396 protein-coding genes, 6 tRNA genes, 2 other RNA genes, 10 pseudogenes and 1 riboswitch (1 of these 415 only partly in view) are annotated in these 461,373 nt (G+C 59.8%); of the genes and pseudogenes, 257 read left to right on the top strand and 157 right to left on the bottom strand.

Features of this window, described 5'->3' with window-relative positions; all coding sequences use genetic code 11:
* Window positions 1–355 precede the first annotated feature (355 nt).
* Window positions 356–832 carry an SMI1/KNR4 family protein gene (locus tag I6L32_RS20990; protein WP_216944445.1) on the bottom strand — a complete coding sequence of 159 codons (477 nt, stop codon included), beginning with the start codon at window positions 830–832 and terminating at the stop codon, window positions 356–358.
* 173 nt (window positions 833–1,005) lie between these two features.
* Window positions 1,006–1,695 (bottom strand): hypothetical protein, encoded by a 690-nt coding sequence (locus I6L32_RS20985; RefSeq protein ID WP_216944444.1) that lies wholly within the window; start codon window positions 1,693–1,695, stop codon window positions 1,006–1,008.
* A gap of 134 nt (window positions 1,696–1,829) precedes the next feature.
* On the opposite strand from I6L32_RS20985, the pseudogene I6L32_RS20980 reads away from it, so the two are divergent.
* Window positions 1,830–2,081: pseudogene (locus I6L32_RS20980) on the top strand (metal-dependent hydrolase); the annotation flags it as partial.
* A gap of 227 nt (window positions 2,082–2,308) precedes the next feature.
* Here the strand turns inward: I6L32_RS20980 and I6L32_RS20975 are convergent.
* The 10 genes and pseudogenes from I6L32_RS20975 to I6L32_RS20930 all read right to left on the bottom strand — a co-directional run bounded on the left by I6L32_RS20975 (window position 2,309) and on the right by I6L32_RS20930 (window position 13,039).
* Window positions 2,309–2,941, bottom strand: a complete 633-nt coding sequence (locus I6L32_RS20975; RefSeq protein ID WP_139737722.1) for a competence protein CoiA — start codon at window positions 2,939–2,941, stop codon at window positions 2,309–2,311.
* A 120-nt stretch (window positions 2,942–3,061) separates the two neighbouring features.
* On the bottom strand, window positions 3,062–3,907 hold the full coding sequence (locus I6L32_RS20970; RefSeq protein WP_139737723.1) for a hypothetical protein: 846 nt from the start codon (window positions 3,905–3,907) through the stop codon (window positions 3,062–3,064).
* Window positions 3,908–4,610: 703 nt separating this feature from the next.
* Complete coding sequence (locus I6L32_RS20965) at window positions 4,611–5,813, bottom strand: ISL3-like element ISAeme19 family transposase (RefSeq protein ID WP_084865641.1); 1,203 nt, start codon at window positions 5,811–5,813, stop codon at window positions 4,611–4,613.
* 186 nt (window positions 5,814–5,999) lie between these two features.
* The gene (gene trpA / locus I6L32_RS20960; protein WP_151028627.1) at window positions 6,000–6,806 is read right to left on the bottom strand and encodes a tryptophan synthase subunit alpha; all 807 of its coding nucleotides are present in this window, start codon (window positions 6,804–6,806) and stop codon (window positions 6,000–6,002) included.
* Window positions 6,803–7,996: a tryptophan synthase subunit beta gene (trpB, locus tag I6L32_RS20955; RefSeq protein ID WP_041214833.1), complete on the bottom strand. Its 1,194-nt coding sequence runs from the start codon at window positions 7,994–7,996 to the stop codon at window positions 6,803–6,805. Before trpB ends, trpA begins: the two co-directional genes overlap by 4 nt.
* A 187-nt stretch (window positions 7,997–8,183) precedes the next feature.
* Entirely contained in the window at window positions 8,184–9,701 is a 1,518-nt protein-coding gene (gene trpCF / locus I6L32_RS20950) for a bifunctional indole-3-glycerol-phosphate synthase TrpC/phosphoribosylanthranilate isomerase TrpF (RefSeq protein WP_216944443.1), read from the bottom strand.
* Complete coding sequence (trpD, locus tag I6L32_RS20945; protein ID WP_010673697.1) at window positions 9,701–10,714, bottom strand: anthranilate phosphoribosyltransferase; 1,014 nt, start codon at window positions 10,712–10,714, stop codon at window positions 9,701–9,703. The genes trpCF and trpD overlap by 1 nt, the downstream gene beginning before the upstream one ends.
* A gap of 10 nt (window positions 10,715–10,724) precedes the next feature.
* Window positions 10,725–11,324, bottom strand: a complete 600-nt coding sequence (locus I6L32_RS20940) for an aminodeoxychorismate/anthranilate synthase component II (RefSeq protein WP_039039194.1) — start codon at window positions 11,322–11,324, stop codon at window positions 10,725–10,727.
* A 16-nt stretch (window positions 11,325–11,340) separates the two neighbouring features.
* Window positions 11,341–11,412 (bottom strand): annotated as a pseudogene (locus I6L32_RS20935) (anthranilate synthase component II); the annotation flags it as partial.
* Complete coding sequence (locus tag I6L32_RS20930; RefSeq protein WP_201922663.1) at window positions 11,405–13,039, bottom strand: anthranilate synthase component 1; 1,635 nt, start codon at window positions 13,037–13,039, stop codon at window positions 11,405–11,407. The gene I6L32_RS20930 and the pseudogene I6L32_RS20935, both read right to left, overlap by 8 nt.
* A 424-nt stretch (window positions 13,040–13,463) precedes the next feature.
* On the opposite strand from I6L32_RS20930, the gene I6L32_RS20925 reads away from it, so the two are divergent.
* The 7 genes from I6L32_RS20925 to tesB all read left to right on the top strand — a co-directional run bounded on the left by I6L32_RS20925 (window position 13,464) and on the right by tesB (window position 19,244).
* Window positions 13,464–14,345 carry a PHP domain-containing protein gene (locus I6L32_RS20925; protein ID WP_039039192.1) on the top strand — a complete coding sequence of 294 codons (882 nt, stop codon included), beginning with the start codon at window positions 13,464–13,466 and terminating at the stop codon, window positions 14,343–14,345.
* Between the two features lie 125 nt (window positions 14,346–14,470).
* Entirely contained in the window at window positions 14,471–15,091 is a 621-nt protein-coding gene (locus I6L32_RS20920; RefSeq protein WP_010673702.1) for an L-threonylcarbamoyladenylate synthase, read from the top strand.
* Window positions 15,084–15,965 (top strand): ScpA family protein, encoded by an 882-nt coding sequence (locus I6L32_RS20915; RefSeq protein WP_216944442.1) that lies wholly within the window; start codon window positions 15,084–15,086, stop codon window positions 15,963–15,965. The genes I6L32_RS20920 and I6L32_RS20915 overlap by 8 nt, the downstream gene beginning before the upstream one ends.
* 41 nt (window positions 15,966–16,006) lie before the next feature.
* A complete protein-coding gene (gene scpB, locus I6L32_RS20910; RefSeq protein WP_043155571.1) occupies window positions 16,007–16,699 on the top strand; it encodes an SMC-Scp complex subunit ScpB in 693 nt (230 codons plus the stop codon).
* Window positions 16,692–17,615, top strand: coding sequence for a 23S rRNA pseudouridine(2605) synthase RluB (gene rluB, locus I6L32_RS20905; RefSeq protein WP_010673705.1), 924 nt, complete (start codon window positions 16,692–16,694; stop codon window positions 17,613–17,615). The genes scpB and rluB overlap by 8 nt, the downstream gene beginning before the upstream one ends.
* A 212-nt stretch (window positions 17,616–17,827) precedes the next feature.
* Complete coding sequence (locus I6L32_RS20900) at window positions 17,828–18,199, top strand: endonuclease domain-containing protein (RefSeq protein WP_039039189.1); 372 nt, start codon at window positions 17,828–17,830, stop codon at window positions 18,197–18,199.
* 181 nt (window positions 18,200–18,380) lie between these two features.
* Window positions 18,381–19,244, top strand: coding sequence for an acyl-CoA thioesterase II (gene tesB / locus I6L32_RS20895; RefSeq protein WP_041214836.1), 864 nt, complete (start codon window positions 18,381–18,383; stop codon window positions 19,242–19,244).
* A gap of 63 nt (window positions 19,245–19,307) precedes the next feature.
* On the opposite strand, the gene I6L32_RS20890 is transcribed toward tesB, so the two are convergent.
* From I6L32_RS20890 to I6L32_RS20880, 3 genes are all read right to left on the bottom strand, one after another.
* Window positions 19,308–20,483 carry a dicarboxylate/amino acid:cation symporter gene (locus I6L32_RS20890; protein WP_042014198.1) on the bottom strand — a complete coding sequence of 392 codons (1,176 nt, stop codon included), beginning with the start codon at window positions 20,481–20,483 and terminating at the stop codon, window positions 19,308–19,310.
* 168 nt (window positions 20,484–20,651) lie between these two features.
* Window positions 20,652–21,215 carry a bifunctional 2-polyprenyl-6-hydroxyphenol methylase/3-demethylubiquinol 3-O-methyltransferase UbiG gene (locus I6L32_RS20885; RefSeq protein WP_232091582.1) on the bottom strand — a complete coding sequence of 188 codons (564 nt, stop codon included), beginning with the start codon at window positions 21,213–21,215 and terminating at the stop codon, window positions 20,652–20,654.
* Window positions 21,216–21,305: 90 nt separating this feature from the next.
* On the bottom strand, window positions 21,306–21,941 hold the full coding sequence (locus tag I6L32_RS20880; protein ID WP_216944441.1) for a TetR family transcriptional regulator: 636 nt from the start codon (window positions 21,939–21,941) through the stop codon (window positions 21,306–21,308).
* A 154-nt stretch (window positions 21,942–22,095) separates the two neighbouring features.
* On the opposite strand from I6L32_RS20880, the gene I6L32_RS20875 reads away from it, so the two are divergent.
* The 4 genes and pseudogenes from I6L32_RS20875 to I6L32_RS20860 all read left to right on the top strand — a co-directional run bounded on the left by I6L32_RS20875 (window position 22,096) and on the right by I6L32_RS20860 (window position 29,049).
* A complete protein-coding gene (locus tag I6L32_RS20875; RefSeq protein WP_216944440.1) occupies window positions 22,096–23,277 on the top strand; it encodes an efflux RND transporter periplasmic adaptor subunit in 1,182 nt (393 codons plus the stop codon).
* A gap of 17 nt (window positions 23,278–23,294) precedes the next feature.
* Entirely contained in the window at window positions 23,295–26,444 is a 3,150-nt protein-coding gene (locus I6L32_RS20870; protein ID WP_113069987.1) for an efflux RND transporter permease subunit, read from the top strand.
* Window positions 26,437–27,852 carry an efflux transporter outer membrane subunit gene (locus tag I6L32_RS20865; protein WP_216944439.1) on the top strand — a complete coding sequence of 472 codons (1,416 nt, stop codon included), beginning with the start codon at window positions 26,437–26,439 and terminating at the stop codon, window positions 27,850–27,852. Before I6L32_RS20870 ends, I6L32_RS20865 begins: the two co-directional genes overlap by 8 nt.
* Before the next feature lie 205 nt (window positions 27,853–28,057).
* A pseudogene (locus I6L32_RS20860) lies at window positions 28,058–29,049 on the top strand (IS481 family transposase).
* A 140-nt stretch (window positions 29,050–29,189) separates the two neighbouring features.
* Here I6L32_RS20860 and I6L32_RS20855 read toward each other — a convergent pair.
* On the bottom strand, window positions 29,190–30,416 hold the full coding sequence (locus tag I6L32_RS20855; protein WP_216944438.1) for a hypothetical protein: 1,227 nt from the start codon (window positions 30,414–30,416) through the stop codon (window positions 29,190–29,192).
* Between the two features lie 722 nt (window positions 30,417–31,138).
* Here I6L32_RS20855 and I6L32_RS20850 point away from each other — a divergent pair.
* On the top strand, window positions 31,139–32,116 hold the full coding sequence (locus tag I6L32_RS20850) for an inovirus-type Gp2 protein (protein ID WP_223925232.1): 978 nt from the start codon (window positions 31,139–31,141) through the stop codon (window positions 32,114–32,116).
* 126 nt (window positions 32,117–32,242) lie between these two features.
* Here I6L32_RS20850 and I6L32_RS20845 read toward each other — a convergent pair whose 3' ends face one another.
* Window positions 32,243–32,587, bottom strand: coding sequence for a helix-turn-helix domain-containing protein (locus I6L32_RS20845; protein WP_010673715.1), 345 nt, complete (start codon window positions 32,585–32,587; stop codon window positions 32,243–32,245).
* Between the two features lie 271 nt (window positions 32,588–32,858).
* Here I6L32_RS20845 and I6L32_RS20840 point away from each other — a divergent pair, with 271 nt between their 5' ends.
* The 8 genes from I6L32_RS20840 to I6L32_RS20805 all read left to right on the top strand — a co-directional run bounded on the left by I6L32_RS20840 (window position 32,859) and on the right by I6L32_RS20805 (window position 37,085).
* The gene (locus I6L32_RS20840) at window positions 32,859–33,014 is read left to right on the top strand and encodes a hypothetical protein (RefSeq protein WP_010673716.1); all 156 of its coding nucleotides are present in this window, start codon (window positions 32,859–32,861) and stop codon (window positions 33,012–33,014) included.
* Between the two features lie 59 nt (window positions 33,015–33,073).
* Window positions 33,074–33,265 carry a hypothetical protein gene (locus I6L32_RS20835; RefSeq protein ID WP_010673717.1) on the top strand — a complete coding sequence of 64 codons (192 nt, stop codon included), beginning with the start codon at window positions 33,074–33,076 and terminating at the stop codon, window positions 33,263–33,265.
* A 129-nt stretch (window positions 33,266–33,394) separates the two neighbouring features.
* Window positions 33,395–33,958 (top strand): lecithin retinol acyltransferase family protein, encoded by a 564-nt coding sequence (locus I6L32_RS20830; RefSeq protein ID WP_216944437.1) that lies wholly within the window; start codon window positions 33,395–33,397, stop codon window positions 33,956–33,958.
* A 36-nt stretch (window positions 33,959–33,994) separates the two neighbouring features.
* The gene (locus I6L32_RS20825; RefSeq protein ID WP_010673719.1) at window positions 33,995–34,420 is read left to right on the top strand and encodes a DUF2787 family protein; all 426 of its coding nucleotides are present in this window, start codon (window positions 33,995–33,997) and stop codon (window positions 34,418–34,420) included.
* A gap of 10 nt (window positions 34,421–34,430) precedes the next feature.
* The gene (locus I6L32_RS20820; RefSeq protein ID WP_010673720.1) at window positions 34,431–34,841 is read left to right on the top strand and encodes a hypothetical protein; all 411 of its coding nucleotides are present in this window, start codon (window positions 34,431–34,433) and stop codon (window positions 34,839–34,841) included.
* A 315-nt stretch (window positions 34,842–35,156) separates the two neighbouring features.
* Window positions 35,157–35,654, top strand: coding sequence for a DNA repair protein RadC (gene radC / locus I6L32_RS20815; protein WP_010673722.1), 498 nt, complete (start codon window positions 35,157–35,159; stop codon window positions 35,652–35,654).
* A 58-nt stretch (window positions 35,655–35,712) separates the two neighbouring features.
* Entirely contained in the window at window positions 35,713–36,075 is a 363-nt protein-coding gene (locus tag I6L32_RS20810) for a hypothetical protein (RefSeq protein WP_053288301.1), read from the top strand.
* Window positions 36,076–36,542: 467 nt separating this feature from the next.
* Entirely contained in the window at window positions 36,543–37,085 is a 543-nt protein-coding gene (locus I6L32_RS20805) for a hypothetical protein (protein WP_053288302.1), read from the top strand.
* 215 nt (window positions 37,086–37,300) lie between these two features.
* On the opposite strand, the gene I6L32_RS20800 is transcribed toward I6L32_RS20805, so the two are convergent.
* Genes I6L32_RS20800 through I6L32_RS20790 form a run of 3 tightly spaced genes read right to left on the bottom strand, consistent with a single transcriptional unit; the run spans window position 37,301 to window position 39,788 of the window.
* Window positions 37,301–38,326, bottom strand: a complete 1,026-nt coding sequence (locus I6L32_RS20800) for a methionine synthase (RefSeq protein WP_182975915.1) — start codon at window positions 38,324–38,326, stop codon at window positions 37,301–37,303.
* Window positions 38,327–38,358: 32 nt separating this feature from the next.
* A complete protein-coding gene (locus I6L32_RS20795; protein ID WP_010673726.1) occupies window positions 38,359–39,339 on the bottom strand; it encodes a DUF1852 domain-containing protein in 981 nt (326 codons plus the stop codon).
* A 44-nt stretch (window positions 39,340–39,383) separates the two neighbouring features.
* Window positions 39,384–39,788, bottom strand: coding sequence for an NAD(P)H-dependent oxidoreductase (locus I6L32_RS20790; RefSeq protein WP_010673727.1), 405 nt, complete (start codon window positions 39,786–39,788; stop codon window positions 39,384–39,386).
* 360 nt (window positions 39,789–40,148) lie between these two features.
* Between I6L32_RS20790 and I6L32_RS20785 the strand changes: the two genes are divergently transcribed.
* From I6L32_RS20785 to I6L32_RS23225, 4 genes and pseudogenes are all read left to right on the top strand, one after another.
* Window positions 40,149–41,084 carry a LysR family transcriptional regulator gene (locus I6L32_RS20785; protein WP_216944436.1) on the top strand — a complete coding sequence of 312 codons (936 nt, stop codon included), beginning with the start codon at window positions 40,149–40,151 and terminating at the stop codon, window positions 41,082–41,084.
* Window positions 41,085–41,859: 775 nt separating this feature from the next.
* Window positions 41,860–42,012, top strand: coding sequence for a hypothetical protein (locus I6L32_RS23235; RefSeq protein WP_223925048.1), 153 nt, complete (start codon window positions 41,860–41,862; stop codon window positions 42,010–42,012).
* 48 nt (window positions 42,013–42,060) lie between these two features.
* Window positions 42,061–42,294, top strand: a pseudogene (locus tag I6L32_RS23230) (protein UmuC); the annotation flags it as partial.
* 15 nt (window positions 42,295–42,309) lie between these two features.
* The gene (locus tag I6L32_RS23225) at window positions 42,310–42,615 is read left to right on the top strand and encodes a DUF4113 domain-containing protein (protein WP_227656713.1); all 306 of its coding nucleotides are present in this window, start codon (window positions 42,310–42,312) and stop codon (window positions 42,613–42,615) included.
* Between the two features lie 23 nt (window positions 42,616–42,638).
* Here the strand turns inward: I6L32_RS23225 and I6L32_RS20775 are convergent.
* Together I6L32_RS20775 and I6L32_RS20770 are read right to left on the bottom strand one after the other, a co-directional pair.
* Window positions 42,639–42,714, bottom strand: a tRNA-Thr gene (locus I6L32_RS20775).
* 87 nt (window positions 42,715–42,801) lie between these two features.
* The gene (locus tag I6L32_RS20770; protein ID WP_010675345.1) at window positions 42,802–43,542 is read right to left on the bottom strand and encodes a phosphatase; all 741 of its coding nucleotides are present in this window, start codon (window positions 43,540–43,542) and stop codon (window positions 42,802–42,804) included.
* Between the two features lie 468 nt (window positions 43,543–44,010).
* Between I6L32_RS20770 and I6L32_RS20765 the strand changes: the two genes are divergently transcribed.
* The 4 genes from I6L32_RS20765 (at window position 44,011) to I6L32_RS20750 (ending at window position 51,319) form a co-directional block, all read left to right on the top strand.
* The gene (locus I6L32_RS20765; RefSeq protein ID WP_102948662.1) at window positions 44,011–44,664 is read left to right on the top strand and encodes a TetR/AcrR family transcriptional regulator; all 654 of its coding nucleotides are present in this window, start codon (window positions 44,011–44,013) and stop codon (window positions 44,662–44,664) included.
* A 47-nt stretch (window positions 44,665–44,711) separates the two neighbouring features.
* Window positions 44,712–47,036, top strand: a complete 2,325-nt coding sequence (locus I6L32_RS20760; protein ID WP_109112355.1) for an acyl-CoA dehydrogenase — start codon at window positions 44,712–44,714, stop codon at window positions 47,034–47,036.
* A 161-nt stretch (window positions 47,037–47,197) separates the two neighbouring features.
* On the top strand, window positions 47,198–50,260 hold the full coding sequence (locus I6L32_RS20755; protein WP_216944435.1) for an efflux RND transporter permease subunit: 3,063 nt from the start codon (window positions 47,198–47,200) through the stop codon (window positions 50,258–50,260).
* Between the two features lie 15 nt (window positions 50,261–50,275).
* On the top strand, window positions 50,276–51,319 hold the full coding sequence (locus I6L32_RS20750) for an efflux RND transporter periplasmic adaptor subunit (RefSeq protein ID WP_216944434.1): 1,044 nt from the start codon (window positions 50,276–50,278) through the stop codon (window positions 51,317–51,319).
* A 66-nt stretch (window positions 51,320–51,385) separates the two neighbouring features.
* On the opposite strand, the gene pyk is transcribed toward I6L32_RS20750, so the two are convergent.
* Together pyk and I6L32_RS20740 are read right to left on the bottom strand one after the other, a co-directional pair.
* Window positions 51,386–52,825, bottom strand: a complete 1,440-nt coding sequence (gene pyk, locus I6L32_RS20745; protein WP_005324189.1) for a pyruvate kinase — start codon at window positions 52,823–52,825, stop codon at window positions 51,386–51,388.
* A gap of 160 nt (window positions 52,826–52,985) precedes the next feature.
* Window positions 52,986–53,840 carry a MurR/RpiR family transcriptional regulator gene (locus I6L32_RS20740; protein ID WP_167332173.1) on the bottom strand — a complete coding sequence of 285 codons (855 nt, stop codon included), beginning with the start codon at window positions 53,838–53,840 and terminating at the stop codon, window positions 52,986–52,988.
* 348 nt (window positions 53,841–54,188) lie between these two features.
* On the opposite strand from I6L32_RS20740, the gene glk reads away from it, so the two are divergent.
* Complete coding sequence (glk, locus tag I6L32_RS20735) at window positions 54,189–55,157, top strand: glucokinase (RefSeq protein ID WP_039041241.1); 969 nt, start codon at window positions 54,189–54,191, stop codon at window positions 55,155–55,157.
* A gap of 369 nt (window positions 55,158–55,526) precedes the next feature.
* Here the strand turns inward: glk and I6L32_RS20730 are convergent, their stop codons facing one another.
* Together I6L32_RS20730 and I6L32_RS20725 are read right to left on the bottom strand one after the other, a co-directional pair.
* Window positions 55,527–56,909 (bottom strand): ATP-binding protein, encoded by a 1,383-nt coding sequence (locus I6L32_RS20730; RefSeq protein ID WP_254203866.1) that lies wholly within the window; start codon window positions 56,907–56,909, stop codon window positions 55,527–55,529.
* An 11-nt stretch (window positions 56,910–56,920) separates the two neighbouring features.
* Window positions 56,921–57,595: a response regulator gene (locus tag I6L32_RS20725; RefSeq protein ID WP_041207018.1), complete on the bottom strand. Its 675-nt coding sequence runs from the start codon at window positions 57,593–57,595 to the stop codon at window positions 56,921–56,923.
* Window positions 57,596–58,532: 937 nt separating this feature from the next.
* Here I6L32_RS20725 and rfbB (I6L32_RS20720) point away from each other — a divergent pair.
* The 38 genes from rfbB (I6L32_RS20720) to I6L32_RS20540 all read left to right on the top strand — a co-directional run bounded on the left by rfbB (I6L32_RS20720) (window position 58,533) and on the right by I6L32_RS20540 (window position 105,887).
* The gene (gene rfbB, locus I6L32_RS20720) at window positions 58,533–59,618 is read left to right on the top strand and encodes a dTDP-glucose 4,6-dehydratase (RefSeq protein ID WP_216944432.1); all 1,086 of its coding nucleotides are present in this window, start codon (window positions 58,533–58,535) and stop codon (window positions 59,616–59,618) included.
* Window positions 59,618–60,505 carry a dTDP-4-dehydrorhamnose reductase gene (gene rfbD / locus I6L32_RS20715; RefSeq protein WP_114523263.1) on the top strand — a complete coding sequence of 296 codons (888 nt, stop codon included), beginning with the start codon at window positions 59,618–59,620 and terminating at the stop codon, window positions 60,503–60,505. Before rfbB (I6L32_RS20720) ends, rfbD (I6L32_RS20715) begins: the two co-directional genes overlap by 1 nt.
* A 114-nt stretch (window positions 60,506–60,619) precedes the next feature.
* A complete protein-coding gene (rfbA, locus tag I6L32_RS20710; protein ID WP_113736193.1) occupies window positions 60,620–61,498 on the top strand; it encodes a glucose-1-phosphate thymidylyltransferase RfbA in 879 nt (292 codons plus the stop codon).
* Window positions 61,499–61,559: 61 nt separating this feature from the next.
* Window positions 61,560–62,102, top strand: coding sequence for a dTDP-4-dehydrorhamnose 3,5-epimerase (gene rfbC, locus I6L32_RS20705; protein ID WP_039041246.1), 543 nt, complete (start codon window positions 61,560–61,562; stop codon window positions 62,100–62,102).
* Between the two features lie 83 nt (window positions 62,103–62,185).
* Complete coding sequence (locus I6L32_RS20700; RefSeq protein WP_039041247.1) at window positions 62,186–63,004, top strand: ABC transporter permease; 819 nt, start codon at window positions 62,186–62,188, stop codon at window positions 63,002–63,004.
* Window positions 62,994–64,310, top strand: coding sequence for an ABC transporter ATP-binding protein (locus I6L32_RS20695; protein ID WP_216944431.1), 1,317 nt, complete (start codon window positions 62,994–62,996; stop codon window positions 64,308–64,310). The genes I6L32_RS20700 and I6L32_RS20695 overlap by 11 nt, the downstream gene beginning before the upstream one ends.
* A 119-nt stretch (window positions 64,311–64,429) precedes the next feature.
* Window positions 64,430–65,845, top strand: coding sequence for a hypothetical protein (locus I6L32_RS20690; protein ID WP_128343183.1), 1,416 nt, complete (start codon window positions 64,430–64,432; stop codon window positions 65,843–65,845).
* A 16-nt stretch (window positions 65,846–65,861) separates the two neighbouring features.
* A complete protein-coding gene (locus tag I6L32_RS20685) occupies window positions 65,862–68,063 on the top strand; it encodes a glycosyltransferase (protein ID WP_161646532.1) in 2,202 nt (733 codons plus the stop codon).
* A 369-nt stretch (window positions 68,064–68,432) separates the two neighbouring features.
* Window positions 68,433–69,860: a glycosyltransferase family 39 protein gene (locus I6L32_RS20680; RefSeq protein WP_216944430.1), complete on the top strand. Its 1,428-nt coding sequence runs from the start codon at window positions 68,433–68,435 to the stop codon at window positions 69,858–69,860.
* A gap of 60 nt (window positions 69,861–69,920) precedes the next feature.
* Window positions 69,921–70,742: a glycosyltransferase gene (locus tag I6L32_RS20675; protein ID WP_254203865.1), complete on the top strand. Its 822-nt coding sequence runs from the start codon at window positions 69,921–69,923 to the stop codon at window positions 70,740–70,742.
* Window positions 70,742–71,692, top strand: coding sequence for an SDR family oxidoreductase (locus I6L32_RS20670; RefSeq protein WP_080770108.1), 951 nt, complete (start codon window positions 70,742–70,744; stop codon window positions 71,690–71,692). Before I6L32_RS20675 ends, I6L32_RS20670 begins: the two co-directional genes overlap by 1 nt.
* 6 nt (window positions 71,693–71,698) lie before the next feature.
* The gene (locus I6L32_RS20665; RefSeq protein ID WP_216945245.1) at window positions 71,699–72,727 is read left to right on the top strand and encodes a glycosyltransferase family 4 protein; all 1,029 of its coding nucleotides are present in this window, start codon (window positions 71,699–71,701) and stop codon (window positions 72,725–72,727) included.
* Window positions 72,724–74,709 carry a nucleoside-diphosphate sugar epimerase/dehydratase gene (locus I6L32_RS20660; RefSeq protein ID WP_216944429.1) on the top strand — a complete coding sequence of 662 codons (1,986 nt, stop codon included), beginning with the start codon at window positions 72,724–72,726 and terminating at the stop codon, window positions 74,707–74,709. The genes I6L32_RS20665 and I6L32_RS20660 overlap by 4 nt, the downstream gene beginning before the upstream one ends.
* Before the next feature lie 639 nt (window positions 74,710–75,348).
* Complete coding sequence (locus I6L32_RS20655) at window positions 75,349–76,365, top strand: exopolysaccharide biosynthesis polyprenyl glycosylphosphotransferase (protein WP_254203864.1); 1,017 nt, start codon at window positions 75,349–75,351, stop codon at window positions 76,363–76,365.
* A 21-nt stretch (window positions 76,366–76,386) separates the two neighbouring features.
* Window positions 76,387–77,493, top strand: coding sequence for a dTDP-glucose 4,6-dehydratase (gene rfbB / locus I6L32_RS20650; RefSeq protein ID WP_216944428.1), 1,107 nt, complete (start codon window positions 76,387–76,389; stop codon window positions 77,491–77,493).
* Entirely contained in the window at window positions 77,493–78,380 is an 888-nt protein-coding gene (gene rfbD, locus I6L32_RS20645; RefSeq protein ID WP_216944427.1) for a dTDP-4-dehydrorhamnose reductase, read from the top strand. Before rfbB (I6L32_RS20650) ends, rfbD (I6L32_RS20645) begins: the two co-directional genes overlap by 1 nt.
* Window positions 78,381–78,494: 114 nt before the next feature.
* Window positions 78,495–79,373, top strand: a complete 879-nt coding sequence (rfbA, locus tag I6L32_RS20640; protein ID WP_042877769.1) for a glucose-1-phosphate thymidylyltransferase RfbA — start codon at window positions 78,495–78,497, stop codon at window positions 79,371–79,373.
* A 61-nt stretch (window positions 79,374–79,434) separates the two neighbouring features.
* Window positions 79,435–79,983 carry a dTDP-4-dehydrorhamnose 3,5-epimerase gene (rfbC, locus tag I6L32_RS20635; protein WP_216944426.1) on the top strand — a complete coding sequence of 183 codons (549 nt, stop codon included), beginning with the start codon at window positions 79,435–79,437 and terminating at the stop codon, window positions 79,981–79,983.
* A gap of 53 nt (window positions 79,984–80,036) precedes the next feature.
* Window positions 80,037–81,296 carry a flippase gene (locus I6L32_RS20630; RefSeq protein ID WP_216944425.1) on the top strand — a complete coding sequence of 420 codons (1,260 nt, stop codon included), beginning with the start codon at window positions 80,037–80,039 and terminating at the stop codon, window positions 81,294–81,296.
* 19 nt (window positions 81,297–81,315) lie between these two features.
* A complete protein-coding gene (locus tag I6L32_RS20625; RefSeq protein ID WP_216944424.1) occupies window positions 81,316–82,293 on the top strand; it encodes a glycosyltransferase family 2 protein in 978 nt (325 codons plus the stop codon).
* Between the two features lie 52 nt (window positions 82,294–82,345).
* Window positions 82,346–83,500, top strand: coding sequence for a glycosyltransferase family 4 protein (locus I6L32_RS20620; RefSeq protein WP_216944423.1), 1,155 nt, complete (start codon window positions 82,346–82,348; stop codon window positions 83,498–83,500).
* A 221-nt stretch (window positions 83,501–83,721) separates the two neighbouring features.
* Complete coding sequence (locus tag I6L32_RS20615; protein WP_216944422.1) at window positions 83,722–84,780, top strand: hypothetical protein; 1,059 nt, start codon at window positions 83,722–83,724, stop codon at window positions 84,778–84,780.
* Entirely contained in the window at window positions 84,740–85,522 is a 783-nt protein-coding gene (locus tag I6L32_RS20610) for a glycosyltransferase family 2 protein (protein ID WP_216944421.1), read from the top strand. The genes I6L32_RS20615 and I6L32_RS20610 overlap by 41 nt, the downstream gene beginning before the upstream one ends.
* A gap of 20 nt (window positions 85,523–85,542) precedes the next feature.
* The gene (locus I6L32_RS20605; protein ID WP_254203863.1) at window positions 85,543–86,646 is read left to right on the top strand and encodes a glycosyltransferase; all 1,104 of its coding nucleotides are present in this window, start codon (window positions 85,543–85,545) and stop codon (window positions 86,644–86,646) included.
* Between the two features lie 127 nt (window positions 86,647–86,773).
* Window positions 86,774–87,634 carry an ATP-grasp fold amidoligase family protein gene (locus tag I6L32_RS20600; RefSeq protein ID WP_210557116.1) on the top strand — a complete coding sequence of 287 codons (861 nt, stop codon included), beginning with the start codon at window positions 86,774–86,776 and terminating at the stop codon, window positions 87,632–87,634.
* A gap of 14 nt (window positions 87,635–87,648) precedes the next feature.
* Window positions 87,649–88,770: a glycosyltransferase family 4 protein gene (locus tag I6L32_RS20595; protein WP_216944420.1), complete on the top strand. Its 1,122-nt coding sequence runs from the start codon at window positions 87,649–87,651 to the stop codon at window positions 88,768–88,770.
* A 1-nt stretch (window position 88,771) separates the two neighbouring features.
* Entirely contained in the window at window positions 88,772–89,785 is a 1,014-nt protein-coding gene (locus I6L32_RS20590; protein ID WP_216944419.1) for an NAD-dependent epimerase, read from the top strand.
* A 12-nt stretch (window positions 89,786–89,797) separates the two neighbouring features.
* On the top strand, window positions 89,798–90,964 hold the full coding sequence (locus tag I6L32_RS20585; protein WP_216944418.1) for a nucleotide sugar dehydrogenase: 1,167 nt from the start codon (window positions 89,798–89,800) through the stop codon (window positions 90,962–90,964).
* 322 nt (window positions 90,965–91,286) lie between these two features.
* Window positions 91,287–92,402, top strand: coding sequence for a polysaccharide export protein (locus I6L32_RS20580; protein WP_302056392.1), 1,116 nt, complete (start codon window positions 91,287–91,289; stop codon window positions 92,400–92,402).
* 63 nt (window positions 92,403–92,465) lie between these two features.
* Window positions 92,466–92,894 (top strand): protein tyrosine phosphatase, encoded by a 429-nt coding sequence (locus I6L32_RS20575; protein ID WP_113725125.1) that lies wholly within the window; start codon window positions 92,466–92,468, stop codon window positions 92,892–92,894.
* Between the two features lie 55 nt (window positions 92,895–92,949).
* A complete protein-coding gene (locus tag I6L32_RS20570; protein ID WP_216944416.1) occupies window positions 92,950–95,127 on the top strand; it encodes a polysaccharide biosynthesis tyrosine autokinase in 2,178 nt (725 codons plus the stop codon).
* A 160-nt stretch (window positions 95,128–95,287) separates the two neighbouring features.
* Window positions 95,288–95,422: a hypothetical protein gene (locus I6L32_RS23555; RefSeq protein WP_302056391.1), complete on the top strand. Its 135-nt coding sequence runs from the start codon at window positions 95,288–95,290 to the stop codon at window positions 95,420–95,422.
* A 182-nt stretch (window positions 95,423–95,604) separates the two neighbouring features.
* Window positions 95,605–96,276, top strand: coding sequence for a YjbF family lipoprotein (locus I6L32_RS20565; RefSeq protein WP_254203905.1), 672 nt, complete (start codon window positions 95,605–95,607; stop codon window positions 96,274–96,276).
* Window positions 96,273–97,028: a capsule biosynthesis GfcC family protein gene (locus I6L32_RS20560; RefSeq protein WP_216944414.1), complete on the top strand. Its 756-nt coding sequence runs from the start codon at window positions 96,273–96,275 to the stop codon at window positions 97,026–97,028. The genes I6L32_RS20565 and I6L32_RS20560 overlap by 4 nt, the downstream gene beginning before the upstream one ends.
* A complete protein-coding gene (locus I6L32_RS20555; protein WP_216944413.1) occupies window positions 97,025–99,109 on the top strand; it encodes a YjbH domain-containing protein in 2,085 nt (694 codons plus the stop codon). The genes I6L32_RS20560 and I6L32_RS20555 overlap by 4 nt, the downstream gene beginning before the upstream one ends.
* A 156-nt stretch (window positions 99,110–99,265) precedes the next feature.
* Window positions 99,266–100,915, top strand: a complete 1,650-nt coding sequence (locus tag I6L32_RS20550; protein ID WP_254203862.1) for a PglL family O-oligosaccharyltransferase — start codon at window positions 99,266–99,268, stop codon at window positions 100,913–100,915.
* Between the two features lie 263 nt (window positions 100,916–101,178).
* A complete protein-coding gene (locus tag I6L32_RS20545) occupies window positions 101,179–101,832 on the top strand; it encodes a YceH family protein (protein WP_039040218.1) in 654 nt (217 codons plus the stop codon).
* Window positions 101,833–102,050: 218 nt separating this feature from the next.
* Window positions 102,051–105,887, top strand: coding sequence for a DEAD/DEAH box helicase (locus tag I6L32_RS20540; protein WP_216944411.1), 3,837 nt, complete (start codon window positions 102,051–102,053; stop codon window positions 105,885–105,887).
* 81 nt (window positions 105,888–105,968) lie between these two features.
* Here the strand turns inward: I6L32_RS20540 and I6L32_RS20535 are convergent, their stop codons facing one another.
* Window positions 105,969–106,862 (bottom strand): DNA replication terminus site-binding protein, encoded by an 894-nt coding sequence (locus I6L32_RS20535; RefSeq protein ID WP_182721640.1) that lies wholly within the window; start codon window positions 106,860–106,862, stop codon window positions 105,969–105,971.
* Window positions 106,863–107,393: 531 nt separating this feature from the next.
* On the opposite strand from I6L32_RS20535, the gene I6L32_RS20530 reads away from it, so the two are divergent.
* The 4 genes from I6L32_RS20530 (at window position 107,394) to I6L32_RS20515 (ending at window position 111,235) form a co-directional block, all read left to right on the top strand.
* Entirely contained in the window at window positions 107,394–107,603 is a 210-nt protein-coding gene (locus I6L32_RS20530) for a DUF1127 domain-containing protein (protein ID WP_010675316.1), read from the top strand.
* 269 nt (window positions 107,604–107,872) lie between these two features.
* Window positions 107,873–108,892, top strand: coding sequence for a succinylglutamate desuccinylase (gene astE / locus I6L32_RS20525; RefSeq protein WP_216944410.1), 1,020 nt, complete (start codon window positions 107,873–107,875; stop codon window positions 108,890–108,892).
* A gap of 271 nt (window positions 108,893–109,163) precedes the next feature.
* Window positions 109,164–110,252 carry a pyruvate dehydrogenase (acetyl-transferring) E1 component subunit alpha gene (pdhA, locus tag I6L32_RS20520; RefSeq protein ID WP_216944409.1) on the top strand — a complete coding sequence of 363 codons (1,089 nt, stop codon included), beginning with the start codon at window positions 109,164–109,166 and terminating at the stop codon, window positions 110,250–110,252.
* On the top strand, window positions 110,249–111,235 hold the full coding sequence (locus I6L32_RS20515; protein ID WP_216944408.1) for an alpha-ketoacid dehydrogenase subunit beta: 987 nt from the start codon (window positions 110,249–110,251) through the stop codon (window positions 111,233–111,235). The genes pdhA and I6L32_RS20515 overlap by 4 nt, the downstream gene beginning before the upstream one ends.
* Before the next feature lie 105 nt (window positions 111,236–111,340).
* On the opposite strand, the gene tnpA (I6L32_RS20510) is transcribed toward I6L32_RS20515, so the two are convergent.
* A complete protein-coding gene (tnpA, locus tag I6L32_RS20510; protein WP_210557725.1) occupies window positions 111,341–111,745 on the bottom strand; it encodes an IS200/IS605-like element ISAs26 family transposase in 405 nt (134 codons plus the stop codon).
* A 57-nt stretch (window positions 111,746–111,802) separates the two neighbouring features.
* Between tnpA (I6L32_RS20510) and I6L32_RS20505 the strand changes: the two genes are divergently transcribed.
* From I6L32_RS20505 to I6L32_RS20490, 4 genes are all read left to right on the top strand, one after another.
* Complete coding sequence (locus tag I6L32_RS20505; RefSeq protein WP_021141234.1) at window positions 111,803–113,029, top strand: RNA-guided endonuclease TnpB family protein; 1,227 nt, start codon at window positions 111,803–111,805, stop codon at window positions 113,027–113,029.
* Between the two features lie 98 nt (window positions 113,030–113,127).
* On the top strand, window positions 113,128–114,228 hold the full coding sequence (locus I6L32_RS20500) for a dihydrolipoamide acetyltransferase family protein (RefSeq protein ID WP_111897073.1): 1,101 nt from the start codon (window positions 113,128–113,130) through the stop codon (window positions 114,226–114,228).
* Window positions 114,229–114,434: 206 nt separating this feature from the next.
* Window positions 114,435–114,644 carry a cold-shock protein gene (locus I6L32_RS20495; protein ID WP_005302803.1) on the top strand — a complete coding sequence of 70 codons (210 nt, stop codon included), beginning with the start codon at window positions 114,435–114,437 and terminating at the stop codon, window positions 114,642–114,644.
* 77 nt (window positions 114,645–114,721) lie between these two features.
* On the top strand, window positions 114,722–115,033 hold the full coding sequence (locus I6L32_RS20490; protein ID WP_223917501.1) for a hypothetical protein: 312 nt from the start codon (window positions 114,722–114,724) through the stop codon (window positions 115,031–115,033).
* Here I6L32_RS20490 and I6L32_RS20485 read toward each other — a convergent pair.
* Window positions 115,020–115,268: a TIGR02647 family protein gene (locus I6L32_RS20485; protein ID WP_010675310.1), complete on the bottom strand. Its 249-nt coding sequence runs from the start codon at window positions 115,266–115,268 to the stop codon at window positions 115,020–115,022. The genes I6L32_RS20490 and I6L32_RS20485 overlap by 14 nt on opposite strands.
* 246 nt (window positions 115,269–115,514) lie before the next feature.
* On the opposite strand from I6L32_RS20485, the gene I6L32_RS20480 reads away from it, so the two are divergent.
* The 3 genes from I6L32_RS20480 (at window position 115,515) to I6L32_RS20470 (ending at window position 117,692) form a co-directional block, all read left to right on the top strand.
* Entirely contained in the window at window positions 115,515–116,063 is a 549-nt protein-coding gene (locus I6L32_RS20480) for a hypothetical protein (RefSeq protein ID WP_052814699.1), read from the top strand.
* A 94-nt stretch (window positions 116,064–116,157) separates the two neighbouring features.
* Window positions 116,158–116,550: a DUF2750 domain-containing protein gene (locus tag I6L32_RS20475; RefSeq protein WP_010675308.1), complete on the top strand. Its 393-nt coding sequence runs from the start codon at window positions 116,158–116,160 to the stop codon at window positions 116,548–116,550.
* A gap of 128 nt (window positions 116,551–116,678) precedes the next feature.
* Window positions 116,679–117,692 carry an IS110-like element ISAeca3 family transposase gene (locus I6L32_RS20470; protein ID WP_069785270.1) on the top strand — a complete coding sequence of 338 codons (1,014 nt, stop codon included), beginning with the start codon at window positions 116,679–116,681 and terminating at the stop codon, window positions 117,690–117,692.
* A gap of 285 nt (window positions 117,693–117,977) precedes the next feature.
* Here I6L32_RS20470 and I6L32_RS20465 read toward each other — a convergent pair whose 3' ends face one another.
* From I6L32_RS20465 to tnpA (I6L32_RS20455), 3 genes are all read right to left on the bottom strand, one after another.
* On the bottom strand, window positions 117,978–119,828 hold the full coding sequence (locus I6L32_RS20465; RefSeq protein WP_254203861.1) for an extracellular solute-binding protein: 1,851 nt from the start codon (window positions 119,826–119,828) through the stop codon (window positions 117,978–117,980).
* A gap of 90 nt (window positions 119,829–119,918) precedes the next feature.
* Entirely contained in the window at window positions 119,919–120,812 is an 894-nt protein-coding gene (locus tag I6L32_RS20460) for an EamA family transporter (RefSeq protein WP_216944407.1), read from the bottom strand.
* A gap of 263 nt (window positions 120,813–121,075) precedes the next feature.
* Window positions 121,076–121,480: an IS200/IS605-like element ISAs26 family transposase gene (tnpA, locus tag I6L32_RS20455; protein WP_021141233.1), complete on the bottom strand. Its 405-nt coding sequence runs from the start codon at window positions 121,478–121,480 to the stop codon at window positions 121,076–121,078.
* 57 nt (window positions 121,481–121,537) lie between these two features.
* Here tnpA (I6L32_RS20455) and I6L32_RS20450 point away from each other — a divergent pair, with 57 nt between their 5' ends.
* Window positions 121,538–122,764 carry an RNA-guided endonuclease TnpB family protein gene (locus I6L32_RS20450; protein WP_021141234.1) on the top strand — a complete coding sequence of 409 codons (1,227 nt, stop codon included), beginning with the start codon at window positions 121,538–121,540 and terminating at the stop codon, window positions 122,762–122,764.
* 60 nt (window positions 122,765–122,824) lie between these two features.
* Window positions 122,825–122,977: a hypothetical protein gene (locus I6L32_RS20445; protein ID WP_082189310.1), complete on the top strand. Its 153-nt coding sequence runs from the start codon at window positions 122,825–122,827 to the stop codon at window positions 122,975–122,977.
* Here I6L32_RS20445 and I6L32_RS20440 read toward each other — a convergent pair.
* Window positions 122,974–124,164, bottom strand: a complete 1,191-nt coding sequence (locus I6L32_RS20440) for an HD-GYP domain-containing protein (protein ID WP_216944406.1) — start codon at window positions 124,162–124,164, stop codon at window positions 122,974–122,976. The genes I6L32_RS20445 and I6L32_RS20440 overlap by 4 nt on opposite strands.
* Window positions 124,165–124,336: 172 nt before the next feature.
* Between I6L32_RS20440 and rsuA the strand changes: the two genes are divergently transcribed.
* On the top strand, window positions 124,337–125,029 hold the full coding sequence (gene rsuA, locus I6L32_RS20435) for a 16S rRNA pseudouridine(516) synthase RsuA (protein ID WP_216944405.1): 693 nt from the start codon (window positions 124,337–124,339) through the stop codon (window positions 125,027–125,029).
* A 101-nt stretch (window positions 125,030–125,130) separates the two neighbouring features.
* Here rsuA and I6L32_RS20430 read toward each other — a convergent pair whose 3' ends face one another.
* Window positions 125,131–126,033 carry a DMT family transporter gene (locus I6L32_RS20430; RefSeq protein WP_216944404.1) on the bottom strand — a complete coding sequence of 301 codons (903 nt, stop codon included), beginning with the start codon at window positions 126,031–126,033 and terminating at the stop codon, window positions 125,131–125,133.
* A 289-nt stretch (window positions 126,034–126,322) separates the two neighbouring features.
* On the opposite strand from I6L32_RS20430, the gene I6L32_RS20425 reads away from it, so the two are divergent.
* Window positions 126,323–127,960, top strand: a complete 1,638-nt coding sequence (locus tag I6L32_RS20425; RefSeq protein ID WP_102948627.1) for a peptide ABC transporter substrate-binding protein — start codon at window positions 126,323–126,325, stop codon at window positions 127,958–127,960.
* A gap of 82 nt (window positions 127,961–128,042) precedes the next feature.
* On the opposite strand, the gene tnpA (I6L32_RS20420) is transcribed toward I6L32_RS20425, so the two are convergent.
* The gene (gene tnpA / locus I6L32_RS20420) at window positions 128,043–128,447 is read right to left on the bottom strand and encodes an IS200/IS605-like element ISAs26 family transposase (protein WP_021141233.1); all 405 of its coding nucleotides are present in this window, start codon (window positions 128,445–128,447) and stop codon (window positions 128,043–128,045) included.
* A 57-nt stretch (window positions 128,448–128,504) separates the two neighbouring features.
* Here tnpA (I6L32_RS20420) and I6L32_RS20415 point away from each other — a divergent pair, with 57 nt between their 5' ends.
* Together I6L32_RS20415 and I6L32_RS20410 are read left to right on the top strand one after the other, a co-directional pair.
* Window positions 128,505–129,731: an RNA-guided endonuclease TnpB family protein gene (locus tag I6L32_RS20415; protein ID WP_216944403.1), complete on the top strand. Its 1,227-nt coding sequence runs from the start codon at window positions 128,505–128,507 to the stop codon at window positions 129,729–129,731.
* Between the two features lie 52 nt (window positions 129,732–129,783).
* Window positions 129,784–130,068 (top strand): annotated as a pseudogene (locus I6L32_RS20410) (metallophosphoesterase family protein); the annotation flags it as partial.
* Between the two features lie 43 nt (window positions 130,069–130,111).
* Here the strand turns inward: I6L32_RS20410 and I6L32_RS20405 are convergent.
* The 3 genes from I6L32_RS20405 to flgA form a co-directional block, all read right to left on the bottom strand.
* Complete coding sequence (locus I6L32_RS20405; RefSeq protein WP_010675299.1) at window positions 130,112–130,528, bottom strand: flagella synthesis protein FlgN; 417 nt, start codon at window positions 130,526–130,528, stop codon at window positions 130,112–130,114.
* Window positions 130,525–130,845: a flagellar biosynthesis anti-sigma factor FlgM gene (gene flgM / locus I6L32_RS20400; RefSeq protein ID WP_042864123.1), complete on the bottom strand. Its 321-nt coding sequence runs from the start codon at window positions 130,843–130,845 to the stop codon at window positions 130,525–130,527. The genes I6L32_RS20405 and flgM overlap by 4 nt, the downstream gene beginning before the upstream one ends.
* 94 nt (window positions 130,846–130,939) lie before the next feature.
* A complete protein-coding gene (flgA, locus tag I6L32_RS20395) occupies window positions 130,940–131,545 on the bottom strand; it encodes a flagellar basal body P-ring formation chaperone FlgA (protein ID WP_029314756.1) in 606 nt (201 codons plus the stop codon).
* A 237-nt stretch (window positions 131,546–131,782) separates the two neighbouring features.
* Here flgA and I6L32_RS20390 point away from each other — a divergent pair, with 237 nt between their 5' ends.
* The 14 genes and pseudogenes from I6L32_RS20390 (at window position 131,783) to flgL (ending at window position 145,021) form a co-directional block, all read left to right on the top strand.
* A complete protein-coding gene (locus I6L32_RS20390) occupies window positions 131,783–132,694 on the top strand; it encodes a chemotaxis protein CheV (RefSeq protein WP_053288335.1) in 912 nt (303 codons plus the stop codon).
* A 17-nt stretch (window positions 132,695–132,711) separates the two neighbouring features.
* A complete protein-coding gene (locus I6L32_RS20385; RefSeq protein ID WP_124813437.1) occupies window positions 132,712–133,536 on the top strand; it encodes a protein-glutamate O-methyltransferase CheR in 825 nt (274 codons plus the stop codon).
* Window positions 133,537–133,597: 61 nt separating this feature from the next.
* Window positions 133,598–133,999, top strand: a complete 402-nt coding sequence (flgB, locus tag I6L32_RS20380; protein ID WP_124813436.1) for a flagellar basal body rod protein FlgB — start codon at window positions 133,598–133,600, stop codon at window positions 133,997–133,999.
* Complete coding sequence (gene flgC / locus I6L32_RS20375; RefSeq protein ID WP_005329775.1) at window positions 133,996–134,415, top strand: flagellar basal body rod protein FlgC; 420 nt, start codon at window positions 133,996–133,998, stop codon at window positions 134,413–134,415. The genes flgB and flgC overlap by 4 nt, the downstream gene beginning before the upstream one ends.
* Before the next feature lie 90 nt (window positions 134,416–134,505).
* Window positions 134,506–135,243: a flagellar hook assembly protein FlgD gene (locus tag I6L32_RS20370; RefSeq protein WP_102948625.1), complete on the top strand. Its 738-nt coding sequence runs from the start codon at window positions 134,506–134,508 to the stop codon at window positions 135,241–135,243.
* A gap of 10 nt (window positions 135,244–135,253) precedes the next feature.
* Window positions 135,254–136,357 (top strand): annotated as a pseudogene (locus I6L32_RS23220) (flagellar hook protein FlgE); the annotation flags it as partial.
* Between the two features lie 3 nt (window positions 136,358–136,360).
* On the top strand, window positions 136,361–137,119 hold the full coding sequence (locus I6L32_RS23215) for a flagellar hook-basal body complex protein (protein ID WP_232048264.1): 759 nt from the start codon (window positions 136,361–136,363) through the stop codon (window positions 137,117–137,119).
* 146 nt (window positions 137,120–137,265) lie between these two features.
* The gene (gene flgF, locus I6L32_RS20360) at window positions 137,266–138,012 is read left to right on the top strand and encodes a flagellar basal-body rod protein FlgF (RefSeq protein WP_042648967.1); all 747 of its coding nucleotides are present in this window, start codon (window positions 137,266–137,268) and stop codon (window positions 138,010–138,012) included.
* 14 nt (window positions 138,013–138,026) lie between these two features.
* Window positions 138,027–138,815 (top strand): flagellar basal-body rod protein FlgG, encoded by a 789-nt coding sequence (gene flgG, locus I6L32_RS20355; RefSeq protein WP_216944402.1) that lies wholly within the window; start codon window positions 138,027–138,029, stop codon window positions 138,813–138,815.
* A gap of 16 nt (window positions 138,816–138,831) precedes the next feature.
* Window positions 138,832–139,503 (top strand): flagellar basal body L-ring protein FlgH, encoded by a 672-nt coding sequence (gene flgH / locus I6L32_RS20350; RefSeq protein ID WP_010675289.1) that lies wholly within the window; start codon window positions 138,832–138,834, stop codon window positions 139,501–139,503.
* 60 nt (window positions 139,504–139,563) lie between these two features.
* Window positions 139,564–140,661 carry a flagellar basal body P-ring protein FlgI gene (locus I6L32_RS20345; protein WP_010675288.1) on the top strand — a complete coding sequence of 366 codons (1,098 nt, stop codon included), beginning with the start codon at window positions 139,564–139,566 and terminating at the stop codon, window positions 140,659–140,661.
* A gap of 46 nt (window positions 140,662–140,707) precedes the next feature.
* Complete coding sequence (gene flgJ / locus I6L32_RS20340; protein WP_216944401.1) at window positions 140,708–141,808, top strand: flagellar assembly peptidoglycan hydrolase FlgJ; 1,101 nt, start codon at window positions 140,708–140,710, stop codon at window positions 141,806–141,808.
* Between the two features lie 3 nt (window positions 141,809–141,811).
* The gene (gene flgK, locus I6L32_RS20335) at window positions 141,812–143,809 is read left to right on the top strand and encodes a flagellar hook-associated protein FlgK (RefSeq protein WP_124813434.1); all 1,998 of its coding nucleotides are present in this window, start codon (window positions 141,812–141,814) and stop codon (window positions 143,807–143,809) included.
* Between the two features lie 3 nt (window positions 143,810–143,812).
* Entirely contained in the window at window positions 143,813–145,021 is a 1,209-nt protein-coding gene (flgL, locus tag I6L32_RS20330) for a flagellar hook-associated protein FlgL (RefSeq protein WP_053288343.1), read from the top strand.
* Window positions 145,022–145,261: 240 nt separating this feature from the next.
* On the opposite strand, the gene tnpA (I6L32_RS20325) is transcribed toward flgL, so the two are convergent.
* On the bottom strand, window positions 145,262–145,687 hold the full coding sequence (gene tnpA, locus I6L32_RS20325; protein WP_041205574.1) for an IS200/IS605-like element ISAeme8 family transposase: 426 nt from the start codon (window positions 145,685–145,687) through the stop codon (window positions 145,262–145,264).
* 57 nt (window positions 145,688–145,744) lie between these two features.
* Here tnpA (I6L32_RS20325) and I6L32_RS20320 point away from each other — a divergent pair, with 57 nt between their 5' ends.
* Window positions 145,745–146,908, top strand: a complete 1,164-nt coding sequence (locus I6L32_RS20320) for an RNA-guided endonuclease TnpB family protein (protein ID WP_216944400.1) — start codon at window positions 145,745–145,747, stop codon at window positions 146,906–146,908.
* On the opposite strand, the pseudogene tnpA (I6L32_RS20315) reads toward I6L32_RS20320, so the two are convergent.
* Window positions 146,867–147,271, bottom strand: a pseudogene (gene tnpA, locus I6L32_RS20315) (IS200/IS605 family transposase). The gene I6L32_RS20320 and the pseudogene tnpA (I6L32_RS20315) sit on opposite strands and share 42 nt — an antisense overlap.
* Window positions 147,272–147,328: 57 nt before the next feature.
* Here tnpA (I6L32_RS20315) and I6L32_RS20310 point away from each other — a divergent pair.
* Together I6L32_RS20310 and I6L32_RS20305 are read left to right on the top strand one after the other, a co-directional pair.
* Window positions 147,329–148,555: an RNA-guided endonuclease TnpB family protein gene (locus tag I6L32_RS20310; protein ID WP_216944399.1), complete on the top strand. Its 1,227-nt coding sequence runs from the start codon at window positions 147,329–147,331 to the stop codon at window positions 148,553–148,555.
* A gap of 179 nt (window positions 148,556–148,734) precedes the next feature.
* Window positions 148,735–148,905, top strand: a riboswitch (M-box (ykoK) riboswitch).
* 122 nt (window positions 148,906–149,027) lie between these two features.
* Window positions 149,028–150,208 (top strand): annotated as a pseudogene (locus I6L32_RS20305) (magnesium transporter); the annotation flags it as partial.
* A 54-nt stretch (window positions 150,209–150,262) separates the two neighbouring features.
* On the opposite strand, the gene tnpA (I6L32_RS20300) reads toward I6L32_RS20305, so the two are convergent.
* On the bottom strand, window positions 150,263–150,667 hold the full coding sequence (tnpA, locus tag I6L32_RS20300; protein WP_216944398.1) for an IS200/IS605-like element ISAs26 family transposase: 405 nt from the start codon (window positions 150,665–150,667) through the stop codon (window positions 150,263–150,265).
* A 58-nt stretch (window positions 150,668–150,725) separates the two neighbouring features.
* Here tnpA (I6L32_RS20300) and I6L32_RS20295 point away from each other — a divergent pair, with 58 nt between their 5' ends.
* Together I6L32_RS20295 and I6L32_RS20290 are read left to right on the top strand one after the other, a co-directional pair.
* On the top strand, window positions 150,726–151,952 hold the full coding sequence (locus I6L32_RS20295; protein ID WP_102948631.1) for an RNA-guided endonuclease TnpB family protein: 1,227 nt from the start codon (window positions 150,726–150,728) through the stop codon (window positions 151,950–151,952).
* A gap of 52 nt (window positions 151,953–152,004) precedes the next feature.
* Window positions 152,005–152,169: pseudogene (locus I6L32_RS20290) on the top strand (magnesium transporter); the annotation flags it as partial.
* Window positions 152,170–152,227: 58 nt separating this feature from the next.
* Here the strand turns inward: I6L32_RS20290 and ppx are convergent.
* The 3 genes from ppx to I6L32_RS20275 form a co-directional block, all read right to left on the bottom strand.
* Window positions 152,228–153,718 carry an exopolyphosphatase gene (gene ppx, locus I6L32_RS20285; RefSeq protein ID WP_043128825.1) on the bottom strand — a complete coding sequence of 497 codons (1,491 nt, stop codon included), beginning with the start codon at window positions 153,716–153,718 and terminating at the stop codon, window positions 152,228–152,230.
* Window positions 153,708–155,777, bottom strand: coding sequence for a polyphosphate kinase 1 (ppk1, locus tag I6L32_RS20280; protein ID WP_010675282.1), 2,070 nt, complete (start codon window positions 155,775–155,777; stop codon window positions 153,708–153,710). Before ppk1 ends, ppx begins: the two co-directional genes overlap by 11 nt.
* Window positions 155,778–155,853: 76 nt before the next feature.
* Window positions 155,854–156,366 carry a glycine cleavage system protein R gene (locus I6L32_RS20275; protein ID WP_010675281.1) on the bottom strand — a complete coding sequence of 171 codons (513 nt, stop codon included), beginning with the start codon at window positions 156,364–156,366 and terminating at the stop codon, window positions 155,854–155,856.
* Between the two features lie 258 nt (window positions 156,367–156,624).
* Here I6L32_RS20275 and I6L32_RS20270 point away from each other — a divergent pair, with 258 nt between their 5' ends.
* The 5 genes from I6L32_RS20270 (at window position 156,625) to I6L32_RS20250 (ending at window position 162,536) form a co-directional block, all read left to right on the top strand.
* The gene (locus I6L32_RS20270) at window positions 156,625–157,464 is read left to right on the top strand and encodes a DUF2726 domain-containing protein (RefSeq protein WP_111896806.1); all 840 of its coding nucleotides are present in this window, start codon (window positions 156,625–156,627) and stop codon (window positions 157,462–157,464) included.
* Window positions 157,465–157,703: 239 nt separating this feature from the next.
* Entirely contained in the window at window positions 157,704–159,122 is a 1,419-nt protein-coding gene (locus tag I6L32_RS20265) for a sigma-54 dependent transcriptional regulator (protein ID WP_041213159.1), read from the top strand.
* A gap of 105 nt (window positions 159,123–159,227) precedes the next feature.
* Complete coding sequence (locus I6L32_RS20260; RefSeq protein ID WP_010675278.1) at window positions 159,228–160,262, top strand: PAS domain-containing sensor histidine kinase; 1,035 nt, start codon at window positions 159,228–159,230, stop codon at window positions 160,260–160,262.
* A gap of 70 nt (window positions 160,263–160,332) precedes the next feature.
* The gene (locus I6L32_RS20255; protein WP_010675277.1) at window positions 160,333–161,667 is read left to right on the top strand and encodes a sigma-54 dependent transcriptional regulator; all 1,335 of its coding nucleotides are present in this window, start codon (window positions 160,333–160,335) and stop codon (window positions 161,665–161,667) included.
* Window positions 161,668–161,774: 107 nt separating this feature from the next.
* Window positions 161,775–162,536, top strand: coding sequence for a Nif3-like dinuclear metal center hexameric protein (locus tag I6L32_RS20250; RefSeq protein ID WP_102948623.1), 762 nt, complete (start codon window positions 161,775–161,777; stop codon window positions 162,534–162,536).
* A 114-nt stretch (window positions 162,537–162,650) separates the two neighbouring features.
* Here I6L32_RS20250 and purN read toward each other — a convergent pair whose 3' ends face one another.
* Window positions 162,651–163,289 carry a phosphoribosylglycinamide formyltransferase gene (gene purN / locus I6L32_RS20245; RefSeq protein ID WP_042017578.1) on the bottom strand — a complete coding sequence of 213 codons (639 nt, stop codon included), beginning with the start codon at window positions 163,287–163,289 and terminating at the stop codon, window positions 162,651–162,653.
* A 32-nt stretch (window positions 163,290–163,321) separates the two neighbouring features.
* Window positions 163,322–164,359 carry a phosphoribosylformylglycinamidine cyclo-ligase gene (gene purM, locus I6L32_RS20240; protein ID WP_201997584.1) on the bottom strand — a complete coding sequence of 346 codons (1,038 nt, stop codon included), beginning with the start codon at window positions 164,357–164,359 and terminating at the stop codon, window positions 163,322–163,324.
* A gap of 176 nt (window positions 164,360–164,535) precedes the next feature.
* On the opposite strand from purM, the gene upp reads away from it, so the two are divergent.
* The 3 genes from upp to hda all read left to right on the top strand — a co-directional run bounded on the left by upp (window position 164,536) and on the right by hda (window position 167,136).
* The gene (gene upp / locus I6L32_RS20235; protein ID WP_005302745.1) at window positions 164,536–165,162 is read left to right on the top strand and encodes a uracil phosphoribosyltransferase; all 627 of its coding nucleotides are present in this window, start codon (window positions 164,536–164,538) and stop codon (window positions 165,160–165,162) included.
* Window positions 165,163–165,303: 141 nt separating this feature from the next.
* Window positions 165,304–166,332: a DUF2066 domain-containing protein gene (locus I6L32_RS20230; RefSeq protein WP_201997585.1), complete on the top strand. Its 1,029-nt coding sequence runs from the start codon at window positions 165,304–165,306 to the stop codon at window positions 166,330–166,332.
* 102 nt (window positions 166,333–166,434) lie between these two features.
* Window positions 166,435–167,136: a DnaA inactivator Hda gene (gene hda / locus I6L32_RS20225; RefSeq protein WP_010675272.1), complete on the top strand. Its 702-nt coding sequence runs from the start codon at window positions 166,435–166,437 to the stop codon at window positions 167,134–167,136.
* A gap of 206 nt (window positions 167,137–167,342) precedes the next feature.
* On the opposite strand, the gene aceA is transcribed toward hda, so the two are convergent.
* From aceA to I6L32_RS20205, 4 genes are all read right to left on the bottom strand, one after another.
* Window positions 167,343–168,656, bottom strand: coding sequence for an isocitrate lyase (gene aceA, locus I6L32_RS20220; RefSeq protein ID WP_041214877.1), 1,314 nt, complete (start codon window positions 168,654–168,656; stop codon window positions 167,343–167,345).
* Between the two features lie 69 nt (window positions 168,657–168,725).
* The gene (gene aceB / locus I6L32_RS20215; protein ID WP_104453131.1) at window positions 168,726–170,333 is read right to left on the bottom strand and encodes a malate synthase A; all 1,608 of its coding nucleotides are present in this window, start codon (window positions 170,331–170,333) and stop codon (window positions 168,726–168,728) included.
* Between the two features lie 692 nt (window positions 170,334–171,025).
* The gene (locus I6L32_RS20210; RefSeq protein WP_010675269.1) at window positions 171,026–171,166 is read right to left on the bottom strand and encodes a hypothetical protein; all 141 of its coding nucleotides are present in this window, start codon (window positions 171,164–171,166) and stop codon (window positions 171,026–171,028) included.
* A 257-nt stretch (window positions 171,167–171,423) separates the two neighbouring features.
* Window positions 171,424–171,500 (bottom strand) — tRNA-Pro (locus I6L32_RS20205).
* 385 nt (window positions 171,501–171,885) lie between these two features.
* Here I6L32_RS20205 and tadA point away from each other — a divergent pair.
* The 9 genes from tadA to I6L32_RS20160 all read left to right on the top strand — a co-directional run bounded on the left by tadA (window position 171,886) and on the right by I6L32_RS20160 (window position 182,987).
* Complete coding sequence (gene tadA / locus I6L32_RS20200) at window positions 171,886–172,434, top strand: tRNA adenosine(34) deaminase TadA (RefSeq protein WP_080768115.1); 549 nt, start codon at window positions 171,886–171,888, stop codon at window positions 172,432–172,434.
* Between the two features lie 169 nt (window positions 172,435–172,603).
* Entirely contained in the window at window positions 172,604–174,841 is a 2,238-nt protein-coding gene (locus I6L32_RS20195; protein WP_216944397.1) for an ABC transporter permease subunit, read from the top strand.
* A gap of 17 nt (window positions 174,842–174,858) precedes the next feature.
* On the top strand, window positions 174,859–176,508 hold the full coding sequence (pstA, locus tag I6L32_RS20190) for a phosphate ABC transporter permease PstA (protein ID WP_042017560.1): 1,650 nt from the start codon (window positions 174,859–174,861) through the stop codon (window positions 176,506–176,508).
* A gap of 104 nt (window positions 176,509–176,612) precedes the next feature.
* Window positions 176,613–177,431, top strand: coding sequence for a phosphate ABC transporter ATP-binding protein PstB (gene pstB / locus I6L32_RS20185; protein WP_010675264.1), 819 nt, complete (start codon window positions 176,613–176,615; stop codon window positions 177,429–177,431).
* Between the two features lie 108 nt (window positions 177,432–177,539).
* The gene (phoU, locus tag I6L32_RS20180; RefSeq protein ID WP_029314752.1) at window positions 177,540–178,250 is read left to right on the top strand and encodes a phosphate signaling complex protein PhoU; all 711 of its coding nucleotides are present in this window, start codon (window positions 177,540–177,542) and stop codon (window positions 178,248–178,250) included.
* Between the two features lie 241 nt (window positions 178,251–178,491).
* A complete protein-coding gene (locus tag I6L32_RS20175; protein WP_041213150.1) occupies window positions 178,492–179,811 on the top strand; it encodes a hemolysin family protein in 1,320 nt (439 codons plus the stop codon).
* A gap of 18 nt (window positions 179,812–179,829) precedes the next feature.
* The gene (locus I6L32_RS20170) at window positions 179,830–180,372 is read left to right on the top strand and encodes a hypothetical protein (RefSeq protein WP_042017561.1); all 543 of its coding nucleotides are present in this window, start codon (window positions 179,830–179,832) and stop codon (window positions 180,370–180,372) included.
* 293 nt (window positions 180,373–180,665) lie between these two features.
* Window positions 180,666–181,568 (top strand): homocysteine S-methyltransferase family protein, encoded by a 903-nt coding sequence (locus I6L32_RS20165; protein WP_039040257.1) that lies wholly within the window; start codon window positions 180,666–180,668, stop codon window positions 181,566–181,568.
* A gap of 9 nt (window positions 181,569–181,577) precedes the next feature.
* Entirely contained in the window at window positions 181,578–182,987 is a 1,410-nt protein-coding gene (locus I6L32_RS20160; protein ID WP_042864109.1) for a basic amino acid/polyamine antiporter, read from the top strand.
* 66 nt (window positions 182,988–183,053) lie between these two features.
* Here the strand turns inward: I6L32_RS20160 and I6L32_RS20155 are convergent, their stop codons facing one another.
* The 5 genes from I6L32_RS20155 to I6L32_RS20140 form a co-directional block, all read right to left on the bottom strand.
* Window positions 183,054–183,893, bottom strand: coding sequence for a sterol desaturase family protein (locus tag I6L32_RS20155; protein ID WP_039040283.1), 840 nt, complete (start codon window positions 183,891–183,893; stop codon window positions 183,054–183,056).
* Between the two features lie 199 nt (window positions 183,894–184,092).
* Complete coding sequence (locus tag I6L32_RS20150) at window positions 184,093–184,836, bottom strand: amino acid ABC transporter ATP-binding protein (protein ID WP_010675257.1); 744 nt, start codon at window positions 184,834–184,836, stop codon at window positions 184,093–184,095.
* Window positions 184,820–184,942, bottom strand: coding sequence for a hypothetical protein (locus tag I6L32_RS23550; protein WP_257692682.1), 123 nt, complete (start codon window positions 184,940–184,942; stop codon window positions 184,820–184,822). Before I6L32_RS23550 ends, I6L32_RS20150 begins: the two co-directional genes overlap by 17 nt.
* Window positions 184,926–185,870 carry an amino acid ABC transporter permease gene (locus I6L32_RS20145; protein ID WP_041201654.1) on the bottom strand — a complete coding sequence of 315 codons (945 nt, stop codon included), beginning with the start codon at window positions 185,868–185,870 and terminating at the stop codon, window positions 184,926–184,928. Before I6L32_RS20145 ends, I6L32_RS23550 begins: the two co-directional genes overlap by 17 nt.
* A gap of 99 nt (window positions 185,871–185,969) precedes the next feature.
* Window positions 185,970–186,758, bottom strand: coding sequence for a transporter substrate-binding domain-containing protein (locus tag I6L32_RS20140; protein ID WP_010675255.1), 789 nt, complete (start codon window positions 186,756–186,758; stop codon window positions 185,970–185,972).
* A 461-nt stretch (window positions 186,759–187,219) separates the two neighbouring features.
* Between I6L32_RS20140 and I6L32_RS23690 the strand changes: the two are divergent.
* A pseudogene (locus I6L32_RS23690) lies at window positions 187,220–188,346 on the top strand (GGDEF domain-containing protein).
* 108 nt (window positions 188,347–188,454) lie between these two features.
* Here the strand turns inward: I6L32_RS23690 and rnk are convergent.
* From rnk to I6L32_RS20110, 5 genes are all read right to left on the bottom strand, one after another.
* The gene (gene rnk / locus I6L32_RS20130; protein ID WP_010675253.1) at window positions 188,455–188,850 is read right to left on the bottom strand and encodes a nucleoside diphosphate kinase regulator; all 396 of its coding nucleotides are present in this window, start codon (window positions 188,848–188,850) and stop codon (window positions 188,455–188,457) included.
* 233 nt (window positions 188,851–189,083) lie between these two features.
* Window positions 189,084–189,818, bottom strand: coding sequence for an ABC transporter substrate-binding protein (locus I6L32_RS20125; protein ID WP_210599816.1), 735 nt, complete (start codon window positions 189,816–189,818; stop codon window positions 189,084–189,086).
* An 81-nt stretch (window positions 189,819–189,899) separates the two neighbouring features.
* Window positions 189,900–190,583 carry a hypothetical protein gene (locus I6L32_RS20120; protein ID WP_029314749.1) on the bottom strand — a complete coding sequence of 228 codons (684 nt, stop codon included), beginning with the start codon at window positions 190,581–190,583 and terminating at the stop codon, window positions 189,900–189,902.
* A 50-nt stretch (window positions 190,584–190,633) separates the two neighbouring features.
* Window positions 190,634–192,001, bottom strand: coding sequence for an alkaline phosphatase (locus tag I6L32_RS20115; RefSeq protein ID WP_174218574.1), 1,368 nt, complete (start codon window positions 191,999–192,001; stop codon window positions 190,634–190,636).
* Between the two features lie 24 nt (window positions 192,002–192,025).
* Window positions 192,026–193,417 carry an alkaline phosphatase gene (locus I6L32_RS20110; RefSeq protein WP_041214887.1) on the bottom strand — a complete coding sequence of 464 codons (1,392 nt, stop codon included), beginning with the start codon at window positions 193,415–193,417 and terminating at the stop codon, window positions 192,026–192,028.
* 341 nt (window positions 193,418–193,758) lie between these two features.
* Here I6L32_RS20110 and ylqF point away from each other — a divergent pair, with 341 nt between their 5' ends.
* Both ylqF and I6L32_RS20100 read left to right on the top strand, forming a co-directional pair.
* Entirely contained in the window at window positions 193,759–194,709 is a 951-nt protein-coding gene (ylqF, locus tag I6L32_RS20105; protein WP_210599815.1) for a ribosome biogenesis GTPase YlqF, read from the top strand.
* Between the two features lie 301 nt (window positions 194,710–195,010).
* Window positions 195,011–196,159 (top strand): MFS transporter, encoded by a 1,149-nt coding sequence (locus I6L32_RS20100; RefSeq protein WP_111896756.1) that lies wholly within the window; start codon window positions 195,011–195,013, stop codon window positions 196,157–196,159.
* 89 nt (window positions 196,160–196,248) lie between these two features.
* Here the strand turns inward: I6L32_RS20100 and I6L32_RS20095 are convergent, their stop codons facing one another.
* The 3 genes from I6L32_RS20095 to dinG all read right to left on the bottom strand — a co-directional run bounded on the left by I6L32_RS20095 (window position 196,249) and on the right by dinG (window position 200,161).
* Window positions 196,249–197,145 carry a histone deacetylase gene (locus tag I6L32_RS20095; protein WP_111896755.1) on the bottom strand — a complete coding sequence of 299 codons (897 nt, stop codon included), beginning with the start codon at window positions 197,143–197,145 and terminating at the stop codon, window positions 196,249–196,251.
* Window positions 197,146–197,215: 70 nt separating this feature from the next.
* Window positions 197,216–197,875, bottom strand: a complete 660-nt coding sequence (locus tag I6L32_RS20090) for a DUF2057 domain-containing protein (protein ID WP_039040268.1) — start codon at window positions 197,873–197,875, stop codon at window positions 197,216–197,218.
* Between the two features lie 213 nt (window positions 197,876–198,088).
* A complete protein-coding gene (gene dinG / locus I6L32_RS20085; protein WP_043153863.1) occupies window positions 198,089–200,161 on the bottom strand; it encodes an ATP-dependent DNA helicase DinG in 2,073 nt (690 codons plus the stop codon).
* A 382-nt stretch (window positions 200,162–200,543) separates the two neighbouring features.
* Here dinG and I6L32_RS20080 point away from each other — a divergent pair, with 382 nt between their 5' ends.
* The 3 genes from I6L32_RS20080 (at window position 200,544) to I6L32_RS20070 (ending at window position 204,103) form a co-directional block, all read left to right on the top strand.
* Window positions 200,544–201,617: a porin gene (locus I6L32_RS20080; protein ID WP_113070051.1), complete on the top strand. Its 1,074-nt coding sequence runs from the start codon at window positions 200,544–200,546 to the stop codon at window positions 201,615–201,617.
* Window positions 201,618–201,835: 218 nt separating this feature from the next.
* Window positions 201,836–202,777, top strand: a complete 942-nt coding sequence (locus I6L32_RS20075; RefSeq protein ID WP_162726181.1) for a hypothetical protein — start codon at window positions 201,836–201,838, stop codon at window positions 202,775–202,777.
* A 135-nt stretch (window positions 202,778–202,912) separates the two neighbouring features.
* Window positions 202,913–204,103 carry an amino acid aminotransferase gene (locus I6L32_RS20070; protein WP_111896752.1) on the top strand — a complete coding sequence of 397 codons (1,191 nt, stop codon included), beginning with the start codon at window positions 202,913–202,915 and terminating at the stop codon, window positions 204,101–204,103.
* Window positions 204,104–204,182: 79 nt separating this feature from the next.
* On the opposite strand, the gene I6L32_RS20065 is transcribed toward I6L32_RS20070, so the two are convergent.
* From I6L32_RS20065 to I6L32_RS20055, 3 genes are all read right to left on the bottom strand, one after another.
* The gene (locus I6L32_RS20065; protein WP_010675239.1) at window positions 204,183–205,688 is read right to left on the bottom strand and encodes a helicase HerA-like domain-containing protein; all 1,506 of its coding nucleotides are present in this window, start codon (window positions 205,686–205,688) and stop codon (window positions 204,183–204,185) included.
* Between the two features lie 115 nt (window positions 205,689–205,803).
* A complete protein-coding gene (locus tag I6L32_RS20060) occupies window positions 205,804–206,298 on the bottom strand; it encodes a DUF2062 domain-containing protein (RefSeq protein ID WP_210599814.1) in 495 nt (164 codons plus the stop codon).
* Window positions 206,292–206,810, bottom strand: coding sequence for a DUF2062 domain-containing protein (locus I6L32_RS20055; RefSeq protein WP_010675237.1), 519 nt, complete (start codon window positions 206,808–206,810; stop codon window positions 206,292–206,294). Before I6L32_RS20055 ends, I6L32_RS20060 begins: the two co-directional genes overlap by 7 nt.
* A gap of 115 nt (window positions 206,811–206,925) precedes the next feature.
* Here I6L32_RS20055 and I6L32_RS20050 point away from each other — a divergent pair, with 115 nt between their 5' ends.
* The 11 genes from I6L32_RS20050 (at window position 206,926) to I6L32_RS20000 (ending at window position 217,116) form a co-directional block, all read left to right on the top strand.
* Complete coding sequence (locus tag I6L32_RS20050) at window positions 206,926–209,067, top strand: DNA internalization-related competence protein ComEC/Rec2 (RefSeq protein ID WP_246875487.1); 2,142 nt, start codon at window positions 206,926–206,928, stop codon at window positions 209,065–209,067.
* Between the two features lie 134 nt (window positions 209,068–209,201).
* Window positions 209,202–210,971, top strand: coding sequence for a lipid A ABC transporter ATP-binding protein/permease MsbA (gene msbA, locus I6L32_RS20045; protein ID WP_042014329.1), 1,770 nt, complete (start codon window positions 209,202–209,204; stop codon window positions 210,969–210,971).
* On the top strand, window positions 210,971–211,969 hold the full coding sequence (gene lpxK, locus I6L32_RS20040; protein ID WP_210599812.1) for a tetraacyldisaccharide 4'-kinase: 999 nt from the start codon (window positions 210,971–210,973) through the stop codon (window positions 211,967–211,969). The genes msbA and lpxK overlap by 1 nt, the downstream gene beginning before the upstream one ends.
* Before the next feature lie 112 nt (window positions 211,970–212,081).
* Entirely contained in the window at window positions 212,082–212,279 is a 198-nt protein-coding gene (locus tag I6L32_RS20035) for a Trm112 family protein (protein ID WP_010675233.1), read from the top strand.
* Entirely contained in the window at window positions 212,276–213,037 is a 762-nt protein-coding gene (gene kdsB / locus I6L32_RS20030) for a 3-deoxy-manno-octulosonate cytidylyltransferase (protein WP_039040278.1), read from the top strand. The genes I6L32_RS20035 and kdsB overlap by 4 nt, the downstream gene beginning before the upstream one ends.
* A 210-nt stretch (window positions 213,038–213,247) precedes the next feature.
* Complete coding sequence (gene uvrY / locus I6L32_RS20025) at window positions 213,248–213,892, top strand: UvrY/SirA/GacA family response regulator transcription factor (protein ID WP_010675231.1); 645 nt, start codon at window positions 213,248–213,250, stop codon at window positions 213,890–213,892.
* Window positions 213,893–214,003: 111 nt separating this feature from the next.
* Complete coding sequence (gene uvrC, locus I6L32_RS20020; RefSeq protein ID WP_210599811.1) at window positions 214,004–215,857, top strand: excinuclease ABC subunit UvrC; 1,854 nt, start codon at window positions 214,004–214,006, stop codon at window positions 215,855–215,857.
* Window positions 215,858–216,070: 213 nt separating this feature from the next.
* Window positions 216,071–216,625: a CDP-diacylglycerol--glycerol-3-phosphate 3-phosphatidyltransferase gene (gene pgsA / locus I6L32_RS20015; protein ID WP_010675229.1), complete on the top strand. Its 555-nt coding sequence runs from the start codon at window positions 216,071–216,073 to the stop codon at window positions 216,623–216,625.
* Between the two features lie 179 nt (window positions 216,626–216,804).
* A tRNA-Gly gene (locus I6L32_RS20010) sits at window positions 216,805–216,880 on the top strand.
* A 34-nt stretch (window positions 216,881–216,914) separates the two neighbouring features.
* A tRNA-Cys gene (locus tag I6L32_RS20005) sits at window positions 216,915–216,988 on the top strand.
* A gap of 41 nt (window positions 216,989–217,029) precedes the next feature.
* Window positions 217,030–217,116, top strand: a tRNA-Leu gene (locus I6L32_RS20000).
* 191 nt (window positions 217,117–217,307) lie between these two features.
* On the opposite strand, the gene I6L32_RS19995 is transcribed toward I6L32_RS20000, so the two are convergent.
* The 7 genes from I6L32_RS19995 to I6L32_RS19965 all read right to left on the bottom strand — a co-directional run bounded on the left by I6L32_RS19995 (window position 217,308) and on the right by I6L32_RS19965 (window position 223,276).
* A complete protein-coding gene (locus I6L32_RS19995) occupies window positions 217,308–218,597 on the bottom strand; it encodes a methyl-accepting chemotaxis protein (protein ID WP_048207956.1) in 1,290 nt (429 codons plus the stop codon).
* 560 nt (window positions 218,598–219,157) lie between these two features.
* On the bottom strand, window positions 219,158–220,141 hold the full coding sequence (locus I6L32_RS19990) for an MDR family oxidoreductase (protein ID WP_210599810.1): 984 nt from the start codon (window positions 220,139–220,141) through the stop codon (window positions 219,158–219,160).
* Between the two features lie 52 nt (window positions 220,142–220,193).
* Entirely contained in the window at window positions 220,194–220,829 is a 636-nt protein-coding gene (locus I6L32_RS19985; RefSeq protein ID WP_039041196.1) for a TetR/AcrR family transcriptional regulator, read from the bottom strand.
* Between the two features lie 157 nt (window positions 220,830–220,986).
* Window positions 220,987–221,235 carry a GlsB/YeaQ/YmgE family stress response membrane protein gene (locus I6L32_RS19980; protein ID WP_010675223.1) on the bottom strand — a complete coding sequence of 83 codons (249 nt, stop codon included), beginning with the start codon at window positions 221,233–221,235 and terminating at the stop codon, window positions 220,987–220,989.
* Window positions 221,236–221,363: 128 nt separating this feature from the next.
* The gene (lpxH, locus tag I6L32_RS19975; RefSeq protein WP_210599809.1) at window positions 221,364–222,089 is read right to left on the bottom strand and encodes a UDP-2,3-diacylglucosamine diphosphatase; all 726 of its coding nucleotides are present in this window, start codon (window positions 222,087–222,089) and stop codon (window positions 221,364–221,366) included.
* A gap of 13 nt (window positions 222,090–222,102) precedes the next feature.
* The gene (locus tag I6L32_RS19970) at window positions 222,103–222,789 is read right to left on the bottom strand and encodes a DUF4269 domain-containing protein (protein WP_210599808.1); all 687 of its coding nucleotides are present in this window, start codon (window positions 222,787–222,789) and stop codon (window positions 222,103–222,105) included.
* Entirely contained in the window at window positions 222,779–223,276 is a 498-nt protein-coding gene (locus I6L32_RS19965) for a peptidylprolyl isomerase (RefSeq protein WP_010675220.1), read from the bottom strand. Before I6L32_RS19965 ends, I6L32_RS19970 begins: the two co-directional genes overlap by 11 nt.
* Before the next feature lie 191 nt (window positions 223,277–223,467).
* Between I6L32_RS19965 and cysS the strand changes: the two genes are divergently transcribed.
* Complete coding sequence (gene cysS, locus I6L32_RS19960) at window positions 223,468–224,844, top strand: cysteine--tRNA ligase (RefSeq protein ID WP_210599807.1); 1,377 nt, start codon at window positions 223,468–223,470, stop codon at window positions 224,842–224,844.
* 245 nt (window positions 224,845–225,089) lie between these two features.
* Here cysS and I6L32_RS19955 read toward each other — a convergent pair whose 3' ends face one another.
* Window positions 225,090–227,975: an SIR2 family protein gene (locus I6L32_RS19955; protein WP_182951667.1), complete on the bottom strand. Its 2,886-nt coding sequence runs from the start codon at window positions 227,973–227,975 to the stop codon at window positions 225,090–225,092.
* Between the two features lie 1,477 nt (window positions 227,976–229,452).
* Between I6L32_RS19955 and I6L32_RS19950 the strand changes: the two genes are divergently transcribed.
* Window positions 229,453–230,511 (top strand): sensor domain-containing diguanylate cyclase, encoded by a 1,059-nt coding sequence (locus I6L32_RS19950; RefSeq protein ID WP_202016478.1) that lies wholly within the window; start codon window positions 229,453–229,455, stop codon window positions 230,509–230,511.
* Between the two features lie 86 nt (window positions 230,512–230,597).
* Window positions 230,598–230,885: a hypothetical protein gene (locus I6L32_RS19945; RefSeq protein ID WP_039041204.1), complete on the top strand. Its 288-nt coding sequence runs from the start codon at window positions 230,598–230,600 to the stop codon at window positions 230,883–230,885.
* A gap of 101 nt (window positions 230,886–230,986) precedes the next feature.
* Here I6L32_RS19945 and I6L32_RS19940 read toward each other — a convergent pair whose 3' ends face one another.
* The 7 genes from I6L32_RS19940 to I6L32_RS19910 all read right to left on the bottom strand — a co-directional run bounded on the left by I6L32_RS19940 (window position 230,987) and on the right by I6L32_RS19910 (window position 236,246).
* The gene (locus I6L32_RS19940) at window positions 230,987–231,265 is read right to left on the bottom strand and encodes a hypothetical protein (RefSeq protein ID WP_029314742.1); all 279 of its coding nucleotides are present in this window, start codon (window positions 231,263–231,265) and stop codon (window positions 230,987–230,989) included.
* A gap of 279 nt (window positions 231,266–231,544) precedes the next feature.
* A complete protein-coding gene (locus tag I6L32_RS19935) occupies window positions 231,545–232,267 on the bottom strand; it encodes an ABC transporter substrate-binding protein (RefSeq protein ID WP_104454364.1) in 723 nt (240 codons plus the stop codon).
* A gap of 191 nt (window positions 232,268–232,458) precedes the next feature.
* Window positions 232,459–232,953 (bottom strand): GDYXXLXY domain-containing protein, encoded by a 495-nt coding sequence (locus tag I6L32_RS19930; protein WP_210599806.1) that lies wholly within the window; start codon window positions 232,951–232,953, stop codon window positions 232,459–232,461.
* Window positions 232,950–233,957: a DUF4401 domain-containing protein gene (locus tag I6L32_RS19925; protein WP_210599805.1), complete on the bottom strand. Its 1,008-nt coding sequence runs from the start codon at window positions 233,955–233,957 to the stop codon at window positions 232,950–232,952. Before I6L32_RS19925 ends, I6L32_RS19930 begins: the two co-directional genes overlap by 4 nt.
* The gene (locus I6L32_RS19920) at window positions 233,950–234,888 is read right to left on the bottom strand and encodes a DUF2157 domain-containing protein (RefSeq protein WP_042014993.1); all 939 of its coding nucleotides are present in this window, start codon (window positions 234,886–234,888) and stop codon (window positions 233,950–233,952) included. Before I6L32_RS19920 ends, I6L32_RS19925 begins: the two co-directional genes overlap by 8 nt.
* A gap of 217 nt (window positions 234,889–235,105) precedes the next feature.
* Complete coding sequence (locus tag I6L32_RS19915; RefSeq protein WP_010675206.1) at window positions 235,106–235,663, bottom strand: TMEM165/GDT1 family protein; 558 nt, start codon at window positions 235,661–235,663, stop codon at window positions 235,106–235,108.
* 253 nt (window positions 235,664–235,916) lie between these two features.
* Entirely contained in the window at window positions 235,917–236,246 is a 330-nt protein-coding gene (locus I6L32_RS19910; RefSeq protein ID WP_039041208.1) for a translation initiation factor, read from the bottom strand.
* A 119-nt stretch (window positions 236,247–236,365) separates the two neighbouring features.
* Here I6L32_RS19910 and I6L32_RS19905 point away from each other — a divergent pair, with 119 nt between their 5' ends.
* Genes I6L32_RS19905 through I6L32_RS19895 form a run of 3 tightly spaced genes read left to right on the top strand, consistent with a single transcriptional unit; the run spans window position 236,366 to window position 239,149 of the window.
* Entirely contained in the window at window positions 236,366–236,593 is a 228-nt protein-coding gene (locus tag I6L32_RS19905; RefSeq protein ID WP_010675204.1) for a FeoA family protein, read from the top strand.
* Window positions 236,590–238,860, top strand: coding sequence for a Fe(2+) transporter permease subunit FeoB (gene feoB, locus I6L32_RS19900; protein ID WP_010675203.1), 2,271 nt, complete (start codon window positions 236,590–236,592; stop codon window positions 238,858–238,860). Before I6L32_RS19905 ends, feoB begins: the two co-directional genes overlap by 4 nt.
* 46 nt (window positions 238,861–238,906) lie before the next feature.
* Entirely contained in the window at window positions 238,907–239,149 is a 243-nt protein-coding gene (locus I6L32_RS19895; protein WP_010675202.1) for a FeoC-like transcriptional regulator, read from the top strand.
* 61 nt (window positions 239,150–239,210) lie between these two features.
* On the opposite strand, the gene tapW is transcribed toward I6L32_RS19895, so the two are convergent.
* Both tapW and I6L32_RS19885 read right to left on the bottom strand, forming a co-directional pair.
* Window positions 239,211–240,347 carry a type IVa pilus ATPase TapW gene (tapW, locus tag I6L32_RS19890; RefSeq protein ID WP_029314740.1) on the bottom strand — a complete coding sequence of 379 codons (1,137 nt, stop codon included), beginning with the start codon at window positions 240,345–240,347 and terminating at the stop codon, window positions 239,211–239,213.
* Between the two features lie 56 nt (window positions 240,348–240,403).
* Window positions 240,404–240,760 (bottom strand): DMT family protein, encoded by a 357-nt coding sequence (locus I6L32_RS19885; RefSeq protein WP_010675200.1) that lies wholly within the window; start codon window positions 240,758–240,760, stop codon window positions 240,404–240,406.
* A 112-nt stretch (window positions 240,761–240,872) separates the two neighbouring features.
* On the opposite strand from I6L32_RS19885, the gene I6L32_RS19880 reads away from it, so the two are divergent.
* The 3 genes from I6L32_RS19880 (at window position 240,873) to I6L32_RS19870 (ending at window position 243,447) form a co-directional block, all read left to right on the top strand.
* On the top strand, window positions 240,873–241,604 hold the full coding sequence (locus tag I6L32_RS19880) for an ABC transporter substrate-binding protein (RefSeq protein ID WP_210599804.1): 732 nt from the start codon (window positions 240,873–240,875) through the stop codon (window positions 241,602–241,604).
* Between the two features lie 75 nt (window positions 241,605–241,679).
* On the top strand, window positions 241,680–242,687 hold the full coding sequence (btuC, locus tag I6L32_RS19875; protein ID WP_039041213.1) for a vitamin B12 ABC transporter permease BtuC: 1,008 nt from the start codon (window positions 241,680–241,682) through the stop codon (window positions 242,685–242,687).
* Window positions 242,674–243,447 (top strand): ATP-binding cassette domain-containing protein, encoded by a 774-nt coding sequence (locus I6L32_RS19870; RefSeq protein ID WP_052816485.1) that lies wholly within the window; start codon window positions 242,674–242,676, stop codon window positions 243,445–243,447. Before btuC ends, I6L32_RS19870 begins: the two co-directional genes overlap by 14 nt.
* A gap of 212 nt (window positions 243,448–243,659) precedes the next feature.
* Here the strand turns inward: I6L32_RS19870 and I6L32_RS19865 are convergent, their stop codons facing one another.
* On the bottom strand, window positions 243,660–244,724 hold the full coding sequence (locus I6L32_RS19865; RefSeq protein ID WP_010675196.1) for a 3-deoxy-7-phosphoheptulonate synthase: 1,065 nt from the start codon (window positions 244,722–244,724) through the stop codon (window positions 243,660–243,662).
* 141 nt (window positions 244,725–244,865) lie between these two features.
* Here I6L32_RS19865 and I6L32_RS19860 point away from each other — a divergent pair, with 141 nt between their 5' ends.
* Window positions 244,866–245,246, top strand: coding sequence for a diacylglycerol kinase (locus I6L32_RS19860; RefSeq protein ID WP_039040385.1), 381 nt, complete (start codon window positions 244,866–244,868; stop codon window positions 245,244–245,246).
* Window positions 245,247–245,324: 78 nt separating this feature from the next.
* Here I6L32_RS19860 and serA read toward each other — a convergent pair whose 3' ends face one another.
* From serA to I6L32_RS19840, 4 genes are all read right to left on the bottom strand, one after another.
* Complete coding sequence (serA, locus tag I6L32_RS19855; RefSeq protein ID WP_039040384.1) at window positions 245,325–246,557, bottom strand: phosphoglycerate dehydrogenase; 1,233 nt, start codon at window positions 246,555–246,557, stop codon at window positions 245,325–245,327.
* A gap of 264 nt (window positions 246,558–246,821) precedes the next feature.
* On the bottom strand, window positions 246,822–247,475 hold the full coding sequence (gene rpiA, locus I6L32_RS19850; protein ID WP_039040383.1) for a ribose-5-phosphate isomerase RpiA: 654 nt from the start codon (window positions 247,473–247,475) through the stop codon (window positions 246,822–246,824).
* Between the two features lie 143 nt (window positions 247,476–247,618).
* The gene (locus tag I6L32_RS19845; protein WP_039040382.1) at window positions 247,619–248,215 is read right to left on the bottom strand and encodes a 5-formyltetrahydrofolate cyclo-ligase; all 597 of its coding nucleotides are present in this window, start codon (window positions 248,213–248,215) and stop codon (window positions 247,619–247,621) included.
* Window positions 248,216–248,319: 104 nt separating this feature from the next.
* Window positions 248,320–249,666 carry a Na+/H+ antiporter NhaC family protein gene (locus tag I6L32_RS19840; protein WP_039040381.1) on the bottom strand — a complete coding sequence of 449 codons (1,347 nt, stop codon included), beginning with the start codon at window positions 249,664–249,666 and terminating at the stop codon, window positions 248,320–248,322.
* A 316-nt stretch (window positions 249,667–249,982) separates the two neighbouring features.
* Between I6L32_RS19840 and dapB the strand changes: the two genes are divergently transcribed.
* From dapB to I6L32_RS19810, 6 genes are all read left to right on the top strand, one after another.
* Window positions 249,983–250,795, top strand: a complete 813-nt coding sequence (gene dapB / locus I6L32_RS19835; protein WP_210599803.1) for a 4-hydroxy-tetrahydrodipicolinate reductase — start codon at window positions 249,983–249,985, stop codon at window positions 250,793–250,795.
* Between the two features lie 659 nt (window positions 250,796–251,454).
* Window positions 251,455–252,591, top strand: a complete 1,137-nt coding sequence (carA, locus tag I6L32_RS19830; protein WP_210599802.1) for a glutamine-hydrolyzing carbamoyl-phosphate synthase small subunit — start codon at window positions 251,455–251,457, stop codon at window positions 252,589–252,591.
* 16 nt (window positions 252,592–252,607) lie between these two features.
* Window positions 252,608–255,832, top strand: a complete 3,225-nt coding sequence (gene carB / locus I6L32_RS19825; RefSeq protein WP_041213100.1) for a carbamoyl-phosphate synthase large subunit — start codon at window positions 252,608–252,610, stop codon at window positions 255,830–255,832.
* Between the two features lie 503 nt (window positions 255,833–256,335).
* Window positions 256,336–257,994 (top strand): 2-isopropylmalate synthase, encoded by a 1,659-nt coding sequence (gene leuA / locus I6L32_RS19820; RefSeq protein WP_210599801.1) that lies wholly within the window; start codon window positions 256,336–256,338, stop codon window positions 257,992–257,994.
* Between the two features lie 244 nt (window positions 257,995–258,238).
* On the top strand, window positions 258,239–259,144 hold the full coding sequence (locus I6L32_RS19815) for a GGDEF domain-containing protein (protein WP_210599800.1): 906 nt from the start codon (window positions 258,239–258,241) through the stop codon (window positions 259,142–259,144).
* A 145-nt stretch (window positions 259,145–259,289) separates the two neighbouring features.
* Window positions 259,290–260,453 carry a DUF1615 domain-containing protein gene (locus I6L32_RS19810; protein WP_164882116.1) on the top strand — a complete coding sequence of 388 codons (1,164 nt, stop codon included), beginning with the start codon at window positions 259,290–259,292 and terminating at the stop codon, window positions 260,451–260,453.
* 69 nt (window positions 260,454–260,522) lie between these two features.
* On the opposite strand, the gene I6L32_RS19805 is transcribed toward I6L32_RS19810, so the two are convergent.
* The 3 genes from I6L32_RS19805 to I6L32_RS19795 form a co-directional block, all read right to left on the bottom strand.
* A complete protein-coding gene (locus tag I6L32_RS19805) occupies window positions 260,523–261,380 on the bottom strand; it encodes a nuclease-related domain-containing protein (RefSeq protein ID WP_103858272.1) in 858 nt (285 codons plus the stop codon).
* A gap of 25 nt (window positions 261,381–261,405) precedes the next feature.
* Window positions 261,406–262,038: a topoisomerase DNA-binding C4 zinc finger domain-containing protein gene (locus tag I6L32_RS19800; RefSeq protein ID WP_052816477.1), complete on the bottom strand. Its 633-nt coding sequence runs from the start codon at window positions 262,036–262,038 to the stop codon at window positions 261,406–261,408.
* Window positions 262,039–262,255: 217 nt separating this feature from the next.
* A complete protein-coding gene (locus I6L32_RS19795; protein WP_210599799.1) occupies window positions 262,256–263,224 on the bottom strand; it encodes an autotransporter domain-containing protein in 969 nt (322 codons plus the stop codon).
* 332 nt (window positions 263,225–263,556) lie between these two features.
* On the opposite strand from I6L32_RS19795, the gene I6L32_RS19790 reads away from it, so the two are divergent.
* The 5 genes from I6L32_RS19790 to I6L32_RS19770 all read left to right on the top strand — a co-directional run bounded on the left by I6L32_RS19790 (window position 263,557) and on the right by I6L32_RS19770 (window position 268,269).
* Entirely contained in the window at window positions 263,557–264,207 is a 651-nt protein-coding gene (locus I6L32_RS19790; protein WP_210599798.1) for a DedA family protein, read from the top strand.
* A gap of 245 nt (window positions 264,208–264,452) precedes the next feature.
* Window positions 264,453–265,748 (top strand): DEAD/DEAH box helicase, encoded by a 1,296-nt coding sequence (locus I6L32_RS19785; RefSeq protein WP_010675179.1) that lies wholly within the window; start codon window positions 264,453–264,455, stop codon window positions 265,746–265,748.
* A 115-nt stretch (window positions 265,749–265,863) separates the two neighbouring features.
* Complete coding sequence (locus I6L32_RS19780) at window positions 265,864–266,499, top strand: DUF2913 family protein (protein WP_104453094.1); 636 nt, start codon at window positions 265,864–265,866, stop codon at window positions 266,497–266,499.
* A 253-nt stretch (window positions 266,500–266,752) separates the two neighbouring features.
* The gene (locus I6L32_RS19775; protein ID WP_029314738.1) at window positions 266,753–267,793 is read left to right on the top strand and encodes a M35 family metallo-endopeptidase; all 1,041 of its coding nucleotides are present in this window, start codon (window positions 266,753–266,755) and stop codon (window positions 267,791–267,793) included.
* Window positions 267,794–267,837: 44 nt separating this feature from the next.
* Complete coding sequence (locus I6L32_RS19770; RefSeq protein WP_210599797.1) at window positions 267,838–268,269, top strand: protease; 432 nt, start codon at window positions 267,838–267,840, stop codon at window positions 268,267–268,269.
* Here the strand turns inward: I6L32_RS19770 and I6L32_RS19765 are convergent.
* Entirely contained in the window at window positions 268,266–268,460 is a 195-nt protein-coding gene (locus I6L32_RS19765; protein WP_216945263.1) for a hypothetical protein, read from the bottom strand. The two genes, I6L32_RS19770 and I6L32_RS19765, sit on opposite strands and share 4 nt — an antisense overlap.
* Before the next feature lie 21 nt (window positions 268,461–268,481).
* Between I6L32_RS19765 and I6L32_RS19760 the strand changes: the two genes are divergently transcribed.
* The 5 genes from I6L32_RS19760 (at window position 268,482) to I6L32_RS19740 (ending at window position 272,033) form a co-directional block, all read left to right on the top strand.
* A complete protein-coding gene (locus tag I6L32_RS19760; RefSeq protein ID WP_216944396.1) occupies window positions 268,482–269,099 on the top strand; it encodes an O-methyltransferase in 618 nt (205 codons plus the stop codon).
* A 24-nt stretch (window positions 269,100–269,123) separates the two neighbouring features.
* A complete protein-coding gene (locus I6L32_RS23205) occupies window positions 269,124–269,348 on the top strand; it encodes a hypothetical protein (RefSeq protein ID WP_254203860.1) in 225 nt (74 codons plus the stop codon).
* Window positions 269,349–269,838: 490 nt separating this feature from the next.
* The gene (locus I6L32_RS19750; protein ID WP_254203859.1) at window positions 269,839–270,561 is read left to right on the top strand and encodes an amino acid ABC transporter substrate-binding protein; all 723 of its coding nucleotides are present in this window, start codon (window positions 269,839–269,841) and stop codon (window positions 270,559–270,561) included.
* A gap of 57 nt (window positions 270,562–270,618) precedes the next feature.
* A complete protein-coding gene (locus I6L32_RS19745) occupies window positions 270,619–271,275 on the top strand; it encodes an amino acid ABC transporter permease (RefSeq protein WP_216944394.1) in 657 nt (218 codons plus the stop codon).
* Window positions 271,272–272,033, top strand: coding sequence for an amino acid ABC transporter ATP-binding protein (locus I6L32_RS19740; protein ID WP_010675170.1), 762 nt, complete (start codon window positions 271,272–271,274; stop codon window positions 272,031–272,033). The genes I6L32_RS19745 and I6L32_RS19740 overlap by 4 nt, the downstream gene beginning before the upstream one ends.
* Window positions 272,034–272,118: 85 nt before the next feature.
* On the opposite strand, the gene I6L32_RS19735 is transcribed toward I6L32_RS19740, so the two are convergent.
* Both I6L32_RS19735 and gltB read right to left on the bottom strand, forming a co-directional pair.
* Window positions 272,119–273,534 carry an FAD-dependent oxidoreductase gene (locus tag I6L32_RS19735; RefSeq protein WP_042014661.1) on the bottom strand — a complete coding sequence of 472 codons (1,416 nt, stop codon included), beginning with the start codon at window positions 273,532–273,534 and terminating at the stop codon, window positions 272,119–272,121.
* 12 nt (window positions 273,535–273,546) lie between these two features.
* On the bottom strand, window positions 273,547–278,004 hold the full coding sequence (gene gltB / locus I6L32_RS19730) for a glutamate synthase large subunit (RefSeq protein ID WP_042014659.1): 4,458 nt from the start codon (window positions 278,002–278,004) through the stop codon (window positions 273,547–273,549).
* 613 nt (window positions 278,005–278,617) lie between these two features.
* On the opposite strand from gltB, the gene I6L32_RS19725 reads away from it, so the two are divergent.
* The 9 genes from I6L32_RS19725 to I6L32_RS19685 all read left to right on the top strand — a co-directional run bounded on the left by I6L32_RS19725 (window position 278,618) and on the right by I6L32_RS19685 (window position 299,592).
* The gene (locus I6L32_RS19725; protein WP_010675167.1) at window positions 278,618–279,562 is read left to right on the top strand and encodes a TIGR01212 family radical SAM protein; all 945 of its coding nucleotides are present in this window, start codon (window positions 278,618–278,620) and stop codon (window positions 279,560–279,562) included.
* Between the two features lie 371 nt (window positions 279,563–279,933).
* A complete protein-coding gene (locus I6L32_RS19720) occupies window positions 279,934–282,078 on the top strand; it encodes a type I secretion system permease/ATPase (RefSeq protein ID WP_216944393.1) in 2,145 nt (714 codons plus the stop codon).
* Entirely contained in the window at window positions 282,071–283,486 is a 1,416-nt protein-coding gene (locus tag I6L32_RS19715; protein WP_010675165.1) for an HlyD family type I secretion periplasmic adaptor subunit, read from the top strand. Before I6L32_RS19720 ends, I6L32_RS19715 begins: the two co-directional genes overlap by 8 nt.
* Window positions 283,487–283,521: 35 nt before the next feature.
* The gene (locus I6L32_RS19710) at window positions 283,522–284,853 is read left to right on the top strand and encodes a TolC family outer membrane protein (protein WP_010675164.1); all 1,332 of its coding nucleotides are present in this window, start codon (window positions 283,522–283,524) and stop codon (window positions 284,851–284,853) included.
* 99 nt (window positions 284,854–284,952) lie between these two features.
* A complete protein-coding gene (locus tag I6L32_RS19705) occupies window positions 284,953–285,711 on the top strand; it encodes a transglutaminase-like cysteine peptidase (protein ID WP_223917454.1) in 759 nt (252 codons plus the stop codon).
* Between the two features lie 3 nt (window positions 285,712–285,714).
* Window positions 285,715–287,640 (top strand): EAL domain-containing protein, encoded by a 1,926-nt coding sequence (locus I6L32_RS19700; RefSeq protein WP_119197583.1) that lies wholly within the window; start codon window positions 285,715–285,717, stop codon window positions 287,638–287,640.
* 267 nt (window positions 287,641–287,907) lie between these two features.
* The gene (locus I6L32_RS19695; protein ID WP_254203858.1) at window positions 287,908–298,191 is read left to right on the top strand and encodes a retention module-containing protein; all 10,284 of its coding nucleotides are present in this window, start codon (window positions 287,908–287,910) and stop codon (window positions 298,189–298,191) included.
* An 87-nt stretch (window positions 298,192–298,278) separates the two neighbouring features.
* On the top strand, window positions 298,279–298,836 hold the full coding sequence (locus tag I6L32_RS19690) for a hypothetical protein (protein ID WP_042879892.1): 558 nt from the start codon (window positions 298,279–298,281) through the stop codon (window positions 298,834–298,836).
* A gap of 54 nt (window positions 298,837–298,890) precedes the next feature.
* Window positions 298,891–299,592, top strand: a complete 702-nt coding sequence (locus I6L32_RS19685; protein ID WP_010675156.1) for an SIMPL domain-containing protein — start codon at window positions 298,891–298,893, stop codon at window positions 299,590–299,592.
* Window positions 299,593–299,754: 162 nt separating this feature from the next.
* Here I6L32_RS19685 and I6L32_RS19680 read toward each other — a convergent pair whose 3' ends face one another.
* Entirely contained in the window at window positions 299,755–301,131 is a 1,377-nt protein-coding gene (locus I6L32_RS19680; RefSeq protein WP_010675155.1) for an amino acid permease, read from the bottom strand.
* Window positions 301,132–301,487: 356 nt separating this feature from the next.
* Between I6L32_RS19680 and I6L32_RS19675 the strand changes: the two genes are divergently transcribed.
* On the top strand, window positions 301,488–301,763 hold the full coding sequence (locus tag I6L32_RS19675) for a hypothetical protein (protein ID WP_080770124.1): 276 nt from the start codon (window positions 301,488–301,490) through the stop codon (window positions 301,761–301,763).
* A gap of 129 nt (window positions 301,764–301,892) precedes the next feature.
* On the opposite strand, the gene I6L32_RS19670 is transcribed toward I6L32_RS19675, so the two are convergent.
* Complete coding sequence (locus tag I6L32_RS19670) at window positions 301,893–302,705, bottom strand: pyruvate, water dikinase regulatory protein (RefSeq protein WP_202015165.1); 813 nt, start codon at window positions 302,703–302,705, stop codon at window positions 301,893–301,895.
* Between the two features lie 307 nt (window positions 302,706–303,012).
* Between I6L32_RS19670 and ppsA the strand changes: the two genes are divergently transcribed.
* Together ppsA and modF are read left to right on the top strand one after the other, a co-directional pair.
* The gene (ppsA, locus tag I6L32_RS19665) at window positions 303,013–305,385 is read left to right on the top strand and encodes a phosphoenolpyruvate synthase (RefSeq protein WP_216944391.1); all 2,373 of its coding nucleotides are present in this window, start codon (window positions 303,013–303,015) and stop codon (window positions 305,383–305,385) included.
* A 118-nt stretch (window positions 305,386–305,503) separates the two neighbouring features.
* Entirely contained in the window at window positions 305,504–306,958 is a 1,455-nt protein-coding gene (gene modF, locus I6L32_RS19660) for a molybdate ABC transporter ATP-binding protein ModF (protein WP_216944390.1), read from the top strand.
* Window positions 306,959–306,976: 18 nt separating this feature from the next.
* Here modF and I6L32_RS19655 read toward each other — a convergent pair whose 3' ends face one another.
* Both I6L32_RS19655 and I6L32_RS19650 read right to left on the bottom strand, forming a co-directional pair.
* A complete protein-coding gene (locus tag I6L32_RS19655; RefSeq protein ID WP_254203857.1) occupies window positions 306,977–307,162 on the bottom strand; it encodes a hypothetical protein in 186 nt (61 codons plus the stop codon).
* Window positions 307,163–307,179: 17 nt separating this feature from the next.
* Window positions 307,180–307,719 carry a hydrolase gene (locus tag I6L32_RS19650; protein WP_119197589.1) on the bottom strand — a complete coding sequence of 180 codons (540 nt, stop codon included), beginning with the start codon at window positions 307,717–307,719 and terminating at the stop codon, window positions 307,180–307,182.
* A gap of 220 nt (window positions 307,720–307,939) precedes the next feature.
* Here I6L32_RS19650 and I6L32_RS19645 point away from each other — a divergent pair, with 220 nt between their 5' ends.
* A complete protein-coding gene (locus tag I6L32_RS19645; protein ID WP_010675148.1) occupies window positions 307,940–308,137 on the top strand; it encodes a hypothetical protein in 198 nt (65 codons plus the stop codon).
* Between the two features lie 14 nt (window positions 308,138–308,151).
* On the opposite strand, the gene I6L32_RS23200 is transcribed toward I6L32_RS19645, so the two are convergent.
* On the bottom strand, window positions 308,152–308,388 hold the full coding sequence (locus I6L32_RS23200; RefSeq protein ID WP_234932780.1) for a hypothetical protein: 237 nt from the start codon (window positions 308,386–308,388) through the stop codon (window positions 308,152–308,154).
* A 558-nt stretch (window positions 308,389–308,946) separates the two neighbouring features.
* Between I6L32_RS23200 and I6L32_RS19635 the strand changes: the two genes are divergently transcribed.
* Entirely contained in the window at window positions 308,947–309,768 is an 822-nt protein-coding gene (locus I6L32_RS19635) for a MetQ/NlpA family ABC transporter substrate-binding protein (protein ID WP_010675145.1), read from the top strand.
* A gap of 53 nt (window positions 309,769–309,821) precedes the next feature.
* On the opposite strand, the gene I6L32_RS19630 is transcribed toward I6L32_RS19635, so the two are convergent.
* Window positions 309,822–310,544: a phosphatase PAP2 family protein gene (locus tag I6L32_RS19630; protein ID WP_029314731.1), complete on the bottom strand. Its 723-nt coding sequence runs from the start codon at window positions 310,542–310,544 to the stop codon at window positions 309,822–309,824.
* Window positions 310,545–310,794: 250 nt separating this feature from the next.
* Here I6L32_RS19630 and I6L32_RS19625 point away from each other — a divergent pair, with 250 nt between their 5' ends.
* The 7 genes from I6L32_RS19625 to dedD all read left to right on the top strand — a co-directional run bounded on the left by I6L32_RS19625 (window position 310,795) and on the right by dedD (window position 319,705).
* Window positions 310,795–311,916, top strand: coding sequence for a 4-phosphoerythronate dehydrogenase (locus I6L32_RS19625; RefSeq protein WP_202043521.1), 1,122 nt, complete (start codon window positions 310,795–310,797; stop codon window positions 311,914–311,916).
* Between the two features lie 145 nt (window positions 311,917–312,061).
* The gene (locus tag I6L32_RS19620; protein WP_216944388.1) at window positions 312,062–313,078 is read left to right on the top strand and encodes an aspartate-semialdehyde dehydrogenase; all 1,017 of its coding nucleotides are present in this window, start codon (window positions 312,062–312,064) and stop codon (window positions 313,076–313,078) included.
* A 293-nt stretch (window positions 313,079–313,371) separates the two neighbouring features.
* Window positions 313,372–315,498, top strand: a complete 2,127-nt coding sequence (locus I6L32_RS19615; protein ID WP_216944387.1) for a FimV/HubP family polar landmark protein — start codon at window positions 313,372–313,374, stop codon at window positions 315,496–315,498.
* 166 nt (window positions 315,499–315,664) lie between these two features.
* Window positions 315,665–316,474 (top strand): tRNA pseudouridine(38-40) synthase TruA, encoded by an 810-nt coding sequence (gene truA / locus I6L32_RS19610; protein WP_041214976.1) that lies wholly within the window; start codon window positions 315,665–315,667, stop codon window positions 316,472–316,474.
* Window positions 316,475–316,593: 119 nt separating this feature from the next.
* On the top strand, window positions 316,594–317,457 hold the full coding sequence (gene accD / locus I6L32_RS19605; protein ID WP_010675139.1) for an acetyl-CoA carboxylase, carboxyltransferase subunit beta: 864 nt from the start codon (window positions 316,594–316,596) through the stop codon (window positions 317,455–317,457).
* Between the two features lie 2 nt (window positions 317,458–317,459).
* Window positions 317,460–318,719, top strand: coding sequence for a bifunctional tetrahydrofolate synthase/dihydrofolate synthase (folC, locus tag I6L32_RS19600; protein WP_216944386.1), 1,260 nt, complete (start codon window positions 317,460–317,462; stop codon window positions 318,717–318,719).
* A 179-nt stretch (window positions 318,720–318,898) separates the two neighbouring features.
* Entirely contained in the window at window positions 318,899–319,705 is an 807-nt protein-coding gene (gene dedD, locus I6L32_RS19595) for a cell division protein DedD (RefSeq protein WP_216944385.1), read from the top strand.
* A 113-nt stretch (window positions 319,706–319,818) separates the two neighbouring features.
* Here the strand turns inward: dedD and I6L32_RS19590 are convergent, their stop codons facing one another.
* The 4 genes from I6L32_RS19590 to I6L32_RS19575 form a co-directional block, all read right to left on the bottom strand.
* On the bottom strand, window positions 319,819–320,163 hold the full coding sequence (locus I6L32_RS19590; protein WP_039038798.1) for a TusE/DsrC/DsvC family sulfur relay protein: 345 nt from the start codon (window positions 320,161–320,163) through the stop codon (window positions 319,819–319,821).
* A 122-nt stretch (window positions 320,164–320,285) separates the two neighbouring features.
* Entirely contained in the window at window positions 320,286–322,427 is a 2,142-nt protein-coding gene (gene yccS, locus I6L32_RS19585; protein WP_216944384.1) for a YccS family putative transporter, read from the bottom strand.
* A gap of 264 nt (window positions 322,428–322,691) precedes the next feature.
* Window positions 322,692–323,348 carry a Bax inhibitor-1/YccA family protein gene (locus tag I6L32_RS19580; protein ID WP_010675134.1) on the bottom strand — a complete coding sequence of 219 codons (657 nt, stop codon included), beginning with the start codon at window positions 323,346–323,348 and terminating at the stop codon, window positions 322,692–322,694.
* Between the two features lie 163 nt (window positions 323,349–323,511).
* A complete protein-coding gene (locus I6L32_RS19575; RefSeq protein WP_254203856.1) occupies window positions 323,512–324,450 on the bottom strand; it encodes an AraC family transcriptional regulator in 939 nt (312 codons plus the stop codon).
* Window positions 324,451–324,580: 130 nt separating this feature from the next.
* Here I6L32_RS19575 and I6L32_RS19570 point away from each other — a divergent pair, with 130 nt between their 5' ends.
* From I6L32_RS19570 to I6L32_RS19560, 3 genes are all read left to right on the top strand, one after another.
* Window positions 324,581–326,737, top strand: coding sequence for a TonB-dependent siderophore receptor (locus tag I6L32_RS19570; RefSeq protein WP_254203855.1), 2,157 nt, complete (start codon window positions 324,581–324,583; stop codon window positions 326,735–326,737).
* A 97-nt stretch (window positions 326,738–326,834) separates the two neighbouring features.
* Window positions 326,835–327,881 (top strand): alpha/beta hydrolase, encoded by a 1,047-nt coding sequence (locus I6L32_RS19565; RefSeq protein ID WP_139737027.1) that lies wholly within the window; start codon window positions 326,835–326,837, stop codon window positions 327,879–327,881.
* A 135-nt stretch (window positions 327,882–328,016) separates the two neighbouring features.
* Complete coding sequence (locus I6L32_RS19560; protein ID WP_103242959.1) at window positions 328,017–328,277, top strand: DUF6719 family protein; 261 nt, start codon at window positions 328,017–328,019, stop codon at window positions 328,275–328,277.
* A gap of 104 nt (window positions 328,278–328,381) precedes the next feature.
* On the opposite strand, the gene prpF is transcribed toward I6L32_RS19560, so the two are convergent.
* The 4 genes from prpF to prpB all read right to left on the bottom strand — a co-directional run bounded on the left by prpF (window position 328,382) and on the right by prpB (window position 334,490).
* Window positions 328,382–329,581 carry a 2-methylaconitate cis-trans isomerase PrpF gene (gene prpF / locus I6L32_RS19555; RefSeq protein ID WP_139737028.1) on the bottom strand — a complete coding sequence of 400 codons (1,200 nt, stop codon included), beginning with the start codon at window positions 329,579–329,581 and terminating at the stop codon, window positions 328,382–328,384.
* A gap of 157 nt (window positions 329,582–329,738) precedes the next feature.
* A complete protein-coding gene (gene acnD, locus I6L32_RS19550) occupies window positions 329,739–332,369 on the bottom strand; it encodes a Fe/S-dependent 2-methylisocitrate dehydratase AcnD (RefSeq protein WP_216944383.1) in 2,631 nt (876 codons plus the stop codon).
* The gene (prpC, locus tag I6L32_RS19545; RefSeq protein ID WP_216944382.1) at window positions 332,369–333,526 is read right to left on the bottom strand and encodes a 2-methylcitrate synthase; all 1,158 of its coding nucleotides are present in this window, start codon (window positions 333,524–333,526) and stop codon (window positions 332,369–332,371) included. Before prpC ends, acnD begins: the two co-directional genes overlap by 1 nt.
* 64 nt (window positions 333,527–333,590) lie before the next feature.
* Window positions 333,591–334,490 carry a methylisocitrate lyase gene (prpB, locus tag I6L32_RS19540; RefSeq protein ID WP_216944381.1) on the bottom strand — a complete coding sequence of 300 codons (900 nt, stop codon included), beginning with the start codon at window positions 334,488–334,490 and terminating at the stop codon, window positions 333,591–333,593.
* 382 nt (window positions 334,491–334,872) lie between these two features.
* On the opposite strand from prpB, the gene I6L32_RS19535 reads away from it, so the two are divergent.
* Window positions 334,873–336,426: a PAS domain-containing methyl-accepting chemotaxis protein gene (locus I6L32_RS19535; protein ID WP_216944380.1), complete on the top strand. Its 1,554-nt coding sequence runs from the start codon at window positions 334,873–334,875 to the stop codon at window positions 336,424–336,426.
* A gap of 102 nt (window positions 336,427–336,528) precedes the next feature.
* Here I6L32_RS19535 and I6L32_RS19530 read toward each other — a convergent pair whose 3' ends face one another.
* Window positions 336,529–338,121 (bottom strand): GGDEF domain-containing protein, encoded by a 1,593-nt coding sequence (locus I6L32_RS19530; protein WP_039038778.1) that lies wholly within the window; start codon window positions 338,119–338,121, stop codon window positions 336,529–336,531.
* A gap of 88 nt (window positions 338,122–338,209) precedes the next feature.
* Here I6L32_RS19530 and I6L32_RS19525 point away from each other — a divergent pair, with 88 nt between their 5' ends.
* From I6L32_RS19525 to maiA, 6 genes are all read left to right on the top strand, one after another.
* Window positions 338,210–338,854, top strand: a complete 645-nt coding sequence (locus I6L32_RS19525) for a TIGR01621 family pseudouridine synthase (RefSeq protein ID WP_029314720.1) — start codon at window positions 338,210–338,212, stop codon at window positions 338,852–338,854.
* Window positions 338,851–339,504 carry an HAD family hydrolase gene (locus I6L32_RS19520; protein ID WP_069651423.1) on the top strand — a complete coding sequence of 218 codons (654 nt, stop codon included), beginning with the start codon at window positions 338,851–338,853 and terminating at the stop codon, window positions 339,502–339,504. Before I6L32_RS19525 ends, I6L32_RS19520 begins: the two co-directional genes overlap by 4 nt.
* A 239-nt stretch (window positions 339,505–339,743) precedes the next feature.
* Window positions 339,744–340,898: a 4-hydroxyphenylpyruvate dioxygenase gene (hppD, locus tag I6L32_RS19515; protein ID WP_052814552.1), complete on the top strand. Its 1,155-nt coding sequence runs from the start codon at window positions 339,744–339,746 to the stop codon at window positions 340,896–340,898.
* Window positions 340,891–342,039 carry a homogentisate 1,2-dioxygenase gene (locus I6L32_RS19510; RefSeq protein ID WP_119197598.1) on the top strand — a complete coding sequence of 383 codons (1,149 nt, stop codon included), beginning with the start codon at window positions 340,891–340,893 and terminating at the stop codon, window positions 342,037–342,039. The genes hppD and I6L32_RS19510 overlap by 8 nt, the downstream gene beginning before the upstream one ends.
* A gap of 10 nt (window positions 342,040–342,049) precedes the next feature.
* Window positions 342,050–343,048 carry a fumarylacetoacetate hydrolase family protein gene (locus I6L32_RS19505; RefSeq protein WP_119197599.1) on the top strand — a complete coding sequence of 333 codons (999 nt, stop codon included), beginning with the start codon at window positions 342,050–342,052 and terminating at the stop codon, window positions 343,046–343,048.
* A 69-nt stretch (window positions 343,049–343,117) separates the two neighbouring features.
* The gene (gene maiA / locus I6L32_RS19500; RefSeq protein WP_010675120.1) at window positions 343,118–343,756 is read left to right on the top strand and encodes a maleylacetoacetate isomerase; all 639 of its coding nucleotides are present in this window, start codon (window positions 343,118–343,120) and stop codon (window positions 343,754–343,756) included.
* A gap of 72 nt (window positions 343,757–343,828) precedes the next feature.
* Here maiA and I6L32_RS19495 read toward each other — a convergent pair whose 3' ends face one another.
* From I6L32_RS19495 to I6L32_RS19475, 5 genes are all read right to left on the bottom strand, one after another.
* Window positions 343,829–344,452, bottom strand: coding sequence for a glutathione S-transferase family protein (locus I6L32_RS19495; protein ID WP_216944379.1), 624 nt, complete (start codon window positions 344,450–344,452; stop codon window positions 343,829–343,831).
* A gap of 128 nt (window positions 344,453–344,580) precedes the next feature.
* Window positions 344,581–345,081 (bottom strand): thioredoxin family protein, encoded by a 501-nt coding sequence (locus I6L32_RS19490; protein WP_216944378.1) that lies wholly within the window; start codon window positions 345,079–345,081, stop codon window positions 344,581–344,583.
* 167 nt (window positions 345,082–345,248) lie between these two features.
* The gene (gene asnB, locus I6L32_RS19485; RefSeq protein ID WP_041213050.1) at window positions 345,249–346,913 is read right to left on the bottom strand and encodes an asparagine synthase B; all 1,665 of its coding nucleotides are present in this window, start codon (window positions 346,911–346,913) and stop codon (window positions 345,249–345,251) included.
* 205 nt (window positions 346,914–347,118) lie between these two features.
* The gene (locus I6L32_RS19480; RefSeq protein WP_039038770.1) at window positions 347,119–347,487 is read right to left on the bottom strand and encodes a cupin domain-containing protein; all 369 of its coding nucleotides are present in this window, start codon (window positions 347,485–347,487) and stop codon (window positions 347,119–347,121) included.
* Between the two features lie 141 nt (window positions 347,488–347,628).
* Complete coding sequence (locus I6L32_RS19475) at window positions 347,629–348,378, bottom strand: HAD-IIA family hydrolase (RefSeq protein WP_010675115.1); 750 nt, start codon at window positions 348,376–348,378, stop codon at window positions 347,629–347,631.
* 201 nt (window positions 348,379–348,579) lie between these two features.
* Here I6L32_RS19475 and I6L32_RS19470 point away from each other — a divergent pair, with 201 nt between their 5' ends.
* Window positions 348,580–349,599, top strand: a complete 1,020-nt coding sequence (locus I6L32_RS19470; RefSeq protein ID WP_216944377.1) for an adenosine deaminase — start codon at window positions 348,580–348,582, stop codon at window positions 349,597–349,599.
* A gap of 74 nt (window positions 349,600–349,673) precedes the next feature.
* Here the strand turns inward: I6L32_RS19470 and I6L32_RS19465 are convergent, their stop codons facing one another.
* The 4 genes from I6L32_RS19465 to I6L32_RS19450 form a co-directional block, all read right to left on the bottom strand.
* Window positions 349,674–350,660 (bottom strand): zinc-binding dehydrogenase, encoded by a 987-nt coding sequence (locus tag I6L32_RS19465; protein WP_216944376.1) that lies wholly within the window; start codon window positions 350,658–350,660, stop codon window positions 349,674–349,676.
* Between the two features lie 140 nt (window positions 350,661–350,800).
* Complete coding sequence (locus I6L32_RS19460) at window positions 350,801–351,910, bottom strand: alkene reductase (protein ID WP_216944375.1); 1,110 nt, start codon at window positions 351,908–351,910, stop codon at window positions 350,801–350,803.
* Between the two features lie 175 nt (window positions 351,911–352,085).
* Complete coding sequence (locus I6L32_RS19455) at window positions 352,086–353,627, bottom strand: TerC family protein (protein ID WP_216944374.1); 1,542 nt, start codon at window positions 353,625–353,627, stop codon at window positions 352,086–352,088.
* Between the two features lie 299 nt (window positions 353,628–353,926).
* Window positions 353,927–354,853: a cation diffusion facilitator family transporter gene (locus I6L32_RS19450; RefSeq protein ID WP_041214996.1), complete on the bottom strand. Its 927-nt coding sequence runs from the start codon at window positions 354,851–354,853 to the stop codon at window positions 353,927–353,929.
* 169 nt (window positions 354,854–355,022) lie between these two features.
* Between I6L32_RS19450 and I6L32_RS19445 the strand changes: the two genes are divergently transcribed.
* The 8 genes from I6L32_RS19445 to I6L32_RS19410 all read left to right on the top strand — a co-directional run bounded on the left by I6L32_RS19445 (window position 355,023) and on the right by I6L32_RS19410 (window position 366,376).
* Complete coding sequence (locus I6L32_RS19445; RefSeq protein ID WP_216944373.1) at window positions 355,023–358,079, top strand: FAD-binding and (Fe-S)-binding domain-containing protein; 3,057 nt, start codon at window positions 355,023–355,025, stop codon at window positions 358,077–358,079.
* A complete protein-coding gene (locus I6L32_RS19440; protein ID WP_216944372.1) occupies window positions 358,079–358,567 on the top strand; it encodes a hypothetical protein in 489 nt (162 codons plus the stop codon). Before I6L32_RS19445 ends, I6L32_RS19440 begins: the two co-directional genes overlap by 1 nt.
* A gap of 126 nt (window positions 358,568–358,693) precedes the next feature.
* Window positions 358,694–359,155: a hotdog fold thioesterase gene (locus tag I6L32_RS19435; RefSeq protein WP_216944371.1), complete on the top strand. Its 462-nt coding sequence runs from the start codon at window positions 358,694–358,696 to the stop codon at window positions 359,153–359,155.
* Window positions 359,156–359,335: 180 nt separating this feature from the next.
* Window positions 359,336–361,234, top strand: a complete 1,899-nt coding sequence (locus I6L32_RS19430) for a DEAD/DEAH box helicase (protein ID WP_029314717.1) — start codon at window positions 359,336–359,338, stop codon at window positions 361,232–361,234.
* Window positions 361,235–361,563: 329 nt separating this feature from the next.
* Window positions 361,564–362,046: a molybdopterin-binding oxidoreductase gene (locus tag I6L32_RS19425; RefSeq protein ID WP_216944370.1), complete on the top strand. Its 483-nt coding sequence runs from the start codon at window positions 361,564–361,566 to the stop codon at window positions 362,044–362,046.
* Between the two features lies 1 nt (window position 362,047).
* On the top strand, window positions 362,048–363,964 hold the full coding sequence (locus tag I6L32_RS19420) for a bifunctional diguanylate cyclase/phosphodiesterase (RefSeq protein WP_216944369.1): 1,917 nt from the start codon (window positions 362,048–362,050) through the stop codon (window positions 363,962–363,964).
* Between the two features lie 208 nt (window positions 363,965–364,172).
* Window positions 364,173–365,078, top strand: a complete 906-nt coding sequence (locus I6L32_RS19415) for a LysR family transcriptional regulator (RefSeq protein ID WP_201997061.1) — start codon at window positions 364,173–364,175, stop codon at window positions 365,076–365,078.
* A 104-nt stretch (window positions 365,079–365,182) separates the two neighbouring features.
* The gene (locus tag I6L32_RS19410) at window positions 365,183–366,376 is read left to right on the top strand and encodes an MFS transporter (RefSeq protein WP_124244753.1); all 1,194 of its coding nucleotides are present in this window, start codon (window positions 365,183–365,185) and stop codon (window positions 366,374–366,376) included.
* Window positions 366,377–366,439: 63 nt separating this feature from the next.
* On the opposite strand, the gene I6L32_RS19405 is transcribed toward I6L32_RS19410, so the two are convergent.
* Window positions 366,440–367,762 carry a Na+/H+ antiporter family protein gene (locus I6L32_RS19405; protein WP_216944368.1) on the bottom strand — a complete coding sequence of 441 codons (1,323 nt, stop codon included), beginning with the start codon at window positions 367,760–367,762 and terminating at the stop codon, window positions 366,440–366,442.
* A gap of 226 nt (window positions 367,763–367,988) precedes the next feature.
* Window positions 367,989–368,651, bottom strand: a complete 663-nt coding sequence (gene rnt, locus I6L32_RS19400) for a ribonuclease T (RefSeq protein ID WP_216944367.1) — start codon at window positions 368,649–368,651, stop codon at window positions 367,989–367,991.
* 145 nt (window positions 368,652–368,796) lie between these two features.
* Between rnt and I6L32_RS19395 the strand changes: the two genes are divergently transcribed.
* Window positions 368,797–370,770: a methyl-accepting chemotaxis protein gene (locus I6L32_RS19395; protein WP_043154933.1), complete on the top strand. Its 1,974-nt coding sequence runs from the start codon at window positions 368,797–368,799 to the stop codon at window positions 370,768–370,770.
* A 68-nt stretch (window positions 370,771–370,838) separates the two neighbouring features.
* Window positions 370,839–371,714 (top strand): OmpA family protein, encoded by an 876-nt coding sequence (locus tag I6L32_RS19390; RefSeq protein WP_039038755.1) that lies wholly within the window; start codon window positions 370,839–370,841, stop codon window positions 371,712–371,714.
* 100 nt (window positions 371,715–371,814) lie between these two features.
* Here I6L32_RS19390 and suhB read toward each other — a convergent pair whose 3' ends face one another.
* The gene (suhB, locus tag I6L32_RS19385; protein ID WP_039038754.1) at window positions 371,815–372,618 is read right to left on the bottom strand and encodes an inositol-1-monophosphatase; all 804 of its coding nucleotides are present in this window, start codon (window positions 372,616–372,618) and stop codon (window positions 371,815–371,817) included.
* A gap of 199 nt (window positions 372,619–372,817) precedes the next feature.
* Between suhB and I6L32_RS19380 the strand changes: the two genes are divergently transcribed.
* The 8 genes from I6L32_RS19380 to emrD all read left to right on the top strand — a co-directional run bounded on the left by I6L32_RS19380 (window position 372,818) and on the right by emrD (window position 381,084).
* The gene (locus I6L32_RS19380) at window positions 372,818–373,273 is read left to right on the top strand and encodes a hypothetical protein (RefSeq protein ID WP_216944366.1); all 456 of its coding nucleotides are present in this window, start codon (window positions 372,818–372,820) and stop codon (window positions 373,271–373,273) included.
* A 120-nt stretch (window positions 373,274–373,393) separates the two neighbouring features.
* Window positions 373,394–374,002: a glutathione S-transferase family protein gene (locus I6L32_RS19375; RefSeq protein WP_043154927.1), complete on the top strand. Its 609-nt coding sequence runs from the start codon at window positions 373,394–373,396 to the stop codon at window positions 374,000–374,002.
* A gap of 31 nt (window positions 374,003–374,033) precedes the next feature.
* Window positions 374,034–374,696, top strand: coding sequence for a glutathione S-transferase family protein (locus tag I6L32_RS19370; protein WP_039038751.1), 663 nt, complete (start codon window positions 374,034–374,036; stop codon window positions 374,694–374,696).
* A gap of 195 nt (window positions 374,697–374,891) precedes the next feature.
* Window positions 374,892–376,418: an ABC transporter substrate-binding protein gene (locus I6L32_RS19365; protein WP_216944365.1), complete on the top strand. Its 1,527-nt coding sequence runs from the start codon at window positions 374,892–374,894 to the stop codon at window positions 376,416–376,418.
* Window positions 376,415–377,377: an ABC transporter permease gene (locus tag I6L32_RS19360; protein WP_029314710.1), complete on the top strand. Its 963-nt coding sequence runs from the start codon at window positions 376,415–376,417 to the stop codon at window positions 377,375–377,377. The genes I6L32_RS19365 and I6L32_RS19360 overlap by 4 nt, the downstream gene beginning before the upstream one ends.
* A 2-nt stretch (window positions 377,378–377,379) precedes the next feature.
* Window positions 377,380–378,186 (top strand): ABC transporter permease, encoded by an 807-nt coding sequence (locus I6L32_RS19355; protein ID WP_010675089.1) that lies wholly within the window; start codon window positions 377,380–377,382, stop codon window positions 378,184–378,186.
* The gene (locus I6L32_RS19350) at window positions 378,183–379,613 is read left to right on the top strand and encodes an ABC transporter ATP-binding protein (RefSeq protein ID WP_216944364.1); all 1,431 of its coding nucleotides are present in this window, start codon (window positions 378,183–378,185) and stop codon (window positions 379,611–379,613) included. The genes I6L32_RS19355 and I6L32_RS19350 overlap by 4 nt, the downstream gene beginning before the upstream one ends.
* A gap of 271 nt (window positions 379,614–379,884) precedes the next feature.
* Entirely contained in the window at window positions 379,885–381,084 is a 1,200-nt protein-coding gene (gene emrD, locus I6L32_RS19345; protein ID WP_216944363.1) for a multidrug efflux MFS transporter EmrD, read from the top strand.
* A 133-nt stretch (window positions 381,085–381,217) separates the two neighbouring features.
* On the opposite strand, the gene ssrS is transcribed toward emrD, so the two are convergent.
* Both ssrS and zapA read right to left on the bottom strand, forming a co-directional pair.
* Window positions 381,218–381,400: non-coding RNA, 6S RNA (ssrS, locus tag I6L32_RS19340), on the bottom strand.
* A 16-nt stretch (window positions 381,401–381,416) separates the two neighbouring features.
* On the bottom strand, window positions 381,417–381,749 hold the full coding sequence (zapA, locus tag I6L32_RS19335; RefSeq protein ID WP_010675086.1) for a cell division protein ZapA: 333 nt from the start codon (window positions 381,747–381,749) through the stop codon (window positions 381,417–381,419).
* Window positions 381,750–381,922: 173 nt separating this feature from the next.
* On the opposite strand from zapA, the gene I6L32_RS19330 reads away from it, so the two are divergent.
* The 6 genes from I6L32_RS19330 (at window position 381,923) to gcvP (ending at window position 390,277) form a co-directional block, all read left to right on the top strand.
* Complete coding sequence (locus I6L32_RS19330; RefSeq protein ID WP_114522763.1) at window positions 381,923–382,492, top strand: UPF0149 family protein; 570 nt, start codon at window positions 381,923–381,925, stop codon at window positions 382,490–382,492.
* A gap of 187 nt (window positions 382,493–382,679) precedes the next feature.
* On the top strand, window positions 382,680–383,903 hold the full coding sequence (gene ubiH, locus I6L32_RS19325) for a 2-octaprenyl-6-methoxyphenyl hydroxylase (RefSeq protein ID WP_216944362.1): 1,224 nt from the start codon (window positions 382,680–382,682) through the stop codon (window positions 383,901–383,903).
* 100 nt (window positions 383,904–384,003) lie between these two features.
* Complete coding sequence (locus tag I6L32_RS19320; protein WP_201997069.1) at window positions 384,004–385,224, top strand: FAD-dependent 2-octaprenylphenol hydroxylase; 1,221 nt, start codon at window positions 384,004–384,006, stop codon at window positions 385,222–385,224.
* Between the two features lie 381 nt (window positions 385,225–385,605).
* Window positions 385,606–386,703 (top strand): glycine cleavage system aminomethyltransferase GcvT, encoded by a 1,098-nt coding sequence (gcvT, locus tag I6L32_RS19315; RefSeq protein WP_010675082.1) that lies wholly within the window; start codon window positions 385,606–385,608, stop codon window positions 386,701–386,703.
* Between the two features lie 76 nt (window positions 386,704–386,779).
* Window positions 386,780–387,169, top strand: a complete 390-nt coding sequence (gene gcvH, locus I6L32_RS19310; RefSeq protein ID WP_010675081.1) for a glycine cleavage system protein GcvH — start codon at window positions 386,780–386,782, stop codon at window positions 387,167–387,169.
* Window positions 387,170–387,400: 231 nt separating this feature from the next.
* Complete coding sequence (gene gcvP, locus I6L32_RS19305; protein WP_216944361.1) at window positions 387,401–390,277, top strand: aminomethyl-transferring glycine dehydrogenase; 2,877 nt, start codon at window positions 387,401–387,403, stop codon at window positions 390,275–390,277.
* A gap of 85 nt (window positions 390,278–390,362) precedes the next feature.
* Here the strand turns inward: gcvP and I6L32_RS19300 are convergent, their stop codons facing one another.
* Window positions 390,363–390,848: a VOC family protein gene (locus I6L32_RS19300; protein WP_216944360.1), complete on the bottom strand. Its 486-nt coding sequence runs from the start codon at window positions 390,846–390,848 to the stop codon at window positions 390,363–390,365.
* A 227-nt stretch (window positions 390,849–391,075) separates the two neighbouring features.
* Here I6L32_RS19300 and I6L32_RS19295 point away from each other — a divergent pair, with 227 nt between their 5' ends.
* On the top strand, window positions 391,076–391,825 hold the full coding sequence (locus I6L32_RS19295) for a class I SAM-dependent methyltransferase (RefSeq protein ID WP_010675078.1): 750 nt from the start codon (window positions 391,076–391,078) through the stop codon (window positions 391,823–391,825).
* A 124-nt stretch (window positions 391,826–391,949) separates the two neighbouring features.
* On the opposite strand, the gene I6L32_RS19290 is transcribed toward I6L32_RS19295, so the two are convergent.
* On the bottom strand, window positions 391,950–392,195 hold the full coding sequence (locus I6L32_RS19290) for a hypothetical protein (RefSeq protein WP_216944359.1): 246 nt from the start codon (window positions 392,193–392,195) through the stop codon (window positions 391,950–391,952).
* A 116-nt stretch (window positions 392,196–392,311) separates the two neighbouring features.
* Between I6L32_RS19290 and I6L32_RS19285 the strand changes: the two genes are divergently transcribed.
* Window positions 392,312–393,631: an MFS transporter gene (locus I6L32_RS19285; protein WP_216944358.1), complete on the top strand. Its 1,320-nt coding sequence runs from the start codon at window positions 392,312–392,314 to the stop codon at window positions 393,629–393,631.
* A 71-nt stretch (window positions 393,632–393,702) separates the two neighbouring features.
* Here the strand turns inward: I6L32_RS19285 and ahpF are convergent, their stop codons facing one another.
* From ahpF to I6L32_RS19270, 3 genes are all read right to left on the bottom strand, one after another.
* On the bottom strand, window positions 393,703–395,289 hold the full coding sequence (gene ahpF / locus I6L32_RS19280; protein ID WP_216944357.1) for an alkyl hydroperoxide reductase subunit F: 1,587 nt from the start codon (window positions 395,287–395,289) through the stop codon (window positions 393,703–393,705).
* A 142-nt stretch (window positions 395,290–395,431) separates the two neighbouring features.
* Entirely contained in the window at window positions 395,432–395,998 is a 567-nt protein-coding gene (gene ahpC, locus I6L32_RS19275; RefSeq protein WP_010675074.1) for an alkyl hydroperoxide reductase subunit C, read from the bottom strand.
* A 629-nt stretch (window positions 395,999–396,627) separates the two neighbouring features.
* Window positions 396,628–397,074 carry a CBS domain-containing protein gene (locus I6L32_RS19270; protein ID WP_010675073.1) on the bottom strand — a complete coding sequence of 149 codons (447 nt, stop codon included), beginning with the start codon at window positions 397,072–397,074 and terminating at the stop codon, window positions 396,628–396,630.
* A gap of 211 nt (window positions 397,075–397,285) precedes the next feature.
* Between I6L32_RS19270 and queA the strand changes: the two genes are divergently transcribed.
* The 7 genes from queA to nlpI all read left to right on the top strand — a co-directional run bounded on the left by queA (window position 397,286) and on the right by nlpI (window position 404,315).
* Window positions 397,286–398,353 (top strand): tRNA preQ1(34) S-adenosylmethionine ribosyltransferase-isomerase QueA, encoded by a 1,068-nt coding sequence (gene queA / locus I6L32_RS19265; RefSeq protein WP_010675072.1) that lies wholly within the window; start codon window positions 397,286–397,288, stop codon window positions 398,351–398,353.
* 118 nt (window positions 398,354–398,471) lie between these two features.
* Window positions 398,472–399,608, top strand: coding sequence for a tRNA guanosine(34) transglycosylase Tgt (gene tgt / locus I6L32_RS19260; protein ID WP_216944356.1), 1,137 nt, complete (start codon window positions 398,472–398,474; stop codon window positions 399,606–399,608).
* 50 nt (window positions 399,609–399,658) lie between these two features.
* Window positions 399,659–399,994: a preprotein translocase subunit YajC gene (gene yajC, locus I6L32_RS19255; RefSeq protein ID WP_010675070.1), complete on the top strand. Its 336-nt coding sequence runs from the start codon at window positions 399,659–399,661 to the stop codon at window positions 399,992–399,994.
* An 18-nt stretch (window positions 399,995–400,012) separates the two neighbouring features.
* Window positions 400,013–401,866 (top strand): protein translocase subunit SecD, encoded by a 1,854-nt coding sequence (gene secD, locus I6L32_RS19250; protein ID WP_029314697.1) that lies wholly within the window; start codon window positions 400,013–400,015, stop codon window positions 401,864–401,866.
* Window positions 401,867–401,875: 9 nt separating this feature from the next.
* Window positions 401,876–402,823, top strand: coding sequence for a protein translocase subunit SecF (secF, locus tag I6L32_RS19245; protein ID WP_010675068.1), 948 nt, complete (start codon window positions 401,876–401,878; stop codon window positions 402,821–402,823).
* Window positions 402,824–402,923: 100 nt separating this feature from the next.
* Entirely contained in the window at window positions 402,924–403,292 is a 369-nt protein-coding gene (locus I6L32_RS19240; RefSeq protein WP_010675067.1) for a rhodanese-like domain-containing protein, read from the top strand.
* Window positions 403,293–403,382: 90 nt separating this feature from the next.
* A complete protein-coding gene (gene nlpI, locus I6L32_RS19235; protein ID WP_280520777.1) occupies window positions 403,383–404,315 on the top strand; it encodes a lipoprotein NlpI in 933 nt (310 codons plus the stop codon).
* Window positions 404,316–404,390: 75 nt separating this feature from the next.
* Here nlpI and I6L32_RS19230 read toward each other — a convergent pair whose 3' ends face one another.
* Both I6L32_RS19230 and I6L32_RS19225 read right to left on the bottom strand, forming a co-directional pair.
* Window positions 404,391–405,263 (bottom strand): U32 family peptidase, encoded by an 873-nt coding sequence (locus I6L32_RS19230; RefSeq protein ID WP_010675065.1) that lies wholly within the window; start codon window positions 405,261–405,263, stop codon window positions 404,391–404,393.
* Window positions 405,264–405,275: 12 nt separating this feature from the next.
* A complete protein-coding gene (locus I6L32_RS19225) occupies window positions 405,276–406,271 on the bottom strand; it encodes a peptidase U32 family protein (RefSeq protein ID WP_128271750.1) in 996 nt (331 codons plus the stop codon).
* 188 nt (window positions 406,272–406,459) lie between these two features.
* Between I6L32_RS19225 and I6L32_RS19220 the strand changes: the two genes are divergently transcribed.
* The 21 genes from I6L32_RS19220 to I6L32_RS19120 all read left to right on the top strand — a co-directional run bounded on the left by I6L32_RS19220 (window position 406,460) and on the right by I6L32_RS19120 (window position 426,205).
* The gene (locus tag I6L32_RS19220) at window positions 406,460–406,972 is read left to right on the top strand and encodes an SCP2 domain-containing protein (RefSeq protein WP_216944355.1); all 513 of its coding nucleotides are present in this window, start codon (window positions 406,460–406,462) and stop codon (window positions 406,970–406,972) included.
* Between the two features lie 189 nt (window positions 406,973–407,161).
* Entirely contained in the window at window positions 407,162–407,896 is a 735-nt protein-coding gene (gene trmJ / locus I6L32_RS19215; RefSeq protein WP_041215017.1) for a tRNA (cytosine(32)/uridine(32)-2'-O)-methyltransferase TrmJ, read from the top strand.
* A gap of 94 nt (window positions 407,897–407,990) precedes the next feature.
* Entirely contained in the window at window positions 407,991–408,494 is a 504-nt protein-coding gene (gene iscR / locus I6L32_RS19210; protein WP_025327241.1) for a Fe-S cluster assembly transcriptional regulator IscR, read from the top strand.
* Window positions 408,495–408,546: 52 nt separating this feature from the next.
* On the top strand, window positions 408,547–409,761 hold the full coding sequence (locus I6L32_RS19205) for an IscS subfamily cysteine desulfurase (RefSeq protein WP_010675060.1): 1,215 nt from the start codon (window positions 408,547–408,549) through the stop codon (window positions 409,759–409,761).
* Window positions 409,762–409,815: 54 nt separating this feature from the next.
* Complete coding sequence (iscU, locus tag I6L32_RS19200; protein WP_010675059.1) at window positions 409,816–410,199, top strand: Fe-S cluster assembly scaffold IscU; 384 nt, start codon at window positions 409,816–409,818, stop codon at window positions 410,197–410,199.
* Between the two features lie 15 nt (window positions 410,200–410,214).
* Entirely contained in the window at window positions 410,215–410,538 is a 324-nt protein-coding gene (iscA, locus tag I6L32_RS19195) for an iron-sulfur cluster assembly protein IscA (protein WP_010675058.1), read from the top strand.
* Window positions 410,539–410,728: 190 nt separating this feature from the next.
* Entirely contained in the window at window positions 410,729–411,247 is a 519-nt protein-coding gene (hscB, locus tag I6L32_RS19190) for a co-chaperone HscB (RefSeq protein WP_010675057.1), read from the top strand.
* 28 nt (window positions 411,248–411,275) lie between these two features.
* Window positions 411,276–413,123, top strand: a complete 1,848-nt coding sequence (hscA, locus tag I6L32_RS19185; protein ID WP_216944354.1) for a Fe-S protein assembly chaperone HscA — start codon at window positions 411,276–411,278, stop codon at window positions 413,121–413,123.
* 1 nt (window position 413,124) lies between these two features.
* A complete protein-coding gene (fdx, locus tag I6L32_RS19180) occupies window positions 413,125–413,463 on the top strand; it encodes an ISC system 2Fe-2S type ferredoxin (protein WP_005299781.1) in 339 nt (112 codons plus the stop codon).
* A gap of 157 nt (window positions 413,464–413,620) precedes the next feature.
* Window positions 413,621–414,922: an aminopeptidase PepB gene (pepB, locus tag I6L32_RS19175; RefSeq protein ID WP_216944353.1), complete on the top strand. Its 1,302-nt coding sequence runs from the start codon at window positions 413,621–413,623 to the stop codon at window positions 414,920–414,922.
* Window positions 414,919–416,202 (top strand): aminopeptidase PepB, encoded by a 1,284-nt coding sequence (pepB, locus tag I6L32_RS19170; RefSeq protein WP_041213015.1) that lies wholly within the window; start codon window positions 414,919–414,921, stop codon window positions 416,200–416,202. Before pepB (I6L32_RS19175) ends, pepB (I6L32_RS19170) begins: the two co-directional genes overlap by 4 nt.
* Window positions 416,203–416,479: 277 nt before the next feature.
* Window positions 416,480–416,908: a nucleoside-diphosphate kinase gene (gene ndk, locus I6L32_RS19165; protein WP_039038725.1), complete on the top strand. Its 429-nt coding sequence runs from the start codon at window positions 416,480–416,482 to the stop codon at window positions 416,906–416,908.
* Between the two features lie 167 nt (window positions 416,909–417,075).
* On the top strand, window positions 417,076–418,179 hold the full coding sequence (locus tag I6L32_RS19160) for a bifunctional tRNA (adenosine(37)-C2)-methyltransferase TrmG/ribosomal RNA large subunit methyltransferase RlmN (RefSeq protein WP_041213014.1): 1,104 nt from the start codon (window positions 417,076–417,078) through the stop codon (window positions 418,177–418,179).
* An 11-nt stretch (window positions 418,180–418,190) separates the two neighbouring features.
* On the top strand, window positions 418,191–418,982 hold the full coding sequence (gene tapF / locus I6L32_RS19155; protein WP_143237656.1) for a PilW family type IVa pilus biogenesis/stability lipoprotein TapF: 792 nt from the start codon (window positions 418,191–418,193) through the stop codon (window positions 418,980–418,982).
* Entirely contained in the window at window positions 418,972–419,892 is a 921-nt protein-coding gene (locus I6L32_RS19150) for a RodZ domain-containing protein (RefSeq protein WP_216944352.1), read from the top strand. The genes tapF and I6L32_RS19150 overlap by 11 nt, the downstream gene beginning before the upstream one ends.
* A 10-nt stretch (window positions 419,893–419,902) precedes the next feature.
* Window positions 419,903–421,033: a flavodoxin-dependent (E)-4-hydroxy-3-methylbut-2-enyl-diphosphate synthase gene (ispG, locus tag I6L32_RS19145; protein ID WP_010675049.1), complete on the top strand. Its 1,131-nt coding sequence runs from the start codon at window positions 419,903–419,905 to the stop codon at window positions 421,031–421,033.
* Window positions 421,034–421,171: 138 nt separating this feature from the next.
* On the top strand, window positions 421,172–422,449 hold the full coding sequence (gene hisS, locus I6L32_RS19140) for a histidine--tRNA ligase (protein WP_216944351.1): 1,278 nt from the start codon (window positions 421,172–421,174) through the stop codon (window positions 422,447–422,449).
* 3 nt (window positions 422,450–422,452) lie between these two features.
* A complete protein-coding gene (locus I6L32_RS19135; RefSeq protein WP_216944350.1) occupies window positions 422,453–423,103 on the top strand; it encodes a tetratricopeptide repeat protein in 651 nt (216 codons plus the stop codon).
* Window positions 423,096–424,280, top strand: a complete 1,185-nt coding sequence (bamB, locus tag I6L32_RS19130) for an outer membrane protein assembly factor BamB (protein WP_039038719.1) — start codon at window positions 423,096–423,098, stop codon at window positions 424,278–424,280. The genes I6L32_RS19135 and bamB overlap by 8 nt, the downstream gene beginning before the upstream one ends.
* Before the next feature lie 74 nt (window positions 424,281–424,354).
* The gene (gene der, locus I6L32_RS19125; RefSeq protein ID WP_010675045.1) at window positions 424,355–425,851 is read left to right on the top strand and encodes a ribosome biogenesis GTPase Der; all 1,497 of its coding nucleotides are present in this window, start codon (window positions 424,355–424,357) and stop codon (window positions 425,849–425,851) included.
* A 123-nt stretch (window positions 425,852–425,974) separates the two neighbouring features.
* A complete protein-coding gene (locus tag I6L32_RS19120) occupies window positions 425,975–426,205 on the top strand; it encodes a zinc ribbon domain-containing protein (protein WP_039038718.1) in 231 nt (76 codons plus the stop codon).
* A 322-nt stretch (window positions 426,206–426,527) separates the two neighbouring features.
* Here the strand turns inward: I6L32_RS19120 and mltF are convergent, their stop codons facing one another.
* A complete protein-coding gene (gene mltF / locus I6L32_RS19115) occupies window positions 426,528–428,021 on the bottom strand; it encodes a membrane-bound lytic murein transglycosylase MltF (protein ID WP_198497801.1) in 1,494 nt (497 codons plus the stop codon).
* 149 nt (window positions 428,022–428,170) lie between these two features.
* On the opposite strand from mltF, the gene purL reads away from it, so the two are divergent.
* The gene (purL, locus tag I6L32_RS19110; protein ID WP_119197620.1) at window positions 428,171–432,064 is read left to right on the top strand and encodes a phosphoribosylformylglycinamidine synthase; all 3,894 of its coding nucleotides are present in this window, start codon (window positions 428,171–428,173) and stop codon (window positions 432,062–432,064) included.
* Between the two features lie 269 nt (window positions 432,065–432,333).
* Here purL and nuoN read toward each other — a convergent pair whose 3' ends face one another.
* The 21 genes from nuoN to mepA form a co-directional block, all read right to left on the bottom strand.
* On the bottom strand, window positions 432,334–433,797 hold the full coding sequence (gene nuoN / locus I6L32_RS19105; protein WP_113977582.1) for an NADH-quinone oxidoreductase subunit NuoN: 1,464 nt from the start codon (window positions 433,795–433,797) through the stop codon (window positions 432,334–432,336).
* Between the two features lie 43 nt (window positions 433,798–433,840).
* Window positions 433,841–435,358, bottom strand: coding sequence for an NADH-quinone oxidoreductase subunit M (gene nuoM, locus I6L32_RS19100; protein WP_010675038.1), 1,518 nt, complete (start codon window positions 435,356–435,358; stop codon window positions 433,841–433,843).
* 69 nt (window positions 435,359–435,427) lie between these two features.
* A complete protein-coding gene (gene nuoL / locus I6L32_RS19095) occupies window positions 435,428–437,275 on the bottom strand; it encodes an NADH-quinone oxidoreductase subunit L (protein WP_103260275.1) in 1,848 nt (615 codons plus the stop codon).
* Window positions 437,272–437,580 carry an NADH-quinone oxidoreductase subunit NuoK gene (nuoK, locus tag I6L32_RS19090; protein ID WP_010675036.1) on the bottom strand — a complete coding sequence of 103 codons (309 nt, stop codon included), beginning with the start codon at window positions 437,578–437,580 and terminating at the stop codon, window positions 437,272–437,274. Before nuoK ends, nuoL begins: the two co-directional genes overlap by 4 nt.
* A 79-nt stretch (window positions 437,581–437,659) precedes the next feature.
* Entirely contained in the window at window positions 437,660–438,199 is a 540-nt protein-coding gene (gene nuoJ / locus I6L32_RS19085; RefSeq protein WP_069651388.1) for an NADH-quinone oxidoreductase subunit J, read from the bottom strand.
* Between the two features lie 9 nt (window positions 438,200–438,208).
* Window positions 438,209–438,751 carry an NADH-quinone oxidoreductase subunit NuoI gene (nuoI, locus tag I6L32_RS19080; protein ID WP_010675034.1) on the bottom strand — a complete coding sequence of 181 codons (543 nt, stop codon included), beginning with the start codon at window positions 438,749–438,751 and terminating at the stop codon, window positions 438,209–438,211.
* Window positions 438,752–438,841: 90 nt separating this feature from the next.
* On the bottom strand, window positions 438,842–439,807 hold the full coding sequence (gene nuoH, locus I6L32_RS19075; RefSeq protein WP_010675033.1) for an NADH-quinone oxidoreductase subunit NuoH: 966 nt from the start codon (window positions 439,805–439,807) through the stop codon (window positions 438,842–438,844).
* Window positions 439,804–442,533, bottom strand: a complete 2,730-nt coding sequence (gene nuoG / locus I6L32_RS19070; RefSeq protein WP_216944349.1) for an NADH-quinone oxidoreductase subunit NuoG — start codon at window positions 442,531–442,533, stop codon at window positions 439,804–439,806. Before nuoG ends, nuoH begins: the two co-directional genes overlap by 4 nt.
* A 57-nt stretch (window positions 442,534–442,590) precedes the next feature.
* Entirely contained in the window at window positions 442,591–443,976 is a 1,386-nt protein-coding gene (gene nuoF, locus I6L32_RS19065; protein WP_216944348.1) for an NADH-quinone oxidoreductase subunit NuoF, read from the bottom strand.
* Window positions 443,973–444,512 carry an NADH-quinone oxidoreductase subunit NuoE gene (gene nuoE, locus I6L32_RS19060; RefSeq protein WP_010675030.1) on the bottom strand — a complete coding sequence of 180 codons (540 nt, stop codon included), beginning with the start codon at window positions 444,510–444,512 and terminating at the stop codon, window positions 443,973–443,975. The genes nuoF and nuoE overlap by 4 nt, the downstream gene beginning before the upstream one ends.
* Before the next feature lie 72 nt (window positions 444,513–444,584).
* On the bottom strand, window positions 444,585–446,354 hold the full coding sequence (gene nuoC / locus I6L32_RS19055; protein WP_302056399.1) for an NADH-quinone oxidoreductase subunit C/D: 1,770 nt from the start codon (window positions 446,352–446,354) through the stop codon (window positions 444,585–444,587).
* A 38-nt stretch (window positions 446,355–446,392) separates the two neighbouring features.
* Window positions 446,393–447,067 carry an NADH-quinone oxidoreductase subunit B family protein gene (locus I6L32_RS19050; RefSeq protein ID WP_010675028.1) on the bottom strand — a complete coding sequence of 225 codons (675 nt, stop codon included), beginning with the start codon at window positions 447,065–447,067 and terminating at the stop codon, window positions 446,393–446,395.
* Window positions 447,068–447,096: 29 nt separating this feature from the next.
* Complete coding sequence (locus I6L32_RS19045; protein ID WP_010675027.1) at window positions 447,097–447,501, bottom strand: NADH-quinone oxidoreductase subunit A; 405 nt, start codon at window positions 447,499–447,501, stop codon at window positions 447,097–447,099.
* Window positions 447,502–447,757: 256 nt separating this feature from the next.
* Entirely contained in the window at window positions 447,758–448,633 is an 876-nt protein-coding gene (locus I6L32_RS19040) for a flagellar motor protein MotB (protein ID WP_010675026.1), read from the bottom strand.
* The gene (locus I6L32_RS19035) at window positions 448,611–449,369 is read right to left on the bottom strand and encodes a flagellar motor protein (RefSeq protein WP_029314677.1); all 759 of its coding nucleotides are present in this window, start codon (window positions 449,367–449,369) and stop codon (window positions 448,611–448,613) included. Before I6L32_RS19035 ends, I6L32_RS19040 begins: the two co-directional genes overlap by 23 nt.
* 655 nt (window positions 449,370–450,024) lie before the next feature.
* A non-coding RNA gene (locus tag I6L32_RS19030) (RtT sRNA) lies at window positions 450,025–450,153 on the bottom strand.
* 55 nt (window positions 450,154–450,208) lie between these two features.
* Window positions 450,209–450,296: transfer RNA gene (locus I6L32_RS19025), tRNA-Ser, on the bottom strand.
* A gap of 177 nt (window positions 450,297–450,473) precedes the next feature.
* Window positions 450,474–451,091, bottom strand: coding sequence for a TPM domain-containing protein (locus I6L32_RS19020; RefSeq protein ID WP_039038708.1), 618 nt, complete (start codon window positions 451,089–451,091; stop codon window positions 450,474–450,476).
* 22 nt (window positions 451,092–451,113) lie between these two features.
* Window positions 451,114–451,848, bottom strand: a complete 735-nt coding sequence (locus I6L32_RS19015; RefSeq protein WP_041211561.1) for a YgcG family protein — start codon at window positions 451,846–451,848, stop codon at window positions 451,114–451,116.
* The gene (locus I6L32_RS19010) at window positions 451,845–452,450 is read right to left on the bottom strand and encodes a LemA family protein (RefSeq protein ID WP_216944346.1); all 606 of its coding nucleotides are present in this window, start codon (window positions 452,448–452,450) and stop codon (window positions 451,845–451,847) included. The genes I6L32_RS19015 and I6L32_RS19010 overlap by 4 nt, the downstream gene beginning before the upstream one ends.
* A gap of 42 nt (window positions 452,451–452,492) precedes the next feature.
* Window positions 452,493–453,236 carry a penicillin-insensitive murein endopeptidase gene (mepA, locus tag I6L32_RS19005; protein ID WP_216944345.1) on the bottom strand — a complete coding sequence of 248 codons (744 nt, stop codon included), beginning with the start codon at window positions 453,234–453,236 and terminating at the stop codon, window positions 452,493–452,495.
* Between the two features lie 174 nt (window positions 453,237–453,410).
* Here mepA and I6L32_RS19000 point away from each other — a divergent pair, with 174 nt between their 5' ends.
* Together I6L32_RS19000 and I6L32_RS18995 are read left to right on the top strand one after the other, a co-directional pair.
* Window positions 453,411–453,953 carry a hypothetical protein gene (locus I6L32_RS19000; RefSeq protein WP_045524448.1) on the top strand — a complete coding sequence of 181 codons (543 nt, stop codon included), beginning with the start codon at window positions 453,411–453,413 and terminating at the stop codon, window positions 453,951–453,953.
* A gap of 245 nt (window positions 453,954–454,198) precedes the next feature.
* Complete coding sequence (locus tag I6L32_RS18995) at window positions 454,199–454,444, top strand: RNA-binding protein (RefSeq protein WP_010675019.1); 246 nt, start codon at window positions 454,199–454,201, stop codon at window positions 454,442–454,444.
* 69 nt (window positions 454,445–454,513) lie between these two features.
* Here I6L32_RS18995 and I6L32_RS18990 read toward each other — a convergent pair whose 3' ends face one another.
* On the bottom strand, window positions 454,514–455,413 hold the full coding sequence (locus I6L32_RS18990; RefSeq protein ID WP_041211559.1) for an aldo/keto reductase family oxidoreductase: 900 nt from the start codon (window positions 455,411–455,413) through the stop codon (window positions 454,514–454,516).
* Window positions 455,414–455,578: 165 nt separating this feature from the next.
* On the opposite strand from I6L32_RS18990, the gene I6L32_RS18985 reads away from it, so the two are divergent.
* From I6L32_RS18985 to ltaE, 3 genes are all read left to right on the top strand, one after another.
* On the top strand, window positions 455,579–455,986 hold the full coding sequence (locus I6L32_RS18985; protein ID WP_039038703.1) for a transcriptional regulator: 408 nt from the start codon (window positions 455,579–455,581) through the stop codon (window positions 455,984–455,986).
* Window positions 455,987–456,061: 75 nt separating this feature from the next.
* The gene (locus tag I6L32_RS18980; protein ID WP_119197626.1) at window positions 456,062–456,769 is read left to right on the top strand and encodes a short-chain dehydrogenase; all 708 of its coding nucleotides are present in this window, start codon (window positions 456,062–456,064) and stop codon (window positions 456,767–456,769) included.
* 86 nt (window positions 456,770–456,855) lie between these two features.
* Window positions 456,856–457,872: a low-specificity L-threonine aldolase gene (gene ltaE, locus I6L32_RS18975; protein ID WP_052816459.1), complete on the top strand. Its 1,017-nt coding sequence runs from the start codon at window positions 456,856–456,858 to the stop codon at window positions 457,870–457,872.
* A gap of 63 nt (window positions 457,873–457,935) precedes the next feature.
* Here ltaE and I6L32_RS18970 read toward each other — a convergent pair whose 3' ends face one another.
* From I6L32_RS18970 to I6L32_RS18955, 4 genes are all read right to left on the bottom strand, one after another.
* Window positions 457,936–458,367 carry a PAS domain-containing protein gene (locus tag I6L32_RS18970; RefSeq protein ID WP_039038700.1) on the bottom strand — a complete coding sequence of 144 codons (432 nt, stop codon included), beginning with the start codon at window positions 458,365–458,367 and terminating at the stop codon, window positions 457,936–457,938.
* Window positions 458,368–458,399: 32 nt separating this feature from the next.
* Window positions 458,400–459,422 (bottom strand): response regulator, encoded by a 1,023-nt coding sequence (locus I6L32_RS18965; RefSeq protein WP_045524457.1) that lies wholly within the window; start codon window positions 459,420–459,422, stop codon window positions 458,400–458,402.
* A 46-nt stretch (window positions 459,423–459,468) separates the two neighbouring features.
* Window positions 459,469–460,413 carry a LysR family transcriptional regulator gene (locus I6L32_RS18960; RefSeq protein ID WP_045524458.1) on the bottom strand — a complete coding sequence of 315 codons (945 nt, stop codon included), beginning with the start codon at window positions 460,411–460,413 and terminating at the stop codon, window positions 459,469–459,471.
* 83 nt (window positions 460,414–460,496) lie between these two features.
* Window positions 460,497–461,045 (bottom strand): DUF2982 domain-containing protein, encoded by a 549-nt coding sequence (locus I6L32_RS18955; RefSeq protein ID WP_223918117.1) that lies wholly within the window; start codon window positions 461,043–461,045, stop codon window positions 460,497–460,499.
* A gap of 322 nt (window positions 461,046–461,367) precedes the next feature.
* Between I6L32_RS18955 and I6L32_RS18950 the strand changes: the two genes are divergently transcribed.
* A protein-coding gene (locus I6L32_RS18950) for a bifunctional diguanylate cyclase/phosphodiesterase (RefSeq protein ID WP_029314665.1) crosses the window boundary here: on the top strand, window positions 461,368–461,373 show its 5' portion. It continues 1,935 nt past the right edge of the window; 6 of the gene's 1,941 nt are visible here — the first part of the coding sequence; its start codon is at window positions 461,368–461,370; the stop codon falls past the right edge of the window.

Below are 461,373 nucleotides of genomic sequence, written 5' to 3'. Positions count from 1 at the left end.
AGATTATTGTTTTAAGCGGGCTGCTGAGTGAGCAGATGTATGAAAAAAGCCCCTTCGCTCCTGCCGACTTCCGTCGAGCGAGGCGACAACGATGCCGTGATTGGCAACAAGCAGGAAAGCGAAAGGGCGTCGATCTGGCGGGGTGATGCAGCGATTGCAGCTGTATCCCTATGGGAGTCGAAAATCAAAAACGTAGACACCCATCTTTTGTGTTCTGGCTATCCAGCGCCTTGCTCAGCAAGGCGGGTGTGCGATATGTCGGTACTTTTGGCTGTGGGCACATGCTCCCGGCCTCACCTGTTTGCCAGTATGTTAATTGGCGTTACCCTGTCGTTTGCTGGCCCTTGTAAAGCGCCTAGTCATATAAGTACCCCAAACTAACAAAGCTTGAATTGAGCCAATAAAGACAAGAACCTTTATTTTTGACCAAGTTATTCAAGAGCGATGTGAAACTGTATGCGATTATGGGGGAATCACTCGTTGCATGGAGGTCCCAGAAGCTATCGTAACAGTAGCCAAATTGAGAATCCCCGAGATTTATGCTTATTGCTTGTTCAGGGCCATTTCTTGCGATGATATAGAAATCATTGGAAATATCATCTTTGGGTATGTCTTGCTCATACCCTTCAGGCAGTATAGATGGATTCGCAGGGATTAATTCTGCTGGTGTCGAGATTTTGAAACAATAGTCACTTGACTCAAAAATAATGACACCACCGCAGAGTGAATAAAATTCTTTTAAATCATCTGGAATATCCATGTCAGGAATGCCTGAAGGTGGCAATACCTTGCAGTTTTCCATCTCACCAATCCGTTGGATTAACTCTCTCATTCTCTGGTTTCCTGAACTATCACTGCGCTTGACAGTAATTGGATAATTTGTTTGTATTCACTGCGGTTCCTTGTATGTACAAATTCACACAAAGCCTTGGCATACGCTACTTTTGCTTGGATTCACAGTGTCTCATATCTTTATTTTTTGCATCCAGATACCCTGCAAGGTATCTAGAAAATGATTTTGTACAGTTTGTCATAGTAAAAACCATCAAAGTCAGCAACCGTTTTTAGGGTAAACGGTGCTGGCAAGGTGAATCGTTTCCAGGTTTGCTTGAAGATCTCGTCACCATCTTCTTGCGCATTCTGATTGATGTTCTCCTTTATTAATATTTTCTTGGTCGAGAAGTTGATGCTCGTCACCCGCTCGACGAGGGGGCCGCGGTTTTCACTCAGGTCGTAGCCAATCAATTCGAAACCGGCGTTCTGATATCTGAATTTGTAAGACCAGTAACCATAACGTCCATGGCCATAGTGGATCTGCAAGATCCCTTTCTCTACGGAGACCCAAAGCTCAGGGGCAAAATAGACACCACCATCTTCATTCTCCGAGGAGAAACAGCTTGGATTATCGAGCGCCAGCTCATAGTGATCCCCCTTATTGAACGCGATGATAAGACCTCGCCGATTACGATCCAGCTCACCACGGTATTCGTCAACAATGACATTGCGCTTGTCAGTGCCTTTGATGACGATGACCATATCACTCTGGCCATCCTTGTTTAAATCCCCCTCGATTTTCTCAAAGACAACATATCCCTTGGGAATAAAATCGAGCGGATCTTTGGCTTTCAGAGGGGGGCCTTCGGCTAAAACTTGTGCTTGCAACAGCATTAAAAGCAGGAATAACCCTTGTTTCATCACCATTCCGTTTTCGTATGACTCTATAAATGGTGAATGATGCGTAAGATGGATACCCATGGCAAGCGTTTTGAGCCACGAATGGAGACGAGCCTGCCTGTCCATAGTAATACCCCCAGCATTCCGCCACCGCTCTGGTCTCTCTGCTCTCCCACAGCCTGCTCGATTCGCTCACCACAGGCGGCAAGGGGGTGGGCTGGCTTTGGCCGTGGCGTGATGAGCGCTTCTTCGCTCCCTGGCAGGTGATCCGGGTTGCCCCCTTCAAGCTGGAGGCCTACCTCACCGCCAGAGGTGAGGCGGTGATCCTCTCCGAGCTCTATTGGGTCTGGCTGCCGGGGGTTGTATTGATGCTGGCGCTGATGGGGTGGCGGGTCTGGGGCAGGTAGTGGTGGGGTTGGCAAGGGTTGTTGGAAATATCGTGGCTGAGCAAAAATTAAAACTTGGACACCCATCTTTTATCGGCTGGTGATGAATCCGCTTGTTCAGAAAGGTGGGGGCCTGATTTTTTAAGGGGGGAGCAACGCAATACTGATGCTCCCTCATGCCACCATATAGACAAAGTGCAACGCACAGTAAAAATGTCAATCGTAGCTAATCATTCGTAAACAGTTTGTTAGGTGCAATTACCGCCCAGTTCTTGGATAAATTCGTATTTAGGTATAGCCAGCACTAAACCATGTTTAGATTTGGTATCATACTCCAACAATTGCCAAACACGATCTGAACCAAAGTCTATATAGACGGGTTTTGTAGCATTGCTCCATTTTTCAAAAATTTTCCCACGCCCTACCCAACGAAACTTCCTTAAACGGGGATTTGGTGTATGAGCATAAAAAACACTCAAATTAAAATTTGCTGCATCCAAGGCGCCTTTGCATCCATTTACAATCCAGACCATATTCCCATAAAATATTTCTCTAGCTCGGGACTCTGTATCGTCAATAGCATAGCTCTGGATTTCAATGACAACCTTCTTGGGCGAATACACATCGGCAATATGCCGCTCACCATTTGCGTCGGTAAATGTAATCTCTTGACAGTCTGAAGGAAAATGAGATTTCCAACTTCGATGCCACTCTGATTCATTTTCCCACCAAGGATCGCAATGTTTTTTATCCTTGTGCGCCCAATGATGAACTTTATAGTTGCCACATTTTGCTATTGTTTCTGAGCCACAACAAAAGCATATACCTTTTAGCCCTTTATGTGGCTCGCTCTTAATATTATTAACTAGTGCAAATCTCATTGAGTCTCCTTACACTTAACAACCGACTTAATTGCGTACTACGCTAAAGGTAAAGTTAACAAATTTCTTTAAGCTACAACCGACATTGTTGACGGCATAAATTGCAATGAATTTTTATGTTCATTCGCGTCTATGGATAATATCCAATAAAGGAAGAACCTGGCTTTCATCTTTTGCTATGAAGGCCAAATCTACCAAAGGATGTTTGTCGATTGCGGTCTTGTTATTTAGACTAGTACCCAAATTAATTTTTTGCCTCTCTCTAAGGTGATAGTGTACTGAATTAGCTAAGATGTCAGCAGCAACAGTTAGTGGCGATGAATCACACTCTACTTCAATTATAAGTTCATCAAACTTCGGTGCGGAATCACATTTTACTGATAAGTATGCTATTTCCTTCTCATATTTATCGCCATTTCTTACATATCTAAATATTTCTCGCTCATTTTGAAGAAAAATATGACGTATAAACTCTGCTGTCTTATTAAATTTTTTAAGTGTTCCTGAATCTACATTGTCCGTTTTCACTACAAGTTTCAAATTGTGCTTTCCTAGAGAATGTACCATACACAAACTCGTTATTAACATTTTTTCAAAAAGTTCTTCATGAAGTGATTTTTTATTATCTTGTAGACCTCCTCGCCCCGCCATAAACTCTGATTGATGAAATCCTTTAGAATAAATTGCTTGATAGAACCATTGAAGTTTCGTTCTTTTAAAAGCAAAGAATATGTTATTTCTAAGTGTTTCTTGGTCAGTTATTTCTAAATCTGTTATATGAAACTTCCCGTTTATGGTGTTATAAAATGGGGTAATAAATTGACTAAACATACGCTTGATATCTAATATTTCTTCTTCAGTGTAGACATAGCCAGCCATCACACCGACTTCACCATCATATTTCTCATCATTTGTTGCGTACCCTTTAGCTCCAGACTCATCTAAAACCAAGATCATGTTATCCATATATTTATCCTTAGAACATACAATGATTAGATGGCGGTGGTATAAGTCCGATAACGGCGCTTTCCATATAACTCCACCACATTCTCATTCACCGTTGTGAATTACGTATTTTAGGTTGTTACGTGACCGGCTTGTTTATGGAGCTGAACGTGAATGCTTGACTTCCTTGTTTAACGCTTTCGTTAGCTCTGTGTAAAATAACAGTGAGGGAGTCGGTGATGGCAAGCGTCAGCATAGTTACCGCCCCTGATCGCGTATGTTGGGCTAAAAATCGTAGGTTGGTGCTGAACGAAGTGAAGACCAGCGTTTACTGCTAGATATATCTGTAATTTCATTTTACGGATCAGCCACATCCATATTTATCCCACTCTGGACGGAGTAATTATGCTCGTCTGTTGGGCTTCGTTACGCTCTGCTCCAATCTACAAAAAACCACGCTACCGCCCCTGAGTTTCAGCCTCCAGTCCGCTGCCTTTACCTTGCGAGATAGCAACAATCGCTGTCATGGTGTTTTTCCGAGAGGTTGATTGTCATTCGGGTATCTTAAGGGGGAGGGTCGTGCGTTGAGAAGCGGGTTTTGGTGGGAATCTGTGTTGGATCAATAAATTAGTCATTAGTAGTGTTCAATGTGAGCAAATAGGGTTGCCGTAGACTCCCCTCACCCCAGCCCTCTCCCAGAGGGAGAGGGGGTAAAAAGAAAGGTTCATCGCGGCTTTCCGGGGAAGGCCGCCTTGATTTTCAGAAAAAAGTATTCTGAGTCCCTAAATCCATATGCCATACGCTTTATCACTTTGATCTTGTTGTTCACCCCTTCCAGCACACTCGTGTGCATCGGGTAGTTTGCACTCGCCAGGATCCCCCGCATATATTTCGATAAATTTCGACCAAATCGTTGCAGCGGCGCTAGCCCGCTTTCCTTCACCTGCCGCATCCAGCTCCGCCATCGTCGCCATCCTTCCCACACGCTCGGCGCATACCAGATGCCCTTCAACGCCTCTTTCAGCACGTACACCATCGCCAGCGGTTGATTCGCCGCCAACAGCTCCTGCAACTTCACATCCTGTTTTTCACTCAGCTTCGCCCGATTACGTAGCAGCAACCAACGCGCACTTTTGACCACTTTTCGCGCCGGTTTATCGCTTTTCAGTGCATTCGCCTGCTCCACTCGCACCCGGTCCACCACCTCTCGGCCATAGCGAGCCACCACGTGGAACAGGTCGTAGACCACCTCCGCCTGCGGGCAGTGTTGCTTCACCTCCAGGTCGAACGCCGTGTTCATGTCCATCGCCACCGCCTCAATCTGCTGGCATCGCTCGCCGAGCTGCTCGAAGAAGGGACGGATAGCGGCCCGGCTGTTGCCGTGCCCCACCCACAGGACGCGGGTTCGCTCGGCATCCATGATCACGGTGGCATAGCGGTGTCCCTTGTGCAGGGCAAACTCATCCATCACCAGCCGCCGCACCTCCCCAAGTTCGATGGTGCCCACACTGGTCTGCAAACGGCGCTTGTCGATCTCCTTGATGGTGTGCCAACCGACCCCGGTGAGCTGGCTGACATGGCGGATGGGGAGGTACTGAACGAGCGCTTCAATCCAGCACTGCATGCGCCGGGTGAGGCGGGAGCCAGAGGGGAGCCAGTCGATATGTTCACTGACGCGACCACAGCGCAGACAGTCGACGCGGCGAACAGGCAGTTGTAACCAGACTTGTCGGTCAAATAGGTCTCGCTCACGCACCCGGCGGATACGTTGGTCGTGGATCAATGGCGTGGGTTGCAGGCATCGGCGACAACGGGGCAACAGGTCGGCGCGAGGCTCAAGGGTAAACAGGGTGTGATGGTTGGCAGAAAGCGCTTGGGCGATGACGGTATAACCTGGCCAGAAGGAGGCAATATCAATATGATGCACGGCGACAGCAGGGTGATGGTGGTGGTGTGTTTGGAGACAGCCAGTTTACCAGCACCCTGTCTGTCAACTTCCACTTCCCCAAGATCCCGCGAAGAACCAAAAGAAAAGGGAGCCGATCAGGCTCCCTTTTACATGGTTATGCGAACTGGCAACTCAGGGCCACGGACATCTGACCCCAACCCGACCTTATCGATTGGTCGCGGCTTTCATCCCTTCCACAAACTCTTTCAGGCGAGTGAGCATATGCTCCGGGTTCTGGTGGTGGGTCTCGATGATCTTCACCACGGCGGATCCGGAGATGGCACCGGCGGCGCCAGCCTTGATCGCTTCACGCACCTGGGCCGGTTCGCTGATGCCAAAGCCGAGCAGGGCGGGGGGGGCATTGAACTCGCGCAGGGTGTTGATGAGGCCCTCCACCGGCATGCCGGCCTTGGTCTCGGCACCGGTGACACCGGCGCGGCTCACCAGATAGGTGTAACCGGAGCCGAGCTCGGCAACGGCCTTGAGCGTCTCGGCATCGCCGTTGGGCGGGGCGATAAAGATGCTGTCGATGCCGAACTTGTCGGCGGCCGCCTTGTAGGGTTCGCACATCTGCACCGGCACGTCGGCCACCAGCACGGAGTCCACCCCTGCCTGCTGGCACTTCTCGTAGAAGCCGTCGATGTGGCGCACATAGACCAGGTTCGCGTAGACCAGGAGGCCAATGGGCAGCTGTGGGTACTTGGCGCGGATGCGGGCGAGCAGGCCGAAGCAGTCGTCCGGGGTGGTGTGGCTGGCAAAGGCACGCAGAGCGGCACCCTGAATGGTGGGGCCGTCTGCCACCGGATCGGAGAAGGGAATGCCGAGTTCGAGGGCGTCGGCGCCCCCTTCGACCAGGGCATCGACGATGGCCAGGGACAATTCGGGGGTGGGGTCACCCAGCATCACGAAGGGCACGAAGGCGCCCTGATTGGCCTTGTCCAGACGGGAGAAGAGTTGTGCGTAACGGTTCATGACAAGGTTCCTTCTTTTTCAAAGATGTCGGCAACGGTGAAGATGTCTTTGTCGCCACGGCCGGAGAGGTTGACGATGAGCACCTGCTCTTTTTCCGGTTCACTGCGGGCCATCTTGAGGGCGTGGGCCAGAGCGTGGGAGGACTCCAGCGCGGGTATGATGCCTTCGGATTTGGCCAGTTCCTGGAAGGCGTCCAGCGCCTCCTTGTCGGTCACCGAGGGGTACTCGGCGCGGCCGATGGCGGCCAGGTGGGCGTGCTGGGGGCCGACGGAGGGGAAGTCCAGCCCCGCCGAGACGGAGTAGGATTCCTGGATCTGGCCCTGGTTGTCCTGCATCAGGAAGGAGTGCATGCCAAAGAAGACCCCCTTGCTGCCGTGACCCAGCGGCGCGCCGTGCTCGCCGCTTTCGATGCCGTGACCACCGGGTTCGACCCCGATAAGGCGCACGGAAGGCTCATCGATAAAGTCCGCAAACATGCCGATGGCATTGGAGCCGCCGCCAACGCAGGCGATCACCGCATCCGGCAGGCGCTCTTCTTTTTCGAAGCACTGGGCCTTGGCCTCTTCCCCGATCATCTTCTGGAACTCCCGCACGATGGTGGGGAAGGGGTGGGGGCCGGCGGCGGTGCCGAGCAGGTAGTGGGCGGTCTCGTAGTTGGCGGCCCAGTCCCGCAGCGCCTCGTTGCAGGCATCTTTGAGGGTGCTGGAGCCGGAGTGCACCGGGATCACGGTGGCACCCATCAGCTTCATGCGAAACACGTTCGGCTTCTGGCGCTCGCAATCCTTGGCCCCCATGTAGACCCGGCACTTGAGGCCGAGCAGGGCGCAGGCCAGCGCAGTGGCCACACCGTGCTGACCGGCGCCGGTCTCGGCGATGATCTCGTGCTTGCCCATGCGCTTGGCAAGCAGGGCCTGACCCAGCACCTGGTTGGTCTTGTGGGCGCCGCCGTGCAGCAGATCTTCACGCTTGAGGTAGAGGCGGGTCTTGGTGCCCTTGGTCAAATTGCGGGTCAGGGTGAGCGGGGTCGGGCGACCGGCGTACTCGGTCAGGAGCGCCTGAAACTCGGCGACGAAGGCCGGATCATCCTTGGCATCGACGAAGGCCTTCTCCAGCTGGAGCAGGGCGGGGATAAGGATCTGGGGCACGTACATGCCGCCAAATTCACCGAAAAACGGGTTGAGCAGGGTCATGGTTATCTTCCTTTACATTCTGCAATTGAGATCAGGTATGAGCCTTGGCGGGCTGAGGCGTATGGCTGGGGCACATACATGTCATCGACGAAATTCACCGAAAAACGGATTGAGCAGGGTCATACATTATTCCTTGTGCTTATGGGCAAACGCAGTTCATTAATTCGTTGAATGAGTCACGGGGCGCTCACAGTTGGCGCAGGGCACCAAAGGCGGCCGCCAGCTTGTGGGCATCCTTCCTGCCCGGGGCACTCTCCACCCCGGAGTTGAAATCAAGGCCGAGGCAGCCCACTTGCGCGGCCTCGAGGGCGTTGTCGGGGTTGAGGCCCCCCGCCAGCATCAGCCTGGCTTTATCGAGATGGGCCAGCAGGGTCCAGTCGAACGCCTGGCCGGTGCCGCCGCTCTGGCTGCCGACCGCAGTTTTCACGACAGTATCGAGCAGCAGGCGATCCGCCGGGTAGTCGAGGGCGGGCAGGGGCTCGCCACTTGTGACTCCAACCGCTTTCCAGATCTGGCAGCCCGCCGGCAGCAGGGGGCGCAGGGTCTCGATATAGGCGGCGTCTTCATCCCCGTGCAGTTGCACGGCGGCGAGCCCCAGCGCATCCACCGTCTTGGCGATGGTGGCGGGCTGGGCATTGCGAAACACCCCGACGTAAGAGAGCGGCGCACCCGCCATCACGGCGCGGGCGGCGGGAATGTCCACGTAGCGCGGGCTTTTCGCCACAAAAATCAGGCCGCCGAACACGGCGCCCGCCTGATGGGCGGCGGCGGCGTCCTCGGGACGAGTCAGGCCGCACACCTTGTTCTGGCCGAGCACGAGCTTGCGCACCGCGGCCTCCAGATCCGGCTCCGCCATGAGGGAAGAGCCCACCAGGAAGCCCTTGGCGTGGTGGCGCAGGGCCGCCACCTGGGCGCGGTGGTTGATGCCGGATTCGCTGATCACCACCCGATCCCCCGGGATCCTGGCCGCCAGCTGCCGGGTGCGGGCAAGATCGACGCTCAAATCCCGCAGATCCCGGTTGTTGATGCCAATCACCGGGGCGCCGAGGTCGATGGCGCGGGTCAGCTCCTCCTCGTTGCTCACCTCGGTGAGCACCCCGAGGCCCAACTCTTTCGCCACTTTGAACAGGGCGCGATACCCCTCGTCGGTGAGCACGGAGAGCATCAGGAGGATGGCGTCCGCCTGATAGTGGCGGGCCAGATAGACCTGATAGGGGTCAATCATGAAGTCCTTGCAGAGCACCGGCTGCTGGACGCGACCCCGTACCCGGGGCAGGAAGGCGAAATCCCCCTGGAAGAACTTCTCGTCCGTCAGCACCGAGATGGCGGTGGCGTAGTGGCCATAGATGTCGGCGATGGCCTCCGGGCTGAAGTCGTTGCGGATCAAGCCCTTGGAGGGGGAGGCCTTCTTGCACTCCAGAATGAAGCGGGTGGAGCCTTTGCGCAGATCCCCCTCGAAGTCCCGATCGCTCGGGGTCAGCGCGTCCTGGAAGCTCGCCAGGGGCTGGCTCTCCTTGCGGGCGGCGACCCACTCCTGCTTGGCCGCCACGATCTTGCCGAGAATGGTCTGGCTGATGGAGGCCATGTTCAGAAAGGCGTGGGGAGCAATGACATCTGACATCTCGTTATCCTTGCGAAGCTGGCTGTTGCCCGTCGGGCGTTCTGGGTGAGTGCCCCTGGGGCACGCTGTGGTGGTGGCTGACATCATGCCTCCTGATGGCTCAGGGTGGCGAGATCCCGGGCGAGGAGAGCGGCCTGGCCGCTTGCCAGCACCGCCAGCACCCGGGCGGCGGCCTGCCTAAAGTCCGGGGCCTCGCCCGCCATCACCAGGAGCGGCGCCACGTTGGCGGCGATGGCTGCGTTGTGGGCCGGGCTGCCGCGCCCTTCCAGGATGGCGGCGGTGATGGCGCGGTTCTCCTCGGGCTCACCGCCCTGGATGGCGCTGACCGGGTAGGTGTCGAGGCCAAAGTCCGCCGGGGTGAGCAAGTACTCGCGAATTTCGCCGTCGCGGATCTCCGCCACCTGGGTCGGGCCGTGGATGGCAATCTCGTCGAGGCCCGCGCCGTGCACCACCATACCGGTTTTCAGGCCGAGTGCCAGCAGGGTTTCGGCGATGGGGCGCACCAGCTCGGGGGCATAGACCCCCATCAGCTGGAAGCTGGGGCGAGCGGGGTTGATGAGCGGCCCCAGCACGTTGAACAGGGTGCGGGTCTTGAGGGCCTGGCGCACCGGCATGGCGTGGCGTACCCCGGCGTGGTACTGGGGGGCGAACAGGAAGCAGACCCCGAGCTCGTCCAGGCAGCGACGGGCCTGGGCCGGGCTCATGTCGAGCTTGATGCCCATTTTATCGAGCAGATCGCTCGACCCCGACTTGCTCGAGACCGAGCGGTTGCCGTGCTTGGCCACTTTCAGGCCGCAGGCGGCGGCCACCAGGGCCGAGGTGGTGGAGACGTTGATGGTGTTGAGGCCGTCTCCCCCGGTGCCGACGATGTCGCAGAAGGCATAGTCCGGGCGCGGGAAGTCGCGCGCTTCGGCCAACAGCGCCTCGGCGGCGCCGGCGATCTCCTCCGGGGTCTCCCCCTTGATCTTGAGGGCGGTCAAAAGGCTCGCGAGCACGATGGGATCCACTTCACCACGAACCACCTGGCCGAAGGCGTCGCGGGCGGCATCGCGGGTGAGAGACTGACCCTGATAGAGGGTGTTGAGATGTTGATGCATGGTCTCTTCCTTACCGCACGTGGCTTTCTGGACGGGTGACATGGGCGAGGGCCTGGGTGAGCAGGCGGGCCCCTTCGCTGGTCATGATGGATTCCGGGTGGAACTGGAAGCCCAGCACCCGCTCGTCACGCTGCTCGATGGCCATGGGCATGCCCTGATAGTGGGCAATCACCTGCAACTCTTGTGGCACATAGGTGGCCACCAGGGAGTGGTAGCGGGCCACCGGCAAGGGGCTCGGCAGCCCCGCGAAGGCGCCATGGCCGTTGTGCTCAATCAGCGAGCGCTTGCCGTGGACGATTTCCCCCGCCGCCCCGACGGTGCCGCCGTAGGCTTCGCACAGGGCCTGATGACCGAGGCAGATGCCGAGGATGGGCACCCGGCCCCGGGCCAGCTTGATGAGATCGATGAGGCAGCCCGCCTCATGGGGAGCGCCCGGCCCCGGGGAGAGCACCAGCACGGCGTCCCCTTCGCAGGCGTCGATCTCCTGCATGATGCGGCTCGCCGGCAGGCTGTTGCGGTAGATGCGCACCGGGTAGCCCAGGGTGCGGAACTGGTCGACGAGGTTGTAAGTGAATGAATCGAAGTTGTCGAGCAGGAAGATATTAGTCATGGGACTGCTCCTTCGAAGTGCGGAACTGGTCGGCCAAAGCGTTGTAAGTGAACGAATCGAAGTTGTCGAGCAGGAAGATGTTAGTCATGGCTCACGTCCTTGTGTTGTTCCTGCTGGGCGCTGAGGGCCTGCAGGGAGGTGCCATGGCTGGCAGCGATGGCGGCCAGCACGGCCGCCGCCTTGGCGCGGGTCTCGTCCGCCTCGGCCTGGGGTTTGGAGTCATAGACCACCCCGGCGCCGGCTTGGACATGGGCGACCCCCTCTTTCACGAAGGCGGAGCGGATGACGATGCAGGTGTCCATTTCCCCTGCGCCGTTCAGGTAACCCACGGCGCCGCCGTAGCTGCCGCGACGCTTGCCTTCCACCATGCGGATAAGCTCGCTGGCGCGCAGCTTGGGGGCTCCGGTCAGGGTGCCCATGTTCATGCAGGCCTGGTAGGCGTGCAGGGCGTCAAGGTCGGCGCGAAGGGTGCCCACCACCCGGGAGACCAGGTGCATGACGTGGCTGTAGCGATCCACTTTCAGCAGATCCTTGACGTAGCGGGTGCCGGGGGCGGAGATGCGGGCGATGTCGTTGCGGCCCAGATCCACCAGCATCAGGTGCTCGGCCACCTCTTTCTCGTCCTGACGCAGCTCCAGCTCGATGCGGCCGTCCAGATCCAGGTTGATGCTGCCGTCCGGGTTGAGGCCGCGGCGGCGGGTACCGGCGATGGGGTACATCTCCACCTGGCGGCTGTTGGCGCAGAACTTGACTGCGCTCTCGGGGGAGGCGCCAAACAGGGTGAAGCCCTCGTCCTGCACGTAGAACATGTAGGGGCTGGGGTTGGTCTGCTTGAGGCGGCGATAGGCGGCGACGGGATCCGGGCAGGGGAGGGAGAAGCTGCGGGACGGCACCACCTGGAAGATGTCACCACGGCGGATGAAGCCCTTGAGCTTCTCGACCTCGGCGCAGAACTGCTTGTCCCCCTTGTCGACGGCCAGGGCGCCGGTCAGCGGCGCCGTACCCTGTGGCGCAGGCAGCGGCTGCTGACAGGCCTGTTTGAAGGACTCGAGGCGAGCGGTCAGGCGGGCGTAGCGTGCGTCCAGCTGCTCATCCTCTTCGCCGCCGAACAGGCAGGCCAGCAACTGGGTGCTCTGCTTGATGTGATCGATGGTGATCAGGGTCTCGGCCACATAGAAGCAGTAGTCGGGGCAGTCGTTGCTCCCCTCTGGCACCTCGGGCAAGTCTTCAAAGGAGGCGATGAGGTCGTAGGCGAAGCTGCCCGCCATAAAGAGGGCCTCTTTGCCCTGCTGGCATTGCAGTTCCCGCTGCAGGGTGCGCAGCACGTCCAGCACGCTGCTGCCCTTGAGGCGGCTGTCTTCGTCAAGCTCCCGATCGGACGCCGGGAAGTCGAGGTGCAGCTCGTCCGCCACCCGGGTCTGGGTGATGACGGTGGGCAGGCGCTGCTCCAGCAGGCGCAGCAGGGCGGCGCCGTTGTCGCCGAGGGGGCGCACCTGTACGGCGCGGCCGCGGCACTCGATGCGCAGGCAGGCGTCCACCAGCAGCAGGCTCTGGGTGCCGGCCTTGGAGTCGATCTCCACCGATTCGAGCAGCAGGTTGTTGGGTCTGTCCTGGCAGAGTCGGGTATAGAGTGCCAGGGGGTCTGTCACATAGGGGGCATTGAGCCGGATGGTATCGAATTCGCCCAGGGGCAAACGGGTCTTGTTGCCTGTCATAATGCCTTCCCTTGCATGTGTTGTGTGTCACCGATGGTCATGGCGCTGTCTCTCTTGAAAATGGGTCGGGTTCGGGTCACGTCAGCGAGTTCGCCATCGCCATGTCAGTGTGCTTCTCTGAATTGTCGGTTTCATCACAGGTCCATTTGCCGGATAATAAAAAAGCCCGCTGGGGTCAGCGGGCTTTTTCTTTGGGTTCTTAACTTGCTGTCAGATTACAGGTACAGCAACGACCACACGCCCGCATGTCAGGGAGTGTGCCACCACCAGATGGTCAGGATGGAAGTCGCTTGCATGAGATTGAGTCCTGTAAAAAGATGTTTGCAATGAAGTGCCTACAGAAAACGATAAAGCCGCGGCCAAGTCAAGTCGCTTTTTTGCCGGCCTTTTCCAGGCAGGTCCCAAACAAGAGCGAAACACGCCGATGAGATTCGATCTTCATTGCCACACCACCGCCTCGGACGGGGTGCTGAGCCCCGCCGACCTGGTGCGCCGCGCCGCCGAAAAAGGGGTGGAGGTGTTAGCGGTCACTGACCACGATACCCTCGACGGGCTTGAGGAGGTGCGCCAGACCATCTCGGCCGACCAGTTGCCACTGCGCCTGGTGAGCGGGGTGGAGATCTCCACCGGGTGGGAGCATCACGAGATCCACATCGTGGCCCTCGGGGTGGACGAGAAAAATCCCCAGTTGCTCGCCTTTCTGGCAGGGCAGCGAGCCCGCCGAGAGGCGCGCGCCGAGGAGATCGGGCGTCGTCTGGAGAAGTGCCTCATCCCGGGCACCTATGAAGAGGCCAAGCAGCTCGCCGGTGACGCCGCCGTGACTCGGGCCCACTTTGCCCGGGTGCTGGTGGCGCGCGGGGTGGCCGACAATATGCAGAAGGTGTTCAAGAAGTACCTGAGCCGGGGCAACAAGGGCTATGTGCCCGCCGAGTGGCCCGGGATGGGGGAGGCCATCGAGGCCATCCACGCCGCAGGCGGGCTGGCGGTGCTGGCCCACCCGAGCCGCTACAATCTCACCGCCAAGTGGATCAAGCGGCTGCTGGTGGCCTTCAAGGCCGTCGGGGGGGATGCCATGGAGGTCTCCCTGCCCCAGCAGAGCCCACAGGAGCGGGCGAATCTCGGCCAGTGGGCCAGGGAGCACGATCTCTATATTTCGGTGGGGTCCGATTTTCACTTCCCCTCCAACTGGACCGAGCTTGGCCGCCACCTCTGGCTCCCCAAGGAGGGGATGCCGCTGTGGCTCGGTCACCCCGGTCATTTCGGGCTCACCCCCGAGGAGCATGCGGGCCTGCTGGCCAGCCGCTGACCCCCCGGGCCGGCATCTTTGATGCAGGCGAGTCTGCGTCAAACAGGTTAAGGTAGTGTCATGGGCCAAGGGGCCCTTGACCATGAAGCGGGCAACGAGCGTGCCCCCTATCGCGAGAAGAGCATATGAGTCAGCATTTTTACGTACATCCCGACAATCCCCAGGTTCGCCTCATCAGCCAGGCGGTGCAGATCCTGCAAAACGGCGGCGTCATCGTCTATCCCACCGACTCCGGCTACGCCCTGGGCTGCCAGATGGGCAACAAGGATGCTTTGGAGCGCATCTGCCGCATCCGTCGCATCGAGCCGAACCACGACTTCACCCTGGTGTGCCGTGATCTCTCGGAGATCTCCACCTATGCCAAGGTGGACAACACCGCCTTCCGGCTGGTCAAGAACAACACCCCCGGACCCTACACCTTCATCTTCAAGGCCACCAAGGAGGTGCCGCGTCGCCTCATGAACGAGAAGAAGAAGACCATCGGCATCCGGGTCCCGGCCAACAACATCGCGCTGGCCTTGCTCGAGGCCCTCGGTGAGCCGCTGCTCTCCACCACCCTGATCCTGCCGGGCTCCGAGATGGCGGAGTTCGACCCTGAGGAGATTGCCGACAAGCTCGGCAAGCAGCTGGATCTGGTGGTCAACGGCGGGTATCTGGGCGAGCAGCCCACAACTGTGGTGGACTTCTCCGACGACGAGCCTGTGCTGCGTCGCCGCGGTGCCGGGGATCCGACGCCGTTTGAGTGATCTTGCCGACCCCGTGCCCGCGCTGACAACCCCCGCGGGCACGACGGGGGAGGCTTCCCTTCCCCCGCCCATCGCCACCGTGCTGGGGCAGCCCTACCATGAGCTGCCCCAGGACTTGTTCATCCCCCCCGATGCGCTGGAGGTGTTTCTCGACACCTTCGAGGGGCCGCTGGATCTCTTGCTTTACCTCATCCGGCGCCAGCAGCTCGACATCCTCAACCTGCCCATCCTGCAGATCACCGCCCAGTACATGGAGTACGTGGATCTGATGCAGGGGCTCAACCTCGAGCTGGCGGCGGAATACCTGCTGATGGCGGCCTGGCTCGCGGAGATAAAGTCCCGCCTGCTGCTGCCCAAGGCCCCGGAGCTGGAAGACGAGGAGGAGGGGGAAGACCCTCGCGTCACCCTCATTCGTCGCCTGCAGGAGTACGAGCGCTACAAGCTGGGGGCGGAGCGGGTCAATGCCCTGCCGAGGGTGGAGCGGGAGATCTTCGTCGCCGCCGCCATGGCGCCGGATTTTGGTGCCTTGAAGCCATTGGCGCCCGATGTTTCTCTGGTTGAACTCGCCCTTTACATGCAAAGTGTGGTAAAACGCGCGACTCATTTTGAACATCACCAGATCCGCCGCGAGCAGATCCCGACCCGGGTACGGATGGCGGAGATCCTCGCCATGCTCTCCCTGGGCCAGACCCTGCGCCTGGAGCAGGTGCTGCGAGCCGAGGAGGGGCGCATGGGGGTGCTGGTGACCTTCCTGGCCCTGCTGGAGCTGTGCAAGGAACAATTGATCTGGATCTTGCAGGCGGAGCCTCTGGGCCCCATCCATTTTGCCCTGGCGAGTGAGGGGAAGGGGGAGGAGCATGAGCATCTACACTGAGCGAGGGGCTGCGCCAGGGGCGTGGACCCGGGAGGTCCACCGTGGCGCTGCCTGCTGAACGATTGAAAACCCTGATCGAGGCGGCGATCTTCGTGGCGGGGCGTCCCCTCACGGTGAGCGAAATCAAGGGCAGCGTGCTCTCGGACTACCCGGTCACCGGCCGCTATGTCCAGCTGCTGCTGGCAGAGCTCAGACAGGATTACAGCGAGCGGGGGGTCGAGCTCAAAGAGGTGGCCTCCGGCTGGCGTTTCCAGGCCCGCCAGGAGTATGCCGAGGAGCTGTCGCGCCTGTGGAGCGAGCGGGCTCCCCGTTATTCCCGCGCCGTGATGGAGACGCTGACGCTGATTGCCTATCGTCAGCCCATCACCCGGGCGGAGATAGAAGCCATCCGCGGGGTGGCGGTGTCGAGCCAGATCGTCAACACCCTCAAGGAGCGTGGCTGGGTGCGCAGCATCGGCCACAAGGAGGTGGCGGGTCGCCCCGAGCTGCTCGCCACCACCCGTGAATTTCTGGACTATTTCAACCTGCAGAGTCTGGAGCAGCTCCCCGAGCTGGATCCCGAGCTGCAGGCCCCCTTGTCGCTCATGCCGGGCGAGGGCGGTGACGGTCAGCCTCTGGCAGGCCGTGCTGAGCATGAACATGGTGGGGAGGCCAACGGGGCCGTCCCACAAGAGCCAAGGTTGTCCGCGATGTCGGCGGGCAGCGATCAACAATCAGGTAAACCCGATGAGTGAAAAACTGCAAAAAGTATTGGCCCGCGCGGGTCAAGGCTCCCGTCGTGAGATGGAGGCCCTGATCACCGCAGGTCGGGTCAGCGTGGATGGCAAGGTCGCCACGCTGGGGGATCGCGTCGAAGTGAACGCCGTGATCCGGGTGGATGGCCACCAGGTCAAGACCCGCGCCGCAGAGGAAGTGATCTGCCGCGTGCTGGCCTACCACAAGCCCGAAGGGGAGATGTGCACCCGCCACGATCCGGAAGGACGTCCCACCGTGTTTGATCGTCTGCCCAAGATGGATGGCGCCCGCTGGATAGCGGTCGGCCGCCTCGACGTCAACACCTCCGGTCTCTTGCTGTTCACCACCGACGGCGAGCTGGCGAACCGCCTGATGCACCCGAGCCACGAAGTGGAGCGGGAATACGCGGTGCGGGTCTTTGGCGAGATCACCGAAGCCATGCTGCAGCGCCTGCGCAAGGGCGTGCAGCTGGAAGACGGCATGGCCAAGTTCAACAAGATCAAGCCCGCCGGTGGCGAGGGTCTGAACCAGTGGTTCAACGTCACCCTGACCGAGGGCCGCAACCGGGAAGTGCGCCGCCTGTGGGAATCCCAGGAAGTGCAGGTGAGCCGCCTGATGCGTATCCGCTACGGCGACGTCACCCTGGATCGCGGCATCCCCCGCGGTGGCTGGCAGGAGCTCAAACTGCCCGAAGTGAACTACCTGCGCGGCCTGGTCAACCTGCCCAACGAGACCGAATCCAAGGTCGATCTGCAGCAGGATGGCAAGAGCACCCGCCACAAGCAGGCCGCCCAGATCCGTCGCGCCGTGAAGCGCCACAAGGAGATGCAGGGCAAGGAGCCGCGCGCCCGTGCCACCACCGCCCGTCGCAAGCCTACCTCCTCCACCCGCAATTCCGGCACCGGCAGCAAGTAAGCCGCCACCACGGGCCGCTCGCCCCGGACACGCCACAAGCCCGCACCCCAAGGTGCGGGCTTTTTTGTTTTCTGCTCCTGCCGGGCTCCTTGAGACTGAATCGCCCAGGGGAGAGAAAGGGCCAGACAAGCTCCTCCCCCTCTTGAAGGGGGAGGCTGGGAGGGGGTGAGTAGTTGTTATGCTGACAGGGGCATAGTCGGAGGAATACTGTCATGAACGAGAAGCCAGTTCGTGTTTTCAACCGCGAGGCCACGCTGGATAAACGGCGTGAACAACGAAACAATCCAACAGAGCCTGAACGGCGATTGTGGCAGGCGCTTCGGGCTGGGCAACTCGGAGTCAAGTTTCGCCGTCAGCAAGGTATAGGCCCATACATTGCGGATTTTTACTGCCCCGGGCGGTTGTTGGTCATTGAGGTTGATGGCGACAGCCATTTTGACATGCGGGGTCTGCGTCATGACAAGCGACGGGATGCCTACATGGCGGCCCTGTCGCTGACGGTACTGAGATTTAGCAACAGGGAGGTGATGGAAAATCTACCCGGGGTGGTTGTCTCTATTCGGGCATGGCTTGATCGCGTCTGACCCCACCCCAGCCCTCCCCTTGCCAGGGGAGGGGGCCAGAGTGCCCTCTGTACGGGCTGGAAAGCGTCATACACTTCCCTTTTTTGAAGGGGAGGGGGTTGCAGACGGGGATGTGCATCAGGATGGTTGCCCTGCCGGGACGGGCTTGTTAGCCTTTCGCGCACAAAGACAGGAGAAACCAATGAGCAAGGTACTGGATGAGCTGCTGGCGTTGCTGGCGCTCGAAAAGATCGAGGAGGGCCTGTTTCGGGGCCAGAGCCAGGATCTCGGGTTGCGATCCGTGTTTGGCGGACAGGTGATGGGGCAGGCCTTGTCAGCCGCCAAGCAGACGGTGGCAAGCGACCGCCAGGTCCACAGTTTCCACTCCTACTTCCTGCGCCCCGGGGATGCCAACAAGCCCATCGTCTACGACGTGGAGAACATCCGCGACGGCCAGACCGTCTCCACCCGCCGGGTCAAGGCCATCCAGAATGGCAAGCCCATCTTCTACCTCAACGCCTCCTTCCAGGTGGAGGCCGAGGGCTTCGAGCACCAGGCGAAGATGCCGGGCGGCATCACGCCCCCCGAGCAGCTCAAGAGCGAGCTGGAGCTGGTGCGTCCCTACGAGCAGATGATCCCGGCGGCCCTGCGGGACAAGATCCTGTGCGAGAAGCCCATCGAAATTCGCCCCGTGACCCTGGTGGACCCCATTCGCCCGGATGTTCACGAGCCCCTTCGCTACACCTGGTTCAAGGCCAATGGCCCTGTGCCGGACGATCAGCGGGTCCACAACTACCTGCTGGCCTATGCCTCCGACTTCCACTTCCTGTTCGCCGCCCTGCAGCCCCACGGGGTCTCCTACTGGGAGCCGGACATGCAGGTGGCCACCATCGATCACTCCATGTGGTTCCACCGGGAGTTCCGGCTGGACGACTGGCTGCTCTACGTGGTGGACAGCCCGAGCGCCAGCGGCGGTCGGGGTCTGGTGCGCGGCCAGTTTTTCACCCGGGATGGGGTATTGGTGGCGAGCACCATGCAGGAAGGGGTGATCCGCCGCCGGGGCTGAGACGCCCCCTTGCGCCAACGAAAAACGGGAGCCGATGGCTCCCGTTTTTTATTGCCTGCGCTATCAGGCTGCGTCCTGCTCGGTGCTGAGTGCTGGCTCGCCCCGGGCGAAGCGGTCGGCCCACAGGGCGATGACGCCGTCACCGGTGACGTTGCAGGCGGTGCCGAAGCTGTCCTGGGCCAGGTAGAGGGCGATCATCAGGGCGATGGAGGCCTCACCGAAGCCGAGCATGGAAGTGAGCAGGCCGAGCGCGGACATGACACCGCCACCCGGTGCGCCCGGCGCGGCAATCATGATGACGCCCAGCATCATGATGAAGGGCACCATGGTGCCGTAGCCCGGAATGGCCAGGTGTTCGGAGAGGAACATCACCGCCGTGGCGCAGGTTACCAGGGTGATGGTGGAGCCGCACAGGTGGATGGTGGCGCACAGGGGCACGGTGAAGTTGGCGATGCCGTCGCTCACGCCGTTGCGCTTGCTGGCTTGCAGGGCCACCGGAATGGTGGCGGCGCTGGACATGGTGCCAAGGGCGGTGAAGTAGGCGGGCAGCATGTTCTTGATGAGCATGACGGGGGAGCGCCCCTGGGCGAGACCGGTGCCGACGAACAGGACGCAGAGCCAGATCCAGTGCATGACGATGGCCATCACCAGCACTACCCCGAAGGTCTTGAGGGTGGCGAAGACGGTGCCTTCCACCGTCATCTCGACGAAGACGCCGGCGATGTAGAAGGGGAGCAGGGGAATGATCACGCGTGCCAGCAGGCGGTCGATGATGTCACGGCCCTGATCGGCGACCCGGCGCAGGTCGGTGGCCTGGGTGGCGCTGATGCCGATGCCGAACACGAAGGCGGCGGCCAGGGCCGACATCACCCCGAACAGGGGCGGGATCTCGAGGTTGATGTAGGAAGCGAGCTTGGTGGCAGCCTCGGCGGTGGGCTCGGCGGCCGTGGTCAGGTGCGGGATCAGGTGGCTTGCCACGGTGAAGGCGAACAGGCCCGCCAGTATGGTGGAGCAGTAGGAGAGCCCCACCGTCTTGCCCAGCAGCTTGCCGGAGTTCTTCGGCAGGCTGGCGATGCCGCTCATGATGAAGAAGAGGATGATGAGCGGGATGGTGAAGGTGATGAGCTGGCCTATCACCGTCTTGGCGGTGAACAGCACGCGGGCGACCCATTCGGGGGCATAGAGACCGAGCAGCAGGCCGGCGAGGATACCGGCAACCAGATTGAGAACGAGTTTCATGGGGGAATCCAGGTGTTGGTGTCTGATTTGTTATTTAATTTTGATTTTAATGCCGCTTTTTAACACAAACACCGCATCTTGTCTGCTTTACGGTGGTTAACTCAGGGTTAAATATTGTTAATGGGCTGAATGCCGTGAGGTGTCACTGTCCCCGGGGGCTTTCGCGGATCAGCGCCGCACCAGCAAGGCGTGCAGCCAGGGGCCGTTCACCTCATCTTCCCCCACCCAGCCGTGGTGCAGGGTGAAGGGGAGGGGAGCGATCAGGCGTCGCAGCCCCGCCTCGTCGAGCCGGGTCTGCAGGCGATATTCCCCCGACCGTTGCAGCGGTTCGCCCTCCCCGTGGGGGAAGGAGGCGTAGAGGGGGCCCCCGGCCTTGAGCAGGGTGGCCAGATGACCGAGCGCCGGGGCTATCTCGTGTTCGGGCAGACAGGGGAGGGAGCCGCTGGCCCAGATGCCGTCATAGGGAACGACGCTTTGCATCTGCTCAAAGCGGCAGACCCGCACCGGCTGGCCGCACAGGCGCGAGGCGGCGGCGGCCTGCGCCCGGCTCGCATCGAAGGCGGTCACGGTGAGGCCTTGCTGGCGAAAGAGGCGCAGATCCTCTCCTGCCCCGCAACCGGCCTCCAGCAGATGACGGCCGCTGCCCAGCAGGGCCAGGAAGAGGGCATGGGCGCCTGCCACGGGGGCGGGGCGAGGGGCGGCGTCGTGCGCCGGCGCGGGGGCGTGTGGCAAGGGTGTCGGGCTCATCGTGGTGGGGGGCGTTACTCTAGCAGGTTTGCCCCCGGCTGTTGAGCATTGGCGGGGGCGGCGCGTCTTGCCGACTCAGGGGTGGCGGCGAAGGGTGGGGCTCGCGATGAGGGTGAACAGGGTATCGAGGAGAAAGTCCGACTCCTCAATCAGATCGATGCGATCCGGGAAGTGCAGCCAGTTGATGATGTAGCCGTCCAGGGTGCAGTGGAGCAGGGTGGCGGCGCGGCGCAGATCCAGCCCCTCGGGCAGTTGGCCGCGGTGCACGGCATTGGCCAGGGTGATCTCCAGATCCCGGAAGAAATTAATGGATTGCAGGTGCATGTGCTCGCGCATGACGGCGGCCTCTCCCTCCATGGATTCCAGATTGAACATGATGGTGAACATCTGCTGGTGGGCGGGCTCGGTGCTGATCTTGAGCATCACCTCCTTGAGAAAGCTGCGCAGCTTGCCCAGGGGATCCGGCTCCGCCTCGTCGACGCAGGCATCGAGCTGGTGGGAGAGGGGGGCAAACAGCTCCTCCCACAGGGTGACGAACAGCTCTTCTTTATTCTTGAAGTGCCAGTAGATGGCGCCCCGGGTGAGGTCCGTCGCCTTGGCGATATCGGTCAGGCTGGTGCGCGCCAGCCCCTGTTGGCAGAAGAGATCCAGGGCCGTGCTCATGATGTTGCAGCGGGTTTGCTGCGCCTCTTCTTTGGTGCGTCTGGCCATTGACTCCGGTCCTGTTTAAAAGTGAAAAAAGTTTCTTACATACATTCATGAATGTATGTATATTGCCTCATCTTCGCCGTTTTACCAACAGGGGCCTTATAAACCCTGTGGTTTTGTCACTTCTTTTTGATTGAAACTGAGGTTCAGAGACTTGATGCATAAACATATTCTCGCACGTTCGGTCGGCCTTGCCTTGCTGGCAAGCGGCCTGCTGGCTGGCTGTGGTGACAAGGACGGGGCCCAGCAGGCCATGGGGGAGATGCCTCCCGCCGCCGTGGACGTGGTCACCCTCCATACGGCCCCCCTGCAACTGTTGTCCGAGCTCACCGGCCGCACCGCCCCCCTGAGGGTGGCCGAGGTGCGTCCCCAGGTGAACGGCATCATCCTCAAGCGCCTGTTCATCGAGGGGAGCGACGTCAAGGCCGGTCAACTGCTCTATCAGATTGATCCCGCCGTCTATCAGGCCGAAGTGGCTTCCGCCAAGGCCAACCTCGCCAAGGCCGAGGCCAACGAGCGCAGCGCCCGCCTCAAGGCCCAGCGCTACGCCGAGCTGGTGAAGGTGAAAGCCATCAGCAGCCAGGAGTATGACGACGCCGACGCGGCCTGGAAACAGCAGCTGGCCGAGATCGGGGCCACCAAGGCCGCATTGCAGACCGCCAACATCAACCTGGCTTACACCCGCATCACGGCCCCCATCAGCGGCCGCATCGGCAAGTCGGCGGTGACCGAGGGAGCCCTGGTGACCGCCCAGCAGGCGGACAGCCTCACCTCCATCTCCCAGCTCGATCCCATGTACGTGGACGTGCGCCAGTCCACCGCCGACCTGCTGCGCCTCAAGCGCCTGGTGGCCGAGGGCAAGCTGACCCAGGGGGAGAAGGACGGGGCCGGTGTCAGCTTCCAGCTGGAAGATGGCAGCCAGTATGGCGAGAAAGGAGCCCTCCAGTTCTCCGACGTGACCGTGGACGAGGCGACCGGCATGGTGACCCTGCGGGTGATCGTGCCCAACCCGGATCAACTGCTGTTGCCCGGCATGTTCATGCGCGCCACCCTGCAGGAGGGCGAGCGCCCGCAAGGCCTGCTGGTGCCCCAGACTGCCGTGACCCGTACCCCCAAGGGCGGTGCCACCGTCATGGTGGTGACGGCGGACAACAAGGTGGAACTGCGTGAAGTGCAGGTCGGCCGCATGTCCGGCGACAGCTGGGTGGTGGAGTCCGGTCTCAAGGCTGGCGAGAAGGTGATCGTCGCCGGTCTGCAGAAAGTCAAACCCGGGGTCGTGGTGGCGCCCACTGAACGTGCCGGTAACAGCGCACAACAGACCCCGGCAACCAAGCAGTAGGATGGAGTAGTCGCCTCATGGCACGTTTTTTCATAGATAGACCCATTTTCGCCTGGGTGATCGCCCTGGTGATCATGCTGGCCGGGGCCATGGCCATCATCGGCCTGCCGGTGGCCCAGTACCCGACCATCGCCCCGCCGGCGGTTGGCATCTCCGCCAGCTACCCGGGGGCCTCCGCCAAGACGGTGGAAGACTCGGTGACCCAGATCATCGAGCAGAACATGACCGGGCTGGATCACCTGCTCTACATGTCGGCGCAATCCGACTCGTCAGGGAACGTCAGCGTGACCCTCACCTTCAAGCCGGGCACGGATCCCGACATCGCCCAGGTGCAGGTGCAAAACAAGCTGCAACAGGCCATGTCGCTCCTGCCCCAAGAGGTGCAGCAACAGGGCGTGCGGGTCGAGAAGACCTCCAGCAGCTTCCTGATGGTGGCCGCCTTCATCTCCACCGATGGCGCCATGACCAACGATGACCTGGCGGACTATGTGGTAGCCAACATCAAGGAGCCCCTGAGCCGTCTGGACGGGGTCGGTGACATCACCTTGTTCGGCAGCCAGTACTCCATGCGCGTCTGGCTCGATCCCCACAAGCTCAACCGGGTGCAGATGACCCCGGCCGACATTCAGGCCGCCATCAAGGCCCAGAACGCCCAGGTTGCCTTCGGCAAGCTGGGGGGGACCCCTGCGGTGAGCGATCAGCAATTTACCGCCACCATCATGGGCCAGACCCGGCTCTCCACCGTGGAGGAGTTCAACAACATCCTACTGCGGGTGAACCAGGACGGATCCAAGGTCCAGCTCAAGGACGTGGCCCGGGTCGAACTTGCCGGTGAAGACTACGACGCGACCGCGCTCTACAACGGCCAGGCCACCGCCGCCGTCGCCATCAAGCTGGCGACCGGTGCCAACGCCCTGGACACTGCCGAGCACGTGCGGACCAAGCTGGGTGAACTCTCCGAGTACTTCCCGGCCAACATGGAAATCGTCTATCCCTACGACACCACGCCGTTCGTGAAGATCTCCATCGAGGAGGTGGTGCAGACCCTGATCGAGGCGATCTTCCTGGTGTTCTGCGTCATGTATCTGTTCTTGCAGAACTTCCGGGCGACCCTCATTCCGACCATCGCGGTGCCCGTGGTCCTGCTCGGCACCTTCGGGGTGATGGCGGCCTTCGGCTTCTCCATCAACACCCTGACCATGTTCGGTCTGGTGCTCGCCATCGGCCTCTTGGTGGATGATGCCATCGTGGTGGTGGAGAACGTGGAACGTCTGATGAGCGAGGAGGATCTCTCCCCCCTCGAGGCGACCCGCAAGTCCATGACCCAGATCACCGGCGCCCTGGTGGGCATCGCCCTGGTGCTGTCGGCGGTGTTCGTGCCCATGGCCTTCTTCGGAGGCTCTACCGGTGCCATCTATCGCCAGTTCTCCCTCACCATCGTCTCGGCCATGGTGCTCTCGGTGCTGGTGGCCTTGATCCTGACCCCGGCCCTGTGCGCCACCCTGCTCAAACCCATGAAGCACGGTGAATTCGGCGCCCAGCGCGGTTTCTTCGGCTGGTTCAACCGCTTCTTCGACACCAACGCCAACCGTTACCAGAACGGCGTGCGCAAGGTGATCAAGCAGGGCACCCGCTACGGCATCATCTATCTGGCCATGCTGGCGGTGCTGGCGGTGCTCTTCATGCGCATGCCCACCTCCTTCCTGCCGGAAGAGGATCAGGGGGTCATCATGTCCATGGTGCAGCTCCCGGTGGGGGCAACCAAGGAGCGGACCGAGGTGGTGCTCGGGGAGATGCGCGACTACTTCCTCGAGAACGAGAAGGAGAACGTGGACTCCGTGCTGACGGTGGCGGGCTTCAGCTTCGCCGGTAGCGGTCAGAACAGCGGCATGGCCTTCATCAAGCTCAAGGACTGGAGCGAGCGCAAGGGAGAAGAGCGCAGCGCCAATGCCATCATCGGCCGCGCCATGGGGTTCCTGTTCAGCATCAAGGAAGCCCAGGTCTTCGCCTTCAACCTGCCCCCCATTCCGGAACTCGGCACGGCCACCGGCTTCGACTTCTTCCTGCAGGACCGTGGCGGTCTGGGTCATGAGAAGCTGATGCAGGCGCGCAACCAGCTGCTCGGCATGGCGGCGCAGGATCCCAACCTGGTGCGGGTACGCCCGAACGGGATGGAAGACACGCCCCAGCTCGACATCAAGATCGATTACGAGAAGGCGCTGGCCCAGGGGCTCTCCATCACCGACATCAACAACACCCTGTCGGCGGCCTGGGGCTCCTCTTATGTGAACGACTTCGTCGACAGAGGCCGGGTCAAGAAGGTCTATCTGCAGGCGGATGCCCCTTTCCGGATGAACCCGGAAGATCTGAAGCTGTGGTACGTGCGCAACAGCGCGGGCCAGATGGTGCCCTTCTCCGCCTTTGCCAGCACGGAGTGGAGCTTCGGCTCGCCCCGTCTTGAGCGCTACAACGGTGTCTCCGCCATGGAGATCGTCGGTGAGGCGGCCCCTGGCAAGAGTACGGGTGATGCCATGGCGGCCATCGAGGAGATGGTGAAGCAGTTGCCGGAAGGGATCGGCATCGAGTGGACCGGCCTCTCCTTCCAGGAGCGTCAGGCAGGCTCCCAGGCGCCGGCCCTGTACGCCATCTCGCTCCTGGTGGTCTTCCTCTGTCTGGCGGCCCTCTACGAGAGCTGGAGCATTCCGTTCTCGGTCATGCTGGTGGTGCCGCTCGGGGTGCTGGGGGCCATTTTGGCCGCGACCCTGCGCGGGCTTGAGAATGACGTCTACTTCCAGGTGGGCCTGCTCACCACGATCGGGCTGTCGGCCAAGAACGCCATCCTCATCGTCGAGTTCGCCAAGGAGCTGCACGACAAGGGGATGAGGCTCGGGGATGCGGTGGTGGAGGCCTCGCGTCAGCGTCTGCGCCCCATCCTGATGACCTCGCTCGCCTTTATCCTGGGGGTACTGCCCCTGGTGATCAGCACCGGGGCAGGCGCCAGCAGCCGAAACGCCATCGGGACCGGCGTGATGGGGGGGATGATCAGTGCCACCGTGCTCGCCATCTTCTTCGTGCCGCTGTTCTTTGTGCTGGTGATGCGCTATTTCACCGAACGCAAGCATGCCGGGGAAGAGAGTGTCCACACCAAGGAGATCAACCATGACTAAGACCCTGATCGCCCTGGGCGTGACCCTGATGATGGGGGGCTGCTCCATGGCCCCCGACTACCAGCGCCCCGAGCTGCCCCAAGGCGCCTCCTGGCAAGCTGACCTGGCCGCCAAGGGGGAACTTGCCCCCTGGCGCCAGCAGTTCCAGGACCCGGCCCTTCAGACGCTGATCGGCACCGCCCTTGAGAGCAACCGGGATCTGCGCCTGGCAGCCCTCAACGTCGAGGCCTACGAGGCGAAATACCGTATCCAGCGGGCGGCCCAGTTGCCGACCCTGGCCGCCAGTGGCAGCGGCACCCGCCAGCAGGGATCCGACGATCTCAGTAGTACGGGGCAGGGCACCATCAGCAGCCAGTACGGCGCCAACATCGGCATCACCGCCTATGAGCTGGATCTGTTTGGCCGGATCCAGAGCCTGAAAGATCAGGCCCTTGAGACCTATCTGGCGCAAATCGAGACCCAGCGCAGCACCCAGATTGCGCTGGTGGCCTCGGTGGCCAATGCCTACTTCACCCTGCTGGCGGATCAGGAGTTGCTGGCCCTGAGCCAGGCGACCCTCGCCACCGAGCAGGAGAGCTATGCCCTGACCGAGCACAAATACCGCCTGGGCGCCGCCTCCGAGATGGCGCTGGCCCAGGGGCGCACGGCACTGGAAAACGCCAAGGTCAGCCAGGCGCAATACCAGCGTCTGGTGAAGCAGGACAGAAACGGTCTGGCCCTGCTGCTTGGCACCGATATCCCGGTGCTGGCGGCACAACCGGCCACCCTGGCCGAGGTGAAACTGGCGCCGATCCCGGTGGGGGCGCCCTCCAGCCTGTTGCAGCAACGCCCGGACATCCTGGCGGCGGAGCACAACCTGAAGGCGGCCAACGCCAACATAGGGGCGGCCCGTGCCGCCTTCTTCCCGACCATCTCGCTCACCGCGACGGCGGGCACCGCCAGCAACCAGCTGAGCGGTCTGTTTGACGGCGGCACCGGCACCTGGACCTTCATGCCCCAGATCAATCTGCCCATCTTCGATGGCGGCAAGCGCGTTGCGGATCTGGACGTGGCCGAGGTGGGGACCAGGCAGGCGGTGGCCAGCTACGAGAAGAGCATCCAGACCGCCTTCAAGGAGGTTGCGGACACCCTCGGTGCCCAGGCGGACTACGCGCAGCAACTGCAGGCGCAACAGGCGCTGGTGGATGCCAATCAGACCTACTTCAGGCTGGCGGAGGTGCGTTACGAGCAAGGGGTGGACAGCTACCTGACCCGCCTCGATGCCCAGCGCTCCCTGTTCAGCGCCAAGCAGGGGCTCATCAGCACCCGGCTCGCCCAGCTGAGTAACCAGGTCGCCCTCTACAAGGCCGTCGGTGGCGGCTGGCAGGCGCCGAAGGACGCAGAGCCGGCATCAGACAAACAGGGTTGACCCCTCGGGGTTGACGTAAAAAGCATCAGGGGCGAGCCACTAGGTTCGCCCCGTTTTTTTATCTGTCATGTCGAGAAGCCAAATCGAGGCAGGTGACAAAGGTATGAAAGTGCTATTCACCTGACTGTTGTCCACAAGGGAGTGGTCATATGGCTTCAAACCGGATAACAAAACGGTATCCCTACCGTGTTATCTGGAGTCACCGTTGACCTGCAACGAGAAAATAGCACGCTGTAAACTCCGCTTGTTAAAGCTCGCCAAAGATCTCAATAACGTAAGCAAAGCCTGCAAGCTGATCGGCCGAGGGCTTGCTCGACAAACTGCCCGGCTGTAAAGGGCACATCCCAACCGGGTCGCTCCCGAGATTGAACAGGCCATCCTCGATAACTCTCTCACCAACCCAGTACCCGCTGTGGTCTGCACAAAGACGTGTCTGCAAAGCATCAACGTCAGTGCGGGCGATCTGAGTGGCGTATGACAACGTCACGACCTGCTTTCCAAGCTCGGCCGCTTGTTGTGCCTCGAGAAAACCCATCGGGAGTAGACGATGGAGCTCAATGATGAATAAGTTCGCCTGCTCTAGCGCTTCAGTCCTGAGTTTCGCGAACGCCAGATCGAAGTTAACTACATTGGGGAACTGGTGGCGTGCGATACCTTCATCGTCGGTGTACTCAAGGGGGACAAGGTGTATCTGGAAATCGTGCTGGACGGCTAAAACCGTCATGCCTGGGGACGGCACTATACCGGCAAGTTGCCGGTGACTTCGGTTCATGTGCTCAATGAAACGGTCCTGCCGTTCTTTGAAGCACATGAACCGTGTGTCTATCCCATCTCCTGTCAGATAACTGGCGCGCGTTCTGCGGACGCCCTGACCATCATCCCAACGAGCTGTTCTTGCAACTGGGGGATTGAACTCTGGGCTAACACGGTACGCAGGCCACAGAGCAATGACTTTATCGAACGACTGCATCGTACCATGCTGGATGAACACTTCCTTATCAAGAGGCGGACGACCAAGCCGTAAGGTCCCGGAATGAGTCAGTGGGGCAGATTCAGACAGACTTACATCGCTATCTGGAGCGCTGCAACACCCAGCTGTCACATCTGGGTAGGATGTTGGAGGTACATACCTCCTATCGTATGTTCAAGAAGGGGCAAAAGTTGACACCGAAGGAACTGCGCTCTAAATCAGCGTAACCAAAACACCGGTTTGAGGCCGGTGTCAGGTGATAACCATATCGGTACAGTTATTATAATCAACAACACTGCATTAAATAATCACAAATTGATTTTTGAGATATTTTCAATAGTAGTGATTTTACAAAAACAAGTGTTAGCTAAACCTGTGAGAAAAACTCCACTAGAGACTTAATAGATACATTGTCATCTTTTGCTTTTCTAAATATATCACGTAAAATATCCCTTTTTTCACTACTTAATAGTATTCTGTTTTCAATGGTGTCGCGGATTATGCCTCGTTCTAAAGTACGCCTCTTAGGAATATCGATCTTGATTAATTTGTCTCGCAGCAGCATTTGCCTAATAAATAATTTTAAATCAAGCTTATCCTTGGAATCATCAATGCTAAGAGTGTACTCATCACCATATGCATTTCTTGAGGCAGGGGACTCAAAACGATAACCCCATGTGTACCCAGTTTTCTCGGTTATCCTATTGTTCCAGAATTCATATATTAATAGTGGTAAATCACTTTCAATGTCAGAGGTAAATATAGAGATGAAGTGGATATGGAACCCTATATATGGTGAGTGATCCACTTTTATTATATAACCAACCATGTTTTTTAATGTTGCGTCTCTAACTAAGTTCCTTAATAGACGGTCTTTCAGATGCAGCATGCTGATTAAATCACTCTCGCAATCTAAAAAGGATGTTGCACGTTTAAAAGGGTCATCAAATATGTCTTTATTTGGTATTATCCCAAGTCGCATCGTAACTACACGTAACCCACCATGAATCTTAACTAGATCATCAATGTAATTTATACAAGAAGCAATATTTTTCTCTGCAGAAAAATAGAACTCTTTAATCTGTTTCTTGTTAATAACTTTTGTTTTGCGAGTTTCATTGTCATTAACGCTCTCTTTACTCATGTCCTTTATAGGGTTAGCTACACTTGTGTAATACGGTTTATGATAAATAAACGTCATGAAGTTTTTACGTATATCAAGTGGATGCATATCATAAATATTGATGCGATGGCACTTACAGAATTCTATAAAAAAGTATAGCAATGGATTTATTTTATGAGTTTTTAATTTTTCAATTTCATCTCGTAGCTCATAGGCAACATCCAAAACGTTAACGCTTTTAGCTTCAGGTCTTATTATTTCTTTTGTTTTCTTTGGGGGAGGGAGCGATTCTTTAACTGAGTTTAATTTAATAATGCATGAAGTAAAACTAGTGAGTGCGCTATAAAATGAACCTAAAAAAATCACAGAAGGTTGTTTTGATGATGCATTAATCAAAATTGAGCCACTCTTATCTATGCGATAGTAAATAGAGTGGCTACACTCATTAAAATTTAAGAAAGCAAGCCTCATCTCTTCATTTATAGCCGAAAGGTAGGAATATTTACACCTAATTGATTCCACGACCCCCCCCCCATTAAAGTTAATATTCTTTTTTAGTGCATAAAAAACAATGGCTTACGATTATGTGTTCTGGCTATCCTATACCATCTATCCGCGATCGTGAAGGCGACAGGTAGACCGATAAACTGTTTATCTAAGATATCCATCTGTATTCTATACATATTTTCTTAATGTTTTTTTTACTGACACACCCTTCTGATGACAAAAATCACGACATAACCATGATCAGCCAAGACAAAAATCTGCTCATCAACCACCTTATCAATCAGTTCGGTATGGAAATGTTAGCTTGCTATGACTACTTATACCCCAAACCATCCGAGACAATTCAGTACTCAATTGGTTGTCGTGAGTACATTGTCTATAGCTATAGCGTCGAAGTCAGTCTGGAGTGCACTTATCACACTTAGTGAGCTCCATAACTTACAGCCTCAACTCGCATGTGTTGAATAGTTGTCAATTAAATAAAATGGGGTTTCCCTCTTATGTTTTCGTTCGGATATTTAGATGGGAAAATGAATGTATCGAACATTAGGTTTATTTATTATTTAGTTCAACACTAGTTATCTATACAGCCTCTCATATATAACCAATACCACTCCACTAATCGCCCTATGTACGCGTGTGTTTATCACACAGTGTAGGGTTACTCCTGCCTAAACGAGGTTATCATGTTTAACCCAGTCAGACTTTTAGATATCCTATCCATACCAGACCTGCTCCAAAATAAAACGCTTCCTATTGTCAGAGCCGTTTATTCAGCACCAGATAAGTCACGCATCACTTGCATAGGTCGTAGGCTATCAACCAAACTCTTTAATGCGTTGGATACCGTGTGTGATTATTTTTATTGTCATGAGGAAATATCGTCATCACATCCAACGATAGAGCTATTCCTAACGCATATGCGAGAGGTCTATGGATTGCACCTCATCCATGAGAAAGATCTCGATAGTGATGTCGGTGACGAATTGGCCAGGGATATCAATAACGCGCTGTATGCTTTTCTAAGAGAGTTCAAGAGTAAGGTCCACCGTAAGCGCCTAAAGAACCTCAAACGCGTTGAATACCGCAATCAGCTCAGTATAGAGACGTATGTTACTAGCCTATTCGACCAGCATGCCAAGCTATTAGTCATCCGATTGGATATCGGCTATCAAGAATACTACTACGATCAGTTAACGTTAGACCTCGTGACGGATGACCTGCGTTGTTACCTTCGTCGAGTACAGAACAAATATCCTGCATTGGTCGGCTATATATGGAAACTAGAGTTTGGTGTTGATAGACATTTTCATACCCACATTACGTTCATTTTTAATGGGGCTGTTCACCAACGAGATATCTCGCTGAGTAGAACACTGGGGGAGCTGTGGGAGGATATAACCGACAATAACGGGAGCTATTTCAATTGTCAGATCAGGCGGGGGGAATATCAGGAATGGGGTACTGATGGGATTGGGATGGTCCACTACAGCGATACAGCCAAGCGTATAAACCTGATTAATGCACTGAGTTATCTGACCAAGCTGGATACGCAAATACTGGCGGTATTGCCAGCTGGTCGCCGGACCTTCGGGCGTATGGAGACACCATCGCGCCAACCTCGCCTTGGCAGACCTCGGTTAGTACTTTGTCGGTTCGATTGAAAAGAAACTCAGATAGATATCATCAGGGGACACCAAGCACAGATTGCTGTAAATCCGCATGGAAGTGCCATTGTATCCTCCTGAGTTTATCAGCATCCGTCAGTCATCTATGCGAACAGCAAGCCATTAACGTGCCAGTCTTGCCGCCAGCTTACCAACCACCTCCAGGACAAGCTCCCTGTCTGTTGTGTCGAGTTTGGCTAACTGTTGGCTAATCACCATGCCTTGTTCGGTGGGACGATTGCTGGTCTCACACAGGAAGTCTGCGAGATCACAGCCAAACAGCTGAGCCAGCTCAGCGAGCCGCACGACTGTCGGCACCACGAGACCTCTCTCCATTCGGGAGACGGCTTCCATACCTATTTTTAGGTGCTCAGCCACTTGATCTTGAGTCAGCCCTGCCTGGTGGCGTTGGCGTCCAATCGCTTTACCAACGCTCTTGGCAAGCTCTTCAAAGTTGATGTCAGTCATAAGTCCTCCAGTCAACCCTTATGGTTGACCATGGACCCATTGACATTAAGGACTCAAAAGGCTGAATATCAACTAATTAGATCTATTTTTGAAATTTCTAGACCTAAAATGAATGGAGCTCACATCACAATCTAATACCTAATCTTCCACGGTGGCCTTTGTCATCTACCAGTGCATCCACTGGCAGCATGCTAGCCACACTCTACCAACCGACTTGGGATCTCGTCGGATGGCCCCCTATTGCCAACATCCTGTAACAGGAGAAATAAACATGATCATTCCACTGCTATGGTTCGGACTTGCCTTGCTGCTAGGCATTGTTGCCTCGAGCAACGGTCGCTCATTTTGGGGGTGGTTCATTCTCGGGCTGATCATCGACCCGATTTTGGCGGGATTACTCTACTGGTTGGTCTGTAGAGATCGCTGACAGCGCTCCATTGAGGTGCACTCATAGGTGGTCAAATTTACATCATAAAGGTTTGCGATATGGGAATTTGGAAAACACTAACAACGATTAATGGCAGCAGCCTAGGAGGCCTTATCATCAAGCTCATTTATAACGTGCCGCATATGAGCGACAAGATGATTGCTGATGTGGTGACAGGCAAAAAGTGGGCCCCTGAATTCATTAAACAGTTAGCAACCAAAGAGGGGATGAAGCGCTCGCTCAAACTGTAACATCTCTGGTTTTCACCGATGGATCAGTAAGAGTCCCTCCTTCCTGCTCAACAGAACATCTCCCCTAAAGGACACCATGATGGTGTCCTTTTTGTTTATGCCGCTTTCTTACAAAGACAAGGATTAACCATGCCATTACCACAACCGGGGGACCACCTCGTTTCACCCCGTGCCGGTTACCAGCACCATGGCCTCTACCTGGGGGATTATCAGGTCATCCACTACCAGGGGGTAAGTGCCGGAATACATTCCGGTCAGATAGCCATCACCACGCTTGCCGAGTTTGGCCAGGGGCGGGGTTACCGTATCCAGCACCATCGTTCGCGTGTCTTCAATCGGGAAGAGAGCATCGACCGTGCTTACTCCCGCCTTGGAGAGGCGCACTACAGCACGCTCTTTAACAACTGCGAACACTTCGTGCTCTGGTGCATCGAGGGCTTTCACTACAGCAAGCAGATTAACCAGCTCATTTCCACGGGGTGTATCGCACATCAGGCACTTCGCACAGTGACCCAGAAGCGCCCTCAGGCCGCCCTGCCTGGCATGGCCAGCAGCACGGTATCGACCCTGTCAGCGACTACCGCTGTGACCGCTGCAGTCGGTGCGTTACTGGGTACAACGGCTTCTTCGCTGGCGGGCCCCCTTGCAGCCACCTATGGCCTCTACCGCGCCTGGCGTTGGTTCAGGGATTAACGCTTCTCACATTCGATACAAGAAGGACACATCATTATGATTATGCCATTTCACTTGGCAGGAATGTCTCTGCCGATTTCTCCTAAGCTACCTGGTTTACTGCGCAGCGTAGTGCGAGAGCAACGGCTCGACCTCAACAACCTCTCGACCCTAACCTTCAACTTTCGCAGTCCCGATTACAGTGCCGAAACCGGTGGTGTCCACCCTGTCGAGCTACGGCTTATTCGGGGATTGCACGGCTGGGTCTTCGATTACATCACCGACTTTAGCTATCAGGGGCTCGGCCAGGATGCGGAGCTCTGCAAGGAGCTTGACTTCAACTTCTCCTGTAACGAGCACTATCTGCGGGGCTGGGGACCACTGGACGGCGTGGAAGCACGCGAACTGTTCGCTCTGTGGCAGAGCAATTTCATTGGCTACGGCCAGTTGGGGTATTTCACCGTCATCGTGAGTGGGGATTAGGAGGTGTGTGATGACTAACGAACTGCCGCTGACCCACTACTCGCGCCAGTGGTTGGGACTGGTCGCAGCAAAAGCCAAACTGCAGCCGACTCGCCGATGCGAGCGCTGGTTGCTGCATCTGACTCCTGGTAGCCCGAACGCCCGCACCGTCACCCTGCATCTACGTTGGTCTGGCATGCAGTGGCAACTTCTCTCCCTCACCAATGCTGAGGACTGGCGCACCATGAGCCAGCCGATAGATGAAATATGTGTGGATCCCACGCGCCGCTGTTTCTGGCGTAGCCAGGCAGGGCCCGTCCCGTTCTCTGATCAGCCCCGTGTACTGGGAGACTTTCTGAGCAACCTGCAGCGCACCTGTATCCATCACGGCTATTGCGTGGAGAGTGACCCCTTACCTCAAGAGGAGGTCGATGATGCCTAAAAAACCGATAGCCATTGATCCTGAGGTCATCAATCGGGAGGGAGAGACGCAGGTTGTACGTGATAGTGGCACTAACCATTCAGTGCTACAGCGTTTATCTGTGGGTCGTGGAAGCCTGCTGCCTTGCTCTGGCTACTACCCTGCTGAACGTGTTGGCCCCAGAGTCGCTGATGCCGGCGAAGAGTACGCCAGCGTCGAGAGCCGGAGCTATTCCCAAAGCCACCTGATCTCCCCTAGGTGTGCCCCAATTACCTCTCTTTAACCCCGACATGCTATCTGCGTGTCGGGGTTTTTGTTTATTTGGAGAAACCCATAATGCGTTACCACAAACTCAAGGCTGGGGAATTCCCTGGCACCTATGTCGTCACCGAACCGGTGACCGAGCAAGACCTGCTGCATATGGCCAACCAGGTTGCCCGCAAGCGACTTGCCAAAGGTTCTGCAATCACCTCTCACCAGATGGCAGCTCAACGATTGCAAACCCTGCTTCAAGGACGAGAGCGGGAGACCTTTGCCGTGCTGTTTCTTGATAATCAACATCGCGTTATCGCCCTGGAGGAGTTGTTTCACGGGACCTTGACTGCTGCCAGTGTGCATCCAAGAGAAGTGGTCAAGAGAGCCTTGGCGCTTAACAGTGCAGCTATCCTCTGCTCCCACAATCATCCCTCTGGTTACCCGGAGCCCAGCCTTTCGGATAAGCAAATCACGGACGTCCTGCGCAATGCCCTTGCGCTAGTGGATGTCCGCCTACTTGACCACCTGGTGATTGGCGCCGAAGGGGTCGTCTCCATGGCTGAGCGTGGAATGCTGTAATCCATGTTCCCCCGATTCATCCCTTCTGGGTTTACATCAAACATCAAAGGAGCTCAGTATGATTGAGTTCATCGACAGCTTTAGTCAGGCCGCCGTGGCGGAAGCTATGTGTGTACATCCTGGGCTGGCAAAGCTCATCGCCCAGCAGTTGATGCTGCCAGGTTTCGCCTATGCCCACGATATCGAAGGGCGGCGTATCGGTAATCTGTTGGTCGCGCCCAACCCGGTGCTGTACAAGACCATGCTCTTTGTCAGTCCACGTGACATGCGTGAGCACCTGCCACGAGAGATTAGCTTTGCCCGCTTTCGTTGCCCCTGTAATGCAGCGGGCCAACCGGTCGGCGAGTGGCAACGGGTGATTGTCGGGGCCTACGTCAACCATGGCAGCAATGATGCGCCAGATTGGAGTAGTCACACATGAGCATGACAACGTCCACAGCACCACTAATGGCGCCAGAGCTCACTATTACCATGCTCTGAGCCCATATCGATGAGCGCATCGTGCTGGAGCTGACCCAAAAGATCGACACGTAGTTGGCAGGACAGGTGCGTTCCGGCGTGCTGGCCCTGGATAACTGGGATGGAACAAATCTGGTTCTTCCCCGCATCGTGACCACTGCGCTACAGGAAGCTGCCGCCGAGCGGGTGATTTGGCACAGCCACCAACGCTGCTATCAGTGAGACGTCAACCGCCTCAAGCAATGGTTGTAGGCCGTCAGTCCACATTCGACTGGTCTTGAGAGGATGACAAGAGTCTTCCCTCGATAATTGATGTCACCCCCCAAGAGCCCTTGTGTTCACTTCTGTCACCACCCCTAATACAACCAACCACAACCCCATTCAGCCCCTCACATCGAGGGGCTGTTTGCATTTGAAGGAAGCCCAACCATGCATGACATGAGTGATTACCACACCCTGTCCGCCCGACAGATCACCACTGCCATCGGCCAGCTCAACCACAACACCGCGCCGAAGATAATGAGCCACCTGGCATTACGGGCTAAGCAGCCACTCCCGCTTGGTAATGGCCGCAGCCGAGCCAAGGCCCTCACACTCTTGCGCCGGGTCAAGAAGGCTCTGAAGGTAGGGCGTATCTCGCTTGAGCTCACCGGAACGGGTTGCCACATCGACCGGGGGAGCCATCAGGCTGACCGTTACTACTACGACCGGACGCTGTTGGCCCAGGGCTGGCAGCAATACGACACCGATGAAGACGCTTGGTACTTCGGTATCTGGATTCACACGGAAAAGCTGGAGACGTTTACCTACGCGGAGGGGGATACCAGTCATGTGATTGCACCGAACGTCGAGGCGTTTAGCGCTGAATTGGCGCGGCTCTACCTGTACCACCCTCAGGCACCGGCGTTTATCAGCATCGACCCGCAAGCGGGCGTTGTAACCCGCCACTTTGAACGCAAGCCGGAGGTGTGAAATGAATCGCCCTGGCTTCTTTAGACACCTTGTGTTTCTAATCGCCAGACAGTTTCCTTGCGAATTGGCAATTACATCCTCCAGCCCAAACTGTAATCCCATAGGACTCGTCCCTCTCGAACTCACCACGTAATGTCATCAATAGTATAAAGGTCGCGCCTGCAGTGCAGGCGCGACCTTTCACATCCACGGGCCCTATTGGACAGAACCGGTGCTTACTTGGCGGCCAAGCGCTCCTTGGCCAACTTCGTGCCCTCAGCCAAGGCCTGTAGCTTGCGCTGAGCCACGTCACGCGGCATGGGCGCCATGCCGCAGTTCGTGCAGGGGAATAACCGCTCCTTTGGCACGAATTGCAGGGCTTGGCCGATAGCATCAGCAACTTCTTCGGGCGTTTCGACTACGTCTGTGGCCACATCGATCACGCCAACCAGCACATCCTTGCCCTCCAGTAATTTCAGCAGTTCGAGGGGCACGTGCGAGTGCATGCATTCCAAACTCACCTGGTCGATGCTGCTTTTGGCCAGCGCAGGAAACACCGTCTCGTACTGGCGCCATTCATCGCCCAGGGTATTCTTCCAGTCAGTATTGGCCTGGATACCGTAGCCATAGCAGATGTGTACCACTGTCTTACAGTGCAGACCCTGCGCCGCACGCTCGAGCGCCCGAACGCCCCAATCGGCTACGTCCTTCATGTAGACATTGAAGGCTGGCTCGTCGAACTGGATAATGTCCACACCGTCGGCCTGCAGTGCCAGGGCCTCCTGGTTAAGTAATTCGGCGAAGGCAAAGGCCATCTTGGCCTTGTCTCCGTAGAAGCGGTCTGCCACCGTGTCGACGATGGTCATCGGGCCAGGCAGGGTAAACTTCAGCTTCTTCTTGGTGTGCGCTCGAGCCAGTTGGGCCTCGAAGGCATGTACGCGGCCCTTCAGGCGCAAGTCGGAAACCACCTGCGGCACCATTGCATCGTAACGGTTGTCACGGATGCCCATCTTCACTTTGTGCTCGAAGTCGATGCCCTCGACCTGTTCCAGAAAGCCATGCACGAAGTGCTGACGCGATTGCTCTCCATCGCACACGATATCCAGCCCAGCGTCTTCCTGGGCCTTGATCCATAGCAGAGTTGCGTCGGCTTTGGCCTGCAGGAGTGCATCACCCTTAGCCGCCCATTGGGGCCAGAGCTTGTTGGTTTCAGCTAGCCAGGCCGGTTTGGGCAGGCTACCAGTGATGGAAGTTTCAAACATAATGTGTTCCTTCAAGGCAAATGCCGGTCAGATCAGTACGTGGATTCGGCGACCCATTGTTCAAGGACGTCTTGGTACGGTTTGATGAAGTACTCTTCAGTGAACTTGCCCTGTTTGACAGCCAACTGGCTTCGTTCCTCTCGGTCATAGACGATTTGCGTCAGCGAGTAGTCCTCGGACTTCAGACTTGGTTGATAGAGCTGTCCTGCCACCGAGTTGGCGTTATAGATCTCGGGGCGGTAGATCCTCTGGAACGTTTCCATCGTGCTGATGGTACCGATCAGTTCGAGATCGGTGTAGTCGCTCAGCAGGTCGCCAAAGAAGTAGAAAGCCAATGGAGCCACGCTCTTGGGCGGCATGAAAAAGCGAACCTGCATCCCCATTTTTGCAAAGTACAGGTCGGTCGATGACAGCTCGTTTTGCTGGTACTCAACGCCGAGGATTGGGTGATGATTGGTCGTGCGCTGGTAAGTTTTGCTGGTCGCTGCACTCAGGCAAATGACTGGAAGCTTGCTAAATCGTTCTTGATAGGTGCCGGAGTTGACGAAAAGCTTGAACAGCTTGCCATGCAGCACGCCGAAATCGTCGGGGATGCTGAACTCCGCCCGTGCAGCATTGTACTCAGGCAGCACGACGCTGAAGTCGTAATCGCGCACATACGACGAGAAATTGTTGCCCACGATGCCATCAATGCGCCGGTTCAACTTCGTGTCGATGATGTGGGTCTTCAGGATCTCGATCAGCGGAAACGCAGTGCTGGTCAGCATGCCACTGTACATCTCAACAGAGATGATCTCGAGTTCAACCGCGTAGCGATTACCCGTGGGATTGTCCCAATGCGCCAGGTCATTGAAACGGTTGTTGATCATCTTCAGGGTTTTGTGCAAGTTTTGTTGGCGGCCCTCTCCACGCGCCAGATTGGCGAAATTTGTGGTGAGGCGAGTTCCGTCCAATGGTTGATAGCTTTCATCGAAAGTGATGCTATTGAGGCTGAATGTGAAGTCTTGGCTCATGACGCTTCCCTGTAATGATTATTGCAATTAAGGACGATGGTTTTTCAGACTGTTAGCATGCGCTCGGCTGCAGAGTGTCTGGCATTGCGCGTTAGCTCAAGCAAGGGCAAAGCCCGTTGAACCGTCAGCCTGGCCCGCTCGATCAATGCTTGGTCGCTCAGGTCGTGCTCCACGAAGTCCTTGTCGGTGGCATAGACACCTAATGGCAAAGTACGTGCCTGGAAAAAACTGAACAGTGGTCGAATCTGATGATCAATCACCAATGCGTGGCCTTGACTGCCGCCAGTAGCGGCTAGTAACACGGGCTTGTCGGTCAGGGTGTCTTGTCCTATGAGGTCAAAGAAGCGCTTGAACAGCCCTGTGTACGAGCCACGGAAAACTGGGGTGGCGACCACCAGAACGTCGGCCTCCTCGACCACGGCCAGCGCCTGCTCTACGGCATCCGTCACCTGAGTGCGCCAGACTGACCCCGTTAGCTGCGGTGCTAGCAGCCCCCAAATCGACCAGTTTCGGCTGACACAGCACCTGATCGGCAATCAGGTACTGCGCCAAACTTGCAGATTTGGAGGGGCTTTGAAGTGCACCTGAAACAGCTACTACGCGGAGTGGACGTGTTATTTTGGTCTTCATATCAGTCGACCAGGACGATACTGCTTGGCTAGCGTCCCCGACGTTCGGGACATTCGAATTTTTAGACGGGACCATGGCTGCACCGACGAATACGTAGAGTAGATGACGGTGATTGTGCCGACCCGAGACAATGAATTAAAATGGTTTTAATTCACACATCTATGAGTAGAATTCATTGAATGCTTGAGCGCATCCATCTCAACATCGTTCAGCAGGTCGAAAAGCAAGGATCGCTGACAGCCGCTGCGGGGGTACTGAATGTCACTCAGTCAGCCTTGAGCCACAGCATGAAAAAGCTCGAGCAACAGCTGGGTACCGACGTCTGGCTGCGCGAAGGCCGAAGCCTGCGTCTAACGCAGGCAGGTCACTACCTGCTGGCCGTGGCCAATCGTGTTCTACCCCAGTTTGATCTGGCCGAAGAGCGCCTTAGCCAGTTCGCGCAGGGCGAGCGTGGCACGCTGCGCATCGGCATGGAATGCCACCCTTGCTACCAATGGTTACTCAAGGTGGTTTCGCCCTACCTCACGGCTTGGCCGGACGTGGAGGTGGACGTGAAACAGAAGTTCCAGTTTGGCGGTATTGGCGCTCTGTTTGGCTACGAGATCGATCTGCTGGTAACCCCCGACCCGCTCTACAAACCGGGCCTTGATTACGAGTCTGTGTTCGATTATGAACAGGTGCTCGTCGTAGCCAAAGACCACTCCCTGGCTTCAGCCTCCTATGTGAAGCCCCAGCAACTGACTAGCGAAGTACTGATCAGCTACCCTGTGGACATCGAGCGCCTAGATATCTACAACCAGTTCCTGCTACCGGCGGGTGTTACGCCCAAGCGCCACAAAACCATAGAAACCACCGACATCATGGTGCAGATGGTGGCCAGCGGCCGTGGCGTGGCAGCCTTGCCACGCTGGTTGGTCGACGAGTACGCCGTTAGGATGGGGGTGGTGCCCCTACGGCTGGGGCCGCACGGCATAGCCAAACAGATCTTCTTAGGCACTCGCGAGGCTGATACCAATATCGACTATGTGCGCGCCTTCATCGAACTGGCACACCAGCCAGCCCGGGCCATGGCCGACGCCACTTTCATTGCTCATCCTCAAAAAGATCAAGAATGACCCCTCCTAATCGAACGCAAGCCGCTTCCCCTACTAGGCGGTTTGAATCAATAGACACACTCAGGCATAACGGGCTCTGCTCGCTGCTAAGGCACAGGCTGGGCAATACCTGCGATGCCGCAGATCTGGCGCAAGATATTTACCTTCAGCTCATCAGGAAAGCGCATATTCCGTCGGCGGAGGAGTGTCGTCGCCACCTGATGCAGTTGCCAAAGGCAAGCTGATCGACCTTTATCGCCGGTGCACGCTGGAGGCACACTACTTCGAGCCTGCAAACCCACGAACCCAACCCGCAGGCCCCGGCGTTTATCAGCATCAACCCGGAGGCGGGCGCTGTGACCCACCATTTTGAAAGTAAATCGGTGGTGTGAAATGGCCATCACTGGGCAAAGCGTGCCTTTCCTCATTCACGGTAGGGATATAGGGACGTCGCTCACGCACATCCCAAGTTGCTACCGGATAGCACTGCTCGGCGGCCGGCTCACCGCTCGTTATGCAATACCTGAAAATAAGCCCAGCAGAACAGCCTGCGCCCAGATGGCCATAGACCGACTGGTGGCCCAATACGGCTCGCTGCACCAGTTGGACCGTCTCAATTGCAAGCCGGTTATCAATGAGACAGCTGACTGCGCTCGTTGACGCCCCACCGTCTCGCTCATCCACAAACAGCATAAAGGGCCAACCCTTCCAGGCTAGCCAACTATGCAGCCAAGAAGTCGCCTGCAACTGGCGGCGTCGTTGACTTGTGTGACGCGCTGCGCTTGGGGGTCAAGTGGTGGCACAAGACATTAACAACGTGGCTGACTTTGTGGCTAACGATGCCAAGGGGTTACGCGCCCAATACTGCGTGGTGATCGAGCAGATCGTACAGGAGCTGCGTGGTTTGCCTTGCGCAGAGCTGACCGTTGAACCGGTGGCGAAGCAGTAGATCCTCTCGATCCGTTCCTTTGGGAAACGCGTGACTGACCGCAGGGAAATGGTTCAAGCGTTGTCAGAATTTATGGCTCGCGCAGCCGATAAGCTGCGTGCCGAGGGGATGTGTTGCCAGCGGGTGCACCTGTTAGTGCGAACCAGCCCATTTGACGAACGAGCGCCTTACTACAGTGAGCAGGCCGGCGTTCGGCTAGTCAGCCCTAGCGATGACACCCCGTTGTTGCTGCAACAAGTGGGCGTGTTGCTACCGCAGATTTGGCGCGACGGTTACCGTTATCAGAAAGGAGGGGTCATGCTGAGTGAGTTCACTCCCAAGGGGCAGCAACAGGCCGATCTGTTTGCTCCGTCCTCCGCTCAATCTGATGCGCTGATGGCTGTGATGGACCAGATCAAAGCCAAGGGATTGGGACGCGTAGGCTTGGCCAGTCAAGGCACGGGGTCCGCCGATTGGATGATGCGCCAAGAGCACCTGAGCCCCTGTTACAACTCCCGCTGGGAGGACCTCTGCCAGTGGCTAGGTAAGTGGATACAGTTATGTTCCTGCTGTTTGCTAGATGTGGTACCCCAAGCCCAAAAGCACAAAGGGGTAGCCTCGTAATGAAGCTAACTTTTTGTTTTATTTGGTGCCGGTAATAGGAGTCGAACCTACGACCTTCGCATTACGAATGCGCTGCTCTACCAACTGAGCTATACCGGCGGCCTGATGTTCAGAGTCGTGAAAAAAGCCGGACAAGTCAATTGAGCCAACTCGATTTTATGAGTTGGCTCATGATGTTAAGGCATATCAGAGGTCAATGAACTCCGGGATGTGAGCACGGCCGCGGCTCTCGAGAAAATCGAGCAGTGCGCGGGGGGAGCGGGCCAGGATCCGCTCATGTGGGAAGTTGGCTTCGGTGACCAGCCGATGGCAGTGATCAAAGTCGCCGAGGCTGAATGCCACGTGGGAGTCGGAGCCGAAAGTGAGGTAGGCACCCAGATCGCGCGCCGCCTCGACGATGGCGCGGCAGTTGCTTTCACTACCTGCACGGGAGTGACTGAACGAGGAGTTGTTGACCTCCAGTGCCACTCGATACTCTGCCGCTGCCTTGACCACCGCCTGAATATCGATGGGGAAGGCGGGATTGCCGGGGTGGCTTATCATGTCGACCCGACCACTTCGAATGGCGTTGATCATGGCCTGGGTGTGGGTCGCCTGATCGCAGGGGGGGAACACCGGTTCGTGAAAGCCCGCCATGATCATGTCGAGCCGCGATTCGTAGCGCTCGGGGAAGTCTATTTCACCGTCGATGTTCTTGATGTTGGCTTCGATGCCGCGCAGGATGCCGACCCCGTCCACGACCCTGGGCAACACGTGCAGATTGACGAAATGCCAGTAATGCGGGGCATCTGCCATGTCCGGGCCATGGTCCGTGGTGGCGAACAGCTTGATCCCCTTGGTTTTGGCGATGGGCAGGTAATCGTGAATGGTGCTGTAGGCGTGGGTGCTGGCGACGGTGTGCGTGTGGGTATCGACCGTATACTTCATCTTCTCTCCCCTCTGGCATGAGGCGACAGCATAGCAAGATTGGCGAAGCCGGGCCATGTGGCTGGTTGCCATACTTTGTCACAATTTGGGTCTGTGCTGACAAAGTCTGATGACGTTTCACTGCGAGGATGGCGACATCGATGCAAGCCTGAACACCCATCGATGGGTCGACACTGGATGGTCAGACCCGTTTTCCCCGCCGTCGCCCCTGCGACGGTTTTTTTTGGTTCTCTGTCGGCGCATCGGGTGACGGCAGGGCAAAAAAATGCCCAACTAGCATGACGCAGGTTGGGCGAGACTTAATGTTTAATTGCAGTGGCATAGATATAGAGTGCCGTCTCGCCGCGAAGTTCCCGCCATCTTCCCTCTTTTTTGATTAAAAACATTTAGCCAACACTTGTTCACATTCTCTTGACATGGGTGGGCGTGAAACGTACTTTTTAAACATTCGTTTAAGTGAGGTGTCCAGTGAGTAAAATCGATACCAAGAACCGTATTCTCGACGCCGCCGAGGTGCTGTTTGCCGAGCGGGGGTTCGCCGATACCTCGTTGCGTCTGATCACCAGCGAGGCCGATGTGAACCTGGCTTCGGTCAATTATCACTTCGGCTCCAAGAAGGAGCTTATCCAGGCGGTGCTCGACCGTTATCTGAGCCTCTTCATGCCGGCACTGGACGAGCGGTTGCAGACGTTGATGGCGCAGGATCAGCTGACCCTGTTGCAGGTGTTCGAGAGCTTTGTCGAACCCCTGATGAAACTGTCGGCCGTCAGGGCGAATGGCCCGGCGCTCTTCATGCAGTTGCTGGGGCGCGGCTATATCGACAGTCAGGGCCACCTGCGACGCTTTATTACCACCCATTATGGGGCGACCCTGCACGGGATCACCCAGGCCATCTCCAAGGCCAATCCGGATTTGTCGCCAGCGGATCTCTTCTGGCGCCTGCACTTCACCCTGGGCACCGTCGTCTTCACCATGGCCTCTGCGGATGCCCTGCGTGACATCGCCCAGGCCGATTTTGGCCAGCAGCTCGATGTGGAAGGGCTGGTGCGCAACGTCATTCCTTATCTGGCGTCCGGTGTCGGGGCGCCCGTGGAGTCGACCAGGCTCTCCCTGGCCGTGTAACACCTAACAATAATCAACGGAAACAGTGAAATAGAAGGAACTTCGGTATGATCACATTGCTTGTCCTGCTGGTGCTGGCGATAGCCGTGGTGCTCGGTGTCCCCGCCATCCGTAAAAAGGTGGTGACCCGCCCCGTGTTCGGCATCTTCAAGAAGATACTGCCGCCCCTGTCGGCCACCGAGCGGGAGGCCATGGAGGCCGGCTCCGTCTGGTGGGACGGGGAGCTGTTTCGCGGCAACCCGGACTGGAAGAAACTGCACGGCTACGGCAAGGCCGAGCTGAGCGCAGAAGAGCAGGCCTTTATCGACAACCAGGTCGAAACCCTGCTCGCCATGGTGGACGACTTCAAGATCGTCAACGAGACCAAGGACCTGCCGGAGCCGGTGTGGGACTATCTGAAGAAAGAAGGCTTCTTCTCCCTGATCATCCCGAAATCCTACGGCGGCCGCGAGTTCTCGGCGATTGCCAACTCCACCATCGTCACCCGTATCGCCACCAAGAGCCTGAGCGTCGCGGTCACCGTCATGGTGCCCAACTCCCTCGGCCCGGGCGAGTTGCTGATGCATTACGGCACCCAGGCCCAGAAAGATTTCTGGCTGCCGGGGCTGGCCAACGGCAAGGAGGTACCCTGCTTCGCCCTGACCGGGCCGGAAGCGGGCTCCGATGCGGGTGCCATCCCGGACAAGGGGATCGTCTGCAAGGGGATGCACAAGGGGGAAGAGGTGCTGGGCATTCGTCTGAACTGGAACAAGCGCTACATCACCCTGGCGCCGCGTGCCACCGTGCTGGGGCTGGCGTTCAAGCTCTATGACCCGGAAAAACTGCTGGGTGACAAGGAAGAGATCGGCATCACCTGTGCTCTGATCCCGACCAGTCACCCAGGCGTGCGCGTCGGCGATCGCCACTACCCCATGGGGTTGGCGTTCCTGAACGGCCCGACCTTCGGCAAGGATGTGTTCATTCCGCTCGACTGGATCATCGGTGGCCCGGATTACGCCGGCCGTGGCTGGCGCATGCTGGTGGAGTGCCTCTCCGCCGGTCGCGGCATCTCGCTGCCTGCCCTTGGCACCGCCTGTGGTCACATGGCGAGCCGCACCGTGGGCGCCTACTCCTACGTGCGCAAGCAGTTCGGCATGTCCATCGGCAAGTTTGAAGGGGTACAGGAAGCGCTGGCCCGCATTGGCGGCCTCACCTATCAGCTGGAAGGGGCTCGTCGCATGACAGCAGGTTCCCTGGATTTGGGTCAGGCACCGGCCATCGTCACCGCGATTTCCAAGTACCACATGACCGAGATGGCCCGCCAGGTGATGGATGACTCCATGGACATCCATGCCGGTCGCGCCATCCAGCTGGGCCCGAAAAACTACACCGGCTACGCCTACATGGGCATTCCGGTGGCCATCACGGTGGAAGGGGCCAACATCCTGACCCGCAACCTGATGATCTTCGGGCAAGGGGCCACCCGCTGCCATCCGTATGTGTTTGCCGAGCTGGAAGCGGCGGCCGACACCGATGTGGAGCGCGGTCTCGAGAAGTTTGACGCCCTGTTGATGAAACACATCGCCTTCGGTACCGGCAACTTCTTTGGTGCCCTGTTCCAGGGGCTGACCCTGGGCCAGTTCAACAGCGCGCCGGTAGCTGGCGAAACCGCCCGCTACTACAAGCAGCTCTCTCGCATGAGCAAGGGGCTGGCCCTGTGCGCCGACGTCTCCATGCTGATGCTGGGCGGGGATCTCAAGCGCAAGGAGATGATCTCCGCCCGTCTGGGTGACGTGCTGAGCCATCTCTACCTGGCCTCCGCCACCCTCAAGCATTACGAGGATCAGGGCCGCATGGTCTCTGACCTGCCGTTCGTGCAGTACGCGGTGGAGCGCAACCTCTACCTGATTGGCAAGGCGTTCGAGGGCTTCTTCCAGAACTTCCCGAACAAGGTGGTGGGGGCCGTACTCAAGCGGGTGGTGTTCCCGTTCGGCGTCGGTTACAAGATGCCGGCGGACGATCGCTGCCACGCCATCTGCCTGGCCATGATGACGCCGGGCGAGTTCCGGGATCGTCTGACCGCGCTCTGTTATGTGGGCAAGGATGAGGCGGATCCGGTGGGGCTGATGGAGCGTGCCTTCCAGGCCATGGTCTCGGTGCAGCCCATCGAGAAGAAGCTGGTGCAGGCCCAGAAAGAGGGCAGACTGCCCCGCAAGCTGGCGCTGCCTGAGCTGGTGGCTGCGGCCCTGTCCCATTCCATCCTCGGCAAGGAGGAGGCGGACAAGTTGCTGGCCGCCGATGCCCTGCGCTACGAGGCTATCCAGGTGGACAACTTCGCTCCTGGCGAGCTGGAAGGATTGTCTCAACCGAACCCGGTCGAGCATGCAGCCTGACCCCGAGCGTAAAGCGACAACCGGCCCTAGTGGCCGGTTTTTTGTTGTCTAACCAGGCATTTACAAGGTCGATTAATTCCAGTTTAATGCAATGGCCCCCACCCTTGGGGCAGGAAGCAAGGCCATCGGAATGGCCGATAACAACAACTCAGGAAGAGTGAATGAACCTCGCCAAAACGGCGATCGAACGCCCCATCTGGGTGGCGGTCTCGGTCGTGCTGATTTTTTTGCTGGGCCTGCTCAGCATCCGGGGACTGCCCGTCCAGCTGTTTCCCGACATAGACCGTCCTCACCTCAACATCACGGTGGACTGGCGCTCGGCCTCGCCCCAGGAGATGGAGTCGGAGATAACCGATCCCATCGAGCAGGAGATGCAGGGGGTACAGGGGCTCAAGAGCCTCAGCAGCAACAGCTACCCCGGCTTCACCGAAATCGACATGGAGTTTGCCCTCGGCACCGACATGCAGCGGGCCCAGCTTGATGTCATCTCCCGCCTGAACCGGGTCTCGGGACTGCCGGACAACATCGGTGGCCCTTACGTCAACAACTACAGCAGCAACGACACCCTGACCTTCTTCTTCATCCAGCAACTGCCCGGCGCCAAGGGGGAGATAGACGATCACCAGGCGCTGATCGAGGCGAGGGTCAAGCCCGAGCTGGAGCGGATCCCCGGGGTGTCCACGGTCGACATCGAGGGGATCAACGAGCGCCAGATCCAGATCCGTTTCGACCCTTACCGCGCCGCCGAGCTGGGGGTGGAGATCCCGGTGCTCGCCAGCCGGGCAACGACGGGCTGGGATGTGTCGGCCGGCACCCTCGACATCGGCCGCTGGGAGTACAAGCTGCGCTTTGCCGGTCGCTATGACGTGGCGGCCCTGGGGGACAAGGTGGTGGACTGGCGTGACGGCCTGCCCATCTATCTGCGGGACGTTGCCGAGATCAGAGTGGCCCGGGAGGAGAACCCGGTGCTGCGCATCCAGAACGGCAACACCGCCATCGCGGCGCAGATCTTCAAGGAGAGCGGCGCCAATGCCCTGGCGGCGCTCGAGGGGATCAAGGCCAAGGTCGGGGAGCTCAACCGGGAGGTGCTGGAGCCGGTCGGCCTGCACATGGAGCAGTCGTTTGACGCTTCTCTCTATATCAACCGGGCGGTGAGCATGGTGACCGCCAACCTGGGGCTCGGGGTGCTGCTCTCCTGCGCCATCCTCTGGGTCTTTCTGCGCCAGCTCAAGGCGACCCTGATGATCGCGATCGCCATTCCCATCAGCATCATGCTCACCTTCTGCCTGCTTAAGGTGATGGGGCGGACCCTCAATATCATCTCCCTGGCGGGCATTGCGTTTGCGGTCGGCATGGTGCTCGACGCCGCCATCGTGGTGCTGGAGAGCATCTACCGGCGCCATGAGCGGGGTGACATCAGCAAGGGAGAGGCGGCGCTGGAGGGCACCCGCCGGGTGTGGACCGCTCTGGTGGCGTCCACCCTGACCACGGTCGCCATCTTCCTGCCGGTGCTCCTGCTCAACGACGTGGAAGGGCAGTTGTTTGCCGATCTTGCGCTCACCATCGCCTGCGGGGTGACCGTCTCCATGGTGGTGGCGGTCACGGTGTTGCCTGCGGTGGCGGCGCGCTGGATGGGGCACGAGCGGCTGATTGATCCCTTTGAGCGCCTGTGGTGCCGCGCCACTCGCCATGTGATCCGCTGGACTGCCACCGCCCCCAGGCGCTGGGCCATCATCGTCCTGATGATGACGGGGCCTGTGCTGGCGAGCTGGTTGATGTTGCCCAAGATGAACTACCTGCCGGATGTGAAGCGGGACGCCATCGACGTCTGGATGAGTTTCACCCCCGGGGTCAATCTCCAGGCCCAGCGGGAGGAGGTGATCGATACCCTGATTGCCCGCCTCGACCCCTATATGAAAGGGGAGAAGGAGCCTGTCCTCAAGAACTACTACATCCTGCGCTACCCGGGCGGTGCCCAGATCGGGGTGCGACCAAAGGAGGATAACCAGATCAAGGTGCTGGAGCAGCTCTTGATGAAGCAATTGCTGGTGGGCATTCCCGACACCCGGGTGTTTGGCGGTCAGGGGTCCCTGTTTGGCGGTTTTGACAGTGAAAACAGCATCTCCCTGCTGATCCAGGGGGGTGGGCTACCCGAACTCTATCAGGCGGCCAGGGAGAGCATGACCATAGTGCAGCGGGACTTGCCCGGCGCCCAGGTCAGGCCAGAGCCCGGACTCGATTTCACCGCTCCCGAGCTTCGGCTGGTGCCCCAGGACAGGCGCCTGGCCGAGGTGGGCTGGGATCGCTCCCCCATGCCCGCCATCATCCAGACCTTTGGCGATGGTCTGCGGGTCGGCGAATATTTCGACGGGGATGAGCGGCTCGACATCCTGCTGATGGGGCAGGCCTCCGCCAACCCGGACGAGCTCAAGGCGGTGCCGCTTGCTACCCCGTCCGGGCGCATCGTTCCCCTTGGGGAACTGCTGCGGGTGGAGCCGCAACTCGGGCCTGAGAGCATCTTCCGATCCGATGGGCGGCGCAGCATCAGTCTGCAGATTTCGCCTCCTGCGGGGATGAGCATGGAGCAGGTGCTCGACACCCTGCAGCACAAGAGCTTTGCCGCCATCCGGCCCTTGCTGCCGGCCGGGGGGGAGCTGCGGGTCGCCGGCAATGCCGACAGCCTGCAGCAGGCGCTCGGCAACCTCGGCAGCATCTTCCTGTTCGCCGTGATGATACTGCTCATTCTGCTGTGGGGGGTCTTTGCCTCCCTCAAGGATGCCGTGCTGGTGCTGCTCACCTTGCCGCTCGCCACCGTCGGCGGCGTGCTGGCTCTGCACCTGAGCGGTCTGGTGGCGCCGCTGCCGATGGACTTGCTCACTATCATCGGCTTCGTCATCCTGCTCGGGTTGGTGGTCAACAACGCCATTCTGCTGGTGCACCAGACCAGGATGGCCGAGCGGGAGGGGATGAGCCGACAGTCGGCAGTCACCGATGCTCTGCAAAGCCGGATGCGTCCCATCGCCATGACCAGCCTCACCAGCATCTTCGGCATGCTGCCCCTGATGCTGAGTCCGAGCGAGGGGAGCGAAATCTACCGGGGGCTGGCCACCGTCATCGTCGGCGGCATGAGTTGCAGCACCCTCTTCACCCTGATCCTGTTGCCCGCCTTCCTGCGGTTGGGGGAGCAGACCGACATACCGCACGCCCTTCGACAGCGTGCCTGAGCAAGGAGCTCATCGATGACACAAGGTTTCACAAGGATAGTGGTGGGGGCTCTGCTGCTGGCTAGCGGGCTGCCTGCGCTTGCACAAAGCAAGATGGTGACGCTGGCGGAGGTGGCCCAGGGAGAGGCGGGGGCCAGCATCTGGGTCAGCGGCACGGTGGCGAGCCGCCAGCAGGCGGCGCTCAGCGCCGAAGTGAGCGGCCGGGTGGAGTGGATAGCCGAGTTTGGCAGCCGGGTGAAGGCGGGGGACGAGTTGCTGCGCCTGGACAGCGCGACCCTGCGCCTCTCGCTGGAGCAGGCGAGGGCGGAACAAGCCAGAGAGGGGAGCAACCTGCGTTACGCTCGCGCCGAGTTCCAGCGCCTGGCTCGTTTGCACCAGCAAAAGAGTGCCTCCCAGAGCCAGTATGACAAGGCGCGCTATGACGTGGAGCAGGCTGAGCTGGCCGAGCAGCTGGCGCGGGTGCAGGTGCGCCAGATTGAGGAGCAGCTGCGCAGAAGCCGCATCTTTGCCCCGTTTGACGGAGTGGTGAATGAACACTTCATCCAGCCGGGGGAGCATGTGGATGCGGGCGAACAGGCGCTTGAGCTGGTCAATCCGGACCAGCCGGACATCCGGTTGCGTGCGCCCATCGCCTGGGCCCGGCAACTGGCCACTCAGACCCGGTTGCGGGTGGAAGGGGAGCAGCTCAGCAGCCACGCCATCTATTACCAGCGAGCGGCGAGCGCCGATCCCAAGTCCCGGCTCATCGAGCTGCGCCTCAAGCCGGAAGCGGGTACCTTCATCATCGGCTCGCCAGTGCGGGTGGCGCTGCCAATGGGAGAACAGCACACCATGCTGCTGCCGCGGGATGCCCTGGTGCTCGGCACCGAGGGAAGCGTGGTCTATCAGGTGGAGCAGCGCGGCGAGGCGCTCACGGTGAACCGGGTGCCGGTCACCGTGCTCTTTGGGGACAGCCGGGAGGTGGCGGTGAGCGGCGCTCTCAAGCAGGGAGACAAGGTGGTGGTGCGCGGCGCCGGCAGCCTGCAGGATGGAGACAAGGTGGAGCTGTTTCGCGGTTGAACCTGGGCAGATCCCATAAAAAACGGCTCCCGTGGGAGCCGTTTTTGTTGCAGAGAGGAGGGGCGATTACTCGACCATCATCACCTTGCAGGTGTTGGTGCTGCCGACGGTCTCCATCTTGTCGCCGTGGGTGAGCAATACCATGTCGCCGCTTTGCAGCAGTCCCTTGGCCTTGAGCACGTCCAGCGCGTCGCGGCACACCTCGTAGACCGGCTTGGTTTCGTCGCCATCAAACAGCACGGGGGTGACGCCGCGGTAGAGGTTGGCCCAGGCCAGGGTCTTGTTGTGAGGAGACATGGCGAAGATGGGCAGGCCGGAGCTGATGCGGGACATCAGCAGCGGGGTGGTGCCCGACTCGGTCAGCGCCACGATCGCCTTGACCCCTTCCAGGTGGTTGGCCGCATACATGGTGGACATGGCCACCGCCTCTTCCACCGAGGTGAAGGTGTAGTTCATGCGGTGGTTGGAGACGTTCAGGCTCGGGTGCTTCTCGGCGCCCACACAGACGCTGGCCATGGAGGTCACGGTCTCGATGGGGAACTGGCCGGCGGCGGTCTCGGCGGAGAGCATCACCGCATCGGTACCGTCCAGCACGGCGTTGGCCACGTCCATGACTTCGGCACGGGTCGGGAGCGGCGCGTTGATCATGGACTCCATCATCTGGGTCGCGGTGATGACCACGCGATTCAGGCGGCGGGAGTGGCGAATGAGCTTCTTCTGCACACCCACCAGTTCGGGGTCGCCGATTTCGACACCCAGGTCGCCACGGGCCACCATGACGGCATCGGAGCCGAGGATGATGTCTTCCATCGCCTCGTCGCTGGCGACGGTCTCGGCGCGCTCGACCTTGGCCACGATCTTGGCGTTGGAGCCGGCTTCGCGGGCCAGTTCGCGGGCGTAGCGCAGATCATCGCCGCTGCGGGGGAAGGAGACCGCCAGGTAGTCCACGTTCATGCGGGCGGCGGTCTTGATGTCTTCCTTGTCCTTCTCGGTCAGGGCCGGGGCGGAGAGGCCGCCACCTTTCTTGTTGATGCCCTTGTTGTTGGAGAGCGGGCCGGCCACGGTCACCGTGGTGTGGATGCGGGTGCCTTCGACCTGCTCGACCTTCAGTTGCACGCGGCCATCGTCCAGCAGCAGGATGTCACCGGATACCACGTCCTGCGGCAGGCTCTTGTAGTCGATGCCGACCTGCTCCTGGCAGCCTTCGCCCTTGCCGAGGGCGGCGTCGAGAATGAACTTGTCACCGATGGCGAGGTAGATCTTGCCATCCTTGAAGGTGGAGACGCGGATCTTGGGGCCTTGCAGATCGCCCATGATGGCCACGTGGCGGCCCAGCTTGGCGGCGATGTCACGCACCTGGTTGGCGCGCTGGATATGATCTTCAGGAGTGCCGTGGGAGAAGTTCATCCGCACCATGTCGGCACCGGCGCGAATGATCCCCTCGAGAATGCCGTCGCGATCGGTCGCCGGACCGAGTGTGGTAACAATCTTTGTACGTCTTGGCATGAAAGACTCCAATGTGAAGTTGATATGACTTGAAATACTGCCCCGTCAAGCATGTGGCATGGCGCCAACTGGCAGGCCATCTGGGTGGCCTTGTTTGATTGAATTTCGATACTACACCAAGCCCATTGGCATAGACAGTCGGGGGCGGCCCCCCGAATGATCAGGAGGAGTGCGGGGTATCAAAGCGGGATTCGCGCAAACCTTCTTTGACTTTCTTCAGGTTTTCGCGAAATTTCATGCCACGGCGAAGGGTGAAACCGGTGGCCAGCACGTCCACCAGGGCGAGCTGGGCGATGCGCGAGGCCATGGGCATGTAGACGTCGGTGTCTTCCGGCACGTCCATGGAGAGCACCAGGTTGCATTCGCGGGCCAGGGGAGAGTCCTTGGCGGTCATGCCGATGACGGTGGCATCGTTTTCCCGGGCCAGCGCGGCAATTTCCACCAATGCCTTGGTGCGGCCGGTGTGGGAGATGAGGACCACCACGTCCCCTTCGCTGCTGTTGATGCAGCTCATGCGCATCATGACGATGTCCTCGAAGCTCACGACGGGGATATTGAAGCGGAAGAACTTGTTCTGGGCGTCCCGGGCGACGGCGGAGGAGGCGCCCAGACCAAAGAAGCTGATCTTCTTGGACTGGGTCAGAATATCGACGCAGCGGTTGATGGCCGAGATGTCCAGGCTGTTCTTGGCGGCATCGAGGCAGGCCATGGTGGATTCGAAGATCTTGGCGGTATAGGTATCCGGGCCGTCTTCCGCTTCCACGTGGCGGTTCACATAAGGGGTGCCGTTGGCCAGGCTCTGGGCCAGGTGCAGCTTGAAATCGGGAAAACCCTTGGTATCGAGGCGACGGCAGAAACGGTTGACGGTCGGTTCGCTCACATCGGCCAGCTTGGCCAGGGTAGCAATGCTGGAGTGAATGGCGGTTTGGGGTGAGGCCAGGATCACTTCAGCCACCTTACGCTCTGATTTACTGAAACTTTCCAGATTGTTCGTAATTTTATCGAGGGTATTCATCATTACCACCAGGCATTTTTGTAATTTAACTTCAGTGTCTGTGCACTAAATTCACAGCTCAAGCAGGTTTCCAATCTCCGCGATGACTATACAAGACAAGCGCTTATCGGAACTAATCTCGGCCCTGCAAAGTATGACTCATGTCTAATTATTTCGTGTTTTTAGTTGCAAACTTCCATTTGCGTCTTGAAAACGCTTACAAATGTTGCAAAGCAACAACACTGTGAGCGGGCGCACACTTGTCTGCATAAATCGCGCAGCCCGGCTGCGGGCTCGAGTAGTATTGCAGCCAAATAATAATGTCGGGACGGTAAGGGCCGCCCCGAGTCGGTAACGAAGGAGTTTGTTATGCAGCATACCCATGCGCTGGTGGGCGACGTTGGCGGTACCAATGCCCGACTGGCCCTCTGTGAACTGGCGACGGGCGCCATTTCCCAGGCAAAAACCTATTCGGGGCTGGCCCATCCCAGCCTGGAGGCCGTGGTGCGCCTCTATCTCGAAGAGCACGATGCCACCGTGGGCGAGGCGTGCATCGCCATCGCCTGTCCCATCAATGGTGACTGGGTCGCCATGACCAACCACAGCTGGGAGTTCTCCATCCGCGAGATGCAGGCCAACCTCGGCCTTGCGCGCCTGCAGGTGATCAACGATTTCACTGCCGTCTCCATGGCGGTGCCCGTGCTCGGCGAGAGCGATCGCATCCAGCTCGGGGGTGCGGCCCCGGTGGCCGGCAAGCCCATCGCCATCTATGGCGCAGGGACCGGCCTTGGCGTCGCCCACCTGGTGCAGGCCGGTGAGCAGTGGCTGAGCCTGCCGGGTGAGGGCGGTCACGTGGATTTCGCCGCCAACACGGAAGAGGAAGATGCGGTGCTGCAGGTGATGCGCGGCGAGCTGGGCCATGTGTCGGCGGAGCGTTTCCTCTCTGGCCCCGGGCTCGTCAATCTCTATCGCGGCCTGGTCAAATCCGATGGCCGCGAGCCCGAACCCTTTGCCCCCAAGGACATCACCGAGCGTGCGCTGGCGGGGGATTGCCTCGATTGCCGCCGCACCTTGAGCCTGTTCTGCGTGCTCATGGGCCGCTTTGCCGGCAACCTGGCACTCAACATGGGCACCTTCGGCGGTGTCTACATCGCCGGTGGCATAGTGCCGCGCTTCCAGGAGTTCTTCATCGGATCGGGCTTTCGGGTCGCCTTCGAGGACAAGGGGCGCTTCAAGCCTTATCTCAAAGACATTCCGGTCTTCCTCATCACCCATGAAGGGCCGGGGCTGCTCGGTGCCGGCGCCTATCTGCGCCAGTCACTCGGGATCCGTCTCTGAGCCTTGCCAGCGTGAACATGGTTCAGTCCCGATTCAGTGACCGGGGCGTAAAGTGAACCTACGTACTCAAGAGGACTGGGCTTCATAGGGAATTGAAACCGGTCTTCATCCGCTGGGTGCGCATTGTCACCTGACAAGCCTGAACTGTTTTACCGGCCCTCGCGGCCGGTTTTTTTATGCCTGTTGTTTCTGCGCGAGCATGGGGCCGAGGGGAGCGGCAGGCCAGCTTCTGATGGGTGCACAAGCTCGTCAGCCTCGCTGCCATGTGCTTGGCCTGGTCGAAGCATAAGGAGTGAGGCGTGAGACAGGGCAAGCACCGGGATGGCAATGCCCGAATGCGGCAGGGGCCAGGTACTGACCCCTGCGCTGTCAGGGGAGGGTGATGTGGAATCTCGCGCCGCCGAGCGGGGAGTCATCCACCCGGATCTCGCCGCCGTAGCTGTGCACGATTTCGGTCACCACGGCGAGGCCAATCCCCTGGCCGGGGGAGCTGTCAGCCCGCACGCCGCGCTGGAAGATCTGCTGCGATTTGCCGGGATCGATGCCGGGACCGTCGTCTTCCACCACGATGAGCAGGCCGCGCTCCCGGTGGCGGACATGAACCCGGATCTCGCTGATGGCGAATTTGCAGGCGTTGTCCAGCAGGTTGCCCATCAGCTCCATCAGATCGCCCTGCTCGCCGTGAAAGAAGACATCGTCGTCAAACTGGAAGCCGGTCTGCAGCTTCTTGTGGCGATAGACCTTGGCGAGGCTGGCCAGCAGCTTCTCGATGAGAGGAACCGGTTCGGTGCCCTTGCTCGCGAGGCGCTTTCGCCCGGTGACGGCACGGCGCAACTGGTACTGGATGATCTGATCCATGGTGGTGATCTGTTCATTGATGTTGTCATTGATGTTGTCATGGATGTCGTGGCCGAGCTTGAGCTCCTGGGCGGTGATCTGGATGAGCGCCAGCCGGGTTTTCAGGCTGTGGGCGAGATCGTTGAGGGCGTGCTGGTAGCGCTGGGTCTGCTGGCGTTCGTTCTCCAGCAACTGGTTGACCGAGCTTGTCAGGGGGGTCAGCTCGCGCTCGTAGTCGTTTGACAGCGCCTCTCGCGTACCGGCGCGGATCTCGTCAATCTGGCGTGCCATGGTGCGCAGGGAGGAGAGGCTCCAGAAACTGGTGAGGAGCAACAGAGCGCCCAGCAGACAGTAGGCGAGCAGCGCCTGGCGAATGCAGCGGTAGAGGTAATCGCGGGTCTGGGCCTGATAGCGCCTGGCGGAATCGACCATCACTACGTAGTAGGTGGTGGGGCCGGCGCCATGATTGCGCAGGAAACGCAGGCTGTAGATGAAGTAGCTCTGGCCGTTCTTGATGGTATGCAGCTTGAAGAAATAGTCCTGATCCAATCCCCCCAGGTATCTCATCAGATCCCGGCAGATGGTCTCCTTGATGGAGACCACCTCCGGCATGTGCAGGCTGGACCAGCTCAGCGCCCCGTCGGCGCGGCAGATCAGGGTGTCGAGATTGGGGTCGATGGCATCCGGGGTGAGCTTGCCAAGATCCGTCATGGCGTGGGGCTCCGGCTGCTTGGACGAGAACAGCTTGGAGAGGTTCTCCTGCATGCGGACACTGGCTTTCTGGGCCTGCTCCTCGGCATGGCCGAGGTAGAGGATGTAGACGGAGAAGGCCATGATGAGCGCGATGACCAGCATGGCACTCAGCATCAGCTTGAGGTGCAGGGAGCGGTGGATCAGGGTCAGGGGATGCAGCATGGCAAGGCGCATCAGCTGCAGGCGAGGTTGAAGATGTAGCCCTGGCGGCGGATGGTGGAGATGGGCTGGATGCTCCCTTCCGGATCCAGTTTTTTGCGAAGCCGGCTCACCATCACCTCGATGGTGTTGGGATCCCCTTCACCGTCCCCATAGAGCTGATCCAGCAACTGCTGTTTGGAGACCACCTGACGGGCATTTCGCATCAGGTATTCCAGGATCAGATATTCGAAACTGGTCAGCACGGTGACCTCGCCGGCGATGGTCAGCTCCTTGCGGGAGAGATCCAGCTCGTAGTCACCCGCCTTCACTCTGGGGGAGATGAAGCCGGCGCTGCGGCGTACCAGCGCATTGAGGCGGGCCAGCAGCTCGTCCTTCTGGAAGGGCTTGACCAGATAGTCGTCCGCCCCGGCCTCCAGTCCTTCCACCTTGTCCTGCCAGTTGCCTCTGGCCGTCAGCACAATGATGGGAAAGGGGATCTGCTGCTCGCGCAGGCGGGTGATCAGCTGAAGGCCATCCATGTCAGGCAGGCCCAGATCGATGATGGCGACATCGATGGGGTAGTCGGCTGCGTAGTGCAGCGCCACCTGGGCATTGTCCGTGCTGTAAACCTGGTTCTGGGCCTCGGTCAACAGGGTGGAGAGGTGGTGATTGAGCAGCTTGTCGTCTTCAACCAGTAGGATTTTCATAAGATGCATGATGATGAGGGTCCAGGCTGCCAATTAGAGGGTCAACAAGAGGGAGAGTCAATCCGGATCCTACCTGACCCCGCTGTATCGGGACTGAATCATCCCAGACTGAACTCCTCAATAGAGTGTTTAATAAGATATCAAAACTCTGTGACACGAAGCGATTTACATACGGTGACAGCAGTATGCGACCGTTATGATCGCAGTGGAGGGGCAGTAAGGTACGTTAATGGATCAACAGAAGAGGACACTCTTGATCTCTTGGCGCTATCCTAACAATCTGATGCCCACGAATGAGGTGATAAGAGCACACTGACAGACATATTTTTTCTATTCTTCATCGAAAGGTGTCACTAGAGGATTATCAGTAAAAATACTGGTGACATTGAAGTCAGTAGGTTAATGCGAATGCTGTTGAATCCTTACCCTATTGAGGGCCTTTTGCACCTTTTGACTATTCACCCTTGGGTTAAACAAGATAGAATCTGACCCGCGATCGGGTTTAGGGCGCAAAAAGCCCAAGATGTGAGCAATGTAGGTTCCGGACAGCCTAGTAAGGTAATGGAATGCTTAAGAATTGTTAAACATCAATCAAAACAAGAAGCTGGAGGATCTGATGGCCAACAGCACGGACAATAAGGTTAAAATCAGCATATTGGGAGCTGTAACTCAAGGGCGGTAGCGTTTCACTTTGTTGACTATGTCATCTTTTTCATAATTACCCTCCCCACCAAGTTTATCAAATAAGAATTATTTACAAGTCGTATTGCTAGAAATTATGCAGAAAAATTAACCAAGCTTAGTTTCAGTGATATATCTGTGTGCTAGACGATTTAGTCATCAGTGTAGGCGCTTCGCAAACCTACCGTGAAAATCTTCTACGCAAGCGTCAAACAATGTCTTGTCATTTCGTTATCTTGAAATCGGGAACCTTTCAATGAAGATCCTTGTGACTGGTGGTGCCGGCTTTATCGGTTCAGCCGTTGTTCGCCATATCATCCAGCATACCCAAGACTCAGTTGTCAACCTCGACAAGCTGACCTATGCAGGCAACCTGGAATCCCTGGCTGAGGTCTCGGGCAGCGATCGTTACGCGTTCGAGCAGGTCGACATCTGCAGCCGCGTCGAACTGGATCGGGTGTTTGCTACCCATCAACCGGATGCCGTGATGCACTTGGCCGCCGAGAGTCACGTTGATCGCTCTATCACAGGCCCCGCCGACTTCATCGAGACCAATATCGTCGGCACCTATATGATGCTGGAAGCGGCCCGCGCCTATTGGAACGGTCTGGACGAGGCGTGCAAGACGGCCTTCCGCTTCCACCATATTTCCACCGACGAGGTGTATGGCGATCTGCCACATCCGGATGAAGCGTCTGCTGGTGAACCCTTGCCACTCTTCACTGAAACGACGCCCTACGCCCCCAGCAGCCCCTATTCTGCCTCCAAGGCTTCCAGTGACCATCTGGTGCGCGCCTGGCGCCGTACCTACGGCATGCCCACCATCGTCACCAACTGCTCCAACAACTACGGCCCGTACCACTTCCCCGAGAAACTGATCCCGCTGGTGATCCTCAATGCGTTGGATGGTAAGCCGCTGCCGGTCTATGGCAAGGGCGACCAAATTCGCGATTGGCTCTATGTGGAAGACCACGCACGCGCGCTCTACAAGGTGGTGACCACGGGCTTGGTCGGGGAGACCTACAACATCGGCGGTCATAACGAGAAGCAGAATCTGGAGGTGGTACACACCATCTGCGATCTGCTGGACGAGATGGTGCCGAAGGCGGGCTCTTATCGTGAGCAAATCACCTATGTGGCGGATCGCCCTGGCCATGATCGCCGTTATGCCATCGATGCCAGCAAGATGAGCAGTGAGCTCGCATGGCAGCCGCAAGAAACTTTCGAATCTGGCATTCGCAAAACTGTGCAGTGGTATCTGGATAACGAACAGTGGGTCAACAACGTCAAGAGCGGTGCCTACCAATCCTGGATTGAGCAGAATTACGAGGAGCGTGCCTGATGCATATTCTGCTGTTTGGCAAAAACGGTCAGGTCGGTTGGGAGCTGCAGCGTGCACTCGCACCGCTGGGCCACATCACTGCCGTTGATTTTGACTCCACCGATTATTGTGGCGATTTCAGCAACCCGGCAGGGGTGGCCGACACGGTACGTCTGGTCAAGCCGGACGTGATTGTCAACGCCGCAGCCCACACCGCAGTCGACAAGGCGGAGAGTGAGCGGGAATTTGCCGAGCTGCTCAACGCGACCAGTGTGGCGGCGATCGCCAAAGAAGCGGAAGCATTGGGTGCCTGGCTGGTGCATTACTCCACCGACTATGTGTTCGATGGCAGCGGTGAGCGTCCCTGGGTGGAAACCGATGCAACTGCACCGCTCAACGTCTACGGTGAAACCAAGTTGGCAGGGGAACAGGGGGCGGCTCTCTGCGCTCGTCACCTGATCTTCCGCACCAGCTGGGTCTACGCCGCCCGTGGAGCCAACTTTGCCAAGACAATGCTGCGCTTTGGCAAAGAGCGTAGCGAGATGTCGGTCATCAATGACCAGTTCGGCGCCCCGACCGGTGCCGAGTTACTGGCCGATTGCACCGCCCATGCGATCCGCGTGGCGCAGAGCAGACCCGAGGTTGCCGGGCTGTACCATCTGATTGCCTCCGGTACCACCACCTGGTTTGACTACGCCCAATTGGTGTTTGCCAAAGCCAGAGAGGCTGGCGTTGATCTGGCGGTCACGCAACTCAATGCAGTGCCGACCAGCGCCTTCCCGACCCCTGCCAAACGCCCCCATAACTCCCGCCTTGATACCGACAAATTCCAGCGCACCTTTGATCTGGTACTGCCGGACTGGACCGTCGGCGTGGAGCGGATGTTGACCGAGATCCTCAGCAAGTAAATCCCTGGTCAGGGATGTGTTGAGTGCATCCCTGGCTGGCAAGAGATAAAACGTAAAAGGTGTAGCTGCAAGCCACCTTTTTCTTTTGCAATTTAAAAATAAGAAACAAGCATCATGACCAAACGTAAAGGCATCATTCTGGCCGGTGGCTCAGGCACCCGTCTCTATCCGGTGACCATGGCGGTGAGCAAGCAACTGTTGCCTATCTATGACAAGCCGATGATCTACTACCCGCTCAGCACCCTGATGCTGGCGGGCATTCGCGATATTCTGATCATCAGCACGCCGCTAGATACCCCCCGTTTTGAGCAATTGCTGGGTGACGGCAGTCAGTGGGGCCTGAATTTGCAGTACAAGGTGCAGCCAAGTCCGGACGGGTTGGCACAAGCCTTTATTCTGGGTGAAGAGTTTATCGGGTCAGACCCCTGTGCGCTGGTGCTGGGGGACAACATCTTCTATGGCCACGACCTGCAGAAACAGTTGGCGGCGGCAGCGGCCAAAGAGAGTGGTGCTACCGTCTTTGCCTACCATGTGCATGACCCCGAGCGTTATGGGGTGGTGGAATTTGATAAAGAGGGTACCGCTATCTCGCTGGAAGAGAAGCCGTTGGAGCCCAAGAGCAACTATGCGGTCACCGGCCTCTATTTCTACGACAACAGCGTTGTTGAGATTGCCAAGCGCCTGAAGCCGTCACCGCGTGGTGAGCTGGAAATCACCGATGTGAACCGTATCTACCTGGAGCAAGGCAATCTGTCGGTGGCGATGATGGGGCGTGGCTATGCCTGGCTGGATACCGGTACCCATGAAAGCATGATAGAAGCGAGCAACTTTATTCAGACTATCGAGACGCGCCAGGGATTGAAGGTGGCGTGTCCTGAAGAGATCGCCTATCGCCAAAAGTTTATCAGTGCTGACCAGATACGTGAGCTTGCAGCGCCGCTGGCGAAAAATGCATATGGCCAATATTTGTTAAGAATGGTTGCTAACGCCTGATGTGATATGGGGGGAGGAATGTTGTTCCCCCATAAAAACTGGATCAAATGTGGGTAAACAGATGAACGTAATCAAAACAGCAATTCCTGACGTGCTTATTTTTGAACCAAAAGTATTTGGTGATGAGCGTGGATTTTTCTTTGAGAGCTTCAACCACAAGTTGTTTGAAGAGGCAGTAGGATATCCTGTGAGTTTTGTGCAGGATAATCACTCCAAATCGTCGAAAGGGGTATTGCGTGGCTTACATTATCAATTGTCTCCCCATGCCCAGGGCAAGCTGGTGCGCTGTGTTGCAGGTGAAGTGTTTGATGTGGCGGTAGATATCCGCAAAAGCTCTCCAACCTTTGGGCAATGGGTTGGGGTTCATTTATCTGGTGAAAACAAGCGGCAGTTGTGGATCCCGGAAGGGTTTGCACACGGTTTTGTAACTCTGAGCGAGACGGCGGAGTTTTTGTATAAAACGACTAATTATTATCATCCTGAAAGTGACAGAAGTCTATTCTGGAAAGATCCAGACTTGAGCATTGATTGGCCATTAGATAAACCTATTCTTTCAAAAAAAGATGAGAATGCCTTTTCATTTCACAAGGCTGAAATTTTTTAATTTTGTATCAGCATGAATAGAACTATGTAGATGTTCTAGCTATATGGTAAGAGGTTTATTTTGGTTTCTTCTCAAGGGTAATTATGAACCGAGATAGTAGTATATCCCCCGTCCGTATCTTATCGATTTTAAAAAACCGCCATTTGATTATGACGTTAGTTCGCCGCGAAGTTGCAGCGAGATATCGTGGTTCACTTTTTGGAAATTTGTGGGCTTTATTTACTCCACTTTTTATGTTGGCAGTTTACACATTCATATTTAGCGTGGTATTCAAAGCTCGCTGGAGTGGTGGTAGTGATTCTCGTAGTGAATTTGCATTGGTGCTTTTTGCCGGTCTAATGGTCTTCAATCTATTTTCAGAGTGTTTTAATCGTGCTCCACGATTGATTCTTGAAAATGTCAACTATGTCAAGAAAGTGGTGTTTCCACTCGATATACTGCCGTGGGTCGCATTGGGCAGTGCTATGATAAATATGTTTATCAGCTTTATGGTATGGCTTACTTTCTATGCTATTGCTATTGGTACACCACCCATTACTGTTCTACTTTTTCCGATAGTAATTATCCCGCTCATTTTCTTTATAATGGGAATTTCATGGGCACTTGCAGCAATGGGGGTTTACTTACGTGACCTTTCTCAATTGGTAGGCGTTATCAGTACCATATTGATGTTCCTCTCTCCTATATTTTATCCTATTGAAGCATTACCTGAAGAGTACCGCCACTGGTTGAATATCAACCCACTTACTCCTGTTATTGCACAAGTACGTGATGTGCTTTACTGGGGGAAAATGCCTTATTGGAAAGAATACGGCATGACATTGATTGTCGCAACGGTAGTTATGTATGCAGGATTTGCCTTGTTCCAAAAAACGCGTAAGGGGTTTGCCGATGTGCTCTGACAAAGTGGCAATTGAAGTTCATGGGCTAAGCAAATGCTATCAAGTGTATGGGCAACCTGTCGATCGACTCAAACAGTTCGTTTTCCCGCGTGTGTTGCGATTATTTCGACGTGCCTCAAAGCAGTACTTTCGTGAGTTCTGGGCTCTGCAATCAATTAACTTCACGATAAAGAAAGGGGAAACCGTTGGTATTATTGGTCATAATGGAGCCGGAAAGTCTACATTGCTACAACTGATATGCGGCACTCTAAATCCCTCTCATGGTGAAATTAGTGTTAATGGGCGTATTGCTGCATTGCTTGAGCTGGGGGCTGGATTTAATCCGGAGTTCAGTGGGCGTGATAATGTCTATCTCAATGCCAGTGTCCTGGGATTGAGTAAAGAGGATATTGATGCAAGGTTTGATGAAATCGCTCGTTTTGCCGACATTGGCGATTTTATGGAGCAACCCGTCAAGACCTATTCCAGTGGTATGTATGTCCGTCTTGCGTTTGCAGTACAAGCATGTATCGACCCGGAGATATTGATTGTAGATGAAGCACTTGCAGTTGGGGACATAGGTTTTCAGTACAAATGTTTCAAGCGAATGGAAGCCCTTAAAGCCAAGGGAGTGACTATTCTCATGGTGACGCACTCGACTGGTAGTATTCTAGAGTATGCCGATAGATGCCTGGTTATGGAAGGAGGGCGCCTGATTGGTGATACTACGGATGTCTTAGCAGCAGTCATGGCGTATGAAAAAGGGATGATATTGTCGGAAGAAAAAGCAGAGTCATCTTCATCAGTAGCAAGGGAAAATGACGGAGAATGTCCATCTCAATCGATCTTAATTGAGAAGCAAAAAAATGAAGCAAATATGGTGCTGGGTGAAAAACGATTTGGCTCTGCCCGCGCCATAATAGCAAGTCTGACAATATTAAAAAATGATGGAACACCTTATCATGAAGAGCCGTTAGTGAAATCTGGGGAGACTTTAACACTACGCTTTGAGCTCTTGGCGTGTGAGGTTATTGAAGATGTAGTGCTCGGACTTTCTTTGAGTCGGACTCAAGGTGGTGATATATGGGGGGATAACAATATTGCTGCCGGCCATTCTCTCACTTTGAAACCAGGTCGCCAAATAGTGACTTATCAAGTTACTTTACCAATCAATAGTGGTGATTATTTACTGCACTGTGGGTTGGCCTCCCTCAGAGGAGGAATGCGTGAAGAACTTGATCAGCGCCGGCCAATGCGTGCGGTCAAGTTCTGGTCTGCCCGAGAATTGGGCGGTGTTGTACATGCTCCAATTACTGTTCTGGCCTGAACTCATCGGTATTAACAATGCTAGCAGCCTTTTTACCCCCTTACCCTTTTAGGTCTGTACCAGCACCATATCTGTGGTGTTATTATCGCCTACTGTGTGAATGGGCGACAGAATCTTGTATGTTCATTACAGGGCGCGACTATGTGCGACCTATTGAGCAATGGGAAGACCGCTGGGAGTGCACAAATGATGCTGCAACAAGACTTAACTATGCATTACCCAAAAATACACAGCCTCCACAGCATCATTATGCTTGGTTAGATAAAGGGCGTTTTGACGAATGGTTGAGCATTCATAACAGCAACCCTCTAGCCGTTTTTCGTCATTTCTTATGTGAGCGTGATAATGCTTATGAAGAAGAACTTCATGAGATGCTATGTTCTGCACCAAATAAGATTGAAGCTGTAATTACATTTTTAAATGTCCCGTCACTTTCCGCAGTTTGTCAACGACTTGGTATTCCTGTGATTCATCAGGAGTTAGGACCCCTGCGTGGGCATATATATCGTGATACAGCTTACGTTGATTTTCAGGGCGTCAATGGAAATTCTGAAGCTGAAAATCGTGAGTGTGAATTCAGGGGCTGGTCTCTAAATTCTCTAAATGAATTAAAGTTAAATGATCTTCTTTTGTTTTTTTTGAAAGACCCTAGCTTTATTAAAAGTTTGCCAGAGAAAACCTCTGAAATTGGAATAGCACTTCAGGTTGAGGATGATTCCAATTTAGTTGCGTTTGGTAATGGAATGGATAACCAGTCTATTATACTTGCTGCTCGTAACCAAACAGCTACATCAAGTCTGTTGATTCGTCCTCATCCAGGTAGTCTGTTTACGTTACGTGAAGGAATAATGCCAATAGATGAATCGCCAACCAGTCTGGAGTTTGTTGCTCGTTGTAAAAAAATAATGACTATAAATTCCAGTGTCGCACTAGAAGCTCTACTTCTTGGGGTTCCGGTGACAATCTTCGGTGACAGTTCATTATGTCATCTGGCCAAAGAAATACCTCATTCTTTATCTTTGGTCAGGCGTTTGACATTCTATCTTTTTGCTTATTTAGTTCCACGATCATGTCAGTTGTCCCCCCGTTATCTGCGTTTTCGTTTAAGTGAGCCAGGTGAGAAAGCCATCATTGAGTATCATTTGGGTTGTTATATGAGAGATGATGATATGACTTTACCAGAAGAGAGCGCTTTTGAAGATCTTCAAACAAAGCTGATAGCTCAGGTATTGGCAAGTAATCAACTTAGAGTTCATCGTAACGAGAGATTGCAAGCTCTCACTGAACAGGTACATGTGCTATCACAAGAACTCACAGACGTTAATAGGCGACTAGTTGAGGAGGGTGAGGCACACGGGCATGCCATTCAGGTGGTTGAGCAGATTACTGAGCAATTCAATACTCTTTCAAAACAATATTCTGACACTCTTGAAGAGTTACATTTGCGTGATAAAAAAATCAAAGAATGTGATGAGCTTTTAAACAAGATACGTAACAACAGAATATTAAATTTTTATATAAGACGTTTTATTTGAATTTATGAGTGAATTTATGTTAATTAGAAATCTTGACGTTATTATACCTGTGTATCGTGGGCTTGATGAAACTAAAGAGTGTATACTTTCGTTATTGTCTAGTATTCCACAGTGGGCTCAGCTTATAGTCATTAATGATTGCTCCCCCGAGCCTGATTTAACTAATTGGCTTAGACAAGAAGCGAGTAATTTAGGCTTCGAGTTGCATGAAAACAAGGCTAATAAAGGTTTTGTCGGTACAGTAAACTATGGCATGAGCCTGAACAAAGATAGAGACGTACTGTTACTTAACAGTGATGTAGAGGTTTCTAATCTGGATTGGCTTAATAGAATGCGAAAAGCAGCATATAGCCATGATCGGGTTGCAAGCTTAACTCCATTTTCTAATAATGCTACAATATGTAGCTTTCCAAATTTTTGTCAGGACAATGAACTTTATTGTGGTTTGGATGTTAATGCGCTAGATCGTCTTTTCTCTAATCTTCCTCTTGAAAGTGAACTCGTTGAGGTACCTACAGGTGTCGGATTTTGTATGTATATCCGTAGAGATTGCTTAGATTCGGTTGGTTATTTCGATGAACAAACCTTCGGTAAAGGTTATGGAGAGGAAAATGACTGGTGCCAGCGCGCACACAAATTGGGGTGGAAGAATTATCATCAATTGAATGTGTTTGCTTACCACAAAGGTGGCGTGAGTTTTCAAGAGGAAGGGGACCCAAGAAAAGCTCGTGCATTAGAGTTACTTAACACATTACATCCTAATTATACTCACGATGTGATGGCATTTATTGCACAAGATCCTGCAAGACAAGCAAGGTTGATGGCTAAGATAAAATACATAGCCGAGACTGGCCTCCCAGTTATCTTAGCTGTTGCACATCACCTCGGTGGTGGAGTTGCTCAACATGTTTCAGAGCTTGCGTCGTATTATTTAGAAAAGGCATGGTTTCTTCGCCTCACTCCCGGTAGCAGAGAAGGATATGTTAATCTTTATTTGAGCGCATTGGACGGTGATAAGACTGATGCATTCGTCTTCAACGTTCACACAGATTATGAATTATTAGTGAGTTTATTACGAGATCTAAGAGTTGGTCGGGTACACTTCCATCACAGCATGGGGCTGCCGCCACGAACTTGGTTACTGCCTAGTTCGCTAGGCGTATCCTATGACGTGACGATTCATGATTACTATATGCTAAATGGTAATCCAACACTTACAGATCGTTATGGACAATTTGTGAGTGAGGATAATCAAAATCATGATGATGTCTGTAGAGATGCAGCACAGATCAGTGTCTCAGGTGAGGAGTGGCGCAGTGGTATATATCCTTTACTTTCTCGAGCAGAGCGGATTATTTATCCCAGTAGAGATGTATATCAGCGATTTAGCAGGCTATATGGAAATGAAAGTGAGCTATCTAACAAGGCAATTGTAACATACCATCCAGATGCTTATTGTTATTCTGAACCTAAACAGAGTCATAAACCGGGTGATCAGCTTCGTGTACTAATCCTTGGTGCTTTGAGTCGGGAAAAAGGAGCTGATCTATTAGAACAAGTTGCTTTGCTGTGTGATCCAGATAACATAGAGTTCCATCTATTAGGCTATGGCTATCGTCCTTTGCGTGGTGTTGTGAACCATGGTGCATATAGACTGGATCAACTTGAAGAAAAACTTAACAGTATTAAACCTCATGTGGTCTGGTTCCCTGCTTTATGGCCTGAGACATACAGCTATACGCTATCAATTGCGCTTGACCATGAATATCCTGTTGTCTGTCCGAATATTGGTGCTTTTGTCGAGCGTATCGAAAATAGAAATAACTCTTTATTATTACCCTGGAATATCAAACCTATTGATTGTGCTGCATTTTGGCGTGCGTATGCCCAGGGTGCCAAGCTAAGCAATTTCCTTGTTTCAGCTGAAATTTGTGATGAAATAGAGCGAGACGATAATTTCTATCAAGATAAATACCTGAGTGGATTGACAGTATTAACACCTACAGATGGTTCTATTTTAGTCAATAAGTGGAATGAAAAGCTAAGTCTTGCTCCTAGTACTGTACTGTTATCAAGAAAAGAACAACTTTTACAGTATCTATGGAAGGTTAGAAATATGCGTATCGTCAGTTCATTTGCACGTTATATTCCATTTAGATTGCAGAGGGCGATCAAGCGCTTATTGAGTCGAAAACCAATTCACGAAATTATTAAGTGATATGAATTTAAACTATATATAAATATAAGATATAATTATATTTGATTTTTGAATGAAGATTAATCATACGGCTCATTATCAGAGAGTAGAGCGCCACGCTAAAAACTCTCTGAATTAGCCGTATGGCTATTAAAAATAGGGTGGCTAATAGTATGTTTCCTAAACCCTCACTTCCTGATAATGAGTTATTGAGAGTAAATTCAAGAATAGTATCAGTTTGGAAAATTAGTCTTTTAAAGACCTCGCTTTATCACTTGGCTCCAGGTGTACAATAAATGAATTCATTCAATAGGATAACAAACTTATTCTTGAGCTATCTTGAGTAATAAAGCAAAGAGAATTGATAACTCAAATTGGATAAAGTAAATAATGAAACGTTGTTCAAGTTTTGAGAAGGTAATTGAGCTTTCCTTTTATTTTATAATAGCATTCTGTGCGATCTGGAAAATAATTCCGACCATTAATGAGAGAGGTTTCTGGTCTGACGAATTGTTTACTGCGGCCGTAGTCCGTTACCATCCTATTTTAGATAGTCAATTTGAAAGAAAAACAGTCATGCAGATTAAAATGAATGATAGTTTTTTGACTGTCAAAGCAGGAGAGCAGCACCCACCTATGTATGACCTTTCCTTAAAGGGATGGGCGTCTTTATTTGGTGATAGTGAGATCTCCCTACGTGGTTTTAATATTTTCCTCATTGCACTCACGTCTATTACCATATTTGTGTCTTGCTGGCGGCGTAAAAATTATCCGCTCGGAACTTTGATTTCCATAACTACATTAGTTGTGCTGTGGCACCCGGTGACCCAGAGTTATGCCACACAAGCTAGAAGTTATACATTTTTCTTGATGTTATCTTTATTATGTCTTTTAGCTTTCAATAAGATAAAAGAAGCTGGTCGTAATGAGTCTATGTGGCGCCTTACCTTTTATACTCTTGCTACTATCTCATTTTTGACACATTACTATATGGCTGTTTTTATTGGTGCTGTATATATCTTTATTGCTTATAGCGATCTCAAGCAAAGGCGCTATGTACTTCCCCTAATACCAGTTCCATTTGTTTTTAGTTGGATATTCCTCTCATATCACAGCCTGCTTTTTACCGCGAGTGGCGGAGTCGCGTGGTCCCAAATATCATATCTACAAGCACTGCAATCAATGTTGCATATAATTTATGGTTACTTTGGTGTAAGCTCCATATTGGTCGCTTTGTCATCTGTGTATTTTTTCTGTAAACGAAAAACCTCTGAAACTCAAGTTTCTATATGTATTGCTGTTTCAATATGTGTGTTAGCTTTTGTCTGTAAAAAATCAGGAATACTCCATCCTAGACACTTCATATTCATTATTCCTTGGTGTGTCTATCTTATGCTTAACTTAACATTATCGTTGTCTAAAAACAGATTTTTTGTTTTGGCGATAGCGTCAATAATCGTGTTTATTTCTCCCGCAGCAGGAACTCAAGCGAGCGTGTATGCTGACGAACAATATAAAGAGGCAGCAAAACTTATATCCGAAAAATATAGTGGTAAAGATTATAAAATATATGCAACCTGGAGCCCCAACGAAGCATACTATCGATACTATCTTGAAAACTATGCATCGGGACATGTCAGTGTCGATATGCTCTCTAGTATCAGTGACGTAGATAAAACATGCTCTTATATCAATAATAATAATGTTGTTTTATATGCTCACCATTCACATGATGACGTAATAAATGCTTTTGAATCTTGTTTGTCTACATTTACTAGAACAAATTTTGATGGTGTGGTTGTGATCGCCAAGCCATAAAAGTTATCTAGCTATATGGTGATTTTATGAGAGCTATACGTATTCCTTAGAGGATATGATGTGATAAAACTTGACGTTTCAATTAGCATCGTAACTTACAATGCTAATATGTCGATGTTATCCCTGACGCTGAATAAGCTTAAAGGTTCAGTTGATTTTATTTCTGATAATGACGTTGAAATAAATACCGTGTTGACGCTCATTGACCATTCTCCCTTCCCGGATTCTATGGTTCAATCTGACAGTGTATTTCAGAGTTTTGGCTGTGGCAGCAAGCTAATTAATGACCCACTGAATCCTGGTTTCGGAGCTGGCCATAACCGAGCTTTACTAAGTGACACTAAGTATCATCTGATCCTAAATCCCGATCTGGAAGTTGCACCAGATGCTCTCAAAAACGCACTAGAGTTTATGGAGAGACATCCGGAGTGCGGATTATTGACGCCTTTCGCGACATGGGCAGATGGTGAGGTACAACGGCTTTGCAAAGGTTATCCAACTGTCTTTGATTTATTGCTGCGTGGTTTTGCTCCTGCTTTTGTGAAGAGGTTATTTCAGACGCGCTTGGCGAAATATGAGATGGCAGATCAGCTCAACAATCATGATGTGCTGTGGGACCCACCCATTGTCAGTGGTTGTTTTATGCTGTTTCGCACAGATGTATTGCAGCAGCTCGAAGGGTTTGACCCTCGCTTTTTTCTCTATTTTGAAGATTTTGACATCAGTTTACGTGCAGGGAGGGTCAGCCGGATTGCCTATGTCCCTCAGGTGAAGGTTGTTCATCATGGTGGTCATGCATCGCGCAAAGGTTGGCGGCATATCTGGATGTTTGGGCGCTCTATGGTGACTTTCTTCAATATTCACGGTTGGCGTTGGTGGTAATGTCAGATATCAAAAGTACAGTCTTGGTAACAGGCGCCAACGGATTTGTTGGCAAGGCGGTCTGTGAACACCTGCTGAGTCTGGGTGTGAATGTGAAAGGTGCGGTGCGAAGTCACCCGCTTGCTTCGTATCACATCAACGCTCCCTCTTTGACAGCAGATGCAAACTGGACAACCCAATTACAACAGGTGGATGTTGTCATTCACTGTGCCGCCAGGGTGCATGTGATGTCTGATAAGGAAGCCGATCCTCTAACAGCGTTTCGAGCGGTAAACACAATTGGCACATTAAATCTCGCAAACCAGGCCGCAGATGCTGGTGTTAAGCGCTTCATATTTATTAGCTCGATTAAAGTAAATGGTGAGCAGACTGAGCCCGGTAAGCCGTTTGATGAACATGTCCAGAATCCACCACAAGACCCTTATGGCCGCTCAAAATATGATGCAGAGCAAGGGCTGATGGCACTTGCTAAGAAGTGTGGTATGGCTGTCACCATTATCCGGCCTCCTCTTATTTATGGTAAGGGTGTGAAGGCTAATTTTGCCAGCATGTTAAAGATGGTGCATACCGGTTTTCCACTCCCCTTTGCCCGTTTGAAAAATGCACGGAGTTTATTGGCATTACCCAATTTATGCGATTTCATTGCTCGTGCGATAGATCATCCTGCTACCGTGAATCAGATTTTTTTGGTCGCAGATCCAGTTCCTGTTTCGACATCTGAAATGCTGATAGCTATTGCTGATGCTGAAGGTGTCCCTTCTCGACTGTTTTATATTCCATCAATTCTGGTAAGAGGGATTGGCCGTTGCTTTGGGATTGATGCCAAATTGCAGCGGATTTATGGCTCTCTAGAAATGGATACGGGCAAGGCTCAGAGGCAGCTACAATGGTCGGCTCCTTATACGTTTTCTCAGGCTTTATCCCTGATGGCATCTTCCAAAAATGAGTAGTTTGTGATGCTGACATTTCCGTTACTTCTAGTTTTATGTTTGTTTTTCTCCATTATCATGACAGGCTTACTTAAGCGCTACGGTCAGAGCCGTCTTCTTGACCAACCCAATCATCGCAGCTCACATTATATCCCTACGCCGAGAGGTGGAGGCATGGCGATTGTCGCTACATTTCTGTTGGCTTCTCCTTTTCTCGTCGTGAGCCAGGTGTCGGATTTGTATGGGGTATCTTATGGAAGCTTGCTATTGATATGGATTGCAGCACTAGGCATCGCACTAGTTGGTTTTATCGATGATCACCTGTCTCTTGAGCCAAAAACTCGTTTAATTGTCCAGAGTCTTTCTGCTGCATTGGTTGTAGTAGCTGTTGATGGATTGCCAGAGCTGACTTTCTTTGGGTGGCAGCTAAATCTTGCCTGGTTTGGTTATGCGCTGGCATGGTTAGGTGTGATCTGGTTTATCAATCTTTACAACTTCATGGATGGCATCGATGGCCTGGCTGCCGGTGAGGCCGTGACTGTCTGTATCGTCATGGCGTTACTGCATTACCTTTTTGGAGGTGAGTGGCCGTTTGCGAGTTTGACCCTGTTGCTGGGGGCTTCTGTTGCGGGCTTTTTGTGCTGGAATTTTCCACCGGCCAAGATCTTCATGGGAGATGGGGGCAGTGGCTTCCTTGGTATGATGCTCGCATCCCTGATGTTGCTTGATGCAAGTTTCGCCCCCCAATTCCTGTGGGCGTGGCTTGTCATGCTCGGCGTCTTTGTCGTTGATGCTACCTGGACTTTACTGAATCGCTATCGTCTCAAATGTCACTTGAGTGATGCTCATCGAACTCATGCCTACCAATATCTTGCAAGGCACTGGAAAAGTCATCGCAATGTGACACTGATGGTGCTCTTGATAAATGTCCTATGGCTTGCACCTATTGCTGCCATGATTGTAGGGGGGGCGCTCGATGGCGTGTTGGGTCTGATTATTGCCTACTTACCGCTAACTTATCTCGCATTTTACCTAAAGGCTGGAGTACCTGAATGAGCACAGATTTTTTGCCGGGGGGTAGCTGGTTACTTACCTGCCTTGGTTCCTTGTCACGAGCCAGCAAGCGAGCAATATCTGTCGCAGTAGATACGTTATTGATTACCATGGCATATTGGGGGGCATATTGGATCAGGCTTGAACATAGCTGGCCAATCGCAAGCCCCCGTCATTGGGCCCTTTTGTGTGCGATTATTGTCCTAAGCATTAGTGTCTTTGTTCGGCTGGGTTTGTATCGTGCAATCTTGCGATATGTTAGCTTTCGAGTGCTCTGGACAATCTCATTAGGTGCATTTGTTTCAACGAGCTTTTTTGTTATCTCTGCGTTTTACTTCGATATCTTCCTGCCCAGAACCGTATCGGTCATCTATCTCTCATTTTTGGTGTTGATGGTCGGTGGTGTGCGGTTGTTCTTTCGGGCACTGTTGAATACTACTCGTTTGGCGCGTACACAGGTTCTGATCTACGGTGCGGGTTCCTCGGGGCGGCAGTTGCAAGTGGCTTTGTTGCAAGGCAATGAGTTTTACCCAGTTGCCTTTGTGGATGATGATCCAGCCAAACAAGGGTGCGTTATTCAGGGATGTACCGTGTACAACAGTGCTCAGCTCCCCACCCTGATTGATCACCATGGGGTGAAGAAGATCCTGTTAGCCATGCCAAGCAGCACCAGGGCTCGTCGTCAGGAAGTGATCAATGCACTAGAGCCACTATCTTGTGAAGTGCTGTCTATCCCGGGAATGGCCGATCTGGTCAATGGCTCTGCCCGTATTGATCAGCTTAATGAAGTCTCCATCGACGATCTGTTGGGTAGAGACCCGGTAGAGCCGGTGACGACATTGATGGAAGCCAACATCACAGGCAAAGCGGTCATGGTGACGGGGGCTGGGGGCTCCATTGGATCGGAGCTCTGTCGCCAGATCTTGCGGTGTCGGCCATCCACCTTGGTTCTGTTTGAACTGTCTGAATACGCCCTCTATGTCTTACACAAAAACTTGCGTGAACAGTGCGAACGTGAAGGAATTGAAACAGAGCTGGCTCCATTACTGGGCTCGGTGCAGCGCCAGCACCGCCTCAAGACGGTGATGCAGAGCTTTCGGATCCAGACTATCTACCATACTGCCGCTTACAAGCATGTGCCCTTGGTCGAGTTCAATATCATAGAAGGGGTGCGCAATAATGTATTTGGCACTCTTTATGCCGCTCAAGCAGCCGTTGAAGCGGAAGTTGAAACCTTTGTACTGATATCCACTGACAAAGCGGTACGCCCAACCAACACCATGGGGGCCAGCAAGCGCTTGGCCGAGCTTATCCTGCAAGCCTTGACCCGTGAAAAGCACAAAACCCGTTTTTGTATGGTGCGCTTTGGTAATGTGCTCGGATCTTCCGGCTCAGTGGTGCCACTGTTCAGACAACAGATAGACAAAGGTGGGCCTATTACTCTGACTCATCCCGATATCATACGCTACTTCATGACAATACCGGAGGCTGCACAGTTGGTTATCCAGGCGGGCGCGATGGGGGAGGGGGGCGATGTTTTTGTGCTCGATATGGGGCAGCCAGTCCGGATCATGGAGCTTGCAAAACGTATGATCCGTCTTAGCGGCCTGACGCTTCGCGATGAACTTCGGCCCGATGGCGACATTGCTATTGAGGTGACGGGGTTGCGGCCAGGTGAAAAACTCTATGAAGAATTGTTGATTGGGGATGATGCTAGAGGTACAGAACATCCCAGGATCATGGTGGCGCAAGAATGCTGGCTCCCCTGGTCAAGGCTGCGTCCCTTGCTGGCCTCGCTGGATGACGCCTGTCACCACTTTGATCAACAGAAAGTACGCGACATTCTGATGCACGCCCCTGCTGCGTTTGAACCAACAGACGGTATCTGTGACCTGGTGTGGCTTGCTAAACAACGTGATCTGCCAACAGACAATGTGGTTCCACTTCCTACACACAACATCGATTTTTATATTGAAAATCAATGATGTTCTATTATTACGCGACTCATCAGACATCTTTTCAATTTAACATCTGGTTGTTTTTTGAACGATCAAAAACTGATTAGACCAGATTGACTACCCTTTTGAGCAAAGCATAGGTAAAATCGCCCCGCCGATTCAAAATTAATCTTGTATCTTCTTGCGCTTAATAGGCTTAACATGATCATGGTTATAACCATAAAGTAAGCATAACGAGCGTCTCGCTGTCTTGTTTGCAAAGGTGTGCAGGATCAGAACGGTCATAAATCTTTGGCAAACTAAACAATATATCGACTGCGAGCGTACTGGGAGCTGTAACTCAGGGGCGGTAGCTTACTTTATTCAATGCTCTGTGCCATCATTTAATGACAATATTGTTTTTATAGCCGACTAGTCTGGTACTTGAGCAGTAGATTGTCAGAGCTGATTTAGGTTAGGCACATGTTTGACATATACACGTGATCGAAATCACAAAAAATGTGTTTTTGCAATACATTATTATCATTCAGATACTTAGATCACGTGCAATAACGAAATAACTGCTCATGAGGTTGCATGAGGTTGCATCATGAGGTTGCTTGGTAGGCATACACAATAATTAAAATATTTGCCTTTCGGGATATTAAAATTAAAGAGTAAAGGGAAATGGATAATAAAATCAACAGCAGTGCTGCATTATGGAACGCAGCGAATGAAAAATTGACAGAGAAGATTCACTCACAAGATATTGGTCATCTCATACGTGAGCTGAAGCGAGTTCACATGAAAAGTGATGAGCTTTATGTGTATTGTAGTGATAGTGACAAGGCTCTTATTGAGCGAGTGCTAGTCGATTATCCGTTCACGTTGCATTTCAATGTGACGGACATGTCCCAGCTAAAAGGCAAAACCCTTGTGCATTACAAGAGTGGTGACATTCCCGATGAACTGGCCGCAATGCTGGTGTTGGCCACCAAGTATGGCGCCTACGTTGAACCGCTGGTCAGTTATCTGGACCGACGTTTCGGACGTACAGAAGTGGAGTTGTTGCACAGCGGCTACTTCCTGCACATGAAATCTTTCTCCATCCTCTCCCGTCCATCCAATCGCATTGTCAAGCGTGCGTTGGATCTGGTTTCTGCCATTGCGCTCAGTCTGGTTGCCATCCCCATCGGTCTGCTGGCCGCACTGGCCATTAAATTGGAATCACCTGGTCCCATCTTTTATCGTCAAGCCCGGGTTGGCCAGTTCAACCAGGAATTCGACGTCATCAAGTTTCGCTCTATGCGAAATGATGCCGAAAAAAATGGAGCCCAATGGGCTAGTAAAAACGACGCTCGTGTCACTCGTGTAGGCCGCTTTATTCGCAAGACTCGTATCGATGAATTACCGCAACTGATCAACGTCTTTAAAAGTGAAATGTCACTAGTTGGTCCGAGACCAGAAAGGGAAGTATTTATCAAAGAGTTGGAAACGGTCATTCCATATTATCGTTTCCGCCATGCGGTAAAGCCCGGCATTACCGGTCTGGCCCAGGTCAGCTACCCTTATGGGGCATCTATTGAAGATGCAGTGTGGAAGCATAAATACGATATCTTTTATATCAAGCATCAAAGTTTACTGCTGGATATAAAAATCCTGTTGCTGACGGTGAAGACAGTACTGTTTGGAATGGGCAGATAAAATATAAGGTATCATATTCATATGAAAATATTAATTACCGGTGGTGCCGGCTTTATCGGTTCAGCCGTTGTTCGCCATATCATCCAGCATACCCAAGACTCAGTTGTCAACCTCGACAAGCTGACCTATGCGGGCAACCTCGAATCCTTGGCGGCTGTCTCTGCTAGCGAGCGTTATGCGTTTGAGCAAGTGGATATCTGCAATCGCGCCGATCTGGATCGGGTGTTTGACCTGCACCAGCCGGATGCGGTAATGCACCTAGCTGCAGAGAGCCACGTTGACCGCTCCATTACCGGCCCCGCCGACTTCATCGAGAGCAATATCGTTGGCACCTATATGTTACTAGAAGCGGCTCGCGCTTACTGGAACGGTCTGGATGATGTGCGCAAGTCTGCCTTCCGCTTCCACCATATCTCCACCGACGAAGTGTATGGGGATCTGCCCCATCCGGATGAAGTGGCTGCCGGTGAACCCTTGCCACTCTTTACCGAAACGACCCGCTACGCCCCCAGCAGCCCCTATTCCGCCTCCAAGGCTTCCAGTGACCATTTGGTGCGCGCCTGGCGCCGTACTTACGGCCTGCCGACCATCGTCACCAACTGCTCCAACAACTACGGCCCTTATCATTTCCCCGAGAAGCTGATCCCGCTGGTGATCCTTAACGCGCTGGATGGCAAGCCGCTGCCGGTCTATGGCAAGGGCGACCAGATCCGTGACTGGCTCTATGTGGAAGACCACGCGCGCGCGCTCTACAAGGTGGTGACCACGGGCTTGGTCGGGGAGACCTACAACATCGGCGGTCATAACGAGAAGCAGAATCTGGAGGTGGTACACACCATCTGCGATCTGCTGGACGAGATGGTGCCAAAGGCGGGCTCTTATCGTGAGCAAATCACCTATGTGGCGGATCGCCCTGGCCATGATCGCCGTTATGCCATCGATGCCAGCAAGATGAGCAGTGAGCTCGCATGGCAGCCGCAAGAAACTTTCGAGTCGGGCATTCGCAAAACCGTGCAGTGGTATCTGGATAACAGACAGTGGGTCAACAACGTCAAGAGTGGTGCCTACCAATCTTGGATTGAACAGCACTATTCCTCTATTGAACAAAACGATGGGGAGCGTGCCTGATGCATATTCTGCTGTTTGGCAAAAACGGCCAGGTAGGCTGGGAGCTGCAACGAGCACTGGCACCACTGGGCCGCATCACTGCGGTAGATTTTGACTCCACTGACTATTGCGGCGATTTCAGCAATCCGGCAGGGGTGGCCGACACTGTACGTCTGATCAAGCCGGACGTGATTGTCAACGCCGCGGCCCATACTGCAGTCGACAAGGCCGAAAGTGAGCGGGAGTTTGCCGAGCTGCTCAACGCGACCAGCGTGGCAGCGATAGCCAAAGAAGCGGAAGCATTGGGTGCCTGGCTGGTGCATTACTCCACCGACTATGTATTCGATGGCAGCGGTGAGCGGCCCTGGGTGGAAACCGATGCAACCGCCCCGCTCAACGTCTATGGCGAAACCAAGCTGGCGGGTGAGCAAGGGGCCGCGCTTTGTTCCCGTCACCTGATCTTCCGCACCAGCTGGGTTTACGCCGCTCGTGGAGCCAACTTTGCCAAGACAATGCTGCGCTTTGGCAAAGAGCGTAGCGAGATGTCGGTCATCAATGACCAGTTCGGCGCCCCGACCGGTGCCGAGTTGCTGGCCGATTGCACTGCCCATGCTCTCCGCGTGGCGCAGCGCAAACCCGAGGTCGCCGGGCTGTACCATCTGATTGCCTCCGGTACCACAACCTGGTTTGATTACGCCCAGCTGGTGTTTGCCAAAGCCAGAGAGGCTGGCGTTGATCTGGCGGTCACGCAACTCAATGCAGTGCCGACCAGCGCCTTCCCGACCCCTGCCAAACGCCCCCATAACTCCCGCCTTGATACCGACAAATTCCAGCGCACCTTTGATCTGGTGCTGCCGGACTGGACCGTCGGCGTGGAGCGGATGTTGACCGAGATCCTCAGCAAGTAAATCCCTGGTCAGGGATGTGTTGAGTGCATCCCTGGCTGGCAAGAGATAAAACGTAAAAGGTGTAGCTGCAAGCCACCTTTTTCTTTTGCAATTTAAAAATAAGAAATAAGCATCATGACCAAACGTAAAGGCATCATTCTGGCCGGAGGCTCAGGCACCCGTCTCTATCCGGTGACCATGGCGGTGAGCAAGCAACTGTTGCCTATCTATGACAAGCCGATGATCTACTACCCGCTCAGCACCCTGATGCTGGCGGGCATTCGCGATATTCTGATCATCAGCACGCCGCAAGATACCCCCCGCTTTGAGCAATTGCTGGGTGACGGCAGTCAGTGGGGCCTGAATTTGCAGTACAAGGTGCAGCCAAGTCCGGACGGGTTGGCACAAGCCTTTATTCTGGGTGAAGAGTTTATCGGGTCAGACCCCTGTGCGCTGGTGCTGGGGGACAACATCTTCTATGGCCACGACCTGCAGAAACAGTTGGCGGCGGCAGCGGCCAAAGAGAGTGGTGCTACCGTCTTTGCCTACCATGTGCATGACCCCGAGCGTTATGGGGTGGTGGAATTTGATAAAGAGGGTACCGCTATCTCGCTGGAAGAGAAGCCGTTGGAGCCCAAGAGCAACTATGCGGTCACCGGCCTCTATTTCTACGACAACAGCGTTGTTGAGATTGCCAAGCGCCTGAAGCCGTCACCGCGTGGTGAGCTGGAAATCACCGATGTGAACCGTATCTACCTGGAGCAAGGCAATCTGTCGGTGGCGATGATGGGGCGTGGCTATGCCTGGCTGGATACCGGTACCCATGAAAGCATGATAGAAGCGAGCAACTTTATTCAGACTATCGAGACGCGCCAGGGATTGAAGGTGGCGTGTCCTGAAGAGATCGCCTATCGCCAAAAGTTTATCAGTGCTGACCAGATACGTGAGCTTGCAGCGCCGCTGGCGAAAAATGCATATGGCCAATATTTGTTAAGAATGGTTGCTAACGCCTGATGTGATATGGGGGGAGGAATGTTGTTCCCCCATAAAAACTGGATCAAATGTGGGTAAACAGATGAACGTAATCAAAACAGCAATTCCTGACGTGCTTATTTTTGAACCAAAAGTATTTGGTGATGAGCGTGGATTTTTCTTTGAGAGCTTCAACCACAAGTTGTTTGAAGAGGCAGTAGGATATCCTGTGAGTTTTGTGCAGGATAATCACTCCAAATCGTCGAAAGGGGTATTGCGTGGCTTACATTATCAATTGTCTCCCCATGCCCAGGGCAAGCTGGTGCGCTGTGTTGCAGGTGAAGTGTTTGATGTGGCGGTAGATATCCGCAAAAGCTCTCCAACCTTTGGGCAATGGGTTGGGGTTCATTTATCTGGTGAAAACAAGCGGCAGTTGTGGATCCCGGAAGGGTTTGCACACGGTTTTGTAACTCTGAGCGAGACAGCAGAGTTCTTGTATAAGACAACCAATTACTATGCACCGCAGAATGAAGGCTCAATCCGGTGGGATGATCCGGAAGTAGCAATTGAGTGGCCTATTATTAATGACCCTTATGTATCTAAAAAAGATAATAAGGCGATAAATATTAGTTCAGCAGTTATTTTCGAGTAACTTATTTCTGATGCCAACATTTCAACCCAATACACAAAGGCGATTTGGATTCAATGTCTTTATTAAGAAAAAACATATTTATTCTGTTGTTGATGCAAGGAGCTAATTATCTCATACCTTTAGTGACCTTTCCTTATTTAACTCGAGTATTGGGCGTCAGTCAGTTTGGTTCCTATGCATTTATATTGACGTTATCACAGTATTTTATATTATTTACAGATTTTGGGTTTAACTTAAGTGCAACTAGACGTATTGCTCAAGCGAACAATGATAAAAGTATAATAACTTATGTGTTTTGGTCTACTCTTACAGCAAAAATATTGATTGGGCTAGTTTGTTCAATTGTAATTATATTTTTTTCTTGGTGGACAAGACAAGATAGTGCATATAATGGAATTATTTTTATATTGTTTACTGTGCTCGGTTCTATTTTTACTCCTGTGTGGCTTTTCCAAGGTATAGAAAGAATTTCAATTTTGACTTCAGTCACCATACTATCAAAGGCATTGGCAATACCGTTGATAATGTTTTTTGTGAAGTCAAATAATGACGCACATATAGCGATACTTATACAGGGAGTGGTCTCTTCATTTATTGCATTTTCTTCGCTAATAATTGTTTACAGAATGGGGTGTATAGCAAAAATTAGAATAAGTATTAGTGCAGCAATCAATCAACTTAAAGACTCATCTCCATTATTTGTTTCTAGTATTGCAATAAGTCTTTACACTATGAGCACACCACTTATTTTGCAAATGGTGAGTAATAGTTATGAGGTTGGCTTATATAGTGCAGCTGATAGAATTAGAGGGGCATTTATAGGTTTATTTTTAGTGGTGGGCAATGCTCTATACCCTAGAGTAAATAATTTATTTGTAACTGATAAACCTGCTATGTATTCTCTGTTACGTAAAGTTATTTTTCTTAAATCATTTTTTTCAATAACTTTAATTATTTTTTTGTGGTTTTTTTCATCTCAACTAGTAAGTTTTATTCTTGGTGCAGACTTTGTTGATTCCATTTGTATTATTAAGATAATGTCAGTGCAATTCTTTACTGTCCTAATTTCAATTTCAATGGCTAACTATTTATTACTGCCATTTGGTTATCGTAAGGAATATATGTTACTGCCAATATTTACTTGTACATTACATGTCGTCATCTGTTTTATCTTGGCTAAGAAGTATGGTGCGATTGGAGGTGCTTTATCTGTTACGTTAGTTGAAACGATGAGTATGTTTATTCTTATATATGTCACATATAGAAAAGGGTTGTTGAGTGCGTTGTTCTTTAATACTAAAAGCCAATTATAAAATAAAGTGATATATAAAAATGCCTAAAGTATCAGTAATTGTCCCAGTATATAACACTGAGAAATATGTAGAGCGCGCGATTGTTAGTTTAATGGAGCAAACCATCGACGATGTAGAATTTATCATCATAGATGATGGCTCTAACGATTCATCATTAGATATTATTAAGCAAGTCGTACAGCGTTATCCTATGCGGCAGAAACAATCGATAATAATTAGTCGCGAAAATCGTGGTGTTGCACTAACTCGAACAGAAGGTATGGAATTAGTCACTGGTGATTATGTTATTCATCTCGATAGTGACGACTGGGCTGAACCTACGTGGTTAGAGGCGCTATATAATAGAGCAATTCAGGATTCTGCAGATGTTGTAATCTGTGATTTTTCAGTGATTAACAATAAAGATTGCATTTATGTTAAACAAGCTGGTGATAGCAATGGTCAAACATGTATTAAACTACTCTTATTAGATGAGTTAAGAGGGTATACATGGAATAAATTAATAAGTTCAAGGCTGATAAGCAGATTAGATGACCCATTTAAACTTGGAATAAATTATCTTGAAGACTATGTCTTCTCTATGATGGTTTTTAACCATTCAACACATATTAGTTATGTATCTACTTCATTATATAACTATAACCAACAAAACCTTTCCTCTATAACTAAAAGTTTCTCAGATAGTAAAGTGAATGACATATATGAAACTATTAAGTTTGTGCATTCTTTTTTAGAAGAAAACAATATTTACGATTGTCTTGTAGATTATTACGAGCTTTTTAAAATAAAACAAAAATGTTATATTTTATACAACTCGTCGTCGAATTTATCTGATACTATTTGGGATGTATATCCTTCTGAGTTCAGGTTTTTAATTAAGGCCGATGTTTCTTTGTATTTTAAATTGTGTATTTTGATTGCAGGTTTAGGCATGAAAAAATGCGCATCATATTTGCTTAGAGGAATAATTAAAATAAAGAAATTTGTGTGTTTTTAAAACTAACATGTTGTTTACTTTAAGTTTTAAGTTTTAACTTTAAAGGCCTATTATGTCTAAAGTTGTTTTTTTATCTAGCTATGATCCTACAGATATAAAGTCATGGTCTGGCACACCTTACAGTATTCATCGTATTCTTAGTGAGAATGGTCATATGGTATACAATGTAGGGCCAGTGAAGTCATATTCTAAGCATATAATTAGACTCATATCATATTTGCTTAGCAAAGTGACTCGCTATCGTTTGGACGCATCACATTCTCTTGTGTCATCATTTGAGTTGGGTGTTAGGGCTTCATTCTTATTAAGAAAAATTGATTGTGATTATGTAGTTGCACCAGCAGGGTCTGCGGTGTTGGCTTTTTTATTTACAAAAAAAAATATTATCTATATATCTGACACAACGTTCGGGCAGTTCTGCGAGTATTATGATTCATCTTCTCGAGAACTGCCTTGGTTCGCAAAAGTTATAGGTGATTATATAGAGAAAAGAGCATTAGATAAGTCAACCATTAGCACGTTTCCATCATCATGGGCTGCCGATTTTGCAAAAAAACATTATTTAATTGAAAATAAGATTCACCAAATTAATTGGGGGCCAAATTTACCCTATGTAGAAAGGTTTAACAAAAGTCTACCAAAATTTCATAAGGGTGAGACATTTAACATCCTTTTTTGTGGTGTCGAATGGCTTCGAAAAGGTGGTGATATAGTATTGCAAACAGTTGAAAGTCTAATTAATTCTGGTTATAAAGTTCAACTACATATTTGTGGGTGCTCCGCATTACTTTATGATGATGCAGTAAAGCCAACTTGGTTAATCGAGCATGGTAGACTAGATAAAAATAATCATGTTGAAAATCAATTATTGCAATCTTTATTTAAGGCTGCTCACATCATGTTTGTACCATCGCGAGCGGAATGTTATGGTATGGTATTTTGTGAGGCTGCAGCCTATAGTTTACCAGTTGTTAGCACTAAAACAGGTGGTATAACCTCGATTGTTGATGATGGTTTAACTGGATATTTATTAGCGCCGGATTCACCAATTACTGAGTATTTCATGTGCATTGAAAAGTTGATAACTGACGAATATTCCTACTTGGAGATGTCAAACAATGCAAGAATGACTTACGAAAGCAGATTAAATTGGCCCACTTGGTTTAATGAAATGACATTGATTTTTGAGCGTACTGTTGAATCGTAGCGAGGCGACAAATCGTAATTTTAACCGCATGATTAATAATTAATCATAATCCTGAGCGTATTAATGACCTTCCATTAGGTAGCGATACTGCTGTTGTTTAGTTAAATGTGATCTTAAAACAAAACATTTTTTAATGCATTACTTCGCATAAATAATTATGCCTGAGCTAATTTAAATGATCTTTTCATAATGATGAATATTTGCAAAATGGTAGACGGAAAATGTACTTAACAAATTTTGGTGAATATTTTTCATTCATTTCACTAGTGCTAATGTTTGTTTATGGTTGTAGGAAGGATAATGTAGTCAAAGTAAAAAAATCCCTAGTTTCAGTATTTATAATATATATTACATTTAGTGTTTTTAATATTTATGAGTATGGTTTTTTAGACTCATCGAAAACACTAATACTTTTAGTATTTATAATTGTCGCCTATTCATACCCTAAGCAGTCTTTGTGGGTGTTGTTTGTTTTTTTACTATTTACAAGCATTGCTGACATATTATTTATTTCTGGCTATATAAAAACTACGCAGATTCAGTTTATATTTATTTATGCAGTATTTTTCTTAGCTAAAAATCATGGAAATGAACAAAGTCAAAAAGTTAACATTTTCGGAATTAGTTTTTTGATTTTTCTAGAAATATCACAGGGTGTTTATTTTTCGTCAAGATCTGCTGCTGTATTTTCATTGTTGTTCTTTATATATATATATGTATTACCAGAGAAAGTAAAAAAGAAATTTATATACTGGCTGGTGTTCACACCTTTCATTTATATAGGCGGCATGATTTTTTATTATAAGTTTGCCGAGAGTAGTGGTTTACCCATATCATTAAGTAATGTTGAGCGTTCTAGTATGATAATGTGGTGTTTCGATAATTTATTGAAATACTTTTTTGTTGGCCCTGGGGTTGATTCATTTATTTACGGTGTTAATGATTATAAATTTGCCGGTATTTATGGCGAAACGCCAAACGATCCTCACGCTGTTTTAATGAGAGTTTTTATTACAAGTGGTACGTTTTTTTCTTGCCTATTTTTCATTTTCTATGTTTGGCCGCTGAGACATCTTTCTTTAATTGATAAAATTAACCCATATGTATATATCATATATTTAAAAATAGTGTTATTACTATCCTTAGGAACTTTCAATTCGACCACTAGAGTTATTGTTGGGATTGGTATTGGCGTGTTATTTAATGTGATATATACGAGTAAAATAAGGATTTTAAAAAATGAATCATATAGGCTTGACAATAATAACAGTAAACTATAGAGCTACAAATAGCATAAATAATATCGAGCGTATACTTTCTGGTTTAAATAAAGTTGAATATATTGTTGTTGATAACAGTGATGACTTTAATCGTGTTTGTAAATTCACTAAAGTTATCTCGGGTAACGGTAATGTTGGATTTGGGCGTGCATGTAATCTAGGTGTACAAGTAGCGACCTATGAAAAGATTCTTTTTTTAAATCCAGATGTCATTTTATCTATAAATTTTATTGATGACCTCTTTACTGCTACGAAGCAATTTGATCAAAATTATATTTATGGTGTTCGTGTCAGAAGAGGTTTGCAATCTGATATTTCAAAAAGCAATATACCATTTTTAATATATGAGCGAAGGCATATTTCATATGATCTCATGCTGGTTGATGAGTTACCAGTGACCTTGGTATCTGGTGCATGCATGTTGATGTCAAAGCAAAGATTCTATGCACTTGGCGGATTCGATGAAAAAGTATTTCTCTATGCCGAAGATTTAGATTTGTGTTTGAGAAATAAAGAGAGTGGTGGCTCCAATATTCTGCTAACAAAATTGTCAGTTGAGCATGTCGGTGGCGGAACAGAAAAATCAAATAACAAATATAGACTGATGCCAGTTTTGCGCCGATTAAGAAATTCTTTTAGAGGACATAATGTTATCTTATCTAAAAGGTATCCTAAGGAATTTAAAATAGTTAGATTTATTACTGCACTTTATTTGGCATCTGGTTTGACATTTTCTAAATAAAATCTTTTTATTGAGTGTAAATGAAAATATTACTTATCATTACCGGCCTTGGTATGGGCGGGGCTGAGCGGCAAGTTTGTGACTTGGCCGATCAATTTGCCAATAAAGGGCACTCGGTTTTGTTAATCTCCATGACCGGCGACACGGTTAACCGTCCGCAATCGGTCAATATTAAAATCGAAGAGCTTAATATGGCTAAAACTCCCTTGGGGTTTATTAAAGCCTATTGGAAAGCGCGGCAGTTAATCAAGCAATTTAAGCCAGATGTGGTGCATAGCCATATGGTGCACGCCAATCTGTTTGCCCGCTTGCTGCGTTTCACCATGTCAATTCCAAAATTAATTTGCACTGCTCATTGCACTACAGAAGGTGGGCGAGTGCGAATGTTAGCTTATCGTTTGACAGATCATTTGTGTGATATCAGTACTAATGTTAGTCAAGAGGCGGTTGATGCATTTGTCGCGTGGGGTGCTGTAAAGCCTGGCCGTATGTATCCTATGTATAACGGTATTAATACAGAGCAGTTCGTATTTAATGCTAGTAGTCGGGCTAGATTACGGGATGAATTAAATATCGATGAAAAAACTCCGCTGCTGTTGGCGGTTGGCCGTTTAACTCAACAAAAAGACTACCCCAACTTATTTAACGCATTTCAGCAATTGGTTGAAGTAGGTAATCCAGCAAATTTGGCTATCATCGGCACTGGTGAGGATTTGCCCACATTGACCACTATGGTGGCCAAGTTGGGGTTGAGTGATCGTGTTCGTTTCTTAGGCTTGCAGCGTAATGTTAGCGAATGGATGAGTGCTGCTGATGTGTTTGTGCTGTCATCTGCATGGGAAGGTTTCGGGTTAGTGGTTGCAGAAGCGATGGCTTGTGAACGTATCGTGGTTGCAACTGACTGCGGTGGTGTTAAGGAGGTAGTTGGCCAGTGTGGCATCTTGATCCCTCCCGTCAACAGCATTGCATTAGCTAATGCGTTGAGTGTGGCTTTATCTTTGACTGCCGAGCAAGCACAGGCCCAAGGTTACTCAGCTCGACGGCGCATTGTTGAACGATATTCGCTAAAAGCCCAAGCCGAAAACTGGATCGAATTTTATCGTGATTCGTCTAATATGTGCTAAATACACCAGGTGAATTTCCTTAATTAAATTAAAATTAAATTAAGTGAGATAATGATTCTTTAATTTTTATCTTAAACTTCATGTTTTTCTATTTTATTTATCCCTTTATCTATTTCAAGGAGTTTTCATGTACTTAATAAGAGATTTTTTAAGGTTTATTCTTGGTTCAAAGCTTTATACCTATATCCGTTTTTTTATTACTCATAGGTACTTATTAAATATAAGTGAACCGCTGACATTCTCAGAAAAAATAATTCATAGAAAATTTTGTGTTGATCCTGTAATTTTTTCAAAGTTCGTTGATAAGTTCACAGTAAGAGATATCGTAAGAGAGCGTATTGGTGAAATGTATCTCGTTCCTCTTTTTTTATGTAAAGACAGTATTTCAATTGATGACTTTAAAAGCTTGCCAAATCAATTTGTATTGAAATCGAGCCATGGCGGCGGCGGTAATAATGTTTTAGTAGTTGATGAAAAAAAAGAACTCGTGATAGATAAGGTTGTCAGTCGATTTAATGACTATCTTGGTATCAAACTTGGATCAAAGGTAGATGAACTCTTTTATGATATAGAGAAACCCTCTATCTTAGTCGAACAATTGCTCTCAAACGCAGATGGAACACCGTTGCTGGATTATAAGTTTCATCGCTTTAGTAATAATGGTGATTCATTTTATCTTTTACAGATTAATTCAGAGTACAATACAGCAAGATGCACTAAAACTTTATATGATATCAATGGCACAAAGTCGGAAATTCAGTTTGCTGGTTATAATTATGGCCCTGAAAAAATAAAACTCCCAGATAACTTTCGTGAAATGATAGTCTTGGTCGATAAACTGTCTGAGGGTTTTGAATATGTTCGAGTTGATTTGTTTAATGTAGAAGGAAAGATTTATTTTGGTGAAATGACATTTTGCCCGGCCAGTGGGTGGGATAAGTTAAACACAAAAGAAAATGATATCAAGTTAGGTCAGTTATGGAAATAGCTCAAGAGAAAATCATGTCTAAAATTGTTATTTCTTCTAACACCTGTTGGAGTATATTTAATTTCCGGCTTGAGCTTGCCCGTTTTTTTGAAAAAAGTCATCAAGTTGAAATCATCGCCCCCAAAGATCTATATAGCGACAAGCTGCGAGATATGGGCTTTATTGTTCATGAGATTGATATGGTATCCAGCTCTATCGCTCCTTTTCAAGATATCGCCACATTGCTGGCGTACTGGAAACTGCTAAACAAAATTAAACCCGACTATTATTTTGGTTTCACTGCCAAACCGAATATTTATGGTGGTTTTATTGCTGGGCTTATCGGTTGCAAAGTCATCAACAATATTGCAGGCCTTGGTCGCACTTTTTCCCGTTCTGGTTTACTGCAAAGCGTAATGCAATTGCTTTATCGGATCGGTTTAAGTCAAAGCCAGCATGTATTTTTTCAAAATAAAGATGATCTAACTCTTTTTTTAGAATCAGGCTTGTTAAATAATATTCATTATAGTGTCCTGCCTGGTTCTGGTGTTGATATCAACCGCTTTACTTGTAAACAAACAATACCACGGGATGCAAGAGATTCTGCTTCGCCGTCTTTTGTGTTTTTGTTCTCTGCCAGACTTTTACTTGAAAAAGGCATTCGGGAATACATTAGCGCCGCTAGCCAACTAAAAGCCATTTACCCGCACTGTACCTTTCAAGTACTGGGAAAACATGGTGGCACTGCAGCAGAACTGCCTAAAGTTGAACTTGATGAAGCCTGTCGCAATGGAACTATCGAGTATTTAGGTACCACAGATAATGTAGTGGCCGTTTTGCATAATGCCGATTGCTTTATCTTGCCAAGCTATTATCGTGAAGGTGTACCGCGCTCATTGTTGGAAGCTGGTAGCTGTGGTTTGCCACTGATTACTACCGATTCTGTTGGTTGTCGTGAAACTGTCATTGATGGGGTGAATGGATATTTGATTTCACCACGTAGCAGTGTTGCACTGTTTGATGCGATGAAAAAAATAGTTGAACTTGACATGAGAGAACGTCATGAAATGGGGCTCGCTAGTCGTAATTATATGGTAAATAATTTTAGTGAAGCTTTAGTCCTTGCGCGGTATCAACATGTGTTATTGGAGTCGTAATATGAAGTATTTAGTCACAGGTGCAGCAGGATTTATTGGTAGTGCTGTCAGTCAGCGTCTTTGTCAGCAAGGCCATACTGTTATCGGTATCGATAATCTGAATGATTATTACGAAGTCTCATTAAAAGAGAGCCGTCTTGCCAGACTGGCGGATGAAAGCAATTTTGTGTTTCGTAAAATTGATCTGGCCGATCGCGAGGCAATGGCGGAACTGTTTGTTAAAGAACATTTCGATCGGGTCATCCATCTGGCGGCGCAAGCCGGGGTGCGCTATTCCCTTGAGAATCCTTTTGCCTATGCAGACAGCAATCTGGTGGGTCACCTTGCCATTCTCGAAGGGTGCCGTCACAACGGTGTCAAGCATCTGGTCTATGCCTCTTCCAGCTCTGTGTATGGCATGAACGGAAAAATGCCGTTTGCCACCCAAGATGCGGTCGATCACCCCGTCTCACTCTATGCCGCGTCGAAAAAAGCCAATGAGATGATGGCGCACACCTATTCCCATCTGTACGGCATTCCAACCACAGGTCTGCGCTTTTTCACCGTCTATGGACCATGGGGTCGCCCTGACATGGCGCTGTTCAAGTTCACCAAGGCCATGCTGGCTGGGAAGCCTATCGATGTTTATAACAATGGCCAGCTGAGCCGTGACTTTACCTATATCGACGATATTGTTGAGGGTATCTTGCGCATTGCCGATGTGGTACCGGTTGCCAATCCTGACTGGCAATCCGAGCAAGGTTCACCCGCAGACAGCAGTGCCCCTTATCGTATCTTCAATATCGGTAATGGCAGCCCGGTCAAATTGATGGACTTTATCGATGCCCTGGAAAAGGCGTTGGGCATTGAAGCCATCAAAAATATGTTGCCTATGCAGGCTGGTGATGTGTATGCCACTTGGGCTGACACCGAAGATTTCTTCGAAGCAACAGGGTATCGTCCTGTCATGTCTGTTGAGAAAGGGGTTCAGGCCTTTGTCGAATGGTATAAAAACTATTATAACGCGCAGCGGTAAGCGAGGTTTGTTGTGAAAATTGCGATTTGTGGTACGGGTTATGTCGGTTTGTCCAATGCGGTATTGCTGGCACAGCACCATGAGGTGGTGGCCGTTGATGTGATTGCCAGCAAGGTCGAGATGATCAATCAGGGCCGCTCTCCCATCGTGGATAAAGAGATAGAAAGCTATCTGGCCAGCCGAGATTTGAATCTGCGTGCCACGCTGGATAAAGAGGCGGCTTATCAGGGCGCTGCCTTTGTCATCATTGCCACGCCGACCGATTATGATCCAGAGACCAATTATTTCAACACCAGTACCGTGGAGTCCGTGGTCAAGGATGTGATGGCCATCAATCCTGATGCAGTCATGGTGATCAAATCGACGATTCCGGTGGGCTTTACTGCTCGGCTGCGGGAGGAGTTGGGATGTGCCAATCTGATTTTCTCACCAGAATTTTTGCGTGAAGGGCGCGCACTTTATGACAACCTGCATCCTTCGCGCATCGTAGTGGGGGAGCGTTCAGAGCGGGCTCAGGTATTTGCCAACCTGCTGCTGGAAGGCGCCATCAAGCAAGATGTGCCGGTGCTTTTCACTGACAGCACAGAAGCAGAGGCGATCAAGCTGTTTGCCAATACCTACCTTGCGATGCGAGTGGCATTTTTCAACGAGCTCGATACCTATGCCCAACTGCATGGGCTGGACAGTCGTCAGGTGATTGATGGCATCGGCCTCGACCCACGTATTGGCAGCCACTACAACAACCCTTCTTTTGGCTATGGTGGCTATTGCCTGCCAAAAGATACCAAGCAGTTGTTGGCGAACTACAACAAGGTTCCCAATAACTTGATCCGTGCCATTGTGGACTCCAACACAACACGCAAGGATTTCATTGCCGATTCGGTGATCCGTAAAAATCCATCCCGTGTCGGTGTTTATCGACTGGTGATGAAAGCGGGGTCGGACAATTTCCGTGCGTCTGCCATTCAAGGGGTCATGAAACGGATCAAGGCCAAAGGCATTGAACTGGTGGTCTATGAACCTAGTCTGACAGAATCCGAATTCTTCCATTCCCGGGTAATGACTGATCTTGCAGAATTTAAAGCAAGCTGCGATGTGATTCTGGCAAACCGCATGGTCGATGAGCTGAGTGATATCATGGACAAGGTATATACCCGCGATCTGTTTGGTAGTGATTAATCCCTGACACAGGCTGCCCTTTGGGGCAGTCTGTCATGGCGCGTTTATCAAGGTCGCTCATATTGGGTCGTCCATCATGTTTTCATCATGGCACCCTGCCACTGGACCAGGCAGGGTCATGACCCGATATATGAAGCGATAGGGTTGGGGGTTGTTGATGGGCATGTTATGCATGTGGTTACTTCGTGCTTGATGCCTTGTGTCTTCAGACGATCTATCCGTTTTTCTTGGTAAATATTCCTCATGATTTTCCCTGAACTCCGCTATCATACGGCGATTTTTTCCAGTCAGTTTTTGATGGCAAGCTAAATAAGGTGTGGAAGTGAAAAGGATTCAGCTCATCCCTCTGTTGTCGGCCGTGGCTCTGCTCAGTGCATGTACTGTGGTGCCGGGTACCAATCTTTCAACCAGCGGCAAGACCGAGGTGGCTACCGGAACGGTTGATGTTGATCAACTGGCCGATGTCTACCCGGTGACGCCAGCACTGGTCAGCGAGTTGCGCAAGGCGCCTGTGGTGGGCAAGGCCAACCCTGAGCTCAATCGCCAGATCAGCAGTTATGAGTACCGTATCGGGGTTGGCGACATCCTCAATGTGACGGTGTGGGATCACCCGGAGTTGACCATTCCTGCCGGCTCCTACCGCAGCGCGAGCGAGGCGGGTAACTGGGTACACGCAGATGGCTCCATCTTCTACCCCTATATCGGCAAGGTCGCCGTGGTGGGAAAAACTGTATCTGAAATCCGTGTGGATATTGCCAAGCGGTTGGCTCAGTTTATTCAAAGCCCACAGGTCGATGTCAGCATTGCCGCTTTCCGGTCTCAGAAGGTCTACATCTCCGGCGAAGTAGCCAAACCTGGCGCGCAGCCCATCACCAATGTGCCGATGACGCTGCTCGATGCCTTCAATCTGGCCGGGGGCTTGAGCCCGACGGCAGATTGGCATCATGTGGTCCTGACTCGCCACGGCAAGGAATACCCGCTGTCGCTGCAGGATCTCTTGCAGTATGGCGACCTCTCTCACAACCAGCTGATGCGCGATGGCGACATGCTCTATGTGCCGCGCAATGATGCCCAGAAAGTGTTTGTCATGGGGGAAGTCAACAAGGCTTCAACCTTGACCATTGGTCGTGAGGGAATGAGCCTGACGGAAGCCCTGAGCAGTGCCGAGGGCTTGAACCAGAATGCTGCCAATGCCACAGGGATTTTCGTATTGCGCCCGGCAGGCAAGTCACAGCAGAAAGCCGCCATCTATCAACTTGATTTGAGTGACGCCACTGCGCTGGTGATGGGGACAGAGTTTGCGTTGCAACCCTATGACGTTGTGTATGTGACAACCGCACCTGTGACGCGCTGGAACCGCGTGTTGAGTCAACTGGTGCCCTCCATCAACGGATTTAACGAGCTGACCGAAGGTATGTTGCGGGTTCGCAACTGGTAACGCTCAATGGATATTGACTCGGGGCCCTTGGCATCGGGTTGAAGATGAAAGAGTGACAGTAATATGTTTGAGAAAATTCTCGTCGTGTGTGTGGGCAATATATGTCGTTCCCCGACGGGTGAGCGTCTGCTGCGGGAGCGTTTGCCCGGCCGTGATATCCGTTCTGCCGGAGTGAGCGCCCTGGTCGACAAGCCTGCCGATCAGGTCGCTAGCGACGTAGCCCTGCAACATGGGGTCTCGCTGGAAGGGCATGTTGCGCGTCAGCTTAACCGCGCGTTGTGTCAGGAGGCCGATCTCATCCTTGTCATGGAGAAAGGGCATATTTCCGCCGTGACCGCCATTGATCCTGGCGCCCGCGGCAAGACCATGCTCTTTGGCCATTGGCTGGGGGAGTGCGAGGTGCCAGATCCCTATCGCCTCAGCCGGGAAGCCTACGAGCACGTTTACCAACTGCTGGTGCGTGGGGCCGATGCCTGGGTAAAAAAACTGTAACCACAGCCTGTGCCTGTGTTCGGGTTTATCTGACAATAAAAATGGACTCTGTGTAATGACGACTTCTTCTGTTTCGTCCCGGCAAAATAGTGCTGCGGTGGAAAACGATGAGATCGATCTGGGGCGCCTGCTGGGCTACCTGATCGATGGCCGTTGGTGGATTGTGTGTATCACCGGCTTCTTTATGATGATGGGTATTGCTTACGCCTTGCTGGCGACACCAGTCTTCAAGGCCAACGCCCTGCTGCAAGTGGAAAAAAAGGCCAGCGGCACCGCTCTTCTCGGTGACATGGCCGATGTGCTGGGTGGCGAACAGGCTGATGCCGCCGCCGAGATAGAACTCTTGACCTCGCGCATGGTGCTTGGCCGCACAGTGCAAGAGCTCCATCTTGATACCGTGGTGACCCCCGATTTCTTCCCGCTGGTTGGCCGTGGTGTGTCTCGCCTGATGGGTCAGCCCTATCCCAAGATGGCGATTAGTCGTTTTGAGGTGGCGCCTGAGTTGGTCGGCGTTCCACTTACTTTGACTCTGGGCGAAGACAAGCACTTTACCCTCGAGGTCGAAGGTCGAGTGCTGGAAGGGCAGGTAGGCAAACTGCTTGAGCAAGATGATCTGACCTTGCTGTTATCCGATGTCGCCGCACAAGATGGTCAGGTATTTACCTTGCTGAAACAGCCGGTACTGGATGTGATTGGCGAGTTGCAGAGTGGTCTTCAGGTCAGCGAGAAGGGCAAGAATACCGGGATCATCTCCCTGGCCTTGGAAGGGGAAGACAAGGGACGTATTCGTGCTGTGCTCGATAACATCAGCCAGAACTATCTCCAGCAGAACGTGCTGCGCAAGACCGAAGAAGCCCAGAAGAGCCTGGATTTCCTGCAGACCCATCTACCCCAGGTCAAAGATGACTTGAACCGTTCGGAAGAGCTGCTCAATACGTATCGTCAACAGAACGAGTCGGTTGATCTGTCGCTCGAAGCGAAAGCGGCACTGGACACCATGGTCGGGATTGAGAAACAGCTCAATGAGTTGACCTTCCGTGAAGCTGAGCTGCAACAGCTCTATACCCGTCAGCATCCGGCCTATATCGCCTTGATGGAGAAGCGCCAGACTCTGATCAACACCAAGAACAACATCAACAAGTCGATCAAGCGCTTGCCGAAAACCCAGCAGGACATCTTGCGATTGACCCGTGATGTGCAAGTGGGCCAGGAGATCTTCGTCCAGCTGCTCAACAAGCAGCAAGAGCTCAATATCATGAAGGCGGGGACCATCGGTAATGTGCGTATCATCGATGATGCCGCAGTCGAAACCCGGGCAGTCAAGCCGAAGAAGCCGCTGATCGTGGTGCTGGCGACGCTGCTTGGAGGCATGTTGTCAGTGGGCCTTATCCTGGTGCGCGCTGCATTCCACCGGGGTGTCGAGAGCCCCGAACAGTTGGAAGAGATGGGGCTGTCCGTCTACGCCACTATTCCCTATTCCGAAGATCAGGCCAAGATAGAGCAGCAGCAGAAGAAGAAAGGTCGAAAAGCGATGGCTCTCAATGAAGCCTTGTTGGCCGCCCGTAATCCGGCCGACCTGGCGATGGAGTCGCTGCGCAGTCTGCGTACCAGCCTGCATTTCGCCATGATGGAGGCCAAAAACAACATCGTCATGATCTCGGGTCCTGGCCCTGGTCTCGGTAAAACCTTCGTGTCTACCAACTTTGCTGCCACCTTGGCCATGGGGGGCAAGAAGGTACTGGTCATCGACGCGGACTTGCGCAAGGGCTATATGCAAAAAGTCATGGGGCAAGAGATGGGGGCGGGCTTGAGCGCCTATCTGGCGGGTCAAAGCGAGATGATGCAGGTGATCAGCAAGACCAGCTTTGATGGGCTCGATTTTGTTTGTCGTGGCGCCGTGCCGCCCAACCCCTCAGAATTGCTGATGCATCCTCGCTTCAAAGCGCTGCTGGATTGGGCCGCCGAACATTACGACTTTGTCATTGTCGACTCCCCGCCGATCCTGGCGGTCACCGATGCGGCCATCGTCGGTCAGCATGTCGGGGCATCCTTGTTGGTGGCTCGTTTTGCCAAGACGGCTGTGAAAGAGGTGGAAGTGGCGATTCGTCGCTTCGAGCAAAATGGTGTGGTCATCAAGGGTATTCTGCTCAACGCGGTAGAAAAGAAAGCCAGCAGTTATTACGGCAATTACGGATATTATCAATATAGCTATGGCGATAAAACCAAAGCCTGATCCTGCTGCAGACAATCGATAAGGGATTGGTAATATTCAGGGAGGCGAAATCGCAGGTTCAATCGATGCCTCCTTTGAGTAATACTAGATAAGGCTGGGGGGACCCTCTCAGTGTTATGTTTTAGCTGTGTCAACAAAAAGGAAGATAAGATGAAAAAGAGTGCGTTTGTTTTGGCTGCGCTGCTGGCTGTTTCTGCTAATGCCATGGCTGCAGAAGAAGCTGCTGGTGCTGCCGGTACTGGCGCGGGTGGTGGTGCTGCCGGTGCTGGCGCTGCTGCTGCTGCTGCCGGGGTGACTACCACCGTCGTTGCCGTGGGTGCTGCAGCTGCACTGGTGACCGCTGTTGCTGTGTCTGAATCCAACAGCCGCAACAACAACAATACCAGCACTACCACCTCAACCCGATAATATTCAACAAGGCTGCTCTGTTTTAGCAGCCTTGTTTTCTTCTTATCCCTCATGGATGGTGTATTGCGCGTGGCACAGTATTTATCTTATTTCCCCTCCCGATTATTGGCATGGTCAGCCACATTGTTATTGGCTGGCTGCAGCACCTCGACCCATCAGACGATCGAGACTCTGGGTTATGTGTTCAACAAGCCTGATGATATTGTACTGACCTCATCCGAGCTGAGATCGCTACCCTATGCGAGTGCCTATATCAAGGTGGGCGATCTTCCCCAGGCGTTGGTTGTACTGGCATATGTCAATGGTTCGCGCATGTCATGGATGAGTGCCGATGGTGTGATGTTTGTGACCCAGCATGGGCGCCTGATTAAAACAGTGGGTTTGCCAAATGATTTGCGCTATCTGGGAAGCCTGGAGAAGGATCCGCTGAAGACCTCCCGGTTAGACAAGACACCCTCGATGGTGTGGTATAGCGTCGCTGAATGGTCGAAAAAATACACCAGTGGCTATCCTTTGAGCATGCATTACACGCAGGCGGGCAATGAGGTTCTGAATATTATGGACCGCCCCTATAAAACGACGATTGTAGAAGAGCATGTCGTTACCGCCCCGAATGAAGAGCGATGGCTGAATCATTTCTGGATCGATGAGCAGACAGGTCAAGTTCGTAAATTCCAGCAGCAATTAGGCCCTTCCTTGCCAATGATCGAAATGACATTCCTTAAGCCCTATTCATCATGAAAATAATATATAGCTTATTGCTTGCAGCCTTGGGGGCTGCCCCTGTTATGGCAGATGTGTCCGTATCTGTTTGGTGGCAAGGTCAACCGACAGCAACAATGACTCATCCCCAGTCCATGCTGTTGAGTGACGCGTTGTTAAACTCGGCAGTCTCTCAGTACGATAATTATTGGCCTGTCGCTCATATTTCTACTCCTGCGCGCCAAAAAGACATTGAGTATCAACAGCAAGCCGTGCTGAAGGATCTCAGATTGCTGGCAACGTACTGGCAGCAGCATGATGAAGTTGAACTCGCCCATGCCGCTTTACAGTTGAATCAACAGTTGCAGCAGTTGCATTTGACAGGGCGTTTCGAATTGCCTGTGGATCCGGATATCAGCCTGGCGCCCTCAGGTGCCAACCCCGTATTGCAGGGGGATTATCAGCTGTATCTTGCCCCTCGCCGTTCGCAAATCTATCTGGCCGGCTTGATTGGTCGCCCTGGCGAGGCCCCGGTTTTGCCTGCGGCAGGGCTGAGAGAGTACTGGAAAAAGCTGGATCGCGTGTCCGGAAGTGATGACACCGGCGCGTATCTGATTTCCCCCAGTGGCAAATCTGAGTGGATCCCCGTTGCCATCTGGAATGAACGCCATGTCGAAGCCATGCCTGGTGCCACTCTGTTTGTCGGTTTTGCTCCGAGTGTGCTGCCTGAGCAATATAAAGACTTGAATACACGCATGTTGACGTTGTTAGCGAATCGGATGCCCAAATGACCTATCCAAGACTCTCACTGATTGCCCTGCTGGTATCCTTTGCAACACACGCTGATGCCGACATTTTTGAACCGTTGGGTCCATCACAAAGTGACTTCGGCGGCGTTGGCTTGCTGCAAATGCCAACCGCCAGAATGGCCAAGACGGGTGAATTCAGTGTCAATTATGTTGATAATGAACAGTACCGTCGCTGGTCTATGTCAGTGCAGCCGTTCGACTGGCTTGAAGCGACTTTGCGTTATACCGACGTAAGAACTCGTCTTTATAACGCGAATCCCGACTTCAGTGGCGACCAGACTTACAAAGACAAGGGCATGGATGTCAAAGTCAGGTTGCTGGAAGAGTCTACCTGGATCCCGAATCTCTCTATGGGTTTTCGTGACCTGATGGGGACCGGGCTGTTTGACAGTGAGTACATTGTCGGCAGCAAGCGTGTTGGCCCGTTTGATTTCACCCTTGGTATGGGCTGGGGAAATATGGGGGAGAGCGGGAACATTACCAATCCTTTTTGCGAGTGGAAAAATGATTGGTGTTCACGAGATAATGGCTATTCCAGCGGTGGTGGCAAATTTGAAACAAAAAATATGTTCCACGGTAATGCTGCCTTGTTTGGGGGTGTTGAATACCAGACACCTTGGCAGCCACTTCGCCTGAAGCTGGAATATGATGGCAATGATTACAGTAATGAATTTGCCGGGAAAATTGATCATTCATCTCCTATCAATATAGGTGCTGTTTATCGTCTGTTTGATTACATGGACACTCATCTTAGTTATCAGAGGGGAAATACTCTGATGTGGGGTGTTACTCTTCGGACCAACTTTAATGATTTACGTCAGAATCATTTAGATGAGCCTCGCCCTGTGTATATCGCTGAAAAGGCCCCGATAGACTCGTCACACGTTGATTGGCCTGTCATGGCAGGACAGTTTGAAAGCAATGCTGGTTGGAATACAGCATCACTTTATAGTGACCAGTCCACTGTAACCTTGCTGGGTCAACAGCACAAATATAGGGACCAGCAAGAAGCGATCGATCGTACTGCTCTGGTTGCGATTAATCATCTGCCTGAGACTGTCGAAGAGTTGAGAGTCATTGAGCGCCAGCGAGATTTCCAGTTGCAAGAGACGGTGATTGATCTCGACTCTGTGCGAAAGGCGAACCAGCCCCAGGTTCTTGGGCAGGAGGCAGTGGTAGAAGAGCATCAAAAAGTACCTGCTCCTGTTCAGGGAACGCTCCGTTACCAATCTGAACCAGAGTGGTTCTCTTATTCATTTGACCCGGCCCTGACGCAATCTTTTGGTGGCCCTGAATCATTTTATATGTATCAGATAGGCATTAATGCCAACAGTGAACTGCGTCTTTCCGATAAGGATTGGTTACAGGGTACGTTGTTCTTCAATATCGCGAACAATTACGACAAATTTAATTACAAAACACCACCTGCTGACACGGATGCGTTACCGAGAGTACGCACTTGGGTGAGAGAGTATGTCGACTCTTCCAATATTCTGCTGAACAACCTCCAGTTAACACATATGGAGCAACTTGGTCAGGAGTGGTACGGCCAAGCATACGGCGGCTATCTGGAAATGATGTACGCCGGTGTCGGGGGAGAGGTGCTTTATCGTCCTTTCGGTCAGTCATGGGCTCTGGGTCTGGATACCAACTGGGTCAAGCAGCGTGATTGGAACAACACCCTGAAGATGGCTGATTACGACGTTGCTACGGGTCACTTGACTGGCTATTGGCAGTTGCCTTTCATGGACAATGTCACTGCCAAGGTAGCTGTCGGGCGTTATCTGGCTGGTGACCTGGGGGCCACGTTTGATTTCTCCAAGCGCTTTGACTCCGGGATTGTGATGGGGGCATACGCAACCTTGACGGATGTGTCGGCCGAAGAGTATGGGGAAGGCAGTTTTACCAAAGGTATCTACATCACGATTCCCTTTGACTTGATGTTGATTCGTCCCACAACATCCAAGGGAACAATTGGATGGGTTCCTCTGACAAGAGATGGGGGGCAGATGCTCAGCCGAAGCCATACCTTGTATGACATGACTGAACGTTTGCCGTTGTAAGGCTCTTATCGGTATTGATTCGTTAGTCTAATGAGCCGTGATAGTGTTTTTACTGTCACGGCTTTTTTTATGCATGATGAGGCATAAATGGGAAGAGAGTGCAGTTTGGTTCATAAGGTTTTTTGGGGAACATCAGTCTTGTACTGGTTGCTTGGCATGCATTTTTTCATGCACAACCCGGGCGGGGCAGGGCTCTATCTGCCGTTCAATGCCTGGGGCTGGATCTTCGCTAGCCTGGTGATGGCGCTGGGGCTGTGGTATGTGACCCTCAGCCAGCGACTGGTGGTCTCGCCGCTGCTGACGGCCCAGTGGCTGGGGGGGATCTTGTTGTTGCTGCCCATGGCCTATCCGGGATTCGAGCTCAAGGACTATGCCATTCCCCGGCTGCTGGGGCTGTTTGCCGGCCTGCTGTTTCTGGCAAGCCTCTATCAGTGGCGATTCGGCCGCGAGGCGCGAGACAGGCTGCTCTATCTGCTGCTGGGGGCCGTTGCCATCGAGGCGCTGCTCGGCCTGGTGCAGTATTACCTGCTGGTGCCGGGCAACTGGATTGGGTACGACACCCAGACCAACCGCCCCTATGGCATCTTCCAGCAACCCAACGTGATGGCGAGCTTCATGGCGACCGGCCTGTCACTGGCCATCTGGCTGGAGCTGCGCGGTGATGCCAACCCCTGGCTCAAGGGGCTGCGCTATGGGGTGATCCTGGCCACTTCTCTGCTGCTGGTCATCTTGCAATCGCGGGTCGGGCAACTGGGCGGCATGATGGCTCTCTTGTTGCTGTCTGCCCAGTTGGGTCGTGAGCGGCTGCTGGGCAGGATGCTCGCGCTGGTAGCGCTGGGCATCTTGATCGGGCTGGCTTCGCAATACCTGATGGCTGGAGCAAGACGAGGGCTCGAGATCTACCAATCAGGTGGCATGCGCTCCATCTACTGGCCCTATGCCGCCAAGCTGATTGCTCAGATGCCCTGGACCGGTTGGGGCTATGGCAGCTTCGAATCGGTGTTTCTCCATCACTACATGGCCGACAAGGCGCTGAATCCGGCCATGGTACAGATCGAGTACAACCTGGATCACCCCCACAACGAGTTTCTCTACTGGGCGGTGGAAGGGGGCCTGGCCCCCATGCTGGGCATGGTGCTGATGGGCGGTGCCCTGCTGTGGCGTCTGAGCCGGGCGGGCTGGGTCAAGGGCGCCGCCTTGCTTGCGCTGGTGACCCCCATCTTGCTGCACACCCAGACCGAGTACCCCTTCTACCACGCCATCGCCCTGTGGTGGGCGCTGCTGCTGCTCCTGTATGCGATGGATGCGGAGGTGGAGGAGCAAGGCCACGGCAACTGGCGCGACCATCTGTGCCGCCCCTGGTTGCTGCTGCGCTTCATGGCCATCGCCATTCCCCTGATCGTCATCCCCTTCATGCTAACCGCCATGCATACCGCCTGGGTGGTGACCAAGTATGAGCGGGGCGGTTACAAGCAGCCTGCGCTCCTGCTCGACATCGTCAACCCCATGGCCTGGCTGACCCGGGTGGAGTTCGACGTGAACGCGGTGCGCCTCATGGTCGGTCTGCAGGCCAACAACAAGGCGGAGCTTGAAGCCTACCTCGACTGGGGGCAGGCCTTTGTGCGCCATACCCCGAGGGCCAACATCTACGCCAACATGGTGATTGCCCTCAATGCCCTCGGGCGCACGGCGGAGGCGGACAACCTGCGGGCAAGCGCCCTGATGCTCTATCCGGGTGAGCCTTTGCTCACTGTGTCGGCCGCAAGAAAGGTGGCCGCGACCCTGGAGCGCAAGCCCTCTTCGTGAGGGCCGTCTCAACCTGTCTACCATCACGGCCGCCTTTGCGGCCGTGATGGTTTTTGTGCCCGCCTCGTTGAAGTGGGAGGGGGCTGGTTGCCAAAGAGGTTCCCGGCCATCCGTTCACCTCGCCCGCGCACCGCGACCGTTTTGCTGTACAAGGTTGCAGCAAGGGTTTCATCGGCTCGCAAAAATGGGGTTATCTGCTGGACGGCGCAAGCGCCTTGGTTAAGATAACCGTCTTAACGTCTTGTTTGGCAAGGGAGTATGACATGGAGATAGTACTAGGCCCATTAGAGGCCCGCGTGATCGGCTGCCTGATTGAGAAAGAGATCTGCACGCCGGATCAGTACCCTCTCTCGCTCAATGCACTGGTCAATGCCTGCAACCAGAAGAGCAACCGGGAACCCGTGCTGGAGCTCGCCGAGCTGGATATTCGTGCCGTGATCGACGAGCTGATCCGCCGCCGTCTGGTGGTCAATACCGCCGGTTTCAACGCCCGGGTGCCCCGCTATCAGCATCGTTTCTGCAATACCGAGTTCGGCGAGCTGAAGTTCTCGGCCCAGGAGCTCGGCATTATCTGCGAACTCTTGCTGCGTGGCCCGCAGACCCCGGGTGAGCTGCGTTCGCGCACCAACCGGCTGTGCAGCTTTGACGATGTGACCGAAGTGGATGCCGTGCTGGCCACCCTCATCGAACGGGGGCCCTATGTGGTCAAGTTGCCCCGTGAGCCGGGCAAGCGGGAATCCCGCTACGCGCACCTGTTCAGTGGCGAGGTGGATCTGCAGGCGCTGGCCGACGCGGCGCCCGCTGGCAACCTTGTGTCACCGGCGGCAGACAGACTGGCAGCGCTCGAAGAAGAGGTCGAGCACCTCAAGGGGCAGTTGCAGGGGCTGGAAGCCCGTCTGGCCCGGCTGGAAGGCTGAGCCAACAATCTGGTTCCAGAAGGCGCTGCGGCGCCTTTTTTGATGACCGAGCCCCTCCTGCGGCCCGTTGCCCGGTGGCAGGGGCGAGTGCCCTGTCAGCCCTGTCGCTCGCGTACCCATCAAAGGCGCCAGCTTTTTTGCACTATTTCGCGCTGAAGGGTCGAGCCGCCGCCGCTTTCCCGTTAAAATTCCGCCTTTGCACTTGCCCGTGAGTTCTGATGTCAGCCTTCACCCTCTCTTCAGATTGCCATGCCCTGCTGTGCGAGCTGCAATTGCAGCGTGCCGCCAGCACTCGTTACCTGCAAGACACCCTCTATGCCCCGGGCGCACCCGGGTGTGCGCTGCTCGACACCCTTGATCAGTTGCAGCAGTGGGGGCTTGTCCGTCAACGAACGGAGCAGCAGTGGAGTCTGACGGCAGAGGGAACCCTGACCCTGATCCTGGCGGTGCGTGCGGGGGAGTGCCCCATGCCGCAGTGGTCCCGCATCCCCTCGGTCACGGGCCTGGAGCGGGCACAGGAGGTGGTACGCGAGCTCTGTCTGGGGGAGGCGGGGCAGATCCCGGCCTATTACCAGAGTGCCGAACTCCTGAGCCTCCTGGATCTTCCCGATGCTCCCCGCCTGCTGGCAGGCTCCAGCCCCGCCTGGCAGGCCCTGCTGCTCGAGCACTTCGCCCTGCAGGCCCTGCTTGATGCTGAGCCTGACGAGGGCTGGCCGCTGGCAACGCTGGTTGCCTCCTGCTCCCCGGCGCTCTCTGGTCAGATCCAGGCTCGCGCCCAAGAATGGGAGTGGCTCTGCGGTTCCTTCGGGGGCGAGGTAACCACTCACTGGCCTGCACTGCAACAACTGGCGCAGCAGGGGGATGAGCAACCCCTGGCCGAGCGGCTGCTGGGGGCGCTTGGCCAGTGGCAGGGGCAAGAGGCGTCGCCCTGGCCTCGGATGTTCAGCGCCTTGCTCTGGCTCGGCTGGTTGCAACAGGCAGATCCGGTGCAGGGGAGCGAGCAGCGCAAGAAGTGGCAGCGCAGTCTGGGCCATCACTCCCCCCTGCTGGCCGATCTGCTGGGGCAGTGGGCCGGAGATCGCCACGGCCAGGCGGTCGGCCTGTTCGATACCCTGCAACTGCCGCTGGAGGAGCTCCACTGGGGTTACCTCTGGCTCGATCTCTGCGCCCTGGCGCGCCACGGCGAGCAGAGCCCCCAGGTGACCATCTTGCACAAGTGGGACCTCTCCCAGGTGCTGGACGCCGAGCCCCGGCATCGCCTGATGGCCTTCTGCCAGGATCTGCTGCGACTCCTGCTTGGCCGGGAAGCCGCCCATTGGCCCCTGCGCGCGTTGCGTCCTGCTCAAGGGGAGGAAGAGGATGCCACCGAGGAGGAAGGCAAGGCCCCCGCCTCGGCAAGCTGGCTCAACTGGTTGCAGGGGTTGGGACGCTCGAGCGGGGTGCGCAAACCCCAGGAGCGGCTGGTCTGGCTGCTCCACGCGGAGGGGCCTGAGCTTGAGTGCAAGATCCAGAAGCAGAGCACCAAGGGGGAGTGGACCGCCGGGCGAAGGGTCGATCCGGCCCTGCTTTCCACCCAGTACGCCAGCCTGCTGGACGAAGCTGACTGGGCACTGGTGCGCACCCTGCCGCGCAACATGGGCAAGCTGCCCCGGGATGCCTGGGTGCCCCTGGCAAACCATCCTCGCCTCTTCAATGCCAAGGGGCAGAAGCTGCAACTGGCCGTCAGCGCCCCCCTGCTGCAACTGGTACAGAGCGGGGAGGGCATGAGCGCCAGACTACATCCTGCTCCCGCCGCCCGCGGTGCGCACATCGTCCCCCTGGCTCAGGATTTGTGGCAGCTTATTCTGACACCGCAGGCGCTGCTGGACAGACTACCGGCCCTGGAGGCCATTCCGGCATTGCCGCCGGCCGGGCTCGAGGAGCTGCAACGCAGGCTGGATGCGATCCCCGATCTCCCCTGGCACAGCCAGGTGGCGGGGCTCAGAGGCAACGCCGAGCTGGCCCCCTGGCCCGGCGTTCCCTCCGTCCTGCTCGACTGGCAGGAGGGGCAGCTCGTGGTCCAGCTGGTGACCCGGGAGGGGGACCTGCCTCCCTTGCCTCTGGGCAAGGGGGAGGCCATCGTGCGCCAGGGTATCCGGGAGTATCACTACTGGCAGCGGGATCTGGCTGCCGAGAAGGACGATGCCCAGCGCCTTCGCAACCAGTTGCCCATCGGCCTGCCCGGCAACGAGTGGAAGCTGGACGGCGAGCAGGCACTCACCCTGGTCAACGCCCTGCCAGAGCTGGTTGACGCCGGTGTGGTGGTACATTGGCACCAGGACAGCACCCGCCTCAAGAGCCTCGATGAAGAGGCCCTGAGCCTGCGTATCGAGCGGCGTCAGGACTGGTTCCAGGTGGAAGGAGAGCTCTCGCTGGACGAGCATCAGATCCTCGATCTTCGCCTCATCCTGCGACAGCTGACCCCGGGCCAGCGCACGGTGCAGCTCGACGATAAGACCAGCCTGATGTTGAGCGACAAGCTGGTTGAACGTCTCACCGTGCTCGGCGCCATGCTGGACGACGAGCAGCGTATCAACAACAAGCTGGCCTATCCGCTGGCCCGCCTGCTCTCCGTCATCACCACCGAGGGGGATGCCGCCTGGCAGAACCTTCAGCAGGAGTGGCAGGAGGAGGTGAGCTGTCCCCCCGAGCTGCTGACGGCGCTGCGGGACTATCAGAAGGAGGGGGTACGCTGGATGGCGACCCTAGCCCATCACGGCTTCGGCGCCTGTCTGGCCGATGACATGGGCCTGGGCAAGACCTTGCAGGCCCTCATCGTGCTGCGCATGCGTCAGCACCTGGGCCCGGCGTTGGTGGTGGTGCCCAAGTCAGTGGTCACCAACTGGCAGGAGGAGGTGGCCCGCTTTGCCCCCGAGCTCGAGGTGGTGGTGTTCGACCATCCCGCCGAGCGGGAGACCCTGATCCAGGGGGCCAGGGCCGGACAGATCGTCCTGGTCAACTACGGCATGCTCGGCAGTCTCTCCCAGGCGCTCAAGTCCCGCCGCTGGTCGAGCATGGTGCTGGACGAGGCACAGCAGATCAAGAATGCCGGTACCCAGCGCGCCAAGCTGCTGTTCCAGCTCGACGGGGATTTTCGCCTCGCCCTCTCCGGCACTCCCATCGAAAACCATCTGGGGGAGCTGTGGAGCCTGTTCAGCTTCATCAACCCCGGCCTGCTCGGGAGCCTCGGGGAGTTCAAGCGCCGCTTTGGCAAGGCGGTCAAGGATCCCCAGCACATGGCGATGCTGCGGGCGGTGATCAGCCCCTTCATCCTGCGCCGCCTCAAGCAGCAGGTGCTAACGGAGCTGCCGGACAAGACCGAGATCATCCATCACATCAGCCTATCCCCCGAGGAGCGTCAGCTCTACGAGGCGACCCGGCGCGAGGTGGTGCAGCAGGTGCAAAGCGCCGATGGCCGTGCCCTGATGCATGTGCTGAGCGGCCTGACCCGGCTGCGCCGACTCTGCTGCTCCCCCCAGCTGGTGATGCCGGAGTGGTCGCAGACCAGCAGCAAGCTGGACGAGGCGATGGCGCTGCTGGACGAAGCCATCGATGGTGGCCACCGGGTGCTGGTGTTCAGCCAGTTTGTCGATCTGCTGAGCCTGCTGCGCAGCCGTATCGAACAGCGGCAGTGGGACTACTGCTATCTGGATGGGGGCTGCTCGGCCAAGTCCCGTCAGGAGTCCATCCTGCGTTTTCGACGCGAAACGGTGCCACTCTTCCTCATCAGCCTCAAGGCGGGGGGGACGGGCCTCAACCTGACCCAGGCCGATACCGTGCTGCACCTCGATCCCTGGTGGAACCCAGCGGTGGAAGATCAGGCGAGCGATCGGGCGCACCGCATGGGCCAGACCCAGCCGGTGACCGTCTATCGCCTGGTGTGCGAGCAGACGGTGGAGGAGAAGATAGTGGCGCTGCACGACGAGAAGCGGGCACTGGCCGACGGCCTCCTGAGCGGCCAGTCCGAGGTGAAGGGGCTGGATGTGGAGAGCCTGCGGGCACTGCTGATGAGCTGACGGCGATGGGCTGTAGCCCGATGTGACAAGGGGAGCATCACGGATGCTCCCCTTGTCGTTTGTGGCGGTGCCGAGCCTGCGCTACCCCTGATAGAGGTAGAGGTGCAGCCGCTCTATAATGGGGTCACCGCCAATCTTGCGATCCCGGCGTGCCTGGCGCAGCTTGGGCGGGTAGTGGCCCAGATGGGTGACGGCCGGCTGGGTATCGGAGCAGAGCAGCAGGGGCAGGCTCGCCTTGATCTGCTGCTTGCGGGGCTCCCGGTCCTGCCAGAGCAGGTTGATCATGGGGTGGGTCTTGACCGGCCTGCGGATCCGCATGGCGGCATCCGCCGGCAGGCGGCGAATGTCGTATACCTCCTGATCCACCATCTTGCTCCACTCTTCGTTGTCAAAGAGCGCCGGTACATATCGGCGGCTGCGCTCCAGCATCTCCAGTACCTGCTCCCGGCTGAGGCGGCTGATGCTCTGCTTGTCGGCCCAGGTGAAGCCCAGTGAATGGAGATCCCCCTGAAGCCAGGTCAGCTTGCGATAGACCTGCAGGGTGATGACGCCGGGCAGGGCACCGTGCACCAGCTCGAACTTCTCGTCCCGCCCGCCCGCCGCCTGGACCATGGCCTTGAAGGCGAGCTTGTGCGCGTTGATCTCCTCGATGACGGGGGCCAGCTCCCTGGCGCAGGCGGCAGGAAAGCGCAGCCAGCCGGGCAGACGGTGGGTCGCCTTGGTGGAGCAGCCGGGGCGGGCGCTGTGGTCCTGAAAGGCGGCGAGGGTGGCGGCCAGGGCCGCCTCGCCCGAGAGATAGCCCACCTCGATGGCCTCGATGGGCTCATGCTCTTCCCCCTGGGCCACGGCCGGGAGGGGATAGACATGAGCCTCCAGCAGCTCGAGCTGGCCCAGTTGCCGTGCAAGGCGTGCCAGCGACGCCTCCAGCAGGGCCATCTGTTGACGCAGGGCGGCGGTGGGGGTAAAGGTGTCCATCGGCAGATCCTGTGTGTGTGCCGCTCCCCCTGTTCAGCATGGTATCGGGACAACGTGGGGAGGCAGCATGATAAACCACTGTATAAATAACCATACCAGTATGATGGCAGGGTGCCAAGTGTCCGGTGCCACCCTGACGATGGGGGTGACATGGGGGCATCCGGTTCAGGTTGCCTGTTCGTATCTTTTTGTTAAATAACGATCTTGTTGCGATCTATTTGTTAACAAAATCTGGTGGTCGAGAGTTTGCACCCTGCTGGCTCGTCGTCGTGCCGTGCATAGCTAGCGTGGGAAAGTGCATAGTTAGAAGTGGGTGGCGCAGGAGAAAATGCTGTCAGGCTGCCAGGGGGAAAGTTTCAGCATTATTTCATTTTAAAATCATATGGTTATGGTTATTGCCCTGGCGATATCAACCATTACTTTTACTAATGTCATGTATCAAAATTCGTCAATTGAGGCACCTCCCCGCCCTGACTAAGCTTTGCGCATCAAATCCGAGCCTTGCGCAGAACTAGAGAGAGGAGCCATATCATGGCCAACATGACTTATACCGAAGCCGGTTACCAGCATTCCAGCGAATCGAATCTGGTTGCTCGCGTCAAGATGACCGTCCTGACCTGGCTGGAACGCAGCCGCAGCCGTCGCCAGCTCTCCGAGCTGCCCGCCTACCTGCTCAAGGACATCGGTCTGAACGAAGCCGACCGCTATCAAGAGACCACCAAGCCGTTCTGGCGTGGTTGATCAGCCGGGCATGGATGCCTTGTTTTTCTGCTGATACCAGGGGCATGATGCCCACCAGTCTGCCGAAGGCATGCTGCCTTCACCTGCCGATACCCGTTCACTGATTTCCCTCTCCCGTGTTTCCCCCCGCTTGACCCTGTTGCATGAGTTGTCACTCATTCTCGCCACTTTTGTATCCTTACTGTTTGAATTTGTTTAAAAACTGATTTTAAGCCCGGTTGCCTTGCGTATAATCCGGCCATGGCATTCCAGACTAAAGGGTGAGACGGATGATTCCCCAGCATGACTTTTTGGCCCTGACGCGCCGCCATGAGTGGCAGCTCGAGCCTTTCGCCTTCAATCTGACCGACGGTACCCGGGTGAGCGTGTGGGATACCGGCGTGATCTGCCTGGAACCCGCTTCCGAGGCGGGGCAACCCGGGCACAAGGACATCGTCCTCTCCTGCGGCATCCACGGCAACGAGACCGCCCCTATCGAGATCTGCAACCGGTTACTGACCCGGTTGCTCGCAGAGGAGCTCAAGGTTCGTCACCGGGTGCTCTTCCTCTTTGGCAACCCCGCCGCCATGAACCAGGGGGTGAGGGAGGTGGAAGAGAACATGAACCGCCTCTTCTCGGGCGCCCACAGCAAGGGGGAGGGGCTGTGCAACCGGGAGCGCATCCGCGCCATGCGTCTGGAGCAGTATGTGAGCCGCTTCTTTGCTGACTCGGGCAGGCCCCGTTACCACTACGATCTGCATACCGCCATTCGCGGCTCGCGCCACGAGAAGTTTGCCGTCTATCCCTTCCCCCACGAACGCCCCCACTGCAAGGAGCAGGTACGTTTCCTCGGTGCCTGCGGCGTGCGCACCATACTGCTCTCGAGCGGCCCGACTACCACCTTCAGCTATTACAGCTCGCACCAGCACGGCGCCCATGCCTTTACGGTGGAGCTGGGCAAGGTGCGGCCTTTCGGTGAAAACGACATGACTCGCTTCATCGAGGTGCGCCAGACATTGCAGGAGCTGGTGACCCGGGATGAGGTGGCCCTCGAGCCATGGCGAGCCGATGACTTCACCCTTTTTGCCATAGATCGGGTGATCAACAAGCAGTCGGAGCAGTTCCGCTTCCTGTTTGCCAGCGATGTGGACAATTTCACCGAATTTCCCCAGGGTTTTGTGCTGGCAGAAGATGGGGATCGGCAATACAGGGTAGAGAAAGCACGGGAGGCGGTGGTCTTCCCCAACGCCAACGTGGCCATCGGACAGCGCACCATGCTGCTGGTAGTACCCACCCGTTTGTGGGAGTGAATTGACGCCTTTTTCTCATGCTGAACCTGCGCCACGGGCGGTGGCAAGCAGCATGACGGTGATGGGCGTGATCCCGAACTCGATATGACAGGGAGCCTGAACAGGCTCCCTTCTTTGTTTCTGCTCGCCGAAAGTTCCGATTACCTTCGAAAATAAAAGAAGTTTCTACTGGTCTTACCTGGATGAATCTCGTTGCCCTTTAGTTAACATGTTGTTTACATTTTAAATGTCACCTCATGGTGGTGACGCTGACAACGGCAAGGAGCCAGTTATGACCCATGTCGACATTCCCTTCCTTCGTTACCTCGATGAGGAGGGGCGCCCGGTCGCGACACTGCCGACTTGGCTGGACAAGGCGATGCTGCACACCTTCTACCGCAACATGGTGATGGTGCGCAGTTACGACAAGAAAGCGATAGCACTGCAGCGAACCGGCAAACTCGGCACCTTTCCCTCCCATCTCGGGGCGGAAGCGGTGGGGATCGGTGTCGGGCTCGCCATGCAGCCAGAGGATGTCTATGTGCCCTACTACCGGGACATGCCCACTCTCTACGTGAGGGGCGTGCCCATGGAGCAGAACCTGCAGTATTGGGGCGGCGATGAACGGGGCAGTGTCTTCTACAAGGCCGGTGGCGAGTTGTCGGAAGACTTGCCCATCTGCGTTCCCATCGCCACCCAGATCACCCATGCTGCCGGCATCGCGGCCGCCTTCAAGCTGCGCAACCAGCCCAGGGTCGCCGTGGTGACCATCGGCGATGGCGGTACCTCCAAGGGAGACTTCCTCGAGGGGCTCAACTGTGCCGGTGTCTGGCATCTCCCCATGGTGATGATCATCAACAACAACCAGTGGGCCATCTCGGTGCCGCGCAAGTTGCAGTCGAGCGCGCCCACCCTGGCCCAGAAGGGCATAGGAGCCGGGGTGCGCAGCCTTCAGGTGGACGGCAATGACGTGGTGGCGGTCTATGAGGCGACCCGCGCCGCCGTCGAGCGGGCTCGCAGCGGCAAGGGGCCGACGCTCATCGAAGCCGTCAGCTACCGGCTCGGGGATCACACCACCGCCGATGATGCGACTCGCTATCGTGACGGCGCCGAGGTGGAAGCGGCCTGGGCCAGGGAGCCTGTCAAGCGGCTGCGCCAGTTCATGTTTGAACGGGGCTGGTGGGACGAGCAGCAGGAACAGGCGCTGCTGGCAGAGGCGGGCCGGGAAGTGGAACGCGCCGTTGCCGCCTATGAGGCCATCACGCCCCAGGCGCCGGAGACCCTGCTCGATTACCAGTTTGCCGAGCTGCCGAAGGCCTATCTTGCCCAGCGCCAGCGCATCATCGCCAAGGGCATGCAGCAGAGCGGGGAGGGACTATGAGCGATATCACGCTGCTCGAAGCGATCAATCTGGCGTTGCACCACGAGATGGCACGCGATCCTGATGTGGTGGTACTGGGGGAGGATGTGGGGGTCAACGGCGGTGTGTTTCGCGCCACTGTGGGGCTTCGCGATAAATTCGGGTTCAAGCGGGTCATCGATACGCCGCTGGCCGAAGGACTCATCGCCGGGGTGGCGGTGGGCATGGCGACCCAGGGGCTCAAACCCGTGGCCGAATTCCAGTTCCAGGGCTTCATCTTCCCGGGCATGGAGCAGATCATCTGCCAGGCGGCACGGATGCGAAACCGGACCCGTGGCCGCATCACCTGTCCCATCGTTTACCGCTCCCCCTACGGCGCCGGCATCCATTCACCCGAGCACCACAGCGAGAGCGTCGAGGCCCTGTTTGCCCATATCCCCGGGCTGCGGGTCGTGATCCCTTCGAGCCCGAAGCGAGCTTACGGCCTGCTGCTGTCGGCTATTCGGGATCTGGATCCCGTGATGTTCTTCGAGCCGGATCGCATCTATCGCTCCATGAAGTCGGATGTGGTGGATGACGGCATCGGCCTGCCGCTGGATGTCTGCTTTACCCTGCGTCCCGGCCGGGACATCACTGTGGTGGCCTGGGGAGCCTGCATCCAGGAAGTCATGCGGGCGGCGAACCTGCTGGCGGAGCAGGATATCCAGTGCGAGGTGCTGGATCTTGCCACCATCAAACCCCTGGACATGGAGAGCATCCTGACCTCGGTACGCAAGACCGGGAGGTTGCTGGTAGTACACGAAGCCTGTGGCAGTTTCGGGGTGGGTGCCGAAATCGTGTCCCAGGTGACCGAAGAGGCGATGACTGCCCTCAAGGCGCCGCCAAGACGCCTCACCGGCGTGGATGCCGCCGTCCCCTACTATCGCAACGAGGAGTATTACCTCATCACCGAGCAGGAGATCGCGCAGGCGGCTCGGCAACTGATGGAGAACCAGTGGCTATGACGCACGACAGGTACGGATGCGCAAGTGCCTGGGCCACAGGGCTCCATCTTAAATGCGAAAGGGGACTCCCTCCGACGTAGGTGGGAGGGGAATTTCGCCGGGGCGTCAGCCCCGCTGGTTTTGAATGTATTGCTTGATCACCTCCAACGGTGCTCCGCCGCAAGAGCCCGCAAAGTAAGAGCGTGACCAGAGTACGGGTTTGCTGTAAGCACCTCTCAAGTCCAGAAATTCATTACGCAGTCGCCTTGATGTGACCGCCTTTAACGAGTTCACCAGTACCGATAGCTGCACCGTTGGCGCGTACTCTATCAGCATGTGAACATGATCAGCCTCTCCGTCACACTCTTTCAGTTCCGCACCAAAATCTCTGCAAACCTCTGCCGCACACTGACCGAATGAAGCGTGATGCAGATCCCCCAATATCGGCTTTCGATACTTGGTGATAAACACCAAATTTACGTGCAAAGCGTAGGCCGCATGGCGTGATTTATTAATTTTAGTGAATTGCATTCTGTCACTCAATCGGGCTTAATAGATATGGCAATAATGCTGCACACTGAGCGCTGAATGCAAATTCTGAAAGCCTACAAATTCCGACTCGAACCGACCGAACAACAAGCGCAACGCCTGCGCCAGTTGGGCGGTTGTGCTCGTTATGTCTGGAATCACGGGCTGGCAGAAACCAAACGCATTCTGGATGCTGGCGAAAAACTGCCTTCTGCCTTTGAGCTGAACAGGATGCTCACCAGTTGGAAGAAAGACCCAGAAATGGCCTTTCTGGCCGAGGCATATACCGACAACCTCCAGCAGAAGCTCAAGGATTTGCATGGCGCGTGGATGCGCTGCTTTGATAAGAAACTCGCCGCCAAGGCACCCGTATTCAAGAAAAAAAGCGACAACCGCGACGCTATCCGGTTCGTCAACTTCGACAAGTATTGCCGCCTTGAAAAGGGTCGAGTGAAGCTGCCTGCCGGGCTGGCGTGGGTCAAGTTCCGTCAGTCCCAGCCAGTTGAAGGGAAAATTAAAAACGCGACCGTCAGCCAAGCAGCCGGGCACTGGTATATCTCCTTTCAGGTCGAGCAGGAGACGCTTGAGCCAATTCACCCCTCCGGCTCAATGGTCGGGCTAGATGCGGGGATCGCCAAGCTCGCAACCCTGTCAGACGGCACGGTGTTTGAGCCCGTCAACAGCTTCAAAACCAATCAGACCAAGCTGGCAAGGCTCCAACGCCAGTTGAGCAAAAAGGTAAAGTTCAGCAGCAACTGGAAGAAACAAAAAGCCAAGATCCAGCGGCTGCACTCACATATCGCCAATACCCGCCGCGATTACCTTCACAAGGTCACAACGACTATCAGCAAAAACCACGCGATGATCGTCATTGAGGATTTGAAGGTTGCCAGCATGTCAAAATCAGCAGCGGGCACGACCAGCCAGCCGGGGCGCAACGTCCGGGCAAAATCAGGGCTGAATCGTTCGATATTAGATCAGGGCTGGTTTGAGCTGCGCCGCCAGCTCGAATATAAGCAGGCATGGCGAGGCGGTCAGGTGTTGGCGATAAACCCGGCCTACACGAGCCAGCAGTGCGCCTGTTGTGGGCATACTGCGAAGGATAACCGCCAGACGCAAAGCCAGTTTAAATGCGCTGCGTGTGGTTATGAGGCGAACGCCGATGTGAACGGCGCTCGCAATATTTTAGCGGCGGGACACGCCGTTTTAGCCTGTGGAGGCGTGGTGCAATCAGGCCGCCCGATGAAGCAGGAACCCGGTACTGCGCGAGCAGCTATCACCCAGTAATGGGGATCCCCCTCCTGTGACGCGAAGCGCTAAGGTGGGGGAGGATGTCAAGGTGTCTGTCAATGTTTGGTGATGTCCCAGCAGAGGGAGAGCAGGTCATGAAATTTTTCAAATTGCCGGATCTGGGCGAAGGACTGGCCGAGGCCGAGATCGTCGAGTGGAAGGTGAGCGCCGGTGATACGGTGCAGGTAGATCAGGTACTGCTGTCGGTGGAGACGGCTAAGGCGTTGGTAGATGTGCCCTCACCGGTGGCCGGGGTCATCGCCAGATTGTGCGGGCAGGAGGGGGACATCCTCCACATCGGGGCACCGCTGGTGGAGTTTGAAGGGGGCGAGGATGACGGCACCGTCGTTGGCAAGGTCAGCGCCCATCAGCAGCATATCGAGGATCATTTCGTGGTGGGGGCCATGGCGCCCGGCGGCACGCTGGTACAAGCCATGCCAGCGGTCCGTCTGCTGGCGCAAAAACTGGGGCTGGACATCGACAAGGTCAAGGGAACCGGCAGCGCTGGCATGGTGACCGAGCAGGATGTGCAACAGGCGTTCGAGGCCCAGCAGGAGAGCGGCAACGAATTCCTGAAAGGCTCGCGCCGGGCCATGGCCAAGGCGATGGAGCTCTCGCACCGGACTGTGGTGCCGGTGAGCATCACCGACGAAGTGGACTTGCGCCACTGGCGCCCGGATGAAGATGTGACGGTGCGCCTCATCAAGGCGATCGGCGTGGCTTGTCGGGCCGAACCCTCCATGAATGCGTGGTTTGACGAAGAGACCCTGTCGCGGCGTCTGTTCAGGGAGGTCAATGTGGCCATCGCGGTCGACTCCAAGCATGGGCTCTATGTGCCCGTGATGGAGAACGTGGCAGAGCGGGACCCGGCTGACATACGGCAGGGGCTGGATCGGATGATCGCCGATGTGAAGGCCCGTGCCGTGCCGCGGGAAATGCTGCAGGGGGCAACCATCACCCTCACCAACTTTGGCGCCATCGCTGGCCGTTACGCCAGCCCCATCGTCACACCACCCCAGGTGGCCATCATAGGAGCGGGCAAGTTGTTCGAGAAGGTGGTGTTCATCCACGGCGAGGCGCGCCCGGTGCGTGCACTTCCCCTGTCGATGACGTTTGACCACAGAGCCTGCACCGGTGGAGAGGCGGCTCGCTTCCTCAAAGCCCTGGTTCAGGCACTGGAGTCGGCACAGGTCTAAACCGCTGTACCCCGCCGCTGGCGGGGTACAAATTTGTTTGCGTAATCGACAAAGGCACGTATAATCTCAACCAGCTTGAAAGGGCGATAGTTATGTCAATGAATATGATGTTTTACATCTTTTCCTGTTGTTCATAAGTAATCCCGTTTTTTGAGCTTTACCCGCTGAAAAGCATAAGTAATTATTTTGAATACAGGTTTAAAGATATGTCTAACATGATCACCGGTACCGTTAAGTTTTTCAACGAAACCAAAGGTTTTGGCTTCATCCAGCAAGAAAACGGCCCGGACGTTTTCGTTCACTTCAGCGCTATCCAAGGTAACGGCTTCCGTACCCTGGCTGAAGGTCAGCGCGTGCAGTTCTCTGTGACCCAAGGTCAAAAAGGCCCGCAGGCTGAGAACGTAACTGCTCTGTAATTCTTGCAGAATTTAAGAAAGCCGTGGTACCTCTGGTGCCACGGCTTTTTGTTTTCATGGCTTCATCAATACGCGTCATGACCCTGCTCTCCTCCCTCTTGCTGACCGTGGCGTTGACCTTTCAGGCCAGCACGCCAACGCCGGATCCTGTGGTGAATGATGCCGTGTCCGTGTGTCAACAGTTTGTACATGTTCGCCTGGGAAACGCGGTGAAACCCGATGAGATCAGGGTACAGCCGGTGCCAAAACGGGCGGGAGAGTGGCTGGTCGATGGCAAGATAAAAGGACCCGAAGGTCCTTTGCTGTTTGCTTGTCTGCTGCGACAAGGAGAGCGCTGGGAGTTGCTCAACTTCTCGCTCTGGGCACCACAACCGCTCAATTCGGCTTGAGTGCGACCAGCAGGTGTTGGAGATGCTCCAGCATGGTCATGCCGAAAGGGGTCAGATAGCCGCCATCTGCCGCGGTGATCAGGCCCTGGCTGTGCAGGCGCGCTGCCGCCTGGCAAAGCGCTTCCGACATGTCGCTGCGCAGCTTGATCCCTAGGCTCATGTTGGCCGGATCAAAACACGCCAGTATTTTCAGCTCATTCACAAAATCGTCAGAAACCTGGTTGATCCCACTCATGGATGCACTCCTTACGCTAAAGATGTATGCAACCTAGCATCCCCGGTGCCTCTTTAGTGGGCGCTGGCTCAAACAATTGGCCTTTATCGGGGCCGCTCTGGTTCAAACGCTGCTTTTTTGGACGCTATCTATCACCGGTCCGGCTGGACGCAAACGCCCCCAGCAAGGCAAACATGCTAGAATGGCACCCTCGTTCACCCTCATGACCAGGCGTGATGCCAGGTCATCTTGTTCAAGGCGCGTCTCATGATCACTGTCACTCTGGTCTCTCTGCTGCACTCTCTGGGTCCCCGTTTTCCTGTTTATGCTCCCTCCTTGCTGCTCCCTCTCCTAGCGCAACATCAAGGAGATCTCTGGCTGCCGGCCATTCGTGGGGAAGACGTGACGACCCTGCGTCAGCATGGCAAGGATGCCCAGAGTCTGGCTACCTTGTCGGCAGGCTGGTGCGAGTTCGCGGCCCAGAGCAAAGAGACGCCGGAGCTCGATGCGCTGGCAAGTTACGATGAGGAGATGCTGGACAACCTGCAGATGTACTGGCGCCACCCGAGCAAGATAAACAGCCCGATCACCGATAACCTGTTCGAGCTACGCCGTGAGGTGGTGGACGAGGCCCATGACGGCAAGCTGGTTGCTGCCTGGAGTGCCGCCCAGCAAGCACGGCTTGAGCAGATCATGGTGGGGGTCGCTGCGGGGCGGGATCAGCTCTGCTTTGTGGAAGTGGAGTCCGCCTATTGGCTGAGGGAGCGACTGGGTGAGACCGCGGGACTCCGGCTGTTGACCCCCGAGCTGGGGTGAGGCGATGGAAAGACGGATGACCTATTACTCCTGCTGGACAAGGGGTCGGCAAGATGTGAACATGTCGCCCTTTATTGAACGAGAGACTTGACCGATGAGCTATGAACTTAGCGACACCGAGCGCAATGCCGCGCTGCAACTGAACGCCGATTACCGCTTTGATCACTTCATCAGCAAGCTGGTCGAGCACGAAGAGCTGTTTGTCCTGACCGACGAACACGGCGTCATGATGCTGACGACCGAAGAGGAAGATTGCATCCCGGTATGGCCGCATCCCGACTACGCCAAGGCCTGGGCCGAAGGGGAGTGGGCCGAGTGCAAGCCGCAGTCCATCACCCTCAAGGTGTGGCTGGATCGCTGGGTGGACGGCATGGAGCAGGATGATCTCTGCGTGGCCGTGTTCCCGACGCCGGATCAGGAAGGCATTGTGCTGGACCCGGCCGACGTCGCCGACGCCATTGCGCAAAAGCAGGCCAAACGCGGCTGAGCGCCCTCTGCCTGGTGCCATCCCGGTTGTAACAAAGACCCCGCCAATGTGCGGGGTCTAATGAGATGGTCACCCCCACCCTGTGAGCGGTATGCTGACAGGGTGTTTTTCTTTCAGGAGAGGCCATCATGGAAAACGTTGCGCTTATTGGTATTGATCTCGGTAAACACTCTTTTCACATTCACTGTCAAGACCGGTTCGGCAAGGCTCTTCTTCGCAAGAAGTTCAACCGGACAAAGCTCATCGAATCCCTCGCAACTTTTCCTGTATGCACCATCGTCATGGAGGCATGTGCCGGAGCCCATTACATGGCTCGTCGGCTGGCTGAATTTGGGCATGAGAGTAAGCTCATTTCGCCTCAATTCGTGCGCCCATTCGTCAAGAGCAACAAGAACGACTTCATCGATGCTGAAGCTATTTGCGAGGCCGCCTGCCGTCCCTCCATGCGGTTTGTAACGCCCAAGACCGAAAGCCAGCAAACGTTGGGAGCACTGCATCGTGTGCGCGAATCGTTTGTGCGCGATCGGGTTAAGGCATCGAACCAGATACACAGCTTTTTACTCGAATTTGGCATCAGTCTGCCCGTCGGTCATGCCGCCATCAAGCGCCTGCCTTCTGTGATGGCTGAACACGAGTTACCAGCGCGACTGATTACCATGTTGGAGAGGCTGCATGCCCATTTCAAGTATCTGGAGCAGCAAATTGCCGAGATCGACAAGGAACTGGCCAGCCAGCTTGGCGATGACGATCTTGGTCAGCGTCTGATGACAATCCCTGGTGTCGGCCCGATCACTGCCAGCGTGTTGGCCGCCGAGCTCGGTGACGGAAAACACTATCGATGTAGTCGTGATTTCGCGGCGTCAGTCGGATTGGTGCCACGCCAGTACAGTACTGGGGGCCGGGCAAACCTGAAGGGTATCAGCAAGCGTGGCGACAAAAATCTTAGACGATTGTTGGTGCAATGTGCACGAGCCTATATGCAACGGCTAGAGCGGCAAACGGGACGATTGGCTGATTGGGTCAGGTCTATGCTGACTCGGCGACATTCGAATGTTGTGGCTTGTGCACTAGCCAACAAGTTGGCCCGCACGGCTTGGGCGCTGGCGGCACGGCATACCGAATTTCGGGCAATGCCAACCTGACGCGCCCCTATTTACTTTTGTACTGACACACCCACCTGGTTTTGCGACTGTGATATTGGATGACGTGAACGGCATACCGGCCTGACTGATAACCTGGCAAAAGAATAGGCTTTCTAGGTCGAGGGTCTTTTTAGGACAGTCAGGCGCGATTCTCATCGTGGCGCGGAGAACATTCTCCATCAAGACTCCGGATAGATTTAAGCAAGCCAACCACAACACCCGAAATCAAGGTTGCAAAAAAGGGGGTGACCATAGATTGTTTTAGGGCTGACGGTGCCAGCTGCCCTATTTTTGCTGGTAGGTGGTATCCGTGATGGTCACTGGCGGGAAGGTCTGCCCCCCTTTGATGGCGGCCCGGGTCTGCGCCTTTGCCGCTTCGTCAATCCAGAGCAGGCCGCCAAAGCTGTAACCCGAGTTGGAGCCGTCGAGGGGCCAGTAAAGCAAGTCGCTCTGGGGGGTTGCCGGCACCTTGGGCAGGCGTATCCAGCGCCAGGCGCCGGCCCGGGTATAGGGCACCTGATAGGCGGGGACGAAGCTGGCGAGCTCATAGAGTCGCTGCTGGATCTGGCGGGAGAGGTCGGCCTTCTTGCTGAAATCGAACGCCTTGTCGTATTGCTCCACCAGGGCCGAGATCCTGTCGTCATCGATGTTCATGATGTTGTTGGTCTGGGGCTTGTTGGCATTGACCTTATGGAAGTGTTCCCAATAGGCGGGATAGCGACCACCGCTCCAGGCCATCCAGGCACTCTGGTGTTTTTTCTCCAGCATGGATTTGAAGCCGGCAGACGCATCCATCAGATTGAGCTCGAGGTTGAGCCCCGCCTTTTTCGCCTCTTCCCGCAGCAGGGTGAGGCGTTGTGCATGTTCCGCCGTGGTGTAGGTGATGCTGAGGGAGAGGGGCTGGCCCTTGTCGTTTCGCAAGATGCCATCCGGCCCGGTCTTGGTAAAGCCCGCCTTGGCAAAGAATTCGCGAGCAAGGGCGGGATCGAAGGGGCGCGCCTTGAGGTCGGTATTGGTGAAATCTCCCTGGCCCGAGCCATAGGTGTTGAGACGCTGGTAGTCCCCCCGCAGCAGGGTCGCGATCATCTTGTCCAGGGCGAGGGCGTGCTGGATGCCGAGTCTGACGTCGAGATTGCTCAGCAAGGGATCGGCGGTGTTGAGATAGAGCCCCATGGGGGGCTGAGGCGTCTGGTTGTAGAACCAGAGTCGCTCGATATAGCCCTTCTCGAATTCGGCGGTCTTGCTCTTGTCATGCCACCAGTTGGGCATCACGAGTGGGAAGGTGTCGAGCTCACCGCGCAGGAAGTGCTGCCAGGCGATGTTCTGATCCCTGAGCACCTTGATCTCGATGCGATCCGGATTGAAGCGGTGCTGGAAGTAGCGCTCGTCGTTCCCCCACCAATCCTTGACCCGGTCGAAGGTAACCGACTTGCCCTTCTTGAGCTCGCCAATCTGGTAGGGGCCGGTGACCGGCAGCACCTTCCAGTTGTACTCCTTGACCCAGTTGGCGGTCAGCTTGATGGCGTGGCTGGGCTCCGGGGTGAAGGGGAGAGCTTCGAGCAGATCTTCCCGGCTCTTCTCGGTGCCGCTGGTGATGGCGAGGGTGTGATCGTCAAACTTGGTCACTTCGCTTATCTGGGTGCTGTAGTAGTTGTTGTACCAGGGGTCGTTGATCTCCTTGCTGCGCATCATCTTGAGGGTGAAGACCCAGTCATCCGCAGTGACGGGCTGGCCGTCCGACCAGCGGGCCTTGGGGTTGATGCGAAAATAGAGCGTCTTGTTATCCGTGCCGAAAGCCCACTGGTTGGCCAGCATGGGGATGGGATTGCGCGTCACGGGATGGGTGCTCAGGAGCGGCAGGTTGGTCTCGCGCACGTAGGCCGCAAAGCCGCCGTTGGAATCCGGCCCGTATTTGCGCAAGGTGAGCGGAAAGCTCGACATGAAATCCCGGAAGGTGCCGCCTCGCTTGGCCTCGGGGTCTGCATAGACGGGATCGGTGTCGTTGTTCTCCCATTTGAGATCTGCCGGCAGGGTGGCACTCCAGCCGAACGGGCTCCAGCAGAAGGGGAGCAGCATGGCCGTGACCCGCATGATGCCTGGTAAAGAGGGAATGATCGAAAGTGACGGATGACGCATGTCCTTGCTCTCCTGATGATGGCATCCTGCCGAAATAACGGGGTGGGCCCAAGAGGGCCTGACCCATGATGGGAAGTTTCCCGGGCGAGGTCAATCCTCGGTTTGGGTCTTCAAGAAGCGCATCTTGCCCCCCAGCAGATGCACCACGAAGCCGAGCAACACCAGACCCGAGCCCAGCCATTGCAGGGGAGTGGGGTGTTCATCGAGCAGCAGGGCGGCGGCCACCATGCCGACACAGGGCACCAGCAGGGAGAGGGGGGCAACCTGGGCCACCGGATAGCGCATCAGCAGCCTCCCCCACAGGCCATAACCGAGCCAGGTGGCGATAAACGAGAGATAGAGCACGCACAAGACGCCCTGCCAACGGATGTTGAGCAGGCTGCTTGCGATGAGTTCGGGCCCCTCGATCAGCCAGGAGAGCGCGAAGAAGGGCAGGATGGGCACCAGCCCGCCCCAGGCGACCAGGCTCGGCAGAGAGGTGCGATAGCGCAGACCTATCTGGCGATTGATGACATTGCCAAGGCCCCAGCAGGCGGCTGCGCACAGCGTCAGCACAAACCCGATGAGGGTGAGGTTGCCCTCGCCATGGGTGGCAATGAGATAAAGACCTGCTCCCGCCAGCGGCAGTGCCACCCAGTGGTGGGGCTGCCAGCGCTCTCCCAGCCAGATCATGGCGAACAGCAGGGTGAAGACCACCTGGGATTGCAGCACCAGGGAGGCCATGCCGGCGGGCATGCCGAATTTCATGGCGCAGAACAGGAAGGCAAACTGGCCCAGGCTGATGGCACCGCCATAGGCCAGCAGCCAGCGCCAGGGCATGGCAGGCCTGGGGACCAGTAGAATGGCGGGGAAGACGACGCCGACGAAACGCAGTGCTCCCAGCAGCAGTGGGGGGATGCCTTCCAGCCCCCACTTGATGGCAACGAAGTTGAGTCCCCAGCAGAGAATGACCAGGGCGGCCAGACACTTGTCCTTGGTTTGCATGCAGCATCCTTGTTTGAGCGGCGCCGGCACGGCAGGGCGCCGAAGGGGTCGAGCATACCTGCTACAGGGTGGGCACCGTCAAGGGCGCAGGTGTATGCCGGGCGAGTGCGCGCGGGCTAAGCTAAAAGTGAGTGCCCGGATTGACGGGCTGGTGTCGATGGCTGACCGGAGGTATTCCATGAGCGACCATACCCTGCTGCCCCATCTTAAATGCGAAAGGGGACTCCCTCCGACGTAGGTGGGAGGGGAATTTCGCCGGGGCGTCAGCCCCGCTGGTTTTGAATGTATTGCTTGATCACCTCCAACGGTGCTCCGCCGCAAGAGCCCGCAAAGTAAGAGCGTGACCAGAGTACGGGTTTGCTGTAAGCACCTCTCAAGTCCAGAAATTCATTACGCAGTCGCCTTGATGTGACCGCCTTTAACGAGTTCACCAGTACCGATAGCTGTACCGTTGGCGCGTACTCTATCAGCATGTGAACATGATCAGCCTCTCCGTCACACTCTTTCAGTTCCGCACCAAAATCTCTGCAAACCTCTGCCGCACACTGACCGAAGGAGGCGTGATGCAGATCCCCCAATATCGGCTTTCGATACTTGGTGATAAACACCAAATGTACGTGCAAAGCGTAGGCCGCATGGCGTGATTTATTAATTTTAGTGAATTGCATTCTGTCACTCAATCGGGCTTAATAGATATGGCAATAATGCTACACACTGAGCGCTAAATGCAAATTCTGAAAGCCTACAAATTCCGACTCGAACCGACCGAACAACAAGCGCAACGCCTGCGCCAGTTGGGCGGTTGTGCTCGTTATGTCTGGAATCACGGGCTGGCAGAAACCAAACGCATTCTGGATGCTGGCGAAAAACTGCCTTCTGCCTTTGAGCTGAACAGGATGCTCACCAGTTGGAAGAAAGACCCAGAAATGGCCTTTCTGGCCGAGGCATATACCGACAACCTCCAGCAGAAGCTCAAGGATTTGCATGGCGCGTGGATGCGCTGCTTTGATAAGAAACTCGCCGCCAAGGCACCCGTATTCAAGAAAAAAAGCGACAACCGCGACGCTATCCGGTTCGTCAACTTCGACAAGTATTGCCGCCTTGAAAAGGGTCGAGTGAAGCTGCCTGCCGGGCTGGCGTGGGTCAAGTTCCGTCAGTCCCAGCCAGTTGAAGGGAAAATTAAAAACGCGACCGTCAGCCAAGCAGCCGGGCACTGGTATATCTCCTTTCAGGTCGAGCAGGAGACGCTTGAGCCAATTCACCCCTCCGGCTCAATGGTCGGGCTGGATGCGGGGATCGCCAAGCTCGCAACCCTGTCAGATGGCACGGTGTTTGAGCCCGTCAACAGCTTCAAAACCAATCAGACCAAGCTGGCAAGGCTCCAACGCCAGTTGAGCAAAAAGGTAAAGTTCAGCAGCAACTGGAAGAAACAAAAAGCCAAGATCCAGCGGCTGCATTCACATATCGCTAATACCCGCCGCGATTACCTTCACAAGGTCACAACGACTATCAGCAAAAACCACGCGATGATCGTCATTGAGGATTTGAAGGTTGCCAGCATGTCAAAATCAGCAGCGGGCACGACCAGCCAGCCGGGGCGCAACGTCCGGGCAAAATCAGGGCTGAATCGTTCGATATTAGATCAGGGCTGGTTTGAGCTGCGCCGCCAGCTCGAATATAAGCAGGCATGGCGAGGCGGTCAGGTGTTGGCGATAAACCCGGCCTACACCAGCCAGCAGTGCGCCTGTTGTGGGCATACTGCGAAGGATAACCGCCAGACGCAAAGCCAGTTTAAATGCGCTGCGTGTGGTTATGAGGCGAACGCCGATGTGAACGGCGCTCGCAATATTTTAGCGGCGGGACACGCCGTTTTAGCCTGTGGAGGCGTGGTGCAATCAGGCCGCCCGATGAAGCAGGAACCCGGTACTGCGCGAGCAGCTATCACCCAGTAATGGGAATCCCCCTCCTGTGACGCGAAGCGCTAAGGTGGGGGAGGATGTCAAGGTGAAGACTTGCGCCGCGCGGTGCGCTGGCTCAGCGAACACCATCAACACGACATCCGGGCCATCGAAGAGGCCTGCCTGCGCTTCGATCTCTCCCCGCTGGATGAGGAGTTCCTGATTCGCCATTGCCGCGAGCAGCAGCCAACAAGCCGGACAGGTTAGACGAAGTTGGCCAGGTTGATGCCAAACTCCTTGGGGTCCACCGTGCTCTCTATGGTCTCCTGAACCCCGTTTTTGGCGAGATCCAGCCACTGCACCTCGAGATAATGGCGATGGCCTGCGTGATAGATCACCTTGACCACGGGCTTGAGCGGTTGCTGTTCGTTGCGCTGCATCACGATGGCCAGGCGCTGGTTGGAGAGCAGCACCAGGGTACCCACCGGATAGACCCCCATGCACTTGATGAACCTGGTTACCAGGTCGGCATCAAAATGCAGATCAACCCCCTTGAGCAGAATGCGAAACGCCTGGGTTGGCTGCATGCCCTGTTTGTATACCCTGTCTGCCGTCACCGCATCGTAGACATCGACGATGCCGCTCATGCGGGTGTAGAGGGAGAGCTGATCCCCCTTGAGGCGCCGCGGGTAGCCGGTGCCATCGATCCGCTCGTGATGGTTGGCGGCCACCTCCAGCATGATGGGGGTGATGCCGGCGGTGGCGGCCAGGATGTCGTGGCTGTGGACCACGTGCTCGCGCATCACCTCCAGCTCCTCATCGGTGAGCTTGCCCGGTTTGTTGAGCACCTCGTCCGGGGTCATGATCTTGCCTACGTCGTGGAGCAGGCCACCCAGGGTCAGCTCCTTGAGCACGCTGCGATCCAGCCCCAGGTAGCGGCCGAAGTGCGCCAGGAGGATGGCGACATTCATGGAGTGCTCCATCAGGTAGGCATCCTTGGCACGGATCCGCGCCAGACAGAGCATGGCATCGCCGTGGGTGAACATGGTATCGACCATCTCTTCGGCCACGGCGGCAAGGGGCGTGATGTCGATGGGCTCACCGGCCTTGAGATGGCGAATGAACTTGCCCTGGAGTTCGCGCGCTTCCTGATAGAGCCGACGGATCTTGAGCTCGCGCCCTTCACCACTGCCGATCTGACGAGAGGAGCCCGCCCCGTTTGTCACCACATCCGCCGGGCTTGCCGTGCCCCCTCCCGGCAGCTTGCTGCGGGCAAGATCCACCCGCACCGTCAGCACGCCGCGCCGGATCAGCGCCTCCACCTGTTGAGGGTTGGTCACCATGCCCGTCTGGGCAATTTCCATGGCGCCGGTCTGGCTGGCAATGGCAATGACATACATGCCAGGTTTCAACTGGCAGACGGGGATGACGGGGTGAGACTTCGTCGGCTTCATGGGTACATCCTGGGCTTATTATTATGTGTGATGTCGGTCTGCTGACGGCAGTCTATCACTGGCACATCATGGCGTCAGGCGCCATCTTGAGTCCCTGTCGCTTAGTACTGGTGTTGTCGGGTCTGACCGATATAATGTCGCCCCCAATCATGATGGATTCCGAGGTTTTTGCATGCGGCTCGACAAATTTCTTTGCGATTGCTCCGATTTGACCCGTTCCCAGGCGGGCAAGCTGATCCGTCAGGGGGAAGTGCTGGTAGACGGCGTGCTGGTCAAGCAGCCCGCCTTTCACATCAATGAGCAACACCAGATCGAGTTTGACGGTGTCACCTTGACCCTGAACCTGCAGAATCGCTACTTCATGCTGCACAAGCCTGAAGGATATGTCTGCTCCAACGAGGACCCGGATCACGCCACCGTGTTCCACCTGCTCGACGAGCCGGCCATGGGCAAACTGCACGTGGTGGGGCGCCTCGATCTCGATACCACCGGGCTGGTGCTGATCACCGATGACGGCCAGTGGTCCCATCGCATCATGTCGCCCCGGCACGAGTGTGCGAAGACCTACCATGTCTGGCTGGCTGATCCCGTGAGTGAAGAGGCCATCTCGCTCTTTGCCGACGGTATCTACCTGCGCAACGAGAACGACAAGACCCGCCCTGCGGAGCTGGAAATCCTGGACGATCGGGAAGCACGCCTGACCATCCACGAGGGCAAGTATCACCAGGTGAAGCGGATGTTCGCCGCCATCGGCAACAAGGTGATCGGGCTGCATCGGGAACGCATCGGCGATCTGGCTCTGGACGATGAGCTGGCACCGGGGGAATACCGGGAGCTGACCGAAGAGGAAGTGGCTCTGTTCTAGGGGCGCGATCGCCTCTCTCCCTGTCCGGCACGGGGGAGCATCGGCGGCTCAGTGCCGCCGATGGGCGTGTTGGTCCTTCCTTCTTGCAGGAGAGACGGGGCTCAGTTCCCCATTCCGAGCACCAGGGCCGTGCCCAGGGTGGCGAGCAGGGCACCGGCCCAGGCGGGGAGCGAGGGACGCATCCCCGAGTGCCACCACAGCAAGGGCAGCAGAATGACCGGCGTGGTGGAAGACAAGATGGCCACCATGCCCACATCTCCCTGACGCAGGGCCACCAGGATCAGGGTCATTCCCAGCGTCATCGCCAGAAATCCGTTGATGCCTATCATGCCGAGCACTTGCCGGTTGATGGGGTTGTGCGGCATGGCGAGCGGCAGGCGCAGTGCCCGCAAGACGCAGTGTGCCAAGAGGGCGCTGCCCATGCGCACGCCGGAAGCGCTCACCGCGTCCACGGTGCCGCTCATCATCACCGGCTTGGCGATGATGGCTCCGAGGCTCTGGCACAGGGCTGCGGTGAGGCCAAGGGCTATGCCGACCACGAGGCGGCCGCGCACCAGCTCCCATTCGTTCTGCGGGTTGTCGCCACGACGACCAAACAGGATGGCGAGCATGACTCCGGCCAGGACCAGCAAGGCGCCCGGCAGGCGCCAACCATCGAGCTGCTCGCCAAAGAGCCAGAGCCCGAGCAGGGCGGAGAAGAGGGCGTGGCAGGAGAAGAGCAGACCGCTGCGCCTGGGGCCGAGTCGGTTCATGCAGGCAAAGAGGGCGGTGTCGCCGACGAAGATGCCGATGAGGCCGGAGAGGGCCAGCAGGGGAAGGGCGCTCTCGGTGAGGGTCTGCCAGCCTCCCGTCACCAGACTTGCGCTGGCCAGCATCAGGCTGACCAGGAACATCCGCCAGCGGCTGTAGGCAAAGGCCCCCAGATGGCGAGCCGGTTTGACGGAGATGAGGGCGGCGATCGCCCATAAACTGGCGGCAGCCAGCGCCAGCCATTCGTAACCCATAAAGACCCCTGAAACGGTAGACGACAACCGGACCTACAGGCGACATATCACCCCGGGCCGATTGCTTACGGGGCAGGGGAGCGTGCCTTCTTGCTGTCGCACGCACCCGTGGCCGCTATGTCGTCATAAAACCATGAAAAAAATAGCCCGGAAGACTCCCTCTATCGGGCAGGCCCGATACAATACGGGCCGTCTTCGGGGATAACAAGCGCGGCATCATGCATTCGTTTCCAGGCGCGCCGCCGGCCTTCTCCCTATTGCAGTCAAAAGAATTGAACGAGGTTAATGTATGTTTTACCGTTTCGCCGTCAGGCCAGCCCGTCGCTGGCTATCTCCCTTACTGCTTGGGTTGATGGCGGTGCCGCCGTCACTGGCTAGTAGCGTGGTTGAGCAGACTTACATTTCAGATAGACAAACCCTGGTCAAAGGCAATGGCGCCGAACCCGAGTCCCTCGATCCGGCCCTGATCCGCTCCGGCTTCCCAGGGGAGGTGGTGCTGGTGGACCTGTTCGAGGGGCTGGTGAGCGAGGATGGACAGGGCATGATAGTGCCCGCCCAGGCCCAGCGCTGGGAGACCAGCGAGGATGGACTGGTGTGGCGTTTCTTTCTGCGTCCCCAGCTCAAATGGTCCAACGGCGAGCCCCTCACAGCCCGGGATTTCGTCTACGCCTGGCGGCGGCTGCTGAATCCGGCGCAGGCTTCCCCCTCCGCTGGCCTGTTGCTGGCGACCGGCATCAACAATGCCCAGTCCATTTATGCCGGTGCGCTCGATCTCGATGCCCTGGGGGTGGAGGCAGAAAGCGACCAGATCCTGAAAGTGACCCTGGAGCGTCCCGTTCCCTATTTCCTGCAACTGGTCAGCCAGCGTCCCTTCGTGCCGGTCAACGAACGGGTCATCACCCAGTTTGGCAAGCAGTGGACCCAGCCAGGCAAGATGGTGAGCAATGGCCCTTACAAGCTGGCGAGCTGGGTGGTGAACGAGCGCATCGAAGCCGAGCGCAACCCCCAGTACTGGGATGACGCCCATACCCGGATCCAGCGGGTGACCTACCTGCCGCTCGCTTCCCAGCATGGGGAGCGGCTGCGTTACGAAGCGGGGGAGATCCAGCTCACCAACAAGGTGGCGCTGGAGTACTACCAGAAGACCATGCAGGAGGCACCGGGGCGGATCTGGGGTTTGCCGCTGCTTGGCACCTATCTTTATACCTTCAATCTCAATCTCCCTGAATTGCAGGATGTGCGGGTGCGCCAAGCGCTCTCCATGGCCATTGATCGCTACCTGCTGACCGAGAAGGTGAGCGGCCAGGGAGAACGTCCTGCCTGGTCATTGCTGCCCGCCATGCCAGGTTATGACGAACTGGATATCCCCCTCTCCCGGGAAGACCAGTCAACTCGGTTGGCCCGCGCAGCCGCGCTGTTGGCCCAGGCAGGCTACAACAGCGCCCATCCTCTCAGGTTGACACTGACCTACAACACGTCGGAGAACCACAAGAAGCTGGCTCTGGCGGTGGCGGCCATGTGGAAACCGCTGGGGGTAGAAGTCTCCCTCAACAACATGGAGTGGAATGCTTATCAGGTGGCCAAGAACAGTGGTGATTTCATGCTGGCTCGTTCATTTTTGTTTGGTGATTATGTCGAGCCGTCGTCCATGCTTGGCAGTTTCCGCTGCCAGGATCCCCAGAACGAGAGCGGCTACTGCAACCCCGTCTTCGATGGTCTGCTGCAGCAGGCCTCCGAGACCCTGGATGCCAACGTTCGGTCCGGGATCTATCATCAGGCCGAGCAACTGCTGATGGAGGAGGTGCCCGTCATCCCCGTCTATCACTACAACCAGATGAGACTGGTGGACCCGGCACTGCGCGGCTTGCCGAGCCGCAACCTCAAGGGCGCCATCGCCACCAAGGATCTCTATTTCAGCCAGCCATGAGGAGTGTGGAATGAAGATTGCCATCTTAAATGCGAAAGGGGACTCCCTCCGACGTAGGTGGGAGGGGAATTTCGCCGGGGCGTCAGCCCCGCTGGTTTTGAATGTATTGCTTGATCACCTCCAACGGTGCTCCGCCGCAAGAGCCCGCAAAGTAAGAGCGTGACCAGAGTACGGGTTTGCTGTAAGCACCTCTCAAGTCCAGAAATTCATTACGCAGTCGCCTTGATGTGACCGCCTTTAACGAGTTCACCAGTACCGATAGCTGTACCGTTGGCGCGTACTCTATCAGCATGTGAACATGATCAGCCTCTCCGTCACACTCTTTCAGTTCCGCACCAAAATCTCTGCAAACCTCTGCCGCACACTGACCGAAGGAGGCGTGATGCAGATCCCCCAATATCGGCTTTCGATACTTGGTGATAAACACCAAATGTACGTGCAAAGCGTAGGCCGCATGGCGTGATTTATTAATTTTAGTGAATTGCATTCTGTCACTCAATCGGGCTTAATAGATATGGCAATAATGCTACACACTGAGCGCCAAATGCAAATTCTGAAAGCCTACAAATTCCGACTCGAACCGACCGAACAACAAGCGCAACGCCTGCGCCAGTTGGGCGGTTGTGCTCGTTATGTCTGGAATCACGGGCTGGCAGAAACCAAACGCATTCTGGATGCTGGCGAAAAACTGCCTTCTGCCTTTGAGCTGAACAGGATGCTCACCAGTTGGAAGAAAGACCCAGAAATGGCCTTTCTGGCCGAGGCATATACCGACAACCTCCAGCAGAAGCTCAAGGATTTGCATGGCGCGTGGATGCGCTGCTTTAATAAGAAACTCGCCGCCAAGGCACCCGTATTCAAGAAAAAAAGCGACAACCGCGACGCTATCCGGTTCGTCAACTTCGACAAGTATTGCCGCCTTGAAAAGGGTCGCGTGAAGCTTCCTGCCGGGCTGGCGTGGGTCAAGTTTCGCCAGTCCCAGCCAGTTGCAGGAAAAATTAAAAACGCGACCGTCAGCCAAGCAGCCGGGCACTGGTATATCTCCTTTCAGGTCGAGCAGGAGACGTCCGAGCCAATTCACCCCTCCGGCTCAATGGTCGGGCTGGATGCGGGGATCGCCAAGCTCGCAACCCTGTCAGATGGCACGGTGTTTGAGCCCGTCAACAGCTTCAAAACCAATCAGACCAAGCTGGCAAGGCTCCAACGCCAGTTGAGCAAAAAGGTAAAGTTCAGCAGCAACTGGAAGAAACAAAAAGCCAAGATCCAGCGGCTGCACTCACATATCGCCAACACCCGCCGCGATTACCTTCACAAGGTCACAACGACTATCAGCAAAAACCACGCGATGATCGTCATTGAGGATTTGAAGGTTGCCAGCATGTCAAAATCAGCAGCAGGCACGACCAGTCAGCCGGGGCGCAACGTCCGGGCAAAATCAGGGCTGAATCGTTCGATATTAGATCAGGGCTGGTTTGAGCTGCGCCGCCAGCTCGAATACAAGCAGGCATGGCGAGGTGGTCAGGTGTTGGCGATAAACCCGGCCTACACCAGCCAGCAGTGCGCCTGTTGTGGGCATACTGCGAAGGATAACCGCCAGACGCAAAGCCAGTTTAAATGCGCTGCGTGTGGTTATGAGGCGAACGCCGATGTGAACGGCGCTCGCAATATTTTAGCGGCGGGACACGCCGTTTTAGCCTGTGGAGGCGCGGTGCAATCAGGCCGCCCGATGAAGCAGGAACCCGGTACTGCGCGAGCAGCTATCACCCAGTAATGGGAATCCCCCTCCTGTGACGCGAAGCGCTAAGGTGGGGGAGGATGTCAACACGGCGCCCTACAACCAGCTACTGGTGGATGGGCGGCGTTGGTTTGTCAGCCACGGTCATCTCTATGAGTCCGGCAACGTGCCCCTGCCAGCAGGGAGCCTGTTCATCAGCGGTCATACCCATGTGCCTGTGCTGCGCCAGGAGGGAGAAATGATCCTGATGAACCCGGGGTCTATCTGTTTTCCAAGGGGCGAGTGGGTGGCCAGTTATGGGTGCTATGACGAGGGCTGCATGAACATCCATGCCTGCAAGGATGGAGAAACCCTGATGCAGCTGGTGCTCTGATGAGGGGCTGACAAGGAGAGGAAACCAGAAGAGGGAGAGGAGATCAGGCCTTGATCCCGAAAGAGCGGGTGCCTGAGCGGGTATTGCCTTTGGCGTCATAGGTCAGGGAGCTGCTGTCTCTGAGCTTGCTGAGGAAGCTGGCGAGACGGCGATTGGAGACAATGCTGAGTTCGAGCAGACGTCCGTTGAGGTTGTTCTGCTCCTGACAGGCTTCCAGCTTGGCTTGAAGGGCCTGCAATTGGGTCGGGAAGGCGCCCAGCTGTTGCTGCAGGTCGGGTAGCTCTGCCAGAGTCTTGTCCAGCATCTCGATGGCCACCAGCAGTTGTTGCTTGCGATCGGCGAGTGCCGGCAACGCAAGGGCCCGGTGAGCCTTGAGGAGGTCGAACTCCTCTGCCAGCAAGCCTTGCATCTGGGAGAGGTTGTCGTCCTGAGCGCGCAGCAGCGAAGGGAGGTCCATCATCCCAACCGTTTATCCAGATCGGCTTCGAAGCTGAACATCTTTCTGGCCACGGCTTCGCTGTTGACCTTGTACTCCCCACTGGCCACGGCCTTCTTCAGGCTCTCGACGCGGCTCTCGTTACCGGTGGAGGCGGTGTTGAGGGTCTTCTGCATCTGTTGCAATTGCTGCGCCTCACTGGTCAAGGAGACAGAGTCGCTCTTGACGGTCGTCGCACGGCTGCTCTCGCTGGAGGTCGCCGACTTGGTGGCTACACCTTGGCTGTTGCCGCTGTTTTGCAGGCGGTTGTTAGCCAAGTTGTTGATATTGTTGATAGCCATAAGGTTTACCTTCGTCTGCTTTGCTGTTCGCTTACCTGTGTATCGGTGACGGCGGTCAGAACTTTAGAAAAAAATTGCGCAGTGCATTCCTGTGTCAGAATGTCACGACCACGGAGCCCACTGCACTGACCTGGCCTTGCACCGTTCTGCCCGAGCGCGTGTTGACAAGCCGGATCATGTCTCCGAAGCTGCCATCTTGCAAGGCGCGGGCCATGGTTTTGATCTGCATGCTGCTGTTTTCAGCACTCAGGGTGACCTGGTCCCCCTTGCAGACCACGCAGACCTGGGTCAGTCTGATTGGCTGGCCCGGTTTGAGCTCACGTTTGCTACGTACCCCGATAAGTGCGGTCGGATCGGTAAGGTAGTCGCCACGGATCAGGGTTTGGTCCTGGTATGCCAAGGTCAGCATCGGTTCGCTCAGGATGTCTCCCTTGGCAACCGGGACGGCGACGGTGACATAGGGTTTCTGGATGCTGACCCGGACAGGGAGATAGAGATCCCAGGATTTATCTCCCTCGCACTTGAGGTAGACGGTGGTGTTGCGACGGATCTCCATCCGGGCGGGGAGGGAAATGGTGAGGGCATCTTCGCAGCGCGTGAGGGGGAGGCGCTCGTCAATGGTGCCGGCCTTGACGTCGGCCTGTGCATCGAGGGGAATATCGAGCTGGTCGAGCACGAACGCCTGTGCCTGTTCTTGCAGATAGTCGGTGACCTCGGACGCCATGGCGTGAGACAGACTGCAAAACGGCAGTAAGATAAGGAAAAGTCTACTAATCATTTTTGCTTACCGGTCGATAAGTTATTCACGTATACCACCGTAGTTAACTATGCTTGCTCCAGAATTATTCTGTTGTTGAAACAACGATGGTCTGATGCAAGCCAATGTGCATGCATAATGATATGCACGATCAGTGCCAAGCATTTTTAGGGAGTGTTTATGGCGAGTGTTCTGGACTCGGTTAACCAGCGAACCCAATTAGTGGGACAAAATAGGCTGGAGCTGCTGCTGTTTCGTCTCAATGGACGTCAAAGATTTGGCATCAACGTATTCAAGGTACGCGAGGTGCTGCAGTGTCCCCCTCTGACCGTCATGCCCAAGCTCAACTCCTGCATTCGCGGCGTGGCACATATCCGTGGCCAGACCATCTCGGTGATCGATCTCAGCATGGCGATGGGCAAGCGCCCCATCCAGGATCTCTCCAAGTGCTTCATCATCATCTCCGAGTACAACCGCTCCATTCAGGGGTTCCTGGTCCACTCGGTCGAGCGCATCATCAACATGAACTGGGAGTCCATTCTGCCGCCACCCAAAGGGGCTGGTCGCATCAACTACATGACGGCAGTGACCGAGGTAGATGGCGAGCTGGTGGAGATCTTGGACGTGGAGCGCATTCTCAACGAGATTTCTCCGGTCTCCACTGAGGTGTCCACCGAGTTGGTGGAAGCAAGCGTGGAGCGCAATCCTCACGGGCGTCCCGTGCTGGTTGCGGACGACTCTTCGGTTGCGCGCAAGCAGGTACAACGTGCACTGGAGGCTATCGGGGTGCAGTGCGTGCTGGCCAAGGATGGACGGGAAGCGCTCAACATGTTGTTGGAGATGTCCAAAAATGGCCCCATACATGATCAGATTGCATTGGTTATTTCAGATATTGAAATGCCGGAGATGGATGGTTATACCTTCACCGCCGAGATCCGCAACAATCCCAACCTCAAGGATTTGCATGTTATCCTGCACACTTCCCTCAGTGGGGTGTTCAATCAGGCCATGGTGCAGAAAGTCGGAGCGAACAATTTCATTGCCAAATTCCAGCCGGATGAATTGGCCAAGGCCGTACAAGGCGCTCTCTAATCAAGAAGAACAACTGCATGAAGACACTTTCGGACGACTTATACAGGCAATTCAGCAATTTTCTGGCACAACATAGCGGCATAGTACTGGGTGACAACAAACAGTATCTGGTTAAAAGCCGCCTGTCGCCCTTGATGACTCAGTTTGGTATCGAGAGTCTGTCTGATCTGGTCACCCGGGCGATGAGCGTGCGCGAGCGGGAACTCAAGATGGCAGTGATCGATGCCATGACCACCAACGAGACTTTGTGGTTTCGCGATACCTATCCGTTCCAGTTATTGAGTGACAAGATTTTCCCGGAGCTTGGTAAGAGCGGTCGCACCATCAAGATATGGTCTGCCGCCTCTTCGTCCGGACAGGAGCCCTACTCCATCGCCATGACGGCGCTGGAGCAGCAAGTTAAACGGCCGGGTAGCATGCCGGGCGGGGTGCAAATAGTAGGGACCGATATATCCAGCACCATGCTGAACCAGTGTAAGGAAGGGATCTACGATAGCCTTGCACTGGCTCGCGGGCTTTCCCCCGAGCGCAAGCGACTCTTTTTCGAACCCTATGGCGACAACAAGATGCGGGTGGTGGAACGTGTCAGAAAATTGACCAGCTTCCGCCCTCTCAACCTGCTGGAGAGCTACAGCCTGCTCGGCAAGTTTGACATCATCTTCTGTCGCAACGTGCTCATCTACTTTGCGCCCGAAGTGAAATCCAAGATCCTCAACCAGTTCGCCAGCAGCCTCAATCCTGGCGGCTACCTGATGCTGGGGGCCTCCGAGTCTCTGGCTGGCCTCACCGATAAGTTCGAGATGATCCGCTGCAACCCCGGCATCGTCTACAAGGTCAAATAACCCCGCTCAATACCCTCTTGGCACACCTCTTGCTAAATATCCATGAAGCAGGAGGTGTGCTATGGCAATTTCATTCGACAAGGCATTTGGTGTTCATCAGTACACGCTGAGCGTGCGCGCCAAGCGTGCCGAGGTGTTGTCCAGCAACATCGCCAATGCGGATACGCCGGGTTTCAAGGCCCGTGACATCAACTTCTCACAAGCGTTGCAGGATGCCCAGGGCCAGCAAGGGTTCGGGCTCAGCACTACCAGCGAGAAGCACTTCGCCTTGCAGATGGATTCCCCGGGCACGGCCCAGTACCGCAATCCCCTGCAACCGGATACCGGTGACGGCAACACGGTGGACGTACAGCAGGAGCGCAGCGAGTTCCTGCGCAACAGCCTTGAATACCAGGCCTCTCTTGAATTCATGAACAGCAAGATAAGCGGCCTGCTCAAGGCACTGAAAGGAGAGCAAGGATGAGTTTGTTCAAGGTCTTTGACATTGCAGGCTCAGCCATGAGCGCGCAGTCCGTTCGCCTCAACACGGTGGCGAGCAACATGGCCAACGCTGACAGCGTCAGCTCCAGCGTGGAAAAAACTTACCACGCCAGGCGGCCAGTCTTTGCCGCCCAGTTGGATCAGGCCATGTCCGACAAGCAGGCCTCGGTCGGGGTGGATGTGAAGGGCATCGTCGAGAGTGATGCGCCCCTGCTCAAGGAGTACAACCCGAATCACCCCATGGCGGACAAGGATGGCTTCATCTTCAAGCCCAACGTCAACATGGTGGAAGAGATGGCGGACATGATAGCGGCGTCGCGCAGCTACCAGACCAACGTCCAGGTGGCCGATGCGGCCAAGAAAATGTTGCAGCAGACCCTGGGTCTGGGCAAGTCCTGACAGAGGTGAACCCGGATGAGAGTGACCCGTGATCGCCTGCCAGGCGGCAACAATCGGCCCAGTGGGCACGCCCTAGAGGGGGGAGCATAAGTGGCAGATACCTATGACAGCCTGCTGGGCGTCAACCGGACGACGTCGGCCCAGACCAGTACGGTCAACACCAGTACCCAGAAAAAGGAGCTGGATCAGGAGTCCTTCCTGAAACTGCTGACCATGCAGCTCTCCTATCAGGATCCGTTCAAACCGGTGGACAACGCCCAGATGCTTTCCCAGATGACCTCGATGTCAACGTCTCAGGGGATCAGCAGCCTCTCCACCCAGATGGAGAGCCTCAACAGCCTGATGACCTCCAGCCAGGCGCTGCAGGCCTCCGCGCTGGTGGGGCAGAACGTGCTGATCCCGTCCAACACGGGTTACGTGGAGAAGGGGGGCACCCTCACGGGGGTCATCGCCACCGGCGATGGCGGCAGCAACATTAAGGTGACGGTGAAGGACGAGAGCGGCCAGGTCATCAGGGAGTTCGCCATTGAAGGGAGCCACAAGGGGAACGTGGCCTTCGAATGGGATGGCAAGGACAAGTCCGGCAACGAGGCCAAGAGCGGCAAGTATTCGATAGAGGCGCATGCCACCGTCGACGGCAAGTCGGAGAGTATCCCCGCCCTGACTTACGCCAAGGTGGAGAGCGTCACCCTGGGAACGAGCACCAACCCCAGCACCCTCAAACTCAAGGGACTGGGCGGCATCTACCTGACCGATGTATTGGAAATTGGCGCGACGACCGGCAAGACCACCACCCAGTCGGCTTCGTCCTCTAACGCAGTGATCTAAGGAGAAAGACATGTCATTCAACAATGCCCTCAGCGGCATCAATGCGGCTCAAAAAGACCTGAACGTCACCGCGAACAACATTGCCAACGTCAATACCACCGGCTTCAAGGAGTCCCGTGCCGAGTTTGCCGACGTCTACGCCAATTCCATCTTCGTCAACGCCAAGACCCAGGTCGGCAACGGTGTGGCGACTGGCGCTGTGGCTCAGCAGTTCCACCAGGGCGCGCTGCAATTCACCAACAACGCGCTGGATCTTGCCATCCAGGGCAACGGCTTCTTCGTGACCTCGGACGGCCTGACCAACCTGGATCGCACCTACACCCGTGCGGGCGCCTTCAAGCTCAATGAAAACAGCTATATGGTGAGCAATTCAGGTGGCTACTTGCAGGGATACGAGATCAACGCCGATGGCACCCCAAAAGCAGTTAGCATTACTGCAACTCGGCCAATTCAGATCCCTGATCGTGCCGGAGAGCCTGTACAGACATCACAAGTCAATGCCAGTTTTAATCTACCCACCACCTCGACACCAAAAGCCAGTGGTGCAGACCCATTGATGACTTCTCAGGTTAATAGCAGTTTTAATTTGGACTCTAGCGCTAATGTCATTAATCCTGGTTTGGCATTTGACCCGAATGATCCCAGCACTTATTCAATGCAAACTACTACTGATGTCTATGACTCACTTGGAGAGAAGCACACAATTACTCAGTACTTTGCCAAGGACGCAGATCCAGCAAATCCCACTCAGTCTGCAGTACCTGCAACTTGGCGTATGTACCTCTTCCAAGGGACGACTCCTATAAATATTAATGATGCGGGAACCCCACAGCAGTTTGCGCGAATTAATTTCGATACTTCTGGCACTATGACTGGTACGGTTCCTGCTGAATTAAAAACAGTACCTTTAGGAACTCCCAACCCGCCGAGTGCTGTTCCTGGTGCTGGCATTAACATGAATGGTGCTAATGAGTCTCAGGTTGTTGAGTTCAAGTTCGATGCGGTAAGCGAATCGGCATTACCATACAAAGTTAACCAATTGAGCCAGGACGGTATCGCCCGCACATATTCCAAGTTTGATCCAAAAGATTCAACTACATATTCCTCATCAACATCTGTGGTTGCATATGACTCCCTTGGTGAGCCGCACACTATCACGCAGTATTTTGTCAAGGAGGCAGATTCTACAGATCCAAGCAAGGCGACTGTACCTACTGCTTGGCGTATGTACCTTTATGAAGGTGATAAACCCATTGATATTGTTGGCGGTCAAGCGACGGCAATGGCAACTGGCCTAAGTCAAGCACCTCTGAGTGCGCGTGTCACTTTTGATGCTTCTGGAAGAATGCAGACACCTACTAGTCCTGAGGTCATTAAGACCGAACCCTTGGGCACTCCAGGCGCCGGCATTATTACTAATGGTGCCGATGGCACTCAGGATATCGAGCTCAAGCTCGGTACCGTGACACAGTACGCTTCACCTTTTGAAGTCAACCAATTGACCCAGGATGGCTCCACTGTCGGTCGCTTGACGAAGGTCGAAATTACGGGAGATGGCATCATATCGGCAACCTACAGTAATGCCACCACCGTCAAGGTTGCCATGGTGGCCATGGCTAAGTTTGCCAATTCTCAGGGGCTGACCCAGGTCGGCGACACCTCCTGGCGCCAGTCCCTGCTCTCTGGCGATGCCTTGCCCGGCACCCCGAACTCCGGCACGTTCGGCTCCATCAAGTCGTCGGCGCTGGAGCAGTCCAACGTGGACCTCACCACCGAGCTGGTCGATCTCATCACTGCCCAGCGCAACTTCCAGGCGAACTCCCGTTCCCTGGAAGTGAACAGCTCCCTGCAGCAGAACATACTGCAGATCCGCTAAGACGGCGGGTAGTTGGCAGGGGCGCTTCGGCGCCCCTTGTCATTTCCGTCCCGCCTCATTTCCTCCTTTCATGCCATCTTCGTCATCTCTCTTGGCATTCAACTTGCAGTTGAGCTGTGAGAGTCATCTGTTTGACGGAGGATCCCATGGATCACCTGCTTTACATCGCCATGTCCGGGGCCAAGGAGAACATGAACAGCCTGGCTGTTCGTGGCAACAACCTGGCCAACGCCAACACCATTGGCTTCAAGTCTGACTTCGAGCAGGCGCGCAGCATGCAGGCGTTTGGCGAAGGGCTGCCCACGCGGGTGTTCGCCATGACCGAGCGGCCGGGCCAGAACTTGCAACACGGCCTGCTGCAGACCACGGGGCGGGATCTTGACGTTGCCGTCGATGGGCCGGGCTGGATTGCGGTGCAGGATCCCAACGGCGCGGAAGCCTATACCCGCATGGGCAACCTGCAGCTCAATGCCACCGGCAATCTGCAGACTTCCACCGGTCTGAATGTGGTGGATGATGCCGGTCAGCCCATCGTGCTGCCCCTGCCCATGGAGAAGATCGAGATCAATCGTGACGGTACCATCAGCGGCCGTCCCGAGGGTGCAGCCGCCAACCTGCCGGAAGATTTCCAGCGTATCAAGCTGGTCAACCCGGCGGCAGATGCGGTGGAGAAAGGCCAGGACGGCCTGTTTCGCCGCAAGGATGGCCAGAATGAGGCCGCGTCTGCGGATGTGGGCCTGATCGCCGGCTCCCTTGAGGGGAGCAACGTCAACGTGGTCGACGAGATGACCAACCTTATTCGCTTGCAACGTCAGTTTGAAACTCAGGTCAAGATCATGAAGACCGCCGAGGAGAACGACGAGGCACAAACCCAGCTGCTGCGTATCAGCTAATCAAGGAGCACCCCATGAATCCTGCACTCTGGATCAGCAAGACCGGCCTCGATGCCCAGCAGACCAACATCTCGGTCACCTCGAACAACCTGGCGAACGCCAGCACCGTGGGCTACAAGAAGGCGCGGGCCATCTTCGAGGATCTGCTTTATCAGAACATCAACCAGCCTGGCGGTCGCTCCTCGGCGGACACCGAGCTCCCTTCCGGCCTGATGCTGGGGGCGGGGACCAAGGTGGTCGCCACCCAGAAAAACCACAGTCAGGGCAACGTCCAGACCACGGACAACTCCCTTGATCTGATGATCAGCGGTCGCGGCTACTTCGAAATCCAGCTGCCCGATGGCAGCGCCGCCTATACCCGCAACGGCCAGTTCACCCTGAACGACGAGGGGACCATCGTCACCCCGGGCAACGGTTACCCGTTGCAACCGGAGATCCAGATCCCCGAGAACGCCCAGAGCGTCACCGTGGGGGAGGATGGCCAGGTCTCCGTCCAGCTCAAGGGGGATGGCCAGTCCCAGGTGGTGGGCCAGATCAACACCACGGACTTCGTCAACCCCACCGGCCTGCAGCCCATGGGGGAGAACCTCTTCCTCGAGACCCAGTCCAGCGGCGCCCCCATTCAGGGGACTGCCGGCGCGGACGGGCTGGGGGTGATCAAGCAGGGGATGCTGGAGACCTCCAACGTCAACGTGACCGAGGAGCTGGTGAATCTCATCCAGGCTCAGCGGGTCTACGAGATGAACTCCAAGGTCATCTCCGCCGTCGACTCCATGATGTCCTTCCTGACCCAGCGGACCTGATGAAAGGAGTGTCATGATGAAAGCCATATGGATGCTGGGACTGCTGACCCTGGCGGGTTGCACCAGTACCCCCAATACCGCCAAACCGGATGACCCGGATTTCGCCCCCGTCTACGGGGAGTCGGAGCCGGTGTCGGTGCGCCCGACCGGCGCCATCTTCCAGCCCGAGCAGGTCAACGGCATCTACTCGGACATCAAGGCGCACCGGGTGGGTGACATCATCACCATCCAGTTGGCGGAGTCGACCTCTGCGTCGAAAAAGGCCAACACCCAGAGCGGCAAGGACAACAAGCTGGCGCTCGACCCCGTCACCCTGGGTGGCGTGCCGGTCACGGCGGGGCCCTACGATCTGTCGGCCTCCATCGGCCAGAACAGTGCCTTCAAGGGGCAGGCCAAGGCGGATCAGAGCAACAGCCTGCAGGGCAACATTTCGGTCAGCGTGGTCAAGGTACTGCCAAACGGCAACCTGCTGGTGCGCGGCGAGAAGTGGATCATGCTCAACAATGGCAACGAATACATCCGTATCACCGGTCTGGTGCGCCCGGAGGACGTGAGCTCGGAAAACAGCGTCTCCTCCCAGCGGGTGGCCAATGCGCGTATCTATTACGGCGGTACCGGGGATCTGGCGAACACCCAGGAACAGGGCTGGCTCACCAGCTTCTTCAACGGCCCCTGGTGGCCCATTTAAGACTCAAGAGTCCGGGGCGTTCACGGGTCCCGGATCAGGAAGGTTTTGTTAGGAGATGTCATGAACCGATTCCGTCTGCTTGCCCTGCTGTGCTGCCTGCTGCCCTTCGGGCTGGCGCACGCATCCCGCATCAAGGACCTCGCCTCGGTGGAAGGAGTGCGCAGCAACCAGCTGATCGGTTACGGTCTGGTGGTGGGCCTGCCCGGCACGGGGGAGAAGAACAACGCCTTCACCGAGCAGACCTTCAGGACCATGCTCAACAACTTCGGCATCAAGGTGCCTGACAACATCAAGCCCAAGATCAAGGACGTGGCGCCGGTGGCCATCCACGCGGATCTGCCCCCCTTCTCCAAGCCGGGTCAGACCATAGACGTCACCGTCTCCGCCATCGGCGAGGCGAAGAGCCTGCGTGGCGGCACCCTGCTCCAGACCTTCCTGAAAGGACTGGATGGCCGCGTCTATGCGGTGGCCCAGGGCAGCCTGGTGGTCGGTGGCCTCGGGGCCGAAGGGGCGGACGGCTCCAAGGTGGTGGTGAACACGCCCACAGTGGGGCGTATCGCCAACGGGGCGACCGTGGAGCGGGAGGTTCCCAACTCCTTCAGCCAGGGCGACACCATCACCTTCAACCTGAACCGGCCGGACTTCACCACCGCCCGCCGTCTGGCGGACGTGGTCAACGATCTGGTGGGTCCGAACACCGCCCAGGCGATGGACGCTACCTCCATCAAGGTATTCGCGCCGCGGGATCCGGCCCAGCGGGTCTCCTACCTCTCCACCATCGAGAACCTGGAAGTGGACCCGGCGAGCGAGTCCGCCAAGATCATCGTGAATTCGCGCACCGGGACCATCGTCATCGGCAGCGAGGTCAAGCTGCGCCCGGCGGCCATCAGCCACGGTGGGCTGACGGTCACCATCGCCGAGAACCAGCAGGTCTCCCAACCCAATCCGCTCGCTGGCGGGCAGACGGCGGTCACCAACAACTCCACCATCAACGTGCAGCAGGATCCCGGTCGGATGTTCAAGCTCGATACCGGCGCGACCCTGGACGACCTAGTGCGGGCGGTGAACCAGGTGGGGGTCGCCCCCGGGGATCTGATGGCGATCCTGGAGGCGCTGCAGCAGGCGGGCGCGATCCAGGGCCAACTGGTCATTCTGTAATTTCGTGAGCGGCAAGCGGTTGCCACGGGCGGCAAAGAGGTAGGTTATGGCAGAGTTCGACACCCAGAGCGGTATCAATATTGGCATGGTGCAGGACGTCCAGAACCTGGACAAACTGCGCCAGATGAGCCTGAGCAAGGAGGGGAAGCAAGGGGCCCTGATGGCGGCCGCCCGCCAGTTCGAATCCATCTTCACCCAGACCCTGTTCAAGGGGATGCGCCAGGCCAACTCGGTGCTCACCGAGGGCAACCCGATGAACAGCAGCTACACCCAGTTCTATGAAGGGATGCTGGACGAGCAGCGGGTTGCCGACATGTCGAGCAAGGGGGGGCTGGGCATTGCCGAGATGGTGGCCAGGCAGCTCTCTCCCGAGCAGACCTTCACCCATCAGGATGGCCGGGTACTCAAGCTGCCCCAGCGTACCGAGCGGGTCTACAAGCCCTATCAACCCCCCAGTGCCTCCAACGATCTGATTGCTGCCTCCAAAGTTGGCAAAGATTTTGCTGATAACGAAATGAAGGGTGAGCTGAATGGGGCCGAGCGTACGCTGACCATGCCAAGACGCCCCCACCGCACCGTGCCGCCCATGGGCAGCAGCCAGAGGCCTTCGGCCCTGGATGGCAGCGCCAAGGTGTTTGACAGCCCGGAAGAGTTCGTCGACAGGCTGATGCCGCTGGCCAAGAAGGCGGCGGACAAGCTGGGGTTGAGCCCGGCGGTGTTGGTGGCCCAGGCCGCCCTTGAGAGTGGCTGGGGAAAGCGGGTGATCAAGGATGCAGACGGAAACGTGACGCACAACCTGTTCGGCATCAAGGCGGATCCGCGTTGGGAAGGCCCCAAGGCGGTGGTGAGCACCCTGGAATACGAGCAAGGGGTGGCCTCGCGCCAGAAGGCGACGTTTCGCTCCTACGAGTCGTTCGAAGAGAGCTTCAACGACTACGTGGATTTCCTGACCTCTGGGAGTCGCTACAAGGGGGCGCTGGCCAAGGTGGACAGCCCGGACCGTTACTTCGAGGCGTTGCAGCAGGCCGGTTATGCCACCGATCCCCAGTACGCCAGGAAACTTAAACAAGTGTTGCGCAGTGATGCCATCGCCGGCTATTCGACGCCCGGCAACATTGCAGACAGGAACACAGAGATGGAGCTGTAAGCTATGGCAAGCGATCTGCTTGGAATTGGGACCTCGGGTGTGTTGGCCCAGCAGCGGCTGCTGCAGACCACCAGCAACAACATAGTGAACGTCAATAGCCAGGGCTATGTACGTGAACGCACCCTGATCTACACCAATTCCGTCGGATTGGGGACGGGCGACATGGTGAGTGATCGCATCATCAACGCCTATGCCCAGGCCGAGGTTCGCCGTGATACGTCCGCTTATAACGCCGCCAACACCCGCTACGATCAACTGTTCCAGCTCGACAGCCTGCTCGGTGATGCCAGCAACAGTGTGGGGTCCACCATCACCTCCTACTTCAAGGCTTTCCACACCGCCAACGAGTCACCGTCCGAGATCGGAGGGCGCCAGACGACCCTGAGTGAACTGAGCGGTATGGTGGACAGATTCCACACCCTCTCCGCCCAGCTCGACAAGCAGTCCGATACCATCAACGCCACCATAGGGGACGAGACGGACAGGGTGAACAGCCTGCTGAACAGCATCAACGATCTGAACCAGTCCATCGTCCGCACCCAGGGCTCCCCTGAAGAGAACCTGATGCTGTTCGATCAGCGTGATGAGGCCATTCGCCAGCTCTCCGAGAAGATGGAGATCCGCACCGTGACCCAGCCCAACGGCAGCATGCTGGTCAACATGAGCACAGGGCACTCCCTGGTGCTCGATGGCGGCGTGGCCCAGTTCAAGGTGGTGCCGGGGGACCCGGATTCCCGTGAGCCTTCCCTGCAGCTGACCCTGGGCAAGAACCAGGCCAGCATCAACGACAAGGATATTGGCGGCGCCATCGGTGGCCTCTTCACCGCGCGTCGGGATCTGGAGCCCGCCAAGCGGGAGCTGGGGCAGATGGCCGTCGCCCTGGGGGATGCCATGAACCAGCAGAACCGGTTGGGGATGGATCTCGACAACGAGCTTGGGGGGGATCTCTTCACCCTCAAAGGAAGCCAGGGGTTGCCCTACGCCAGCAACCAGGGCAACGGGGCGGCCAGCGTCAACTTCGTTCCCGGCAAGGGGAGCGAGGTCACCACCTTCGACTACGAGGTGCGGTTCAACAGCGCCACCGGTTACGAGGTGTTCGCCATCGACGGCAGCGGGCAGCGTACCTCGCTCGCCACGGGGACCACGCCGCCAGCCACCTTCGAAGTGACGGGCCACGGCATCGAAATCGATCTCTCCGGCACACCGGCTGCAGGTGACAAGATCTTGTTGCAACCCACCCGGAATGCGGCTGCCAACCTGGAGCAGGCGATCACCCGCCCTGAAGATATCGCGCTGGCTTCCCCCCTGAAGGCGGACAAGGGATCCCAGAACCTGGGCTCGGGCGAGATAGCGCTGGGCGGTGTCTACAACACCGGCACGGGCTCGGGTTTTGGCACCAACACTTTGGACCCGAGTGCCCCCCAGGTCATCAAGATCGACGGCAGCGGCAACTACGAGGTCTATGACAAGAACAACAACCTGCTGGGTGTCGCCCCCGCCTCCAGCAAGGGACAGAACCTGATGGCCGCCCTCGGGAGCCCCCTGGGGGGGCCCAAGGTCTACGCCGATCCGACCCAGAGCCCGGGCTATGAGTTCAGCATCACCGGCAAGGTGGAGGCCAGCGACAGCTTCACGCTCAGCTACAACAAGGACGGCTTTGCGGACAACGCCAACGGCCTGGCGCTGGCGGAGCTGCAGAACAAGGAGCTGGTGCGCAAGAACAACAACGCCGCCACCAGCAACGACAAGATGACCTTCAACGATGCCTACTCGGGTCTGGTGAGCGGCATTGGCAACAAGACCAGCCAGGCCAAGACCCTGCTGCAGGCCAACGAGGCGAAGCTGACCCAGAGTACCGCCATCTTCGAGAGTGTCTCCGGCGTCAATCTGGAGGAGGAGGCGGCCAACCTCATCCGCTTCCAGCAGTCCTATGCGGCCTCGGCCCAGATAGTGAACACCGCCAAGACCATCTTCGACACCCTGCTCTCCTCCGTGAGGTAAGTCATGCGCATCACCACCAACATGATCTATGACCGCAACCTTGCCTCCATGAGCAAGGTGAGCGAGCGCCAGAACACCGCCTACAACCAGTTGATGACGGGGGATAAATTCTCCCGCTCCGGGGAGGACCCGGCCGGCATGAGCCAGAAGATGGCGCTGACCAAGGAGATCGATCTCTTCAAGCAGTACGGCGTCAACGGCAGCCTGCTGGAGAACAGCCTGGGCCACGAGGAGACGGTGCTGACCTCCCTCAACAGCGCCATGCTCAGTGCCCAGACCCTGATCCAGAAGGCGAACAACTCCGCCATGGGCTCCGAGGAGCGCAGCGCCATCGCGAGCGAGCTGGAGGGGCTGCAAAAGCAGATGTTCGACCTGATGAACAGCAAGAACTCCCAGGGGGAGTACATCTTCGGCGGCAATCAGAGCAAGACCCAGCCCTTCGTCAAGGATGCCAGTGGCAACTATGTGTTCCAGGGGGACACGGGGCAGCGCAACATCCAGGTCTCACCCACGGTGCAGATCCCGGCCAACGACTCCGGTTTCGATCTGTTCGAGATAGTGGCGACCCGGCGCACTGCCAGCGCCGCCAGTGGCAACATCCAGGTGTCGGTGGCGGATCAGGGGAACTTCGAGAGCTTCTATCGTAACAACTATGACTCTTCCCTGCCGAGCAACCAATATGCGGTCAGCACCCTGGCCGGGCCGCCGGACACCTACGAGATCCGTGACAGCGGTGGCACCCTGCTGCAAAGCGGCGACTATGTGGCGGGCAACAAGATCCCCTTCAACGGCCTGGCGCTCACCCTCGACCTCCCTGCGGGGTCGGCGACCCATAACTTCGTGCTGGATACCCCGAAAAACGACAACATCCTCAATGGCATGTCCGATTTCATCTCCGCCATGCGTGATCCGACCCTGTCCGAGAGCGATTTCCAGCTGGCGGTCTCCGATGCCACCACCCACATGAGCAACGCCAGAACCAAGATAGACCGGGGACTGGGGGAGCTGGGGGGAAGGATGAACAGCCTGGAGCAGGTGATGAGTTCCAACGATGGACTCAGCACCCTGAACCAGCAGGCGCTGGCCAAGGTGTCCGAGGCGGACATGTACGAGGTGATCGCGGCCCTCTCCAAGGAGGATGCAGCCATGAGCGCCTCCCAGCTAGCCTTCAGCAAGATAAGCAAGCTGACCCTATTCGACTATATCCGCTGACGTTCGTCCGTTGACCGCAGGCTCCCCCGTGCCACGCACGGGGGAGCCTCGTTTCATGAAGGGCCCGCCGTCCGGCCAATTTGTAACAACCCGTTGCCAGGGGCCTGTTTGCCTTGACTCGACCTGCGCCTGGGCAGATGATGCCGCCCGCACGGTAGCGCCGTGCAATCAATGTTCGCAGCATCTCGTTAGCAACTGCCCCGTAAACCCTCGCCCAATCGGGCGGGGATATAAGGGGAGCTAATCTGGTGTGTTCTGCGAGGCCACATACGCCTTGAGCGTTTCGATAGTGGCCCCGCCAGCACTGCAAGCAAAGTAAGAGCGCGACCACAGGAGCCCGCTATTACTTTGCTTTCGTAGGTGCGTATTCAATATGCGGATCTGGCGGCTACTGATCGACTTCAAATTATTGACCAACACACTGACGGCCAACTTCGGTGGATAGGCTACGAGCAGATGAACGTGATCGGCTTCGCCATCCATCTCCAGAATGTCGATCTCCAACTTCTCTGCCGCAGATAAAAATGCGCCGCGCATCTGCTCGATCATGGTGCCATCAAGCAGTTTGCGGCGGTACTTCGTGGTGAAGATTAAATGCACAACTAGCTTGCTGACGGAGTGACGCCTCCGCAGATACCTAGTCAAATCATCATGATGCACACTCACTTGCAATACTCCGTTAAAAGTCATACTGTATGGGTATCCTAGTAGCGAGCGGTGACTTTGAGAAGAGCAACGAAAGTACGCATTTATCCGACCGACGAACAAGCGGCATTCTTGAATGCCCAGTTCGGCGCGGTGCGGTTCGCGTACAACAAGGCCCTTCATATTCAACGACACATGTTCAAGCGTCACGGGATTTCACTGAAACCGAAACGCGACCTGAAACCCATGCTCGCAGTGGCGAAAAAATCGCGCAAATACGGCTGGCTAAAGGAGTACGATTCACTCGCCTTGCAGCAAGCGGTGATTAATCTCGACAAGGCATTCGCCAACTTCTTCAATCCCAAGCTCAAGGCACGAATGCCTACCTTCAAGAGCAAACGGGGCAGGCAATCCAGCTATCACCCCAACGGAAAGGTGCTCACAGCGGCTATCCAGTTGCCGAAGATGACGCCCATCAGGGCGGTCATTCATCGAGATATTATCGGCGTGGTATCCAGCATCACAGTCAGCCGTGGCCCGACAGGGAAATACTATGCTTCCATCCTTTGCGAGGATGGCTGCGAGGCTCCCGCCAAGCCCACCTTCATCACGGACGTGACTGGCTGTGATATGGGGCTGTCCCACTACCTCATTGAGTCGAGCGGCAAAAAGATTGCCAATCCACGCCACCTTATCAACGCCAGTCGCAATCTACGACGCAAGCAAAAGGCACTGTCTCGCAAGAAAAAGGGCAGCGCCAACCGTGGCAAGGCAAGACGGCAACTGGCCGCCCTGCACGAACGGGTAGCCAATGCCCGCGCCGATTTTCAGCACAAACTCTCTCACACGATGGTTGACGAAAACCAAGCGGTCATCGTGGAGACATTGAAATCAGCGAACATGATGAAAAATCACAAACTGGCCCGCGCCATTGGCGATGCTGGTTGGCATGGTTTCATCATGAAGCTGGAGTACAAGGCACAAGCGGCGGGTCGCCACCTAATCAAACTTGATCAGTGGTTTGCCAGCTCGAAACTGTGTAGCGATTGCGGCCACAAGATGCCGGACATGCCGTTGCATCAGCGGCAGTGGGTATGTCCAGCGTGTGGGGCAGGGCATGACCGCGACATTAACGCGGCCATCTTAAATGCGAAAGGGGACTCCCTCCGACGTAGGTGGGAGGGGAATTTCGCCGGGGCGTCAGCCCCGCTGGTTTTGAATGTATTGCTTGATCACCTCTAACGGCGCACCGCCGCAAGAGCCCACAAAGTAAGAGCGTGACCAGAGTACGGGTTTGCTGTAAGCACCCCTCAAGTCCAGAAATTCATTACGCAGTCGCCTTGATGTGACCGCCTTTAACGAGTTCACCAGCACCGATAGCTGCACTGTTGGGCCGTACTCTATCAGCATGTGAACATGATCAGCCTCTCCGTCACACTCTTTCAGTTCCGCACCAAAATCTCTGCAAACCTATGCCGCACACTGACCGAATGAAGCGTGATGCAGTTCCCCCAATATCGGCTTTCGATACTTGGTGATAAACACCAAATGTACGTGCAAAGCGTAGGCCGCATGGCGTGATTTATTAATTTTAGTGAATTGCATTCTGTCACTCAATCGGGCTTAATAGATATGGTAATAATGCTACACACTGAGTGATAAATGCAAATTCTGAAAGCCTACAAGTTCCGACTCGAACCGACCGCCCAACAAGCGCAACGCCTGCGCCAGTTGGGCGGTTGTGCTCGTTATGTCTGGAATCACGGGCTGGCAGAGACAAAGCGCATTCTGGATGCTGGCGAAAAACTACCTTCTGCCTTTGAGCTGAACCGGATGCTCACCAGTTGGAAGAAAGACCCAGAAATGGCCTTTCTGACCGAGGCATATACCGACAACCTCCAGCAGAAACTCAAAGACTTGCACGGCGCGTGGATGCGCTGCTTTGATAAAAAACTCGCCGCCAAGGCTCCCGTTTTCAAGAAGAAAAGCGACAACCGCGACGCTATCCGGTTCGTCAACTTCGACAAGTATTGCCGCCTTGAAAAGGGTCGCGTGAAGCTGCCTGCCGGGCTGGCGTGGGTCAAGTTCCGTCAGTCCCAGCCAGTTGAAGGGAAAATTAAAAACGCGACCGTCAGCCAAGCAGCCGGGCACTGGTATATCTCCTTTCAGGTCGAGCAGGAGACGTCCGAGCCAATTCACCCCTCCGGCTCAATGGTCGGGCTGGATGCGGGGATCGCCAAGCTCGCAACCCTGTCAGACGGCACGGTGTTTGAGCCCGTCAACAGCTTCAAAACCAATCAGACCAAGCTGGCAAGGCTCCAACGCCAGTTGAGCAAAAAGGTAAAGTTCAGCAGCAACTGGAAGAAACAAAAAGCCAAGATCCAGCGGCTGCACTCACATATCGCCAACACCCGCCGCGATTACCTTCACAAGGTCACAACGACTATCAGCAAAAACCACGCGATGATCGTCATTGAGGATTTGAAGGTTGCCAGCATGTCAAAATCAGCAGCAGGCACGACCAGTCAGCCGGGGCGCAACGTCCGGGCAAAATCAGGGCTGAATCGTTCGATATTAGATCAGGGCTGGTTTGAGCTGCGCCGCCAGCTCGAATACAAGCAGGCATGGCGAGGTGGTCAGGTGTTGGCGATAAACCCGGCCTACACGAGCCAGCAGTGCGCCTGTTGTGGGCATACTGCGAAGGATAACCGCCAGACGCAAAGCCAGTTTAAATGCGCTGCGTGTGGTTATGAGGCGAACGCCGATGTGAACGGCGCTCGCAATATTTTAGCGGCGGGACACGCCGTTTTAGCATGTGGAGGCGCGGTGCAATCAGGCCGCCCGATGAAGCAGGAACCCGGTACTGCGCGAGCAGCTATCACCCAGTAATGGGAATCCCCCTCCTGTGACGCGAAGCGCTAAGGTGGGGGAGGATGTCAAGAATATCCAGCAACAAGGCATATTGGAATTAAAGGCGGCGGGACACGTCGTTTCTACCCATGGAGGCCAGCGTTAATCTGCCAATTCGGCAGTAGCGGCCTAAGAAGTGGGAAGCCTCGCCGCTTGCGGCGGGGAGCAGTCACGCGAGGCTCCTGCATAAACACAGGCCACTGATCTCACGACGTCCAGAGACGCCCAAGATCAGGACAGTTTTCATCGGATTAAGGTGTCAACCCAAGTGGCTTCCGGCATGCCGGATACGTTATGCAGTGCTAAAGCTGGTACGTGGGGATGAAAACACGCCGGACGGCGTCATTTCGTGCCTGTTACTCGTCAATCAAATTGCTGTTTTCTTGCCGTTGCATCCGGCCCGGTGCCGGAGGCGTTCAGGTTCGCCTGAAATCACATGAGGACATCTGTGATGAAGAAAACACACACCCTGCTCAATCGTCATCAACTGCTCGACCCGGTTGCCCTGCGCAACTGGCTGGCGCACAACCTGGATCCGGTGGCCCGTGCCGATCAGCTTCTGACCCTGCGCCCGGAAGAGCTCAACTGCATCTTCGATACCCTCTCCATGCCGGAAGGGGCGTCCTTGCTCGCCTCCCTCCCGGCGGAGTGTGCCGGCCATCTGCTGCTCAGGCTGCATGGCAGCATCGTGGGGATACTGCAGGGCACCCTGGCCCGTCGTGACCTGCTGGCCATCCTGCGCAGGCTCGACGAGCACGATCGCAAGACCCTGCTAGCCCGGCTGCCAGAGCCCGCCCGCAAAGCCTTCCAGTCCCTGCTGGCCTGGCCGAACGAGTCGGTGGGGGCCAACATGCGCCACGAATATCTGGCAGTGGAGGCCAATGCGACGGTGGAAAGCGCCAAGCAGCTGATCCACGGCGCCTGGGATCAGGCCAGGCTGTTCGGTCATCTCTATGTGGTTGACGGCGAGCAGCGCCTGCTTGGCAGCGTCTCCCTCAAGTCGTTGCTGATCGCCGATCCTCTGCTGCCGGTAGGGGACCTGATGGAGGGGGAGGCGGTGCGCATCAACGCCCGGGCGGATCAGGAGCTGGCGGCCCGCCTGCTCATTGACCGCGACCTCTCGCTCCTGCCGGTGGAAGATCAGGGGCGTCTGGTGGGGGTCTTCCACGTGGACGATGCCGCCGACATCCTGGAGCTGGAGTCCACCGAGGATGCGGAGCTGCAAGGGGGCTCCTCGCCGCTGGATACCCCCTATCTGCAGGCCACCCCCTGGCAGTTGTGGCGCAAGCGGGTGGGCTGGCTGCTGATCCTGTTCGTGGCGGAAGCCTACACAGGCACCGTGCTGCGGGCCTTTGAAGAGCAGCTGGAGGCGGCCATCGCCCTGGCCTTCTTCATCCCGCTCCTCATCGGTACCGGTGGCAACAGCGGTACCCAGATCACCACCACCATAGTGCGTGCCATGGCGGTGGGGGAGGTGAGCCTGAAAAACCTCGGCACCGTGCTGAAAAAGGAGATCTCCACCGGTCTGCTCATCTCGGCCGCCATCGCACTGGCGGCCTGGGTGCGGGCCTGGAGCCTGGGGGGGGGCCCGAGATCGGCATGGTGGTGACCCTGACCATCGTCGCCATCTTAAATGCGAAAGGGGACTCCCTCCGACGTAGGTGGGAGGGGAATTTCGCCGGGGCGTCAGCCCCGCTGGTTTTGAATGTATTGCTTGATCACCTCCAACGGTGCTCCGCCGCAAGAGCCCGCAAAGTAAGAGCGTGACCAGAGTACGGGTTTGCTGTAAGCACCTCTCAAGTCCAGAAATTCATTACGCAGTCGCCTTGATGTGACCGCCTTTAACGAGTTCACCAGTACCGATAGCTGCACCGTTGGCGCGTACTCTATCAGCATGTGAACATGATCAGCCTCTCCGTCACACTCTTTCAGTTCCGCACCAAAATCTCTGCAAACCTCTGCCGCACACTGACCGAAGAAAGCGTGATGCAGATCCCCCAGTATCGGCTTTCGATACTTGGTGATAAACACCAAGTGTACGTGCAAAACGTAGGCCGCATGGCGTGATTTATTAATTTTAGTGAATTGCATTCTGTCACTCAATCGGGCATTAATAGATATGGCAATAATGCTACACACTGAGCGCTAAATGCAAATTCTGAAAGCCTACAAATTCCGACTCGAACCGACCGAACAACAAGCGCAACGCCTGCGCCAGTTGGGCGGTTGTGCTCGTTATGTCTGGAATCACGGGCTGGCAGAAACCAAACGCATTCTGGATGCTGGCGAAAAACTGCCTTCTGCCTTTGAGCTGAACAGGATGCTCACCAGTTGGAAGAAAGACCCAGAAATGGCCTTTCTGGCCGAGGCATATACCGACAACCTCCAGCAGAAGCTCAAGGATTTGCATGGCGCGTGGATGCGCTGCTTTGATAAGAAACTTGCCGCCAAGGCACCCGTATTCAAGAAAAAAAGCGACAACCGCGACGCTATCCGGTTCGTCAACTTCGACAAGTATTGCCGCCTTGAAAAGGGTCGCGTGAAGCTGCCTGCCGGGCTGGCGTGGGTCAAGTTCCGTCAGTCCCAGCCAGTTGAAGGGAAAATTAAAAACGCGACCGTCAGCCAAGCAGCCGGGCACTGGTATATCTCCTTTCAGGTCGAGCAGGAGACGTCCGAGCCAATTCACCCCTCCGGCTCAATGGTCGGGCTGGATGCGGGGATCGCCAAGCTCGCAACCCTGTCAGATGGCACGGTGTTTGAGCCCGTCAACAGCTTCAAAACCAATCAGACCAAGCTGGCAAGGCTCCAACGCCAGTTGAGCAAAAAGGTAAAGTTCAGCAGCAACTGGAAGAAACAAAAAGCCAAGATCCAGCGGCTGCACTCACATATCGCCAATACCCGCCGCGATTACCTTCACAAGGTCACAACGACTATCAGCAAAAACCACGCGATGATCGTCATTGAGGATTTGAAGGTTGCCAGCATGTCAAAATCAGCAGCGGGCACGACCAGCCAGCCGGGGCGCAACGTCCGGGCAAAATCAGGGCTGAATCGTTCGATATTAGATCAGGGCTGGTTTGAGCTGCGCCGCCAGCTCGAATATAAGCAGGCATGGCGAGGCGGTCAGGTGTTGGCGATAAACCCGGCCTACACGAGCCAGCAGTGCGCCTGTTGTGGGCATACTGCGAAGGATAACCGCCAGACGCAAAGCCAGTTTAAATGCGCTGCGTGTGGTTATGAGGCGAACGCCGATGTGAACGGCGCTCGCAATATTTTAGCGGCGGGACACGCCGTTTTAGCCTGTGGAGGCGTGGTGCAATCAGGCCGCCCGATGAAGCAGGAACCCGGTACTGCGCGAGCAGCTATCACCCAGTAATGGGGATCCCCCTCCTGTGACGCGAAGCGCTAAGGTGGGGGAGGATGTCAACGTGCTCTGGAGCGCCACTGTCGCCTCGGTGATCCCCATGGTGCTGCGTCGCTTTCGCATCGACCCGGCGGTGGTCTCCGCCCCCTTCATCGCTACCCTGGTGGACGGTACCGGCCTCATCATCTACTTCGAGATAGCCAAGCTGATCCTGCCGGATCTGCAGTAGGAAAGCACAAGAGACAAAAAAGGCAGCCATCGGCTGCCTTTTTGCACAGAGGGGCGGATCACCCGAGCTGGAACAGCAGGGGCCAGCCCTGCTCGTGGCAGTAGCGGTGCTCCTTTTCCAGGTTCTGCATCAGCAACTTGTTCTCGTCACACCAGTCCAGGGGCAGGGTGACCACCAGCTGATCCCCGGCGGCCTGCACGTTCCACTCGGGCAGCAGGTTGTCCTGACGCCTGTGGTGGGCCGCTACCGCGAGGCGCAGGATGCGGATGCAGCGCAGCACCGTCTGCTCGTCGTGGTTGGGCAGGGCCGGCAGCTCGGAGAGCTTGAGCCCCTTGCGGTGAAAGCGCACCAGGGCCGCCAGCAGGGCCTGATCGTCCTGGTTGAAGCCGGGCAGATCGGTGTTTTGCAAGATATAGGCGGAGTGTTTGTGGATGCCGCTGTAGTTGATGGCAAGGCCGATCTCGTGCAGCCGCGCCGCCCAGCCGAGGATGGCGCGATAGGGCTCTTCCGGCATCTCCCAGGGGCCGCACAGGGCGTCGAACAGGGAGAGGACGCTGCTCTCTACCCGGGTGGCCTGGCGCTTGTCGATGCGATAGTGAGTGCTGAGTGCAAGCGCGGTACGTTCGCGAATGTCGTGATGCTGCAGGCGCTCCTCGAACTCGTAGAGCAACCCTTCGCGCAGGGCGCCGTCGGAGTACTCCATCCGCTCGATGGGCAGGGAGGTGAATAGCCCGAGCAGGATGGCCACCGCGGCGGCAAAGACCCCCTGACGCTCCTCGGTGAGGCCCGCCAGTTTGAGCTGATCGACCCGCTTGTGCTTGAGCATCTCTTCTTTCAGCCGCTCCAGTCCCGCCAGGGTGATGGCACCATCGGTCCACTCTTCCCCCTGCAACACGTCGCGCACGGTGCGGATGGAGCCCGAGCTGCCGAGGCAGCTCTGCCAGCCCAGCTTGCGGTACTGGTTGATGATGGGGGCGAGCTGATGCTGGGCTTCCAACACGGCGGCGTTGAAGGCCTTCTCGCCGAGCTTGCCGTTGCCAAAGAAGCTCTGGGTGAAGCTAACGCAGCCCATCTTGCGGCTGGTGAGCGCCTTGTGCTCAAACCCTTCGCCGATGATGAGCTCGGTGCTGCCGCCGCCGATGTCCACCACCAGCACCTGGCCCTCGATGTGCTGGGTATGGGCGACCCCCTGATAGATGAGGCGGGCCTCTTCCTGGCCGCTGATGATCTCGATGGGGTGGTTGAGCACCTTGGCTGCCTCGCGCACGAAGTCGCGGGCGTTGCTGGCGCGGCGCAATGTGTAGGTGCCGGCGATGCGGATCTGATCCGGCTTGATGTTGGTGAGCCGCTCGGCGAACAGGGCGAGGCAGTCCAGCCCGCGCGCCATGGCCTCCGGGGACATGCGGCGCTGACCGTCCATCCCTTCGGCGAGGCGCACTCGCTCCTTGATGCGATCGATGATCTGCATCCGCCCCTCGGTGAGGCGGGCGATGACCATGTGGAAGCTGTTCGAGCCCAGGTCGACAGCGGCGTACAGACTATTGTCCATGGTTTGACTCTATGCGTTTGAGGTAGTCGTAAATCGCCACCTGGGAACGGACCTTGCGGCGGTTGCCCCGCTTCACGTATTCGTTCTTCTGGTCGGCATCGATCACCCGCGCCTTGCAGGTATCACTCAGTTGTAGCTCGAGAATGTCGAGGATGCGCTGCTTGAGCCGCTCGTCATAGATGGGGGTGCCCACCTCGATGCGACCGTCGATGTTGCGGCTCATCCAGTCGGCACTGGAGATATAGAGCTGGGGATTGCCCTTGTTGTGGAACACCATCACCCGCGGATGTTCGAGGAAACGGTCGATGATGCTGATGACCCGAATGTTGTCGCTCAGACCCGGCACCCCCGGGCGCAGGGCGCACATGCCCCGGATGATCATCTGGATGGGCACCCCGGCCTGGCCGGCGGCATAGAGCCGGTTGATGAGGTCTCTGTCCACCAGATTGTTGATCTTGAGGGTGATGCCGCTGGGTTGCCCCGCCTTGGCGTTGGCCAGCTCGTTATCGATGAGGCGATAGAGCTGGCGGCGGCTGTTGATGGGGGAGACCAGCAGGTGGTTGAACTTGTAGCGCCGATAGGGGTACTCGATGTACTCGAACACGCTTTCCACCTCGGCGGTGATGTCCGGATGGCGGGTCAGCAGGGAGAAGTCGGTGTAGATCTTGGCGGTCTTCTCGTTGAAGTTGCCGGTCCCGATATGGGCGTAGCGCACCGCCTCGCCGTTCTCGTGGCGAGTGATGAGGCAGAGCTTGGAGTGGATCTTGAGGCTGGGCACCCCGAACACCACCTTGACGCCTGCGTCGGTCAGGATGTTGGCCCAGTCGATGTTGGCCGCCTCGTCGAAGCGGGCGCGCAACTCCACCACCACGGTCACCTTCTTGCCGTTGTTGGCGGCGTCGATGAGGGAGTGGATGATCCGCGACTTCTTGGCCACCCGGTAGATGTTGATGCGAATGGCGCTGACCGCCGGGTCGAAGGCCGCCTGGCGCACCAGCTCGGTGAAGTGGTGGAACTTGTGGTACGGGTAGTAGAGCAGGATGTCCTGCTTGGCGATGGCGTCGAAGGCGTTGACGAAGCCGTCAAAGTCGCGGCAGTCCAGTGCCGGCAGCTTGGGGTTTTCCAGATAATCCCGGCCCACATTGGGGAAGCCGATGAAATCCTTGAAGTTGTGATAGCGCCCACCGGGCATGATGGCGTCGTAGGAGCTGATCTGCAGCTTGAGCTTCAAGAAGCTTATCATGGCCGCCGGCATCTCCCGCTCGTAGACGAAGCGCACCGGCATGGCAGTGAGGCGCTGTTTCAAGCCGTCACTCATCTTGTCCACCAGGCTGAGGTCCAGCTGGTCGGAGAGGTCATATTCGGCATCCCGGGTCAGCTTGACCGCGTAGGCGGCAATCTCGTCGTAGTCGAAGAAGCCCTTGAAGATCTCGTCCAGACAGAAGCGGATAACGTTGTCCAGGATGATGATCTGCTTCTTGCGACGGGTGCCCTCCGGCGGTAGCTGGAAGAAGCGGGGCAGATCGTCGGTGGGCACTTCCACCAGGGCGTACTGGATCACCTGGCCGTTCTTCTTCATCTCGATGGCGAGATAGGTGTGCTCGTCTTTCAGGAACTTGACCGGGTTGACCTCCTTGTTGAGGAGGATGGGGATGATGTGGCGCAGCACCTTTTCCCGGAAGAAGATCCGCAGCCACTGCTGGATGGACTCGGAGAGCTGGCTTTCGTTCACCAGGAAGATGTTGTGGCGGGCCAGCGCGATCAGCAGCTCCTTGTAGGTGTTGTCGAACGCCTCGCCGAGCGCCATCACCTTCTGCTGGATGGCGCGCAGCAGCACCTTGGCCTCGTCGTCGCCGCCGTGGACTTCGTTGATGAGGATGCGGCGCTTGACGTCCGACACCCGTACCTTGAAGAACTCGTCCTGATTGGAGGAGAAAATCCCGAGGAAGCGGACCCGCTCGATGAGGGGGACCGTCTTGTCCATCGCCTCTTGCAACACCCGTTCATTGAATGAGAGCCAGCTAAGCTCTTTCTCTTCATACTGCTTGTCGGTGCTCATCTGGTGCCTCTTTGCTCTGGTTGCGTCTGCGCGGAAGTTATGGCGTCAAACCATGACAAATTTATGACAGGCGACACTATTCGCTCAGATCCTGATCGATGTCGACGACGAGGTCGTCGGAGAGGGACTCCAGGGCCGTGACGAGATCGTCCAGTTCGAGCTGCGGCGGCAGGGCCACCAGGGCGTGGGCATAGAAGAGGGGGGCGCCTGAGTGGGGCGCAGGTTCGCAACCTGTGGTGAGGTCGGCGACGTTGATGTTGAGCTGTCGCAGGATGCTGGCCACTTCGTGGACGATGCCCGGTCTGTCGTTGCCGGTGACGCTCAGCATCACCTGATGGGCCGGTTGCGGGCTGAGCTGCCCTTCGGCGAAGCTCACGGTGAGGCCAGGCAGCATCACCAGGGCCTCGCACAGGCTGCGGTAATGCTCGTCAGGCACGGCGACGTGCAAAATGCCGGCAAATTGCCCCGCCAGCTCGCTCATGGAGCTGGCCAGCCAGTTACCCTGCTGCCGGGTGATGGTATCGGCCAGGCTCTCGACGATCCCGGGTTTGTCTGCGCCGATCACGGTGACGACCAATTGCTTTTGCATCCTGCTCTCCTTGAATGGGGCTGCGTGGGGTCCGTTGACGCCTGGCGGCGACGGGGTGCGCGCCAGAACGTCCATGGGCTCTAGCATTGTGCCTGCTGTGACAGGCCATATGAAGCCCGCCTTGCGCAAATTCAGTGAAAAAACGCGAATGCCGGGACGGGCTTGATTTCTGCGCTGCCTGAGTCGCTTTCCCCGTGGTAGAGTGTGCCCCTTCCTTTGGTGTGAACTGAATTTGTCTTGTAAACGGGATGTGCGTGTATGAATAGCCTTGTCGTATCAGGAGCCGTGTTGCTGGGGTTGCTCCTGCTGGTGATCGTCTGGCGCAGGGAGAAAGAGGGCAAGGCCGAGCCCTATGATCTGCAGGAAACCTTGATGAGCCCAGCCGAGCGCACCTTCTTCGGGGTGCTGGATCAGGCGGTGGGGGACAAGGCCCGTGTCTTTGCCAAGGTACGAGCCTCCTATGTATTGACGCCCGAGGCGCACCTTGGCAAGGGCAAGCGCCAGCAGGCGCTCGGCAAGATAGGGGAGAAGCACTTCGATTTTCTGCTCTGCCACCCGGCGGATCTCTCTTTCCTGTGTGCCGTGGAGCTGGATGACGAGGGGCACCGCCACCAGAAGCGCAAGTCGCGGGATCTCTTCCTGAAGGCGGCCTGCGATGGCGCCGGCCTGCCGCTGTTGCAGATCCCGGCCAGCAGCCACTACCAGGTCGACGAGTTGCGGGAGCAACTGCTGCCCCTGCTGGCGAGAACGACGGCGCCGGTGGATGACCTGCTGCCCGGCGAGCGCCGCGAACCGACCTTCAGCCCGCTGCTGCTCGATGGTGTCGATCTGGGCACGTCACACCCGGGGGCTGCCAGGGAGCCCCAGGTGCCGCCCCCCCAGGCCGGAGAGGCAATGCCCGTGTTGATGGAGGAGAATCCCTTCCTCGATCCGGATGAGGAGGAGCCCCGGGAGACGATCCCTCATTGCCCCCGCTGTGCCGCGCCCCTGGTGGCACGGGAAGCACGAAAGGGTCCCCATGCCGGTCGCCTGTTCCTCGCCTGCAGCCGGTTTCCCGAGTGCCGCTATGCCGCTCCCCAGGAGAGCGTGAAACACTGATCCCTCCTCTGACGCCGCACCCTGTCGGCGTCATTCTTTCCCCTTCGCTGGTTTTCATCCGATACTCAATCTGGCTGGAAGCGTGATCCCCGTCCCGCCAGGGTCCGGGAGGATGTGACAAGTTTTGACAATCCGCCATAATTTTGGCACTTTGTCCCCCTTATGACACAGTGCGAAATTGGTTTTAATAAGCACTTAAAAAACAATAACTTGGCGTCAGGTGTGAAAATATGGATAGGATGGCTATGGGTGTGCTGCTTGTTGATGCCGATGATGTGCGGCGCCAGCAACTGGGGACTGTGCTCTCCTTCATGGGGATCCCCTGGCAGGAGGTGGTGGAGAGCGATCTCGATGTGGCCATCGAGACTGCCGGGCCCTTGCAGGGAATTCTGGCCGGGGAACTGCGCGAGCGCGCCCTGAGTGAGCTGCTTGCCGCCCATCCTCGTCTGCCCTTTCTCTCCCTGATGCCAGCGAGCCATGGTTGCAGCAACTTCATCGGGGTGGCCGAGGCCCCCTTTACCTATGAGTCCCTCACCCGTCATCTGCACTTCTGCCAGGCCTTCATCTCCCTGCATCCCCGTCATCAGACCCACGACAAGGGTCAGACCCTGCTGCGCCTGCTGGTGGGCAAAGGGAGGGGTATCCAGGAGGTGCGCCGTCTCATCGGCCAGGTGGCCGAGACCGACGCCAACGTACTGATCCTCGGTGAGTCCGGGACCGGCAAGGAGGTGGTGGCTCGCGCCATCCACGAGCTGTCCGCCCGAAGCGCGGGCCCCTTCGTGCCCATCAACTGCGGCGCCATTCCGGCTGAACTGCTCGAGAGCGAGCTGTTCGGTCACGAGAAGGGGGCCTTCACCGGTGCCATTGCCGCTCGGCGCGGCCGCTTCGAACTGGCCCAGGGGGGCACCCTCTTCCTCGACGAAATCGGCGATATGCCGCTGCCGATGCAGGTCAAGTTGCTGCGGGTGCTGCAGGAGCGCCAGTTCGACCGGGTCGGAGGCGGCAAGGCCGTCCAGGCCGATGTGCGGGTGATCGCGGCGACCCACCGGGATCTGGAAGCCATGATCCGCACCCAGGCGTTTCGCGAAGATCTCTACTACCGCCTCAATGTGTTCCCCATCGAGACGCCCCCCCTGCGGGATCGGGCCGACGACATCCCGCTGCTGCTGCAGGAGCTGCTCAATCGCCATGCCGAACAGCACAAGGGGATCATCCGTCTGACCCAGCGCGCCATGGAGTCCCTGATGCAGTACGCCTGGCCCGGCAACGTGCGCGAGCTGTCCAACCTCATCGAGCGCCTGCTCATCCTCTATCCGAACCAGATCGTCGATGTGGCGGATCTGCCCGGCCGCTATCGCCTGCTGCCCTGCGAGCCACGAGATGAACGGCTCACCGAGATGGACGAGCGGGACGCCCTGGCTGCCGTGTTCCAGTCCCCACCAGAGCTGGATCCCGGCATCGCCATGCCCCTGCCCATGCAGTTGCCCCAGGAAGGAGTCAACCTCAAGGAGATGCTGGCCGACCTCGAGGTGGAGCTGATCCGCCAGGCCCTGGAGTCCCAGGACGGGGTGGTGGCCCGCGCCGCCGACCTGCTCAGCATGCGCCGCACCACCCTGGTGGAGAAGATGAAGAAGTACGGCATGAGCAAGGACAATTGAGGTCAATGCTTTGACGCATTGACCCAATGCATTGATAAATAACGTCTATTTTGCTGGCATGGAAATTGAATAAGCTGACTCAATCGCCAGTTTGAGGTCAGCTTTATGACAATCTTGCAGCAGGATGCCCCCCTCCAGTCACATGAAGTGAGTCAGCTTTACGCCATCTTCACGGCGCTGCCGACCGGCGTGCTGCTGCTCGATGGCGAGGGGCTGATCACCCGCGCAAACCCTGCCGCCCTGGCGCTGCTGGGGGAACCACTGGAGGGCCTTTCCTGGCGCCAGATCATCGCCCGCTGCTTCGAACCCCGTGAGGATGACGGTCACGAGATCTCCTTGCGCGACGGCCGCCGGGTCCAGCTGTCGACCCAGCCGCTGCCGGATCAGCCCGGCCAACTGGTGTTCATTACCGACTTGACCGAGACCCGCCAGCTGCAGGACAGGGTCAACCACATGAAGCGCCTCTCCGCCCTTGGCAACATGGCGGCTTCCCTGGCGCACCAGATCCGCACCCCGCTCTCCGCCGCCATGCTCTATGCGGCCAACCTGGCCAACCGCACCCTCAAGCCTGAATCCCGCAGCCAGTTCCAGCAAAAATTGATGGCGCGCCTGCAGGATCTCGAGAAGCAGATCAACGACATCCTGCTGTTTGCCCGCAATGGCGACAACCAGGTGGTGGCGCCCCTCTCGGTGCAGGGCTTGCTGGCGGAAGTGCAGGCGGGGGCCGAAGCCTTCTGCCAGCAGCAGGGCTGCGCCTTGCATCTGGAGGCCCCTGAGCCCGATCTCTGTCTGCTTGCCAACAGCAGTGCCCTGGCGGGGGCTATCAACAACCTCATCGCCAATGCCCGGCAGGCCGGCGCCGATTCGCTCCTGGTGAGCGCTGTGCGCAGCGGCAACCGGGTGGAGATGCGGGTCATCGACAACGGCAAGGGGATGGCCCCCTCCCTGCTCAACCAGATCTTCGAACCCTTCTTTACCACCCGATCCCAGGGTACGGGCCTCGGTCTTGCGGTGGTGCAGTCGGTGGTACGAGCCCATCAGGGGGAGGTGAGCGTGGCCTCGGTCCCTGGCGAGGGCACCTGTTTTACCCTGTCCTTCCCCCTGCATCAGCAACAGGTTCAGTTGGGGGGCGTGGCATGAGGCGCGCAAAAGCCGGAGCGCCGGTGAAGATGATTCTCGACAAGGCCATGTTGGTTGTAGGAGGTGTGGCATGACCCAGGCTCGCATTCTGGTGGTGGAAGATGACAACGGCCTGCGCGAGGCGCTGGTGGATACCCTGCTGCTCGGTGGCTATGAGTGCCGCGAGGTGGACAGCGGCGAGCGGGCCCTGCTTGCCCTGTCCCGTCAGCGCTTTGACATGGTGATCTCCGACATCCAGATGGGGGGCATGGATGGTCTGACCCTGCTCGCCAACATTCGCCAGCAATATCCCCAGGTGCCTGTGCTCCTGATGACTGCCTACGCCAACATCGACGGGGCGGTGCGCGCCATGCGCGAGGGGGCGATCGACTATCTGGCCAAGCCCTTCTCCCCCGAGGTGCTGCTCAACCAGGTCAGCCGTTATGTGCCGGCCCAGAAGGTGGAGAAGCGTGCCGTGGTGTACGGGGACCCCAGGACTGCGGAGCTGTTCCAGCTGGCGACCCGGGTGGCGAGAAGCGAAGCCACCGTCATGGTGACCGGACCGAGCGGGACGGGCAAGGAGGTGTTGGCTCGCTACATTCACGACCACTCCAGCCGGGCAGAGCAGGCCTTCGTCGCCATCAACTGCGCCGCCATTCCGGAGAACATGCTGGAAGCGACCCTGTTTGGCTACGAGAAGGGCGCCTTCACCGGTGCGGTGCAGGGGTGCCCTGGCAAGTTCGAGCAGGCTCAGGGAGGAACCCTGCTGCTCGACGAGATCACCGAGATGGATCTGGGGCTGCAGGCCAAGCTGCTGCGGGTCTTGCAGGAGAAAGAGGTGGAGCGGCTCGGCAGCCGCAAGATGATCCCCCTCGATGTGCGGGTCATTGCCACCAGCAACCGGGATCTGAAAAAAGCGGTGCAGGACGGGCTGTTCCGCGAGGATCTCTATTACCGCCTCAACGTCTTCCCCCTGCGCTGGACGGCGCTCTGGGAACGCCCGGGTGACATTCTTCCCCTGGCGGAGCATCTGCTGGCGCTGCATGCCAGCCAGATGGGGCTGCCGACGCCGCAGCTCGCAGAGGACGCACGAGAGCGTCTGATGGCTCACCCCTGGCCCGGCAACGTGCGCGAGCTCGACAACGTGGTGCAGCGCGCCCTGATCCTCTGTCCAGACGGCCTCATCGACTGTGAGCACCTGATCCTGGAGGAGACGGACGAGACCCTGGTGCGCCCGCTCGAGCGGCTGTCAGGGGAGGGGCTCGGTGGCGAACTCAAGCAGCAGGAGCACCAGATCATTCTGGACACCCTGCAGGAGTGCAACGGCAGTCGCAAAGCGGTGGCCGACAAGCTCGGCATCAGCCCGCGCACCCTGCGCTACAAGCTGGCCCAGATGCGTGACGCCGGCATCGAGTTGCCCGCCTAGGCCTGACAGGCGCATGGCCTTGCCGGTCCGGCTCGATTATCATGGGCCCTGACGATCGGAATCCGGCTCCCCGCACAGTACGTGGGGAGCCCAGCTAGGAGACCCCCATGATCTCTCATCGTAAACTGGAAAGCCTGCTCAACCACCTGCTCGAACCCCATGCCATCAAGGATTACTGCCCCAACGGCCTGCAGGTGGAGGGGCGCGAGCGCATTCGCAAGGTGGTGACCGGCGTCACCGCCAGCCAGGCCCTCATCGATGCCGCCGTGGCCGCCGATGCTGACGCCATCCTGGTCCATCACGGCTACTTCTGGAGCGGCGAGCCGGCCCAGATCACCGGCATGAAGCAGCGTCGTCTCAAGACCCTCTTGACCCACGACATCAACCTGTTTGCCTACCACCTGCCGCTGGACGTGCACCCCGAGGTGGGGAACAACGCCCAGCTTGCCAAGCTGCTTGGCATCAAGGTGCGTCGCGGTCTCGAACCCTGGAACAGCAAGAGCGTCGCCATGGTGGGCAAGCTGGAGGAGCCCATGAGCGGCAGCGATTTTGCCAAGCTGATTGCCGAGCGTCTCGGTCGCGAGCCGCTTCATTGTGGTGACAGTGGCCCCGAGCTCATCCGCTCCGTGGCCTGGTGCACCGGCGGTGGCCAGAGCTACATCAGCCAGGCGGCCGAGCAGGGCATCGATGCCTTCATCTCCGGCGAAGCCTCCGAGCAGACCATCCACACCGCCCGGGAGATGGGCATGCACTTCTACGCCGCAGGCCACCACGCCACCGAACGTTACGGCGTCAAGGCGCTGGGAGAGTGGCTCGCCACCGTACACGGGTTGGAGGTGACCTTTATCGATATCGACAATCCGGTGTAGGGCCGATTAGCCGCGCAGCGGCGTCATCGGACGTGATGATAACCATTGTGCTGGTCGATGGAAATGACAAGGGAGGCCTGAGCCTCCCTTGTTGTGTCTTACTGCTGCTAGCGGTTACTCGCTGGCATAGCCTGCCAGGCCAAGCTGCTTGCCATCGAGGAAGGCAGACCCTTCTCGCATCTGCAAGCGCCCTTCACAGAACCACTGCACTACCAGGGGGTAGATGCTGTGCTCCTGCACCTGGACCCGGGCGGCGACCTCGTCGGCACTGTCCCCTTCGAAGATGGGGACCCGTGCCTGGAGGATCACCGGGCCGCCGTCAAGCTCTTCGGTGACGAAGTGGACGCTGGCGCCGTGCTCGTCATCACCGGCCTCGATGGCGCGCTGGTGGGTGTGCAGACCCTGGTATTTCGGCAGCAACGAGGGGTGGATGTTGATCATCCTCCCCGCAAAGTGACGCACGAGGTCGGCGCTCAGGATCCGCATAAAGCCGGCCAGCACCACCAGATCCGGCTGATAATCCGCCATCAGGGCCAGCAGGGCGGCATCATACTCCTCCCGGCTGGCGAACTGCTGCTGAGCCAGGATGGCGGTTGCCACCCCGGCTTCCCTGGCACGCACCAAGCCATAGGCATCAGCCTTGTTGCTGATGACGCCGACCACCTGACCGGCAATCTTGCCGCCGGCACAGCCGTCGAGGATGGCCTGCAGGTTGCTGCCGCTGCCTGAGATGAGGACGAGGATGCGTTTCATAGGGGAGGTCATCTGGCCGTTGATCCGATCATTCATTGAATGATGACCTGCTCCTCACCATCGGCCGCCTTGGCGATGTGGCCGATGTGCCAGGCGTTCTCGCCTTCGGCCTTGAGCAGGGCCAGGGCCTTGTCCAGCTGATCCGCCGGCAGGGCGATGATCATGCCGACGCCGCAGTTGAAGGTGCGATACATCTCGTGGCGGGTGACGTTGCCTGCCTGTTGCAGCCAGCTGAACACCGCCGGCCACTGCCAGCTCTGCTCGTCGATGACCGCCTGGGTGTTGGTGGGCAGCACGCGCGGGATGTTCTCCCAGAAGCCGCCGCCGGTGATGTGGGACAGGGCGTGGATCTCGCACTCCTTGATGAGCTTGAGCACGGGCTTCACATAGATGCGGGTCGGCTCCAGCAGGGCGTTGGCCAGGGTGGTGTCACCCAGCGGCTGCTTCACGTCGGCCTTGGAGACTTCCAGGATCTTGCGAATGAGGGAGAAGCCGTTGGAGTGGGGACCGCTGGCGGCCAGGGCGATCAGGGCATCCCCTTCGCCAACCTTGCTGCCGTCGATGATCTCGCTCTTTTCCACCACACCGACGCAGAAACCGGCGATGTCGTAATCTTCCCCTTCATACATGCCAGGCATTTCGGCAGTTTCACCGCCGACCAGGGCACAGCCGGACTGTTCGCAGCCGGCGCCGATGCCGGTGACCACGGCAGCGGCAGTGTCCACGTCCAGCTTGCCGGTGGCATAGTAGTCGAGGAAGAAGAGGGGCTCTGCGCCCTGCACGATGAGGTCATTGACGCACATGGCGACCAAGTCGATCCCCACGGTGTCGTGCTTCTTCAGGTCGATGGCCAGACGCAGCTTGGTGCCCACCCCGTCGGTACCGGAGACCAGTACCGGTTCCTTGTAGCCAGCAGGGATTTGACACAGGGCCCCAAAGCCGCCAAGACCACCAAGGACTTCAGGACGACGAGTGCGTTTTGACACGCCCTTGATACGTTCAACCAGTGCATTGCCGGCATCGATATCTACGCCAGCATCCTTGTAGCTCAGTGAGGTTTTGTCAGTCACGCGTATTCCCCGTCATATAAAGAAGTGGAGGGTAAAATTCGGGGCGTATTCTACCAGCGGGCACGAAAAACCAGAAAGAAAATCGTTTGCGCGTTTTTGAATCGAAAAGCTCTACAAGCCGTGGCTTTTGTTGTATGATTCCGCGATTTTTTTGGCGCCGGTTAGAGGAGATAATAATGAAAGTCGTTGAAGTCAAACACCCCCTGGTCAAGCACAAGATCGGCCTGATGCGCGAAGGCGACATCAGCACCAAGCGTTTCCGTGAACTGGCCAAGGAAGTGGGCAGTTTGTTGACCTATGAAGCGACCTCTGACTTCGAAACCGAAAAAGTGACCATCGATGGCTGGAACGGCCCTGTGGAAGTTGACCAGATCAAGGGCAAGAAGGTCACCGTCGTGCCCATCCTGCGCGCCGGTCTTGGCATGATGGACGGGGTGCTGGAGCACATGCCGAGTGCCCGCGTCAGCGTGGTCGGTATCTATCGCGATGAAGAGACCCTGCAGCCTGTCCCCTACTTCGAGAAGATCGTCAGCAACATCGAAGAGCGTCTGGCCCTGGTCATCGACCCCATGCTGGCCACCGGCGGCTCCATGATCGCCACCATCGATCTGCTCAAGAAGAAAGGTTGCCAGTCCATCAAGGTGCTGGTGCTGGTTGCCGCCCCCGAAGGCATCAAGGCCCTGGAAGCCGCTCACCCGGACGTGGAGCTGTTCTGTGCCTCCATCGACCAAGGGCTGAACGAGAAGGGCTATATCGTCCCGGGTCTGGGGGATGCCGGCGACAAGATCTTCGGCACCAAGTAAGCATCACCCCATCGCCGCGCCCAAGGCGCGCAAACGGAGCCGGCATACTGCCGGCTCCGCTGTTTCTCCCCCCCTTTGCTTGCTGCCATGCGCGCCTTGCCGCTACCATAAGCACCATCCCCCATTTCGAGAATCTTCTTTATGCTGAAACGCTTAGCGACTCTCCTCTGCTGCTGTCTGCCTCTCGTGGTGTCGGCCGCCCAGGTAACCGACCTCTATCAGGGCAAGGCTCCCACCAGTGGCGACATGACGGCCGCCCAGTCCCAGGCGCTGGGGGATGTGCTCGTCAAGGTGACGGGCAAGCGCGATATCCTCACCCAGCCGGATGTGGTGAAGGCCCTGGCGGCGCCGGCGGATTACGTGCAGCAATACAGCTATCAGGACATCGGCTCGGTCAAGTTTCTCAAGGCGGATTTCAATGTGGTCAAGGTGAACGCCCTGGTCGGCCAGAGCAAGTTTGCCCTGCTTGGCCCGGTGCGGCCGCAGGTCGCCATCTGGCTGGTGGTCGACGAAGGGGAGCGGCGCATTCTGCCGGATCAGTCCGGCGATGGCTGGTCCGAGGCGCTGCGTGCCCAGACCCAGGCCATGGGGCTGCCGGTCAGTCTCCCGCTGATGGACTTGGATGACAACATGGCGGTCAATGCCACCGATGTCTGGGGCCGCTTTGCCGATCCCGTGCTCAAGGCGAGCCAGCGTTACGGCGCCGAAATGGTGGTGCTCGGCAAACTTAGCCCGGAGGGGGAGGCCTGGAGCATCGACTGGGGTCTTTATGGTACCAAGCCGGGGGCGCAGGCAGGAGAGCTGACCGAGCTGACCAAGGGCACGGGTTCAGGTACCCAGGCCGAGGTGGCAAAGGGCTTTGCCGATGCCCTGGCCGGTTGGCTGGTGCAGCAGTACGGTACCCGTCTCTCCGGTGTCGCCTCCAGCCAGACCCTGGTGGTGGAGGGGCTGTCCGACATCGATGGCATGATCCAGATCCAGAAGCTGCTGCAGGGGATGGCCAGTGTCACCAAGGTGGCCATCGGCAAGCTGGAAGGGGACAAGGTGACCTTCAACCTCTCGCTGCAGGGGGACAAGGCCGAGCTGGTGAGGGGGTTGCAACTGGAGAGCCGCCTTCATCAGGTGGAAGACAACGAGAACGGCCTGCGCTATCAATGGTCGCAGCCCTGATCTCGGGGAAGGATCCTGACCGCCCGGCATGGTCCGGGCGGTTCTCTATCTGCCCCGCTGGTGATACACTTGCCCGCAAATATCACAGTCAAAGCCTAACGAGTGAAGCAACCGGCCCAACTGTCTTTAGCCGTACAACTACCGGATGATGAAACCTTCGTCAGTTTTTATCCCGGCAACAACGCCCATCTGATCACCGCCCTCAAGAATGCGGCCATCGGTCAGGGCTCGCCCTTCCTCTATTTCTGGGGAGCCAAGGGGTCGGGCCGCTCCCATCTGCTCCATGCCACCTGCGCCGAGGTCAACGCCCGCGACGCGGCGGCGGCCTATCTCTCCCTCGATCAATTCGAACAGCTTGACCCCAGCATGCTCGATGCTTTGGAGAGCCTGCCCCTGGTCTGTCTCGACAGCCTGGAGGCGATCGCCGGCAACGCCCTGTGGGAGCGGGCCCTGTTCGACTTCTACAATCGCTGGAAGGAGAAGGGGGAGGGGACGCTCATCGTTACCGGCTGCAGCGCGCCACGCAAGCTGGGGCTGCAACTGCCGGATCTCGCGTCCCGTCTCGACTGGGGTGTGAGCTTCCACCTCGACGAGCTGGACGACGAGGGCAAACTCAGCGCCCTGCAACTGCGCGCCGAGCTGCGGGGTTTCAAGCTGCCCATCGACGTGGGCCGTTTCCTGCTCAACCGCCTCTCCCGCGACATGCGCACCCTGCTTGCCACCCTCAATCGTCTCGACAACGCCTCCTTCCGTGCCAAGCGCAAGCTGACCATTCCCTTTGTCAAAGAGATCCTCGAGCTCTGAAAACCTATCCCATTAGGCTAACTTATTCGCCATTTTGAACCTGGGCAGTGCTCGAAATCCTCACGTATTACAGTACGCTCCGGTTTCTGCGCGCTGTCCGTGTTCAAACTGCCTTCAACGATTACGCCTACTGGGATAGGTTCTAAGCCCCATAACGACAAACCCCGGGACTTGGCCGGGGTTTGTTTGCGAGCATTACACAGCTATCAGTGGAACTGATCTTCTTCGGTGGAGCCGGTCAGCGCGGTCACCGAGGACTGGCCGCCCTGAATGACGGTGGTCACCTTGTCGAAGTAACCCGTACCCACTTCCTGCTGGTGTGCCACGAAGGTGTAGCCACGCTCGGCAGCGGCGAACTCGGGCTGCTGCACCATCTCGACATAGTGCTTCATCCCCTCGCCACGGGCGTACTGGTAGGCCAGCTCGTACATGTGGAACCACATGTTGTGGATACCCGCCAGGGTGATGAACTGGTACTTGTAGCCCATGTCGGAGAGCTCCTGCTGGAAGCGGGCGATGGTGGCATCGTCCAGGTTCTTCTTCCAGTTGAAGCTCGGGGAGCAGTTGTAGGCCAGGATCTTGTCCGGGTACTGGGCCTTGATGGCCTCGGCAAATTTGCGCGCCTCGTCCAGATCGGGCTTGGCGGTCTCGCACCACACCATGTCGGCGTAAGGGGCGTAGGCCAGGCCGCGGGAGATGGCCTGCTCGATGCCGGCCTGCACCTTGTAGAAGCCCTCGCTGGTGCGCTCACCGGTCAGGAAGCCGGCATCGTAGGGGTCGGCATCCGTGGTCAGCAGATCTGCCGCGTTGGCGTCGGTACGGGCGATCACCAGGGTGGTGGTGCCGCAGACGTCGGCTGCCAGACGGGCTGCGATGAGCTTTTGCACCGCTTCCTGGCTCGGGACCAGTACCTTGCCGCCCATGTGGCCGCATTTTTTCACGGAAGCCAGCTGATCTTCGAAGTGCACCCCGGCGGCGCCCGCTTCAATCATCCCCTTCATCAGCTCGAAGGCGTTCAGCACGCCGCCGAAACCGGCTTCCGCATCCGCTACTATGGGCAGGAAGTAGTCGATGAAGCCCTTGTCCTCTGGTCCAACCTTGTTGGCCCACTGGATCTGGTCGGCCCGGGCGAAGGAGTTGTTGATGCGCTCCACCACGGAGGGGACAGAGTTGGCCGGGTAGAGGGACTGATCCGGGTACATGGTGGAGGAGAGGTTGTTGTCCGCTGCCACCTGCCAGCCGGAGAGATAGATGGCTTCGATGCCGGCCTTGGCCTGCTGCACCGCCTGGCCGCCGGTCAGGGCGCCGAGGCAGTTTACATAGCCTTTTTTGGCGCCGCCGTGGATCAGCTCCCACAGTTTGTCGGCGCCGCGTTGGGCCAGAGTGTGTGCCGGCTGCAGGCTGCCACGCAGGTTCACCACGTCCTCGGCGCTGTAGCCGCGCTTGATCCCTTTCCAGCGGGGGTTTTCTGCCCAGTCTTTCTCGATAGCCTGGATCTGTTGCTCACGGGTCAGTGCCATATCAGTTCCCTCTTTCATTGATTTCACGTTTCCATTGACTTGTTATGGGGGCCGTTACCGGCCCGGGTCTCACAGCCGCTCGTAGCCGGGCAGCGTCAGAAAATCGATGAGTGTGTCGGCGCAGGTGATCTCGTCCATCAGGGCGCTAGCCTCGGAGAAACGGCCCGATTGCCAGCGGGCCTCGCCCACTTCGCCTCTGACCACCTCCTGCTCCTCGGCCAGCATCTGGCGGAACAGCGCCTTGGTCACCGCCTGACCGTTGGAGAGGGTCTTGCCGTGGCGGATCCACTGCCAGATGGAGGTGCGGGAGATCTCGGCGGTGGCGGCATCTTCCATCAGTCCGTAGATGGGCACGCAGCCATTGCCGTTGATCCAGGCTTCCAGGTATTGCAGGGCGACCCGGATATTGGTGCGCATGCCCGCCTCGGTGCGATCACCCTCACAGGGGGCCAGCAGGTCGGCCGCCGTGATGGGGGCATCCTGCTCGCGCAGCACGCCGATCTGGTTCTGGGCACCCGCCGGAATGGTGGCGTTGAACACCGCCATGGCGGTATCGGCCAGACCGGGGTGGGCGACCCAGGTGCCATCGTGGCCGTTGTCGGCCTCGCGCTGCTTGTCCGCGTGCACCTTGGCAAACACCTGTTCGTTGACTGCCGCGTCCTTGGCCGGAATAAAGGCGGCCATGCCCCCCATCGCCAGCGCGCCGCGTTTGTGGCAGGTCTTGATAAGGAGTCGCGAGTAGGCAGAGAGGAACGGCTTGTCCATGGTCACCACCTGACGATCCGGCAGGACGCGATCCGGGTGGTTCTTCAAGGTCTTGATATAGCTGAAGATGTAGTCCCAGCGACCGCAGTTGAGGGCGACGATGTGATCCTTCATCTGATAGAGCAGCTCGTCCATCTCGAATACTGCCGGCAGGGTCTCGATGAGCACGGTGGCCTTGATGGTACCGCGGGGCAGACCGAATTTGTCCTCGGTCCAGGCGAACACCTCGCTCCACCAGCGCCCTTCCAGATGGCTCTGCAGCTTGGGTACGTAGAAGTAGGGACCGGAGCCCTTGGCCAGCAACGCCTTGTGGTTGTGCAGGAAATAGAGGGCGAAGTCGAACAGGCCGCCGGGAATGGGGGCACCATCAAAGGTGACGTGCTTCTCCGGCAGATGCAGACCGCGAACCCGGCAGATGAGCACGGCCGGATTGGGATTCAGGGTATAGGCCTTCCCCTCCGGGCTCTGGTAGGCAATGGTGCCGTTGACCGCATCGCGCAGGTTGATCTGGCCCTCGATCACCTTGTTCCAGGCCGGGGCCAGTGAGTCCTCGAAGTCGGCCATGAAGACCTTGACGTTGGCGTTGAGGGCATTGATCACCATTTTGCGCTCGACCGGGCCGGTGATCTCCACACGGCGGTCCTGCAGATCGGCGGGGATGCCGCGCACCGTCCAGTCACCATCGCGAATATGGGCGGTCTCTGGCAGGAAGTCCGGCAACTCGCCGCCATCGATACGGGCCTGGCGTGCGACTCGCTGCTTCAGCAGCTCATTGCGTTGGGGAGCGAAACGTTCCACCAGTTCGGACACCAGGGCCACCGCATCCGGCGTCAGGATCTGCGCGTAATCGGGAAGCATCTCGCCTTGAATGCGCAGGCGGGTGCTGCTGATGGTCTGGGCCGGTGCCGACATAGTGGGTACTCCTCCAAAAGTTACATTTTGAATTTATTAACTACGACTAACGTCTACATCCCTTTCTTTCAAACTCCCCGTAACAGCGGGGTAACACGATTCATAAGGTGCAAAAGAATGGCGGATTCGTCAACTTGATTTTTAAAACAGGTGTTTTTTGATGATAGTTAAAATGCTGTTTTAAATGGATTTATGTGATTAGTGCAAAAGCTCTTTGCAGATGGTTATGCTCTTGGGTTGCCGGGGCGGCAGGGGGGAGGATTTCGGTAGAGGGGATGGGTTAAAAATGTAATTAATTACGTAATAAAATTACAAATGCAAAAACAAATCCCGACATTACTCCAAGCTTTGCAAAAACAGCTGTATGAAATGCCTTCGTTCAATCCAGCCTGCATGGGGGCTATGAAGTAACCGGGTAGTGAACTGGCGTTTAAAACTAAAATGTCAAATTGAGTCAAAATGGCGAAGGCGAACAGGAGAGAGGGAAATGACGAGCAATAACGTAGGTTTGTATCAAGGCGTGTCCATGAAGGAGAGGGAGGTTGGAACGCAGCAGATGGTCAATTAAACTGATTTTTGAAGAAAAACTAGCATTTTGTCGTTATTTGCGGTGGCGGTCTGTTGGCCTGGGTCAAGGGCGGTGCCGGACAGCAAAACCGGCGTCTTGAACCGCACTATGGCACGGGCTCGTCTCAGTAATCTTCATCCGGGGCGGCGAGATCGATCACATCGAGGTGCACTGAACTGCCAAACCCGTGCTCTGCGGAATCGAGCTCGGAAGGCGTGGGGGAGATCAGGGGCTGAACGGGCTGGGAGTCAACAGCTTGGGTCATGGATGCTTGCCTCATTGATTGCAAGCCGGTCGGTGATTCCATCACCCTAGTGTCCACCTCCCTGTTTTTATGGCCGGCGGAAAAGTTGCGTATCCTAGCGGCACTTTATGAAAGCTTCAAGTGGTTCTGTATAAAATTCATGCCAATAAAAAGCGGCGACCCGATGAACGGGGGAGGCGAGAGGAAAAAGAGGCAAGCGTCGGGCGTGCAGGCAAAAAAATAGCCCAGTCGTTTGACTGGGCTATTCTCGGGGAATTTGGTCGGTGTGAGAGGATTCGAACCTCCGACCCTCTACACCCCATGCAGATGCGCTACCTGGCTGCGCTACACACCGACGGAGTCAGCTCGGCTGACGGAGAGGAAGTCTAATCGGATGATTTGGCGGGCGCAACTCCTTTTTTATCAGGGAGATGCCGACTGCTTCTTTATTGTTCAGCCAAGATGCAACTTGGGCCCTGGCCGGAGTTTTGGCATAATCGCCGCCCCCTTAGGCGGGCACAGGGTGGCGAACACCCAACTCGGGGTGTTCCGATGTCGCCGGGGCCTTTGGCCTCTCTTTCATTGACAGCATCTTCTGCCGTGGGCTACCGGCTACCGGCCAGCGCGAGGGGGAAGGGGCCCGGTGTGCCCAGGGCCGGGACGCAGCAATCCGGGAGTACGCGGCCGATGCCGTGCAGGGGCCAGGCAAGCCGACATCATATCGACGAGAGGATCAGGGCGTGAAACCATCTGAAGTTGCAGCACAGATCAGCCAGCGCGAGGAGGACGAACGCTGGATGCGCCATGCCATGGCCCTGGCAGCCAGGGCAGAGGGGATAGGCGAGATCCCGGTGGGCGCCGTGCTAGTGCTGGGGGACAAGATAGTGGCAGAGGGGTGGAATCGCTCCATCAGCGAGCACGACGCCTGCGCCCATGCCGAGGTGATGGCGCTTCGGGAAGCGGGCAAGCAGCTTGAAAACTATCGCCTGCTCGACACCACCCTCTATGTGACGCTGGAGCCCTGCTGCATGTGTGCCGGCGCCCTCATCCACAGCCGGGTCAAGCGGGTGGTCTATGGTGCCCGGGATTTGAAGACGGGGGCGGCAGGCTCTGTGTTCGACATCCTGCTGGATCCCCGCCACAACCACCAGGTGGCACTGACGGGGGAGGTGCTCGCCGACGCCTGCTCGGCCCAGCTGTCGGATTTCTTCAAACGGCGCCGCGCCGAGAAGAAGGCGGCCAGACTCGCCGCGAAAGAGGCGCTTCCTCAAGATGACAGCGGGGCCTGATGGCCCCGTTTGCTTTTATTTCACTGCCAGACCGGCTGCCTGCTTCCCCCCGAATACCAACTGCCACACCCCCCGATGAAGCCCGTGCTCTTTGCCGCTGTTGATGTAACAAAACTGTCATGCATCCGCCATATAATGCCGCCAAGCCTAGCTCACATTGAGGTCTTGCATGTCATCGGAATCGTTAAATCTGGTCATGGCGGGCAGTCGAAAACGCCGGATCAAGGATAAATTGGCCAAATATGGCGTCACCACAGGGGGAGCCCTGGTGCTGGTGGCGCTGTTGCTTATCTTCTTCTACCTGCTCTATGTGGTGAAGCCCATCTTCAATGGCGCCAGCATGGAGAGCACCGCGTCCTTCACCCTGCCCATCAAGGGCAAGACCGCCTGGCTCGGGGTCGAGGAGCAAAACGAGATAGGTTACCGCTTCAGCGACCAGGGGAAGGTCAAATTCTTTGCCGTGCAACCGGATGGCAAGATCAAGACCGGACAGGTGATTGGCGAGGCGCAGGTGAACGGCGAGATCACGGCAGTCGCGCCGCCTGCGCCGGGCCAGAAACTCATCGCCTATGGGTTTGCCGACGGCAAGGCTCAGGTGGTGCAACCCTATTTCAAGATCTCCTATCCCAATGACGTGCGCGTCATCGAGCCCAGCCTGCAATATCCCTTCGGCGAGACCCCCGTGGTGATCGATCCCCAGGGCAAGGCGCTGACGCGCATGGTCTTCGAGGCGACCAAGGACAAGATGGCCACCGCGGCCGTGACCGAAGATGGTCGTGGTGTGCTGATGGTGATGAGCGGCGAGGAGAATTTCCTCTCCGGCGAAATCGAGTGGAGCAACCAGACCTACACCATTCCGTCCCTGCCACGCTATGTTGACCAGATGCTGCTGACCCCGAACCTGCGCCTGTTGTTCGTGCGCGAGGGCAACCGCCTGTCGGTCTATGACATCCACAACCTGAGCGACATTTCCCTGCGCAATGTCATGGAGATCAACGCCCCCAATGCCAGCGTGACCCAGGTGGCCCTGCTCTCCGGTGCGTCCTCCCTGCTGGTGGGCAACGACAACGGCGTCATCTCCCAGTGGTTCGAGGTGGCAAAGGATGGCAAGCGCCAGTTCACCCAGATCCGTGACTTCAAGAGTGACGCGCCGGTCGCCCTGCTGACCCCCGAGCACTTTCGCAAGGGCTTCATCAGCGCAGGCAGCGACGGCACCATCAACTTCTTCCATGCCACCGGCGAAGCCAAGCTGCTTGGCGAGAAGGTTGACGGGGGCAACCTGGCTGCCGTTGCCATCTCTCCTCGCCACAACCTGCTGTTGACCCAGCAGGGGGATGACTTCAAGGTCTTTGACGTCGAGAACGATCACCCCGAGGTAACCTGGTCTGCCCTCTGGCAACAGGTGTGGTATGAAGGCTATCCCGAGCCCCAGTACGTGTGGCAGTCCACCTCCGCCAGCAACGACTTCGAAGCCAAGCTGAGCCTGGTGCCCCTGGTGTTCGGTACCTTGAAAGCCTCCTTCTATGCCATGGTGTTCGCGGTGCCCCTGGGTGTCGCCGGCGCAATCTATACCGCCTACTTCATGTCGGCGGGGCTGCGCAAATACGTCAAGCCGACGGTGGAGATCATGGCGGCGCTGCCGACCGTCATCCTCGGCTTCCTGGCGGGTCTGTGGCTCGCGCCCATCATCGAAGGGGCCCTGCCCGGGGTGATCCTGCTGCTGATCCTGCTGCCCATGGGCATGCTGCTCACCGCCCTGGTGTGGAACTATCTGCCGGAGCGCGGCCGCACCTGGCTGCCGGAAGGCTGGCACGCCATCCTGCTCATCCCTGTGCTGCTGTTCATCGGTTGGGGCGCCTTCGCCTTGAGCCCCATCATCGAGAACGCCTTCATGCACGGTGATTCGCGCATCTGGCTGACCCACGACATGGGCATCAAGTTTGACCAGCGCAACTCCCTGGTGGTTGGTATCGCCATGGGCTTTGCGGTCATCCCCACCATCTTCTCCATCGCCGAAGACGCGGTCTTCTCGGTGCCCAAGCACCTGACCCAGGGCTCGCTTGCGCTGGGGGCGACCCCGTGGCAGACCCTGAGCCGGGTGGTGATCCTCACCGCGAGCCCAGGCATCTTCTCGGCGGTGATGATGGGCCTTGGCCGCGCCGTGGGCGAGACCATGATCGTGCTGATGGCCACCGGCAACACCCCCATCATGGACTTTTCCATGTTCCAGGGGCTGCGGACCCTGGCGGCGAACATCGCGGTGGAGATGCCGGAATCGGAAGTGGGCAGCTCCCACTACCGGGTGCTCTTCCTCGCCGCCTTCGTGCTGTTTGTGTTCACCTTCTTGTTCAATACCCTGGCCGAATTCGTCCGCCAGCGGTTGCGTGAAAAGTACAGCTCTCTGTAAGGACTAAGGAATCGACAATGGGTAAGTGGTTTAAATCGGGGGCCCCCTGGATCTGGATGACGGGGGGCGCCGTCAGCCTGAGTCTGGTGGCCGTACTGGGTCTGTTGTTGCTGATTGGCTGGCGTGGTCTGGTCTATTTCTGGCCCCATCCCATCTATGAGTGGCAACTTGAAGATGCAAGCGGCAACAAGAGCGTCCTGATTGGCGAGATCAACGACCGGGAGCTGGTGCCGGTGGAGCGCCTGCGCGCCGCAGGCCAGGCGCTGGAAGGGGAGGATCGCGAAGAGATTACCCGTTATCTGGTCAAGACCGGCAACCGGGAGTTCGTGGACCTCGATTTTCGCTGGGTGCTGGAGACCGATATCAAATCGCGCACCCAGCCGGCGGAGCTCGCCATGGTGGAGCGTGCCACCAACGGCAACTTCTATGGTTACATCACCTCGGTGAAGGAAGATGGCCAGGAGCTGACCACGGATCTGCATCCCGCCTTGCAGCGGGTGCTGGCCCGTGCCAACGGCCTCTCAAGCCAAGCCAACGACCTGCAAAAAGGGGCCATCGGCAGCATCAACTATCAGCTGGAGCGCCTGCGCCTGAAAGAGCGCAAGGCCGAGCTGGATGACAAGCTGACCGATCAGCTTAAAGCCGAGCTGGCGAGCGAGCGTCAGGCGCTCAACGACCGTTACCAGGTGCTGGAGAAAGAGCTCTTCTCCCTGCGTACCCAGGCGGACAGAGACAGCATCACCGTCAAGGACATGCGCGGCGAGCTGGTGACCATGCCCATGTCCCGGGTGCTGGATGTAGTCTGGCCCAACGACATGAGCCTGATGGCCAAGGTGGGTCACTGGTTCCACCAGATTGGCAAGTTCGTCTCCGATGACCCCCGGGAGGCGAACACCGAGGGCGGCGTCTTCCCGGCCATCTTCGGCACCGTCTTCATGGTGATCCTGATGGCCATCATCGTGACCCCGCTCGGGGTGGTGGCGGCGGTCTACCTGCACGAGTACGCGGGCAAGAACAGCCTGACCAAGATCATCCGTATCGCGGTGATCAACCTGGCGGGGGTGCCCTCCATCGTCTACGGCGTGTTTGGTCTGGGCTTCTTCGTCTACACCCTGGGGGGCAGCATCGACCGCCTCTTCTACCCGGAAGCGCTGCCGAGCCCGACCTTCGGCTCCCCTGGTGTCATCTGGTCAGCCCTGACCCTGGCCATCCTGACCCTGCCGGTGGTGATCGTCTCCACCGAAGAGGGGCTGGCCCGGATCCCGAGCACCATTCGCCAGGGTTCGCTGGCGCTGGGTGCCACCCAGGCCGAGACCCTGTGGCGCATCGTGCTGCCCATGGCAAGCCCGGCCATCATGACCGGCCTTATCCTGGCCATCGCCCGTGCGGCGGGCGAGGTGGCGCCGCTGATGCTGGTGGGGGTGGTGAAGCTTGCTCCCACGTTGCCGATGGACGGCAACTTCCCGTACCTGCACGTGGAGCGCAAGTTCATGCACCTGGGCTTCCACATCTATGACGTGGGCTTCCAGAGCCCGAACGTCGAGGCGGCGCGTCCTCTGGTCTACGCCACCTCCTTCCTGCTGGTGACGGTGATCGTCGGCCTCAACCTGACGGCGATCGGTATTCGTAACCACCTGCGCGAGAAATTCCGGTCGCTGGAACATTAATCCAGCCATTACAGAGACGGGCAGGGACCTTCCCTGCCAACCAGATATTCCGGCAGCGGGCAAGACGTTTGCCCGCTGCCACCAAGAGAATTTGAGGTAAACAGATGATCAACGTAACACCGAGTTCGGCCCCGCACACCGCCACCGACCTGCTCAACCTGACCCCGGAGCAGACTGCGCTGGAGGTGAAGGATCTCAACCTGTACTACGGCAACAAGCAGGCGCTGTTCAACGTCAACATGAAGATCCCCAAGGGTCAGGTCACCGCCTTCATCGGCCCGTCCGGTTGCGGCAAGTCCACTTTGCTGCGCTGCATCAACCGGATGAACGATCTGGTGGAGATCTGCCGCATCGAGGGGGAGATCCAGCTGCACGGCCACAACATCTATGACAAGAGCGTGGATGTCTCCGCCCTGCGCCGTCAGGTGGGCATGGTGTTCCAGCGCCCCAACCCCTTCCCCAAGTCCATCTACGAGAACGTGGTCTACGGCCTGCGCCTGCAGGGCATCAATGACCGCCGTACTCTGGACGAGGCCGCCGAGCGTTCCCTGCGCGGTGCCGCCCTGTGGGAGGAAGTGAAGGATCGTCTGCACGACAACGCCTTCGGCCTCTCCGGTGGTCAGCAGCAGCGTCTGGTGATTGCCCGTGCCATCGCCATCGAGCCGGAAGTGCTGCTGCTCGATGAACCGACCTCGGCGCTGGACCCCATCTCCACCCTCACCATCGAGGAGCTCATCAACGAGCTCAAGAGCCAGTTCACCGTGGTGATCGTAACCCACAACATGCAGCAGGCGGCGCGGGTCTCGGATCAGACCGCGTTCATGTACATGGGGGAACTCATCGAGTACTCGAATACCAACACCATCTTCACCACCCCGGCCAAGAAGAAGACCGAAGACTACATTACCGGTCGTTACGGTTAAGGGATGCCGCTGATTGAGATGAGCAAGATGAGCAAGATGAGCATCAACAAACAGATTGGCAGTCAGTTCAACGGCTAAGGCATAATCGGAGCAACAAGGATTACTGGTATGGACAATATGAACCTCAACAAACACATCTCCGGTCAGTTCAATGCCGAGCTTGAGAGCGTGCGCAATCAGGTACTGGTGATGGGGGGGCTGGTGGAGAAGCAACTCACCGACGCCATCGCCGCCATCCATGGCCAGGATCTGGATGCGGCGCGCAAGATCGTGGCCAACGACCACAAGGTCAACGCCATGGAAGTGGCGATCGACGAGGAGTGCACCCGCATCATCGCCAAGCGTCAGCCCACCGCGTCCGACCTGCGGCTGGTGATGGCCATCATCAAGACCATCACGGATCTGGAGCGGATTGGCGACGTGGCGGACAAGATTGCCCGCATGCTGACCGACAACGCCAACAAGCCCCAGCCACCGCTGGTGTCGCTGGAGAACATGGGGCGTCGCACCATCAAGATGCTCCACGACGTGCTCGACGCTTTCGCCCGCATGGATCTGGATGCCGCCCTGGCGGTCTACAAGGAAGATGACAAGGTGGACCGGGAGTACGAGTCCATCATCCGCGAGCTGATGACCTACATGATGGAAGATCCGCGCACTATACCGCAGGTGCTGAACGTCTTGTGGGCGGCACGGGCCATCGAGCGGGTCGGCGATCGCTGCCAGCACATCTGCGAGTACATCGTCTACTACGTCAAGGGCAAGGATGTGCGTCACACCAAGGCCGATGACCTGAGCGATCTGCTGGGCAAGGGCTGATGGGGCGCCTTGGGTGGAGCTCCCGTCGCGGCTGCACGACGGGAATCCAACCCTGATTGAATAAAAAGGCGCTTTGAGCGCCTTTTTCATTGCATGGCACGGCAGTTCAAGATAACGCCACCCGGCGGGCGCTTTTCTGCTAGAATATGGCCCCTGTGTGAGTCCCGGATGGAGTCACGGTCCGGTTTCCCGGGCCCAGTTTGCCGTCTTGTGCTAAGGCGGCTGTCGCAATAGGTTAATCATGAGTTTTGCCGATAGTTTGTTCTTTCTGATGCTGCTGGTCGCCGGCAGCGTGTTCTTCTCACTCTCCGAGATCTCCCTTGCCGCCTCCCGCAAGATCAAGTTGCAGGTGATGGCCGACGAGGGCAACCGCCACGCCGAGAAGGTGCTGGCATTGCAGGCCCAGCCGGGCAACTTCTTTACCGTGGTGCAGATAGGCCTCAATACCGTCGCCATCCTCGGCGGTATCCTGGGGGAATCCGCCCTCAATCCCGCCATCAGGGAGCTGATTGCCGGCTTCTACCAGGGGCCCTGGCTCGGCCAGATTAGCTCTGCGGCCTCGTTCGTCTTCGTCACCGGCATGTTCATCCTGATAGCGGACCTGATGCCCAAGCGCCTTGCCATGACCATGCCCGAGCGGATCGCCGTGGTGGTGGTGCGTCCCATGATGCTGTGCGTCACCTTGCTGATGCCGCTGGTGTGGCTGTTCAACGGCATGGCCAACGGCCTGTTCCGGCTGATGCGCATCTCCATGGTGCGCAACGACGAGATCACCTCCGACGATATTTATGCGGTGATGGATGCAGGTGCCGAAGCCGGTGTCATTCAGCGCGAGGAGCACCAGCTCATCGAGAACGTGTTCGAGCTCCAGTCTCTGGGTGTCACTTCCGCCATGACGGCGCGGGAGAGCCTCATCTACTTCACCCTGCAAGAGGGGGAGGAGAGCATCAAGGCGAAGATCGCCGAGCACCCCCACAACAAGTTCCTGGTGTGCGACCACAACCTCGACAGCATCAAGGGGTTCGTGGATGCCAAGGAGCTGCTGATCCGCGTCATCAGCGGCCAGAGCATCGATCTCAACAGCGGCTCCCTGGTGCAGAACGTCATCATCATTCCCGACACCCTCAACCTCTACGAGGCGATGGAGTACTTCAAGAACCATCGCGGCGACTTTGCGGTGGTGATGAACGAATACGCCCTGGTGGTGGGCATCGTCACCATGAACGACCTGATGAGCACCGTCATGGGGGAGTGGGCCACCCACGTGGTGGAAGAGCAGATCGTCCAGCGGGACGAGAACTCCTGGCTGGTGGACGGGGTTACCCCCATCTCCGACGTGATGCGCGCCTTCGACATCGAGGAGTTCCCGGAAAACCAAAACTACGAGACCATCGCCGGTTTCATCATGTACATGCTGCGCAAGATCCCCAAGCGCACCGACTCGGTCAAATATGCCGGTTACAAGTTCGAAGTGGTGGACATCGACAGTTACAAGATTGACCAGTTGCTGGTCACCCGGGTAGAACCTGCGAGCAATGAGAAGCCCGCTCAGGAATCCTAAAGGAGTTCGTTAGCAATCATGAAGATGAAGACTCATTCCCGTGCGCTGGCCTGTGTGGCGCTCGCCCTGGCACTGGGTGCCTGCAGCCAGAGCGCACCGCGCAAGCCAGTGACGCCTGCCAAACCCGTTACCCCCGAGCCTGCCGTGGTGGTCCCGCAGCAGGATCCCGATGCGGTGGTGCAAAGCGCCGTGGCAGAGCCCAGCCCGGTGTTCGACGAGGAGTATCACGGCCCGGATCAAGGGTCGCTTGAATCGGTCACCGCCCTGTTTGCCCGGGGTTACATCGAATCCGCCATGCGCGAGACCATGCTGGCGGCGGTGCACAGCGACTATCCGCTGCTCGGCATGCGGGACGTGCGTCTCACCGACCCTGTTGCCAAGTTCCTCACCTCGGCCCAGGCACGCACCACGGCCCACGACTACCTCTATGCCGGGGTGCAGCGTCGGCTGGGCCGCCCCCTCAGCCCCGCCCAGTGGGAGCAGATCTGGCAGGGCTATCCCCAGCAGGGCCGGGTCTCCGACTGGGTCAAGCAGACCAAGCGGGTGCTGGCCGGGCGCTGAGCCCCTGGTTATCGGCGGCTGTGCCCGCCTTGATCCCCTGTTTCACAAGAGGCCACCCCCCGGGGTGGCCTCTTGTCGTTTCAGTGCCTGGCCAGGTGATGCCTGTGCCGGGGAGATCTCCCTTTGCCGCCATCATCCTGAGCTTGCCCGGATTTGTTCGTAGCCCCCGATTGCCTCTTGTTCTACTTTGGGTCATGATATTTGGGATTTCTAGCCGTCTAGATGTTTTGATGGCTTAATATGGTTTCACACAATAAACACCCGTCATGGCGGGGAGACGCAGAGAGACAGAGATGGACAAGCAGGATTTGTGGGTACTCGATGGCGGTATGGGCCGTGAACTGGCGCGGCGTGGTGCGCCGTTCCGTCAACCGGAGTGGTCGGCGCTGGCGTTGATGGAAGCGCCCGAGACGGTGCGCGAGGTACACCAGGCCTATGCGACGAGCGGTGCCCGGGTGATCACTACCAACAGCTATGCCCTGGTGCCCTTCCACATCGGCGAGGCGCGCTTTGCCGCCCAAGGGGAGGCACTTGCAGCTCTGGCCGGGCAACTGGCCCGAGACGTGGCCGACGAGCAGGGGGGAGCCGTCAAGGTGGCCGGCTCCTTGCCGCCGCTCTTTGGCTCCTATCGTGCGGACCTCTATCAGGCCGAGCGGGTGAGCGAGCTGGCGACACCGCTTATCCGTGCCCTGTCACCCCATGTGGATCTCTGGCTGGCGGAGACCATGAGCCTCATCGCCGAGCCCCTGGCCCTCAAGGCCCTGCTGCCCGAGGACGGCAAGCCGTTCTGGGTCTCCTTTACTCTGGAAGACGAAGCGCCGGGCAGCGAGCCCACCCTGCGCTCCGGCGAGCGGGTGGCGGATGCCGTGACCGCGTTGGCGTCGGCCGGGGTGGATGCCATCCTGTTCAACTGCTGCCAGCCCGAGGTGATTGAAGGGGCGCTCAAGGTGGCCGTCGCCGCGTTGCAGGTTCAGGGGCGCACCGACGTTCGCCTCGGCGCCTATGCCAACGCCTTCCCGCCCCAGCCCAAGGAGGCGACTGCCAATGACGGTCTGGACGAGATCCGCGGCGATCTGGGGCCGCTGGATTACCTCGGCTGGGCCGAGCGCTGGCGCAGAGCCGGGGCAAACCTCATCGGCGGCTGCTGCGGCATCGGTCCGGAACACATCGAGGCGCTGGCCAGCCGGCTGCGTTAAGGAGCGCCCATGAAAGAGAGCAAGATCGGGCTCTGGTCCCTCACTGCGCTGGTGTTCAGCTCCATGGTGGGGGCCGGCATCTTCAGCCTGCCCCAGAACATGGCCGATGTGGCGGGCGCCCGCGCCGTGCTGATCGGCTGGGCCGTCACCGGGGTCGGCATACTGGCGCTGGCCATGAGCTTCCTTTACCTGTCGCGGCTCAAACCCGAGCTCGACGGCGGCATCTACAGCTATGCCCGAGCCGGCTTTGGCGAGCTGGTGGGGTTCTTCTCCGCCTGGGGATACTGGCTCTGTGCCACCATCGGCGTGGTGGGGTATCTGGTGATCGCCTTCGCGGCGCTGGGCAGCTTCGTCGACACGCCGGAGCGGGTCTGGTTTGGCGAGGGCAACACATTGGCAGCTTTTGTCGGCGAGTCCTGCATCCTCTGGGCGGTGCACCTGCTGGTGGCCCGAGGCGTGCAGCAGGCGGCCCTGTTCAATCTGGTGGCGACCCTGGCCAAGAGCCTGCCGCTGCTGCTGTTCATCCTGTTCGCCTGCTACTGGTTCGATCCGGTCACCTTTGCGGCGGATCAGGAGGGCAGCACCCTGGCGGTACCGGTCTCCGAGCAGGTGCGCAACACCATGCTCATCACCCTCTGGGTTTTCACCGGCATCGAAGGGGCAGCGGTGCTCTCGGCCCGGGCGAGAAACAAGCGGGACGTGGGCACCGCCACCGTGCTCGGCGTGGTGCTGGCGCTGCTGCTCTATGTGCTCATCTCGGTGCTGGCGCTCGGAATATTGAGCCGCCCGGAGCTTGCGGCCCTGCCCAACCCCTCCATGGCGGGATTGATGGCCCAGATGACGGGTTCCTGGGGCAAGCTGCTCATCAGCGCCGGCCTCATCGTGTCGGTGCTCGCCTCCTACGTGAGCTGGACTCTCTTCTCGGCCGAGGTGCCGTTCAGCGCGGCGCGTCACGGGGCCTTCCCGGCCATCTTCCGGCGCGAGAACCGCAACGGCACCCCCATCGCCTCGCTCTGGCTCACCAGCCTGACCGTGCAGGGCTGCTTGCTGCTGGTATGGCTGCTTGGCAAGGGGTATACCAACCTGCTGCTCATCTCCACCTCCATGATCCTGGTGCCCTACCTGCTCATCGGCCTCTTCCTGCTCAAGCTGGTCTTCAGTGGCAAGGGGGGGCAGGGCCGCGGCCTGATGCGGGTGGTGGCGCTGGTGTCGAGCGGTTATGGTTTCTGGCTGCTCTACGCCGCCGGGGTGGAGTACCTGCTGCTGTCGCTTCTGCTCTACGGGCCGGGTCTGCTGCTGTTTCTCTACAGCCGTCGCCAGCTCGGCGCCGAACAGCGGCTCAGCGGGCGCGAACGGCTGCTGGCCGGGGTGACGCTGCTGAGCCTGATCCCCGCCGTCTGGTCCTTCGTTCACGTCTGACCCGGGGGTTGTCCCTGTCATGAAAAAGAGCGCCCCTGTGCGCTCTTTTTTATCCTGGTCGGTGGGTCAACCGCTGGTGGGGCCCGCCGGTTTGCCAAACAGCACGGCGAGCTTTTGCCGCCATGGGAGGCCCCGGGCCTCTTGCAGCATGTCGCGCCACTCGTGGAAGGTGAGGGTGAGGGGGTTGAAGCTGTGAATTGGCTTGGTGATGCCGAAACGGCACGGCTCGCCCAAGTCTTCTTCCACGAAGGTGCCAAACAGCCGGTCCCAGATGATGAGCACGCCGGCGAAGTTGCGATCGATGTATCTGGCATTGCTGGCGTGGTGCACCCTGTGGTGGGACGGGGTGTTGAAGATCCATTCAAGTTTGCCCAGCTTGCCCACCACCTGGGTGTGGACGAAGAACTGAAAACCCAGGCTCAAGAGCACGGTGGCCACCACCGCCTCGGGGGGGAAGCCGATGAGGATCATGGGGATCCAGAACAGCCACATGCCGGAGACCGGGTACATCAGGCTCTGGCGAAAGGCGGTGGAGAGGTTGAGCCGCTCCGAGCTGTGGTGCACCACGTGGGAGGCCCAGAGCCAGCGCACATGGTGGCTCGCGAAGTGGAACAGCCAGTAGCAGAGATCCTGCAACAGAAAGAGCAGCAAGAGGCTCCAGAGGTTCAGCTCGATATCGAATAATCGCCAGCCCCAGAGGGTGTCATAGAGATAGGCGATGGCAATGGCGGCCAGGGCATCGCCCCCCTGATGCATCAGTGCCAGGGTGGCATTGGCGAAGAGATCCTTCCACTGGTAGCCCGCCGTGGGATAGGCGGCGCCGTGTTTTCGCAGGTAGAGCATCTCCCAGCCGATGAAAACCAGAAAGAGGGGCGAGAGGTAGAGCAGGAGCAGTTGCACATCCATGTGAGCCATCCGGTTGGACCAGTTGGATGTCAGCATACCGGATGAATTTAAAATTTCATTAACATCCTTGCTCGTTGGCGTGGTGACAACCCGATGGCAAAAGGCTGCGGCAAGCAATGCGCCAGGGAGATGATCTGGGGGGAAGGCAAGCATAGAAGAGGGAGCCATGGGCTCCCTCTTCGTGTTGGTGCATCGCGGGTTATAGCACCTGGCTCAGGAACTGGCGCAGGCGCGGGGAGGGTGGATTGTCGAAGAAGTCGGCGGGTTTCTCGTCCACCAGCAGCTCGCCGCTCTCCATGAAGAGCACCCTGTCCGCCACTTCCCGGGCAAAGCCCATCTCGTGAGTCACCACCACCATGGTCATCCCTTCGCGGGCCAACCCCTTCATGACGTCCAGCACCTCTCCCACCATTTCGGGGTCGAGGGCGCTGGTGGGCTCGTCAAACAGCATGATGCGCGGCTGCATGGCGAGCGCCCGGGCGATGGCCACCCGCTGCTGCTGGCCGCCGGAGAGCTGGGAGGGGTAGCTCTGGGCCTTGTTGGAGAGACCGACCTTGAGCAGCAGGGCCTTGGCTCGCTCCTCTGCCTCCTGGCGAGAGAGCCCTCTCACCTTCTGAGGGGCCAGGGTGATGTTGTCCAGCACCGTCAGGTGAGGGAAGAGGTTGAAGGACTGGAACACCATGCCCACCTCTTCCCGCAGCTTGTTGACATCCCCGGGTTCGGTGAGGCTGATGCCGTCGACCACGATATTGCCATCGTTGATGGTCTCCAGCTGGTTGAGGGTGCGCAGGAAGGTGGACTTGCCCGAGCCGCTCGGCCCCACGATCACCACCACTTCCCCTTCGGCCACCTGGGTGCTGACGTTTTTCAGGGCGTGCACCTCAGTGCCGTAGAACTTCTCTACACCGGTCGCCTTGATGATGGGATCAGTTGCAGCGCGCATAGTTCACCTCCAGACGACGCACCGGGAAGGGACAGGGAGTGCCGGTGATGGCAGAACGTTTCGACACCGATGGCGCCTTGATAACGGGATCAGTTGCTGCGCGCATATTTCACCTCCAGACGACGCACCAGGAAGGAGAGAGTGCCGGTCAGCACCAGATAGAGCAGAGCCACGGTGAACCACACCTCGAACGGGCTGAAGGTGGAGCTGACCACTTCGCGCCCCGCCTTGGTGAGATCGGTGATGGAGATGACGGAGACCAGAGAGGAGTCCTTGATGAGGTTGATGAACTGACCCGCGAGCGGTGGCAGCACCCGTTTGAAGGCCTGGGGCAGGATGACGTAGCGCATGGTCTGGGCCGAGGTCATGCCAAGGCTTCTGCCCGCTTCCATCTGCCCCTTGTGAATGGAGCTGATGCCGGCGCGCACGATCTCCGCCACGTAGGCGCCGGTGAAGACCGCGAGCGCCGCCACACCAGCGGTGAATCGGTCGAGGTTCAGCACGGTGCCGATAAAGAAATAGACGATGAAGATCTGCACCAGCAACGGGGTGCCACGGATGAGCTCCACATAGGTCACGGCCAGGTTGCGCAGGGCCGGATTGGGGGAGAGGCGGGCGAGCCCGGCCAGGGTGCCAAGCAGGATGGCGAAGATGCCTGCCACCAGGGAGAGCTTGACCGTGACCCAGACGCCCCAGGCAATGGGGCCGGCGGTCCAGCTCAGTTGCACATCCAGGGTATCGCCGAGGAAGACGGTATCCCCTTCAGCCAGCTGGGAGCCCTTGGGAGCGATGGCCTGACGGCGGCTGGGGTCGAGATCGTCTTGCAGGAAGAGCTGTCCCTTGTCCGCGACCACAGTGCCGTCAAACTCGGCATAGTGTTTCTGTTCTGCCTGATAGGCGATGTACTGGGGAATGCGTTCCCAGCGCCAGGTGTAATCCACAGCCTGCACGGCCTTGTAGATGCCGAAAATGGCGGCCAGCACCAGCAGCAGGAAGATCCCGTGCCAGAGCAGCTGATTGGGCTGTTTTTCCATCTGTCTTGTGAGTTTGGGGTTGATCACTGTCACAACCTCTTTTGTCGTTATCGTGTGGGGAGTCTGCGTGAAGGGGCGGCATGCCGCCCCTTTGAGAGGTTATTTGAGCTGGTTCAGCCAGGCGGTGGATTCAAACCACTTCTTGTAGAGACGGTCGTAGCTGCCGTCACCCTTGATCTGGCGCAGGTAGTTGTTGAACCAGTTGAGGGTGTCCTGATCCCCCTTGCGGATGGCCCAGGCCAGCGGCTCGAAGGTGAACGGCTTGTCGAGGTGCACCACGGCGCCCTGGTTCTGGGACGCGAAGATGGCGTTGTAGGGCAGGTCGTAGACGAAGGCATCCACCTTGCCGTTGATCACTTCCAGCTTGGCGTCATCCTGGGTTTCAAACTGCAGCAGGGTGGCTTTGGGGATCATGCGCTTGACCGCTTGCTCACCCGTAGTGCCGAGTTTGACCGCGATCTTGTATTTGGGATCGTTGAGGTCCTGGAAGGATTTGATTTCGCCCGCCTTGTCTTTGCGAAGCACGATGGTCTGGCCGACGACGATGTAGGGATCGGCAAAGTTCACGCGCAGGTTGCGCTGGGGAGTGACGGTCATGCCGCCCATGATGACGTCGAATTTGTCGGTCAAGAGCGCGGGGATGATGCCGTCCCAGGCGGTGTTGACGAACTCCACCTTCACGCCCATCTCCTTGGCGACCATCTTGGCGAGATCCACGTCAAAGCCGATGTACTGGCCCTGCTTGTTGGTCATCTCGAAGGGTTGATAGCCGGCATCGAAGCCGACCCGCAGCACACCGCGCTCCAGCACGGCATCCAGGGTGGAAGTGGGCGCGGCGTTGGCCAGCCCGCACAGCAGCAGGGTAGAAAGAATGAGTTTTTTGATCATAAATGACGTCTCTGTCGTAAATGTGGTCGGCCTTGAACCTGCTCCCGTGCGACTCCATGGCACAAGAGACTGCTGCATCCGGCAGCAGGCAAGACAGGATTATTGTCTTGGTCGGGGCAAAAGCCCCATATGAGATTCTATGAATGGTTCGTTGGATGAAAAATGTACCAAAACCTGTTTGTGCCAGAAGACTCAATAAGTTATGGAGACTTTTATCCGTCGTGGTGACTCATAAAACCACATGAAAACAACATATCTATCTAATGGCGCCGGTTCAAGTGCAAAATATCCGGCGGCCGTCTCGGTGGAAAATCCGGGCACAGACAGGGCGTTGTCCGGCACGCTTCACGGGGAATGGGGCGTGCGAGCCGGGCAAATATTTTTGCCCGGCCAATAGGCTCCCTCTGTGTCTTGTCATGGGCTTCCCATATACTCAGCCATCCCCATTGGAAGGTTCGGGAATGGACGCCTCAATTCTGCTCAATCTGGACGTATTTACCCTGATGTTGATGGCCCTCGGGGGCTACAGCCTGGGATTCATCACCCTCTCCATCATCTGGTCGACCCACAGGGAAATACCCGGTCTCGGGCTCTGGTGGTGGTCCAGCCTCTGTGCCCTGGCGGCGCAATCGCTCTTCTTCATGCAGGCATTTTCCCCCCATATCGCGGGGATCTGGCTGGCCAACCTGCTCATCACCTTCTGCCTCGCCCTGATGCCACTCGCCATCCAGCGCTTCTTCGGGGAGCCGCCAAACTGGCGGGCCTTCACCCTCTTCATGCTGGTCTATCTGCTGATCCTCTGCTGGAGCGTCATCTTCAACGACAAGATGGCCCCCCGGGTGCTGCTGGCCTGCCTGAGCTACATGATGGTGGGGGCGGTGATTGTCTGGCTCATCTGGCGCCATGGCTACCCTGACTATCTGCCTGCGGTGCTGGTGTTCACCGTGGTCAACATCCTGCTCTACGGTTTCAATCTGGTGCACATGGGGGCCCTGCTCGGCGGCGAGGTGCGGGTCCTGATGGATCAGCATGCGGTCAATGTGCTCCCCTTCCTCTCCATGCTGATGGGCAACTATCTGTCGACCTTCGGGGTGCTGCTGCTCTGTACCCAGTACCGGGCCCTGGCCCTGCGTCGACAGGCCAGCCAGGATCCCCTGACCGGCCTCCTGAACCGGCGCGGCTTCATGGATCACTGCGTGACGATGGCAAGGCTGGGGGCGCTGGTGGTGCTGGATCTCGACGACTTCAGCAGATCAATGATCGCCACGGTCACGAGACCGGGGACAGGGTGCTGGAGGCGGTGGGTCGCTATCTTGCCGGCCAGCGGGATCTGGTGGCCAGCCGCTTCGGCGGGGAAGAGTTTGTGTTGCTGTTGCCCGAGCGGGACCCCCTGGCCCAGCAGGCGCGCTGCGAGCAGATCCGCCAGGGGATAGAAACGCTGGGGCTGAAGGGGGTCCGGGTGACGGCCAGCCTGGGGTGGGCGCCCAGCGCCCGCGAATGGCACTTTGACACCCTGTTCAGCCAGGCAGATCGCGCTCTCTATCAGGCCAAGCGGGAGGGCAAGAACCGGATCTGTCAGGGGGCCTGATCCCCCGTCAGGTCATGCCCGGCCGGTGGCCCTTGACTCCGACCGGACAAAGGCATACCGAGTCAGCCACCTGGTCGCATCAGATCTGAATGGCAGCCTGGCAGCCTGTCAGCGGTGCAACTCCCCCGCGCGTTCCGGCTGATAGACCACTTCCAGGATCTCCACCTGGATGGTGCGACCGGCCGGCCCCGGCCAGGCGATGCTGTCACCCACCTTGAGCCCCAGCAGGGCGCTGCCCACTGGCGCCAGCACGGAGATCTTCGATTCGTCCCCCTGCACATCCTTCGGATAGACCAGCGTCAGGCAGAAGTCGTTGCCGCTGTTTTGCATCTTGAAGCGCACCGTGCTGTTCATGGTCACCACGTCCGGCGGCATGTCGGCGGGTTCGCGGATCTCGGCGCGATCCAGCTCCTCTTGCAGGGCAAGGTGCTGGGGGTGGTTGCCAAGCAGCTGTTCGATGCGATCCAGATCCAGGCTGGAGATGACGAGATGAGGCTGTTTCATAGGGTATTTCCTTATCAAGGACTGAAGGGACCAGGATGACGGGCAGACTGGTCGACAAAAAACGGTGCAAGGGTAAAAAGCAGACAGCAAAAGCGATGCCCCCGAGCGACTCGCGCAGCGGGGCGAGGGCGGGGGCTCAGCGGGGTGTGAGCGTACTGGAAAAAATCATGATTGCTTTCATGGAGATACCATAACCATTCTGGGGTGGTTTGGCAATTGGGCTGACTTTCTCATCAGGGAGCCTGGTAATCGTACTGGTGCAGGATGCGCGCGAGACTGCCATCCTCCCTCATTTCCTGAATGACCCGGCGCCAGCGCAGCGCCTCGCTGCGGGAGAAGCGGGGACTGGCGGCCAGGTAGAGGGTGCTCTGCTGCAAGGTCTCGCCCCGCACCAGATCCGGGAGCGGCAGACCCGCCCGCTGCTGGTTGTAACGGGCGGTGTTCCAGGCCACCGCCCAGGCCTGGATGCGGCCGCGCGCCAGCTTGCTGGCGTTGCTGACCTCCTCGGTGACCAGCTCCTGGGTCACCCCTGTCAGCGGCTGGATCAGGCTCTGGCTATGGGAGCCACGCATCACGCCAACGGTGAGGCCAGGCAACGTCTTCATGGAGAGCGGCGCTGGATGGTGACGGCGATGGCTGACCAGCACGAAGGCCTCCTCCAGCAGGGGGGCAATCCAGAGAAACAGTGGTTCGCGCTGGGTATTTCGGGCCGGGGGCAACAACAGGACATCCGGGCGGTGGCTGGCCTGGCTGAGGGCGCGAGCCAGCGGCATCAACTCGATCTCGAGCGGTTCCCCGAGGCGGCGGGCAGCCTCCTCCAGCACCTCGATGGCCATGCCGCTCGGCGCACCCTGCTGGGCGCGGATCACATAGGGGGGAATGTCCGCGGCCACGACGACCACGGCACGGGCCGAAAAGGCGCAGACGATCAGAGGGGAGAGCAGCAGAAGCAGAGTAACAAGGCGCATGGATGTTCGGGTCCGGGATGAGTACAGAGAGTGTAACATCCCGTTACGTCATGTCAGCCAGGCGATTGCAGCCTGGGGGGATCAGTCGAAGAAATCCCGCAGATCCAGGGTCTGGTACCCTGCCAGTTGCTGCCAGGGGAGGGTCTTTGGCAGCGGCTTGAGCGTCACCTCCATCCGGTAGCTGCGATAACCGTCGAGGCTTGCCGACTCCACCACCAGGGGCAACTGCCAGCGGCTCGACCAGAGGATGCGGGTACGCTGGCGACCTTCGCGGGTCTCATACCAGTTCGCCTGGTCGGGGGCGGCCTCATCCAGCGGTGTCATTCCCTCTAACAGGGAAGGGTTGATGAGGTGGCGGATCCGCGCCCACTCCGGTTTGAAGGCCACCTGGCCGTACTCCTCCTGCGGTACCTCCACCAGCTGGTTGTGCCAGGCATCGGCGTAGCGCAACTGGAGTGCGTCTCCCTCGCTGCGGGTGACCCAGCGTGCCGCCATCTGGTGAGTGAAGTGTTTGTGGCCGGGGCGGGCATCATGGGTGGCGTGATAGGCACGGGCCAGGGGAACGGGAATGAGCCGCTGGCTCCACACCTGGTCACCGACCCGCAGCCACTTCTCCTGCCACTGGCTCTCCCGGGTGATGCCGTCGCTGCCGGTCACCCTGTCCACGTAGCGGATGCGGGCGGCCAGATCGGGCACCTCGTCGGCCAGGAGGGGGAAGGAGAGGGCGCTGCCCAGCAGCCATAAAGAAAGCAGATATTTCATCATCGTCTCTCGCTCGACGGAAAAGGTGCCCGGCGAGGTGCCGGGCCCCTTTATCACAGGCCGAGGGCCTCCCTGAGCTTGCCGAACACCCGGGTGTTGTCGAGGGTGCCCTTGAACTGGCTGCTGCCTGCGCCGCCCGCGAACAGCATCACATCTCCGCCGCCGTGAGTCTCGGAGCCGAGCTTGACCCCGGTCTCCTGTAGGTAGTCATCCGCCATCACCTCATCGCTGGTGAGGGTGGGACGCTGGTCCTGGCGGTTGGGGCCGTTGCCGAATACCAGGGTAGTGAACGGCTTGCCGTCCGCGTCGTTCTGGGTCGAGCCATCGGCGTTCTTGACCAGATCCAGCACCTTGTTGCCCTTGGCTGAATAGCCGTTGATGGTCATGGTGTGGTCGTGGTCGGCGGTGACCACGATCAGGGTATCGCTCAAATCCACTTTGCCGAGGGCCGTCTTGACCGCCTCGTCCAGCGCCACCGCATCGGTCAGGGATCGCTTGGCGTTGGTGGCATGCAGGGCGTGGTCGATACGTCCCCCCTCCACCATCAGGAAGTAGCCCTGGCTGTTCTGGCTGAGCAGATCGATCGCCTTGGCGGTCATCTCGGAGAGGGACGGCTGGGTACTAGCCGCCCCCTTGGCGACGCGGTCCAGTTCGTAGTCGAGGTGGGATTTGGTGCTGAACAGCCCCAGCACCTTGCCCGAGTTGACAGCAGAGAGCTCATCCTTGGTGGTGACATAGCGGTAGCCCCGGGCGGTCAGCTCGGCGGTGAGATCCCGGCCGTCGGCCCGGCCGCCCTTGTTGCTGGCGCTGTAGGGCGTCCAGTGGTTGGCGCCGCCCCCCATCAGCACATCGACCCCATCCCCCAGCGCCTGGTTGAAGCCGGCGCCGCCCGGTACCGCCTGCTCGGCGATGGCGTAGGCCGCATCCCGGTGGCAGATATGGGAATAGGTCGCCGCCGGGGTGGCATGGGTGAGCTCCGTGGTCGTGACGGCTCCCACCGACTTGCCGGCTGCCTTGGCCAGCTCGAGAATGGTGGGCACCGGGCTTCCGTTGTCGCTGGTGCAGTTGTTGATGCCCTTGTTGCCGTTGGCATCCTTGGACGGTGCCACGGCCCTGGTGTCGCTGCTCATGGCGATCACCTCGTTGTTCATCTTGACGCCGGTGGTGTAGGCCGCCATGGAGGGGGCGGAGTCCGTGGTCTGGGCATCGTGGGAGAAGGTCTTGATGCGCGCGCTCTGGGGCAGTTTCATCATCTCGAGATCCCCCTCTTCCCCCACCTTGAACAGGCGGGTGGCGGTGAGCACGGTGGGACCCATGCCGTCACCGATAAAGAGGATGACGTTCTTGGCATCGGCGGCGTGCGCCTGGGAGAGGCCGCCAAGCGTGCCGAGCAGGGCGGTGCAGACCAGCGTCTTTTTCATGGTGATGTTCATCCTGATAATCCCTTACAGCTTGGCCGCAGCCTTGATCTTGCCGAACACGGCGGTGTTGTCGAGAGAGCCGTGGAAGCGCTCCGCCCCCTGGCCGATGGCGCCGAGGAAGACATCGGTACCGCCGTGGGTCTCGTTGCCTATCTCGCCCACCTTGACCACCACCTCCTGGTGATAGTCGTCGGCGGAGGTGGTGGCGTCGTCGAGGGCCGCCACGCTGCTGCGCGGGCCATCCACTCGGTTGTAGCCGTTGCCAAAGCCGATGATGGTGTAGGGCATGCCATCGCTATCCTTGCTTGGCTCGCCGGTCTCGTAGTTCTTCACCAGCCCGAGCACGCCCGCATTGCCTGCCGTGGTCTTGCCGGTGCGCTTGGCGTACCCGTTGAGCACAAGCGTGTGGTCATGGTCGGCGGTGACCACGATCAGGGTGTTTTTCAGCTCGGGATCGGTTTTCTTCACTTCATTGATGGCGGCCAGGATGGCGTTGTCGAAGGCGAGGGTATCCTGCAGGGCGCGCTTGGCGTTGGTGTCGTGCAGGGCGTGGTCGATACGCCCCCCTTCCACCATTAGGAAGTAGCCCTTCTCTTTGCCCTTGAGCTGCTTGATGGCAGCCAGGGTCATCTGGGCCAGTGACGGCTCGCTGGCGGGCCGGTCCAGGTCATATTTCATGTGGCTTGAGCCAAACAGGCCCAGCAGCGGCTTGCTCGCATCGGCCTGGTTCAGCTCGTCCAGGGTGGCGGCAAACTGATAGCCCTTCGCCTTCATCTCGTCGATGAGGTTGCGACCATCGGTCCGCTTGCCCTTGTCGGCGCTGGGCAGGAAGAAGCTGCTGCCGCCCCCGAGCACCACGTCCAGCCCCTCCTTCAGGGCGCTGTTGTAACCGCTGCCCCCCGGCACCATCTGGACGGCGATATCAGCCTCCAGGTCCCGGTTGCAGATATGGGCATAGGTGGCGGCCGGGGTGGCGTGGGTGACCCGGGTGGTGGTGACCACGCCGGTGCCACGGCCATCGGCCTTGGCCAGCTCCAGCAGGGTGGTCACCGCTTTGCCGCCGCTCTGGCTGCAATCGCTCTCCTGGGTGGCGTCGCTGTCCATGCTGATGACGCCGTTGTTGCTCTTGACCCCGGTCATGTAGGCCGCCATGGAGGGGGCCGAGTCGGTCACCTGAGCATCGTGGGAGAAGGTCTTGATGAAGGCCGTTTCCGGCAGGGTGTCGATGGTGAGGCTGCCCTCTTCGCCGACGCCATAGATCCGGGAGGCGGTCAGGGTGTTGAGACCCATGCCGTCGCCGAGGAAGAAGATCACGTTCTTGGCGCTGGGTTCCGGGGTGTTGCTGTCGTTGTTGGAGTTGCAGCCGGCGGCCAGGGCGGCGCCTATCATCACTGCAAGTCCTGCCATCTTTCTCATTGGGGTTCGCTCCTTGTGAAACCTGAGCGCAGCCTAGAGGGGGCAGATGACACTTTTAGTGAAGAGAGATGACAATACGGTGAAAGCGCCTTGCAAATGTTATCTTATATCAATGGGTTATGTTGATTGTGTTCTGCCACTCACCTCCCGGTGGCGTGGCGGGCATCCGGCCACCCGGGTGACAACACCCGGCCAGAATAGCCTGTCAAATCGGGGCCGCAGCAGGTAAAATGCGCCCCCTTGCGATGAGTGCCAGCGGTCTGGCGCATCACCACGCACCCGCAACCCCGAGCGCCCGCAGCCCCGAGAGGGGACCGCATGCCAATGAGAGAGTAACGGATATGTCCATCAACTGGTTCCCCGGCCACATGCACAAGGCCCGCAAAGAGATTGCAGAGGTCATGCCCCAGGTCGATGTCATCATCGAGATGCTCGACGCCCGCATCCCCTTCTCCAGCGAGAACCCCCTGGTGCCGGAGCTGCGCGGGGAGACGCCGGTGATCAAGGTGCTCAACAAGGCAGACCTTGCCGACCCCGAGATCACCGCGCTGTGGGTGGCCCACATGGAGCAGGAGAAGGGGATCAAGGCTCTGCCCCTGACCCAGCAGGAGCCTACGATGATCAAGCAACTGCTGACCCTGTGCCACGAGATGCTGCCGGAGCGCAACTTCGAGCTGCGCGGGGTGCGCGCCATGATCATGGGCATCCCCAACGTGGGCAAGTCCACCCTGATCAACACCCTGGCGGGGCGCATCATCGCCAAGACCGGCAACGAGGCGGGGGTGACCAAGTCCCAGCAGCGGATCAAGCTCGACAACCACGTCATCCTGACGGACACCCCTGGCTTCCTGTGGCCCAAGCTCAACCCGCCCTCCTGCGGTTATCGACTGGCGATCACGGCGGCCATCAAGGATACCGTCTTCGATTACGCCGACATCGCCATGTTTGCCGCCGACTACTTCATCAAGGCCTATCCGGAGCGCATCAAGGCACGCTACCAGCTGAGCGAGCTGCCGGAGACCGAGATCGAGCTGCTGGATCTCATTGCCCGTCAGCGCGGCTTCATGCGCAAGGGGGGGCTTGCGGATCTGCACAAGGCCTCGGAAATCCTGGTCAATGAATTCCGGTCCGGCATGCTGGGGCGGATCTCCCTGGAGACGCCAGAGATGGTGAGCGTCGAGATAGTGGAAGCCGAGGCCGAGGCTGAGCAGAAAGCCAGGGAGAAGGCGAAGCGGGAAGAGGAGCGCCAGGCCCGGGCTCGTCGCAAGTACGCCAAGAAGCGCCAGCGCTGACCGGCGTTGTGCACGATAGGTTGTGCTTGATAACAAGAAGAGGCGGCCCTGGGTCGCCTCTTCTGGTCATGGCGCTCTGGCGTGAGGGAGGCACAGGGGCGATATTCAACCGCCCGCTTCTCCTTATCATGACCAACGTGCCGGCCAATCAAGGGGATGAGGCTCCCGTCAGGGGAGGGCCGTGCCGCGTTGCCATCACGGTGGGCAGAAAAACCTTGCGACCCGGCCTCAGTGCCGATTGACAAAGGCACAGGCGGTGGCATGATGCGCTCGCATTTTGCCTCTCCCCACGGTTCTATCCATGACCACATACTCCCGCCCGGTGCTGCTCCTGCTCTGTGGCCTGCTGTTGCTGACCCTGGCCATCGCGGTATTGAATACCCTGGTGCCGCTCTGGCTCGCCCATGAGCATCTGCCCACCTGGCAGGTCGGCATGGTCGGCTCCTCCTATTTCACCGGCAACCTGCTGGGAACCCTGCTGGCGGGCAGACTCATCGCCCGCTGCGGCTTCAATCGCAGTTACTACCTGGCCAGTGCGCTCTTTGCCGCAGGCTGCGTCGGGCTCGGCATTACCCTGGCGTTCTGGAGCTGGCTCGCCTGGCGATTCATCGCCGGGGTCGGCTGCGCCATGATCTGGGTGGTGGTGGAGAGCGCGCTGATGTGCAGCGGCAACGCCCGCAATCGGGGTCGCCTGCTGGCTGCCTACATGATGGTCTATTACGTGGGCACTGTGCTTGGGCAACTGCTGGTGAGCAAGGTGCCGACGTCGCTGATGGCGGTGCTGCCCTGGCTGACCGCCCTGGTGTTGGCGGCCATGCTGCCGCTCTTGTTCACCCGCATCGCCAGTCCGTCAGGGAACCACCAGGCCAGGACTCCGGTCTGGCCGATGCTGCGCATGCGTCAGGCGCGTCTGGGGGTGAACGGCTGCATCCTCTCCGGCATCGTGCTGGGGGTGCTTTATGGTCTGATGCCGCTCTATCTGAACCACCAGGGGGTGAGCGACGGGGCCATCGGCTACTGGATGGCGGTGATGGTGAGCGCAGGCATCCTGGGGCAATGGCCGGTGGGGCGTCTGGCTGATCGTTTCGGGCGCCTGCCGGTGCTGCGGGTACAGGTGCTGGTGGTGATCCTGGGGGCCATGGCGATGCTCGGCAACGCGGCCATGGGACCGACGCTGTTCATTCTGGGGGCCGCGGGCTTCACGCTCTACCCGGTGGCCATGGCCTGGGCCTGCGAGAAGGTGGAGCAGCATCAACTGGTGGCCATGAACCAGGCGCTGCTGCTGAGCTACACCATCGGCAGCCTGCTCGGGCCCACCCTGACGGCGCTCCTGATGCAGCACTACTCGGATCATTTGCTGTTCATGGTGATTGCCGGGGTCTCCCTGGTCTATCTGCTGATGCTGCTGCGCAAGATGGGCGAGCACCCGACGCCAATGGCCCATGCCTGAGGGCAGACGGCGTCATCATCCCTGTGCACTGATATAGAAGAGGCGACCCAAGGGTCGCCTCTTTTTCGTCATGGGCCGGGTGGTGCCGCTCAACCAAACCGGTGCCTTGCTACTTCAAAGAGCGAGAGGTGCAGCGGGATCAACTGCTGCCAGTCTCGCCGGTAACCCCCTCCCGGTACGGCGGTGATGGGCAGCCCGTGGCGAAGCGCAGAGTCAAAGACCATGGCATCGCGCTGGCGCACGCCGGAGTCGCTCAGGGAGAGGTAGCCTAGCTCGTCGTCCCGGTGCACATCCACCCCGGCCTGATAGAGGATGAAGTCAGGGGCGTAGAGGCGATGAGCCAGGGCGAGGGCCTGGTCCAGGGTCTCGAGATAGGCGTCGTCCTCCATGCCGCTTGGCAGGGGAAAGTCCAGATGGGAGGCTGGCTTGTGGCGGGGGAAGTTGTGTTCCCCGTGCAGGGAGAGGGTGATGATGTCACGGCTGCCCGTGCACAGGGCGGCGCTGCCATCTCCCTGATGGACATCGAGATCCACGATCAGTACCCGCTCGCAGAGTCCCTCGTCCAGGCAGGTTCGCGCTGCGATCACAAGGTCGTTGAAGAGGCAGAAGCCGCTGCCAAATCCCCGGTGTGCGTGGTGGTAGCCACCGGAGATCTGCAGTCCGCAGCCCTGCGCAAGGGCGTGGCGGCTGGCGGCCAGGGTGGCGCCGACCGAGTGCATGGTACGTTCTATCAGCAGGGGAGACCAGGGAAAGCCGAGCCGGCGAATGGCCCCTTCATCGAGGGTGCCGGCGAGGGCGGCCTGTACATAGGCCGCATCGTGCACCTTCTCTATCTGCTCACGGCTGGCAGGGGTGGCCTGTGCCAGCGGATAGTCGAGGGCGACGAGGCGTTCAAACAGCGCCTGGTACTTGGCCAGGGGGAAGCGGTGACGCTCGGGCAGTGTCAGGGCGGAGTAGTGGGGGTGATAGAAGATGCGCAGTGACATGAAGCATCGGCCATGAACGGGTATGAAAAAGGGGAGCCAGGCTCCCCTCGATGCAGGCGTGCGATGCGCCTTACTGCTGCTGGATCACCCAGATCTGGAAGGCTTTGCGGGTCTCCGCATCGGCCTTGTTGTACCAGCTCTGCAGCTGGGTCAGGGCTTCCGGGTTGCTCATGGCCTTGCTCGGGGCCACTTCCACCGGTGCGCTGGCGGCAGCCATCACGGCGGCGGTGGAGACGGAAACGGTCTTGGGCTGGTTGAAGGCCTTGCCCATCTTCAGCAGCTCCTGCTGATAGTCACGGGTCAGCTGGAAGCCACCCACGGTCGGCATGACGAACTGCTCGGATTTCAGGACCTGGCCGGTGGATTTGTCTTTCAGAACGACGTTCTGTTCCTTGACGAAACGCTTGGCTTCTTCTTCCTTGCGGGGCTTCTTGAAGTCGAGGAAGAGTTGCTGGTTGTCGGCGGCGGTGAAGTTGATCACCAGGGGCTCGGCGGTGACCAGCTTGGTTTCACTGCGGCTGGAGTAGTTGCCCTCGAAGGCGACCACGACCTGGTGCCTGCCGGGCTCCAGGGAGAAGACGGTGGCTTTGTCGAGCAGCTGGGGGTTGACGGGTTCGCCATCGAGCAGCTGGATGACATAGGGATTCGTAATTTCCAGTTGGCTAGCGGCCAGGGCGCTACCTGCCCACAACAGACCAGCCAGGGCCGGTACCAGAACAGTCAGTTTCATTTCATCTCCTTGAACAGTCAGGCAATTGCCCACTGAAAAATAGGGGGTCATTTTTACAGGTTTGCCCCACAGCGGCAATAGCCGTTTATGGCGCCTTCCGGTGTGCGGGGTGTGGATCCCGCTGCCCCGAGTCCTGCGGGCAGCGTGCTCTTCTATCTTCCTGCCCCCTCCTGACATGAGAGACAGGGGATCGCATGGCGGGCGTCAGCCGTGTCACTCGATGCGTCGGGTGAAGGGGGGGAGGGCGTCCAGCAGCCCCTTGCCGTAGCGCTTGGTCAGCAGGCGCCGGTCCAGGATGGTGACCCGCCCCCGATCCGCCTCTTTTCGGATGAGGCGGCCACAGGCCTGGATGAGCTTGCGCGACGCCTCCGGCACCGTCAGTTGCAGGAAGGGGTTGCCGCCGCGCTGCTCTATCCACTCAGCGGTCGCCTCTTCCACGGGGGAGTTGGGCACCGCGAAGGGGAGCTTGGTGATCACCAGGTTGGTGAGGTAGTGGCCGGGCAGATCCAGCCCTTCCGAGAAGCTGCCGGTGCCAAAGAGGATGCTGGCCTGGCCGCCGTCGCACTTTTGTTTGTGCAGGAGGAGCAGGGCGCTGCGGGACGCTTCCCCCTGTACCAGGAGCGACATCCCCTTGGCCCGCAGCCCCACCGCCACCTCGTTCATCTGGCGATAGGAGGAGAAGAGCACCAGGCTGGCCTCCTTGCCTGCCAGCAGACGGGGCAGGGTATCGATCAACTCCTGGGTGAAGGCGGGGGCACTGGGCTCATGGGCCATCTTGGGCAGATAGAGTTCGGCCTTGTGGTAGTCGAAGGGGGAGCGCAGCCGCAGATAGCGGGTGCCGTCATGCTCCTTGAGCCCCACCTGGTGGCGAAAATAACTGAAGGAGGAGAGGGCGGTGAGGGTCGCCGACACCAGCACGGCCCCGAGACAGCGGGACCAGAGCCACTCCTCCAGCAGATACCCCACCTCGATGGGGGAGGCGTGCAACCAGATGTCCCCGTCCTCGCTTCTGGCCATCCAGCGGGCGAGGGGGGTCTTGCCGGTGGGAACATGGCGGCTCAGCATCTCCCAGAGGGCGCAGAAGCTCTCGAGCCGCTGCAGGTGAAAACCGCTCTCCGCCAGCAGAGGCTCGGCCTCCTTGCGACGGATGTCGCCATCCTTGAGCGCCTCGCCGATGGCCCCCTGCATTCTGTCCAGCGCCCTCAGTGCCTTCTTGCTCGCCTCCTTGAGGTTTTCCGCCAGCATGGGCAGGGGATCCGGCAGTACCCCATCGGCGAATCTGTGGTGGGGCTCGCCGCCAAAGAGGTGATCATTGCTGGCGAGCCACTGCTCGAGTGCCTTGAGATCCGGCTGGAGAGAGGCCAGGGCATCCTGCAGTTTGAGCTGGGGGTCGAGCAGGCTCTCCTTGTTCAGCGTCCTGGCCAGCTTGCCCGCGCTTTGCACCAGCTTTTCCAGCCAGCGGCGGGATCCCTTGATGCTGGCGCTGGCGGCGCCGTGATCCCGGGCGATGGTGGGCAGGTGGTGGGCTTCGTCCAGCACATAGATGCACTCGTCCGGCGGCGGTAATATGATGCCGCCCCCCATGGTGAGGTCGGAGAGCAGCAGGGCGTGGTTGACCACCAGCACGTCTGCCGCGTCCATGTCGTTGCGGGCCCGATGGAAGGGGCAGTGCTGATGGTGGCTCAGGGCCTTGTTGCAGGTGTGACGGTCGGCGGCGATGCGATCCCAGCAAGGGTCCGGAATGGGTTTGGGCCAGTTGTCCCGATCCCCGTCCCACTTGCCTTCTGTGTAGGCCTGCCACAGCCCCTGGTAGCACGCTTTGTCAGCGTCCGATGGCTTGTGTTTGCTCAATGCGCCGAAGTCGAGTTCGAAATTGGCCATCTCGCTGCCGTTTGCCGCCTGCTCCAGCAGGTGCTCGCAGCAGTAGCGCTGGCGCCCCTTGACCAGCATGAAACGAAACGGCAGCTCGCTGTGACGGTGATAAAAGGGAAGATCCTTGTGGATGAGCTGCTCCTGCAGGGCCACGGTGGCGGTGGAGATCACCAGCTTCTTCTGGGTCAGCCGTGCCACTGGTATGGCCCCCTGGGCATAAGAGAGGGACTTGCCGATGCCGGTGCCAGCCTCGGCCACCAGGATGCGGCGACTCCTGTCATATTCTCCCGTCAGGGTCTTGGCGATTTCGGCAACCAGGAAATTCTGCTCCTTGCGCGGCACAAAACCGGGTAAACCATCGGCAATCTGGCGATAGGTATTGCGGATGGTGGCTTTGAGGCGAGTCGATAGCATAAAGAAGGTGTGGCCGTGTCGGTGTGGATGGCAACAGGATACCCGCAACAGGCGGCCCGGGTCGAGGCAGGGGAGAAGCAGTCGGGTCAGCCCCGGCTTTGCACATATGTTATGAGGGAACAGGGGGTTGCAATAAACCACCAAAAAAGAGGGATTCAGGCAGAGAGTATCGCTGTAAACGTTTTCCCTGATGGGGCAAACATTGTGAGATTCAGCTCACAAATTTTTCCCTGTGACTATGGTTTTCATAAAAAGTTCCAAGTTTTTTCATTGCGGATTCGAAAACCCGGTGATAGTCTCGGCGCCATAGTGATGCAAAGAACATCGCTAACACAGGGAATAACAAGGACTTAGTGTTTAATTACAGTAGGCATTGGAAACTATGAAAAAGACAATTCTGGCTATTGCTATCCCGGCTCTGTTTGCATCCGCAGCTAACGCTGCCGTCATCTATGACAAAGACGGTACCACCTTCGACATCTACGGTCGTGTACATGCCCAGTACTTCGGCGAGTACGACTCCTACGATGCAGACGCAGATTCTTACTCCAAGAATGATGGTGAGCTGACCACCTATGCCCGTCTGGGCTGGTCCGGTAAAATGGCTCTGAATGACACCTGGTCTGGCGTTGCCAAAACTGAGTGGCAACTGGCCTCCGAAAACTCCTATGACAGCGACAAGCGTGAGCTGAAGGTTCGTCACATCTATGCTGGCTTCGATGGTTCCCAGTATGGCCAGTTCCTGTTTGGTCAGACAGAAACTGCTTTCTACAATGCAACCGTCGCCAAGACCGATATCTTCAACGACTACGGTGACATGGCCAACGTCTATGATGGTCGTCAAGAAGGTCAGGCTATCTATAACGGTCAGTGGAACGGTTTTGGCCTGAAAGGTGGCTACATCACCAACAACGGCAGCTATGATGCGAACTACGCTGGCTGGTCTGGTGTTGAAGGTAAAATGGACCACGGCTACACCCTGGGCGCAACCTATGACTTCGACTTTGGTCTGGGTCTGGCCGCAGGTTACGAGTCCAAGAGCTTCGAAGATGCCTCCAGCCTCACCATCACTTCCGAAAACGGTACTTTCAGTCGCGCTGATCTGACCGACAAGAATGACTGGGCTGTTGCCGCAAGCTACACCTATCAGGGTTTCTACTTCGCTGCCCTGTATAACGAATCCACCTACAAGTTCGACGGCTTCAACGATGCCAAGGCGCGTGGCTACGAGCTGGCTGCTTCCTACAACGTAGACGCCTGGACCTTCCTGGCTGGCTACAACTTCGCTGAAGCGAAAGTGGAAGGTGTAACTTCTTACGAAGACACCGTAGATTTCACCTCCATGGGTGTTGAATACGCCTTCAACTCCAAGCTGAAAGCTTACACCGAATACAAAATCCAAGGCCTGAGTCAGCAAGATGACGAGTGGACTGTTGGTATGCAATACAACTTCTAATCAAGGCTCCCTCTCATAGGGAATCGTGAAAGAGTTGATGAAACGGCCAAGCTTGCTTGGCCGTTTTGTTTTATCTGCCTTTCACCTCTTTCGCTTCCTTTCGACGTCCGGTGCTGCGCCAGGTCACGTTGTCTCTTTTCCGCCCTTGGCTCCTTCGTCGTAAATCGCTAGATTATTCAATTCGTTGAAGGATGGTTTGCCGACAGGGAAGGATGTCTTTGATCGATTTCACCCACCCCGAGTGGCGCGCGCTGGCACAGCAGTTGCTGAGCGGCAGCCCCCAGGCTGTTCGCGGTCGTCAATGGCAGCCGCTCATCGGCATGCTTCGGGACAACCAGTTGCTGCTGGCCCTTGGCAATCACCACTATGAGCTCACCCCTGCCGGGCACCGCTATCTGACTCGGGAGCTGATGCTGGCGAAGATGGCCAGTGCCCCGCCGGAACCCGAGGAGTGGCTGCAATCCCACGGTTGGCAACTGGGGGAGAGGGTCAACGAGCGGGTGCTGGCGGCCCTGTATCGCAAGGGGGAGGGTCATTTCAGCCCCATCGAGCAGATCGACTTCGAAGACAAGGGGATCCGGCTTTGCAGTGATCTGCCCCTTCGTCTGCGGGCCACACGGCCGTTCAGCCTGTTTCTCAGCGGCGGCACCCTGCTGGATGCCGCCCCCTGGCTCCAGACCCTGGGGGAGGTGGCGCTGCCAGCCCGCACCCTGGCGCAGCTTGGCAAGATCCTCTGGGGAGAGGGGGAGATACAGCGGGTGATCACGACCGATGCCGTCGGCGCCTTCGCCGAGTTGCCACTGCCCGCCGACGCCCTGCTGGTCTGGTATCCCGCCGAGGATCCCGGCACGCTGGAGCCCCTGATCGCCGCCTTGCCGCCCCAGACCCTCTGGAGCCACCTCACAGCCCTGGATCCGGCCGGGGTCGACAGAGTACTGGCATTGGCCCAGCGGTTGGGGAGACCGGCGAGCTGGTGGCTGCCCCGGGATCTGGTGCCCATCAAGGCGGCCTACGGGGCTCCCCTGGGGGATGGTCGGCCCTGGGAGCCGAGCCGTATCCCCCGTGCGCTGCTGGCACAGTGCAATGATCTGGTGGAGTCGAATCGGGGTCTGTCGGTCGAGGTGTGTGCCCTGGCACCGGATTGGCACGGGATTGGTTGAGGCGGCGCAGAGAAAGCGGTTTTCCCCTATGGAAGGCAGTGGTATAAAGAGCTGACGAAGCGCTCCCTGGACGGGCGCTTTTGTTTGCCAACCTACTTTGCCAGCCAACGAACTCAACGGACTACAGGGAATACCATGTTTGAAAAGGTTGTTGCCGCCCCAGCGGATCCGATCCTGGGCCTGACCGAAGCCTTCCGTGCCGACACTCGCAGCCACAAGATCAATCTGGGGGTCGGTATCTACAAGGATGAGACCGGTGCCACTCCTATCCTTCACTGCGTCAAGCAAGCCGAGCAGAAGCTCTTGACCGACGAGAAGACCAAGAACTACCTCGGTATCGAAGGCAATATCGAATACGGCCGCATCGTGCAGCAACTGCTGTTCGGCCGTGATGCCGCCCTGGTGACCAGCGGCCGCGCCAAGACGGCGCAGGCGCCGGGCGGTACCGGTGCCCTGCGCATCGCCGCCGAGTTCGTGGTACGCAACAATCTCGCCAAGACCATCTGGATCTCCGATCCCACCTGGGCGAACCACGTCAGCGTGTTCCAGGCGGCCGGTTTGACCGTCAAGTGGTACAAGTACTACGACGCCGCCACCAAGGGACTCGACTTCGCCGCCATGCAGGCCTCCCTGTCTGACGCGCAGGCGGGGGATCTGGTGCTGCTGCACGGCTGCTGCCACAACCCGACCGGTATCGACCCGACCACCGAGCAGTGGCGCGCCCTGGCCAGGCAGAGTGCCGCCGCCGGCTGGCTGCCGCTCTTTGACTTTGCCTATCAGGGCTTTGCCCGTGGTATCGAAGAGGATGCCGAAGGCCTTCGCATCTTCGCCGAGTGCCACGACGAGCTGCTGGTGGCGAGCTCCTTCTCCAAGAACTTCGGCCTCTACAACGAGCGGGTCGGGGCCTTCACCCTGGTCTGCGCGACCAAGGCGGTGGCCGACGTCGCCTTCACCCAGGTGAAGACCGTCATTCGTGCCAACTACTCCAACCCGCCGTCACACGGCGCCGCCGTTGTCACCACCGTGGTGAGCGACCCGACCCTCTATGCGGAGTGGGTGGAAGAAGTGGCCGCCATGCGGGTGCGCATTCGCGAGATGCGCGAGCTGCTGGTGGAGAAGCTGGCCGAGCGGGGGGTGAACCAGGATTTCAGCTTCATCCGCGAACAGAACGGCATGTTCTCCTTCTCCGGTCTCTCCAAGGATCAGGTGGAGCGCCTCAAGAGCGAATTCGCCATCTATATCGTCGGCTCCGGCCGGATCAGCGTGGCAGGCATCACCCGCGCCAACATTGATCCCCTCTGCGACGCCATCGCCAAGGTGTTGTAAGAGAGACGCATCTGCGCCAAGCGCCTTGCTTCAGCCATAAAAAGCCCGCCGACACGGCGGGCTTTTTCATTTTCCGGCATCAGCGGCGCCGCTTGCTGCTCCCCAGCAGGGAGCCGAGCACCCCGCGCATCAGCTGGCGTCCCACCTCGTTGCCGAGGGTGCGGGCCACGCTCTTGGCGGCGGTCTGCACCACCCCGTCATGCTGGCCACCACGGGGGCCGGTGCGACCGAACAGGATGCCATTCAAGGCATCCAGCAGACCGCCGCCCTGGTCGGTCTGTGGGGAAGCGGTCTCGTCATCGGCGGCGGGCGATGCCTCCTGAAGCCGCTCGAACGCGGACTCCCTGTCCTCCTGGGTGTCGTATCTGCCGTAGAGCAATGAGCCCTGAATAAGCGCCTGGCGCTCGGCCGCGCTCAGGGGGCCGATGCGGCTGGCCGGGGGCGCGATGAAGGCGCGCTCCACCACGCTGGGCCGCCCCTTCTCGTCGAGCAGGGAGATGAGCGCTTCCCCGACCCCCAGTTCAGTGATGGCTCCGGCGGCGTCGAAGGCAGGGTTGGCCCGCAGGGTGTTGGCGGCGATGCGTACCGCCTTCTGATCGCTCGGAGTGAAGGCGCGCAGGGCGTGCTGCACCCGGTTGCCAAGCTGCCCCAGCACGCTGTCGGGGATGTCGGCCGGACTCTGGGTCACGAAATAGACGCCCACCCCCTTGGAGCGGATGAGGCGCACCACCAGCTCAATTTTCTCCAGCAGTGCCCTGGGCGCATCCTTGAACAGCAGGTGGGCCTCGTCGAAGAAGAACACCAGCACGGGCTTTTCCGGATCCCCTATCTCGGGCAACTGTTCGAACAGCTCGGAGAGCAGCCAGAGCAGGAAGCAGGCATAGAGGCGGCTGGACTGGGTGAGCTTGCCGGCGGCCAGCACATTGATATGGCCGTGGCCTGCCCCGTCAGTCTGCATCAGATCCTGGATGTCCAGCATGGGCTCGCCGAAGAAGTGATTGCCGCCCGCGCTCTCCAGGGTGAGGAGGTTGCGCAGGATGGCGCCGATGGAGGCGGTCGACACATTGCCGTAGCGGGTGGTGAGGGTCTTGGCGTGCTCCCCCGCAAACTGCACCATGGCCCGCAGGTCTTTCAGATCGAGCAGCAGCAACCCCTCGTCGTCCGCCACCTTGAACACCAGCTCCAGCACCCCGCTCTGGGTGTCGTTGAGGCCGAGCAGGCGTGCAAGCAACAGAGGCCCCATGTCGGAGACGGTGGCCCGCACCGGGTGGCCCTCTTCGGCGAAGAGATCCCAGAACAGGGTGGGGCTGGCGGCAAAGTCGGGTGCCTGAAGGCCGAGCTGGGCCAGACGGGCATCCAGCTTGGCAGAGGGGGTGCCGGCGGCGCCCAGGCCGCTCAGATCCCCCTTCACGTCGGCAAGAAAGACCGGCACGCCGAGGCGGGAAAACCCCTCCGCCAGCACCTGCAGGGTGACTGTCTTGCCGGTGCCGGTGGCCCCGGTGATGAGGCCGTGGCGATTGGCCATGGCGGGGAGCAGGGAGAGGGGGTTGCCATTGGCATGGGCCAGCGTGAGCGGTTCGGCCATGGTGGGCTCCTTGTTTCGAATGGGGGTCGAAAAACAACGGGTTACAAGGAGTGTGGTGGCAGAGGCAGACGATGGCAAGGCACGCCGCCCGAGACAAGGACGGCGTGCTGGCAACCTAGCGGGGGCGGGTCAGTTTGCCCAGTTGCAACAGCAGCAGGGTGAGCAAGGCGCCAGCGGCAGCGCTCAGCACCGCCAGCAGCAGGCTGCCGAGCAGGAAGGGGGGCACCAGGATAGCCGCTTCCTGCTCCAGCCAGTGCAGGGACCAGGTGAGATGGAAGGGGGCTGGCGTCTCGTTCAGCACCAGGCAACCGGTACGATAGGCGTAGAGGTACATGAAGGGGAGCGTCAGCGGGTTGTTGAACCAGACCGCCAAGAGGGCCAGCGGCAGGTTGAAGCTGAACGCCAGCACCAGGGCGACGGCCACCAGGGAGTGCATGGGCATGGGGACCCAGCTGGCGAACAGCCCGGCCGCCACGGCGCCACAGAGGGCCCGCGTTCCCCCTTGCCAGAGGGCGGGTGTCATCAGTCGCTCGCCAAAGAGGGCGAACCACTTCTGTTGGCGCAGGGTATCGGGGTCAATCTTGAAGCGGGCCAACCAGCGGTTCAGCATGGGCGCGCCACCTTGCGTTTTTGCCACTGGCGCACCGTGCTCAGGCGCCAGCCCGCGCGAACCAGGACATAGCCGACGAGGGCGCTCAGCAGGGCAAGCACCAGGGAGCCCAGCAAGAGCGGCGGGGCCACCGTCTCGAACACCGACACCAGCCAGGCCCAGGTGAAGGTGATCTCGATGTGCTGGGAGGGTTGCCCCAGCAACTGGCAGCCCACCAGATAGGCGCCATAAAACAGCGGTGGCATGGTCAGGGGGTTGGAGAGCCAGACCAGGGCCACCGAGAGGGGCAGGTTGACCCGGCAGGCGATGGCGCCGCCAGCGGCCAGCAGCATCTGGCAGGGGAGGGGCACCCAGGCCATGAAGAGGCCGACCGCACAGGCACCGGCGGCGGAGCGCCGGTTGAGATGCCAGAGGTTGGCATCCAGCAGCAGCTTGCCAAAGAGTCGCAAGTGCTTGTGTTCCTTGAGGGTCGCCGGGTCGGGTAGCCAGCGCTGTATGATTCGTTTGGGCATGTTCTGAACCTTGCTAAATACTTGCTCCATGGATCTGCGTCTGTTGTCGTTTGCCCTGGGGGCAAGCTCCTCACTGCTTTGGCCATGGCTGCCTTCATGGGAATGGGGTGGCCTGATGCTGCTGCTCGCGCTCCCCCTCGCCGGTGGTCGTTGCTGGCGGCTGCTGTTTCTGCTGCTCGGCATCCTCTGGATGCAGGTGAATTTGCACTACCGGCTTGCCTGGCTGGATCAGCTTGGCAAAAAAACGAGCCACATCATAACCGCACACGTGCAAAGTACGGAGTCTTCGGGAGAGAAAGAGGGGGATAAATTTGCGCGCCTGCTGCTGCGCCTCGACACCCTGGACGATCGCCCCCTCATCGTGCCACCCCTGGTGCGGGTCAATGCCTATCAGGTGTTGCCGCCGTTGCCTGCCGGCAGCCGCGTCACCCTGGTGACCTCTCTCAAGCCGGCCCATGGCCTGGCCAACGAAGCGGGGATGGATGGGCGGCGCCTGCTCCTTGGCAAGGGAATCACCGCCACCGGCAACCTGCGTCGGGTCATCGCCCTGGATGCCGTGCCCCCGGGTGTGCGCGATCGCTGGCTGGCGGCGGCGAGTCGCGCCTGGGAGGGGATGGCGCAGGCCCCCCTGCTGGCGGCCCTCACCTTCGGGGAACAGGGAGGGATCACGGATGCCCAGTGGGAACTCTTTCGCGGCAGCGGCCTGACCCACATCATCGCCATCTCGGGCCAGCATATCGCTCTGGTAGCGGTGCTCGGCTGGTGGCTCGGGCGGCTGTTCGGGCTGCGCGGGGCTATCTGCGTGTCACTCCTGTTTGCGGCCACCTACAGCTGGCTGGCGGGGTTTGCGGTGGCCACCGAGCGTGCCCTCATCATGGTGCTGGTGTGGAGCCTGCTGCGCTGGCTAAAGCGGGACTGGCCGAGCCACCGGATCTGGCTGTGGGCCTTTGTGGTGCTGACATTGTGGGACCCTTTTGCCCTCTATTCGGCGGGGTTCTGGCTCTCTTTTCTGGCGGTGGCCCTGCTGTTGCTGGCGAGCCTGCTGCACGATCGCCCCGGCCTGGTGCGGCTGCAACTTCTGCTGCTGCTCGGATTGCTGCCCCTGCAACTGCTGCTGTTCGAGGGGATGGCGCCCCTGGCGTTTCTGCTCAATCTGCTGGCACTGCCGCTGTTCTGCCTTGTCATCATTCCCCTGGCGCTCATCGGCGTGCTGGTGGCGCCCCTCTCCACGTTGCTGGCCCACGACCTGCTCTGGGTCTCCGCCTTCGGTCTGGAGTGGGTGCTGTGGGGGCTCACGCAGCTGGGGGATCGCCTGCAGCTCTGGTGGCCGGTGCCCGGCTGGCTGATGCCCGCCAGCGCCCTGCTGATCCTGCTGTGGACGGGATGGCACCTGCCGGGAGGGCGCGCCCTGGGGGGGCCGGTGGCGGCGGCCCTGCTGCTCGCCCTCTGGCCTGCTCCCGTTTCCTGGCAGGTGCGGGTGCTGGACGTGGGGCAGGGGCTCTCGGTGCTCGTCACCCGGGGGGATCGGGCCATCCTGTTTGATACCGGGGATCGCTACCCCGGGGGCTACAACATGGCGGATGCGGCCATCCTGCCCCTGCTCAACCGGCTCGGCATCCGGGTGATCGACACCCTGATCATCAGCCACAGAGACAGGGATCACGCGGGCAACCGGCAGGCTCTGCTGCAGAGCATGGCGGTGCGCCGGGAGCTCTCCTCCTTTCCCTTTACACCGGCTACCCAGGCCTGCCGCCGAGGTCAGCAGTGGCATTGGCAGGGACTGGATGTGCGGGTGCTCTGGCCCCTGGCAGCCGGGGCGGGGCGCAACAACGACAGTTGCGTGGTGCAGCTGGACGACGGGCGTCATCGGCTGCTGCTGAGCGGTGACATCGAGCGGCAGGCGGAGCGCCGCCTGCTGGCACTGGCGCTGGAGGAGGGTGAGGGCGCGGGGCTGGCCAGCACCCTGCTGGTGAGCCCGCATCATGGCAGTCGCACCTCCTCCACGGCCCCCTTCGTGGCGGCGGTGCAACCTGCCTTCGTGGTGCACAGCGCAGGCTTCATGAACCAGTGGGGCTTTCCCCGCCCCGAGGTGGTGGCGCGATACCAGGGGGCGCGGCAGTGGGTCACGGGGGAGGCGGGCGCCATCCTGATCGAGCCGGGGGACGCGGGCCTCAGGATCCGGGCCGAGCGGGAGCAGGGGCCCTGGTACAGGCGTGGCGGCCCCTGGTGGCAGTCGCAGGTATGGGGAAGGGAGTGAGGATCCAATGAGCCAGCCCGGCAAGGGGCGGCCTTCATTTGTGACCCGGGTTGTAGCCATCGCGCCAGCGGCGCTTGGTGTAGCTCCAAGGTTTGGCTAGAATAGCCCGTCATTTCCCTTATTAACGGCTATTCATGCAACAAGAAACCTCACAAGAGAGCTGGACCGTCTTCAAGCGCCTGCTCGGTTATGTCCGGGATCGCAAGCTGGGTCTGGTGGGCGGCATCATTGGCATGCTGGGTTACGCGGCCGTGGATACCACCTTCGTCTACTCCATCAAACCGCTCATCGATCAGGGGCTCAACGGCAACGACAGCAGCGTGCTCAAGTGGATGCCCTTCTTCGTCCTCGGCATCGTGGCTCTGCGCGGCTGCGCCGCCTTCCTCTCCAACTACTGCATGGCCTGGGTCGGCAACCACGTGGTGATGCGCCTGCAGCAGCAGGTGTTCAGCCACCTGATGGCCATGCCCATGAGCTTCTTCGACCGCCAGAACACCGGCAACCTGCTCTCCAAGGTGACCTATGACGCCGGTCAGGTGTCGTCCGCCGCGAGCTCGACCCTGGTCTCCCTGGTGCGGGAAGGGGCCACCGTCATCGGCCTGCTGGGCCTGATGTTCTGGCACTCCTGGCAGTTGTCGGTGATCTTCCTGGTGGTGGGGCCCCTGGTCGGGATCCTCATCAGCATCATCAGCCGACGTTTTCGCAAGATAAGCCGCCACATCCAGCAGGCGGTGGGTGACATCACCACCTCCACCGAGCAGATGCTCAAGGGGCACAAAGAGGTGCTGATGTTCGGTGGCCAGGAGGTGGAGGACAAGCGCTTCTACCAGGTGAGCAACCGGATGCGCCAGCAGACCATGAAGATGGTCGCCGCCGACGCCATCGGCAGCCCCATCGTCCAGATGGTGGCCTCCGTGGCCCTTGCGGTCTTCCTCTATGTCGCCACCATCGACAGCGTCAAGGCGACCCTGACCGCGGGCACCTTCACCGTCATGGTCACCTCCATGATGATGCTGCTCAAGCCGCTGAAAAGCCTGACCGACGTGAACAACCAGTTCCAGCGCGGCATCACCGCCTGCCAGAGCCTGTTCGGTCTGCTGGACTCCACCCCGGAGCAGGACACCGGCACCCGTACCCTGGAACGTGCCCGAGGTGAAATCGAGTTTCGCAACGTCACCTTCACCTACCCGACCAAGGAGACACCGGCGCTGCGCAACATCAGCTTCAAGGTGGAGGCGGGCAAATCGGTGGCCCTGGTGGGTCGTTCCGGCTCCGGCAAGAGCACCATCGCGAGCCTCCTGACCCGCTTCTATGACATCGAAGAGGGGGAAATTCTGCTGGATGGCGTCAACATCCGCGAATACCGCCTGAGCGAGCTGCGCAAGCAGTACGCCCTGGTCTCCCAGCACGTGCACCTCTTCAACGACTCCGTGGCCAACAACATCGCCTACGCGGCGGAAGAGAAGTACAGCCGCGACGAGATCCAGCAGGCGGCCCGCATCGCCCATGCGGACGACTTCGTCAGCAAGATGCCGGAAGGCTATGACACCGTCATCGGCGAGAACGGCGCCTCCCTCTCCGGCGGCCAGCGCCAGCGCATCGCCATCGCCCGCGCCCTGCTGCGGGACTCCCCGGTGCTGTTGCTGGACGAAGCCACCTCGGCCCTGGACACCGAGTCCGAGCGCCACATCCAGGCGGCCATCGACGAGCTGTGCAAGGCGCGCACTTCCCTCGTGATCGCCCACCGCCTCTCCACCATCGAGAAGGCGGACGAGATCCTGGTGATCGACGAAGGACACATCGTCGAGCGCGGCAACCACCAAACCCTGATGGACATGCATGGTACTTATGCCCAGCTGCGGGCCATTCAGTTTGGTAATACAGCCACGGGTAACAAGGGCTGATGCTGGCCAGACTCTGGTACGGGAACAGCCTCTGGCGCTGGGGGCTGGCCCCCTTCGCCCTGCTGTTTGCCCTGGTCAGCGGCGTCCGCCGTCTGGGGTATCGCCGGGGCTGGTTCAGCGCCTATCGGGCCACCCTGCCGGTGGTGGTGGTGGGCAATCTCTCGGTGGGGGGCAACGGCAAGACCCCGGTGGTGGTCTGGCTGGTGGAACAACTCCAGGCCCGGGGCTGGCGCCCGGGCGTGGTCAGCCGCGGCTATGGCGGCAAGGCGCCCCATTACCCCTATCGACTGGATGAAAGCAGCACCCCGGCCGAGGCCGGGGATGAGCCCGTGCTCATCGCAAGGCGCTGCGGCTGCCCCGTGGCGGTGGCCCCCAGACGGGCCGATGCTGTGCGGTTGCTGGAGCAAAGCGGTGAGGTGGACATCATCGTCACCGACGACGGCCTGCAGCACTATGCCCTGGCCCGTGACATCGAACTGGTGGTGGTGGACGGGGCGCGGCGCTTTGGCAATGGCTGTCTGCTGCCCATGGGGCCGCTGCGCGAGCCCACGACCCGCCTCAAGCGGGTAGACGCCATCATCTGCAACGGCGGTGAACCCGCCCGTGGCGAGTACGCCATGCGCCTGGTGCCGGATACCCTGCGCCGGGTGTGCGACGATGCGCCTCTCACTGCCCCCCTCTCGGGGCCGGTGGATGCCCTGGCGGGCATCGGCCATCCCCCCCGTTTCTTCGCCACCCTGACCGCCCTTGGTTACGAGCTGGTGCAGAGCGTCGGCTACGGGGATCACCAGGCGTTCGACGTCGCCGAGCTGCTGGCCCGCTTCGGCCAGCGCCCCTTGCTGATGACCGAGAAGGATGCGGTCAAGTGCCGCCCCTTCGCCCCGGACAACTGGTGGTATCTGCCGGTGAGCGCCGAGCTGCCCGATGCCCTGGGGGAGGCGCTGCTGCGCACCCTGGGCCCGCAGCCCGGAAGAGGGGACGGGCGCCAGGCGCCCTGACCGGGCGCCACCGGATTGGAACAGACGGCCAGCGCCCGGACTCGGGGGCTGGCCCTGCACATTGACATGCCAGGCAAGATCGCCTGTGGGAAATCGTTAAAGGAGTTTCGTTGTGGCACTGGATATTAAACTGCTCGACATCATCGCCTGCCCGGTCTGCAAGGGGAAACTGCACTATCAAGCGCACGCCGAGGGCCCTCAGGAGCTCATCTGCCGCTTCGACAGACTGGCCTATCCCCTGGAGGAGGGGATCCCGGTGCTGCTGGAGAACCGGGCCCGTCACCTGGCGCTGGAAGAGCTGAAGCCATGAGTTTCGTCGTCGTCATTCCTGCCCGTTACGCCTCCACCCGGCTGCCGGGCAAGCCGCTGGCCGACATTCACGGCAAGCCCATGGTGCAGCACGTGGTGGAGAAGGCCCTGCAATCGGGCGCCGATCGGGTGATCGTCGCCACCGATGACGAGCGGGTGCAGCAGGCTCTGGCTCCCTTTGCCGCCGCTGCCGGGTTCGAGGTGTGCATGACCTCACCGGATCACCAGTCCGGCACCGAGCGTCTGGCCGAGGTGTGCCGTCACTACGGCTTTGCCGCCGACACCATCATCGTCAACGTGCAGGGGGACGAGCCCCTCATTCCCCCCGTCATCATCCGCCAGGTGGCGGACAACCTGGCCGCGGCCAGCGCGCCAATGGCGACGCTGTCGGTGCCGATCAGGGATGCCGAAGAGGCGTTCAATCCCAATGCCGTCAAGGTGGTGACCGACCGGGAGGGGTATGCCCTCTATTTCAGTCGCGCCAGCATCCCCTGGGATCGGGACCGCTTTGCCCAGAGCCGCGAGCAGATTGGCGATCACTACCAGCGCCACATCGGCATCTACGCCTATCGCGCCGGCTTCATCCAGCGTTACGTGGACTGGGCGCCGAGCGTGCTCGAGCAGGTCGAAGCCCTGGAGCAGCTGCGGGTGCTCTGGTACGGGGAGAAGATCCACGTGGCCCAGGCGCTGCAAGCCCCGCCGGTGGGGGTGGACACCCAGGCCGATCTCGACAAGGTACGTGCGCTGCTGGCCGGTTGAGGCTGGCGGAACGGCTTTGATGCAATACGGCGCCCCAGGGCGCCGTTTTTTAATTGATTCTTTGTATAATAATTTGATTTAAAACGGATTTTACGAGCAATTTCAAACTTTTCCCGCCCATGGTTTGCCAAATCATCGAGTTTGGTTATGATGCAAGACGCCGTGTTAACCCTAACTGGCATATAACGAGATAAAAAACGGGGTGTTTGGGTGATTAATGTATTCCTGGTCGATGATCATGAGTTGGTGCGTACAGGGATAAGACGCATTTTGGAAGACGTCCGCGGGATCAAGGTGGTGGGCGAGGCGCAGAGCGGGGAAACCGCGGTGGCCTTCTGTCGGCAACATCACCCCGATGTGATCCTGATGGACATGAACATGCCGGGCATCGGCGGTCTGGAAGCGACCCGCAAGATCCTGCGGATCCGCCCCGATGTACGCATCATAGTGCTGACCATTCATTCAGAAAATCCGTTCCCTACCAAGGTGATGCAGGCGGGCGCCGCCGGGTACCTCACCAAGGGGGCCGCGCCGGACGAGATGATCCACGCCATTCGCCTGGTTCACTCCGGTCAGCGCTACATCTCCCCGGAGATCGCCCAGCAGATGGCCCTGAGCCAGTTCGCCTCCGCCGACGAGAACCCCTTCAAGTCCCTCTCCGAGCGGGAGCTGCAGATCATGATGATGATCACCAAGGGGCAGAAGGTGACCGACATCTCCGAGCAGCTCAACCTGAGCCCGAAGACGGTCAACAGCTACCGCTACCGCCTGTTCAGCAAGCTGGGGATCAACGGTGACGTTGAGCTGACCCATCTGGCCATTCGTTATGGCATGCTGGATGCCGATACCCTGTAACGGGGGCGTGTGGACACCAAAGGCGGCACCGGCCGCCTTTTGCTTTTTGCAGGCTGTGGGCAGTATGCTCTCCCCCGTCTTTTTGCATTCATCCGTTGAGTCGAGTTGCCGATGACCCTCTCCCCCGAGCCCCATTTTGACAGCAAGGCGTTTCTGAGCGCCGTCACCCACCAGAGCGGTGTCTACCGCATGTACGACAGCGGCGGTACCGTCATCTACGTGGGCAAGGCCAAGGATCTCAAGAAACGGCTCGCCTCCTACTTTCGGGCCAATGTCGACAGCATCAAGACCCGCACCCTGGTGCGCCAGATTGCCGATGTGCAGGTAACGGTCACTCACACCGAGACCGAGGCGCTGATCCTCGAGCACAACCTCATCAAGCAGTACCAGCCCCGCTACAACGTGCTGCTGCGGGATGACAAGTCCTACCCCTGGATCATCATCACCGACCATCGGCACCCGCGCATCGGCGTCCATCGCGGCGCCCGCAAGGTGAAGGGGGAGTATTTCGGCCCTTACCCCTCCGGTGGCGCGGTACGCGAGAGCCTGCACCTGATGCAGAAGATCTTCCCGGTGCGTCAGTGCGAGGATGCCGTCTATGCCAACCGTACCCGCCCCTGCCTGCTCTACCAGCTCAAGCGCTGCGCCGGCCCCTGCGTGGCGGGGCTGGTGAGCGAGGCCGAGTATGCTCAGCAGGTGGCGCTGGCCAAGCTGTTCCTCGCGGGCAAGAACCAGCAGGTGATCGGCGAACTGGTGGGCAAGATGGAGTCCGCCAGCGGCGATCTGCGCTTCGAGGAGGCGGCCCGCTACCGGGATCAGATCCAGGCCCTGCGCCGGGTCACCGAGCAGCAGTCGGTGAGCGGCAACGTGCTGGACGAGCTCGACGTAGTGGGGGTGGCCTTCGAGCAGGGGACCGCCTGCATCCACGTGCTCTTCATCCGCCAGGGCAAGGTGCTGGGATCGCGCAGTTACTTCCCGAAAGTGCCGGCCGATACCCCGCTTGACGAGGTGGTGCAATCCTTCCTGCTGCAGTTCTATCTGTCGGGGCAGGGGGGACGGCAGATCCCGAGCGAGGTGCTGCTGGACGTGGCGCTGGAGGATGAGAGCGTCATCGCCGACACCCTGAGCCAGACCGCCGGCTACAAGGTGCGGGTGGTGAGCCGGACGCGCAGCGAACGGGCCCGCTTCATCAAGCTCGCCTCCATCAACGCTCAGACCGCGCTGCGCTCGCGCCTCGCCCACAAGAGCACCATCACCGCCCGTTACGATCAGCTGGAGGAGCTGCTGGAGCTCGAGAGCCCCATCGCTCGCATGGAGTGCTTCGATATCTCTCACACCATGGGGGAGCGCACCGTGGCCTCCTGCGTGGTGTTCAACCGGGAGGGCCCGCTCTCCTCGGAATACCGCCGCTTCAACATCGACGGTATCACCGGCGGGGATGACTATGCCGCCATGGAGCAGGCGCTGGAGCGGCGTTTTGGCAAGCAGCAGGAGCCGGACAAGGTGCCGGATGTGCTGTTCATCGACGGCGGTCTCGGCCAGTTGCGCCGCGCGGAGGAGATCCTGGTGCGCCAGCTGGAGTTTCTCGGCGGCAAATATCCGCTGCTGGTGGGCATCGCCAAGGGGGTGACCCGCAAGGCGGGGTTGGAGACCCTGATCCTGGGGGACAGCCACGAAGAGCTGCACCTGCCGGCGGACATGCCCGCCTTGCACCTCATCCAGCACATTCGCGACGAATCCCACCGCTTTGCCATCACGGGCCACCGGGCCAGGCGGGCAAAGGCCCGCACCACCAGTACCCTGGAAGAGATTCCCGGGGTGGGGCCGAAACGGCGGCAGGCGCTGCTCAAATACCTGGGGGGTTTGCAGGAGGTGAAAAAAGCCGGGGTGGACGAGCTCGCCAAGGTGCCCGGCATCAGCCAGGAGCTGGCCCAGTCCATCCACGACGCATTGCACTCGCTCTAGCGCTGCCTTTGGTGTGAAGGAGGTCACGCCAGGGGGCATCAGGGCTTGCCGCCTGCGCACAAGAGCCGTGACGCAGGGGGCTCCCAAATGCCATAATGACCGGCATCCTGAGGTTATTGATGGATTAATGGACCAAGGCGGGCGCCAGTTCGGTTGCATCCGCGATCGGCTTGGGGCTACCATGTAGCGGCATACAAGAAGTGGCTGAAAATAATGACAAATATTCCTAACCTGCTGACGTTCTTTCGGATTTTGCTCATCCCCGTCTTCGTCATCCTGTTCTACCTTCCCTATCAGTGGTCCTACATGGCGGCGGCCATCGTCTTTATCCTGGCGGCCGCAACCGACTGGTTTGACGGCTATCTTGCCCGCAAGCTGAACCAGTCCACCGCCTTTGGCGCCTTCCTCGATCCGGTGGCCGACAAGATCATGGTGGCGGCGGCCCTGGTGGTCATCGTCGAGCACTACAACACCGTCTGGGTCACCATCCCCGCCATGACCATGATTGGCCGGGAGATCATCATCTCCGCCCTGCGTGAATGGATGGCCGAGCTTGGCAAGCGCTCCTCGGTGGCGGTCAGCTGGATTGGCAAATGGAAGACCATGATCCAGATGGTGTCGCTCACCGGCCTCATCTGGCAATACGACATCTGGATGGTGTGGCTCGCCTATGTGCTGCTCTACGTGGCCACCGTGCTCACCTTCTGGTCCATGTTCCAGTACATGAAGGCCGCCTGGGGCGATCTCAGCTACCACTCCCGGTTCTAGTCCCGACGGGAAGATGGCCGTTTCTCTGCCACTGGCGCCGAGAAACGGCCATGAGCGCCAAAAGTGTGGGACAAGGGTAAAAAACACCCGAACGATCAGCGTATTAAATGTTTTTGGTTGACTGGGCGGGGAACATCGCTAGAATGCGTTCTCACAGTCAGGCAGTCAGCCAGACCGATGCGGGAATAGCTCAGTTGGTAGAGCACGACCTTGCCAAGGTCGGGGTCGCGAGTTCGAGTCTCGTTTCCCGCTCCAAATTCAGACAATAGAGAGTTCCTCTCTTTTGCATGGCGCGTTAGCAAAGCGGTTATGCAGCGGATTGCAAATCCGTTTAGTCCGGTTCGACTCCGGAACGTGCCTCCATATTGACAAGCCCGCCACGCGAGCTTGATACCGATTGCGGTGCCCGAGTGGTGAAATCGGTAGACACAAGGGATTTAAAATCCCTCGACGTTCGCGTCGTGCCGGTTCGATTCCGGCCTCGGGCACCATTAAAATCAAAGAGTTACTAAGGCCACTAGCAATAGTGGCCTTTTTGTTTCTAGCTAATTGACTGCCAGAATGGCAGCGACCTGAAGAGCCGGTTCATCTCTTGAATCTGCACGTGCCAAGCTACGACACCCTGGTGTGAACATCAAAGAGCCTGCTCGATGGCAGGCTCCTGAGTGCTTCCCAGAATTATCTAGAGTTCCGAGATGATGGTCGACACCTCTTCTGCTCCGTGTCTTATCTCCTCCATCACTTTTGCAACGTCATCGATCTGCTTTTGCCCGTGGATGGCGCCGTCTGCCGCGGACTGGATCTGCTCGCTGACCTGCCTGGTGAGCTGCTGATTCTGGCTGACGACATTGGCTATTTCGTTGGTCGATAGGGAGGTTCTTGCCGCCAGTTGACGAACTTCATCGGCCACGACGGCAAAGCCCCTGCCTTGTTCGCCGGCTCTCGCCGCTTCGATGGCGGCATTGAGCGCGAGCAGGTTGGTCTGGTCTGCAATGCTGCTGATGGTGGATACGATGGCGGTGATATTCTGGGATTGAGCGTGGAGCTTGCTCATCAAGGTGCTGGCATGTTCCATCTGCCTGACAATATTGTCCGAAGTGGAGACGACGGTGGTCAACATCTCCTCTCCTTTGATGGCGGAGGATTTGGTTGTGACAGATGTTTCATTTGCCACCTTGGCCACATGTTGTACGGCCTGATCTTTGCTGATCTGCGGGGTGATATTGGAGGCAAACTTGATGACCTTGATCACCTTGCCATGGCTGCCTCGCACAGCGTTGTAGGTTGCCTCCAGCCAGACTTCATGGCCTTTTTTATCAAATCGCTGAAAGCGCCCCGATTTGAACGTCCCCTGAGCCAGCTCCTGCCAGAAATCGGGATGTTCCCGATAAAACAGCTCATCACAAAACATGCGATGTTGATGGCCTTTAATTTCATCGAGTCGATAGCCCATGGTATCCAGGAAATTACGGTTGGCGGAAATAACAACACCAGTCGGTTCAAACTCGATGACGGCAAGGGAGCGATCCAGCGCCTCAAATATTGCTTTTTGAGTCATGAGCAGATCATGTTGCACTGTCACATCTGACGCTATTTTGATGATCTTGATTATTTTTCCGCCCTGGCTGACGGGGAAATAGGTGGCTTCCAGCCATATTTCCTTGCCTTGTTTGCCAACCCGGTGGAAGGTGCCATGCTGGCTGTGCCCATTTGCCAGATCTCGCCAGAATTCCCGATAGGAGGGAGAGTCGGTATCTTCTTTCATGCAGAACATGGCGTGATGCTGCTGCACGATCTCATTGAGGGAGTAGCCGACGGAATGAAGAAAAAGCGGGCTGGCATCGAGAATATAACCATCGGTGGTGAATTCAATCATGGGAAGATGATCGTGCATGGCATGATCCAGTGCCTCGCTTTTCAAGGCCCTCTCTCGTTCTGCTGCCAGCTCTTTTTTAAGTTTCGAGTCGAACATAAGCACACCCCAGCCAAGAAAATAGAATCATCCGACATCTCTTCGTTGACGAACCCTTCACACTTTCTGGGTATGAAGCGTCGTTTTGAGTGTAATGCACCCCTGTCATTTGATTCGGGCTTTTCCATACAAAAAACAGGTTTAATACAAGGTGATGCGCCCTTTTTATATGCGGTGATAAATAAAACGTATTCCTATTCTGAATTATTTGTTCGATGCATCGATTGTTTAACGGGGGTCTGTCAGTGGGCAAGACAATGGTTCGCAGTCGTGGGCGAACAGGACCTCATTTCGGCGAATACGGGTATCCAGGGCAGGGGCTTGTCGGTGAGGAGTGACGGTTGTCTGCATCGATGGGGGAGGGTGCGCAGCGGGAAGGTGCTGCCTATAGAGATGTCTCGGTCCCTCTGTCCGGGAAACCTGCACTTGAGTGTTTGAACGCATCTGTTGTCCATTGTCATGGACGATGGGAAGGGGGGTGACGCTCCGTGTGGCTGCGAAATGCCCTGGAGAGGCTCGCCTGACCTGGTCAGGCGAGCCGGCTCATATCGCGTCAGTCATCACCCCTGGACATTGACCAGGATCCGGCCGCGCACCTGGCCTGCCAGGAAGGCATCCCCCAGGGTCACGACCTGGGAGAGGGGTACTTCCCGGGTGAGGAGATGGAGGCGGGTCAGGTCGAGATCCTCGGCCAGTCGGGCCCAGGCCTGCTGGCGCAGCGGGCGCGGTGCCATCACGCTGTCGATGCCATAGAGGGTGACGCCGCGCAGGATGAAGGGCATGACGGTGGAGGGGAAGTCCATCCCTCCCGCCAGACCGCAGGCGGCCACGGCGCCGCCGTAGCGGGTAGTGGCGCAGGCATTGGCCAGGGTGTGGCTGCCGACGGTGTCGATGACGCCGGCCCAGCGTTCCTTGCCCAGCGGGCGTCCCGGCGCGGCCAGTTCGGCGCGATCGATCACCTCGGCGGCGCCGAGGGACGTCAGATAGTCGGCCTCGTGCAGCCGCCCGGTGGCGGCCACGACCCGATAGCCGAGCTTGGCCAGGAGGGTGATCGCCACGCTGCCCACACCGCCGTTGGCGCCCGTCACCAGAATGTCACCGTCACCGGGGGTGATGCCGTGTTTCTCCAACGCCATCACGCAGAGCATGGCGGTGTACCCTGCGGTGCCGATGGCCATGGCGTCCCGGGGCTGGAAGCGCTCAGGCAGGGCGACCAGCCAGTCGCCCCGGACCCGTGCCCGCTCTGCCAGCCCGCCACTGTGGGTCTCGCCCACGCCCCATCCGTTTAGCACCACCTTGTCTCCGGGGTGCCAGTCGGGATGCTGGCTCTCCAGCACGGTACCGGCAAAGTCGATGCCGGGGATCAGAGGGAAGCGGCGTACCACGGGGGAGGCGCCGGTGAGGGCCAGGCCATCCTTGTAGTTGAGGGAAGACCACTGTACCGCCACGGTCACATCCCCGGCAGGCAATATCTCCTCGGAGAGGCTCTGGTAGCTGGCGCGATAACCCGCCTCGTCTTTCTCGATCAGAATACCGTTGAACATCTTGTCTACTCCCATTAATTGGACTGACTGACTATTAATCTTCGTAAAAAAATCACTTTGCTAACTTCATGAAAAAATTGAGAAAAGAGAGCATGGGCTCGGTATCGCCCACCAGGCGTGCGCGCAGTACGGCCCCTTCCCAGCCGATCCAGAACTGATGGGCGAGGGCGGGGCAGTCGCAATCAGGGGGCAGCTCGCCCGCCGTCACCGCGTCCCTCAGGCAGCGGGCGAGCAGCGCCTCCCAGTCGAGGAGGATCTGCTCAAGGCGCAGGCGCAGCTCGGGGGACAGTTGCACCACCTCCTGACCCAGATTGCCCACGAGGCAGCCCCGCTGGAACGCAAACCGGGTCATGCCCCGGCAGGCGCTGTCGACGAAGGCAACAAGACGGGCCAGGGGGGGCAGGCTCTCATCCTCCAGATAGCGCGTCAGCTTGCGGCAGAAGTAGTGGTGATAGGCATCCATGACCGCCAGAGTGAAGTCGTGCTTGGTGGCGAAGTAGTGATAGAAGGAGCCCTTGGGGATCCCGGTCGACTGCAACACCCGCTCGATGGAGGTGGCGGCGATGCCCTGCTCGGTCAGCAGCTCCATGCCCCGGCGGATCAACAGATCCCGGGTATCGGCATAGGTGTGCCCGTGCTGGGCAGGGCGGCCGCGAGGGCGGCGGGGCAGGGGGTCATTGGCTTGCATGGGGCTTATTAGACGCCTCAACTAGAAATAATGCAAGCGCGGCACCGAAGGGACGAAACGAGTGGATGAGATCGGGTAGTCGAGACAAGCTGGCGCCAGCGGGGCTGAAAACAGCGAGGGCGCCAGTGGCGCCCTCGCATCGATGGGTGGCTGCGTCTCAGCTGCGCAGCTTGTTGTAGACAAACAGCACGATCAGGGCGCCAACGGTGGCGATGATGATGCTCGGCAGGTTGAAGCCGGTGACCGTTCCCATCCCGAGCAGGGTGCTGACATAGCCCCCTACCATAGCGCCGACCACCCCCAGGATCACCGTCATGAAGAAACCGCCGCCATCCTTGCCCGGCATGATCCATTTGGCCAGGATGCCGACGATCAGCCCCAGTACCACCCAAGTAAGAAATCCCATGGTCATCTCCTCGTTGTGTGCAGAGAACCAGAGTATATGCAGGGATCCTGCTTGTATCCCACGGCAGCACGGCGTGAGTCAGAAACGGTCATATGAGACTCGCTCATGACCATGGCAGGCAGAGGGCCTCAGCCGAGCGCGCGGGTGTCGAGGCGCTGCCCGGCGGGGGAGCACACCAGCACCGACCCCTGCTCGAACCAGTCCCCCAGCACGATGCGCCGCGCCGCACGCCCATCCAGGGTGAAGTCGTGGATGGCGGGCCTGTGGGTGTGACCGTGGATCATCAGGCGGCAGCCGTGCTGGCGCAGCATCTCGTCCACCGCCTCCGGGGTCACGTCCATGATGATCTGGCTCTTGTGGGCATTCTCCATCTGGCTTTGGCCGCGCATCTTGTGGGCGATGGCCTGGCGGCGCGAGAGCGGCAGGCGCAGGAAGAGCCAGCGCAGCCACTTGAGTTGTGTGATGCGGCGAAACTTCTGGTAGCCCTCGTCCCGGGTGCAGAGCAGATCCCCGTGGCTCAGCAGCACCCGCTCGCCGTACAGCTCGATGACGCAGGGGTCGCCGAGCAGGGTCATGCCGGCCCGCTTGGCAAACTGGCGCCCCAAGAGGAAGTCGCGGTTGCCGTGAATGAAATAGAGGGGCACCCCTTGCTGGCTTAGGGCGAGAAAGGCAGCGGCCACCTCGCGGTGGAGCGGGTTGGGGTCGTCGTCCCCAATCCAGAATTCGAACAGATCCCCCAGCACATAGAGGGCGTCGGCCCCGGGCGCGTCTTCGGCCAGAAAGCGCACCAGGGCCGCCGTCATGTCGGGCCTGCCTTGGCTGAGGTGAATGTCACTGATAAAGAGGGTGCTCATGAGTTCCTGGGCATCATGGTAAGAGAGTCCCGCCTGGGGGCGGACAAGGCCTGTGACCTTGCTCGTCGAGCGGGTGGGGGAGGGAAGGGCAGCAGAGCCCCGCAAGGTTGACGCCCTCCAGGGTCAGCAACGCCTCGTAAGGGTCGCCGGACAGACCCAGCAGGCGGCACATGGCCGCTTCCCCCTTGAGCCCTTCATCAAAACGCAGGCGCAGCACCTCCCGGTGGAAGGGGGCGCCAAAGCGCTCAAGCAGGGCGGCCATCAGGCTGAGGTGGCGCCAGCCATGACACGCCTCGAGGGGATCTGGGGTGAGGTAGAGCTCGACTGGCCAGCACTGGCCATCTGGCCCGTGGCGTCGCTGCTCGGCGATCCAGACCTGTTCGCCCTTGCTTCGCACCTGCCAGCCTTGTGCTGCCAGTGTCGCGGCAAGGAAGGCCGGATCCGGATGCTGGCAGAGGATGTCGAGATCGCTGCCGGGCCTATCCAGCCCGATGGCGATCGTGCTCACCAAGGCCAGATCGTTGCACAGGGGGCCAAGCTCATCCCACAGGCCGCCGCTCAGCAGGGCGTGGGCCGAGCGCTGACGTTCGTTGCCCTGGGCCAGATAGTCGAGGCGGCGCCAGTTGGGGGCGGCAGATGGAAAAACTGCGGCCGGGGCCGCAGTGGTATCAGAGCCTGGCCGGCAGGGATTACTCGGCAAGGGTCACCTTGGTGATGACGACGTCTTCGGTCGGAACGTCCTGGTGCATGCGGCCGTAGTTGCCGGTCTTCACGCCCTTGATCTTGTTGACCACGTCCATGCCGGCGGTCACTTCACCGAACACGCAGTAGCCGAAGCCCTGGGTGGTGGCGGACTTGAAGTCCAGGAAGTCGTTGTTGTTCACGTTGATGAAGAACTGGGCGCTGGCGGAGTGCGGCTCCATGGTGCGGGCCATGGCGATGGTGCCGACCTTGTTGGACAGACCGTTGGCCGCCTCGTTCTTGATGGGAGCGCGGGTCTCTTTCTCTTCGAAGCCCGGGGCATAGCCGCCGCCCTGGATCATGAAGCCGTCGATGACGCGGTGGAAGATGGTGTTGTCGTAGTGACCGTCACGGCAGTATTGCAGGAAGTTGGCCACGGTCTCCGGGGCTTTTTCCGCGTTCAGGGTCAGGGTGATGTCGCCGTGGTTGGTGTGCAGAGTAACCATGAGTTGTCCTTTCATTTTGACGCGGGCAGCAAAGTGCCCGCAGGTGTATGGCATAAAGTGGTGGCAATTCTAGCCCATCAAGGCCCTGCGGCATAGATGGCAGGGGGGAGAGGGGGCTTTTTCTGCCTCGTTTTCTATACCGGATGCGGTTAGAATGGCAGGCCATTTTACTCACAGGCAGTGGTCATAAGATGCTGAAGATATACAACACACTCACTCGTCAAAAAGAAGAATTCAAACCTATCCACCCGGGCAAGGTGGGCATGTATGTGTGTGGCGTCACTATCTATGATCACTGTCATATCGGCCATGGCCGTACCTTCGTCGCCTTCGACGTCGTCGCTCGCTACCTGCGTTATGCAGGATACGACCTCACCTATGTGCGCAACGTCACCGACGTGGACGACAAGATCATCAAGCGCGCCGCCGAAACGCACGTGACCTGTGACGATCTCACCGAGCGCCTCATCGGCGACATGCACCAGGATTTCGACGCCCTCGGTATGGTGCGTCCGGACATCGAACCCCGCGCCACCCAGCACATCGGCGAGATCATCGCCCTGGTTGAAACTCTGCTGGAAAAAGGGCACGCCTACGTGGCGGACAACGGCGATGTGATGTTCATCGTCGAGTCCTACGCCGACTACGGCAAGCTCTCGGGCCAGGATCTGGAGCAGCTGCAGGCCGGCGCCCGGGTCGACGTGGTGGATGCCAAGCGCAATCCGCTCGACTTCGTGCTGTGGAAGATGTCCAAGCCGGGCGAGCCGACCTGGGACAGCCCCTGGGGCCCGGGTCGCCCTGGCTGGCACATCGAGTGCTCCGCCATGAACTCCAAGCACCTTGGCAACCATTTCGACATCCACGGTGGCGGCTCCGATCTGCAGTTCCCGCACCACGAGAACGAGATTGCCCAGTCCTGCTGCGCCCACGGTGGCGACTACGTCAACACCTGGATGCACAGCGGCATGGTGATGGTGGATAAAGAGAAGATGTCCAAATCCCTTGGCAACTTCTTCACCATCCGCGATGTGCTGGCCCACTACGACGCCGAAACCGTGCGCTACTTCCTGATGTCTGGCCACTACCGCAGCCAGCTCAACTACTCGGAAGACAACCTGAAGCAAGCCCGCGCCGCCCTGGAGCGCATGTACACCGCCCTGCGCGATCTGCCGGCGGCGGCCGCCGCCGGTGGTGACGAGCAGGTGGCTCGCTTCAAAGATGCCATGGACGACGACTTCAACACCCCGGAAGCCTACTCCGCCCTGTTCGATCTGGTGCGCGAGATCAACCGCCAGAAGGGTGAAGACATGGCCGTTGCTGCCGCGCTGGGCGCCCGCCTGCGCGAGCTGGGCGCCGTGCTCGGCATCCTGCAACAAGACCCCGAGGCTTTCCTCAAGGGTGACGAAGCGGATGAAGAGGTCGCCGAAATCGAGCGCCTGATCGCCGAGCGCAATCAGGCCCGCGCCGACAAGAACTGGGCCGCGGCGGATGCCGCCCGTAACCGTCTCACCGAGATGGGCATCGTGCTGGAAGACAGCGCCGGCAAAACCAGCTGGCGCCGAGCCTAAGGCCGGTGGCGCTGCTGGCGCCAACCGGTTGAGCCAATAAAAAAACCGCAGCCGAGGCTGCGGTTTTTTTATTTAGTAGTGTAAACATCTTTATTGTTATTTTGTAATGTTGTTAATAATAATATAATTCTCATACACATAGTCATACTTATGACGTAATGGAAGGATACTTCATCGATTATATATAGATAAATTCAGCATAAAAATATATGTTTAGACTTTAATATATAGTGATCATCTTTTGTTCACTGTTGCGATAAATATAAGTCAACCCAATCTGAACAATACTTGTCAACTTGCCATGTCTCCAGGCTAATAACAGACTGGGATGCAGTACTGAGAGACATGTCAGATATCTTTTGGTCTATTTTATTTGCCTCTCCAGGGAGGTCATCTTTCCAGGAATTCCTCGCATTTAATAAGAAGTATAAAGAGCCTATAGCATTGTTTTGGAATTGTAAGACCTCTGAAAGCCATTTTGATGCATAACCTAAATTATGTTTACCAAAATAACTTTGACTTTCAGAGGAAAACATTTTAAATGATTTGCAGTACAGATGAACAGATTCCTCTATCTTGTTTAAATAAAACAAGCATCTTCCTACATTACCGTAAGATGAAGGTAATATGTTGTTATCAATCTCACGTGAACACATTTGCTCTAAGCTTTTATCGCCGCAAAAAAATTTAATCGCAATGTCAAGATTTGCTCTTAGTTTGGAGTCGCGTAAAGCTAAGTGATACCTATGCTTTCCAAACCACACATCATTTTCGCCTAAAACATCAATTAAATCAGATGCACTTTTTCCATATCTAATGGCTTCTGTGTAGTTGGCGTTAATCCAATTTTTATGACAAAGTGCTGATTTTGCTAGTATCATTGTTTTGTCAGGAGTTATAAATGTTTGTGTAAACCTATCCATATGCTTGTTAAAAAGTTCATCTTTCCCGAATTCAATCGAACGAGTAAAGAATGAATCAATAAAATCCATAAACCCTTGGATTTGATTTATTTTATGATGAGACCATGTGATTTTATCGAGGGCAAGGTCAGATAGTCTGAGATATTCCTCACAATACCCAGAGATAAAGAAGCTTTCACAAACCAATCGGAGTTCTGTTATGGAATCATTGATTCTATCTGCATTTATAAGAACTTCAATTTTCTTTGATATAAGTTCTATGTCTTCAGAGGGAAGAACTCTTCCAAATTTTTTCTTAATTAGCAAAATAAAGCCATTCAAATAATTAACGTATAAGGACATATAGCTTTCTTGTTCTTTTTTGTCATATTTTCCCTTGATAAACTCTCGTACTAGAGGGTGCAGTTCAATATACCCCTCACTCTCTTTTGATATAATTAAATTCAGAGATTTTAATGCCCGAATAGCTTTCTTATATTGATTGTAATTTATTTTTCTTTCTACTATCTTTGACAGGTCTTCTTCGGATTCTGAAACGTTACATATTGATAGCGTTCTTAATATTATGCGCTCTTTTTCCTTTAAACAATCCCACAAGTTTTCGAGGACTGTTGCTGACAGAATACTTGAAAAGTTAGCGTCAGATTCAGATATTCCCTTCCCTTCTATTTTTCTTAGAAGATCATTAATGCTGCTGAAATTAAGTCTGGACTGTGCGAGTATTAAGCCCATCCATAGAGGATGACCTTGTGTACAATTATGTAGGCGGATTGCTGTGTTTTCAATTTCTACATTTGTTACTTGATTATGGTACTTTTTTATTAAATCTTTTACGTCATCAATTTTAAGGCCTTCTAATCTGACTTGATGTGAACCTACACCTGCATAATGAATAAATGGACGACAAGTGAAAATAAACTTTGAATTGTGTTGATTTTTTATTGCTTTTTCAAAGAATAGTTTCATGTCTCCACTTGGCGTGAATTTTTCTAAGTCTATATATTTATCTATGTTATCAAAAACAAAGATTCCACGCTGTTCATTAAGTTGCTGGAAGAAATGGTTTACTAGAGACTCGGTATCTAACCCAATTATATCGTTGTGTTCAATCTTCCCTTTAGAGACAAGTTCTATAAGTGAATATAATTTTGTTTGGAGATTTAACTCCTCCTCTTTGAAGTCACGCCAATCACAGTAAGTATACAAACTTCTATCTGATTCAGATAAAAACTTTGAAGCTAAAGCAGATTTCCCTTGACCTCCGATACCAGTAATAAAAACGACTTTGTATGGAAGGTTGAGAGCTTTTAGCTCATCATATCTCCCTGCCCAAAATTCGACTTTAGGCGGAGTATCTTGTCCATGCAATGTTATTTCTCGATCTGAACTTATTATTTCCTGAGTAGAGTTTGAAACATCGCTATCTAAGATGCTATCTGATGACTCTAGAGATTTTATTTCCACTAATTTTTCTATTAGGCTAGGTATCTCATCAAAGTTATCAATTTTTATTGTATCAACAAATTTATGATTTATATGTTCGGTGGATATAACAAAGTGCTCACATCCCATGCCATTATACATGCTGTCTAAATCGTCAAATAAATCTGTCACGTATGGGTCACTTAAACTAAAACCTATAAATAGACATGAATGTGATGAGATTATTTTTTGAAGTTGGAATTTTGCTAGTCCGTTACTTTCTTTATATAACGCATTGTAATCGGATGAGAATATTATTGCGTGGTCTATAGCATTACAACTGCCATGTATTTTCAATATGAATTCTTCTAAGTGATCTAGCTTTGATAATTTAAAATCACTCGATGGGTCAATGACTTCAATGTTGGTGTTGTGCTCAATCAAGGAGTCATAGTTTGTCGTTACTATTTTCCTGCTTATCATAGAAAGTTTTTGATAAAGTGGATTGTCAATAACCTTTTTTGTTGCTTTTTCAAACTCCTCATAAATGTCTTTGATGTTTTTCTTTTTGACTTTATCTAATACTTCCAGTTCAGAGAATAGTTTCTCCTCAAGAGCTAAGCGATATTTTTCCCCTTTCTCTATCGACGGATTTCTTAGTGCATCCATAATGATTTCTTTCCAAAGTGGAAGTCCAGAAATTTTGGATACACCTGCACCAATGAATAGTAGTATTTTATTGTTTTTAATTGCAAGTTGCAGTGCGTATGGGATATTGGCATCCATGTTTATTAATTCCATATTTATTTATGATGTATGAGGCGAAAGTGGCTTGGCTTGTTATCCATTGCTCACATATTCTAGAACGTGTTAATTAGAACGCGTGTTTATTTACCTTAAAAGTTATGCGTTATACGGCATTATGCTCAGTGAAATAGGATGTGCTTCTTACTCCCCGGGGTTAGACTATTTACCTCTGCCGAGGGGAAGGTCAAAGCCCATCGGCGCGTGCCGTGGGACAAACGGGTGAACCGAGGGAACCCGACGTAGTAGGGCGAACAAGTGGGAGAGAAGAACTTTGGTGTTATTTGCCAAAGAGAGCGGGTCTTTCCAAAGTCTCTCGCCCAGCCGCGCAGCGGCGGCGAAACCCCGTCGAGGGCCGCGCCCTCGTGTCCTGCATGGCGAAGCCATGCCATTGAGGCGTGGGGCGGGATTCGCCAGGCAATGATGTTACCGACCCCTCACCCTAGCCCTCTCCCCCAAGGGGAGAGGGGACAAAGCCGAAACCCTATCGAGGACGGAGTCCTCGCGTCCTGCGCGGCGAAGTCGTGCCATTCACACGTGGGACGACATTGCACCAGGTAATGAGGTTACCGACCCTCACCCTAGCCCTCTCTCGAAAGGGAGAGGGGATCAACCGAAGTCGCTGAGGCTGGTGGGCGAAACCCCGTCGAGGACGGAGTCCTCGCGTCCTGCATGGCGAAGCCATGCCATTCACACGTGGGACGACATTGCACCAGGCAATGACGTTACCGACCCCCTCACCCTAACCCTCTCCCGCAAGGGGGGAGGGGATCAAACCGAAGTCTCCGAGGCTGGCGGGCGAAACCCCATCGAGGGCAGCGCCCTCGTGTCCTGCGCGGCGAAGCCGTGCCATTCAGGCGTGGAGTGGCAATCGCCAGGCAATGACGTTACCGACCCCCTCACCCTGACCCTCTCCCGCAAGGGGAGAGGGGACAAAGCCGAAACCCCGTCGAGGGCCGCGCCCTCGTGTCCTGCGCGGCGAAGCCGTGCCATTGAGGCGTGGGGCGGCATTCACCAGGCAATGCCGTTACCCACCCCTCACCCTAGCCCTCTCCCCCAAGGGGAGAGGGGAGCAAACCGAAGTCTCCGAGGCTGGCGGGCGGAACCCTGTCGAGGGCCGCGCCCTCGTGTCCTGCATGGCGAAGCCATGCCATTCACACGTGGGACGACATTGCACCAGGCAATGACGTTACCCACCCCTCACCCTGTCCCTCTCCCCCAAGGGGCGAGGGGATGGTGACCGTGGGCGAATACGCGGCGGGAATCGAGCCGGCACCCAGGGGCGAGAGCAGGGTTGTGTCCCTGTGTTCCGCATGGCGACGCCGCTTGGGGGCCGGTTATGCCAAAATGTGAACAAATCGATCTTTCCCCCGGTCAATCGCGGTCTCCCGCTTGTCGGGCCCGCCCCGAGTTGGCTAAGGTGGTCGCCCATTACATGCACGCAGTTGTGGAGGTAGGCATGGACAAGTTATTGCTGGCGCTCTCGGAGCAGGTGATCAAGGCGCGGGATCTGGAGAGCCTGACCCGCCCTTTGCTGGAGATGCTGGAGTCGGTGACCGGGCTGGAGTCGACCTATCTCACCGAGATTGACCTCGGGCAAAGCAGCCAGCATGTTCTGTTTGCCCGCAATGCGGCCGGGCTGCAGATCCCCGAGGGGATGACGGTGGAGTGGAGCGATACCCTGTGTCGCCGTGCCATCGACGATGAGATTAGCTACACCGACGACGTCGCCGCTCTGTGGGGGGACTCCCAGGCGGCCAGCGAGCTCGGCATTCGCTCCTATCTGAGCAGCCCGGTGCGCACCTCCACCGGTTCCCTCTATGGCACCCTGTGCGGCGCCAGTACCGAACAAAAGCCCGCGGTGGCGGGGGCGCAGCAGCTCATCGCCTTCTTCGCGCACCTGATTGCCGAACAGGTGGAGCGGGAGCAACTGCTGCGGCAATTGCAGCAGGCCAACGACGAGCTCTCGCGCCTGGCCCTCTCCGACCCCCTCACCGGGCTCCCCAACCGCCGCGCCCTGATGCTGGAGCTCACCCGCCTTTTCTCGTTGTCGGAGCGGGCGGGGCATCCGGTGCTCATCGCCTTTGTGGATCTCGATGGCTTCAAGGCCATCAACGACGAGCATGGCCACGAGGCGGGGGACAGGCTGCTCACCGCCATGGCGCGGCAACTGAGCGAGACCCTGCGCGGCGGCGATCTGCTGGCCCGCTTTGGGGGGGACGAGTTCGTGGCCGTGGGCATGGGGCCTTTCCCGGCCTCCGACACGTTGGACGGGGCGGTGGCGGCGTTTCGCCAGCGCCTGTTCGAGCACAGCGTGCTGTCACTGCCGGTGGGGGACAAGGTGATCCACTATCCTGGTGCCAGCGTGGGGGCGGTGGCCGTGATGCCGGCCGAGGTCAGCGTCGAGGAGGCGCTGAACCGGGCCGATGCGAGCATGTATGCGGTCAAGCGCCAGCGCCGGGCCGCAGGGGAGGGCGGGAACCCGCCTCCTTCCAGTCAGGTGTCTGCCCCGCGATAGGAGCGGGGCGGGTTGAGAGGGCACAGGGTGGCGCGTCCACCCGGGTGCCAGTCTGTTTTCCCTTTTATCAGTTCGGAGCCCATACCATGGTTCATCTTCTTGCCCGCCGTGTGCGCGCCCTGGCCGGGCGGGCGGCCACCCTGGTGGCCGGACTCTGCGAGTTTCAGCAGCGCATCTGGGTGGTCAGCATCGTCAAGGAGTCCTACACAGATACCTTCGTGGTCAACGAAGGGGGCTTCGAGGAGCCCTTGCAATGGATGCGCCGCAAGGGCTACAGCGCCGAGATGCTGGCCAGGGTGGAGGCCATGGCCCGATCCCAGGTGCTCCAGCTCGAGTGTGCCGGGCAGCATCACCGTCTGATGCGGGTGAAATAGGGGCGAAGCCGCCCCGGATGGCCTGGGCGGCACCGCCACCCGGGCATTGACCACATATCCTGCCGCCCTCTTCGTGTCAGACGGGGGAAATGGGTCGCCAGTCATGATTTTTCCGTGGTTCTCTCCGGTTTCAGACCGCCTGAGTAGACGCAAATCGCGGAGTTGTAGCTGTTGAAGGTGACCGCGTAGTTGAAATCGCAGAAATAGGCCGGGTGCTTGGTGGCGACAATGTCCCCCGCCTTGCATTTGTCCTGCATCCCCTCCACCAGGGTGTCGTTGTTTGACCCGAGGCAGGCCTTGCCGGTGGTCTTGTCACCGCCGCAGGCCATCAGAAGGGCGCAGACCGAGAGACTCATCAACCATTTCGCTGTGTTGTGCATGTGTATTCCCAAGAGATCGGAGAGATGGCGGGGAAGGGCGTGAGCGCGGCGCTGCCCGATGAAGGCGGCCAGCGGGCACGCTGCCGCCCCTGACTGTCGCTGCCACCGTGCGCCCTGCCCCTTGCCGTGAAAAAGGGGCCAACAGGCTCCTGCGCCCTATATTACGGACCCAGGACGGTCTGCGTCACCCCTTGTCGTTGCAAGTGGTGAACATTAAACGGGTTTCGTGCGCTGGCTCAAAGGCGGGCCGGGGCCTTGGCGGCCCCGGCGGGGAAGGGGTCAGGGGGAGGGGAAGTATTTGTGCTGGAGCTGCTGGAAGTCGCTGCTGGCCAGCACCTGGGTCAGGCCGATCTGGAACTCCCTGACCAGGGCATCGTCAACCGGGTGGCTGAAGGCGAAGCAGTACTGCTCGGAACTCAACATCCAGCGCACCTCGAACTGGGCGGGATCCAGCTGCTGGGTCTTGATGAGATCCAGCAGGGTGGACTTGTTGCTGGAGATCAGCTCGACCCGGCCCGAGGTGAGCATGCGCAGGGCCTGGGAGAGGCGGTTGGCGGTCATGATCTTCTGCTCGTCGAAGCCGGCGTTGAGCAGCAGTTGCTCCCCCACATCGGATCGCACGGCGCCTATGGTGTAGCGCTGGGCATCTTCCAGGCGGGTCAAGGTCAGGGGGCGACTGGCGAGCCCCATCAGCACTATCTCGGCATAGCCGATGGGGCAGGCCCACTTGAACAGGGGATTGCGCGCCTCGGTGCGGGCGGTGGAGAAGAGCACCACATTGGGTTTCTGGGTCAGCAGGTAGTAACCCCTGGCCCAGGGGAGGATGCTGACGGGCTGGACAGGGGTGCCGGTCTTTTGCCACACCAGGTGCAGCAGGTCGATGGCAAAGCCGGTCGGGGCGCCATCCTCCCCGGTGAAGTTGTAGGGTTTGTACTCTTCGGTGAGGTAGTGCAGGCTGGCGAGCGCCGGGCTGGCCTGGGTCGCGGGAGTGCCCCAGACCATGGCCGCGAGGGCGGCGCAGGCGACCAGTCTGCGAAGGGGGACTGCAATGTCTGTGTTCATCCTGACCGTCCTGCTGCCGAGTGCCCAGTTTCAAGTGTTGCCAAGTCACGGCGTTTCGCCACCCGGCGCAGACGTTATCCGCCGGGGGCCGTCATTCTCTCGCCACTCACAACCGGATCGGCGCCCTCTTTTTACCAGGTCGGGCGGGTGTGACCCAGGGGGGTGAATGCTTCGTCCCTCAGCCCCACCAGCAGGGTGCTGCCATCCTCTTGCAGACGAAACTCGCCGTAGCGGGCCGACTCATACTGATCTCCCGTGCCCTCTTCGAAGAAGAAGGCGTCAGGCCCGATAAACCACTGGCCGTCGCGCTGGCGCACCTTGAGCAGGCGCTCCCCCGGGCCAGGGGCCTCGGGCTTGCCCCCTTCCACCCAGTGCACCACCTGATGTTCATCCAGGCGAACGACCAGGGTGTGGGGGCCGACGGCGGCCTGGCGGCCCGCCAGCTGGCGGGCGAGGGCGTAGTTCAGGCGCATGTAGTCCCCCTGCATCAGGGAGCGGGGGTCGACCGGTGCCAGCTCGATCAGCACCACCTCCCCCTGGCTCATGGCGTGCTCGAAGCGCCAGACGGCGGCGTTGATGCCGGCGAGCAGGGCAAGACAGGTCAGCAAAAAGGCGAGGCGTCTCATGAGGGGCTCCCGTTGTGAAGGTGCTTGAGCCACTGACGGGTACCGAGCAGCAGGGCCCCCGAGGCGAGCAGCAGCCAGGACTTGGTCATCAGGGTCAGCCCCAGATCGTAGTAATAGAGGGAGCCAAAGCCGAGCAGCAGCAGGCCTGCCAGGGTCATCAGGGCCAGGCTGCCGGCGTAGAAGCCGAGCACCAGCACCAGGGCGCCAGCCCCCATGCCGGGAATGATGGCGCTGATCACCACCAGCGGCAGCCCGTAGCGCAGCGGCAGCCTGAGGCGAACCATGACCGCGAGCAGCAGGGCGGCGCAGAGCAGGGGATTGAGCCAGAGAGGCAGGCGGGAGCTGCCGAGCTCATTGAGCACGCTGGTGCCTCCCTCCCACAGGGGGTGGTGCAGCCGTCCCAGCACCAGCAGGGAGAGCGCCAGCCCCAGGGTGAGGGATTCATAGAGCAGATGGCGGGCGGGATCGCGCTCCGCCTGCAGCCAGCACAGGGCGACGGCGCCCATCACCAGCGGCAGGGCCAGCAGGTGCATGCCGAGGCAGGCGAGGGCGAGGGTGAGCAGGATGGCGGCGGCGAAGCTGTGGAACAGCCTGATCAGCCAGTGCTCGAACAGGGCGGCTACCCCGAGGGAGAAGGCGGTCAGACCGAACCAGAGCCACGCGACGTTCAGATCCAGCCTGTCCAGCAGGCCGTAGAGCAGCCAGGCATTTGCCGCCAGCGCCAGCGCCAGCACGAACTGATCCCAGAGATCGCTGCGGGTCGCCATGCGGTTGAGACCGAGGGCGGCGGCCATCAGCACCATCCCCATGGTGAGGGCGTTGTTGGGGTCGCGGGTCAGCTGCTCGAAGGCCATGAAGAGGAAGAAGAGCAGGAAGAGGGCGGCTATCCAGCCCACCATGCCGAGCAGAAAACGGCCCGACCAGTGGGGCTGTTCATCCCGGGGGGCATCCCCTTCCACAAGTTGGGCAGCACGCAGGCGCTCCCAGGGGGTGAGATCAGACATGCTGCCTCCGTTGTTGTTGCAGCCAGCGGCTGGCCATCACCGACAGGCCGATGGCGATGAGGGCCAGCAGCAAAAAGCCGTTCATGTCCGGCTCCATCCACTTGCCAAGGGCCGCGAGGATCACGGCGATGAGGCTCAGGCACCCCATGGCGAGCCCGGCGATGAACCTGTGGTGCCAGCGCAGGTAGGCGGCGCCGAGCCAGGCGAGCCAGGCAGGCCAGACCCAGGGAGAGGCGGCATCGAACAGGGCCAGCAGGGTAAGCAGGGTGATGCCGAGCCCCGCGGCCAGCCCCGCGAGCCAGGAGGGCATCAGGGCGTAGCGGGCGGGCACCAGGATGAGCAGACCCCAGAGGGCGGCGTTGAGCAGGGTCAGGCACCAGCCGAGGGCCTCCTCGTTGAAGGAGAAGAAGAGATCGAGAAGGCCGAGCCGCCAGTAGAGCACCAGGGCGAGCTGACCGAGCAGCCAGGCCAGGGTCCAGAGCAGCGGGCTTCTGCCAAGGGCCGCCAGCGGCAGCAGCATCAGGGCCCAGGTGGCGAAGAGCTGCCAGGGGTCGGCGCCGGTCTGGTAGGTCTGGCCCACCAGGGCGAGCAGGGCGCCGAGGTTGAGGGCCAGGGCCAGCAGCAGGGCCTGGCGCGGGGTGTCACTCATGGGTTTGCGCCAGAGCACCAGGAGCATGGCGAGCAACGGCAGCTCCAGCAGGGCGAGACGTGAGAGGCGCCCCAGGGCCTGCCAGTTGAAGGCGACGAAGAAGACGAGGCCGGCGCCAAGGCAGAGGCAGCCGAGCCAGAGCAGCAGCCTGTCGAACAGCCACTGCCAGCGGGCAGGGCCGGGGGGCAGATCGCACAGGGCCAGGGCGGCAGGCAGCGAGGCCCGTGGCAGGCGGCCGCGCCTGACCCAGTCGAGCAGGGTCTGTCTTGAGGTGAGGTGCATGGGGGCTCCTGAAGCCGTGATGCCTGAAAGATAAGGCATTATGGCACGGCGAAGCGTCTCGGGGCAGGGGCGCAGTCGGCGCTGCGACACAGGTCGCGGCACGGGGCCATGTCTTTGCACTAAAAAGGCCCCCGCCGTGAGGAGGGGGCCTGAAGGACGTCCGGGGCGGCGGTGGCGATCAGTGCTCACGCTGATCCCCCGCCGGCTTCTATGGAGGTCAGGCGAAGATCAGGGTGGAGATGCCAAGCCCCGCAAAGAGGATGGCGCAGGCAATGCGGATCCCCTTGAGGGGGAGCTTGTCGGCCCCGAGCTTGCCGAGCAGCACCACGGGCACGTTGGCCAGCATCATGCCGAGGGTGGTGCCGGTGATCACCTGGATCAGGGAGTCGTACTTGGCTGCCAGCAGCACGGTGGCTATCTGGGTCTTGTCACCGATCTCGGCGATGAAGAAGAGCACGAAGGTGGCCATGAAGGGGCCGTACTTGTCCAGGGAACTCTCTTCATCGTCCATCTTGTCCGGCACCAGGATCCAGGCGGCCATGGCGATGAAGGCGCCAGCGACCAGCCAGGTCATCACCTTGGGATCCATCCAGCGACTGATGAATTCCCCTATCCAGGCGGCACCCGCGTGGTTGAGCAGGGTGGCAGCCAGCATGCCGGCGATGATGGGCCAGGGTTTGCGAAAACGACAGATGAGCAACAGGGCCAGCAGCTGTGTCTTGTCGCCGATCTCGGCGATGGCAACGCTGATGGTGGAGGTTAACAAGGCTTCCATAAAAATGACCGGGGGACGGAATTGTTATAAACCAGAGACAAGCCTGTGCCATCCGTCCCCGGTTTTGGCACTGGCCCGTCAAAGGTCTTGTCAAATCCGGCATTGCCCGGATCACCCTGACCATGGTGAGTTGGCACCAAGTATGTTGATCAGGATCGCGCACGGAACGGGTCCGTGGCGAGACTACTCCCCCTCGATGGGAGCGGGCATTCTAGGGAAAAACCCCCGGTGAGGCAAGGCGCGGGATGGGGAATTATCCCCCCACCAGCTTGACCTGAAAGCCGGCCTTCTCCAGTTCGGCCTTGATGAGGTCCCGTTTGTCCCCCTGGATCTCGATGATCCCCTCCTTGAGACCGCCGCCGGTACCGCACTTCTTCTTGAGCAGGGTGGCGAGGGCCTTCTGCTGGTCGGCGGGAACGCCGTGGATGCTGATGACCCCGGCCCCCTTGCGTCCCTTGGTCTCGCGGCGGATGCGCACGACCCCGTCGGCGGGGAAGGGGGAGGCATGCTGGGCGGGGGCGGATTCCTTGATCATGCCGCCGTCCGTGCTGTAGACCAGGCGGCTGTTGTTGTCGTGACTCATGGCAATACTTTGTCGGTTAGCTAAGCGGAGTTTGATTTTACGCAAATAAATGTTGAGGGCACAGCTTATAATCCCCCCATTAAAAGCGAATTATTCTTGTTTAACTTCAGGAGCCCGTCATGGTACTCACAGAGCTGTCGCCGGGACAGAGCGCTCGCATCACGCACATGAACCACCTTGGCCGCGCCTTGCGGCGCAAGTTGATGGTGATGGGGCTGCTGCCTCAGACCGAGATCCTCTATCTGCGGGCCGCCCCCCTGGGGGACCCGCTCCAGATCCAGTGCCAGGGCATCTGCCTCTCCATGCAGAGGAGTCTGGCCCAGCAAATCGAGGTGGAGCCGGTATGAGCTACAACCTGGTCACAGTGGGCAATCCCAACAGCGGCAAGACCTCCCTGTTCAACGCCCTGACCGGCTCCCGCCAGCAGGTGGGGAACTGGAGCGGGGTCACCGTCGACAAGAAGATGGGGGCCTTTGCTGCCCGCGGGCAGGAATACACCCTGGTGGACCTGCCCGGCATCTATGCCCTGGCCAACCAGGAGGCGAGCCTGGACGAGCAGATCGCCAGCCGCTTCGTCCAGCGCCAGCAGCCGGATCTGCTGCTCAACGTCATCGATGCCGCCAACCTGGAGCGCTCCCTCTACCTCACCCTGCAACTGCGGGAGCTGGGGCTGCCCATGGTGGTGGTGCTCAACAAGATGGATCTGCTGCAAAAGCGGCGCATCACCATCGACGAGGCCTTGCTCGCCAAGGCGCTGGGGTGCCCCGTGGTGTCGCTCTCGGCCCACAATCGCCAGCAGGTGGCGGCCTTCAAAGAGGGGATCCACCAGTTTATCGGCCAGTCCCAGCCCGCCCTGATGCTCGACTACGGTCAGCCCCTCGAGGGGGACATCGCCGAGCTGGAGACCCTGCTCGCCCCCCATCATCTGCATCGCCGTGGCCGCGCCCTGCGCCTGCTGGAGGAAGACATCGCCATGCAGGAGACCCTGGCGGCGGGGCAGCAGGCGGCGGCCGACAACGTGGTGAGCCGCGCCCACCACGCCCAGGACATCGACCTGCAACTCGCTGATTTGCGCTACGGCCATATCCACCACTGGTGCCAGCAGGCGTGCCGTCATCAGGACAAGCTCACCGTCGCCCAGAGCGAACGGCTGGACAGGGTGCTGCTCAACCGCTGGGTGGGCATCCCCTTCTTCCTGCTGGTGATGTACCTGATGTTCATGTTCGCCATCAAGGTGGGCAGCGCCTTCATCGACTTCTTCGACATCCTCGGGGGGGCCCTCTTCGTGGACGGGGTGCACCACCTGCTGGGGCTGATGAGTGCCCCCGACTGGCTGGGAGCCGTGCTCGCGGACGGCGTGGGTGCCGGTTTGCAGACGGTGGCGACCTTCATCCCCGTGGTGGGCTGCCTCTTTCTCTTCCTCGCGGTGCTGGAGAGCTCCGGCTATCTGGCCCGCGCCGCCTTCGTGGTGGACGCCCTGATGCGTCGCCTCGGCCTGCCCGGCAAGGCCTTCGTCCCCATGCTGATGGGCTTTGGCTGCACCGTGCCCGCGGTGATGGCGACTCGCACCCTGGGGTCGGAGCGCGAGCGGCTGATGACCTCGGCCATGGCGCCCTTCATGTCCTGTGGTGCCCGTCTGCCGGTCTACGCCCTGTTCGCGGTGGCCTTCTTCCCCGAGTCGGGGCAGAACCTGGTGTTCGGTCTCTATTTGTTCGGCATCCTGGTGGCGGTGCTCACCGGCCTCTTCCTGCGCAGCACCCTGCTGCCGGGCAAGAGCGACTCCATGGTGATGGAGATGCCCGATTACGAGTGGCCCCGTCCGGTGGACGTGGGGCTGCGCACCTGGCAGAAACTCAAGGGCTTCATCTTCGGCGCGGGCAAGACCATCGTCCTGATGGTGGCGGTGCTGAGCGTGCTCAACTCCCTCGGGACCGACGGCAGCTTCGGCAACCAGGATCAGGAGAACTCGGTGCTGAGCAAGCTGAGCCAGTCCGTGACCCCGGTGCTGCATCCCATAGGCGTGCGGGACGACAACTGGCAGGCCACGGTGGGCATCCTCACCGGCATCTTTGCCAAGGAGGCGGTGGTCGCTACCCTCAACAGCCTCTACGCCGGCGGCGCCGGTGATGAGGAGGAGAGTGAATACTCCCTGCTGGGCAGCCTGAAAGCGGCGCTGGCCACCATTCCCGCCAACCTGGCGGACATCGACCCCGCCGATCCCATGGGGCTCAAGGTGGGGGATCTGGAGGACAAGCAGGCGGCAGCCGAGGCCCAGGAGGTGGACACCTCCACCTACGGCAACATGCAGACCCACTTCGACGGCGTGGCCGGGGCCTTTGCCTACCTGCTGTTCGTGCTGCTCTACATGCCCTGCGCCGCCGCCATGGGGGCTCTGGTGCGAGAGACCGGTCGTCAGTGGGCCCTGTTCACCGCCGCCTGGTGCAACTACGTCGCCTTCCTGTGCGCCACCCTCTTCTATCAACTGGCGACCTTCGCCGCCCACCCGGCGCAGAGCCTGGTCTGGAGCCTGAGCTATCTGTTCTCCCTGGTGCTGCTCTGGTGGCTGGGGCGTCGTCACGGCGACATCGTCGCACGCAAGGTGGTGACCCTGTGAAGGGGCTCATGGTCAGGGGCGAGTGCGCCGAGAGGGAGGGTATTCTGTGATCCTGCGTGAACTGGGGGACTATCTGGCCCTTCACAAGAAGGTGAGCCGGCGGGCGCTGGCCCGCCACTTCCACACCTCCGAGGATGCGGTAGAGGCCATGCTCGGGGTCTGGATGCGCAAGGGGCGCGTCGCCAAGCGGGAGAGCCGCCTGTGTGGCGGCTCCTGCTGCGGCAAGCACGAAGAGGTGACGTTCGAGTGGTGCGAGCCCGGCCAGATAGGGCTGATCCAGAAGGGCTGACGCCTGCCCATATGCAAAAGGGAACCCGAGGGTTCCCTTTTTCGTGGCCGCCGGGTCCGTCTCAGAAGAGGTCGCCCTCGTCCTTGGTGGGCTCCAGGCTCCAGCCGCTCGCCGCCGCGCTGTTGCCAATCTGACCCTTCTCCCGCCAGAGTTTGATCTTGAGGCGCAGGTTGTTCTGGGAGTCCGCGTTCTTCACCGCCTCCTCCTCGTCGATCACCCCCTCGACCACCAGATCGAACAGAGTACTGTCGAAGGTCACCATGCCAAGGGCCCTGGATTTTTCCATGATCTCCTTGAGGCCGCCAAACTCGCCGCGCTTGATGAGATCGCGCACCGTGTGGGTTCCGAGCATCACCTCCACCGCCGCCCGGCGCCCGCCGTCCGTGGTCTTCACCAGCCGCTGGGAGACAAAGGCCTTGAGGTTGTTGCCAAGGTCGTTGAGCAGCTGGGGTCTGCGCTCTTCCGGGAAGAAGTTGATGATGCGATCCAGCGCCTGGTTGGCGTTGTTGGCGTGCAGGGTGGAGATGGCCAGATGCCCGGTCTCCGAGAAGGCGAGAGCATGCTCCATGGTCTCCCGATCGCGGATTTCGCCGATGAGGATGACGTCCGGCGCCTGGCGCAGGGTGTTCTTCAGGGCCGCGTGGAAGCTGCGGGTATCCACCCCCACCTCCCGCTGGTTGATGATGCTCTTCTGGTGGCGATGGACGAACTCCACCGGATCTTCGATGGTGATGATGTGGCCGCCGCTGTTGCGGTTGCGATGATCGATGAGGGCCGCGAGCGACGTGGACTTGCCGGACCCGGTGCCGCCGACGAAGAGCACCAGACCCCGCTTCTCCATGATGGTGTCGAGGAGCACCGGAGGGAGTTTGAGATCCTCGAAGCGGGGGATCTCGGTCTTGATGTTGCGCGCCACCAGGGAGACTTCATTGCGCTGCTTGAAGATGTTGACCCGAAAACGGCCTATCTGGGGCAGGGAGATGGCGAGGTTCATCTCCAGCTCTTTCTCGAACTGCTGTTTCTGCTCGAGATCCATGATGTCGTAGGCGATGCGGGCCACCTCGCCCGGCCCCAGGGGCTCCTGGGTGAGGGGGCGCAGGGCGCCGTTGAACTTGGCGCAGGGGGGGGCGCCGGTGGAGAGATAGAGATCGGAACCGTCCTGTTTGGCCAGGATCTGCAGCATGTCTCTCAATTCCATGAGGGGCCTCGTCGCTCAAAGGGCTGGGGGATGATGAATGGCTTGAGTGTACAGCTTCAGGCGCCGGTCAGTTTTTCGCGGAACACAAAAAAGACCGCGCCCAGGATGCACAGACCCGCCCAGAGGTAGTCCCACTTCAGATCTTCTTTCAGATAGAAGATGGAGAAGGGAACGAACACGGTGAGGGTGATCACCTCCTGCAGGATCTTGAGCTGGCCGACGGAGAGCACGGTGTGGCCGATGCGGTTGGCGGGCACCTGCAACAGGTATTCGAACAGGGCTATCCCCCAGCTCACCAGGGCGGCGATGATCCAGGGTTTGTGATTCATGCTCTTGAGATGGGCGTACCAGGCAAACGTCATGAAGACGTTGCTGCAGATGAGCAGGCCGATACTGGTCATGATGGGGTTCATTAGGTTCTCCTTTTAAATCAATGCATTTTATCTCGACTCCATGGGTTTTCATAAGTGGTGCTTGAGGGTATTTTTAGCTCACAAGGATGTAACAAAAGAAGGCGAAAGCTGGATGGGCAAGACAAGCTGGGGTGCGCTTTGTCTGTTGTTTGCCTGCTGGGCGCAAGGTGCGCCGACCCTGACGGTGGCCACCGATGTCTGGCCGCCGTTTCGCATGCTGGCAGAGAACGACGACTTCCAGGGGCTGGATATCGACATTCTGCGCCAGTTGCAGGCACGCAGCGGCATTGTGCTCACCCTCAAACGGGTGCCCTGGGGACGGGCACTCAAACAGATGCAGACCGGTCAGGTGGATCTGATGATAGGGCTGGCTCACACCGAGGAGCGGGCCGCCTTCATCGACTACCTGCAGCCGTCCTATTACCAGTGCCGGCCTGCCTTCTATGGCAAGCCCGCCGCCGTGGCAGGTCTCAGGCGCTACGAGGATCTGCGAGGCCGCGAGATAGGCTATGTGTTCAACTCCGCCTACTTCCCCCCCTTCGATGGCGACACCCAGCTCGACAAGCACGGGGTCCCCACCGAAGACCAGTTGCAGCGCATGGTGGAGCGGGGCCACCTGCCCCTGATGATAGGGACCGACTGCCAGGTGGATTACGCCCTGAGCCAGCGCAACGACGCCGGCCTCGTCAAGGCGCCCTTCCAGCCCCCCAACCCGGTGGTGCTCTACCTCGGGATGAGCAAGCACTCACCCCACCATGAGCTGGGCCCCAAGCTGGCGCAGGCGTTGCAAGCCATGGTGGAGAGCGGCGAGATAGCGGCGCTGGCCAAGCCCTACCAGCCTTGACCTTGGGTGGTAACGCGCTGTTATCATGCAGCTTTCCTGCCTGCCCACCGGCGGGCCTCGCTTCTTGGGGATCCCGTGTATCTCGCTCTCATCCGTCGCCAGCAGCGCTGGCAGCGTCGCTGGCTGCTCCTGCTGTCGCTGCTGACCCTGGCCCTGTTCCTGCTCTCCCTCGCCCTCGGGGAGTTCGTGCTGCTGCCCTGGCAGCCGCTGGGGGATCTGGAGCTGCGCATCCTGCTGGAGCTGCGCCTGCCGCGCGCCCTGCTGGCTCTGCTGGCGGGGGCCTCCCTTGCCTGCGGCGGTGCCGTGCTCCAGGTGATGCTGCACAATCCGGTGGCGGAACCCGGCCTGCTCGGCGTCTCGAGCGGCGCTGGGCTGGCCGCCATGGTGGCGATGGCGGTGGCCAAGGGGCTCGGGCTCTATCTGCCGGGCTGGGGACTGTCGCTGGCGGCCTTTGGCGGCGCCCTGGTGGTGACCATGCTGCTCATCCGTCTCGCACGTCGGGCACGGCTCGGCCATGGGCGGCTGCTGCTGTTCGGGGTCGCCATCGGCATCCTCACCAATGCGGCCATGACCTGGCTGATGTATTTCGCCGACGACGGCGCCTTGCGGGAATTCATGTTCTGGATGATGGGCAGCCTCGCCTACGGCAGCCAGCAGCTCGCCTGGTGGTGGCTGGTGCTGCCCCTCACCCTCGGCTGGCTCTGCTGGCAGGGGCGGGCACTGCAACAACTGCTGCTGGGAGAGACCCAGGCCCGCCTCATGGGGCTGAACGTGGACAGCATGCGGGTACGCCTGGTGCTGGCGGTCTGCCTGCTCACCGGGGTGGCGGTCTCCCTGTGCGGCGTCATCGGCTTCGTCGGCCTGGTGGTGCCTCACCTGCTGCGCCTGTGCGGTGGCAGCGATCAGCGCTTCCTGCTGCCCGCCTCGGCGCTGGGGGGCGGCGCCCTGCTGCTCGGGGCCGATCTGGTGGCCCGCTCGGCGCTGCACGCCGGTGAACTGCCCATCGGGGTCATCACCGCCTCGGTGGGTGCCCCGCTCTTTATCTATCTGCTGCTGAGGCAAGATGCCGATGTGTCCCGCTGATCCCGCCCCCTGGCGGCTGGAGGCCCGCGCCCTGGCCATCCCCCATCGCCTCGCCCCCCTGGATCTCGCCTGGCCCGGTGGTCAGCTGGTGGCCCTGCTCGGCCCCAATGGCAGTGGCAAGTCCTCCCTGCTCGGGGCCCTGGCGGGCCTGCTGCCCGCCGATGGCGCCGTCTTGCTGGGAGGAGAGGTCATCACGACCCTGAGCTGGCCCGAGCTTGCAACGCGGCGCGCCATGCTGCCCCAGCGCCAGCCCCAGCTGTTCCACATCCCGGTGTTCCAGGTGCTGAGCCTGGGGCTGGAGGAGGGGGGCCCCGATGCCCAGGCGCAGGCGGTGGCGGATGTGTGCGACGCCCTGGAATTGGCGCCCCTGCTGGCACGGGACTTCAGCCGCTTGTCCGGGGGGGAGCAGCAGCGGGTGCTGATCGCCCGCACCCTGTTGCAACTATGGCCAAGCCTCAATCCGACCGGGCGGGTGCTGCTGCTGGACGAACCCCTGGCGGGGCTGGATCTGCATCACCAGATGGCGCTGCTGCGGCTGCTCAAGCAACTGGCCGCGCAGGGATTGCTGGTGGTGGCGGCCATCCACGACATCAATCTGGCCATCGACTGGGCGGATCGCGTGCTCTGCCTGCAACAGGGCCGCGTGGTGGGGGAAGGGGACGTCGGGATCATCGACGAGGCGCTGCTGGAGCGGGTGTTCCAGATCCGCACCGATCGTATCGAGGCGGCCGGCCGCACCTGGTTTATGCCGAGTCTGTGAGGCGGTCTTCCCCCTCATCCCCAGCCCTTCTCCCATTCTTTTGAAACAAGCGGGAGAAGGGAGCCGCTCCGTCGACTACGGATACAGCATTGAAAACCTGCTTAGGCTGAGTGAAGCCAAGGGGAGCGAGTGAATCACTGTGGAAATGAAAAGAGCCAGGCATCCGTGATACCTGGCTCTTTGAATTGGTAGAGAGAGCGTTGAGCGGTTGCTCAGGCTTTCTGCTTGTCCAGCCGCACCTGGGCGGCTTCTGCCAGCATGGCCAGCAGGGTTTCGGTGTCACTCCACGACAGACAGGCATCGGTGATGCTCTGGCCGAAGGTGGCGGCACAGCCGTTCTCCACGTCCTGACGCCCTTCCACCAGGAAGCTCTCGGCCATGATGCCGGCGATGCCGGTGCGGCCGCGGCGCAGCTGATCGCAGATATCCTGGGCCACCAGCAGTTGGCGGCGGTGATCCTTCATGCTGTTGCCGTGGCTGAAGTCCACCACCAGGCGCTCCGGCAGGCCCACCTGGGCCAGAGCCTCGCACGCCTCGTCGATGCTGGCGGTGTCGTAGTTGGGACGGTGGCCGCCGCGCAGGATCACGTGGCCGTAGGGGTTGCCGGCGGTGCGGTAGATGGTCATCTTGCCGTCCTTGTCCGGGGAGTAGAAGATGTGGCTGTGACGGGCGGCGCGCACCGCATCGATGGCAATGCGGGTGTTGCCGTCGGTGCCGTTCTTGAACCCCACCGGGCAGGAGAGGGCGGAGGCCATCTCCCGGTGAACCTGGGACTCGGTGGTGCGCGCGCCGATGGCGCCCCAGGTGATGAGATCGCTGATGTACTGGCCGGTCACCATGTCGAGGAACTCGGTGGCGGTGGGCATGCCGGTCTCGTTGATGTCCACCAGCAGCTTGCGGGCCAGTTTGAGCCCTTCATTGACGTCGAAACTGCCGTCCAGGCGCGGATCATTGATGAGCCCCTTCCAGCCGACGATGGTGCGCGGCTTTTCGAAGTAGGTGCGCATCACGATGCACAGGCTCTCTTTGTACTCTTCACGCAGGGTGTTCAGACGCAGAGCGTATTCGTGGGCGGCGGCAGGATCGTGGATGGAGCAGGGGCCGACGATGACCAGCAGGCGCTGATCTTCACCGGACAGAATGGCTTCCACTTGGCGGCGGGCATCCAGCAGGTTCTGGGCGATGGTGTCGGTTAACGGGAAGGCGTGCGCCAGCTCGCTTGGGGTGATCAGGGCCTCCAGGCGACGGGTGCGCAATTCATCGGTGTGAATGGACATACGACTCAATTCTCGAGTGGATAAGGTGGGCGGGATGCCAAAATGCAAGGGAATAAAATAAAGCAAAAGTCACCCGATGGAAACCTTGGGCGGCTCTGATAGGATGTGAACCCAAAAGCCATTTCAAATGAGGTAGTTATCGTGGCAAAGCCAGGCGCGACCGGGATCACCCGCATCATCAACGCAACCGGTTACAGCATGAAAGGTCTCAAATCGGCCTGGATCAACGAGGCCGCCTTCCGCCAGGAGCTGCTGCTCATCCTGCTGCTGATGCCGCTGGCATTCTGGATAGGTGACTCCCTCAACGAGATCCTGCTGCTCGTCTGCATCAGCTGGCTGGTGGTGATCGTCGAGGTACTCAACTCCGCCGTGGAGGCGGTAGTGGATCGCATCGGCTCCGAGCATCACGAACTCTCGGGCCGCGCCAAGGATCTGGGCTCCGCCGCCGTCTTCATCGCCCTGGCCCTCAATGCCCTGGTGTGGGGTGCCCTGGTGGGCCGCAACCTGCTGGGCTGGTGGTAAGCTGCGAGAGCAACCTTTCTCCTGACATAAAAAAGCCCGTCATCACGACGGGCTTTTTGCTGCGCAGATAAGGGCTTATCAGTGCAGGATCCGGGCACGGATGGTGCCATTGATCTCTTTGAGACGGGCCAGGGCCTTCTCGCTGTGCTCGGTTTCGACGTCGATGACCACGTAACCGATCTCGCTGCTGGTCTGCAGGTACTGACCGGCGATGTTGATCCCCTCGTCGGCGAAGATCTGGTTGATCTGGTTCATCACGCCGGGCTGGTTGCGGTGAATGTGCAGCAGGCGGCTGGAGCCCTTGTGGCCGGGCAGGGAGACTTCCGGGAAGTTGACAGCGGAGAGGGTGGAGCCGTTGTCGGAGTATTTGACCAGCTTGTTGGCCACTTCCAGACCGATGTTCTCCTGGGCTTCCTGGGTGGAGCCGCCGATGTGGGGGGTCAGGATCACGTTGTCCAGGCCGCGCAGCGGGGTGAGGAACTCCTCGTCGTTGGACTTGGGCTCCACCGGGAAGACGTCGATGGCGGCGCCGGAGAGGTGGCCGCTCTTGATGACGTCGGCCAGGGCGTCGATGTCCACCACGGTGCCGCGGGAGGCGTTGATGAAGATGGCGCCCGGTTTCATCATGCGCAGTTGCTCTGCACCGATGAGATCCTTGGTGGAGGCGGTTTCCGGTACGTGCAGGCTGATGACGTCAGACATGTTGAGCAGCTCCACCAGGTTCGGCACTTGGATGGCGTTGCCAAGGGAGAGCTTGTTCTCGATGTCGTAGTAGTAGACCTTCATGCCGATCATCTCGGCGATGATGCCAAGCTGGGTGCCGATGTGGCCGTAGCCGATGATGCCGAGCTTCTTGCCGCGGGCTTCGACGCTGCGGTTGGCCAGCTTCTCCCAGACGCCGCGATGGCACTTGGCATTCTTCTCGGGAATGCCGCGCAGCAGCAGCAGGATCTCCCCCAGTACCAGTTCGGCCACGGAGCGGGTGTTGGAGAAGGGGGCGTTGAAGACGGGAATGCCGCGCACGTGGGCGGCGTCGAGGGAGACCTGGTTGGTGCCGATGCAGAAGCAGCCGATGGCCACCAGCTTGGTGGCGGCATCCAGCACCTTCTCGGTGATCTGGGTGCGTGAACGCAGGCCCACGAAATGCACGTCACGAATGCGCTCGATCAACTCCTCTTCCGACAGGGACGTCTTCAGATATTCCACATTGGTGTAGCCGGCTGCCCGAAAGGTCTCCACCGTGTTGGGATGGACTCCCTCCAGCAGCAGTACCTTGATCTTATCCTTGTCCAGCGAAAACTTGGCTGTCATGACGTTCCCTCTATTGTTTTGAAAAATGCGTTCAGGCTTGCAGTGTGAAGAAAACCGTAAAGTAGCAAAAACGTTTGGGAGAGGGAATATTTGTGACGAAAGTCAAATTCTTTGAAGTTATCAACGATTGTTGCAGATGTGCTGCTACAACCCATTGAGGGATAACCAGAAACGGCGCCATGAGGCGCCGTTGTCCATTTGGGGCAGTCAGATTGACTGACCCGGGCGGTGCTTGCCCGGAGGGGGAGGTCCGGGGAGCAGGCCTTAGTTGGTGATCACACCCTCGGGGGTGCCGATCAGCACAACGTCGGCGCCACGGTGGGCGAACAGGCCGTTGGTGACCACGCCCACGATGCTGTTGAGGCGGGTTTCCAGAGCCTTGGCATCGGTGATGGCCATGCCCTTGACGTCCAGGATGATGTTGCCGTTGTCGGTCACCACCCCTTCACGCCACACCGGGTTGCCGCCAAGGGCGCGGATCTCGCGGGCCACGTATTCGCGGGCCATGGGGATCACTTCCACCGGCAGGGGGAAGGTGCCCAGCACGTCGACGGTCTTGGTGTTGTCGATGATGCAGATGAACTGGTCGGCCACGGCGGCGACGATCTTCTCGCGGGTCAGGGCGGCGCCGCCCCCCTTGATCATGTCGCGGCTGGCGTTGATCTCGTCGGCACCATCCACGTAGACGGAGAGGGCATCGATGTCGTTGAGGTCAAACACCGGGATGCCGAGACCCTTGAGGCGTTCGGTGGAGGCGATGGAGCTCGACACCGCGCCCTTGATCTGGTCTTTCATGGTCGCCAGTGCGTCGATGAAGTGATTGACGGTAGAGCCGGTGCCCACCCCGACGATGGTGCCGGGTACCACGTATTTGAGCGCAGCCCAACCGGCCGCCTTCTTCATTTCATCTTGAGTCATGATGGATCCTTATGGAAAAAGCGGGCGCATTATATCCAAGCATCCCCCCCAGAGCGACCATGGTGCTCACGTTCCGGCGCAAAAATCCCCAAGATGTAAATCGTTTGCCTGTTTATTGAACCGAAGGGGGCGCCCCCGCCTGATCAGGCAAAGTGCCAGCTGCGGCTGGGGGTGATGATCTGGGGGAGCGGCACGTCCCACTGCTCCCGGGGGACGGCATCCACCTGCTGGCAATCGTGGGCGAGCCCCAGGGGTCTTGGGCCGAGCTGGTGCTCGTGCCAGCAGGCGAGGGTGCGATCGTAGTAGCCGCCCCCCATGCCGAGGCGGTTGCCAGCCTCATCGAAGGCCACCAGCGGGGTGCAGATGATGTCCAGCATGCTGTGGGGCAGCACCTGCTGCACGTCGAGCTCGGGCTCGGCGATGCCGTAGCGGTTGCGGGTCATGGGGGTGGTGGCGGTGTAGCGCAAGAAGAGCAGGTGACCCGGGGTGAAGGGGTGCAGCACCGGCAGGTAGACCTCCTTTTGCCGGGCCCACAGCCAGTGGATGGCGGGCAGGGGATCGAGCTCCCCGTCGTTGGCCAGATAGAGGGCGATGCGCCTGGCCGCGAGGATGCCGGGGTGTTCCTGGAAGCGCTCGACCAGCTGTTGGGCCGCCGCCTGCTGCTCGGCCTGGCTCAGGCTTTTTCTGCGCTGGCGAATGAGCTGGCGCAGGTTCTGGCGTTCGGGTTGGGTATCCGGCATGGGGACTCCTGGGCAAAGGTGGGCTGGCGCTACCTTAGCAAGGGGCCGACGGGATGAAAAGCTGATGGCGGGGCCGCCAGCCGGGCGGCCCCTGAGGTCGGGTGTCAGGAGCGGTGTGGGGCGGGAGCCACTGCGCCCATCTGGTGCTTGAGGAAAACGGCCACGATGGCGGCCAGTGCCAGCGCCATGGGGTAGAAGCTCATGCTCACGACCAGGATCGGCGAGAGGGCGAAGATGGAACCCAGCAGCAGCGCCTGGGCGCCCCAGGGAATCAGCCCCTGTACCACGCAGGAGAAGATGTCCAGCATGGAGGCGGCGCGGCGCGGGGTGACCCCGTGATGGTCCGCCAGATCCCTGGCCACCTTGCTCGCGACTATGATGGCCACGGTGTTGTTGGCGGTGCACAGGTTGGTGAGGCTCACCACGCCGGCGATGCCCAGCTCGGCCGCCTTTTCGTTCTGCTCGCCATCGTGGTGGCGGGTGAAGCGGGCAATCAGGGCGGCGATGCGCTCACTTATCCATGCGAGCCCACCCTGGCGTTCCATCAGGGCACCCAGACCGCCGATGAGCATGGAGAGCAGGAAGATCTCCTGCATGCTGGTAAAGCCCTGATAGATGTCCTTGCTGAACTGGCCGAGGGAGTAGCTGCCAAGCAGCCCCACGCCACCGGCCGCCAGGATGCCGAGCCCCAGTACCATGAAGACGTTCATGCCAGAGAGGGCCAGCACCAGGATCAGCAGATAGGGGGCGACCTTGAGCAAGTCCGCCTCGGCGGTGGGGGCCGGCGCTTCACCGGTGGAGCCCAGCACCAGATAGAGCAGGATCACCAGCACGGCGGCGGGGGCGGCAATCTTGATGTTCTCGCGAAACTTGTCCTTCATCTCGCAGCCCTGGCTGCGGGTGGCGGCGATGGTGGTGTCGGAGATGATGGAGAGGTTGTCCCCGAACATGGCGCCGGAGAGGATGGTCCCCGCCATCAGCATCGGATCGATGCCGGCGGCCTGGGCGACGCCCAGCGCCACCGGTGCCACGGCGCCGATGGTGCCCATGGAGGTACCCATGGCGGTGGCAATGAAGGCAGAGATGAGGAAGAGCCCCGGCAGCAGGCACCAGCCCGGAATGAGGGAGAGGCCGAGGGCGACCGTGGCATCCACCCCGCCGGTGGCCTTGGCCACGGTGGCGAAGGCGCCCGCCAGCAAATAGATGAGGCACATGGCCATGATGTTGCTCTCGCCCACCCCCTTGAAGAAGGTCTCGAGGTTCTTGTTGAACCCCTCGCGTCCCATCAGCAGGGCCAGCATGACGGCGGGCAGGGCGGCAACGGGGGCGGGGAGCTGGTAGAAGGCGAACTCGACCCCCTGCAGGGTCAGCCAGGTACCGGTACCGATGAAGAGGGCAAGAAAGACCAGAAGGGGCAGCAGGGCTCTGGCACGGGGTTGGGTCTGGATCATGTGTTCCTCGAAACTTGAACAATGACCTCCTGTCGTTGCCTGTGGCGCCTCCAGGGCGGGCACAGGGCGGGCATCCTGCCACCATGGGGGGCCAACAGTAGTGAGTCGGCCCGCCCGGGTCAAGATAGCCGTCCAGATGGATAGGGCTTTTTACTTCGTGATTCTGACTTGTCTGGTAATTCCGTTATTTATTCTGTTTTTAATGAATTTGTCGTTTAAATGTCGGGGTGGTTTGGCGGGCCAGATCGGGCTTTTCAAAGGGGGCGCGGGCTGGTAAAACGGTCTCTTTCCATAATAAAGAGATGAGAGGGTGGAGATGGACAATCCGATCCGTGTGGCCGTGATGGGCTGTAATGGTCGTATGGGCAAGGTGCTGCTGGAGGCTATCGCCAACGCCGAGGGCGTGGTGGTGGGAGCGGCGCTGGAACGACCGGGCTCTGCCGTGATAGGTCTGGATGCGGGTGAACTCAACGGCCTGGGGCGCCTTGGCGTCATCATCAGCGACAGTCTGGAGCAGGTGAAGGACGAGTTCGATCTCATCATCGACTTCACCCGCCCCGAGGTGACCCTGGCGAACCTCGCCTTTGCACTGGCGCATGGCAAGCAGATGGTGATCGGCACCACCGGCTTTGACGAGGCGGGCAAGGCGGCCCTGCACGAGGCGGGCAAGCAGATCGGCATCGTCTTCGCCTCCAACTACTCGGTCGGGGTCAACCTGGTGTTCAAGCTGCTGGAGCAGGCGGCCAGGGTGATGGGGGAGTACACCGACATCGAGATCATCGAGGGGCACCACAGACACAAGGTGGATGCTCCGTCCGGCACTGCGCTCTCCATGGGGGAAGTGGTGGCGAAAACCCTGGGCCGGGATCTCAAAGAGTGCGCCGTCTATGGCCGTGAGGGGATCACCGGTGAGCGGGATCGCAACACCATCGGCTTTGCCACCATCCGCGCCGGAGATCTGGTGGGGGAGCACACCGTCATGTTCGCCGACATCGGCGAGCGGGTCGAGATCAGCCACAAGGCTTCCAGCCGTCTGACCTTCGCCAACGGTGCAGTGCGGGCGGGCAAGTGGCTCGGCCAGCAAGGGGCCGGTCTCTATGATATGCAGGATGTGCTCGGTCTGAAATAAACCGTCTTCAGGGGGAGTGCAGACTCCCGTACTGGTTGCCAAACCCCGGTCCGCCGGGGTTTTTTGTCACTTTTTTGTAGAAATGAGCCTTAATCATCACTTTTTGAGTGAACCTCGCTAAATCCTGCCATTCTTACAAGCCTGCCACCCTCTTGCGACAAAAATGTCATCAAGGGGTAACGGGTTTGGGTCTCAATATTCCCCTGCGGGGGGCATTTCGCCTTGATGTGAAATAGACTAAAAATGCAATACAAGAAAAACGTTTTCTATACTTGGCGTTCACTTTTCTGGCTTCAAATGGTGTTTTTTCTGTTGTGTTGTTTATTTTTTAATTTTCTATCTTGCTGTTTATTAAGTGGTAAATTTGGTTTTTTGTACGTTGCATGGCATCGGGCGCCGCTTTGTTGTCTGTGTTTGGCTTTTCTTTTTGAAGAGGGGGTTGCAAAGCGAGTGAGTGCATAGATAATGGGTAATGTTGCTTGTTTATTGAATTTAGATGCATTTCAAACGAGAAAAGACGTTGAAATGAGATCGTTTTTAAGTAGAATGCGCCCAATTTGCCAGAAATCTGCCGGGTTCGAGTCCTGTCAAAGACCGGAACCGAGCCCGCAACACCCAGGTAAATTGCTGAATTTAAAGCTAAATAACTGGAGGTTGTCTTGAATCACACTGCATTGCTAGTGCTGGAAGATGGAACTGTGTTCAAAGGCGTGTCGATAGGCGCCGAGGGATGTTCCGTTGGTGAAGTGGTTTTCAACACGTCGATGACGGGTTATCAGGAAATCCTCACCGATCCCTCCTATTCCCGTCAGATCGTTACCCTCACTTACCCCCATATAGGCAACACCGGCACCAACAGCGAAGATGAAGAGTCCAGTCAGGTCCATGCTCAGGGCCTCATCATCCGGGACCTTCCGATACTGGCCTCCAACTTCCGCAATCAGCAACCCCTCTCCGATTACCTCAAGTCCCACAACATCGTTGGCATCGCCGACATCGACACCCGCAAGCTGACCCGCATCCTGCGTGAAAAAGGCGCCCAGGCCGGTTGCATCCTGGCCGGCAAGCAGCTCGATGAAGCCCATGCCCTCGAACAGGCCCGCGCCTTCCCCGGTTTGAAGGGGATGGACCTGGCCAAGGAAGTGACCGTGAGCGAATCCTACAGCTGGACTGAAGGCAGCTGGCAGCTCGGCAAGGGTCACGTCACCCCGGCGGCCGATGAGCTGAAATACCACGTGGTGGCCTACGACTTCGGCGTGAAGCGCAACATCCTGCGCATGCTGGTGGACCGTGGCTGCCGCCTGACCGTGGTGCCGGCCAAGACCCCGGCCGCCGAGGTACTGGCGATGAACCCGGATGGCATCTTCCTCTCCAACGGCCCCGGCGACCCCGAGCCGTGCGACTACGCCATCGAAGCTATCAAGGCTTTCCTTGATACCAGCACCCCGGTGTTCGGTATCTGCCTGGGCCACCAGTTGCTGGGCCTGGCCTCCGGCGCCAAGACCATCAAGATGAAGTTCGGCCACCACGGTGCCAACCACCCGGTGAAGAGCCTGGACGACAACACCGTGATGATCACCGCCCAGAACCACGGCTTTGCGGTGGACGAGCAGACCCTGCCCGAGTGCCTGCGTGCCACCCACGTCTCCCTGTTCGATGGGTCGCTCCAGGGCATCCATCGCACCGACCGTCCGGCCTTCAGCTTCCAGGGTCACCCCGAAGCGAGCCCGGGCCCGCACGATTGTGCCGGTCTGTTCGACCACTTTATTGAATTGATCAAGCAGTATCGCGCCTAAGAGGATAAAGAGAGCCATGCCAAAACGTAACGACCTACAGAGCATCCTGATCCTCGGCGCCGGCCCCATCGTCATCGGTCAGGCCTGCGAATTCGACTACTCCGGCGCCCAGGCGTGCAAGGCCCTGAAAGAAGAGGGCTACCGCGTCATCCTGGTGAACTCCAACCCGGCCACCATCATGACCGACCCGGAGATGGCCGACGCCACCTACATCGAGCCCATCACCTGGGAAGTGGTGCGCGAGATCATCAAGAAAGAGCGCCCGGACGCCATCCTGCCCACCATGGGTGGTCAGACTGCGCTGAACTGCGCCCTGGCGCTGGAGCAGCATGGCGTGCTCAAGGAGTTCGGTGTCGAGATGATCGGCGCCACCGCCGACGCCATCGACAAGGCCGAGGATCGCTCCCGCTTTGACAAGGCCATGCGCAGCATCGGTCTCGAGTGCCCCCGTGCCGGTATCGCCCACAACATGGAAGAGGCCTGGGGCGTGCAGCAGATGGTCGGCTTCCCCTGCATCATCCGTCCTTCCTTTACCATGGGTGGCTCGGGCGGCGGCATCGCCTACAACACCGAAGAGTTCGTGGAGATCTGCGAGCGCGGTCTGGATCTCTCCCCGACCAAGGAGCTGCTCATCGACGAGTCGCTCATCGGCTGGAAAGAGTACGAGATGGAAGTGGTGCGGGATCGCAACGACAACTGCATCATCGTCTGCGCCATCGAAAACTTCGACCCCATGGGCATCCACACCGGTGACTCCATCACGGTCGCGCCAGCCCAGACGCTGACCGACAAGGAGTACCAGATCATGCGCAACGCCTCCATGGCGGTGCTGCGCGAGATCGGCGTCGAGACTGGCGGCTCCAACGTCCAGTTCGGCATCAACCCCAAAGACGGCCGCATGGTCATCATCGAGATGAACCCGCGGGTGTCGCGCTCCTCTGCACTGGCCTCCAAGGCGACCGGCTTCCCCATCGCCAAGATCGCCGCCAAGCTCGCCATCGGTTACACCCTGGACGAGCTGATGAACGACATCACCGGTGGTCGTACCCCGGCCTCCTTCGAGCCGGCCATCGACTACGTGGTGACCAAGGTGCCGCGCTTCAACTTCGAGAAGTTCGCCGGTGCCAACGACCGTCTGACCACCCAGATGAAGTCCGTGGGTGAAGTGATGGCCATCGGCCGCAACTTCCAGGAGTCCCTGCACAAGGCCCTGCGTGGTCTCGAGACCGGCAAGACCGGCTTCGACCCCATGGTTGACCTGAACGCCCCCGACTCCCTGACCCGCATCCGTCACGAGCTGCAGGATGCTGGTGCCGAGCGCATCTTCTACATCGCCGACGCCTTCCGCGCCGGCCTCTCCATGGACGGCGTGTTCAAGCTGACCAAGATTGACCCCTGGTTCCTGGTGCAGATTGAAGAGTTGGTGAAACTGGAAGAGCAGGTGAAAGAGCGCGGCATGGCCGGTCTTGACGCCGACTTCCTGCGCGCCCTCAAGCGCAAAGGCTTTGCCGACGCCCGTCTGGCCAAGATCCTCGGCGTGGCCGAAGGTGAAGTGCGTAAATTGCGTGCCCGCCACAACATCTTCCCGGTCTACAAGCGGGTCGATACCTGCGCCGCCGAGTTCGCTACCAACACCGCCTACATGTACTCCAGCTACGACGAAGAGTGCGAGGCCAACCCCACCAACCGCGACAAGATCATGGTCATCGGTGGCGGCCCGAACCGTATCGGTCAGGGCATCGAGTTCGACTACTGCTGCGTACACGCGGCGCTGGCCCTGCGCGAAGACGGTTACGAGACCATCATGGTCAACTGCAACCCGGAAACCGTCTCCACCGACTACGACACTTCCGACCGTCTCTACTTCGAGCCAGTCACCCTGGAAGACGTGCTGGAAATCGTGCGGGTCGAGCAGCCCAAGGGCGTCATCGTCCAGTACGGCGGCCAGACTCCGCTGAAACTGGCGCGAGCATTGGAAGCCAACGGTGTGCCGGTCATCGGGACCAGCCCGGATGCCATCGACCGCGCGGAAGATCGCGAGCGCTTCCAGTCCGCCGTCGAGCGCCTGGGGCTCAAGCAGCCGGAAAACGGCACCGTCACCGCCCTGGAGCAGGCCGTGCAACTGGCCACGCGCATCACCTACCCGCTGGTGGTTCGCCCCTCCTACGTGCTGGGTGGCCGCGCCATGGAAATCGTCTATGACGAGCAGGACCTGCGCCGCTACTTCGCCGAGGCAGTGAGCGTCTCCAATGAGTCGCCGGTACTGCTGGACCGCTTCCTGGACGACGCCACCGAGGTGGACGTGGACGCCATCTGCGACGGTACCGATGTGGTTATCGGCGGCATCATGGAGCACATCGAACAGGCCGGTATCCACTCCGGTGACTCCGCCTGCTCCCTGCCGCCCTACACCCTGTCCAAGGCCATCCAGGACGAGATGCGCGAGCAGGTGCGCAAGCTGGCGCTGGAACTCGGCGTGGTCGGTCTGATGAACGTGCAGTTCGCGGTGAAAGACAACGAGATCTACCTCATCGAGGTGAACCCCCGTGCCGCCCGTACCGTGCCCTTCGTCTCCAAGGCCACCGGTGCCCCGCTGGCCAAGATTGCCGCCCGCGTCATGGCCGGTCAGAGCCTGAAAGAACAGGGCTTCACCACCGAGATCATCCCGCCCTACTACTCGGTGAAGGAAGTGGTACTGCCGTTCGCCAAGTTCCCGGGTGTGGACCCGCTGCTGGGGCCGGAAATGCGCTCCACCGGTGAAGTCATGGGGGTGGGCAGCAGCTTCGCCGAGGCCTATGCCAAGGCGCAGCTGGGTGCCGGTCACCAGGTTCCGAGCGAAGGTCGCGCCCTCTTGTCCGTTCGCCACGGCGACAAGGAGCGGGTGGTGAACCTGGCCGCCAAGCTGCTGGAGCTGGGTTATGACCTCGACGCCACCCACGGCACCGCCGTGACCTTGGGCGAGGCGAGCATCAACCCGCGTCTGGTCAACAAGGTGCACGAGGGGCGTCCGCACATTCTGGATCGCATCAAGAATGGCGAGTACACCTACATCGTCAACACCGCCGAGGGTCGTCAGGCCATCGAGGACTCCAAGCAGCTGCGCCGTGGCGCCCTGCAGCACAAGGTGGCCTACACCACCACGCTGCACGCGGCCTTCGCCACCTGCATGGCCATCAGTGTCGATGCCACCGCCAATGTGAACTCAGTGCAGGAGCTGCATGAGAAGGTGAACAACCGCTAAGAGCACCGGCAGCACGCTGCCCGCTCGATGCACGCAAACCCCGCCAGCGATGGCGGGGTTTTTTATTGCCTGCGCCCTGCCACTTCCGGGGGGGCGCCAGCAAAGAAGATGGGTGAGATGGCGAATAATCCATCAGGGGTGGTGAGACTCACCCCCTTATTGGACATTCACTGCATCAATATTGCTCAATTGGCCTGGTGGGGTGCAATCTTCGCAATCTCTCGCCCCCACGACCTCCCTATACTGGGTGCTCATACAAACAAGGTCGTCTGCGCCGACACACCAAAAGGTGGCGTGCGAGAGGATCAGCGCCCGCAGCCCGATCCGGCTGCCGTGGCCGGCCCCGGTGACCGACGGGGGCCGCAGGAAAACCGGTCGCGGGGTTACCGCCGCGCGACTCGTCAGGGACGGTGTTACCGCACCAACCCGCTTCCCCTCCTTGCCCCACCCGCCTGTCGGCCCGGTCGTCCGGCGCCTCGCCCATCCGTCAAGGGAATCTGAATATGAGCTTCGATCATCGCAAATACCGCCGTGCCCCCGTGATCAACCTGGCGGATCGCCAGTGGCCCAACCGGGTACTGGAGCGGGCACCGCTCTGGTGCGCCGTGGACCTGCGCGATGGCAATCAGGCGCTGGTCGAGCCCATGACGGTGGCCCAGAAGCTGCAAATGTGGGCGCTGATGACCCACATCGGCTTCAAGCACATCGAGGTGGGCTTCCCGGCGGCCTCCCAGCCCGACTTCGATTTTGTGCGCGAACTCATCGAGCGCAACCTCATCCCCGATGACGTCACCATCCAGGTGCTGGTGCAGGCGCGCGAAGATCTGATCGCCCGCACCTTCGAGGCCCTCAAGGGGGCGAAGCGGGCCATCGTTCACGTCTACAACTCGGTCAACCCGACCCAGCGCAACTATGTGTTCAACTCAGGCAAGGACGGTGTCAAGGCCATCGCCGTGCAGGGGGCGCGTTGGGTGCGGGAGTATGCGGCCCGCAATCCGGGCACCGAGTGGAGTTTCCAGTATTCTCCGGAGAGCTTCAGCAGCACCGAGGTGGAGTTCGCCGTCGAGGTGTGTGACGCCGTCATCGACGAGTGGCGCGCCGCTGCCCGCCCGATGATCCTGAACCTCCCCGCCACGGTGGAGGTGAGCCCCCCCAACGTGTTTGCGGATCAGGTGGAGTGGTTCTGCCGACACCTCAAGGCGCGACCCGAGGTGAGCATCTCCATCCACACCCACAACGACAGAGGCTGCGGGGTGGCCGCCGCCGAGCTGGCGGTGCTGGCGGGGGCGGATCGCATCGAGGGCACCCTGCTCGGCAACGGGGAGCGCACCGGCAACATGGACATCGTCACCATGGCCATGAACCTCTACAGCCAGGGGATTGACCCCGAGCTGGACCTGTCCGACATGGATGCCATCGTCGCCACCGTGGGGGCCTGCACCCAGATTGCCCTGCACCCTCGCCACCCCTATGCCGGCGAGCTGGTCTACACGGCGTTTTCCGGCAGCCACCAGGACGCCATCCGCAAGTCTCTCGCGGCAGAAAAACCGGATCACTACTGGGACGTGGCTTACCTGCCCATCGATCCTGCCGATCTCGGTCGCAGCTACGAGGCGGTGATCCGCATCAACAGCCAGTCCGGCAAGGGAGGGGTGACCTATCTGCTGGAGCGTGACCTCGGTCTGCAACTGCCGCGCTGGCTGCAAATCGACTTCAGCCGCCGGGTGCAGGCCGAGGCTGAGGCGAGCAGCAGCGAAATCAGCCCGGAGCAGATCCGCACCCTGTTCGAGCAGCACTATCTCGAGCCTGCCCACGGCTATCGCATCGGGCGCTTCCAGCTCGGTCATGACAGTCAGGAGAGCCTGCGCCTGGAGTTGCAGACCCCCCACGGCACCCTGCAACTGTGCGGTGAAGGGGAGGGAGCCATCACAGCCCTGGTCAACGGCTGGCAGCGTCAGACCGGCATGCACATCGATGTGCTGGATTACTCCGAGCATGCGCTCACCGCCGGCACCGAATCCCGCGCCGCCGCCTATGTGCTGCTGAGCGTCGAGGGCACCCGGATGTGTGGCGTCGCCGTCGGTCGCGACGTGGTCAACGCCTCCCTGCAGGCGGTGATCAACGGCGCCGCCCAGCATCAGGCCCTGCGCCAGAGCGCCTGAGGCGGCACTGCCCGCCTGCCGTGAGGGGGAGCAGGGAAGGGCCGCCCACCCCGATGTCACGGCAGATCGCGCCGTCCCCGTTGCAGCAATCCCCTGACCCATATGGTGAGGGGATTGTTTTTTATGGAAAAATCGGCCCACAATATCAGTGATTTGCCACCAGGAATGCCGTCGGGGTTCGCTGGCGATGGCAGCCAACGGCTGCCATTCGGGATAGAAGACATGCGCGCTTGGAGCCCAAAACATGATGAAGACTCCCCTCAGGTTATCCGTTCACCCCGCCCGGTTCTTCTCGCTTCCTCCCTGCCGTCGTCTCGCGCTGGTGAGCCTGCCCTGTCTGCTGCTGCTGACGGGGATCCTGGCCGGGGTCAGCTTTGATCCCCTGGCAGAGCACAACCTCTATACCGTCGGGGCTCTGGCCGAAGCGCTCAACGTGCTGACCTTGCTGTTCATGTTCTGGGTGGTGCAGTGTGCCCAGATCACCTTGAGAACCTATCTCTCCCTCACCGGCGGGCTGACCCTCTGGCTCGTCTCCGGCGTCATCGATCTGATGGATGAGGTCTATTTCCAGCCCTGGTGGCTCTCCACGGTGGAAGACAGCCTGCGCACGATCGGCATGCTGGCCTCGGCCTGGGGTGTGCTGCTTATGGTGCAGCAGATGTATGGCACCCAGATGCGGCTCTCCTCCCTCGCCATGTCAGACGAGCTGACCGGGCTCTCCAATCGCCGGGCGTTTCGCGCCGTGCTGGAGGCGCACGGAGAGGAGGGGACGCCGCTCCTGCTGCTGGATCTCGATCACTTCAAGCTGATCAACGATCGCTATGGCCACGCCATCGGCGACAATGTGCTGCGTGAATTCAGCACCCTGCTGCGCCAGCTCTGCCCATTGGATGGGGTGGTGGCACGCCTTGGGGGAGAGGAGTTTGCCATCTGGCTGCCCGGCATGACGGGCGACAAGGCCCGTACGCTGGCGGAGCAGATAAGGTGCGCGACCGAAGAGCTGGTCTCAGGTGACGGGGTAAGATTCACCGTGAGCCTTGCCCTGGGTATCAGCCAGAGCGGGGAGGGGGTGGATGCCCTGCTGCAGCGTACCGATCTCGCCCTCTATCAGGCCAAGCACCTGGGACGCAACCGGGTGGAGCTGGCGTGATGGCGCCAGGGGATGCCGCAGCCAGCGGGCCAGCAGGTTCATCCGCCTTCATCTTGTCAGACTTGTTCCCTACAATGTCCGCCTCCATGCATTCGAGCCCTCTCATTCGCGATGAGGGGCAGGTCCCGCTCTTCAGGAAGCCTTCATGATCCCCTCTTACTCTTTGTTTCATGCCCATTGGCGCTGGTTGTCACTGCTTACCCTTGCCCTGCTGTCGGGTTGTGCCAGCGAGCCTCCCGCCCCGACCAGCCCGGCGACGCCGGCGGGGCGCCCCATTCCCAAGGCGATGCAGCCGCAAAAACCGGCCGACATGAAGAGCCGCATCGTGCGCTTCCTGCCGCGCAACGTGGTGGACAAGCCGGGCTGGGCCAATGACGTGGTGACGGCGCTCACCACCCAGGGGCTGACGGTGAGCGATCACAACGTCTGCAGCGTGCTGGCGGTGGCGGAGCAGGAGGCGACCTATCAGGCGGACCCCGTGGTGCCCAACCTCAACAAGATTGCCTGGAAGGAGATCAATGCCCGGGCCGGCAAGCTGCTCATCCCCGAGTTCATGGTGCGCACGGCCCTCTCCATCCAATCCCCCACTGGCAAGAGCTATGCCGAGCGCATCGACAAGCTTCGCACCGAGCGGGAGATGAGCGAGATCTTCGAAGACATGATAGGCAGCGTCCCCATGGGCAAGCAGCTCTTTGGCAACCTCAACCCGGTGCGCACCGGCGGCCCCATGCAGGTGAGCGTCGCCTTTGCCGAAGCCAACGCCCGTGGCTACCCCTATCCCGTGAAGGAGTCCATTCGCCACGAGGTGTTCACTCGTCGGGGCGGCATCTGGTTTGGCACCAAACACATCTTCGGCTATCCCGCCGACTACCCGGATACCCTCTATCGCTTCGCCGACTTCAATGCGGGCTGGTACGCGAGCCGCAATGCGGCCTTCCAGGCGGCGGTAAGCCGGGTGAGTGGCAAGCCCCTGGCCCTGGACGGGGATCTCATCCGCTACGACTCGGATTTGCCCGGCAAGACCGAACTCGCGGTCCACAGCATCGCCAGCCGCGTCAACATGAGCAAGCAGGCCATTCACCAGAGCCTCAAGCTCGGGGACAGCAGCGACTTTGCCAAAAGCGATCTCTACCACAGGGTCTTCGCCCTGGCCGACAAACAGGCCGGGACACGGCAACCCCGCGCCATCTTGCCCGGTATCCAGCTAAAGAGCCCCAAGATCACCCGCAACCTCACCACCGCCTGGTTTGCCAAGCGGGTGGATGAGCGCGAGCAGCGCTGCGTGCAGAAGATGGCAACGATCCGCTGATTTGCTGAAATAACAAAGGCGGCCAATTGGCCGCCTTTGTTTTATGCCTCCGTCGTTCAGCCTTCCCATCTACTTCATCAGCGCTCTGGTCCCCCTGCATGTGGGGAATTCATGGCATCCCCAGAACGGTTTTCCCTTGTTGTCACCTCGACCGGCAGTGCGCAATACCATGGTGCTGCCACATCTGGGGCAGATCGGGGGTGGATTGTCCGGTGGCGATACGCTCTGTGAGGGTGGGTTTGCAACTGATTGCCTGACAGGTTCGCGGGTGGAAACATGGTTGGCGGATGGGTCGGCATGACGAGTCTTGAGCTGGGTGACATGCTGTCTGTGAGTCTGCCAGTTGGCGGCAAGTCGCCCTTGTTGAATGGTGTCGACAACGTGAGCGACCTCGCTCTCGGCCAATACCGGCGTGGTTATACCCTTGACGTAGCGAATGAGCCCGCGGTTCATCACGTTCTGCGGCATAGGGGTCTTGAAGGTGCAGTCGCCGATAAAGAAGATGACGGAGTGAAGCTGGTTGTCTGAGAGCCCCAGCAGGGATTTGAGGGTCATCATGTGCAGGTGGTTCTGATGCAGCGGGTTCTGGAAGCTGTGCTTGCGGCGATAGATCTGCTGGGTCCAGCTTTTCTGGGTCGGGTTGCCGAATATCCAGCCCTTCATGTTCTTGGTCTCAATCACGAATAGCCCGAAGCGAGAGACGATCACGTGATCGATCTGAGTGCTGCCCTGGGGGGTGGGCAGGGTCACGTCCTTGAGCAGGCGATATTCCCGCTTGTCGAGAAATAGCCGAATACAGAGATTGATAAACCACTCCCCGACCATCCCTTTGAACCAGGCCGTTTTGAGCAGGGTGGCAATCAACAGCAGTGGCAGGAGAAACCAGAGCTGAGTCAGCAGCGGCGCTATGGCAGCAGTGATATCCATGTGATTTAGCCTTCACAGATCCCGGTCAGGGATGGGTCTCGATGGGGATGATGCTGCGACACTTGGGGTATTCGGGGCAGCCCCAGAAGCTGTTACCCTTGGTATCTCCCCGTTTGCTGGTCCTCAGTACCATGGTTGTGCCGCATTTTGGACAAACCGGTGCTGTACCTGCATGGGCGGCCACGTTGTCCTGCGGGTCACTGTCGCTTGCGACGCGCTCCAACGTGATGCGCACCTCCTCGCTCACCCGAATAATGCGCTGAGCTTCATCGTAGGCATCGCGGTACAGCTCACTGTCATCCGCCCGCCGGATCAACACCCCCATCTCGTTGTTGTTCACCTGGCTGAATTCGTAGAGGTTCAGGCTGGTGACAATGCACATCTCCTCATTGAGGTAGCACTTGGCATGGAGATTTTTGCAAAAGCTGGTGCGGATATAGGTGAGCTCCTTGAGCCAGCTGATCTCTTCCGGTTGGAGTTCGCTCTTGCCATAGACGATCCGCACATCGATCTTGAGCCGGTTCTTGTCGGTCAGCAGCTCCTTGATCCTGTCATTGAGTTTGAGAAAGGGGCTGATCAGGATTAACCGCTCCTTGGCATCCTTTATCAGCTCTTCGAGGAAATAGTTGGTTGCGCTGGTATTCAGAAATTTGGCCATAACAAGCTCCCTGTCCCTGGAAATGTCATGTGTTCTCTGCTCAACAGTAGGCAGTCAGCCTGACCACAATCCCCGGCGTGGTTCTGCTTCACGTCTTCACCCACCGTCCGTATCCCCATGCTAGGAGATACAGGTGGGACCTCATAGCGGCAATGGAGTCAAATGTGCGTTCAGTCAGAGATTTGGTGATGGGGACGGTTCATGTCGCCTTGCTGCGCTAAAAACTCATCGCCAGTCCGATGGAGTAGCCGCTGGTACTGTTGCTGAACATATAGCGGGCCACCAGCCGGGTGCGGGTGATGAAGATGTCGTACTTGCTGCTGTCGAGTTCGAGGCCAAGTCCCAGGGAGTTGAGGCTGTTGAAACCGAGCAGCCCCCGTTGCTGCCCCAGGTATTCGGTTCTGGCTCCTTCCAGCACGTAGCGAAGGGGCCTGTCCAGCAGGGTCCAGTCCCACAGGGGGGCGCGGCGGCGCAGGTAAAGCCCGAGGTTTTCCGCATCGGCCTGACCGCTGACGCTCTCGGCGGTGCCGGTGAAGCTTTGCAGATGCTGGTAGGAGTAGCGCAGCTCGGCATCGATGTCCTGGGCGGCGGAGAAGAGCTCATAGTCCAGCATCAATGAGCCGCCGAGGCCGTAGACATTGAGGGTGCCGCCGTCGAGGAAGTCCAGATTCTGGCCACTCCTGTGCTCGAGTAGGGCGGCCCCGATGCGAAGGTCGCTGGCCACCGTGCCCAGGGTGACATTGGCGATGGGCCGCAGCACCAGATTGCCACCAAAGCGATCCCGGTGGACGCTGACATCCCAGCCGATGCCGCCGGTGGCGCTCAGGCTGTTCCATTTGGTGGGTATGGTGCGGGTCTCGTTGCCATCGGTGAACACGAACTGGGGATCGTAGCGGCTGTAGCCCAGGGTGCCCTCCAGATAGAGGGGAACATCCTCGCTCAGGGTGGCGCCACCCCCGAGCTGGGTGATGGTGAGGGCGGAGGTGTCGTTGGTGCCGCTGCCGATATTCAGGTTGCTGGCGGTGATATCCGGCACCACGGCGTAGCTCATGAGGGAGACGACGGCGTTGGCGCGCTGTTGCACCAGGCTCTCGTCGCTGGCACGGGCCTTTGTCACAAGACCGGCAGAGACGCCGGCAATAACCGCCAGCAAGGAAAGTGTGTGAGAAGAGAGCTGTCTTGCCATACCTGGCTCCATGAGTACCCCGTCCATTGGGGCATGTTCACACTGTAACGGGTTTCATCTGGCTTGGCAGCCAGGCAAGGGCTGGCCCGTCCTGTTTTGGGGTGTGCGCATTGGCCTGATGGGCCAAGCTGCCCTCGCTTTGGCGGGGGCAGGGGGCCGCGAGAAGGGGGAACCGCTGGGCAGAAATCACAGACATTAATTTATTGTTCAGTTCCCCGGGTGTATAAGAGGCCTCCCATACGAACATTGGGGTGGTAGCAGGGATGGATTACCAGACGGGGCCTTCGGGTCATCATGACGAATGCGCATTACGTTGATGGGAGTCACACCAGATGCAGGACATGCTGCTTGCCATATGGCATCAGGATTTTGATCAGCTTATACAAATGCAGGCAATCGGTCTGCTCGTCACCTGTCTGGTGGTGATCCTCTTCCTTGAATCGAGCTTCGTCTTTCTGCCCCTGCCCGGTGACAGCCTGGTGCTGCTGGCGGGCGGTCTGGTGGGCATGGGGGTGCTGGGGCCCGAGGTGACCTTGCTCTATCTGCCGCTCGCGGCCGGGATAGGGTGCGTGCTCGCCTACTGGCAGGGGCAGGCACTGCATGGCACCCGTTTCATGGGCCATGTGGAGCGAATGATCCCGGAAGGGAGCCTGCCCAGGGCCTCCCGACTGCTGGATCGTTACGGCTTCTGGGCCATGTTCGTGTCCCGTTTCATCCCCTTCGTGAGAGTGTTGACCCCCATGTTGATGGGAGTCTCCCGCCTGCACCTGCTGCGGGTGGCCGTGGCGAGTTTTGCCAGCGCCTTCCTCTGGTCCCTGGTATTGAGCATGGTGGGCAAGATGGTGATGGCGACCCCGGTCTTTGCTCATCATCAGGAGCTGCTGACCAAGTGCCTGCTTGTCACCTCTTTCGGGCTGTTCGTCATCGCGGTGGCGGCCATCGGCATGCGGTTGCTCAAGCGTCCGAGCAAGCGGGTGCGCTGATCTCACTGCCCGGGCTGCGCCTGCTGCCGCGTCTGGCGGGCGCAGCCCCCGGAAAAATACAGGCCATTTGAGGCGGCATTCCTGCCGCCTATCTGTTACACTTCGCGCCCGCCATTTTCCGGCTCATCTTCTGATCTGATGTCAGACCCAGCCGTCCTTGGCTTCACGCCTCGCCGATGCCAGGCCACACGCCGGCCCAGGCCACCCACGCCAACTACAGCTCCGCTGGAACACAGGAACCCAACATGAGATTTGAATCGTTCGATTTTGCCCCCGAGATTTTGCGCGCCATCTCAGATTGCGGTTATCAGGAGATGACCCCTGTGCAGAGCCAGGCCATCCCGGCCATTCGCCGTGGCCGCGATGTGCTGGCCAGTGCCCAGACCGGTACCGGCAAGACAGCCGCCTTTGCGTTGCCCATCCTGCAACGCCTGGTAGACAACCCGGCGCCGGTGCAGCCTTCCAATGCCCGCGTGCTGATCCTGACCCCGACCCGCGAGCTGGCGGCCCAGGTGGCGAGCAATATCAACGATTTTGCCAAGTATCTTGATATCACTACCCTCACCATCGTGGGTGGTGGCAAACAGGATGTGCAGGCCAAGAAGCTCAAAGCGGGCGCACACATCATAGTGGCCACCCCTGGCCGTCTGCTCGAGCACCTCACCGCCTGCAACCTGAGCCTCTCCGGGGTCGAGACCCTGGTGCTGGACGAGGCGGATCGCATCCTCGACATGGGCTTTAGCGCCGATGTGCAGCAGATCCTGCAGGCGGTCAACAAGACCCGCCAGAACCTGCTCTTCTCCGCCACCTTCTCCGAGGCGGTGAAAAAGCTGGCCAACCTCATGCTGGACAAACCCCAGGTGGTGGCCGTCGACAAGCAGAACTCCACTGCCGACACCGTGAGCCATACCGTTTATCCGGTGGAACAGAAGCGCAAGCGCGAGCTGCTCTCCGAGCTTATCGGCAAGCAGAACTGGCAGCAGGTGCTGGTGTTTGCCAGCACCCGCGAGAGTTGCGATGAACTGGTGGAGGAGCTCAACCTAGACGGCATCAAGTCTGCCGTGGTGCACGGTGACAAGGCCCAGGGGAGCCGTCGCCGTGCCTTGCGTGAATTCACCGAAGGCAAGCTGCGGGTGCTGGTGGCCACCGAGGTGGCCGCCCGCGGCCTGGACATTCCGAGCCTGGAATACGTGGTCAACTATGATCTGCCGTTCCTCGCGGAAGATTACGTGCACCGTATCGGCCGAACCGGTCGCGCTGGCAAGAGCGGCATGGCCATCTCCTTCGTCAGTCGCGAGGAGGAGCGCACCCTGCTGGAGATCGAGGCCCTCATCGGCCAGAAGATCCGCCGCATCATGGTGCCGGGTTACGAGGTGAGCAGCCGTGACGACCTCATCAAGCAGTTGCAGGAGCGCCGCCGCTTCGGCAAGCGCCCGCAGCGTGAAGACAATGCCGCCGCCCAGGCCATGGCCGAGGCGAAACTGCAAGGTCAGCGCCTCAAGCGTCTGGCGGCGGCCAAGAAGCCCCGTCAGCCGAAATAAGGCAACGTCGCACCCTCCCGGTCGGGGAGGGGCGTTTACTCTCCAAAGGCGCCACTGGCGCCTTTGTGCTGTCGATGACGCGGCCCCTGGCCGCCCCGTTTCAAGAGGATCCGAGATGACCCTTCCTGCTTACAATCAGGCCCTGCTCGAGATGGCCCGCCAGAGCCTGGCGGAGCTGGAGCGCACCGCTGCCCAGAAGACGGGCAAACGCACCCCCGCCCAGGAGAGCCACTTTCTCTGTACCTGGATGGCGGATTCTCTCAAGGAGAAACGCTTCTCCCGGCTGGTGATGGAGGATCTCAAGGCCTGGGTGCAACTGGGGCGGACGCTGGGGGCGGGGGCCGATCTCAAGGGGCTGCTTGAGCGGGTGCAGCGCCAGTATGAGCGTGCCATGCATGAGCCGGTACAGCTGGGGGCGCGCCTGGCCGATCTGCTTTTGGCGCTGGAGGGGGCGGGCTGGCTGGTGTTCACTGACAGCGAACTGCACACCCGGCAGCGGCTGCTGAGCCAGGGGCAATCCAGCCTGATCATCTCGGCCAGCGAGTATCAGGGCCATATCGAGGGAGGTGAGCTGGTCAAGCCCCTCACCCTCTATGTGCGCGGGGACGAGCAGGTACTGGCCGAGGCGGCATTTGCCCGGGGCCTGCTGCTGAGCCAAGGCAACAAGAAAACCACCCTGGTCAAGCACCACAAGGCCTATCGGCTGATGCCGGGCAACGCGCAGCCTGCCCTGGCGCTGCTGTCCTCCTGATCCCGCCTTCTCATCCCGTCACCCGGCCCTGCGCCGGGTTTTTTTATGGCAAATGCACCCCACGGGGTTGCCTGCACGCTCGGGCCGGGCGGGCAATCTTTGTCGCAGCCAAGGAGCTCCCCCTCTGATGGGGGGCGTCCCCCATATGGAGGGATGGTGGGGTGGTGCTTCTGCTCTAGGGTGGATGGGCCCCAAAGAGGGCCTTAAAGGAAGCAGACCGCCTGACAAGGCGACACTCAATGAATGAGGAAACATGATGAAAGCGACTCCAATTGCCCTGTTGCTAGCCGGCGTGCTGGCGTCCCCGCTCTGCGCCGCCGGACTCGATGCCCGGCTCACTCTGGTGGAGGGCAGCACAGACGATGTGCGCGTCAACCTGACCCTGACCAACACCGGGGAGAAGCCGGTTCGTCTGCTCAAATGGCAACTGCCAGGCAGCGAGGATGCCCCCCTGTTCCAGGTGGAGCGTGACGGCCAGCCGGTGGATTACGAAGGGGCCCTGATCAAGCGGGCCGCCCCGAGTGACAAGGACTACCAACTGCTCAAGGCAGGCCAGAGCCTGACTGTGCAGGCGGAGGTCTCCGGTCTCTACGACATGAGCGCCCAGGGCCAGTACAGCATCCGTTACCTGCTGCCGACCGTGGCGCAGGAGGGGAAAGCGGCCAAGGCCAAACAGGCCCAGGCGAGCGAGTCCAATGCCGTGACCCTCTGGGTGGACGGGGTGAGCGACGATCGGGTGCTGGCCAAGGCGGCGGTGGCCGAGCCCCAGGCAGTGAGCGCCTCGGTCAGCTTCAGCGGCCGTTGCACCAACACCCAGAAGAGCGACATCCTGGCGGCGCTCGATGCCGCGAGTGGCATCGCCAACAACTCCAGCAGCTACCTCGCGGTGGACAAGCCGAATGGGCAGCGCTACCGCAGCTGGTTTGGCGCCTATGACGCCACCCGCTGGAACCAGGCCGAGACCAACTTCAGCAAGATCAAGGATGCCATCGACAACAAGCCGCTCACCTTCGACTGCGGTTGCAAGCAGAGCTACTTTGCCTATGTCTATCCGGACCAGCCCTACAAGGTCTATCTGTGCAAGAGCTTCTGGACAGCGCCGGTCACCGGGACCGATTCCCGCGCCGGCACCATTGTCCACGAGCTGAGCCACTTCAACGTGGTGGCGGGCACCGACGATCTGGGATACGGTCAGGCCAATGCGCGCAATCTGGCGAGCACGGATCCCCAGAAGGCCCTGAACAATGCCGACAACCATGAATATTTCGCCGAGAATACCCCGAGCGAAAATTGAGTTGCAAACAGGGGCCGGATGGCCCCTTTTTTGACGGAGGCACCATGATGACACTCTTGCTCACCACCCTGGCACTGGCGCCCTTGCAGTGCGAGCTGTCGGTCAGCGCAGAGAGCGGGGTGAACGAACCCCTGCCCCTGGTGATGACCCTGACCAACCGGGGGGAGACGCCTCTCGAGGTATTGACCTGGTTCACCCCCTTCGAGGGGTGGTTTGCCGATGCCATCGACCTGACCCGCGATGGGCAGTCGCTGGACTATCGAGGGCCGCTTGCCAAGCGAGGTACCCCCGGGGACGGCGACTTCCTGCACCTGGGGGCGGGGGAGCAGAGCCAGGCCGATGCGGATCTGGCGCAGGCCTACGATCTGTCCCAACCGGGCCGCTACCGGCTCAGCTATCGTGCCCAGCCCCTGACGCTGACCAAGGGCGTGGCGCCCAGCTGCCCCGCCGTCGACTTTACCCGGGTGGCCCCCTAGGCGATCTGCGGCTTGCCCTTGGTATCCAGCAGCCCGACGGCGCGAGGGGCCACCGCCAGACCGCGTGACGATTGGCTTTCCCGCCAGCAGCAGTGCACCAGCGTGATCACATGGTTATCCAGGGTATCGTCTTTATCCGGATGATACAGGGGATGGGCCACCGAGTGGGTTGATAGCAAAATGATGAACATGAGGGGCGGTCCAGCCATGCCATGCACCGGGCCGACTCGTTTACACAGTCAAGGAGGAGACATGCACTGGAACAACTGAAACGGGAGCTGGAGCGCTTTGGCGAGCAGAATGACGGCGCGCAACACTCCCGTGGCAGCAAGATGCTCAACATTACCCGCGACACCGGCGAACTGCTGGCGGTGCTGGTGCAGACGAGGGGGGCGCAGGCTGTGCTGGAGATCGGCACCTCCAACGGTTACTCCACCCTCTGGCTGGCCGAGGCAGTGAAACGGCTGGGGGGCCGGGTGACCACCATCGAGCTGGACGAGGGCAAACGGACCATGGCGGCGACCAACTTTCAGCGGGCCGGGCTCACTCCCTGGATTGAGCAGCTGGCGGGGGAGGCCGGCAGCCTGTTGCCCTGCCTGCCGACGGCGGGCTATCAGCTCATTTTTCTGGACTCCGATCGCCTGCACTATCAGGCCTGGTGGCCCGAGATCCAGCGCCTGCTTGCCCCTCGTGGCCTGCTGGTGGTGGACAATGCCATCTCCCATGAGGACGAGATGAGGGAGTGGATGGCACAGGTGCGGCGTGACCCCGATTTCCTGACTTCCCTGGTGCCGGTGGGCAAGGGGGAGTGGCTGGTGGTGCGGTTGTAGGGGAAAGGCATGGAAAACAAGACCATGGAACCAAAAGCAGTTGTGGAGGCCTACTGGCAGGCCATGCAAAGCAACGATTTCGTCAAGACCCCCAGGTGGCTGAGCGATGACTTCCTCTGTGACTGGCCAACGTCGGGGGAGCGGCGCGCGGGGCGGATCAACGTCGTCGAGATCCATCGGCGCTACCCGGCGGCCGGGCCCTGGAATGTCGACATCGTCCGCCTGCTGGAGCAGGGCGGGAGGTGGTGACCGAAGGGGTGATCACTGACGGTGACGTCAAGGCGCGCGCCATCCCGCCATTACCTTCCACGTGGTGCGTGGCAATCCCATTTGTCATCAGACTGAATTTTGGCCCGATTGATACGTTATGTCGTAACTGGGCCACTGCCATCCCGCGGGAGCCGCAACCCGCCTGATATGGTTTCCGCTGACGGAGCGCCGCCAGCGGGGCAATTCCTCGGCCAGCCCGGCCATTATTTATTCGTTATCCATTATTTCGCTAAATATCCCCGTATTTCATGGTTGGGTCATGCCATGAGCCACGTTATGTTTCATCCATACCGCCAGCAAGCACTATGAAGGTTATCTCTGCCGATAATTAATTTAAATTAAACATGATAACCGGCTGGTTTTATTTTGTGGTGGTTGGCAAGCGCTCTGGATGTTCATAAATATAACGAGGTGAATAATGAAAAAACGGCACTCCCTGTTTTTAATGGCGGCACTTCCGCTAGCACTCATGACATCGGTACAGGCACAGTCAAGCCTGGCCGAGATCCAGCGGGCCGGAGTGATCAAGATCGGCACCGAAGGGACCTATCCTCCCTTCACCTACCACGACAAGAGCGGCAAGCTGGTGGGCTTTGACGTGGAGATCGGCGAGCTGATAGCAAGCGGTCTGGGCGTGAAGCCGCAGTTCGTCGAGGGCAAGTGGGACGGGCTCATCGCCGGGGTGGACGCCAAGCGCTACGACCTGGTGCTCAACGAAGTGGCCATCACCCCTGAGCGGCTGAAAAAATATGATTTTTCAGACCCCTACATCACCTCCAAGGCGGTGATCGTGGTGCACAGCGACAACCAAAGCATCAAGAGTTTTGCCGATCTGAAGGGCAAGAAATCCTCCCAGTCCCTGACCAGCAACTTCGCCCACCTGGCGAAATCATCGGGCGCCGAGGTGGTGGCCACTGAGGGATTCAACCAGTCACTCGAACTGGTGCTGACCGGGCGGGTGGATGCCACCATCAACGACAGCCTCTCCTTCCTCGACTTCAAGAAACAGAAGCCGGACGCCAAATTGAAGGTGGCGGCCAGCGAGGCCAAGGGGGATCAATCTGCCGCCCTGCTAGCCAAGGGGCAACCCGAGTTGCTGGCTGCCATCAATCAGGCGCTGCGCAATGCCAAGCAGGATGGGGCATATCAGAAAATATCGCAGAAATATTTCGGCACCGACGTCTCGCAATAATATCGCGGCAACATAATAACAACTGAGGATATTAACGTGCCGGCCTGGCTGCAGTTAATGATCGACTCTTTTTGGCCCCTGCTCAGTGCGGGGCTTATTTTTACCGTGCCACTCACTCTGATTACCTTCTTGCTGGGAATCGTGCTCGGCTTGTCGGTGGCGCTGGCCAGATTATATGGTCCGGCCCCGCTGGTGATGCTGGTCCGCTTCTATGTCTGGCTTATTCGGGGCACGCCGCTGCTGGTGCAGCTGTTTCTGATCTTTTACGGTCTGCCGAGCGTCGGCATCGTGCTGGACGCCTTCACCGCCGCCGTCATCGGTTTCACCCTCAACATCGGTGCCTACAGCTCGGAGATCATTCGTGCCACCCTGGCGGCCATCCCCAAGGGGCAGTGGGAGGCAGCCTACTCCATCGGCATGAACTGGCCCCAGGTCATGTGGCGGGTGATCCTGCCGCAGGCGGCGCGCATCGCGGTGCCACCGCTCTCCAACACCTTCATCTCCCTGGTCAAAGACACGTCGCTGGCGGCGGCGGTGACCGTGCCCGAGCTGTTTCAGGCGGCCCAGCGCCTCGCCTCCGTCACCTATGAGCCGCTCATTCTCTATATCGAGACGGCCCTCATCTACCTGATGTTCAGCTCGGTGCTCTCCACCCTGCAAGACAGGCTGGAGCAGCGACTGGCTCACAAAGAGACCCGGGAGGTCGCCCTATGATCCGCTTGAGTGGCATCGAGAAACAGTTTGCGGGGCAGCGCGTGTTGAAAGGGGTGGGGCTGGCGATGGCCGCGGGCAGCGTCACCGCCCTGATCGGTCCCTCCGGCAGCGGCAAGAGTACACTGCTGCGCTGCGTGAACCTGCTGGAGCGACCCGATGCAGGCCAGCTGGTGCTGGGGGGCAGCGAGCTCGACTTTACCCGGCATCTGTCACGGCAAAGCGTGCTGGCCCTGCGCCAGCAGACCGGCATGGTGTTCCAGAATTTCCAGCTGTTCCCGCACATGACGGTGCTGGAGAACGTGATGGAAGGGTTGGTGACCGTGTTGAAGTGGCCCAGGGAGAGGGCAGTGGCGCGCGCCCTGCAACTGCTCGACAAGGTGGGGCTCAGGCACAAGGCCGAGGCGGTGCCTGCCACCCTCTCCGGCGGTCAGCAGCAGCGGGTCGCCATTGCCCGGGCGCTGGCGCCATCCCCCAAGGTGCTGCTCTGTGACGAGCCTACCTCGGCGCTGGATCCCGAGCTTGCCCAGGAGGTGGTGGCCGTGCTGCGCCAGCTGGCCAGTGAGGGGACCACCATGCTGATCGCCACCCATGACTTGCGCCTTGCAGCCCAGATTGCGCAGCAGGTGATCTTCCTGGAGGCCGGGGAGGTGGTGGAGGCGGGCAGTGCGCGCCAGATGTTCACCACCCCCAAGCGGGCACGTACCTTCGAATACATCTCCACCCTTACCGAACGGCTGCCGGAGAGCTGGAGTATCTAGCCGGTTCTGGCGGATTGAGAGCGAGATAAAAAACAGCCCCGCACGAGCGGGGCTGTTTGCATGACAGCGTGGTTGCGACGGCAGATCACACGGCCAGGTAGTCCATGATCCCTTCGGCCGCCTTGCGACCCTCATAGATGGCGGTCACCACCAGATCAGAGCCGCGCACCGCGTCACCACCGGCGAACACCTTGGGGTTGCTGGTCTGGAAGGCGTACTCGGCCTTCTCGGGCGCCTTGATGCGATCCCGGCCGTCGAGCTCGACGCCGTGCTCTGCCATCCAGGGCTGGGGGTTGGGCTGGAAGCCGAACGCCATCACCACCGCATCGGCGGGCAGCACCTGCTCGGAGCCTTCAATGACCACAGGATTGCGGCGGCCATTGGCATCGGGGGCGCCGAGCTCGGTGCTCACCACCTTGATGCCGCAGGTGCGGCCGTGGGCGTCCAGCTCCACGCCGATGGGCTGGAGGTTGAACATAAATTCCACCCCTTCCTCCTGGGCGTTTTTCACCTCCCGCTTGGAGCCCGGCATGTTCTCGGCATCCCGGCGGTAGGCGCAGATCACCCGATCGGCCCCCTGGCGGATGGCGGTGCGCACGCAGTCCATGGCGGTATCGCCGCCCCCCAGCACCACTACCTGCTTGCCGGCGAAGTCGATGTAATCGGCTTGCGCCTTCTCAAAGCCCAGCAAGCGATTGGCGTTGGAGATGAGGTAGGGCAGGGCGTCGTAGACCCCCGGCGCCTCTTCGTTGGCAAAGCCGCCCTTCATGTACTTGTAGGTGCCGACCCCGAGGAAGACCGCATCGAACTCACCGAGCAGGTCGGCGAAGGTGACGTCACGGCCCACTTCGGTCTCGAGGCGAAACTCCACCCCCATCCCCTCGAAGATCTCGCGGCGGCGTTGCATCACCTCTTTCTCCAGCTTGAAGGAGGGGATACCGAAGGTGAGCAGGCCGCCGATCTCCGGGTACTTGTCGAACACCACCGGGGTGACGCCATTGCGTGCCAGCACGTCGGCACAGGCAAGGCCCGCGGGGCCCGCGCCAATGACGGCGACCCGCTTGCCGGTCTTGACCACCTTGGAGAGATCCGGGCGCCAGCCCATCTCGAACGCCTTGTCGGTGATGTATTTTTCGATGTTGCCGATGGTCACGGCGCCGAATCTGTCGTTGAGGGTGCAGGCACCCTCACACAGTCTGTCTTGCGGGCAAACGCGGCCACACACCTCCGGCAGGCTGTTGGTCTGGTGGGAAAGCTCCACCGCCTCCAGGATGCGTCCCTCGTTGGCCAGCTTCAGCCAGTTGGGGATGTAGTTGTGTACCGGGCACTTCCACTCGCAATAGGGGTTGCCGCAGTCGAGGCAGCGATCCGCCTGCATGCCGACCTGGGCCTGGTTGAAGGGCTCGTAGATCTCCACGAACTGGATCTTGCGGATCTTGAGCGGCTTCTTGGGCGGGTCGACCCGCTGGACATCGATAAACTGGAATACGTTCTGGCTCATAGGGTTCCCTCCTTATTGCGCCTGGATTCTGAGTTCTGCACTGGAACGGCTGGTGTGGCCAAGCAGCGATTTGACGTCACTGGACTTGGGTTTGATCAGCCTGAACTTGGGCACATAGGAGTCGAAGTTGGCCAGGATCTCCTCGGCACGCGAGCTGCCTGTCTCGTTGAGGTGCGCCGTGATGATACCGCGCAGGTGCTCCTGGTGGATGGCCAGATCCGCCACCTCCAGCAGTTCGACCAGCTCGGGGTTGGTGCGCTTGGCAAAGTTGCCACACTCGTCGAGCACGTAGGCGAAACCGCCTGTCATGCCCGCCGCGAAGTTGACACCGGTCTTGCCGAGCACGGTGACGATGCCGCCTGTCATGTATTCACAGCCGTTGTCGCCAATCCCCTCGACCACCGCCAAGGCCCCTGAGTTGCGCACCGCGAACCGCTCGCCTGCGGTCCCTGCGGCATAGAGCTTGCCGCCGGTGGCGCCATAGAGGCAGGTGTTGCCGATGATGGCCGCCTCGTGGGATTTGAACGCCACGCCGACGTGGGGTTTGATCACCAGCTTGCCGCCGGTCATCCCCTTGCCCACGTAGTCGTTGGCATCCCCGGTGAGGATCATCTCAAGGCCGCCGGCGTTCCAGACGCCGAAGCTCTGGCCGGCGGTGCCGTTGAAGTGCACCTTGACCGGATCGGCCGCCATGCCCTGGTTGCCGTGGCGCTTGACGATCTCGCCGGACAGACGCGCACCCACGGAGCGGTCGGTGTTGCGGATGTCGTAGCGGAACTCGCCGCCACTCATGTTTTCCACCGCGTCCAGCAGGTCTTCCACCATCTTGAGGTTCAAGGGCCCCTTATCGAAGGTGGGGTTGTGCTGCTGGCTGAACAGACTGGAGCCTGCCGGTGCAACCGGGGCCGCCAGGATACCGGACAAGTCCAGCTTGGCCTGACGGGCGGTGAGGCCGGGTAGGGCTTCCAGCAGGTCGGTACGACCGATGAGGTCGGTGAGCTGGGTGACGCCAAGCTCGGCCATCAGCTCGCGCGTCTCCTCGGCGATGAACTTGAAGTAGTTCATCACCATCTCCGGCAGGCCGGTGAAGTGTTCGCGGCGCAGCTTCTCATCCTGGGTGGCGACGCCGGTGGCGCAGTTGTTCAGGTGGCAGATACGCAGGTATTTGCAACCGAGTGCCACCATGGGGCCGGTACCGAAACCAAAGCTCTCGGCGCCGAGGATGGCCGCCTTGATGATGTCGAGACCGGTCTTGAGACCGCCATCCACCTGCAGGCGCACCTTGTGGCGCAGGCCGTTGGCCACCAGCGCCTGCTGGGTTTCGGCCAGGCCCAGCTCCCAGGGGGAGCCGGCGTATTTGACCGAGGTGAGCGGGCTTGCGCCGGTGCCGCCGTCGTAGCCGGAGACGGTAATGAAGTCCGCATAGGCCTTGGCCACGCCACAGGCGATGGTGCCGACGCCAGGTTCGGACACCAGTTTCACCGACACCAGGCAGTTCGGGTTGATCTGCTTGATGTCGAAGATGAGCTGGGCCAGATCCTCGATGGAGTAGATGTCGTGGTGCGGCGGCGGGGAGATCAGGGTCACGCCGGGCACCGAGTAGCGCAGCTGGGCGATTTGCGCGGTGACCTTGTCACCGGGCAGCTGGCCCCCTTCGCCGGGCTTGGCGCCCTGGGCGACTTTTATCTGCACCACGTCCGCGTTCATCAGGTAGTGCGGGGTGACGCCAAAGCGACCGGAAGCCACCTGTTTGATGCGAGAGTTCTTCTCGGTACCAAAACGCTTGGGATCCTCGCCACCTTCACCGGAGTTGCTCTGACCGCCGAGGCGGTTCATGGCGATGGCCAGGGCCTCGTGGGCTTCAGGGCCGAGGGCGCCGATGGACATGGCCGCGGAGTCGAAGCGGGGGAACAGCCTGGCGGCTGGCTCCACCTGATCCAGCGCAACCGGGGTGGTGCCCTGTTTGAGCGACAGCAGATCCCGCAGGGTGGCGACCGGCCGCTCGTTCACCAGACGGGCATACTCCTTGTAATCGGCGTAGTTGCCGGAGCGCACCGCCACTTGCAGGGTCTGCACCACGTCCGGGTTGTAGGTGTGGTACTCGCCACCGTGGACGAATTTCAAGAGGCCGCCCTGGGTCAGCGGCTTGCGGCCGAGCCAGGCCAGACGGGACAGATTGATCTGATCCTGCTGGATGTCGGCAAAGTCGGCACCCTGGATGCGGCTCGATACGCCGCGGAAGCAGAGTTCGACAACAGCCTTGGAGAGGCCCACCGCCTCAAACAGCTGGGAGCAGCGGTAGCTTGCCACCGTGCTGATGCCCATCTTGGACATCACCTTGTAGAGGCCCTTGTTGATGCCGTTGCGGTAGTTGAGCATGGCCTGGCGCAGGCTCATCTTGAGCACGCCTTCCTCTACCTGCTTGGCGAGGGTCTCGTAGGCGAGATAGGGGTAGATGGCGGTGGCGCCAAAGCCCAGCAGCACGGCGAAGTGGTGCGGGTCGCGCACGCTCGCGGTCTCCACCAGGATATTGGCGTCGCAGCGCAGGTTGTTGTCCACCAGGGTACGCTGCACCGCACCCACCGCCATGGCGGCCGGGATGGGCAGGGTATCCGGGCTGATGTCCCGGTCTGACAATACCAGCAGCACCGCGCCGCTGCGGGCCGCTTCAGCTGCCTCGTGGCAGAGGCGCTCGAGGGCGGCTTGCAGCCCCTCTTCGGGCAGGTAGTTGAGGCTCAGCACCGCATGGCGGTAGTGCTCCCCTTCCAGGGCCAGCAACTGATGGAAGTCGGAGTAGAGCAGGATCGGCGACTGGAACAGCACCCGGTGGGCGTGACCGAAGGTCTCGTTGAACACGTTCTGTTCGCGGCCGATACAGGTGGCCAGGGACATGACGTGATTTTCCCGCAGGGGATCGATGGGCGGGTTGGTCACCTGGGCGAACATCTGGCGGAAGTAGTCGTACAGGGTACGCTGGCTGGAGGAGAGCACCGCCATCGGGGTGTCATCCCCCATGGAGCCCACTGCCTCCTGGCCATTCTCGCCGAGCACGCGGATCACCTGATCCAGCTCTTCAAAGGAGTAGCCGAACAGCTTCTGGTAAGTCTTGAGCCGGTCATCCGGGAATTCGCGCGACCCCGTGCTGGCATCGTCCATCTGCTCGAAGGGCACCAGGCGCTTGCAGTGCTTGTCCATCCACTGCTTGTAGGTGTGACGGCTCTTGAGATCGTCGTCAATTTCGAAGCTGGTCCAGATCTTGCCGTTGCTGGTATCGACCACGAACAGCTCCCCCGGGCCGACACGGCCCTTCTCCAGCACTTCGTCCGGGGTGTAGTCCCAGGTGCCCACTTCGGAGGCCAGCGTGATGAACTTGTCCTTGGTGATGACGTAACGTGCCGGACGCAGACCGTTTCTGTCGAGTGCGCAGGTGGCGTAACGACCGTCGGTCATGACGATGCCGGCCGGGCCGTCCCAGGGCTCCATGTGCATGGAGTTGAAGTCGTAGAAGGCGCGCAGGTCGTCATCCATGTTCGGGTGCTTCTGCCACGCAGGCGGGATCAGCAGGCGCATGGCACGGAACAGGTCCATGCCGCCGGCCAGGAAGAGATCCAGCATGTTGTCGAGGCTGGAGGAATCCGATCCCGTGGTGTTGACGAAGGGGGCGGCCTCTTGCAGATCGGGGATCAGCGGGGTGGCGAACTTGTAGCTGCGCGCCTTGGCCCACTGGCGGTTGCCGGCAATGGTGTTGATCTCGCCGTTGTGTGCGAGGTAGCGGAACGGCTGCGCCAGCGGCCAGCGTGGGCTGGTGTTGGTGGAGAAACGCTGGTGGAACACGCAGATGGCGGCCTGCATGCGGATGTCGGCCAGATCCAGATAGAAGCGCGGCAAATCCACCGGCATGCACAGTCCCTTGTAGACGGTGACCAGGTTGGAAAGGCTGACCACATAGAAGTAGTCGTCGCTGATGCGTTTCTCGATGCGGCGGCGCACGATATAGAGGCGGCGCTCGAGATCCTTGTCGACCCAGCCCGGGGGCGCGTTGACAAAGACCTGTTCAATGCTGGGCAGGGACGCCTTGGCGATGGAACCGAGTACGTTGGTATCGATGGGCACCTTGCGCCAGCCGACCAGACTCAGGGTCTCTCTTTCCAGCTCCTCGTCGATGATGTCGCGAGTGGCCTGGGCCAGGATGGGATCAGGGTTGAGGAACAGCATGCCGACCGCGTAGTTGCGGCCCAGGTGCCATCCCTTCTCTTCGGCGACCGCTCTAAAGAAGCTGTCGGGTTTTTGCAGCAACAGGCCGCAGCCGTCGCCGGTCTTGCCATCGGCGGAGATACCGCCGCGGTGCTGCATGCGAGCCAAGGCTGACATCGCGAGACGGACAAGCTTGTGGCTGGCTTCCCCTTCCATGTGGGCCAACAGGCCGAAGCCACAGTTATCCCTCTCCAGCTTTGGATCATATAGTGACATTGCATTTCTCCCTTGCTCGGCCTTCCATCGCACTGTCATCAACAGACTGCATAAATTGCGATTGGCTCTTGTGGTTCCGTCCGCCTGAGGTGGCGAATCTCCAAACTAATGGGATTTTCGGGCAAGGTCAATTGGACATCCCGCTTGTTTGCAATGTTACATCGCCATAACAAAATGTGGGTTTTTGAGACTCAATCAGCATTTTTGTGTATTTATGACTGACTTTTATTTATTTGTTGGATTTATATTCTGGTTATGGACGATTTAGTGGTTGACTGCATGGTGGCGGGAAACTGTAGTAATTTTACAAAGTCATCTCTGGTGTGCTTGGCGGGGATCACATTTCAGGATCCTGCGTCTTGCATTTGTCCATAAGCAGACTAAACAGGATTTTTTCAGTAGTTACAGCCGGTTATGGGCGAGAGGTTATGGCACTTTTCTCCAGGTGGCAGGAGTGACAGGTTGTCAAAAGTGACCGTGAATGCTGACTGTTGGGTATTTATCGCATCTAACGTGAATATTTATATGATTTTTGGGTAGAGAGCGGGATTGATCCAGCGCAGCCTGTCCGCCGGGCTGCGTCGCTAGAATGACACCTCATTTCGGAGGTGTCATGCAGTTACACGAACTCATCAATACATTTGGCCAGGATCTCAAGCAGCGCCACGGCCAGAAGATCCACAAGCTCTCCATCCACGGGGCCTTTACCTGCCCCAACCGGGACGGCACCCTGGGCCGGGGTGGCTGCACTTTCTGCAATGTCTCCTCCTTTGCCGACGAGTCGGCCCAGCAACTCTCCGTGGTGCAGCAACTGCTGGCACGCCGGGACGAGGTGACCCGGGCCAGGCGTTATCTGGCCTACTTTCAGGCCTATACCAGTACTTATGCCGAAGTGGAGTACCTTCAGCGCATGTATGAAGAAGCCTTGTCGGTGAGCGACATGGTGGGGCTCTGCGTCGGAACTCGCCCTGATTGTGTACCCGATGCGGTGCTGGATCTGCTGGCAGGTTATCAGGCCAGAGGTTACGAGGTGTGGCTGGAGCTGGGGCTGCAGAGCGCCAACGACAAGACGTTGCAACGGATCAACCGCGGCCATGGCTATGGCGCCTATGAAGACGCGGTACGCCGGGCCCACGCAAGGGGCATCAAGGTCTGTGCCCATCTGATTGTCGGTTTGCCCGGCGAGGTGCCGATGGACAGTCTCGATACCCTGCATCGCATCGTGGCGACCGGGGTCGAGGGGATCAAGCTGCACCCGCTCCATGTGGTGGAAGGGAGCACCCTTGGCAAGGCGTGGCAGGCGGGGCGGCTGGAGGTGCTGTCGCTGGCGCAATATGTGGAGGCGGCGGTGGCCATGATCCAGCACACGCCCCCCGAGGTGGTCTATCACAGGGTCTCGGCGTCGGCGCGCCGCCCGACCCTGCTGGCCCCCACCTGGTGCGAGAATCGCTGGAGCGCCATGACCGCCATTGCCGCGGCGCTGGCACGCTCAGGCCCTCAGGGACACTGCCTGGGACGCCCTTTTTCTCTCCCTTCCACAGGCGAGTGCCAACTCTAATTTCGTCAAAAAAACAGTGGGTTATTAGATGAAATTCAGTCTTTGGAGTATAGTTTCGTTCAAGTCACCTTGATAAGATGGTGGGCTTGAAAAAAGATATAGTTATCAATAACTCTTTGCAGTTTGTATACCGGGCGGGCTTTCTTCGTACCGGGTGGCATATTTCTTGGCAACATCAGGTGCCCGGCATGTCCCCTCCGTTTCCGGCATGAAAATCTGTGAGGGAGGCGAGACATGCAGTGTCCCGGCTCTGTGCGCTAATCGGGTTGTGGGTCTGGGTGGCGAGGTCTGTTCTGTTTTTCCGGATCGCCGCCGGGCTTTTGGATATTCGGCCCCGAGACAACCTTCTGAATCATGTTTGATGGGATGCTATGCAAGCAGAAACCAGCCATATAGATGAACTGTTGGAGTGCCTGGTCTTTTTGACCCGCTTTTACGGGGTGCCCAACAGTCAGGATGCTCTCACCACCGGCTTGCCACTGGTCTCCGGGCGTCTCAGCACGGCGCTCTTCAGTCGTGCCGCCGAGCGGGGCGGTCTCTCTGCCCGCGAAGTGATCCAGCCCCTTGAACAGATCTCTTCCCTGCTGCTGCCCTGCGTCTTGCAGACGCGCAATGGCGGCGCCTGCATCTTGCTTGAATGGAATGAAGAACGGACCCAGGCGAGGGTCATCTTTCCCCAGGCCGGAGACGCGGCCCAATGGGTCAGTCTTGCCCAGCTTGGTGACGAGTACAATGGTCGTCTGTTCTACGTCAAGCGGCAGTTCAAGTTTGATGAGCGCTCGCCCAAAGTGCTGGAGACCCGTGATGGTCACTGGTTCTGGAGCACCTTGTTCGAGTCCCGTGGTATCTATCGGGATGTGCTGGTGGCCTCGATCCTCATCAACCTGTTTGCCATCGCCAGCCCCCTGTTCACCATGAACGTCTATGACAAGATTGTGCCCAACCTGGCATTCGACTCCCTCTGGGTGCTGGCGGTTGGAGCCATGGTGGTGTTCACCTTCGACTTCGTGATGCGCCAGCTGCGCAGCTACTTCATCGATATTGCAGGCAAGAAATCCGACGTGCTGTTGTCGGCCAAAATCTTTGCCAAGGTGATGGGCATGAAGATGGAGTCCAGGCCTGCGTCGACCGGTGCCTTTGCCAAGCACTTGCAGGAGTTTGAATCGGTGCGCGAGTTTTTCACGTCGGCCACCGTCTCCACCCTGATCGATCTGCCGTTTGCCATCTTCTTCCTCTTCATCATCTGGATTTTCGCCGGTGTCATGGTGGTGGTGCCCATCATCGCCATCCTGATCCTAGTGGCCTACAGCTTCTACATTCAGGCACCGCTGAAGCAATCCATCGAGGAGGGCTCCCGGCTCGCCTCCCAGAAGAACGCCAATCTGATCGAAAGCATCTCGGGCCTTGAGACCGTGAAGATTTTCGGGGCCGAGAGCATGTTCCAGCACCGCTGGGAGCAGGCGGTGTCCCACATCTCGACCTGGGGCGTGCAAACCCGGCGCATCACCAACTCCATGTCTTCTCTGGCGAGCTACATCCAGCAGGTGGTGACAGTGGGACTGGTGATCGTCGGTGTTTACCAGATCTCGGAAGGGTTGGTGACCATGGGGGGCATGATAGCGGCCGTGATGCTGTCGAGCCGGGCCATCGCCCCCATGGTGCAGCTGTCGGTGCTCTCCACCCGCTACAACCAGGCCAAGTCGGCGCTCGAGATCCTGGAGAAGATCATGATGACGCCGGGTGAGCAGGAGGAGGGCAGGCAGTACATCCACCATCCGATCATCCAGGGGCGCATCGAGTTTGAAAATGTCTCCTTCAAGTATCCGGGCATGGAGAGCAGTACCCTGCACAACATCAACCTGCGCATCGAGCCGGGTGAGAAGGTGGCCATCATCGGGCGGATCGGTGCGGGTAAAACCACGCTGGAGAAATTGCTGATGGGCCTCTATCGCCCGACTGACGGCTTGGTGCGTCTGGACGGCTTTGAGCTGGACCAACTGCCGCCGACCATCATTCGCCGCAACATCGGCTGTGTGCCGCAAGATGTGACCCTCTTCTTTGGTTCCGTGCGGGACAACATCATGCTGGGTAATCCCCTGGTGGACGATGCCCGTGTCTTGCGCGCCGCCAAGCGGGCCGGGGTCACCAACTTTACCAACCGGGATCCCAACGGTCTCGACAGACAGATAGGTGAAGGGGGACGTCAGCTCTCCGGTGGCCAGCGTCAGTCCATCCTGCTGGCTCGCGCCTTGCTCAACGATCCCCCCATTCTGGTGATGGACGAGCCGACCTCCAACATGGACAACCAGTCAGAGATGCACGTGAAGCAGGAGCTGGCACGGCTCGGCCCCGAAACCACCCTTATCCTCATCACTCACAAGACCTCCATGCTGGATGTCGCTTCCCGGGTCATCGTCGTGGAGCAGGGGAAGATAGTGGCGGACGGTCCCAAAGAGGTGGTGTTGCAGCAATTGAAGGAAGGCAAGGTGCGGGTGCAGGAGACGGCGAATGGCTAACCACTGGTTCAAGAAAACGCCCTCAGATACGGTCTTGCCTGCACCCGAGCATCTCGAGTACGTGGATGACGGCGCCGCCGCCGTGCTGCTGACGACACCCACCCGTGCCAGAGTCCTGCTGTGGGCCTGCTTCCTGTTTTTTGTCAGCGCCATCGTCTGGGCCGCCTGGGCAGAGCTGGATGAAGTGACAGTCGGCCAGGGCAAGGTGATACCGTCGCGCCAGTTGCAGGTGATCCAGAACCTAGAAGGGGGGATCGTCAAGGAGATCTTCGTCAAGGAGGGGGACATCGTCGAGAAGGGACAGCCACTGCTGCGCATCGACGATACCCGCTTCAAGTCGGATTTTCGCGAACGGGAGCAGGAGCTGGTCACCCTCAAGGGGGATATTGCCCGCCTGCGCGCCGAAATTCGCAGCGTGGTGGTCAAGAACGAGCCCAATCTGGGCTGGCGTGAACAGGTAGCCATCGACAAACAGGCCATCGAGTTCCCCGAAGGGTACGAGAATGTGTTTGCCGAATATGCCGCCCGTGAAAGATCGGTGCAGGAGGCGCGGTTAAACAACCTCAAGAACCAGCTCTACATTCTGGGACAGCAGATCGAGCAGAAAGAGCAGGAGACCATAGAGCTCAATGCCAAGATCCGGACCGTGGGCCGCAGCGTTGATCTGGCTCGTCAGGAGCTGAACATCAGCCGTCCTCTCGCAAAAGAGGGTATAGTTCCTCAAGTGGAGCTAATTAAACTGGAGCGGCAGGTCAACGAAATGCAAGGGGAGCTGGAGGCGAACCGCCTGCTGGTGCCCAAGCTCAACTCGGTACTGCGGGAGACCATCTCGAAGCGAAATGATATCGCCCTGAAATTCCGGGCGGACTCCCAGACCGAGCTGAACGAACGTCAAGGCAAGTTGAGCCAGTTGTCAGAGGGCCAGGTCGGCCTCAGGGACAGAGTCGATCGTACCAGTGTGATCGCGCCTCTCAAGGGGACCATCAAGAAGCTCAAGATTAATACGCTGGGTGGGGTCGTTCAGCCGGGCATGGACCTGATGGAGATAGTGCCGCTGGAAGACACCCTGCTGGTTGAAGCCAAGGTGTCGCCCAAGGACATCGCGTTCCTCAGACCCGGACTGGAGGCCGTGGTCAAGATAACTGCCTATGATTTCACTATTTATGGAGGTTTACATGGCAAGGTTGAACAGATAAGTGCCGACTCAATCCAGGATGAGGAGGGCAACTCCTTCTATCTGGTGCGAGTACGAACCGAGAAGAGTTATCTGGGCGATGAGCTTAACGCACTTCCCATCATCCCCGGTATGTTAGCCAGTGCAGATATTATTACTGGTAAAAAAAGTGTCCTAGACTACTTGCTGAAACCCATCTTGAGGGCTAAGCAGTCGGCACTGAGAGAACGATAAGCCAACAATCTAAAAACAACATGACTGGAGATACCATGAAGAAGACGATTGTTGCCATGCTGGTTAGTGGCACCATACTGTTCCCGGGCCTGAGCCAGGCACAGACGCTGGAACAGTCAGTGGCGCAGTCACTGGCTACCCATCCGAAAATCAAGGAAGCTTTTGATCTCTATCAGGCACGACTGTATCAGCATGATGGAGCCAAGGGCGGCTATTACCCCACCATTGATCTGCGTGGTGGCGTCGGTTACGAGAAGACTGACAGTCCCTCGACCCGTGCCGCAGGTCCCAATTCACAGACGATCGATGACTCCATGACGCGCAAGGAGGCCGGGATCAGCCTTCGCCAGATGCTGTTTGACGGCTTTGATGTCAGCAGCAACGTGGCACGGACCGATGCCGCCGCCCAGGCCCAGCGCCTGGCGATGATCTCCGAGGCGGAGAACACGGCCCTGCGCGTGGCCGAGGTCTATCTCAACATGCTGCGTCAGCAGGAGATCCTGGAGCTGTCCAAGCAGAACCTTGAAACCCACGAGCAGATCCGCAGTGACATCCAGAAACGGACCGACTCCGGTCTTGGGTCGACCGCTGACCAGACCCAGATCGACGGTCGTGTGGCTCGGGCTTACTCCAATCAGGCGGCGGCGGAGAACAACTATCGGGATGCCGAGAGTGAGTTCATCCGTGTCGTCAATGAAGTGCCCAAGGATCTCGTTCAGCCAGTACCGAACACCCAGCTCCTGCCAGCAACACTGGAAGATGCGCTGAAGACGGCAACAGAGGTTCACCCGACCCTGCTGTCATCCCTGCAAGACATCGAAGAGGCGAAGTACCAGCATGAAGGCTCCAAGTCAGGGTTCTACCCGAACGTAGCCTTTGAAGTGGATCAGAACTGGAACGAGGACATCGATGCGGTCAAAGGCCGTAACGACGATCTCACCGCCATGGTCCGGATGCGTTACAACCTGTTCCGCGGTGGGTCCGATCTGGCAGAAAGCAAGGCAACCTCTGCGCTCTATTCCCAGGCCAAAGACATTCACATGAATGCCTTCCGTCAGGTGGAAGAGGGGACCCGCCTCGCCTGGAACGCCAAAGAGTCGCTGGCCAAGCAAAAAGTCTTCCTCAAAGAGCACGTGGACGCCAGCTATGACACCGTACAGGCGTACAAGAAGCAATTCGGCCTGGGCCAACGGACCTTGCTGGACGTGCTGAACACGGAGAACGAACTGTTCGAGGCTCGCCGCAGCTACATCACGGCCGAGTACGACTCCCTGTTGGCAGATTATCGTATCCTCAATGCCACCGGTGGTCTGCTCAATGCCCTGAATGTGCAGCAACCGGCTGAATGGCAGGCCAACAACAACTGATGGCCCTGCCACTGATGTCATATCAGGCAAGGGGAATGGCTGCAGCGTGCTGCAGTCATTCTTTTATGCGTCCGGCGGTCAGGGGATGATGGCGGCGTCATGACACAGAAAGAAGTGGCATCGACAGGCTGGAGCCGACGTGATGGGTATCGAGCTGTCGCAGGTGCACGTGCGCCCTGGCGGGTTCGCCTGCTGTGGCTGGCCCTGCTGGCGATCCCCCTGCTGCTCAGCGCCAGCCAGCCTCTCTCACCGGAGGATATGAAACTGGTCAAGCGCGCGGAGGAGACCTATGGCCCCAGGGCCGGCAAACGGGTCACCAGCTGGCGCACTTTGGCAATGCAGAACAAGGCGGCGGGGCTGACGGATCGGCAGAAGCTGGAGAAGGTGAACCAGTTCTTCAACCAGATGCGTTTCATCGATGACATCAAGTTGTGGCACAAGAAGGATTATTGGGCGACACCGCTGGAATTTCTGGGCGCAGCGGGGGGAGATTGTGAAGACTTCAGCATTTCCAAGTATTTTACCTTGCTGGAACTTGGCATCCCTGATGAAAAAATGCGAATGGTATATGTCAAGGCATTGGATTATAACCAGTTTCATATGGTCGTTGCCTACTATGAGACGCCTGCGGCAGTACCCCTGATTCTGGACAATCTTGTCGGATCAATTCGCCCGGCGACCCAACGGGCGGATTTGTTGCCAATTTACAGTTTTAACGGTAGTCACTTGTGGCTGATGAAGGCGCGTGGTCAAGGGGAACTGGCCGGGCAATCATCCCGCTTGGGATTATGGACAGACTTACGCAATCGCATGACATCGGGGCGATTGGCTCGGCCTGCGGTCAATTTGGATGATTAACCTATGACGCTCTACAGACAACTATTGGCAACCATGCTGCTGCTGTTCGGATTGCTGTTTGCCGCCACCTATTGGGTGCAATTCAATTCGACCCGCAACTACCTGGCGCAGCAGCAGGAGACCACCGTCATCAATACGTCCACCGCACTGGGTCTGGCGCTGACCCCCTATCTGGAGAACGGCGACAAGGTCAGTGCCGAATCCGTGATCAAGGCGGTGTTCGACGGGGGTTACTACAAGCTGGTCCGTCTCGATCTGCTGGCCTCCAAGGATGTCATCGAGCTGGAGAACAGCAGCCATATCGAAGGGGTCCCACAGTGGTTCATTGGGCTGGGTCTGTTCCCTGAAGTGGCCAATGAATCGATTTTGACGTCGGGTTGGCTGCAACTGGGCAAGCTGAAGGTCGTCGGCCACCCTGGACAAGCCTACTACGAGCTTTGGAAAGGAATGAGCGAACTGGCCACCTGGTTCCTGGTCGGCTTTCTCGTCACCACTCTCTTGCTGATGCGGGCGCTCAATTATCTGCTCAAACCGCTCAAGCTGATTTGCGATCAGGCGGTTGAAATCGAGCTGCACCATTTCGGCCACGCCATTCCCGAGCCCAAGACCCGCGAGCTGCGGCAAGTGGTACAGGCCATCAATACCCTTTCCAGCAAGCTTGCCGTGCAGTTCAAAGAGCAGGCTGACGAAGCCGAGAATCTGCGAGCCCGCGTCTATGTGGATGCCGTCTCCGGGCTTGGCAACCGCTCTTACTTCGTCGGGCAGGTCAATGCCTGGATTGCGGAGGCCGGGCAGGGCGGGGTCATGCTGGTGGCCGTCGACATGCTGGACGATCTCTATCGGGAAGAGGGCTTTGCTGCAAGGGACAACATGGTCAAGTCCATTGCACAGGTGCTCAGGGAACTGCTGGATGGCTGGGATGGCGCGGCGCTGGCCCGGATCTCGGCGACGGAGTATGCCTTGCTCTGCCCCACCGATGATCTGTCTCAGCTCAAGGAGCTGGCGGAGCTCATCAACAGCCGTATCGCCGATCTGGTTGTCAATCCCATGGGAGAAAGCGGTGCGCTGTCCGTCGTCGGCATCGCCGGCCGTGATGGCAATGACGATCTCTCGGCCCTGCTGACGAAGGCGGATAACGCCCTTGGCAAAGCGCGCAATGAGCGGCGCGGTGCCGTCGTGATGGAAGGCGGCAATGAGCAGGGACTGATGGGACGCCTTGCCTGGCGAGACCTGGTGCAGGATGCCATTGCCAGACATCTCTGGCGCTTCAAGGCACAGCCTGCGTGCCGCTTCGATGATGGTACCCGCCTGCATGCCGAGTTGTTCGCGGCCATCTCGCGAGATGGAACGGATTACTTCGCAGGGCAGTTCTTGCCTGCGATCGAGCAGTTCAAGATGGGGGCCGAGTTTGACAAGGCGGTGCTAGAAGCCTGCGTCCCCTTGTTCAAGCAGCAACCGGAATTGGTGTTGGCAGTCAATATCACGGCGGGTTCTCTCTGTTCGGATGAGTTCCTGACATGGCTCAGAGGCTATCTGCCGCTGAACGTGGAGCTGAAGGAGCGACTGCTGTTCGAGATCCCGGAAGCGGCCATCATGAAACACAAAGAGTATGTGACTCATCTGGTTGAGCTGTTGCGAGAGCACGGCTTCTTGTGGGGGGTCGATCACTATGGCCGGCACTTCCAGTCCCTCGGCTATCTGGAAGAGCTGACCCCCGCTTATGTCAAGGTGGACCACGGGTATACCAGCCAGGTCATGGAACCAGGCGCCGATACCTCCTTCCTGGCGGCTGTCTGTCGGGCTGCCCACAACGCGGGTGTCACGACCATCGCCACCCGGGTGGAAGATCAACGGCAGGTTGAATTGTTGTCCAGTTTGCATATCGATGGTTATCAGGGGTTCGTTCACCCTGCATTTCCACTGGTATAAGCGGTACAACTCGATAGAAAGGGGCCCATTAAGGGCCCTTTTTTATATCTGTTTAGAATATGTACATCATTTTTACGCGACATATAGGTAATATCACTAAAACTCGCGCTGTTACTTATTTGATTTTTATATGTAAAAAATATTCGTTCGATTCGCTGCATCGGATGAAGTCAAAGAGACTCAACCCTGTACATTTTTGCAACGGAAGCAGGACGGGGGCGTATCTAGAGTGTAGGCATCAAGATCTGTCACCCTGGAGCAATGGATATGCGCACCCAAATCATCGACAAAACCGTGGTCGTCTCTTCCGTAGAAGGCAACGTTCAGATCCTGCTTGCCGATGGCAGCAGTCGTCCTCTCCAGCCTGGCGAGATACTGCAGCCTGGCGCCAGACTCAATATCGCTGATGATGCCAAATTGATGCTGGCTCCCTACGATGACAAACCTGCAGCGGACAATGGTGTCCCGGCAGGGGCAGAGATGCCTCCAGAGGGACAATCTTCCTCATCGGTTGCCAATCATCAGCAAGGCTCGCCTGAAGTGTCGCCAGAAATTGCGGCGTTGCAACAATCCATCCTGCAAGGGGTTGACCCGACCAAGAACTTCGAAGCCTCTGCTGCCGGTGGGGCACCTGCCGCCGGTGGTGGTGGCGGTATCGGCGGGGTCGCTGGGGCCAGTGGCAATGGTGGTTTTGTTGTCATAGATCGCATCGGAGATGCGACTATAGCCGAGGCCGGATTCGATACCGGCTATGATACGTTGATCGATCAGAATGTGCTGCAGGAAGACGATCTTCTGCCCGAGAATCAGCTCGATGATCAGGATGAGTCTGTTGTCACCCAGGAAGATCAGGCCATCAGTGGCAATGTGCTCGACAACAGCAACAATCCGGATGGTCCCCTTGATTCGTCTGTCATTTCCTATAGCTGGGGCAACAATCAGGGAATTGCTGCTGGCGTTGAGAGCACGCTGGATGGGATTGGTACGCTGATCATCAATGCCGACGGCTCCTATACCTTTACCCCCGCGCTGAACTACACAGGCCCTGTACCTGCGGTCAATTACACCGTAACGGATGGGGATGATACCAACGACTCCACTATGACCATCACCATCACCCCTGTAGATGAGCCTGTCTCGCTGAATGGATTGCAGGTCGAGGGTGGTGAGCTTGTCCTTGATGAAGCCGCGTTGCCGGATGGCTCAGCCCCCGATGGCGCAGCCCTGACCAAGAGCAGTACCTTTACATTCAATGCGGCAGATGGAGTGCAAAGCCTGACGCTGGGAGGTGTGACGCTGATCAGCAATGGCCAGGTCTTGACCACCTTCCCCCAGGGGATCCCCAGTCCTTTGGGAAATCAACTGCTGGTGACCGGCGTCAGCTACAACCCGGTGACAGGGGTTGGCAGCGTGACCTACAGCTACACCCTGAACGATAACGAAACACATAACAAACCTGCAAATGATGGGGCTCTGACGGAGAGCTTCAACGTCGTGTTGACGGACCTTGATGGCGACACGACCAGTGCAGGGCTGGATGTCGTGGTGCTGGATGACGTGCCGACGGCGGTGAGCGACGTTAACCTGACGGCGGCGAGCGAGAACAACCTGGTCCTCAATGGCAACGTCATCACCAACGACGTGCAGGGGGCGGATGGCGCGGCAGTGACCGCGGGCACCCTGAGCGGGACCTACGGCAGCCTGGTGCTCAATGCCAACGGCACCTACACCTACACCCTCAACCCGAACGACGGTGACTTCAAGGCGCTGACCGGGGGCGGGGTGGGCAGTGAAGTGTTCACCTACACCCTGACGGATGCGGACGGAGACGTGAGCACGGCGACCCTGACCCTGACCATCAAGAACGACGATGACGGGGTGACCATCACCAACCTGACGCCCAAGGGCGAGGGCGGGGATGCGAAGGTGTATGAAGACGACCTGCTGGCGACCCGCGGCGAGAATGAATCGGCGGGGTCGGACAGCAGCAAGGAGTCGACCACGGTGACAGGGGACTTCACCATCAGCGCACCGGACGGGGTGAAGACCCTGAGCGTGGGTGGCATCAACATCGTGGTGAACGGGGTGGTGGCGGGCTTCCCGCTGAGCGGGGTGACCACGCCGCTGGGCAACACCCTGACCATCACCGGGTACAACCCGGCGACCGGGCTGGTGAGCTACAGCTACACCCTGAACGACAACGGGGCGCACCCGACAGCGAACGGCAACAACAGCCTGTTCGAAGACTTCGCGGTGAGCCTGGTGGACAGCGACGGGGATTCGGCCTCGAACACCCTGAGCGTGCAGATCGTGGACGACGTGCCGACGGCGGTGAGCGACGTCAACCTGACGGCGGCGAGCGAGAACAACCTGGTCCTCAATGGCAACGTCATCACCAACGACGTGCAGGGGGCGGATGGCGCGGCGGTGACCGCGGGCACCCTGAGCGGGACCTACGGCAGCCTGGTGCTCAATGCCAACGGCACCTACACCTACACCCTCAACCCGAACGACGGTGACTTCAAGGCGCTGACCGGGGGCGGGGTGGGCAGCGAAGTGTTCACCTACACCCTGACGGATGCGGACGGAGACGTGAGCACGGCGACCCTGACCCTGACCATCAAGAACGACGATGACGGGGTGACCATCACCAACCTGACGCCCAAGGGCGAGGGCGGGGATGCGAAGGTGTATGAAGACGACCTGCTGGCGACCCGCGGCGAGAATGAATCGGCGGGGTCGGACAGCAGCAAGGAGTCGACCACGGTGACAGGGGACTTCACCATCAGCGCACCGGACGGGGTGAAGACCCTGAGCGTGGGTGGCATCAACATCGTGGTGAACGGGGTGGTGGCGGGCTTCCCGCTGAGCGGGGTGACCACGCCGCTGGGCAACACCCTGACCATCACCGGGTACAACCCGGCGACCGGGCTGGTGAGCTACAGCTACACCCTGAACGACAACGAGGCGCACCCGACGGCGAACGGCAACAACAGCCTGTTCGAAGACTTCGCGGTGAGCCTGGTGGACAGCGACGGGGATTCGGCCTCGAACACCCTGAGCGTGCAGATCGTGGACGACGTGCCGACGGCGGTGAGCGACGTCAACCTGACGGCGGCGAGCGAGAACAACCTGGTCCTCAATGGCAACGTCATCACCAACGACGTGCAGGGGGCGGATGGCGCGGCGGTGACCGCGGGCACCCTGAGCGGGACCTACGGCAGCCTGGTGCTCAATGCCAACGGCACCTACACCTACACCCTCAACCCGAACGACGGTGACTTCAAGGCGCTGACCGGGGGCGGGGTGGGCAGCGAAGTGTTCACCTACACCCTGACGGATGCGGACGGAGACGTGAGCACGGCGACCCTGACCCTGACCATCAAGAACGACGATGACGGGGTGACCATCACCAACCTGACGCCCAAGGGCGAGGGCGGGGATGCGAAGGTGTATGAAGACGACCTGCTGGCGACCCGCGGCGAGAATGAATCGGCGGGGTCGGACAGCAGCAAGGAGTCGACCACGGTGACAGGGGACTTCACCATCAGCGCACCGGACGGGGTGAAGACCCTGAGCGTGGGTGGCATCAACATCGTGGTGAACGGGGTGGTGGCGGGCTTCCCGCTGAGCGGGGTGACCACGCCGCTGGGCAACACCCTGACCATCACCGGGTACAACCCGGCGACCGGGCTGGTGAGCTACAGCTACACCCTGAACGACAACGAGGCGCACCCGACGGCGAACGGCAACAACAGCCTGTTCGAAGACTTCGCGGTGAGCCTGGTGGACAGCGACGGGGATTCGGCCTCGAACACCCTGAGCGTGCAGATCGTGGACGACGTGCCGACGGCGGTGAGCGACGTCAACCTGACGGCGGCGAGCGAGAACAACCTGGTCCTCAATGGCAACGTCATCACCAACGACGTGCAGGGGGCGGATGGCGCGGCGGTGACCGCGGGCACCCTGAGCGGGACTTACGGCAGCCTGGTGCTCAATGCCAACGGCACCTACACCTACACCCTCAACCCGAACGACGGTGACTTCAAGGCGCTGACCGGGGGCGGGGTGGGCAGTGAAGTGTTCACCTACACCCTGACGGATGCGGACGGAGACGTGAGCACGGCGACCCTGACCCTGACCATCAAGAACGACGATGACGGGGTGACCATCACCAACCTGACGCCCAAGGGCGAGGGCGGGGATGCGAAGGTGTATGAAGACGACCTGCTGGCGACCCGCGGCGAGAATGAATCGGCGGGGTCGGACAGCAGCAAGGAGTCGACCACGGTGACAGGGGACTTCACCATCAGCGCACCGGACGGGGTGAAGACCCTGAGCGTGGGTGGCATCAACATCGTGGTGAACGGGGTGGTGGCGGGCTTCCCGCTGAGCGGGGTGACCACGCCGCTGGGCAACACCCTGACCATCACCGGGTACAACCCGGCGACCGGGCTGGTGAGCTACAGCTACACCCTGAACGACAACGAGGTGCACCTGACGGCGAACGGCAACAACAGCCTGTTCGAAGACTTCGCGGTGAGCCTGGTGGACAGCGACGGGGATTCGGCCTCGAACACCCTGAGCGTGCAGATCGTGGACGACGTGCCGACGGCGGTGAGCGACGTCAACCTGACGGCGGCGAGCGAGAACAACCTGGTCCTCAATGGCAACGTCATCACCAACGACGTGCAGGGGGCGGATGGCGCGGCGGTGACCGCGGGCACCCTGAGCGGGACTTACGGCAGCCTGGTGCTCAATGCCAACGGCACCTACACCTACACCCTCAACCCGAACGACGGTGACTTCAAGGCGCTGACCGGGGGCGGGGTGGGCAGCGAAGTGTTCACCTACACCCTGACGGATGCGGATGGAGACGTGAGCACGGCGACCCTGACCCTGACCATCAAGAACGACGATGACGGGGTGACCATCACCAACCTGACGCCCAAGGGCGAGGGCGGGGATGCGAAGGTGTACGAGGACGACCTGCTGGCGACCCGCGGCGAGAATGAGTCGGCGGGGTCGGACAGCAGCAAGGAGTCGACCACGGTGACGGGGGACTTCACCATCAGCGCGCCGGACGGGGTGAAGACCCTGAGCGTGGGTGGCATCAACATCGTGGTGAACGGGGTGGTGGCGGGCTTCCCGCTGAGCGGGGTGACCACGCCGCTGGGCAACACCCTGACCATCACCGGGTACAACCCGGCGACCGGGCTGGTGAGCTACAGCTACACCCTGAACGACAACGAGGCGCACCCGACGGCGAACGGCAACAACAGCCTGTTCGAAGACTTCGCGGTGAGCCTGGTGGACAGCGACGGGGACTCGGCCTCGAACACCCTGAGCGTGCAGATCGTGGACGACGTGCCGACGGCGGTGAGCGACGTCAACCTGACGGTGGCGAGCGAGAACAACCTGGCCCTCAATGGCAACGTCATCACCAACGACGTGCAGGGGGCGGATGGCGCGGCGGTGACCGCGGGCACCCTGAGCGGGACCTACGGCAGCCTGGTGCTCAATGCCAACGGCACCTACACCTACACCCTCAACCCGAACGACGGTGACTTCAAGGCGCTGACCGGGGGCGGGGTGGGCAGCGAAGTGTTCACCTACACCCTGACGGATGCGGACGGAGACGTGAGCACGGCGACCCTGACCCTGACCATCAAGAACGACGATGACGGGGTGACCATCACCAACCTGACGCCCAAGGGCGAGGGCGGGGATGCGAAGGTGTATGAAGACGACCTGCTGGCGACCCGCGGCGAGAATGAATCGGCGGGGTCGGACAGCAGCAAGGAGTCGACCACGGTGACGGGGGACTTCACCATCAGCGCACCGGACGGGGTGAAGACCCTGAGCGTGGGTGGCATCAACATCGTGGTGAACGGGGTGGTGGCGGGCTTCCCGCTGAGCGGGGTGACCACGCCGCTGGGCAACACCCTGACCATCACCGGGTACAACCCGGCGACCGGGCTGGTGAGCTACAGCTACACCCTGAACGACAACGAGGCGCACCCGACGGCGAACGGCAACAACAGCCTGTTCGAAGACTTCGCGGTGAGCCTGGTGGACAGCGACGGGGATTCGGCCTCGAACACCCTGAGCGTGCAGATCGTGGACGACGTGCCGACGGCGGTGAGCGACGTCAACCTGACGGCGGCGAGCGAGAACAACCTGGTCCTCAATGGCAACGTCATCACCAACGACGTGCAGGGGGCGGATGGCGCGGCGGTGACCGCGGGCACCCTGAGCGGGACTTACGGCAGCCTGGTGCTCAATGCCAACGGCACCTACACCTACACCCTCAACCCGAACGACGGTGACTTCAAGGCGCTGACCGGGGGCGGGGTGGGCAGTGAAGTGTTCACCTACACCCTGACGGATGCGGACGGAGACGTGAGCACGGCGACCCTGACCCTGACCATCAAGAACGACGATGACGGGGTGACCATCACCAACCTGACGCCCAAGGGCGAGGGCGGGGATGCGAAGGTGTATGAAGACGACCTGCTGGCGACCCGCGGCGAGAATGAATCGGCGGGGTCGGACAGCAGCAAGGAGTCGACCACGGTGACAGGGGACTTCACCATCAGCGCACCGGACGGGGTGAAGACCCTGAGCGTGGGTGGCATCAACATCGTGGTGAACGGGGTGGTGGCGGGCTTCCCGCTGAGCGGGGTGACCACGCCGCTGGGCAACACCCTGACCATCACCGGGTACAACCCGGCGACCGGGCTGGTGAGCTACAGCTACACCCTGAACGACAACGAGGTGCACCTGACGGCGAACGGCAACAACAGCCTGTTCGAAGACTTCGCGGTGAGCCTGGTGGACAGCGACGGGGATTCGGCCTCGAACACCCTGAGCGTGCAGATCGTGGACGACGTGCCGACGGCGGTGAGCGACGTCAACCTGACGGCGGCGAGCGAGAACAACCTGGTCCTCAATGGCAACGTCATCACCAACGACGTGCAGGGGGCGGATGGCGCGGCGGTGACCGCGGGCACCCTGAGCGGGACTTACGGCAGCCTGGTGCTCAATGCCAACGGCACCTACACCTACACCCTCAACCCGAACGACGGTGACTTCAAGGCGCTGACCGGGGGCGGGGTGGGCAGTGAAGTGTTCACCTACACCCTGACGGATGCGGACGGAGACGTGAGCACGGCGACCCTGACCCTGACCATCAAGAACGACGATGACGGGGTGACCATCACCAACCTGACGCCCAAGGGCGAGGGCGGGGATGCGAAGGTGTATGAAGACGACCTGCTGGCGACCCGCGGCGAGAATGAATCGGCGGGGTCGGACAGCAGCAAGGAGTCGACCACGGTGACAGGGGACTTCACCATCAGCGCACCGGACGGGGTGAAGACCCTGAGCGTGGGTGGCATCAACATCGTGGTGAACGGGGTGGTGGCGGGCTTCCCGCTGAGCGGGGTGACCACGCCGCTGGGCAACACCCTGACCATCACCGGGTACAACCCGGCGACCGGGCTGGTGAGCTACAGCTACACCCTGAACGACAACGAGGTGCACCTGACGGCGAACGGCAACAACAGCCTGTTCGAAGACTTCGCGGTGAGCCTGGTGGACAGCGACGGGGACTCGGCCTCGAACACCCTGAGCGTGCAGATCGTCGATGACGTGCCGACGGCCAACGATGATGCTGACAGTGCCACTGAAGGTGTGTTCACTCCGGTGACGGGTAATGTCATTACCGGGGCGGGGACCATCGGCGGCACAGCCGGTGCCGGGGTGGACGTCATGGGGGCGGATGGTGCGGCAATCAGCCAGGTCGTGAGCTCGAACGGCAATTCAGACAGTAATCCTGCCGGTGGATTCACTGTGACCGGGCTGTATGGGACGCTAACCATGGGGTTGGATGGCGAATACAGTTATACGCTCACGGCGGCATCGGTTCCCGTGGGTGCCTCGGAGGTATTTACCTACACGCTCAAAGATGGCGATGGTGATACAGATCCGGCAACTCTTACCATCAATATTGCTCAGGATACCCGTGTCCCTGTATTGACCATCGGCAATGCGACGGTTGATGAGGAGGGACTGCCTGAGGGGACGGCTGCCAGTGGTAATTCGGAGATATTCAATGGCAGCTTCACCATCAACACCCAGGGGGAAAATCTGACTACCTTGACCATCGGTGGGCAGGCTTACAACTTGACCAGTGGCGGCAGTCAGACCTTGATCAACAATACGGAAGGAATGCTGACGGTAACCGGTGTCAGCGGCCCCACAGCCGGTGTCTACACGGTGAATTATACCTACACGCTCAAAGACAATGTGCTGACTCACAACGTTCAAGGCAACAGTGATACAGCGAATGGTCCGAGTTTCGTCGTGTCGGCTACGGATGCCAGTGGCGACAGTGGCACGGGTAACCTGCAGGTTGTGATCAGCGATGATGCCCCCATTGCCAATGCTGTTACCAATGCAGGCCAGGCGACTCAGGTGCAGAACACGAATCTGATGTTGATCCTCGATATCTCCGGCAGTATGGGTGATCCATCGGGCTATCAAGGCATGACTCGGATGCAGGTGATGCAAAAGTCCGCTTTGGAGCTGCTGGACAAATACAGCGCCTACGGCAGCGTCATGGTCAATATCGTGACCTTCTCCACTTCAGCCGCCAATCCGACCGGGGTGTGGGTCTCGGTCGATGTAGCCAAGGCCATCATCCTTGGCCTTACCCCCACGAACTCGACCAACTACGATGATGCACTGAACGAGGCAATCAAAGCCTTTGGCGATACAGGTAAACTCGCTAATGCGCAAAATGTCTCTTACTTCATGTCGGATGGTCTGCCAAATGCCAACTCGTTGAGCGGTACCCCCGCCACAGTTCCTGATGGCAACAACTCGCTTGGCGGTGGAAACGGGATCGATGGTGACGGCACGACACTGAGCGGTGAAACCAAGGACTGGGCCGATTTCCTGACGGCGAACAACATCAATTCGTACGCGCTCGGGATGGGATCGGGAGCGACCCAGTCTGCACTGGATCCCATTGCCTACAACGGGGTCAGTGGTGCCAGCCCGGCAAATACCACCGCAGTGGTGGTGACTGACTTCAGCCAACTGACCGCGACCCTTTTGAGCACCGTGGTAGCCCCGCCCTTGGCAGGACAACTTATAAACGGTGTAGCGGCGAGTGCTGGGGCCGATGGTGGCTGGCTCAATGCCATTACCGTGGGGGGGGTGACTTATACCTACAACCAGAAGACGGACTCCGCCGGCGTTTCGGGAGGGACATCAGCCGGGACCTTCAATACAACGACCAACGAATGGACCATTACACTTGCAGGCGGCATCCTCAAGGTGGACATGGACAACGGCGCCTACACCTATACTCCGCCGTCATCCATTCCGGTCGGGGGGATAAACCAGGTCGTGGGTTACAGTGTGATAGACAACGATGGGGATACTGCGTCCAGCACCTTGTCCATCGTTATCAACCCGGCGGTCGGTCCTACCGTGGTTCGTGATGACTTTATCATCACCAACCAGGACCCCGCGACCATTCCGGATTGGGCTCTGCTTGCCAATGACACCGGGCCTCTGGCTGCGACCCAGATGATCACGGGCGTCTCGGGAGCCGTTGGAGGGACCGTCACAGACAATGCAGGCTCGGTAACATTTGATGATACCTCCGGCAATGCGACTCCCAACTCTTACGAGGGTTCGTTCAACTACACCAATAGCACGACCACAGATACGGCCAAGGTGTATGTGGATGTGCAGAGCGGTTTGACACTTACCGGGAGCTATCTCGACGAGATCCTTATTGGGGGATCTGGAAACGATACGCTCAACGGCAATGCCGGGAACGACATCCTGCTTGGAGGACTCGGTAACGACACCTTGAATGGTGGTGAGGGCAATGATCTCCTGATCGGTGGCGCTGGCAACGATACCCTGAACGGCGGCAATGGCAATGATACGGCCAGTTACTTCGACAGCGCTGCTGGGGTCACGGTCACAGTCAATGGTGCCAGTCAGAATACCGGAGGGGCAGGGACAGACAGCCTGAGCAACATGGAAAATCTGGTAGGATCCATGTTCAACGACAGCCTGACCGGCGATGGCAATGCCAACGTCCTGAGCGGACTGGCAGGTAACGACATCTTGAGTGGTGGTGGGGGCGACGACCTGCTGATTGGGGGTACCGGCAGTGATACCCTGACTGGTGGGGCTGGCAAGGATACCTTCAAATGGATGGCAGGTGATGCAGGAGGCACGGATACCATCAAAGACTTCACCACGGGGGCCAATGGAGATGTCCTGGACCTGAGTGAACTGCTCAGTGGTGAGCATGCCGATGCGAGCACACTGGATCACTACCTTACCTTTGCTTCTGGTCCGGGCAGTGGCAAGTCAACCCTGACCATTGATCTCGATGGAGCGGGAAGTGGCACCACGACTCATACCATCCTCTTTGACAACGTGGATCTGACGGCCGGTAAATCCAATCTGCAGGTCATTCAGGATCTGCTGGATCAGGGCAACCTCAAGGTCGATCCGTAAGCAGGGTATGGGGGCCGGGTGTGCCCGGCCCCTGTTATTTGATGGAGTGGGCAGATAAGATAGCTGCAGTATCAGGAGAGGGTCACCATGCAGTCATTCAACTGGGTCGACATCGACGGCATTCGCTACAGCTGGAACGGGCAGGACAATATCGTCTGCACCGGCCGCTTTGGTTATCAGGCCACGATGACAGGTGACACGCTCAATGGTCTGGAGCTGGAGAGCGAAGATGGTGAGGTGGCGGGGTTGCTGAATGTGGACTTTGCCGCTTCTCGTATCAGCTTCACGCCAGCAGAGGATGCCCCCCTGCCCCACATGATGGTGCTGGTCGGCCATGAGTGGGGGCAGCAGGAGTATTCGTTGCAGAGCCTGAGTGATACCTCCTTGCAGGGGCTGCTCAGCCACGGTGAGGAGCTTGACTGGGGAGCGCTGGCCGTCGTGACGACGTCCGAGCCGAATCTGCCATCACAAGGTCATGTTCTGTCGTGGGATTCGTTCCACTTTGAGGATGAGTCGCTGTTTGGCAGCCCGGCGCCTGCTCCCGTGATGACAAGCCATGGCAATTCAGGAGGAGGGGAGATCAGCATCAATATCGACATGACCAATCAGGTGCTGGACCAGATCCCGCCGACACACGATATATGAATCCCAATCGACGACATGCATAATGATCTCCATCTAAATGATGGAGGTTTTTTTATGTGGCGTCCCCTTCTTACCCTGTCCGCGCTGGTTGTCAGTGCTCCGTTGCTTGCCATCGAGGTTCCCCAGGCCCCCCATCTGGTCGTCAGTGGCTATGCGGAGCAGAAGGCCGAACCAGACATGCTGACGCTCAATGTCGCCGTCACGGCACTGGAGAAGCAGGGCATCAAGGCCAAACAGCAGGTAGATACCAAGGTAGCTGCCTTCTTTGGCCAGCTGGAGAGCCTGGGCATCAAGCGCAGCGACGTCGAGGCGGGCAACCTGGTGATCTCCCCCGAGTATCAGTATCCCCAGAACAAGCAACCTGAAATGGTGGGTTACCGTGCCCAGCGCCAACTGGCTGTCAAACTCTATCAACTCGACAAACTCAGCCAGTTGATGGATACCGCCCTCAAGGCGGGTCTGGAGTCCGTGACCCAGATAGAGTACGGCCTGAAGTCACCACAGGTCATCAAGGAGCAGGCCCGGCTTGGTGCTGTCGCTGATGCCACGAGCAAGGCGGAGTCCCTGGCCAAGGCTTTCGGCATGAAGCTTGGCAAAGTGTATAGCGTTGAATACCGCAACAGTTCCCCCATGCCGGTCTATACCCGTGCCATGAAGGCCGCGGCAGCCCCTGCCGCCGACATGATGGAAAACAGCTATCAACAGCAGCAGATCAGCATCACTGACAATGTTGAAGCCGTCTTCCTGCTGGAATAACACAGCCCCTTTGTCCATCACTCAAACCCGAGGCAACCCCTCGGGTTTGTCATTGCAGGGGCTGGCAGGACAAGCGAGCCACGAACAGGATCTGGTGAAACGGGAATGGAATAAAAAAATGCCGGTCACTGACCGGCATTTTTGTTGGAGGAGGCTCGATGCCTAGCCCAGGTTGGTCGCCAGCTTGCGTTGGCTCTTCTGTTTGAGCAGATAGCCGATACCGAGTACCAGGACCCAGGCCGGGATCAGCTCGACCGAGATGCGGGTGCCGTCGTTCATGTACATGATCACCAGGATGGCGGCCATGAAGGCGAGGCAGAGGTAGTTGCCAAACGGGCTCCACAGTGCCTTGAACTTGGTGGTGACACCTTCTGCGGCCTTCACCTTGCGGAACTTGAGGTGCGCCAGGCTGATCATGGCCCAGTTGATGACCAGGGCGGAGACCACCAGGGACATCAGCAGACCAAAGGCCTTGCCCGGGATCAGGTAGTTGATGAGCACACACAGCAGGGTGGCCGCGGCCGAGATGGTGATGGCGGTCAGGGGCACGCCGCTCTTGTTGGTCTTGAGCAGGGCCTTGGGGCCGTTGCCCTGCTTGGCCAGGCCAAACAGCATGCGGCTGTTGCAGTAGACGCAGCTGTTGTACACCGACAGCGCGGCGGTCAGCACCACCAGGTTAAGTACGTTGGCTACCAGGTTGCTGTCGAGCGCATGGAAGATCATCACGAACGGGCTGCCGCCTTCCACTACCTTGCCCCAGGGATAGAGGGAGAGCAGTACGGTGAGGGCACCGATGTAGAAGATGAGGATGCGGTAGATCACCTGGTTGGTGGCCTTGGGGATGCTCTTCTCGGGATTGTCCGCTTCCGCTGCCGTGATGCCGACCAGCTCCAGACCGCCGAAGGAGAACATGATGAAGGCCATTGCCATCACCAGCCCGCCGACGCCGTTGGGGAAGAAGCCACCCTGGGCCCAGAGGTTGCTGACCGTGGCCTCGGGGCCGCCGCTGCCGGAGAACAGCATCCAGCCGCCGAATCCGATCATGCCGAGAATGGCGACCACCTTGATGATGGCGAACCAGAATTCCATCTCGCCGAACGCCTTGACGTTGGAGAGGTTGATGGCGTTGATCAGCACGAAGAAGAAGGCCGCCGACATCCAGGTCGGGATCTCGGGCCACCAGTACTGGACATAGATACCGACTGCCGTCAGCTCGGCCATGCTCACCAGCACATAGAGCACCCAGTAGTTCCAGCCGGAGGCGAAGCCGGCGAAGTCACCCCAGTACTTGTAGGCAAAATGGCTGAATGAGCCGGCAACCGGCTCTTCCACCACCATCTCGCCCAGCTGGCGCATGATGAGGAAGGCGATGAAGCCGCCGATGGCATAACCCAGCAGCACCGCAGGGCCCGCCATCTTGATGGTGTCGGCAATGCCGAGGAACAGGCCGGTACCGATGGCACCGCCCAGTGCGATGAGCTGGATATGGCGGTTTTTCAGACCGCGCTTAAGCTCCTCGCCGTGTTGTTGAAGATCCATTCTTCCTTCCTTACGTCGCTGAAATCACTCGGCTCGCGTCCCGTCAGCCACAGCACGTCCTCTGCCTGGCGCGGCATCTTGTGCCGAAAACGTGACGAAATCCGTATTTATATCGTTACAGTTTGCCGCTGGCTGTTTTTTGTAGCGGCTACCAACCCGAGCAGAATAGTGATAATCGACCGTCCATGCACCTGTTTTCCTCATCATTGGCTGCTGTTTTGTGCGCCATGCAGGTTTTTCATGATCTGGAAAGGGGTTTTGAGAGTGATTGCTGGTTTTGTGTTCGAATGGATTTCCATCTCTTGACTCAGTTTGGTTTTCATGGCGTTGTTTCCCTTTGATAAAAAGGGACTCATATGATGGAGCGTATAGTCGGTGGCCTGGTGATGGCCGTGCTCTGGCTCGGGATCTGGCTCTCCCCCATGTTGCTGACGATGGCGATGAGCAGCCTTGTTGTCTGGGGCTGGTTGGGAGCGGATTACCTGGTGAACCACGTCGCCATGGTGCTCATCCTTGCTGCCGGGATGGGGTTGGTGCCAGCCTGCTGGCTGAGCGAGCGAGTCCGCAAGGGCAGGGGACTCATCCATTTTCACGGCATGTTGATGAACAACAAGGAGCTCAACAAGCCCTGAGCCTGCTTGCCCCGCGAGTGATGGGATGCCAGCGATGATGCTGGCATCATTTTTTCATCCTGTTTCTCTGTTTCGTTATCTTGCCACTCATCTATTTCATGGTGCGTTGTGCTGTGACAGCCTTGCAGGTTAGCAGAGCTGGCGGCGAAGGCCGGTTGCTTCCAGGATCTTGGCGCTGATCTCCTCGACCGAGTGGGAGCTGGTATCGAGGAAGCGGATCGCCTCCTGGCGGAACAGCCTCTCGACGCTGGCCAGCTCCTGTTTGCATTGATCAAGCGAGGAGTAGCGGCTGTTGGCGCGGCGCTGGTTGCGGATCTCGTGCAGCCGCTGCGGCATGATGGTGAGGCCGAACAATTTGTGGCGATTGGCCTTGAGGGCGGCGGGCAGCTCCAGCGATCCCATGTCCTGCTCGATAAAGGGATAGTTGGCGGCGCGAATGCCAAATTGCAGTGCCAGATAGAGGCTGGTCGGTGTCTTGCCGCAACGGGAGACCCCGATGAGGATGATGTCTGCCTCGTCATACTCCTTGGTGGTGATGCCATCGTCGTTGGCCAGCGCAAAGTTGACCGCTTCGATGCGATCGTCGTACAGCTTGCGGTTTTCCATGCCATGGGTGCGATGCAACCTGGGTTCGGCCTTGATACCTAGCTCCTGTTCGAGAGGGCTTACGAAGGTGTTGAGAAAATCGTGGCTGCTGGCCTGGGCCTTGAGCACCTCTTCACGCACCATGGGGTCGACGATGGTGTGAAACAGGATGGGGCGCACCCCGGTCTGGCGAAACTGCTCATCAATACGTGCCCGTACCTGGCGCGCTTTCTCCTGGGTCTCGACAAAGGGGATGGTGACCTGTTCGAAGGCCAGGGGAAACTGGCTCAACACGGCGTGGCCGAAGACTTCGGCGGTGATGGCGGTGCCGTCGGATACATAGAATACGGTGTGCACTGCGGACTCCTGTGGTGCGCTCCAGAGGGCGGCGAGAAATAAGTATCTCTCGAAACCATATCGTTTTTGTCAACAGATCTGCCATGCCCAAGTTGTGAACTCGCTTGCAAACCTGAGTCGTTACCTTTTTGTGTCGCTATTGTAGAATGCCTGTGTCAAACGACCATCCCCAACTCTTGCTCGGGGATTTTTTTGACAATAAATAGAAAACGTTTTCATGGTCGTTGGCAACAGACACTAACAAAAACACACGACTTGGCACAGCAGGTGAATTGTCACCCTGGCCCCCCAACCTGGAGACATGCAAATGCAACAGTACGTACTCTGGTACGAACAGCTCGGTATGCAGGACGTTGAACGCGTCGGCGGCAAGAATGCATCCCTTGGCGAGATGATCAGCAACCTCTCGGGGGCCGGCGTGTCCGTACCGGGCGGGTTTGCGACCACGGCCTTTGCGTTTAACGAGTTTCTGGAGTTAAGCGGCCTCAACGGCAAGATCCATGACCTGCTCGACAGTCTGGATGTGGATGACATCGCCGCCCTCAACCGGGCCGGTCAGCAGATCCGCGACTGGGTGGTGGAAGCACCCTTCCAGCCCGCTCTGGAGCAGGCGGTGCGCGAGGCCTATGACAAGCTGAGCGCGGGGCTCGAGGCATCCTTTGCCGTGCGCTCCTCCGCCACCGCGGAAGACATGCCGGATGCGTCGTTTGCCGGTCAGCAGGAGACCTTCCTCAACGTGCGCGGCATCGATGCCGTCATGACTGCCATCAAGCATGTGTTTGCCTCTCTGTTCAACGATCGCGCCATCTCCTACCGGGTCCATCAGGGCTATGACCACAAGGGGGTCGCTCTCTCTGCCGGGGTGCAGCGCATGGTGCGCTCGGATCTCGCTGCCTCCGGCGTCATGTTTACCCTGGACACCGAATCCGGCTTCAACGACGTGGTCTTCATCACCGGCGCCCAGGGTTTGGGCGAGATGGTGGTGCAGGGGGCCGTCAACCCGGACGAGTTCTATGTGCACAAGCCGACCCTCAAGACCGGGCGCCCTGCCGTGGTGCGCAAGACGCTGGGTTCCAAGCTCATCAAGATGACCTACTCCGGGGATGCCGGTCATGGCCGTCAGGTGAAGGTGGTCGACACCACCGATGCCGAGCGCAACCGCTTCTGCATCACGGACGAGGAAGTGATGGCCCTGGCAAAGCAGGCCCTCATCATCGAGCAGCATTACGGTCGTCCGATGGACATCGAGTGGGCCAAGGATGGTCAGGATGGCAAGCTCTACATCGTTCAAGCCCGTCCGGAAACCGTGCGTAGCCGCCAGGAAGCCAATACCCTCGAGCGCTTTGCCCTCAAGCAAACCGGCAAGGTGCTGATCGAGGGGCGCGCCATCGGCCACAAGATTGGCGCGGGTCCGGCCCGTGTCATCTCCTCCATCAGCCAGATGGATGAAGTGCAGCCTGGCGATGTGCTGGTCACCGACATGACGGATCCGGATTGGGAGCCCATCATGAAGCGCGCTTCCGCCATCGTCACCAACCGGGGTGGGCGCACCTGTCACGCCGCCATCATCGCCCGGGAGCTTGGCATTCCGGCAGTGGTGGGTTGCGGCAACGCCACCGACCACATCCAGGATGGTCAGCTCATCACCGTCTCCTGTGCGGAAGGGGACACCGGCTTCATCTATGACGGCGAGCTCGACTTTGACGTGGCGGTGACCGAGGTGGGCAACATGCCGCGCCTGCCCATCAAGATCATGATGAACGTCGGCAATCCGGACCGCGCCTTCGATTTTGCCCAGTTGCCGAATGCCGGCGTGGGCCTGGCCCGCCTCGAGTTCATCATCAACCGCATGATCGGGGTCCACCCCAAGGCGCTGCTGGAGTTCGATCAGCAGACCCCGGAACTCCAGGCCACCATCACCAGGATGATCGCGGGCTACGAGAGCCCCCGCGAGTTCTACGTAGCCAAGCTGACGGAAGGGATCGCCACTCTGGCGGCCGCCTTCTGGCCTGAGCGGGTCATCGTGCGGATGTCGGACTTCAAGTCCAATGAGTACGCCAACCTGGTGGGGGGCCGTGGTTACGAACCCCATGAAGAGAACCCCATGATCGGTTTCCGTGGCGCGTCGCGCTACATCGCCGACAGCTTCCGCCCCTGCTTCGCCCTCGAGTGCGAGGCGATGAAACGGGTGCGGGATGTCATGGGGTTGACCAACGTCGAGGTGATGATCCCCTTCGTGCGTACTCTGGGTGAGGCGGAGCAGGTGGTGGAGATACTGGCTGAGAACGGCTTGCGCCGTGGCGAGCGCGGCCTGAAAGTCATCATGATGTGCGAGCTGCCCTCCAATGCGCTGCTGGCGGACAAATTCCTCGAGCACTTCGACGGCTTCTCCATCGGTTCCAATGACATGACCCAGTTGACCCTGGGGCTGGATCGGGACTCCGGGCTCATCGCCCACCTGTTCGACGAGCGCAACGAGGCGGTCAAGGCACTGCTGGCCATGGCCATCGCCGCCGCCCGCAAGGCGGGCAAGTACGTGGGGATCTGCGGCCAGGGGCCGTCCGATCACCCGGACTTCGCCGCCTGGCTGGTCGAGCAGGGGATCGATTCCGTGTCGCTCAACCCGGATACCGTGGTCGACACCTGGCTCTATCTGGCCGAGCAGCACAAGGCCGGCTAAACCCGTCCCCGCTTTTTGATGACACGGCGCCGCAATGGCGCCGTTTTTGTCTGCGCCCCCCTTTTTCTGTTACAAGGGGAATGAGCAAGGCGCTCCGCACCCATCACAGGACGATCCCATGACCTCATTGCAGTGGCAATCCGCCACCCTGGCCCTGCGTGGCCACCACACCCTGGTTATTCCCGAACTCTGTCTCACTCCGCAGGCCTGCTGGGCCTTCGTCGGCAGCAACGGCAGCGGCAAGACGGCGCTGGCGTCGGCCCTGTGCGGCGAGCTGGCCGTGCGTGCCGGAGCGGTATCCGGTCGAGTTCGGGCCGAGCGACTCTCGTTCGAGTCGCAGCAACAGCTGGGGGAGCTGGACTGGCAGCGGCGCAATACCGACATGCTGGGGGAAGAGGAGGAGGCGGGGTATCGGGTATCGACCCTGATGCTGGAGGCGGGGGGTGAGGAGCATGAGGCCCGCGCGCTGCTGGCCCGCTTTGGCATTGAATCCCTGTGGGAGCGCCCCTATCGCTACCTCTCGAGCGGGGAGGGGCGCAAGCTGCTGCTGGCTCGCGCCCTGCTGGGGCGACCTGAGCTGCTGGTGCTGGACGAACCCTTCGATGGCCTGGATCAGGGGGCCAGGGCTTCTTTGATGATGTTGCTGGCTGACCTGGTGTCAGAGGGGCTGCGCCTGGTGGTGATCGTCAACCGTTTTGACGAGATCCCCCCCTTTGCCACTCACCTCGGCCTGCTCGGCGAGTGTCGTCTGCTGCTGGCGGGGGAGCGCGAGGCGGTGCTCGGCAGCCAGGAGGTGGCCCAGCTGGCGCGGGCCGAAACCACGTCCCCCCGTTTGCCGCCACCGCTGACGACACCCGAGCCCTTGCCTCCCGGCCCTCGGGTCGTCATGAAAGCCATGCGTATCGCTTACGGGGATCAGGTGATCATCGACGGGCTCGACTGGACCATTGACGAGGGGGAGCACTGGCAACTGGTGGGACCAAACGGCGCTGGCAAGTCGACCCTGCTCTCCCTCATCACCGGAGATCACCCGCAAGGTTACAACAATGAGCTCCATCTGTTCGGACGGCGGCGGGGCAGCGGCGAGAGCATCTGGGAGATCAAGCGCCACATCGGGCTCGTGAGCCCGGCGCTGCATCTGGACTATCGTGTCAGCTGCCCGGTGCAGACAGTGATCCTCTCCGGTTTCTACGACTCCATCGGGCTTTATACCCGGCCGGGAGATCGTCAGCTGGCGCTGGCCAACCAGTGGCTGGCCCTGCTGGGGCTGGCCGATCAGGGGGCGCAGCCTTTCCACACTCTCTCTTTCGGTCAGCAGCGACTGGTGCTGATCGCCCGTGCCCTGGTCAAACATCCGCCGCTGCTCATCCTGGACGAACCCCAGCAGGGACTGGATCCCCTCAACCGTCACCTGGTGCGGGAGATGGTGGCGCGCCTCGTGGGCGAGGGAACCCAGCTGCTGTTCGTTTCCCATCATGCCGATGATGCGCCCCCCGGTCTGACCCACAGGCTGAGCTTCGTGCCAAGGGAGGAGGGAGGATACGACTATCTGCAGGAGCGTCTGGGGAGCTGAGCCGCCCGGGCGGCATGGTCAGAGAGGGGGTGGTTCGGCGAGGAGCGGCGGCATATCCAGCAGCGTCCACCACAGCCCGAAGAAGAGCATGATCCCCAGCCAGAGCCAGGCAAGATAGTGACGGGTGGCGGCCATCCCCGTCACAGTCACAGTCACCATGAATGCCGTCCCGAAGGCGATGAGGGCGAACAGAAAGGGCGCCATGTTGTCCATCATGGCGGTCATTTCACTAGGGAGAGGATCTGGCGAAATGCCGGATGGCGGCAGTCCCCCATCAGCTCATAGAGGCACATCTCCACCGACGTCAGCGCAGCTCCCCTGGCCGCAAGCTGGCCGATGGCGAGATCCCGGTTGGCGGCGCAGCGAGACGACACCGCATCCACCACCAGCGAGACCCGGGCGCCCCTGGCCAGAAGCCCCAGCACGCTCTGGTAGACGCAGATATGGGTCTCGATGCCACATACCAGCCAATGCTCTACCCCACTCTCGGCCAGCGCGGTCGCCACAGTGGGCTCCCCCAGGGCGCCGAAGCTGTATTTGGGCAGCACAAGATCGCCTGCCTGCAGCGACTGCAATTCGGGCACGGTGGCACCGAGCTTGTCCGGGTTCTGCTCCAGCCAGACAACCGGCAGCCCCAGCACCCTGGCCCCTTGCACCAGCCTGGCGGTATTGGCAATCAGGGCGTCGCTCTCCTCGACCAGGCGGGCCAGCTTGCCCTGAATATCGACCACCAGCAGGCCTGGGTGATGGTGTTTCTGCATTTTTTGTCTCCTTTCTCCGTTGCGGATGAGATACAGCGCCATCCTGGGAGCCATTCTCGCGTACATCTTGATACAAATTGTGAGCTGACCGACGGCGTGGCGGGCACTAGGATGCGCGTCATGGAGCCCGTTTTCTCAGTTGTGGTGTGCATGACAAGGGGCGACGCATCAACCCGCTACTGCGTAGTTGGACGATTTTCCATTAACGATGAGAAGTACCATGAAGAAGATAATCCTGTTCGTCTCCCTGGCTGGCCTTTTGGCCGGTTGCGCCAGCCCGGCACAACGCATGGCGGAATGCCAGGCGCAAGGGATCAGCAAGGACGCCTGCTACCAGGCCGAGCAAAACCGCCAGGCGTCCATCATGAACGCCGCCGAGAAGCAGGCCTTGGAGAACGCCAGCAAGGCGGTCAAATAATCCAACCCGACTCATTACGTGTACTTCTCAGGCCCTGGATTCACCGAATGCAGGGCCTTTTGCTGGGTGGCACAGTGCTGCGATGTGTTTGCGGCGTGTGAGGACTCAATGTAGGTCATCGCCTCGATGTTGCTGCCATCGGGATCGCGCAGGAAGGCGGCGTAGTAATTGGGGGCATAGTGGGGACGCAGTCCCGGCAACCCATTGCAGGCAAAGCCTGCCTTGATCCCCGCGTGATGGAACGCATCCACCTGTGTCGTGTCGTCGGCCCTGAATGCGAGATGGCAGGAAGCAGCCCTGCTGCCCCCGCTCAATCAGAAAGCCCACGTGATCGCGGCCCATCAGGCCAAAACCGGCCGCCGCCTCATCAGACCATTTGAGTTCTATCAAAAGAGGAGCCAGCACGGTGGCGTAGAAGTGCTGACAGGAGTCAAAACGCACCACCTTGATTTCTACATGATCGAACACGGTGACTCCTTGTGTTGCCTGGGTGTAGATCAGCCCATCAGGCCCTCATTGGAACTTGTGTAAATGGGTATCGAATGACCACAATAAGCCAGTTTGACGCCAGGCAGGGAGAGGGCAAGGCGCATAACTGCGCGCTCTGTCAAAGATTTTTCATCCAGTTGTGGGATGCGCTTTGCTTCGTGCTGGCCAAGCTTGCCCGGTTTTGTTGCTTGGCGAAGGCTACGAGCTCTGTTATGGTGTGCTCAGTTAGCCGTTTGGATGGCTAGATGGTTGTGCGCTGACTGCATGTTTGCGCCCCCGACCGCTCACCGTTTTGATGATCATGTTGACAGGGAGTTTTTATGCAACGTCGTTCCTTCTTCACCCTTTCCGCCCTGGCGTTGCTCGCCAGCAGCCTGCCTCTGTCCGCCTTTGCCATCGATGAGGCGAAGAAAGAGATCGTCATCGGCACCACGGTTGGCGACTTTGCCGACATGGTCACCGACGCCATCAAGCCGCAGCTCGAAGCCAAGGGCTACAAGGTCAAACTGGTGGAGTTCACCGATTACGTGACCCCCAATATCGCCCTGGCGGACGGGTCGCTTGACGTCAACTGCTTCCAGCACAAGCCCTATCTGGAGAGCTTCGCCAAAGACCGGGGTCTCTCTCTGGCGCCCATCACCCAGGTGCCGACCGGTCCCATGGGGCTCTACGCCGGCAAGCTGGGGGATCTGAAGGCGGTGAAAGAGGGAAGCACGGTCGCCATCCCGAACGATCCCACCAACCAGGCCCGAGCACTGCTGATGTTGCAGGATCTGGGCTGGCTGAGCCTCAAGGAGGGGATCAATCCCCTCAAGGCGAGCGAGTTCGACGTGGTGAAGAACCCCCACAACCTCAAGCTGGTGCTGCTGGAAGCGGCGCAGCTGCCGCGCTCCCGTGAGGATGTGGACTTCTCCGTCATCAACGGCAACTTTGCCGCCTCAAGCGGGATCCCGTTCAGCTCCGGCCTCTTCCTCGAGCGCAGCTATGACTTCATCAACTGGGTGGTGGTCAAGAGCGCCGATGCGGGCAAGCCGTTCGCCAAGGATGTGGCGGCGGCCTACAACTCCCCTGAATTCAAGGCTTATGCCGCCAAGCGCTTCGTCGGCTACAAGTATCCCGAGGGCTGGCAGCAGAAGGGGTGAGTAGCGTACAAGCGATAAAAACGGGCACCCAGGTGCCCGTTTTTTATTGGACGTCAGTAGTGGCGCAACCACCAGCGGGCGGCCAGGAGGGCGGTGAGGCTGCCAAGCAGGGCGCTTGCCAGCACATCCAGGGGCCAGTGCATGCCGATAAGGGTGCGCGAGAGGCCGATCCCGATGGCCCAGAGCGGCAGCAGCCAGGCCCCGGCGGGTGCCCGGGCCAGCCAGATCAGGCCGAAGAACTGGGCGAGGCTCATGGCGGCGATGCTGTGACCGGAGGGAAAGGCGTAGTTGACCTCTGCCTGCCAGTGCTGACCGAGCCAGGCGGGCAGCGCCAGCAACTGGGTCGCGGCGTGGACCTGTTCACTGCGAAGGGCCTGGCTTCCCCCATAGAACTGGCGGATGGCGGGGATCAGCTCCTGGCTCTCCAGCCAGATGAGGTAGGGCCTGGGCTCCTCGGTCAGCAGCTTGATGAGGCTCTTGATGACCCAGTCGCTCGCCAGCACGGCAAAGAGGGCGCCAGCCAGCGCCAGCAGGGCGCGACCGTCCAGCGTCAGCTTGTGTCTTGTGAGCAGCAGCAGGGCGGCGATGGTGAAGACCAGCCCCGGCAAGTCCACCATGCGGGTGAGGGCGTAGGGCCACCATAGCCAGCCCGATTGCAGGGCCTGGGTCATGAACGGCTGCCAGGGCAGGCAGACGAGCAGCAGCAGGGGGAGGAGCAGGAGGGCATTGAAATGAAGCACCTTGCGGCGTGGCAACGAAGAGGAGTGAGTCGGCATCAAGGGGTCCGGTTCGGTGGCGCGAGCGGCTAAAAAGAGGCGTCATTGTGCCAGTCAGGTTGCTCTGGTCAAGGCGAAGGGGGCGAGGGCAACAGGCTGTTACATATGATGCTGCCGGGCATCGTGCCCGCACCTGAGGCCGGGAGGCGGAAAGATGGCCGCAGAGCGGTCTGCCAACAAGCCTCTGAAAATCCGTCGCGTTTGGGCTAGAATGGCGCGCCTGTGGCCCTTGTGGACGAGATGCGTGCCGATGAAGATCGTCGTTGATGAAAATATGCCCCATGCGGTGGAGCTGTTTGCGGAATTTGGTGAAGTGGTTCCCCTGCCGGGACGAGAAATAAAGGCCGCGGATCTGCAAGAGGTGGATGTGCTGCTGGTGCGCTCCGTGACCCGGGTCAACGAAGCGCTCCTGGCAAGTTGCCCCAGGCTGGGGTTTGTCGGCACGGCCACCATCGGCACGGATCACATCGATCAGGGGCTGCTGGCGGCGCGGGGCATCCCCTTCTTCAGCGCCCCCGGCTGCAACAAGGTGTCGGTGGGGGACTACGTGCTCTCCGCCCTGCTGGTTCTGGCGGAACGCCATGAGCTGACCTTGAGCGAGATGAGCCTCGCCGTCATCGGTGCCGGCAACACCGGCGAGAGCGTGGCCGGCAAGGCCGAGGCGCTCGGGATGAAGGTGCTGCGCTGCGACCCGCCCCTGGCCCGTAGCGGCGCCGCTGGCGACTTCGTGGATTACCGCACTGCCCTGGATGCCGACATCGTCAGCTTCCATGTCCCCTATCTTCGTGAAGGGGATGAGGCCACCTTCCACCTGCTGGGAGCCGAGGAGATCGCCGAGCGTCCGGCCGGGCAGATCCTCATCAACGCCTCCCGCGGCGAGGTGTGGGACAACCGTGCCCTGCTTGTCCGCCAGCAGGGACCCCATCCCCTGCGACTGGTGATGGACGTGTGGGAAGGAGAGCCCGAGCCCCTCAATGAACTGGTGCCCCATACCGAGCTGGCCACCCCGCACATCGCCGGTTACAGCCTGGAAGGCAAGGCCCGTGGCACCTGGATGCTCTATGAGGCGCTGTGCCGGCAACTGGGGCGCACCCCGCGCCAGGATCTGCAATCCCTGCTGCCTGCCCCAGAGGTGCGCGAGCTGACGCCGGGGCAGCCGGCGGATCAGGCGCTCATCAAGCAGCTTGTCCACCTTGTTTATGACGTGCGCCGTGACGACGCCCGTTTTCGCAACCGGATCGGGCTGCCCGGCAGCTTCGATGAGCAGCGCAAGCGCTACCCCGAGCGGCGCGAACTTGGCGCCCTGCAACTGAAAGGGCCCTTCGCCGACGACAGATTGGCTCGACTGGGCTTTGCCGTCTCGGGGCAATAAACCCGATTTCAACAAGGGGAGGGGCTTGCCCAGGCGGCGCCACCCCCGGCCCGGCATCAGGCGGGCCTGTCATCAAACCGATACGCGTGCCAGCCGGGGCCCTCATGCCCGGCCCCGACGGGCCGCATCATAGGAGAACAGATCAGTGAGTCAGCAATTCAACGTAGCGGTATTGGGTGCCAGCGGCGCCGTGGGTCAGGCCATGATCGAGATCCTGGAGGAGCGCGCCTTCCCGGTAGCGACCCTCTATCCGCTCGCCTCCAGTCGCAGCGCTGGGGACACGGTGCGTTTTGGCGGCAAGAACGTCGACATCCTTGACGTGGAGGCCTTTGACTGGAGCCAGGTGGAGATCGCACTCTTCTCCGCCGGTGCCGAGGTCTCGGCCAAATGGGCGCCCATCGCCGCCGAGCACGGCTGCATCGTCATCGACAACACCTCCTGCTTCCGCTACGACGAGGACATTCCCCTGGTCATTCCGGAAGTGAACCCGGACGCGCTGGCCGATTTTCGCAACCGCAACATCATCGCCAACCCCAACTGCTCCACCATCCAGATGCTGGTGGCGCTCAAGCCCCTGCACGACGAGGTAGGCATCAGTCGCATCAACGTGGCGACCTACCAGTCCGTCTCCGGTTCCGGCAAGGAAGGGGTGAGCGAGCTGGCGGGCCAGACCGCCCACCTGCTCAACGGCCGTCCGGTGGAGCCGACCCTCTATCCGCAGCAGATCGCCTTCAACCTGATCCCGCAGATCGATGACTTCACCGACAACGGCTACACCCGGGAAGAGATGAAGATGGTGTGGGAGACCCAGAAAATCCTGGGGGATGCCAGCATCGCCGTGAACCCCACCTGCGTGCGGGTACCGATCTTCTACGGTCACGCCGAGGCGGTCCATGTGGAGCTGCACCAGCCGCTGGACGCCGAACAGGTGAAAGAGCTGCTGCGCAATGCCCCGGGGGTGACCCTGTTTGATGATGAAGGGGACTACCCGACCCCGGTACGCGATGCCACCGGCCAGGATGATGTGATGGTCGGGCGGGTGCGCCAGGATATTTCTCATCCGAGTGGTATCAATATGTGGATCGTGGCCGATAACGTTCGTAAGGGCGCGGCGACCAACAGCGTGCAGATTGCAGAACTGCTGGTACGCGACTACCTCTGAGGCCGGATGTCGGCCCCGGGCGGGGAGGGAACCCCGCCTTGATGTGGGCGCCCTGGCCCCGGGATGTGACCGGGAACCCACTCTCCGGTTTTTGGAATACCGTGTGATATCAGTGGACTAGGTTTTTTTCTACACTCTGGTTCGCGTCTGGGGCTGCTTTCTGGTCGCCGCCGGGCGCGAAATATGTCGGATCGCTGGCTTGAGACCGGCGCCTGATTTATATTGAGCCGATTGTTTTGGGGTAACTATCCAGATTTTTCAATGTGATAGGGCCGTCATACGAAGGAACGAATATGGGACATTCCCGCATAACGCTGGCAACGCTACTCGCATTGGGGCTTCTGGGCACGGTTCAGGCCGAAGAGGGGGCGCGAGAACCCTTCTTTGTCGAACTCAAGGGACCGGATGGCTCACCGCCCCCCGCGGTGCAACCAGAGCCCCGGGCCCAGCCCGTGGCGCCCGTCACCCTGCCCAGAGCCCAGCCCATCGTGCGTCAGGTGCCTGCTGCGTCGGCTGGCAGTTATGGTCCCGTGCGTCCCACCGATACCCTCTGGAGTCTGGCGAGCAAGCATCGCCCGTCCAACCGGGTAAGTGTCTACCAGACCATGGTGGCCATCTATGACAAGAACCCCCGAAGCTTCGCAGACGGCAACATCAACCATATTCTGGTGGGTTCCCACATCCTGCTGCCCACCGCCGCAGAGGCGGGGCGCATCACGGATGCCGAAGCACGCCGTCGCTTCAACAGCGACAACGCGAGCTGGAAGGGGCTGAGCCCCAAATACCTGGCCAACAAGCAATCCCACGTCGCCCAGCCGGTGGTGAGCAAGCCTGCTCCGGCCAAGCCGGCTGTAGTGGCCAAGAATACACCGCCCAAGGCGGCGCCGATCCCGGCGGCACCCAAGGCGACGGCTCCTGCCCCCGAGGTGAAGGAGACCACCAAAGCGGTCGTCTCCACTCCCGTGGTGGTGAGCGGTGCTGCGAGCAGCGCCGACAGCACGGCGCCGGCGCCCCTGCCCGCCACTGCGGTGGGCAAACCTTCCACCGAGATGGCGCTGGCTCTGGAAGATGCCAACGCCCAGCTCGGCCAGGTCACCGAGATGAACCACAGGCTCAAGCTGCGCCTGCAAGCCCTGACCGAAGAGGTGGAAACCCTCAAGGCCCAGTTGCAGGATCAGACCGCCCTGCAAAAAGAGGTGGCGGAACTCAAGGCCAATCCGACGCCTCCCGTGGTGGCGCCGGTGCCCAAACAGAGCTGGCTGATGGAGCTGCTCTCTTCGCCGCTCAATCTCGCCATGATCATCCTGCTGCCGGTACTCCTGGTGCTTGCCCTGGTCACGCTCTGGCTGCGTGCTCGTGCCCGCCGCGAGCTGGAAGAGCAGGAGAAGAGCCTCTCCGAGTCGACCTCCATGGTCATGGGAGACGAGAACAGCGAGTTTGATCAGTTGATGACGGTGGGCATCGCGGATGACGAGCCCCTCCATGGCATGCCGGATCTCAACGAGCCGGAAGTGATCAGGAAGCAAGATGGCGCCAGTGCTGCCGCCGATGTCATCTTCCGGGATGACGAGACGGCGCTCTCCGCTTTTGATGTGGAGCCTGCGGTGACGACGGCGAACCGGGATCCGGATCTGGTGCCCGAGCTGGATCTGGCCCACGAGGGTGACTTCGATCTACCCGTGGTGCCGGAACTCGATCTCTCCGACGAGCCCAGCTCCTCTGCTCGTGGTCATGACGAGATCATGACCGAGGAGGAGCTGCAGGCCGCCCTGTTTGCCGAGCTGGACGCGGATCTGGAAGCGGATCTGGCCCAGGCCCAGGAGGAGAGCCGCAGCCAGCGTGACGAGACACTGGCCAACTTCGATCTGAGCGATCTAGAGACCGGGTTTGGCGAGCCGACCGACGATGAGCTTGCCGCCAAGGCGCCGCACATCGACGAGACGGGGTTTGGCAAGGACGATGTGGACGACATGCTGGCCGAGCTTGGGCTGGAGCCCACCAAGCCGGCGGCGTCCGAGTGGGATCCCAGCGAGCTGGCCCTGGCGGATTTCGAGGATGCCTTCGCCGAGGTGGAGTCCCATCAGGGGGAGGTGAAACCCCGCGAGCAGGTGCAAGACAGCGACTTCGTTGAAATCGACAAGCTGCTGGCCGATGCCGATGCCAGCAGCACGGAACAGGAACCCTATCAGGGCTTCTCCCTGGATGTGGGGCTGGACGGTTTCCCCGAGGTGCTGCCGGAGTCCAACGGCTTTGATGTGGATGCCGATGACGGCGGGGTGGGGGCCAAGCTGGATCTGGCCCGGGCTTACCTCGAGATCGACGACAAGGAGAGCGCCCGCGAGCTGCTGGAAGAGGCGGTGGCCCAGGGCAGCGAGCACCAGCGCAGCGAGGCGCAGAAGCTGCTCAAACGCCTGGGCTAGGCAGGCGCTTGTCATCCATGCACCAGAGAGGGCAGCCCACGGGCTGCCCTCTCTCTTTGGGGGCCACGCACCGCGGCCTCGCCCGGTCTGGGACTTTTGAGCTCGAGCGCGTATAATCCGCCCCGTTTCTTTCACTGCATCCTTTCATCAGAAGACACCGTTACCCATGCGAATTGCCCTTGGTATTGAATATGACGGCAGCCGGTACTTCGGCTGGCAGCGCCAGCGCGAAGTGATCAGCGTCCAGGAGGAGCTGGAAAAAGCCCTCAGCCGCATCGCCAACCACCCCGTCTCCATCCAGTGTGCCGGTCGCACCGATGCGGGGGTGCATGCCACTGGCCAGGTGATCCACTTCGATACCGAGTCGAACCGCGCAGAAGGCGCCTGGACCCTGGGGCTCAACTCCAACCTGCCCCCAGACATCGCGGTGCGCTGGGTCAGGGAGGTGGACGAGCATTTCCATGCCCGCTTCAGCGCCACCGCCCGTCGCTACCGTTACGTCATCTACAACCACAACTACCGCCCGGCGATCCTGGGCCAAGGCGTCAGCCACTACCACGAAGCCATCGATGCGACGCTGATGCACCAGGCCGGCCAGAGCCTGCTGGGGGAGCACGACTTCAGCACCTTCCGGGCTGTCGCCTGTCAGTCCAACACCCCCTGGCGCAATGTGACCCACCTGTGTGTCAGCCGTTCCGGCCCCTACATCGTGCTCGACATCAAGGCCAACGCCTTCCTGCATCACATGGTGCGCAACATCACCGGCTCCCTGCTGCTGGTGGGGCAGGGGCTTCAACCGGTGGAGTGGATTGCCGAGGTGCTGGCGGCGAAGGATCGCAACCTGGCGGGCCCGACCGCCAAGGCGGGCGGCCTCTATCTGGTGGATGTGGATTACCCGGCCGAATTCGGGTTGCCCCGGCCGCCCCTCGGCCCGCTGTGGCTGCCGGACTCGGCACCGGGTACGACCAGTTTTTAGTAACTGGGCCCGAAAATTTGTGGTTTAATGATCCGTCGTTTATTGCCATCGAGCCGTTAAGTCATTGAACAATCAAGGCTCGATGTGTTTTGTCAGGCACAAATGCATTAAGGAATTCCATGAGCTGGCTTGAGAAGATCCTTCCCAAGAGCAAGATCACCACACCGCGTCGTCACAACATTCCGGAAGGGGTGTGGACCAAGTGTACTGCTTGCGAACAGGTGCTCTACCGGGCAGAGCTGGAGCGCAATCTCGAAGTGTGCCCCAAGTGTGACCATCATATGCGCATCAGCGCACGTGCCCGTCTCGAGAGCTTCCTCGACGCCGAGGGACGCAGCGAAGTCGCGGCCGAGCTGGAGCCGCAAGACATCCTGAAATTCAAGGATTCCAAGCGCTACAAGGATCGTTTGTCTGCCGCCCAGAAAGAGACGGGCGAGAAGGATGCGCTGGTGGTGATGAAGGGGACCCTCAAGGGGGTACCGGTCGTCGCCTGTTCATTCGAGTTCTCCTTCATCGGGGGCTCCATGTCCTCCGTGGTCGGTGCCCGCTTCGTGCGTGCCGTCGAGGAGAGCATCAAGGAGGGCCGCGGCCTGGTCTGCTTCTCCACCTCCGGTGGTGCGCGGATGCAGGAAGCCCTGTTCTCCCTGATGCAGATGGCGAAGACCAGTGCGGCCCTAGATCGCCTCACCAAGGCGGGCCTGCCCTTCATCTCCGTGCTGACCGACCCCACCATGGGTGGCGTTTCCGCGAGTCTGGCCATGCTGGGTGACATCAACGTAGGCGAACCCAAGGCGCTGATCGGCTTTGCCGGCCCCCGCGTCATCGAGCAGACCGTGCGCGAGAAACTGCCGGAAGGCTTCCAGCGCTCCGAGTTCCTGCTGGAGAAGGGTGCCATCGATCTCATCATCGACAGGCGCGAAATGCGCAACCGTCTGGCCGGTCTGCTGGCCAAGCTGATGAACACTCAGGTCATCGAAGACTGAAGATGAGTTCACACATGCAACAATCCCAAAGCCGGTCGCTGGTCGACTGGCTTTCTTATTTGGAGCAGATCCACCCGGCCAACATCGACATGGGGCTGGAGCGGGTCGGCACGGTTGCCCGCCGCATGGGCCTCACCGAACTGCCGTTCAAGGTGATCACGGTGGCGGGCACCAACGGCAAGGGCTCCTCCTGCGCCATGGCTGCCAGCATCCTGATGGCCGCCGGCTACCGGGTCGGTGTCTACTCCTCCCCCCATCTGCTGCGCTTTACCGAGCGGGTGCGCGTCAATGGCCAGGAGCTGGCCGATGGCGATCACTGCGCGGCCTTTGCCGAGGTGGAAGCCGCCCGGGGCGACATCGCCCTCACCTTCTTCGAGTTCGCCACCCTGGCGGGTCTGTGGCTGTTTCGCCGCGCCGCGCCCGATGTGCTCTTGCTGGAAGTGGGGCTGGGGGGGCGGCTCGACGCCACCAATGTGGTGGAATCGGACGTCGCCCTGATCACCTCCATTGCCCTGGATCACTGCGACTGGCTCGGGGATACCCGGGAGGCGGTGGCAGTGGAGAAGGCTGGCGTCTATCGCAAAGGTAAACCCGCCATCAGCGGGGAGCCCAATCCGCCGTCGACCATCGCAAGCGAAGCGGCGCGCCTCGGCGCCTGCCTGCGTCAGGTCGGCATCGATTTTCGTGGTGACGAGCATGAAGGTGACTGGGATTATCACGGCCTGCACCACTGGTCGGGATTGCCCAAACCGGCCCTGCCGCTGATGAATGCGGTCACCGTGCTGGCGGCCCTGGAGTCCCTCGGTCTGCCATTGGCGGAGTCCGCCATCCGCGACGGCCTGGCCAATGCCCGCCTGGCTGGCCGGATGCAGCAGTTGCAAACCTCGCCGCTGGTCATCGTCGACGTGGCCCACAATCCCCACTCTGCCGCCTATCTCGCCAGCCAGCTGCGTCAGCGCCCCGGCAAGGGCAGGCGCCGCGCCGTGGTTGGCATGCTCAAGGACAAGGACATGGCGGGGTCGCTGGCCGAGCTTGACGGTGTGATTGACGAGTGGTTCCTGGCAAGCCTCCACGGCCCGCGCGCGGCCACGGCCGACCAGTTGGCGACGGCCCTTGGCAGCGGCCGGGGCGTGGCGCTCACTTTTGCCTGCGTGGGGGATGCCTACGGCGCCGCCTTGGCCGCATCGAGTCCTGACGATATGGTCATTGTGTTCGGCTCGTTTTACACTGTCGCCGACGTGCTGGCTCTGGGCTCGGTCTGAGCCGTTCGCTCCCCTGGCTCCGTCATCGTGACGACGGGCCGGGTTTTGCACTGGATAATCCCCTTTCAGGCCAAGTGGGTGGCGAGGGACCCGGCTTCGCCAGCCGGCGTGAGGGGAGGCGTTCTTTGCGAAGTGTGCAAGATTGCAATGGATCCTAAGTAACATGGGTGGAAATTAACTTGGCTTCGAAGTTTCAAAACAGATTGGTGGGGACCGTCATCCTGGTCGCCCTGGTGGTCATCTTTCTGCCGGACCTGATGGACGGCAACAAGCTGGAGCAGAAGGACGAGGCCTTCGCCAAGATACCCCTGCGTCCGGAGCTCGAGCCCGCCAAACCTGCGCTTCAGGTCTCGGCGGCGAGCACCCTGCCGGCCGAGCATCTGGCGAGTCAGCAGCAGGCCTCTGCCGCGACCCAGTGGCAGGTAGAGGAGATTGGCGATACCGTGACCCTGGCCAATCAGGGGGGAGCCAATCCAGCGGGAGCCAGTCAGGCTCCCATTACCCAGCAGCAGCCGGTACAGGCCGTGGCGCAACCCAAGCCCCAGCCCCAGCCCAAACCCGAGCCCAAGCCGGAAGTGATCGCCAAGAAACCGGTGGAGCAGCCTAAACCCAAGCCGGTGCCAACCAAGCCGGTAGAGGTGCTAAAACCGGTGGAGGCCAAGCCACAGGCGGGCCAGATCAAGACCATGGATGATCTCATCGCGAGCAAGATGGCCCAGCCGACTACGGCACCGGCAGCCCCGGCTCAGGGGAGCTGGATCCTGCAGCTCGGCGCCTTCAAGAATGCAGACAGCGTCAATGCCCTGGTGAGCAAGCTGAGGGCGGCGGGCTACTCGGCCCAGACGTCGCCGAGAACCCCGGTGCAGGGGCAGATCAACCGGGTCTTCATCGGGCCGGATGTCTCCAAGGCCAAGTTGCAGGGCATGCAGAGCCGGATCAGCCAGATGACGGGCCTGAGCGGCTCCGTGGTGGCCTACAACCCCTGACAGCATGATGAAATGAAAAGACCGCGCCTCATGGCAACATGGGCGCGGTCTTTTTTTGTGTCCAACACGGGGGAGGCAGTGTGGCTATCGGGCTATCGGGCTGCCGAGGAGGCCTAGATGCACTTCACCGGCTTGGGGAGGCCTGCGATCTTGGTGGCCTGCTTGGCGGGGCCTTCCGGGAACAACTTGTAGAGGTAGCGGCTGTTGCCCTTCTCCGGGCCGTACTGCTTTTCCATTGCCTTGACCAGGGCGCGGATGGCGGGGGAGGTGTTGAACTCCAGATAGAAGGCCCGCACGAAACGCACCACTTCCCAGTGGGGATCCTCCAGCACTATCCCCTCTTTTTCGGCCAGCACCAGGGCCAGCGCCTCGCTCCATTGCTCGCTGTGGCGCAGATAGCCTTGGGCATCGGTCTCGATGAGTTGGCCGTTGAACTGCAAATGGTGTGGCTCGGACATGACGCTTCCTCGAAAAGGCTATCTCAATGGGGCGGGCATGGTAGCGCCTTGCGTCCCGTCCGGCAACCGGGGCGGCGCTTGGCACCTGCCTCGGGCGGGACTGGTCCGGCGGCTATGTCCGGCTAGGTTCGCCCCTGACCTGTCAGCAACTGGCCGTCGTTGGCCAGCACCAACAGCTCGTCTGCCAACTGGCTGATGAGGGTGAGCTGCTGGCTCAGCATCAGCTGCTCCTCGCTGCTCTCCGGAGCGATGGCTGGACAGGCTCCCGCGAGCGGCGTCGGCATCTCCCCCGCCAGGTGACCGGCGGCCTGCTCCAGGGTCTGGCTGATGTGGCGGCTTATCTCCTCCAGCCCCTCGATGGGCTCGAGTTTGTCGCGATGGGCCCCAAGCGCCGAGATATAGGAGAGCAGAGCATGGTTGCGCCAGGTGAGAGTGAAGCAGAGATCCAGGAAGCGGCGGCGCTTGCTCGGCTCTACCAGCATGCTCTGCCAGGCCATGGCCAGCTCGCTGTCGGCGAGGTGGGCACACTTGCGGGCCACCCGGTAGTCCAGGGATTCATCCCGTTGGCGATGCAGGCTGGCGAGCACCGCCGAGAGGTACTTCGCATTGGCGGACAGGGAGTTGGCGATAAGGGTCGGCAACCGCTTGTATTGCCAGTCGGGCCAGAGCCAGGCCACCAGGGCGTAGGAAAGCAGGCAGCCGAGTAGGGTATCGAGCAGCCGGGGTCCGAGGATGGCGAAGCCGATGCCATCCAGCAGGTTGAACGCCATCAGCACGTAGAGGGTGATGAAGCAGACGGCGGCGCTGTAGTTGCTGCGCACCTGGGTGAAAAACAGGAAGGCGGCCAGCCCCATGATCCCCAGTTGCAGGTGCAGCTCGGGGAAGAACCAGAGCACGGGCACGCCGATGAGGATACCGGCAAAGGTGCCGAGCATCCGCTGCACCAGGCGACGGCGGGTGGCGCTGTAGCTCGGCTGGCAGACGAACAATACGGTGAGCAGGATCCAGTACCCCTTGTCCAGGTGAAACGCCTGCAGAATGCCATAGCCCACTACCAGCCCGAGGGAGAGCCGCAGGGCATGGCGAAACACCATGGAGTTCGGGGTCAGGTTCTGCCTGAGCAATGCCAGCAGGGGCAGGGCGATCGGCCGTGCCAGGGGAGGCAGGCTGGTGGGCGGCGCGGCGGGGTTTTGCAGCTCTTCGGCGCTTTGCAGCAACTGGTTGATGCTGGCCAGGTTGCGACGCAGGAACTTCATCGGTGTCAGCAGGGTCTTGGGGTAGTGCTGCTTGAGGTGGGTGAACTCCAGCTGATCGCCGAGGGCCTCCAGGGTCCAGTGAATGCGTTTGTGGTGGGTGTAGGGCTTGTGCACCAGGATGGCGTAGCCAAGCTGCTGACAGGCGTCGGCAAGCTGTGACAGCACCTCCTGGAAGCCGTCGAGGACGATGCCCTGCTTGAGCTCTGCTTCCAGCTTGCTGTAGGGGTAGTGGCTGGAGGTGGCCCGCTCCTGGATCTCCAGGGCAAGCAGGTAAAGGCGCAGCAGGCCCGCGAGCTCGGGGGCCACCCCGTGGCGGCCGGGGGCATGAAGACGGGCATTGAGCGCCGTCTTGGCCTGGTTCAGGGCATTGACCAGGTTGATGTTGAGCTGGGCCAGATTGTGGCGGATGGCCTGGGCGCCGTGTTCGTCGGCCGGGAAGAAGCGGGATTTCTCCTGCAAGTAGCGGGCGAGGGCGAAGTAGCTCTGGGCCAGTTGCTCGTGCAGGGTCTTGTAGGGCAGCAGCCAGAGCCAGACCAGGGACACCAGGCCGTACCAGAGGGCCCCGGCGCACAGGGCAAGCGGCTGATAGAAGAGGTCCGGCGCCTTGGCGGCCCCCAGCATGGTGTAGATGGCAATCAGCAGGGAACCAAAGCTGATGGTGGCGTAGCGCTGGCCGAGGGCCCCCACCATCACGAAGAGGAAGGTGGAGCCCGCGAGCCCGATGGCAAAGAGCCAGGGAGTGGGGAAGAGATACTGCACGCACAATGAGGCGAACAGGAAGCAGAGCAGGGTCATGGCGAGGTTCTTGACCCGGCCCCAGAGGCTGTCGTCGGTCTCGGCGATGGCGCCGGCCACCACCCCGAGGGAGAGCAGCACGGTGAGCTGGATGTCACCGGTTGCCAGCGCGAAGGCGAGCAGCCCCGCGATGGCGAGCAGGACCTTGAGGGCGAAATAGATGTGGCTGTCTGTCAGCAGCCGGCGCAGCAGGCCGGAAAAATCCATCGGCATGCTAGGCACCACCCTTGAACGAGGTGAAATCGATGTGGCTGTCGGTCAGCAGACGGCGCAATAAACCTGAGAAGTCCATGGGCATGGGATGAAGGCAACCCTTGAGCGAAACGAAAGCGACAGCATAACCTGTCGATAACGAAACGGCCCTGATTTGGATCAGGGCCACTTCGCTTCATATCCTTGATTTGCAACTTATCCTGACAGAAATGGGCGCCAATAAAAACCCCGCCGAAGCGGGGTCTTGTGCATATCAAGCATCCATCAGTTGCGGTTGCCGCCAAGCAGGCTCAGCAGGCTCAGGAAGATGTTGTAGATGGAGACATACAGGGTGACGGTGGCAGAGATGTAGTTGGTCTCGCCGCCGCGCACGATCTGTTGGGTGGTCAGCAGGATGGCGCCGGAGGAGAAGAGCATGAACATGGCGGACAGGGCCAGGCTCAGGGCGCTCATCTGCAGGAAGATGTTGGCGACCATGGCAACCAGCAGTACCCAGAACCCGACGAACAGCATGCCGCCGAGGAAGGAGAGGTCCCGCTTGGTGGTCAGGGCATAGGCAGACAGGCCGAAGAAGGTGAGCGCAGTACCGCCCAGCGCCGTCATCACGATCTCGCCGCCGCCGTTGTTCATGTACATGTTGATGATGGGGCCGAGGCTATAGCCCAGCAGGCCGGTCAGGGCGAAGGTGAACACCAGCCCCATGCCGTTGTCACGGTTCTTCTCGGTCAGGAACATCAGACCGTAGACACCGATGAGGAACACGGCCCAGTGCAGGGGCGGCATGTTCATGACGGTTGCTACCCCGGCTACCACGGCTGAGAAGCCAAGAGTGAGGGAGAGCAGCATGTAGGTGTTGCGCAGCACCTTGTTGGTGTCGCGCACGGCACCCTGGGTGCCAGTGTAGATAGAACGGGTATCCATCTTGATGTCCTCTTGATTTCCGGGGTGAAGCGACCAAGTGTGCTTCGTTAACGCATTGTATGCACTGAATGTGTGGATGACGAGCGCTGATTTCAAGCGCCACCCCACCTGCGTGGTGCCTACTATCCCAGAGCAAAGATGTATTGCGCATGAACAAGGAGGCTCAAGGCGTTGCAGAGGGCGCCAGCTCCTGCTCTTTACCCTGTCTGGCGATCCGCGTCGGCGAGAAGCCGAACTGCTTTCTAAACGCCGTGATGAAATTGGCCACATGGTCATAGCCGGCGTGGGCGGCGGCCCCTTGCAGAGAGAGGCTGCGCGCCTCCAGCCTGGCCCGCGCGTCCTGCAGCTTTCGCTGGCGAAGGTAGCGCTGCAGGCTCATGCCCAGCTCTTTTTTTGCGGCCCGCTGCAAGGTGGAGACGCTCATGCCGAGGGTGGCCGCGATCTCGGTCAGGGTCATCTCGTCCACTTTTTCATCCCTGAGCAGCATCTTGAGGCGCGTCGGTTGCTCGTTCTGGCGCTGGCAACAGGGGGAGGCGGCCTGCTGGAGGTTGGTCATCAGGCTCTCCCAGACACTGAGGGCAAAGGCCTTGCGCATCAGCATCTCGGAGGCGTTCTGGCTGCTGGTGAGATTGAGCGCTTCCGCAATCTGTCCAAGGGCAGCGGGCAGGGTCCAGTCGACGCGGCTCAGATGGTGGCTGAAGGTCTGTGCGAAAGCCTTGCGATGCGCCTGTGCCAGATTGTGGGCGAGCCAGCCGTGGTCCAGGGAGAGGACGATGCTGCGGCTGCGCACCTGGGCTTTGGCCGCCCCCTGCACGATGTCGGGCTCGGTATAGAGGATGGCGGTTGCCACTATGGGGTCGGACTCATGGAAGCGGCACCCCTTGAGCCTGTGAGTGGCGCCATAGGTCATCAGGGCACGGCTCTCGAGGGGAATGGCGATGATCAACTGCGGCGGCAACTCCCGCTCGGTGGCGAAGTCAGCCTTGTGAACGATGTCCTTGTTGTGAAAGCGAAGACCCTCCTGGATCACCAGGTTCTCCACCCTGCCGGTGAAGCGGCCTCGCTGGCGTGCGCTGGTATCCCTTGCCACTGTGTCAGTCATGTGCAATTTGACCATGTCGAAGAGTGAAATGACCACACCGCAAAACTGCGGCGGAAGATGGAGTGATATATTAGCCCCCGGAAAATTAAATGAAAATGATTATCATCTCTATCTTGGGGTCACTCTTACTATGGTTGTCTTGAAGGATAAAGCGCGAAGCCCGCTGGCTCTGGCCATCTCTGCCGCTCTGGCCGTCACCGTTGCCGCCCCGGCAGGGGCACACACACCGGACATCAAGCCGGACGAAACCCTGGTCGTCTATGGCAATCCACTCTACGGGATGTCGCCGTCGGAGGAGACGGGAGGCTATGGGGTCGACTCGGCCACCGTCGGCACCAAGACGCCGGCGGCCCTCAAAGACATCCCCCAGTCGATCACCGTGTTGACCAACGACTACATCGAGGAGCGCAACTTCGTGGCGGTGGACGATCTGGCCAAGTTCACGCCGGGTCTGCGCACCCTGGTCAACGACAGCGGCCGCTCCTCCATCTTCTCCCGCGGCTATGAATACGACGAGGTGAACCTCAACGGCCTGCCATCGCCCATGCAGAGCAAGTACGGCACCCTGCCGTCGCTGGCGGCGGTGGATCGGGTGGAGATCATGCGGGGCCCCTCCGGCCTCTTCAACAGCACCAGCGAGCTGGGGGGCGTGATCAACATGGTGCTCAAGCGTCCGACCGACGCCTTCAAGGGCTCGGTCACGGCGCGCTATGGCAGCTGGGACAGGCATTACCTGGAGGCGGACATGGGGGGCGCACTCAACGACGAGGGTTCCCTGCGCGGCCGCGTCGTGGTGGCCAACGCCGACATCAAGAACCAGGTGGACTACAACAACAACGACAACGGTACCTACTACGGCACCCTGGAGTTCGATCTCTCGGATCGCACCCGCCTCTCCGTCTACGCCCTGCACCAGACCAAGGACATCCTGCCCACCAACGGCCTGCCGGCGTACAAGGACGGCTCCCTGCTCGACATCGGCCGCAGCACCTACCTGGGGTCGGCTAAAGACTTCTTCGACGCCGACACCACGGATGTGGGGGCCTCGCTGCAACACGCCTTTGCCAACGGCGGGGTGGGTCAGGTCTCGGCCCGCTACATGGATCACGACATGCGGCTGGAGCAGACCTTCACCAACGGCCCCGTGGACGCGGCGGGCAACACCGGGCTGATGTTCAACGGCCAGGGGAACCAGCAGAAGAACATGGCCTTCGATGCCAACTACAGTCAGATGTTCGATCTGTTGGGGCACAAGAGCGAGTTTGTGCTGGGCTCCGACTACAAGCGCTACGAGTCGGACATCCAGACCTACACCAACCGCAACCTCGGCAAGATCAATGTGTTCGATTTCGACCCGACCCGGGTCGCCAAGCCGGACTACAGCTACACCAAGAATGACCATGAGGAGCAGTCGGAGCTCGGTCTGTATGGCAAGGTGACCTGGCGTCTGCTGGAGCCGCTCGCGGTGATCACCGGGGCCCGCGTCTCCTGGTACGATCTGGATGCCGTCAGCACGACCCTGAGTTCCGGAGCCCAGAGCGGCGAGTCCGGTACGTTCAACGGCAAGCTCACCCCCTACGCGGGGGCCGTCTATGACCTGAGCGACGAACACGCCTGGTATGCCAGCTACTCCAAGGTGTTCAAGCCCCAGACCAGCCAGGACGAGAGCGGCAACCTGCTCAAGCCCCGGGAGGGCAGTCAGTGGGAGACCGGCATCAAGTCCTCGCTGCGTGACGGCCTGCTCAACACCCGGACGACCCTCTTCCTGATGAAGGACGACAACATCGCGGCCCAGGCCTACGACGATCAGGGCATTGCCATCACCAACACCTACTGGGCTACCGGCAAGGTGGAGACGCAAGGGGTGGAGCTGGAGGCGAGCGGCTATCTCAGCCAGAACTGGATGGTGATGGCCGGCTATACCTTCACCGACATCGAGGAGAAGGCCGGGGATCACAACCCGAAATTCGACACCATCCCCCGTCACGCCCTCTCCCTCTGGACCGACTACCACCTGGCCGACTGGGTGCAGGGGCTGCACCTCGGGGCAGGAATGACGGCGGTGAGCGACTACGGCTTCAACCAGAAGGGGGTCGAGACCCATCAGGGGGGCTATGCCCTGTTCGATGCGGCGGTGCGTTACGAGATCAACGACAGAATGCAGGCGACCCTGAACCTCTACAACCTGCTCGACCGGGAGTACTTCTACCGGGTCGGCTCCACCAGCACCTTCAACATGTACGGCGAGCCGGCGAACCTGATGGCAGGCTTCACCTACAAGCTGTAACGACCGACGACAGCAGGGCCTGCGGGCCCTGTTGTCGTCTCTGTGCGCCGCCCTACGGGGGATCCCCAAGGCTGGCGACACAATCCTGGTTCATCTCATGACAAGACTCATCACCCTGCTGCTCACCATGATCACACTCTCTTCTGCCCAGGCAGACATGCGCCACTACGCCCAGCGCTTCACCCACCATTCGGCCCTGCTGGGGGAGACGCGGCAATACAGCGTCTCCCTGCCCCAGGAATATGAACGCGAGCCCGGGGCTCGGTTCCCCGTGCTCTATCTGCTCGACGGGGAGAAGAGCCTGCTGGAGGTTGTCGGCATCACCCGGGCCCTGCGGGCCGGGCTCAATCCGGCGATTCCCCCCCTCATCATCGTCGCGGTCCACAACACCGACCGGATGCGGGATTACACCCCGAGCCACACCATGACCTTGCCCAATGGGGCACCGGCGGGGCCCGGCTATGCCGTGACGGGGGGCGGGCCCCGGTTCCTGCGCTATCTGAGTGAGGAGCTGCGCCCCCTCATCGAGGAGAGGTTTCGGACCCGGGCGCCGGCCCTGCTGGTGGGCCACTCCCTCGGCGGCCTGCTGGCGCTCGATGCACAGGCGCAAGATAGCGGCCAGTTCCAGGGAGTGATCGCCATCGACGCCAGCCTCTGGTTCGATTACCCCCGCAATTACGAGCGCATCGCGTCGGAATTGACCGGGCCGCTCAAGCACGCCTCCTCGCTGTTCATGGCGGTGGCCAACAACCCCTTCACCCCGGGATTCGGGCGTTCGGCGTTTCACCGGGATCGCCTGCAGCAGTTTGCGCGGCAGGTAGTGGGGGCACCCGGCGCAAACCTGCACGTCACCAGCCGCTACTTCGAGGAGGAGGATCACCACAGCGTCTACCACCCCGCCGTCTATCAGGGACTCCAGTGGCTGTTTCAGGGCTACCGGATGGATCTGGCGCCCGGGCACTTCAGCCGACAGGGGGTGATCGCCCGCTTTGATGCCTTGAACCGCCACCTCGGCAGCGCACTGCGCCCGGAGCTGGGGAGCCTGCGGGACATCAGGGAGAAGGCCGCGCGCTGGCCGCAGATGGCGATCCCCGTGGACGAGGCCGATGCCCTGCTGGCCCACTACTACGGGTCGAAGCCGTGAAAGCCGATATTTTTGCCTGTGTCTGGAATCGTCACAACGGCGCCGGAGACGGGTGTCGGTTCGGCGCCATCCCTGGGTAGACTGCCGAAACGAGGGGCGCCGGGTCGGTGCCCCGACAGAGGCAGGGAGTGAGCGATGGCGGTTGCAGGAAAGAGGGGAGGCATGCTGGCCCTGTGGTGCAGTGCACTCCTGATGTCGGGGTGCAGTGGGTTTGCGCCTGCGCCCATTCCCGTCACCTATCTGAGTCAGGATCCGCCCCCAGGCAGGCTGCCCCTTGGGGAGACCGCCTATGTGGATGACGGTCGCTGCCCACCAGGGCAGGTCAAGCGGCTCATCGGCGGGGACGCGAAGCACAATGTGCCAAGAAAGGTGGAGTGTGTGGCAAGACCGCAATGATGATGTGATTCTCACTGCATGAAACATCCAAAAAAGAGCCCTGAGGCAGTCGCCTTGGGGCTCTTTTCGTCTGGCTGGCCTGGTCGGTGTGATGCCGCAGCGGGCTAGAAGGCATCTCCAGGGACCCGCACCCAGCCTTCCATCAGGATGCGGGCGGAGCGGGACATCACCGCCTTGGTGACCGTCCACTGTCCCGCTACCTGCTCTGCCTGGGCTCCGACTCTCAGAGTGCCGGAGGGGTGACCAAAGCGCACCGCTTCGCGCTCGCCGCCCCCGGCGGCCAGATTGACGAGGGTGCCGGGAATGGCCGCCGCCGTGCCGATGGCCACGGCGCAGGTGCCCATCATGGCGTGGTGCAGCTTGCCCATGGAGAGGGCCCGCACCAGCAGATCGATCTCGCCGGCAATAATCTCCTTGCCGCTGGCGGTTCGGTAATCCTTGGCGGGTGCGACGAAGGCAATTTTCGGGGTGTGCTGGCGAGTGGCCGCCTCTTCGGGGCACTTGATGAGCCCCATGCGCAGGGCACCGGCAACCCGGATCGCCTCGAAACGGGCGAGCGCTTTCGGATCTGTGTTGATCGCCTCGCGCAGCTCGGTGCCCTCATAACCGATGTCCTCGGCGTTGACGAACACCGTGGGGATACCGGCGCTGATCAGGGTGGCTTTCAGTACGCCGCTCTTTACAACAGACGCGGGTACCTCCAGATCGTCCACCAGATTGCCGGTGGGGAAGAGGGCGCTGCCGTCTTCACCCTCGTCGGATGGGTCGAGAAACTCCAGTACGATCTCGGCGGCGGGGAAGGTCACCCCGTCCAGCTCGAAATCGCCTGTCTCCTGCACCTGGCCGTTCGTCACCGGCACGTGGGCGAGGATGGTCTTGCCGATATTGGCCTGCCAGATGCGCACCTCGCAGGTGCCGCTCTCCGGGATGCGGGACGGGTCCACCAGGCCGGCGTGGATGGCGAAGGCCCCGGCGCCGGTGGAGAGGTTGCCGCAGTTGCCGCTCCAGTCCACGAATGCCTTGTCGATGGCGACCTGGCCGTAGAGGTAGTCCACATCGTGATCGGGTTGCTGGCTTTTGGAGAGGATCACGCACTTGGCTGTGGAGGAGGTGGCCCCCCCCATGCCGTCCATGTGGGCGCCGTAGGGGTCGGGGCTGCCGATGACCCGCAGGAAGAAGGCATCCCGTGCCGGGCCCGGCTGCTGGCAGCGCTCGGGCAGGTCAGATAAGCGAAAGAAGACCCCCTTGCTGGTGCCGCCACGAAGGTAGGTGGCCGGGATTTTTACTTGTGGTATGTGGGCCATAGAGAGTGTCCTGAAAAGAGTCATAGATCCTGCTCCCTCTGGGAGAAGGTGCCCGAAGGGCGGATGAGGGGGATTTCCCCTCACCCCAACCCTCTCCCAAAGGGAGAGGGTGCTTTATGCCTTCCCCTTTTTCAAAGGGGCGGAGCGGGGTTGCGATTTAGCTTGCGGCCTTTTGCGCAGTCGACGCCAGGAAGTCCTGGGCGAAGCGTTGCAGCACGCCGCCCGCCTCATAGACCGAGACCTCCTCGGCGGTGTCGAGGCGGCAGGTCATGGGCACCTGGATCACTTCGCCGCTGCGACGGCGGATCACCAGAGTGAGATCGGTGCGCGGCTGGCGTGCTCCCACCACGTCATAGGTCTCGGTGCCATCGAGGCCCAGCGTGAGGCGGGTGGTGCCTGGTTTGAACTCGAGCGGCAGCACCCCCATGCCGATGAGGTTGGTGCGGTGAATGCGCTCGAAGCCTTCCGCCGCGATCACCTCCACCCCGGCAAGGCGCACCCCCTTGGCCGCCCAGTCCCGGGACGAGCCCTGACCGTAGTCGGCACCGGCCACGATGATGAGGGGCTGCTTGCGTGCCATGTAGGTCTCGATGGCTTCCCACATCCGCATTACTTTGCCGTCCGGCTCGACGCGGGCGAGGGACCCCTTCTTCACCACGCCGTTCACCACCGCCATCTCGTTGACCAGCTGGGGGTTGGCGAAGGTGGCGCGCTGGGCGGTCAGATGATCGCCGCGGTGGGTGGCGTAGGAGTTGAAGTCCTCCTCCGGCAGGCCCATCTTCGCCAGGTATTCCCCCGCCGCGCTGCCGGGCAGGATGGCGTTGGAAGGGGAGAGGTGGTCTGTGGTGATGTTGTCCGGCAACAGCGCCAGGGGCCGCATGCCGCGCAGGGTGCGCTCGCCCGCCAGTGCCCCCTCCCCCTCTTTTTGCCAATACGGCGGGCGACGGATATAGGTGCTTTGGGGGCGCCAGTCGTAGAGGGGCGCCACCTTGGGGCCATGGTCTTCCTCGAGGGTGAACATGGGGATATAGACCTGGCGGAACTGGGACGGCTTGACCGACGCCTTGACCACGGCGTCGATCTCTTCATCAGACGGCCAGATATCCTTGAGGCGAATCTCCTGACCGTCCACTACCCCCAGCACATCTTTCTCGATGTCGAAGCGGATGGTGCCGGCGATGGCGTAGGCCACCACCAGGGGGGGCGAGGCGAGAAACGCCTGCTTGGCATAGGGATGGATGCGGCCGTCGAAGTTGCGGTTGCCCGAGAGCACCGCCGTGGCGTAGAGGTCCCGCTCGATGATCTCCTGCTGGATGGCGGGATCCAGGGCACCGGACATGCCGTTGCAGGTGGTGCAGGCAAAGGCCACGACGCCGAAGCCGAGCCGCTCAAGTTCCTCGTCCAGTCCCGCCTCTTTCAAGTAGAGGGCGACTGTCTTGGAGCCGGGGGCGAGGGAGGATTTGACCCAGGGCTTGCGCATCAGGCCGAGCCGGTTGGCGTTGCGGGCCAACAGGCCTGCGGCGATCACGTTGCGCGGGTTGCTGGTGTTGGTGCAACTGGTGATGGCGGCGATGATGACGGCGCCATCGGGCAAGAGGCCATCCGCCTCCTGGGCGCGGGCCTTGTCCAAATCCACGGCGATTCCGCGCTCCGCCAGGGCGGAGATCGGCAGGCGACGGTGGGGATTGGAGGGGCCAGCCAGGGTGCGCACCACGGTGGACAAGTCAAAGTGCAGCACCCGCTCGTACTGGGCGCTCGCCAGGGCATCGGCCCAGAGGCCGGCCTCCCTGGCGTAGGTCTCCACCAGTTTCACCTGGTCGTGGTCACGGCCGGTGAGCCGCAAATAGTCGAGGGTCTGCTGGTCGATGAAGAACATGGCCGCGGTGGCGCCGTATTCCGGCGCCATGTTGGAGATGGTGGCGCGATCCCCCAGGGTCAGTGCGGCGGCCCCCTCGCCACGAAACTCCAGGTAGGCGCCGACCACCTTCTGCTGGCGCAGGAATTCGGTGAGCGACAGCACCAGATCGGTGGCGGTGATGCCGGGTTGCGGCTTGCCGGAGAGCTCCACGCCGACGATCGAAGGCAGCCGCATCCAGGAGGCGCGCCCCAGCATCACGTTCTCCGCTTCCAGCCCGCCCACACCCACCGCGATGACGCCGAGGGCATCCACGTGGGGGGTGTGGCTGTCGGTGCCGACGCAGGTATCCGGGTAGGCGAGGCCGCGATCGGCGTGGATGACAGGGGACATCTTCTCCAGGTTGATCTGGTGCATGATGCCGTTGCCCGGCGGGATCACCTCGATGTTCTTGAACGCCTGCTTGGTCCAGTCGATGAAGTGGAAGCGATCCTCGTTGCGCCGATCCTCGATGGCGCGGTTCTTCTCGAATGCCTGGGGGTCAAAGCCGCCACATTCAACGGCCAGGGAATGGTCGACGATGAGCTGCACCGGCACGACCGGGTTCACCTGGGCGGGATCCCCCCCCTGATCGGCGATGGCGTCGCGAAGGCCAGCGAGGTCCACCAGGGCGGTCTGCCCCAGGATGTCGTGGCACACCACCCGTGCCGGGAACCAGGGGAAGTCGCGATCGCGCTTGTTGTGCACTATCTGGCCGAGGCACTCGCCGAGGATGGTCGGATCGCATTTGCGAACCAGGTTCTCGGCGTGGACGCGGGCGGTGTAGGAGAGCCTGTCCCAGGCGCCGGGGGCGATGGCGTTCACCGCCTCCCGGGCGTCGAAGTAGTCAAGCTGTGTGCCGGGCAGGGGCTTGCGATATTGCGTGTTGATCATCACTTGCGCTCCTTGAGCGGCACGAACTGGAGATCCTCCGGGCCGACGTAGTTGGCGCTCGGGCGAATGATCTTGCCGTCGATGCGCTGCTCGATGACGTGGGCCGACCAGCCTGAGGTGCGGGCGATGACGAACAGCGGGGTGAACATGGCGGTGGGCACCCCCATCATGTGGTAGCTGACGGCACTGAACCAGTCGAGGTTCGGGAACATCTTCTTGGCCTTCCACATGGTGGACTCCAGCCGCTCGGCGATGTCGAACATCTTGGTGTTGTGCTGCTCCTGGCTGAGCTCGCGCGCCACCTCCTTGATCACCTTGTTGCGGGGATCTGAGACGGTGTAGACCGGGTGGCCGAAGCCGATGACCACCTCCTTCTTCTCGATGCGGGCGCGAATGTCGGCCTCCGCCTCGTCCGGGTTCTCGTAGCGCTTCTGGATCTCGAAGGCCACCTCGTTGGCGCCCCCGTGCTTGGGCCCGCGCAGGGCACCGATGGCTCCCGTGATGCAGGAGTACATGTCCGAGCCGGTGCCGGCGATGACGCGGCCGGTGAAGGTGGAGGCGTTGAACTCGTGCTCGGCGTAGAGGATGAGAGAGGTGTGCATGGCGCGAACCCAGGAGTCGCGTGGCTTGTGCCCGTGCAGCAGGTGGAGGAAGTGGCCGCCGATGGAGTCGTCGTCAGTCTCCACATGGATGCGTTTACCGTTGTGACTGAAGTGGTACCAGTAGAGCAACACGGAGCCGAGACAGGCCATCAGCTTGTCGGCGATATCCCGGGCGCCCGGGTGGTTGTGATCGTCCTTCTCAGGCGACAGGCACCCCAGCACGGAGACGGCGGTGCGCATCACGTCCATGGGGTGGGCGGAGGGAGGCAACTGCTCCAAGGCGGTCCTCACCCCGGTGGGCAGGCCGCGCAGGGCCTTGAGCTTGGCCTTGTAGGCTGCGAGCTCCGCCACATTGGGCAGATGGCCGTGCACCAGCAGGTGGGCTATCTCTTCAAACTCGCAGCTGGTGGCCACGTCCAGGATGTCGTAGCCACGGTAGTGCAGATCGTTGCCGCTGAGGCCCACGGTGCACAGGGCGGTATTGCCGGCTGCGGTGCCGGAAAGGGCGACGGATTTCTTCGGCTTGAAGCCGGTGGTTTCGGGCAGGGCGCTCATCACATGTTTCCTCATTCAGTCCGTTGATGCGCCAGCCGCCAGCATAAGGCGGCCGGTCGCCGTCTTATTCCTTGGTCGAAAGATCCTGGGTGAACAGCCTGTCCAGGGTCTGCTCGTAGTGGTGGTAACCGAGAAAATCGTAGAGGGACTCCCGGGTCTGCATGGTGTCGACCACGGCGCGCTGGTGGCCGTCGCGGCGAAGCGTCTGATAGACGTTGAGGGCGGCCTGGTTGGCGGCGCGGGCGGCGCTCAGGGGGTAGAGCACCATGTCGACGCCATGCAAGGCGAGCGCCTCCTTGTCAAACAGCTCGGTCTTGCCGAACTCGGTCATGTTGGCGAGGATCGGCACCCCGGCCGCCTGCCTGAAACGGTCGTACTGCTCGAGCTCGGTGACCGCTTCGGCGAAGATCATGTCGGCGCCCGCCTCCACATAGGCGGCGGCGCGCTCCAGGGCCGAGCCCAGCCCTTCCACCGCCAGGGCGTCGGTGCGGGCCATGATGACGAAACTCTCGTCCTGGCGGGCATCCACCGCCGCCTTGATCCTGTCCACCATCTCGGTGACGCTGACCACGGCCTTGTTGGGCCTGTGGCCGCAACGCTTCTGGGCCACCTGATCTTCCATGTGGACGGCGGCCACCCCGCCGCGCTCGAAGGCGCGGATGGTGCGGGCGATGTTGAAGGCGCCCCCCCAGCCGGTGTCGATGTCCACCAAGAGTGGCACCTGGGTGGCAGCCGTGATGCGTTCGGCATCGATGAGCACGTCATTCATGGAAGTCATGCCGAGGTCCGGCAGGCCATAGGAGGCGTTCGCTACCCCGGCGCCGGAGAGATAGAGGGCCTGGAAGCCGCTGCGCTCTGCCATCAGCGCCATGTAGGCATTGATGGTGCCGACAATCTGCAGGGGCTTTTCGTTGGCCAGGGCCGTGCGAAAACGCTTGCCGGCCGAGGGGGAGAGGTGGGACATGGTGACTCCTTTCATGGGGTGCGTGTCTGCTGGATGTGTAGGGTGAACGGTATCATCTCACACTACGTTTACGTTAACGTCAATTATGCTTAGGTCCAAGGTCGTATCAAGTGTGCTCTCCCCTGACGGCCTCCTGGCAACGCCAGTGCCACAGACTCGTTGGAACCATTTTTTGGTGTGATGCATCGTGTGGGAGAGAGGTGAACCTGGGAAAATGCCGAGTGTTTTTTGGCCAAACCTGGGCTTTTGGGGTCAAAATCTTGCGCGGCGTCAAACAGGATGCAAATTGTGTCTCAGCCATCCTCCCCGACTGGGTCTCTGCGTTGCTTGCCCGTAGGCGTTTGGCTACGCTCAGTGGGTGATCAAACAAGGGGTGTGCGCCATGAAGAAAAGCCAGGTTCATCTCATCGACGAAGAGGTGGATTTTCCTGCCAATGAACAGCTGGTCTCCACTACGGACCTGCAGGGTGTGATCACCTACGCCAATGATCACTTCTGCCGGGTAGCGGGGTACAGCCGGGCCGAGCTCATCGGCCAGCACCACAACATGGTTCGCCACCCGGACATGCCCAAGGCTGCCTTTGCTGACCTCTGGGGCAAGCTCAAGCAGGGCAAACCCTGGCGCGGCATGGTGAAAAACCGCTGCAAGGATGGGCGTTACTATTGGGTGGATGCCTATGTCACCCCTATCTTCGAGCAGGGGCGGATCAATGGCTACCAGTCGGTCCGCAGTCGCGCCGCGCCGGAGATGAAAGCCGTGGCCGGGCGCACCTATGCCAGATTGAAGAGCGTGGAGCGGGGGGAGCGAAAGGGCGGATTGAGCCTGCGCCCGATGCGCCACGGGCTGGCCATCATCGGTGTCTTGCTGATGCTGGCGGGGGGGGGCTATCTGATGGGGCCCTGGGGGCCGTTGTTCACCCTGTTGCCTCTCTTGTGGCTGGCCCTGATCTATCGTGACCCCCTCATCACTACCCCCCGTTATCTGCGACAGCTCGCGGACGAATATGACAGCCTGACCCGGCTCATCTATTCGGGGGAGGATGCCAGTGCCATTGCAGACTTCCACATCAAGCTGTTGCAGGCCAGGATCCGCACCGTCCTTGGACGAGTGGACGATGCGACCCTCTCCCTGCAGGATCTCGCGGTGCATCTGAAAACAGCCTCCAGCGAGGCAAGCGCCGACATCGCCGAACAGGATGTCCAGACCCAGCAGGTGGCGACGGCCATCACCGAGATGGCGGCGACAGCCCACGAGATTGCCCGCAATATCCTAGAGACGGACAACCAGATAGCCCAGGCCAAGGCGCACTGCCAACACACCGATCAGCAGCTGGAAGATACCCAGCACAGGGTGACGGAGCTGGCCACCCAGGCAGAGCATGCCTTCACGGCCGCCGTGGCACTGGCGGAGGAGTCGGACCGCATCGGTGTGCTGATGAGCGAGATCCAGGGCATTGCGGATCAGACCAATCTGCTGGCGCTCAACGCCGCCATCGAGGCGGCGCGGGCAGGGGAGCAGGGGCGAGGCTTTGCGGTGGTGGCGGACGAGGTGCGAACCCTCTCCACGCGCACCCACAAGGCGACCGAGCAGATCCAGAGCAGCATAGGCCAGATCCAGCGTACCCTGAACGGCTGGAAGGGAATGATGCAGCAGAACCTGCAACAGACCCAATCCTGCGTGACCCTGACCCGCCAGGGATCAGAGAGCCTGCATCAGGTGCTGGCGGAAATAGAACGGGTGGTGGACCTCTCGGCCCAGATCTCGACGGCGGCAGAGGAGCAGCAGGCGGTGGTGGAGGACATCAGCCGCAACGTCAACGCCATCTCCCAGCACTCCCACACCAACAGCAACAAGATGCAGGACATGGACGCTTCGAGCGACATCCTGCTCACCAAGGCTCGCCAGCTCAAATCCCTGGGGCAGACCTTCGGGTAAGAGCGGTCAGACTCATGCAATGCAGGAAGGCCACCCCTGGGGTGGCCTTCCTGTTTATGGTTTCATGGGGGTATCGGCTCTGTGTGCCGGGAGATGAACCAGTCAGCCGGACTGCTCCGCCAGCGTGATGACGCGGCCACCCTTGTCACAATACATGGCCCTGTCGGCCTGGATGAGCCACTGCTCCGGGCTCCAGTCATGCTGGTAGTGGCTGACGCCGATGCTGATGCCCACCTGCATCGGCTGGTCATTGACCACGAAGGGGGCCTGCATGGCCTGGCGGATCACGGCGGTGACCTCCTCTGCCTGACGGATATCGTAGCCCGGCAGCAGCAGGATGAACTCGTCCCCCGCCAAGCGGGCAAAATAGCACTGGTGGCCGATGGCGTCGTGGATCCGTCGGGCCAGCTGGCAGAGGATGGCATCCCCCTGGCTGTGGCCGAAGTTGTCGTTGATGCGCTTGAAGTCATTGAGATCGCAAAACAGCAGGCAGCCCGGATTGTCGCTTTGCACCTGGTGTTTCAACTGCTCCATCAGGCTCAGGCGATTGGGCAGCCCGGTAAGGGGATCGAGGCGGGCCAGTTGCAGTATCTCCTGCTCTCGCTGCTTGCGCAGGGCCACTTCCTGGTTGAGCCGCTTGTTGCTCATCAGAAGATAGAGGGAGAGCAGCAGGATGAGACCACCAACACCCAGGCTCAGCAGGAACCAGGGACGCCAGAAGATCCACTGTTCTGAGGGAACCTGATAGAGAAAACGGGTCAGGGAGACCGGTTTGGCAAGGAGGCCTATCTCCACCAGCTGCTGCATGATGTGAGCGAAGCGATCCGGATTCATATACCCGATCTCCACATAGAGCGGCTGGATCATCTCCTTGCTCATCTGCAACTCGTATTCCATGTGGGCCTGGCTGCGGTTGACGCCATACTCCGTGCGCAGCAGGGCGATGGCTTCCTCGGGGTGGGTGAGGGCATAGCGCCATCCCTTGAGGCTGGCTGCACGAAAACGTGCCACCCGCTCCGGATTGAGCCGCTCCTGTGCCTGGGTGGTGAAGAGAATGTCGCTGTAGAAATCGATGCCGTAGTTGCGAGGGTTGATGACGGACACCGAGATGCCGCGCTCTTCCAGATAAAAGGGCTCATTGCTCAGATAGGCGTTGAAGATGTCTATCCGGCCGGCGATCAGATCGTCGATGTTGACCGAGGTGGGTACCGGGATGAGCTGGCGCTCGTGAAGCCCCTGATAGTAGAGGGTGGCCAGCAGTTCGGCATCCTGATGACCCGGAAACATCATGATCCGTTTGCCACGCATGTCCGCAACGGTGAGAATGCCGCTGTCGCGGCGTGCCAGGAAGATGGAGGGAGAGTGCTGGTAGACGCTGGCCAGCGCCAGCAGCGGCTTGCCCTGGGCGTAGTGGGTCAGCACCTCGGTGTTGCCGACGCCAAAGTCGGCGCGTCCGGCCAGCACCTCCTGAACCGGACTTATTCCCTTGCCACCTGGCCTTATCTCGACATCCAGACCGGCGTCGGCGTAATACCCCTTGGCCTTGGCCATGTGATAGCCCACAAACTGGGGCTGATGCAGCCAGCGCAACTGCAATACCACCTTCTCCGGCAGATCACGTGTCCGTTCACTGGCCTGGAGGGGCGAGAAGCAAGTGATGCCAAGCAACAACAGCCAAAACAGGCATTTTTTCATTCGTGCGATTCTTGTGCTGAGGGTCCATGAAGATGGCCTGCAGGCCTGCATTCAAGTTGTTAACAAGTAACATTCTAAAGGGTTATACATGTACCGGATACAATTGCAGCACAAAGATTTCATGGTGATCAACAAGCGTCCGGGCATTGGCATGCACGATGATGCGGGCGAGCCGGGTCTCGTCAATCGGGTCAGAATGGATACCGGTCTTGACCTCTATCCGGTCCATCGACTGGACAAGATGACCTCTGGGCTGGTGCTGCTGGCCCGCACCGCCGAAGCGAATCGCGCCCTCAGCATGGCTTTCGCGGCGCGGGAAGTGAGCAAGCAGTATCTGGCACTCTCCGATCGCAAGCCGAAGAAGAAGCAGGGCTGGGTGAAGGGTGACATGGAGAAAGGGCGAGGCGGCAGCTGGATGCTGAGCCGCACCCAGGATAACCCGGCCATCAGCTGGTTCGACTCCGTTTCGGTGCGCGAGGGGCTGCGCCTTTATCGCATCAAGCCCCGGACCGGCAAGACCCACCAGATCCGGGTGGCCTTGAAGAGCGTGGGAGCCCCCATCCTCGGAGATGAGCGTTACGGCGGCACGGCGGCGGATCGCGGTTATCTGCACGCCTGGCGCCTCGCCTTCACCCTGGCAGGTGAGAGCTTCGATCTCGTCTGTCCGCCCGATGAGGGGGCGCTGTTCCTCCTGCCCGAGTTGCATGCCGCCATCGCAGAGATCACCGAATGAGCGCAGCAACCGCGAGAGTCCCAGCCCGCGGCTGGATCCTGGCCGACTTCGATGACACCCTGGCGCCGGATGACAGCCATGCGGGGTTGCTGCGTTTCATCTTGCGCCGCCGTATCTGGCCGCTGCTGCTGTGGCCACTGATGGCGTTCGGTGCCGTGAACTATCTGCTGCCAGGTCAGCGCAGTCGCGGCATTGCACTCATCTGGTGGGCCATCACCCTCGGGCTATCCCCCCTGGCCTGGCGCGCCCTGGTACGGCAGTACAGCCTGACCCGGCCCGGTCTGTATCGGGAGGCGCGAGCCCTCCTGACGGGGGAGGGGCACCGCTGCTGGGTCATCTCCGCCAGTCCCCGCGCCCTGGTCCGTGCCCAGCTCCATCGTCAACTGCCAAGGCTCCCTCACCGCATCATCGGCTCGCGGATGGGTTACCGTTTCGGCGGCCTGGTGCCGCGCTTCTATTGCCATGGCAGGCACAAGCTGCTGCCCGAGCTCCTGACCCTGGAGGCCGCACTCACCCTGAGTGACAGCCTGCACGATCTGCCCCTGCTGGCGTTGGGGGAGCAGGCCTGGCTCATCAACCCGCAAAGGACTCGATTGCTAAAGGCGAGGGCGGTGCTGCCCCATATCGAACCCCGTTATTGGTCGCTGTAAGGCAAAGCTGACAGCCTTGCGGGACGCTAACGAGCGCAGTGCAAGGTTGGGGCTGCTATGTCACATTTCATTTACATTTTTTGGCGCGGATCCCCGCCAAACTATCTGAACGCCGCCCCTTCTCATTCCCTGCGCTCGCCACTCTAATGAAACAAGTTATTAACAATGCCGTGCGGGCTGCCTGTCGAGCCCTTGCGGCGTGAACCGTTTCGTTATCAGTTCATCGCAAGGAGCGCATCATGACCACCCCCTCTTCCCGTACTCACACCATCAACCCCCTTGGCACCGACGGGTTTGAGTTCGTCGAGTACACGGCGCCGGATCTCAAGGGCATTGCGGCCCTCAAGGCGCTGTTCGTCTCACTGGGCTTTGCCGAAGTGGCCAAGCACAGGCACAAGCAGTGCTGGCTCTATCGCCAGGGAGACATCAACTTCGTGGTCAATGCCGAGCCCCACTCCCAGGCGGAGGAGTTTGCCCGGGCCCATGGTCCGAGCGTGTGCGGCATGGCGTTTCGGGTGAGCGATGCCGGCCGTGCCCAGCAGTACGCCATCGGCCAGGGGGCCAAGCCGTTTGTGGGCAAAATCGGCCCCATGGAGCTCAACATCCCCGCCATCTACGGTATCGGCGAGAGTACCCTCTCCTTTGTCGATCGCTATGGCGAGCGGGGCTCCATCTATGACGTGGACTTTATCTTCTACCCCGACTGGCAGGCCCGCATGGCCGAGGTGGACGCGGGGCTCTATGAGATCGACCACCTGACCCACAATGTCCATCGCGGCAACATGAACCTCTGGTCGAATTTCTACGAGCGGATCGGCAACTTCCGGGAAATCCGCTACTTCGACATCGAGGGCAAGCTGACAGGACTGCACTCGCGCGCCATGACGGCCCCTTGCGGCAAAATTCGCATCCCCATCAACGAGTCGGCGGACGACAAGTCCCAGATAGAGGAGTACCTGCGCCAGTACAAGGGGGAGGGGATCCAGCACATCGCGCTCGCCTCTGCCGACATCTATCACACCATCCGCACGCTCAGAGGGCGGGGAACCGGCTTCATGCCGACGCCGGACACCTACTACGAGAAGGTGGACAGCCGGGTCGCGGGTCATCAGGAGGATCTGGCCGCGCTGAAGACGCTGCGCATCCTCATCGACGGCTCGCCGACGAAGGACGGCATCCTGCTGCAGATCTTCACCGACACCGTCATAGGTCCCGTGTTCTTCGAGATCATCCAGCGCAAGGGCAACGAGGGCTTTGGTGAGGGCAACTTCCAGGCATTGTTCGAATCCATCGAGCTGGATCAGATCCGCCGTGGCGTGCTGGACGGATCCACGCAAGGGGAGGTGAACAGTGCCGCGCAGGGCCAGAAAAACGGAGAACCGAGCGATGCGTAACTGGATAAGCTTCCCCCATCGGGAGGGAACCCACTCCCGCCAGGCCCATGCCGATCTGCCGGAGCAGGCCATCTATGAGCGCGAGCTGGGGCGCTTGGGCTTCTTCGGTCCGGCCACCCACATGCACCACAAGCACGCTCCCACCGACTGGGTCAACTGGGAAGGGCCGCTTCGGCCACGGGCGTTTGACTTGAACGATCTGCAGGAGGAGGTGAGCTCCCTCTCCCCCTGGGTGATGCCGGATCTGCTCAGCAACCCCCACTGCCGCTACCGCATCTGGCGCCTGAGCGAGAGGATGCCGTTTCTGGTGCGCAACGCCGATGGCGACGAGCTCCTGTTCATTCACGAGGGGGGAGGCGACTTCTTCTGCGACTACGGCCATCTGACCCTGCGGGAGGGGGACTACGTGGTGATCCCCCGTGGCACCATGTGGCGCATCGAGCCCACCGCACCCCTCTTCATCCTGATGATCGAGGCGACGGAAGACAGTTATCAGCTGCCGGACAAGGGACTGGTGGGCAATCACGCCATCTTCGATCCGGCGGCACTGGACGTGCCCGCCATCAACGAGCGCTTCCTAGCCCAGCAGGATGAAAACCCCTGGTCGCTGCAGATCAAGCGCCACGATCAGGTCTCGGTCGTCACCTGGCCGTTCAACCCGCTGGATGCACAAGGGTGGCACGGGGACTTGTGCGTGGTGCGCCTCAACTGGCGGGATATCCGCCCGCTGATGAGCCACCGCTACCACCTGCCTCCCTCGGCTCACTCCACCTTCGTTGCGAGCCGGTTCGTGGTCTGCACCTTCGTGCCGCGTCCCATCGAGAGCGACCCAGGCGCCCTGCGGGTGCCCTTCTACCACAGCAACGACGACTTCGACGAGGTGCTCTTCTACCACGCCGGGGACTTCTTCAGCCGGGACAACATCAAGCGGGGCATGGTCACCTTCCACCCTGCCGGCTTCACCCATGGTCCCCATCCCAAGGCCTTTGCGGCGGGGCAGGCCCATGCCAAGACCTTCACCGACGAGGTGGCGGTGATGCTCGACACCCGTGATGCCCTGGCCGTCGGCCCGATCTGCGAAGGGGTCGAACACCCCGGTTATGTCACCAGCTGGCAGCGTCCAGAGACGCTCGGCAAATAAGGAATTCGATATGAAACTGGCAACCCTGAACAATGGCAAGCGCGACGGCGCCCTGGTGGTGGTGAGCCGCGATCTGGCGCGCGCCGTCCACGTGACGACCATTGCCCCGACCCTGCAGTCGGCCCTCGACCAGTGGGGAGAAGTGGCGCCGCAATTGGCGAAGGTTTATCAGCGACTCAACGAGTGCGCCTGCCCCGACGCCTTCCCCTTCGATGAGGAGGCGTGCCTCTCCCCGCTGCCTCGCGCCTACCAGTGGATTGACGGCAGTGCCTACGTCAATCACGTGGAGCTGGTGCGCAAGGCCCGCGGCGCCGACATGCCAGAAAGCTTCTGGCACGATCCCCTGATGTATCAGGGAGGCTCTGACAGCTTCCTGCCGCCCCGTGGCCCCATCGTGATGGGCTCCGAGGAGTGGGGCATCGATTTTGAGTCTGAAGTGGCCGTCATCACCGACGACGTGCCCATGGGCACCCGTTCGCAGGGGGCGGCGAGCCACATCAAGCTCTTGATGCTGGTCAACGACGTGAGCCTGCGCAACCTCATTCCCGGGGAGCTTGCCAAGGGCTTTGGCTTCTTCCAGTCCAAGCCCTCCAGCAGCTTCTCGCCGGTGGCTATCACCCCGGACGAGCTGGGGGATGACTGGCGCGATGGCAAGGTCCACCTGCCCCTGGTGACCCACCTCAACGGCGCCCTGTTCGGGCAACCCGACGCCGGGGTGGACATGACCTTCAACTTTGATGAGCTGATTGCCCATGCCGCCAAGACAAGGCCGCTTGGGGCGGGTTGCATCATCGGCTCGGGCACCGTCTCCAACTACGACAGAAGCCGGGGATCCTCCTGCCTTGCCGAGCGGCGGATGCTGGAAATTATCGAGTCAGGTCAAGCCACTACACCCTTTCTGCGCTTTGGTGATACAGTGTCCATCGCGATGCAGGATCGCAACGGGATGAGTCTGTTTGGCACCATTTTGCAGCGGGTCACGCAAGCAACGGCCGAGCGGGCGAGCTAGGAGAGCCCGACCCCTGGAGGGGCGGGCGACACGGCAGGTGGCAGACACCTGCCACCACAGGGACACACTATGCTGCAGTTGTTTGGATATTGGCGCTCATCGGCCAGCTTTCGCGTGCGTTTGGTACTGCAACTCAAGGGGCTCGATTATGAGCAGCACCCGGTCAACTTGCGGCAGGGTGAGCAGAAGGAGAAGGCCTACCGCCGGGTCAATCCCCAGGGGCTGGTGCCGTTTCTCGTGGACGATGACGTGCATCTGGGTCAGTCGGTGGCCATCATGGAGTACCTCGACGAGACCTATCCCGCCTACCCCCTGATGCCCTCCGCCCCCATCGAACGTGCCCGGGTGCGCCAGATCGTCAACATGATCGCCTGTGACACCCACCCCCTCAACAACCTGCGCGTGCTGCACTACCTGGAGCAGGAGTTGGGGCAGAGCAAGATGGCGCGGGATGCATGGTATCGCCACTGGATTGACGAGACCTTCACCGCGCTGGAACAGCTTCTCATGACCACCGCCGGCATCTATTGCGTGGGCAACGAGGTCACCCTGGCGGACTGCATGCTGGTGCCCCAGGTCTACAATGCCCGCCGCTTTGACATGACCCTGGATGACTACCCCACCATTGCGCGCATCGTCGCCAACTGCGAGCAGTTGCAGGCCTTTATCAAGGCTGCCCCCGCCAATCAGCCGGATGCCCAGCCCTGAAGCTGTGCAGACCGGGCCAGCGCGTTGGCCCGGTCTGCCGTCTCTTTCCTTGCCCGGGTTATCTTGCTCGCCTCAGGGCGTGCCATTGGCCCCATAGCGTCGAAACCCCGGCCGCTCTTTCAGTCGCTGGTAGTAGTCGTCCACGGCGGGTAGCGACGGGCGATCATAGGGCGTCTCCAGCCAGCGGTTGACTGACAGCCCGATGGGAATGTCTGCCAGCGAGAAGTGCGGACCGGCCACATATCCTCCGGTTGTTTGAAGCTGTCTCTCCAGGATCTCCATGCAGTGAGACCACAGCAGGCAAGCTGCGTGAAGGGCCTGATGGTCTTGATGCTGGGGGGAGCGCCTCACCAGCGACAGGAAGGCGTAGCGCCAGGCGGTGTTCAAGTCCGATGCCTGCCAGTCAATCCATTGATCGACCCTGGCCCTGGCTCTCGCCTCGGCGGGATAGAGTACATTGGCACCATGGCGCGTCGCCAGGTAGCGGATGATGGTGTTCGACTCCCACAGCGTAAAATCCTCATCCTGAATGACGGGCACCATGGCATTGGGGTTGAGCGCCAGAAACGCCGGGGTGTCCGTGGGTTTGAAGCCGGATCCCCACTCCTCCAGCTCGAAGGGGAGGGCCAGTTCGGCGCAGGTCCACAGTACCTTGCGCACATTGATTGACGACGCCTTGCCCAGTATTCGCAACATCTTTTTCGTCCTTGTCCGGGGTGATGGATGGCCTGTTTGTCGCAGACATGCCACTTCCCTGTTTGCGTAGCCATCAGTGCCCTGCACTGTCACTGACCGTGCGGGGCCCTGTTTTATTGACTGGCGAGTCAGCCGTGGGTGGTTCTGGGCTGGAAATAGGCGATAAATTTGCCGAGTTTCTCACCGTCGTAACTCTTCCCCTTCTCCAGCAGCCCGGTGTTGAAGGACTCAAGCAGCTTGCCCTTGGCATCCAGCACGTAGAAGTGGGGGACCCCCAGATACTCGGGATAGTCTTTCAGGAAGGATTCATTCTTGTTCTGCTCGCTGACGTTCACCTTGACCACCACGAAGGTGCGGTTGAGCTGGCCGGCGAGATCGGGTTCCCGGTCCAGAAAGCGGTTCATCTCCTGGCACCAGCTGCACCATTCGCCCCCCACCAGCAGCAGGACTTTCTTGCCCTCGGCACTGGCCTTGGCGGTAGCGGCGGCGAGATCGCGGGCCGGATCCCGCGTCTCGTCATAACCCTGGCTGTAATCGGGCAGGCTCTGACTCCAGAGGTGGTCGCCCGCGCAGGCGGCGCCATTGAAAAGGAGGGTGCCCAGCATCAGGGGCAGTAACAGTCGTTTCATGGTCTCTTCCTTGTGTCGTTATCTTTGCTTCCAGGCGCAGACAATGTGACACGGGGCGTTTCCTGCGCCAAGCCGCAAACAGGGAAGGGGAAGGCAAAAAGCGGCAATGGAATGGCAGAAAACAACAAAGCCCCTCGAGAGGGGCTTTGTATTCAGGTCAGGGGCGATCAGTAACCCTGCTGGTGGACGTCCATCACGGCGCGACCGGAGGGGTCGGCCATCTCCTTGAACTTGGCATCCCACTCCAGTGCCGTCGGGGTGGAGCAGGCGACCGACTTGCCGTAGGGCACGGTGCGGGCGGCGGACTCCAGCGGGAAGTGCTCGTCAAAGATGGCGCGGTAGTAGTACGCCTCCTTGGTGAGCGGGGTATTGACGGGGAAGCGGAAGGCCGCGGCCTCGAACATCTGATCCGTCACCTCTTCCTCGACCATGGCTTTCAGGCTGTCAATCCAGGAGTAGCCCACACCGTCGGAGAACTGCTCCTTCTGACGCCACGCCACTTCGTGGGGCAGCAGATCCTCGAAGGCTTCCCGCAGGATGTGCTTCTCGATCTTGCCCTTGCCGCACATCTTGTCGGCGGGATTGAGGCGCATCGCCACGTCCATGAACTCCTTGTCGAGGAAGGGCACGCGGCCTTCCACGCCCCAGGCGGCCATGGACTTGTTGGCCCGCAGGCAGTCATAGAGGTGCAGGGAGGCGAGCTTGCGCACGTTCTCCTCGTGGAACTCACGGGCGTTGGGGGCCTTGTGGAAGTAGAGGTAGCCGCCGAACAGCTCGTCGGAGCCCTCTCCCGACAGCACCATCTTGATCCCCATCGCCTTGATGTAGCGCGCCATCAGATACATGGGCGTGGAGGCGCGGATGGTGGTGACGTCATAGGTCTCGAGGTGATAGATGACGTCCCGCAGGGCATCCAGCCCTTCCTGCACGGTGAAGTGGATCTGGTGGTGAATGGTGCCCAGGTGATCGGCCACCTTGCGGGCGGCAGCGAGATCCGGCGACCCTTCCAGACCGACGGCGAAGGAGTGCAGCTGGGGCCACCAGGCTTCGCTCTTGCCATCGTCTTCCACCCGGCGGGCGGCATAGAGCTTGGTGATGGCGGAGATGACGGACGAATCCAGACCACCGGAGAGCAGCACGCCATAGGGCACGTCGCACATCAGCTGGCGCTTGACCGCCGCTTCCAGGGCCGCTTTGAGCTCGGCCTTGTCGCTGACGTTGTGCTCGACCGGCGCGTATTCCATCCAGTCGCGTTTGTACCAAGTTTTAAGCTCGCCATCCTTGCTCCACAGGTAGTGTCCCGGCGGGAAGGTCTCGACGCTCTTGCAGACCGGCACCAGGGCCTTCATCTCGGAGGCGACGTAGAAGTTGCCGTGTTCGTCGCGGCCGGTATAGAGGGGGATGATCCCCATGTGGTCGCGACCAATCAGGTAGGCATCCTGCTCGGCGTCATAGAGGATAAAGGCGAAGATGCCGTTCAGATCGTCCAGAAACGCCGGGCCTTTCTCCTTGTAGAGGGCCAGCAGCACTTCACAGTCGGAGTGGGTCTGGAACTGGAAGTCGACCTTGAGGTTCTTCTCCAGCTCCTTGTGGTTGTAGATCTCGCCGTTGACGGCCAATACGTGCGTGCGCTCGGGGTTGTAGAGAGGCTGTGCGCCGTTGCCCGGATCGACGATGGCCAGGCGCTCGTGCACCAGGATGGCCTTGTCGGAGCTGTAGACGCCGGACCAGTCAGGCCCGCGGTGACGCAGTCGCTTGGACATCTCCAGGGCCGATTTGCGCAGGGCAGTGGCGTCGGTCTTGATGTCCAGAATGCCGAAAATAGAACACATTGGCGGTAATCCTCTTGATTTTTATATGAGCCCCCCACGTTTGGGCTCGAAATTCCATTTACATTCCTCGCCAATCACAATGCCTAGCGGAAAACCCTTTTGCAAGCGGGAAAACCGCAGAAAATCATGCCGTAAGCGTCAAGTTGCGCAGGGGATGGCGGCCGTCCGGCCGCCTGAAGAGAGAGGGTCAGGGTTGACGTGCGCGTCAAGTCGCGGCGGGTTCGAAGATCACATAGAGCTTGCGGCAAGGGGTGAGGGTCTCCCACTGCCCGACAAAACCGGCGGGAATGACGAACTGATCCCCCGGTTTTAGGTGCAGCCGGCCGCCTTGCTCATCGTGGATCACCGCCTCCCCTTCCAGCATCTGGCAGTATTCGTGTTCGGTATAGTGAACGGCCCAGCAGCCCGGCTCGCAAGCCCAGAAGCCCACGTGAAACTGCTGGCTCGGGTCGGAGTAGTGGTTCCATGCCGTCTGGCTCGGCGTTCCGGCCCTGATACGCTCGGGGGCTGGCATCATCGGGGTGGGGGAGACAGTGTGCTTGTCCAGCAGGATCCAGTCGTTCAGGCTCTTCATGGTGCGTCCTTGAGTGGCGAAGGAGCATCCTGCTCCCGTTTAGTTTGTTTAACGATGTTGCGCTTACGTTAAACGAAACGGGCCCCCTTTGCCAAGGGGGCCCGTGCAGGCTGAAGGCTACCGGAAGGGCGGCACCCGGGATCAGACGATGTCGATGTCTACCACGGAGTCAAAGATGTGGTTCGGTCGAAACGGCATGCGGTCGATGTCCGCCACCTTGCTCACCCCGGAGAGCACCAGCACCGTCTCGAGACCGGCCTGGAAGCCTGCCAGGATGTCGGTGCGCAGGTTGTCGCCGATGATGATGGTGTCGTCGGAGTGGGCCTCCATCCGGTTGAGGGCCGCGCGAATGATCCAGGCGCTCGGCTTGCCGACGTAGAAGGGCTTCTTGCCGGTCATCCGCTCGATGGGGGCACACAGGGCGCCGCAGGCCGGGTACATCAGGGGGCCGTGGGTGTCGGGGTTGGTGGCGATGAAGCGGGCCCCCTGATCCACGAACTTGGCGCCCTGCTGCATCATGGTCCAGTTGTAGTTGCGGGTCTCCCCCACCACCACGAAGTCCGGGTCGATATCGGTGATGGTGAAGCCGGCTTTATAGAGCTCGTGGGTCAGGGCCCCTTCGCCAATCACATAGGCCTTTTTGCCATCCTGGCGCTTGAGAAAGTCGGCGGTGCCCATGGCGGAGGTGTAGAAGCACTCCTCGGGGACCTCTATTCCGGCGGAGCGGAAGCGGTTTTGCAGATCTTTCTGGGTCTGGGCCGGGTAGTTGGTGAGGAACAGGAGCTTGCTGCCCTGCTCCAGCAGGCGGTGGACGAAGCGGTCGGCGCCGGGAATGAGATCGTTGTTGTGCAGGATGACGCCGTCAATGTCACAGATGACGTTTTTCTTCATGAATTCTCCTTGTAGGGCGCAAGAGCGGGGACAGGGCATCCCTCTGTTCGTCTCTTCAATCGGTTATGGTTTTTGTGCCGCCATTATAAGGCCCTTTGATGACAAGTCTCCTCCGGCGGGCCAGATGGGTGCACAATGAAGGCGAAGGGAGGGCGCCGCCCCGGTGGTGCCCGCACGGAGTCTGACGATGGAGCCGTCATCATGGAGCACTTTATTGCCGGCTTGCCCAAGCTGGAACTGCACCTGCATATCGAGGGGACCCTCGAACCCGAGCTGATGTTCGCCATCGGCCAGCGCAACGGGGTGGCGCTGCCCTGGCCCGATGTCGACAGCCTGCGCGCCGCCTATGAGTTCGACGGCCTGCAATCCTTCCTCGATCTCTACTACCTCGGTGCCAGCGTGCTCATCCACGAACAGGACTTCTTCGACCTCACCTGGGCCTATCTCGAGCGCTGCGTTGCCGATCACGTAGTGCACGTGGAGATCTTTTTCGACCCTCAGACTCACACCGCCCGCGGGGTGCCTTTTGCCACCGTGCTGGGGGGCATCGAGCGGGCGTTGCAGGCTGGCGAAGCAGCCTTTGGCATCAGCTGGCGTCTTATCATGAGCTTCCTGCGCCACCTGAGTGAAGAGGCGGCATTCGCCACCCTGGCAGAGGCCACGCCGCACCTGGCGCGCCTGCACGGGGTCGGCCTCGATTCGGGGGAGCGGGGCAACCCGCCCAGCAAGTTTGCCCGGGTCTTTGCCCGGGCCAGGGAACTGGGGCTGCCGGTGGTGGCCCATGCCGGCGAGGAGGGACCTGCGGACTACATCTGGCAGGCGATCCGGGAGCTCGGGGTGCAACGCATCGATCACGGGGTGCACTGCGTCGAGGATCCCGCGCTGCTGAGCTATCTGGCGGATACCCGGTTGCCCCTCACCGTCTGCCCGCTCTCCAACGTGCGCCTCAGGGTGTTTGACCAGATGGCCCACCACAATGTGCTGAGGCTGCTGGAGCAGGGGCTCTGCGTCACCGTGAACTCCGACGATCCCGCCTATTTCGGGGGATACCTGGGGGCCAACTTCCAGGCCCTGGCCGACGGGCTTGGCGCCAGCCAGGAGCAGCTGTGCCGCCTTAGTCTCAATGCCGTGGAGGCGAGCTGGCTGAGCCTTGCGGACAAGGTGCGCCTGACCCGGGACATTCGCCTCCATGCCGCCCTGCACGGGGTGAGCCTGCACTGAGCAGGCCGCCTTGCACACCTTGAATGGAGGAGGCCCGCCATGGCGGGCCTCTTTGTGCCATCGTTGGGCGGGTATCAACCCACCCGCACCAGATACTTTTCCCCTTGTCCCTCCTGCTTGACGCGAGTGAGAAGGGAGGGCAGGGCGTCGAAGTCGCCCACCACCAGCGGCGGCAGGGTCAGCTCGCCGCTCGCCATCTGCGCCATCATGGCGACACCGGCCGCCACCAGACGGCTCCACTGTTTGTCCGAGCCAAAGGCGTGCTGGGCGCCGAGGGCAATCTCGTGCAATGAGTGGCAATGGCTAAAGGCGGGCAGCGGGTTGCGCGCGATGCGCCCGAGCACCGTCACCATGTGGCCGTAATAGCCAAGGGCTGGCAGCAAGGCTTCTGCCTGCTGGCTGGAGACCAGATCGATGATCCCCTCGAAGGGTTCACCGCCGTTGGCGGCCTGCAACTGGGCCAGCCAGTCGGGATCCCGATAGTCCGCCACCCCCTGCACGCCTAGCTGTTTGAGCCACTGGTGGTGGCGCGGGCTGGCGCTGGCAAAGACGCGGGCCCCCTTCTGGAGGGCAAGTTGCACCGCGAAGCGGCCGACACTGCTGCCAGCCCCCGTGATGAGCAGGGCCTCCCCGTGCAGGTGAGGCAGCTTGGCCAGCGCCTGCCAGGCGGTGAGGCCGGGGCAGGGGAGCGCGGCGGCCGCCTCGTCGCTCAGGGCATCGGGCACCGGCATCAGGGCGCGAGCCGGCACCAGGGTGTGGCGGGCAAAGCTGCCGCCGTGGCGCAAGTCGGTGTGATAGGCGACCCGGGTGCCGGGGCGCAGGTGGGTGACGTTGGCCCCCAGTGCCACCAAGGTGCCCATGCCATCGACGCCGGGCACATGGCCTGGCTGCCAGTGGGGATGGCCCTGTTCGATGAGTTTCCAGTCCACCGGATTGAAGGCGATGATCCGGTTGGCGACGAGGACCTCGTCGGGCCCGGGGGTGGGGAGCGCTTGCCGGGTGAGAGTGAGCTGGTCCGGTTCGCCGGGGGCGTGCCAGCACCAGGCCTGGGTATGGGTCATGGTGACTCCTTGAAAGAGAGGGGGCGCAGATTGAGTCATATGGCGTAACAATGTCTTGAGTTGTTGTTGCACTGGCAAGACAACCAGGCGGACCCCACGCTGGTGGGGTCCGCCCGATAAGGCGTTCGGCGCGAGCCGCCTTATGCCCGCTCTGCCCCATAGACGGGGTAATCGGTCAGCCCTTTCTCGCCGCCGCCAAACAGGGTGGCGGGATCATGGGGGGCGAACGGATGGCCGTGGCGCAGGCGGTTCGGCAAGTCGGGGTTGGCCACGAAGGGGCGACCGAAGCCAATCATGTCGGCCCAGCCCGCCTCGATGGCGGCGCGGGCACGTTCCCCATCGTACTTGCCGGCGTAGATGAGGGTGTTGGGGAAGGCGTCGCGCAGCCCCTGCTTGAAGCTCTCCGCCATCAGGGGGGCGTCGTCCCAGTCCGCTTCGGCGACGTGCAGATAGACCACGCCGAGCTTGCCCAGCAGGCGCGCGGCGGCCAGATAGGTCTCCTGGGGGTTGGCATCCACGGTGCCGTTGAGGGTGGTGAGTGGCGCAAGGCGTACCCCGACCCGGTCGGGACCGATCTCGTCACAGACCGCCTCGGTCACCTCTTTGAGGAAACGCAGCCGGTTTTCGAGCGAACCGCCATAGCCGTCGGTGCGGGTATTGGACTCGGAGTCGAGGAATTGGTTGATGAGGTAGCCGTTGGCGGCGTGCAACTCGATGCCGTCAAAGCCCGCCTCCATGGCGTTGCGGGCGGCCTGGCGAAACTGCCCCACCACGGCGTCGATGTCGGCCTGGGTCATGGCGCGCGGGGTGACGGTCTCCACAAACCCCGGGGCATCGCTGCCGTTGTCGACGAACACCTTCACTCCCTTGGCCTGGATGGCGGAGGAGGAGAGGGGCTGGGCGCCGCCGATGTTGTCAGGATGGGTGACCCGGCCCACGTGCCAGAGCTGGGCGAACATGATGCCCCCCTCGGCGTGGACGGCATTGGTTACCTGCTTCCAACCTGCCACCTGCTCGGCGCTGTGGATGCCCGGCGTCCAGGCGTAGCCCTTGCCCAGGGGATCTATCTGGGTGCCTTCGCTGATGATGAGGCCGGCCCCGGCACGCTGGGCGTAGTAGGTCGCCATCATGGCGTTGGCCACGTCCCCGGGCTGGCTGGCGCGGGAGCGGGTCATGGGGGGCATGACGATGCGGTTGGCAAGGTGCAGCTGGCCGAGGCGAAGGGGGCAGAACAGGGGATCGTGGTGCATGATGGATTCCTCAATCTTTGGGAGTGAGGTGACTTTAGAGGGGATTGTTATTGTGAAAAAGAGGGGGGATTGCAGAAGAGAATTGCCGTTATCGCAGCAATGGCCCGGGAGGGGCCGGGCTCGGGCCAGAAAAAAGAGGGCCAAAGGCCCTCTTTTGCTGCATTGCCACCGATGATCAGGGGGAGAGTGGGGTGACCCGTACTCGCTCGATGCGCCGCTCGCTCACGGCCATGACCTCGAAGCAGAACTGGCCGAGGTGCAACTGCTGACCGACGTCGGGCAGGCTGCCGAAGTGGGAGAGCAGCATGCCCGCCAGGGTCACGTACTCGTCGCTCTCGCTCACCAGCCCGTCGCAGTTCAGTGCCTGCTCCACCTGATGGATGTTGGTGGTGCCGTGGATGAGCCAATGCTCGCCCTCGCGCACCACATCGGGGGTCTCGTCCTCGTCCGGCAGCTCGCCGACGATGGCCTCCAGCAGATCGTGGTTGGTGACCAGCCCCTGGATGACGCCAAACTCGTCCGTCACCAGAATGAGGCTGCCCCTGGCCTGGCGCAGCTCCGCCAGCAGCCGGATCACGTTGATGGTCTGGGGCACGATGACGGGCTCGTTCTGTCTGGCTAGTGCTGCCAGGGATTGCCCCTCGTTGAGGGCAAACAGCAGATCCCGAGCCTTGACCACCCCGATGATCTCGTCCAGCTCCCCGTCACAGACCGGGAACAGGCTGTGGGGGGCCCGTTGCAGCAGGGCACGGATCTCGTCCTCGCTGTCGCTGACGTCGATCCACTCCATCTCGGAGCGTGGGGTCATGATGGTGCGAATGGAACGCTCGGCCAGCGACAGCACGCCGCTCACCATGTAACGCTCCTCTTCACCGAAACCGGGGGGCAGGGGCTGAGCCTGCACCTCTTCTTCGTCCTCCTGCGGGTGGGCTGAGCGCTTGTTCCCCCCCATCAGCTTGAAGATGGCGGCGGTGGTGCGCTCGCGCAGGGGCTGGCGAGCCTCATGGCGCAGGGCACTGCGCTGGGAGAGCTGGTTGAAGAATTCGATCAGCACCGAGAAGCCGATGGCCGCGTAGAGGTAACCCTTCGGAATATGGAAGCCGAACCCTTCCGCCACCAGGCTAAAACCGATCATCAGCAGGAAGCTCAGACAGAGTACCACGACGGTGGGGTGGGCGTTGACGAAGCGGGTCAGTGGCTTGGAGGCGAGCACCATCACCAGCATGGCGATGGTCACGGCCGCCATCATGACGCCGAGGTGATCCACCATGCCGACGGCGGTGATGATGGAGTCCAGGGAGAAGACCGCATCCAGCACCAGGATCTGGGCGATCACCACCCCGAACCCGGCATAGACGCCGGTGCCGCCTTGCTCCTCGGGCTTGGCCTCGAGTCGCTCATGCAGCTCGGAGGTGGCCTTGAACAGCAGGAAGAGTCCGCCTCCCATCAGGATGAGATCCCGACCGGAGAAGGGGTGATCCCAGATGTGCAGCAGAGGAGCCGTGAGGGTGACCAGCCATGACATGATGGTGAGCAGTCCCAGGCGCATCAGCAGGGCCAGGGAGAGACCGATGATGCGCGCCTTGTCCCGCTGGGCGGGGGGCAGTTTTTTCACCAGGATGGCGATGAAGACCAGGTTGTCTATCCCGAGAACGATTTCCAGGATGATCAGGGTAAGCAGACCGACCCAGATTGACGGGTCCAGCAAGAATTCCATGTGATTGACCTCAATGAAGACAGATGCAGTGAATCGTGGTCACGGCGTGGCCGTGGTGACGGAGACGATCGCTTCAGAGGCGTTGGTTGAGCAGGTACAGATAGGCTTTGATGGGAAAAGACGAAGGGCTACTTCGGGGATTGTCCATGATGGGCAATAAAACCTCGGGTCAAAAGTGAGCCCTGATGATAACGACTCGCCGCCATTTGGCAAGGGGGTCTGGACGCGCAGGGGGAGGCGCTCGCCCAACAGGGCAACAGGGACAGGCGGAGCTTGCCAGGCAAGCCCCGCCGTGCGGCTTACAGCCAGCGTTTCTCGCGGGTGAAGCAGACCGAGAGCCAGGCGTCTCCCAGGGTGTCGCCGAGGCGGGACCAGAGCTCCTGGCGCAGGGCATCCTGGCGTTCGACGGGCCACTCCTGGCCGGGGGCCACCAGGATGTTGAGTTCGAGATCGAAGCGGCGGCCGCTTTTTGCCAGGTGGCTGTAGCACTCGACCCCATGGCGCAGGCGCAGGGCTTCGACTTCGCTGGCCACCAGCCGGGAGACATCCCCCTTGGGGGCAATCTTCAGCACTTCCCGCAGGTTGCGACCGAGCACCTTGATGGGGATGAGGGTGGCACACAGGGCCAGCAGCGAGACCAGCACCGGGTCTATGTAGCGGTTGTAGTGGCCGTAACCCAGGGTATCGAGCCCGATGGCGACCAGAAAGCCGATGAGCAGGGTGGCGCTGAGCAGGGTATCCACCAGCCACTCCTTGGAGTCCACCCGCACCAGCTCGGAGTTGACCCGCTCGGCCACGTCGGCCTCGATGAGATAGAGGATGCCGCAGAAGAAGGTGGAGACGACGGCATAGATGAGGGCGTGGCCGAGATCGATCTCCCGTCCTCCTGCCAGCAGGGAGGTGATGCCGCCATAGAGGGCGCCGAGGCAGAGCAGCAGAATGATGGCGCCGTTGATGACGTTGGCGATGGGTTCGAAGTGGGCGTAGCCGTATTGGAAACGGGCGTCGGAGGGGCGGGTGACCAGGTAGGCGGTGATGAGCCCAAGGCCCGTCATGCCCATGCTGAACAGGGTGAAGATGCCGTCCAGCATGATGGCGTTGGAACCGACGAACAGACCATAGCCGATCCCGAAAATGGCAAAGGTGATGCAACCAAACAGCGACAGGGTCAGCGCCTGTTTTTCGGTGCGAATAAGCGTACTGATAACATGGCTGTAGTGAGCCATAAAAGTCCTCCTTTCAAATGGTGAAGATTGCGCGCGCAAGCGGTTTTCTAGCTGATATACTGCCCGCTCACATGTGAGCGGACTGGTTCGGACACCCGCAAAGAGGCAGGTCCGAACGGTCGTTGTCGCCGGAATGCCGGCATCAAGCAAAGGATGGGAACAAGGATTCATGATCCCGAGACTCGATTACCAGGACAGTTTGTCACCTACAACCCTGCAGTTTCTTGAGTTGCTGGCGCGATCAGCATTTCGTGGTGATATCGAAAAGTCTTATGCAAGCCGGTTGGCGATGGCGACGGATAACAGCGTCTATCAGGTCGTACCTCAGGCGGTTCTCTATCCGCGCAGTGCGGATGATATTGCGGTGATGCTCAAGCTGGCCCAGGGGCCCGAGTACGCAACCTTGAGTTTCTTCCCTCGCGGCGGCGGTACCGGCACCAATGGCCAATCCTTGGGCGGTGGCATTATCGTCGATCTCTCGCGCCATATGAACCAGATCATGGAAATTAATCTGGAAGAGGGCTGGGTACGGGCCCAGGCCGGGGTGGTCAAAGACCAGCTCAACGCCTATTTGAAGCCCCACGGCTACTTCTTCTCGCCGGATCTTTCCACCTCCAACCGCGCCACCTTAGGCGGCATGGTCAACACCGACGCCTCGGGGCAGGGGTCGCTGGTGTACGGCAAGACCTCGGATCATGTGCTCGGCCTCAAGGCCGTGCTGGAGAACGGCGATCTCATGGCCACCGAGCCGGTGACCGGCCAGCGTCTGGCGGACAAGCTGGCCCTCGAGACCCGTGAAGGGGAGATCTATCGCACCCTCTATCGCATCGGCCGCGAGCGGCGCGCCGACATCGAAGCCACCTTCCCCAAGCTCAACCGCTTTCTGACCGGTTACGATCTCAAGCACCTCTATCAGCCCGATACCGACACTCTGGATGTGAGCCGGGTGCTGTGCGGCTCGGAAGGCTCCTTGGGCTTCATCACCGAAGCCCGGCTCAACATCACCCCCATCCCGCGCTACCGCACACTCGTCAACGTCAAGTACGACAGCTTCCCCTCCGCGCTCAGAAACGCCCCCTTTATGGTACAGGCCCACGCCCTGTCGGTGGAGACGGTGGACTCCCGGGTGCTGGGACTGGCTCGCGCCGACATCATCTGGCACTCGGTGAAGGATCTCATCCAGGATGTGCCCGGCAAGGATCTGCAGGGGCTCAACATCGTCGAGTTTGCCGACACCGACGAGGATGCGCACAAGGCCAAGGTGGCGGAGCTGTGCCGGCGCATCGACGGCCTGCTGGCGCGTGGTGAAGCCGGGGTCATTGGCTATCAGGTGTGCGACCACCTGCCGAGCATCGAGACCATCTATGGCATGCGCAAGAAGTCGGTGGGGCTGCTCGGCAACGCCGAGGGGCGCAAGAAGCCGGTGGCCTTCACCGAAGACACCGCCGTGCCGCCGGAATCCCTGGCGGACTTCATCATGGAGTTTCGCGCCCTGCTGGACGCTCACGGCCTTGACTACGGCATGTTCGGCCACGTCGATGCCGGGGTGCTGCACGTGCGCCCGGCGCTGGACTTGTGCGATCCCGAGCAGGAGGTGCTGCTGCGGCGCATCTCCGATCAGGTGGTGGCGCTCACCGCCAAATACGGCGGCCTGATGTGGGGGGAGCACGGCAAGGGCTTTCGCTCCGAATACAGCCCCGCCTTCTTCGGCGAGCTGTGGGAAGAGCTGCAACGGGTCAAGGGGGCGTTCGACCCGGCCAACCGCATCAACCCGGGCAAGATCTGCATGCCTTATGGCAGCGGCGCTTCGCTTGTCTCGGTGGACGGGCCCAAGCGCGGCAAGTTCGACCGCCAGATCCCGATTGCCGTGCGCGAGAGCTATACACGGGCGCTGGATTGCAACGGCAACGGTCTGTGTTTCACCTTCGAGACCGACTCCCCCATGTGCCCCTCGGTCAAGATCAGCCGCGACCGCCGTCACTCCCCCAAGGGGCGGGCTGGCCTGATGCGTGAATGGCTGCGCCAGTTGTCGGAGCAGGGCTTCGATCCCCTTGCCGAAGAGGTGGCGCTGCAAAGCGGGGGTCTGCGCTTCAAGCAGATCGTCGACAAGTTCCGCAATACGGTGGCCCGCGCCCGGGGCGAGTATGACTTCTCCCACGAGGTGATGGAGGCGATGGAGGGGTGCCTTGCGTGCAAGGCATGCACCAGCCAGTGCCCCATCAAGGTGGATGTGCCCACCTTCCGCACCCGCTTCATGCAGCTCTATCACAGCCGATATCTGCGCGGCCCCAAGGATTACTTCGTGGGCACGGTAGAAAGCTATGCGCCCCTGCTGGCCAAGGCCCCCAAGCTGGTCAACTTCTTCCTCGAAAAAGAGTGGGCCCAGAAGGCGACCGAGAAGAGCATCGGCATGGTGGATGTGCCGCTGCTCTCCGTGCCGACCCTGGCCGAGGAGCTGCGGGATCACCGCGCCCGCTATTTCGATCTGCCGGGCCTCGAGGCCATGAGCCCCGAGCAGCGCCAAAAAGTGGTGCTCATCGTGCAGGATCCCTTCACCAGCTACTACGACGCCCCCGTGGTGCGTGACCTGGTGAAGCTGGCCAGCAAGCTGGGTTATCAGCCCTACCTGCTGCCGTTCAAACCCAACGGCAAGCCTCAGCACGTGAAGGGATTCCTGCGCGCCTTCGCCCGCACTGCTGCCAGCAGCGCCCAGTTCCTCAACAAGGTGGCGGCCCTCGGCATCCCCATGGTGGGGGTCGACCCCTCTCTGGTGCTCTGCTACCGGGACGAGTACGTGAAGGCGCTCGGCCCCGCCCGCGGCGATTTCCAGGTGCTGCTGCCCCAGGAGTGGCTGCTCTCCCTGCCTGCCGAGGCGCTGCCGCTGCGGGAAGAGGTTGGCACCGACCCCTGGTATCTGTTTGCCCACTGCACCGAGAAGACCGCCAAGCCCACCACCCACGGTGATTGGAGCACCCTGTTCGGCCGCTTCGGTGCACGTTTGCAGCCGGTGTCGGTGGGTTGCTGCGGCATGGCGGGCACCTATGGTCACGACGCCAAACAGGTGGAGAACTCCAAGGGGATCTACGGTCTGAGCTGGGCCGAGCCCCTGGCTCGCCTGCCGCAAGCCCGTTGTCTGGCCACCGGTTATTCGTGCCGCAGCCAGGTCAAGCGGATGGAGGGGGAGAAGCTCAAGCATCCGCTGCAGGCCCTGCTGGAACTGCTCTGATGCTCCACTTTCCCAAGGGATTCCGGGTGCCAAAGGCCTATCGGCACCCGCATTTTCTGTTGCTCCCCACCACGCCGTCCCAGGCCGTGGTGGAGTTTATCGCCATCCTGCGCGAGCGGGATCAGCTCCATCAGCTGTTTCGCCCGGACGATGTGTGGCCCTCCGCCAATTTCAGCCTGAGTCAGCACGAGGCCGACTTGGAGTGGCAGCACGCCGAGTTTCTGGCCAAGCGCTCCTTTGCCTATGGCCTCTGGAGCCCGGACAGGGAGCCCCGCTTCTGGGGCGGGGTTTACCTCTATCCGTCGGTGCTGCCGGAGGTGCAGGTGGAGCTCTTCTTCTGGAAGGTGGCCGAGGCGCCGCTCATGGACAGCGAACTCGAAGCCGAACTGCGCACCTGGCTCGGCAAGGTATGGCGCTGGTCCGAGCCGCGCCTGCCGGGGCGGGACGGTCCCTGGGCCGAGTGGCCAGGGGTGACCTATCCCTGGTGAGGGCAAACCTCGATGCAAGATGCCCCGGCGTGGGCATCTTTTTTTTTGCGTCTTTTTCGCCGACACTGCTGGTTTGCCGCTACAGCGCAGCGATAACCCGTTGATCACGCAAGGAGTCCGCTCACCATGAGTCAAGAAAGCAGCCCCATCTGGCGCAAACCCATGAGCCTGGAGGGGCTCAACGCCAGCTCCCGCAACACCCTGATGGCCCACCTCGACATCGTCTACAGCGCCTTTGGCCCCGACTGGCTGGAGGCCACCATGCCGGTGGATCACCGCACCCATCAACCACTCGGCATGCTGCACGGCGGCGCCTCCGTGGTGCTGGCGGAAACGCTGGGGTCGCTTGCGGCCAACATGGCGGTGGGAGCGGAGAGCTACTGCGTGGGGCTGGAGGTCAATGCCAACCACCTGAGGGCCAAGCGGGAAGGGGTGGTGACGGGGCGCTGCAGCCCGCTGCATCTGGGGACCACGACTCAGGTGTGGCAGATCGAAATTCGGGATGAACGTGGTCGTTTATTGTGCACCAGCCGATTGACCATGGCGGTGCTCAAGCACAAGCGGGACAAGGACTCTGGCGAAGCGTGATCCGCAATAACGCATCATGAGTGAAAAATAAGCAAGCCATAGTCGCGAGATCCCTCTATAATTGCCAACGTCTTGAGACACCTATCACATTTTTCAAGACAGCAGAACAAAGTGGCGCTATAATCGCCGCCTTTTTGCTATTCCGCGGTGTTAGCCGCCTGCCTTAATCTGGAAGAATCTATGTCTGATACCGAACAACTGCCCCTTTTTAGTGAGCTTGGACTGGCCGCGCCTGTATTGAAAGCGCTGCAGGACGTGGGCTATGAGCGCCCGTCTCCCATCCAGGCCGCAGCAATTCCCCACCTGATGGCGGGACACGATCTGCTGGGGCAGGCACAAACCGGTACAGGGAAGACCGCTGCTTTTGCCTTGCCTCTGTTGTCTCGTCTGGAAGCTGGTAACCGCAACACCCAGATCCTGGTGCTGGCCCCGACCCGCGAGCTGGCCCTGCAGGTGGCAGAGGCGTGCCAACGCTATGCCCACCACATGCCCGATTTCCACGTGCTGCCCATCTACGGCGGCGCTTCCTACGAAACCCAGACCCGCGCCCTGCGCCGCGGTGCTCAGGTTGTCGTGGGTACCCCGGGCCGCGTGATGGACCTGATCCGTCGCAAGAACCTGGACCTCTCCGGTCTGAAAGCCCTGGTGCTGGACGAAGCGGACGAAATGCTGCGCATGGGCTTCATCGACGACGTGGACTGGATCATGGATCAGTGCCCGGCCGGTCGTCAGGTTGCCCTGTTCTCTGCCACCATGCCGGAGCAGATCCGTCGTGTTGCCCAGAAGCACCTGAAGCAGCCCAAAGAGATCAAGATCGCCTCCAAGACCGCGACCGCAACCACCATTCGTCAGCGTTACTGGCAGGTGACCGGTCTGCACAAGCTGGACGCCATGACCCGTCTGCTGGAAGTGGAATCCTACGAAGCCCTGCTGGTGTTCGTGCGTACCAAGAATGCCGCCGAAGAACTGGCAGGCAAGCTGGCCGCTCGTGGTCACGCCTGTGAAGCGCTGCACGGTGACATCCCGCAGAAGCTGCGTGAGCGTACCGTAGACAAGCTGCGTCAGGGCCAGCTGGACATTCTGATCGCCACCGACGTGGTCGCCCGCGGTCTGGACGTTGAGCGCATCACCCACGTGGTGAACTACGACATCCCCTACGACACCGAATCCTATGTTCACCGTATCGGCCGTACCGGCCGTGCCGGTCGCAAGGGTGAAGCCATCCTGTTCGTGGCGCCGCGCGAGCGTCGCATGCTGCGTGCCATCGAGCACGCAACCCGTCAGGCCATCGAGCCGATGAAGATGCCGAGCACCGAGGACATCAACCAGCACCGTCTGGCCAAGTTCAAGGAGCGCATCCGCGAAACCATGATGGGTGAAGAGCTCGAGATCTACCACAACCTGGTGAACGAGCTGATCGAAGAAGATTCTGCCGATCCGCTGGAGCTGGCTGCTGCACTGGCCAAGCTGGTACAGGGCGACCAACCGCTGCTGCTGGATGACTCCATTCCGGATCCGGTGTTCAACGCTGGCAACGATCGCGGTGGCTTCGAGCGTCGTGAGTTCAACGATCGTGGCGGTCGTGACTTCGGTGACCGTGGCGATCGTCCGGCCCGTCGCATGCCGTCCCTCGAACCGCGTCCGCTGAAAGACAACCCGGACGTGGAGATGGAGCGCTACCGCGTCGACGTGGGTGCCCATCACGGCGTCAAGCCGGGCCAGATCGTGGGTGCCATCGCCAACGAGGCGAACATCGAGAGCCGCTTCATCGGCAACATCGACATCGCCGATGACTTCTCCACCGTCGATCTGCCCAAGGGCATGAGCGCCGAGGTGCTGGAAGTGATCAAGAAGGCCCGTGTCTGCCAGCGTCCGCTGCAGATCACCCGTTACACCGAAGTGCCGGCCGGTGGCAACACTGCTCCCCGTCCGCCCCGTGGTGATCGTCCGTTCCGTGGCGACCGTCCTTTCAACAAGGATCGCCGTCCCCAGGGTGACCGTCCCTTCAACAAGGATCGCCGTGAAGGCGGTTTCGACAAGGGTCGCAAATTCGGTGGCAACAAGCGCCGCGACAGCTAAACCCTGACTGCACTGATGAGAAGGCCGCTCCATGGAGCGGCCTTTTTTGTGTCTGTTTTTCAGATGCGTAGCGAAGATTGTCACCTTTTTCCGGCCGTGGTGGGCATCCGGTTTGATGAGGAGCCAGTGAAAAGAAAATGGTGCAATCCATTTGCCTGGGGGTGGCGCCTGGTGTCATTCTTTGGGAAGCGATTGGATACTTTGGGAAGACGCAGAATCGTTGCTGGTTGCAAACGACTGCGACTTTGGTCTGAAGGTGCATTCTGTTGTTTGCATATGAGTCAGCAGAGTGAGATGAATAAATAAACCGTATGACAGGGAGGTGCGTGATGGGCAAGTGGCTTGGCAAGGTGTTGCTGATATCTGGATGGCTCGTGTCGGGTATGGTGTTGGCGGAGGAGCCCTTCTTCAGAATTGCGGGGGCGGGGTGCTGCAATGGCAAGGGGGAGGTGGTGCTGACCCGTGCCGAGTTTGAGGCCTTGCCGCAGACGGAGGTTAAGACGGGGACGCCCTGGACCGAGGGGGTGCACCTCTATCGCGGGGTGTTGCTGCGGGACCTGGCCAGGATCTACGGTCTCAAGAGCCAGGAGGTCAAGGCCCTCGCGGTCAATGAATACTGGGCCGCACTGCCGCTGGAAGACGGGGAGAAGTACCCGGTGCTGGTGGCCGAGAAGCAGGATGGCAAGGCTCTGACCCTGCGCAACAAGGGGCCGCTCTGGGTCATTTATCCCCTCACCGACCATCCTGAACTCAACAAGGAGCTCTATCACAGCCGGATGGTGTGGCAGCTGACGGCGCTGGAGAGCAAATAAGATGCTGCGCGGCAAGTTCTTGAGCCTGATCCTGATGGTGACCACCTTTTTGGGGGTGACCCTCTGGTCGGTCTGGAACTATGACCGCGCGTTCAATGCGGTGACGCGTTACACCCAGCTCTCCGCCTGGGCATTGGCCCAGCTCGAGCTGGAGATCCACGCCTTCGAAGAGGGTTTGAAGCTCTATCGTGCCGGTGCCGCCAGCCGGGAGGAGATGAACAAGCGCTTTGACATTGCCTGGAACCGGCTCGATGTCTTCCTGCACGGGGAGGAGGCAAAGTCGGTCAGGGCCCGATTCGGCGCGGACAAGGCAGTCGGCAAGATCCTCGCCCTCTTCGAACGCTATGAGCAGGATGTGGTGCAAGGGGAGCCGGATTCCCCCGCACTCAAGATGCTCACGGCCGCGCTCGATGACGAGATGCGCGGGGTGCGGGACGTGATGGTGAAAAACTTCACCGGGCCCTCTGCCATCGCCCAGCGTGAGCTGCTCAACGAGTCGAGAACCCAGAACTTCTTCATCCTGGGATTTCTGATGCTGGCGACCATGGTGATGTTGATGGTGCTGTTTCGCGAAGTGCGCCGCCAGCATTTTCTGGCGTGGAACGATCCCCTCACCCGTCTCCCCAACCGGGCGGCGCTCATCAAGCACCTCCAGCAGTGGACCAGCCACCCCGGTCGGCGCAGCAGCATCACAGTCTGCCTCATGGATCTGGGGCATTTCAGGGAGGTCAATGACAGTCTGGGTTACGAAGTGGGGGACGCCTTGCTCAAACGGCTTGCGGAGCGGATCCGCGCCGCCTCTGGTCAGGGGATCTTCGCTGCCCGTACCGGCAGTGACGAGTTCACCCTCATCATCACCGGCACCATGCCCACCTATCTGCGCTTCCCGTTTCTGGAGCAACTGCGCAGCGAGCTGGCGGATCTGGTGTTTGCTGCCGATCCGGCGCACCGGGTCCGGGTCTTCATGGGCACCAGCCAGTACGTGAAACCGGATCATTCACCGGAAGAGATGCTGTTGTTTGCCGATATAGCCCTCGACAGCGCCAAGCGCAAACGGCTGAATCGCAATGTGCTCTTCTCCAGCAGCATGTATCAGCACTATCAGCGCAAACGCCGGCTGTCGACCGAGCTGCGGGAGCTTATCCACTGCCCGCAATGCCCGCAACTGGCCCTTTACTATCAGCCCATCGTGCGCGGCCAGAGTGTGGTTAGGCTGGGGGCCGAGGCGCTGATCCGCTGGCATCATCCGGAATATGGCTTTATTGCCCCCCTCGACATCATCTCGCTGGCAGAAGAGAACGGGTTGGGCGAGGCGCTCGGGGGCTGGATCATCCGGCGCATGCAGCTCGATCTGTCCGGCTTCCCGGAGGAGGTGCTAGCACCGCTCGAGATCTCCATCAACCTTTCCAACTCCATGTTCAACATGGGGTTGGCCAGGGAGATTGAAGAGAAGATGGAAGATGGGCCGTTGGGGCTGCACCAGTTGATAGTGGAGCTGACCGAAACCATCGCCCTTGATGACATCGCCCTCAGCAAGCAGATCATTCACTCCCTGCGCCAGATAGGGGTGCGGGTGGCCCTCGATGACTTCGGGACCGGCTGGTCCTCGTTCTCTTACCTGCGTGAACTCTATTTCGACAAGCTCAAGATAGACAGATCCTTTATCACCGCGATCGACAGTGACACCCGGCAGGCGCTCTTCGTCGAGACCATCACCACCCTCTCTCATCAGTTGGGGGTGCGTGTCGTGGCAGAAGGGGTGGAAAACAGCGATGAGCTCAAGGCGGTGCTCACCATAGGGGTGGATGAGATCCAGGGTTATTTCTACTCGCGTCCCTTGCCGCTGCCGGAGTTCATGCAGTTCTGTCACCGCTATTTCGCCCACAGTGCCGCCATTCAGGAAGTGGCACTGGGGTAGCCTTGGGGCAATCGAGCTCATGTAGCCTTGTCTTCGAGTCCCTCTGTTCGATCGTTCCTGGTTGATATTTCATCCCGACACCTTTCTCCCATGGCAGGACCGCCCATGACGCGGCTTTATTGTGCCTCCTGCCAGAACGAGGGTGCGAGAGGACAGGCCCGGTGCTACCTTGTGCCACGAACAGTGCCACAGGGCAGAGGAGCCATAAATGGATCGCTTGGGGGTGATGGAGGTGTTCGTGCTGGCGGTGGAGACCGGCTCGTTTTCGGCGGTGGCCCGCCGACTGGGGATGGGGCAACCCACGGTTTCCAGATTGATTGCCCAGCTTGAGGCGCACCTTGGCAGCCGCCTGTTGCTGCGTTCGACCCGGGGGCTGGCGCCCACCGAGGCCGGAGAGGCCTACTATCTGCGGGCGAGAGAGATCCTGGCCCAGGTCAACGAGGCCGATGCCATGGTGCAGCAATGCCGGGCCGGGCTGAGCGGGCGTCTGCGGGTGAGCGCTCCCGTCACCTTCGCCCGCCTGCATATCATTCCCCATCTTGCCGGTTTTCTGGTGGCTCACCCGGGACTGGATCTGGAGATCCTGCTGGATGACGGCAATGTGGATCTCATTTCGGCGGGCATCGAGGTGGCTCTGCGGATCGGCAAACAGGCCGACTCGTCGCTGGTCGCCCGCTGTCTCGCCCGAAGCGACATGCGGGTGTTGGCGACGCCGGCCTATCTGGCCGCCAAAGGAGAGCCTGAGACCCCTCAGGCTCTGCAACAGCATGATCTGGTGCTTTACAGTCCACGGCCCGGAGTGGGGCAACAGTGGCGATTTCGCCGCGGCGTCGAAGAGAAGGTGGTTTCCGGAGAAGGCAGGCTGACGGTCTCGGCGGCCGAGGGCATGCGCGCAGCCGTGCTGGCAGGACTGGGGCTCGGTATCGCCTCGGAGTGGATGTTTGCCCCCGAGCTTGCCCGCGGCGAGGTGGTGGCGGTGCTGCCCGAGTGGCAACTGCCCATGCAGGAGCTCTGGACCCTGCTCCCGGCAGGTCGCCAGCCTGGTGCCAAGGCGAGCGCCTTTCTGGCATTCGTGACCGGCCTGCCCGGGGTGGGGCATGCACCAGCGGAATAACTGTTATGGTCCCCACCGCTCTACTGGTGGCGACGCTCCCCGGGTAGGCTGTGCGCATGGTGCCCGTATCCTGGCGGGAGCCCTTCTACCACGAGGAGAAGATCATGAGTACATCGCCTTCTGCCGGAGGGGCCGCAACCCCCGGCCCCTCCCTACTCTTCGCCATGGCCCTGTCATGCGGCCTGGCAGTTGCCAACATCTACTACAACCAGCCCATGCTGGCGGTGATGGCGCAGGACTTTCCCGGGCACTCGGGCATGCCATTGATCGCCATGCTGACCCAGCTCGGCTATGCCATGGGTCTGCTTTTGCTGGTGCCGCTTGGCGATGTAGTCGAGCGCCGCTGGCTCATTCCGGGGCAGTTTGCACTGATCGCGCTGGCTTCCCTGCTGGCGGCCACGGCCGCGAGTGCCACCACCTTGATGCTGGCCTCCGTCCTGCTCGGTATCGGGGCCACGGCGGCCCAGCAGATAGTTCCGGTGGCGGCAACCCTGGCAGATCCCGCCCGCCGTGGTGCCGTGGTCGGCAGCGTGATGAGCGGCCTGCTGGCCGGGATACTGCTCAGCCGCACCGTCGCCGGCCTGGTCACCGCCTATGGCAGTTGGCGCGCCATGTTCTGGCTGGCCATTCCCCTGGCCCTGTCGGGGGCCCTGCTGATGGCCAGGATGATACCGTCTGGATTGCCGCGCTCTCCCCTCGGTTATGGCCGTCTGCTTCACTCTCTGGTCGGTCTGTGGCGCGAGGAGCCCGCCTTGCGCCGCGCGACCCTGACCCAGGCCTTGCTGTTTGCCTCCTTCAGCGCCTTCTGGACCGTGCTGGCGTTCTACCTGGCCGAACCTGCCTATGGGTTGGGGGCCGACATGGCGGGTCTGTTCGGCGTCATCGGGGTGGCTGGGGTGGTGGCGGCCCCTCTGGCAGGCCGGATGGCGGATCGGTTGGGGGCCAGACCAGTGGTATTGGCCGGTGCCGTGCTGGTGGTGCTTGCCTGGATCTGCTTCGAGCTGTGGCTCTCTCTGGCCGGGCTGGCGTGCGGGGTCATCTTGCTGGATCTCGGAGTGCAGAGCGCACTCATCGCCCATCAGCAGCGCATCTATGGTCTGAGACCTGAGGCCAGGGGGCGCATCAATACCCTCTTCATGACCGGCATGTTCCTGGGGGGAACCCTCGGCTCCAGCCTGGGGATGCTGGTCTGGCAACAGGGACACTGGATCGGGGTGGGAGCAGCCGGCATGGGGTTGGCCTTGGTGGCCTGTCTCTGCGCCCTGGCCAGCAGGCGGGGGCTGCAACCGGCCATCTGAGGCATGTGCAAGACAAGAAAGGCGACCTCGGGGTCGCCTTTTGTCTGTCTGCTCGGGATGGTCTCAGAGCACCATGGCGGCAATCCAGCCGAAGATCACCAGGGGGATGTTGTAGTGGATGAAGGTTGGCACCACGCTGTCCCAGATGTGGTCGTGCTGACCGTCGGCATTGAGGCCCGATGTGGGGCCGAGCGTCGAGTCGGAGGCGGGGGAACCCGCGTCCCCCAGCGCGCCCGCGGTGCCCACCAGGGCGATGGTCGCCATGGGCGAGAAGCCGAGGTGGATGCACAGGGGCACATAGATGGTGGCGATGATGGGCACGGTGGAGAAGGAGGAGCCGATCCCCATGGTGATGAGCAGGCCCACCAGCAGCATCAGGAAGGCCGCCAGTCCCTTGTGACCGGCCATCATGCTGGAGACGGACTGCACCAGACTCTCCACCCCGTGGGTCTCCTTCATGACGGCGGCGAAACCTGCGGCGGAGATCATGATGAAGCCGATGAGGGACATCATGCGCACCCCCTGGGTGAAGGCATCCTGGCTCTCGCGGAATTTGATGACGCCGCCGCAGGTGAAGATGATGAAGCCTGCGAGCGCCCCCAGCACGATGCTGTTGGTCATCAGTTGCAGGCCGAGTGCCACGGCGATGGCCAGCAGGGCGACCCAGATGTGGTTGAGATTGAGCTCGACCGTCTCGGGTTCGGCGGCCAGGATCTTCTCCAGATCATACTGACGCGGCTTGCGGTAGCTGAAGAAGACGGCGATGAGCAGGCCGAGGAACATGCCGAATACCGGGATGGCCATCGCCAGGGGCAACTGGCTGAATTCCACCGGTACGCCGTTGTCGACGAGATTCTTGGCCAGGATGTTGTTCAGGAAGATGCCGCCAAAGCCGACCGGCAGCAGCATGTAGGTAGCGGTCAGGCCGAAGGTGATGACGCAGGCCACCTGACGGCGGTCGCTCTGCATCTGGGCCATGACATGCAGCAGCGGCGGGATCAGGATGGGAATGAAGGCGATGTGCACCGGGATCAGGTTCTGGGAGGAGACGGAGACCGCGAGCACCGAGGTGAGCAGCAGGCTCTTGACCCAGAGAATGCGGGTGCTGCTAGCATCCTTGCCGAGCTGGTTGATGACCTTGCGGGCCAGCAGATCGGTGATGCCGGAGCGGGAGATGGCTACCGCGAACGCCCCCAGCATGGCGTAGGAGAGGGCGATTTCTGCACCGCCGCCCAGGCCGCCGGTGAAGGTGCTGAGGGTCTGCTCGAGGGAGAGTCCGCCGAGCAGGCCACCCACGATGGCACCGATGGCGAGGGAGACCACCACATTGATCCGCAGCAGGCTGAGCACCAGCATCAGCGCCACCGCGATAACAACAGGATTCATTTGATTTCCTTATGGATTGTGTTGCTGTCAGTCGTGTGAAAGCCAGCTAGTTTGCGAAAAACAGGCTAAATGTCGAGAAAAAAATCGGCGGATCCCGGCCAAGGGACGCATCTTCTGCTGGAGGTGAACGGGAACCGGGAAAATGGTCCTTCTTCGTTGCCCAGACAGGTCCCCTCATGCAGACAGGCTGCCATGGGCAGCCTGTCTGGGCAGGGGCTGGGAGTGTTCAGCCCTCGTCTTCGGTGTCCGTCGTTTCATCCGGGTTGGCCAGAGGCCAGCCTCCCAGGCTCTTCCAGCGATTGACGATATGGCAGAAGAGCTCTGTGGTGCGCTCGGTGTCGTAGAGGGCCGAGTGGGCCTCTTTGTTGTCAAAGGGGATATTGGCGCTCTGACAGGCCTTGGCCAGCACCGTCTGCCCCAGGGCAAGGCCCGAGAGGGCGGCGGTGTCGAAGGTGGCGAAGGGGTGGAACGGATTGCGCTTGAGGCTGGCCCGCTCGGCGGCGGCCATCACGAAGCCGTGGTCGAAGGTGGCGTTGTGGGCCACTATGATGGCGCGACCACAATCCTGCTCCTTCATGCCCTTGCGCACCCCCTTGAAGATCTCGGTGAGTGCTTCCTTCTCGTCCACCGCGCCCCGCAGCGGGTTGAAGGGGTCGATGCCGGTGAACTCCAGCGCCGCTTTCTCCAGATTGGCGCCCTCAAAGGGCTGGACATGAAAATGGAAGATCTGGTCAGGGACGAGCCAGCCCTGCTCATCCATCTTGAGGGTGTGGGCGGCTATTTCCAGCAGGGCATCGGTCTTGGCATTGAATCCGGCGGTTTCAACATCGATGACGACGGGGTAAAAGCCGCGAAAACGGCCCTTGAGGGTGTGAACGGCGTCGGTCATGGTATCTCGGTCGGCGTGAAAGGAGGCGGCATTATGGCAAAAAAGCGTGCCCTTGTCCCTTATCTGCCGCCATGGGACGGCAAGAGGGCCATTTTGAAACACCTGTGCTTATAATGGGCGACGTCAACCATGGAGGGAGAGGACGATGAAGAAGCTGGGATTGGCACACAAGATGATGTTGGTGGTCTGTCTGCCGCTGTTGGCCCTGCTGTTTTTCTCCGGCCGGTACGTCTATGAACGTTATCGGGTCGAACAGGAGATGAGCGGCGCCCTGGTCGCGCTGGCGGTGGTGAAGGAGGCGGCGCAGCTGGCCCATGAGCTGCAACGGGAGCGCGGCATGTCGGCCGGCTTCCTCGGCTCTGGCGGCAACAAGTTTCGCGATGCGCTGCCTGCCCAGCGCAAGGTGGTGGACAGCCTGTTGCAGCGTTTTCATCAGGATCCTGCCTTGCTGGCGCTGACCGAGGTGCAGCAGGGAGTGGCCGGACTCACCGCCATGCGTGAGCGGGTCAGCGCCCTGGGGGTCGAGGTGGCGGAACAGGTCGGCTTCTATACCCGCCTCGTGACCGCCTTGCTGGCGGTGGTGGACAAGATAAGCGTCGACAGCATGGATGCCACCATCGCCCTGCAGACCAATGCCTACGCCGCCTTCCTGCAAAGCAAGGAGCGTGCGGGACTGGAGCGGGCGACGCTCAGCAACGTCTTTGGCCGTGACAGCTTCACGCCTGCGCTGTTGCAGCAGTTCATTTCCCTGCTGGCGGCCCAGAACACCTATCTCGAACGTTTCCAGGCGGTGGCGAGTCCCGCCCAGCGCCAGTTGCTGGCCGACAGCCTGGCCTCGCCAGTGGTGAGCAAGGTAGCCGCCATGGAGAAGCTGGCGCTCGACAAGGCGGCCAGCGGCGGCTTCGGGGTGGATGCCGAGGCCTGGTTTGCCTTGAGTACCGACAAGATAGGCCTGCTCAAGGAGATAGAAGACAGCCTCTATCAGCAGCTCTTCGAGCGGGTTGAACAGATGCGGGTCGGGAGTGCCAGTGACTTCTGGTGGGGGGCGGCTGGCGTGTTGCTGTGCATCGTCCTGACCACCTTCGTCTGCTGGCGGGTAGTGCGGGATCTGCATCTGGGCTTCATGGCCCTGCACCAGACCTTCAAGCGCCTGGTGCAGGAGAACGACCTGACCGTGCGGGTCGACTGGCGATCCGGGGATGAGCTGGGGGCCCTGGCGCGGGATCTGAACCATTTCCTCGGGCACCTGGAGAGTTTGCTGCTGGCTGTGCGCCACTCCTGTGACGTGCTGATACGCAGCGCCGCCAGCTCGGCCGAGGTCATTGCCGAGGTGAATGCCGGCGTAGTCAGGGGATGCGGGCAGGTGGATCTGGTGGCGACTGCCGCCACCGAGATGGCATCGACTGTCGCGGAGATTGCCCGTAACGCCACCCAGACCTCCCAGGCGACTCAGCAGGCCATCGGCCGGGCGAAGCAGGGTGACAAGGAGGTGGATCAGACCATCCACACCATCCAGCAGGTGGCGGGCACGCTGGTGGATACCCGGCACCTGGTGGACAGCCTGCATCGGGATACCGAGTCGGTGGGGGAGGCCTTGAGCCTCATCAAGCAGATCTCGGACAGAACCAACCTGCTGGCCCTCAATGCCGCCATCGAGGCGGCCCGTGCCGGTGAATCCGGGCGCGGCTTTGCAGTGGTGGCCGACGAGGTGAGAGCGCTTGCCTCCCGTACCCAGCAGGCGGCGGATGACATAGAGCGGATGCTGGGCCGCTTGCGCCAGGGGGCCAACGAGGCGGTGGCTGCCATGCACACGGGCACCGAACAGGCTGGCCTTAGCGTGACGGAGGCCAAGCGGGCGGGGAGCGAGCTGACCGACATCGTCAACGAGGTGCGCAAGGTGAGCGACATGACGGCCCAGGTGGCCACCGCCACAGAGGAGCAGCGTTATGTGACCGACGACATCCAGCAAAACGTGATGACCATCCGTGACGTGTATGAGGCCCATCGCCAGCACTCCCATACCCTGCAACAACACAGTGCCGAACTGGATGCCCTGGCCCGGGACCTGGCGGGACGCATCGCCAGCTTCAAGCTGATGGCCCCTTCTTCCCCCCACTGAGCGTTTTGACCTAAAGCTTGTCCTACCGCTGCCGATAGATAATTCGAGATAGTGTGGAGGACAAGCCGTTGAATGCTTGGGTGTTGGGGTTGATCAGCATATCAGTGAGTATGCAGTTGCAGGCGGGTGTGACCGAATTTGGCGCCGGTCTGGATCAATCCGTCTGGCGCCTGACCTCTGATACCCAGGTGGAGTGCAGGCTGGAGCATCCTATTCCCCGCTGGGGAACCGGGGCCTTTGTCAGCCGGGCCGGGCGCAAGATCAATCTGGATTTCGAGCTCAAGGGGCAGCGACCCCAGGCGCGTACCCAGACAGTGAGCCTCGGGATCATGCCCCCCAGCTGGCGTCCCGGGGTGGCCGGGCGTCAGATCAGCCAGTTGCAGTTCTATCAGCAGTTTGACGGCCTGGTGGCGGGGCAGACCGCCTGGACCATGCTGGACGAGCTGGAAGGAGGGCGTATGCCGACTTTCCAGTATCGCGACTGGTATCGTCAGGACAGGCCGGTGCGGGTATCGCTCTCGTCGGTCAATTTCAGGGTCAAGTACCAGGCGTTCATGGACTGCCTGAGTGGCTTGCTGCCCTACAGCTTCAACGACATCGCCTTCAGCGTGCTCTCCTATGACAAGAACAGCGATCAGTTGTCACCGGCCTCCAAGCGGCGGCTGGCGATGATCGGTGATTATGTGAAGGCAGACAAGAGCATCGATGTGGTGGTGATCGACGCCTACAGCGACAGCTATGGCGGCCGCTGGCCAAACCAGAAGCTCTCCGAGAAGCGGGCGGATGCCATCAAGCAGGTGTTTGTGGATCTCGGCATCGAGGAGGGCAAGATCTCGGTGGAAGGGCACGGTGAGAAACAGCACGTGGCCTCCAACGAAACGGAAGCTGGCCGAGCCAAGAATCGTCGGGTGGTGATCAACATGGGACGCAACGGCACTATCTGATCCCGTTGAGTCATCGAGAGGGGCGGGATTTTCGCTGTAGTCAGGAATAAAAAATGCCAGTCGGCGAACCGACTGGCATTTTTTTCGCGGGTATCCGGGATTACTTGGCCAGGGATTCCGGCAGGTTTTCACGGATCTTGCCGAGCATCTCTTTCAGCACGCGGGGGTTGGCTACCACGATGTTGCCGGAGTTTTCGTAGTTGTGACCACCGACGAAGTCGGTGACGATGGCGCCGGCTTCTTTGGCCAGCAGCTCACCGGCGGCGGTGTCCCAGGGTTTCAGGCCGATTTCCCAGAAACCGTCGACGCGGCCAGCGGCCACATAGGCGAGATCTAGCGCGGCGGAGCCAGCACGGCGGATATCGGCACACTCGATGAACATGCTTTGGAACATCTTCAGGTAGGGTTCGATGTGGTGCTTCTGCTTGAACGGGAACCCGGTGGCCAGGATGGTGCCGGAGAGCTCTTTGGCCTTGCCGACACGGATGCGGTAGCCGTTCAGCTGGGCGCCGCTGCCGCGGGTGGCAGTGAACAGCTCGTCACGGATGGGATCGTAGACAACGGCTTGTTCGGTCTTGCCCTTGACGCGCAGAGCGATGGAAACGGCAAAGTGCGGAATGCCCTTGACCAGATTGGTCGTGCCATCCAGTGGGTCGATGATCCATTGGTAGTCCGGATTGGTACCGGCAATCTCGCCAGACTCTTCAGCAACGATGCTGTGTTCCGGGTAAGATTTTTTGATGGTGTGAATGATGGCCGCTTCGGCGTCACGGTCAACGTTGGTCACGAAGTCATTGCTGCCTTTCTGGATAACCTCGATGTTCTCGGGTTGAGAAAAGGCTTTTACTACTACTTGACCGGCGTTGCGCGCAGCGCGCACGGCGATATTCAGCATCGGATGCATAGGTTCACCACTGGATGTTAAAGAACGGGGGATAAAAGGACGCGACATCTTACCAAGATATTCGGGAATAGCAACTGCTATGCCCTCATTCGGTCAGGGGGGGACTGACAGATCTGACGGCTCCAATAAAGACCTGTAATCAACTAGTCTTATCGCGACAGCCGGATAACAGGCTGTGGTGAGCATAGGGATATGAGCCATGAATCTGTCATTAGTCAGTCAGAAACCGTCGTCGCCGACGACTCTGGGTGTGTTGGCCGCACTGCGTGCCGCCAGCGAAGAGAGCGATTATGTCACCGAGGTCCGGGTGGCGCAGCCCCAGCAGTGGCAACCGTCGAAGGACGAAGCGGCGATCCTGCTGCTGGAAGAAGAGGGGGCTGCCTGGCCTGTTCCGCTCTGGCCAGCAGGAGGCAGTACACTGGGATTGCCGGTGCTTCCCCTGTTGGTGCATCGACAGTATGAACATACTCCACAGGGGCCGGATGTCCGGGATCCGCATTTTTATTTCGTTTCCAACGGTATTCTGCTGGATGAGGCCGAACTGGCGGATCCTGCCTGCAGCCTGGTGCTGCAAAGCAAGTTTGCATCCTATTTCCCGCTGCTTTCCCGTCTTATCTTGCTGCGCCAGCGCCAACCAGGGGTACTGAGCAGCTAATCATCTCCCCCTCGATGCGGGCTGTTCAAGCGGCACAATATTTGTCATAACGGACCGACATTGTGCCGCTTTGCTATGGCCTGCGCAGCGGCCCACTGTGTGTTCGTCGACGGAGGTGACATGAAGGTTTATGAGTTGAGACGAGCCCCCAATGCCCGTCGGGTCAGAATGTTTCTGGCGGAGAAGGGGATCGAGATGGAATATCAACAGGTCGATCTGGGGGCGGGGGAAAACCTGGCGCCCGCCTTTTTGACCAAGAACCCGGCCGGGCGCATTCCTGTGCTGGAACTCGATGACGGAACCTGTCTGAGTGAAACCCTGGCCATCTGCCGCTATTTTGAAGAGCTTCACCCCGAACCGAACCTGTTTGGCTGCACCGCGCTGGAGCGCGCCACCATAGAGATGTGGAGTCGCTTCATCGAGTTCAACCTCTGGTTGCCGACCGGTATGGCGTTTCGTCATATCACCGGTTTTTACAAAGACCGGGAGCGGGTCTTCCCCGAATGGGGGGAGGAGTGCAAGCAACAGGCTCAGATCTGGTTTGACAAGCTCGATGCCCGTCTTGCCGAGGTGCCCTATATTGCGGGGGAACGCTTCACCATCGCCGACATTCTTGCCCTCTGTACCATTGATTTTGGCAAGGTGGTCGGCCTGCGCATCACCCCCGAACAGCCCCATTTGCAGGACTGGCATGACCGGGTGAGTGCCCGGTCCAGCGCCCAGGCCTGATCCTTTCCCCTGAACGTTCAAGGAGTCCAAGATGATAGAGTTGTACACTGCCGCCACGCCCAACGGGTTCAAGGTGTCGATCGCCCTCGAAGAGCTGGGGCTGCCCTACAAGGTCATTCCCCTTGATTTCGCGACCATGGAGCAGAAGAAGCCCGAGTTCCTTGCCATCAACCCCAATGGCCGCATCCCGGCCATCGTCGATCGGGACAATGGTGACTTCGCGGTGTTCGAGTCCGGCGCCATCCTTATCTATCTGGCGGAAAAAACCGGCAAGTTGCTGCCGCAGGATCCCAAGCGCCGCTCCCAGGCCATCCAGTGGCTGATGTTCCAGATGGGAGGCGTCGGTCCCATGATGGGGCAGGCCAACGTCTTCTATCGCTATTTCCCCGAGAAGATCCCGGCCGCCATCGAGCGTTACCAGAAGGAAGGGCGACGCCTGTTCGAGGTGCTCGACGGCCATCTGGCACACCATGAGTATCTGGCAGACGAGTACAGCATCGCCGACATCGCTACCTGGCCCTGGGTGCGCATCCACGACTGGAGTGGTATCTCCATCGAGGGGTTGGTGCATTTGCAGGCCTGGATGGCACGCATGGAAGCCAGGCCCGCCTGCCAGAAGGGCATCACCATTCCACCGCGCAATGAGAGCCCCGAGGATCAGGTCAAGCGGGCGCAGCAGATGGTGACTCGCTGACGCCATCATGATGGCCCTGACGGGCCATCTTTTTTATTCCCCTTTGACTCCCCGTTGTTTGACGATCTGCATCGCAGTCGCTTTTTGTCTTTCAAATAAGCCATTTATCAAAAATCAAAAGTCATTCTTCCTGATTAATTGTTATGTTATAACACAATCTCTTTGGTTGATGAACATGAAGCTTGGATGGAAAGGATGACAAAAAAATGCACCGCAGCCGGGTGGTTCGCCCTGGCTCTGATGGCAGGAACGACTGCAGCCGACGGCAAACCGCTTTCCATGGTGGGGCCTTGGGAGATCCACAGTGTCGACCCCGCCAGCAACGGGGTCTTCTTTACTCGCATGCAGGTGGCGGAGACCCTGGTGGATGTCGATGGGAAAGGCAATCTGCAACCCGGGCTTGCCAGTGAGTGGTCGCGTAGCGATGACGGTCTGCAGTGGCGATTCACGTTGCGCCCCGGGGCCCGTTTTCACGATGGCAGCGAGGTGAGCGCCGAGCAGGCCGCTTTTGCCCTGCAACAGGCCTGGCGCAAGCCCGGCGTGATGACCAGCGCTCCCATTGCGTCCATCGAGGCTGGCGATGGCGTCTTGAAGGTCACCCTGAGCGAACCCTTCGCCTCCCTGCCGGCCGTGCTGGCCCACCCCAGCACCCAGATCCTGGCGAAGGCCGCCTATGATACCAAGGGGGAGGTAACCCAGGTGATAGGCTCTGGCCCCTACCGCATCACCCGCCTGCAACAACCCCAGCGGATAGAGACTGTGCGTTTCGACGGCTGGCAGGGGGCCAGGCCCGCAATCGAGGAGGTCAGCTACCTGACGGTGGGGCGTGCAGAGAGCCGCACCCTGATGGCCGAGAGCGGTCAGGCCGACATCGCCTGGGGGCTGGATCCGGTCAGCATCCGCCGCTTGCAGCAGGCGTCATGGGTCTCCATCGCCTCGGTCACCCTGCCACGGACCATCCAGCTCAAGCTCAATGGCGCCGATCCCCGTCTGAGCGATCCGGTGGTGCGCCGTGCCCTGAGTCTCGCCATCGATCGTCGTGGTATGGCAGCCGCCCTGCTGCGGGATCCCGAGATGGCGGCAACCCAGCTCTTTCCTCCCACTCTGGGGGAGTGGCACCAGCTCGGGTTGACGCCGCTTGCCTATGACGTTAAGGCGGCCCGGGCGGCCTTCGCGGCGGCAGGCTGGCAGCCGGGGGAGGACGGTGTGCTGCGCAAGGGGGAAGAGCGCTTCGCCCTGACCCTGCGTACCTTCCCTGACCGTCCGGAGCTGCCGCTTCTCGCCACGGCACTGCAGGCGCAGTGGAAGGCGGTGGGGGTGGATCTCAAGGTGGCGGTGGGCAACTCGAGCGAGATCCCGGCGGGCCATCAGGACGGCTCGCTCCAGCTTGGTCTCTACGCCCGCAATTATGCCCTGGTACCGGATCCCCTGGTCACGTTGCTGGGGGACTTGGCCCCTGCCGGTGCGGACTGGGGGGTGATGAACTGGCACTCCCCGGCCATGACGCAAACACTGACCCGCCTTGCCACGCAAGCCTTGTCGCCCACAGACGCCGCTGCGGCTCGCCGGGAGATAGCCACGACACTGCAACAGGAGTTGCCGCTCCTGCCCATCGCCTGGTACCGCCAGAGCGCGGCGGTCAGTCGGGGGCTGGAGGGGTTTGAACTCGATCCCCAGGAGCGCAGCTATGGCCTGGACAAGTTGACATGGAGCGCACGATGACAGCGACACCCTTGTCTCGCGTCATGGGGATACTGGGTCAGCGTCTGGTGCAGGCGCTGGTGGTTGCCCTGCTGGTGGCCGGACTCTGTTTTCTGATGGTGCAGTCCCTGCCCGGAGACATCGCCTTTCGCATCGCGGCGGGTCGTTATGGCTATGACTATGTCACCGCCGAGGCGGCCAACGCGGTGCGCAGCGAGCTGGGGCTGGCCGGCTCGGCCCTTGCCCGTTTTGGCGACTGGCTGTGGGCCTTGCTGCAAGGGGATCTCGGCAGCTCTCTGGTGACGGGCGCACCGGTCGCCGCCGACGTGGGTCATCACCTGGGCGCCACCCTGACGCTCGCGAGCGCCTCCGTGGTGCTGGCGCTGGTGGTGGCGCTGCCGCTTGGCAGCCTGAGTGCGCTGCGCCCGGGGGGATGGTGTGATCGCCTGACCCTGGGCTGGAGCGTGCTGATGCGTGCGTTGCCCCCCTTCTTGCTCGGCCTGGTGCTCATGGTGATGCTCTCGGTGGAGCTGGGCTGGGTCAGTGCGGCAGGGCACGGGGAGGGGAGCAACCTGCTGCTGCCCGCCCTGACCCTGGGATTGGGGCTCTCCGGCGTGCTCTCCCGGGTGGTGCGTGAAAGCGTGCTCACCGTGGTGCAGTCCGGTTATTACCGATTTGCCCTCACCAAGGGGCTTTCGCCGGCCCGGGTTTTCTGGCGTCACGGTCTGCGCAACACCGGGGTCAGCATCATCGCCTACACCAGCGTGCAGCTGGTGCTGCTCATCGAGGGGGTCGTGGTGGTCGAGAGCCTGTTTGCCTGGCCCGGGATCGGCCATGCGCTGGTGCACGCCATCTTCTGGCGCGACATCCCCATGGTTCAGGGGACAGTGCTGGTGCTGGCGGTGCTCTTCGTGCTGCTCAATACCCTCACCGACCTGCTTTGTCTTGCCATTGACCCCCGTGGTCCCAAGGAGTCCTGATCATGTCGTTGTCTGTCAAAACGGGGCTGGGCCTGCTCCTGCTGGTGGTGTTGTTTGCCCTGCTGGGTCCCGTGCTCTGGCCCGATCCGGCGGCTCAGGATCTGGCACAGTTTCTGGCTGATCCCTCCTGGCAGGAGCCCCTCGGGCGGGATCAGATGGGGCGCAGCCTGATGGCGCGCCTCGCGGCGGCGACCCGGCTCTCCCTGCTGCTGGGACTGCTGTGCGTCATCACGGCGGCGCTGTTGGGGTCATTGCTGGGCTGGCTCTCGGCCTGGCGCGGCGGCTGGGTCGACGGTCTGCTGCGCAGCCTGGCCGACGGCGTGCTGGCCCTGCCAGGCCTGTTGCTGGTGCTGCTCTTCTCCGCCATGGCCCAGGGTGGCTTTGCCATCCTCTATCTCGGCTTGGCCATGGCCCAGTGGGTGGAGTATTACCGGGTGGTGCGTGCCCGCAGCCGGGGGCTGCTCGCCTCGCCCCAGGTGGAGGCGTCCCGTCTGCTGGGATTCGGCCATGCCCATGTGGTGCGGCGCCATCTCTGGCCCGAGCTCGCCCCCCAGTTGCTCACCATGATGGCCTTCGGCCTAGCGGGTGCCATTCTAACCCTCTCTACCCTGGGCTTTGTCGGAGTGGGCATTCAGCCGCCAACGCCGGAGCTGGGGCTGATGATGACGGAGGCGCTGCCCCACTATCAGGAGGCTCCCCGTCTGCTACTGGCCCCCATTCTTGTCATGGGGCTGATGTTGCTGGCCCTGGTGCTGCTTCATCAGACGCGCGGCCTTGACATGCCATCTTCACAAGGAGCCACCTCATGACGGCCATTCATATCAAGGGGTTGCAGGTCGATGATGGCCAGAAAACCCTGTTGCAGGCGCTGGATTTCACCATTCATCCCGGCACCGCCCTGACCCTGATCGGGGAGAGCGGTTCGGGCAAATCCCTGTTGGCTCATGCCCTGATGGGCACGTTGCCAGCCCCCCTGACAGGCCGGGGCGAGATGGTGTCGGGTGGCCGCCATCACAACCTGGCCGACACGCCTCGCCTGCGCACTCTCTGGGGGCGGGAGCTGGCGATGCTGCCCCAGGAGCCGGTGCTGGCGCTGGATCCCACCATGGGGTTGCTTGCCCAGGTGGAGGAAGGGTGGCTGCCAGGCGGCAAGGAGGCCCGATCGCGGGCCCGTGCCGCCCTCGAGCGGCTTGGACTGGCCGGGCGGGAGGGCGCCTTTGTACACCAGCTCTCGGGAGGCATGGCCCAGCGCGCGGCCTTTGCCGCCGCCACCCTGGGGGAGGCCCGTCTGCTGGTGGCCGACGAGCCCACCAAGGGGCTCGACAGCCGGGCCGCAGCCAGGCTGGGTGCCTTGTTGCTGGGCTACCTGGCCCGTGGACGCCATCTGCTGACCATCACCCATGATCTCTCCCTGGCTCGCGCATTGGGGGGCTGGGTGCTGGTGGTCAAGGGAGGAGAGATCGTGGAACAGGGGCCCGCCGAGCGTGTGCTGCACACGCCATCCCATGCCTATACCCGGGCCCTGCTGGCGGCGGAGCCCTCCGCCTGGCCCGAGGCGGCCGTCCCTCCTACCGGTGACTGGCTCATCCGCGGAAAGGGGCTTGCCATGGGATATGGGGCTCAACCCCTGTTCACGGGGCTGGACCTTGCCCTGGCGCAAGGGGAGCAAATGGCCATCATGGCGCCGAGCGGCGCGGGCAAGAGCACCCTCGGCAACGTGCTGCTGGGTCTGCAACGCCCCCTGCAAGGGGAGGTGCTGCGACGGGAAGGGGTAGCCCCCTGCCGCTGGCAGAAGCTCTATCAGGATCCGGTGCAGGCCTTTGCCAGCCGGGTACGCCTCGCCACCCAGTTCGATGATGTGCTGCGTCTACACAGGCTGCCCCGCCATCGGCTTGTCGACTATCTGGCCCGGTTGGGGCTGGATGAACGGCTGCTGACGCGCCTGCCAAACCAGGTCTCGGGAGGGGAGCTGCAGCGGCTGTCGCTTATCCGGGCCCTGTTGCTGCGCCCTGTGCTGCTGTTCGCCGATGAGCCCACGTCCCGGCTCGATCCCCTGAGCCAGCAACAGACCATCGCCTGTCTGCTGGAGGAACTGGGAGAGATAGGCTGCGCCCTGCTGCTGGTGACCCATGACGAGGGGCTGGCCGGCAAGGTTGCTCCTCGTTGTCTGAGACTGGGGGAGGCGGGTACCCCCATGTTCGAAGGCGCGTCGGCCGAGGTGAGAAGAGTGGGGTAAAGAGGGGACAGGATGAACCCTTCCCCCATGATGAGATGACAGTGACGGGGCCTTGGGCCCCGTCGCATTAGAAAAACTTGGGTAAGCAGATTATAAAGTTTCGTTCGTTTTTTGTGATATGAATCACTAAGATTGTCGCAAGCCAGAGAGCGTCCTGCTGCTGGCGGGTGCGGGTCCTCCGCCTTGTTCCTCTTCAACGACCTTTGTCAGACACCTCCTGCAGATCCCTGCCCGGAGGGTGGCGGCTTTTTGATTTTTTTCGGACGACAGTATGTATCGGCACAGCTTCTATCCCCTGTTTTTCCTGACCATTCTGATGGTCGCCGTGGGTCAGATGACCCAGACCCTTTATGTGCCCTCCATTCCCATGATGGCGGGGGACTTCCATGTGGCCTCCGGCCAACTGCAGGCGGTGATGGCCTGCTACCTCATTCCCTACGGCCTCTCCCAGTTCGTTTATGGCCCCTTGTCGGATCGCATCGGTCGTCGTCCTGTGCTCATCATCGGCATGATGATCTTCCTGGTCGGCACCCTCACCATCCAGCTGATCCCGAGCTTCACCGCCCTGCTGGCGGGCAGCCTGATCCAGGGGCTGGGCACCGGGGCAGGGGGTGCCATGAGCCGGACCGTGATGCGCGACCGTTACAGTGGCGCCGAGCTCAACCGTGCCAACAGCCTGGTAAGCATGGGGGTCATCTTCTCCCCTCTGCTGGCACCTGTGCTGGGCGGCTGGCTCACCGAGCTGTTCAACTGGCGTGCCGGCTACTGGTTCCTGTTCGGTTTTGGTGCCCTGACCACCCTGGCGCTGCTGGCCTGGTTTGGGGAGACGCTGCCAGCATCCGCCCGCCAGCATTCGCTGCGGGTGGGCGCCGCCTATCGTCATGTGCTCGGCAACCCGCGCTTTCAGGGCAACCTGCTCTGTCTGATGGCCACCTTTGCCGGCCTCGCGGTGTTCGAAGCGGCGGCCGGGGTGTTGCTGGGGGACGTGCTCAAGCTGAGTGCCCGCACCGTCAGCGTGCTGTTCGTGCTGCCGCTGCCCGGTTATCTGTTCGGCGCCTGGCTCTCCGCCAGACTGAGTTTTCGCCTGAGCCAGGGCAAGCTGATGCGCCTTGGCATCGCCTTCCTGGCCCTGGGGTCGCTCATCATCCTGGTACCCGGGCTGCTCGGCATGGTGAGCGCTGCCTCCCTCGTGGGCGGGGCTGCGGTCTACTTCATTGGCAGCGGCATTCTCTATCCGACCGCTACCTCCTGTGCCATCGAGCCCTTCCCGGGCCAGGCTGGCACCGCGGGAGCCGTGCTCGGGGGCATGCAGAATCTGGGGGCTGGCGTGGTAACCCTGGTGGCCGCCAGCTTCCCGATGACGGGGCAGGTGACCCTGGGGGCCATCATGACGGTGATGGTGCTGATCGTGGCCTTGAGCTTTGTGTGGCTGCGCCACCACGGCGCGCCCCACGAGCAGATGGCCGTCTGACACGGCCAAGAGCCCGCCCCGTTGGCGGGCTTTTTACTGCCTCCTGCCGGGTGGCGAGACGCCGCAGGCGAGTGGAAGGGGGTTGCCGCGCAGGCAAAGAAAAAGCCCGTCGTGATGACGGGCTTTTTTGGGTAGGTACCCCGGAGATGCCGTTGCCGGTTTGGGCCCTTGAACCGTCGGTTCAAGGCGGAGATCTAATCTGGCCGCAGGCTTCTCGGTCGGGCCGAGCATGCTCAATAGCCAGAAGGCAGACCCCCTGTTTGGTATGAATATCGGCTCGGGGACTTGAACCGGCTGACAAACACTCCAGGGAATTTCAAAACTCGGTGCGATTAGGGCTGTTGCGCCTCTTCGCTGGATTCACCGTATTGTCCGTGCTCGATCAAGGCGGCTTCGATGGTGCGTTGCAGCATCTTGATCCGCTTGTCCATGGTCTCAGAGTATTGGTGGTTTTTCTCTTTTTCAAGGCAGAGCTCATGACAGAAATTGAGCGCTGCCATGACGGCCAGCTGTTCGTTGCTGGAGACCTTGGAACGTTGACGAAGCTCGATGAGCTTGTCGGTCAGCTGGTCGGCGGCCTGGCGCAGGGCATCTTGTTGTCCCAGGGGACAGGACACCTTGTAGGGACGTCCCAGAATGACGATTTCTACGGCCTCTATGCTCATGCCTTCCTCAATACGGCGGGGCTGATTTCCGCCTTTATCCACGTGGACAACTGGGCGGGACTATATAGCGCAGATGCAGAAGTTTCAAGGCCTTGCTGGCTCTGGCAGGGGGAGAATGCTAGGATCTCGGCCATAAATTCTGCATATTTGCCTGAACTTTGAGCGGATCCTAGATGAGCAAAACAAACCCCCTGAAATACGCCGCCGTGGCGGACCTGATGGCACAGCACGACCTCATGGCGACGGCCGTCGAGGCCCATGGCGTGATCTGCGGCCTGGTGTGCGGTGGCGTGGCCCTGGACGACAAAAGCTGGCAGCCCCATTTCAATGATCTGATCAACGACGGTTTCGGTCTGCCGGCACCGGTGCGCCAGGTGATGACCGACCTCTATCACGAGGTGATCGAGAGTCTGATGGCACAAAAGGGCGTCGAGCTGCTGCTGCCAAGCGACGAGGCGCCGCTCGATGAGCGCATCGACTCGCTGGTGGACTGGTCCCAGGCCTTCCTGGCCGGCTTTGGCGTGGTGCAACAGGAGCTCTCCAAGGCATCCGAAGAGCTGCAGGAGATGATTCAGGACATCGCCAGCATCACCCAGGTCTCTGCCGAGTTCGATCAGGAAGATGAAGAGAACGAAGCCTCCTTCCTGGTGCTTTACGAACACGTGCGCCTCGGGGTCATGATGGCGTTCGAGGAGTTTGGCAAGCGCCCGGCTGCACCGAGCATGCCGCCGACCCTGCACTGATCTGCCCGCCCAGCGGGTCAATGAAAGAGCGCATCACGGCGCTCTTTCTGTTTTACAAGGGGTGAGAGCAGGGGAGGTACTCTGCTAACCCATGGCGCCAAAGCGGTTTTTTGCCCGTGGCTTCGCATCCCGTCCGCCACCTTTGTGGTAGGATTGGCCCACGTTTTTTCGCCTATGCCCTCTTCTCATGTCTCAATCTGATCTGGTTCACGTCGACGTGGCTATCGTCGGCGGTGGTATGAGCGGTGCCGTGCTGGCCCTCTCCCTTGCCGCCCTGAAAGGACAGGATGGTGCCCCCCTGCAGATCCTGCTGCTGGAGGCGAGTGCGCCCGAGCTCAATGCGCATCCCGGTTTCGATGCCCGTGCCATCGCGCTTTCCGCCGGTACCTGCGAGGCGCTGGCCCGTCACGACCTCTGGCCGCACCTGGCGCCCCACTGCTCCCCCATCACCCATATCCATGTGTCGGATCGGGGCCACTGCGGCCAGACCCGGCTGTCGGCGGCGGAGTATGGCCTGCCCGCCCTCGGTCAGGTGATCGAGCTGTCGGCGGCGGGCATCGTGCTGCAAGAGGAGATCGCCGCCTGCCCGCAGATCCGTATGTTGTGCCCGGCCAGGCTTGAGGCCATCGACCCCGACGAGGGGGGAGTGACGCTCGCCCTGGAGGGGGGCGCGCGCTACCGCACCCGGCTGCTGGTGGCGGCCGACGGGGGCCACTCCTTCGTGCGCCAGCATTTCAAGATGCCGGTCAGTCGCCACGATTATGGCCAGAGCGCCATCATCGCCACCGTCAAGACCGCCGAGGATCCCGCCGGGCGGGCCTTCGAGCGCTTCACCGACGGAGGGCCGTTGGCCCTGCTGCCCATGCAGGACGGCCTCTCCTCTCTGGTGTGGAGCGTCCCGCGGGACGAGGCACAGGCCCTGATGGCGCTGGATGATGCCGCCTTTCTCGCCCGTCTGCAGCAGGCCTTTGGCTGGCGACTCGGGCGCTTCGTGCGCACAGGGGCGCGCAACCTCTACCCCCTGGTGCTGACGGTGGCCGACTATCCCCTGGCCCAGCGTACCGTGCTGGTGGGCAACGCCGCTCACCTGCTGCATCCCATCGCCGGTCAGGGGTTCAACCTCGGCATGCGGGATCTGGACGTGCTGACCCGGACCCTGGCCCGTGCGCTCGCGGCGGGGGAAGACATCGGCGGCTTTGAGGTGCTAAGCGGCTACTGGCAGCAGCGGCGTGACGATCAGGCCCAGACCGTCTGGCTCACGTCCTCCCTGGCCCAGCTCTTCTCAAACCATCACGCTCCCCTGGTGGTGGGCCGCAATCTGGCGCTCTCCCTGATGGGCAGAGTGCCCTGGATCAAGGCACCGCTCGCCTCCCGCACCCTGGGATTCGTGGGCGAGGTGTGCGGCCAATAAGCGCTGTCGCACCGGCGGCAAAGACGATTTCGAGCAAGAGGCACGCCTGTGGGCGTCGCCTCGCAGATCCTGGCGACTCGCCCGGAAAGGACACAAGAGAATGCAGATGCAAGATGTGGATGTGGTGATCGTGGGGGGGGGCATGGTGGGCCTGGGGCTCGCTGCCGCCCTCAAGAACCGGGCGATCAAGGTGGCCATCGTGGAAGGCCGGCTGCCCGATGCAACGCTCGGTGAGACGCCGGACAACAGGGTCAGTGCCCTGAGCCTCGCGAGTCAGCACATCCTGCAAGGGGTCGGCGCCTGGGACGGCATAGTGGCGCGCCGCCTGCAGCCCTATGAGAAGATGCAGGTGTGGGAGCAGGACAGTTTCGGCCACATCGATTTCGATGCTGCCAGCCTGCGTCAGGGGGCCCTTGGCCACATCGTCGAGAACCGGGTGATCCAGCTTGCGCTGCTGGACGCCATCGCGGGGGCCAGCAATATCCAGATGCTGACCCCGGCCCGGGCCACCAGCCTGCAGTGCGGGCCAGCGGGCGCCCTGCTGCTGCTGGAAGATGGCCAGGCCCTCTCGGCCAAGCTGGTGGTGGCCGCCGATGGCGCCCACTCCTGGGTGCGCCGTCAGGCAGACATTCCCCTCACCAGCTGGGATTACGGTCATCACGCCCTGGTGGCGACGGTGCGTTGTGCCGAGCCCCATGAGGCGGTGGCCCGCCAGATCTTCACCCCCGAGGGGCCGCTCGCCTTCCTGCCCCTGTGGCAGCCCGACCTCTGCTCCATCGTGTGGTCTGTGCCCGCGGCCCGCGCCGAGGCGCTCTGCGCCCTGGATGACGACGGCTTCAACCGCCAGCTCACCGCCGCCTTTGATGGGCGTCTCGGGCTGTGCAAGGTGGAGGGGGCTCGCAGCGCCATTCCGCTGACCGCCCGCTACGCCCGCGACTTTGCCCGCGAGCGCCTGGTGCTGGTGGGGGATGCGGCCCACACCATCCACCCGCTGGCGGGGCAGGGGGTGAATCTGGGCTTGCTGGATGCCGCCGCTCTGGCGGAGCAGATCCTCATTCATCACGGTAAGGGCGCGGACATCGGCCTGCTCGCCAACCTGCGGGGCTACGAGCGCTGGCGCAAGAGCGAGGCGGCGCGCATGCTGGCGGCCATGGAGGGGCTCAAGCGACTGTTTGCGGGCAGCAACCCCCTCAAGAAGCTGGTGCGCGGGGTGGGGCTTCGCGCCGTCGACGGTCTTGGCCCCCTCAAGCAGGGCATGATCCGGGCCGCCATGGGGCTGGATGGGGAGCTGCCCACCCTGGCCAAGGGTGAAAAAATCTAATCTTACCCCGGGGTTTTAACAAAAAAACTAATCTGACAGGGCGAGATGACCCTTTGGGGGGTCAGCCTTTAATGTTGGCGAGAAGCGAAACGTTTTTCTGTAAATTGTGACGGAACGGTAAAAATCAACATTAAATCCCGCAATGGCGCGGTTTTGACTGTTTTTATCACTGTTTTTGCCTTAGTGTCTGGTGTCAGTGAGTCGGGTGAGGATTAGTTTTTTTTGAGCGGTGCCCCGGCACGCTTGTCATATAATCCGCTCCGTTCAAGGAATCACTCCTGCCCGCCCGGGCGGGAACGAGCACAGAGCTTGTGGTCCGTAGTTCCCGACGAGCCGGGGCGGATTGCGAGTGTTGTCGCGAACGCTTAAGGAAACACAGCGATGATCCAGACTACTGTATTGCATCCGAAACACCTGGAAGCGGGTGCCAAGATGGTGGACTTCCACGGTTGGGAGATGCCCATCAACTACGGTTCCCAGTTGGAAGAGCACCATGTGGTGCGCACCGATGCAGGCATGTTCGATGTCTCCCACATGACCATCGTCGATTTGACCGGCGAGCGGGTCAAAGCCTTCCTGCAACACCTGCTGGCCAACGACGTGGCCAAACTCACCGTCCCCGGCAAGGCCCTCTACAGCGGCATGCTCAATCCGGAAGGCGGCGTCATCGATGACCTCATCACCTACTTCCTGACCGATACCTTCTACCGCCTGGTGGTGAACTCCGCCACCCGCGAGAAGGATCTGGCCTGGATCCGCCATCACGCCATCGACTTTGCCGTGAGCGTGACCGAGCGCCCCGAGCTTGCCATGATCGCGGTGCAGGGCCCCCACGCCAAGGCCAAGGCGGCCAAGGTGTTCACCCCCGAGCAGAATGCGGCGGTCGAAGGCATGAAGCCCTTCTTCGGTGTGCAGGCCGGGGATCTCTTCATCGCCACCACCGGCTACACCGGCGAAGATGGCTACGAGATCGTGGTCCCCCAAGAGAAGGCGTGCGATCTGTGGCAGGCCCTGCTGGACAACGGTGTGGCCCCTTGTGGCCTGGGTGCCCGTGATACCCTGCGCCTGGAAGCGGGCATGAACCTCTACGGTCAGGACATGGACGAGTCAATCTCTCCGCTTGCCGCCAACATGGCCTGGACCCTGGCCTGGGAGCCTGCCTCCCGCCAATTCATCGGCCGCGCCGCCCTGGAAGCCCAGAAGGCCGCCGGCAACCAGCCCAAGCTGGTGGGTCTGGTAATGGAAGAAAAGGGCGTGCTGCGTGCCGGCATGCCGGTCACCTTCACCAGCGAGAGCGGCGAGACACGGGAGGGGGTGATCACCTCCGGCTCCTTCTCGCCCACCCTGGGTTACAGCATTGCCCTGGCGCGGGTGCCCCGCGATATCGGCGAACAGGCCCAGGTGGAGATCCGCAAGAAGCAGGTCACCGTGAAAGTCACCAAGCCGGCCTTCGTGCGCAACGGCCAGCCGTTGGTGTAATCATTGATTGCGGCGAGGGTTGACCTTCGCCGCCCCATTTTTGTTGAAGCGATCCAAGAGCATAAAGGAAGCACAAATGAGCCATATCCCGAGCGAACTGAAATATGCCACCTCCCACGAGTGGGTCCGTGTTGAAGCCAACGGCGAAGCCGTGGTCGGCATCACCGAGCACGCCCAGGATCTGCTGGGGGACATGGTGTTCGTCGATCTGCCGGAAGTGGGCAAGCAGGTGAGCGCCGGTGAAGATTGCGCCGTGGCGGAGTCCGTCAAGGCCGCCTCCGACATCTACAGCCCGGTGAGCGGCGAGATCCTGGCCGTCAACGAAGAGCTGGAAGGCAGCCCCGAGCTGGTCAACTCCGACCCCTACGGCGCCGGCTGGCTGTTCCGCATCAAGCTGGACGACGCGGGCGAGCTCGCCAACCTGCTGGATGCTGAAGGCTACCAGAACGTGGTGGACGAAGAGTAATGCCCCGGGCCCTGCCAACACAGCAGGGCCCACTTGTATGACTGCCATCCTGCGGCCATGGCGGTTGCAGGAAAGGCGCAGCCTTTGCGCCTTCGGGATGCCCTTGCCGCATTCCCCGTCTGCCTGCGGCGGACACAGAACATGAGTGGAGCCGGTATCGACCGGCTACAGGAACATCAGGTCTTGGTTGTCAGGATGTCATGCCAGGACCTATTACCAGGAAATAGGGAAATGACCCAGTCACTGTTTGAACTCGAGCAAAAAACCGATTTCATCCGCCGTCATATCGGCCCGGGTGAGGAAGAAGTGCGGGCCCTGCTCGCCACCGTGGGGGCCGAGAGCCTGGACGATCTGATTGAGCAGACGGTCCCCGCCGCCATCCGCCGTCCGGGGCCGCTTGGTATCGGCGCCCCCATGACCGAAGTGGAGGCCCTGGCCAAGCTCAAGGGCTATGCGGCCAAGAACCAGATCGCCAAGAGCTACATCGGCATGGGCTACCACGACACCCACGTGCCCCACGTCATCCTGCGCAACGTGCTGGAAAACCCGGGCTGGTACACCGCCTACACCCCCTATCAGCCCGAGCTGGCCCAGGGCCGTCTCGAAGCCCTGCTCAACTTCCAGCAGCTCACCCTGGATCTCACCGGCATGGATCTGGCGAGCGCCTCCCTGCTCGATGAAGCCACCGCCGCCGCCGAAGCCATGGCGCTGGCCAAGCGCATGGCCAAATCCAAATCCAACCTCTTCTTCGTGGCCGACGACGTTCACCCCCAGGTGATCGACGTGGTCAAGGAGCGCGCGGTCCACTTCGGTTTCGATGTGGTGGTCGGCCCTGCGGGCGAGGCCGTGAGCGAAGAGGTATTCGGTGCCATGTTCCAGTACCCGGGCACTACCGGCAATGTGACCGATCTGCGTTCCCTCATTGCCGCCGTCCAGGCCCAGAAGGGGCTGGCCTGCGTCGGGACCGACATGCTCTCCCTGCTGCTGCTCAAATCCCCGGGTGAACTGGGTGCCGACGTGGTGTTCGGCAGTGCCCAGCGCTTCGGCGTGCCCATGGGTTACGGTGGCCCCCACGCCGCCTTCTTCGCCACCCGCGACGCCTACAAGCGCTCCATGCCGGGTCGCATCATCGGCGTCTCTAAGGATGCCCGTGGCAAGAGCGCCCTGCGCATGGCCATGCAGACCCGCGAGCAGCATATCCGCCGCGAGAAGGCCAACTCCAACATCTGTACCGCCCAGGTGTTGCTGGCCAACATGGCGAGCTTCTACGCCGTTTACCACGGGCCGGTGGGGCTGAAAACCATCGCCTCCCGCGTGCACCGTCTGACCACCATCCTGGCGCTCGGCCTTACCGCCAAGGGCGTGGCCCTCAAGCACGGAAGCTGGTTCGATACCCTCACAGTACTGACGTCGGACAAGGCTGCACTCATTGCCAAGGCCGAAGGGCTCGGCATCAACCTGCGTGCGGATCTCGATGGTGCGGTCGGTGTGTCCCTCTCTGAAACCACCACCCGAGGGGATGTGGCCGAGCTGTTCGATCTGTTCCTTGGGGCGGGTCACGGCCTCGATGTGGAGGCCCTCGACCAGGCCGCCCAGACGCATCAGGCGATCCCGCAGGATCTGCTGCGCACCGACGCCGTGCTGACTCACGAGGTATTCAACAAGTACCACTCCGAGACCGAGATGCTGCGCTACATCCACCGTCTCGAAGCGAAAGATCTGGCCCTGAACTACGCCATGATCTCGCTCGGCTCCTGCACCATGAAGCTCAACGCCACCGCCGAGATGATCCCGGTGACCTGGCCCGAATTCGGCAAGCTGCACCCCTTCGCGCCGCTCAAGCAGACCCAGGGCTACCAGCTGCTGCTGGCAGATCTGGAAGACTGGCTGGTGAAGGTGACCGGCTACGATGCGGTCTGCATGCAGCCCAACTCCGGCGCTCAGGGCGAATACGCGGGCCTGCTCGCCATCAAGAAGTACCACGAGTCCCGCGGCGAGGGGCATCGCGATGTGTGCCTCATCCCGGCCTCTGCCCACGGTACCAACCCGGCTTCCGCCCAGATGGCGGGCCTCAAGGTCATCGTCACCGCCTGTGACAAGGCAGGCAACGTGGATCTGGACGACCTGCGCGCCAAGGCCGCCGAGGTCGGAGACCAGCTCTCCTGCCTGATGGTGACCTACCCCTCCACCCACGGGGTGTACGAGGAGACCATCAAGGAGGTGTGCGACATCGTTCACCAGTATGGTGGTCAGGTTTACCTCGACGGCGCCAACATGAACGCGCAGGTCGGGCTGACGGCGCCAGGCTTTATCGGCGCGGACGTCTCTCACCTCAACCTGCACAAGACCTTCGCCATTCCTCATGGCGGTGGCGGTCCGGGCATGGGCCCCATCGGTGTGAAGAAACACCTGGCACCGTTTGTAGCCGGTCACGCCGTGGTCAAGACCGACAAGGAGAGCCGTGACAACGGCGCCGTGTCTGCCGCTCCGTTCGGTTCGGCCAGCATTTTGCCCATCAGCTGGATGTACATCGCCATGCTGGGGGACGAGGGGCTCAAGAAATCCACCCAGGTCGCCATCCTCAACGCCAACTACCTGGCCAAGAAGCTCGGCGAGTCCTTCCCCGTGCTCTATACAGGTCGCAACGGCCGGGTGGCCCACGAGTGCATTCTGGACATCCGCCCGCTCAAAGAAGCCAGTGGCATCAGCGAGATGGACGTGGCCAAGCGCCTGATGGACTACGGCTTCCACGCGCCGACCATGAGCTTCCCGGTGGCGGGCACCCTGATGGTCGAGCCGACCGAATCCGAATCCAAGCGCGAGCTGGATCGCTTCGTGGAAGCCATGACCGCCATCCGCGCCGAGATTGCCCGGGTGCAGGACGGTCACTGGAGCCTTGCCGACAACCCCCTGGTCCATGCGCCGCACACCCAGGACGACGTGATGGATGCAGAGTGGAACCGTGGTTACAGCCGCGCCGAGGCGGTCTTCCCATCCGACGCGGTGCGCGCCAGCAAGCTGTGGCCGTCGGTCAACCGTATCGACGACGTCTATGGCGATCGCAATCTGTTCTGCTCTTGCGTACCCACCGAGGATTACGCCAAGTAATCGCGGCGCAGTAAGACTGACAGCCAATATGCACAAGGCCACCCCCAGGGGTGGCCTTGTTGTGTGTGGCGCCCGTGCGAACGGGCTACTCGCCCCGGCGCGCCGCCTCGATGGTGGCAATGTCAATCTTGTCCATCTGCATCATGGCCTCGAAGGCGCGTCTCGCTGCCTCGGGGTCGGGATCGCTTATCGCCTCGATGAGGACCTGAGGGGTGATCTGCCAGGAGATGCCCCACTTGTCCTGGCACCAGCCGCACTCGCTCGCCTGACCGCCGCTGTCGATGATGGCGTGCCAGTAGCGATCCGTCTCGGCCTGGTCCTGGGTGGCCACCTGAAACGAGAACGCCCAGTTGTGGCGGACCCCGGGCCCGCCGTTGAGGCCGAGGCAGGGGATCCCCATCACCCTGAACTCGACCGTCAGCACATCCCCTTTCTTGCCGGCGGGATAGTCGGCCGGGGCCCGGTGTACGGCACCGATGGCGGAGTCGGGGAAGAGGCTGGCGTAAAACCGTGCCGCCTCCTCGGCATCCCCGTCATACCAGAGGCAAATCCTGTTCTTGACTGGTCTCATTGTGTCGCAGCTCCATCCTGGTGTTTGTCCTTCGACGCCCGTGAGCGGGCGCCCCGATGGGTATCCTGCCGCCCCAGCGCCTGCTGTTTTGCTGGGTGGCAAGCCAGCCTGTACGCCGTTTGCCACCCGCTTGGGGCTTGCATGATGGGGTCAAGTGTAGTGGCATGGGGATCCTGGTCACCAGGCCGGGAGCCGGCATGAAGGCCGCAGCAAGAGAGGAGTCTGCCATGGACAGTACCCAGCGATTCTCGACCCGGGTCGAAGCCTATGTGAAATATCGACCCGGTTATCCCGCCGCCATGCTGGATTTTCTGGCAAGGGAGCTGGCCATGGGGCCAGAGGCCCAGGTGGCGGACATCGGCGCGGGCACCGGCATCCTGACCGCCCTGCTGGCCCCCCGGGTCGCGCGGGTCTGGGCGGTGGAGCCCAATGACGATATGCGGGCTGCCGCCAAACGGCTGCTTGCTCAGGTGGGGAACATCGGCTGGCTGCACGGCAGTGCGGAAGCCACGGGCCTGCCCACGGGGGCGATGGATCTGGTGACGGTCGCCCAGGCGTTTCACTGGTTCGATCGCGCGGCTTTTCGGCAGGAGTGCCAGCGGCTGCTCAAGCCCGGTGGCCAGGTCGCCCTCATCTGGAATGACAGGCTGACGAACACCCCGTTTCTCAAGGCCTATGAAGAGGGGCTGCACGCCTACTCGGGGGATTACGAGGAGGTCAATCATCGCAACCTCGGTGAGGCGGATTTTCGCGCCTTCTTCACCGGGGAGTACCGGCTCGATCGCTTCGAGAACAGCCAGCTATTCGATCTTGACGGGGTGCTTGGACGGCTCAACTCCTCCTCCTATGCGCCTGTGGCGGGCACGCCGGCCCACGATCAGATGACGGCGCTCGTTCGCCGCGAGTTTGCTCGCCACGCCGTTGACGGCAAGATAGCCTTCAACTATTGCACTCTGGTCTACAGTGGCCGGGTGTAGCCCCGTTCAGCGCTGACATCCGCAGTGAAAAGGCCCCCGCCAGTGATGGCGAGGGCCTTGTTTCATTTTGGCGGTCTGTATCCGGGCGATGCGAAAGAGACCGTCGCGCGGCGAAGGGGCGGTATCAGCCCTGATCGATGCTGAGAATGGCCATGGCCTTGGCCAGGGTATCGACCGATTCCTGATGCTTGCCCGCGTTGTGCAGGGTCTCTCCGTCCGCCCTCAACTGCTTCACCTCGGCCAGTTGCTCGGCACTGAGGGCGGGGTCTGCGGCCAGGGCGTCGTCTATCTTCTTCATGTCCATGGGGCAGTGGAAGGCGAGGGCGCTGCCGCAAAAGAGCAGGGCGGCCAACAACAGCATGAGTCTCATCTTTCGGATCTCCATGTGGGGTTCCCGTCAAGCATAGCCCCGCAGGGGGAGGGCATTCGGGTTGAAGGGGGCGGGAGGCAGGGGCTACCATGACCCTTTTGTTGCGAGGAGGCTCCATGGCACTGACAAGGTTGCTGTCCCCCCTGACCAGTCTGGTGATCTTCATTCTGGGTCACGGTCTGTTCAATACCCTGCTGACGGTGCGTCTCTCCGCCGAGCAGGTGTCCGCCCAGGCCATCGGTCTGGTGTCGGCTGCCTATTTCGGCGGCCTGGTGCTGGGGACTTTCATCAATGCCCGCCTCATCATCCGGGTGGGGCATATCCGGGCCTATGCGGCTTATGCCTCCCTGCTCTGTTTTCTGTTTCTGCTGCACGGCATGGTGGTGGAGCCTGTCACCTGGGCGGCGCTGCGGCTGATCGGGGGGTTTGCCACCGGCGGCCTGTTCGTGGTGCTGGAGTCCTGGATGCTGGTCTCAAGCACCCCGGCGAACCGGGGGCGGTTGATGTCCCTCTACATGATCCTGCTGTACGGTTCACTTGCCCTGGGCCAGCTGCTGCTCAAGCAGGTGGACCCCATGGTGCTGACGCCGTTCGCCCTGTGCGCCATGGCGGCGACTCTCTCCGTGGTGCCTCTGGCTCTCTCCCGAGTGGCGACGCCGGCCATGGTGGCACCCCAGCCGGTGGGAGTGCTGGAGCTGGTGCGCCTCACTCCGGCGGGGATGGGCAGCAGCTTTACCTCGGGCCTCATCCTCGGGGCCATCTATGGGCTGTTGCCGCTCTATTTCACCGACAGCGGCGCCTCCCTATCCCAGGTGGCGGACATGATGGCGCTGGTGATCCTGGGGGGGATGTGTCTGCAATATCCCATCGGGCGTGCATCTGATCGTTACGACAGACGGTTGGTGATCCTGCTGCTCTGCGCCCTGCTGACCCTGATCGCGTTGCTGATGGTGCTGCTGCCGGAGCCCTGGCGCGAGCCAATCGAGGGGACTCTTGTCTTCCTGCTGGGGGGCATGGCGTTCTCCATCTATCCCTTGAGCCTCAGCCATGCTTGCGATGAACTGCGCCCGGATCAGGTGCTGGGGGCAAACCAGGGGCTGCTGCTTGCCTACAGCCTGGGAGCCATGACGGGTCCGCTGCTGGCCCCCTTTACCATGGCGACGTTCGGACCACAGGGGCTGTTCGTCTACTTTGCCCTGTGCGGTCTGCTGCTGTCGGCCTATCTCGGCTGGCGCAGGCGTAAGCGAGCCCCCATTCCGCTGACGGAGCATCAGGTTTTCATACCTGTGCCCCCCAACACCCCCATGACGGCGGAGCTGGAGCCAAGAACGGATCTGGAAGGGGAGGCAGTGCCGGCGAGCTATGCCGTGCCTGATGCAGAAGAGAGAGCGGTGAGTGAAGAGGGGCAGGAGAGGGACGCGCCGCAGGGGCGCTGAAGGCTGGCGACCCAACGACAGGGATAAAAAAACCGACTCCAGGGAGTCGGTTTTTTGTTGGGCGGCGGCTATCAGGCGGTCACGGCATCGGCCTGGGTAGCTTGTGCTTCCGGCGCCGGGTTGCGAATGAGGTAATCAAACGCACCCAGGGCGGCGGTGGCACCTGCCCCCATGGAGATGATGATCTGCTTGAACGGTACCGTGGTGGCATCCCCTGCGGCATAGACGCCGGGCAGGGAGGTGGCACCCTTGGTGTCGATCTCGATTTCGCCAAAGCGGGTCAGGGCAATCTCGCTTCCTTTGAGGAACTCGGTGTTCGGCACCAGACCGATCTGGACGAAGATGCCAGCCACTGCCAGATGCTTGATCTCGCCGGTAGTGCGATCTTCGTAATCCATGCCCACCACCTTGCTGCCATCGCCGATCACTTCGGTGGTGCGGGCGCTCATGATGATGTCGATATTGCCCATGGAGCGGGCCTTCTTCTGCAGCACGTCGTCGGCACGCAGGGTATCGGCGAACTCTACCACGGTGACGTGCTCGACGATGCCGGCCAGATCGATGGCCGCCTCGATGCCGGAGTTGCCGCCACCGATCACCGCCACGCGCTTGCCCTTGAAGAAGGGGCCGTCACAGTGGGGGCAGTAGGCCACACCCTTGGTACGGTACTCGAGTTCACCCGGCACGTTCAGGTCGCGCCAGCGGGCACCGGTTGCCAGGATCACGGCGCGGCTCTTCAAGGTGGCACCTGAGGCGAGGTCCACGTTGACGTAACCATCCTTGCTGATGGCGGCGGCGCGCTGCTCGGTGATCACTTCCACGCCGTACTGCTTGACGTGCTGCTCCAGGCTGGCCGCCAGCTTGGGGCCCTCGGTGTAGGGCACGGAGATGAAGTTCTCGATGCCGACGGTGTCCATCACCTGGCCACCGAAACGTTCGGCGACAATGGCGGTGCGAATGCCTTTGCGGGCGGCATAGATGGCCGCGGCGGCGCCGGCCGGGCCACCGCCCACCACCAGCACGTCATAAGGCGCTTTTTCGCTCAGCTCTTGCGCCTTGCGCTCGGCAGCGCCGGTGTCGAGTTTGGCAACGATCTCTTCCAGCGAAATGCGGCCCTGGCTGAACGGCTGACCGTTCAGGTAGACGTTCGGGACCGCCATGATTTGACGCTCGTTCACCTCATCCTGGAACAGGGCACCGTCGATCATGGTGTGGGTGATGCCGGGGTTCAGGGTGGACATCAGGTTCAGGGCCTGTACCACGTCCGGACAGTTGTGGCAGGAGAGGGAAATATAGGTCTCGAAGTGGAACTCGCCCTTGAGGTTCTTCACCTGCTCCAGCACAGCCGGATCGGCCTTGGAGGGGTGACCGCCGCTTTGCAGCAGGGCGAGCACCAGGGAGGTGAATTCATGACCCATGGGAATGCCGGCAAAGTGCACGCGCGGGGCCTGGCCCTGGGGCGCGATGCTCATGGAAGGCTTGCGGGCATTGGTGCCATCGGTCAGGGAAATTTTGGCGGACATCTCGGCGATCTCGCTGGCCAATGCCAGGAGTTCGGCGGATTTGTCGCTGTCATTGCCGGACACGCTGATCTCGATGGGATTGACGATGTACTGCAAGTAACCGTTGAGTTGTTGTTTGAGGTTGGTATCTAACATGGTCGAATTCCTTCTTGCTGAATGCGGGTCGGCACGATGACCGGATACAGAAAACAGAGGTCCACACAGCAGACCAGCGCATTTTCTGAGGGCCGTAAACAAGACCGGCCCTTGAACGGGCCGGTCTTCAGAGCGGGGAGGCTTAGATTTTGCCTACCAGATCCAGGGACGGGGCCAGGGTGGCGTCGCCTTCTTTCCACTTGGCCGGGCACACTTCACCCGGGTGGGAAGCAACGTACTGGGCAGCCTTGACCTTGCGCAGCAGTTCCAGTGCGTCACGGCCGATGCCGCCAGCGTTGATTTCAACGATCTGGATGACGCCTTGCGGGTCGATGACGAAGGTACCACGGTCAGCCAGGCCAGCTTCTTCGATCATCACGCCGAAGTTGCGGGTGATGGTGCCGGTGGGGTCGCCGATCATCGGGTACTGGATCTTCTGGATGGTGTCAGAAGTGTCGTGCCAGGCCTTGTGGGTGAAGTGGGTGTCGGTGGAGACGGCGTAGATCTCGACGCCCAGCTTCTGGAATTCGGCGTAGTTGTCGGCCAGGTCGCCCAGCTCGGTCGGGCAGACGAAGGTGAAATCAGCCGGGTAGAAGAACACCACGGACCACTTGCCTTTCAGGTCAGCGTCAGACACCTGAACGAATTTGCCATTGTGGTAGGCGGTGGCGTTGAACGGCTTGATTTCAGTGTTGATGTAGGTAGACATGTATTTGCTCCTTGGTGATGTACATATGCCTGTCTGGTGTTGAAGAGTCGTGCCAGACGAGGCGCTTAACTTTCGATGGAGTCATCATAGTGACTTTTTCTAATCGGTCAAAGCCACAATTTTGAATCACATAAATCTATTTATTAGATAGACCATCACAACTGTACCTAACATGAATATCTCAGGCCTTCGGAGATAACTCATTGTCGAAGTTCAATTTCTGTCCTGCATGTCACATTTTCAAGGGCTGGGCCGGATTTGTTTTCATTGCGTGAGCAGAGAAGGGGGCAGACGAGGCGGCGCAGTAGAAAAAAGAGGGATAAAAAAATCCCGGCGCAGTCGCACAGACAGGGCCGGGTCATCAAACAAGGAATGGCGATAAATATGCTTTACAGCAAAGACTAACTACGGGGTGTGCAAACTTGCAGACATATGAAGAGAAGATGGCGGGTGCACAATCCTCATCTCCTCTTCGGCAACCATTGCATGATGGGCATCATAGTGTGATGAATGTCACAACGCAAGTTTTGTGGTGTAATTTTACAGTCAAATTGAAAGTGTTTCACTTAAATAGCCGTTAAATTAGGCTGAAAACGCTTTTGTTGTAATTTTATTACAGAATTTTAAGATCAAAAATCGGTTGGGGGCTCCTGCTCCTCCATCAGCTCCAGCAGATTGATGGCCACGGCGATGAAGTCCGACTCGGTGACGATGCCTACCAGCTTGCGCCCCTTGAGTACCGGCAGGCAGCCATATTTGTGGCGCTGCAGATACAGGGCCGCCTCCTTGATGCCGGCGTGGGGATCCACGCTCGCCACCTGACGGGTCATGATCTCGTCGAGCTGGACGCTGTCGGTGAACTCCGCCTCCCGCTCGGGGTTGATCAGCAGCAGCTTGGATTCACGGGTGGCCAGGATGTCCGAGAGGGTGACCAGACCAAGCAGATGCTGGTGTTCATCGACGATGGGAACGTGACGGATCCGCTCCTGCTGCATCAGCTCCATCGCCTGCTTGACGCTGTTTTCCGGACCCAGGGTAAAGGGGTGTTCAGTCATGATCTCGGAGAGGGTCATCATGGTGGGCCTCCTTGTGTGTCTGCTTCCACCCTAGCCCAGCCCCCGTCGCCAGAACATGATCGGGGTCAATACAAAACCTTAAAGGTTTTTTAACGGGCCCAGCCTCACAAAATGGCCCGCTATCCCTTGTCTTCCTTGGGTTTTTAGTCTTTTGGGTTGCCTTGGAAGAGGGGGATAACTAGACTAGCCGCCGATTCCCCCGAGGTGAAAGATGCAAGTATCCGATTTTCATTTTGATCTGCCAGACGAGCTGATTGCCCGCTATCCCATGGCGGAGCGTACCGCTAGCCGCCTGCTGCAGCTCGATGGTCAAACCGGCGCCCTGCGCCACGGTCATTTTGTCGATGTGCTTGACCAGCTCAACCCCGGCGATCTGCTGGTGTTCAACAATACCCGTGTCATTCCGGCCCGCATGTTTGGCCAGAAGGCCAGCGGCGGCAAGCTGGAGGTGTTGGTGGAGCGCATTCTGGACGAGCACAGCGTGCTGGCGCACGTCCGCTCGTCCAAGTCCCCCAAGCCAGGTACCCGCCTCCTTCTGGATGGCGGTGCCGACGGCGTGCCCGTCGAGGCCGAGATGCGTGCCCGTCACGACGCTCTGTTCGAGATCCACTTCCTGGACCCGCGCCCTGTGCTGACCATTCTGGATGCCATCGGCCATATGCCGCTGCCTCCCTATATCGACCGTCCCGACGAGGATGCCGACAAGGAGCGCTACCAGACCGTCTACAACCAGAAGCCGGGTGCTGTGGCGGCGCCGACCGCCGGTCTGCACTTCGACGAGCCGCTGCTCGAGCAGATCCGTGCCAAGGGCGTGGAGATGGCCTTCGTGACCCTGCACGTGGGGGCGGGCACCTTCCAGCCGGTGCGCGTCGACAAGATTGAAGATCACCACATGCACTCGGAATACGCCGAAGTGCCCCAGGAGGTGGTGGATGCCATCGCGGCGACCCGCGCCCGCGGCGGTCGTGTGGTTGCGGTGGGCACCACGTCGGTGCGATCCCTCGAGAGCGCGGCCAAGGCGACCCTGGCCCAGGGCAAGCCGCTGGCGCCCTTCTTCAATGACACCGACATCTTCATCTTCCCCGGTTACGAGTTCCAGGTGGTCGATGCCATGATCACCAACTTCCACCTGCCCGAATCCACCCTGATCATGCTGGTCAGCGCCTTTGCAGGCTACGACAACGTGATGGCCGCCTATCAGGCCGCCGTGGCGGGACAGTACCGTTTCTTCAGCTACGGGGACGCCATGTTCGTCACCCGTCGCCGGGTGCAGGGTTAAGCCTTGCCCTTCAGAAGTCGTTCAGGCTCTGCTTGTCAGTATGCCGGCCGGCTTCATATTACCGGGCCTCTCGGGCCCTTTGTTGTCAGACTGTTTCTCTGACTGAATAGAGGTAGCAATGAAATTTGAATTGAAAACCACCGATGGGCGTGCCCGTCGCGGTCAACTGGTGTTCGAGCGTGGCGTGGTCCAGACCCCGGCCTTCATGCCGGTCGGCACCTACGGCACCGTCAAGGGGATGACACCGGAAGAGGTGTGTGAGACTGGTGCCCAGATCCTGCTTGGCAACACCTTCCACCTCTGGCTGCGCCCGGGTCAGGAAGTGATGCGCGCCCACGGCGATCTGCACGACTTCATGAACTGGCAGGGGCCCATCCTGACCGACTCCGGTGGTTTCCAGGTGTTCAGTCTGGGGCACATCCGCAAGATCACCGAGGAGGGGGTGCACTTCCGTCATCCCATCAACGGCGAGAAGATCTTCCTCGACCCCGAGAAGTCCATGGAGATCCAGTACGATCTGGGTTCCGACATCGTGATGATCTTCGACGAGTGCACCCCGTACCCGGCCACTTACGAGGAAGCGCGCAAGTCCATGGAGATGTCCCTGCGCTGGGCCAAGCGCTCCCGTGACAAGTTCGATGCGCTGGGCAACAAGAACGCCCTGTTCGGCATCATTCAGGGTTCTGTCTACGAACCGCTGCGGGATGTGTCGCTGGACGGTCTCCTTGAGATCGGCTTCGACGGTTACGCGGTCGGTGGTCTCGCCGTGGGTGAGCCCAAAGAGGACATGCATCGCATCCTTGACCATGTCTGCCCGAAAATTCCAGCCGACAAGCCGCGCTACCTGATGGGGGTGGGCAAGCCGGAGGATCTGGTGGAAGGGGTGCGCCGCGGTATCGATATGTTCGACTGCGTGATGCCGACCCGCAACGCCCGCAACGGTCATCTCTTTACCACCGATGGGGTGGTCAAGATCCGCAACGCCAAGTACCGGGAAGACACCAGCACCCTGGATGCGGACTGCGATTGCTACACCTGCAAGAACTACACCCGCAGCTATCTGTACCATCTGGACAAGTGCAACGAGATCCTCGGTGCCCGTCTGAATACCATCCACAACCTGCGTTATTACCAGCGCGTGATGCAGGGTTTGCGGGACGCGATCGAGCAGGGTAAATTAGACGACTTTGTAACTGAGTTTTACCGTCGGCAAGGGAAGCCTGTGCCTCCACTGGCTGAAAATGACGTGAAATAACAACGACATATAAGTTAGTATTCAAATCTACATCAATAAGAGGTTGTTAAATGAGCATTATCTCCAAGGCGTATGCAGAAGGCGCGGCTCCGGCAGCACAGGGTGGTGGCATGGAAATGATCATCATGCTGGCCGTGTTCGGTCTCATCTTCTACTTCATGATCTACCGTCCCCAGGCCAAGCGTGCCAAGGAGCATCGCAATCTGATGAGCTCCCTCTCCAAGGGCGACGAAGTGCTCACTTCCGGTGGCCTGGTCGGCAAGATCGCCAAGGTTTCCGCCGACAGCGACTACATTGTGCTGGCCCTGAACGATCAGACTCAGGTCACCATCAAGCGTGACTTCGTCTCTGCCGTTCTGCCCAAGGGTTCTATCCAGTCCCTCTAATCTCCCGAGGAGCACAGCGTGTTAAATCGCTATCCGCTGTGGAAATACCTGATGGTGATCGTCGTGATCGCCATCGGTTTTCTATATGCAGCCCCCAATCTTTACGGCGAAGACCCGGCCTTGCAGGTCTCTGCCAGCCGTGGTGCCGAAGTCAAACTAGAAACCCTCGATCAGGTGAAGGAAACCCTCGACGAGGCGAAGATCCCGGTCAAGCATGCGGCGTTCGAGCACGGCTTCATCCTGATCCGTTTCAACAACACCGAAGACCAGCTCAAGGCGCGCGACATCGTGGCCAACAAGCTGGGCGACAATTTCATCACCGCCCTCAACCTGGCACCGTCGACCCCCGCCTGGCTTGAGGCCATCGGCGCGGCGCCCCTGAAGCTCGGTCTTGACCTGCGGGGCGGTGTGCACTTCCTGATGGAAGTGGACATGGCCGAAGCGCTGGCCAAGCAGCAGGAACAGATGGTGCAGGATTTCCGCGCCGAGCTGCGCACCCAGAAGATCCGCTACTCCGGTGTACGCCGGGTCGGGGATCAGGTGCAGGTGGTCTTCCGTGACGAGGCCGATCAGGCCAAGGCACTCTCCTTCCTGCGTCGCCAGAATGCGGATCTTGTCTTCACCACCGACCAGAAAGGGGATGACTTCATCCTGCTGGCCAGTCTGAGCGAAGCCAAGGTCAAAGAGGTGAAGAAGTATGCCCTCGAGCAGAACATCACCATCATCCGCAACCGGGTGAACGAACTGGGTGTGGCCGAGCCGTTGGTCCAGCAGCAGGGCGGCGAGCGTATCATCGTCGAGCTGCCGGGGATCCAGGACACCGCCCGTGCCAAGGAGATCCTGGGGGCCACCGCGACCCTGGAGTTCCACATGGTCGATGAGGCTGCCGATATCCAGGCCGCTGCCGCAGGCCGCGTGCCGCCGAGCTCCAAGGTCTACAACGATCGCAACGGTCGTCCCGTGGTACTGCAAAAGCGCGTGATCCTGACTGGTGACCACATTGTGGGTGCCCAGTCCGGTTTCGATGAATACAGCCGTCCCCAGGTCAACATCAAGCTCGATGGTCAGGGTGGCAACAAGATGGCCAACTTTACCAAGGACAACGTTGGCAAGGGCATGGCGACCGTCTTCATCGAGTACAAGCCGGTGGGGCAGCCTGGTCCGGACGGCAAGCGCAAGTTCCGCAAGCAGGAGGAGGTGATCAACGTCGCCACCATCCAGTCTCGCCTGGGTAGCCAGTTCCGCATCACCGGGATCGACAACGCCAACGAAGCCCACAACCTGGCGCTGCTGCTGCGTGCCGGTGCCCTGATTGCCCCCATCCAGATCGTCGAAGAGCGCACCATAGGCCCGAGCCTGGGTCAGCAGAACATCGACAGCGGGATGGAAGCCATCGGCTGGGCCATGCTGGTGATCGTGCTCTTCATGGGGATCTACTACCGTGCCTTCGGCTGGGTGGCCAATCTGGCGCTGACCATGAACCTGGTGCTCATCGTCGGTATCATGTCGATGATCCCGGGGGCCACCATGACCCTGCCGGGCATCGCCGGTATCGTGTTGACGCTGGGGATGGCGGTGGATGCGAACGTGCTGATCTACGAGCGTATTCGTGAAGAGATCCGCAATGGTCGCGGGGTGCAGCAAGCCATTCACCTGGGCTTTGATCGCGCCTTCTCCACCATCGCCGACTCCAACATCACCTCGCTCATCACCTGCGTGATCCTGTTCGGTATCGGTACCGGTGCCATCAAGGGCTTCGCCCTGACCCTCGGGATCGGCCTGACGGCGTCCATGTTCACTGCCATCACGGTATCCCGCGCCATCATCAACCTGGCCTGGGGTGGACGGCGCATCGACAAGCTGCCGATCTAAGGAAGAGACATGTTTCAAATTCTACATTTTGAAAAGCCCATCCCCTTCATGCGTTTCGCCAAGCTGGGTATGGTCCTCTCTGCTCTGGTAACGGTGCTCGCCCTCTACGTTCTGTACGATCGTGGCCTGAACTGGGGGCTGGACTTCACCGGCGGTACCACCATCGAGGTGGGGTTCCAGCAGTCGGTGAGCCTGGACAAGATGCACGAGGCGCTGGATCAGCAGAAGATTGACGGGGCGACCCTGCAGTTCTTCGGCTCCAGCCGTGATGTGCTGGTGCGCATGGCCCCCCAAGAGGGCGTCAAGGTCGAGCAGCAGGGCAACGAGGTCCTGGCGGCCGCCAAGCTGGTCGACGAGAGCGCCGTGCTCAAGCGTGTCGAGTTCGTCGGTCCCTCCGTGGGTGACGAGCTGGCCACCGACGGTGCCCTGGCCATGCTGGCCTCCATCATCTGTATCCTGATCTACGTGGCGGTGCGCTTCGAGTGGCGTCTGGCCACGGGGGGCATCCTCTCCCTGGCTCACGACGTGATCATCACCCTCGGCATCTTCGCCTACTTCCAGTACGAGTTCGACCTGACCGTGCTGGCGGCGCTGATGACGCTGGTGGGGTACTCCCTGAACGACACCATCGTCGTGTTCGACCGGGTGCGGGAGAATTTCCGCAAGGTACGCCGTGGGGACACCGCGGAGATCATGGATCTCTCCATGACCGAGACCCTGAGCCGGACCATCATCACCTCGGGGTTGACCTTCGTGGTGGTGGTGGCGCTGCTGCTCAAAGGCGGGCCTCTGATCCACGGTTTCTCCATCGCCATGGTGATCGGGGTGGCCTTCGGGACCTACTCCTCCATCTATGTGGCGAGCGCCTCAGCCATGTTCCTCGGGATCAAGCGGGAGCACATGCTGCCGACCCAGGTGGAAAAAGAGGGCGCGGATCAGCAAGAGATCCTGCCGTAACAGACAAGGGCGCCGCAAGGCGCCCTTTCTCTTGTGGCCGGGGTGAGTCATGATGCTCCCCACAACCCAGCATCCATTACCCAAAGCAAGGAGCAAGCCCATGCAACACAATCCCCGTTTTCTGGCCCTGGTAGAGGTCATCCGCCCGCAGGTGCAGGAAACCGATGTGCACCAGATCAAGCGCTGGCAGGATGAGGGCCGAGCATTTCATCTGATCGACGTGCGCGAAGAGAGCGAGTGGGCCAGGGGCCATCTGCCGGGGGCCACCTATCTCGGGCGCGGGGTGATAGAGCGTGACATCGAGACCCGGTATCCGGATCCCGACACCGAACTCTACCTCTATTGTGGTGGGGGATTTCGCTCCATCCTGGTGGCGGATAACCTGCAGAAGATGGGTTATTCCCGGGTCGTCAGCGTCGATGGAGGCTTTCGCGGCTGGAGCGATGCCGGATACCCTGTCGAATCCTGATTTATTTGAGGGAGAGGGGCTGCGCCACATGACAAACGGCCCCGTGATCTTTACCATATGCGGGGTCAAGCGTAAGCGTCGGAGTGTTCATTGAACGTCAGGATAGGGATTGGATACCTCACGGGTATCCTGTTGTTGCTCCCCTTGTGGGGTTGCAGCAGTAGCAGTCAGGTAAAAGCGCCTCAAGTTCCCAAGCCGCAACCCGCTTCACTGGTATTGGCGACCCCCTTGCAGGTCTCCTACCAGAGCGAGTTGGCGTTGGCGCGACTCGGGCAGATGCTCAGTGAAATGGAATTGACGACCGAACAGCGGGCAGAACTCTTCTATGAGCGTGCCGTGGTGTTTGACCGGGTGGGCTTGCGTTCCCTGGCGCGACTCGACTTCAACCGCGCCCTGCGGGAGAAGCCGGATTTTGCCGAGGCCTACAACTTCATCGGTGTCTATCTGGTTCAACAGCAGAACTACGACGAGGCCTATGAGGCGTTCGACTCCGCTCTGGAGCTCGCCCCGGATTACGACTACGCCTATCTCAACCGGGGAATCGCGCTCTATTACGGCAATCGCCCCGAGCTTGCCGCGGCGGATATGAAGCGCTTCTACGAGGCGCAACCAGAAGACCCTTATCGGGTGATCTGGCTCTATCTGGCCGAGCAGAAGCTCAACGGACCGGCGGCCATGAGCCGGATGCGCGAGCGGCTCAACAAATATGACGACGACGCCTGGAACTGGGATCTGGTGCGCCTCTATACGGGCGACATCAATGCCACCCAGTTGATGAGCAACGTGGTGAAAGGGGTCAAGGACAACAGGGAGCTCGCCGAGCGCCTGTGCGAGACCTACTTCTACCTCGGCAAGTTCGAGCTGGCCAAGGGTAACCGCAAGGAAGCCATCAGCTACTTCAAGCTGGCGCTGGCCAACAACGTCTATGACTTCATCGAGCATCGCTATGCCTTGCTGGAGCTGGAACTGATGGCGCGCAAGCCCCAGCCACCCGGAGCCCAGGGCAAGAGCGGCAAAGCGTGACTAAACGGGTTTGAACCCCATGAAAAAGGCCTCTTGACGAGGCCTTTTTGCTGTCTGGTGACACGGGTTGTACCGCTACTCCACCAGGCTCATGCCGGGGATCTGGCGCCAGTAACCGTTGCAGTCCCGCTCCTGCTGCAGGGGCAGGGGGGCCATCCCCTGTTCGTTGGCCTTGAAGCGCTCCAGCATCGTCAGGGTCTCCATGCCTTCGGGCGAGAGGCGCACCACATCCACCAGCCCCTCCATCCCCTTGAGCTCGTTGCCCAGGTTGTAGCAGTAACCGGACTGAGTCTGGATGCCGTTGAGGTTGAACACCTTCTGCCCCTCGCGGCTGCTGGCAAGTCGGCCGGTGGGGTAGTGGATGCAGGCCAGTTCGCAGTTGTCCTTGGGCCGGTCGAGGGAGCGGGCGGTGAAGCAGCGTGCCGAGTAGGCGAGCGGCAGATGACCATAGGCGAACACCTCCACCTCGAACTGCTGGCGCTCCCTGCCCAGATCCTGATTGAGCTGCATCAGCCAGTCGCGGGAGAGCTCCACCGGCATCACCCAGCGCTGCATTCCCTGTTTGAGCAGCATGCGCAGCACGTCGGCGTTATAGGCGTTGATGGCGGGGCCGCAGACGAACGGCAGCCCGGCTTCACTGGCGAGCTGGACGGCCCCCAGATCGTTGGCCTCGATCATCAGCGCGCCGTTGTCGACCAGCCGCTTGACCTCCTTGAGCTCGGAGGGGGCAGAGATCAGCGCCAGCGTGGAGAGCACCGCCTGCCTGCCGGAGCCCGCCACCTGACGGGCGAGGGCAATCCAGTCATCCACTTTCAGTTCGCGCCGCTTGCTGCAGACGGTTTCCCCCAGATAGACGATGTCGGCCTGGCTGGCGGCGGCCGCCTGATAGAAGGCCTGGGTGTCGGCCTTGGGCCAGTAGAAGAGCAGGGGGCCGAGAGAGAATTTCATGAACAGGGCTCCTTATTGCCACTGGCGATGATAGGCACCGAGGGTGGTCTGGCTCCCCTCGGAGACGCGGGCGAGCTGGGCATCCCACTCAGCCTTGACTTGATAGGCCTCGGGGTTGGCCTGATAGGCGTCGATGGCGGCGCGCCAGACCCGGGTCACCTGCTCCACATAGGCGGGGCTGCGCTGGCGCCCCTCGATCTTGACCGACTGGATGCCGGTCTGGAACAGCTCGGGCAACAGGCCGAGGGTGTTGAGGCTGGTGGGCTCCTCCAGCGCGTGATAGGTCTGGCCATCCACCTCGAAGCGGCCCTTGCACAGGGTCGGGTAGCCGGCATTTTCCCCCGGGCCGTAACGATCGATCAGCACCTCGTTGAGGCGGGATTCGAGGCCGCTCGGGGTCTCCTCCCAGCGTACGAACTTGGCCGGTGAGCAGGCGCCGACGGTGTTGGGGCTCTCGCCGGTCATGTAGGAGGAGAGGTAGCAGCGCCCCTCCGCCATGATGCAGAGGCTGCCGAAGGCGAACACCTCAAGGCCGACGTCGGTCTCGCGGGCAAGCTGCTTCACCTGATGCATGGAGAGCACCCTCGGCAGCACCACCCGGCCGACGTTGAAGTGCTGCTGGTAGAAGCGGATGGCAGCGGCGTTGGTGGCGCTGGCCTGGACCGAGACATGCAGCTCCATGTCGGGATGGCGGCGGCTGGCATAATCGAGCACGGCGAGATCGGCGATGATCAGGGCATCGGCACCGAGCGCCACCCCTTTGTCCACGGCCTGCTTCCAACGGGCATCGGAGCCCGGGTGGGCAAAGGTATTGATGGCGATGTGCAGCTTGCGGCCATGCTGGTGGACATAGTCAACCGCTCTTTCCAGCTTGCTGTCGGTGAAGTTGAGCCCGGCGAAATGGCGGGCGTTGGTGTCATCCTTGAAGCCGATGTAGACCGCATCGGCCCCGTTATCCACGGCTGTCTTCAGTGCCGGCAGGCTGCCTGCCGGGCAGAGTAATTCCATCGGGTACGCTCCGAGAGGGCAAAAATGCAAAGTGGCCCGATTGTATTCATGCTTGCCCTCCCGCTTTTTGACCTGAGGCAGCTTTAGGTGGCTTTACCCTTCTTGAGGTAAGTGGACACAAGTTTGATTTTCAACAGGATCTTGCCGAAGGGGCTGTGCTTGAATGCGCAAAAAACTGGGAGTTTATCGTGTTTCAACATCTTCAACGTCGCCTGGTCGAACAGGCACCCCGTCTCTTGCGCCACCCCCTCAAGCTGGTGCCCTTCCCTTTGCAACAAAACCTGATGGAGGCCCTGCTGGGCAGGGTATTCCGGGAGGCCATCGAAGAGGGGGAATTTGCGTTTCTTACGGGCAAGTGGCTGAAAGTGGAAGTCAGCGATCTGGGGCTATGCTGGTTTATCAGCGAGCAGGAGGGCAAATTGGTGGTGGCAAGGAAGTGTGAGCACGTCGATGTCTGTTTCAGCGGCAATAGCCAGGATCTTGTTCTGATCGCCGGGCGCCGTGAAGACCCGGATTCCCTCTTCTTCCAGCGCCGACTGAAGATAGAGGGGGATACAGAGCTGGGCCTGGAGGTGAAAAATCTGATGGACAGCCTGGATCTGGACGGGCTGGGATTGATGAAATTCCCCCTGATGGATCTGGCGACCTTTATCGAGCGGGCCCGCGAGACGCACGTGCCCACTGCCGCGACAATGAGCTGAGCCGTTTTCTTGCCCGAGTGCTGCGAACAGGTGAACTTGAGCCGCAGTACCCCACTGTCAGCGTGACCACGCAGGGTGGGGATGGATCATCTGCCTGTTTGTGCAGAAATGCCTGGTCGGAAGCGGTGCCAAAATAGCGATTGGTTATGTTACAATTGCGCGCCATTTTTGACTGAAGATTGACTGGGCATGTTGGATCAGATTCGTATCGTGTTGGTAAACACCTCTCACACCGGCAACATGGGATCCGCGGCGCGGGCCATGAAGACCATGGGACTGACTCAACTGGTGCTGGTCGATCCCCAGGCCCAGCCGGATGAGGAGGCCGTCGCCCTGGCGGCGGGGGCCAGCGATATCCTGGCTCGCGCCCGAATCGTGCCGACCCTGGACGAGGCCATTGCCGACTGTGGTCTGGTCATCGGCACCAGTGCCCGTTCCCGCACCCTGAGCTGGCCCATGCTGGATCCCCGTGAAGCGGGCGAGAAGCTGGTTGCCGAGGGCATGGAGCACCCGGTCGCGCTGGTGTTTGGCCGTGAACGCACCGGCCTCACCAATGACGAACTGCAAAAATGCCACTTCCATGTGGCCATTCCCGCCAATCCAGAATACAGCTCCCTCAATCTGGCCATGGCAGTGCAGACCCTTTGTTACGAGGTGCGGATGCGCTGGCTGGAAGTACAGAACCAGGAGCATTCGGCCCCGGAGGATGAGCGGGTCGAGTACCCCAGCGCCCAGCAACTGGAAGGGTTTTATCAGCATCTGGAGCAGACGTTGCAAAAGACGGGATTCATTGCCGATGACCATCCAGGCCATGTGATGAGCAAACTGCGTCGTCTGTTCAATCGGGCCAGACCCGAAGCGGTGGAGTTGAACATCCTGCGGGGCATTCTCACCTCTGTCCAGAAGTCCAGGGCACAGGATTAATCCCGACTGATTTACTCAAGCATATACTTGACTGATTTAGTCGGGTATGTGACCATATGCCACATATTGATTGGTTCGCAAGACGGTAAGGCATATGAGACTGACCTCAAAAGGACGTTACGCGGTGACAGCCATGCTCGACGTGGCGTTGCATGCAGAGCAGGGGCCCGTGCCCCTGGCTGATATTTCAGAGCGCCAGGGCATCTCTTTGTCCTATCTGGAACAACTGTTTGCTCGTCTGCGCAAACATGGTCTGGTGAGCAGCGTACGTGGCCCCGGTGGCGGCTATCGCCTCGGTCTGGCCCCTGGCGAGATCTCGGTCGGTCAGGTGATCACCGCGGTCGATGAATCGGTCGATGCGACCAAGTGCCTCGGCAAAGGGGGCTGCCACGGTGGTACCCAGTGCCTGACCCACTCCTTGTGGCGGGATCTGAGCGAACGCATCTCCAGTTTCCTGGGGGATATCACCCTGGCCGAGCTGGTTGGTCAGGCCGATGTGCGCCGTATCGCCGGCAAGCAAGATGAACAAATGAAGACCGTGTTGTCCCTGGTTGATCGGGCCGAACGCGGTGATGTGAGCTTGAAAGTCCAACTATAAACGTGCTTTCCACGACGAGTCGCTGTGTGACCCCGTCGTAACGGAGAAAAAGATGAAACTGCCTATTTACCTTGATTATTCGGCAACCTGTCCGGTGGACCCGCGTGTCGCAGAAAAAATGATGCAGTGCCTCACCATGGACGGCCTGTTCGGCAACCCAGCCTCCCGTTCCCACCGTTTCGGCTGGCAGGCCGAAGAGGCGGTGGATCTGGCCCGTAATCAAGTGGCAGAGTTGATCGGCGCGGACCCGCGCGAGATCGTCTTTACCTCCGGTGCGACCGAGTCAAACAACCTGGCCATCAAGGGCATCGCCCATTTCTACGCCGGCAAGGGCAAGCACATCGTCACCTCCAAGACCGAGCACAAAGCCGTGCTGGATACCTGCCGCCAACTGGAGCGTGAAGGCTATGAGGTGACCTACCTCGAGCCCATGCCCAACGGCCTGTTCACTCTTGAGCAGATCGAAGGCGCCCTGCGTGATGACACCATCCTGGTCAGCATCATGCACGCCAACAACGAGATCGGGGTGGTGCAAGACATCGCTGCCATCGGCGAGCTGTGCCGTTCCCGCAAGATCCTGCTGCACGTGGACGCCGTCCAGAGCGTGGGCAAGATCCCGGTCGACGTGGAAGCACTCAAGGTTGATCTGCTCTCCATGTCCGCCCACAAGGTATACGGCCCGAAAGGCATTGGCGCCCTGTATGTGCGCCGCAAGCCCCGTGTTCGTCTGGAAGCCCAGATGCACGGCGGTGGTCACGAGCGCGGCATGCGCTCCGGCACCCTGGCAACCCACCAGATCGTCGGCATGGGGGAAGCCTTCCGCATCGCCAAGGAAGAGATGGCGAGCGAGAGCCAGCACATCATGGCCCTGCGCCAGCGTCTGTGGGATGGCATCAAGAACATCGAAGAAGTCTATATCAACGGGGATCTGGATCAGCGTGTACCGGGTAACCTGAACGTCAGCTTCGCCTATGTGGAAGGGGAATCCCTCATCATGGCACTGAAGGATCTGGCGGTCTCTTCCGGTTCTGCCTGTACCTCGGCCAGCCTGGAACCTTCCTACGTGCTGCGCGCCCTGGGCCTGAACGACGAGCTGGCACACAGCTCCATCCGTTTCAGCATCGGTCGCTTCACCACCGAAGAAGAGATCGACTACGCAATCAAGCTCATCTGCGACTCCATCGGTCGTCTGCGCGAGATGTCTCCCCTGTGGGAGATGTTCAAGGATGGCGTCGATCTGAACACGGTCGAATGGGCACATCACTGATCCTTGCCAGCATGGCAAGGGTCTGGTGAACAACGGAATTAGCAGGAGTTAGATATGGCTTACAGTGAAAAAGTAATCGACCACTACGAGAATCCCCGCAACGTCGGTGGTTTTGACAAGAACGATCCCAGCGTCGCCACCGGCATGGTCGGTGCACCGGCCTGTGGTGACGTCATGAAGCTGCAACTGAAGATCAGCGACGATGGCATCATCGAAGATGCCAAATTCAAGACCTACGGCTGTGGTTCCGCCATCGCCTCCAGCTCTCTGGTGACCGAGTGGGTCAAGGGCAAGACCCTGGACGAAGCGGCCGGTATCAAGAACACCGACATCGCCGAAGAGCTGGCGCTGCCGCCGGTGAAGATCCACTGCTCCATTCTGGCGGAGGATGCCATCAAGGCCGCCATCGCCGATTACAAGCAGAAGAAAGGTCTTTAAGGTCCGGAGAGCAGTATGGCCATAACCATGACAGATGCCGCAGCGGCGCGGGTTTCCTCCTTCATGATCAACCGGGGCAAGGGCATCGGCCTGCGCCTCGGCGTCAAGACGACCGGCTGTTCTGGCCTTGCCTATGTGCTCGAGTTCGTGGATGAGCTGGCTGCCGAGGATCAGGTATTTGAGCAGAAAGGCGTCAAGATCATCGTGGATGCCAAGAGCCTGATCCACCTGGATGGCACCGAGCTGGACTTCGTGAAGGAAGGCCTCAACGAGGGCTTCCAGTTCAACAACCCGAATGCCAAGGGCGAATGTGGTTGTGGCGAAAGCTTCAGCGTGTAAGTGGTTCGATTTACAGATCGCCCATGTTTGCAACGCCTCGTAGCCCCAAGGGTGAGCCCTGTTGCGGCGAGTCTCTTGTGATCAACACCTTGCTCATCAACACAGTGGTGTGGACGCCAGTCCATGCCACTGCTCTCAAGTTCAAGACGAGTGTGGTTGCACTCCCAGCGCTATTGTCTGAGGACGAAGGATGAATCATTTCGAGCTGTTCGGGCTGGCTGAGGGCTTCGAGCTCGATACTCGCCAACTGGCTGACACCTATCGTCAGCTGCAGACCCAGTTCCATCCCGATCGTTTTGCGACTGCCCCCGAGCGGGAGCAGCTGGCTGCCGTGCAGCGTGCTGCCCAGATCAACGATGCCTTTACCACCCTCAAGGCCCCCTTGCGCCGAGCCGAGTACCTGCTCTCCTTGCGGGGCACAGATATTCGCGGCGAGCAGCAGACACTGCAAGATCCCGCCTTTCTGATGCAACAGCTGGAGTGGCGAGAGCGGCTGGCTGATCTCAAGGGCGACGCCGACCCTGAGGGGGCCATCAAGGATTTTCGCCAGGAGATCAGGCATGATCACCAGGCGTTGATGCAACGGCTGACCGACTCTCTCACCAGGGGTGAGGATCTGCAGGCGGCGGATTGCGTTCGCAAGCTCAAATTTGTCGACAAGCTCCTCGAGGAGCTGGAACGATTCGAAGACTCGCTGTTCGAGTCTTGACCCTCTAACGCAGGAATTGTGATTACCCATGGCATTACTGCAAATTGCCGAGCCAGGCCAGAGCGCCGCGCCTCACCAGCATAAACGTGCCGTCGGCATCGATCTTGGCACCACCAACTCCCTGGTCGCCGCCGTGCGCAGCGGCCAGGCCGACACCCTCTGTGACGAGCAGGGGCGTGATCTGCTGCCTTCCGTGGTCCATTACCAGGCCGATACCATCCGGGTTGGCTTCGATGCCAAGCGTGAGGCGGCCCTCGATCCGCACAACACCATCGTCTCGGTCAAGCGGATGATGGGCAAGGGGCTGGCCGATATCGATACCCGCCAGCAGCCTTACGAGTTCGTGGCTACCGAGACGGGCATGCCCCAGTTGCAGACCCGCCAGGGGCTGGTCAACCCGGTGCAGGTCTCGGCCGAGATCCTGAAAAAACTGGCCGAGCGCGGTGCCGCGTCCCTCGGGGGAGACCTCGACGGCGTGGTCATCACGGTGCCCGCCTATTTTGACGATGCCCAGCGTCAGGGCACCAAGGACGCGGCCAGACTGGCCGGTCTGCATGTACTGCGGTTGCTCAACGAACCCACGGCGGCGGCCATCGCCTATGGCCTCGACTCCGGCCAGGAAGGGGTGATCGCCGTCTATGACCTGGGTGGCGGCACCTTCGATATCTCCATCCTGCGCCTGCATCGCGGGGTGTTTGAGGTGATGGCCACCGGTGGCGACTCGGCACTCGGTGGTGACGATTTTGACCATCTGCTGGCGGACTGGCTCAAAGAGCAAGCCGGGTTGTCCGGTCAGCTCGATGCCCGTACCCAGCGCGAGTTGCTGGATGCGGCGGCCAGCATCAAGCACGGCCTCACCGATGCCGATGCCGTTTCCTGCACCTTTGCCGGCTGGCAGGGTACCGTCACCCGCAGCCAGTTTGACGAGCTGATCCAGCCCCTGGTCAAGCGCACCCTGCAGGCCTGTCGGCGCGCCCTGCGCGATGCGGGTCTCGAGCAGGAAGAGGTGCTGGAAGTGGTGATGGTCGGTGGCTCGACCCGGGTGCCGCTGGTGCGCGAGCGGGTGGGCGAGTTCTTCGGCCGCACCCCCTTGACCAGCATTGACCCTGACAAGGTGGTGGCCATCGGTGCCGCCATCCAGGCCGACATCCTGGTGGGCAACAAGCCCGACGCCGAGATGCTGCTGCTGGACGTCATCCCGCTTTCCCTCGGTCTTGAGACCATGGGCGGCCTCGCCGAGAAGGTGATCCCGCGCAATACCACCATTCCGGTGGCCCGCGCCCAGGAGTTCACCACCTTCAAGGATGGCCAGACCGCAATGGCCATCCACGTGGTGCAGGGAGAGCGCGAGCTGGTGGCCGATTGCCGCTCCCTGGCCCGCTTCACCCTGACCGGCATTCCGCCCATGGCGGCGGGGGCGGCCCACATTCGCGTTACCTTCCAGGTGGATGCGGACGGTCTGCTGTCGGTCAGCGCCATGGAGAAATCCTCCGGCGTGCAGGCCGAGATCCAGGTCAAGCCCTCCTATGGACTGGGTGAGGATGACATCCTCAACATGCTGAGCGCCTCCATCGCCAATGCCCAGCAGGACATGGACGCCCGCATGCTGGCGGAGCAGCAGGTCGAGGCCGACCGGGTGGTCGAGAGCCTCAACGCCGCCCTGGCCGCCGATGGCGAGGCTTTATTGAGCCCCGCCGAGCGGGCCGAGCTGGATGCCGCCATCGCCCATCTGCTGACCATGCGCAGCACGGGCACCACCAACCAGATCAAAGAGGCCATCGAGGCGGCGGACGCTGCCAGTGGCGAATTTGCAGCCCGCCGGATGGATGCCTCCATCCGCAAGGTGCTGACCGGACAAAACGTCAACAAGGTGTGATATGCCAAAACTGATTATTCTGCCCCATCCCGAGCTCTGTCCGGACGGCGCGGCCCTCGAAGGTGCGACCGGTGAAACCATTCTGGATATCGCGCTGCGCAACGGCATCGAGATCGAGCACGCTTGCGAGAAGTCCTGTGCTTGTACTACCTGCCACTGCGTGGTGCGGGAAGGGTTCGACTCCCTCGAGCCGAGCGACGAGCTGGAAGACGACATGCTGGACAAGGCGTGGGGGCTGGAGCCGGAATCCCGTCTCAGCTGCCAGGCCAGACTGGCGGACGAGGATCTGGTGGTGGAACTGCCCAAGTACACCCTGAATCTGGCGTCCGAGCGCCACTGATGACCCCATAATTACACATGAGTGAATTGCGCGTGCAGCATCTCATGGTGCAGTAATGATATGGTGAAGGCCGTGACCCTTGAGGGAGCGGCCTTTTTTGTGCCCGTGATTTCCCTATTCGTTGATGAAAGTGCCAATAAAAAGGAAGCAAGAGAACATGGCTGACATGATGAACGTAAGGTTGTCGTCCCAGGCTGCCGCCGCCCAGTGGGGCGAGGGTGCCCTGCTCAGTTTCAACGGGGACGAGGCCCATCTCCATCTGGCCGCTGGCCAGGAGAAGGAGGCGCTGCGCGCCATCCAGCGCGGGGCCAGACGCCTCGAGTCGAGCGGCATCAAGCGCATCAAGCTGGTGGGCGAGGGGTGGAATGGGGAGCGTCGTTACGCCTTTGCCCAGGGCTTCTATGCCGCCAAGGGGGTTCGCGAGCTCGACTTCGGCGAGCAGAGCGACCAGGAGGCTGCCGAGCTGGCGGCTTTGCTCAAAGCGACCCACTGGGTGCGCGAGGTGACCAACGGCTGCCCGGAAGCCATCTACCCCATGAGCCTGGCGGAGTCCGCTCTGCTGCTCATTCGCAGCCTCGGCGGTGACAAGGTGACCGCCCGCATCACCGCTGGCGAAGCCTTGCGTGAATCGGGTCATATCGGGATCTGGTCGGTGGGCCGTGGCAGCGAGCGCGAGCCGGTGCTGCTGGAGCTCGACTACAACCCGACCGGGGATGCCAACGCCCCCGTGGTCGCGGCGCTGGTGGGCAAGGGGATCACCTTCGATTCCGGCGGCTACTCCATGAAGTCCTCCGACAACATGCTGCCGATGAAGTCCGACATGGGCGGCGCCGCCATGGTGACCGGCGCCCTGGCGCTGGCCATCAGCCGTGGCCTGAACAAGCGGGTCAAGCTCATCCTCTGCTGCGCCGAGAACCTGGTCTCCGGCCACGCCTTCAAGCTCGGCGACATCCTCACCTATCGCAACGGCATCTCGGTCGAGATCCAGAACACCGATGCGGAAGGTCGCCTGGTGCTGGCAGACGGCCTGCTGGCTGCGAGCGAAAGCGGGGCTGCCTACATCCTCGACGCTGCCACCCTGACCGGCGCCGCCAAGACAGCGCTGGGCCGCGACTACAATGCCGTGTTTGCCCTCGATGAGGCGGAGCAGGTGCGCGCGCTGGCTGCCGCCAACGCCGAAAACGAGAAGGCCTGGCCGCTGCCGCTCGAACCCTGGCACGCAGGCCAGCTCACCTCGGCCTTTGCCGAGCTGGGCAACGTGGCGTCCGCCGAAGGCACTGCCGGTGCCACCACCGCAGCGGCTTTCCTGTCGCGCTTTGTCCGTGACGAAGGCAAGGGCTGGGTGCACCTGGACCTGGCCGCTTCCTATCAGAAGTCGGGCAATGATCTCTGGGCGACCGGTGCCAAGGGCCATGGTCTTCGCACGATTGCCCGCTGGTTGCAGGAGGTGTGCGCATGAACGTCTGGTTGAGCCGAGAGTTTGCACCGGCCGAGTGGGGGGAGGGGGCACTGCTCTCCCACCGTGCCGACGGCATGGTGATCCATCTGGTGAGCGCCACTCCCTTGCTGGATATCCAGCAGGCGGCGCGGCGCCTGTGCAGCCAGGGGATCCAGCAGGTTGTCCTGGCTGGCCACTGGGAGCGGGAGCAGCAGTGGGCTTTTGCCCAAGGGCTGCAGACGCCCAAGGCGGAAGTGGGGTTGCAGTGGGCCACTTCGTCCGAGGAGGACAGGGAGGAGCTGGAGGCGCGCTGGCTGTGCGGGCGCTGGGTGCGGGAGATGACCAACGCCACTCCGGAGCAGCTGGGGCCGCTGGAGCTGGCGGTCGAAGCCGCTGCCTTCCTCACCGAGCTGGCACCGGACCGGATCAGCCATCGCATCCTCAAGGGAGAGGCGCTGCAACAGGCGGGCTGGGTCGGTCTCTATCAAGTGGGTCGTGGCAGTGACCGCGAGCCCGTGATGCTGGAGCTGGATTTTAATCCGGGCAAGGATCCCAAGGCGCCGGTAGCGGCCGCCCTGGTGGGCAAGGGGATCACCTTCGATTCCGGCGGCTACTCCATGAAGACCTCCCAGGGCATGCTGACCATGAAACACGACATGGGCGGTGCCGCCATCGTCACCGGCGCGCTGGCGCTGGCCATTCTGCGTGGCCTCGACAAGCGGGTGAAGCTTATCCTCTGCTGTGCCGAGAACCTGGTATCCGGCCATGCCTACAAGCTGGGTGACATCCTCACCTACAAGAACGGCACCACGGTGGAGGTGGTCAATACCGACGCCGAAGGGCGTCTGATCCTGGCCGACGGCTTGCAACTGGCCGGCGAGTCTGGTGCGCCGCTCATCATCGACGCTGCCACCCTCACCGGGGCGGCCGTGATGGCGCTGGGGGGGCGTTATAACGCCCTGTTTGGACTGGACAAGGGGCTGGTGAGCCGCGCCATGGCCTATTCGGATGCGGAGCAGGAGCCAGCATGGCCGCTGCCGCTGGAGCCCTGGCATCGCCAGCAGTGCCCGTCCCACTATGCCGACACCGCCAACAGCCGCCCCGTGCCGGGCGGCGGACCGGGGGGGGCCTCCAATGCGGCAGGCTTCCTCTCCCGCTTTGTCCCTGATGAGGGAAGAGGCTGGCTGCATGTCGATCTCGCCGCCTGCTTCAGCGAAAACGGCGACAGTCTGTGGGCGCCCGGGGCCAATACCCTGGGGATGCGCACCATCGCCCATACCCTGCTGGCGGAGACGCGCTGAGTCAGTGAGCGGCATCACAAGGGCACCTCAGGGTGCCCTTTCCAGTGCTGCTTTGCTGAGCAATTGATACGGTTTTGAGGCATTAGCATGCCGATCGTGCGCAAGCGCACATTTTTTCTCTCTGCCCTGGCACAAGATGAGTCACCATGTTGTTTCAAGGATTCTTTTGTTTAACAAAAAGTTGATTTTTTGTGTGTTATTTCGTTTTTTGTTTACGTATAATCGCCGCCGAACATGGATTCCTACAATAAAACTCTGTAGTTAAGGAAAGAACTCAATGGCTATCGAACGTACCTTCTCCATCGTCAAGCCGGATGCGGTCAGCAAGAACCTGATTGGTGCCATTTACAGCCGCTTCGAAAGCGCCGGTCTGAAAGTGGTTGCCGCCAAGATGCTGCACCTGACCAGCGAACAGGCCGCCGGTTTCTACGCCGAGCACCAGGGCAAGCCGTTTTATGATGCTCTGGTCGGTTTCATGACCTCTGGCCCCGTCATGGTACAGGTGCTGGAAGGTGAAGACGCCATCCGCCGTCACCGTGAAATCATGGGCGCCACCAACCCGAAAGAGGCGCTGGCCGGCACCCTGCGCGCCTGCTACGCCGAGAGCATCGATCGCAACGCCGTCCACGGCTCCGATGCCCCGGCCTCTGCCGCCCGTGAAATCGCCTACTTCTTCTCCGACGACGAGATCTGCCCGCGCGGCTGATGTTGTCTGCTGGTGACCAAGGGAGCTTCGGCTCCCTTTTGTTTTTTGGTCATCCTGCCAATATCCACTTATTCTCCAGGTGGAAAGCCAGACCCATTATTTGTACAATGCCGCCCCCTGACGTAGGTCAGCCGATAATTTATGAAGTGTGTGAGCTGAGGCCCCTGATGAGCGAAACAAAAACCAACCTGCTGGATCTCGACCGGGATGCCATGCGTGCCTTCTTCGTCGAGTTGGGCGAGAAGCCGTTCCGGGCAGACCAGATAATGAAGTGGATCTATCACTTCGGTTGTGATGATTTCGATCAGATGAGCAACGTCAACAAGGCGCTGCGCGAGCGGCTCAAGGCCATTGCCGAGATCCGTGCCCCCGAGATCAGCCGTGAACAGCGCTCCGCCGATGGCACCATCAAATGGGCGCTGCAGGTGGGCGATCAGGAGGTGGAGACCGTCTACATTCCGGAAGCGGACCGCGCGACCCTGTGCGTCTCCTCCCAGGTGGGCTGCGCCCTGGCCTGTACCTTCTGCTCCACCGCCCAGCAAGGGTTCAACCGCAACCTGAAAGTCTCCGAGATCATCGGCCAGGTGTGGCGTGCCGCCAAAGTGGTGGGCGGCAAGCGCCCCATCACCAACGTGGTGATGATGGGCATGGGTGAGCCGCTGCTCAACCTCGCCAACGTGGTACCGGCCATGAAGCTGATGATGGATGACTTCGGCTTCAGCATCTCCAAGCGCCGCGTCACTCTCTCCACCTCCGGTGTGGTGCCGGCGCTGGATATGCTGGGGGACCAGATCGACGTTGCCCTGGCCATCTCTCTGCATGCGCCGAACGACCAGTTGCGTTCCGAGATCATGCCGATCAACGACAAGTACAACATCGAGTCCTTCCTTGCCGGTGTACGCCGCTATCTGGCCAAGTCCAACGCCAACGGCGGCCGGGTGACCGTGGAGTATGTGCTGCTCGACCACATCAACGACGACATGCAGCATGCCCATGAGCTGGCCAAGGTCCTCAAGGAAACCCCTTGCAAGATCAACCTGATCCCGTTCAACCCCTTCCCGGGCAACCCGTTTGGCAAGCCGAGCAACAGCCGTATCGACCGTTTCTCCAAGGTGCTGATGGAATACGGCCTGACCGTCATCGTGCGCAAGACCCGCGGTGACGACATCGACGCCGCCTGTGGGCAGCTGGTGGGGGAGGTGATTGACCGCACCAAGCGCACCATGAAAAATCGGATGCAACAGGATGGGATTTCCGTCAAAATGGTTTAACTCCTAAGCCATTGTATAGACAGGAAATGGATATCCGTACATTGATCGTAGTGGCAGCGCTCTGTGCGCTGCCAGGCTGTGTCACAGAGACCACTTACGCTGGCCAGAATTCGACCCAACGTGAAGTGGGCCCCGACCTCAAGGCCGCCGCCCAGACTCGTCTCGATCTGGGTATCCAGTATCTGCGCCAGGGCAATGCCGAGCAGGCCAAATTCAACCTCGACCGCGCCCTTCAGTACGATCCCAACAATCCTCAGGTCTACATCGGTTTTGCCTATTTCTACCAGCAGGTGTCGGATTTCAAGGCCGCCGAGGCGAGCTACAAGAAAGCGCTGGCCATGGATCCGTCCAATGCTGACGCGATGAACAACTATGGCGCCTTCCTCTGCAACCGTGGCCGCTTCGACGAAGCGGAAAAGGCGTTCTTGCAGGCCGTCAGCCAGCCCGATTACGTGAAGATCGCCGATACCTACGAGAATGCGGCGCTCTGCTCGATGCAAAATCACAGAAATGACAAGGCCAGCGAGTATTATCGTCTGGCCTTGGGGTATAATCCCCGCAATCCTAGGTTATTGCTGGACATGGCCGAGCTTTCCATGAAAGATGGCAAGCTTCCTGATGTCCAGTCTTACCTCGTGCGCTTTGCCGACGTGGCAGAGGAGAACGAGGAGAGCCTCTGGCTCCGGCTGCGGCTGGCCCAGGCCATGGACAAACCGGCATTACTTCACCAATTCGGGACTGAGCTGGTAAGGCAATATCCCACTTCGCAACAAGCCAAGCGTTACTTAGCCAATGACTACTGAACAGCCACACGATTTCCAAGACGACTCCCAGGCAGTTGGCCCAGGCCAGCTGCTGCGCAACGCCCGTGAACAGCTCGGCTGGACCCGGGAACAGGTTGCGTCCCGCATTCACCTTCGTCTGACCCTGATCGCCGCCATCGAAGCGGATACCTATGACAAGCACACGTCCCATACCTTCATTCGTGGCTATCTGCGGGCCTATGCCAAGCTCGTGGGCATCCCCGAGGAGACCATCCTCGCCGCCTACGAAAAGCTGGGACTGACTCCCCCCGACAACATCGACATGCAGAGCTTCTCCCGTCGCTCCCGACAGCAGGCCAATGACAGCCGGCTCAAGGTAGTGACCTGGCTTGTGATCCTGGTGCTGATCGGGCTCTCCGTCGCCTGGTGGTGGCAGAGCACGGCGCGCCGCTCCGCCGGTGACGACGCCCTGGCGGCGACCGAGATGGGCGCGACTGTCAATACGCCGGAAGCGAATGTTGCCCCCGCCGTGGAGGTCGCCGCTCCCGTGCTGCCAGCAGCGTCCGATGCCGTGTCCACCCAGGTTGTGGTGAGCGGTGCAACCGCGACTCTGCCTGTGGTCGCTACGGATGCCAGCGCAGCCGTCCCGACGGACGTTTCCGGTGCGGTCTCGACTGCCGAGAGCACGACCACCGAGCCCGCCAAGGCGCCCCAGCTCAAGATGAGCTTCACCGCCGATTGCTGGCTGGACGTCAAGGATGCCAACGGCAAGACCCTGTTCAGCGGTCTGAAGAAGGCGAACGACGAACTGGTACTGGAAGGACCCGAGCCACTCAGATTCATCATTGGCGCGCCCATGGCGGTCAATCTCGAATATCAGGGCAAGTCCTTCGACATGAGCCGTTACAACAACGGCCGGACTGCCCGCTTCTCACTGCCGCAGGAGTAATCAGTCCGCCATGTCTGTTCACGAAAAGCCCGCACACGAATCACCCATCGTTCGTCGCAAATCCAGACAGATCATGGTCGGCAACGTGCCGGTTGGGGGCGATGCCCCCATCACGGTACAGACCATGACCAACACCAAGACCACGGACGTGGCCGCTACCGTCGAGCAGATCCAGCGGATCGAGCGGGTCGGCGCCGACATCGTCCGGGTCTCCGTCCCCACCATGGAGGCGGCGGAAGCGTTCAAGCTCATCAAGCAGCAGACCCGCATCCCCATCGTGGCCGACATCCACTTCGACTACCGCATCGCCCTCAAAGTGGCCGAGTACGGGGCCGACTGCCTGCGCATCAACCCGGGCAACATCGGCAACGAGGAGCGGGTGCGCGCCGTGGTGGACTGTGCCCGTCACTACAACATCCCCATCCGCATCGGCGTCAACGGCGGTTCCCTTGAGCGTGATCTCCAGGAGAAATACGGCGAGCCGACCCCGGAGGCGCTGCTGGAGTCCGCCATGCGCCACGTGGATTACCTGGATCGCCTCGACTTCCAGAACTTCAAAGTGAGCGTCAAGGCGTCCGATGTCTTCCTGGCGGTCGGAGCCTATCGCCTGCTGGCCAAGCAGATCGATCAACCCCTGCATCTGGGCATCACGGAAGCGGGCGGTTTTCGCGCCGGCGCGGTCAAGTCCGCCATCGGCCTTGGCATGTTGCTGAGCGAAGGGATTGGCGACACCCTGCGCATCTCCCTGGCCGCCGATCCGGTGGAAGAGGTGAAGGTGGGCTTCGACATCCTCAAATCCCTGCGCATCCGTTCCCGCGGCATCAACTTCATCGCCTGTCCCTCCTGCTCCCGTCAGGAGTTCGACGTCATCGGCACGGTCAATGCCCTGGAAGAGCGGCTCGAAGACATCATCACCCCGATGGATGTCTCCATCATCGGCTGTGTGGTGAACGGTCCGGGGGAGGCGCTGGTTTCCGATCTCGGCCTTGCGGGCGCCGCCAACAAGAGTGCCTTCTACGAGGGGGGCCAGCGGGTCGACCGGCTCGACAACAAGGATTTGATCCCGACCCTGGAGCGTCGCATCCGTGCCCGGGCCGCCATGCTGGATCCGGCCAACCAGATCCAGGTGGACAAAGGTTGAACCATGACGGGGCCACCTGGGGTGGCCCCGGCTTTAGGTTGTTGATTTTACATCCCGCATCCGGGCACCCGATTTTACCTCGGGGTCGAAAATCCCTATAATGCGGCCAAATTTTACCTCTTTTTCTCGAGTATCAACGTGGCAAAACAGATCCAAGCTATTCGCGGTATGAATGATTGCCTGCCGGAGCAGAGCCCGGTATGGCAGAAAGTAGAACAGATCCTGCGCCAGGTCGTGGCCAGCTATGGCTACAGCGAAGTGCGCATGCCCATCGTCGAGCAGACCCATCTGTTCAAGCGTGCCATCGGTGAAGTGACCGACGTGGTCGAAAAAGAGATGTACACCTTTGAAGACCGCAACGGCGACAGCCTGAGCCTGCGTCCGGAAGGGACCGCCAGTTGCGTGCGTGCCGGCATCGAGCACGGTCTGCTTTACAACCAGGAACGCCGGATGTGGTACATGGGCCCCATGTTCCGCCACGAGCGTCCCCAGAAGGGCCGTTATCGCCAGTTCCACCAGTTCGGGGTCGAGCTGTTCGGCATCAACGGGCCGGACATCGATGCCGAGCTCATCATGCTGACCCACCGCCTGTGGCGTCTGTTCGGCATCGGCGATCACGTGACCCTGCAGCTCAACACCCTCGGTCAGAGCAGCGAACGTGCCGCCTATCGCGATGCCCTGGTCGCCTATCTGGAACAGTACAAGAGCGAGCTGGACGAAGAGAGCCAGCGCCGCATGTACAGCAACCCCCTGCGGGTGCTCGACTCCAAGGACGAAAAAGTGCAGGCCATCCTGGTGGGTGCCCCCCGTCTGTTCGACCACCTGGGCGAAGAGAGCCTGGCTCACTTCGAAGGGCTCAAGCGCCTGCTCACGGCGGCCGGCATGCAGTTCGAGGTGAACGAGCGTCTGGTGCGCGGCCTCGACTACTACAACCTGACCGTGTTCGAGTGGGTGACCAACAGCCTGGGGGCCCAGGGCACCGTCTGTGCCGGTGGTCGCTACGACGGCCTGGTGGAGCAGCTCGGTGGCCAGCCGACCCCGGCGGTGGGTTTCGCCATGGGCATGGAGCGTCTGGTACTGATGCTTGAAACCCTCGAACTCAATGCTGACATCCGCCCGGCGGTGGATGTCTATCTCTGCATGGTGGGTGAGGGGACCGAGCAGGCTGGCTTTGCCCTGGCAGAGCGCCTGCGCGATGCCCTGCCGGACTTGCGCCTCATGAGTCACTGCGGCGGCGGCAATTTCAAGAAACAACTCAAGCGTGCCGACAAGAGCGGCGCGGCCATTGCCCTGATCCTTGGGGAGACCGAGGTGCAAAGCGGGGAGATCACCATCAAATATCTGCGTGGCCAGGCCGAGCAACAGACCGTCTCGGTCGATGCCGCCATCGCCCTGCTGGCAGCGAAAGGAGAGTAAGCTGTGGAAGTGTATACCACTGAAGAACAACAGGTTGAGGTCATCAAGAACTGGTGGAAAGAGAACGGCACCTCGGTGATCGCCGGGACCGTGATCGGTCTGGTCGGCCTCTTTGGCTGGCGCTACTACAACGAGATGCAGCAGAACAGCCAGGAAGCCGCCTCCCAGGCTTACAACGAGATGACCGTCCAGCTCGCCAAGGGGGACGACGCCGCCCTGGAGCAGGCAAAGAGCTTCATTACCGCTCACAAGGGTGACGCCTATGCCGAGCTGGCCGCTCTGCAACTGGCTGCGGCCGCCGTCAAGGCGGGCAAGCTGGATCTGGCTGCCGAACAGCTGACCCAGGTGGCCGCCAGTGGCGACGACAGCATCAAGCCCATCGCCGCCCTGCGTCTGGCCCGGGTCCTGAGCGATCAGGGCAAGGCAGACGAGGCCCTGGCCCAGCTTGGCAAGATCAACAACGACGCCTTCAAGGCCCAGGTGGCGGAAGTGCGCGGCGATATCCTGCAAAAGCAGGGCAAGGCCGAAGAGGCGCGCGATGCCTATCAGGCGGCGGCGGATGCCGGCGGCCTGCAGAGCAGCGCCGAACTCAAGCTGAAAATGGATGATCTGGCGCTGCCAGCCGTCACTGCGGGCGAGGCTCCGGATGCGTAATCTGTACAAGCGAATGGCGCTGGGGGTGGCTGTCTCCTTCGCCTTGCAGGGCTGCTCCCTGTTCAGTTCGGAAGAAGATCTCAACCCCATGGCACCCCTGCCCAAGGTCGAGTCCGCGTTCACTGCCGATACCGCCTGGTCCTCCTCGGTCGGGGATGGCATCGGCAACTTCTACTCCCAGCTCAAGCCGGTGGTGGAAGAGGACCGCATCTATGCAGCGGCCCGCGATGGCGATGTGACCGCCTTCGAGCGCGAGAGCGGCAAGGAGCTGTGGAGCGTGGATCTGGCAGATCTGCCCATCAACGCCGACAAGCGCAGTGCCCGTCTCTCCGGTGGCCTGGTCTCCCGCTACGGCAAGCTGTTCCTCGGGTCCGAAAACGGGGTGGTCTACGCCCTGAACGAGGCCAACGGTGAAGTGCTGTGGCAGACCACGGTGCCGGGTGAAGTGGTGGCGAGCCCCGCCGTCGAGGATGGCCGCGTGGTGGTGCTGACCACCTCCGGTCGCCTGGTGGCGCTCGATACCGACGAGGGCAAGCTGCAGTGGACCCTGTCCGAAGAGCAGCCGCCCCTGACCCTGCGCAGTGCCGGCGCCCCCATCATCACCAACGGTGCCGTCATCTATGGCCGCGCCGATGGCAAGGTGGGTATCGCCCTGCTGAGCAACGGCCAGCCGGTGCGTCAATCCAAGGTGGCTGACCCGCGCGGCGCCACCGAACTGGATCGGATGGTGGACGTCGATGCCAGCCCGCTGATTGCCGGTGATGAGCTCTACGCCATCGCCTACAACGGCCAGTTGATGGCGCGTAAGCTGATGAGCGGTGACGAAGTGTGGAAGCGCAAGTATTCCGGTTATCGCGACATGGCGGTGACCGGCAATGCCATCGTGCTGACCGACAGCCGCAGCCATCTGTTTGCGGTCGATCGTCGCAACGGTCTCGAGCTGTGGTCCAACACCCAGCTGGAAAACCGCACTGTGACCGCCCCCGTCATCCTGGGTGACTATGTGGTGGTCGGCGATGTGGAAGGTTACCTGTATTGGCTGGACCGTACCGACGGGACCATCAAGGCCATGCAGCAGCTCGACAGCAGTGGTCTCTATGCCGCTCCGCTGGTGGAGGGTGACACCCTGTATGTGCAGAGCCGTGACGGCAAGTTGTACGCCCTCAAGCGTCCTTGATCGTCCGATAATGTGAATATCCGGCTCCTGGTCTTCGGACCCGGAGCCTTTGTCGTCTTGAGAATGAGGCTTTTATGACTCCTGTAGTTGCCCTGGTGGGCCGCCCCAACGTGGGGAAATCCACCCTGTTTAACCGCCTGACCCGTACCCGGGATGCCCTGGTTGCCGACTTCCCCGGCCTGACCCGGGACCGCAAATATGGCCAGGCGAAGCTGGGCGAGCTGGAATTTATCGTGGTCGATACCGGCGGTATCGATGGCACCGAGGAGGGGATCGAGCTGAAGATGGCCGAGCAGTCCCTGCTGGCCATCGAAGAGGCCGATGTGGTGCTCTTCATGGTGGATGCCCGTGCCGGTCTCACCGCGGCGGATCAGGCCATCGCCGAGCACCTGCGCAAGACCCACAAGAAGGTGTTTCTGGTGGCCAACAAGACCGACGGCATCGACGGTGACTCCGCGGTGTCCGAGTTCTACGGTCTGGCCCTGGGCGAGGTCTACCAGATGGCGGCCGCCCACGGCCGTGGCGTACTGAGCCTGCTGGAGCTGGCCCTGGCCCCTCACCTCGAGACCCTGGTCGGCTCTGCCACCGAGGCACAAGAGGAAGAGGAGCTGGAGGAGTTCGACGAAGAGGCCCTGCTGCGCATGGTGGCTGCCGGTGAGCTCGACACCCGGGAAGACACCAAGGAGACGCCGTTCGCCGACCTGCCCATCAAGTTCGCCATCGTCGGTCGTCCCAACGTCGGCAAGTCGACCCTGACCAACCGCATGCTGGGTGAAGATCGGGTCATCGTCTACGACATGCCGGGTACTACCCGCGACTCCGTCTACATCCCCATGGAGCGCGACGATCAGAAATACGTGGTCATCGACACCGCCGGCGTGCGTCGCCGTGGCAAGGTGCACGAGACGGTGGAGAAGTTCTCCGTCATCAAGACGCTCAAGGCGATTGAAGATGCCAACGTCTGCCTGCTGGTCATTGACGCCCGGGAGACCATCACGGATCAGGACTTGAGCATCCTCGGCTTCGTGCTCAACAGCGGCCGCTCCGTGGTACTGGTGGTCAACAAGTGGGACGGCCTGGATCAGAAGGTGAAAGAGGACGTCAAGAACGAGCTGGACAGACGTCTGGGATTCATCGACTTCGCCCGGGTGCACTTCATCTCCGCCCTGCACGGCAGCGGCGTTGGTCACCTGTTCGAATCCATCAACGAGGCTTACGAGTCCGCGACCCGCCGCACCAGCACCGCCATGCTGACCCGCATCATGCAGATGGCCCAGGAAGATCACCAGCCGCCCATGGTGAATGGTCGCCGGGTCAAGCTGAAGTATGCCCACGCCGGTGGTTACAACCCACCGCGCATCGTGATCCACGGCAACCAGCTCAACGACCTGCCGGACTCCTACAAGCGCTACCTCATCAACTACTTCCGCAAGTCGTTGAAGATCATGGGGACCCCGATCCGGGTGGAGTTCCAGGAGTCGGTCAACCCGTTCGAGGGCAAGAAGAACACCCTGACCCTGAGCCAGGAGCGCCAGCGCAAGCGCCTGCTCAAGGCCAAAGCGAAGAAATAAAGCCCTGCGGCTGCCCTTACCGGCAGCCGTTTTTCTTGGTGGCCCTCTTCAGGGCAGACAAACCGGGGGAGGGGCTGCGGGTAATGCCGGTGCACAGTGACCTAAAGAGGAGTCGAGAAGAGAATGAACACGCTGACCTGCCCTGCCTGTCAGGGCGAACTGGACAGCCGCAGCCGCGAGACGACGTGTGGCCAGTGTCAGGCCCGTTATCGCATCCGGGCCCTGTGTCCTGCCTGCGGGCAGGAGCTGGAACGGCTTCGGGCTTGCGGCGCGGTGGATTATTTTTGCAACCACTGCAACACCCTGGTCTCCAAGCGCACCGTTCTGTTTGAAGCGCAGCCTGACAAGGCATAAAAAAACCCGGCTGATGCCGGGTTTATACTGTGTGCTCCGCTATCAGCAGCGTGAAGGAGCGGTTTCTGTGCCAGATCTTGCGTTTCATGTCGGCCAGCTTGAGCTTGCGTCTCGGGCTCCAGGCACATTTGGTTTTTCGGGCCAACATGGCTCTTCTGCGTGCTCGCATCCTGTTCTCCTCCCTGGTCTTGCGTGGGGTCGAAAGGGCCCTTGGCAGGAACTGCAACGCAATGAATACATTGCAATAAGTTCGCTCCAGCGCCCCTCGTATACCCAAGGATGGTAACAGAGAACAGGGCAGGAAAACACACCCCCGGCGAGGCTAGGGGGTGATGATCTGTTTGACCACTTCGGCGATGATGGCCGGACGCTGCGCTTGCACGTCCGGCTCGCTGCTGTCGTCCTCGTCCAGCTCCTCCCGACGATGGGCCTTCTGCTGTTCGTTGTCGAGCCAGAGCAGGCTCTGGTAGTACTGGCGCACGTTGTTGACATAGTTGCGCGCCTCGCCGCCACGGGCATAGCCATAGCGTACCTTGCGATGCCAGCGTGACTGCTGCAGCAGCGGCAACACCTCTTTCACGTCGCTCCAGGCGTCCGGGTTCTTGCCCAGCTCCTTGGTCAGGCGGCGGGCATCCATCATGTGGCCGTAGCCGATGTTGTAGGCGGTGAGGGCAAACCACACTTTCTCGTCCGCCGGGACCGAGTCGGGCACCTTCGCCATCATCTCCTGTAGGTAGCGGGCGCCCCCCTTGATGCTCTCTTCCGGGTGGGTGCGATCGTTTACCCCCATCGCCTTGGCGGTCGGGCCGGTGAGCATCATCATGCCGCGCACCCCGGTGTAGGAGCGAGCCTGGGGATCCCAGTGGGATTCCTGATAGCTGATGGCGGCCAGCAGCCGCCAGTCGATATCCTTGGCGTGGGTCTGGAACAGCGCCTGGTACTTGGGCAGCAGGCTCTTGGCCCGTTGCAGGAAGGTACGGGTGTCGACGAAGTCGAAGTTCTGCACGTGGCCGAAGTACTTCTCGTCGAGCTTGGCGATGGCGCCATCCATGAAGCGTTGACCGAAGAAGTCGATGATGCTGGCATAGAGGCTGTCGTCCGGCAGCTTGGTCATGGCCCAGGCCACGGTCTGCTTGCTGGCGAGGGTCAAGCCTTCGGTGAGTTCGGGGTAGTAGCGCTGGGTACGGGCCAGTATGGTGTCCTGCACCACCGTGTAGTCCACCTTGCCGTCGGCCACCTGCTTGAGCAGCTCTTCCACGTCCGCATCCCGATTGGTGCTCCACTTCAGGTTGGGGTACTGCTTGGCCAGCTCCTTCATCAGGTCCTCGCCGGTGGAGCCCGCCGGCACCACTATGCTGCCCTTGATGTCACCGAGGTTCTTGGGCCTGGGGGAGCCGTTGCGATAGACCAGCTTGGGGGAGACCTGGTAGAAGCCGGGGCCGAAGCGGAACAGCTTGCGCCGCTCCGGGGTCACGACGATGGCGGCGGCGGCGAGATCCAGCTTGCCCTTTTGCAGTTGCTCGACCAGCTCGGCGGTGCTGTAGGCCGGTACTATGGTCAGCTTGACCCCCAGCCAGTCGGCGTAAAGCTGCGCCAGCTCGTAGTCGAACCCCAGTGCGGTGTCGTCACGCTGGTAATAGGAAGTGGGGCCATAGAGGGTGCCAACCCGGATCTCGCCTCGCTGGCGGATCTGCTCCAGTTGGCTGGAGGGGTGGTAGAAGTCGCAACCGGCCAGGGCCAGCGTCAACATCATCCCGATGAACAGTCGAAAAATGCAGCGCAAGTAGGTGAGTACCCTTGTTGAAAAAAACGGCATTTGTCAAAAAAGAGGCACCTTTATACCAGAGAGTATGAAGGGAGTCACACCGCGCGAGATGAGAAAAACGTTTGTTCAGGATGGGCCTGATCCCTATAATACGCGCGTCTCAAATCCCCCCACACTCTAAAACTTGGTGAGAAAGGTATATGGAAATCTTGCGTGGTGCCCCAGCACTGTCTGAGTTTCGTGTCCACAAGCTGCTGCAGAGCTGCGCACAGAGAGGAGTAGAGATAGCAAGCGTCTATGCGGAATACGTGCATTTTGCCGAGCTGACGAGCCCGCTGTCGCCCCCCGAGCGAGCGACCTTGGGCCAGCTTCTGCGCTACGGCCCGACCATCCCGGAACACACCCCCAGCGGTCAGCTGTTCCTCGTTACCCCCCGCCCCGGCACTATCTCCCCCTGGTCTTCCAAAGCAACCGACATCGCCCACAACTGCGGCCTGAAACAGGTCAAGCGGCTGGAGCGCGGCATTGCCTATTACGTGCAGGCCAAGGGTGAGCTGAGCGTGGCCCAGCGTAGCGAGATCGCGGCCCTGCTGCACGATCGCATGATGGAAGTGGTCTTTGCCGAGATGAACGAGGCCGCCGCCCTGTTTGCTCACCACGAGCCGCGCCCCTTTACCCAGGTAGATGTGCTGGGTGGTGGTCGCGCCGCCCTGGAAGAGGCCAACGTGACCCTGGGTCTGGCCCTGGCCGATGACGAAATAGATTACCTGGTGACCAACTTCACCCGGCTGGGTCGCAATCCCAACGACATCGAGCTCTACATGTTTGCCCAGGCGAACTCCGAGCACTGCCGTCACAAGATCTTCAACGCCGACTGGACCATCGACGGCGAACAGCAGCCCAAGTCGCTGTTCAAGATGATCAAGAACACCTTCGAGCAGACGCCGGACCATGTCCTGTCTGCCTACAAAGACAACGCCGCGGTGATGGAAGGCAGCCAGGGTGGCCGCTTCTTCCCGAGCCCCGCCAACGGTGAGTACCAGTATCACCAGGAGCGCGTCGACATCCTGATGAAGGTGGAGACCCACAACCACCCGACCGCCATCTCTCCCTTCCCGGGTGCCGCCACCGGCTCCGGCGGCGAAATCCGCGACGAGGGTGCGACAGGCCGTGGCGCCAAGCCCAAGGCGGGCCTGGTGGGCTTCTCCGTCTCCAACCTGCGCATCCCCGGTTTCGAGCAGCCCTGGGAGCAGGACTTCGGCAAGCCGAGCCGCATCGTCAGTGCCTTTGACATCATGCAGGAAGGGCCCCTTGGCGGCGCCGCCTTCAACAACGAATTCGGTCGCCCTGCCATCCTGGGTTACTTCCGTACCTTCGAAGAGCAGGTGCCGAGCCACAACGGCGTCGAGGTGCGCGGCTACCACAAGCCCATCATGCTGGCGGGTGGCATCGGCAACATCCGCAGCGAGCACGTCCAGAAAGGGGAGATCCCGGTGGGGGCGGCCCTCATCGTGCTGGGTGGTCCGGCCATGAACATCGGCCTGGGTGGCGGCGCAGCCTCCTCCATGGCTTCCGGCCAGTCTGCCGAAGATCTCGATTTCGCCTCCGTGCAGCGTGACAACCCCGAGATGGAACGTCGCTGCCAGGAAGTGATCGACCGCTGCTGGCAACTGGGTGACGACAACCCCATCGTCTTCATCCACGACGTGGGCGCCGGTGGTCTCTCCAACGCCATGCCGGAGCTGGTGAGCGACGGGGAGCGCGGTGGTCGCTTCGACTTGCGTGCCATTCCGAACGACGAGCCGGGCATGAGCCCGCTGGAAGTCTGGTGCAACGAATCCCAGGAGCGCTATGTGCTGGCCGTGGCCCAGGACAAGCTGCCTCTGTTCAAGGCCCTGTGCGAGCGCGAACGCGCCCCCTATGCCGTCATCGGCACCGCCACCGAAGAGAAGCATCTCACTCTCTCTGATGATCACTTTGACAACCAGCCCATCGATCTGCCGCTGGACGTGCTGCTTGGCAAGGCGCCCAAGATGCACCGCGACGTGCAGAGCCTGCCCGCCCAGGGCAAGGCGCTGCAACTGGACGGCATCACCCTCAGCGACGCCGCCGAGCGCGTGCTGCGCTTGCCGACCGTGGCGGAGAAGTCCTTCCTCATCACCATCGGCGATCGCACCGTAACGGGCCTCGTCAACCGCGACCAGATGGTCGGCCCCTGGCAGATCCCGGTGGCTGACTGCGCCGTCACCGCCGCCACCTACGACAGCTACCACGGTGAAGCCATGTCCATGGGCGAGCGCACCCCGGTGGCGCTGCTCTCTCATGCCGCCTCCGCCCGCATGGCGGTGGCCGAGGCCCTGACCAACCTGGCACCGGCCAATATCGGCTCTCTCAAGCGGGTCAAGCTCTCCGCCAACTGGATGTCTGCCGCCGGCCACCCGGGGGAAGATGCGGGTCTCTACGAAGCCGTGAAAGCGGTGGGCGAAGAGCTCTGCCCGGCCCTTGGCATCACCATCCCGGTGGGCAAGGACTCCATGTCCATGAAGACCCGCTGGCAGCAGGACGGCGAGGAGCGCAGCGTGACCTCGCCGCTCTCCCTGCTCATCTCCGCGTTTGCCCGGGTCGAGGACGTGCGCAATACCGTGACCCCGCAACTGCGCACCGATCTCGGTGAGACCGACCTTATCCTCATCGACCTTGGCAACGGCAAGCAGCGCCTTGGTGCCTCGGCCCTGGCCCAGGTTTATCGCCAGCTTGGGCAAAGCGCCCCGGATCTGGACAACCCGGTCCAGCTAAAAGGCTTCTTCAACGCCATCCAGGCGCTGGTGGCGGATCGCAAGCTGATTGCCTACCACGACCGCTCCGACGGCGGCCTCTTCGTCACCCTGACCGAGATGGCGTTTGCCGGTCACTGCGGCCTCGACATCCAGCTCGATCGCGTGGGTGGCGACCTGCTGCCGGCCCTGTTCAACGAGGAGCTGGGGGCCGTCATCCAGGTTCGTCGCGAAGACAAGGAAGCGGTGCTGACCCTGCTGGCCGGTCACGGTCTGGCAGCCTGCTCCCATGTGCTGGGCACGGTGCGCGAAGACGACCTCATCCTGTTCCAGCGTGCCGGCAGCGAGGTGTATCGCGCCAGCCGCACCGCCCTTCGCACCATCTGGGGCGAGACCAGCTGGCAGATGCAGCGCCTGCGTGACAACCCGGAGTGCGCCGATCAGGAGCATGCCGCCCGCCAGGACGCCACCGATCCGGGTCTGCAGGCCAGGCTCACCTACAACCCGTCCGACGACGTGGCCGCGCCCTATATCGCTCGCGGGGTTTCTCCCCGTCTGGCGGTGCTGCGCGAGCAGGGGGTCAACTCCCACGTGGAGATGGCGGCCGCCTTTGACCGCGCCGGCTTCACCGCTGTCGACGTGCACATGAGCGACATCCTCGAGGGGCGCATCAAGCTGGAAGATTTCCAGACCCTGGTGGCCTGTGGCGGCTTCTCCTACGGCGACGTGCTGGGTGCTGGGGAAGGCTGGGCCAAGTCCATCCTGTTCAACGACAACGCCCGTGAGCAGTTCCAGCGCTTCTTCGAGCGCGGCGATACCCTCTCCCTGGGGGTGTGCAACGGCTGCCAGATGATGTCCAACCTGCGCGACCTCATCCCGGGGGCCGATCTCTGGCCGCGCTTCGTGCGCAACCGCTCCGAGCGCTTCGAGGCGCGCTTCAGTCTGGTGAAAGTGCAGGACTCCCCGTCCGCCTTCTTCGCCGGGATGGCTGGCTCCGTGATGCCGATTGCCGTCTCCCACGGGGAAGGGCGCGTGGAAGTGCGCGATGCCGCTCACCTGGCTGCGCTGCAACAGAGCGGTCTGGTGGGGCTGCGTTTCGTGGACAACCGCGGCAACGTCACCGTGCAATACCCGGCCAACCCCAATGGCTCCCCTGACGGTATCACCGCGGTGACCAGTGCGGACGGCCGCGCCACCATCATGATGCCGCACCCGGAGCGGGTGTTCCGCACCGTGGCCAACTCCTGGCACCCGGACAACTGGGGAGAGGATGGCGCCTGGATGCGCATGTTCCGCAATGCTCGGGTTCGCCTGGGTTAAGCGCCAGCAAGAAACCAAAAACCGGCCCCAGTGGCCGGTTTTTTTATGGGCATGTGTCTGAGAATGGGGAGGGCAGGAGGAGGCGAGCACGATGGGGGCAAGGCCATCTTCAGCTCGCTGCTCCGCCAGCTGCTTGCTGGAGGATATGGCATGGATTGAGAGGACCGATCTGGTATCGCCTGCCAGACGGGCAAGCCGGACCGGGCCTTGGCGGACATAAAAAACCGGCCACGGAGGCCGGTTTCGCTGTGTGAACTGTGAACCTGAGGCTAGCGCAGCACCACGTGCTGGAAGCCCTGTACCAGACTGATGACGGGCTGGGGGTAGATGCCGAGCAATACCACCAGAATGGCTGAGAGCAGCACCACCAGGCCCCCGGAGGAGAAGGCCCAGTCGGCCCTGGCATCGCGCAGTTGCATGCCGGGTTCACGCAGGTAGAGGGTGACCATGACCCGCAGGTAGTAGTAGAGCCCCAGGGCACTGCCGAGCACGATGGCGCCACTGAGCCACCACAGCTTGGCATCGACGGTGACGCCGATGAGGTAGAACTTGCCGATGAAGCCCAGCGTCATGGGGATACCGGCCAGCGAGAGCATCATCACCGTCATCACCGCCGTCAGATAGGGGCGCTTCCAGAACAGACCGCGATAGCTGTGCAGGGAGTCCGCATCCTTGCCGCGATAGGGGCTGGACATCATGCTGATGACGCCGAAGGCCCCCAGGCTGGTGAACAGGTACATCAGCAGGTAGACACCCGCCGCTTCCACCGGCATCTCGCCGAGGCGGCTTGCCACCACCACCGCCAGCAGATAGCCGAAGTGGGAGATGGAGGAGTAACCCATCATCCGCTTGATGTTGGTCTGGATCAGCGCCAGGAGGTTGCCGACCACGATGGAGACGACCGCCATGGCCGCCAGCAGCCAGTGGATCATGGGATCCGAGGTGGCGGGTACTGCCAGGTAGAAGCGCAGCAGCACGCAGAACACGGCTATCTTGCTGACGGTGGCGAGGAAGGTGGCCACCGGTGCCGGCGCCCCTTCATAGACGTCCGGGGTCCAGAGGTGGAAGGGGGCGAGGGACAGCTTGAACGCAAAGCCGACCAGCATCAGGCCAAAGCCCCCCATCAGCAGCGGATGGTGAGCCGGGCTCTGGGCCAGGGTCACACCGAGATCGCTGAAGCTCAGGCTTCCGGCCTGGGCGTAGAGCAGTGCCATGCCGAACAGCAGGAAGGCGGTGGCACTGGCGGAGAGCACCATGTACTTGATGCTGGCTTCCAGCGAGTGCCGCTCGCGATAGGCATACCCCACCAGACCGAACATGGGCAGGGTCAGCATCTCGATCCCGATGAAGAGCGAGGCGAGGTGACGGGAGGCCGCCAGCACCAGACCACCGGCGGTGGCGATGAGCAGCAGCAGGTAGAACTCTTCCCGGTTGTCCGGATAGCCCTTGAGCCAGGTGCGACCGAAGGTGCAGGTGGCCAGGGCCCCGATGAGCACCAGCCCCATGTAGAAGACCGCGTAAGCGTCCACTTGCAGCAGGGGAGTGACCCCCTGATCCCCCTGGGCCATCACGATGGGCAGGGAGAAGAGCGCGAGGTTGAGGCCGATGATGGTGACCACGAAGGCGGTGTCGTCACAGCGCTTCCAGGCGATGGCCAGCATCAGGGCCACCATGGCCCCCGTGGTCAGCAACAGGGGCAGCAGGGCCAGCAGTTGAGAAACAGTAAACGTCATGACAGTGCTCCCGACATGGACAAGGAAGGCGAAAGAGAAAGCATCATTGCAGCGCCCCCGTGCCCGGCAGCGCGTACCAGTGCAGCACGCTCAGGAGGCTGCTGCTGGCGGTGTCGAGCACCGGCTGGGGATAGAGACCGAGCAGCACCAAGAGGCCGGCGATGGTCAGCATCATGGTCAGTTCCCGGGTATCCAGCCCCTTGAGCATGCTCTCCTCCCGGGGCGTCCCGAAGCAGGCCCGTTGCAGCATGATGAGGGAGTAGACCGAGGCCAGCACCAGCCCGAAGGTGGCGATGACGGTGATGACGGGGGCCACCTGGAAGCTGCCGATGAGGATCAGGAACTCGCCGACGAAGTTGCCGGTCCCCGGCATCCCGAGGGATGCGACGGAGAAGAACAGCATCACGCCGGGCAGGTAGCGCAACCGTCCCCAGAGACCGCCCATCTGGCGCAGATCCCGGGTGTGCAGGCGCTCGTAGAGCTGGCCGCACAGGATGAAGAGGCCGGCGGCCGAGAGCCCGTGGGCAATCATCTGTACCACTGCCCCTTGCAGGGCGAGCTCGCTGCCGGAGTAAATGGCGATCATCACGAAGCCCATGTGGGAGATGCTGGTGTAGGCAACCAGCCGCTTGATATCGGTCTGGGCAAAGGCCAGCAGGGCGCCATAGACGATGCCGATGAGGCCGAGCACCATGGCGTAGGGGGCAAACTCGGCGGACGCCTCGGGGAAAAGCGGCAGAGTGAAGCGCAGCAGGCCGTAGGCCGCGGTTTTCAGCAAGATGCCCGCCAAGTCCACGGAGCCTGCGGTGGGCGCCTGGCTGTGGGCATCAGGGAGCCAGCCATGGAGCGGCACCAGGGGCATCTTGACCGCGAAGGCGATGAAGAAGCCCAGCATCAACAGCCATTGTACCGTGCTGCTCATGGGGGTGTTGAGCAGTTCCTGATAGTTGAAGGTGAAGACACCGGTGGCGGCATGGTGGGTCAGTACCAGGCCCAGGATGGCCACCAGCATGATGAGGCCGCTCGCCTGGGTGTAGATGAAGAACTTGGTGGCGGCGTTGATGCGCGACTTGCCATCGGTGACCGAGTGGCCCCAGAGCGCGATCAGGAAGTACATCGGCACCAGCATCATCTCCCAGAAGAAGAAGAAGAGGAACAGATCCACCGCCATGAAGACGCCGAGCACGCCCCCCAGGATCCACAGCAGGTTGAGGTGGAAGAAGCCGATGCGCTGGACGATCTCCTTCCAGGAACAGAGGATGGCCAGCACGCCGATGAAGCTGGTGAGGATCACCATCAGGAGCGACAGCCCGTCCACGGCAAGGTGCAGGGAGATGCCGAAGCGGGGGATCCAGGGTTGTTGCCACTCGGCTGCCCAGACGGGGAGGCCGGGGTTGGCGAGGGTGAAGTCACCACCGAGCCAGATGGCGCTGGAGAGCACCAGACAGGCGCTCATGGAGGCGAGGGCCACCCAGCGGACAAACTGTCCGCCGAGCCGCTCCATCTGCCAGCAGAGCAAGCCGCCGATGAAGGGAATTAGCAAGATCCAGAGTAAGGTCACGATATCAGCTCTCATCTAGGTTCTAGTCGGGCAGGCGCTGAGCCTGCCACACAATATTGGGCTCATGGATCAGCCGAGCAGCAGCAGGGCCAGGATCAGGGCGGCGCCCATCCCCATGGAGGCTGCGTACCAGCGCAACTTGCCGGAGACGGTCCAGGCCAGCAGCTGATGCCCGCCCTGGGCCAGCACGGCGGGCAGGTTCATCATCCTGTCCAGCGGATCCTTGCCGAGCAGGCGAGTCGCCAGCAGGTAGGGCTTGACCCAAATCAGGTCATAAAGCCAGTCAAAGCCCCAGGCATTGAACCAGAGGGTGGACAGAGCCCGCCCCGGTGCACTCTCGGCGATCCCCTTCGCCAGGCGACGTTCGCCGAGGAAGAGGAAGGCGGCCAGCGCAATGCCTGCCACGGCGATGACGCCGGAGAGGATCTCGAGGCCATGGCGTCCCTCTTCGATGTGATCTCCCGGGCCGGCCGGCAGCACTCCTGCCAGCGGTGGCACGATGAGGGCGCCGACTCCGGTGGAGAGCACCAGCAGCACCAGCAGTGGCAAATGGTGGGCAAGGCCCTGTCCGGCGTGAGCCTGGGTCTGCTCCTTGCCGTGGAAGGCGATGAAGATGAGGCGGAAGGTGTAGAGGGAGGTGAGGAAGGCACCACCCAGACCGGCCCACAGCAGGGCGCTCTGGCCACTGGCCTGCACCTGCCAGAGGATGGCGTCTTTACTGTAGAAACCGGCGGTCACCAGTGGCAGCGCGGCCAGGGCCGAGCCCCCCACCAGGAAGCAGGCGTAGACCAGCGGCAGCGATTTGCGCAGGCCTCCCATCTTGAAGATGTTCTGCTCGTGGTGGGTCGCAACGATGACGGCCCCGGCGGAGAGGAACAAGAGCGCCTTGAAGAAGGCGTGGGTCATCAGGTGGAAGATGGCCCCTTCCCAGGCACCGACCCCCAGGGCCAGGAACATGTAGCCTATCTGGCTCATGGTGGAGTAAGCCAGGATCCGCTTGATGTCGGTCTGCACCAGGGCGGCAAAACCGGCCAGCACCAGGGTGATGGCACCGACCAGCGCCACCAGATGGAGGATCTCGGGAGCCAGCAGGAAGAGGCCGTGGGTGCGGGCGATGAGGTAGACACCGGCGGTCACCATGGTGGCCGCGTGGATCAGCGCCGAGACCGGGGTCGGGCCCGCCATGGCGTCCGCCAGCCAGGTCTGCAGCGGCAGCTGGGCGGATTTGCCGACCGCGCCGCCGAGCAGCATGAGGCAGGCGAACGACAGGGCAGGGGAGCCGTCGGCAAACATCGCAGGGGCTCGCACCAGCAGCTCGTGAATGTTGAGGGTGCCGAGCTCGCGATAGAGCACGAAGAGCCCGATGGCGAGGAAGACGTCGCCGACCCGGGTCACCACGAACGCCTTGAGGGCGGCGGCGCCGTTGTTGCGATCCTTGTAGTAGAAGCCGATCAGCAGGTAGCTGCACAGCCCCACTCCTTCCCAGCCCAGATAGACGAACAACAGGTCATCGGCCAGCACCAGGAACAGCATGCTGGCGATGAAGAGGTTGGTGTAGGTGAAGAAGCGTGAATACCCCTCTTCCCCGCGCATGTACCAGGAGGCGAACAGGTGGATGAAGAAGCCCACCCCGGTCACGACCCCCAGCATGGTCAGCGACAGCCCGTCCAGGGAGAGACGGAAGGCGGGCTGGAACTCGCCCACCGTCATCCACTGCCACAGGGTCTGGGTATAGACGCCGCCTTCCGGCATGGTATTGAGAAAATCGATGCCGACCCACAGGGTAGTGAGGGCCGAGAGACCGATGCTGCCGACACCGATGAGCGCCGAGGTGCGCTCGCCGAGACGGCCGAGGGAGAAGGCCAGCAGCAGCCATCCCAGCAGCGGGAACAGGAAAGTCAGATATAGGAGGCTCATCCGCGCATCTCGCTCACAGTGTCCACGTTCAGGGTGTGGTAACGACGATAGAGCAGCAGTAACAGGGCGAGGCCGATACTGGCCTCCGCTGCCGCCAGAGAAATCACCAGTATGTACATGATCTGGCCGTCAGCCTGGGCCCAGCGGCTACCCGCCACCACGAATGCCAGGGCGGACGCGTTCATCATGATTTCGATACTCATGAGGATAAACAACAGGTTGCGGCGTATCAGCAGGCCGCACAGGCCGATGGCAAACAAAATGGCCGCCAGCAGGAGGCCGTGCTCCATGGGAATTCCACTCATCGCCATGCTCCTTGTGCTTGCTGGATGGAAAGGGGGCAGGCTGCCGGCAGCGAGCCATGCCTCACCACGGGGATGTCGCTCATTGCTGACCTCCTTCCTGTGTGGTGCGAGGCACGGAGAGCACTTCCCCGCTCTTGTCCTCGCGGCCCAGGTGATAGGCGGTGACCAGACCCGCCAGCAGCAGGATGGAGGCGAGCTCCACCGCCAGCACATAGGGGCCGAACAGGGCGATACCGACTTCCTTGGCGCTGACCTCGGTCAGACCCAGTTCACCGCCGGTCACGCCGAGAATGCCGTGGGCCAGAAAGCCCAGCAAAATGAGGGAGAGCAGGGCCGGGCCACCCCAGGTCATGGGGGTGAGCCACTTCTTCTCCTGATCCTGGGCGCTCCCCAGGTTCAGCATCATCACCACGAACACGAACAGCACCATGATGGCGCCGGCGTAGACGATCACCTGCAGGGCCCCCGCAAAGGCGGCGCCCAGGCAGAAGAAGATCATGGCCACGGCGATGAGGGAGATGATGAGATTGAGCAGCGCATGCATGGGGTTGCTGGTGCTGATCACCCGCAGCGTGCTGTAAACGGCGACCAGGGCCGCGACATAGAATGCCAGTTCCATGATTGACTCCTAGGGCAGCAGGCTCTTGACATCGATGGGCTTGGCTTCGTTCTCGGCATCCCCTTTGGGTTTGCCGTCGATGGCCATCCCGCTCATGCGGTAGAAGTTGTAGTCCGGGTATTTGCCGGGGCCGCTTATCAGCAGATCTTCCTTCTCGTACACCAGATCCTGGCGACGATACTCCCCCATCTCGAAATCCGGCGTCAGCTGGATGGCGGTGGTGGGGCAGGCCTCCTCGCACAGGCCGCAGAAGATGCAACGGGAGAAGTTGATGCGAAAGAACTCCGGGTACCAGCGGCCATCTTCCCGCTCCGACTTCTGCAAGGAGATGCAACCGACCGGGCAGGCAACAGCACACAGGTTGCACGCCACGCAGCGTTCGTCGCCATCGGGATCCCGGGTCAGTACGATGCGACCGCGAAAACGGGGGGCGGCGTAGACCGGCTGCTCCGGGTAGCTCAGGGTTTCACGGGGGCGCCAGGCATGGGAGAAGACCATCCCAAGGCTGCGCAACTGGGTGCCAACACCCTTGATAATGCTCGTAATTTTCATAGGTGCCTCACTGCACATTTATCAGCACTGGCGTCTGGGCGTTTCCTTGCCGCAGACGGCCGAATCATCGTCATGTCCATCTCGTTTTGCTCACGCATTCATCAGCACCACGGCAGCGGTGACCAGCATGTTGAGCAGGGTCAGGGGCAGGCACACTTTCCAGCCAAAGGACATCACCTGGTCGAAGCGCGGGCGGGGCAGGGAGGCCCGCAGCAGGATGAAGAACACCATGAAACAGGCGGTCTTCAGGGCGAACCAGATGAAGGGCGGCAGCCAGGGGCCGTGCCAGCCACCGAAGAAGAGGGTCACGATGAGGGAAGAGATCAGCACGATGCCGATGTACTCCCCCACGAAGAAGAGACCCCACTTCATACCCGCGTACTCGATGTGATAGCCGTCGGCGAGCTCCTGCTCGGCCTCCGGCTGGTCAAACGGGTGGCGGTGGGTGACGGCGACCCCGGCAAACAGGAAGGTGACGAAGCCCAGGATCTGGGGGATCACGTTCCACATGCCGGCCTGGGCCTCGACGATGTCACGCAGGTTGAAGCTGCCAGTCTGGATGACGATGCCCATGAGCGAGAGGCCAAGGAACACCTCGTAGGAGAGGGTCTGGGCCGAGGCGCGCAGGCTGCCGAGCAGGGAGTACTTGTTGTTGCTCGACCAGCCTGCGAAGAGCACGGCATAGACCGCCAGCCCGGCGATCGCCAGGATATAGAGCAGCCCCACGTTGAGATCCGCCACGCCCCAGGTGGGGGTGATGGGCACCACCGCAAACGCCAGGATGAAGGCGGTGAAGGCGATGATGGGGGCCAGCACGAAGATCCGGCGATCCGCAAAGGGCGGGATCCAGTCCTCCTTGAAGAACATCTTGACCATGTCGGCGGCCAGTTGCAGCAGGCCGAAGGGGCCAACCCGGTTGGGGCCGTAACGGTCCTGCCACAGTGCCAGCAGGCGGCGCTCGATGAAGCTCATGAAGGCGCCGGCCCCCACGATCCCCACGAGCACGACCAGGGCCTTGCCAACCTCGATCAGCAGATCCATCAGAGAGTCGCTCATGCGATAACCTCCTGAAGGTTATCGATCAGGGCGTGGTGCAGGGCGGTCGGCAGGCCGTTCACCCCGAGTGGCAACCCTGCCAGGCCCGGAGCCAGCGCATCGCTCAGGCGCAGACGCAGGCGCCAGTGGTTGCCACCCCAGGAGAAGGCCACCAGTGCGTCAGGGGACAGTGCCAGGCGCGCGGCATCCGCCGGGTTCAGTACCAGGGTGGGTTCCCCCATGCGAGCCTGGATGACCGGGCTTCTGGCGGAGAGCTCCTCGCCACCGAACAGCTGGTCATAGCTCACCACCTGCAGGGATGCGGCGGGCTGGAAGGGAGCCGGGATGGCACCAAACCAGCCCAGGTTGCCTTCGCCCGGCTCCAGCAGGCGGCGACCGGGATCCCCGGCACGCAGGTTGCCGCCCACCTCGTCCTGGAACTTGTTCCAGGCGGAGGGGGAGTTCCAGCCCGGCGCCCAGGCAAACGGTACCTGGGAGAGGGGCTGGCGGGAACCAGCGTAGCCTTCCATGGAGAAGGCGAACGGCGAATCGGGATCCTGGGCGACTCTGGGCTCGCTCACGTTCTGGTTTGCCAGCATGGAGGTGCGACCACTGTAGCGGTGCGGCTCCCGGGCGAGCTTCATGCCGCGAATGCGCAGGCCGGCGTTGGGTGCAGCTTCACCCATGGTGGTGAGCAGCGGGGCGCTGGCGGCGCAATCGCGACTCACATCGTCGAAGGTGTTCCAGCGAACCGAACGCGGTTGCTGGCTCCCTTGCAGGGCATCCAGCCAGCGCCAGCTCTCGCGCACCTGGATATCGGCGTTGTAGAAGGCGGGAGCATAGACCTGGAAGAAGCGCTGGGCGCGGCCTTCCATGTTGACCAGGGTGCCATCGCCTTCGGCAAAACTGGCGGCAGGTAGCACCAAATCCGCCTTCTTCGCGGTGGCCGTCTCCTGATGGTCGATGACCAGCAGGTGTTGCAGGCGATCCAGAGCGGCGTCCACCCGGCTGCGGGGGGCTCGGCGGTAGAGGTCGTTCTCAAGAACGACCAGGGCAAGTCTCTCTTCCCCTTCCATGCGCTCGAGGGCTGACTCCAGCGGGGCGGCATGCCGGGCCAGCATGGCCAGTCCCAGGCTGTTGGCTTCCTGAGCCACCAGGGCAAGCTCCGCGGCCTGGCCACGGCCCTTGAGGGCGCGGGCGATGTTGCTGGCCGCTTCGATCAGCGCCTCGTTGCGGGCACCATTGCCTGCGATGATGAGGGGCTTTTTGGCGTTACCAAGCAGATCGGCCCATTGGGCGGCGAGGGCCTGCTGTTCGGGGGAGAGAGCCGTTGGTGCCGGTGCACTGGCATCCAGCAGGTGGGCGATGGCAAACCCGAGGCGCGCCTGATCCGCGTAGGGGGCGTGCAGGGTGCTGCTCGCCACGTCATCCAGGCGGGTGGCATCCAGACTGGTGATGAGCAAGGGGTAGCGCTGGTTCTGGGCCAGGGTCTGTACGGCAGCGACCTGCCAGAGATCCACCTTCAACTTGCGGGCAATGTCGCGCCCCTTGCCTTTCACTGCCTGGCGCAGGGCCAGGGCGATGCGGGCGGCGGTCTGGGTGACATCTTCCCCGAGCACCAGCACGGCGTCGGCTTCTTCCATGTCGCGCAGGCTGGGAGTGCGCACGCCGCCGTGCTCCAGAATGTCCAGCATCTTCTGCAGGCATTTCCATTCGCTCTGCTCGACCCCGGAGTAGAAGTTGGCGGCCCCCACCAGTTCGCGCAGGGCGAAGTTGCTCTCCAAGGAGGCGCGGGGTGAGCCGATGCCGATGACGCCGCTGGCGGTGCGCAGCGCATCCGCGGCCCGGTTCAGGGCGCCATCCACCGTGATGGCCAGCTTGTCACTGCCATCCTGCAGCAGGGGCTGGCGCGGGCGGTCGGTCAGATTGACGTGGCCGTAGCCGAAGCGGCCGCGATCGCAGAGGAAATAGTGGTTCAGGGCACCGTGGAAACGGTTCTCGATGCGGCGCAGCTCGCCGTAGCGCTCACCCGGGCTGATGTTGCAGCCGACCGAGCACCCCTGGCAGATGCTGGGGGCGAACTGCATGTCCCACTTGCGGTTGTAACGCTCGGAGTGGGTCTTGTCGGTGAAGACGCCGGTGGGACAGACCTCCACCAGGTTGCCTGAGAATTCGCTCTCCAGAGTGCCATCCTCGACCCGGCCGAAGTAGACGTTGTCGTGGGCGCCATAGACCCCGAGATCCTCGCCACCGGCGTAATCCTTGTAATAGCGCACGCAGCGGTAGCAGGCGATGCAGCGGTTCATCTCGTGGTTGATGAAGGGACCCAGATCCTGATTCTGGTGGGTGCGCTTGGTGAAACGGTAGCGGCGGCTGTTGTGGCCCGTCATCACCGTCATGTCCTGCAGGTGGCAGGCGCCACCCTCTTCGCACACCGGGCAGTCGTGGGGATGGTTGGTCATCTGCCACTCCACCACCGTCTTGCGAAACTCCTTCGCCTCTTCATCCTCGATGGAGATATAGGTGCCATCGGTGGAAGGGGTCATGCAGGACATGACCAGGCGGCCGCGCTTGTCGTCGGCATTCTGATACTGTTTGACCGCGCACTGGCGGCAGGCACCGACGCTACCGAGCGCCGGGTGCCAGCAAAAATAGGGGACGTCCAGACCCAGCGACAGACAGGCTTGCAGCAGGTTGTCTGCCCCGTCTACCTCGTACTCTTTACCGTCTACATGAATGGTTGCCATACAACTTCCCTGAAACCTGTTTTATGAAATCGGCTATTGCCCGATGCGTCCTGGCGCTTACCAGCGCTCGCCCAGCAGGTTGGGCTGGATACCCTTGAACAGCTTGTGATTGTCATGGGGGGCCTTGACCCCGGCCTCGAACTCGGACCGGAAATACTTCATCGCACTGCCAAGGGGCTCGACGGCGCCGGGGGCATGGGCACAGAAGGTCTTGCCCGGGCCCAGGAAACTGACGAGCTGTTCCAGGGTCGCGAGATCCTCGGGTTGGCCCTCGCCCCGCTCCAGCGCCCGCAGGATCTTGACGCTCCAGGGCAGGCCGTCGCGGCAGGGGGTGCACCAGCCGCAGGACTCGCGGGCAAAGAACTCCTCCATGTTGCGCAGCAGTGAGACCATGTTGATGCTGTCATCCACCGCCATGGCAAGGCCCGTACCCATGCGAGTGCCCACCTTGCCGATGCCGCCAGCGTACATCTGGGCATCCAGGTGCTCGGGCAGCAGGAAGCCGGTGCCGGCGCCGCCCGGTTGCCAGGTTTTCAGGCGATAGCCGGGCTTCATGCCGCCGGCGTAGTTTTCGAACAGCTCGCGGGCGGTGATGCCAAAGGGCAGCTCCCACAGGCCGGGATTGTTGACCTTGCCGGAGAAGCCCATCAGCTTGGTGCCGTGATCTTCCGAACCCGGCAGTGCCAGCCCCTGATACCAGGCCACACCGTTGCCGATGATGGCGGGCACGTTGCACAGGGTTTCGACGTTGTTGACGCAGGTCGGCTTGCCCCAGACGCCGGAGACGGCGGGGAAGGGGGGTTTGGCCCGCGGGTTGGCGCGCCGTCCTTCAAGGGAGTTGATGAGGGCCGTCTCTTCGCCGCAGATGTAGCGACCTGCGCCGGTGTGGACGAACAGCTCGAAGTCAAAGCCCGAGCCCAGGATGTTCTTGCCAAGGAGCCCCGCGGCATTGGCCTCTTCCACGGCGCGGCGCAGGTGGATGGCGGCATCCACGTACTCGCCGCGCAGGAAGATGTAGCCGCGATAGGCTTTGAGAGCCCGGGCACTGATGATCATCCCCTCGATCAGCAGGTGGGGCAGCTGCTCCATCAGCATGCGGTCTTTGTAGGTATTGGGTTCCATCTCGTCGGCGTTGCAGAGCAGGTAACGGATGTTCATGCTCTCGTCTTTGGGCATCAGGCCCCACTTCACGCCGGTGGAGAAACCGGCGCCGCCGCGTCCCTTGAGGCCGGCATCCTTGACGGTGCTGACGATGTCATCCGGGCTCATCTGGCCAAGGGCCTTGCGGGCGGCCTCATAGCCCTGTTTTGCCTGATACTCCTCGAGCCAGACCGGCTGGCCGTCGTCCCGCAGGCGCCAGGTGAGAGGGTGGGTCTCGGCGGTGCGGGGGATGCGGTTGGCGGTGCCGAGGGAGGCAAGCGTCTTGCCTGGCTGAATGCTCATGGGTAAGCCTCCAGGGTTTTCAGCAGGCTGACGGCATCGAGTCCGCCATAGGTATCGTCATCGATCATGATGGCCGGCCCCTTGTCGCAGTTGCCGAGGCAGCAGACGGGCAACAGGGTGAAGCGGCCATCCGGGGAGGTCTGACCGGGGGCCAGATTGACGACCTCTTTCAGACCGGCAAGCAACTGCTCGTGGCCGTTGATGTAGCAGACCATGCTGTCGCAGACGCGGATGATGTGACGACCCACCGGCTGGCGGAAGATCTGGCTGTAGAAGGTGGCGACCCCTTCCACGTCGCTGGCGGGGATGCCGAGCTCGGCGCCGATGGCGTGAATGGCGCCGTCAGGTACCCAGCCACGGGCCTGTTGCACTATCTTGAGCGCTTCGATGCTGGCGGCACGGGGATCTTCGTAGTGGTGTTTCTCGTGTTCGATGGCATCGCGCTCAGCCTGGCTCAGGACGAAATCTCCCTGCTGGCTGCTGCATGCCCCTTGCCCTTGTGGGGTCTGGTTATTGTGACACTGACATTGGCTCATGACTTGACCTTTTGTGGCTTGTCCCTTTACTGCGCGTCTTGCCCTTCGCCCCGGCTGCCGGGGCGAGAGGACTCAACGATCCACATCTGACATAACGAAATCGATACTGCCCAGGTAGACGATAAGATCCGACACCATCTGGCCGCGGATCACCGAGGGGATCTGCTGCAGGTGAGCAAAGCTCGGGGTGCGGATCCGGGTCCGGTAGCTCATGGTGGATCCGTCGCTGGTCAGGTAATAGCTATTGACCCCCTTGGTCGCCTCTATCATCTGGAAGGACTCGGCGGCCGGCATGACAGGCCCCCAGGAGACTTGCAGGAAGTGGGTGATCAGGGTTTCGATGTCCTGCAGGGTGCGCTCTTTGGGCGGTGGCGTGGTGAGCGGGTGATCCGCCTTGAAGGGGCCCTCAGGCATGTTTTTCATGCACTGCTCGATAATGGACAGGCTCTGGCGGATCTCCTCGATGCGCACGGTGGCGCGGTCGTAGGCGTCCCCGTTGCTGCCCACCGGCACCTCGAACTCGAACTGATCGTAACCGGAATAGGGGCGCCATTTGCGCACGTCAAAGTTGAGCCCCGTGGCCCGCAGACCGCCCCCCGTGGTGCCCCAGGCCAGGGCCTGGGCCGTGTTGTAGGCGGCGACACCGATGGTGCGGCCCCGCAGTATGCTGTTGCGCATGGCCGTCTTTTCATACTCCATCAACCGCTTGGGCAGCCAGCTCAACAGGTTGTCCTGGATGAGGCGGGCCCAGCCGGCAGGCAGATCGTGGGCCACGCCGCCGATACGGAACCAGGCCGGGTGCATGCGGGCTCCGGTGATGGCCTCGATGATGGTGTAGATCTTCTGGCGGTCCGTGAAGGTGAAGAAGACCGGGGTCATGGCCCCCACGTCCTGAATGTAGGTGCCAAGGAACAGCAGGTGGCTCTGGATGCGGAACAGCTCCGCCATCATCACCCGGATCATGTCGACCCGCGCCGGCACTTTGATGCCGGCCAGCTTCTCGACCGCCAGCACATAGGGCAGGTTGTTCATCACGCCGCCCAGGTATTCGACCCGGTCGGTGTAGGGGATGTAGCTGTGCCAGGACTGGCGCTCGCCCATCTTCTCGGCGCCGCGGTGGTGATAGCCGATGTCGGGCACGCAGTCGCGGATCTCTTCCCCGTCGAGTTGCAGCACCAGGCGGAAGGCGCCGTGGGCGGAGGGGTGGTTCGGCCCGAGGTTCAGGAACATGTAGTCCTCGTTCTCGTTGCCGCGGGCCATGCCCCACTCTTCCGGCTTGAACAGCAGGTTGTCCTGCTCCTGATCCTGCTTGACCGCATCGAGCATGAAGGGATCAAACTCGGTGGCGCGCGCCGGGTAGTCCTTGCGCAGGGGGTGCCCTTGCCAGCTCTTGGGCATCATGATGCGGGTCAGATGGGGGTGGCCATCGAAGGTGATCCCCATCAGATCCCACACTTCCCGCTCGTACCAGTTGGCGTTGGGGAAGTGGCGGCTGACGGTGGGCAGATGGAGATCGCTCTCCTTGAGCGCCACTTTCAGCATCACGTCGGCGTTACGGTCGATGGAGATGAGGTGATAGAAGACGGTAAAGTCGCTCTCCGGCAGGCCGTGGCGATGGCTGCGCATCCGTTCGTCGGTGGCGCTGAGATCGAACAGCATCACGAAGGGGGAGGGCAGCTTTTGCAAGAAGCCCATCACGTCCAGCAGCAGATCCCGGGAGAGCCAGATGACCGGCACGCCGGTACGGGTGCTCTGCACGGTGAAGCGCTCGGCACCGAAGTGGGCGAACAGCTCGCCGACCACCTGGGCATCGGAGTGATCGGCGGTTTGCCACTGGGCCATGGTGTAATTGCTTGGGAATTCTCGAGTCAGTTTCATGATCAGATCTCATCCGGCGTGCGCAGGTTGGTCACGTTGATCCGCTCGCCGCGCTTGCGTTCCTTCTCGGATTGCATCTGGGGACGGTAGATCCCCTGATCCCCCACCACCCAGGAGAGGGGGCGGCGTTCCTTGCCGATGGACTCCTGCAGCAGCATCAGGGCTTGCAGGAAGGCCTCGGGGCGGGGCGGGCAGCCCGGAATGTAGACATCGACCGGCAGGAACTTGTCCACCCCCTGTACCACGGAGTAGATGTCATACATGCCGCCGGAGTTGGCACAGGCCCCCATGGAGATGACCCACTTGGGCTCGAGCAACTGCTCATAGAGCCGCTGGATGACAGGGGCCATCTTGATGAAGGGGGTGCCAGCAATCACCATGAAGTCGGCCTGACGGGGGGAGGCTCGTATGACCTCAGCGCCGAAGCGAGCCACGTCGTGGGGAGAGGTGAAGGCGGTACACATCTCCACGTAGCAGCAGGAGATGCCGAAGTTGTAGGGCCAGAGGGAGTTCTTGCGGCCCCAGTTGACGGTGTCTTGCAGCACCTCTTCGAGGCGCCCGATCATGATGCCGCGGGTCGCTTGCTGCGCCAGTGGATCATCGACGGTCTGGCGCTGTTCCTGGGGGTAGCGCTCAACGGGCGCATCCGGGTCAATCCGGGTCAGGGTGTACTTCATGGTGCAACCTCAAAGAGATAATCGGTAGTTCAGTCTGGTTTCTTGTCAGTCAGGACACGCTTTTTCGGGGCCCAGTCGAGGGCACCAATGCGCCACAGGTAGAGGAGGCCTACCAGCAGCAGGGTGATGAAGATGGTGGCTTCGATGAAGCCGACCCAGCCGCTCTCCCGAACGGAGACGGACCAGGCAAAGAGATAGAGGGCTTCGACATCGAAGATGACGAAGAACATGGCGACCAGGTAGAACTTGGCGGAGAAGCGCAGGCGGGCGTTGCCGACGGAATCCACCCCGGATTCGAAGGGTTTGTTCTTGGCACGGCCATAGGCGCGTCCCCCCAGCAAGGCCGCCAGGCCTATCATGGTCAAGCAGATACAGATGGCGCCAATGACATAGGCAGCAAAAGCCCAGTGCTGGACGGCAATATCAGCAAACATATAGGTTTTTCCCTAACCAAATTAATCATGTGACTTAACAATGATGTTACGTAGTATGCCACTTTCGTACTGATTTACATGTCATTTCAAAGGATTAATTATTAATCAACGGGATGAAAATTGTGTTTTGCTAGCGGGGTCAACTTTCTCGTTTGAGAATTGTTTTCAATCGTTTTTATGTAGCAGAAAAAAACCGGATAGTTTGAAAATCCGGGGGATGGCAGGAAACAAAAGACCCCGCATGGCGGGGTCTGTTTCAGGGTTGGAGAACGGGGAGGCTCTGCTCTGCCGCCTTGCCCTGGGAGAGCACGATCTCCACCCGGCGGTTGGCCTGGCGGTGAGCCGGGGTATCGTTTGGATAACGGGGTTGGGTATCAGCCACCCCCTGGGCGATCAGCCGTCGTGAATCCAGCTTGGGGTTGGTCAGCAGGGTGTGGGTGATGGTGGCCGCCCGCAGCACCGACAGCTCCCAGTTGTTGCGATAGAGCTCCACCGGCGCCTGGGAGTTGTCGGTGTGACCGGTGACCACCACCATGCCGGGGATGTCCGCCAGCACGTCCGAGACCTTGTTGACCAGCGGAATGAACTGGGGCTGCAAGAAGGCGGAGTCGGCCGGAAACAAGGTCTTTTCGCCGATGCGGATGACCAGTTGGCTGCCAAGCTGCTCCACCTCGATCTCTTTGGACTCGATTTGGCTCTTGAGCTGCTGATCCAGCTTCTGCTTGGTGACTGTGACCCAATCCTGCTCCTTGGTCTTGTGGGGCCAGGACTCCGTGGCCGTAGGTTTCTCCGAGGAGCCGATGGTCTCGTTGAAAGGGTCGGCCGCCGCTGCGGGCGTCTGGGTATCCAGCACCTGCTCTTTCTGGGAGGTATTGGGGGTGGTCTTGGACTCGGGTTCCAGTATGCCTGTGCCCCCCTGCATCACGGGGGAGCCGGCGGGAAGGGAGACCAGCCCTATCTTGCCAAGAGATTCGATAAAGCCCTGAATGAGCACGCGAGTCTCCGACTGCTTGGCCATGGCGAAGGAGTAGAGCACCACGAACAGGGCGAACAGCAGTGTCATGAAGTCGGCGTAGGAGACCAGCCAGCGTTCGTGGTTCTCCGGCGCCTCAGCCTTTTTCTTTTTCGCCACCGTGGCCTCCGAGGTAAGGCTCAAGGGTCACTTGCAGCCGTTGCTGTGACTCGCCGTCCACGATACAGAGGATGCCGGTGAGGGTCATCTCCTTGTAGTGGCGGATCTGGTGGGCAAACGACTTGTAGCGGTTGCCGAAGGGAAGGAAGATGAGGTTGGCGGCCGACACCCCGTAGATGGTGGCGATAAATGCCACCGCGATGGCGCCCCCCAGCTTGTCGGGGGCATCCAGCAGGCCCATGGCGTGAATGAGGCCAAATACGGCCCCGACGATCCCCATGGTCGGGCAGTAGCCCCCCATGGCCTCGTAGAATTTGACGGTCTGTTCGATATCTTCCTGCTCGAACTCGATCTCGTTTTCCAGTACCTCGTGGATTTTGGTCTTCTCGTAGCCATCGACCATCATCTGTACCCCTTTTTGCAGGAAGGGATCCTTGATGTCGTCGATCATGCCCTCCAGTGCCAGCATGCCGCTGCGCCGTGCATTGCCCGCCAGGGTTTCAAGCAGTTGGGCCTGCTCCAGCATGTCGAGGCGCAGGGGAGTAATGAGCCACTTGAAGCGTTTGAGGGTTTTACCAACCACGGAGAAGGGAAACTGGGTCAGTGCGGCACCGACGGTACCGCCGATCACGATGAGAAAGGCGGGCAGATCGAGCAGGGCGCTGGGGTGCCCCCCTTCTATCATGTTGCCACCCAGAATGGCTGCCAGGGCCAGCAGCAAGCCAATAAGACTCATTTGTCCATATCCCTATGCGATGTGTGAGGCTAGTGTAGCCATTTAACTATCAGTTTTTCAAAACGATATCCAATCGGTGAGCAATATCCGAGAGGTTGCGCAGACCCGGTAGTGTCCGGTGGCATCGGCCTGTGCCGCTTGGTCAGCAGAGCAGGTTGACGGTGCCGACCTGGCAGGACGAGGCGGTTATCCAGGTGATATCACAATATACTGTGCTATCTGTGAGAGTATGTTGGTTATTTATATCGCCACTTTCTCTTATATTGGCGTAATGCGCTGCCAACGAGAGAGGGCTGGCTGCCCTCGGGGCATATCCCCTGTCGGCAGAGAGCAGAGAGGCGGAAGGGATGGGATTGGCTGGGCGGCACTCGGCCAGGTATCGCGGCAAGCCGTTTTTTCTGGCCCCGCCAATGACGGGTTTCTCCTGCCAGGGGGTTGGCAGACACCTTGAAGAAAAAACCGACCCTGAGGTCGGTTCTTCAATCTGTACGCTGGGTCGGGATTGACTCGCGCCATCCCTGGCGCTCGACCTGCGGGCGGCCTCTGGCCGTCCAGTCGGGCTATCCTGCCCGCCTGTCGACAGGGTTCGAACCGAGCCGCCCATCATCGGATAAAGTAAAAGGCCCCGTCTTGCGACGGGGCCTTTTACTTTATTTGGCGGTGAGGGAGGAATGATTCACCACTGCGTGGCACACCCCTTCGGGGCGGCCTGCGGTCGTTCATCGCAGCAAGCTGCTCTGCTCGAACCCGACGAGGCTTCTCACCTTCTCTCCATCGGCATCGGATGTTGCCATGTCACCAGATGCAAAAAACCGACCCTTAGGTCGGTTTTTACAATTTGGCGGTGAGGGAGGGATTCGAACCCTCGATACGTTGCCGTATACACACTTTCCAGGCGTGCTCCTTCAGCCACTCGGACACCTCACCAAATTTTGGTCTGTGGTTTAACGTGTTCAGCCAACACGGTGTCCGCTGCGCCGTTGCGCTGGAACGGGGCGTAATTTAGGGGAAAGGGCTGCCTGGGTCAACCACTTTTCCCCTTATTTTTCATAATCTTTATCGAGTGCCTATCCCTTGAACAGAATGCCGGTTTTTTAATCCCGTTCAAGGCTTGTCGAGAATGATCAGGCTGTCAGGCAGCTCGTTCTGATCCCGGGTGGCGGGGAAGGCGTCGGTCAGAATGGCGCTGGTGCGCTCCACGCACTCCAGAAACCCCTGCTCGACCTCCTTGTTGCGTACTCGAACCACGAAGTCGTCGATGATCTGCTGCCATTGGGTGTTGTCGATGTGCTGAGCGATCCCGTCGTCTACCAGGATCTCCACATAGTGCTCCGCCACCGAGACGAAGATAAGCACCCCGAGCCGGTCCCGGGTGCGGTGAAGTCCCTGCTCGACAAACTGCAGTCGGGCCATCAGGGCGGCCCGGTGACGGCGTACCTTGTGGGGAATGAGCCGCATCTTGATGGGCGTCCAGTGGAACAGCAGGCTCAGCAGCAACCAGACCGACCACTGCACCAGCAGGATCTCGTACCAGCCAAGCCAGAAGCCGAGCTGGAAGACCAGCAGGGGGGTGAGCATGGCGAGCAGGGCGGCCCACAGGGTCGGAATATAGCGATAGCCATCGCTGGCCGGGGCCAGCACGGTGACCAGTTCGGCATCCGTGGCCTGCTCGGCCTGTCGAACCCTGGCCTGCAAGGTGTGGAAAAACTGTTTCGAAATCATCTTGTTGTCTCTTTTTCCCTGATTACCAACCGCCAGATGCACCGCCGCCGCCAAAGCTGCCGCCGCCACCACTGAAACCGCCACCACCACCGCCAGTGCGGCCGCCAAAGGAGCCGGCACCGAATCCACCGGCCATGTAGGCGGCCCGGCGACGTCCTCCCGGCCCACCGCCGCCGCCGCGCAGGTTGTGCAGCACGATCATCGCAATCACCACCAGGATGAAGAGCCAGGGACCTCCCTGCTTGTCGGCCTTGCTGGTGTTGTCCACGGGCTGATACTCCCCGGCCAGGGCCTGCATGATGCCCTGGCTGCCGGCGAGGATGCCGGCCACCATGTCACCGCGCTTGAAGGCGGGCAGGATCCGGGTCTGGATGATATTGGCGGCGATGGCGTCGGGCAGGGCACCTTCCAGGCCATAACCCACCTCGATGCGCACCTTGCGCTCGTCCTGGGCGATGATCAGCAGCACGCCGTTGTTCTTGCCTTTTTGGCCGATGCCCCAGTGGCGACCGAGCTGGTAGCCGTACTCTTCGATGGTATCCCCCGCCAGCGTGTCGATGGAGACCACCACCAGCTGGACGCCGCTGCGCTTCTCGAAGACGGCCAGTTGCTGTGCGAGCTGGTGGGCCTGCTTGCGGGACATCAAATTGGCCTCGTCCACCACCCGCCCGGTCAGGGCCGGGAAATCGGGGGCGGCATGCAGTGCCGTGGCACAGAGCAGCAGACAGAGCGCCAGCCAGCGTCTCATCACGTTCATTGGAAGCTGACCTTGGGCGCCTCATCGGCACCGGGTTTGGCGCTGAAGGTGGGTTTGGCTTCCAGATCGGAGTAAAGCAGCTTGGACCAGATGACCCCGGGGAAGGTACGGATCTCGGTATTGAACTGGCGTACTGCCTCGATGTAATCCCGTCTGGCCACCGCGATGCGATTCTCGGTGCCTTCCAGCTGGGCCTGCAGGGTCAGGAACTGCTGATCGGCCTTCAGATCCGGGTAGCGCTCGACCACTACCATCAGCCGGGAGAGGGCGCTGGAGAGCTGCTCCTGAGCCGCCTCGAACGCCTTGAGCTGGGAGGGGTCACTCACCTGCACGCTGCCGACTCGGGCACGGGCATCGGTGACCGCCTTGAGGGTCTCCTGCTCGTGGCTGGCGTACCCCTTGACGGTGGCCACCAGGTTGGGAATGAGATCGGCCCTGCGCTCGTACTGGTTCTCGACCTGTCCCCAGCTCGCCTTGACCTGCTCATCCAGGGTCGGAATGGTGTTCATGCCGCAGCCGGTCAAACCCAGCAGCAGGGTCAGGGTCAGCAGGGCACGGGTACCACGTTGCCAGAGTGAAGTGGCCATCTTGTTGTTCTCCATTGATATTTCTCTCGGAAATAGGTTCACCATAACAGCTTGTGGTCAGCCCTCACAACGCCTGGGTAAGAGGGGGGCGCGGTAGCTCATCGACACCTTGGGCAGCTGGGGTTTGTCCTTGAGCCAGGAGGCCAGCTCCTCCCCACAGCCATTGCCGGGGGGAATGGGAGCCTGGGGCTGGCAGTCCGGACTGTTTGCCGGGCAGCGCAGGCGCACGTGAAAGTGGCTGAAGTGGCCGACCCAGGGGCGCAGCTTGCCGACCCAGGCTTCACCGGGTGCCTGTTTGCACACCTCGGCCTTGATGACGGGGTTGACGAAGATGCGCGCCACCTCGGGGCGATCGGCCGCAAGGCGCAGCAGATTGAGCTGCCTGGGGCCGAATCGGCCGGGTAGCATCCGGTAGCTGGGTTCGTCGATTAGCGCCCACTCCCTGGGGGCATCCTGTTCCCAGCGGCTGATGGGTCTGTCAGCCATCCTGAACCAGATGTCGGCATCCAGGCCGGTCTGGTGGCTGCGATGACCTGAGGTAAAGGGCCCCCCGTGTATCATGGCGAGGTCGGCGATATAGAGATCCGGCATGCCGGCCAGTCTGGTCTGGTTGGCCAGATGCTGCAGGTAATGGATGAGGTCGGGGTGACCGTAATAGCGCAGCCGTTTGGTGCGGATCACCTGATAACCAGGACCTTCGAGGGGCAGGGCCACGGCATTTTTCAGGCAGCCGGCGGAGTAGCCGCCGATGGCCTCGGCATAGAGTGTGCTCGCGGACAAGAGCAGGGCGGTGGCGAACATGGGACTCCCGGGATGGCGCCCAGTGCGGGCTCAGACAGCCCCAAGCATACCAAGAGTGGCCGCTGGCCGTCATCCGTGTCGCGGTGGCGGTTGCATCGCGGCGCGTCGCTCGCGCACAATGCGCGGCAACGCAGCGACGGCAAGGCCGTTCGCATCACAGAAGGAGAAGAGAAGATGAGAGTCAGTGAGCTGGCAGCGCAAGAGAACGTGAGCTGGCTGATGCCCCCGGCCCGGCGGTTTTACGGGGTCATGATCTGCCTGTTGCTGGCGAGTCTCGCCACTGTGGTGGCCGCCCTCTGGCTGGGATATCCCGACATGGGCCTGCTGCCCTGGGTCGGGGTGGTCTTTGGCGGCATCGTGCTGGTGATGATGGTGTTGCCGCGCAACTGGCAGCGCTGGCGTCTGGCGGAGCTTGCCTGGGATGAACGCCATCTCTATCTGCTCAATGGTGGCGAAGACCGGGCGTTGGCGCTGCCCAGAGCCGTGCTGGTGGGCATGGAGCGGGATCGCAAGGTGGGACACGATGGCCAGTGGCTCGATTTCAGCCTGGATCTCGGGCTGGATGAGGTGACCCTGGCGACGGCCACCAGCCTGCTCGGGTTGTCCCGGGAAGGGACTCACGAAGTGGCCCCCGGGGTCTATCGATTCGGGTTCAAACGTGCCTGGCATGGGCGTCGTGCCCTCGGCACATTGCTGGCCGAGCTGCACCCAGCCTGACTATTTTCTCGACAATTCATCCCAATGCTCAGATACTGCCTCTGATTCGATTTGATCTTTCCTGCTCCGATAGCCCAAGAGATCAAGGACTTGGGATACGAAGCTGGAAGTGCCATGGCATGATGCCGTGGCTGGTCCGGCAGGGGGGTTGTGCCCTTACTCCCAGGTCGGTGGATGCATAGATAAGGCACCTTGAATCGAGAGTGGATGGCATGAAGATTTACGTAGGTAATCTGTCGTACCGGATGACGGCCGACGAACTGACAACCGTGTTCAGCCAATTTGGGCAGGTAGACAAGGTCGATATCATCATCGACCGCGATACCGGTCAGTCCAAGGGGTTTGGTTTCATTGAAATGCCGGTCAATGGTGAGGCCGAGAAGGCCATCGCCGAGTTGCACGGCACCGAGGTCGGCGGCCGCACCATCACGGTCAATCAGGCCAAACCGAAGACGGATGCACCCCGTGGTCGCCCCCAGCGCCATCGTTGAATCGTCTCGATAACGGAAAACGGCATGGAATCCTCCATGCCGTTTTTGTTTTCAGGGTCTGGTGCAGACTCAGGGAACGTCATAACCCAGAGCGGCCTTGCGGATGCGGAACCACTGCTGGCGAGTGAGCTCAATGGACTCGGCTGCCACGGCGGCGGCGATCCGCTCCCGTTTGCCGGAGCCGATGAGGGGCAACGGCTGACTCGGCAGCATCATCACCCAGGCGTAGACCACCTGCTCCAGACAGTCGGCGCCCACCTCCTGGCGGATCTGCTCGAGTTCCGTCCGCAGCGGGGCATATTCGGGGGCATGGAACAGCCGCCCGCCGCCAAGGCAGGACCAGGCCATGGGCTTGATGCGCAGTTGCTGGCATTGATCCAGGGCACCATCCAGCGTCCCCTCCTGATGGAGCGGGGAGATCTCCAGCTGGTTGGTGACCAGGGGGAAGGGCAGGCGGGATTGCAGCAGGGCGAACTGGTGGGGCGTGAAGTTGGAGACCCCGGCGTGCTTGATCTTGCCTGCCTGCTTGAGGGTGATGAAGGCGTCGGCCACCTCGTCGGCGTTCATCAAGGGGTCGGGGCGATGGATCAGCAACAGATCCAGATGATCGGTGCCGAGCTTTTGCAAGGAGGCTTCGGCACTGGCGACGATGTGTCCCTTGCCGGTGTTGTAGTGATTCAGGGCGTGGGCCGGATTGGCGGTGAGGGCGATGCCGCACTTGCTGACGATCTCCATGCGATCGCGCAGGGAGGGCTCCAGGCGCAGGGCATGGCCGAAGGCCTCCTCGCACTGGTAGCCGCCGTAGATGTCGGCGTGATCGATGGTGGTGACCCCGAGATCAAGGTGATATTTCATCAGGTCCAGCAGGGCGGCGGGGGAGAGCTGCCACTCCATCAGGCGCCAGTAGCCCATGATGAGGCGGGAGAAGGTGGGGCCTTGCTCATGCAGGGCCAGACGGGATACGGACATGGTGACTCCTCTGGAGATAAAAATGCGAAAAGAAAGGGGCAAAATCATGTGCCAGCATCTTGGTCTCTTCCGGCGGACAAGGCAATAATGCCCCCTTCGCGAATTCGAACTATGGTTCTGACTCCGACGGGTCAAGATCCCGGTGTCAGTGAGAGGAGAAGGGTGATGGAAGGATTTGCCGCCAGGCTGCAAAGCCTGATCGGGGAGGGGAGTGTGAGCGCTTTTGCCCGCAAGGTGGGGTTGAGTGAAGCCCTGATCCGCAAGTATCTGAAAGGGGCCGAGCCCGGCCTTGGCAAGGCGAACCAGATTGCCATGGGGGCCAACTGCTCGCTGGAGTGGCTCGCCACCGGTTGCGGGTATCTCTATCGTCAGGCCGAGGTGGTGGACAGGGACGCGCTGGCGGCGGCGGGGGCGCTGGTGCAGGAGACCCGTCCGGGAAAGCCCATGCCGGACGAGGAGCAACTGGTGACCCTGCTCGCCTATTACCAGTTCCTGCGCAGCCACAAGCAGGCGGACGGTTTTCTGGACCTGGCCCGGGCGCGGGAGTTTGGGCGCCATCTGGCCGAGGCCTGAGTCTGACGGGTGCTCCCGGCAGTCCGCCATTCTTCTGATACCCTCTAAGCAGTGATCAAATCCAAGGACACGCAGATGAGCTATCTGATCCTGGGCAGTGGCGGGTTGGGCAGTGCGCTGGCACGGGAGCTGGCCAGACGGGGCGAAGAGTGGTTGCTGGCGGGCAGGCAACTGCCCAGGGGGCTGGATCCCGCCTGCTACTTTCCGCTGCAGGAGGTGGACCCGCTCTCCTTCGAGGCCCTCTTCACCCTCTATGACAGCACCACCCTGCCGACGGTGGTGATCAACACCATAGGCCTGCTCCATGATCTTGCCCACATGCCGGAGCGGCGGGTGGAGGAGGTGACCCCCCAATGGCTTGAAGAGAGTCTGCTGGCCAATGCCTGGCCCCACCTGGCCCTTGGTGCCAACCTCAGTCGGCGCATGATGCCCCAGAGCACGCTCTGGCTCTGCACCCTCTCGGATCGGGCGGGAAGCCTGGAGGAGGGGGGCCAGGAGGCCATGTGCCACTACAGCTACCGCATGAGCAAGACCGCCCTCAACATGGGATCCCGGATCCTGGCGGGTGAGTGGGCCGGACGTTTTCCCGGCGCCGGTGTCATCACCGTGCATCCCGGCCTCATGAATACCCCCATGCAGCAACCTTTTCTTCAGGAGATGGATCCCACCTTGCTGCAGGACCCCGCCGAGGTCGCCGTCCGCCTGCTGGATCTGATGGCCACACTGACGCCCGCGCACTCGGGCCGTTTCGTGGACCTGCACGGCCAGTCGCTGCCCTGGTGAGCCGCCGGGCTCACATTCCCGCTTGCCGTTTCTTGCCAGCCGGGTGTCGGCTGGTTAATGTCATCGTCCTGCATCAGGAGGATGACATGCGCTATATCGATTTACGAAGTGATACCGTGACCCAACCCACGGAAGCCATGCGCCAGAGCATGCTGCATGCCGAGGTGGGAGACGATGTCTATGGGGAAGATCCCAGCATCAATGCGCTGGAGCGCCGCGGCGCCGAACTGCTGGGCAAGGAGGCGGCCCTGTTCGTGCCCTCCGGCACCATGTCCAACCTGCTGGCCTTGATGAGTCACTGCCAGCGTGGGGAAGGGGCCGTGCTGGGGGCGGCTTCCCACATCTATCGCTACGAGGCCCAGGGCTCTGCCGTGCTGGGCTCGGTGGCCCTGCAATCCGTCCCCATGCAGGCGGACGGCACCCTGGCCCTCGAGGATGTGCGGGGGGCCATCGCTCCCGATGATCCCCATTTCGTCCAGACGCGCCTCGTCTGCCTGGAAAATACCCATAACGGCAAGGTGCTGCCATTGACCTACCTGCGCGCCATGCGCGAATTCGTCGACGAGAAGGGGCTGAAGCTTCACCTGGACGGGGCTCGCCTCTTCAATGCGGTGGTGGCAAGCGGGGAGCCGGTGGCCGCCATCGCGGCGCCTTTTGACAGCATCTCCGTCTGCCTCTCCAAGGGACTGGGGGCACCGGTGGGTTCCCTGCTGGTGGGATCGGCTGCGTTCATCGCCCGCGCCAGACGGCTGCGCAAGATGCTGGGGGGCGGCATGCGCCAGGGAGGGATCCTGGCCCAGGCCGCCCTGTTCGCGCTGGATCAGCACGTTGCCCGGCTGGCGGATGATCATCGCCGCGCCAGGCGTCTGGCAGAGGGGCTGGCCGCCTTGCCAGGCATCGCACTCAACATGGGGGAGGTGCAGACCAACATGGTATTCCTGCGCCTGACTCAGGGGGATCCCGCCACCTTGCTGGGTTTCATGAAGGAGCGCGGTATTCTCTTCTCCGGCTACGGGGAGCTCAGGCTGGTGACCCACCTGCAGATCACCGATGATGACATCGACGAGGTGATCGACGCCTTCACCGAGTACCTGAGTGGTTGACGTCATTCCCCATCGCAACAACAAGGGCGCCATCGGGCGCCCTTGTTGTCATGGCAGGGTCGGTCATCCCTGGCGCTGGCCGGTGATCAGCATGGCCTCGTCGGTGGCGTCATAGATCATGATGGCCAGGTGGGTGACCTCTCCGGCGAAGTCGGCCAGCGGCACCAGGGTCAGGTTCTGGTACATGTAGGGGGCCGATCCCGTGATGGGGCGGTAGTTGGAGAAGCGCAACAGGTAGGGGCGCTGCTCCCAGGTGCTGAAGGCACGGTTGTTGAGTTTGAACACCATGTTGGCCTTGCGCTCGAACCAGGCCTTGTCCACATCGGGGAAGAGCGAGAACAGCCCTTGATCGCGCACCTCGCCTGCCAGCCGGCCGCTGTGACTCTCCATGAAGCCGTTCCACACCTGGATCCGGTACTCCCTGTCGAGCACGACCAACCCCACGTCCAGATTCTGGACGATGTTCATCAGCCAATGAAATTCCCGAATATCCATGGTCACTCCTGGTGGTTGCTGCCGCGGGACGGTCACAGCATGTGCATGATCTTGTTGTTCATGGTGGCGATGGAATCTTCGGTAAACAGCAGCAAGAGATCGCACTGCACCGCATAGCCCTGCACCCGATAGTTGATCTCGATGGCCAGAGTGCGGCGCCAGCGGCTCTGGTTGGTCCGAATGAGATCCTGAATGGGTCTGTGCTGGCCCAGCACCACGGGGTGACCCTGGCTAAAAGGGGTGTCGAGCTGGTTGGCGTAGCCGCGCAAGAAGGCGCCAATCAGCACGTTGGCGGTGTCCATCAGCAGTTCGAGCTCGGCGCCGTGATCCAGCTCCCCCTGATGGTTCATCAGGCGGGCCAGGTCCTGGAAGCTGGCATCGTGGAACAGCAGCAGGGCCTCCCCGGCGATCCCGGCCCCGATGAAGCCTTGACAGACCGCAGAGAGCGTCTCCGACTCGGCGGCGGCCGAGAGTGCCATGTGCAGCTCGGAGACCTCCAGCACGTTGACGTTGGGGATGGGGAGCAGCACGAAGGCGCCGAGCAGGCGGGCCAGCAGATCCGCCCCCTGGCCCATGGCGACGTTGGCCAGCTCCTGATAGACATCCCGCAGCTCGGGGGTGAACTGGATGCTGCTCTGGGCAGCCTGGTGGCTGGCGACGGGCTGGGGCTGGATGGCCGTCAACTGGGTGGCTGATTGCCACAGACCGTGGCGCTTGAGCAGGGCAAGGAGGGTGTCCGGGGAGGCCGGCTTCTTGATGAAATCGAGGGCGCCAAGGGCCATGACACGCTCATGGGCTTCCGGCTGGATGTCGCCGGAGACCACGATCACCTTACTGCGCACCCCCTCTCGCTTGAGGGTCTCGAGCACGCCATAACCGTCCATCTCCGGCATGGTGAGATCGAGAAAGATCAGGTCCCCGTGCCCCATCAGGATCTGCTCGACCCCTTCCAGTCCGTCCGCGGCCTGGTGCAAGGTGACACCCCAATCGGCGGGCAGGGCGCGCACCAGCTGTTTGCGCGCGAACCCGGAGTCATCACATATCAATACATTCATAGTGTTAGCCGACCTGTGCAACGAGGATTGCGCTAAGTGTGGGTCATCAGCCGTCAGATGCAACGGGCAGCGGCTGCGCCGGTGAAAATTGATCGTTCTGCTGGCGGGTACGATAGCGCTCAGAGTGCTTCTCGACGAAATCGGCGAACATCTTAACACGCAACGGGGTGAACCGGGGCTGACAATGGAGCATGTAGAAGGGACGTTTTCCGGACTGCCAGTCAGGCAGGACGGGGACGAGCTGACCATCTTGCAGGAAGGGGTGCACATAGTGCTGCGGGGCGTTGACGATGCCGAGGTGGCGCTGGGCTGCCCGCACGGCGGCCTGGGTCTGGTCGATGCAAAGGCGGGGAGTGCGCTTGATGCAGATCGCCTGTTCGTCCCGCCCGCTCAGTTGCCAGTGCTGGTGGGGCCAGCAGTAGATGAGATCGTGCTCTTCCAGCTGGGTCGGGTGGGAGGGCACACCCATCTTCTCCAGATAGAGGGGGGAGGCGAACAGACCGTACTGGATGTGACCCAGACAGAGGGCGTTGGGCAGGGTCTGGGGGAGCTCGCCGTTGAAAAAGACCAGGTCCCTGTCCTGATCTGCCTGGAGGGCATGGTCGTTGGACTGGCGGATGTCGAATTGTACCCCGGGATAGCGCAGGCCGAAGTCCACCAGCATGTCGACCAGGATGGTGTTGGAGAGGGCGATGGGGGCCGCGAGGCGGATGAGGCCGCTGATGTCCGTCTCCTCACCCCGAATTTCGCCGGTGGCCTGCTCTATTTCCGCAAGGGGGGTACAGAGGCGCTCGTAATAGCGCAGCCCTTCGTCCGTGAGACGCAGCTTGCGGGTGGATCTGTGCAGCAGGCTGCATCCGAGCTGCTCTTCCAGTTGGGAGATACGTCGACTGATGGTGCCGGTCGGCATGCCCAGCGCAGCGGCGGCGTGGGAGAAACCGCCCTCTTGCACCACCTTGACGAACAGATAGAACTCTTCGATGTACTTCATAAGCGGTTTTAGGGGGTGTTCTGGCTGTAACAAGCCAGTGACCTTATGAAGAGTCACCGGGCTTGGCAAGCGCAATCCGGCGTTTAATTGATCTGGATTAGATTCGACTCGCGCTGGTATTGCTGGAGCAGATGGACGAAATCTTCCGGGGATCTGTCCAGGCTGTTGTCGGGCACCAGCAGATCGTACCCCAACAGATCACGCAGCCGTGCCATCCGGTTGCCGAGCATGGCGATCACCCCCTCATAGCGCTGGCCGGAGGGTGAGCAGAAGCGGCTCTCCTCCAGCAGTCCCTCTCCCAGGAGCCCACTGCCGCACCCTCCGGTCGGGCAGTCGGAGCGCTCGCTTCGCATGGCCTGCATCAGCACGGCGCGCTGCTCGGTCAGCAGACGGACGGCGAGCCGGGGTGTGATCAGCGTCAAAAAAGCGTCGTAATCCTTTATTTTCAAGCCGATGTAGGGCAGCTCCACCAGATCCCACCCCAAATGGATACGTGGTTGGTCAATTCGCTGAATATTTCTCCATTTCAGGATCCAGCCGCCGTACTTGTGATGGTATTGCAGGCAGTCCTGACACAAAGAGAGACTAAAATGAGGCTCACCCAGTTTCCAAACCCCGACAAGAATTGTCATCAGGCCCGCCAAGAGGAGGGAAATGGCGGGGATTAGTAGTTGTTCACGAAGAAAAAAAAGTATAAAAATCATAGCAATGGTTATCACCATGCCCAACAATACCAGTGTGAGTCCATTTCTTCGTACCATGGGGATCACATGTAGCGTTTTCATATGATTTCGGCCTTTTTTCATCCGTTTGTTATTCGATTATGGGCCGGAACGGATTTTGTACCAGCGTGAATACTCCTGTCAGGGGGCGCAAGCGACTGGTTCGACCATGAGCTTTCAGCATGAATCATCACTCAACATGAATACGCTAGACGAACGCCTGCTCACCGTGATGGAT

Origin of the sequence: Aeromonas sp. FDAARGOS 1402, assembly GCF_019046925.1 — a bacterium.
Taxonomy (GTDB): Bacteria; Pseudomonadota; Gammaproteobacteria; order Enterobacterales; family Aeromonadaceae; genus Aeromonas; species Aeromonas caviae.
Note: the sequence above shows the minus strand (reverse complement) of the source record. Positions and strands in the feature narration are given on the sequence as shown.

What these genes read in the sequence shown, in the direction of transcription:
- I6L32_RS20990 (WP_216944445.1), bottom strand. Translation starts at nt 832, where the DNA reads ATGAGAGAGTTAATCCAACGGATTGGTGAGATGGAAAACTGCAAGGTA.
- I6L32_RS20985 (WP_216944444.1), bottom strand. Translation starts at nt 1,695, where the DNA reads ATGAAACAAGGGTTATTCCTGCTTTTAATGCTGTTGCAAGCACAAGTT.
- I6L32_RS20975 (WP_139737722.1), bottom strand. Translation starts at nt 2,941, where the DNA reads ATGAGATTTGCACTAGTTAATAATATTAAGAGCGAGCCACATAAAGGG.
- I6L32_RS20970 (WP_139737723.1), bottom strand. Translation starts at nt 3,907, where the DNA reads ATGGATAACATGATCTTGGTTTTAGATGAGTCTGGAGCTAAAGGGTAC.
- trpA (WP_151028627.1), bottom strand. Translation starts at nt 6,806, where the DNA reads ATGAACCGTTACGCACAACTCTTCTCCCGTCTGGACAAGGCCAATCAG.
- trpB (WP_041214833.1), bottom strand. Translation starts at nt 7,996, where the DNA reads ATGACCCTGCTCAACCCGTTTTTCGGTGAATTTGGCGGCATGTACGTG.
- trpCF (WP_216944443.1), bottom strand. Translation starts at nt 9,701, where the DNA reads ATGTCAGCCACCACCACAGCGTGCCCCAGGGGCACTCACCCAGAACGC.
- trpD (WP_010673697.1), bottom strand. Translation starts at nt 10,714, where the DNA reads ATGCATCAACATCTCAACACCCTCTATCAGGGTCAGTCTCTCACCCGC.
- I6L32_RS20940 (WP_039039194.1), bottom strand. Translation starts at nt 11,324, where the DNA reads ATGACTAATATCTTCCTGCTCGACAACTTCGATTCATTCACTTACAAC.
- I6L32_RS20930 (WP_201922663.1), bottom strand. Translation starts at nt 13,039, where the DNA reads ATGACAGGCAACAAGACCCGTTTGCCCCTGGGCGAATTCGATACCATC.
- I6L32_RS20925 (WP_039039192.1), top strand. Translation starts at nt 13,464, where the DNA reads ATGAGATTCGATCTTCATTGCCACACCACCGCCTCGGACGGGGTGCTG.
- I6L32_RS20920 (WP_010673702.1), top strand. Translation starts at nt 14,471, where the DNA reads ATGAGTCAGCATTTTTACGTACATCCCGACAATCCCCAGGTTCGCCTC.
- rluB (WP_010673705.1), top strand. Translation starts at nt 16,692, where the DNA reads ATGAGTGAAAAACTGCAAAAAGTATTGGCCCGCGCGGGTCAAGGCTCC.
- I6L32_RS20900 (WP_039039189.1), top strand. Translation starts at nt 17,828, where the DNA reads ATGAACGAGAAGCCAGTTCGTGTTTTCAACCGCGAGGCCACGCTGGAT.
- tesB (WP_041214836.1), top strand. Translation starts at nt 18,381, where the DNA reads ATGAGCAAGGTACTGGATGAGCTGCTGGCGTTGCTGGCGCTCGAAAAG.
- I6L32_RS20890 (WP_042014198.1), bottom strand. Translation starts at nt 20,483, where the DNA reads ATGAAACTCGTTCTCAATCTGGTTGCCGGTATCCTCGCCGGCCTGCTG.
- I6L32_RS20880 (WP_216944441.1), bottom strand. Translation starts at nt 21,941, where the DNA reads ATGGCCAGACGCACCAAAGAAGAGGCGCAGCAAACCCGCTGCAACATC.
- I6L32_RS20875 (WP_216944440.1), top strand. Translation starts at nt 22,096, where the DNA reads ATGCATAAACATATTCTCGCACGTTCGGTCGGCCTTGCCTTGCTGGCA.
- I6L32_RS20870 (WP_113069987.1), top strand. Translation starts at nt 23,295, where the DNA reads ATGGCACGTTTTTTCATAGATAGACCCATTTTCGCCTGGGTGATCGCC.
- I6L32_RS20865 (WP_216944439.1), top strand. Translation starts at nt 26,437, where the DNA reads ATGACTAAGACCCTGATCGCCCTGGGCGTGACCCTGATGATGGGGGGC.
- I6L32_RS20855 (WP_216944438.1), bottom strand. Translation starts at nt 30,416, where the DNA reads ATGAGGCTTGCTTTCTTAAATTTTAATGAGTGTAGCCACTCTATTTAC.
- I6L32_RS20850 (WP_223925232.1), top strand. Translation starts at nt 31,139, where the DNA reads ATGTTTAACCCAGTCAGACTTTTAGATATCCTATCCATACCAGACCTG.
- I6L32_RS20845 (WP_010673715.1), bottom strand. Translation starts at nt 32,587, where the DNA reads ATGACTGACATCAACTTTGAAGAGCTTGCCAAGAGCGTTGGTAAAGCG.
- I6L32_RS20840 (WP_010673716.1), top strand. Translation starts at nt 32,859, where the DNA reads ATGATCATTCCACTGCTATGGTTCGGACTTGCCTTGCTGCTAGGCATT.
- I6L32_RS20835 (WP_010673717.1), top strand. Translation starts at nt 33,074, where the DNA reads ATGGGAATTTGGAAAACACTAACAACGATTAATGGCAGCAGCCTAGGA.
- I6L32_RS20830 (WP_216944437.1), top strand. Translation starts at nt 33,395, where the DNA reads ATGCCATTACCACAACCGGGGGACCACCTCGTTTCACCCCGTGCCGGT.
- I6L32_RS20825 (WP_010673719.1), top strand. Translation starts at nt 33,995, where the DNA reads ATGATTATGCCATTTCACTTGGCAGGAATGTCTCTGCCGATTTCTCCT.
- I6L32_RS20820 (WP_010673720.1), top strand. Translation starts at nt 34,431, where the DNA reads ATGACTAACGAACTGCCGCTGACCCACTACTCGCGCCAGTGGTTGGGA.
- radC (WP_010673722.1), top strand. Translation starts at nt 35,157, where the DNA reads ATGCGTTACCACAAACTCAAGGCTGGGGAATTCCCTGGCACCTATGTC.
- I6L32_RS20810 (WP_053288301.1), top strand. Translation starts at nt 35,713, where the DNA reads ATGATTGAGTTCATCGACAGCTTTAGTCAGGCCGCCGTGGCGGAAGCT.
- I6L32_RS20805 (WP_053288302.1), top strand. Translation starts at nt 36,543, where the DNA reads ATGCATGACATGAGTGATTACCACACCCTGTCCGCCCGACAGATCACC.
- I6L32_RS20800 (WP_182975915.1), bottom strand. Translation starts at nt 38,326, where the DNA reads ATGTTTGAAACTTCCATCACTGGTAGCCTGCCCAAACCGGCCTGGCTA.
- I6L32_RS20795 (WP_010673726.1), bottom strand. Translation starts at nt 39,339, where the DNA reads ATGAGCCAAGACTTCACATTCAGCCTCAATAGCATCACTTTCGATGAA.
- I6L32_RS20785 (WP_216944436.1), top strand. Translation starts at nt 40,149, where the DNA reads ATGCTTGAGCGCATCCATCTCAACATCGTTCAGCAGGTCGAAAAGCAA.
- I6L32_RS23225 (WP_227656713.1), top strand. Translation starts at nt 42,310, where the DNA reads ATGCTGAGTGAGTTCACTCCCAAGGGGCAGCAACAGGCCGATCTGTTT.
- I6L32_RS20770 (WP_010675345.1), bottom strand. Translation starts at nt 43,542, where the DNA reads ATGAAGTATACGGTCGATACCCACACGCACACCGTCGCCAGCACCCAC.
- I6L32_RS20760 (WP_109112355.1), top strand. Translation starts at nt 44,712, where the DNA reads ATGATCACATTGCTTGTCCTGCTGGTGCTGGCGATAGCCGTGGTGCTC.
- I6L32_RS20755 (WP_216944435.1), top strand. Translation starts at nt 47,198, where the DNA reads ATGAACCTCGCCAAAACGGCGATCGAACGCCCCATCTGGGTGGCGGTC.
- I6L32_RS20750 (WP_216944434.1), top strand. Translation starts at nt 50,276, where the DNA reads ATGACACAAGGTTTCACAAGGATAGTGGTGGGGGCTCTGCTGCTGGCT.
- pyk (WP_005324189.1), bottom strand. Translation starts at nt 52,825, where the DNA reads ATGCCAAGACGTACAAAGATTGTTACCACACTCGGTCCGGCGACCGAT.
- I6L32_RS20740 (WP_167332173.1), bottom strand. Translation starts at nt 53,840, where the DNA reads ATGAATACCCTCGATAAAATTACGAACAATCTGGAAAGTTTCAGTAAA.
- glk (WP_039041241.1), top strand. Translation starts at nt 54,189, where the DNA reads ATGCAGCATACCCATGCGCTGGTGGGCGACGTTGGCGGTACCAATGCC.
- I6L32_RS20730 (WP_254203866.1), bottom strand. Translation starts at nt 56,909, where the DNA reads ATGCTGCATCCCCTGACCCTGATCCACCGCTCCCTGCACCTCAAGCTG.
- I6L32_RS20725 (WP_041207018.1), bottom strand. Translation starts at nt 57,595, where the DNA reads ATGAAAATCCTACTGGTTGAAGACGACAAGCTGCTCAATCACCACCTC.
- rfbB (WP_216944432.1), top strand. Translation starts at nt 58,533, where the DNA reads ATGAAGATCCTTGTGACTGGTGGTGCCGGCTTTATCGGTTCAGCCGTT.
- rfbD (WP_114523263.1), top strand. Translation starts at nt 59,618, where the DNA reads ATGCATATTCTGCTGTTTGGCAAAAACGGTCAGGTCGGTTGGGAGCTG.
- rfbA (WP_113736193.1), top strand. Translation starts at nt 60,620, where the DNA reads ATGACCAAACGTAAAGGCATCATTCTGGCCGGTGGCTCAGGCACCCGT.
- rfbC (WP_039041246.1), top strand. Translation starts at nt 61,560, where the DNA reads ATGAACGTAATCAAAACAGCAATTCCTGACGTGCTTATTTTTGAACCA.
- I6L32_RS20700 (WP_039041247.1), top strand. Translation starts at nt 62,186, where the DNA reads ATGAACCGAGATAGTAGTATATCCCCCGTCCGTATCTTATCGATTTTA.
- I6L32_RS20695 (WP_216944431.1), top strand. Translation starts at nt 62,994, where the DNA reads ATGTGCTCTGACAAAGTGGCAATTGAAGTTCATGGGCTAAGCAAATGC.
- I6L32_RS20690 (WP_128343183.1), top strand. Translation starts at nt 64,430, where the DNA reads ATGTTCATTACAGGGCGCGACTATGTGCGACCTATTGAGCAATGGGAA.
- I6L32_RS20685 (WP_161646532.1), top strand. Translation starts at nt 65,862, where the DNA reads ATGTTAATTAGAAATCTTGACGTTATTATACCTGTGTATCGTGGGCTT.
- I6L32_RS20680 (WP_216944430.1), top strand. Translation starts at nt 68,433, where the DNA reads ATGAAACGTTGTTCAAGTTTTGAGAAGGTAATTGAGCTTTCCTTTTAT.
- I6L32_RS20670 (WP_080770108.1), top strand. Translation starts at nt 70,742, where the DNA reads ATGTCAGATATCAAAAGTACAGTCTTGGTAACAGGCGCCAACGGATTT.
- I6L32_RS20665 (WP_216945245.1), top strand. Translation starts at nt 71,699, where the DNA reads ATGCTGACATTTCCGTTACTTCTAGTTTTATGTTTGTTTTTCTCCATT.
- I6L32_RS20660 (WP_216944429.1), top strand. Translation starts at nt 72,724, where the DNA reads ATGAGCACAGATTTTTTGCCGGGGGGTAGCTGGTTACTTACCTGCCTT.
- I6L32_RS20655 (WP_254203864.1), top strand. Translation starts at nt 75,349, where the DNA reads ATGGATAATAAAATCAACAGCAGTGCTGCATTATGGAACGCAGCGAAT.
- rfbB (WP_216944428.1), top strand. Translation starts at nt 76,387, where the DNA reads ATGAAAATATTAATTACCGGTGGTGCCGGCTTTATCGGTTCAGCCGTT.
- rfbD (WP_216944427.1), top strand. Translation starts at nt 77,493, where the DNA reads ATGCATATTCTGCTGTTTGGCAAAAACGGCCAGGTAGGCTGGGAGCTG.
- rfbA (WP_042877769.1), top strand. Translation starts at nt 78,495, where the DNA reads ATGACCAAACGTAAAGGCATCATTCTGGCCGGAGGCTCAGGCACCCGT.
- rfbC (WP_216944426.1), top strand. Translation starts at nt 79,435, where the DNA reads ATGAACGTAATCAAAACAGCAATTCCTGACGTGCTTATTTTTGAACCA.
- I6L32_RS20630 (WP_216944425.1), top strand. Translation starts at nt 80,037, where the DNA reads ATGTCTTTATTAAGAAAAAACATATTTATTCTGTTGTTGATGCAAGGA.
- I6L32_RS20625 (WP_216944424.1), top strand. Translation starts at nt 81,316, where the DNA reads ATGCCTAAAGTATCAGTAATTGTCCCAGTATATAACACTGAGAAATAT.
- I6L32_RS20620 (WP_216944423.1), top strand. Translation starts at nt 82,346, where the DNA reads ATGTCTAAAGTTGTTTTTTTATCTAGCTATGATCCTACAGATATAAAG.
- I6L32_RS20615 (WP_216944422.1), top strand. Translation starts at nt 83,722, where the DNA reads ATGTACTTAACAAATTTTGGTGAATATTTTTCATTCATTTCACTAGTG.
- I6L32_RS20610 (WP_216944421.1), top strand. Translation starts at nt 84,740, where the DNA reads ATGAATCATATAGGCTTGACAATAATAACAGTAAACTATAGAGCTACA.
- I6L32_RS20605 (WP_254203863.1), top strand. Translation starts at nt 85,543, where the DNA reads ATGAAAATATTACTTATCATTACCGGCCTTGGTATGGGCGGGGCTGAG.
- I6L32_RS20600 (WP_210557116.1), top strand. Translation starts at nt 86,774, where the DNA reads ATGTACTTAATAAGAGATTTTTTAAGGTTTATTCTTGGTTCAAAGCTT.
- I6L32_RS20595 (WP_216944420.1), top strand. Translation starts at nt 87,649, where the DNA reads ATGTCTAAAATTGTTATTTCTTCTAACACCTGTTGGAGTATATTTAAT.
- I6L32_RS20590 (WP_216944419.1), top strand. Translation starts at nt 88,772, where the DNA reads ATGAAGTATTTAGTCACAGGTGCAGCAGGATTTATTGGTAGTGCTGTC.
- I6L32_RS20575 (WP_113725125.1), top strand. Translation starts at nt 92,466, where the DNA reads ATGTTTGAGAAAATTCTCGTCGTGTGTGTGGGCAATATATGTCGTTCC.
- I6L32_RS20570 (WP_216944416.1), top strand. Translation starts at nt 92,950, where the DNA reads ATGACGACTTCTTCTGTTTCGTCCCGGCAAAATAGTGCTGCGGTGGAA.
- I6L32_RS20560 (WP_216944414.1), top strand. Translation starts at nt 96,273, where the DNA reads ATGAAAATAATATATAGCTTATTGCTTGCAGCCTTGGGGGCTGCCCCT.
- I6L32_RS20555 (WP_216944413.1), top strand. Translation starts at nt 97,025, where the DNA reads ATGACCTATCCAAGACTCTCACTGATTGCCCTGCTGGTATCCTTTGCA.
- I6L32_RS20550 (WP_254203862.1), top strand. Translation starts at nt 99,266, where the DNA reads ATGCATTTTTTCATGCACAACCCGGGCGGGGCAGGGCTCTATCTGCCG.
- I6L32_RS20545 (WP_039040218.1), top strand. Translation starts at nt 101,179, where the DNA reads ATGGAGATAGTACTAGGCCCATTAGAGGCCCGCGTGATCGGCTGCCTG.
- I6L32_RS20540 (WP_216944411.1), top strand. Translation starts at nt 102,051, where the DNA reads ATGTCAGCCTTCACCCTCTCTTCAGATTGCCATGCCCTGCTGTGCGAG.
- I6L32_RS20535 (WP_182721640.1), bottom strand. Translation starts at nt 106,862, where the DNA reads ATGGACACCTTTACCCCCACCGCCGCCCTGCGTCAACAGATGGCCCTG.
- I6L32_RS20530 (WP_010675316.1), top strand. Translation starts at nt 107,394, where the DNA reads ATGGCCAACATGACTTATACCGAAGCCGGTTACCAGCATTCCAGCGAA.
- astE (WP_216944410.1), top strand. Translation starts at nt 107,873, where the DNA reads ATGATTCCCCAGCATGACTTTTTGGCCCTGACGCGCCGCCATGAGTGG.
- pdhA (WP_216944409.1), top strand. Translation starts at nt 109,164, where the DNA reads ATGACCCATGTCGACATTCCCTTCCTTCGTTACCTCGATGAGGAGGGG.
- I6L32_RS20515 (WP_216944408.1), top strand. Translation starts at nt 110,249, where the DNA reads ATGAGCGATATCACGCTGCTCGAAGCGATCAATCTGGCGTTGCACCAC.
- tnpA (WP_210557725.1), bottom strand. Translation starts at nt 111,745, where the DNA reads ATGCAATTCACTAAAATTAATAAATCACGCCATGCGGCCTACGCTTTG.
- I6L32_RS20505 (WP_021141234.1), top strand. Translation starts at nt 111,803, where the DNA reads ATGCAAATTCTGAAAGCCTACAAATTCCGACTCGAACCGACCGAACAA.
- I6L32_RS20500 (WP_111897073.1), top strand. Translation starts at nt 113,128, where the DNA reads ATGAAATTTTTCAAATTGCCGGATCTGGGCGAAGGACTGGCCGAGGCC.
- I6L32_RS20495 (WP_005302803.1), top strand. Translation starts at nt 114,435, where the DNA reads ATGTCTAACATGATCACCGGTACCGTTAAGTTTTTCAACGAAACCAAA.
- I6L32_RS20490 (WP_223917501.1), top strand. Translation starts at nt 114,722, where the DNA reads ATGACCCTGCTCTCCTCCCTCTTGCTGACCGTGGCGTTGACCTTTCAG.
- I6L32_RS20485 (WP_010675310.1), bottom strand. Translation starts at nt 115,268, where the DNA reads ATGAGTGGGATCAACCAGGTTTCTGACGATTTTGTGAATGAGCTGAAA.
- I6L32_RS20480 (WP_052814699.1), top strand. Translation starts at nt 115,515, where the DNA reads ATGATCACTGTCACTCTGGTCTCTCTGCTGCACTCTCTGGGTCCCCGT.
- I6L32_RS20475 (WP_010675308.1), top strand. Translation starts at nt 116,158, where the DNA reads ATGAGCTATGAACTTAGCGACACCGAGCGCAATGCCGCGCTGCAACTG.
- I6L32_RS20470 (WP_069785270.1), top strand. Translation starts at nt 116,679, where the DNA reads ATGGAAAACGTTGCGCTTATTGGTATTGATCTCGGTAAACACTCTTTT.
- I6L32_RS20465 (WP_254203861.1), bottom strand. Translation starts at nt 119,828, where the DNA reads ATGCGTCATCCGTCACTTTCGATCATTCCCTCTTTACCAGGCATCATG.
- I6L32_RS20460 (WP_216944407.1), bottom strand. Translation starts at nt 120,812, where the DNA reads ATGCAAACCAAGGACAAGTGTCTGGCCGCCCTGGTCATTCTCTGCTGG.
- tnpA (WP_021141233.1), bottom strand. Translation starts at nt 121,480, where the DNA reads ATGCAATTCACTAAAATTAATAAATCACGCCATGCGGCCTACGCTTTG.
- I6L32_RS20450 (WP_021141234.1), top strand. Translation starts at nt 121,538, where the DNA reads ATGCAAATTCTGAAAGCCTACAAATTCCGACTCGAACCGACCGAACAA.
- I6L32_RS20440 (WP_216944406.1), bottom strand. Translation starts at nt 124,164, where the DNA reads ATGAAGCCGACGAAGTCTCACCCCGTCATCCCCGTCTGCCAGTTGAAA.
- rsuA (WP_216944405.1), top strand. Translation starts at nt 124,337, where the DNA reads ATGCGGCTCGACAAATTTCTTTGCGATTGCTCCGATTTGACCCGTTCC.
- I6L32_RS20430 (WP_216944404.1), bottom strand. Translation starts at nt 126,033, where the DNA reads ATGGGTTACGAATGGCTGGCGCTGGCTGCCGCCAGTTTATGGGCGATC.
- I6L32_RS20425 (WP_102948627.1), top strand. Translation starts at nt 126,323, where the DNA reads ATGTTTTACCGTTTCGCCGTCAGGCCAGCCCGTCGCTGGCTATCTCCC.
- tnpA (WP_021141233.1), bottom strand. Translation starts at nt 128,447, where the DNA reads ATGCAATTCACTAAAATTAATAAATCACGCCATGCGGCCTACGCTTTG.
- I6L32_RS20415 (WP_216944403.1), top strand. Translation starts at nt 128,505, where the DNA reads ATGCAAATTCTGAAAGCCTACAAATTCCGACTCGAACCGACCGAACAA.
- I6L32_RS20405 (WP_010675299.1), bottom strand. Translation starts at nt 130,528, where the DNA reads ATGATGGACCTCCCTTCGCTGCTGCGCGCTCAGGACGACAACCTCTCC.
- flgM (WP_042864123.1), bottom strand. Translation starts at nt 130,845, where the DNA reads ATGGCTATCAACAATATCAACAACTTGGCTAACAACCGCCTGCAAAAC.
- I6L32_RS20390 (WP_053288335.1), top strand. Translation starts at nt 131,783, where the DNA reads ATGGCGAGTGTTCTGGACTCGGTTAACCAGCGAACCCAATTAGTGGGA.
- I6L32_RS20385 (WP_124813437.1), top strand. Translation starts at nt 132,712, where the DNA reads ATGAAGACACTTTCGGACGACTTATACAGGCAATTCAGCAATTTTCTG.
- flgB (WP_124813436.1), top strand. Translation starts at nt 133,598, where the DNA reads ATGGCAATTTCATTCGACAAGGCATTTGGTGTTCATCAGTACACGCTG.
- flgC (WP_005329775.1), top strand. Translation starts at nt 133,996, where the DNA reads ATGAGTTTGTTCAAGGTCTTTGACATTGCAGGCTCAGCCATGAGCGCG.
- flgF (WP_042648967.1), top strand. Translation starts at nt 137,266, where the DNA reads ATGGATCACCTGCTTTACATCGCCATGTCCGGGGCCAAGGAGAACATG.
- flgG (WP_216944402.1), top strand. Translation starts at nt 138,027, where the DNA reads ATGAATCCTGCACTCTGGATCAGCAAGACCGGCCTCGATGCCCAGCAG.
- flgH (WP_010675289.1), top strand. Translation starts at nt 138,832, where the DNA reads ATGAAAGCCATATGGATGCTGGGACTGCTGACCCTGGCGGGTTGCACC.
- I6L32_RS20345 (WP_010675288.1), top strand. Translation starts at nt 139,564, where the DNA reads ATGAACCGATTCCGTCTGCTTGCCCTGCTGTGCTGCCTGCTGCCCTTC.
- flgJ (WP_216944401.1), top strand. Translation starts at nt 140,708, where the DNA reads ATGGCAGAGTTCGACACCCAGAGCGGTATCAATATTGGCATGGTGCAG.
- flgK (WP_124813434.1), top strand. Translation starts at nt 141,812, where the DNA reads ATGGCAAGCGATCTGCTTGGAATTGGGACCTCGGGTGTGTTGGCCCAG.
- flgL (WP_053288343.1), top strand. Translation starts at nt 143,813, where the DNA reads ATGCGCATCACCACCAACATGATCTATGACCGCAACCTTGCCTCCATG.
- I6L32_RS20310 (WP_216944399.1), top strand. Translation starts at nt 147,329, where the DNA reads ATGCAAATTCTGAAAGCCTACAAGTTCCGACTCGAACCGACCGCCCAA.
- tnpA (WP_216944398.1), bottom strand. Translation starts at nt 150,667, where the DNA reads ATGCAATTCACTAAAATTAATAAATCACGCCATGCGGCCTACGTTTTG.
- I6L32_RS20295 (WP_102948631.1), top strand. Translation starts at nt 150,726, where the DNA reads ATGCAAATTCTGAAAGCCTACAAATTCCGACTCGAACCGACCGAACAA.
- ppx (WP_043128825.1), bottom strand. Translation starts at nt 153,718, where the DNA reads ATGGACAATAGTCTGTACGCCGCTGTCGACCTGGGCTCGAACAGCTTC.
- ppk1 (WP_010675282.1), bottom strand. Translation starts at nt 155,777, where the DNA reads ATGAGCACCGACAAGCAGTATGAAGAGAAAGAGCTTAGCTGGCTCTCA.
- I6L32_RS20275 (WP_010675281.1), bottom strand. Translation starts at nt 156,366, where the DNA reads ATGCAAAAGCAATTGGTCGTCACCGTGATCGGCGCAGACAAACCCGGG.
- I6L32_RS20270 (WP_111896806.1), top strand. Translation starts at nt 156,625, where the DNA reads ATGAATAGCCTTGTCGTATCAGGAGCCGTGTTGCTGGGGTTGCTCCTG.
- I6L32_RS20265 (WP_041213159.1), top strand. Translation starts at nt 157,704, where the DNA reads ATGGCTATGGGTGTGCTGCTTGTTGATGCCGATGATGTGCGGCGCCAG.
- I6L32_RS20260 (WP_010675278.1), top strand. Translation starts at nt 159,228, where the DNA reads ATGACAATCTTGCAGCAGGATGCCCCCCTCCAGTCACATGAAGTGAGT.
- I6L32_RS20255 (WP_010675277.1), top strand. Translation starts at nt 160,333, where the DNA reads ATGACCCAGGCTCGCATTCTGGTGGTGGAAGATGACAACGGCCTGCGC.
- I6L32_RS20250 (WP_102948623.1), top strand. Translation starts at nt 161,775, where the DNA reads ATGATCTCTCATCGTAAACTGGAAAGCCTGCTCAACCACCTGCTCGAA.
- purN (WP_042017578.1), bottom strand. Translation starts at nt 163,289, where the DNA reads ATGAAACGCATCCTCGTCCTCATCTCAGGCAGCGGCAGCAACCTGCAG.
- upp (WP_005302745.1), top strand. Translation starts at nt 164,536, where the DNA reads ATGAAAGTCGTTGAAGTCAAACACCCCCTGGTCAAGCACAAGATCGGC.
- I6L32_RS20230 (WP_201997585.1), top strand. Translation starts at nt 165,304, where the DNA reads ATGCTGAAACGCTTAGCGACTCTCCTCTGCTGCTGTCTGCCTCTCGTG.
- aceA (WP_041214877.1), bottom strand. Translation starts at nt 168,656, where the DNA reads ATGGCACTGACCCGTGAGCAACAGATCCAGGCTATCGAGAAAGACTGG.
- aceB (WP_104453131.1), bottom strand. Translation starts at nt 170,333, where the DNA reads ATGTCGGCACCGGCCCAGACCATCAGCAGCACCCGCCTGCGCATTCAA.
- I6L32_RS20210 (WP_010675269.1), bottom strand. Translation starts at nt 171,166, where the DNA reads ATGACCCAAGCTGTTGACTCCCAGCCCGTTCAGCCCCTGATCTCCCCC.
- I6L32_RS20195 (WP_216944397.1), top strand. Translation starts at nt 172,604, where the DNA reads ATGTCATCGGAATCGTTAAATCTGGTCATGGCGGGCAGTCGAAAACGC.
- pstA (WP_042017560.1), top strand. Translation starts at nt 174,859, where the DNA reads ATGGGTAAGTGGTTTAAATCGGGGGCCCCCTGGATCTGGATGACGGGG.
- pstB (WP_010675264.1), top strand. Translation starts at nt 176,613, where the DNA reads ATGATCAACGTAACACCGAGTTCGGCCCCGCACACCGCCACCGACCTG.
- phoU (WP_029314752.1), top strand. Translation starts at nt 177,540, where the DNA reads ATGGACAATATGAACCTCAACAAACACATCTCCGGTCAGTTCAATGCC.
- I6L32_RS20175 (WP_041213150.1), top strand. Translation starts at nt 178,492, where the DNA reads ATGAGTTTTGCCGATAGTTTGTTCTTTCTGATGCTGCTGGTCGCCGGC.
- I6L32_RS20170 (WP_042017561.1), top strand. Translation starts at nt 179,830, where the DNA reads ATGAAGATGAAGACTCATTCCCGTGCGCTGGCCTGTGTGGCGCTCGCC.
- I6L32_RS20165 (WP_039040257.1), top strand. Translation starts at nt 180,666, where the DNA reads ATGGACAAGCAGGATTTGTGGGTACTCGATGGCGGTATGGGCCGTGAA.
- I6L32_RS20160 (WP_042864109.1), top strand. Translation starts at nt 181,578, where the DNA reads ATGAAAGAGAGCAAGATCGGGCTCTGGTCCCTCACTGCGCTGGTGTTC.
- I6L32_RS20155 (WP_039040283.1), bottom strand. Translation starts at nt 183,893, where the DNA reads ATGGATGTGCAACTGCTCCTGCTCTACCTCTCGCCCCTCTTTCTGGTT.
- I6L32_RS20150 (WP_010675257.1), bottom strand. Translation starts at nt 184,836, where the DNA reads ATGCGCGCTGCAACTGATCCCATCATCAAGGCGACCGGTGTAGAGAAG.
- I6L32_RS23550 (WP_257692682.1), bottom strand. Translation starts at nt 184,942, where the DNA reads ATGCGCGCAGCAACTGATCCCGTTATCAAGGCGCCATCGGTGTCGAAA.
- I6L32_RS20145 (WP_041201654.1), bottom strand. Translation starts at nt 185,870, where the DNA reads ATGGAAAAACAGCCCAATCAGCTGCTCTGGCACGGGATCTTCCTGCTG.
- I6L32_RS20140 (WP_010675255.1), bottom strand. Translation starts at nt 186,758, where the DNA reads ATGATCAAAAAACTCATTCTTTCTACCCTGCTGCTGTGCGGGCTGGCC.
- rnk (WP_010675253.1), bottom strand. Translation starts at nt 188,850, where the DNA reads ATGAAACAGCCTCATCTCGTCATCTCCAGCCTGGATCTGGATCGCATC.
- I6L32_RS20125 (WP_210599816.1), bottom strand. Translation starts at nt 189,818, where the DNA reads ATGCGCCTTGTTACTCTGCTTCTGCTGCTCTCCCCTCTGATCGTCTGC.
- I6L32_RS20120 (WP_029314749.1), bottom strand. Translation starts at nt 190,583, where the DNA reads ATGATGAAATATCTGCTTTCTTTATGGCTGCTGGGCAGCGCCCTCTCC.
- I6L32_RS20115 (WP_174218574.1), bottom strand. Translation starts at nt 192,001, where the DNA reads ATGAAAAAGACGCTGGTCTGCACCGCCCTGCTCGGCACGCTTGGCGGC.
- I6L32_RS20110 (WP_041214887.1), bottom strand. Translation starts at nt 193,417, where the DNA reads ATGAGAAAGATGGCAGGACTTGCAGTGATGATAGGCGCCGCCCTGGCC.
- ylqF (WP_210599815.1), top strand. Translation starts at nt 193,759, where the DNA reads ATGTCCATCAACTGGTTCCCCGGCCACATGCACAAGGCCCGCAAAGAG.
- I6L32_RS20100 (WP_111896756.1), top strand. Translation starts at nt 195,011, where the DNA reads ATGACCACATACTCCCGCCCGGTGCTGCTCCTGCTCTGTGGCCTGCTG.
- I6L32_RS20095 (WP_111896755.1), bottom strand. Translation starts at nt 197,145, where the DNA reads ATGTCACTGCGCATCTTCTATCACCCCCACTACTCCGCCCTGACACTG.
- I6L32_RS20090 (WP_039040268.1), bottom strand. Translation starts at nt 197,875, where the DNA reads ATGAAACTGACTGTTCTGGTACCGGCCCTGGCTGGTCTGTTGTGGGCA.
- dinG (WP_043153863.1), bottom strand. Translation starts at nt 200,161, where the DNA reads ATGCTATCGACTCGCCTCAAAGCCACCATCCGCAATACCTATCGCCAG.
- I6L32_RS20080 (WP_113070051.1), top strand. Translation starts at nt 200,544, where the DNA reads ATGAAAAAGACAATTCTGGCTATTGCTATCCCGGCTCTGTTTGCATCC.
- I6L32_RS20070 (WP_111896752.1), top strand. Translation starts at nt 202,913, where the DNA reads ATGTTTGAAAAGGTTGTTGCCGCCCCAGCGGATCCGATCCTGGGCCTG.
- I6L32_RS20065 (WP_010675239.1), bottom strand. Translation starts at nt 205,688, where the DNA reads ATGGCCGAACCGCTCACGCTGGCCCATGCCAATGGCAACCCCCTCTCC.
- I6L32_RS20060 (WP_210599814.1), bottom strand. Translation starts at nt 206,298, where the DNA reads ATGCTGAACCGCTGGTTGGCCCGCTTCAAGATTGACCCCGATACCCTG.
- I6L32_RS20055 (WP_010675237.1), bottom strand. Translation starts at nt 206,810, where the DNA reads ATGCCCAAACGAATCATACAGCGCTGGCTACCCGACCCGGCGACCCTC.
- I6L32_RS20050 (WP_246875487.1), top strand. Translation starts at nt 206,926, where the DNA reads ATGCTGCTGCTCGCGCTCCCCCTCGCCGGTGGTCGTTGCTGGCGGCTG.
- msbA (WP_042014329.1), top strand. Translation starts at nt 209,202, where the DNA reads ATGCAACAAGAAACCTCACAAGAGAGCTGGACCGTCTTCAAGCGCCTG.
- lpxK (WP_210599812.1), top strand. Translation starts at nt 210,971, where the DNA reads ATGCTGGCCAGACTCTGGTACGGGAACAGCCTCTGGCGCTGGGGGCTG.
- kdsB (WP_039040278.1), top strand. Translation starts at nt 212,276, where the DNA reads ATGAGTTTCGTCGTCGTCATTCCTGCCCGTTACGCCTCCACCCGGCTG.
- uvrC (WP_210599811.1), top strand. Translation starts at nt 214,004, where the DNA reads ATGACCCTCTCCCCCGAGCCCCATTTTGACAGCAAGGCGTTTCTGAGC.
- pgsA (WP_010675229.1), top strand. Translation starts at nt 216,071, where the DNA reads ATGACAAATATTCCTAACCTGCTGACGTTCTTTCGGATTTTGCTCATC.
- I6L32_RS19995 (WP_048207956.1), bottom strand. Translation starts at nt 218,597, where the DNA reads ATGTTCGACTCGAAACTTAAAAAAGAGCTGGCAGCAGAACGAGAGAGG.
- I6L32_RS19990 (WP_210599810.1), bottom strand. Translation starts at nt 220,141, where the DNA reads ATGTTCAACGGTATTCTGATCGAGAAAGACGAGGCGGGTTATCGCGCC.
- I6L32_RS19985 (WP_039041196.1), bottom strand. Translation starts at nt 220,829, where the DNA reads ATGCAAGCCAATGACCCCCTGCCCCGCCGCCCTCGCGGCCGCCCTGCC.
- I6L32_RS19980 (WP_010675223.1), bottom strand. Translation starts at nt 221,235, where the DNA reads ATGGGATTTCTTACTTGGGTGGTACTGGGGCTGATCGTCGGCATCCTG.
- lpxH (WP_210599809.1), bottom strand. Translation starts at nt 222,089, where the DNA reads ATGAGCACCCTCTTTATCAGTGACATTCACCTCAGCCAAGGCAGGCCC.
- I6L32_RS19965 (WP_010675220.1), bottom strand. Translation starts at nt 223,276, where the DNA reads ATGGTTACTCTGCACACCAACCACGGCGACATCACCCTGACCCTGAAC.
- cysS (WP_210599807.1), top strand. Translation starts at nt 223,468, where the DNA reads ATGCTGAAGATATACAACACACTCACTCGTCAAAAAGAAGAATTCAAA.
- I6L32_RS19955 (WP_182951667.1), bottom strand. Translation starts at nt 227,975, where the DNA reads ATGGATGCCAATATCCCATACGCACTGCAACTTGCAATTAAAAACAAT.
- I6L32_RS19950 (WP_202016478.1), top strand. Translation starts at nt 229,453, where the DNA reads ATGGACAAGTTATTGCTGGCGCTCTCGGAGCAGGTGATCAAGGCGCGG.
- I6L32_RS19945 (WP_039041204.1), top strand. Translation starts at nt 230,598, where the DNA reads ATGGTTCATCTTCTTGCCCGCCGTGTGCGCGCCCTGGCCGGGCGGGCG.
- I6L32_RS19940 (WP_029314742.1), bottom strand. Translation starts at nt 231,265, where the DNA reads ATGCACAACACAGCGAAATGGTTGATGAGTCTCTCGGTCTGCGCCCTT.
- I6L32_RS19935 (WP_104454364.1), bottom strand. Translation starts at nt 232,267, where the DNA reads ATGGTCTGGGGCACTCCCGCGACCCAGGCCAGCCCGGCGCTCGCCAGC.
- I6L32_RS19930 (WP_210599806.1), bottom strand. Translation starts at nt 232,953, where the DNA reads ATGAGACGCCTCGCCTTTTTGCTGACCTGTCTTGCCCTGCTCGCCGGC.
- I6L32_RS19925 (WP_210599805.1), bottom strand. Translation starts at nt 233,957, where the DNA reads ATGTCTGATCTCACCCCCTGGGAGCGCCTGCGTGCTGCCCAACTTGTG.
- I6L32_RS19920 (WP_042014993.1), bottom strand. Translation starts at nt 234,888, where the DNA reads ATGCACCTCACCTCAAGACAGACCCTGCTCGACTGGGTCAGGCGCGGC.
- I6L32_RS19915 (WP_010675206.1), bottom strand. Translation starts at nt 235,663, where the DNA reads ATGGAAGCCTTGTTAACCTCCACCATCAGCGTTGCCATCGCCGAGATC.
- I6L32_RS19910 (WP_039041208.1), bottom strand. Translation starts at nt 236,246, where the DNA reads ATGAGTCACGACAACAACAGCCGCCTGGTCTACAGCACGGACGGCGGC.
- I6L32_RS19905 (WP_010675204.1), top strand. Translation starts at nt 236,366, where the DNA reads ATGGTACTCACAGAGCTGTCGCCGGGACAGAGCGCTCGCATCACGCAC.
- feoB (WP_010675203.1), top strand. Translation starts at nt 236,590, where the DNA reads ATGAGCTACAACCTGGTCACAGTGGGCAATCCCAACAGCGGCAAGACC.
- tapW (WP_029314740.1), bottom strand. Translation starts at nt 240,347, where the DNA reads ATGGAATTGAGAGACATGCTGCAGATCCTGGCCAAACAGGACGGTTCC.
- I6L32_RS19885 (WP_010675200.1), bottom strand. Translation starts at nt 240,760, where the DNA reads ATGAACCCCATCATGACCAGTATCGGCCTGCTCATCTGCAGCAACGTC.
- I6L32_RS19880 (WP_210599804.1), top strand. Translation starts at nt 240,873, where the DNA reads ATGGGCAAGACAAGCTGGGGTGCGCTTTGTCTGTTGTTTGCCTGCTGG.
- I6L32_RS19870 (WP_052816485.1), top strand. Translation starts at nt 242,674, where the DNA reads ATGTGTCCCGCTGATCCCGCCCCCTGGCGGCTGGAGGCCCGCGCCCTG.
- I6L32_RS19865 (WP_010675196.1), bottom strand. Translation starts at nt 244,724, where the DNA reads ATGTCCATTCACACCGATGAATTGCGCACCCGTCGCCTGGAGGCCCTG.
- serA (WP_039040384.1), bottom strand. Translation starts at nt 246,557, where the DNA reads ATGACAGCCAAGTTTTCGCTGGACAAGGATAAGATCAAGGTACTGCTG.
- rpiA (WP_039040383.1), bottom strand. Translation starts at nt 247,475, where the DNA reads ATGACTCAAGATGAAATGAAGAAGGCGGCCGGTTGGGCTGCGCTCAAA.
- I6L32_RS19845 (WP_039040382.1), bottom strand. Translation starts at nt 248,215, where the DNA reads ATGCCGGATACCCAACCCGAACGCCAGAACCTGCGCCAGCTCATTCGC.
- I6L32_RS19840 (WP_039040381.1), bottom strand. Translation starts at nt 249,666, where the DNA reads ATGATCCAGACCCAACCCCGTGCCAGAGCCCTGCTGCCCCTTCTGGTC.
- dapB (WP_210599803.1), top strand. Translation starts at nt 249,983, where the DNA reads ATGGACAATCCGATCCGTGTGGCCGTGATGGGCTGTAATGGTCGTATG.
- carB (WP_041213100.1), top strand. Translation starts at nt 252,608, where the DNA reads ATGCCAAAACGTAACGACCTACAGAGCATCCTGATCCTCGGCGCCGGC.
- leuA (WP_210599801.1), top strand. Translation starts at nt 256,336, where the DNA reads ATGAGCTTCGATCATCGCAAATACCGCCGTGCCCCCGTGATCAACCTG.
- I6L32_RS19815 (WP_210599800.1), top strand. Translation starts at nt 258,239, where the DNA reads ATGATGAAGACTCCCCTCAGGTTATCCGTTCACCCCGCCCGGTTCTTC.
- I6L32_RS19810 (WP_164882116.1), top strand. Translation starts at nt 259,290, where the DNA reads ATGATCCCCTCTTACTCTTTGTTTCATGCCCATTGGCGCTGGTTGTCA.
- I6L32_RS19805 (WP_103858272.1), bottom strand. Translation starts at nt 261,380, where the DNA reads ATGGATATCACTGCTGCCATAGCGCCGCTGCTGACTCAGCTCTGGTTT.
- I6L32_RS19800 (WP_052816477.1), bottom strand. Translation starts at nt 262,038, where the DNA reads ATGGCCAAATTTCTGAATACCAGCGCAACCAACTATTTCCTCGAAGAG.
- I6L32_RS19795 (WP_210599799.1), bottom strand. Translation starts at nt 263,224, where the DNA reads ATGGCAAGACAGCTCTCTTCTCACACACTTTCCTTGCTGGCGGTTATT.
- I6L32_RS19790 (WP_210599798.1), top strand. Translation starts at nt 263,557, where the DNA reads ATGCAGGACATGCTGCTTGCCATATGGCATCAGGATTTTGATCAGCTT.
- I6L32_RS19785 (WP_010675179.1), top strand. Translation starts at nt 264,453, where the DNA reads ATGAGATTTGAATCGTTCGATTTTGCCCCCGAGATTTTGCGCGCCATC.
- I6L32_RS19780 (WP_104453094.1), top strand. Translation starts at nt 265,864, where the DNA reads ATGACCCTTCCTGCTTACAATCAGGCCCTGCTCGAGATGGCCCGCCAG.
- I6L32_RS19775 (WP_029314738.1), top strand. Translation starts at nt 266,753, where the DNA reads ATGATGAAAGCGACTCCAATTGCCCTGTTGCTAGCCGGCGTGCTGGCG.
- I6L32_RS19770 (WP_210599797.1), top strand. Translation starts at nt 267,838, where the DNA reads ATGATGACACTCTTGCTCACCACCCTGGCACTGGCGCCCTTGCAGTGC.
- I6L32_RS19765 (WP_216945263.1), bottom strand. Translation starts at nt 268,460, where the DNA reads ATGTTCATCATTTTGCTATCAACCCACTCGGTGGCCCATCCCCTGTAT.
- I6L32_RS19760 (WP_216944396.1), top strand. Translation starts at nt 268,482, where the DNA reads ATGCACCGGGCCGACTCGTTTACACAGTCAAGGAGGAGACATGCACTG.
- I6L32_RS23205 (WP_254203860.1), top strand. Translation starts at nt 269,124, where the DNA reads ATGGAACCAAAAGCAGTTGTGGAGGCCTACTGGCAGGCCATGCAAAGC.
- I6L32_RS19750 (WP_254203859.1), top strand. Translation starts at nt 269,839, where the DNA reads ATGACATCGGTACAGGCACAGTCAAGCCTGGCCGAGATCCAGCGGGCC.
- I6L32_RS19745 (WP_216944394.1), top strand. Translation starts at nt 270,619, where the DNA reads ATGATCGACTCTTTTTGGCCCCTGCTCAGTGCGGGGCTTATTTTTACC.
- I6L32_RS19740 (WP_010675170.1), top strand. Translation starts at nt 271,272, where the DNA reads ATGATCCGCTTGAGTGGCATCGAGAAACAGTTTGCGGGGCAGCGCGTG.
- I6L32_RS19735 (WP_042014661.1), bottom strand. Translation starts at nt 273,534, where the DNA reads ATGAGCCAGAACGTATTCCAGTTTATCGATGTCCAGCGGGTCGACCCG.
- gltB (WP_042014659.1), bottom strand. Translation starts at nt 278,004, where the DNA reads ATGTCACTATATGATCCAAAGCTGGAGAGGGATAACTGTGGCTTCGGC.
- I6L32_RS19725 (WP_010675167.1), top strand. Translation starts at nt 278,618, where the DNA reads ATGCAGTTACACGAACTCATCAATACATTTGGCCAGGATCTCAAGCAG.
- I6L32_RS19720 (WP_216944393.1), top strand. Translation starts at nt 279,934, where the DNA reads ATGCAAGCAGAAACCAGCCATATAGATGAACTGTTGGAGTGCCTGGTC.
- I6L32_RS19715 (WP_010675165.1), top strand. Translation starts at nt 282,071, where the DNA reads ATGGCTAACCACTGGTTCAAGAAAACGCCCTCAGATACGGTCTTGCCT.
- I6L32_RS19710 (WP_010675164.1), top strand. Translation starts at nt 283,522, where the DNA reads ATGAAGAAGACGATTGTTGCCATGCTGGTTAGTGGCACCATACTGTTC.
- I6L32_RS19705 (WP_223917454.1), top strand. Translation starts at nt 284,953, where the DNA reads ATGACACAGAAAGAAGTGGCATCGACAGGCTGGAGCCGACGTGATGGG.
- I6L32_RS19700 (WP_119197583.1), top strand. Translation starts at nt 285,715, where the DNA reads ATGACGCTCTACAGACAACTATTGGCAACCATGCTGCTGCTGTTCGGA.
- I6L32_RS19695 (WP_254203858.1), top strand. Translation starts at nt 287,908, where the DNA reads ATGCGCACCCAAATCATCGACAAAACCGTGGTCGTCTCTTCCGTAGAA.
- I6L32_RS19690 (WP_042879892.1), top strand. Translation starts at nt 298,279, where the DNA reads ATGCAGTCATTCAACTGGGTCGACATCGACGGCATTCGCTACAGCTGG.
- I6L32_RS19685 (WP_010675156.1), top strand. Translation starts at nt 298,891, where the DNA reads ATGTGGCGTCCCCTTCTTACCCTGTCCGCGCTGGTTGTCAGTGCTCCG.
- I6L32_RS19680 (WP_010675155.1), bottom strand. Translation starts at nt 301,131, where the DNA reads ATGGATCTTCAACAACACGGCGAGGAGCTTAAGCGCGGTCTGAAAAAC.
- I6L32_RS19675 (WP_080770124.1), top strand. Translation starts at nt 301,488, where the DNA reads ATGATGGAGCGTATAGTCGGTGGCCTGGTGATGGCCGTGCTCTGGCTC.
- ppsA (WP_216944391.1), top strand. Translation starts at nt 303,013, where the DNA reads ATGCAACAGTACGTACTCTGGTACGAACAGCTCGGTATGCAGGACGTT.
- modF (WP_216944390.1), top strand. Translation starts at nt 305,504, where the DNA reads ATGACCTCATTGCAGTGGCAATCCGCCACCCTGGCCCTGCGTGGCCAC.
- I6L32_RS19655 (WP_254203857.1), bottom strand. Translation starts at nt 307,162, where the DNA reads ATGGCGCCCTTTCTGTTCGCCCTCATCGCCTTCGGGACGGCATTCATG.
- I6L32_RS19650 (WP_119197589.1), bottom strand. Translation starts at nt 307,719, where the DNA reads ATGCAGAAACACCATCACCCAGGCCTGCTGGTGGTCGATATTCAGGGC.
- I6L32_RS19645 (WP_010675148.1), top strand. Translation starts at nt 307,940, where the DNA reads ATGAAGAAGATAATCCTGTTCGTCTCCCTGGCTGGCCTTTTGGCCGGT.
- I6L32_RS19635 (WP_010675145.1), top strand. Translation starts at nt 308,947, where the DNA reads ATGCAACGTCGTTCCTTCTTCACCCTTTCCGCCCTGGCGTTGCTCGCC.
- I6L32_RS19630 (WP_029314731.1), bottom strand. Translation starts at nt 310,544, where the DNA reads ATGCCGACTCACTCCTCTTCGTTGCCACGCCGCAAGGTGCTTCATTTC.
- I6L32_RS19625 (WP_202043521.1), top strand. Translation starts at nt 310,795, where the DNA reads ATGAAGATCGTCGTTGATGAAAATATGCCCCATGCGGTGGAGCTGTTT.
- I6L32_RS19615 (WP_216944387.1), top strand. Translation starts at nt 313,372, where the DNA reads ATGGGACATTCCCGCATAACGCTGGCAACGCTACTCGCATTGGGGCTT.
- truA (WP_041214976.1), top strand. Translation starts at nt 315,665, where the DNA reads ATGCGAATTGCCCTTGGTATTGAATATGACGGCAGCCGGTACTTCGGC.
- accD (WP_010675139.1), top strand. Translation starts at nt 316,594, where the DNA reads ATGAGCTGGCTTGAGAAGATCCTTCCCAAGAGCAAGATCACCACACCG.
- folC (WP_216944386.1), top strand. Translation starts at nt 317,460, where the DNA reads ATGAGTTCACACATGCAACAATCCCAAAGCCGGTCGCTGGTCGACTGG.
- I6L32_RS19590 (WP_039038798.1), bottom strand. Translation starts at nt 320,163, where the DNA reads ATGTCCGAGCCACACCATTTGCAGTTCAACGGCCAACTCATCGAGACC.
- yccS (WP_216944384.1), bottom strand. Translation starts at nt 322,427, where the DNA reads ATGCCGATGGATTTTTCCGGCCTGCTGCGCCGGCTGCTGACAGACAGC.
- I6L32_RS19580 (WP_010675134.1), bottom strand. Translation starts at nt 323,348, where the DNA reads ATGGATACCCGTTCTATCTACACTGGCACCCAGGGTGCCGTGCGCGAC.
- I6L32_RS19575 (WP_254203856.1), bottom strand. Translation starts at nt 324,450, where the DNA reads ATGACTGACACAGTGGCAAGGGATACCAGCGCACGCCAGCGAGGCCGC.
- I6L32_RS19570 (WP_254203855.1), top strand. Translation starts at nt 324,581, where the DNA reads ATGGTTGTCTTGAAGGATAAAGCGCGAAGCCCGCTGGCTCTGGCCATC.
- I6L32_RS19565 (WP_139737027.1), top strand. Translation starts at nt 326,835, where the DNA reads ATGACAAGACTCATCACCCTGCTGCTCACCATGATCACACTCTCTTCT.
- I6L32_RS19560 (WP_103242959.1), top strand. Translation starts at nt 328,017, where the DNA reads ATGGCGGTTGCAGGAAAGAGGGGAGGCATGCTGGCCCTGTGGTGCAGT.
- prpF (WP_139737028.1), bottom strand. Translation starts at nt 329,581, where the DNA reads ATGGCCCACATACCACAAGTAAAAATCCCGGCCACCTACCTTCGTGGC.
- acnD (WP_216944383.1), bottom strand. Translation starts at nt 332,369, where the DNA reads ATGATCAACACGCAATATCGCAAGCCCCTGCCCGGCACACAGCTTGAC.
- prpC (WP_216944382.1), bottom strand. Translation starts at nt 333,526, where the DNA reads ATGAGCGCCCTGCCCGAAACCACCGGCTTCAAGCCGAAGAAATCCGTC.
- prpB (WP_216944381.1), bottom strand. Translation starts at nt 334,490, where the DNA reads ATGTCCCACCTCTCCCCCTCGGCCGGCAAGCGTTTTCGCACGGCCCTG.
- I6L32_RS19535 (WP_216944380.1), top strand. Translation starts at nt 334,873, where the DNA reads ATGAAGAAAAGCCAGGTTCATCTCATCGACGAAGAGGTGGATTTTCCT.
- I6L32_RS19530 (WP_039038778.1), bottom strand. Translation starts at nt 338,121, where the DNA reads ATGAAAAAATGCCTGTTTTGGCTGTTGTTGCTTGGCATCACTTGCTTC.
- I6L32_RS19525 (WP_029314720.1), top strand. Translation starts at nt 338,210, where the DNA reads ATGTACCGGATACAATTGCAGCACAAAGATTTCATGGTGATCAACAAG.
- I6L32_RS19520 (WP_069651423.1), top strand. Translation starts at nt 338,851, where the DNA reads ATGAGCGCAGCAACCGCGAGAGTCCCAGCCCGCGGCTGGATCCTGGCC.
- hppD (WP_052814552.1), top strand. Translation starts at nt 339,744, where the DNA reads ATGACCACCCCCTCTTCCCGTACTCACACCATCAACCCCCTTGGCACC.
- I6L32_RS19510 (WP_119197598.1), top strand. Translation starts at nt 340,891, where the DNA reads ATGCGTAACTGGATAAGCTTCCCCCATCGGGAGGGAACCCACTCCCGC.
- I6L32_RS19505 (WP_119197599.1), top strand. Translation starts at nt 342,050, where the DNA reads ATGAAACTGGCAACCCTGAACAATGGCAAGCGCGACGGCGCCCTGGTG.
- maiA (WP_010675120.1), top strand. Translation starts at nt 343,118, where the DNA reads ATGCTGCAGTTGTTTGGATATTGGCGCTCATCGGCCAGCTTTCGCGTG.
- I6L32_RS19495 (WP_216944379.1), bottom strand. Translation starts at nt 344,452, where the DNA reads ATGTTGCGAATACTGGGCAAGGCGTCGTCAATCAATGTGCGCAAGGTA.
- I6L32_RS19490 (WP_216944378.1), bottom strand. Translation starts at nt 345,081, where the DNA reads ATGAAACGACTGTTACTGCCCCTGATGCTGGGCACCCTCCTTTTCAAT.
- asnB (WP_041213050.1), bottom strand. Translation starts at nt 346,913, where the DNA reads ATGTGTTCTATTTTCGGCATTCTGGACATCAAGACCGACGCCACTGCC.
- I6L32_RS19480 (WP_039038770.1), bottom strand. Translation starts at nt 347,487, where the DNA reads ATGAAGAGCCTGAACGACTGGATCCTGCTGGACAAGCACACTGTCTCC.
- I6L32_RS19475 (WP_010675115.1), bottom strand. Translation starts at nt 348,378, where the DNA reads ATGAAGAAAAACGTCATCTGTGACATTGACGGCGTCATCCTGCACAAC.
- I6L32_RS19470 (WP_216944377.1), top strand. Translation starts at nt 348,580, where the DNA reads ATGGAGCACTTTATTGCCGGCTTGCCCAAGCTGGAACTGCACCTGCAT.
- I6L32_RS19465 (WP_216944376.1), bottom strand. Translation starts at nt 350,660, where the DNA reads ATGACCCATACCCAGGCCTGGTGCTGGCACGCCCCCGGCGAACCGGAC.
- I6L32_RS19460 (WP_216944375.1), bottom strand. Translation starts at nt 351,910, where the DNA reads ATGCACCACGATCCCCTGTTCTGCCCCCTTCGCCTCGGCCAGCTGCAC.
- I6L32_RS19455 (WP_216944374.1), bottom strand. Translation starts at nt 353,627, where the DNA reads ATGGAATTCTTGCTGGACCCGTCAATCTGGGTCGGTCTGCTTACCCTG.
- I6L32_RS19450 (WP_041214996.1), bottom strand. Translation starts at nt 354,853, where the DNA reads ATGGCTCACTACAGCCATGTTATCAGTACGCTTATTCGCACCGAAAAA.
- I6L32_RS19445 (WP_216944373.1), top strand. Translation starts at nt 355,023, where the DNA reads ATGATCCCGAGACTCGATTACCAGGACAGTTTGTCACCTACAACCCTG.
- I6L32_RS19440 (WP_216944372.1), top strand. Translation starts at nt 358,079, where the DNA reads ATGCTCCACTTTCCCAAGGGATTCCGGGTGCCAAAGGCCTATCGGCAC.
- I6L32_RS19435 (WP_216944371.1), top strand. Translation starts at nt 358,694, where the DNA reads ATGAGTCAAGAAAGCAGCCCCATCTGGCGCAAACCCATGAGCCTGGAG.
- I6L32_RS19430 (WP_029314717.1), top strand. Translation starts at nt 359,336, where the DNA reads ATGTCTGATACCGAACAACTGCCCCTTTTTAGTGAGCTTGGACTGGCC.
- I6L32_RS19425 (WP_216944370.1), top strand. Translation starts at nt 361,564, where the DNA reads ATGGGCAAGTGGCTTGGCAAGGTGTTGCTGATATCTGGATGGCTCGTG.
- I6L32_RS19420 (WP_216944369.1), top strand. Translation starts at nt 362,048, where the DNA reads ATGCTGCGCGGCAAGTTCTTGAGCCTGATCCTGATGGTGACCACCTTT.
- I6L32_RS19415 (WP_201997061.1), top strand. Translation starts at nt 364,173, where the DNA reads ATGGATCGCTTGGGGGTGATGGAGGTGTTCGTGCTGGCGGTGGAGACC.
- I6L32_RS19410 (WP_124244753.1), top strand. Translation starts at nt 365,183, where the DNA reads ATGAGTACATCGCCTTCTGCCGGAGGGGCCGCAACCCCCGGCCCCTCC.
- I6L32_RS19405 (WP_216944368.1), bottom strand. Translation starts at nt 367,762, where the DNA reads ATGAATCCTGTTGTTATCGCGGTGGCGCTGATGCTGGTGCTCAGCCTG.
- rnt (WP_216944367.1), bottom strand. Translation starts at nt 368,651, where the DNA reads ATGACCGACGCCGTTCACACCCTCAAGGGCCGTTTTCGCGGCTTTTAC.
- I6L32_RS19395 (WP_043154933.1), top strand. Translation starts at nt 368,797, where the DNA reads ATGAAGAAGCTGGGATTGGCACACAAGATGATGTTGGTGGTCTGTCTG.
- suhB (WP_039038754.1), bottom strand. Translation starts at nt 372,618, where the DNA reads ATGCATCCGATGCTGAATATCGCCGTGCGCGCTGCGCGCAACGCCGGT.
- I6L32_RS19380 (WP_216944366.1), top strand. Translation starts at nt 372,818, where the DNA reads ATGAATCTGTCATTAGTCAGTCAGAAACCGTCGTCGCCGACGACTCTG.
- I6L32_RS19375 (WP_043154927.1), top strand. Translation starts at nt 373,394, where the DNA reads ATGAAGGTTTATGAGTTGAGACGAGCCCCCAATGCCCGTCGGGTCAGA.
- I6L32_RS19370 (WP_039038751.1), top strand. Translation starts at nt 374,034, where the DNA reads ATGATAGAGTTGTACACTGCCGCCACGCCCAACGGGTTCAAGGTGTCG.
- I6L32_RS19365 (WP_216944365.1), top strand. Translation starts at nt 374,892, where the DNA reads ATGACAAAAAAATGCACCGCAGCCGGGTGGTTCGCCCTGGCTCTGATG.
- I6L32_RS19360 (WP_029314710.1), top strand. Translation starts at nt 376,415, where the DNA reads ATGACAGCGACACCCTTGTCTCGCGTCATGGGGATACTGGGTCAGCGT.
- I6L32_RS19355 (WP_010675089.1), top strand. Translation starts at nt 377,380, where the DNA reads ATGTCGTTGTCTGTCAAAACGGGGCTGGGCCTGCTCCTGCTGGTGGTG.
- I6L32_RS19350 (WP_216944364.1), top strand. Translation starts at nt 378,183, where the DNA reads ATGACGGCCATTCATATCAAGGGGTTGCAGGTCGATGATGGCCAGAAA.
- emrD (WP_216944363.1), top strand. Translation starts at nt 379,885, where the DNA reads ATGTATCGGCACAGCTTCTATCCCCTGTTTTTCCTGACCATTCTGATG.
- zapA (WP_010675086.1), bottom strand. Translation starts at nt 381,749, where the DNA reads ATGAGCATAGAGGCCGTAGAAATCGTCATTCTGGGACGTCCCTACAAG.
- I6L32_RS19330 (WP_114522763.1), top strand. Translation starts at nt 381,923, where the DNA reads ATGAGCAAAACAAACCCCCTGAAATACGCCGCCGTGGCGGACCTGATG.
- ubiH (WP_216944362.1), top strand. Translation starts at nt 382,680, where the DNA reads ATGTCTCAATCTGATCTGGTTCACGTCGACGTGGCTATCGTCGGCGGT.
- I6L32_RS19320 (WP_201997069.1), top strand. Translation starts at nt 384,004, where the DNA reads ATGCAGATGCAAGATGTGGATGTGGTGATCGTGGGGGGGGGCATGGTG.
- gcvT (WP_010675082.1), top strand. Translation starts at nt 385,606, where the DNA reads ATGATCCAGACTACTGTATTGCATCCGAAACACCTGGAAGCGGGTGCC.
- gcvH (WP_010675081.1), top strand. Translation starts at nt 386,780, where the DNA reads ATGAGCCATATCCCGAGCGAACTGAAATATGCCACCTCCCACGAGTGG.
- gcvP (WP_216944361.1), top strand. Translation starts at nt 387,401, where the DNA reads ATGACCCAGTCACTGTTTGAACTCGAGCAAAAAACCGATTTCATCCGC.
- I6L32_RS19300 (WP_216944360.1), bottom strand. Translation starts at nt 390,848, where the DNA reads ATGAGACCAGTCAAGAACAGGATTTGCCTCTGGTATGACGGGGATGCC.
- I6L32_RS19295 (WP_010675078.1), top strand. Translation starts at nt 391,076, where the DNA reads ATGGACAGTACCCAGCGATTCTCGACCCGGGTCGAAGCCTATGTGAAA.
- I6L32_RS19290 (WP_216944359.1), bottom strand. Translation starts at nt 392,195, where the DNA reads ATGAGACTCATGCTGTTGTTGGCCGCCCTGCTCTTTTGCGGCAGCGCC.
- I6L32_RS19285 (WP_216944358.1), top strand. Translation starts at nt 392,312, where the DNA reads ATGGCACTGACAAGGTTGCTGTCCCCCCTGACCAGTCTGGTGATCTTC.
- ahpF (WP_216944357.1), bottom strand. Translation starts at nt 395,289, where the DNA reads ATGTTAGATACCAACCTCAAACAACAACTCAACGGTTACTTGCAGTAC.
- ahpC (WP_010675074.1), bottom strand. Translation starts at nt 395,998, where the DNA reads ATGTCTACCTACATCAACACTGAAATCAAGCCGTTCAACGCCACCGCC.
- I6L32_RS19270 (WP_010675073.1), bottom strand. Translation starts at nt 397,074, where the DNA reads ATGATGACCCTCTCCGAGATCATGACTGAACACCCCTTTACCCTGGGT.
- queA (WP_010675072.1), top strand. Translation starts at nt 397,286, where the DNA reads ATGCAAGTATCCGATTTTCATTTTGATCTGCCAGACGAGCTGATTGCC.
- tgt (WP_216944356.1), top strand. Translation starts at nt 398,472, where the DNA reads ATGAAATTTGAATTGAAAACCACCGATGGGCGTGCCCGTCGCGGTCAA.
- yajC (WP_010675070.1), top strand. Translation starts at nt 399,659, where the DNA reads ATGAGCATTATCTCCAAGGCGTATGCAGAAGGCGCGGCTCCGGCAGCA.
- secF (WP_010675068.1), top strand. Translation starts at nt 401,876, where the DNA reads ATGTTTCAAATTCTACATTTTGAAAAGCCCATCCCCTTCATGCGTTTC.
- I6L32_RS19240 (WP_010675067.1), top strand. Translation starts at nt 402,924, where the DNA reads ATGCAACACAATCCCCGTTTTCTGGCCCTGGTAGAGGTCATCCGCCCG.
- I6L32_RS19230 (WP_010675065.1), bottom strand. Translation starts at nt 405,263, where the DNA reads ATGAAATTCTCTCTCGGCCCCCTGCTCTTCTACTGGCCCAAGGCCGAC.
- I6L32_RS19225 (WP_128271750.1), bottom strand. Translation starts at nt 406,271, where the DNA reads ATGGAATTACTCTGCCCGGCAGGCAGCCTGCCGGCACTGAAGACAGCC.
- trmJ (WP_041215017.1), top strand. Translation starts at nt 407,162, where the DNA reads ATGTTGGATCAGATTCGTATCGTGTTGGTAAACACCTCTCACACCGGC.
- iscR (WP_025327241.1), top strand. Translation starts at nt 407,991, where the DNA reads ATGAGACTGACCTCAAAAGGACGTTACGCGGTGACAGCCATGCTCGAC.
- I6L32_RS19205 (WP_010675060.1), top strand. Translation starts at nt 408,547, where the DNA reads ATGAAACTGCCTATTTACCTTGATTATTCGGCAACCTGTCCGGTGGAC.
- iscU (WP_010675059.1), top strand. Translation starts at nt 409,816, where the DNA reads ATGGCTTACAGTGAAAAAGTAATCGACCACTACGAGAATCCCCGCAAC.
- iscA (WP_010675058.1), top strand. Translation starts at nt 410,215, where the DNA reads ATGGCCATAACCATGACAGATGCCGCAGCGGCGCGGGTTTCCTCCTTC.
- hscB (WP_010675057.1), top strand. Translation starts at nt 410,729, where the DNA reads ATGAATCATTTCGAGCTGTTCGGGCTGGCTGAGGGCTTCGAGCTCGAT.
- hscA (WP_216944354.1), top strand. Translation starts at nt 411,276, where the DNA reads ATGGCATTACTGCAAATTGCCGAGCCAGGCCAGAGCGCCGCGCCTCAC.
- fdx (WP_005299781.1), top strand. Translation starts at nt 413,125, where the DNA reads ATGCCAAAACTGATTATTCTGCCCCATCCCGAGCTCTGTCCGGACGGC.
- pepB (WP_216944353.1), top strand. Translation starts at nt 413,621, where the DNA reads ATGGCTGACATGATGAACGTAAGGTTGTCGTCCCAGGCTGCCGCCGCC.
- pepB (WP_041213015.1), top strand. Translation starts at nt 414,919, where the DNA reads ATGAACGTCTGGTTGAGCCGAGAGTTTGCACCGGCCGAGTGGGGGGAG.
- ndk (WP_039038725.1), top strand. Translation starts at nt 416,480, where the DNA reads ATGGCTATCGAACGTACCTTCTCCATCGTCAAGCCGGATGCGGTCAGC.
- I6L32_RS19160 (WP_041213014.1), top strand. Translation starts at nt 417,076, where the DNA reads ATGAGCGAAACAAAAACCAACCTGCTGGATCTCGACCGGGATGCCATG.
- I6L32_RS19150 (WP_216944352.1), top strand. Translation starts at nt 418,972, where the DNA reads ATGACTACTGAACAGCCACACGATTTCCAAGACGACTCCCAGGCAGTT.
- ispG (WP_010675049.1), top strand. Translation starts at nt 419,903, where the DNA reads ATGTCTGTTCACGAAAAGCCCGCACACGAATCACCCATCGTTCGTCGC.
- bamB (WP_039038719.1), top strand. Translation starts at nt 423,096, where the DNA reads ATGCGTAATCTGTACAAGCGAATGGCGCTGGGGGTGGCTGTCTCCTTC.
- der (WP_010675045.1), top strand. Translation starts at nt 424,355, where the DNA reads ATGACTCCTGTAGTTGCCCTGGTGGGCCGCCCCAACGTGGGGAAATCC.
- I6L32_RS19120 (WP_039038718.1), top strand. Translation starts at nt 425,975, where the DNA reads ATGAACACGCTGACCTGCCCTGCCTGTCAGGGCGAACTGGACAGCCGC.
- mltF (WP_198497801.1), bottom strand. Translation starts at nt 428,021, where the DNA reads ATGCCGTTTTTTTCAACAAGGGTACTCACCTACTTGCGCTGCATTTTT.
- purL (WP_119197620.1), top strand. Translation starts at nt 428,171, where the DNA reads ATGGAAATCTTGCGTGGTGCCCCAGCACTGTCTGAGTTTCGTGTCCAC.
- nuoN (WP_113977582.1), bottom strand. Translation starts at nt 433,797, where the DNA reads ATGACGTTTACTGTTTCTCAACTGCTGGCCCTGCTGCCCCTGTTGCTG.
- nuoL (WP_103260275.1), bottom strand. Translation starts at nt 437,275, where the DNA reads ATGAGCCTCCTATATCTGACTTTCCTGTTCCCGCTGCTGGGATGGCTG.
- nuoK (WP_010675036.1), bottom strand. Translation starts at nt 437,580, where the DNA reads ATGAGTGGAATTCCCATGGAGCACGGCCTCCTGCTGGCGGCCATTTTG.
- nuoJ (WP_069651388.1), bottom strand. Translation starts at nt 438,199, where the DNA reads ATGGAACTGGCATTCTATGTCGCGGCCCTGGTCGCCGTTTACAGCACG.
- nuoI (WP_010675034.1), bottom strand. Translation starts at nt 438,751, where the DNA reads ATGAAAATTACGAGCATTATCAAGGGTGTTGGCACCCAGTTGCGCAGC.
- nuoH (WP_010675033.1), bottom strand. Translation starts at nt 439,807, where the DNA reads ATGAGCGACTCTCTGATGGATCTGCTGATCGAGGTTGGCAAGGCCCTG.
- nuoG (WP_216944349.1), bottom strand. Translation starts at nt 442,533, where the DNA reads ATGGCAACCATTCATGTAGACGGTAAAGAGTACGAGGTAGACGGGGCA.
- nuoF (WP_216944348.1), bottom strand. Translation starts at nt 443,976, where the DNA reads ATGAGCATTCAGCCAGGCAAGACGCTTGCCTCCCTCGGCACCGCCAAC.
- nuoE (WP_010675030.1), bottom strand. Translation starts at nt 444,512, where the DNA reads ATGAGCCAATGTCAGTGTCACAATAACCAGACCCCACAAGGGCAAGGG.
- nuoC (WP_302056399.1), bottom strand. Translation starts at nt 446,354, where the DNA reads ATGGCCCAGTGGCAAACCGCCGATCACTCCGATGCCCAGGTGGTCGGC.
- I6L32_RS19050 (WP_010675028.1), bottom strand. Translation starts at nt 447,067, where the DNA reads ATGAAGTACACCCTGACCCGGATTGACCCGGATGCGCCCGTTGAGCGC.
- I6L32_RS19045 (WP_010675027.1), bottom strand. Translation starts at nt 447,501, where the DNA reads ATGTTTGCTGATATTGCCGTCCAGCACTGGGCTTTTGCTGCCTATGTC.
- I6L32_RS19035 (WP_029314677.1), bottom strand. Translation starts at nt 449,369, where the DNA reads ATGAGTCTTATTGGCTTGCTGCTGGCCCTGGCAGCCATTCTGGGTGGC.
- I6L32_RS19020 (WP_039038708.1), bottom strand. Translation starts at nt 451,091, where the DNA reads ATGATTTCGAAACAGTTTTTCCACACCTTGCAGGCCAGGGTTCGACAG.
- I6L32_RS19015 (WP_041211561.1), bottom strand. Translation starts at nt 451,848, where the DNA reads ATGAACGTGATGAGACGCTGGCTGGCGCTCTGTCTGCTGCTCTGTGCC.
- I6L32_RS19010 (WP_216944346.1), bottom strand. Translation starts at nt 452,450, where the DNA reads ATGGAGAACAACAAGATGGCCACTTCACTCTGGCAACGTGGTACCCGT.
- mepA (WP_216944345.1), bottom strand. Translation starts at nt 453,236, where the DNA reads ATGTTCGCCACCGCCCTGCTCTTGTCCGCGAGCACACTCTATGCCGAG.
- I6L32_RS19000 (WP_045524448.1), top strand. Translation starts at nt 453,411, where the DNA reads ATGAGAGTCAGTGAGCTGGCAGCGCAAGAGAACGTGAGCTGGCTGATG.
- I6L32_RS18995 (WP_010675019.1), top strand. Translation starts at nt 454,199, where the DNA reads ATGACGGCCGACGAACTGACAACCGTGTTCAGCCAATTTGGGCAGGTA.
- I6L32_RS18990 (WP_041211559.1), bottom strand. Translation starts at nt 455,413, where the DNA reads ATGTCCGTATCCCGTCTGGCCCTGCATGAGCAAGGCCCCACCTTCTCC.
- I6L32_RS18985 (WP_039038703.1), top strand. Translation starts at nt 455,579, where the DNA reads ATGGAAGGATTTGCCGCCAGGCTGCAAAGCCTGATCGGGGAGGGGAGT.
- I6L32_RS18980 (WP_119197626.1), top strand. Translation starts at nt 456,062, where the DNA reads ATGAGCTATCTGATCCTGGGCAGTGGCGGGTTGGGCAGTGCGCTGGCA.
- ltaE (WP_052816459.1), top strand. Translation starts at nt 456,856, where the DNA reads ATGCGCTATATCGATTTACGAAGTGATACCGTGACCCAACCCACGGAA.
- I6L32_RS18970 (WP_039038700.1), bottom strand. Translation starts at nt 458,367, where the DNA reads ATGGATATTCGGGAATTTCATTGGCTGATGAACATCGTCCAGAATCTG.
- I6L32_RS18965 (WP_045524457.1), bottom strand. Translation starts at nt 459,422, where the DNA reads ATGAATGTATTGATATGTGATGACTCCGGGTTCGCGCGCAAACAGCTG.
- I6L32_RS18960 (WP_045524458.1), bottom strand. Translation starts at nt 460,413, where the DNA reads ATGAAGTACATCGAAGAGTTCTATCTGTTCGTCAAGGTGGTGCAAGAG.
- I6L32_RS18955 (WP_223918117.1), bottom strand. Translation starts at nt 461,045, where the DNA reads ATGACAATTCTTGTCGGGGTTTGGAAACTGGGTGAGCCTCATTTTAGT.